The sequence below is a fragment of the Oceanibaculum nanhaiense genome, assembly GCF_002148795.1.
Lineage (GTDB): Bacteria > Pseudomonadota > Alphaproteobacteria > Oceanibaculales > Oceanibaculaceae > Oceanibaculum > Oceanibaculum nanhaiense.
On record NZ_MPOB01000005.1, the window covers coordinates 1 to 380,641 of the forward strand.

At 65.5% G+C, this 380,641-nt stretch carries 356 protein-coding genes, 6 tRNA genes and 1 riboswitch; of the genes, 208 read left to right on the forward strand and 154 right to left on the reverse strand.

Annotation, left to right across the window (positions count from 1 at the left end; genetic code table 11):
* Window positions 1-891, forward strand: an 891-nt coding sequence (locus tag BKM74_RS09700) for a tail fiber protein (RefSeq protein ID WP_086465522.1), incomplete at its 5' end; no start/stop codon positions are given.
* A 111-nt stretch (window positions 892-1,002) separates the two neighbouring features.
* On the opposite strand, the gene BKM74_RS09705 is transcribed toward BKM74_RS09700, so the two are convergent.
* From BKM74_RS09705 to BKM74_RS09715, 3 genes are all read right to left on the reverse strand, one after another.
* Window positions 1,003-1,079: transfer RNA gene (locus BKM74_RS09705), tRNA-Arg, on the reverse strand.
* 99 nt (window positions 1,080-1,178) lie between these two features.
* Window positions 1,179-2,114: an alpha/beta fold hydrolase gene (locus tag BKM74_RS09710; RefSeq protein WP_245825894.1), complete on the reverse strand. Its 936-nt coding sequence runs from the start codon at window positions 2,112-2,114 to the stop codon at window positions 1,179-1,181.
* A gap of 170 nt (window positions 2,115-2,284) precedes the next feature.
* Window positions 2,285-3,292, reverse strand: a complete 1,008-nt coding sequence (locus BKM74_RS09715) for an ABC transporter ATP-binding protein (RefSeq protein WP_086465524.1) — start codon at window positions 3,290-3,292, stop codon at window positions 2,285-2,287.
* A 106-nt stretch (window positions 3,293-3,398) separates the two neighbouring features.
* Here BKM74_RS09715 and BKM74_RS09720 point away from each other — a divergent pair, with 106 nt between their 5' ends.
* Complete coding sequence (locus BKM74_RS09720; protein WP_407668685.1) at window positions 3,399-3,590, forward strand: zinc-finger domain-containing protein; 192 nt, start codon at window positions 3,399-3,401, stop codon at window positions 3,588-3,590.
* A gap of 19 nt (window positions 3,591-3,609) precedes the next feature.
* On the opposite strand, the gene BKM74_RS18730 is transcribed toward BKM74_RS09720, so the two are convergent.
* Both BKM74_RS18730 and BKM74_RS09730 read right to left on the reverse strand, forming a co-directional pair.
* Window positions 3,610-3,783 carry a hypothetical protein gene (locus tag BKM74_RS18730; RefSeq protein WP_176342478.1) on the reverse strand — a complete coding sequence of 58 codons (174 nt, stop codon included), beginning with the start codon at window positions 3,781-3,783 and terminating at the stop codon, window positions 3,610-3,612.
* Between the two features lie 76 nt (window positions 3,784-3,859).
* Window positions 3,860-4,123: a DUF3253 domain-containing protein gene (locus BKM74_RS09730; protein ID WP_086465527.1), complete on the reverse strand. Its 264-nt coding sequence runs from the start codon at window positions 4,121-4,123 to the stop codon at window positions 3,860-3,862.
* Between the two features lie 50 nt (window positions 4,124-4,173).
* On the opposite strand from BKM74_RS09730, the gene BKM74_RS09735 reads away from it, so the two are divergent.
* The gene (locus BKM74_RS09735) at window positions 4,174-4,866 is read left to right on the forward strand and encodes an NnrU family protein (protein WP_086465528.1); all 693 of its coding nucleotides are present in this window, start codon (window positions 4,174-4,176) and stop codon (window positions 4,864-4,866) included.
* Here the strand turns inward: BKM74_RS09735 and BKM74_RS09740 are convergent.
* Window positions 4,836-5,396: a PAS domain-containing protein gene (locus tag BKM74_RS09740; protein ID WP_086465529.1), complete on the reverse strand. Its 561-nt coding sequence runs from the start codon at window positions 5,394-5,396 to the stop codon at window positions 4,836-4,838. The two genes, BKM74_RS09735 and BKM74_RS09740, sit on opposite strands and share 31 nt — an antisense overlap.
* A 100-nt stretch (window positions 5,397-5,496) precedes the next feature.
* A complete protein-coding gene (locus BKM74_RS09745) occupies window positions 5,497-6,708 on the reverse strand; it encodes an argininosuccinate synthase (protein ID WP_086465530.1) in 1,212 nt (403 codons plus the stop codon).
* Between the two features lie 230 nt (window positions 6,709-6,938).
* On the opposite strand from BKM74_RS09745, the gene BKM74_RS09750 reads away from it, so the two are divergent.
* The 13 genes from BKM74_RS09750 (at window position 6,939) to fzlA (ending at window position 17,245) form a co-directional block, all read left to right on the forward strand.
* A complete protein-coding gene (locus BKM74_RS09750) occupies window positions 6,939-8,237 on the forward strand; it encodes an ABC transporter substrate-binding protein (protein WP_086465531.1) in 1,299 nt (432 codons plus the stop codon).
* A gap of 59 nt (window positions 8,238-8,296) precedes the next feature.
* Entirely contained in the window at window positions 8,297-9,052 is a 756-nt protein-coding gene (locus BKM74_RS09755; RefSeq protein WP_086465532.1) for an ABC transporter ATP-binding protein, read from the forward strand.
* Entirely contained in the window at window positions 9,045-9,749 is a 705-nt protein-coding gene (locus BKM74_RS09760) for an ABC transporter ATP-binding protein (RefSeq protein ID WP_086465533.1), read from the forward strand. The genes BKM74_RS09755 and BKM74_RS09760 overlap by 8 nt, the downstream gene beginning before the upstream one ends.
* A 16-nt stretch (window positions 9,750-9,765) precedes the next feature.
* The gene (locus tag BKM74_RS09765; RefSeq protein WP_086465534.1) at window positions 9,766-10,635 is read left to right on the forward strand and encodes a branched-chain amino acid ABC transporter permease; all 870 of its coding nucleotides are present in this window, start codon (window positions 9,766-9,768) and stop codon (window positions 10,633-10,635) included.
* A 1-nt stretch (window position 10,636) separates the two neighbouring features.
* The gene (locus tag BKM74_RS09770; protein WP_086465535.1) at window positions 10,637-11,632 is read left to right on the forward strand and encodes a branched-chain amino acid ABC transporter permease; all 996 of its coding nucleotides are present in this window, start codon (window positions 10,637-10,639) and stop codon (window positions 11,630-11,632) included.
* A gap of 40 nt (window positions 11,633-11,672) precedes the next feature.
* Window positions 11,673-11,864: a type II toxin-antitoxin system HicA family toxin gene (locus BKM74_RS09775; protein WP_086465536.1), complete on the forward strand. Its 192-nt coding sequence runs from the start codon at window positions 11,673-11,675 to the stop codon at window positions 11,862-11,864.
* Window positions 11,865-11,868: 4 nt separating this feature from the next.
* On the forward strand, window positions 11,869-12,252 hold the full coding sequence (locus tag BKM74_RS09780) for a type II toxin-antitoxin system HicB family antitoxin (protein ID WP_086465537.1): 384 nt from the start codon (window positions 11,869-11,871) through the stop codon (window positions 12,250-12,252).
* A gap of 51 nt (window positions 12,253-12,303) precedes the next feature.
* Complete coding sequence (locus BKM74_RS09785) at window positions 12,304-13,299, forward strand: sodium-dependent bicarbonate transport family permease (protein WP_086465538.1); 996 nt, start codon at window positions 12,304-12,306, stop codon at window positions 13,297-13,299.
* 13 nt (window positions 13,300-13,312) lie between these two features.
* A complete protein-coding gene (locus BKM74_RS09790) occupies window positions 13,313-13,633 on the forward strand; it encodes a DUF190 domain-containing protein (RefSeq protein WP_086465539.1) in 321 nt (106 codons plus the stop codon).
* Complete coding sequence (locus BKM74_RS09795; RefSeq protein WP_086465540.1) at window positions 13,633-14,415, forward strand: creatininase family protein; 783 nt, start codon at window positions 13,633-13,635, stop codon at window positions 14,413-14,415. Before BKM74_RS09790 ends, BKM74_RS09795 begins: the two co-directional genes overlap by 1 nt.
* An 18-nt stretch (window positions 14,416-14,433) precedes the next feature.
* Window positions 14,434-15,222 carry a 2-(1,2-epoxy-1,2-dihydrophenyl)acetyl-CoA isomerase PaaG gene (gene paaG, locus BKM74_RS09800; protein ID WP_086465541.1) on the forward strand — a complete coding sequence of 263 codons (789 nt, stop codon included), beginning with the start codon at window positions 14,434-14,436 and terminating at the stop codon, window positions 15,220-15,222.
* Between the two features lie 78 nt (window positions 15,223-15,300).
* A complete protein-coding gene (locus BKM74_RS09805) occupies window positions 15,301-16,485 on the forward strand; it encodes a pyridoxal phosphate-dependent aminotransferase (RefSeq protein WP_086465542.1) in 1,185 nt (394 codons plus the stop codon).
* 79 nt (window positions 16,486-16,564) lie between these two features.
* Window positions 16,565-17,245: an FtsZ-binding protein FzlA gene (gene fzlA, locus BKM74_RS09810; protein WP_086465543.1), complete on the forward strand. Its 681-nt coding sequence runs from the start codon at window positions 16,565-16,567 to the stop codon at window positions 17,243-17,245.
* A gap of 3 nt (window positions 17,246-17,248) precedes the next feature.
* Here the strand turns inward: fzlA and BKM74_RS09815 are convergent, their stop codons facing one another.
* Window positions 17,249-18,052, reverse strand: coding sequence for a tetratricopeptide repeat protein (locus BKM74_RS09815; RefSeq protein ID WP_086465544.1), 804 nt, complete (start codon window positions 18,050-18,052; stop codon window positions 17,249-17,251).
* A 427-nt stretch (window positions 18,053-18,479) separates the two neighbouring features.
* Between BKM74_RS09815 and BKM74_RS09820 the strand changes: the two genes are divergently transcribed.
* Together BKM74_RS09820 and BKM74_RS09825 are read left to right on the forward strand one after the other, a co-directional pair.
* On the forward strand, window positions 18,480-21,983 hold the full coding sequence (locus tag BKM74_RS09820) for an indolepyruvate ferredoxin oxidoreductase family protein (RefSeq protein ID WP_086465545.1): 3,504 nt from the start codon (window positions 18,480-18,482) through the stop codon (window positions 21,981-21,983).
* A gap of 69 nt (window positions 21,984-22,052) precedes the next feature.
* A complete protein-coding gene (locus tag BKM74_RS09825) occupies window positions 22,053-22,616 on the forward strand; it encodes a tetratricopeptide repeat protein (RefSeq protein ID WP_086465546.1) in 564 nt (187 codons plus the stop codon).
* A gap of 6 nt (window positions 22,617-22,622) precedes the next feature.
* On the opposite strand, the gene BKM74_RS09830 is transcribed toward BKM74_RS09825, so the two are convergent.
* A complete protein-coding gene (locus BKM74_RS09830; RefSeq protein ID WP_086465547.1) occupies window positions 22,623-23,447 on the reverse strand; it encodes an alpha/beta fold hydrolase in 825 nt (274 codons plus the stop codon).
* A 126-nt stretch (window positions 23,448-23,573) separates the two neighbouring features.
* On the opposite strand from BKM74_RS09830, the gene BKM74_RS09835 reads away from it, so the two are divergent.
* From BKM74_RS09835 to BKM74_RS09865, 7 genes are all read left to right on the forward strand, one after another.
* A complete protein-coding gene (locus BKM74_RS09835) occupies window positions 23,574-24,509 on the forward strand; it encodes a dihydrodipicolinate synthase family protein (RefSeq protein ID WP_086465548.1) in 936 nt (311 codons plus the stop codon).
* 83 nt (window positions 24,510-24,592) lie between these two features.
* A complete protein-coding gene (locus BKM74_RS09840) occupies window positions 24,593-25,081 on the forward strand; it encodes a PAS domain-containing protein (RefSeq protein ID WP_176342479.1) in 489 nt (162 codons plus the stop codon).
* 14 nt (window positions 25,082-25,095) lie between these two features.
* The gene (locus BKM74_RS09845; protein WP_086465550.1) at window positions 25,096-26,433 is read left to right on the forward strand and encodes a dihydroorotase; all 1,338 of its coding nucleotides are present in this window, start codon (window positions 25,096-25,098) and stop codon (window positions 26,431-26,433) included.
* A 66-nt stretch (window positions 26,434-26,499) separates the two neighbouring features.
* Window positions 26,500-27,078, forward strand: coding sequence for a histidine phosphatase family protein (locus tag BKM74_RS09850; RefSeq protein WP_086465551.1), 579 nt, complete (start codon window positions 26,500-26,502; stop codon window positions 27,076-27,078).
* 110 nt (window positions 27,079-27,188) lie between these two features.
* On the forward strand, window positions 27,189-28,355 hold the full coding sequence (locus BKM74_RS09855; protein WP_086465552.1) for an acetyl-CoA acetyltransferase: 1,167 nt from the start codon (window positions 27,189-27,191) through the stop codon (window positions 28,353-28,355).
* A 110-nt stretch (window positions 28,356-28,465) separates the two neighbouring features.
* Window positions 28,466-28,720 (forward strand): type II toxin-antitoxin system VapB family antitoxin, encoded by a 255-nt coding sequence (locus tag BKM74_RS09860; protein WP_086465553.1) that lies wholly within the window; start codon window positions 28,466-28,468, stop codon window positions 28,718-28,720.
* Window positions 28,720-29,109, forward strand: coding sequence for a type II toxin-antitoxin system VapC family toxin (locus BKM74_RS09865; protein ID WP_086465554.1), 390 nt, complete (start codon window positions 28,720-28,722; stop codon window positions 29,107-29,109). The genes BKM74_RS09860 and BKM74_RS09865 overlap by 1 nt, the downstream gene beginning before the upstream one ends.
* Here the strand turns inward: BKM74_RS09865 and BKM74_RS09870 are convergent, their stop codons facing one another.
* The 5 genes from BKM74_RS09870 to BKM74_RS09890 all read right to left on the reverse strand — a co-directional run bounded on the left by BKM74_RS09870 (window position 29,110) and on the right by BKM74_RS09890 (window position 34,147).
* Entirely contained in the window at window positions 29,110-30,471 is a 1,362-nt protein-coding gene (locus tag BKM74_RS09870) for an RsmB/NOP family class I SAM-dependent RNA methyltransferase (protein WP_086465555.1), read from the reverse strand.
* A 4-nt stretch (window positions 30,472-30,475) separates the two neighbouring features.
* Window positions 30,476-31,393: a TIGR01459 family HAD-type hydrolase gene (locus tag BKM74_RS09875; protein ID WP_086465556.1), complete on the reverse strand. Its 918-nt coding sequence runs from the start codon at window positions 31,391-31,393 to the stop codon at window positions 30,476-30,478.
* A gap of 36 nt (window positions 31,394-31,429) precedes the next feature.
* Window positions 31,430-32,653: an EAL domain-containing protein gene (locus tag BKM74_RS09880; protein WP_086465557.1), complete on the reverse strand. Its 1,224-nt coding sequence runs from the start codon at window positions 32,651-32,653 to the stop codon at window positions 31,430-31,432.
* Between the two features lie 66 nt (window positions 32,654-32,719).
* Window positions 32,720-33,787, reverse strand: a complete 1,068-nt coding sequence (locus BKM74_RS09885; protein WP_086465558.1) for a quinone-dependent dihydroorotate dehydrogenase — start codon at window positions 33,785-33,787, stop codon at window positions 32,720-32,722.
* Between the two features lie 3 nt (window positions 33,788-33,790).
* Entirely contained in the window at window positions 33,791-34,147 is a 357-nt protein-coding gene (locus tag BKM74_RS09890) for a DUF952 domain-containing protein (protein WP_245825895.1), read from the reverse strand.
* Window positions 34,148-34,381: 234 nt separating this feature from the next.
* Between BKM74_RS09890 and BKM74_RS09895 the strand changes: the two genes are divergently transcribed.
* Complete coding sequence (locus BKM74_RS09895; RefSeq protein WP_086465560.1) at window positions 34,382-35,221, forward strand: branched-chain amino acid aminotransferase; 840 nt, start codon at window positions 34,382-34,384, stop codon at window positions 35,219-35,221.
* Between the two features lie 189 nt (window positions 35,222-35,410).
* On the opposite strand, the gene BKM74_RS09900 is transcribed toward BKM74_RS09895, so the two are convergent.
* The gene (locus BKM74_RS09900) at window positions 35,411-36,973 is read right to left on the reverse strand and encodes a gamma-glutamyltransferase family protein (protein ID WP_086465561.1); all 1,563 of its coding nucleotides are present in this window, start codon (window positions 36,971-36,973) and stop codon (window positions 35,411-35,413) included.
* Window positions 36,974-36,982: 9 nt separating this feature from the next.
* Complete coding sequence (locus tag BKM74_RS09905; RefSeq protein ID WP_086465562.1) at window positions 36,983-37,906, reverse strand: aminotransferase class IV; 924 nt, start codon at window positions 37,904-37,906, stop codon at window positions 36,983-36,985.
* 138 nt (window positions 37,907-38,044) lie between these two features.
* On the opposite strand from BKM74_RS09905, the gene BKM74_RS09910 reads away from it, so the two are divergent.
* The 6 genes from BKM74_RS09910 to BKM74_RS09935 all read left to right on the forward strand — a co-directional run bounded on the left by BKM74_RS09910 (window position 38,045) and on the right by BKM74_RS09935 (window position 46,855).
* Entirely contained in the window at window positions 38,045-38,722 is a 678-nt protein-coding gene (locus BKM74_RS09910) for a hypothetical protein (RefSeq protein ID WP_086465563.1), read from the forward strand.
* 70 nt (window positions 38,723-38,792) lie between these two features.
* Window positions 38,793-38,873: riboswitch (ZMP/ZTP riboswitch) on the forward strand.
* A gap of 20 nt (window positions 38,874-38,893) precedes the next feature.
* Window positions 38,894-39,526, forward strand: coding sequence for a LysE family translocator (locus BKM74_RS09915; RefSeq protein WP_086465564.1), 633 nt, complete (start codon window positions 38,894-38,896; stop codon window positions 39,524-39,526).
* A 91-nt stretch (window positions 39,527-39,617) separates the two neighbouring features.
* Window positions 39,618-40,088 carry a DM13 domain-containing protein gene (locus tag BKM74_RS09920; RefSeq protein WP_086465565.1) on the forward strand — a complete coding sequence of 157 codons (471 nt, stop codon included), beginning with the start codon at window positions 39,618-39,620 and terminating at the stop codon, window positions 40,086-40,088.
* A 389-nt stretch (window positions 40,089-40,477) separates the two neighbouring features.
* A complete protein-coding gene (locus BKM74_RS18520) occupies window positions 40,478-43,753 on the forward strand; it encodes a beta strand repeat-containing protein (protein WP_140056052.1) in 3,276 nt (1,091 codons plus the stop codon).
* Window positions 43,754-43,914: 161 nt separating this feature from the next.
* On the forward strand, window positions 43,915-44,988 hold the full coding sequence (locus BKM74_RS09930) for a tartrate dehydrogenase (protein WP_086465566.1): 1,074 nt from the start codon (window positions 43,915-43,917) through the stop codon (window positions 44,986-44,988).
* 157 nt (window positions 44,989-45,145) lie between these two features.
* A complete protein-coding gene (locus tag BKM74_RS09935; RefSeq protein ID WP_086465567.1) occupies window positions 45,146-46,855 on the forward strand; it encodes an ABC transporter permease in 1,710 nt (569 codons plus the stop codon).
* Window positions 46,856-46,934: 79 nt separating this feature from the next.
* Here the strand turns inward: BKM74_RS09935 and BKM74_RS09940 are convergent, their stop codons facing one another.
* Window positions 46,935-47,972, reverse strand: coding sequence for a Fe(3+) ABC transporter substrate-binding protein (locus BKM74_RS09940; protein ID WP_086465568.1), 1,038 nt, complete (start codon window positions 47,970-47,972; stop codon window positions 46,935-46,937).
* 200 nt (window positions 47,973-48,172) lie between these two features.
* Between BKM74_RS09940 and BKM74_RS09945 the strand changes: the two genes are divergently transcribed.
* From BKM74_RS09945 to BKM74_RS09960, 4 genes are all read left to right on the forward strand, one after another.
* Window positions 48,173-48,904 (forward strand): hypothetical protein, encoded by a 732-nt coding sequence (locus BKM74_RS09945; protein WP_086465569.1) that lies wholly within the window; start codon window positions 48,173-48,175, stop codon window positions 48,902-48,904.
* Window positions 48,905-48,989: 85 nt separating this feature from the next.
* Window positions 48,990-49,784, forward strand: a complete 795-nt coding sequence (locus BKM74_RS09950; RefSeq protein ID WP_086465570.1) for an AzlC family ABC transporter permease — start codon at window positions 48,990-48,992, stop codon at window positions 49,782-49,784.
* Entirely contained in the window at window positions 49,777-50,124 is a 348-nt protein-coding gene (locus tag BKM74_RS09955) for an AzlD domain-containing protein (RefSeq protein ID WP_086465571.1), read from the forward strand. The genes BKM74_RS09950 and BKM74_RS09955 overlap by 8 nt, the downstream gene beginning before the upstream one ends.
* Window positions 50,125-50,127: 3 nt before the next feature.
* A complete protein-coding gene (locus BKM74_RS09960) occupies window positions 50,128-51,291 on the forward strand; it encodes a 3-phenylpropionate MFS transporter (protein ID WP_086465572.1) in 1,164 nt (387 codons plus the stop codon).
* A gap of 6 nt (window positions 51,292-51,297) precedes the next feature.
* Here BKM74_RS09960 and polA read toward each other — a convergent pair whose 3' ends face one another.
* Window positions 51,298-54,123 carry a DNA polymerase I gene (polA, locus tag BKM74_RS09965; RefSeq protein WP_086465573.1) on the reverse strand — a complete coding sequence of 942 codons (2,826 nt, stop codon included), beginning with the start codon at window positions 54,121-54,123 and terminating at the stop codon, window positions 51,298-51,300.
* Between the two features lie 155 nt (window positions 54,124-54,278).
* On the opposite strand from polA, the gene BKM74_RS09970 reads away from it, so the two are divergent.
* A complete protein-coding gene (locus BKM74_RS09970; protein WP_086465574.1) occupies window positions 54,279-55,040 on the forward strand; it encodes an SDR family NAD(P)-dependent oxidoreductase in 762 nt (253 codons plus the stop codon).
* A gap of 9 nt (window positions 55,041-55,049) precedes the next feature.
* On the opposite strand, the gene BKM74_RS09975 is transcribed toward BKM74_RS09970, so the two are convergent.
* Window positions 55,050-55,814, reverse strand: a complete 765-nt coding sequence (locus BKM74_RS09975) for an SDR family oxidoreductase (protein WP_086465575.1) — start codon at window positions 55,812-55,814, stop codon at window positions 55,050-55,052.
* Window positions 55,815-55,958: 144 nt separating this feature from the next.
* Here BKM74_RS09975 and BKM74_RS09980 point away from each other — a divergent pair, with 144 nt between their 5' ends.
* The 4 genes from BKM74_RS09980 to BKM74_RS09995 all read left to right on the forward strand — a co-directional run bounded on the left by BKM74_RS09980 (window position 55,959) and on the right by BKM74_RS09995 (window position 59,188).
* Complete coding sequence (locus BKM74_RS09980; protein WP_086465576.1) at window positions 55,959-56,897, forward strand: 3-hydroxyacyl-CoA dehydrogenase; 939 nt, start codon at window positions 55,959-55,961, stop codon at window positions 56,895-56,897.
* 28 nt (window positions 56,898-56,925) lie between these two features.
* Window positions 56,926-57,861 (forward strand): BKACE family enzyme, encoded by a 936-nt coding sequence (locus BKM74_RS09985; protein WP_086465577.1) that lies wholly within the window; start codon window positions 56,926-56,928, stop codon window positions 57,859-57,861.
* Window positions 57,861-58,655: a shikimate dehydrogenase family protein gene (locus tag BKM74_RS09990; RefSeq protein ID WP_086465578.1), complete on the forward strand. Its 795-nt coding sequence runs from the start codon at window positions 57,861-57,863 to the stop codon at window positions 58,653-58,655. The genes BKM74_RS09985 and BKM74_RS09990 overlap by 1 nt, the downstream gene beginning before the upstream one ends.
* Window positions 58,656-58,720: 65 nt before the next feature.
* The gene (locus BKM74_RS09995; RefSeq protein WP_086465579.1) at window positions 58,721-59,188 is read left to right on the forward strand and encodes a VOC family protein; all 468 of its coding nucleotides are present in this window, start codon (window positions 58,721-58,723) and stop codon (window positions 59,186-59,188) included.
* Window positions 59,189-59,202: 14 nt separating this feature from the next.
* On the opposite strand, the gene BKM74_RS10000 is transcribed toward BKM74_RS09995, so the two are convergent.
* The 3 genes from BKM74_RS10000 to BKM74_RS10010 form a co-directional block, all read right to left on the reverse strand.
* Window positions 59,203-59,982 carry an SDR family NAD(P)-dependent oxidoreductase gene (locus BKM74_RS10000; RefSeq protein WP_086465580.1) on the reverse strand — a complete coding sequence of 260 codons (780 nt, stop codon included), beginning with the start codon at window positions 59,980-59,982 and terminating at the stop codon, window positions 59,203-59,205.
* 32 nt (window positions 59,983-60,014) lie between these two features.
* Window positions 60,015-60,494 (reverse strand): bacterioferritin, encoded by a 480-nt coding sequence (bfr, locus tag BKM74_RS10005; protein ID WP_086465850.1) that lies wholly within the window; start codon window positions 60,492-60,494, stop codon window positions 60,015-60,017.
* Window positions 60,495-60,633: 139 nt separating this feature from the next.
* Window positions 60,634-60,846 carry a (2Fe-2S)-binding protein gene (locus tag BKM74_RS10010; protein WP_086465581.1) on the reverse strand — a complete coding sequence of 71 codons (213 nt, stop codon included), beginning with the start codon at window positions 60,844-60,846 and terminating at the stop codon, window positions 60,634-60,636.
* Window positions 60,847-61,021: 175 nt separating this feature from the next.
* Here BKM74_RS10010 and BKM74_RS10015 point away from each other — a divergent pair, with 175 nt between their 5' ends.
* Entirely contained in the window at window positions 61,022-61,420 is a 399-nt protein-coding gene (locus tag BKM74_RS10015; protein ID WP_086465582.1) for a DUF2306 domain-containing protein, read from the forward strand.
* 21 nt (window positions 61,421-61,441) lie between these two features.
* Here the strand turns inward: BKM74_RS10015 and BKM74_RS10020 are convergent, their stop codons facing one another.
* Window positions 61,442-61,888, reverse strand: coding sequence for a YcgN family cysteine cluster protein (locus BKM74_RS10020; protein ID WP_086465851.1), 447 nt, complete (start codon window positions 61,886-61,888; stop codon window positions 61,442-61,444).
* A 128-nt stretch (window positions 61,889-62,016) separates the two neighbouring features.
* Between BKM74_RS10020 and BKM74_RS10025 the strand changes: the two genes are divergently transcribed.
* Window positions 62,017-62,556, forward strand: coding sequence for a hypothetical protein (locus BKM74_RS10025; protein ID WP_086465583.1), 540 nt, complete (start codon window positions 62,017-62,019; stop codon window positions 62,554-62,556).
* Between the two features lie 18 nt (window positions 62,557-62,574).
* Here BKM74_RS10025 and BKM74_RS10030 read toward each other — a convergent pair whose 3' ends face one another.
* Complete coding sequence (locus BKM74_RS10030) at window positions 62,575-62,916, reverse strand: DUF962 domain-containing protein (protein WP_086465584.1); 342 nt, start codon at window positions 62,914-62,916, stop codon at window positions 62,575-62,577.
* Between the two features lie 106 nt (window positions 62,917-63,022).
* Here BKM74_RS10030 and BKM74_RS10035 point away from each other — a divergent pair, with 106 nt between their 5' ends.
* Window positions 63,023-64,048 carry an aspartate-semialdehyde dehydrogenase gene (locus BKM74_RS10035; RefSeq protein WP_086465585.1) on the forward strand — a complete coding sequence of 342 codons (1,026 nt, stop codon included), beginning with the start codon at window positions 63,023-63,025 and terminating at the stop codon, window positions 64,046-64,048.
* A gap of 83 nt (window positions 64,049-64,131) precedes the next feature.
* On the opposite strand, the gene BKM74_RS10040 is transcribed toward BKM74_RS10035, so the two are convergent.
* Window positions 64,132-64,683: an invasion associated locus B family protein gene (locus tag BKM74_RS10040; protein ID WP_086465586.1), complete on the reverse strand. Its 552-nt coding sequence runs from the start codon at window positions 64,681-64,683 to the stop codon at window positions 64,132-64,134.
* Window positions 64,684-65,032: 349 nt separating this feature from the next.
* On the opposite strand from BKM74_RS10040, the gene BKM74_RS10045 reads away from it, so the two are divergent.
* Window positions 65,033-65,584 (forward strand): sigma-70 family RNA polymerase sigma factor, encoded by a 552-nt coding sequence (locus BKM74_RS10045; RefSeq protein ID WP_086465587.1) that lies wholly within the window; start codon window positions 65,033-65,035, stop codon window positions 65,582-65,584.
* 11 nt (window positions 65,585-65,595) lie between these two features.
* Complete coding sequence (locus BKM74_RS10050; RefSeq protein WP_245825897.1) at window positions 65,596-66,255, forward strand: ChrR family anti-sigma-E factor; 660 nt, start codon at window positions 65,596-65,598, stop codon at window positions 66,253-66,255.
* Window positions 66,256-66,260: 5 nt separating this feature from the next.
* On the opposite strand, the gene BKM74_RS10055 is transcribed toward BKM74_RS10050, so the two are convergent.
* Entirely contained in the window at window positions 66,261-66,884 is a 624-nt protein-coding gene (locus tag BKM74_RS10055; RefSeq protein ID WP_176342480.1) for an arylesterase, read from the reverse strand.
* A gap of 127 nt (window positions 66,885-67,011) precedes the next feature.
* Here BKM74_RS10055 and BKM74_RS10060 point away from each other — a divergent pair, with 127 nt between their 5' ends.
* The 3 genes from BKM74_RS10060 to BKM74_RS10070 are packed head-to-tail and all read left to right on the forward strand — an operon-like array spanning window position 67,012 to window position 70,602.
* The gene (locus BKM74_RS10060) at window positions 67,012-67,758 is read left to right on the forward strand and encodes an ABC transporter ATP-binding protein (protein WP_176342481.1); all 747 of its coding nucleotides are present in this window, start codon (window positions 67,012-67,014) and stop codon (window positions 67,756-67,758) included.
* Window position 67,759: 1 nt separating this feature from the next.
* A complete protein-coding gene (locus BKM74_RS10065) occupies window positions 67,760-70,294 on the forward strand; it encodes an ABC transporter permease (RefSeq protein ID WP_176342482.1) in 2,535 nt (844 codons plus the stop codon).
* A gap of 11 nt (window positions 70,295-70,305) precedes the next feature.
* Window positions 70,306-70,602, forward strand: coding sequence for a hypothetical protein (locus tag BKM74_RS10070; protein WP_086465590.1), 297 nt, complete (start codon window positions 70,306-70,308; stop codon window positions 70,600-70,602).
* Here the strand turns inward: BKM74_RS10070 and BKM74_RS10075 are convergent.
* Window positions 70,597-71,643, reverse strand: coding sequence for an aldo/keto reductase (locus BKM74_RS10075; RefSeq protein ID WP_086465591.1), 1,047 nt, complete (start codon window positions 71,641-71,643; stop codon window positions 70,597-70,599). The genes BKM74_RS10070 and BKM74_RS10075 overlap by 6 nt on opposite strands.
* A gap of 219 nt (window positions 71,644-71,862) precedes the next feature.
* On the opposite strand from BKM74_RS10075, the gene BKM74_RS10080 reads away from it, so the two are divergent.
* Window positions 71,863-72,606 carry a Bax inhibitor-1/YccA family protein gene (locus BKM74_RS10080; RefSeq protein ID WP_245825898.1) on the forward strand — a complete coding sequence of 248 codons (744 nt, stop codon included), beginning with the start codon at window positions 71,863-71,865 and terminating at the stop codon, window positions 72,604-72,606.
* Between the two features lie 66 nt (window positions 72,607-72,672).
* Here the strand turns inward: BKM74_RS10080 and BKM74_RS10085 are convergent, their stop codons facing one another.
* On the reverse strand, window positions 72,673-72,957 hold the full coding sequence (locus BKM74_RS10085) for a 4a-hydroxytetrahydrobiopterin dehydratase (RefSeq protein WP_086465593.1): 285 nt from the start codon (window positions 72,955-72,957) through the stop codon (window positions 72,673-72,675).
* Between the two features lie 14 nt (window positions 72,958-72,971).
* Here BKM74_RS10085 and BKM74_RS10090 point away from each other — a divergent pair, with 14 nt between their 5' ends.
* Complete coding sequence (locus BKM74_RS10090; RefSeq protein WP_086465594.1) at window positions 72,972-73,451, forward strand: metallopeptidase family protein; 480 nt, start codon at window positions 72,972-72,974, stop codon at window positions 73,449-73,451.
* A gap of 69 nt (window positions 73,452-73,520) precedes the next feature.
* Window positions 73,521-74,279, forward strand: a complete 759-nt coding sequence (locus tag BKM74_RS10095; RefSeq protein WP_086465595.1) for a DUF1194 domain-containing protein — start codon at window positions 73,521-73,523, stop codon at window positions 74,277-74,279.
* On the opposite strand, the gene BKM74_RS10100 is transcribed toward BKM74_RS10095, so the two are convergent.
* The 3 genes from BKM74_RS10100 to BKM74_RS10110 are packed head-to-tail and all read right to left on the reverse strand — an operon-like array spanning window position 74,276 to window position 77,491.
* Window positions 74,276-74,977: a DUF1045 domain-containing protein gene (locus BKM74_RS10100; RefSeq protein WP_086465596.1), complete on the reverse strand. Its 702-nt coding sequence runs from the start codon at window positions 74,975-74,977 to the stop codon at window positions 74,276-74,278. The two genes, BKM74_RS10095 and BKM74_RS10100, sit on opposite strands and share 4 nt — an antisense overlap.
* The gene (locus BKM74_RS10105; RefSeq protein ID WP_140056054.1) at window positions 74,974-75,981 is read right to left on the reverse strand and encodes a DMT family transporter; all 1,008 of its coding nucleotides are present in this window, start codon (window positions 75,979-75,981) and stop codon (window positions 74,974-74,976) included. Before BKM74_RS10105 ends, BKM74_RS10100 begins: the two co-directional genes overlap by 4 nt.
* Window positions 75,982-75,991: 10 nt before the next feature.
* Window positions 75,992-77,491 (reverse strand): CoA-acylating methylmalonate-semialdehyde dehydrogenase, encoded by a 1,500-nt coding sequence (locus BKM74_RS10110; RefSeq protein WP_086465598.1) that lies wholly within the window; start codon window positions 77,489-77,491, stop codon window positions 75,992-75,994.
* Window positions 77,492-77,681: 190 nt separating this feature from the next.
* On the opposite strand from BKM74_RS10110, the gene BKM74_RS10115 reads away from it, so the two are divergent.
* On the forward strand, window positions 77,682-78,842 hold the full coding sequence (locus BKM74_RS10115) for an iron-containing alcohol dehydrogenase (protein ID WP_086465599.1): 1,161 nt from the start codon (window positions 77,682-77,684) through the stop codon (window positions 78,840-78,842).
* Here BKM74_RS10115 and BKM74_RS10120 read toward each other — a convergent pair.
* Genes BKM74_RS10120 through rlmN form a run of 3 tightly spaced genes read right to left on the reverse strand, consistent with a single transcriptional unit; the run spans window position 78,839 to window position 80,521 of the window.
* On the reverse strand, window positions 78,839-79,174 hold the full coding sequence (locus BKM74_RS10120) for a DUF805 domain-containing protein (protein ID WP_086465600.1): 336 nt from the start codon (window positions 79,172-79,174) through the stop codon (window positions 78,839-78,841). The genes BKM74_RS10115 and BKM74_RS10120 overlap by 4 nt on opposite strands.
* Window positions 79,171-79,362 (reverse strand): hypothetical protein, encoded by a 192-nt coding sequence (locus BKM74_RS10125; RefSeq protein ID WP_086465601.1) that lies wholly within the window; start codon window positions 79,360-79,362, stop codon window positions 79,171-79,173. Before BKM74_RS10125 ends, BKM74_RS10120 begins: the two co-directional genes overlap by 4 nt.
* A 13-nt stretch (window positions 79,363-79,375) precedes the next feature.
* Window positions 79,376-80,521 (reverse strand): 23S rRNA (adenine(2503)-C(2))-methyltransferase RlmN, encoded by a 1,146-nt coding sequence (gene rlmN / locus BKM74_RS10130; protein WP_086465602.1) that lies wholly within the window; start codon window positions 80,519-80,521, stop codon window positions 79,376-79,378.
* A 135-nt stretch (window positions 80,522-80,656) separates the two neighbouring features.
* Here rlmN and BKM74_RS10135 point away from each other — a divergent pair.
* A tRNA-Gly gene (locus tag BKM74_RS10135) sits at window positions 80,657-80,730 on the forward strand.
* Between the two features lie 87 nt (window positions 80,731-80,817).
* On the opposite strand, the gene BKM74_RS10140 is transcribed toward BKM74_RS10135, so the two are convergent.
* The 3 genes from BKM74_RS10140 to BKM74_RS10150 all read right to left on the reverse strand — a co-directional run bounded on the left by BKM74_RS10140 (window position 80,818) and on the right by BKM74_RS10150 (window position 85,381).
* Complete coding sequence (locus tag BKM74_RS10140) at window positions 80,818-81,663, reverse strand: PRC-barrel domain-containing protein (protein ID WP_140056055.1); 846 nt, start codon at window positions 81,661-81,663, stop codon at window positions 80,818-80,820.
* A 189-nt stretch (window positions 81,664-81,852) separates the two neighbouring features.
* Complete coding sequence (locus tag BKM74_RS10145) at window positions 81,853-84,219, reverse strand: Lon protease family protein (protein ID WP_086465604.1); 2,367 nt, start codon at window positions 84,217-84,219, stop codon at window positions 81,853-81,855.
* 43 nt (window positions 84,220-84,262) lie between these two features.
* Window positions 84,263-85,381, reverse strand: coding sequence for a DUF6635 family protein (locus tag BKM74_RS10150; RefSeq protein ID WP_140056056.1), 1,119 nt, complete (start codon window positions 85,379-85,381; stop codon window positions 84,263-84,265).
* A 73-nt stretch (window positions 85,382-85,454) separates the two neighbouring features.
* Here BKM74_RS10150 and BKM74_RS10155 point away from each other — a divergent pair, with 73 nt between their 5' ends.
* Together BKM74_RS10155 and BKM74_RS10160 are read left to right on the forward strand one after the other, a co-directional pair.
* Window positions 85,455-86,372 (forward strand): SMP-30/gluconolactonase/LRE family protein, encoded by a 918-nt coding sequence (locus BKM74_RS10155; protein ID WP_086465606.1) that lies wholly within the window; start codon window positions 85,455-85,457, stop codon window positions 86,370-86,372.
* Window positions 86,373-86,637: 265 nt separating this feature from the next.
* Entirely contained in the window at window positions 86,638-87,210 is a 573-nt protein-coding gene (locus tag BKM74_RS10160) for a DJ-1/PfpI family protein (RefSeq protein WP_086465854.1), read from the forward strand.
* Window positions 87,211-87,272: 62 nt separating this feature from the next.
* Here BKM74_RS10160 and BKM74_RS10165 read toward each other — a convergent pair whose 3' ends face one another.
* The gene (locus tag BKM74_RS10165) at window positions 87,273-87,752 is read right to left on the reverse strand and encodes a GNAT family N-acetyltransferase (protein WP_086465607.1); all 480 of its coding nucleotides are present in this window, start codon (window positions 87,750-87,752) and stop codon (window positions 87,273-87,275) included.
* A gap of 216 nt (window positions 87,753-87,968) precedes the next feature.
* Between BKM74_RS10165 and speD the strand changes: the two genes are divergently transcribed.
* From speD to rfbA, 6 genes are all read left to right on the forward strand, one after another.
* On the forward strand, window positions 87,969-88,463 hold the full coding sequence (gene speD / locus BKM74_RS10170) for an adenosylmethionine decarboxylase (RefSeq protein ID WP_099045575.1): 495 nt from the start codon (window positions 87,969-87,971) through the stop codon (window positions 88,461-88,463).
* Window positions 88,460-89,356, forward strand: coding sequence for a polyamine aminopropyltransferase (gene speE / locus BKM74_RS10175; protein ID WP_245825899.1), 897 nt, complete (start codon window positions 88,460-88,462; stop codon window positions 89,354-89,356). The genes speD and speE overlap by 4 nt, the downstream gene beginning before the upstream one ends.
* Window positions 89,357-89,624: 268 nt before the next feature.
* A complete protein-coding gene (rfbC, locus tag BKM74_RS10180; protein ID WP_086465609.1) occupies window positions 89,625-90,227 on the forward strand; it encodes a dTDP-4-dehydrorhamnose 3,5-epimerase in 603 nt (200 codons plus the stop codon).
* Complete coding sequence (gene rfbB, locus BKM74_RS10185) at window positions 90,224-91,297, forward strand: dTDP-glucose 4,6-dehydratase (RefSeq protein ID WP_086465610.1); 1,074 nt, start codon at window positions 90,224-90,226, stop codon at window positions 91,295-91,297. The genes rfbC and rfbB overlap by 4 nt, the downstream gene beginning before the upstream one ends.
* Entirely contained in the window at window positions 91,297-92,178 is an 882-nt protein-coding gene (gene rfbD, locus BKM74_RS10190; protein WP_086465611.1) for a dTDP-4-dehydrorhamnose reductase, read from the forward strand. The genes rfbB and rfbD overlap by 1 nt, the downstream gene beginning before the upstream one ends.
* A gap of 65 nt (window positions 92,179-92,243) precedes the next feature.
* The gene (gene rfbA, locus BKM74_RS10195; RefSeq protein ID WP_086465612.1) at window positions 92,244-93,110 is read left to right on the forward strand and encodes a glucose-1-phosphate thymidylyltransferase RfbA; all 867 of its coding nucleotides are present in this window, start codon (window positions 92,244-92,246) and stop codon (window positions 93,108-93,110) included.
* Here the strand turns inward: rfbA and BKM74_RS10200 are convergent.
* Both BKM74_RS10200 and BKM74_RS10205 read right to left on the reverse strand, forming a co-directional pair.
* Window positions 93,107-93,409, reverse strand: coding sequence for a type II toxin-antitoxin system RelE/ParE family toxin (locus tag BKM74_RS10200; RefSeq protein ID WP_086465613.1), 303 nt, complete (start codon window positions 93,407-93,409; stop codon window positions 93,107-93,109). The genes rfbA and BKM74_RS10200 overlap by 4 nt on opposite strands.
* Window positions 93,409-93,645 carry a type II toxin-antitoxin system ParD family antitoxin gene (locus BKM74_RS10205; RefSeq protein ID WP_086465614.1) on the reverse strand — a complete coding sequence of 79 codons (237 nt, stop codon included), beginning with the start codon at window positions 93,643-93,645 and terminating at the stop codon, window positions 93,409-93,411. The genes BKM74_RS10200 and BKM74_RS10205 overlap by 1 nt, the downstream gene beginning before the upstream one ends.
* Before the next feature lie 122 nt (window positions 93,646-93,767).
* On the opposite strand from BKM74_RS10205, the gene BKM74_RS10210 reads away from it, so the two are divergent.
* The 3 genes from BKM74_RS10210 to BKM74_RS10220 all read left to right on the forward strand — a co-directional run bounded on the left by BKM74_RS10210 (window position 93,768) and on the right by BKM74_RS10220 (window position 97,084).
* Window positions 93,768-94,754 (forward strand): M23 family metallopeptidase, encoded by a 987-nt coding sequence (locus BKM74_RS10210; RefSeq protein WP_176342483.1) that lies wholly within the window; start codon window positions 93,768-93,770, stop codon window positions 94,752-94,754.
* A gap of 120 nt (window positions 94,755-94,874) precedes the next feature.
* Window positions 94,875-96,647 carry an aspartate--tRNA ligase gene (gene aspS / locus BKM74_RS10215; protein WP_086465616.1) on the forward strand — a complete coding sequence of 591 codons (1,773 nt, stop codon included), beginning with the start codon at window positions 94,875-94,877 and terminating at the stop codon, window positions 96,645-96,647.
* 5 nt (window positions 96,648-96,652) lie between these two features.
* The gene (locus BKM74_RS10220) at window positions 96,653-97,084 is read left to right on the forward strand and encodes a MarR family winged helix-turn-helix transcriptional regulator (protein ID WP_086465617.1); all 432 of its coding nucleotides are present in this window, start codon (window positions 96,653-96,655) and stop codon (window positions 97,082-97,084) included.
* A 12-nt stretch (window positions 97,085-97,096) separates the two neighbouring features.
* On the opposite strand, the gene BKM74_RS10225 is transcribed toward BKM74_RS10220, so the two are convergent.
* The 3 genes from BKM74_RS10225 to BKM74_RS10235 form a co-directional block, all read right to left on the reverse strand.
* The gene (locus tag BKM74_RS10225; protein ID WP_086465618.1) at window positions 97,097-97,558 is read right to left on the reverse strand and encodes a GNAT family N-acetyltransferase; all 462 of its coding nucleotides are present in this window, start codon (window positions 97,556-97,558) and stop codon (window positions 97,097-97,099) included.
* A 29-nt stretch (window positions 97,559-97,587) separates the two neighbouring features.
* Window positions 97,588-98,181 carry a hypothetical protein gene (locus tag BKM74_RS10230; protein ID WP_086465619.1) on the reverse strand — a complete coding sequence of 198 codons (594 nt, stop codon included), beginning with the start codon at window positions 98,179-98,181 and terminating at the stop codon, window positions 97,588-97,590.
* Window positions 98,182-98,255: 74 nt separating this feature from the next.
* On the reverse strand, window positions 98,256-98,882 hold the full coding sequence (locus BKM74_RS10235; RefSeq protein WP_086465620.1) for a bifunctional 4-hydroxy-2-oxoglutarate aldolase/2-dehydro-3-deoxy-phosphogluconate aldolase: 627 nt from the start codon (window positions 98,880-98,882) through the stop codon (window positions 98,256-98,258).
* Between the two features lie 86 nt (window positions 98,883-98,968).
* On the opposite strand from BKM74_RS10235, the gene BKM74_RS10240 reads away from it, so the two are divergent.
* The gene (locus tag BKM74_RS10240; protein ID WP_086465621.1) at window positions 98,969-99,919 is read left to right on the forward strand and encodes a 2-hydroxyacid dehydrogenase; all 951 of its coding nucleotides are present in this window, start codon (window positions 98,969-98,971) and stop codon (window positions 99,917-99,919) included.
* 68 nt (window positions 99,920-99,987) lie between these two features.
* Here the strand turns inward: BKM74_RS10240 and BKM74_RS10245 are convergent, their stop codons facing one another.
* From BKM74_RS10245 to BKM74_RS10275, 7 genes are all read right to left on the reverse strand, one after another.
* Entirely contained in the window at window positions 99,988-100,446 is a 459-nt protein-coding gene (locus BKM74_RS10245; protein ID WP_086465622.1) for an acyl-CoA thioesterase, read from the reverse strand.
* A 104-nt stretch (window positions 100,447-100,550) separates the two neighbouring features.
* On the reverse strand, window positions 100,551-102,428 hold the full coding sequence (locus BKM74_RS10250; RefSeq protein WP_086465623.1) for a TRAP transporter permease: 1,878 nt from the start codon (window positions 102,426-102,428) through the stop codon (window positions 100,551-100,553).
* A gap of 161 nt (window positions 102,429-102,589) precedes the next feature.
* The gene (locus tag BKM74_RS10255; protein ID WP_245825901.1) at window positions 102,590-103,534 is read right to left on the reverse strand and encodes a TAXI family TRAP transporter solute-binding subunit; all 945 of its coding nucleotides are present in this window, start codon (window positions 103,532-103,534) and stop codon (window positions 102,590-102,592) included.
* A gap of 82 nt (window positions 103,535-103,616) precedes the next feature.
* Entirely contained in the window at window positions 103,617-104,696 is a 1,080-nt protein-coding gene (locus tag BKM74_RS10260; protein ID WP_086465625.1) for an Ldh family oxidoreductase, read from the reverse strand.
* 2 nt (window positions 104,697-104,698) lie between these two features.
* Window positions 104,699-105,469, reverse strand: coding sequence for an HpcH/HpaI aldolase family protein (locus tag BKM74_RS10265; protein WP_086465626.1), 771 nt, complete (start codon window positions 105,467-105,469; stop codon window positions 104,699-104,701).
* The gene (gene araD / locus BKM74_RS10270; protein WP_086465627.1) at window positions 105,469-107,202 is read right to left on the reverse strand and encodes an L-arabinonate dehydratase; all 1,734 of its coding nucleotides are present in this window, start codon (window positions 107,200-107,202) and stop codon (window positions 105,469-105,471) included. Before araD ends, BKM74_RS10265 begins: the two co-directional genes overlap by 1 nt.
* A 9-nt stretch (window positions 107,203-107,211) precedes the next feature.
* Window positions 107,212-108,891 carry a thiamine pyrophosphate-binding protein gene (locus tag BKM74_RS10275; protein WP_086465628.1) on the reverse strand — a complete coding sequence of 560 codons (1,680 nt, stop codon included), beginning with the start codon at window positions 108,889-108,891 and terminating at the stop codon, window positions 107,212-107,214.
* Between the two features lie 286 nt (window positions 108,892-109,177).
* Here BKM74_RS10275 and BKM74_RS10280 point away from each other — a divergent pair, with 286 nt between their 5' ends.
* From BKM74_RS10280 to BKM74_RS10295, 4 genes are read left to right on the forward strand one after another with little or no spacing between them, the layout of a single operon-like run.
* Window positions 109,178-110,224 carry a hypothetical protein gene (locus BKM74_RS10280; RefSeq protein WP_086465629.1) on the forward strand — a complete coding sequence of 349 codons (1,047 nt, stop codon included), beginning with the start codon at window positions 109,178-109,180 and terminating at the stop codon, window positions 110,222-110,224.
* Window positions 110,225-110,242: 18 nt separating this feature from the next.
* Window positions 110,243-111,229: a glycosyltransferase family 9 protein gene (locus BKM74_RS10285; protein ID WP_245825902.1), complete on the forward strand. Its 987-nt coding sequence runs from the start codon at window positions 110,243-110,245 to the stop codon at window positions 111,227-111,229.
* Complete coding sequence (locus BKM74_RS10290) at window positions 111,222-112,268, forward strand: glycosyltransferase family 9 protein (protein ID WP_086465631.1); 1,047 nt, start codon at window positions 111,222-111,224, stop codon at window positions 112,266-112,268. The genes BKM74_RS10285 and BKM74_RS10290 overlap by 8 nt, the downstream gene beginning before the upstream one ends.
* Window positions 112,261-113,259 (forward strand): glycosyltransferase family 9 protein, encoded by a 999-nt coding sequence (locus BKM74_RS10295; RefSeq protein WP_176342484.1) that lies wholly within the window; start codon window positions 112,261-112,263, stop codon window positions 113,257-113,259. Before BKM74_RS10290 ends, BKM74_RS10295 begins: the two co-directional genes overlap by 8 nt.
* Here BKM74_RS10295 and BKM74_RS10300 read toward each other — a convergent pair.
* A complete protein-coding gene (locus BKM74_RS10300) occupies window positions 113,256-113,642 on the reverse strand; it encodes a DUF423 domain-containing protein (protein ID WP_086465633.1) in 387 nt (128 codons plus the stop codon). The genes BKM74_RS10295 and BKM74_RS10300 overlap by 4 nt on opposite strands.
* Before the next feature lie 86 nt (window positions 113,643-113,728).
* Here BKM74_RS10300 and BKM74_RS10305 point away from each other — a divergent pair, with 86 nt between their 5' ends.
* Window positions 113,729-114,997: a M20/M25/M40 family metallo-hydrolase gene (locus BKM74_RS10305; protein WP_099045576.1), complete on the forward strand. Its 1,269-nt coding sequence runs from the start codon at window positions 113,729-113,731 to the stop codon at window positions 114,995-114,997.
* Between the two features lie 165 nt (window positions 114,998-115,162).
* Here BKM74_RS10305 and BKM74_RS10310 read toward each other — a convergent pair whose 3' ends face one another.
* The 4 genes from BKM74_RS10310 to BKM74_RS10325 all read right to left on the reverse strand — a co-directional run bounded on the left by BKM74_RS10310 (window position 115,163) and on the right by BKM74_RS10325 (window position 120,028).
* The gene (locus BKM74_RS10310; protein WP_086465634.1) at window positions 115,163-116,953 is read right to left on the reverse strand and encodes an acyl-CoA dehydrogenase; all 1,791 of its coding nucleotides are present in this window, start codon (window positions 116,951-116,953) and stop codon (window positions 115,163-115,165) included.
* A 111-nt stretch (window positions 116,954-117,064) separates the two neighbouring features.
* Window positions 117,065-117,508 carry a cupin domain-containing protein gene (locus BKM74_RS10315; protein ID WP_217895463.1) on the reverse strand — a complete coding sequence of 148 codons (444 nt, stop codon included), beginning with the start codon at window positions 117,506-117,508 and terminating at the stop codon, window positions 117,065-117,067.
* Between the two features lie 36 nt (window positions 117,509-117,544).
* Window positions 117,545-118,978 carry an FAD-binding oxidoreductase gene (locus BKM74_RS10320; protein ID WP_086465635.1) on the reverse strand — a complete coding sequence of 478 codons (1,434 nt, stop codon included), beginning with the start codon at window positions 118,976-118,978 and terminating at the stop codon, window positions 117,545-117,547.
* 75 nt (window positions 118,979-119,053) lie between these two features.
* Window positions 119,054-120,028, reverse strand: a complete 975-nt coding sequence (locus tag BKM74_RS10325; RefSeq protein WP_086465636.1) for an L-threonylcarbamoyladenylate synthase — start codon at window positions 120,026-120,028, stop codon at window positions 119,054-119,056.
* 107 nt (window positions 120,029-120,135) lie between these two features.
* Here BKM74_RS10325 and parA point away from each other — a divergent pair, with 107 nt between their 5' ends.
* Window positions 120,136-120,774 carry a ParA family partition ATPase gene (gene parA / locus BKM74_RS10330; protein ID WP_086465637.1) on the forward strand — a complete coding sequence of 213 codons (639 nt, stop codon included), beginning with the start codon at window positions 120,136-120,138 and terminating at the stop codon, window positions 120,772-120,774.
* Between the two features lie 22 nt (window positions 120,775-120,796).
* Here the strand turns inward: parA and msrP are convergent, their stop codons facing one another.
* The 7 genes from msrP to carA form a co-directional block, all read right to left on the reverse strand.
* Window positions 120,797-121,768, reverse strand: a complete 972-nt coding sequence (gene msrP, locus BKM74_RS10335; RefSeq protein ID WP_086465638.1) for a protein-methionine-sulfoxide reductase catalytic subunit MsrP — start codon at window positions 121,766-121,768, stop codon at window positions 120,797-120,799.
* A gap of 92 nt (window positions 121,769-121,860) precedes the next feature.
* Complete coding sequence (locus BKM74_RS10340; RefSeq protein WP_086465639.1) at window positions 121,861-123,222, reverse strand: MFS transporter; 1,362 nt, start codon at window positions 123,220-123,222, stop codon at window positions 121,861-121,863.
* Between the two features lie 15 nt (window positions 123,223-123,237).
* Window positions 123,238-124,008 carry a 3'(2'),5'-bisphosphate nucleotidase CysQ gene (gene cysQ, locus BKM74_RS10345; RefSeq protein WP_086465640.1) on the reverse strand — a complete coding sequence of 257 codons (771 nt, stop codon included), beginning with the start codon at window positions 124,006-124,008 and terminating at the stop codon, window positions 123,238-123,240.
* Window positions 124,005-126,344, reverse strand: a complete 2,340-nt coding sequence (locus BKM74_RS10350; RefSeq protein WP_086465641.1) for a xanthine dehydrogenase family protein molybdopterin-binding subunit — start codon at window positions 126,342-126,344, stop codon at window positions 124,005-124,007. Before BKM74_RS10350 ends, cysQ begins: the two co-directional genes overlap by 4 nt.
* A gap of 205 nt (window positions 126,345-126,549) precedes the next feature.
* Window positions 126,550-127,023 (reverse strand): transcription elongation factor GreA, encoded by a 474-nt coding sequence (greA, locus tag BKM74_RS10355; RefSeq protein ID WP_086465642.1) that lies wholly within the window; start codon window positions 127,021-127,023, stop codon window positions 126,550-126,552.
* A 94-nt stretch (window positions 127,024-127,117) separates the two neighbouring features.
* Entirely contained in the window at window positions 127,118-130,372 is a 3,255-nt protein-coding gene (gene carB, locus BKM74_RS10360) for a carbamoyl-phosphate synthase large subunit (protein WP_086465643.1), read from the reverse strand.
* Window positions 130,373-130,377: 5 nt separating this feature from the next.
* A complete protein-coding gene (gene carA, locus BKM74_RS10365) occupies window positions 130,378-131,565 on the reverse strand; it encodes a glutamine-hydrolyzing carbamoyl-phosphate synthase small subunit (protein WP_086465644.1) in 1,188 nt (395 codons plus the stop codon).
* Between the two features lie 226 nt (window positions 131,566-131,791).
* Between carA and BKM74_RS10370 the strand changes: the two genes are divergently transcribed.
* The 4 genes from BKM74_RS10370 to BKM74_RS10385 all read left to right on the forward strand — a co-directional run bounded on the left by BKM74_RS10370 (window position 131,792) and on the right by BKM74_RS10385 (window position 136,788).
* Window positions 131,792-132,250 (forward strand): GatB/YqeY domain-containing protein, encoded by a 459-nt coding sequence (locus BKM74_RS10370; RefSeq protein ID WP_086465645.1) that lies wholly within the window; start codon window positions 131,792-131,794, stop codon window positions 132,248-132,250.
* A 179-nt stretch (window positions 132,251-132,429) separates the two neighbouring features.
* Entirely contained in the window at window positions 132,430-134,529 is a 2,100-nt protein-coding gene (dnaG, locus tag BKM74_RS10375; protein WP_086465646.1) for a DNA primase, read from the forward strand.
* A gap of 71 nt (window positions 134,530-134,600) precedes the next feature.
* Complete coding sequence (gene rpoD / locus BKM74_RS10380; protein WP_086465647.1) at window positions 134,601-136,556, forward strand: RNA polymerase sigma factor RpoD; 1,956 nt, start codon at window positions 134,601-134,603, stop codon at window positions 136,554-136,556.
* A 156-nt stretch (window positions 136,557-136,712) separates the two neighbouring features.
* Window positions 136,713-136,788, forward strand: a tRNA-Ile gene (locus BKM74_RS10385).
* A 74-nt stretch (window positions 136,789-136,862) separates the two neighbouring features.
* On the opposite strand, the gene katG is transcribed toward BKM74_RS10385, so the two are convergent.
* The gene (gene katG, locus BKM74_RS10390; RefSeq protein ID WP_086465648.1) at window positions 136,863-139,037 is read right to left on the reverse strand and encodes a catalase/peroxidase HPI; all 2,175 of its coding nucleotides are present in this window, start codon (window positions 139,035-139,037) and stop codon (window positions 136,863-136,865) included.
* 156 nt (window positions 139,038-139,193) lie between these two features.
* On the opposite strand from katG, the gene BKM74_RS10395 reads away from it, so the two are divergent.
* Window positions 139,194-140,096 carry a hydrogen peroxide-inducible genes activator gene (locus tag BKM74_RS10395; RefSeq protein ID WP_086465649.1) on the forward strand — a complete coding sequence of 301 codons (903 nt, stop codon included), beginning with the start codon at window positions 139,194-139,196 and terminating at the stop codon, window positions 140,094-140,096.
* On the opposite strand, the gene BKM74_RS10400 is transcribed toward BKM74_RS10395, so the two are convergent.
* Genes BKM74_RS10400 through BKM74_RS10420 form a run of 5 tightly spaced genes read right to left on the reverse strand, consistent with a single transcriptional unit; the run spans window position 140,059 to window position 146,038 of the window.
* Window positions 140,059-140,835, reverse strand: a complete 777-nt coding sequence (locus BKM74_RS10400; RefSeq protein ID WP_245825903.1) for a GntR family transcriptional regulator — start codon at window positions 140,833-140,835, stop codon at window positions 140,059-140,061. The genes BKM74_RS10395 and BKM74_RS10400 overlap by 38 nt on opposite strands.
* On the reverse strand, window positions 140,832-142,505 hold the full coding sequence (locus BKM74_RS10405; RefSeq protein WP_086465650.1) for a dipeptide ABC transporter ATP-binding protein: 1,674 nt from the start codon (window positions 142,503-142,505) through the stop codon (window positions 140,832-140,834). Before BKM74_RS10405 ends, BKM74_RS10400 begins: the two co-directional genes overlap by 4 nt.
* A gap of 14 nt (window positions 142,506-142,519) precedes the next feature.
* Window positions 142,520-143,407 carry an ABC transporter permease gene (locus tag BKM74_RS10410; RefSeq protein WP_086465651.1) on the reverse strand — a complete coding sequence of 296 codons (888 nt, stop codon included), beginning with the start codon at window positions 143,405-143,407 and terminating at the stop codon, window positions 142,520-142,522.
* A 3-nt stretch (window positions 143,408-143,410) separates the two neighbouring features.
* Window positions 143,411-144,457 (reverse strand): ABC transporter permease, encoded by a 1,047-nt coding sequence (locus BKM74_RS10415; protein ID WP_086465652.1) that lies wholly within the window; start codon window positions 144,455-144,457, stop codon window positions 143,411-143,413.
* A 15-nt stretch (window positions 144,458-144,472) separates the two neighbouring features.
* Window positions 144,473-146,038 carry an ABC transporter substrate-binding protein gene (locus BKM74_RS10420; protein WP_245825904.1) on the reverse strand — a complete coding sequence of 522 codons (1,566 nt, stop codon included), beginning with the start codon at window positions 146,036-146,038 and terminating at the stop codon, window positions 144,473-144,475.
* Between BKM74_RS10420 and BKM74_RS18525 the strand changes: the two genes are divergently transcribed.
* Window positions 146,037-146,306: a hypothetical protein gene (locus tag BKM74_RS18525; RefSeq protein ID WP_176342477.1), complete on the forward strand. Its 270-nt coding sequence runs from the start codon at window positions 146,037-146,039 to the stop codon at window positions 146,304-146,306. The two genes, BKM74_RS10420 and BKM74_RS18525, sit on opposite strands and share 2 nt — an antisense overlap.
* 27 nt (window positions 146,307-146,333) lie before the next feature.
* Here the strand turns inward: BKM74_RS18525 and BKM74_RS10425 are convergent, their stop codons facing one another.
* The 7 genes from BKM74_RS10425 to BKM74_RS10455 form a co-directional block, all read right to left on the reverse strand.
* Window positions 146,334-146,837: a PAS domain S-box protein gene (locus tag BKM74_RS10425; protein ID WP_086465654.1), complete on the reverse strand. Its 504-nt coding sequence runs from the start codon at window positions 146,835-146,837 to the stop codon at window positions 146,334-146,336.
* A 244-nt stretch (window positions 146,838-147,081) separates the two neighbouring features.
* Entirely contained in the window at window positions 147,082-147,468 is a 387-nt protein-coding gene (locus tag BKM74_RS10430; protein ID WP_086465655.1) for a DUF983 domain-containing protein, read from the reverse strand.
* A gap of 103 nt (window positions 147,469-147,571) precedes the next feature.
* Window positions 147,572-151,207, reverse strand: coding sequence for a thiol reductant ABC exporter subunit CydC (cydC, locus tag BKM74_RS10435; protein ID WP_086465858.1), 3,636 nt, complete (start codon window positions 151,205-151,207; stop codon window positions 147,572-147,574).
* 134 nt (window positions 151,208-151,341) lie between these two features.
* On the reverse strand, window positions 151,342-151,707 hold the full coding sequence (locus tag BKM74_RS10440; protein WP_086465656.1) for a hypothetical protein: 366 nt from the start codon (window positions 151,705-151,707) through the stop codon (window positions 151,342-151,344).
* 74 nt (window positions 151,708-151,781) lie between these two features.
* Entirely contained in the window at window positions 151,782-152,105 is a 324-nt protein-coding gene (locus BKM74_RS10445) for a YggT family protein (protein WP_086465657.1), read from the reverse strand.
* 131 nt (window positions 152,106-152,236) lie between these two features.
* Entirely contained in the window at window positions 152,237-153,994 is a 1,758-nt protein-coding gene (locus BKM74_RS10450; RefSeq protein WP_086465658.1) for a sodium:solute symporter family protein, read from the reverse strand.
* A 14-nt stretch (window positions 153,995-154,008) separates the two neighbouring features.
* Window positions 154,009-154,281, reverse strand: coding sequence for a DUF4212 domain-containing protein (locus BKM74_RS10455; RefSeq protein ID WP_086465659.1), 273 nt, complete (start codon window positions 154,279-154,281; stop codon window positions 154,009-154,011).
* Between the two features lie 255 nt (window positions 154,282-154,536).
* Between BKM74_RS10455 and BKM74_RS10460 the strand changes: the two genes are divergently transcribed.
* The 5 genes from BKM74_RS10460 (at window position 154,537) to BKM74_RS10480 (ending at window position 161,000) form a co-directional block, all read left to right on the forward strand.
* Window positions 154,537-155,139 (forward strand): hypothetical protein, encoded by a 603-nt coding sequence (locus BKM74_RS10460; RefSeq protein WP_086465660.1) that lies wholly within the window; start codon window positions 154,537-154,539, stop codon window positions 155,137-155,139.
* Between the two features lie 36 nt (window positions 155,140-155,175).
* Entirely contained in the window at window positions 155,176-156,558 is a 1,383-nt protein-coding gene (locus BKM74_RS10465) for a 3'-5' exonuclease (RefSeq protein ID WP_140056058.1), read from the forward strand.
* Window positions 156,555-158,027, forward strand: a complete 1,473-nt coding sequence (locus tag BKM74_RS10470; protein ID WP_086465662.1) for a putative nucleotidyltransferase substrate binding domain-containing protein — start codon at window positions 156,555-156,557, stop codon at window positions 158,025-158,027. Before BKM74_RS10465 ends, BKM74_RS10470 begins: the two co-directional genes overlap by 4 nt.
* A gap of 78 nt (window positions 158,028-158,105) precedes the next feature.
* Entirely contained in the window at window positions 158,106-158,936 is an 831-nt protein-coding gene (locus BKM74_RS10475; RefSeq protein ID WP_086465663.1) for a GNAT family N-acetyltransferase, read from the forward strand.
* 141 nt (window positions 158,937-159,077) lie between these two features.
* On the forward strand, window positions 159,078-161,000 hold the full coding sequence (locus BKM74_RS10480) for a sensor domain-containing protein (protein ID WP_140056059.1): 1,923 nt from the start codon (window positions 159,078-159,080) through the stop codon (window positions 160,998-161,000).
* A 64-nt stretch (window positions 161,001-161,064) separates the two neighbouring features.
* On the opposite strand, the gene BKM74_RS10485 is transcribed toward BKM74_RS10480, so the two are convergent.
* Window positions 161,065-161,847 carry an FkbM family methyltransferase gene (locus BKM74_RS10485; protein WP_086465665.1) on the reverse strand — a complete coding sequence of 261 codons (783 nt, stop codon included), beginning with the start codon at window positions 161,845-161,847 and terminating at the stop codon, window positions 161,065-161,067.
* Window positions 161,848-161,988: 141 nt separating this feature from the next.
* Complete coding sequence (locus tag BKM74_RS10490) at window positions 161,989-162,384, reverse strand: hypothetical protein (protein ID WP_086465666.1); 396 nt, start codon at window positions 162,382-162,384, stop codon at window positions 161,989-161,991.
* A 100-nt stretch (window positions 162,385-162,484) separates the two neighbouring features.
* Between BKM74_RS10490 and BKM74_RS10495 the strand changes: the two genes are divergently transcribed.
* The 9 genes from BKM74_RS10495 to ettA all read left to right on the forward strand — a co-directional run bounded on the left by BKM74_RS10495 (window position 162,485) and on the right by ettA (window position 174,188).
* Window positions 162,485-163,810 (forward strand): MATE family efflux transporter, encoded by a 1,326-nt coding sequence (locus BKM74_RS10495; protein ID WP_245825905.1) that lies wholly within the window; start codon window positions 162,485-162,487, stop codon window positions 163,808-163,810.
* A gap of 129 nt (window positions 163,811-163,939) precedes the next feature.
* A complete protein-coding gene (locus BKM74_RS10500) occupies window positions 163,940-165,358 on the forward strand; it encodes an exopolysaccharide biosynthesis polyprenyl glycosylphosphotransferase (protein WP_086465668.1) in 1,419 nt (472 codons plus the stop codon).
* Window positions 165,359-165,390: 32 nt separating this feature from the next.
* On the forward strand, window positions 165,391-166,332 hold the full coding sequence (locus BKM74_RS10505) for a glycoside hydrolase family 18 protein (protein WP_086465859.1): 942 nt from the start codon (window positions 165,391-165,393) through the stop codon (window positions 166,330-166,332).
* Window positions 166,333-166,428: 96 nt separating this feature from the next.
* On the forward strand, window positions 166,429-167,298 hold the full coding sequence (locus tag BKM74_RS10510) for an FkbM family methyltransferase (RefSeq protein ID WP_140056060.1): 870 nt from the start codon (window positions 166,429-166,431) through the stop codon (window positions 167,296-167,298).
* Window positions 167,295-169,445 carry a GumC family protein gene (locus BKM74_RS10515; protein WP_086465670.1) on the forward strand — a complete coding sequence of 717 codons (2,151 nt, stop codon included), beginning with the start codon at window positions 167,295-167,297 and terminating at the stop codon, window positions 169,443-169,445. Before BKM74_RS10510 ends, BKM74_RS10515 begins: the two co-directional genes overlap by 4 nt.
* Window positions 169,446-169,453: 8 nt before the next feature.
* Window positions 169,454-170,230: a polysaccharide biosynthesis/export family protein gene (locus BKM74_RS10520; protein ID WP_086465671.1), complete on the forward strand. Its 777-nt coding sequence runs from the start codon at window positions 169,454-169,456 to the stop codon at window positions 170,228-170,230.
* Window positions 170,227-171,024 carry a WecB/TagA/CpsF family glycosyltransferase gene (locus tag BKM74_RS10525; RefSeq protein WP_086465672.1) on the forward strand — a complete coding sequence of 266 codons (798 nt, stop codon included), beginning with the start codon at window positions 170,227-170,229 and terminating at the stop codon, window positions 171,022-171,024. Before BKM74_RS10520 ends, BKM74_RS10525 begins: the two co-directional genes overlap by 4 nt.
* A gap of 6 nt (window positions 171,025-171,030) precedes the next feature.
* Window positions 171,031-172,341 (forward strand): O-antigen ligase family protein, encoded by a 1,311-nt coding sequence (locus BKM74_RS10530; RefSeq protein ID WP_086465673.1) that lies wholly within the window; start codon window positions 171,031-171,033, stop codon window positions 172,339-172,341.
* Between the two features lie 164 nt (window positions 172,342-172,505).
* Entirely contained in the window at window positions 172,506-174,188 is a 1,683-nt protein-coding gene (gene ettA, locus BKM74_RS10535; protein ID WP_086465674.1) for an energy-dependent translational throttle protein EttA, read from the forward strand.
* A gap of 92 nt (window positions 174,189-174,280) precedes the next feature.
* On the opposite strand, the gene BKM74_RS10540 is transcribed toward ettA, so the two are convergent.
* Both BKM74_RS10540 and BKM74_RS18530 read right to left on the reverse strand, forming a co-directional pair.
* Window positions 174,281-174,793, reverse strand: coding sequence for a sigma-70 family RNA polymerase sigma factor (locus tag BKM74_RS10540; RefSeq protein ID WP_086465675.1), 513 nt, complete (start codon window positions 174,791-174,793; stop codon window positions 174,281-174,283).
* Between the two features lie 156 nt (window positions 174,794-174,949).
* Complete coding sequence (locus tag BKM74_RS18530) at window positions 174,950-175,192, reverse strand: hypothetical protein (protein WP_140056061.1); 243 nt, start codon at window positions 175,190-175,192, stop codon at window positions 174,950-174,952.
* Between the two features lie 277 nt (window positions 175,193-175,469).
* Here BKM74_RS18530 and BKM74_RS10545 point away from each other — a divergent pair, with 277 nt between their 5' ends.
* Together BKM74_RS10545 and BKM74_RS10550 are read left to right on the forward strand one after the other, a co-directional pair.
* The gene (locus BKM74_RS10545; RefSeq protein ID WP_086465676.1) at window positions 175,470-176,024 is read left to right on the forward strand and encodes a sigma factor-like helix-turn-helix DNA-binding protein; all 555 of its coding nucleotides are present in this window, start codon (window positions 175,470-175,472) and stop codon (window positions 176,022-176,024) included.
* Window positions 176,025-176,218: 194 nt separating this feature from the next.
* The gene (locus BKM74_RS10550; RefSeq protein WP_086465677.1) at window positions 176,219-176,407 is read left to right on the forward strand and encodes a PLD nuclease N-terminal domain-containing protein; all 189 of its coding nucleotides are present in this window, start codon (window positions 176,219-176,221) and stop codon (window positions 176,405-176,407) included.
* A gap of 3 nt (window positions 176,408-176,410) precedes the next feature.
* Here BKM74_RS10550 and BKM74_RS10555 read toward each other — a convergent pair whose 3' ends face one another.
* The 11 genes from BKM74_RS10555 to BKM74_RS10605 all read right to left on the reverse strand — a co-directional run bounded on the left by BKM74_RS10555 (window position 176,411) and on the right by BKM74_RS10605 (window position 191,470).
* Complete coding sequence (locus BKM74_RS10555; RefSeq protein WP_086465678.1) at window positions 176,411-180,448, reverse strand: translocation/assembly module TamB domain-containing protein; 4,038 nt, start codon at window positions 180,446-180,448, stop codon at window positions 176,411-176,413.
* Window positions 180,448-182,235, reverse strand: a complete 1,788-nt coding sequence (locus BKM74_RS10560; protein WP_176342485.1) for an autotransporter assembly complex protein TamA — start codon at window positions 182,233-182,235, stop codon at window positions 180,448-180,450. Before BKM74_RS10560 ends, BKM74_RS10555 begins: the two co-directional genes overlap by 1 nt.
* Window positions 182,236-182,320: 85 nt before the next feature.
* Entirely contained in the window at window positions 182,321-182,989 is a 669-nt protein-coding gene (gene mtgA, locus BKM74_RS10565) for a monofunctional biosynthetic peptidoglycan transglycosylase (protein WP_086465680.1), read from the reverse strand.
* 1 nt (window position 182,990) lies between these two features.
* Entirely contained in the window at window positions 182,991-184,055 is a 1,065-nt protein-coding gene (locus tag BKM74_RS10570) for a dienelactone hydrolase family protein (RefSeq protein WP_086465681.1), read from the reverse strand.
* Window positions 184,056-184,127: 72 nt separating this feature from the next.
* The gene (locus BKM74_RS10575) at window positions 184,128-184,400 is read right to left on the reverse strand and encodes a DUF1289 domain-containing protein (RefSeq protein WP_086465682.1); all 273 of its coding nucleotides are present in this window, start codon (window positions 184,398-184,400) and stop codon (window positions 184,128-184,130) included.
* Between the two features lies 1 nt (window position 184,401).
* Window positions 184,402-185,304 carry a bifunctional methylenetetrahydrofolate dehydrogenase/methenyltetrahydrofolate cyclohydrolase FolD gene (folD, locus tag BKM74_RS10580; RefSeq protein WP_086465683.1) on the reverse strand — a complete coding sequence of 301 codons (903 nt, stop codon included), beginning with the start codon at window positions 185,302-185,304 and terminating at the stop codon, window positions 184,402-184,404.
* Window positions 185,301-185,627 carry a DUF167 domain-containing protein gene (locus BKM74_RS10585; protein WP_086465684.1) on the reverse strand — a complete coding sequence of 109 codons (327 nt, stop codon included), beginning with the start codon at window positions 185,625-185,627 and terminating at the stop codon, window positions 185,301-185,303. Before BKM74_RS10585 ends, folD begins: the two co-directional genes overlap by 4 nt.
* A 24-nt stretch (window positions 185,628-185,651) precedes the next feature.
* Window positions 185,652-185,930, reverse strand: a complete 279-nt coding sequence (locus BKM74_RS10590; RefSeq protein ID WP_086465685.1) for a YggT family protein — start codon at window positions 185,928-185,930, stop codon at window positions 185,652-185,654.
* 90 nt (window positions 185,931-186,020) lie between these two features.
* Window positions 186,021-189,524, reverse strand: coding sequence for a methionine synthase (gene metH, locus BKM74_RS10595; RefSeq protein WP_086465686.1), 3,504 nt, complete (start codon window positions 189,522-189,524; stop codon window positions 186,021-186,023).
* Between the two features lie 21 nt (window positions 189,525-189,545).
* Window positions 189,546-190,427: a methylenetetrahydrofolate reductase [NAD(P)H] gene (gene metF / locus BKM74_RS10600; protein WP_086465687.1), complete on the reverse strand. Its 882-nt coding sequence runs from the start codon at window positions 190,425-190,427 to the stop codon at window positions 189,546-189,548.
* Entirely contained in the window at window positions 190,424-191,470 is a 1,047-nt protein-coding gene (locus BKM74_RS10605) for an ArsR/SmtB family transcription factor (RefSeq protein ID WP_086465688.1), read from the reverse strand. The genes metF and BKM74_RS10605 overlap by 4 nt, the downstream gene beginning before the upstream one ends.
* Window positions 191,471-191,917: 447 nt before the next feature.
* Between BKM74_RS10605 and BKM74_RS10610 the strand changes: the two genes are divergently transcribed.
* Window positions 191,918-192,712, forward strand: coding sequence for an MlaA family lipoprotein (locus tag BKM74_RS10610; protein WP_245825906.1), 795 nt, complete (start codon window positions 191,918-191,920; stop codon window positions 192,710-192,712).
* Window positions 192,713-192,759: 47 nt separating this feature from the next.
* The gene (locus BKM74_RS10615) at window positions 192,760-193,371 is read left to right on the forward strand and encodes an MlaC/ttg2D family ABC transporter substrate-binding protein (RefSeq protein WP_086465689.1); all 612 of its coding nucleotides are present in this window, start codon (window positions 192,760-192,762) and stop codon (window positions 193,369-193,371) included.
* Window positions 193,372-193,382: 11 nt separating this feature from the next.
* On the opposite strand, the gene BKM74_RS10620 is transcribed toward BKM74_RS10615, so the two are convergent.
* Both BKM74_RS10620 and BKM74_RS10625 read right to left on the reverse strand, forming a co-directional pair.
* On the reverse strand, window positions 193,383-195,068 hold the full coding sequence (locus tag BKM74_RS10620; protein WP_086465690.1) for a tetratricopeptide repeat protein: 1,686 nt from the start codon (window positions 195,066-195,068) through the stop codon (window positions 193,383-193,385).
* Between the two features lie 170 nt (window positions 195,069-195,238).
* On the reverse strand, window positions 195,239-196,201 hold the full coding sequence (locus BKM74_RS10625) for a hypothetical protein (protein ID WP_086465691.1): 963 nt from the start codon (window positions 196,199-196,201) through the stop codon (window positions 195,239-195,241).
* Window positions 196,202-196,529: 328 nt separating this feature from the next.
* Here BKM74_RS10625 and BKM74_RS10630 point away from each other — a divergent pair, with 328 nt between their 5' ends.
* From BKM74_RS10630 to BKM74_RS10650, 5 genes are all read left to right on the forward strand, one after another.
* The gene (locus BKM74_RS10630; protein ID WP_086465692.1) at window positions 196,530-197,033 is read left to right on the forward strand and encodes a thioesterase family protein; all 504 of its coding nucleotides are present in this window, start codon (window positions 196,530-196,532) and stop codon (window positions 197,031-197,033) included.
* Window positions 197,034-197,172: 139 nt separating this feature from the next.
* A complete protein-coding gene (locus BKM74_RS10635) occupies window positions 197,173-198,219 on the forward strand; it encodes a GGDEF domain-containing protein (protein WP_086465693.1) in 1,047 nt (348 codons plus the stop codon).
* Window positions 198,220-198,298: 79 nt separating this feature from the next.
* Window positions 198,299-200,014, forward strand: a complete 1,716-nt coding sequence (locus BKM74_RS10640) for a chloride channel protein (RefSeq protein ID WP_245825907.1) — start codon at window positions 198,299-198,301, stop codon at window positions 200,012-200,014.
* A gap of 120 nt (window positions 200,015-200,134) precedes the next feature.
* Entirely contained in the window at window positions 200,135-201,538 is a 1,404-nt protein-coding gene (locus tag BKM74_RS10645) for an FAD-binding oxidoreductase (protein WP_086465695.1), read from the forward strand.
* A 98-nt stretch (window positions 201,539-201,636) separates the two neighbouring features.
* On the forward strand, window positions 201,637-205,224 hold the full coding sequence (locus BKM74_RS10650) for an AsmA family protein (protein WP_176342486.1): 3,588 nt from the start codon (window positions 201,637-201,639) through the stop codon (window positions 205,222-205,224).
* On the opposite strand, the gene BKM74_RS10655 is transcribed toward BKM74_RS10650, so the two are convergent.
* The 3 genes from BKM74_RS10655 to BKM74_RS10665 are packed head-to-tail and all read right to left on the reverse strand — an operon-like array spanning window position 205,221 to window position 207,081.
* A complete protein-coding gene (locus tag BKM74_RS10655) occupies window positions 205,221-206,021 on the reverse strand; it encodes a sulfotransferase (protein WP_086465697.1) in 801 nt (266 codons plus the stop codon). The two genes, BKM74_RS10650 and BKM74_RS10655, sit on opposite strands and share 4 nt — an antisense overlap.
* A complete protein-coding gene (locus BKM74_RS10660; RefSeq protein WP_086465698.1) occupies window positions 206,018-206,800 on the reverse strand; it encodes an ABC transporter ATP-binding protein in 783 nt (260 codons plus the stop codon). Before BKM74_RS10660 ends, BKM74_RS10655 begins: the two co-directional genes overlap by 4 nt.
* A 14-nt stretch (window positions 206,801-206,814) precedes the next feature.
* The gene (locus BKM74_RS10665) at window positions 206,815-207,081 is read right to left on the reverse strand and encodes a hypothetical protein (RefSeq protein WP_140056063.1); all 267 of its coding nucleotides are present in this window, start codon (window positions 207,079-207,081) and stop codon (window positions 206,815-206,817) included.
* A 133-nt stretch (window positions 207,082-207,214) separates the two neighbouring features.
* On the opposite strand from BKM74_RS10665, the gene BKM74_RS10670 reads away from it, so the two are divergent.
* From BKM74_RS10670 to BKM74_RS10690, 5 genes are all read left to right on the forward strand, one after another.
* Entirely contained in the window at window positions 207,215-207,952 is a 738-nt protein-coding gene (locus BKM74_RS10670) for a type 1 glutamine amidotransferase (RefSeq protein WP_086465700.1), read from the forward strand.
* A gap of 46 nt (window positions 207,953-207,998) precedes the next feature.
* Window positions 207,999-208,358, forward strand: coding sequence for a PilZ domain-containing protein (locus BKM74_RS10675; protein ID WP_086465701.1), 360 nt, complete (start codon window positions 207,999-208,001; stop codon window positions 208,356-208,358).
* 425 nt (window positions 208,359-208,783) lie between these two features.
* Window positions 208,784-210,571: a gamma-glutamyltransferase family protein gene (locus tag BKM74_RS10680; RefSeq protein ID WP_086465702.1), complete on the forward strand. Its 1,788-nt coding sequence runs from the start codon at window positions 208,784-208,786 to the stop codon at window positions 210,569-210,571.
* A 99-nt stretch (window positions 210,572-210,670) separates the two neighbouring features.
* The gene (locus tag BKM74_RS10685) at window positions 210,671-210,955 is read left to right on the forward strand and encodes a hypothetical protein (protein ID WP_086465703.1); all 285 of its coding nucleotides are present in this window, start codon (window positions 210,671-210,673) and stop codon (window positions 210,953-210,955) included.
* 27 nt (window positions 210,956-210,982) lie between these two features.
* On the forward strand, window positions 210,983-211,495 hold the full coding sequence (locus tag BKM74_RS10690; protein WP_086465704.1) for a flagellar basal body-associated FliL family protein: 513 nt from the start codon (window positions 210,983-210,985) through the stop codon (window positions 211,493-211,495).
* 18 nt (window positions 211,496-211,513) lie between these two features.
* Here the strand turns inward: BKM74_RS10690 and BKM74_RS10695 are convergent, their stop codons facing one another.
* From BKM74_RS10695 to BKM74_RS10705, 3 genes are read right to left on the reverse strand one after another with little or no spacing between them, the layout of a single operon-like run.
* Entirely contained in the window at window positions 211,514-211,960 is a 447-nt protein-coding gene (locus tag BKM74_RS10695) for a GNAT family N-acetyltransferase (protein WP_086465705.1), read from the reverse strand.
* Window positions 211,961-212,019: 59 nt separating this feature from the next.
* Complete coding sequence (locus tag BKM74_RS10700; protein ID WP_086465706.1) at window positions 212,020-213,639, reverse strand: serine hydrolase; 1,620 nt, start codon at window positions 213,637-213,639, stop codon at window positions 212,020-212,022.
* 27 nt (window positions 213,640-213,666) lie between these two features.
* On the reverse strand, window positions 213,667-214,389 hold the full coding sequence (locus tag BKM74_RS10705) for a FadR/GntR family transcriptional regulator (RefSeq protein WP_176342487.1): 723 nt from the start codon (window positions 214,387-214,389) through the stop codon (window positions 213,667-213,669).
* 198 nt (window positions 214,390-214,587) lie between these two features.
* Between BKM74_RS10705 and BKM74_RS10710 the strand changes: the two genes are divergently transcribed.
* Together BKM74_RS10710 and BKM74_RS10715 are read left to right on the forward strand one after the other, a co-directional pair.
* Window positions 214,588-215,259 carry a 3-oxoacid CoA-transferase subunit A gene (locus BKM74_RS10710; protein ID WP_086465708.1) on the forward strand — a complete coding sequence of 224 codons (672 nt, stop codon included), beginning with the start codon at window positions 214,588-214,590 and terminating at the stop codon, window positions 215,257-215,259.
* On the forward strand, window positions 215,256-215,951 hold the full coding sequence (locus BKM74_RS10715) for a 3-oxoacid CoA-transferase subunit B (protein WP_086465709.1): 696 nt from the start codon (window positions 215,256-215,258) through the stop codon (window positions 215,949-215,951). The genes BKM74_RS10710 and BKM74_RS10715 overlap by 4 nt, the downstream gene beginning before the upstream one ends.
* 69 nt (window positions 215,952-216,020) lie before the next feature.
* On the opposite strand, the gene BKM74_RS10720 is transcribed toward BKM74_RS10715, so the two are convergent.
* Together BKM74_RS10720 and folB are read right to left on the reverse strand one after the other, a co-directional pair.
* The gene (locus BKM74_RS10720; RefSeq protein ID WP_176342488.1) at window positions 216,021-216,563 is read right to left on the reverse strand and encodes a peptidylprolyl isomerase; all 543 of its coding nucleotides are present in this window, start codon (window positions 216,561-216,563) and stop codon (window positions 216,021-216,023) included.
* 137 nt (window positions 216,564-216,700) lie between these two features.
* Entirely contained in the window at window positions 216,701-217,054 is a 354-nt protein-coding gene (gene folB, locus BKM74_RS10725; RefSeq protein ID WP_086465710.1) for a dihydroneopterin aldolase, read from the reverse strand.
* A gap of 193 nt (window positions 217,055-217,247) precedes the next feature.
* On the opposite strand from folB, the gene BKM74_RS18735 reads away from it, so the two are divergent.
* Window positions 217,248-217,424 carry a hypothetical protein gene (locus tag BKM74_RS18735; protein ID WP_176342489.1) on the forward strand — a complete coding sequence of 59 codons (177 nt, stop codon included), beginning with the start codon at window positions 217,248-217,250 and terminating at the stop codon, window positions 217,422-217,424.
* A gap of 24 nt (window positions 217,425-217,448) precedes the next feature.
* Here the strand turns inward: BKM74_RS18735 and BKM74_RS10730 are convergent, their stop codons facing one another.
* Window positions 217,449-217,703, reverse strand: coding sequence for a hypothetical protein (locus tag BKM74_RS10730; protein ID WP_086465711.1), 255 nt, complete (start codon window positions 217,701-217,703; stop codon window positions 217,449-217,451).
* 132 nt (window positions 217,704-217,835) lie between these two features.
* On the opposite strand from BKM74_RS10730, the gene BKM74_RS10735 reads away from it, so the two are divergent.
* The 3 genes from BKM74_RS10735 (at window position 217,836) to BKM74_RS10745 (ending at window position 220,356) form a co-directional block, all read left to right on the forward strand.
* Complete coding sequence (locus BKM74_RS10735; protein WP_086465712.1) at window positions 217,836-218,291, forward strand: hypothetical protein; 456 nt, start codon at window positions 217,836-217,838, stop codon at window positions 218,289-218,291.
* Window positions 218,292-218,564: 273 nt separating this feature from the next.
* On the forward strand, window positions 218,565-219,101 hold the full coding sequence (locus BKM74_RS10740) for a GNAT family N-acetyltransferase (RefSeq protein WP_086465713.1): 537 nt from the start codon (window positions 218,565-218,567) through the stop codon (window positions 219,099-219,101).
* 115 nt (window positions 219,102-219,216) lie between these two features.
* Window positions 219,217-220,356 carry an iron-containing alcohol dehydrogenase gene (locus BKM74_RS10745; RefSeq protein ID WP_086465714.1) on the forward strand — a complete coding sequence of 380 codons (1,140 nt, stop codon included), beginning with the start codon at window positions 219,217-219,219 and terminating at the stop codon, window positions 220,354-220,356.
* Between the two features lie 91 nt (window positions 220,357-220,447).
* On the opposite strand, the gene gap is transcribed toward BKM74_RS10745, so the two are convergent.
* Both gap and tkt read right to left on the reverse strand, forming a co-directional pair.
* A complete protein-coding gene (gap, locus tag BKM74_RS10750) occupies window positions 220,448-221,455 on the reverse strand; it encodes a type I glyceraldehyde-3-phosphate dehydrogenase (protein WP_086465715.1) in 1,008 nt (335 codons plus the stop codon).
* Window positions 221,456-221,491: 36 nt separating this feature from the next.
* Complete coding sequence (gene tkt, locus BKM74_RS10755; RefSeq protein WP_086465716.1) at window positions 221,492-223,483, reverse strand: transketolase; 1,992 nt, start codon at window positions 223,481-223,483, stop codon at window positions 221,492-221,494.
* 218 nt (window positions 223,484-223,701) lie between these two features.
* On the opposite strand from tkt, the gene BKM74_RS10760 reads away from it, so the two are divergent.
* The 4 genes from BKM74_RS10760 (at window position 223,702) to BKM74_RS10775 (ending at window position 225,993) form a co-directional block, all read left to right on the forward strand.
* Window positions 223,702-223,998: a DUF4164 family protein gene (locus BKM74_RS10760; protein ID WP_140056064.1), complete on the forward strand. Its 297-nt coding sequence runs from the start codon at window positions 223,702-223,704 to the stop codon at window positions 223,996-223,998.
* A 2-nt stretch (window positions 223,999-224,000) separates the two neighbouring features.
* Window positions 224,001-224,351, forward strand: coding sequence for a cell division protein ZapA (locus BKM74_RS10765; protein ID WP_086465718.1), 351 nt, complete (start codon window positions 224,001-224,003; stop codon window positions 224,349-224,351).
* A gap of 203 nt (window positions 224,352-224,554) precedes the next feature.
* Window positions 224,555-225,160 (forward strand): 5-formyltetrahydrofolate cyclo-ligase, encoded by a 606-nt coding sequence (locus BKM74_RS10770; RefSeq protein WP_281251454.1) that lies wholly within the window; start codon window positions 224,555-224,557, stop codon window positions 225,158-225,160.
* Window positions 225,161-225,177: 17 nt separating this feature from the next.
* The gene (locus tag BKM74_RS10775) at window positions 225,178-225,993 is read left to right on the forward strand and encodes a TIGR00282 family metallophosphoesterase (RefSeq protein WP_086465720.1); all 816 of its coding nucleotides are present in this window, start codon (window positions 225,178-225,180) and stop codon (window positions 225,991-225,993) included.
* Here BKM74_RS10775 and BKM74_RS10780 read toward each other — a convergent pair.
* Window positions 225,990-226,478 (reverse strand): hypothetical protein, encoded by a 489-nt coding sequence (locus tag BKM74_RS10780; RefSeq protein ID WP_086465721.1) that lies wholly within the window; start codon window positions 226,476-226,478, stop codon window positions 225,990-225,992. The genes BKM74_RS10775 and BKM74_RS10780 overlap by 4 nt on opposite strands.
* A gap of 288 nt (window positions 226,479-226,766) precedes the next feature.
* Here BKM74_RS10780 and BKM74_RS10785 point away from each other — a divergent pair, with 288 nt between their 5' ends.
* The 3 genes from BKM74_RS10785 to BKM74_RS10795 are packed head-to-tail and all read left to right on the forward strand — an operon-like array spanning window position 226,767 to window position 229,854.
* Window positions 226,767-227,201, forward strand: a complete 435-nt coding sequence (locus tag BKM74_RS10785; RefSeq protein WP_245825909.1) for a PadR family transcriptional regulator — start codon at window positions 226,767-226,769, stop codon at window positions 227,199-227,201.
* A gap of 46 nt (window positions 227,202-227,247) precedes the next feature.
* Entirely contained in the window at window positions 227,248-228,570 is a 1,323-nt protein-coding gene (locus tag BKM74_RS10790; RefSeq protein ID WP_086465863.1) for an NAD(P)-binding domain-containing protein, read from the forward strand.
* Between the two features lie 33 nt (window positions 228,571-228,603).
* Window positions 228,604-229,854: an MFS transporter gene (locus tag BKM74_RS10795; RefSeq protein ID WP_086465722.1), complete on the forward strand. Its 1,251-nt coding sequence runs from the start codon at window positions 228,604-228,606 to the stop codon at window positions 229,852-229,854.
* Between the two features lie 4 nt (window positions 229,855-229,858).
* Here the strand turns inward: BKM74_RS10795 and BKM74_RS10800 are convergent, their stop codons facing one another.
* The gene (locus BKM74_RS10800; RefSeq protein WP_086465723.1) at window positions 229,859-230,341 is read right to left on the reverse strand and encodes a hypothetical protein; all 483 of its coding nucleotides are present in this window, start codon (window positions 230,339-230,341) and stop codon (window positions 229,859-229,861) included.
* Between the two features lie 69 nt (window positions 230,342-230,410).
* A complete protein-coding gene (locus BKM74_RS10805; protein ID WP_245825910.1) occupies window positions 230,411-230,896 on the reverse strand; it encodes a response regulator in 486 nt (161 codons plus the stop codon).
* A 403-nt stretch (window positions 230,897-231,299) separates the two neighbouring features.
* Here BKM74_RS10805 and BKM74_RS10810 point away from each other — a divergent pair, with 403 nt between their 5' ends.
* From BKM74_RS10810 to BKM74_RS10895, 17 genes are all read left to right on the forward strand, one after another.
* Window positions 231,300-232,049, forward strand: coding sequence for a YebC/PmpR family DNA-binding transcriptional regulator (locus tag BKM74_RS10810; protein ID WP_086465725.1), 750 nt, complete (start codon window positions 231,300-231,302; stop codon window positions 232,047-232,049).
* A gap of 23 nt (window positions 232,050-232,072) precedes the next feature.
* Window positions 232,073-232,594 carry a crossover junction endodeoxyribonuclease RuvC gene (gene ruvC / locus BKM74_RS10815; protein WP_086465726.1) on the forward strand — a complete coding sequence of 174 codons (522 nt, stop codon included), beginning with the start codon at window positions 232,073-232,075 and terminating at the stop codon, window positions 232,592-232,594.
* Complete coding sequence (gene ruvA / locus BKM74_RS10820; RefSeq protein ID WP_086465727.1) at window positions 232,591-233,244, forward strand: Holliday junction branch migration protein RuvA; 654 nt, start codon at window positions 232,591-232,593, stop codon at window positions 233,242-233,244. The genes ruvC and ruvA overlap by 4 nt, the downstream gene beginning before the upstream one ends.
* A complete protein-coding gene (ruvB, locus tag BKM74_RS10825; RefSeq protein ID WP_086465728.1) occupies window positions 233,241-234,305 on the forward strand; it encodes a Holliday junction branch migration DNA helicase RuvB in 1,065 nt (354 codons plus the stop codon). The genes ruvA and ruvB overlap by 4 nt, the downstream gene beginning before the upstream one ends.
* On the forward strand, window positions 234,298-234,789 hold the full coding sequence (gene ybgC, locus BKM74_RS10830; protein WP_086465729.1) for a tol-pal system-associated acyl-CoA thioesterase: 492 nt from the start codon (window positions 234,298-234,300) through the stop codon (window positions 234,787-234,789). The genes ruvB and ybgC overlap by 8 nt, the downstream gene beginning before the upstream one ends.
* Window positions 234,790-234,802: 13 nt before the next feature.
* The gene (gene tolQ / locus BKM74_RS10835) at window positions 234,803-235,534 is read left to right on the forward strand and encodes a protein TolQ (RefSeq protein WP_086465730.1); all 732 of its coding nucleotides are present in this window, start codon (window positions 234,803-234,805) and stop codon (window positions 235,532-235,534) included.
* Window positions 235,535-235,537: 3 nt separating this feature from the next.
* Window positions 235,538-235,987, forward strand: a complete 450-nt coding sequence (gene tolR, locus BKM74_RS10840; RefSeq protein ID WP_086465731.1) for a protein TolR — start codon at window positions 235,538-235,540, stop codon at window positions 235,985-235,987.
* A 44-nt stretch (window positions 235,988-236,031) separates the two neighbouring features.
* Window positions 236,032-237,066, forward strand: coding sequence for an energy transducer TonB (locus BKM74_RS18740; RefSeq protein ID WP_176342490.1), 1,035 nt, complete (start codon window positions 236,032-236,034; stop codon window positions 237,064-237,066).
* A 65-nt stretch (window positions 237,067-237,131) separates the two neighbouring features.
* Window positions 237,132-238,421, forward strand: coding sequence for a Tol-Pal system beta propeller repeat protein TolB (gene tolB, locus BKM74_RS10855; RefSeq protein WP_086465864.1), 1,290 nt, complete (start codon window positions 237,132-237,134; stop codon window positions 238,419-238,421).
* A gap of 181 nt (window positions 238,422-238,602) precedes the next feature.
* Window positions 238,603-239,103, forward strand: a complete 501-nt coding sequence (gene pal, locus BKM74_RS10860; protein WP_140056067.1) for a peptidoglycan-associated lipoprotein Pal — start codon at window positions 238,603-238,605, stop codon at window positions 239,101-239,103.
* Between the two features lie 209 nt (window positions 239,104-239,312).
* Entirely contained in the window at window positions 239,313-240,275 is a 963-nt protein-coding gene (gene ybgF / locus BKM74_RS10865; RefSeq protein WP_176342491.1) for a tol-pal system protein YbgF, read from the forward strand.
* Window positions 240,266-241,435 carry a tRNA lysidine(34) synthetase TilS gene (gene tilS, locus BKM74_RS10870; protein WP_086465735.1) on the forward strand — a complete coding sequence of 390 codons (1,170 nt, stop codon included), beginning with the start codon at window positions 240,266-240,268 and terminating at the stop codon, window positions 241,433-241,435. The genes ybgF and tilS overlap by 10 nt, the downstream gene beginning before the upstream one ends.
* 77 nt (window positions 241,436-241,512) lie before the next feature.
* On the forward strand, window positions 241,513-243,444 hold the full coding sequence (gene ftsH / locus BKM74_RS10875) for an ATP-dependent zinc metalloprotease FtsH (RefSeq protein ID WP_086465736.1): 1,932 nt from the start codon (window positions 241,513-241,515) through the stop codon (window positions 243,442-243,444).
* A 14-nt stretch (window positions 243,445-243,458) separates the two neighbouring features.
* On the forward strand, window positions 243,459-244,577 hold the full coding sequence (folP, locus tag BKM74_RS10880; protein WP_245825911.1) for a dihydropteroate synthase: 1,119 nt from the start codon (window positions 243,459-243,461) through the stop codon (window positions 244,575-244,577).
* 87 nt (window positions 244,578-244,664) lie between these two features.
* Entirely contained in the window at window positions 244,665-246,032 is a 1,368-nt protein-coding gene (glmM, locus tag BKM74_RS10885; RefSeq protein ID WP_086465738.1) for a phosphoglucosamine mutase, read from the forward strand.
* 4 nt (window positions 246,033-246,036) lie between these two features.
* A complete protein-coding gene (gene thiD, locus BKM74_RS10890) occupies window positions 246,037-246,861 on the forward strand; it encodes a bifunctional hydroxymethylpyrimidine kinase/phosphomethylpyrimidine kinase (RefSeq protein ID WP_086465739.1) in 825 nt (274 codons plus the stop codon).
* A gap of 153 nt (window positions 246,862-247,014) precedes the next feature.
* Complete coding sequence (locus BKM74_RS10895) at window positions 247,015-248,202, forward strand: GGDEF domain-containing protein (protein WP_176342492.1); 1,188 nt, start codon at window positions 247,015-247,017, stop codon at window positions 248,200-248,202.
* Here BKM74_RS10895 and BKM74_RS10900 read toward each other — a convergent pair.
* Both BKM74_RS10900 and ehuR read right to left on the reverse strand, forming a co-directional pair.
* The gene (locus tag BKM74_RS10900; RefSeq protein WP_086465741.1) at window positions 248,153-248,752 is read right to left on the reverse strand and encodes a GNAT family N-acetyltransferase; all 600 of its coding nucleotides are present in this window, start codon (window positions 248,750-248,752) and stop codon (window positions 248,153-248,155) included. The two genes, BKM74_RS10895 and BKM74_RS10900, sit on opposite strands and share 50 nt — an antisense overlap.
* Before the next feature lie 29 nt (window positions 248,753-248,781).
* Window positions 248,782-250,176 carry a MocR-like ectoine utilization transcription factor EhuR gene (gene ehuR, locus BKM74_RS10905; protein WP_086465742.1) on the reverse strand — a complete coding sequence of 465 codons (1,395 nt, stop codon included), beginning with the start codon at window positions 250,174-250,176 and terminating at the stop codon, window positions 248,782-248,784.
* 129 nt (window positions 250,177-250,305) lie between these two features.
* On the opposite strand from ehuR, the gene BKM74_RS10910 reads away from it, so the two are divergent.
* The 7 genes from BKM74_RS10910 to BKM74_RS10940 all read left to right on the forward strand — a co-directional run bounded on the left by BKM74_RS10910 (window position 250,306) and on the right by BKM74_RS10940 (window position 261,601).
* Entirely contained in the window at window positions 250,306-251,022 is a 717-nt protein-coding gene (locus BKM74_RS10910; RefSeq protein WP_086465743.1) for an alanyl-tRNA editing protein, read from the forward strand.
* A gap of 822 nt (window positions 251,023-251,844) precedes the next feature.
* A complete protein-coding gene (locus tag BKM74_RS10915; protein WP_086465744.1) occupies window positions 251,845-254,544 on the forward strand; it encodes a beta strand repeat-containing protein in 2,700 nt (899 codons plus the stop codon).
* A 140-nt stretch (window positions 254,545-254,684) separates the two neighbouring features.
* A complete protein-coding gene (locus BKM74_RS10920; RefSeq protein ID WP_086465745.1) occupies window positions 254,685-256,229 on the forward strand; it encodes a class I SAM-dependent methyltransferase in 1,545 nt (514 codons plus the stop codon).
* A 49-nt stretch (window positions 256,230-256,278) separates the two neighbouring features.
* Window positions 256,279-257,067 carry a SapC family protein gene (locus tag BKM74_RS10925; RefSeq protein WP_086465746.1) on the forward strand — a complete coding sequence of 263 codons (789 nt, stop codon included), beginning with the start codon at window positions 256,279-256,281 and terminating at the stop codon, window positions 257,065-257,067.
* A gap of 126 nt (window positions 257,068-257,193) precedes the next feature.
* The gene (locus tag BKM74_RS10930; RefSeq protein WP_086465747.1) at window positions 257,194-258,258 is read left to right on the forward strand and encodes a calcium-binding protein; all 1,065 of its coding nucleotides are present in this window, start codon (window positions 257,194-257,196) and stop codon (window positions 258,256-258,258) included.
* Window positions 258,259-258,406: 148 nt separating this feature from the next.
* Window positions 258,407-260,218, forward strand: a complete 1,812-nt coding sequence (locus tag BKM74_RS10935) for a type I secretion system permease/ATPase (RefSeq protein WP_086465748.1) — start codon at window positions 258,407-258,409, stop codon at window positions 260,216-260,218.
* A gap of 21 nt (window positions 260,219-260,239) precedes the next feature.
* The gene (locus BKM74_RS10940) at window positions 260,240-261,601 is read left to right on the forward strand and encodes an HlyD family type I secretion periplasmic adaptor subunit (protein ID WP_086465749.1); all 1,362 of its coding nucleotides are present in this window, start codon (window positions 260,240-260,242) and stop codon (window positions 261,599-261,601) included.
* Window positions 261,602-261,608: 7 nt separating this feature from the next.
* On the opposite strand, the gene BKM74_RS10945 is transcribed toward BKM74_RS10940, so the two are convergent.
* Complete coding sequence (locus tag BKM74_RS10945) at window positions 261,609-262,877, reverse strand: glycosyltransferase family 4 protein (protein ID WP_086465750.1); 1,269 nt, start codon at window positions 262,875-262,877, stop codon at window positions 261,609-261,611.
* Window positions 262,878-263,039: 162 nt separating this feature from the next.
* On the opposite strand from BKM74_RS10945, the gene BKM74_RS10950 reads away from it, so the two are divergent.
* The 6 genes from BKM74_RS10950 (at window position 263,040) to BKM74_RS10975 (ending at window position 269,271) form a co-directional block, all read left to right on the forward strand.
* On the forward strand, window positions 263,040-263,408 hold the full coding sequence (locus BKM74_RS10950; protein WP_086465751.1) for a helix-turn-helix domain-containing protein: 369 nt from the start codon (window positions 263,040-263,042) through the stop codon (window positions 263,406-263,408).
* 146 nt (window positions 263,409-263,554) lie between these two features.
* Window positions 263,555-264,982 (forward strand): calcium-binding protein, encoded by a 1,428-nt coding sequence (locus BKM74_RS19090; RefSeq protein WP_086465752.1) that lies wholly within the window; start codon window positions 263,555-263,557, stop codon window positions 264,980-264,982.
* A 207-nt stretch (window positions 264,983-265,189) separates the two neighbouring features.
* Window positions 265,190-265,711 carry a PAS domain-containing protein gene (locus BKM74_RS10960; RefSeq protein WP_086465753.1) on the forward strand — a complete coding sequence of 174 codons (522 nt, stop codon included), beginning with the start codon at window positions 265,190-265,192 and terminating at the stop codon, window positions 265,709-265,711.
* Window positions 265,686-266,990 carry a methyl-accepting chemotaxis protein gene (locus tag BKM74_RS10965; RefSeq protein ID WP_086465754.1) on the forward strand — a complete coding sequence of 435 codons (1,305 nt, stop codon included), beginning with the start codon at window positions 265,686-265,688 and terminating at the stop codon, window positions 266,988-266,990. The genes BKM74_RS10960 and BKM74_RS10965 overlap by 26 nt, the downstream gene beginning before the upstream one ends.
* Before the next feature lie 87 nt (window positions 266,991-267,077).
* Window positions 267,078-267,959: an ATP-grasp domain-containing protein gene (locus tag BKM74_RS10970; RefSeq protein ID WP_086465755.1), complete on the forward strand. Its 882-nt coding sequence runs from the start codon at window positions 267,078-267,080 to the stop codon at window positions 267,957-267,959.
* 118 nt (window positions 267,960-268,077) lie between these two features.
* Window positions 268,078-269,271 (forward strand): hypothetical protein, encoded by a 1,194-nt coding sequence (locus BKM74_RS10975; protein ID WP_086465756.1) that lies wholly within the window; start codon window positions 268,078-268,080, stop codon window positions 269,269-269,271.
* A gap of 94 nt (window positions 269,272-269,365) precedes the next feature.
* On the opposite strand, the gene glmS is transcribed toward BKM74_RS10975, so the two are convergent.
* The gene (gene glmS / locus BKM74_RS10980) at window positions 269,366-271,189 is read right to left on the reverse strand and encodes a glutamine--fructose-6-phosphate transaminase (isomerizing) (RefSeq protein ID WP_086465757.1); all 1,824 of its coding nucleotides are present in this window, start codon (window positions 271,187-271,189) and stop codon (window positions 269,366-269,368) included.
* Between the two features lie 239 nt (window positions 271,190-271,428).
* Here glmS and BKM74_RS10985 point away from each other — a divergent pair, with 239 nt between their 5' ends.
* Complete coding sequence (locus BKM74_RS10985) at window positions 271,429-271,626, forward strand: hypothetical protein (RefSeq protein ID WP_086465758.1); 198 nt, start codon at window positions 271,429-271,431, stop codon at window positions 271,624-271,626.
* A gap of 133 nt (window positions 271,627-271,759) precedes the next feature.
* On the opposite strand, the gene prpB is transcribed toward BKM74_RS10985, so the two are convergent.
* The 4 genes from prpB to BKM74_RS11005 are packed head-to-tail and all read right to left on the reverse strand — an operon-like array spanning window position 271,760 to window position 275,804.
* Entirely contained in the window at window positions 271,760-272,665 is a 906-nt protein-coding gene (gene prpB / locus BKM74_RS10990) for a methylisocitrate lyase (RefSeq protein ID WP_086465759.1), read from the reverse strand.
* Window positions 272,666-272,675: 10 nt separating this feature from the next.
* Window positions 272,676-273,860 carry a bifunctional 2-methylcitrate synthase/citrate synthase gene (gene prpC, locus BKM74_RS10995; RefSeq protein ID WP_086465760.1) on the reverse strand — a complete coding sequence of 395 codons (1,185 nt, stop codon included), beginning with the start codon at window positions 273,858-273,860 and terminating at the stop codon, window positions 272,676-272,678.
* Window positions 273,861-273,880: 20 nt separating this feature from the next.
* The gene (locus BKM74_RS11000) at window positions 273,881-275,386 is read right to left on the reverse strand and encodes an MmgE/PrpD family protein (RefSeq protein ID WP_086465761.1); all 1,506 of its coding nucleotides are present in this window, start codon (window positions 275,384-275,386) and stop codon (window positions 273,881-273,883) included.
* The gene (locus BKM74_RS11005; RefSeq protein ID WP_086465762.1) at window positions 275,373-275,804 is read right to left on the reverse strand and encodes an acyl-CoA thioesterase; all 432 of its coding nucleotides are present in this window, start codon (window positions 275,802-275,804) and stop codon (window positions 275,373-275,375) included. The genes BKM74_RS11000 and BKM74_RS11005 overlap by 14 nt, the downstream gene beginning before the upstream one ends.
* A 278-nt stretch (window positions 275,805-276,082) precedes the next feature.
* On the opposite strand from BKM74_RS11005, the gene BKM74_RS11010 reads away from it, so the two are divergent.
* The 5 genes from BKM74_RS11010 (at window position 276,083) to BKM74_RS11030 (ending at window position 281,154) form a co-directional block, all read left to right on the forward strand.
* Entirely contained in the window at window positions 276,083-276,859 is a 777-nt protein-coding gene (locus BKM74_RS11010) for a DeoR/GlpR family DNA-binding transcription regulator (protein WP_086465763.1), read from the forward strand.
* Window positions 276,856-278,007 carry an ABC transporter ATP-binding protein gene (locus BKM74_RS11015; protein ID WP_086465764.1) on the forward strand — a complete coding sequence of 384 codons (1,152 nt, stop codon included), beginning with the start codon at window positions 276,856-276,858 and terminating at the stop codon, window positions 278,005-278,007. The genes BKM74_RS11010 and BKM74_RS11015 overlap by 4 nt, the downstream gene beginning before the upstream one ends.
* A 26-nt stretch (window positions 278,008-278,033) precedes the next feature.
* The gene (locus BKM74_RS11020; protein WP_086465765.1) at window positions 278,034-279,299 is read left to right on the forward strand and encodes an ABC transporter substrate-binding protein; all 1,266 of its coding nucleotides are present in this window, start codon (window positions 278,034-278,036) and stop codon (window positions 279,297-279,299) included.
* 72 nt (window positions 279,300-279,371) lie between these two features.
* Window positions 279,372-280,274: a carbohydrate ABC transporter permease gene (locus tag BKM74_RS11025; RefSeq protein WP_086465766.1), complete on the forward strand. Its 903-nt coding sequence runs from the start codon at window positions 279,372-279,374 to the stop codon at window positions 280,272-280,274.
* Between the two features lie 13 nt (window positions 280,275-280,287).
* A complete protein-coding gene (locus tag BKM74_RS11030) occupies window positions 280,288-281,154 on the forward strand; it encodes a carbohydrate ABC transporter permease (RefSeq protein ID WP_217895465.1) in 867 nt (288 codons plus the stop codon).
* Window positions 281,155-281,162: 8 nt separating this feature from the next.
* Here BKM74_RS11030 and BKM74_RS18745 read toward each other — a convergent pair whose 3' ends face one another.
* Window positions 281,163-282,344, reverse strand: coding sequence for a hypothetical protein (locus tag BKM74_RS18745; RefSeq protein WP_176342493.1), 1,182 nt, complete (start codon window positions 282,342-282,344; stop codon window positions 281,163-281,165).
* Between the two features lie 398 nt (window positions 282,345-282,742).
* Here BKM74_RS18745 and BKM74_RS11040 point away from each other — a divergent pair, with 398 nt between their 5' ends.
* From BKM74_RS11040 to BKM74_RS11075, 8 genes are all read left to right on the forward strand, one after another.
* Window positions 282,743-283,675 carry an NAD(P)-dependent oxidoreductase gene (locus tag BKM74_RS11040; RefSeq protein WP_086465768.1) on the forward strand — a complete coding sequence of 311 codons (933 nt, stop codon included), beginning with the start codon at window positions 282,743-282,745 and terminating at the stop codon, window positions 283,673-283,675.
* Between the two features lie 202 nt (window positions 283,676-283,877).
* Entirely contained in the window at window positions 283,878-285,176 is a 1,299-nt protein-coding gene (gene urtA, locus BKM74_RS11045; RefSeq protein WP_099045577.1) for an urea ABC transporter substrate-binding protein, read from the forward strand.
* 99 nt (window positions 285,177-285,275) lie between these two features.
* Window positions 285,276-286,940 (forward strand): urea ABC transporter permease subunit UrtB, encoded by a 1,665-nt coding sequence (gene urtB, locus BKM74_RS11050; RefSeq protein ID WP_245825912.1) that lies wholly within the window; start codon window positions 285,276-285,278, stop codon window positions 286,938-286,940.
* Window positions 286,937-288,085 carry an urea ABC transporter permease subunit UrtC gene (gene urtC, locus BKM74_RS11055; RefSeq protein WP_086465771.1) on the forward strand — a complete coding sequence of 383 codons (1,149 nt, stop codon included), beginning with the start codon at window positions 286,937-286,939 and terminating at the stop codon, window positions 288,083-288,085. Before urtB ends, urtC begins: the two co-directional genes overlap by 4 nt.
* Window positions 288,086-288,089: 4 nt before the next feature.
* Window positions 288,090-288,842 carry an urea ABC transporter ATP-binding protein UrtD gene (gene urtD / locus BKM74_RS11060; protein ID WP_176342494.1) on the forward strand — a complete coding sequence of 251 codons (753 nt, stop codon included), beginning with the start codon at window positions 288,090-288,092 and terminating at the stop codon, window positions 288,840-288,842.
* 2 nt (window positions 288,843-288,844) lie between these two features.
* A complete protein-coding gene (gene urtE, locus BKM74_RS11065; protein WP_086465772.1) occupies window positions 288,845-289,540 on the forward strand; it encodes an urea ABC transporter ATP-binding subunit UrtE in 696 nt (231 codons plus the stop codon).
* Window positions 289,541-289,657: 117 nt separating this feature from the next.
* Window positions 289,658-290,053, forward strand: a complete 396-nt coding sequence (locus BKM74_RS11070; protein WP_140056069.1) for a hypothetical protein — start codon at window positions 289,658-289,660, stop codon at window positions 290,051-290,053.
* Window positions 290,050-290,487, forward strand: coding sequence for a TIGR01244 family sulfur transferase (locus BKM74_RS11075; protein WP_086465774.1), 438 nt, complete (start codon window positions 290,050-290,052; stop codon window positions 290,485-290,487). Before BKM74_RS11070 ends, BKM74_RS11075 begins: the two co-directional genes overlap by 4 nt.
* Here BKM74_RS11075 and BKM74_RS11080 read toward each other — a convergent pair.
* Both BKM74_RS11080 and BKM74_RS11085 read right to left on the reverse strand, forming a co-directional pair.
* Window positions 290,484-291,059: a PAS domain-containing protein gene (locus BKM74_RS11080; RefSeq protein WP_086465775.1), complete on the reverse strand. Its 576-nt coding sequence runs from the start codon at window positions 291,057-291,059 to the stop codon at window positions 290,484-290,486. The two genes, BKM74_RS11075 and BKM74_RS11080, sit on opposite strands and share 4 nt — an antisense overlap.
* 76 nt (window positions 291,060-291,135) lie before the next feature.
* Window positions 291,136-292,050 carry a DMT family transporter gene (locus tag BKM74_RS11085; RefSeq protein WP_086465776.1) on the reverse strand — a complete coding sequence of 305 codons (915 nt, stop codon included), beginning with the start codon at window positions 292,048-292,050 and terminating at the stop codon, window positions 291,136-291,138.
* Window positions 292,051-292,304: 254 nt separating this feature from the next.
* Here BKM74_RS11085 and BKM74_RS11090 point away from each other — a divergent pair, with 254 nt between their 5' ends.
* The 4 genes from BKM74_RS11090 (at window position 292,305) to BKM74_RS11105 (ending at window position 297,455) form a co-directional block, all read left to right on the forward strand.
* Window positions 292,305-293,588: an imelysin family protein gene (locus BKM74_RS11090; protein WP_086465777.1), complete on the forward strand. Its 1,284-nt coding sequence runs from the start codon at window positions 292,305-292,307 to the stop codon at window positions 293,586-293,588.
* A 77-nt stretch (window positions 293,589-293,665) separates the two neighbouring features.
* Window positions 293,666-295,207, forward strand: coding sequence for a di-heme oxidoreductase family protein (locus tag BKM74_RS11095; protein WP_086465778.1), 1,542 nt, complete (start codon window positions 293,666-293,668; stop codon window positions 295,205-295,207).
* Between the two features lie 27 nt (window positions 295,208-295,234).
* A complete protein-coding gene (locus BKM74_RS11100) occupies window positions 295,235-296,308 on the forward strand; it encodes an imelysin family protein (protein WP_086465779.1) in 1,074 nt (357 codons plus the stop codon).
* A 10-nt stretch (window positions 296,309-296,318) separates the two neighbouring features.
* Complete coding sequence (locus BKM74_RS11105; RefSeq protein WP_086465780.1) at window positions 296,319-297,455, forward strand: DUF1513 domain-containing protein; 1,137 nt, start codon at window positions 296,319-296,321, stop codon at window positions 297,453-297,455.
* 9 nt (window positions 297,456-297,464) lie between these two features.
* Here the strand turns inward: BKM74_RS11105 and BKM74_RS18750 are convergent, their stop codons facing one another.
* Entirely contained in the window at window positions 297,465-297,635 is a 171-nt protein-coding gene (locus BKM74_RS18750) for a DUF6726 family protein (RefSeq protein WP_176342495.1), read from the reverse strand.
* A 106-nt stretch (window positions 297,636-297,741) separates the two neighbouring features.
* Here BKM74_RS18750 and BKM74_RS11110 point away from each other — a divergent pair, with 106 nt between their 5' ends.
* Both BKM74_RS11110 and BKM74_RS11115 read left to right on the forward strand, forming a co-directional pair.
* Window positions 297,742-298,701: a glutathione S-transferase family protein gene (locus tag BKM74_RS11110; protein WP_086465781.1), complete on the forward strand. Its 960-nt coding sequence runs from the start codon at window positions 297,742-297,744 to the stop codon at window positions 298,699-298,701.
* 82 nt (window positions 298,702-298,783) lie between these two features.
* Window positions 298,784-298,975, forward strand: a complete 192-nt coding sequence (locus tag BKM74_RS11115) for a YqaE/Pmp3 family membrane protein (RefSeq protein WP_086465782.1) — start codon at window positions 298,784-298,786, stop codon at window positions 298,973-298,975.
* Here BKM74_RS11115 and BKM74_RS11120 read toward each other — a convergent pair.
* From BKM74_RS11120 to mtnA, 3 genes are read right to left on the reverse strand one after another with little or no spacing between them, the layout of a single operon-like run.
* Window positions 298,964-300,286: an aspartate aminotransferase family protein gene (locus tag BKM74_RS11120; RefSeq protein ID WP_086465783.1), complete on the reverse strand. Its 1,323-nt coding sequence runs from the start codon at window positions 300,284-300,286 to the stop codon at window positions 298,964-298,966. The two genes, BKM74_RS11115 and BKM74_RS11120, sit on opposite strands and share 12 nt — an antisense overlap.
* A 17-nt stretch (window positions 300,287-300,303) precedes the next feature.
* A complete protein-coding gene (locus BKM74_RS11125; protein ID WP_086465784.1) occupies window positions 300,304-300,957 on the reverse strand; it encodes a class II aldolase/adducin family protein in 654 nt (217 codons plus the stop codon).
* Window positions 300,954-302,063 (reverse strand): S-methyl-5-thioribose-1-phosphate isomerase, encoded by a 1,110-nt coding sequence (mtnA, locus tag BKM74_RS11130; protein WP_086465785.1) that lies wholly within the window; start codon window positions 302,061-302,063, stop codon window positions 300,954-300,956. Before mtnA ends, BKM74_RS11125 begins: the two co-directional genes overlap by 4 nt.
* 111 nt (window positions 302,064-302,174) lie before the next feature.
* Between mtnA and purB the strand changes: the two genes are divergently transcribed.
* Entirely contained in the window at window positions 302,175-303,476 is a 1,302-nt protein-coding gene (gene purB / locus BKM74_RS11135) for an adenylosuccinate lyase (protein WP_086465786.1), read from the forward strand.
* A 177-nt stretch (window positions 303,477-303,653) separates the two neighbouring features.
* Here purB and BKM74_RS11140 read toward each other — a convergent pair whose 3' ends face one another.
* On the reverse strand, window positions 303,654-303,974 hold the full coding sequence (locus BKM74_RS11140) for a DUF1476 domain-containing protein (RefSeq protein WP_086465787.1): 321 nt from the start codon (window positions 303,972-303,974) through the stop codon (window positions 303,654-303,656).
* A gap of 136 nt (window positions 303,975-304,110) precedes the next feature.
* Between BKM74_RS11140 and BKM74_RS11145 the strand changes: the two genes are divergently transcribed.
* The 4 genes from BKM74_RS11145 to BKM74_RS11160 all read left to right on the forward strand — a co-directional run bounded on the left by BKM74_RS11145 (window position 304,111) and on the right by BKM74_RS11160 (window position 306,719).
* Complete coding sequence (locus tag BKM74_RS11145) at window positions 304,111-304,905, forward strand: NRDE family protein (RefSeq protein ID WP_086465788.1); 795 nt, start codon at window positions 304,111-304,113, stop codon at window positions 304,903-304,905.
* A gap of 124 nt (window positions 304,906-305,029) precedes the next feature.
* Window positions 305,030-305,794: a phosphoribosylaminoimidazolesuccinocarboxamide synthase gene (gene purC, locus BKM74_RS11150; protein ID WP_086465789.1), complete on the forward strand. Its 765-nt coding sequence runs from the start codon at window positions 305,030-305,032 to the stop codon at window positions 305,792-305,794.
* Window positions 305,795-305,844: 50 nt separating this feature from the next.
* A complete protein-coding gene (purS, locus tag BKM74_RS11155; protein ID WP_008945041.1) occupies window positions 305,845-306,087 on the forward strand; it encodes a phosphoribosylformylglycinamidine synthase subunit PurS in 243 nt (80 codons plus the stop codon).
* Entirely contained in the window at window positions 306,027-306,719 is a 693-nt protein-coding gene (locus BKM74_RS11160; RefSeq protein WP_086465790.1) for a class I SAM-dependent methyltransferase, read from the forward strand. Before purS ends, BKM74_RS11160 begins: the two co-directional genes overlap by 61 nt.
* A 22-nt stretch (window positions 306,720-306,741) precedes the next feature.
* On the opposite strand, the gene BKM74_RS11165 is transcribed toward BKM74_RS11160, so the two are convergent.
* From BKM74_RS11165 to BKM74_RS11185, 5 genes are all read right to left on the reverse strand, one after another.
* On the reverse strand, window positions 306,742-306,966 hold the full coding sequence (locus BKM74_RS11165; RefSeq protein ID WP_086465791.1) for a ribbon-helix-helix domain-containing protein: 225 nt from the start codon (window positions 306,964-306,966) through the stop codon (window positions 306,742-306,744).
* A complete protein-coding gene (gene fumC, locus BKM74_RS11170; protein ID WP_086465792.1) occupies window positions 306,963-308,393 on the reverse strand; it encodes a class II fumarate hydratase in 1,431 nt (476 codons plus the stop codon). The genes BKM74_RS11165 and fumC overlap by 4 nt, the downstream gene beginning before the upstream one ends.
* Window positions 308,394-308,506: 113 nt before the next feature.
* A complete protein-coding gene (acdA, locus tag BKM74_RS11175; protein WP_086465868.1) occupies window positions 308,507-309,718 on the reverse strand; it encodes a 3-sulfinopropanoyl-CoA desulfinase in 1,212 nt (403 codons plus the stop codon).
* Between the two features lie 86 nt (window positions 309,719-309,804).
* Complete coding sequence (gene hemF / locus BKM74_RS11180) at window positions 309,805-310,668, reverse strand: oxygen-dependent coproporphyrinogen oxidase (RefSeq protein ID WP_086465793.1); 864 nt, start codon at window positions 310,666-310,668, stop codon at window positions 309,805-309,807.
* Window positions 310,669-310,676: 8 nt separating this feature from the next.
* Complete coding sequence (locus BKM74_RS11185) at window positions 310,677-311,174, reverse strand: tRNA (cytidine(34)-2'-O)-methyltransferase (RefSeq protein WP_086465794.1); 498 nt, start codon at window positions 311,172-311,174, stop codon at window positions 310,677-310,679.
* Window positions 311,175-311,356: 182 nt separating this feature from the next.
* On the opposite strand from BKM74_RS11185, the gene petA reads away from it, so the two are divergent.
* The 4 genes from petA to BKM74_RS11205 all read left to right on the forward strand — a co-directional run bounded on the left by petA (window position 311,357) and on the right by BKM74_RS11205 (window position 314,965).
* Window positions 311,357-311,923, forward strand: a complete 567-nt coding sequence (gene petA / locus BKM74_RS11190; RefSeq protein ID WP_086465795.1) for a ubiquinol-cytochrome c reductase iron-sulfur subunit — start codon at window positions 311,357-311,359, stop codon at window positions 311,921-311,923.
* Between the two features lie 11 nt (window positions 311,924-311,934).
* Window positions 311,935-313,185: a cytochrome b gene (locus tag BKM74_RS11195; RefSeq protein WP_086465796.1), complete on the forward strand. Its 1,251-nt coding sequence runs from the start codon at window positions 311,935-311,937 to the stop codon at window positions 313,183-313,185.
* Window positions 313,185-313,952 (forward strand): cytochrome c1, encoded by a 768-nt coding sequence (locus BKM74_RS11200; RefSeq protein WP_086465797.1) that lies wholly within the window; start codon window positions 313,185-313,187, stop codon window positions 313,950-313,952. The genes BKM74_RS11195 and BKM74_RS11200 overlap by 1 nt, the downstream gene beginning before the upstream one ends.
* Before the next feature lie 128 nt (window positions 313,953-314,080).
* Window positions 314,081-314,965, forward strand: a complete 885-nt coding sequence (locus BKM74_RS11205) for an S-methyl-5'-thioadenosine phosphorylase (RefSeq protein WP_086465798.1) — start codon at window positions 314,081-314,083, stop codon at window positions 314,963-314,965.
* A gap of 3 nt (window positions 314,966-314,968) precedes the next feature.
* On the opposite strand, the gene BKM74_RS11210 is transcribed toward BKM74_RS11205, so the two are convergent.
* The 5 genes from BKM74_RS11210 to BKM74_RS11230 all read right to left on the reverse strand — a co-directional run bounded on the left by BKM74_RS11210 (window position 314,969) and on the right by BKM74_RS11230 (window position 319,232).
* Complete coding sequence (locus BKM74_RS11210; RefSeq protein WP_086465799.1) at window positions 314,969-315,322, reverse strand: DUF1428 domain-containing protein; 354 nt, start codon at window positions 315,320-315,322, stop codon at window positions 314,969-314,971.
* Window positions 315,323-315,402: 80 nt separating this feature from the next.
* A complete protein-coding gene (locus BKM74_RS11215; protein WP_217895466.1) occupies window positions 315,403-316,080 on the reverse strand; it encodes a dienelactone hydrolase family protein in 678 nt (225 codons plus the stop codon).
* A 93-nt stretch (window positions 316,081-316,173) separates the two neighbouring features.
* A complete protein-coding gene (locus BKM74_RS11220; RefSeq protein ID WP_086465800.1) occupies window positions 316,174-317,463 on the reverse strand; it encodes a glycosyltransferase family 4 protein in 1,290 nt (429 codons plus the stop codon).
* Window positions 317,460-318,323, reverse strand: a complete 864-nt coding sequence (locus BKM74_RS11225) for a sulfotransferase (protein WP_086465801.1) — start codon at window positions 318,321-318,323, stop codon at window positions 317,460-317,462. Before BKM74_RS11225 ends, BKM74_RS11220 begins: the two co-directional genes overlap by 4 nt.
* A gap of 21 nt (window positions 318,324-318,344) precedes the next feature.
* Window positions 318,345-319,232 (reverse strand): ABC transporter permease, encoded by an 888-nt coding sequence (locus tag BKM74_RS11230; RefSeq protein ID WP_086465802.1) that lies wholly within the window; start codon window positions 319,230-319,232, stop codon window positions 318,345-318,347.
* 181 nt (window positions 319,233-319,413) lie between these two features.
* Between BKM74_RS11230 and BKM74_RS11235 the strand changes: the two genes are divergently transcribed.
* Window positions 319,414-320,229, forward strand: coding sequence for a sulfotransferase family 2 domain-containing protein (locus BKM74_RS11235; RefSeq protein ID WP_086465803.1), 816 nt, complete (start codon window positions 319,414-319,416; stop codon window positions 320,227-320,229).
* 10 nt (window positions 320,230-320,239) lie between these two features.
* Window positions 320,240-321,019, forward strand: a complete 780-nt coding sequence (locus BKM74_RS11240; RefSeq protein WP_176342496.1) for a sulfotransferase family protein — start codon at window positions 320,240-320,242, stop codon at window positions 321,017-321,019.
* Here BKM74_RS11240 and BKM74_RS11245 read toward each other — a convergent pair.
* From BKM74_RS11245 to BKM74_RS11255, 3 genes are all read right to left on the reverse strand, one after another.
* Window positions 321,016-321,888 (reverse strand): hypothetical protein, encoded by an 873-nt coding sequence (locus tag BKM74_RS11245; RefSeq protein WP_086465805.1) that lies wholly within the window; start codon window positions 321,886-321,888, stop codon window positions 321,016-321,018. The genes BKM74_RS11240 and BKM74_RS11245 overlap by 4 nt on opposite strands.
* The gene (locus BKM74_RS11250) at window positions 321,881-323,179 is read right to left on the reverse strand and encodes a replication-associated recombination protein A (RefSeq protein ID WP_086465806.1); all 1,299 of its coding nucleotides are present in this window, start codon (window positions 323,177-323,179) and stop codon (window positions 321,881-321,883) included. Before BKM74_RS11250 ends, BKM74_RS11245 begins: the two co-directional genes overlap by 8 nt.
* 204 nt (window positions 323,180-323,383) lie before the next feature.
* Entirely contained in the window at window positions 323,384-324,793 is a 1,410-nt protein-coding gene (locus BKM74_RS11255; protein WP_176342497.1) for a DegQ family serine endoprotease, read from the reverse strand.
* A 120-nt stretch (window positions 324,794-324,913) separates the two neighbouring features.
* On the opposite strand from BKM74_RS11255, the gene BKM74_RS11260 reads away from it, so the two are divergent.
* Entirely contained in the window at window positions 324,914-327,592 is a 2,679-nt protein-coding gene (locus BKM74_RS11260) for a helicase-related protein (protein WP_086465808.1), read from the forward strand.
* Window positions 327,589-327,975, forward strand: coding sequence for an RNA-binding S4 domain-containing protein (locus BKM74_RS11265; RefSeq protein WP_086465809.1), 387 nt, complete (start codon window positions 327,589-327,591; stop codon window positions 327,973-327,975). The genes BKM74_RS11260 and BKM74_RS11265 overlap by 4 nt, the downstream gene beginning before the upstream one ends.
* Here the strand turns inward: BKM74_RS11265 and BKM74_RS11270 are convergent, their stop codons facing one another.
* From BKM74_RS11270 to galE, 5 genes are all read right to left on the reverse strand, one after another.
* Window positions 327,976-328,989: a KpsF/GutQ family sugar-phosphate isomerase gene (locus BKM74_RS11270; protein WP_407668689.1), complete on the reverse strand. Its 1,014-nt coding sequence runs from the start codon at window positions 328,987-328,989 to the stop codon at window positions 327,976-327,978.
* Between the two features lie 71 nt (window positions 328,990-329,060).
* The gene (locus tag BKM74_RS11275) at window positions 329,061-330,521 is read right to left on the reverse strand and encodes a RimK family protein (protein ID WP_086465810.1); all 1,461 of its coding nucleotides are present in this window, start codon (window positions 330,519-330,521) and stop codon (window positions 329,061-329,063) included.
* Window positions 330,518-331,690, reverse strand: coding sequence for a GNAT family N-acetyltransferase/peptidase C39 family protein (locus tag BKM74_RS11280; RefSeq protein WP_176342498.1), 1,173 nt, complete (start codon window positions 331,688-331,690; stop codon window positions 330,518-330,520). The genes BKM74_RS11275 and BKM74_RS11280 overlap by 4 nt, the downstream gene beginning before the upstream one ends.
* Before the next feature lie 24 nt (window positions 331,691-331,714).
* Window positions 331,715-333,400 (reverse strand): alkaline phosphatase family protein, encoded by a 1,686-nt coding sequence (locus BKM74_RS11285; RefSeq protein ID WP_086465812.1) that lies wholly within the window; start codon window positions 333,398-333,400, stop codon window positions 331,715-331,717.
* 24 nt (window positions 333,401-333,424) lie between these two features.
* Window positions 333,425-334,423 (reverse strand): UDP-glucose 4-epimerase GalE, encoded by a 999-nt coding sequence (gene galE, locus BKM74_RS11290; protein ID WP_245825913.1) that lies wholly within the window; start codon window positions 334,421-334,423, stop codon window positions 333,425-333,427.
* A 140-nt stretch (window positions 334,424-334,563) separates the two neighbouring features.
* Here galE and BKM74_RS11295 point away from each other — a divergent pair, with 140 nt between their 5' ends.
* From BKM74_RS11295 to pepN, 4 genes are read left to right on the forward strand one after another with little or no spacing between them, the layout of a single operon-like run.
* On the forward strand, window positions 334,564-335,649 hold the full coding sequence (locus tag BKM74_RS11295) for a glycosyltransferase family 2 protein (RefSeq protein ID WP_086465814.1): 1,086 nt from the start codon (window positions 334,564-334,566) through the stop codon (window positions 335,647-335,649).
* A gap of 12 nt (window positions 335,650-335,661) precedes the next feature.
* Entirely contained in the window at window positions 335,662-338,109 is a 2,448-nt protein-coding gene (locus tag BKM74_RS11300; protein ID WP_086465815.1) for a glycosyltransferase family protein, read from the forward strand.
* Complete coding sequence (locus BKM74_RS11305) at window positions 338,106-339,077, forward strand: CgeB family protein (protein WP_086465816.1); 972 nt, start codon at window positions 338,106-338,108, stop codon at window positions 339,075-339,077. The genes BKM74_RS11300 and BKM74_RS11305 overlap by 4 nt, the downstream gene beginning before the upstream one ends.
* A 47-nt stretch (window positions 339,078-339,124) precedes the next feature.
* Window positions 339,125-341,788 carry an aminopeptidase N gene (gene pepN / locus BKM74_RS11310; RefSeq protein ID WP_086465817.1) on the forward strand — a complete coding sequence of 888 codons (2,664 nt, stop codon included), beginning with the start codon at window positions 339,125-339,127 and terminating at the stop codon, window positions 341,786-341,788.
* Here the strand turns inward: pepN and BKM74_RS11315 are convergent.
* On the reverse strand, window positions 341,785-343,071 hold the full coding sequence (locus BKM74_RS11315; protein WP_086465818.1) for an NAD(P)/FAD-dependent oxidoreductase: 1,287 nt from the start codon (window positions 343,069-343,071) through the stop codon (window positions 341,785-341,787). The genes pepN and BKM74_RS11315 overlap by 4 nt on opposite strands.
* Window positions 343,072-343,214: 143 nt before the next feature.
* On the opposite strand from BKM74_RS11315, the gene BKM74_RS11320 reads away from it, so the two are divergent.
* From BKM74_RS11320 to tssA, 15 genes are all read left to right on the forward strand, one after another.
* The gene (locus BKM74_RS11320) at window positions 343,215-344,594 is read left to right on the forward strand and encodes a glutamine synthetase family protein (protein WP_086465819.1); all 1,380 of its coding nucleotides are present in this window, start codon (window positions 343,215-343,217) and stop codon (window positions 344,592-344,594) included.
* Window positions 344,595-345,062: 468 nt separating this feature from the next.
* Window positions 345,063-345,662: a type VI secretion system contractile sheath small subunit gene (gene tssB / locus BKM74_RS11325; protein ID WP_086465820.1), complete on the forward strand. Its 600-nt coding sequence runs from the start codon at window positions 345,063-345,065 to the stop codon at window positions 345,660-345,662.
* 81 nt (window positions 345,663-345,743) lie between these two features.
* Window positions 345,744-347,546 carry a type VI secretion system contractile sheath large subunit gene (tssC, locus tag BKM74_RS11330; protein ID WP_176342499.1) on the forward strand — a complete coding sequence of 601 codons (1,803 nt, stop codon included), beginning with the start codon at window positions 345,744-345,746 and terminating at the stop codon, window positions 347,544-347,546.
* Window positions 347,547-347,602: 56 nt separating this feature from the next.
* Entirely contained in the window at window positions 347,603-348,100 is a 498-nt protein-coding gene (locus BKM74_RS11335) for an Hcp family type VI secretion system effector (RefSeq protein ID WP_086465822.1), read from the forward strand.
* Between the two features lie 21 nt (window positions 348,101-348,121).
* A complete protein-coding gene (tssE, locus tag BKM74_RS11340) occupies window positions 348,122-348,565 on the forward strand; it encodes a type VI secretion system baseplate subunit TssE (RefSeq protein ID WP_176342500.1) in 444 nt (147 codons plus the stop codon).
* Between the two features lies 1 nt (window position 348,566).
* Window positions 348,567-350,363, forward strand: coding sequence for a type VI secretion system baseplate subunit TssF (gene tssF / locus BKM74_RS11345; protein ID WP_086465824.1), 1,797 nt, complete (start codon window positions 348,567-348,569; stop codon window positions 350,361-350,363).
* Window positions 350,327-351,409, forward strand: a complete 1,083-nt coding sequence (tssG, locus tag BKM74_RS11350; protein WP_086465825.1) for a type VI secretion system baseplate subunit TssG — start codon at window positions 350,327-350,329, stop codon at window positions 351,407-351,409. The genes tssF and tssG overlap by 37 nt, the downstream gene beginning before the upstream one ends.
* The gene (locus BKM74_RS11355; protein WP_086465826.1) at window positions 351,410-353,344 is read left to right on the forward strand and encodes a type VI secretion system Vgr family protein; all 1,935 of its coding nucleotides are present in this window, start codon (window positions 351,410-351,412) and stop codon (window positions 353,342-353,344) included. It begins immediately after the preceding gene.
* Window positions 353,341-353,703 carry a toxin-antitoxin system YwqK family antitoxin gene (locus BKM74_RS11360; RefSeq protein ID WP_086465827.1) on the forward strand — a complete coding sequence of 121 codons (363 nt, stop codon included), beginning with the start codon at window positions 353,341-353,343 and terminating at the stop codon, window positions 353,701-353,703. The genes BKM74_RS11355 and BKM74_RS11360 overlap by 4 nt, the downstream gene beginning before the upstream one ends.
* 1 nt (window position 353,704) lies before the next feature.
* A complete protein-coding gene (locus BKM74_RS11365; protein WP_086465828.1) occupies window positions 353,705-354,094 on the forward strand; it encodes a DUF4280 domain-containing protein in 390 nt (129 codons plus the stop codon).
* Window positions 354,095-354,102: 8 nt separating this feature from the next.
* A complete protein-coding gene (locus BKM74_RS11370) occupies window positions 354,103-354,543 on the forward strand; it encodes a hypothetical protein (protein WP_086465829.1) in 441 nt (146 codons plus the stop codon).
* Between the two features lie 80 nt (window positions 354,544-354,623).
* Window positions 354,624-356,000 (forward strand): type VI secretion system baseplate subunit TssK, encoded by a 1,377-nt coding sequence (gene tssK / locus BKM74_RS11375; protein ID WP_086465830.1) that lies wholly within the window; start codon window positions 354,624-354,626, stop codon window positions 355,998-356,000.
* A complete protein-coding gene (locus tag BKM74_RS11380) occupies window positions 355,997-356,725 on the forward strand; it encodes a DotU family type IV/VI secretion system protein (protein WP_086465831.1) in 729 nt (242 codons plus the stop codon). Before tssK ends, BKM74_RS11380 begins: the two co-directional genes overlap by 4 nt.
* Before the next feature lie 4 nt (window positions 356,726-356,729).
* Complete coding sequence (locus BKM74_RS11385) at window positions 356,730-360,533, forward strand: type VI secretion system protein (RefSeq protein WP_086465832.1); 3,804 nt, start codon at window positions 356,730-356,732, stop codon at window positions 360,531-360,533.
* Window positions 360,530-361,606, forward strand: coding sequence for a type VI secretion system protein TssA (gene tssA, locus BKM74_RS11390; RefSeq protein WP_086465833.1), 1,077 nt, complete (start codon window positions 360,530-360,532; stop codon window positions 361,604-361,606). The genes BKM74_RS11385 and tssA overlap by 4 nt, the downstream gene beginning before the upstream one ends.
* An 11-nt stretch (window positions 361,607-361,617) precedes the next feature.
* On the opposite strand, the gene BKM74_RS11395 is transcribed toward tssA, so the two are convergent.
* On the reverse strand, window positions 361,618-362,010 hold the full coding sequence (locus tag BKM74_RS11395; protein ID WP_086465834.1) for a VOC family protein: 393 nt from the start codon (window positions 362,008-362,010) through the stop codon (window positions 361,618-361,620).
* A gap of 152 nt (window positions 362,011-362,162) precedes the next feature.
* Between BKM74_RS11395 and BKM74_RS11400 the strand changes: the two genes are divergently transcribed.
* A complete protein-coding gene (locus BKM74_RS11400; RefSeq protein WP_086465835.1) occupies window positions 362,163-364,208 on the forward strand; it encodes a serine/threonine-protein kinase in 2,046 nt (681 codons plus the stop codon).
* Window positions 364,209-364,235: 27 nt separating this feature from the next.
* On the opposite strand, the gene ychF is transcribed toward BKM74_RS11400, so the two are convergent.
* The 6 genes from ychF to BKM74_RS11430 all read right to left on the reverse strand — a co-directional run bounded on the left by ychF (window position 364,236) and on the right by BKM74_RS11430 (window position 369,316).
* Window positions 364,236-365,336, reverse strand: a complete 1,101-nt coding sequence (gene ychF / locus BKM74_RS11405; RefSeq protein WP_086465836.1) for a redox-regulated ATPase YchF — start codon at window positions 365,334-365,336, stop codon at window positions 364,236-364,238.
* A gap of 5 nt (window positions 365,337-365,341) precedes the next feature.
* Complete coding sequence (gene pth, locus BKM74_RS11410; RefSeq protein ID WP_086465837.1) at window positions 365,342-366,034, reverse strand: aminoacyl-tRNA hydrolase; 693 nt, start codon at window positions 366,032-366,034, stop codon at window positions 365,342-365,344.
* Window positions 366,035-366,073: 39 nt separating this feature from the next.
* Entirely contained in the window at window positions 366,074-366,700 is a 627-nt protein-coding gene (locus tag BKM74_RS11415; protein ID WP_086465838.1) for a 50S ribosomal protein L25/general stress protein Ctc, read from the reverse strand.
* Between the two features lie 229 nt (window positions 366,701-366,929).
* The gene (locus BKM74_RS11420; RefSeq protein WP_086465839.1) at window positions 366,930-367,862 is read right to left on the reverse strand and encodes a ribose-phosphate pyrophosphokinase; all 933 of its coding nucleotides are present in this window, start codon (window positions 367,860-367,862) and stop codon (window positions 366,930-366,932) included.
* Window positions 367,863-368,076: 214 nt separating this feature from the next.
* The gene (locus BKM74_RS11425; protein WP_140056071.1) at window positions 368,077-368,958 is read right to left on the reverse strand and encodes a hypothetical protein; all 882 of its coding nucleotides are present in this window, start codon (window positions 368,956-368,958) and stop codon (window positions 368,077-368,079) included.
* A gap of 172 nt (window positions 368,959-369,130) precedes the next feature.
* On the reverse strand, window positions 369,131-369,316 hold the full coding sequence (locus BKM74_RS11430; RefSeq protein ID WP_086465841.1) for a hypothetical protein: 186 nt from the start codon (window positions 369,314-369,316) through the stop codon (window positions 369,131-369,133).
* A 183-nt stretch (window positions 369,317-369,499) separates the two neighbouring features.
* On the opposite strand from BKM74_RS11430, the gene typA reads away from it, so the two are divergent.
* Window positions 369,500-371,320 carry a translational GTPase TypA gene (gene typA / locus BKM74_RS11435; protein ID WP_086465842.1) on the forward strand — a complete coding sequence of 607 codons (1,821 nt, stop codon included), beginning with the start codon at window positions 369,500-369,502 and terminating at the stop codon, window positions 371,318-371,320.
* Window positions 371,321-371,411: 91 nt separating this feature from the next.
* Here typA and BKM74_RS11440 read toward each other — a convergent pair whose 3' ends face one another.
* On the reverse strand, window positions 371,412-371,681 hold the full coding sequence (locus BKM74_RS11440) for a hypothetical protein (RefSeq protein WP_086465843.1): 270 nt from the start codon (window positions 371,679-371,681) through the stop codon (window positions 371,412-371,414).
* On the reverse strand, window positions 371,681-373,003 hold the full coding sequence (locus BKM74_RS11445) for a solute carrier family 23 protein (RefSeq protein ID WP_281251456.1): 1,323 nt from the start codon (window positions 373,001-373,003) through the stop codon (window positions 371,681-371,683). Before BKM74_RS11445 ends, BKM74_RS11440 begins: the two co-directional genes overlap by 1 nt.
* A gap of 273 nt (window positions 373,004-373,276) precedes the next feature.
* Here BKM74_RS11445 and BKM74_RS11450 point away from each other — a divergent pair, with 273 nt between their 5' ends.
* Both BKM74_RS11450 and BKM74_RS11455 read left to right on the forward strand, forming a co-directional pair.
* Window positions 373,277-374,932 (forward strand): Na/Pi cotransporter family protein, encoded by a 1,656-nt coding sequence (locus BKM74_RS11450; protein WP_086465844.1) that lies wholly within the window; start codon window positions 373,277-373,279, stop codon window positions 374,930-374,932.
* 66 nt (window positions 374,933-374,998) lie between these two features.
* Window positions 374,999-375,712 carry an SDR family NAD(P)-dependent oxidoreductase gene (locus BKM74_RS11455; RefSeq protein WP_086465845.1) on the forward strand — a complete coding sequence of 238 codons (714 nt, stop codon included), beginning with the start codon at window positions 374,999-375,001 and terminating at the stop codon, window positions 375,710-375,712.
* A 7-nt stretch (window positions 375,713-375,719) separates the two neighbouring features.
* On the opposite strand, the gene BKM74_RS11460 is transcribed toward BKM74_RS11455, so the two are convergent.
* Window positions 375,720-376,208: a thermonuclease family protein gene (locus BKM74_RS11460; RefSeq protein ID WP_086465846.1), complete on the reverse strand. Its 489-nt coding sequence runs from the start codon at window positions 376,206-376,208 to the stop codon at window positions 375,720-375,722.
* A gap of 152 nt (window positions 376,209-376,360) precedes the next feature.
* Here BKM74_RS11460 and BKM74_RS11465 point away from each other — a divergent pair, with 152 nt between their 5' ends.
* On the forward strand, window positions 376,361-377,182 hold the full coding sequence (locus BKM74_RS11465) for a DUF4886 domain-containing protein (RefSeq protein ID WP_086465847.1): 822 nt from the start codon (window positions 376,361-376,363) through the stop codon (window positions 377,180-377,182).
* A 29-nt stretch (window positions 377,183-377,211) separates the two neighbouring features.
* On the opposite strand, the gene BKM74_RS11470 is transcribed toward BKM74_RS11465, so the two are convergent.
* The 3 genes from BKM74_RS11470 to rlmB form a co-directional block, all read right to left on the reverse strand.
* Window positions 377,212-377,286: transfer RNA gene (locus BKM74_RS11470), tRNA-Thr, on the reverse strand.
* Window positions 377,287-377,481: 195 nt separating this feature from the next.
* The gene (locus BKM74_RS11475; RefSeq protein WP_086465848.1) at window positions 377,482-378,963 is read right to left on the reverse strand and encodes a hypothetical protein; all 1,482 of its coding nucleotides are present in this window, start codon (window positions 378,961-378,963) and stop codon (window positions 377,482-377,484) included.
* A gap of 131 nt (window positions 378,964-379,094) precedes the next feature.
* The gene (gene rlmB, locus BKM74_RS11480) at window positions 379,095-379,853 is read right to left on the reverse strand and encodes a 23S rRNA (guanosine(2251)-2'-O)-methyltransferase RlmB (RefSeq protein WP_245825914.1); all 759 of its coding nucleotides are present in this window, start codon (window positions 379,851-379,853) and stop codon (window positions 379,095-379,097) included.
* 350 nt (window positions 379,854-380,203) lie between these two features.
* Between rlmB and BKM74_RS11485 the strand changes: the two genes are divergently transcribed.
* Both BKM74_RS11485 and BKM74_RS11490 read left to right on the forward strand, forming a co-directional pair.
* A tRNA-Tyr gene (locus tag BKM74_RS11485) sits at window positions 380,204-380,289 on the forward strand.
* A gap of 128 nt (window positions 380,290-380,417) precedes the next feature.
* Window positions 380,418-380,491 (forward strand) — tRNA-Gly (locus tag BKM74_RS11490).
* Window positions 380,492-380,641: the final 150 nt, after the last annotated feature.

Sequence of the window (380,641 nt, forward strand, 5' to 3'; positions counted from 1 at the left end):
ACGCGCGGGCAGGCGGAATTCGAAGCAGCAGCCCTGCGGCGTGTTCTCCGTCAGGACGATATCCCCGCCATGGGCCCCTACGCATTGCCAAGCCCCAGTTCCACGCCGACGGTGTTCGATCCGGGCTTCCTGGCGACAGTTGGTGGCAGCGGTGGCACCACGGCGGACGCGCACGAGAACATGATGCCGACCATGGCGCTGAACTACATCCAGGCACAGAATGGCTATTTCCCTGATCGCTACGACGGTGATGTTGTCTGTAAGGTTTTTGGCGAACTGGATGATGCCTATGTCGGAGAAATCCGCCTTGCCTGCCTGCCCTTCACGCCGGATGGCTGGCTGCCCTGCGATGGCCGGCTGCTGCCAATGCCCAGCCAAAGCGATCAAAGGATGGCGATGCTTTTCACGATACTGGGCTGGAATTTCGGCGGCAGCGTCAATGACAAGACATTCGGCACCCCCAATCTGGGTTCCACGGCGGTGATGGGCATTGGCCAGGGGGCTGGCCTCAGCAACCGGACGCTGGGCCAGACGGCAGGCGACGCGAGCGTTACACTGCAGATCAACGAGCTGCCGCCGCATTCGCACAGCTTTACCGGCTATGTTCCGCCGGATTCCGGCGACCTGTTGCCGGGACCGCGGCAGGGCGTGGCCCTGGCCTACAGCCCCGGACAACGGCTTTTTTCCAATGCCGATCCGGATGGCAGCATGGCCCCGCAATCCATCGGCGAAACCGGCGGCGGGGAGGCTCATGAGAACCGGCAGCCCGGCCTGACGCTCGCCTATTTCATCTGCTACAAGGGCGTGTATCCGATGCGCAGCGGCCAGGAGCATGAAAGCGAGGCCGCCGCGATCGAGGCCGCGCTGGCGGCAGCGGGAATTGCGGTCTGATTACGGGCTGTCAGCACAGGTTTACCAAGGGCGGGCTACCCCACACCGTGGTCCTTGGGGCAGCGCCCTGATCCAGTTCGTTCGCAGTTACAGTCTGAATGGGAGGGAAAGTGGTGCACCCGACAGGATTCGAACCTGTGACCCCTGCCTTCGGAGGGCAGTACTCTATCCAGCTGAGCTACGGGTGCATCCGGTGCCAACCTTGCAAAGCAGAGGCGGCCATCATTTTGCGAGGCGCACCATAGGCGAAACCGCGTGGCGATGCAAATAGGGAAGAAGGGGGCGGCTCACGAAGCCGGTGCCGCGCTCCGCTGCGCCCCGCACAGGCTGTCGGGCCAGCCGTCCGGTGCTTCGCTGCCCGATGGCAGGGGCGCCTCCCAGTCCTCCAGCCAGGCCATCACGTCACGCAGCACGACAGGCCCGTTCAGGTCGCGCAGCAACATGTGCCAGCCCTCGGGATAGAGCGCCATGCGCGGCTGGTTCGGGGCCTGCGCCCAGTCGCGGTCGAGCAGCCGGCACAGCGGCTGGGCCGGGACGATCTGGTCGTGCTGGCCATACAGGATGAGGCTGGGCACGGCGGTCGGCGGGCCGGCCTCCAGCGCCGCATCCATCAGATTCACAAGGCCCCAGATCGCTTCAATGCGGGTCTCTTTCACCACCAGCGGGTCGCGACCCAGGCGGCGCAGCATGTCGAGATGATCGGAGGCCCAGCGCTTCAGACCGCGCCCGGTCAGCGTCATCCAGGGCACGGTATGGGCGCCCAGCCACAGCGCGGCGCGCTGGTAGAACGGCATGGTGGCGCGGCCCCAGACGGCGGGGGCGACGAGGATCGCGCGGTCGGCCGCCGGCGGCATCGGCGCCGCCAGCGCCGACAACACGACGGCACCGCCCATGCTGACGCCCAGCAGCGTGACCGGCGCGCCGGGGTGCTGCGTGCGCACCAGGTCGGTCATCTGCTTCAGATCGCCGGTCAGGCGCGCCGTTCCGGCCCAGCGGCCGCGGGAGGGCGCCTGGCCGAAGCCGCGCTGATCATAGGCATAGACCGCCTGGCCGGAGGCGGCCAGCAGCGGCCCCGCAGTGGCGAAGGCGTTGCGGTAGTCGTTGAAGCCGTGCAGCGCGAGGATGACGCCCTGCACCGGCTGTCCGGCCGGCAGCCAGCGCGTATAGGGCAGTTCCGCCCCGTCCGGCATGCGGGCCGCGCCCTGCGTTTCGGCGACGGGCAATGTGTTTGGCGGCGCGAGGGCGTTACCCGTTACCGGTAGGGCGTGCAGTGTGGGTTCGGTTGAAGCTCCGCCCGGCAGGGTGGCGATTCCGGGCGTGCAGGCAGTCATGAAAAGCACAGGCAGAAGCGCGAGAAAGGGCAGGATCGCGCGCATCAGCATTGGCTTTCCGGTCAGGCCGCCGTGGCCGGCTTGCGCTGTCCCGAACCCTTACTGGCGGTCAGCTGCAGGAAAATATCCTCGAGATCGGTTTCCTCGGTCGAGAGATCGGCCACGGCCAATTTGCTGGCGGCCAGCGCGTCCAGAATGTCGCCGATGCGGATACGGCTCGGCCGGTATTGCAGCACCAGCAGCCGACCGCCTTCCTGCAATTCGGGCTCGAAGGGGCTAAGCGCCGGCGGCACCATCGCCACCGGCTCGGCCAGCGTGATCTTCAGCGTCTTGCCATCGATCCGGCGCAGCAGCGTTTCCTTGCTCTCGCAGGCGACCAGCTTGCCATGGTTGATGATGGCGATGCGGTCGCACAGCTCCTCGGCTTCTTCCAGATAATGCGTGGTGATGACCACCGTCACACCTTCGCGGTTCAGCTTGCGCACCTCGTTCCACAGCTGCTGGCGCAGTTCGATATCGACGCCGGCGGTGGGTTCGTCCAGCACCAGCACCGGCGGGTTATGCACCATCGCCTTGCCGACCAGTAGGCGCCGGCGCATGCCGCCCGACAGGCTGCGCGCATAGGCGTCCGCCTTGTCGGTCAGGCCGATGCGGGCCAGGATCTCGTCGGTGCGGCGCTCGGCTTTCGGCACGCCATACATGCCGGCCTGGATGTCCAGCGCCTCGCGCGCGGTGAAGAAGGCATCGAGGTTCAGCTCCTGCGGCACCACGCCGATGGCGCTGGCCGCCTGGCGCGGATGGGCGTCGATGTCGATGCCCCAGATGCGCGCGCTGCCCTCGGTCTTGCGCACCAGCCCGGCCAGGATGTTGATGAGCGTCGATTTGCCGGCGCCGTTCGGTCCCAGCAGGGCGAACAGGCTGCCGCGCGGCACGGCGAGATCGACATGGTCGAGCGCCAGCTTCTCGCCCGATTTGCCACGGTAAAGCTTGGTCAGGCCCGATATCTCGATGGCATTCTCGGGGGCATTCTCGGGCTGATCTGTCGGCTTGCGGTCGGCGGAAACCGTCATCGGGTCACTCGGTTGTTGATCGCGGGGCGGCAATGGGTATCATCCGGCGAGCGAATGGGCAAATCATCGGGCCTTAGCCAGGCCTCGGAGTAGGCGGAACATGAACATGGCGACGACCATGCAGCCTGTCGAGACCATCGACGTAACGGAAACCCGCGTGGCCTGCGATGGCGGCGGCGGGGCGCTGGGACATCCGCGGGTTTTTCTCAACCTTGGCGCGGATGGCAAGGTGGACTGCCCCTATTGCGGCCGCCGCTTCCAGATGAAGGCCGGAGCCAAGCCGCACGCCGGTCACTGAACCGCGGCATCCGCCCTTTCTAGAAGCCCGCTGTCGCGCAGAACGCGACCCAGAGCTGCTCCAGCAGCGCGCTTTCGGCTGCGTAGGGCAGGGCCAGCAGCCCGATCACGGCAAAGACCAGGAACACGGACAGCTGCACCAACGCCGTCGTCGAAACGCGATGGGTCGAGATGCGCTGTTTCGGTTGTTCCATGCCGTTCGTGCCTTTGCTCATGGCCTGTAGATTAGCATTGTTGGGCAGAATTCAAAGCTCAGGCCAGATTCAAAGCTCAGGCGATGGGCCGGCGCAGCCGGATCACGCCGCGCACCTCGTCGGGCGCCACCGGCTTGCCCTTGCGCAGAATCTCGATCTCGCCGGATTCCGCCATCTGGATGGCGACGCGCCTTGTCTCGCTCATGAGGCGGTTCCAGTCTTCCGGCCGGACGGCGCGCGCGGCCTCCGTCGGGCAGATCGATTTGCCCGGTCCGCGCGCCTCGGTCAGCGTCAGGATTTCCTCCCGCAGCCTTGCGCGCAAATCCTTCGTTTCGGCCATGTCCGTTCCCGTTATCGCTGCTGTAATCGGTTTACAGTATAGTCCATGCCATGACCGGATCGATCGAGACTCTTTTCGTCGCTGCCGTGACCTTTGTCGGGGCGCATTTCCTGCTGGCCAGCCAGCCGGTCCGCGCCGGCGTCGTGCAGGCCATCGGCGAGCGCGGCTTCATGATCGCCTATTCCGCCATCTCGGGCGCACTGTTCGTCTGGATGCTGCTCGCCTATGGTGCAGCACCTTACGTCGATGTCTGGTATCCCGCACCCTGGACGCGGCATGTCGTCTTCACGATCATGCCGTTCTCCGTGCTGCTGGTGGTGCTGGGCTATCTGACCCCGAACCCGACCGCGCTGGGCGGCGAGCGGGCCTTCGAGGCGCCCGACCCGGCGCCGGGCATCTTTCGCATCACCCGCCATCCGGTGATGTGGGGTATCGGCCTGTGGGCGCTGTCGCATCTGGCGGCGAATGGCGATCAGGCCAGCATCGTGCTGTTTGCCGGGCTGGCGATCCTGGCCTTTGGCGGCATGGTTGCGGTCGATGCCAAGCGCGCGCGGAAGATGGGGGCGAAATGGGGGCCGCTGGCGATGACCACCTCTATCCTGCCCTTCATGGCGATTCTGGAGGGCCGCACGCGGTTCGACTGGGCGGGCATCGGCTGGCGCCGTGTCGGCATTGCGCTGGCCGGCTTCCTGCTGTTGCTGCTGGGCCACCCTTATTTCGCCGGCGTCTCGCTGGTCCACTGAGTGTGAGGGATCGCGGTCCGGGTGATCGGCGGATCGCCGTTCGGTGCGGTCCTCGGAATGGGATCGAAACGGTAGAGGGTCGCGCCGAAGATGAAGCGCGGCTCTGCATCGCCGTCCAGCAGCGGCAGCACCAGCCTTTCGCCGGTCGCCGACAGGCCGTATTCGCTCATCCGATAGACGAAGCCCTGCATGTGCAGGATTGTCGGCGTTCCGCCATCGAGACCCAGAACGTCACGGTATAGCGGCTGAATGCGGGCCAGGGCCTGCGGCGACAGGAATTCGTCCATATAGCGCCCGAAGGCAATGCCCGGATGCACGCGCCGGATTTCCTCGCCCGACAGCCGGTAGAGGAAGCGGTCCTGCGCTGGCTCGTACTGCACCAGCCAGACATTGGGCAGAAGCCGCGGGAAATCCACGGGGTCGATATCGGCCCGATAGGGGATGCTCCTGTCGCGGCGCTTGTCCTGCCAGTAATCGGCAAGCCGCACCAGACGCGGGTCCTGTATATGGCTGAGGTCGGTGCGCAGCATGGGTTTCAGCGTCCCCAAGGCTGGCCGGACCGGCCAGCCATCGTGAAAAGGCAGGCCCGGCTTCCTGTCTGGAAGAGAATACCGGGCCTGCCTTTCATGGTCAGCCGCGGGCGTTCTTAGCGAGGCGCAGCCGCAGCGCGTTCAGCTTGATGAAGCCCTGCGCGTCGCGCTGGTCATAGACCGTGTCTTCCTCGAAGGTGACATGCGCGGCGCTGTACAGGCTGAACGGCGACTTGCGCCCGACCACATCGACATTGCCCTTGTAGAGCTTCAGCCGCACGGTGCCGCTGACATATTTCTGCGAGGCGTCGATGGCGGCCTGGATCATTTCGCGCTCCGGCGAGAACCAGTAGCCATTGTAGATGAGCTCGGCATAGCGCGGCATCAGCTCATCCTTCAGATGCGCCTGGCCGCGATCCAGCGTGATGCTCTCGATGCCGCGATGGGCCGCCAGCAGGATGGTGCCGCCCGGCGTCTCGTAGATACCGCGCGACTTCATGCCGACATAGCGGTTCTCGACCAGGTCGAGGCGGCCGATGCCGTTCTTGCCGCCCAACTCGTTCAGCTTGGTCAGCAGTTCGGCCGGGCTCAGCTTCACGCCGTCGATGGCGACCGCGTCGCCCTTCTCGAACTCGACCTCGATATAGGTCGGCTTGTCCGGGGCCTTCTCGGGATCGACGGTGCGGGAATAGACATAGTCGGGTGCCTCTTCCCACGGGTCTTCCAGTACCTTGCCCTCGGCCGAGATGTGCAGCAGGTTCGCATCGACCGAGAACGGCGCCTCGCCGCGCTTGTCCTTGGCGATGGGAATCTGGTTCTTCTCGGCATAGTCGATCAGCTTGGTGCGGGAATTCAGGTCCCACTCGCGCCAGGGGGCGATCACCTTGATGTCCGGCTTCAGCGCGTAATAGGCAAGCTCGAAGCGCACCTGGTCGTTGCCCTTGCCGGTGGCGCCATGGGCGACGGCATCGGCACCGACCTGCTCGGCGATTTCGATCTGGCGCTTGGAGATCAGCGGCCGGGCGATCGAGGTGCCAAGCAGGTACAGCCCTTCATAAAGGGCGTTGGCGCGGAACATCGGGAAGACGAAATCGCGCACGAATTCCTCGCGCAGATCGTCGATGAAGATTTCCTTCACCCCCATCATCTCGGCCTTCTTTCGGGCCGGCTCCAGCTCTTCGCCCTGGCCGAGATCGGCGGTGAAGGTCACCACCTCGCAATTATAGGCATCCTGCAGCCAGCGCAGGATCACCGAAGTATCCAGGCCGCCGGAATAGGCCAGTACGACCTTCTTGATAGTCTTGTCCGCCATGGGAAACGCGCCTTCTGACGTAGATTAGGGGGATGCGGAAGTCGCCGGGAGTATAGGCAAAAGCCGATGCCCGGCAAGAGGCGATCAACGCGCTTTATGACGCATGAACGGGTACTATGAGCGTTCCCTTCTGTATTCGGCGTTGACAACCCCTTCCCCCGTCGGGAACATGTTGCGCATAAACTAAATAAGCGAACCCGAAAACGGGTCGCAACATGGGAGGAATAACGATGACCCTGCACAACAGGATGAAGGGCTATTGCGTGGGCGCCGTCGCGGCGGTCGCGTTGCTCGCCGCAGCCCCGGCCCAGGCCGATATCAAGATTGGCGTGATCTTCGACTATACCGGCCCGTTCGCGGCCGGCGGGTCGCAGGCCGCCGCCATCGGCACCAAGTCGGCCATCGACATCATCAATGAGCGCGGCGGTGTCGAGGGCCACAAGATCGTGGCCACCTACGCCGACGCGCAGTCCAAGGCCGAAGTGGCGATCAACGAGATGACCCGCCTGCTGGAACAGGAGAAGGTCGATCTCATCATGGGCGTGTTCTCCAGCGCGCACTGCGTGCCGATGGCCCAGCGCGTCGATCAGCTGAAGAAGTTCATGTGGGCGAATGTCTGCGTCGCCTCGTCCGTGTTCAAGGGCAAGAACCTGCAATATGCCTTCCGCGCCCAGGTCCATTCCGACCAGTTCGGCGCGGCGTCGTGCATCTTCACCCATGAGAACGCCAAGGCGAAGTTGGGCAAGGACCCGAAGGACGTGCGCATCGCCATCATTTATGAGGATGGCCCCTATGGCGCCGGCGTCGCCTCGGGCAATGAGGCGAAGTGCAAGGAACTCGGCATGAACATCGTGCTGAAGGAAGGCTATGCCGCGACCGCGCCCGACCTCTCCAGCCTGGTCACCAAGCTGCGTCGCGAGCGGCCGGACGTCATCCTGCACACCGGCTATAACCCGGATATCACCCTGTTCCTGCGCCAGGCGCGTGAGCTGGGCCTGAAATGGAGCGCGCTGATCGGCCATGGCGCCGGCTACGGCCAGATCGACAAGCTGCGCGAGGCCTTCGGCGACGACGCCAATTACATCTTCAATGTCGATCCGGTGGCGGCCCAGCTGCTCGACCCGAAAACACTGGCCCCGGGCCTGGGCGATGTGACCGCCGAGATGGTGAAGCGCTACAAGGCCGAGACAAAGGCCGACCAGGTGCCGCCGCACACCTCCCAGGGCTTCAACCAGACCTGGATCTTCCTGACCGACGTGCTGCCGCGCGCGATCAAGAAGTATGGCGGCTTCGATCCCGAGGCACTGCGTAAGGCCGCCCTCGATACCGACATTCCGGTCGGCGGCACGATCCAGGGCTATGGCGTGAAGTTCTTCGGGCCGGGCACCGAGATGGCGGGCCAGAACGAGCGCTCCAGCCCGGTCGTCATGCAGTACATCGATGGCGACACCAAGGTGGTCTGGCCGGCGGCGATCAAGACGGTCGATCCGGTGCTGCCGCTGCCGAAGGGGCATGTGTACGCCCGCTGAGGCATTACACGACCTGCTTTCACCAGAGTTCGGATTTCCGTGGCAACGGCGGATGAATCATGCTGACCGTGTCTAACCTTACCAAGCGGTTCGGTGGGTTCACCGCCGTTGACCAAGTGTCCTTCAGTCTGGAGCAGGGTGAAATATTGGGGCTGATCGGCCCCAATGGTTCCGGCAAGAGTACGACCTTCAACCTGATCGCCGGCACGCTGGCCCCGAGCGAGGGCAGCATCAGCTTCCTGGGGCAGGATATCGGCGGCCAGCGGCCGATGGATGTCTGTCATCTGGGCATCGCCCGCACCTTCCAGATTCCGCGGCCCTTCAAGCGGCTGTCGATCCTGGAGAATGTCGCGGTCGCTGCCTATTACGGCCAGAATGGCCGGGTCTCGCGCCAGCAGGCCTGGGCGCAGGCGGAGGAGGCGCTGGGGCTCGTCAACCTGCCGACCGATGCGAAGGCGCCGGTCGATGGGCTGGGTGCGGCGGGGCTGAAAAAGCTGGAGCTGGCCCGCGCGCTGGCGACCCAGCCGAAGCTGCTGCTGGCCGATGAAAGCCTGGGCGGTCTCGACGAGCAGGAGATGGACCAGGCGGCCGACATGCTGAGCATGATCCGCCGCGAGAAGAACATCACCATTATCTGGGTGGAACACATCATGGGCGTGCTGATGCGCGTCGTGGACCGGGTGATGGTGCTCGACCACGGCGAGAAGATTTCCGAAGGGCTGCCGCGCGAGGTCGCGACCGACCCCAGGGTGGTGGAGGTCTATCTCGGCTCCGAGCAGGTCGAGATCGCGGAGACGGGAGAGGCCCGTGCTTGAACTTGCCAATGTCTCCGCCGGCTACGGCACGTTCCAGGCGCTGTTCGATGTCAGCCTCCAGGTGAAGGCCGGCGAGGCGGTGGCCGTTATAGGCCCGAATGGCGCCGGCAAGACGACGCTGCTGCGCGTCATCTCGAAGCTGATCGATATCGAGAAGGGCGATATCACCATGGAAGGGGCGTCGCTGCGTGACGTCGCCCCCTTCAAGGTGATCGAGATGGGCATTTCGCATGTGCCCGAGCATCGCCGCCTGTTTCCCCGCCTGACGGTGGAGGAGAATCTGCGCATGGGTGCCTACATTCCTTCCGCCCGGGCGCATTTCAGGGATCGGCTGGATTTCGTCTATTCGCTGTTCCCGCGCATGAAGGAACGGCGCGACCAGCTGGCCGGCACCATGTCGGGCGGCGAGCAGCAGATGTGCGCCATCGGCCGCGGGCTGATGAGCGGGCCGAAGCTCTTGCTGCTGGACGAACCCTCCGCCGGCCTCGCCCCGGTTATCGTGCAGCAGGTCTTCGAGCTGGTGCAGCGCATCCGGCAGGAAGGCTTCACCGTGCTGATCGTCGAGCAGAACATCCAGCAGGTGCTGCGGGTCGTGGACCGCGCTTACCTGCTGGAGGTCGGTCGCATCAAGCTGTCCGGCAATGCACAGGAACTGCTGGCCAGCGAAGAAATTCGCAAGGCCTATATCGGGCTTTAGAGGGAAGGCACGGGCGATGGAAATCTTCGATATCTTCCTTCTGGAAGCAATTCTGAACGGCATTCTGCTGGGCGGGGTGCTGGCGCTGCTGGCGCTGGGCCTGAATCTCGTCTTCGGCGTCATTGACGTGGTCTGGATCTGCTACGCCGAGCTGGTAATGATCGGCATGTATGCGGTCTATTGGCTGTTCGCCTATTACGGCGTGCCGATCCTGCCGGCCTTCCTGGGCGGCATCGTCGTGGTCGCCGCGTCTGGCGCGCTGCTGCATTACCTTGTCATAAGGCCGATCCTGGGGGCGGCGCCGATCAACCAGCTGCTGGTGACCGGCGGCGTGCTGTTCTTTCTGCAGGCGCTGGCGACGCTGGTGTTCGGCGTGGAGTTCCGCAATATCGGGCTGCGCCTGCCGGTGCTGGAATTCGCCGATATGTATTTCAGCTTCGCCCGCGTGCTGGCCTTCGTGACGGCGCTGGCCGGCATGGTAGCGCTCTATCTGTTCCTCACGCGCACCTATATCGGCACCGCGATCCGCGCCATCAGCCAGGACCGCGAGATCATGCCGCTGATGGGGGTGAATCCGCAGCGCGTCTATCTGATGACATCGGCCATCGGCGGCGGGCTGGCCGGCCTGTCGGCCTGCCTGCTGGTGCTGCAATATGACGTGCATCCCGCCATCGGCCTCAGCTTCGGGCCGATCACCTTCATGATCTGCGTCATGGGCGGTCTCGGCAATATGATCGGCGGTTTCGTCGCCGCCTTCATCTTCAGCCAGTTCATCTCCATCGGCGGGTTCTTCTTCGCCATCGAGTGGGGCTATGTGATCGCCTTCGCCTTCTTCATCCTGATGATGTTCCTGAAGCCGCAAGGCATCCTGTCGAGGAGGCGCTGAGATGCCGCGTATCCTGCCCTGGCTGATCGCCGTCGCGGTGCTTGCCACCATCCCGTTTCTCGGGCTGGGCAATTACTATCTGCATCTGCTGATCACCATCCTGATCTGGGGCTTCATCTATACCAGCTGGTCGCTGATGGGCCGGTTCGGGCTGGTGTCGCTCGGTCATGGCGCCTTTCTCGGTATCGGCGCCTATACGGTGACGCTGCTGTGGAACGATGCCGGCCTGTCGCCCTGGATCGGTATCCCGATCGCCATGGTGTTCGCCGGGATTGTGGCGGTGCTGATCGGCTATCCCTGTTTCCGCTTCCGCATCGTCGGGCATTATTTCGCGCTGGTGACACTGGCGCTCAGCGAGGTGGTGCGTCTGACCATTGTGGCCTTGCGCGACACTACGGGCGGATCGCTGGGCATAACGCCCCGCTCGGCGGATACGCCGAATTCGCTGATGGCGCTGCAGTTTTCCGACAAGGAGACGTTCTTTTACATCGCCCTGGCGGTGTGGCTGTTCGGCCTGTGGATATGGAAGCTGGTGGACCGGTCGATGGCGCGCTATGCGCTGGAGGCGATCTCCGAGGAGGAGGATGCGTCCGCCTCGCTCGGCATGAATGTGACCCGCACCAAGCTCACCATCACGGTCGTGAGCGCCATGATGACCGCGCTGGGCGGCGTGCTTTATGCGCAGTACCAGCTCTATATCAACCCGGAAACCATGTCGGGCATCGCCATCAGTCTGCAGATCGTGTTCGCGGTCATCGCCGGCGGCATGTATGTGCAGCTTGGGCCAACGGTGGGCGCGGTCTTCACCCTGATGCTGGCGGAATCGCTGCGCATCCTGGTCGGGCACGATGTGCACGGGCTGGACGGCACGATCTACGGTTTGCTGCTGGTGCTGTTCATCATCTTCATGCCGAAGGGCATCCTTGGCGCGCTGCTGAGCTGGTGGGAAAAGCGCGGCGATTCCCGCGAGCAGGCGAAGCCCGCCCCGGCGGAGTGAGGCTTCACAGACTCTTGCGCGTGTGTGATAATACACACATATGGATAGCCGTGAGATCATCGCCGCATTGGAAGCTGCGGGCTGGCGTCATAAGCGCACGACGGGCAGCCACTGGCATTTCTGGCATGAGGAATTTCGCCGGCTGGTGACGGTGCCGCATCCGAAGCGGGACATGCCCATCGGCACGGTGAAGGCGATCGAACGGCAAAGCGGCGTGAAGCTGACGAGGTGACGGGATGACCTCTTATGTGGCCTATCTGCGCAAGGATAAGGGAAGCGACTACGGAGTCGAATTTCCCGATGTGCCCGGCTGCGTGACCGCCGGGCACAGCATCGAGGAAGCGAAGGCCATGGCCGCCGAGGCGCTGGCCGGCCATCTGCAGATGCTGCTGGACGAAGGGTTGCCGGTTCCGGCGCCGTCGGACATGGACATGCTGGCCGGCGACCCGCACCGGGGCGATGCCGTCATGCTGCTCGTCGAGGTCTCGCCCGATCTGCTGAAGGCGGAACGGGTGAATGTGATGATACCCCGTCATCTGCTGGGCCGCATTGATGCGGCGAGCGGCGGCAACCGCAGCCGGTTCCTGGCGGAAGCCGCCGAGGAGAAGCTCGCGGGTTAACCGGCCAGTTGCTCTTGATTTGCGGCTGATTGCAGGGCAGCTATAGCGGCCATGGACGTGCTCTTCGCTGCCGCTTTCGGCAACCTCCTCTCCCCGCTGGTCCTGAGCTTCGTGCTCGGTCTGGTGGCTGGCCTCGTGAAATCCGACCTCGACATGCCCGAGGCGGTGGGCAAGGCCATTGCCATCTACCTCATGCTGGCCATCGGCATGAAGGGCGGGGTGGAGATGGCGCAGGCCGGTGTTGGCCTTGCCATCCTGCCGGCGCTGCTGGCGGCCTTGCTGCTCAGCTTCGGCATGCCGTACATCGCCTATCCGCTGCTGCGCCGCCTGGCCGGCGCGGACCGGGTGAACGCCGCTGCCGTGGCGGCGCATTACGGCTCGGTCAGCATCGTCACCTTCGTTGCCGCGACGCAGATGCTGGCGCGCGACGGGATCGGCTATGAGGGCTATCTGGTCGCCATGCTGGCGGTGATGGAGACGCCGGCGATCATCGCCGGACTGCTGCTGGCCGGTCGCGCGCTGGCGCTGGAAGGCGATCCGGCGGCGGGGCCGGATCACGGCGACCGCCGCGAATTGCTGCGCGAGGTGCTGGCCAATGGTTCGGTCATGCTGCTGGTTGGCGGTTTCTTCATTGGTTGGATCAGCGGCGGCGACGGCTATGCCGCGGTGAAACCCTTCTTCGACGCGCCCTTCAAGGGCGTGCTTTGCCTGTTCCTGCTGGAAATGGGGCTGCTGGTTTCGCGCCGGGTCTCCGGCTTCCAGATGCTGCGGCCCGGGCTTATCGCCTTTGGTCTCTACATGCCGCTGATCGGCGCCGTGCTGGGCCTGTGTGTCGCCTGGATGCTTGGTCTTTCAGTCGGCGGCGGCACGCTGCTGGTGACGCTGGCGGCCAGTGCTTCCTACATCGCCGTACCGGCGGCAATGCGTCTGGCCCTGCCGCAGGCCGATCCCTCGCTCTATGTTACCCTGTCGCTGGGGGTGACATTCCCCTTCAACCTGATCGTCGGCATCCCGCTCTATGGCGCGATGGCCCGGCTGATCCTCTGACGCGAAGGCCGCCATGACCGACGAATTGCCGACACACAGGAAAAAGAAGGTCGAGATCGTGGTCGAGGTGGCGCGCGCCCCGCGCATCCTGCGGATGCTAACGGAGAAGGGGGCGACCGGCTATACGGTGGTGCCCAATCTCGGCGGCAAGGGGCGGCGCGGCATGCGCGGCGGTGCCGATGTGGTGCAGGTGTTCGACAATGTGATGATCATCGCGGTCACCACCGAGGAGATCGCCCGCGCCATCCTCACCGAATCGCAAAGCCTGCTGAAGGATTATGTCGGCATCGTCTATATGTCCGATGTCGAGGTGGTCCGGGACGAGCATTTCTGATGGCGGGCCGCTACTGGCGCGATCTTTCGACCGCCGATATCGCGGCCCTCGACAGGGCGCGCGCCATCGCCGTGCTGCCGGTGGCAGCCATCGAACAGCACGGACCGCACCTGCCGCTGTCGGTCGATGCCGATCTGAATGCCGGCATCCTGGCGCGGGCGCTGGCGCAGCTGCCGGCCGATCTGCCGGTGCTGGCCCTGCCGATGCAGGAGATCGGCAAGAGCAACGAGCATCAGGCCTTCCCCGGCACGCTGACGCACTCCGCCGAGGGGCTGATCCGCGGCTGGACGGAAATTGCGGAATCGGTGCACCGCGCCGGCATCCGCAAGCTGGTGATCTTCAATTCGCATGGCGGCCAGCCGCAGATCGTGGAGATCGTCGCGGTCGATCTGCGCGTGCGCCTGTCGATGCTGGTGGTCGGGCTGAACTGGTTCGATCTGGGATTACCTGAAGGACTGTTCCCGGAAGAGGAACTGGCCTATGGCATTCATGGCGGGGCGGTCGAGACCTCGATGATGCTGCATCTGCACCCGGAGAAGGTGCGCCGCGCACTGCTGGCCGATTTTCCCTCGCGCTACCGCGATCTGGCGGCAACGCATCCGCTGGTGCGGCAGACGGGCTTTGCCTGGATGACGCAGGATCTGAACGCCAGCGGCGCCATCGGCAATGCGGCGCTGGCCGATACGGAAAAGGGGCGGCGGATCGTCGAACATGCGGCGGAGAGGCTGGCAGCATTGCTGGCGGAAATCGACACGCTGCCCGCCGACCTCTTGAAACAATAACGAAACGGGAGACGCTCCATGGCTGCTTACGAGACCCTGCTGGTCGATGTCGCGGACGGCGTGATGACGATCACGCTGAACCGCCCGGACAAGCTGAATGCCTTCACCTCCGTCATGCTGGCCGAGATGACGGTGGCGCTGGATTCGTCGGAGAAGGAGGAGGCGGTGCGCGCGATCCTGATCACCGGATCGGGGCGCGGCTTCTGCGCCGGGCAGGATCTGGGCGACCGCAAGGTGATCTCCGACGATATCGATCTCGGCGCCTCGCTGGAGGAACGCTATAACCCGCTGGTGAAGCGGCTGCGCGCCCTGCCGAAGCCAGTGGTCTGCGCGGTGAATGGCGTGGCCGCCGGGGCCGGGGCCAATTTCGCGCTGTGCTGCGACATCGTGCTGGCTGCCGAATCCGCCAGCTTCATCCAGGCCTTCGCGCGCATCGGGCTGGTGCCGGATTGCGGCGGCACCTGGCTGCTGCCGCGTCTCGTCGGCCATGCCCGCGCCATGGCACTGGCGCTGACGGCGGAGAAGCTGGAGGCCACGCGCGCCGCCGAGTGGGGGCTGATCTGGAAGGCGCTGCCCGATGCCGAGCTGATGCCGGAGGCGGCGAAACTCGCCCGCCATCTGGCGACCCAGCCGACCAAGGCGCTGGGCCTCATCAAGCAGGCGATCCAGGCCTCAACCGGGCATTCGCTGGACGGCCAGCTCGATCTGGAGCGCGACCTGCAGCGCGAGGCTGGCCGTACCGCCGATTACCGTGAGGGTGTGGCCGCCTTCCTCGCCAAGCGTCCGCCGGCCTTTCAGGGGAAGTAGGGGGCAGGGGAAGTAGGGGTTGCCCCGGCGGGTTTGCCGCCGCATAAGGGCGATACCCGTAATCGACGAGCCTGCAACATGGACCAGATGACACAGATTCCGCCTGCCGGTATCCGCCCCGGCATCCTGCGCTTGGACGATTCACGCATCCGCGAGGTTGCGCATTTCGGCATGAAGCTGGGCGGCGTGGTGCCGCTGTGGTTCGGCGAGCCGGACGAGCCGACTCCGGATTTCATCTGCGAGGCGGCGGCCGAAGCGCTGCGCCAGGGCCATACCTTCTATACGGAGAGCGCCGGCGTGCCGGAACTGCGCGATGCGCTGGCCGAGTATCTGACGCCGCTGTGCGGGCGACCGATCTCGTCCGACCGCATCGTCATCACCGCCTCGGGCATGAATGCCATCCAGATCATTATGCAGTCGCTGGTCGATGCCGGGACCAATGTCGTCACCACCAGCCCGCTCTGGCCGAATTGCGCCGAGACGGTGCGCATTATGGGCGGCGAGGTGCGGCCGGTGCTGCTGTCGATGGGCAATGATGGCTGGCAGCTCGATATCGAGCGGCTGATGGATTCCTGCGATGCGGACACCCGCGCGCTGTTCATCAACTCGCCGAACAACCCGACCGGCTGGGTAATGCCGCGCGACCAGCAGCAGGCATTGCTCGATTTCGCGCGCGAGAAGGGCATCTGGATCATCGCTGACGAGGTCTATGACCGCATGGTGTTCGAGGGTACCCGGGCGCCCTCCTTCCTCGATATTGCGGGCGAGGACGACCCGGTGCTGGTGCTGAACAGCTTCTCCAAATCCTGGAGCATGACCGGCTGGCGCATGGGCTGGATCACCGCCCCGCCCGGCATGATCCCGACGCTGCTGAAGATGAACGAGTTCAATACGGCGTCGGCCGCCACCTTCGCGCAGCATGCCGGTGTGGTGGCGGTGAAACAGGGCGAGCCCTTCATCGCCCGCTCGGTCGCGCGCTACAAACAGGGCCGGGATCTCGTGTTCGACCGGCTCTCGCAGCATCCGCGCGTGCGCATCGTGCAGCCGAAGGGCGCCTTCTACCATTTCTTCGCGGTGGACGGCATGACCGACAGCCTGGATTTCACCAAGCGGCTGGTGGCGGAGCATCGCGTCGGGCTGGCGCCGGGCAGCGCCTTCGGGCCGGGCGGCGAAGGGCATCTGCGGCTCTGTTTCGCCAACAGCTCGGAGATTCTGAATCACTGCCTCGACCGGATCGAGACGATGCTGGACACAGCGCGATAGGTGCCACCCGCAACCATTTCTTGCGTTTTCGCGTTGATTTTACGCAATATGCGGTGGCGCCGCGACGATTCGGGAAGCAATGCGTACCCTCTATCACCTCTGGTTATCCCCCTTCAGCCGCAAGGTTCGCCTGGTCCTCGCCGAGAAGGACCTCGCCTTCGAGATGAGTGTCGAGAAGATCTGGGAAAGACGCCCGGATTTTCTGGCACTAAATCCGGCTGGCCAGGTGCCGGTGCTGATTGATGACGAAGGGCCGGACGGGCCGGTCACGCTCTGCGATTCCGGTGCGATCTGCGAATATCTCGAAGAAGCCTATCCGAAACGCGGGCTGATCCCCGGCATTCCGTCGGAGCGCGCCGAGGTGCGCCGCCTGGTCGCCTGGTTCGACTGCAAGTTCCAGGAGGAAGTGACGCGCAATCTGGTCGGCGAGAAGATCCTGAAGCGCTTCCTGGGGCTGGGCGAGCCGTCCAGCGAGGCGATCCGCGCCGGCCTCACCAACATCCATTACCATCTGGATTATATCGGCTATCTGTGCGAGCGGCGGACCTGGCTGGCCGGCGACCATCTCAGCCTCGCCGATCTGGCGGCGGCGGCGCATCTGTCCTGTGTCGATTATCTCGGCAATGTGCCGTGGGAGGATCATGCCGAGGCGACGGAATGGTATGCGCGGGTGAAGTCCCGTCCGGCCTTTCGCCCGCTGCTGGCCGACCGTATTCCCGGTATTCCGCCGCCCAAACACTACGCCGATCTGGATTTCTGACGGCTACTCGACGCGCACATCCATCGCTTCCAGGTTGAGCCGCGCGGCATCGCCCGCCGGGCCTTCCGAGGTAAGCTTCAGCACCGTCAGGAAATCCTGGCGGGCGGCATTCTTGTCGCCGGCGGCGCGGGCAATCACGCCGCGTTCCAGCAATGCATCCGGATGCTCCGGATCGATGGCCAATGCGCGCTCCACATCGTCGCGGGCGAGATCGAGCTGGTCGAGATAGCGGTAAGTCGAGGCCCGCACCAGCAGCGCATCGATCCGCCTCGGTGACAGGTCGAGGGCGCGGTTCAGATCGTCGATCGCCTCGAAATACTGCTCCAGCGCCACGCGCGACAGCGCCCGATCGATACGCAGATCGACATTGTCCGGGGTGATCTCCAGCGCCTTGTCGCGCGCGCTTGCCGCCTTGCGCTCATCGCCGGCCAGGACCCAGGCGAGGCCTGCCTGGGCCAGCAGTCCGGCTCTGGTCTCCGGGCGCGGGGCGAGGGACTCGTCTCCGGCCACCCGCTCCAGCCGCGTGGCGGCCTCCGCATAATCGCCCAGCTGCAGCAATGAGACCGCGATGCAGTGCTCGGCCGCGCTGCCGCCGCCCTTCTCGAACCAGGCGACGCCGCTGCGGTAGCCATCGGCGGGTGCTTCCTGCGCCAGGCGCATGCAGGCGGCATATTCCGACTCGTGATCGATGGCGGTCTGGCCAGCGGTCTGGGCGAGCGCGGGAAAAGCCAGCGCGGTCAGCACGCCCGCCAGAGGCAGGGCGCGGCGCAGGGAAATTATGAAGCAGACGGGGGGCATGAAGGGCATGGCGAACAGATATGGGGTGCGGCCACTCTCCGCAAGGCCGGATGCGTCAGGCCGGATGGAGCGCCCGCCAGGCGCGCCTGGGGATGCTGCGATGCGGCAACAATATTGTGCATCGCGGGATGGTTTTGATGCGAAATTTCATTGCGGCCAGATGGCCCCATTCGAAAAGCAGGGCAGCTTATCCGGATGCCTAATGAAGGGTTCGTTGCTTTTTTCGCAACCCTGCCTGTGGGCGATTGTCGCAACCCTGCCGGCTCACTACCATCTATTACCAAAGGCAGAAAAGCCGATCCGGTCCCTGGCCGGACGATAATCACACACCGTATCCAGTTGGGCCGGACCCGGCTGGAGCGGACGGGAGGTTCATCCGGGCAAGGCAGGACGTCAGGCGACGTCCCACCCGCAATCGGATGCAGGAGATGATGTCATGACGCTCGCTGCGGTTACCCTCGACGACAAATACACGCTTCAGCAGGGCCGGCTGTACCTGACCGGGACACAGGCGCTGGTGCGCCTGCCGATGATCCAGCGCCAGCGCGATGTGGCAGCGGGGCTGAACACCGGCTGCTTCATCTCCGGCTATCGCGGCTCGCCGCTGGGCGCGCTCGACCAGCAGCTCTGGAAAGCCAAGAAGTTCCTGAAGAACAACCACATCAATTTCCAGCCCGGCGTGAATGAGGAGATGGCGGCCACCGCCATCTGGGGCAGCCAGCAGCTGAACCTGTTCCCCGACGCGCTCTATGACGGCGTGTTCTCCATCTGGTACGGCAAGGGGCCGGGGGTGGACCGCACCGGCGACGTGTTCAAGCATGCCAACAATGCCGGCACCTCGCGCCATGGCGGTGTGCTGGCGCTGCTCGGCGACGATCATGTCTGCAAATCCTCAACCCTGCCGCACCAGTCCGAATTTGCCTGCATCGATGCGATGATGCCGGTGCTGAACCCGGCCGGCATCCAGGAAATCCTGGATTACGGGCTGATTGGCTGGGCGATGTCGCGCTATGCCAGCGTGTGGGTCGGCATGAAGTGCGTGGCCGACACGATGGACAGTTCCGCCTCGGTCGAGGTCGATCCCGACCGGGTACGGATCGTGCTGCCCGAGGGCGTCGAGAGTCCGGAAGGCGGGCTCAGCATTCGCTGGCCGGACGAGCCGATGGCGCAGGAATACCGGCTGCACACCCACAAGATGCCGGCGGTGCTGGCCTTCGCGCGGGCCAACGGGCTGGACCGCATGCTTATCGACAGTGCCGCACCGCGTCTCGGCATCGCCACCACCGGCAAATCCTATCTCGATGTGCGCCAGGCGCTGGACGCGCTGGGCATCGACGAGGCGCGGGCGTCGGCACTCGGCATCCGGCTGTACAAGATCGGCATGCCCTGGCCGCTGGAGCCGGAAGGCGCCGCTGCCTTCGCCGCCGGCCTGCCGGAGATTCTGGTGGTCGAGGAAAAGCGTGGCCTGATCGAACCGCAGCTGAAGGACATTCTCTACGATGTGCCGGCCGACCGCCGGCCGCGCATCCTGGGCAAGCAGGGCGAGGATGGCCGCACCCTGTTCCAGGCGCCGGGCGAGCTGTCGCCGAACCAGATCGCGCTGGCCATCGGCGAGCGGCTGCTGAAACAGGCAGACGATGCCGATCTGCGCGGCCGGGTGATGCGGCTGCGCCAGCAGGAGGCGGGGCTGTCCGCGCCGACCCATGGCTTCAAGCGCACGCCCTATTTCTGCTCCGGCTGCCCGCACAACACCTCGACCCGCGTGCCCGAAGGCAGCCGCGCCATGGCCGGCATCGGCTGCCATTACATGTCGCAATGGATGGACCGCTCGACCGAGACCTTCACCCAGATGGGCGGCGAGGGCGCGCCCTGGATCGGCCAGGCGCCCTTCACGAAGACGCCGCACATCTTCGCCAATCTGGGCGACGGCACCTACAATCATTCCGGCTCTCTGGCGATCCGCGCTGCCGCCGCGGCCGGCGTGAACATCACCTACAAGATCCTGTTCAACGACGCGGTGGCGATGACCGGCGGCCAGCCCGCCGACAGCCATTTCACCGTCGATCAGATCGCCCGGCAGGTGCTGGCCGAGGGCGCGAAGGCGGTGCGTATCGTCACCGACGACCCCGACAAATACCCGCTGAATATCTTCCCGGCCGAGGCGACGATCTCGCATCGAGACGAGCTGGATGCGGTGCAGCGCGATCTGCGCGAGGTGCCGGGCCTCACCGTGCTGATCTACGACCAGACCTGTGCGGCGGAGAAGCGTCGCCGGCGCAAGCGCAAGCTGATGGTCGATCCGCCGAAGCGCGTCTTTATTAACGAGGCGGTGTGCGAAGGCTGCGGCGATTGCGGCGTGCAGTCGAACTGCGTCTCCGTGCTGCCGGTCGAGACCGAATATGGCCGCAAACGCGCCATCGACCAGTCGGCCTGCAACAAGGATTACTCCTGCCTGAAGGGGTTCTGCCCCAGCTTCGTCACCGTGGTCGGCGGCAAGGTGCGCAAGCAGGCGGGCCCAGAGAACAAGGCTGGTAAGGCTGAACAGACCGGCCCGCGTCCGGTGTTCGGCGACCTGCCGGAGCCGATCCTGCCGGCGCTGGATCAGCCCTACAACATCATGATCGGCGGCATCGGCGGTACCGGCGTCGTCACCATCGGCGCGCTGCTCGGCATGGCCGCACATCTGGAGGGCAAGGGCGTCAGCGTGCTCGACATGGCCGGCCTCGCCCAGAAGGGCGGGCAGGTGCTCAGCCATGTCCGCATCGGCGCCACGCCGGGCGATCTGCATGCCGCGCGCATCTCGCATGGCGGCGCCGACCTGATGCTGGGCTGCGACATCGTGGTGTCGGCCAGCGCCGAGGGGTTGGCGACGCTGAATGCCGCGCGCAGCCACGCGGTGGTGAACACGCAGGAGACCATGACCGGCGACTTCACCCGCAATCCGAACCTGGCCTTCCCGGCGGCGAAGCTGCGCGACGCCATCCTGCAGGCGGTCGGCGGGCAGAAGGCGGATTTCGTCGATGCCTCGAAGCTGGCCACCGCGGCGCTCGGTGATTCCATCGCCAGCAACCTGTTCATGCTGGGCTTCGCCTGGCAGCGCGGGCTGGTGCCGGTGACAGCAGAAGCCATCGACAAGGCGATCGAGATGAACGGCGTGGCCATCGCGTTCAACCGCGAGGCCTTCCTGTGGGGCCGCCGCGCCGCGCATGATCTGCCGTCGGTCGAGCGTGTGCTGGCCCCCGCCGAAGCAACCGTGGCGCCGGAACGCAGGATCGCGGCCACGCTGGAGGAGAGGGTGGCAAAGCGCGCCGCCTATCTGACGGCGTATCAGGATGCCGCCTATGCGAAGCGTTACACCGATATGGTGGCGCGTGTCCGTGCGGTGGAGCAGGCGCAGACGCCGGGGCAGGCCGCCCTCACCGAGGCCGTGGCGCGCTATTATCACAAGCTGCTGGCCATCAAGGACGAGTATGAGGTGGCCCGGCTCTATACCGATGGCAGTTTCCAGCGCCAGTTGGCGCAGCAGTTCGAGGGCGATTACAAGCTGGAATTCCATCTGGCGCCGCCGCTGTTCGCCGAGCGCGATCCGCAGACCGGTCACCTTAAGAAGCGCGCCTATGGGCCATGGATGATGGCGGCGTTCCGCACCCTGGCTGGGCTGAAGCGGCTGCGCGGCACCGCCCTCGATATGTTCGGGCGGACCGGGGAACGCCGCATGGAGCGCCGGCTGATCGCCGAGTATGAGGCGCTGCTGGCGGAGATTCTGGAGACTCTCTCGCCGGACAATCACCATCTGGCGGTGGCGCTGGCCAGCCTGCCGGACAAGGTGCGCGGCTACGGCCATGTGAAGGAGGCGAATGTCGCGACGGCGAAGGTCGAGGAGGCGGAACTGCTGGCCGCCTTCCACAAGCCGCAGGCGCCGGCCCAGGCGGCGGAGTAGCGGCCGGCGGAGTAACGGCGGCGTATCGGCCCCCTTGGCGCGGCGGGTTCTGCGACCCATACTCTTCTTATGAAGCGCCTGCTTGCCGCCCTGCTGATCCTGTTCGCCGCTGGTGCCGCACCGGCGCTGGCGACCGGCGCCAATTCGCGGAACGACGCCCGGCTGGAACCGCTGTTCGAGCAGCTGAAGGCCAGCAAGGATCCGGCGGTCGCGCAAATCCTCGAAGCGCAGATCTGGCATATCTGGACCTGGACCAGCAATGAGGACGCGAACATGCTGATGCGCCTCGGCCTCGGCGCCATGGAGCGCAAGGATTTCGAGGCGGCGCTGCTGCATTTCGACGAGCTGGTGGAGATTGCGCCGGATTTCGCCGAGGGCTGGAACAAGCGCGCCACCGTCTATTACCGGCAGGGCAATTTCGCCGCCTCGGTCGCCGATATCGAGCGCGTGCTGGCCATCGAGCCCAAGCATTTCGGCGCGTTGTCCGGCCTCGGCATGATCTATCTGGAGCTGGACGAGAAACGCGGCGCGCTGCGCGCTTTCGAGAAGGCGCGGGACATCCACCCCAACCTGCCGAATGTGGACAGCGTCATCCGCGATCTGCGCCGCGATGTCGAGGGGCGCGGGACGTGAGGCTATCTATCTGAAGAAGGACAGCGCCGCCGCGACGATGGCCTCCGGCGCATCCTCCTGCATCAGATGCCCGGCCCCGGCGATTTCCCGGTAAGCGCAGTTTGGCAGCAGCTGCGCCAGCTGCCGGCCGCGCTCTACCGGTATCCACTCATCCTCCTGGCCCCAGAGCAGCATCACCGGGCAACGCACCGAGCCATAATGCGGTTCCACCTCGTCTGTATGGCGCATGTCCATCTGCGCGATCTGGCGATAGAAGGCCGGCTGGCCGGTCTCGCCAAGCCAGGGCGCCAGATAGGGTTCCAGTTCGGCGTCGGTCATCTCGCGGTGAACAGCGCCCCGGATATAGGCCCGCAATATGGCGCGCTGCAGATAGTCGGGCACGCCGGCGAAGGCGGCCTCGTGATGGCGTACATGCTGCACGAAGGGCGAGCCCCAGGGGCGCAGTGCCACCGGATCGACCAGCAACAGCTTGCGATAGTCGCACCTGTCGATCAGATGCGCGCGCAGCGCCGTGGCGCCGCCGAAATCATGCGCCAGCATGAAGGGCGCGGTCAGACCCCAATGCTTCAGCAGGGCCGCCAGCAGACCGTTCTGGACCCCGAGCGACACATCCTGCCCCGCGCGCTTCTCCGACTGGCCATAGCCCAGAAGGTCGTAGAGATGCACTGTGTAGTCACGGGCCAGCTCCCGCGCGATGTTGCGCCAGACATAGGAGGAGAAGGGCGTGCCGTGGACCATCACCAGTGGCGGGCCGTCGCCGATGATATCGTAGGCGACTTCCTGTCCCCGGAAATCGAAGCGCTTTGTCAGATTCCAAGCGGTGTTTGCCATATCCTGCCCCCTTCCATGTCTTTCCGACTTAGGCGGCAAGGTGCTGCGATGCAACCCGGTGCGGCCTTGACCCCAATTCGTCGGCGCGCCATCGTTGCGAATGATTTTCGCTGAAGGAGGCCCCCGATGAAGACCATGCCCGTCACGCCCGACGATCTCGCGCGCTCCGTGCTGGCCGTGCCGCCGCTGGCGCGCAATGCCGATCTCAGCCTGAACAAGGCGGCGAACCAGGCGCTGGTGACGCATCTGGAGGCCGGCGGCGTCTCCACGCTGATGTATGGTGGTAACGCGAATTTCTACAATATCGGCGTCGGCGAGTATCCGGCGATCCTCGACATGCTGGAGGAGATCGCCGGCCCGCAGAGCTGGATCATCCCCTCAATCGGGCCGGATTTCGGCCGCGCCATCGACCAGGTGAAAATCCTGCGCGACCGCGCCTTCCCGACCGCGATGGTGCTGCCGCTGCAGTTCCCCTCGACACCGGCGGGGGCGGAGGCGGGCATCCGCCGCATCGTCGAGACCTACGCGAAGCCGGTTATCGTTTACATCAAGAATGAAGGCTTCCTGGAGCCCGAGAATGTTGCCCGCCTGTTCGAGGCCGGCATGGTGGCAGGCGTCAAATACGCCATCGTGCGCGACGATCCGCGCCGCGACGACTATCTGTCCGAACTGGTGAAGCTGGTTGACCCGCGCCACATCGTCAGCGGCATCGGCGAGCGGCCGGCCATCGACCATCTGCGGCATTTCGGGCTGGCCTGCTTCACCTCCGGCTCGGTCTGCGTCGCACCCGCCGGCTCCATGGCGCTGCGTGCCGCACTGAAGGCGAAGGATTACGAGCAGGCCGAAAACATCCGCACGCATTTCATGGGGCTGGAGGATCTGCGCGACGGGCTGTCGCCGATCCGCGTGCTGCACGAGGCGGTGACGCTGGCCGGCATCGGCGACATGGGACCGATGCTTCCCATGCTCTCCAACATTCCCGAACAGCACCACGCGGCAATCCGCAAGGCCGCCAAGGATTTAATGGAGTACAATGCGCGCCTGCTTTCCAGGGCGGCCTGAGGGGTTTTAAATTTGGCTTGAAGCAATGGTGGGTGGTGCCATATAGGGCGCAATTTCCCCGTTGCTGAAAGCCTATCGTCATTTTGCGTGAACAACCGCCGTCTCTCGACACGCGAAGCTGGGATGCGCGTGTCCGGGCGCTATACGACTATTGGCAGGCACGATGCCGCGATGGCCGTCCGCCCCGTCGTTCCGATATCGACCCGGTCGATCTGCCGAACCTTTTGCGCTGGCTGTGGCTGGTGGATGTGGCGCGTGACGCGCCCGGCTGGCCGATGCGCTTCCGCTGCCGGCTGATGGGCACCGAGCATGTCCGCACCATGGGCCATGACCCGACGGGCAAATGGATGGACGAGGCCTTTCCGACCTTTCTGACCAATCCCACCTATGCGGATTATGTGCAGGTGGCCGAGAAAGGTGTCCCCAGTTACCGGGCTGGTGTACCTCTCTATCATCTGAACAAGGGCCATGTCCGGATGGAACGGATCATGCTGCCGCTGCTTGGAACCGGGAAAACCATCGACATGATGCTCGCCATTACGGTTTATTTGCGCGGCATCGTCGCCAGTTAGCAGGAGGATAAGCCATGACCGATTCTCTCGACCTCGCCGTCACCGGCGGCACAGCCGTCACGCCGAACGGGCGGGAACGGATCGACATTGGCATCAGCGCCGGGCGCATCGTGGCGCTGGGCGACCTCGGCAAGGTGAAGGCGGCGCAGATATTCGACGCCACCGGTCTGACCGTGCTGCCCGGCGTGATCGATACCCAGGTGCATTTCCGCGAGCCCGGCAACGAGCACAAGGAAGATCTGGAATCCGGTACGCGTGGCGCGATTCTGGGGGGTGTGACGGCGGTTTTCGAGATGCCGAACACCAAGCCGTCCACCACCGACGAGGACGCGCTGGCCGACAAGCTGAACCGGGCGCGCGGCCGTGCCTGGTGCGACCATGCCTTCTTCATGGGGGCGGCACCGGAGAATATCGGCAACCTGTCCAGCCTGGAGCGGCTGCCCGGCTGCTGCGGCGTGAAAGTGTTCATGGGCTCCTCCACCGGCTCTCTGCTGGTCGAGGATGACGCCACGCTGGAGGCGCTGCTGGCCGATGGCGTCCGCCGCGTCGCCGTGCATGCCGAGGACGAGATGCGGCTGCGCGAGCGCGCCTATATCGCGAAGGAGGCCGGCCATCCGCGGGCCCATCCCGACTGGCGCGATGTGGAGACGGCACTGAACGCGACCAAGCGGGTCTGCGCACTGGCGCGCAAGACCGGCCGGCGGGTGCATGTGCTGCACATCACCACGGCGGAGGAGATGGAATTCCTCGCCACCCAGAAGGATTACGTGACGGTCGAGACCACGCCGCAGCATCTGACGCTGGAGGCGCCTGACTGCTATGACCGGCTGGGCAGTTTCGCGCAGATGAACCCGCCGATCCGTGATGCGCGGCATCGCGCCGGGCTGTGGCGCGGCATCACGGCGGGCGTGGTCGATGTGCTGGGCTCCGACCATGCGCCGCACACGCGGGAGGAAAAGGCCAAGCCCTATCCCGACAGCCCGTCCGGCATGCCCGGTGTGCAGACCATGCTGCCGCTGATGCTGAACCATGTGAATGCCGGCAATCTTACCTTAGAACGGCTGGTCGATCTGCTCTGCTCCGGCCCGCAGCGGCTTTTCGGTATCGCCGGCAAGGGGCGCATCGCGCTCGGCTATGACGGCGATCTGACGCTGGTCGATCTGCAGGCGAAGAAGACCATCACCCACGCCATGATGGCCAACAAGTCGGGCTGGACACCGTTTGATGGCATGGAGGTCACCGGCTGGCCGATGGCCACCATCATCCGCGGCAATATCGTCATGCGCGACGGCGAGGTGCAGGACAAGCCCCTCGGCAAGCCGGTGCGCTTCACGGAGACGCTGAACGGCTGACGGCTGGACGAAAGGCAATTCCGCGCCACTTTCCTGCTGACTGTTTTCCGGCAAGGGAGGTGTGCGATGCGCCTTGTATTCTCATTTCTGTTCGCCCTTTTTGTCGCCCTGCCGGGCGCTGCCCGTGCCGAGATGCTGGAAGGCGACGCGCTGTGGCAGGCGCTGCGCGACGGCGGCCATGTCGTGCTGTTCCGCCACGCCATTGCACCGGGCGGTGGCGATCCGGCGAGTTTCCAGCTGGGTGACTGCTCCACCCAGCGCAATCTGGACGAGGCGGGGCGCCGGCAGGCGCGCGCCATCGGTGACGCCTTCCGGCAGCGTGAGGTGCCCGTCGCCCGCGTGCTGGCCAGCCGCTGGTGTCGCTCGACGGAGACGGCGGAACTCGCCTTCGGCACTGCCGAACCCTTCCCGGCCATCGACAGCTTCTTCCAGGACCGGGCGCGTGGCCCCGGCCAGACCGAGGCGGCCCGCGTGCGCATCCAGACCTTCGAGGGACCGGGCAATATGATGATGGTCACGCATCAGGTGAACATCACCGCGCTGACGGACATTTTCCCGGCTTCCGGCGAGGGCGTGGTGCTGCGACCCCTGCCGGACAATCCGAAAGGCTTTGCCGTGGTCGGGCGGTTGCGCGCCTGGGACTGAATGCCGATATCGAAAGAACGCGCATGAATAGGCTTCCGGCCTCTGCCGCGCCTCTGCTAGGGTGCGCTGCAACAGGACAGTGAAGTCCGCAGCAAGAGGGAGTTACCGTCATGAGCGCCTGTATCGTCGGCTGGTCGCATATGCCGTTCGGCAAGCACGAATCGGAGGATGTCGAGAGCCTGATCGTCAAGGTCGCCGTCGCCGCGCTGGAAGATGCCGGTCTCGGTCCCGACGAGATTGACGAAATCTATCTCGGTCATTTCAATGGCGGCTTTGTGCGCCAGGAATTCACTTCCTCGCTGGTCTTCCAGGCTGATGAGCGCTTTCGCTTCAAGCCGGCGACGCGCATCGAGAATGCCTGCGCCACCGGTTCCGCCGCGATCCATATGGGGCTGAACGCGATTGCCGCGAAGAAGGCAAAGCGCGTGCTGGTGGTCGGCGTCGAGAAGATGACGGAGGTCTCCGGCCAGCAGGTTGGCGATATCCTGATCCGCGCCGGCTATCTGAAGGAGGATAGCGATATTCAGGGCGGTTTCGCCGGTGTGTTCGGCCAGATCGCGCAGAAATATTTCCAGAAGCATGGCGACCAGACCGATGCGATGGCGCGGATCGCCGCGAAGAACCACAAGAACGGCGTCGGCAATCCCTATGCGCAGCTGCGCAAGGATCTGGGCTATGACTTCTGCAAGACCGTCTCGGACAAGAATCCGCTGGTCGCCGGGCCGCTGAAGCGCACCGATTGTTCGCTGGTGTCCGATGGCGCGGCGGCGCTGGTGCTGGCCGATACCGACACGGCGCTGTCGATGAAGAAGGCCATCGTGTTCCGCGCCGCCGAGCAGGTGAATGATTTCCTGCCAATGTCAAAACGTGACATTACCCTGTTCGAGGGCTGCGAGACTGCCTGGAAGCGGGCTTTCGCCGCCTCCGGCCTCGGCCTTGACGATCTGTCTCTGGTGGAGACGCATGATTGTTTCACCATCGCCGAGCTTCTGGAATATGAGGCAATGGGCCTGACGCCGCGCGGCAAAGGCCATGTCGCCATCGAAGAAGGCTGGGTGGAGAAAGATGGCAAGCTGCCGGTGAACCCATCCGGCGGGCTGAAGTCCAAGGGCCACCCGATTGGCGCCACTGGTGTCTCCATGCATGTGCTTTCCGCCATGCAGCTGACCGGCACGGCCGGTGACATGCAGGTGAAGAACGCCAAGCTGGCCGGCATCTTCAACATGGGCGGCGCCGCTGTCGCCAATTACGTCTCGATCCTGGAGCCGCTGCGCTAAGCAGCGTTCGCCATCGGATTTAGCAGCAGCCCGGCTTCACGCCGGGCTGTTTGTTTATGCGTTAAAATCATATATATCTACGTATAGAAAATATTATACCCAGGTAGAAAATGGCGCTCAGCATCAAGGATCAGGAAACCGATCGGCTGGCCCGGGAAGTCGCCCGCCGAACCGGCACAAGCCTGACCGAAGCGGTCACCCAGGCGTTGCGGGAGAAGCTGCTTCGCCTGAAAGCCCGACAAGTTTCCCCCGCTCTGACCGAGGAGCTGGATGAGATTGCACGCCGTTGCGGCAGCCTGCCGGTGCGTGACGGGCGCAGTGCGGAGGAGATTGTCGGCTATGACGAAGCCGGGTTGCCGCGCTGATGGTGATCGACACGTCCGCTTTGGTGGCGATCCTCTCCGATAAGCCGGAACGGCGCGCTTTCAATGAAGCGATTGCGGCCGATCCGGTGAGGCTCGTCTCTGCAGGCACCTTGATCGAGGCGGGAATCGTTCTGGAGGCCCGCTATGGCGAGATTGCCGGGCGGGAACTGGATCTGTTCCTGCATCGGGCGGGGTGTGAAATCGTACCGGTCGATGCGGAGCAGGCCGAACTGGCGCGGAGGGCGGCGCGCCGATACGGAAAGGGCCGCCATCCTGCCGGACTGAATTATGGCGATCTGTTCGCGTATGCTCTTGCAAAGGCAACAGAGGAAAAACTGCTCTTCAAGGGGCAGGATTTTACCCAGACGGATATTGCCGCCGCGGTCTGATCAATCCTCGACCTGTTCGTCTGCCGGCTTAGCCTCCGCTTCCGGCGCGCGCTCCAGAACGGCGGCGGTGAAGCCGTCGGTGCCATGAAGGCCGGGGGTCAGCCGCAGATAACCCTCGACGATTGAACCTTCCGGCGGCGCTTCGGTGCCGACCGCTTCTGGCCATATGTCAAAGATTGACAATTGCCGGAAATCGGCATGATCCGCCAGGAAGGCAGCGATGCGATCCTCATTCTCGGCAGCCAGCAGCGAGCAGGTGGCATAGACCAGTCGTCCGCCCGGCTTTACCAGGCGCGAGGCACTGTCCAGGATGGAGGATTGCAGGGCAGTCAGCTCGGCCAGGTCGATGCCGCCGCGGCCCCATTTGGCGTCCGGGTTGCGCCGCCAGGTGCCGGTACCGGTGCAGGGCGCATCGACCAGCACACGGTCGAACTTGCCCTTATGCCGCTTCACCCAGGGATCGCGCTCGCTCGCCAGTGGCCGGCGCTCGATGTTGTGCGCCTGGGCACGGCGCTGGCGGACGGTCAGTCGCTCCAGCCTTTTTGCATTCACATCGCAGGCGACGATGCGGCCCTTGTTCTGCATCAGCGCCGCCATCGCCAGCGTCTTGCCGCCGGCCCCGGCGCAGAAATCCACCACCTGCATGCCGGGTTGCGCGCCGACCAGCAGCGCCAGCAGCTGCGAGCCTTCATCCTGGATTTCGATCAGTCCGGATTTCAGCGCCTCGGTGCCGCCCAGCGCCGGCCGTCCGCCCAGCCGCAGCCCGATCGGTGAATAGAGGGCGGGCTTGGAGAAGATACCGTCGCGTTTCATCGCTGCGATGGCGTCTTCCTGCGTGCCTAGCAGCAGGTTGACGCGCAGGTCGGTCGTGGCCTCGTCGTTCAGCGCCCGCAATTCCTCGGCGAAGCGCTCGCCCAGGGCGGCGCGCAGGCCGGCCTCGGCCCAGTAGGGGCATTCCAGCAGCACCGCTTCCGACATGTGCGGATGCTCCAGCGTGTGGGTGACCAGCCGGTCCGCGAGCACGATCTCGCCATCCTCCAGCGGGTAGGGGTCATAGTGCCGGCCGTCGAACAGGCTGCGCAGCTCCGGCCCGGTCAGTTTCTCCACCAGCAGCAGATAGGCGATCAGCAGGTTGCGCGGCAGCGCCTTCGCCTTCGCATGCTCCAGCCACCAGCCGAGCCGCGCGCGCCGGCGGAAGATGCCATAGACCAGCGCCTGGATGGCGGTGCGGTCCTTGCTGCCGATATAGCGGCGCTGTTTCAGATAGGCGCCCACCGCGGCATCCGCCGGCGCCGGGGTGTCGCCAGCCTGGATCGCCTCGAAAATCTCGATGGCGGCGGTGATGCGGGCGCCGGGAGTCATTTTCTTACCAGGTAAAGGCGGGAACGGTCGCTGTCGGGGTGAGGCCGTATTCCCCGTACAGCGCGGCGAGGCGCTGCGGGTCGGGGCGGTCGCCCATGGTGATCTCCAGCCGGTCGCAATGGATGCCGCCGGCCACCAGCAGCGTGCCGGTGCCATGCGCCCGGCCGCCCTTCACATCGGTTTCCAGATTATCGCCGACGGCGAGGATGCGGCTGCGATCCTCGATGTTCATCAGGCGCAGGCAGGTGGCGTACACCGCCTCGTGCGGCTTGCCGTAATAATGCACGAAGCCGCCCATCTGCGCGTAGCGCGCGCCGATGGAGCCGGCACAGAGATGGCGGTCGCCCTTGTCCAGCACTTCCAGGTCCGGGTTGGCGCACAGCATCGGCAGGCCGCGCTCCAGGCAGCGCGACAGCAGATCGTCATAGCGTTCGATCGGGTCGGTGCCTTCCAGCGGGCCGGTGGCGATCACGAAGGACGCCTCTGCCGGATCGCCGACGACCTCCACACCGCTGCCGTCCAGCAACCCGAGGAAGCGGTCGCCGCCGGTATCGACACAGGTGCGGCCGAGCGAGCGGTGGAACTCGTCGGTGCGGTCGCGCAGCGACAGGAAGGCCTCCTCGCCGGAGGTGTGCACCTCGTCATAAAGATGCCGGCCGATGCCCAGATTGGTCAGCCGGTCCACCACCACCTGCGCGCGGCGCGGCGCGTTGGACAGGACGACGATGCGCTTGCCGGCCTTCTTCAGTTGCGTGAGGCACTCGGCAACGCCCGGATAGGCGGCGCCGCCATCATACAGCACACCCCAGACATCGAGGATATAGCCGTCATATCCGGCGGCGATCTCCGCAACGCCGGAGAGAAGCGGCGGCTGCCGATCAGCAGGCTGAGCGGCGGCAGGCTGCGTGGGGGAGGCGGACATGTCCCTCCGTATTCCTTCTAAAATGCGGTCGGAAAATCAGCGCGGGCGGCGCCCTTCGACCATCGGGCCGCCAAAGAGGTAGCCCTGCCCGAAATCCACCGGATGGTCAAGCAGGCGCAACAGCATGTCGTCGTTTTCGACATGCTCCACGATCAGGTCCATGGCGACGCGGTCCAGGGCGCCCTTCAGCAGGCCGATATCCAGCAATGGCGGCTCGTGCTCGGCATAGGACAGCAGCAGCGAGGCATCGATCTTCAGGAATTTGAAGCCCAGTGCCGCAAACTCCTCCGGGTCGATGTCGAGGTCGGTGATGTGGTCGAGCGAGAAGCGGTAGCCGGCTTCCGCCAGCACCAGCAGCTTGTCGCGGATGGGCGAAGGGTCGGCCGGGAAGCCTTCCTGGGCGAATTCGAACACGATGGACTGCGCCAGCGAGGCATTGGCGGTCAGGAAATCGCTGAATTGCTCGAAGAAGGCGGAATCCTCCAGCGACCGGTTCGAGATGTTGCAGAAGAAGCGGCTTTCCGCCATCGGTCCGCGATGGCGGCGAACATGCTGCACCAGGCGGAACAAGGTCATATTATCGATGGCGCCGATCAGCCCTTCTTCTTCCGCGATGCCGATATAGTGATCCGGGGTAATCAGCAGGCCGGTCTTGGTGCGGATGCGCGACAGGCATTCGTAATGGATCACCCGGCGCTGCGGCAGGGTGACGACGGGTTGCATCATGATTTCGATGCGGTTGTCGCGCAGCCCCTCGCGCACGATCTCCAGGATCTCGCGCGGGTTCAGCATCGGGTCGTCAGTATCCCGCGCTGCCGACAGGACGCGCTTGCCCCTGGCTGCCGGCGGCAGGATTTCGGCTTCGGCCAGCTCGGCCTCGTCCAGTTCCCCGCCAGCAGGCTCATCGCCGCGCTTGGTCCACAATTCCTCGATCAGCGTCTGCAGCACGCGGACTTCCGCCACCACTTCCGACAGATCGCGGGCAGGCGTTTCCTCGCCGCCGAGACTGATGAGTTCATCCATCCGCTGGCCCAGAATATCCAGCGTTTCCCGCATGTCCCGGTGGTCACGCGCCAGATAGGCCATCTGCCGTGCCAGCCGGCGGTTGCGCGAGGATATCAGCAGCGTTGCCTGCAGCCCGAGGCCGAACACCAGGATGAGGGCTGCACCCAGCAGCGACAGCGGGGCCGGGTCGATGGCCATCGGCACATAGACCGGCAGGAGCAGGGCGGCGGCGCCGGCGAGGGCGGCGATGCACACCGCTATCAGCGTTTGCAGAACGATTGTCCGATCCCCCTCGCCGTGGCGGGCCGCTTGCCCACTGTACTACACCCGATCCCGGTCGGTCCCGACGGCTTCTGCGACGCTGGAAAACCCATCGGCGCGCAGTCGCTCCGCCAGATCGTGCTTGATCCGCCCCAGAAGCCCGGGGCCATGATAAACCAGCGCGGAATAAAGCTGTACCAGCGATGCACCGGCCCGGATCTTGGCATAGGCCTGTGCGCCGCTGGAGATGCCGCCGACACCGATCAGCGGCATCTGCCCGTTCGTCAGCCGGGCGATACGGCGCAGCACGTCAGTCGAGGCTTCGAACAACGGCGCGCCGCTCAGGCCGCCGGCTTCCGCGCGGTACAGCGAGCGCAAGCCTGCCGGCCGGGCGATGGTGGTGTTGGAGATGATCAGCCCCTCTGCCGGCGCGGTCATGGCCACCTCCGCGACATCCTCGATCTGCGATTCGTCCAGGTCAGGGGCGACCTTCAGCAGCAATGGCGGTGGCGCCTTGCCGGCCGCGGCGCAGGCCGCATCGCGGGCCGCCCGCACCGCGCGGGCCAGTTCCAGAAATGGCTCGCGGCGCTGCAGGTCGCGCAGTCCGGGCGTGTTGGGGGAGGAGACATTGACCACCAGATAATCGGCCAGCGGCGCGAAGGCGGCCGCCCCCTTCACATAATCCTCGACCGCGTCGGTACTGTCCTTGTTCTTGCCGATATTGATGCCGAGGATGCCGGAACGCGCGCCTTGCAGGCGCGGCAGCACGGCGTCGATCCCGTCATTGTTGAAGCCCATGCGGTTGACGACCGCCGCATCCTCGGAGAGGCGGAACAGCCGGGGCTTCGGGTTGCCGGCCTGCGGGCGGGGGGTGACCGTGCCGATCTCCGTCAGGCCGAAGCCCAGCCCAAGGATTGCCCGGTAGGCTTGGGCGTTCTTGTCGAAGCCGGCAGCCAGCCCGACCGGATTCGGGAAGTCGAGTCCCCACAGACGGGTCGCCAGGATCGGGTCGTCGCCGGCGCGGGACCGCGGCGCCAGGCCGCAGGCCAGCAGCCGGATCGTCAGATCGTGCGCGGTTTCGGGCGGCAGCCGCCGCAGCAGCGGCATCGTCAGGGACGCGGCGTCCATCTTTCAGCTTTCTTCGGCTGGGCTGTTGTCGAGCGGCGGGAAGACATGCAACCCGTCCGGCCCCAATGGCAGCGTGACGGCGCTGTCCACCAGTGACAGCTGAAGCGGGGCATAGAGATGCGGGAAGAGCTGGCCGCCGCGTGCCGGCTCCCATTTCAGGGCCGCACCCAGCCGGGCGGCCTCGACCGCGACCAGCATCAGGTCCGTTTCGCCGCGCCGGTGCTTGGCGGCGCTGCCGGGCAGTTGCCCGGCGGTCGAGAAATGCAGAAAGCCGTCGGCCTTGTCGTTTGCCGATCCGTCATATTGTCCGGTCGATTCGGCACTGCGCCAATCCGCCGCACGCACCATGGTGTAAATCATTTTCGTCTGCATGGGCAGGACAGTAGGTCAAACCGGCGGTGGCCGGCAAGCGGCGGTATCACGCGGTGAGAAGCCATGCAGCGGTGCCGAGGCTGATGCGCGGGTCATGCCGGTCCGGCATGTCTTGGCCTCGCCGTAAAAGCCGGGCTATGCTGTTCGCACAGAAACGATCAGAAGGATGCCGGCCCCGTATCGGGCGACCGGTATTTCGCTTGCCCACCAGGAGTTAGAAAGATGCAGGCTTACAGCTATGTGGATGGCAAATGGCATGACGGCAACCCGCCGGTGCTGGGGCCGCTCAGTCACGCCACCTGGCTGTCCGGCATCATCTTCGATGGTGCGCGCGCCTTCGAGGGCACCACGCCCGATCTCGCCCTGCATTGCGAACGCTCGATCCGCTCGGCCAAGGCGCTGGGTCTGCGCGCACCGCTGACCGCCGGCGAAGTGCATGAGCTGTGCCTGGAAGGCGTGCGCAAATTCCCCAGCGGCGCGCAGCTCTATATCCGTCCGATGTTCTTCGCCGAAAGCGGCTGGATCGATCCCGATCCCGAGACCACGCGCTTCATGCTGTCGGTCTATGAATCGCCGATGCCGGACCCGACCGGCAATTTCCGCGCGATGATCTCGCCCTATCGCCGGCCGACGCCGGAGAGCGCGCCGACCGACGCCAAGGCGTCCTGCCTCTATCCGAACAGCGGCCGGGCGATGCGGCTGGCGCGCGAGAACGGCTTCGAGAATGCGGTGATCCTCGACCAGATCGGCAATGTCGCGGAATTCGCCACCTCCAACCTGTTCATGGTGAAGGACGGCACGGTGATGACCCCGGCGCCGAACGGCTGTTTCCTGAACGGCATCACCCGCCAGCGCGTCATCAAGCTGCTGCGCGATGCCGGCACCCCTGTGGTTGAATGCCAGGTGACGGTGAACGACCTGGTGAATGCTGACGAGATTTTCTCGACCGGCAATTATGCCAAGGTGCAGCCCTGCAACGGCATCGGCGAGCGCAGCCTGCAGCCGGGGCCGGTCTATAGCCTGGCCCGGAAGCTGTACTGGGAGTTCGCCCACAAGGGCTGAGGCTGGCGGGGCTGTCCGCTTTCAGGCGGCGGCATTCGATCTTCTCTTTCTGTCATTGCCGGGCTTGACCCGGCAATCCAGGGCGGCAGACCGAGAGGTCGCAGGCAGGCATTGCCCCTGGACCCCCGGGTCACGCCCGGGGGTGACGGGTTGGGGTATAGAGTTGGAAAACCTTTCCCCCTCTCCTCCTCAGCCCGGCAGGACGGTGATCGCCGCCGCCGCCGGGGAATGCGGATGGGCGGCGCCGTAATTCACGCCGCCTTCGCGTAGCACCACCTGCGGTGTGGCATAGCTGGTCGGCACGATGGTCGGCTCGGTCAGCGTCACCGGGGCCACCTCCTCCAGCTTCGCCAGCGCGGCCGCGTCGAGATCCGGGTGGGCCTCGATCCTGTCCGGCCCATCGACATTGATGCGCGGCGTATGCATCGCCGTATCCAGATCCATGCCGCGTTCCGCCAGGAAAAGGCTCAGCTGGAACACCGCCGGGAAGATGCGCCGCCCGCCGGACGCGCCAATAGCGAACCAGCCCTCGCCATCCTTCGTCACCAGCGCCGGCGACATGTTGCACAGCGGGCGCTTGCCGGCGGCGATGGAATTCGCCCGGCCGGGGCGCGGGTCGAACCAGTTGACGCCGTTGTTCATCAGCACGCCGGTCTTCGGCAACACGACCTTGGAGCCGAAGACCGAGAGCAGCGTGTTGGTCAGGCTGACCATGTTGCCCTCGGCATCGACCACGCAGAAATGCGTGGTGCAGCCCTGGCCCGCCATGTCGCCATCATGCCCCATCGATTCCATGCGGCGCTGGTAGGCGGCGGTCAGCGCCCTGGCATAAGCGGCGAAACAGTCGGCGTCGCTGGCGCCCTTGCCGAGATCGGCGGGCAGCCGCGCCAGCGTGTCGGCGAAGGTCGGCCCGGCATTCAGCCCCGGCAGCAGATGGATGGTGCCCTGGCCGCGTTTGTGCTGCGTCGGTGTGGCGAAATGCGCCTTGTAGGAGGCAAGATCGTCACGGTCCAGGAAGCCGTCCATCTCCTTCATATCGGCGGCGATGCTGCGGGCGATCTCGCCTTCGTAGAAGTCACGGCGCCCGGCCTCGGCGAGGCGGGAAATCGTCTCGGCCAGATTCCCCATATCGAGACGCAGCGGGGCGCCTTCGCCCTGTGCCGGCGGCAGGCCGTTCGGCAGATAGACGGCGCTGGTCGCGGGGAACTCGCGGATCGTCACCGCCTCGCCGGCGACGCGCAGCGTGGTCCACCAATCGACCGGATGGCCGGCTTTCGCCGCGGCGATGGCGGGCTGCAGCAGCTCCGCCCAGGGCTTGGAGCCGAAGCGTTCATGCGCGAGGCCGAGACCGTCCACAGCCCCCGGCACGGCGATGGAGAGCGGGCCTTTCAGGTTCCGCCCGTCCTTCACGGCGGGCCAGTTGAAAAAGTCCGAATCGGTGCCGCCCGAGGCCATCGGATAGGCGGCGGGGTCCAGCTTCCCCGGCGAGATCGCGGCGAAGTCGATGGCGTGGACCTTCTTCTCTTTCGCGCTGTAGATCAGCATGTAGCCGATGCCGCCCAGGCCGCTCATCCAGGGTTCAAACACCGACAGCGCGAAGGCGGTGGTCACCGCCGCATCGACGGCGTTGCCGCCATCGGCCAGCACCTCGGCCCCCAGTCGCGCGGCGCGGGCGCTCTGCGATGCGACGATGCCGCCTTTCGAGCGGATGGCGGGCTTGGATATCTGCCAGTTTTCGATACGCGGCTGCATGGAATTTCCTTAGGCGAGGTGACGGAGATACTGGGCCATGAAGTCGAAATCGACCGACTTCGCATAGGCCTCTATGAGCTTTTTCGTGACCGGGCCGGGCACTGTTCCATCGCCGATCGTGCGGCCGTTGATGCTGCGCACCGGGCAGATGCACAGGGAAGTAGAGGTCAGGAACATCTCGTCGGCGGTATAGGCATCGTACAGGTCGATATCGGCTTCCGCGAAGGGGATGCCGAGGCTCTCCGCCGCCTCGATGGTGTGGCCCCGGCTGATGCCCGGCAGCACGAAGCGGCTGCGCGGCGTGAGCAGCCGGCCTTCGGTGACAACGAAGACATTGCTGCCCAGCCCCTCGCAGAGATTGCCGTCCTGGTCCAGCAGCACGGCCCAGGCCTCGGCATCCTGGGCGCGAGCCTCCAGATCGGCGAGGATCAGGTTGATGTAATTATGCGTCTTGGCGCGCGGGCTCATCGCATCGGGCGGGGTGCGGCGCACCGAGGGCACGATGACGTCAATGCCGTCGCGGTACAGCGGCGCGCGGTTCTTCAGCGGCAGCGGCAGGCATTCGACGATCACGGTCGGGCCGCTGTTCTGCGTGCCGGAGAAGCTTTCGCCGACGCCGCGCGAGATGCGCTGGCCGACCCAGTAATCCTCGTCCTTGTCAATCAGGTGCAGGTTGCGTTCCAGCACTTCCTCGGATATCCGCATCATCTCGGCGGGGGACATTTGCGGATCGATCTTCAGATAGGCGAGCGATTTGTAGAGACGGTCCACATGTTCCTTCAGCTTGAAGATGCGGTGGCCGAAGGTCCGTGTCATATCGAACACGGCATCACCATATTTGAAACCGCGGTCGCGGAACGGGATCAGCACCTGGCTTTCCGGGACGATCTGGCCGTTGAAATAGGCGACGCGTTCGTTGGCGAGGGAATTCATGGGCAGCTCCCCGGTTTTGCGGCTTCTGTTTTGCGCCGACCCGTCCGGCTGGACGTCTGTCGGCAGGCCTTGGAAAATGTTAGGTATATTGAAGAGGAAGCAGCGGGGCCGCGCAATGCAAAGTCGGAGAATGTCGCCATGACAATCGGTATGGCCGCCATGCGCCCGCTCGCTGTCGCGCTGATCGGCCTTGTCCTCGGCCTTGTCGGCCTGGTCCTGGCGGCCGAGGCGCTGGCGCAGGCCCAGCCTCAGGGCCAGCAGCAGGGGCAGGGGAAGCAAGCCAGGGAGCAGCCGGCGGTGGCCCCCGCACAGTGCGCCCGCTTGCCTGGCGGGAATGCCCCTGTCCAGCGTATCGCACGGCTGTCCGGCCAGCTGTCGATCAACAGCCTGCGCTTCACCTATTTCGACAAGCCGCTGGCCGATCTGACATCCGCCGATTTTGACGAAATCGAAGCGTTGACCGCGACCTGCCAGGGCAGTGCCGGCGAGGCGATCAAGGAAATCCGTGCGTTCCGTTCGAAGGTGGAGGAGGCGAATGCCGCCCGCGGCAAGACCCTGAACTGGATCGAGAAGAGCCGTATCGAGATCGGCCGGATGAAGGGCGGCGCCGCCGATCTGGAGCGGCTGCAGGAATTATGGGTGGAGATGCTGTCGCGCACCGAGGAAATGCTGCCGACCGACCGGTCGCCGCTGGCGCGCGACATTGTCCTGAAGCAGGAGGCGATCTACAAGGCAACCGAGCTGCCGCGGCAATCGCCGGTCTGGCCGCCAGAACCCAATACCGGCCAATCCAATACTGGCCAGCCATCCCGATAGAGCCGTCCCGGTAGAGACGCCGCCGGCACAGTTCACGGCTTGCGTAATTTTCCGGATAGGATGAATATCAACATTCCTGCGTGACTGACGCTGAAGATGGGGCACCATCGGGGAGCGCGGGAGATAGCGGCCGCGCGTCTGGGCACTTCTCTATAGCGAACGGAGATTACGATGCCCGATACCGCCAGCCTGCTTGCCTTTGCCTTGATCGCCCTCGGCATGGTCCTGACGCCCGGACCGAACATGATCTATCTGATCTCGCGCTCGATCTGCCAGGGGCGGGTCGCGGGGCTGATCTCGCTGGGCGGCGTCGCGCTCGGCTTCGTCTTCTACATGCTGTGCGCTGCCTTCGGCATCACCGCCATCGTGCTGGCCGTGCCCTATGCCTATGACGCGCTGCGCTTTGCCGGCGCGCTCTATCTGCTGTGGCTGGCCTGGCAGGCGGTGCGACCGGGCGGCCGCTCACCCTTCCAGGTTAGGGCCCTGCCGGCGGACAGCCCGCGCAAGCTGTTCGCCATGGGCTTCCTCACCAATTTGCTGAACCCGAAGATCGCGGTGATGTATCTCTCCCTGCTGCCGCAATTTATCGATCCGGCACATGGCAGCGTGCTGACCCAGTCGCTGGCGCTGGGCGCCACGCAGATCGCCATCAGCGTTGCGGTGAACAGCGTGATTGCCATTGCCGCAGGGTCGATCGCGGCGTTCCTGATCGCCCGGCCGGGCTGGATATTGGTGCAGCGCTGGCTGATGGGGACCGTGCTGGCGGCAATGGCGGTCCGGATGGCGACCGAGGCCCGGCGCTGACCGGTCTTGCACTTTCACGTGGCCTTGATTGGACGTGAGGATCGTTTCCGGTCACGCTGTCTTGCATCGGGGAATTGTGGGGAGGGGTTCTATGCGCCGGTTCATTCTGCTGGCCATCACGCATGGCGGCGCGCTGGCCATTGGCTTCGCGCTCGGCATCTACATGCTGCCGATCCTGACCGCGCCGGCCTCGCCGGATGCTGGCATCCTCAGCGAACAGGCGCAGGGCGCCAGCTTCACGGCGGACTTCACGCGCGATCTGCGCGGCAGTGACTTCCTGCACTGGGGCGAGGGCAAGGTGAGCCTCACGCCGACCCGCATCGTGCATGAGGGAAAGCTGGCGCCGGGGCCGGACTACAAGCTCTATCTGCTCGACCGCTTCGTCGAGCATGAGGAGGAGTTCCTGCCGGTCAAGGCCACCGCCCGCCTGATCGGCGATGTGAAGAGCTTCGACGGTTTCGTGCTCGACCTGCCGCCGGGTGTCGATCCCGCCGCCTACACCACCGTGCTGATCTGGTGCGAATCCTTCTCCGAATTCATCACGGCGGCGAAGTACAGGTGAGGGGACAGGGATGCAGCGGATTAAGCGGCGAGAACAGCGATTTGCGATAATGGTTTCTGAGTAAAATCAGAAACCGTTTTTGCTTTTTAACTATCTAATATTTAGAAATAGTCTGCCGATAATCATCGAACGGGATTGATATTTTTTAATTAAACTTGAATATTATTATATAATTCACCATCTGCATTCTATATAGGCGCCCTGTCGCCGGTATTCTCCCTGGCATAGACAGGGCTTCCTTTGAACCTGACCTGGGCTTCCTTTGAACCTGAATCGCCATGCGGGCGCGGGTTTCCGGGCGGGTTCTGACAGCTTTCCAGGACTCTTCTCGCTGAGACCGGCACTGACCGTCTCGTCTGAATAATAATAAAAACGGTGGAAAATAAATAATGGCAACGATCATTGGTATGGACGCCAGCGATTTCCTCCTCGGCACTGCCGACGGCGATCTCGTCAATGGCGGGCTCGGGAACGACACCATCCGCGGCCTTGGCGGCAACGACACGCTGAACGGTGCCGAAGGCAATGACGATATCGATGGCGGCGACGGCAATGATCACCTGATCGGCGGCGCCGGCAACGACACGCTGCAGGGCGGCATGAACGCCGACACGCTGGAAGGCGGCGACGGAAATGACGTGCTGCGCGGCGGCAAGGGCTTCGACTCAATCAATGGCGGTGAAGGCGACGACACCCTCTATTCCGGCCTCGGCAACGACACGCTGACCGGCGGCGCCGGTGCTGACGTGTTTGTCGTGCGCGGCGCGGATGCCAACTTCCCGGGTGCGCTGAAGACCCCGACCATCACCGACTTCGTAGCCGGCACCGACAGCATCACCATCGAGGGTGCGACCGATGCCGACATCACCGCCGCGCTGGCCGCGCAGACCACGGTCGATGGCGGCGTCTCGGTCTCGATCAACGGCGCGACCATTGTCGTGACGGGCACCGGCCTGACCTCGCTGACCTCGGCCAACGTGTCGAACACGGTTCCGACCTCCAATCCGGGTGAGACCTTCGCCCTGACCACCGGCGTGGATAACATTGTGGGCACGACTGGTGATGACATGTTTATCGCCGATAACACGGGCGGCACTGCTTATCTGACCATCGGGGATCAGATCAATGGCGGTGACGGTATCGATACGCTGAAGATTTTTGGCACGGCCACTGGCAACAACCTGCTGACTGGCGTCTCGAATGTCGAAATGCTGAACCTGGTGAGCCCGGGCAACGTCGATATCAACCTGACCACCATCGCCGCGCCCTCCGGCCTGACCACGCTGAAGGTCGATCAGGTCAACGCGACCGGCACAAAGGCCTTCACTACGACCGGCCACAGCGGCGTGACCCTCGACCTCGCCACGCTGAACAACGCCGATGCCGGCGGCGCGCTGACCTGGGCAGCCAGCACCACCGACACCACGCTGAACCTGGAGCTCTCGGGCTACAGCAACACCGGTACTGCGCGAGACCTGACCATCACCGGTGCGGCGGCGACCACGCTGAACATCACCACCGACACGGCGGCCAGCAAGGTCGCCACGCTGACCGGCCCGGCCACGGCCACCACGGTGAACATCGCAGCGGCAACCGACCTGTCGTTCAGCACCTCGCTCACAGCCGTCGCCGCCAACACGATTAACATCTCCGGCGCCGGCACTGTGTTTATGGGCGGTACCGATTTCGCTGACACCATCACGGTCGATGGCACGGGCAACACCGGCGGCGTACACTATGCCATCGAGGGCGCAAACACGGCCCTGACCTTCAAGGGCGGCGCTGGCGGGGATAAACTATTCTATGTCAATGCGAACCTGGCGAAGGCCGTCTCTCTGGATGGCGGTGCGGGGACCGACGCCATTGTGTTTACCGACGCCACCACCCTTACGGCTCCGGGAACCCTGGCAACTAATGTCAATGCCCTCAAGAACTTCGAGGTTCTGCACTTCGTGGCGACAGGCAGCAGCCTTAACGTGTCGGTGATCGAGAACGGAATCAACAGCTTCCGGGTCGGCTCGGTCATTCCTGGCGCCGGCAACAACACCAGCTTCACGGCGAGCAATTCTCTGTCCACCAGCACCTACACCATCGACACCACCACTGATAATACGGGCACGGTGTCGATCGGCAACAAGGTGGGCGAGACCGGCACCACGGTGACGCTGGATGCCAGCACTGCGACCGCCAACCACACGCTGGCCGGATTGACCGTCACCGGCGTGACCACTGTGAACCTGGTCTCGACCGGCACCGGCACGGGGTCGGCGAACGTGATCACCACGCTGGCCAATGCCGACAACTCGGTGATCACCATCACCGGCTCGAAGGATCTGACCATCACCAACGCCATTGCCGGCACGGCGACCGGCTCTAGGGTGGATGCGTCTGCCCTCACCGGCAAGCTGGTCCTCACCGGCTCGGGCCAGGCCGATGTGATCACCGGCGGCTCGGCGGCGGACTCGCTGCTGGGCGGGGCCGGCGACGACACCATCAGCAGCGGCGACGGCAATGACTATATCTCCAGCGGGGCCGGCGCCGACGTGATCACCACCGGGGCGGGCAACGACCTGGTCGAGATGACGGCGAACGCCTCGGTGCTGACCTTCGCGACGGTCAGCGACTTCGCGGCGGGCGATGCGCTGTCCTTCGCCAACAAGGGCACGGAGGTCTTCACCACGGCAGCCGTCAGCCTGGGCGGCGGCTCGACGCTGACCGACTATATGAACGCGGCCGCGGCCGGCAATGGCGGTACCAACGGCATCGTCCGCTGGTTCCAGTTCGAGGGGAACACCTATGTCGTGCAGGACCTCTCCGCCGGCGCCACCTTCGTCGCCAACACCGACCGCGCGATCAAGCTCAACGGCCTGATCGACCTCTCCACCGCCACGCTGAGCACTGCCGACAACACGCTGACAAACGGCAGCGGTGCCACCGGCACCACCGCCCTCATCGTCAACCAGACCCTCACCGGCACCGCCGGCGCCGACAATCTCTCCGGTGGTGCGGGCAATGACACCATCACGGGCCTGGGCGACAACGATACGCTGAGCGGCGGCGACGGCAATGACAGCATTGACGGCGGCACCGGGGCTGATTCGATAAGCGGCGGCGACGGTAACGACACCATCACGGGCCTGGGCGGTGTCGATACGATGGATGGCGGCGGCGGCGTGGACACTTTCGTCTATACGGCGGTGGACGAGGGTGGTCCCGTCGGTGCCGCCGGTGTCTTCGGGGCCGGCGATACCATCAACGGCTTCACCGCGCCTGGCGCGGCCGGGGCGGTCGAACGGCTCGACTTCACCGGCATCACCAACATCCAGAATGTGGTCGGTGGTCAGGCCTCGTTCGAATCGGTTTCCTCCGGCGGCGCGACCGGCACCAACACGGTCATCTACATCAATAACGCGACGGCGTTTGCTCTTACCGATACGGGTAACGTTATTGGCGCCATCGGCAATTTCGCTGCGGCCGGCTTCGCAGCGGGCGATGTGCATATCTTCATCGTCGGCAATGGCGCCGGCACGACGTTCGGCATCTATGCCTATACGGAAGCCGATGGCAATGCGACGCTTGACCAGGCGGATTTCCGCCTGCTGGGACTGTGGATAACAGCGTCACCGGCTTCGACGGCCACAATATCGTCTAAGCGGTTTCCGTAAAGCTGGTTACTCGAAGCGACGAAAGACGATCCCCGTCTCCGGCAAGGAGGCGGGGATTTTCTTTTGCCGGCGGGCATGGCGCAGCGTCCCACCCGCTTCCCTCTGGCCGCGAAAAGCTCTAAGAGCTTTGGCGAGAAACGGATCAGAGGGAGCCACCAGAGATGCGCCAGTACAAGATCGCCGCCATTCCCGCCGATGGCATCGGGCCGGAAGTCATCGAGGCCGGTGTCGCGGTGCTGCAGGCGCTGGCGCAGCGCGCGGGCGATTTCGCGCTCGCCGTCGAGAGCTTCGACTGGGGCTCGGACTATTACAAGAAGCATGGCGTGATGATGCCGGCGGACGGGCTGCAGCAGCTGAAGCCGTTCGACGCCATCTATTTCGGCGCGGTCGGCGCGCCCGACGTGCCGGACCACATCACCCTGTGGGGGCTGCGCCTGCCGATCTGCCAGGGCTTTGACCAGTATGCCAATGTCCGCCCGACGCGCATCCTGCCGGGTATCGCCTCGCCGCTGCGCAATGTCGGCGTCGGCGATCTCGACTGGGTGATCGTGCGCGAGAATTCGGAGGGTGAATATTCCGGCCATGGCGGGCGGGCGCATAAGGGCCTGCCGGAGGAAGTCGGCACGGAAGTCGCCATCTTCACCCGTGTCGGCGTGACCCGCATCATGCGCTACGCCTTCAAGCTGGCTCAGGCGCGGCCGCGCAAGCTGCTGACCGTGGTCACCAAGTCGAACGCGCAGCGCCACGGCATGGTGATGTGGGACGAGATCGCCGCCGAGGTGGCGAAGGAATTCCCGGACGTGACCTGGGACAAGATGCTGGTCGATGCGATGACCGTGCGCATGACGCTGAAGCCGCAGAGCCTGGACACCATCGTCGCCACCAATCTGCACGCCGACATATTGTCCGATCTGGCCGGTGCGCTGGCCGGCAGCCTGGGCGTGGCGCCGACCGCAAATATCGACCCGGAGCGGCGCTTCCCCTCCATGTTCGAGCCGATCCACGGCTCCGCCTTCGACATCACCGGCAAGGGCATCGCCAACCCGGTCGCCACCTTCTGGACCGCAGCGCAGATGCTGGAGCATCTGGGCGAGACTGCCGCCGCCGCACGGCTGATGACAGCGGTGGAGCAGGTCTGCGCGGCGGGCATCCTGACGCCGGATGTCGGTGGCAATGCCACCACACGGGACGTTACCGACGCGGTGATCGGCGCGATCCGCGGGGCGAATGCGTAAGGACCGGGCGCCGCTACACTTTCCCGTGACACTTGGTCGCTCGGAATGCCAATGACTTGCACTATCGCTGCGGCGGGTGCTATTCGGCTGGGATAAGACGGGCGCCGGCCCGCCTTTCCGTTTTCCCCTGTCTTCCCGTTTTTCAGGGCAAGTGCAATTGACCGAAGGCATCGCGCCAGACCGGATTGTTCCGACCAGCACGCTTGCGCCGCAGGGCCGCACAGGCCGGCTGCGCGGCAGCCTGTCGGTATGGCCGGTGATCTCGGTCGTGATCGCGCTGCTGGTGGCGGTGCCGGTCCTTGTGGTCGGCGGGCATGTGTTCCAGCCGGCCGGCGAGGTCTGGCGGCATCTCGCCAGCACCGTGCTGTGGGACTATGTGCGCAACACGCTGGTGCTGCTGCTGGGGGTCGGGGCCGGCGTCGCGGTGATCGGCGTCGGCACGGCCTGGCTGGTCACCATGTGCCGGTTTCCGGGCGGGCGTGTCTTCGAATGGCTGCTGCTGCTGCCGCTGGCCTTTCCGGCCTATGTGCTGGCCTATGTCTATACCTACCTGCTGCAGTCTGGCGGGCCGGCGCAGATTGCGCTGCGCGAGATGACCGGCTGGCGTTATGGCGAGTACTGGTTCCCGGAGGTCTATTCCATCGAGGGCGCCATCGCGATGTTCGCGCTGGTGCTCTACCCCTATGTCTATCTGCTGGCGCGGGCCGCCTTCCTGTCGCAGTCGATCTGCGTGCTGGAGGTCAGCCGCACGCTGGGTTGCGGCCCCTGGCGCAGCTTCGTCCGCGTGGCGATCCCGCTGGCCCGCCCGGCCATCATCGGCGGTGTCACGCTGGCGCTGATGGAGACCATGGCGGATTTCGCCACCGTGCAGTATTTCGCGGTGAACACTTTCACCACCGGCATCTACCGCACCTGGTTCGGGCTGGGCGACCGGGTGGCGGCGGCGCAGCTGTCGGCGGTGCTGCTGGCGCTGGTGCTGGGGCTGCTGCTGCTGGAGCGGCTGTCGCGCGGCGAGGCGCGCTATCACCACACCTCGGGGCGCTACACGCATATCTCCCAGGTCCAGCTTCGCGGCTGGAAAGCGGCGCTGGCGGCGCTGGCCTGCGCCCTGCCGATCCTGCTGGGCGCCGTGCTGCCGGCCGCCGTGCTGGTGGAGATGCACCTGTCGGTCGGCGATCCCTATTTCGGCAGCCGCTTCATCGGCTATACCGTGAACAGCTTCGTCATCGCCGGCCTGGCGGCGGTGCTCGCGGTCATCCTGTCGCTGCTGATCGCCTATGGCCAGCGCCTGAAGCCGTCGGCGCTGGTGCGCGGGTCGGCGCGGGTGGCGGCGCTTGGCTATGCCGTGCCGGGCTCGGTCATCGCGGTCGGCATCCTGATTCCGCTGGCCGCCTTCGACAATGCGCTGGATGGCTGGATGCGTTCTTCCTTCGGCATCTCGACCGGGCTGTTGCTGAGCGGCACCATCGCGGCGCTGCTCTATGCCTATGTGGCGCGCTTCCTGGCGGTGTCGCTGAATGCGGTGGATGCCGGCCTCGCCAAGGTGACGCCCAGCATGGACCAGGCGGCCCGCACGCTGGGCAAGGGGCCGGCGCGCACGATCTGGCAGGTACATGTGCCGATGATCAGCGGCAGCGTGCTGACCGCCGGGCTTATCGTCTTCGTCGATGTGATGAAGGAACTGCCGGCGACTCTCATCGTCCGGCCGTTCAATTTCGATACGCTGGCGATCCGGGTGTACAGCCTGGCCTCGGACGAGCGGCTGGAGCAGGCCTCCACCGGGTCGCTCGCCATCGTGCTGGTCGGCATGGTGCCGGTGATCCTGCTCAGCCTGATGATCGCGCGCTCCCGGCCGGGGCAGCGGTAAGGCCATAAGAAAAGGGCGCGCCCCCCTGGGGAGAAACCCTGGGAGGACGCGCCCTTTCCGGTGGCGTAGGCCGGGTGGCTTACTTCCAGTCGGCCTGATCGGTGATCTGCAGCGCCTTCGAATTGTTCATCGCGAAGGTGTCCGCGTTCAGCTTGTCTTCCTTGAATTCGCCCCAGCTCTTCAGCGTGTCGTTCCACGCGACGCCCGGGACCGCCGGATATTCGTAATTGCCCTCCGCGAAGTATTTCTGGGCTTCCGGCGTGGTCAGGTATTCCAGGAACTTGATCGCGTTTTCCTTGTTCGGCGCGGTCTTCACGATGGCGGCGCCGCTGATGTTCACATGGGTGCCGCGGTCGTTCTGGTTCGGGAAGATGACGCCGACCTTGGCAGCCGCTTCCTGATCCGCCGGCTTGCCGTTGATCATCTGGCCCAGATAGTAGGTGTTGGAGACCGCGATATCGGCCTCGCCGGCGGCGACGGCGCGAATCTGGTCACGGTCGCCGCCCTTCGGCGCGCGCGCCAGGTTGGCGACGACGCCCTTCGACCATTCCAGCGTCTTTTCCGGGCCGTGTGCGGCCAGCATCGAGCCGACCAGCGACTGGTTGTAGATGTTGGTGGAGGAGCGGATCGCCAGCTTGCCCTTCCATTTCGGGTCGGCCAGATCCTCGTAACTGGAGATATCCGACGGCTTCACCCGGTCCTTGGCGTAGATGATGACGCGGGCGCGCTTCGACAGGCCGAACCAGTGGCCCTGCGGGTCGCGCAGATTGGCGGGGATCGCCTTCTCCAGCACCTCGGACTTGATCGGCTGCAGCACGCCAGCCTCCTCGGCACGGACCAGCCGGCCGGCATCGACGGTGATCAGTAGATCGGCCGGGCTGTTCTGGCCTTCGGCCTTAATACGCTCGATCAGCTGGTCGGCCTTGGCCTCGATCAGGTTCACCTTGATGCCGGTCTGCTTGGTGAAATTCTGGTACAGCGCGTCGTCCGTGTCGTAATGGCGCGCGGAATAGACATTCACCTCGGCGGCCTGCGCCAGGGATGGCGCGAAGCCGGTTCCCAGCGCCACGAGGCCAACGCCGGCGCCCAGCGCCAGCTTGTGGAAGAGCATTCGCATCTGGCAGGTCTCCTTCGTCCCGTCTATCACCCGCTGCTTGCGAGTGACTTTCAGTATCCTATAAAGGTGCTCCCAGTGCGAATGCAAGCGCTATTCACTTGCGTTCTCGATATCTCTTGTTGCCGCTGTGCCCCACCGTGCCTATCTCAGGAAAATGCTGCGGGGGCTTTCCCGTTTGGTAGCAGGGAGATGGTAGGAGGATGCAATCCAAGTTCTGGCTCTCGGGCGTCGTTCACGTTTTCGTGATCGGCTTGCTCGCCGGGTGTGCCTCGACCGGTCCGACGGATAACCCGATTCGCCGCAGCCTGACCTGGTTCAGCTATCTGGGCGGCGATGATCTCCGGGCCAGCTGCCAGCCCGGATCGCCGGAGCGCTACCGGTTCATCTACAATGCCCGCGCGGATGAGCAGATCAGAACCTACGACATCATCGTCAACCCGTCGGGCGCCCCATCGGCAGGGGGCCGGCTCGAGTCCCATGTCATCACCAATGGCGATCTCGACAGGCTGTCGGTGGTCGATCCGCTGCGTCCCTGGCGCGGGGAGGAGGCGGAAATTTCCATCAGCGCGGCGGATGTCGCGGCCCTGCGTTCTGCCCTGGCGGCCAGCGGTTTCGATCAGCCGGCGCCGCGCGGGACCTTCCTGCGCTCCGACGATTTCTACTGGATCGTCAGTGCCTGCCGGGATGGTGTCTTCCGGTTCAACGCCTACAGCCGCGATATGCCGTCCTTCCAGGCCATTCGCTTCGATGCGCCGCTCTACGCGATGGACCCGCTGACCGCACAGGTGGCGGTCAATCCGCCGCGCGAGCTGCATCTCGGGCCGTTCCTCAGCGCGCAGCAGATGTCCCGCCTGGCGCCGGGCATGTATGGCCCGCCGCCCTGGCAGGTGCAGGTTGGCGAGAACGGGCTGAAGACCGGCCTGTTCGAATAGGCCTGTTCGACTGGAGGGCCGCGCATCCGCGCCATGCAGCGGGAGGGGTTCGACAGGCTCCGGCTTTTGCGCTATCGCATCCCTCGTGTCAGATTCATCCTCCGATAGACCCGCCGCGGCGGAGACCCAGTACCGGCCCTACGGGTCCGGTGCGCGTGCGTTCCGGGGCGGCGCCATCGATGCGCTGGGATTGCCGGCGCTGGTGCTGGGAGCCTCCTATCTGGGATTCGGCTCGCTGGTGCGGGAAAGCGGCTACAGCCTGACCCTCGGGCTGTTCTCCACGATGACCGGCTGGGCATTGCCCGGCCAGGTGGTGCTGATCGAGCTGATGGCGCTGGGCAGTTCGCTGTTCGCCATCTGCCTTGCCGTGGCGATGACCAACATGCGCCTGCTGCCGATGGCGGTGACGTTGACGCCGATGCTGCGCGTGCCGGGGCGGCCGGGCTGGCGCTATTATCTGGCGGCGCATTTTTGTGCGGTAACGGTGTGGGTCTTCACCATGCGGCGGGCGCCCAGCTTGCCGATGGAGGAGCGGCTTTCCTATTTCCTCGGATTCGCGGTAACGATCTGGGGCGCGTCCATGCTGGGCACGGCAACCGGCTATCTGCTGTCCGCTACCGTGCCGATGCAGGTTTCGCTGGGCCTGGTGTTCCTCAACCCGATCTATTTCATGCTGATGTTCATGGGCGATCTGGGCCAGCGCTCGCGCGTGCTGGCACTGCTGATCGGCCTGGCGGCGGGGCCGCTGCTGTTCCAGGTCGATGCCGATTGGGGACTGATGATCGCCGGCCTGGGGGCGGGGACGCTGGGCTTCTATCTCGACCGCTGGCTGCCGCGAAAGGGCAGCGGCAAGCGTGGATCAGGGGGCACCCATGGCTGAGGCGATGGGCACATACTGGCCCTATTTCGTGGTCGTGGCTGGCGGCCTCGTCACCTATGGCATCCGCGTGTTCGGCGTGGCGCTGGCCGGGCGGATTTCCGTTGATAGCCAGGTGTTCCAGTGGGTCGGCTGCATCGCCTATGGGCTGCTGGCGGCGCTGATCGCGCGGATGATTCTGTTGCCGGTGGGCGTGCTGCAGGAAGCGCCGACCGCCTTCCGCATTGCCGGTGCCCTTGTGGCACTGGCGGCGTTCTTCCTGGTCCGGCGCAATGTGTTCGCCGGCTGCATCGCCGGCGTGGGTACGCTGATCGCGCTCACCGCCATTTTCGGCCTGGACTAGCCCATGCCCTCGGCGCTCGCGCTGCGCATGGCGGCTTTCTACGGCGTCTATTTCACGGTGGCCGGCATCTATCTGCCGTTCTGGCCGGTCTGGCTTGCCCATCGCGAGATGAATCCGACGGAGATCGGCGTGCTTCTGGCTGTTGGCTCCATCGTGAAGATCGTCGCCAACCTGTTCTTCGCGCGCATTGCCGACCGCACCGGCCGGACGAAGCTGGTGGTCATCGGGCTTGGGCTTGCCAGTGTGCTGACGCTGGCCGCCTTCGGGCTGGTCGGCGGGTTCGCCGCCTTCCTTATCCTGTCGCTGCTGGTGGGGGCGGTGTTCTCGCCGATGATGCCGCTGGGCGAAAGCATCACCATCCGGCAGGCGCGCGCCGGGCGGATCGATTATGGCCGGGTGCGGTTGTGGGGGTCGATCACCTTCATGATCATCACGGTGATCGCCGGCTGGCTGATCGGCTTGTACGGGGCCGGTGTCATCCACGCGTTGGTGGTGGCTGCTGCCATCGCCACCTTCCTCACCACCCTCTCGCTGCCGGCCGATGCCGGACGGATGGCCGCGCCGCGCAAGGGCGCAGCACTGGCGCTGGCCCGGCACCCGGCCTTCCTGCTGTTCCTGCTGGCGGCCTCGATGGCGCAGGCCAGCCACGCCGTCTATTACGGCTTCTCGGCGCTGCACTGGCGGGCGAGCGGCCTGTCGGAGACGGTCATCGGGCTGCTCTGGGCCGAGGGCGTGATCGCGGAGATTCTGCTGTTCGCGGTCGGGGCGAAGGTGACCGGGCGGATCGGCCCGGCGGCGCTGCTGGCGCTGGCGGGGGCGGCCGGGATGCTGCGCTGGGGTGTGTCGGCGGAGACCACGGAACTCTGGGTGCTGGCCATCGTGCAGCTGCTGCACGCCGTCACCTTCGGCGCGGCGCATCTGGCGGCAATGGCGTTCCTGACACGGGCGGTTCCCGATGCCCTGTCGGCGACGGCGCAGAGCCTCTATGCCGGCATGGTGTCGGGCGTCGCCTTCGGCATGGCGATGCCGCTGTCCGGCTGGCTGTACGGGCAGGTGGGTGGCGGCGCCTTTTACCTGCCGGTCGCGCTCTCGCTGCTGGCGCTGCTGGCGGCGCTCGCCCTGCACCGCCGCTGGGATGGCGGTGTGCTGCTGAAGGACACCGCCTAGCGGGCGCTAATGCGCGGCTTCCCAGTCATCGCCGATGCCGGCCTCGGCAACCAGCGGCACGGAGAGCTCCAGCACCGGATGGGTTGCGCCCTCCATCACCTCGCGCACCAGCGCCGAGGTCTTCTCGATCTCGGCCTCCGGCACCTCGAACAGCAGCTCGTCATGCACCTGCAGCAGCATGCGGGCGGACAGCTTCGCCTTCTCCAGCGCGGCGGGAATGCGGATCATCGCGCGTTTGATGATGTCGGCGGCGGTGCCCTGGATCGGCGCGTTGATCGCCTGGCGTTCGGCGAAGGCGCGCCGCGCCGGGTTCTTGTCGGTGATGCCGGGCACATGGCAGCGTCGGCCGAACAGGGTGGTCACATAGCCCTGCTTCTTCGCTTCCGCCTTGGCCTTGTCCATATAGTCGCGGATGCCGGGATAACGCTCGAAATAGGCGCGGATATAGGCCGCCGCCTCGCCCTGCTCGACGCCGAGCTGGCGCGCCAGGCCGAAGCCCGAAATGCCATAGATGATGCCGAAATTGATCGCCTTGGCCTTGCGTCGCGTCATCGGGTCCATCTGGTCGAGCGGCACGCCGAACACCTGGCTGGCGGTCATGGCGTGGATGTCGATGCCGTCGCGGAAGGCCTGGCGCAGCGCCTCGATGCCGCCGATATCGGCGACGATGCGCAGCTCGATCTGCGAGTAATCGACCGACAGCAGCTTATGCCCCTTCTCGGCGACGAAGGCGCGGCGGATGCGCCGGCCTTCCTCGGTGCGGACCGGGATGTTCTGCACGTTCGGGTCGGAAGATGAGAGGCGCCCTGTACTGGTTGCCGCCATGGCGAAGGCGGTGTGGACGCGCCCCGTCTGCGGGTTGATCTGCTCGACCAGCGTGTCGGCATAGGTGGATTTCAGCTTGGCGAGCTGACGCCATTCCAGGATTTTCGCCGGCAGATCATGCTGCGTGGCCAGCGCCTCCAGCACCTCGGCGCCGGTGGCGTAGGCGCCGGTCTTGCCCTTCTTGCCGCCCTGCAGCCCCAGCTCGTCGAACAGGATCTCGCCGAGCTGCTTGGGCGAGCCGATGTTGAATTCGCGCCCTGCCAGCTTGTAGATATCCAGCTCGTACTCGCCCATGCGGCGCGCGAAATCCTTCGACAGATCGGCCAGCACCTCGCGGTCCACCTTGATGCCGGCGCGTTCCATCTCGCCGATGATCGGCACCAGCGGGCGTTCCACCGTCTCGTACAGCGTCAGCACCTGCGATTCGCGCAGGCGCGGCTTCAGCAGCCGGTACAGCCGCCCGGTGATGTCGGCATCCTCGGCGGCGTACTCGGTTGCCTTGTCCAGCGGCACCTTGTCGAAGGTGACCTGATCCTTGCCGCTGCCGGCGACCTCCTTGAAGGGGATGGTCTTGTAGTCGAGGTGCAGTTCCGCCAGCTCATCCATGCCGTGGCCATGCAGCCCGCCTTCCAGCACGTAGGAGATCAGCATGCTGTCATCCACCGGCGCTACCTCAATGGGCACATCCGGGTCGTTGCGGAAGATCAGCCAGTCATATTTCATATTGTGGCCAACCTTCAGGACCGACGGGTCTTCCAGCAGCGGCTTCAGCAGCTCCAGCGCGCGCTTCTTGTCGACCTGCTTCGGGCGCTCAGTTGGTGCGTCCAGCAAATTGCCCTGATCCGCGCCATCGCCGGCCCCGTGCCCGACCGGGATGTAGCAGGCCTTGCCGGCCTCGACCGACAGCGAGATACCGACCAGCTTCGCCGACATCGCATTCAGCGAGGTGGTCTCGGTATCGACCGCGACTGTGCCGGCTTCCATCGCCGCCTCGATCCAGCGTTTCAGATCGGCTTCCTCGACCACTGTCTCGTAGGCGGTCTCCTGCGGGGCGATCTCGGCCGCTACGCCGACGCTGGACGGGGCCTCGCCCTCCTGCACTTCCAGCGCCTGCAGCCGGGCGACCAGCCGCTTGAAATTATTCTCGATGAAGAAGGCCAGCAGGGTGGCGTGCTCGGGGTCCTGCACTTCCAGCTTGTCCACGCCAATTTCCAGCGGAACGTCGTCTCGCAGCCGCACCAGCTGGCGCGAGATGCGGGCCTGCTCGGCAAACTCGATCAGGCTTTCGCGGCGTTTCGGCTGCTTGATCTCCGAGGCGCGCGCCAACAGCGTGTCAAGGTCGCCATATTCGCCGATCAGCTGCGCCGCCGTCTTCACGCCGATACCCGGCACGCCCGGTACGTTGTCCACCGAATCGCCGGCCAGCGACTGCACATCCACCACCTTGTCCGGGGCGACGCCGAACTTCTCCATCACCTCGTCCGGGCCGATCTGCCGGTTCTTGATCGGGTCCAGCATGGACACGCCGTCGCGCACCAGCTGCATCAGATCCTTGTCGGAGGAGACGATGACGACATCCATCCCCTTCGCCCGTGCTTCCTTTGCATAGGTGGCGATCAGATCGTCTGCCTCGAAGCCGGGCATCTCGATGGACGGCACGTTGAAGGCGCGCACCGCATCGCGGATAATCGCGAATTGCGGCCGCAGATCTTCCGGCAGTTCCGGGCGCTGCGCCTTGTAGGCCGGATAGATTTCGTTGCGGAAGGTTTCGCGCGCCGAATCGAAGATCACCGCCAGATGCTGCGCGTCGATCTCCTCCACCAGCTTCATCAGCATGGCGGTGAAGCCGAACACCGCGTTCACCGGCGTGCCATCGCCCCGGTTCATCGGCGGCAGCGCGTGGTAGGCCCGGAAGATGTAGCCCGACCCGTCGATCAGGTAGAGCGTGTTCTTCACGGCCTCGGGCGAGAGGATTTCGGGCGTGGTCTCGGTCGGGGCGTCGGTCATGGTGCGGCCGGCTTTCGGTCTTGCGGGTAGTCTTGCGCTCAGGGCGTCCGACACTTTAGTCCGCGTGCCGCCACAGGCAAGCCGCGCATGCAGTCGCGTACCCATTCGCGATCTGCTATGAACGGCGCATCATTCAATCAGGGAGGAGGGGAGCGATGCATCCCAAGGGGCATGTGGCGCTGGTGACCGGCGGCGGTTCGGGGCTTGGTGCGGCGACCGCGCGGCTGCTGGCGAAAGAGGGTGCCAAGGTCGCGGTGCTGGACGTGAACGCCGAGGGCGCGGCTGCGGTCGCCAAGGAGATTGGCGGCATCGCGGTGGCCTGCGATGTATCCAGCGCGGAGAGCGGCGAGAAGGCGGTGGCCGAGGTTGTCGCCAAGCTGGGCGCGCCGCGCATCGTGGTGAATTGCGCTGGCATCGTGCGTGGGGCGCGCATCGTCGGCAAGGATGGCCCGTCCGACCTGGACACCTTCCGCAAGGTCATCGAGGTCAATCTGATCGGCACCTACAACATCATCCGGCTGACAGCGGCGGAGATGGGGAAGCTGGAGCCGCTGGTGGATGGCGAACGCGGTGTCATCACCATGACTTCCTCGGTCGCGGCCTATGACGGGCAGATCGGCCAGGCGGCCTATTCCGCCTCCAAGGGCGGCATCGCCGGGCTGGTGCTGCCGGCGGCGCGCGATCTGGCGCGCAGCGGCATCCGCGTCATGGCGATCGCGCCCGGCCTGTTCCAGACGCCGATGATGGCCAGCCTGCCGGCCGAGGTGCAGGACAGCCTGGGCAAGTCCACGCCGTTCCCGCAGCGTCTGGGCACGGCGGAGGAATATGCCGACCTCGTTCTGGCGATCTGCAACAACATCATGCTGAACGGCGAGACCATCCGCCTCGACGGCGCGGTACGCCTCGCCCCCCGCTGAGTCTTAGCGTTACGTCATCAGCCAGCCGCCGGCGACATCGACGGTCTGGCCGGTGACGAAGCGGGCCTGGTCGGAGGTGAGGAACAGCGCCATATCGGCCACCTCCGAGGGCTGGCCGAGGCGGCGCAGCGCGGTCTCGTCAGCGATGGCCGCGTTCACCGCTGGGTCAATGCCGCGCATCAGCGGCGTATCGATGCGGCCGGGGGCGATGGCGTTCACGGTGATGCCGTAGGGGCCAAGCTCCCCCGCCAGATGCCGGGTGAAGCCCATAACGCCGGCCTTGGTCGTGGAATAATGCACACCGACGAAGTCGCAATAGGATTTCCCGGCGACCGAGGCCATGTTGACAATGCTGCCGCGCCCGCGCTGCTTCATGCCGGGCGTGACCAGCCGGGCGAGGTTGAAGCAGCCGGTCAGGTTGACATCCAGCACGCGGCGCCATTCTTCCGGGTCCATCTCCCAGATTTCATGGCGGCGACCCTCATGCTTGGGCGAGATGCCGGCATTGTTGACCAGAATATCGACCGGCCCGAGCGCGCCCTCGATCTCCGTCACCGCCGCCTGCATCGCCTCGAAATCGCCGACATCGCCGGCCAGCCCGATGGCGGTAGCACCAGCCGCCGCCAGCTTTCCAGCCGCTGCCGTGACATCGTCCTTTCCGAGATCGACCAGCGCCACCTTCGCGCCCTGCGTGGCGAACGCCTCCGCAATGGCGAAACCGATGCCGCGCGCCGCCCCCGTCACCAGTACGGTGCGGTTCTCGTGACTGCCCATTTTTCCCCTTCCTCCCGATCTGTCTGCCGCGCCTACCGGCCCCGCTTGACGCGCGGTTGTGCGGATTCGTTCAATCGGTTTAGCATCGCCTCCATAAGCGCTACCCCTCAAGAGAAGAAAGCAAGCGCGATGGGAGGACAGGGAATGACAATCGCCGTGATCGGCAGCGGGCTGATCGGGAGGGCCTGGTCGATCTGCTTCGCGCGGGCCGGCCACAGCGTAAAGCTCCACGATGTCAGCAAGCCGGCGCTGGATGCCGCCCTCGGGCTGATCGATGGCGCGCTGAAGGAGCTTCACGACAGCGGGTTGCTGGACGATCCGGCCGCCGCGAAGGCGCGGATATCGACCGCCGCGACGCTGGAGAAGGCGCTGGAGGGTGCGTCCTATGTGCAGGAAAATGTGAAGGAGACGGAGGAGGCGAAGCAGGAGATCTTCGCCGCGATAGACCGTATCGCCGATCCCGCCGCCATCCTTGCCTCCTCCTCCTCCAACATCCGCGCCTCGCTGTTCACGGAAGACCTCAAGGGCCGGGCGCGCTGTCTGGTGGCGCATCCGGCGAACCCGCCGCATCTCGTGCCCATCGTCGAGCTGTCGCCGGCCCCCTGGACCGATCCCGGGGTGGTGGCGCGGGCCCGCGCGCTCTATGAGCAGGCGGGCATGGTGCCGATCCTGGTGAAGAAGGAGATTCCCGGCTTCATCCTGAACCGGCTGCAGGGCGCCCTGCTGGCGGAGGCCTTCAAGCTGGTCGCTGACGGCTATGCCAGCACCGAGGATGTGGACAAGACGATCAAGGACGGGCTGGGCCTGCGCTGGTCCTTCATGGGGCCGTTCGAAACCATCGACCTGAACGCGCCGGCCGGCGTGGCCGACTATATCGCGCGCTATGCCCCGATGTACTGGGACATGCAGCATGAGCAGGCGCAGCCCCGGCGCTGGGACCAGGCGCTATCCGACGTACTGGAAGGCGAACGCCGGCAGGCGCTGCCCGCTGATAGGCTGGGCGACCGCCAGGGCTGGCGCGACCGCAGGCTGATGGCGCTGATTGCCCACAAGCGCGACGCGGCGAAGAAGATAGGCAACTGAAGCTTAACGAACAGGGAATACAGGAACCATGGCCAACGCCAAGAAAGTCATCATCACCTGCGCTGTCACCGGCTCGATCCATACGCCGACGATGACGCCGCATCTGCCGATCACGCCGGACAAGATCGCCGAGAACGCCATCGGCGCGTGGGAGGCGGGCGCCTCGATCCTGCATCTGCATGCGCGCGACCCAAAGGATGGCCGCCCGACCCCGGACCCGAAAGTGTTCATGGAATTCCTGCCGCGCATCAAGCAGGCGACCGACGCGGTGGTGAATATCACGACCGGTGGCGGACAGGGCATGAGCGTGCAGGAGCGCCTCGCCGGGCCGTTGCAGGCCAAGCCGGAAATGTGCTCGCTGAACATGGGCTCGATGAATTTCGGCCTGTTTCCGATGCTGGACCGCTATCCCAGCTTTCAGCACCAGTGGGAGGTCGATCATCTGGAGAACAGCCGCGACGCGATCTTCCGCAACACCTTCAAGGATATCGAATTCATCCTGAAGGAGCTGGGCGAGGGCTGCGGCACGCGCTTCGAGTTCGAATGCTACGATGTCGGCCATCTCTACAACCTCGCGCATTTCGTGGATCGCGGGCTGGTGAAGCCGCCCTTCTTCGTGCAGACCATCTTCGGCATTCTGGGCGGCATCGGCGCCGACCATAAGAACCTGATGCATATGCGCGAGATCGCCGACAAGCTGTTCGGCGACGATTATCAATGGTCGATCCTGGCTGCGGGCCGGCACCAGATGTCGATGTGCACCATGGGCGCCATCATGGGCGGCAATGTGCGTGTCGGGCTGGAGGATTCGGTCTATGCCGGCAAGGGCAAGCTGGCCGAGAACAATGCCGAGCAGGTCGCCAAGATCCGCCGCATTCTGGAGGAACTCTCGCTGGAGATCGCCACTCCGACTGAGGCGCGCCAGATGCTGGACCTCAAGGGCGGCGACCAGGTGAATTTCTGATGAACATCACCGGCAAGACCAAGCTGTACGGCATCATCGCCGATCCCATCGGCCATGTGCGCGCCCCGATGCTGTTCAACGCGCTGTTCGCGGAACGCGGCGTCGATGCGGTCATGGTGCCGTTCCATGTGAAGCCGGAGAAGCTGAAAGCCTGGGCGGACGGGCTGCGCGCCACCGAGAACTTCGGCGGCATCGTCATCACCGTGCCGCACAAGCTGGAGATCGCGAAGCTGTGCGACGAGTTGGGCACCGCCGGGCGGCTGATCGGGGCGATCAACGCGCTCAGGCGCGACCCGGACGGGCGGTTGGTCGGCGACATGTTCGACGGCAAGGGCTTTGTTGCCGGCATGCGCCATCAGGGCTTCGAGGTGACCGGTAAGCGCGTGCTGCTGCTGGGCGCCGGCGGGGCGGCGCGCGCCATCGCCTTCGAGCTGGCGGCGGAGGGCTGTGAGAAGCTCACCATCCAGAACCGCACCCCGGCCAAGGCGGAGGAACTGGCGGCCGCCGTGAAGGCCGCCTATCCGAAGGTCGATGCCCGCGCTGGCAGCGACGATCCGGCGGGGCATGACACCATCGTCAATTCCACCTCGCTGGGGCTGAAACCGGGCGATGCGCTGCCGATGGATGTGTCAAGGCTCACGCCGGACATGCTGGTCGCCGAAATCATCATGGACCCGGTGGAGACGGCTTTGCTACAAGCAGCCAAACAGCGTGGCTGTCCGGTGCATTACGGGCGGCATATGCTGGACCAGCAGATCCTGCTTCTCGCCGATTTCCTGCATGTAGGAAAGTGACCGCATTTAGGAAAGTGACTGGGGGCAGTCGTCACTCAACCCATGGGGATTAAGGACAGAGGTCCATGAAGCAGGTCGTTCCGCTCGAAATCGGTATCTGCACGCCGGATATCGACCGGCTGCTGCCATTCTACACCAAGCTGCTGGGCTGCGAGCCGGTGGGCGATGTGACGGTGCCGACGGACAAGGCGAAGAGTGCCGGCCTGTCCACCGCCGGCTATCGCGTGGTGCGGCTGCAGACCCCCTATGGCGAGCGGATCAAGCTGCTGCAGCCGGAAACCCCGGCGGAGGCGCCGATCATCAGCGCCTTCGTGCTGGACCGCTATGGCATGGCCTACATGACCTTCATCGTCTCCGATCTCGATGCGGTGATGAAGAAGCTGCAGAAGGCCGGGGTGAACATCCTGTCCGGCGAGGAGAAGGTGGAGGTGCGGCCCGGCACCTTCCTGCTCTTCTGCGAGGATCCGGACGGCAATATCGTCGAATTCGTGCAGTATGATGATGTGAAGGCCTACCGCCCGGACGTGGGGTAGCCTACTCCACCGCCCTAATCCACCGATGACGCGTCGCCCGGCGCGCCATAGGCGATCCAGCCGCCATCGACCGGCAGGGCCGCACCGGTGACGTAGCCGGCCATGTCGGAGGCGAGGAACAGGATGGCCTTCGCCACATCGTCGGGCGTGCCGAGCCGGCCGGACGGGCAGCGCCGCGCCAGCACTTTCTCGTCCAGCTTGCCCTCAGCGATCAGCTTCTCGACGAAGGGGGTCAGGATATAGCCCGGCGTGACGGCATTCACCCGCACGCCGCCCTGCGCCCATTCGCAGGCCAGCGCCCGGGTCAGGCCCAGCGTGCCGGTCTTGGCCGCGGTATAGCCATTGCGGCGCGGCAGCGCGGTCCAGCTTGCAATGGAACCAATATTCACGATGGCGCCAGACCCCTGCGCCAGCATCGGCTTCGCCGCGTGGCGGCACATCGCGTAGGTGCCGGTCAGGTGGATATCGATGAGCCGGCGGAACTGCTCCAGCGGCTGCTCCAGCGTCGGGGTGAAGCTGTCGGAAATGCCGGCGCAGTTCACCAGCACATCGATGCGGCCGTGGCGTTTCTCCACGGCAGCGACGAAAGCCTCGCCGCTCTTCTCATCGGTGACATCCAGTGCCAGGCCCATATGGCCCGCACCTAAGCTGACCGCGGCGGCTTCCGCCGCACTGCCAGACAGGTCGCCGATGGCGATGTGCGCGCCGGCCCCGGAAAAAGCGCGGGCGGTGGCAAGCCCGATACCGCTCGCCCCGCCCGTGATGAGAATGACCTTGCCGGTGAAATCGATCATGCCGCCAACAATGCGGCGCTAATCGGCGAAGATCAATCCTCCGCCGGCTTGGTGTGCAGCTGGATGTAATTCTGGATGCCCATGCGGCCGATCAGCTCCAGGTGGGTTTCGAGGAAGTCGATATGCTCCTCCTCGCTCTCCAGGATATCGACCAGCAGCTCGCGGCTGACATAGTCCCGCACTTCCTCGCAATGCTTGATCGCGTCGCGCAGGTCCGGCACGCCGGCCAGCTCCAGCTTCAGGTCGCATTCGAGGACTTCCTTCACATCCTCGCCGATCATCAGCTTGCCGAGATCCTGCAGGTTGGGCAGCCCCTCCAGGAACAGAATGCGCTCGATCAGCGCGTCGGCATGCTTCATCTCGTCGATGGATTCCTCGTATTCCTTCTTGGCAAGGTATTCCATGCCCCAGTTGCGCAGCATGCGGGAGTGCAGGAAGTACTGGTTGATCGCCGTCAGCTCGTTGAACAGAATCTTGTTCAGATGCTGGATAACTTTCTTGTCGCCCTTCATGACGGCCCCCTCGCGTTCGGTGATGCGGCAGGAGGGCATTATACACGGACAAGCCGCCCCGGGCAAATTCGAGGGCGTGAAAGATCAATAAATTCAACAGTTAAGAGATAGTGATAATCAGTGCCAAGGCAAGTGCGAGTTAGTCGCCGCCGGCCATGGCGAGAACCGGTTGCGCGAAGGCGGTGGCACCCGATTTCGCCTCGCCCAGCATCTCGCAAATGCTGGGCTTGCAGCGCCCGCATTGCGGCTGGCTGCCGCAGGCGCGGTAAATCTTGCCGACGGTCGTCGCCCCGCCGGCAATGGCGGTGCGGACATGGCGTTCGGAAATCGCATTGCAGATGCAGACATACATGGCGATTCGGGTCCCCAGCGGGCACGTCTCTGGCGTGCAGGCCCCAATCATATGATAAGACTGCGAATGAGTGTCAACGAAAATGCGAATCGTTCGTAATATTTGGCGCGCATAGCTCTGGTGGTCATGGCCGGTGGAAAGCTAGAGTGGATAACGCATCTTTCGGAGCCGCCCTATGAGCCTGGCACCCCTCGACGCCGCCTCCCTTGCCGTTCAGCTTCATGCCTGGGCGGCGATGGCCGCCTTCCTGCTGGGGCTCGCGGTGCTGTTCCGGCGGAAGGGAACGCCCCTCCACAAGGCGATGGGCCGCACCTGGGTCGCGCTCATGCTGGCGGTTTCGCTGTCCTCCTTCTGGATACACGAACTCAACCAGTTTATGGGATTCAGCTGGATTCACCTGCTGTCGATCCTGGTGCTCTATTCGATGACGACGGCCATCTTTGCAATCAGGCGCGGCGATGTGCGGGCGCATCGCATCGGCATGCTGTCCACCTTCGCAGGCGCGCTGCTCATCGCCGGGCTGTTCACGCTGATGCCCGGCCGCATCATGCATGCGGTGGTTTTCGGCGGTTGATCGTCAGGCCGGCCCGTATTGTCAGGCTGGCCATGTGACGATGTGGTCTTCCAGATCGTCCTCATCCACCAGCATTTCCGGGATGGCGCGGCGGCGCACCGAGATGCCTGCTGAATGCACGGTGCCGGCATCGCCGGAAACCAGCGGATGCCAGTCGGGCAGGTCCTTGCCCTCGTGCAGCAGCCGGTAGGCGCAGGTCGAGGGCATCCAGGTCAGGTGTTCCAGCTTGCCGGGCGACAGCAGGACGCAGCCCGGCACCAGCCGGTTGCGGTTCTTGTAGTCGCTGCAGCGGCAGGTCTCGGTGTTCAGCAGCTTGCAGGCGACATCGGTGTAATCGACGGCCCCGCTATCCTCGTCGAGCAGCTTCAGCAGGCAGCATTTGCCGCAGCCGTCGCACAGCGATTCCCACTCCGCGCGGTTCATCTCGCGCAGGGATTTACGTTTCCAGAAGGGCAGGTCCGTTTTCATCGGCTTCAGCATAGCCGCTGGCCCTATTGGATGACAGGGGCGGATGACAGGGGTGGATGACGGGGGCCAGATGACAGGGCAGGGCACTTGCGGTTACCTTGTATGCGTCGTTTCTGATGGAGGGGCCGATGCGTCTTGCCACGATCCTGCTGCTGGCCGCACTTGCCGCGGCGCCGGCCTCACCCGCCGAGGCTGCCAAGCGCTTCACCGGGACGGCGGCGCTGTCTGAGGCCGGGGCCTATATTTCCGCCAGCCTTGCCTATCCGGAGAGCTATTACGATCCCGGCCGTTTGGCGGTGCAGCTGGTGGAGGTCTATCGCGGCGCCTTCATGTCGAATGTGCGGTTCCGCCCCAGCCTTGGCCATCAGGTGGTGCTGAGCAAGGGGATGAACCAGCATGATGCGATGGAGGATGGCCAGTGCGCCGATTTCCGGCTGACCGTCGAACGGTTCAGCGCGCACAGCCTCGGCGCGCTTGCCGCCGGCGAGACCGGGCCGCTCGCCATCGACAGCACGGATACGATCTTCGGCAGCATCTGCCTGCGCAGCGCGCGCGATGTCACCGTCGATATCCGCAGCCTGTCGCTGGATCAGCCCGCTGAAGGGCGGAGCGCGTTCAACCGGCCCTTCGGCTTTGGCGGGGCAGGCGGCGACGAAGGGGGACGTTAGATGTAGCCGCCGGGTCTGTCAGGTCTGGACGCCGGCCTTCTCCAGTTCCGGGCGCAGCCGGCCTATGGCCCACAGCAAGAACATCCGGAAATCGCTGTACAGTGACCAGAGCGGATGGCGGAAGGTGGCCGGGCGGTTGCGCTCCACCCGGAAATGCGCCACCCAGGCGAAGAAGTAGCCGGAGAGAAGGGCGGCCAGGAAAAGCCAGGCCGTGCCGGTGAGGCTCCCGGCGGCCAGCAAAGCCAGCCCCAGCGCGGTCCCCAGATAATGCAGCGCACGGGTCAGCGGCCGCGCATGTTCGCGAAGATAAAACGGCCAGAACTCGGCGTAGGTCCGGATCGTCGCTTCAGGATTTTGCATGACGCCTCCCTGCCATTTGCACTGCGGCTAATGTTGCAATGCGGCCGGTGAAAGCGTATTTCAACCAGTCCAGATGTTAACATGCTTTTTATACGGGAGTCCGGTTATGGGCTATAAGGTTGCGGTTGTCGGTGCCACGGGGGCTGTGGGGCATGAATTGCTCACCACCCTGGCCGAGCGTAACTTCCCGGCCGACGAGGTTGTCGCGCTCGCCTCGGAGCGTTCGGCCGGCCAGCAGGTGTCCTATGGTGAGGACACCGTGCTGAAAGTCCAGAATCTGGAGACTTTCGACTTCAAAGGCACCGATATCGCGCTGTTCTCGCCGGGCGCGAAAATCTCCGCCGTGCATGCGCCGCGCGCCGCCAAGGCCGGGACCATTGTCATCGACAACACGTCGCAGTTCCGCATGGACCACGATGTGCCGCTGATCGTGCCGGAGGTGAACCCGCAGGCGATTGCCGGCTACACCAAGCGCAACATCATCGCCAACCCGAACTGCTCCACCATCCAGATGGTGGTGGCGCTGAAGCCGCTGCATGACCGCTTCAAGATCAAGCGCGTCGTGGTCTCGACCTACCAGTCGGTGTCCGGCGGCGGCAAGGAGGCGATGGACGAGCTGTTCAACCAGACCCGTGGCATCTATGTGAACGACGCGATCACCAAGGAGGTCTTCACCAAGCAGATCGCCTTCAATGTGATCCCGCACATCGATATGTTCATGGATGACGGCTCGACCAAGGAAGAGTGGAAGATGCGCGTCGAGACCAAGAAAATTCTCGACCCGGCCATCGAGGTGTTCGCCACCTGCGTGCGTGTGCCGGTGTTCATCGGCCATGCCGAGGCGATCACCATCGAGACCGAGAAGCCGATCGACGAGAACGAGGCGCGCGCCATCCTGCAGAAGGCGCCGGGCATCACCGTGGTCGATCACCGCGCCAATGAGGGCTATGTGACGCCGCAGGAAAGCGCGGGCGAGGACGCGGTCTATATCAGCCGTATCCGCAAGGACCCGACCGTGAAGAACGGCCTGGCCTTCTGGTGTGTCTCCGACAATCTGCGCAAGGGCGCGGCGCTGAACACGGTCCAGATCGCCGAGACGCTGATCGAGATGCATCTGCGCAAGGCGGCCTGATTCCCGATCAGGGTCCCTGAACGACGAAGGCCCCGCTGACTGGCGGGGCCTTTTTCGTGGCACGGTGATGCAGGATAAAGGCTCTAGCCTGACACCTTGCAGGCCTTGCCGATTTCCTCATAGGCCTTGGTGAAGCCGCTCAGCGAATAGGTGTCGGTGGTTTCGGTGCCGCGCGAGGATGCCCCCTTGATCACCATGGTCGAGCCCTTCTTCATGGCCTCCACAAGCTGCTTGTCCTCTTGCGCGGTGGCCGCCCAGGCATGGTCATCGACGGTGAACAGCTTGTAGGCCGTGCCGCCGATATTGACCGAAATCTCGCTGCCTTCCTTGTACTGGTAGCCGGCGATCACGCTGACCACGCCCAGCGATTTCTTGGCGGGGCGGTGCGTCACCAGCGTGTAGATCTTGCCGCGCCGTGTGTAGTCACCCTCATCCTTCGTCGGCTCGCTGACCATGTAGCAGACGATCCCGCCATTCTCCTGATAGGTGAAGGCGCTCCAGGCATTGTAGGTGCCGATCTGCTTGGGTTGCTGGGCAGTGGCCTGGCCGGTTATCGCGGGCAGGGACGCCAGGGACAGGGATGCTGTCCAGAGGGCGAGGCTGAAAAATGTGGAAATGCGAATCGACTTCATCATGCCGTTAACCTAAGCGAGAGCAGTATCTCCTGCCAACCCAGGATTGCCCCGGTCGGCTGTCAAATTCATGTCGATGGGCTTCTAGGCGGTAAATTGAACTTTTTTGAGGCGCGGGTAATCCGGCGGTGGCCATGCCGCCGTATAAGTTTCCATGCAAGGACAGATCGACATAAGCCAGAGGTTTCGATGCGCGCGTGCGCCGGTCAGCCTTGCTGTGTCCGATCTTGTCGTGCCCTGGCTTGCAGCGCCCTTATCTGCGGCGCCCCTGCTTGCGGTGAGAGGCGGAAAGCCCCTACATAGAGGGGCGGGCGGGAAACGGTCCGCAAGAGGGGGCGGCGAAGCCGGATCGATGTCAGTAAAGACCCAGGAACAACTTCTGATCGCGGTCGGACGGGATCGTGACAGGGCTGCCTTCGCGGCACTCTTCTCGCATTTCGCGCCGCGCCTCAAATCCTTCCTGATGCGTCTGGGTGTGGCGCCCGAGGGTGTTGAGGAGCTTGTGCAGGAGGCCATGCTGATGGTCTGGCGCCGCGCCGACACTTTCGATCCGTCGCAGGCCAGCGCCAGTACCTGGATTTTTACCATTGCCCGGAACAAGCGCATCGATGCCCTGCGCCGGACCCGCCGACCGGAGATCGATCCGCTGGATCCGGCGCTGGTGCCCTCGGCGCCGACGGCGGCCGACGAGACAGTGTTCGAGGCCCAGCGTGATGCGGTTGTGAAACAGGCGCTGAAAAGCCTGCCAGTAGAACAGGCGGACCTGTTGCGGCTCGCCTATTTCGAGGACAAGTCGCATGGCGTGATTGCGGCGGAGAGTGGCATTCCCATCGGGACGGTGAAGTCGCGCATCCGTCTCGCCCTGGCGAAACTGCGCCAGAGCCTCGCGAAAGAGTTGATGTGATGCAATTTCATGTGAGCGAAGAATATCTGATGGACTATGCCGCGGGGACCGCCAGCGAGGCGGTCAGCCTGCTGGTTGCGACCCATCTGGCCTTGTGCCCGGAATGTCGGGCCAAGGTGGCCGATTATGAGCGCATCGGCGGCGCCATGCTTGAGGACAGCCGTCCGGCCGATCTGCCCGACGCGGCCTTGGCGGAGATGCTGGCCCGCCTCGATGAGGTGCCTTCCGAGGCGCCTGCCGACGCGCCGGTGAAGGGGCCGTCCGTGGAGTTCGACGACCATACCCGCCGCACCCTGCCGGAGCCCCTGCGTTCCTATATCGGCTGCAATCTGGACACCGCACCGTGGCGCAGCGTGACGAAGGCGCTTCAGGAAATTGAATTGCCTCTCGGCGAGTCCGGCTATCGCACCCGGCTTTACCGGATCAAGGGAGGGCAGGCCATGCCCAACCACACGCATGGCGGCAACGAGATGACGCTGGTGCTGGCCGGCGGCTTTTCCGACGATACCGGCCATTACGAGCGGGGCGACGTCTCCATCGCCGATGACGAACTGGTGCACACGCCGGTTGCCGATCCGGGCGAGGATTGCATCTGCCTCGCCGTCACCGATGCGCCCCTGAAGCTGACCGGGCCCATCGGACGCATCGTCAACCTGTTCATGCGCTATTAATTTCGTTACTCGTTTCTGGCGCGAACCAGCAGTTCCTCGACCTTCGGCAGGATGCGCTCGACGATCACGCCGACACCCTGCTCGTTGGGGTGGATGCCGTCCGGCTGGTTGAGCGCAGGGTCCGTCGCCACCCCGTCCAGGAAGAAGGGGTAGAAGACCACGCCGTGCTTTTCCGCGAGACGGTGATAGGTAGCGTGGAAGGCTTCCGCATAGTCGCGGCCGAAATTGGGCGGGGCGTGCATGCCGGCCAGAAGCACGGGAATGCCCTCCTGCTTCAGCCGTGTCAGGATCGCGTCCAGATTGGCATAGAGCTGGTCCACCGGCTGGCCGCGCAGCCCGTCATTGGCGCCGAATTCAACGATGGCCGCGTCCGGCTTTTCGGCCAGCGCCCAGTCCAGCCGGGCGAGGCCGCCGGTCGAGGTGTCGCCCGACACACCGGCATTCGCCACGCGCACATCCTTGCCCTGGGCGCGCAGCGCCGCTTCCAGCTGGGCCGGAAAGCTGCTGTCGTCCGGCAGGCCATAGCCCGCCATCAGGCTGTCGCCCAGACCCAGGAGGACAGTATCGGCCCGCACCGCCGTGGTACCGGCGATACCGGTCATCAGCAAGGCGGCAAAAAAGACCGGCATCAGAGTGGCCGGCAGCAGTCCGTTGAATATCCGGTATAGCGGGCCATATCCGCAATGGGCACGGTCGCGGTCCGCAGCCGTTCCGTTTCCGCCATCGCTCCATCCGGCAACAATGCAGGCTTCCGACATGACAGCGCTCTCTTCCTCGGTTTCGGACTCGTCGCGCGATCCGATCATCGTGCTCGACGATGTGCGCCTTAACTTGAGAAGTGGGGCGGGCGAGGTCAACATCCTGCGTGGAATTGACCTTTCCATCGCAGCGGGCGAGACGGTCAGCATCGTCGGCCCGTCGGGTGCCGGCAAATCCTCCCTGATGATGCTGATGGCAGGGCTGGAGCGCGCCAGCGGCGGCACGATCCGCGTCGCCGGGCATGATCTTGGCCAGATGAACGAGGACCGGCTGGCGTTGTTCCGCCGTGCCCATGTCGGCATCGTCTTTCAGGCATTCCGCCTGGTGCCGACCATGACGGCGCTGGAGAATGTCGCCATACCGCTGGAGCTGGCTGGCGCCGCGGACGCGTTCGACAGGGCCGCGGCAGGCCTTGAGGCGGTCGGCCTCGGCCATCGCACCGGACATTATCCCGACCAGCTTTCCGGTGGCGAGCAGCAGCGCGTGGCGCTGGCCCGCGCCTTTGTCGCCGGTCCGTCGCTGCTGCTGGCGGACGAGCCGACCGGCAATCTCGATGGCCATACCGGCGAACAGGTGGTCGAGCTGATGTTCGACCTGAAGCGCCGCTTCGGCACCACGCTGGTGCTGATCACCCACGATCTCGATCTGGCAAGGCGCTGCCAGCGCACCATTCATCTGGCCGATGGCCGGATCGTCGCCGACGAGACGGAAGGCGTGACTGAACTCGCCGCGGCCGGGCGCTGATATGCCAGTCTGGGGGATACCAGTCTGGCTGCGCTTTGCCCGGCGCGAACTACGGGGCGGGCTGAAAGGCTTCCGCATCTTCCTCGCCTGCCTGATGCTGGGCGTTGCGGCGATTGCCGGCGTCGGCTCGGTCTCCGAATCGCTGCTGGCCGGCCTGCGGGCCGATGCCAGCCAGATCCTGGGCGGCAATGTCGATATCGAATCGGTGCACCGGCCGATCACGCCGGAAGCGCTGGCCTATCTGGAGATGCAAGGGCGCCTCTCGCACGTCGCCGACATGCGGGCGATGGCGCGCAACCCGAATGGCGATCAGCGCTCGCTCTCCGAACTGAAGGCGGTGGACGGCGCCTATCCGCTGGTCGGTTCCATCGAACTCGATCCCGCCCTGCCGCTGGATCAGGCGCTTGCCGAACGGGGCGGCGTGTGGGGCGCGGTCATTGACCCGAACCTGCTCGACCGCCTTGGGCTGGCTGTCGGCGACCGCTTGCGCGTCGGCGATCTGGATGTCGAGGTGCGCGCCGCCCTGGTGCGCGAACCGGACCGTGCGGTCAGTTTCGCCAGCTTCGGGCCGCGCGTGATGATCGCCCGCCCGGCGCTGGAGGAAACCGGTCTCGTGCAGCCCGGCACGCTGATCGACTATCACTACCGTCTTGTCCTGCCCGCCGGCACGGATCACGCCGCCTGGATGCGGGATTTCCGCCAGGACTACGCCGCCGATAATGGCTGGCGCGTGCGCGGCCTGGGCGAGGCAGCGCCGGGCCTGCGCCGCTTCATCGACCGGGTGGCGCAGTTCCTGACGCTGGTCGGGCTGACCGCGCTGCTCGTCGGTGGCGTCGGCGTCGGCAATGCGGTGAAGAGTTATCTGGACGGCAAATCCACCACCATCGCCACGCTGAAATGCCTGGGGGCCGAGGGGGCGGTGGTGTTCCGCACCTACCTGTCGCTGGTCATGATCCTGGCGCTGGCCGGCATTGCCGCCGGGCTGGTGCTGGGGGCGGCCCTGCCCTATGCCGGGGCGGCCGTGCTGAGCCAGCTGCTGCCGGTGCAGGTCGCGCCGGCGCTGTATGCCGGGCCGCTGCTGCTGGCCGGCCTGTTCGGCCTGCTGACGGCACTTGCCTTCTCGCTGTGGCCGCTGGCGAAGGCGAAGGACATCCGGCCTGCCGGCCTGTTCCGTCAGCTGGTCAGTGGCGAATCGGGCCGCATCGGTCTGCCCTATCTGGCCGCCCTTGGTCTGTCGGGGGTGGCGCTGGCGGCGCTCGCCATCTTCTCCTCCAACGAGCGGGTGCTGGCCGGCTGGTTCGTGCTCGGCTCCCTCGGTGCTGTCGTCATCTTCCTGGGGGCGGCGCGGTTGCTGATGCTGGCGGTGGCGGCGATGGGACGGCCGCGTCAGCCGACCCTGCGGCTGGCTCTTGCCAATCTGCACCGGCCGGGTGCGCCGACCGCGAGTATCGCCCTGTCGCTGGGGCTGGGCATCACCGTACTGGTCGCTGTCGCCCTGACCCAGGCCAATATGTCGCGCCAGGTGACCGAGCAGTTGCCGGAGCAGGCGCCCAGCTATTTCTTCATCGATATCCAGCCGAACCAGATCGAGCGCTTCCAGCAGACGGTGGATGCGGTGCCCGGCATCAGCAAGGTCGAGCGTACGCCGATGGTGCGCGGCCGGGTTGCGCGCATCAATGGCGTGCCCGCCGACGAGGTGACGGTCGATCCGGAGGTGCGCTGGGTGCTGCGTGGCGACCGCGGCCTGACCTATGCCGCCGCGCCGCCGCCGGGAACGCAGATCGTCGACGGGGCGTGGTGGCCGGAGGATTATCAGGGGCCGCCGCTGATCTCCTTCGATGCGGAGATTGCCGCCGGCTTCGGCATCGGCGTTGGCGACACGCTGACAATCAATGTTCTGGGGCGCGAGATCACCGCCACCATCGGCAATCTGCGGCGGATCGACTGGGGCAATCTGTCGATCAATTTCGTCATCATCTTCGCGCCCGGCACGATGGAAGTGGCGCCACACACCATCCTTGCCACCGTGAACACGGACGGGCCGGTCGCCGAGGAGGCGGTGCAGCGTGCCGTTACCGATGCGCTGCCGAATGTGAATGCGATCCGCGTGAAGGATGCGCTGGAGGCCGCGAACCAGATTCTGCAGGCGGTCGGGCAGGCGGTGCGTATCACCGCCTCGGTCGCCATCCTTGCCGGCACGCTTGTGCTGGGCGGGGCGGTGGTTGCCGGGCATCACCGCCGGGTTTATGACGCGGTGGTGCTGAAAGTGCTGGGGGCGACGCGGCGTGACGTGCTGCTGGCCTTCCTGCTGGAATATGGCCTGCTGGGCGCGATGGTGGCGCTGATCGCCTCGGTCGTCGGGACCATTGTTGCCTGGTCGGTGCTGACTTTCGTCATGCGGTCAGACTTCGTGTTCGCGCCCGGTGTCGTGATTTGGACATCATTGCTGTGCACACTCATCACGGTGGCGCTGGGCCTCGCCGGCACCTGGCGGGCGCTGGGGCAGAAGGCGGCGCCGCTGCTGCGCAACGAATAGAGGAGCCGGCCATGCCTTTTATCCAGACTGGGCGTTCTATCCTGACGGTCGCGGCTCTGGGAATCGTCCTGCTGTCGGCTTCCGCCGTGCCGGCCCGCGCCGAGAATCCGACCGGCAATCCTGTCGAATCTCTGCGCGAGGGCGCGGTGAAGGCGATGGAGGCGCTGCGCGAGTTGGCCGAGGAGGTGCAGCGCTACGGCGTTCCCTATTTCGACAAGGATGGCAACATTGTCATCCCACGTCAGGAAGAACAGGCGGACCGTCCGCCGGCCGGGAAAGCGCCGGCGGAGGAGTCCGTGGCGCTATAGAACCGGCATCGGCTCCTCGTTCAGGATCGCCTCGATGCCCTTCAGCAGCTCGTCCGACAAGGTGACATCGGCACTGCCGATATTCTCGGCCAGCTGTTCGACGCTGGTCGATCCGATGATGTTCGAGGTCACGAAGGGCCGGCTGTTCACATAGGCCAGCGCCATGTGCGTCGGGCTGAGGCCATTTTCCTTCGCCAGCGCCACCAGCTTTTCGGTGATCGCCATCGGCTTTGGCGCGATGTAGCGGCCATAGCGCGAGAAATAGCGGTCCATGCGCGAGCCCTGCGGGATGGCACCCCCCAGATATTTGCCGCTGAGCGCGCCCATGGCGAGCGGCGAGAAGGCCAGCAGGCCGACATCCTCGCGGATCGCCATTTCCGACAGGCCGATCTCGAACGGGCGGAACAGCAGGCTGTAGGCGTTCTGGATGCTGGCGACGCGCGGCAGGCCCTTCTGCTCGGCGGCGCGCAGGAAGGCATGCATGCCCCAGGGCGTCTCGTTCGACAGGCCGACGGCACGCACCTTGCCGGCCTTCACGATCTCGGCCAGCGCCTCCAGCGTCTCCTCGATCGGGGTGGCGTCCGGCGAGTCCTTGTGGACATAGCCGAACTGGCCCGAGCTGTTGGTCTGCCGGTCGGCCCAGTGCAGCTGGTAGAGATCGACATAATCGGTCTTCAGCCGGCGCAGCGAATCGTCGATGGCCTGATGGATGTTCTTTCGATCCAGCTTCGCCTGGCCGCCCCTTATATGTTCGAAGCCCTTGCGGCTGGCGCCCACCACCTTGGTCGCCAGTACGAACTTGTCGCGGTTCTTGCGTGCCGAGATCCAGTTACCGACGATTGCCTCGGTGGCGCCGTAGGTCTTGCCACTGGGCGGCACCGGATACATTTCAGCTGTGTCGATGAAGGTGACGCCATGATCCAGCGCATAGTCGAGCTGGGCGTGGCCTTCCGCCTCGGTATTCTGTTCGCCGAAGGTCATGGTACCGAGGCAGATGACGCTGACATCGATGCCGGTGCGGCCAAGGCGGCGCTGTTCCATGGCGGTTTGTCTCCTCAAGGGGTGATGGCTGGAGGCACCGCACGATGCGGCGGTGCGCTGGATCGATATCCGGTATAGCGGTGAAACGGCGGGTTGCAAGCGCCGAGAGTACCGAGGGCACCTTAAATCGGCCTTGTGCGGTCCTATATATATTGAAGCTGTGGAGCAATTCGCTTACATCAGATGCAGTTTGCGTCCACCGCATAGCAGAGGGAAGCGATGGATACTCAAAAGCAGTATATGAACCGGGCGGAAGCAGTTGCGGCGGATATCGATGCCGGCCTGCGCGCCCACATGCTCAAAGTTTACAACTACATGGCAAGCGGCCTTGCGCTGACTGGCATCGTTGCCTACGCCGTCGCGCAGATGGCCGTGGAGAGCTGGAGCCCGCTGGCGCTGACCGATTTCGGCATGACGATCTACGGGTCGCCGCTGAAATGGGTGGTGATGCTGGCGCCGCTGGCCTTCGTGTTCGGCCTGTCGATGGGCATCAACCGCATGTCCTACGCCACGGCGCAGATCGTGTTCTGGGCCTATGCGGCGATGATGGGCCTGTCGCTGTCCTCGATCCTGCTGGTCTTCACCGGCGAGAGCGTGGCCCGCGTGTTCTTCATCACCTCCGGCATGTTCGCCGCGACCAGCCTGTACGGCTACACCACCAAGCGTGACCTGTCGCGCCTGGGGTCGTTCATGTTCATGGGGCTGATCGGCATCATCATCGCGTCTGTGGTGAACATCTTCGTCGGCTCCACGGCGTTGCAGTTTGCCATCTCGGTGATCGGCGTCATCGTGTTCACCGGCCTCACCGCCTGGGACACGCAGCGCATCAAGGAACTGTACACGCAGCTCGACGGCAGCGAGATCGCTGGCAAGAAGGCCCTGATGGGCGCGCTGTCGCTGTACCTGAACTTCATCAACATGTTCATCATGCTGATGCAGCTGTTCGGCACGCAGCGCAACTAAGCTGCGCCGAATCTGCTGAAAGGGTTACGAGGCCGTCCGGGATGTTCCCGGGCGGCCTCGGTTCTTTCAGAGGGAATCGATGAAGCGGGCCAGTTTCAGGTCGCGTTCGCTGACCCCGCCTGCATCGTGCGTCATCAGCACGATCTCGACGCGGTTATAGACGTTCGACCATTCCGGGTGATGATCCAGCTTCTCGGCCATCAGGGCGACCCTTGTCATGAAGCCGAAAGCCTGATTGAAGTCGGTGAATTTGAAGCTGCGGGCGATTGCCGGTCGCTCCTCCACCCGCCGCCAGCCTGTCAGTTCCGCGAGTGCTGCGTCGATTTCCGTATCCGTCAGTTGCCGTACCATCCGAAAAGACCTCCATGGCTGCTTCCAAACTCCTGAAATTCCCTGTCGGCGTCACCTTGGCGGCCCAGCCCGGGCGCGCTATCGTCGATCACATGAAGACACCGATCCACACCACGGCGCCCAGCCTCGACGATATCGAGGAGATGGCGCTGGCCGCACTGCAGGTCATCCCCGATCCGCTGCGCCAGCATGTCCGCGACGTGTTGCTGCGGATCGAGGATTTTCCCGACGAGGATACCGAACTGGAGATGGGTGTGGAAACGCCCTTCGACCTGCTGGGGCTCTATCGCGGCGTGGCGATGACCAACCGCAGCCTGCTGGATGTGCCGCAGGATGTGGACATGATCTTCCTCTACCGCCGGCCGATCCTGGATTACTGGTGCGAGACCGGCGAGGATCTGCAGGACATCGTGCGCCATGTGCTGATCCACGAGATCGGCCATCATTTCGGCTATTCCGACGACGATATGGAAGCCATCGAGGAGCGGGGCTGACTCCGGTTCTCGGGGTTTTCTGGCAGGGCGTCCGTTTTCCTGCCATTGTTTGCCTCTATCTGATGAGGCATGACGCGCTTGGCCCTTTCCCGCTCCTGCCACGGCCTGCTGCTGGTTCTGCTGGCTTTCTCGCTGCTGTTGCCGTCCCGCGCGGCGCGGGCGGAAATCCCCGTCGATCTGCAGCTCGTCCTCGCCATCGATGCCTCCTCCTCGGTCGATTACGACGAATTCAACCTGATGGCGAACGGGCTGGCGCATGCCTTCCGCGACGAGCGGGTGAAGCAGGCGATCACCAGCGGCGCGCTCGGCGCAATCGCCGTCAGCATCGTGCAATGGGCCAGCGCCGGCACCAATGCCCAGCATGTCTCCGTGCCCTGGCAGCTGGTCGATAGTCCGGCAGCCGCGGAGGCGCTGGCCGACAAGCTGCAGATGATGCCGCGCGATGTGGATGGCGGCGGCACTTCCATCGGCAATGCCATCCGCTATTCCCTGCAGCAGTTTCCGGCCGGTCCCTATCGCGGGCTGCGGCAGGTCATCGATGTCTCCGGGGACGGTATCGACAATGGCGTCGATCCGGTGCGTCCGGCGCGCGACGAGGCGGTCGCGCAGGGGGTGACGGTCAATGGCCTTGCCATCCTGAACGAGGAGAAGAACCTCGACAGGCATTATCAGGATTATGTCATCGGCGGACCGGGCGCCTTCGTGATCGAGGCTGCCGACTATGCCGATTTCTCCCGCGCCATCCTGCAGAAGCTGCTGCGCGAAATCAGCGACGTGCCGATGGCGCGCGCCCCGGACGGGGCCAGTCCTGTTCTGGCGATGCGCTAAATCTTGCTGAGCGGGAAAGAGCGCGCCAGCACGAAGGGCGCGTCATGGCTTTCCTGCCGGAACAGCGCCACCGCCTCGACACGCAGCGGCTCGGCGGCGAAGCGCGCCACCATCGGCTCCAGCGCCTTGCGGAAGGCAGCGTGCTCCGCCTCGTCGGGCAGACGGCTGGTCAGCGTCATGTGGAAACGGAAGCAATCCATCACATAGGGGTAGCCCCAGCGCACCAGCATCTCTTCCTGCCGCTCGGTCAGTCCGGCGGCGCGGCGCTTCGCCAGTTCCGATTCGCTGGCGGGCGCGCGGAAGCGGTCCAGCGCGGTGACGCAGGCGGCGGCCAGCGTGTCGATCTCCGGCGAGGGGGTGGCGCACTGCAGGGCCAGGAATCCCGACAGATTCTTCAGCACCAGCGGCGGCGCGGTGAACGGGCGAAGCTGCGCGGCAAAACGCGTCAGGCTGCCGGTGAGCTGCTCCTCGGTGGCCTGCCTGTGCAGCCGGAAGGGCGGCTTCAGCGTGCCGTGGAAGCCGTAATGCCTGGCGGTGCGGGTCACTTCCTCCAGGCGTTCCGGGCTGATCTGCGACACGGCAGGCTGCTCCAGCGCCGTGCCGGTGACGGCGTCACGGCCCAGCCAGCGGCAACCGAAACGATACAGGTCGCTGCCTTCTGGCGGGCAGTAATACAGGGCGTAACGCGGATCGCTCATGATGGCTGGGTCTTCAATCGATGGAATTGCGCCTGGGCGACGCCGGCCAGCACGACCAGCCCGCCGATGATCTGCCCGGTTGTCGGGATGGTGCCGATCAGCATCGAGATAAGCACGGCGAAGATCGGCAGCAAGTTCATGTAGAGCGCCGCCACCGGCACGCCGACGATGCCGATGCCACTATGCCACAGGAAGGTGCCAAACAAGGTGGGCAGCAGCGCCACATAGACCAGGCCGACGACGATGCCGATTGGCGGAAGTGCCTCGGGCATATGGGCGAGGCCGGCGAGGCTCAGCAGGGGGTAGAGCAGGATCATGCCGATACCAGCCGCCGTCATGGTGAAGCCGGTGATCTGCAGCTGCGAATAGCCGCCGAGCCAGCGCTGGGCGAACACCGAATAGCTGCTCCAGCAGATCATGCCGCAGACCAGCAGCGCTTCGCCCAGAATCGGGACGCGGTGATCCTGGCCTGGCCCTGCCGGCTCGCGGCTGAACACGGCGATCAGCCCGCCGGTGACGGCGAAACCCATGGCCAGCCACATGGCGCGGCCTGGCCGTGCGCCACTGATCGCCCAGTTCACCAGCGTCGCCACCACCGGCGAGCAGGTGGCGATGATCGCTGCCGAGATCGGCCCGGCGAAATAGATGCCGGCGGAATAGCACAGCGCGAAGCCCAGCACGCCGGGGATGCCCAGCAGGGCGATTCGCCCCAGCGGGAAGCGCGCCGGAACCCTGGCATTGGCTTCGCTATCCTTCGGCGGGGCTGGCCTGAAAGGCTGCGCGGTCGAGAGCGTCAGCCAGCACATCGCGACGGGAATCAGGATCAGGTAGCGGAACAGCGCCACCGTCCAGACGTCCAGCGTGCCCAGCAGCACGTCCAGCACCGGAATGTGCGATCCCCACAGGATCGCCACCCCCAGCAGCAGCATGTTGGCGAACAGAACGCGGCCGAGCGGAAGATCCGCCCGGCCGCTGCCTGTCACCGTATTTGGTGCTTCGTTCACGTCCCTCGGATCATTTCATCGTCGGCATGATGAACTCGGCGCCGGAACGGATGCCGGTCGGCCAGCGCTGGGTGATCGCCTTCATGCGGGTGTAGAAACGCACGCCTTCCGGCCCGTGCATGTGGTGATCGCCGAACAGCGAGCGCTTCCAGCCGCCGAAGGAATGGAAGGCCATCGGTACCGGGATCGGCACATTGATGCCGACCATGCCGACCTTGATCTGGCTGGCGAATTCGCGCGCCGCATCGCCATCGCGGGTGAAGATCGCGGTGCCGTTGCCGAATTCATGGTCGTTGACCATCTTCACGGCGGTTTCGTAATCCGGCGCACGGACCACGGAGAGCACCGGGCCGAAGATCTCTTCCTTGTAGATCGTCATGTCGGTGGTGACATTGTCGAACAGGCAGCCGCCCATGAAGAAGCCGTTCTCGTAACCCTGAAGCTTCATGTCGCGGCCATCGACCACCAGCTTCGCGCCTTCCTTCACGCCCTGATCGACATAACCGCGCACCTTCTCCAGATGCTGGCGGGTGACCAGCGGCCCCATCTCGACTTCCTTGTCCATGCCGGGGCCGACCTTCAGCGAACGCACCTTCGGCGTCAGCCGTTCGATCAGCGCATCGCCCACCTTGTCGCCGATGGCGACAGCGACGGAGACGGCCATGCAGCGCTCGCCGGCGGAACCGTAGCCGGCGCCCATCAGCGCGTCGGTCGCCTGGTCGAGATCGGCGTCGGGCATGACGATCATGTGGTTCTTGGCACCACCCAGCGCCTGCACCCGCTTATTGTGCGCGGTGCCGGTGTGATAGACGTACTCGGCGATCGGGGTGGAGCCGACGAAGCTGACCGCCTCGATGCCCGGGTGGGTGAGGATCGCGTCCACCGCCTGCTTGTCGCCATGCAGGACACTGAACACGCCATCCGGCAATCCGGCTTCCTTCAGCAGGTCGGCGAGAATCATGCCGACCGACGGATCGCGCTCCGACGGCTTCAGGATGAAGCAGTTGCCGCAGGCAATCGCGACGGGGAACATCCACATCGGCACCATGGCCGGGAAGTTGAAGGGAGTGATGCCGGCAACCACGCCCAGCGGCTGGCGGATGGTCCAGGCGTCGATGCCGCCGCCGACCTGCTCGGTATATTCGCCCTTCAGCAGCTGCGGAATGCCGCAGGCGAATTCCACGACCTCCAGCCCGCGCGTCACCTCGCCCTGCGCGTCCGGGAAGGTCTTGCCATGCTCCGCCGTGATCGCGGCGGCAAGCCGGTCCATGTTCTTCTCGATCAGTTCCTTGAACTTGAACATGACGCGCGCGCGGCGCAGCGGCGTGGCGGCGGCCCAGGCCGGAAAAGCCGCCTGCGCGCTTGCCACGACCTTGTCCACCTCGGCCTGGCTGGCCAGCGGCACGCGCGCCTGCACCTCGCCGGTCGCCGGGTTGAACACATCGCTGAAACGGCCGCTGGCGCCGTCCACCGGTGCGCCGTTCACATAATGCTGCAGCGTCTTGGTCATGGGGTTCCTCCGAGTTTTCGTCACGCCCGGATCGATCCGGGGATCGGCCGTGCGGCCTGCTTGATTGAAATGTCCGGGCTTGGTTATAGCGCCGCTTGGCGGTGGATAACAACGGGCCGATAAGCTCCGTTTGGCTATCGGATACAAACCGCCTTATCCTGTGCAAAAGAGCGAACCGGGAGAGGACACCATGATCGCGCAGATACTCACACCCCGCATGATGCTGATCGGCGGCGATGCCGCGCAGGAGATCGCGCTGGTCCTGCACAAGCTGGGGGTACACCGGCCGCTGATCGTCACCGACCCGTTCATGCGCGATTCCGGCATGCTGAAGCATGTGACCGACCCGCTGGATTCCGCCGGCATCCGCTGGGATCTGTTCGCCGATACCGTGCCCGACCCGACGACCGATGTGGTGGAGGCGGGGCTCGGTCGGCTGCGCCTCGGAACCTTCGACAGCCTGATTGCCTTCGGCGGCGGCAGCCCGATGGACACCGCCAAGGCGATGAACGCGCTGGCGGCGCTGGGTGGCAGGATGCGCGACCACAAGGTGCCGAAGGCTGCCGACAAATCGGCGGTGCCGCTGATCTGCATCCCGACCACGGCGGGCACCGGCTCGGAAGTGACGAAATTCTGCGTCATCACCGATACCGAAACCGACGAGAAGATGCTCATCATGGGGCTGGGGTGCCTGCCGACGGCGGCGCTGGTCGATTACAAGCTGACGATGAAGAAGCCGTTCCGGCTGACCGCCGATACCGGCATAGACAGCATCACCCATGCGGTCGAGGCCTATGTCTCGAAGAAGCGCAACCCGATGTCGGATGTCTATGCGCTGACCGCGATGCGGCGGCTCTATACCCATATCCGCACCGCCTGCTTCGAGCCGGAGAACGAGCAGGCGCGCGAGCAGATGATGCTGGGGGCAACCCAGGCCGGCATGGCCTTTTCCAACGCCTCGGTGGCGCTGGTGCATGGCATGAGTCGGCCGATCGGCGCCTTCTTCCATGTGCCGCACGGCTTGTCCAACGCCATGCTGCTGCCCGCCGTCACCGAATTCTCCGCCGAGGCGGCGCTGGACCGCTACGCCGATTGCGCGCGGGCCATGGGGATCGCGCCGGAGGATGAGGGCAACCAGTCCGCCGTGAACCGCCTGATCGACGGGCTGCGCCGGCTGAATGACGATCTGAAGGTGCCGACGCCGAAGGCCTATGGCATCGACGAAGCGCGCTATATGGAACTGCTGGGCACGATGGCTAGCCAGGCGCTGGCCTCAGGCTCGCCGGGCAACAATCCGCGCGTGCCTGACGAGGCCGAGATCATCGACCTCTACAAGCGGGTTTATGCCTAGCTTTTAGTGGGGGGCAGGGCGGCTGGCGGTTCCGGATGGCCGTCCGGCGGGCCGGCGTTTTTCAGCGTCTCGGGCGACCAGAGGGTACTGTCATCCTGCCCGGATTCTGTGCTGCCTGTCCCGCTGTCGCTTTCGTCATCGATGGGCCAGCGTTGCAGCGCCAGTGCCCAGATCATCGCGATGTTCAGCACCGGCACGAAGCCGATCAGCACCCACCAGCCGGAATGGCCGATCCGGTCGAGGATGCGCACCGATGCCCAGATGGTGACGATGAACACCGCCAGCCCCAGCAGACCGGCGGGGACCAGCACGACTTCCATGCCGGCTATCATGATCCGCTGATTTCCGGCTTGTTCGGCCATTTCATGAAGGCCAGCGGCAGCAATGTCAGCAGCCAGCCGATCCCGGGCACGAAGACCAGCAGCGCGAACAGCGGGTTCAGGCCGGTGCGCTCATAGATGCGCCAGACTGGGTAAATCACCAGCAAGCCGAAGATCAGGTTCCAGCCGAACATGCCCATGCGCGATGTTCCTTCACTCCGCCCGCAGGCTTTTCTTCAGCTTCTCGGAGGCGGATTTCAGCTGCCCGCAGGCCGCCATGATGTCGGCGCCGCGCGTGGTGCGCACCGGCGAGGCATAACCTGCTGCCATCAGGATCTTGGAAAACCGGTCGATGCGGGTGTTGCTGGAGCATTCGAACGGCGATCCCGGCCAGGGGTTGAACGGGATCAGGTTCATTTTCGCCGGAATGCCCTCCAGCAGCTTCACCAGCGCATGCGCGTCCTGGTCGCTGTCATTCACGCCCTTCAGCATGACGTACTCGAAAGTGATGCGCCGCGCGTTCGAAGCGCCGGGATAGTCGCGGCAGGCCTGGATCAGCTCGGCAAGCTTGTATTTACGGTTCAGCGGCACGATCTGGTCGCGGATTTCGTCGGTCACCGCGTGCAGCGAGACCGCGAGATTCACGCCCAGCTCCTCGCCGCACTGCGCCATGGCCGGCACGACGCCGGCGGTGGACAGGGTGATCTTCCGGCGCGACAGCGCGATGCCCTCGCCATCCATGATGATCTTCAGCGCCTTGGCGACATTGTCGTAATTATAGAGCGGCTCGCCCATCCCCATCATGACGATGTTGGTGAAGTTGCGCCCTTCCATGCTGGCCGGCCATTCGCCCAGCTTGTCGCGCGCCAGCATCACCTGGCCGACAATCTCCGCCGCACCCAGATTGCGCACCCAGCGCTGCGTGCCGGTATGGCAGAACTTGCAGGTCAGCGTGCAGCCGACCTGGGAGGAGACGCACAGCGTGCCGCGATCCTCCTCGGGAATGAAGACGGTCTCGACCTCGTTGCCATCCGCGAAGCGCAGCAGCCATTTGATGGTGCCGTCGCTGGATTTCTGCTCGGTCACCACCTCGGGCCGGGCGATACGGAAAGTCTCGGCCAGCTTTCCGCGCAATTCCTTGGCGATGTTGGTCATCACCTCGAAATCGGTGGCGCCGCGATGATAGACCCAGTTCCAGACCTGCTTCATGCGGAAGGCGGGCAGGCCCATCCCGGCGAAGGCGGCGGCCATTTCGGCGCGGTCCATGCCGACGAGATTCGGGCGCAAGGCGGCGGGGGCGGCCGGGACGACGGGTTCCGGCTTCCAGATTTGATCGATCAGGGGCTGTACAGCGGACATGGGCGGTTACATAAGCGTCCTGTGCCGACAAAGCAACGGGAAGCATAGCGGATTCGTCACGCGCTGGGCAGTCCCGACCGGCGATTGCGCCGGCTTGCCGGGTGCGAAAGCTTCGCCTATAAGGAGGTTGCCATCGCGGGTGTAGCTCAATGGTAGAGCAGCAGCTTCCCAAGCTGACGACGAGGGTTCGATTCCCTTCACCCGCTCCAAGCTTTCCCAGGTTACCGATCCCTGAACAGGCTGACGCCGCCCGGTCTTCCGGGCGGCGTCGCTTGTTTCGGCGTCAGGTTTGGTGGTTAGCGGATGACCTTGGTATCCGCTTCCAGCGCCTGCTTGAACTGCGCCTCGGTCATCGCGAGAATGACGGCCTTCTGCTCCGCATTCACGCGCAGCTGCATCGGCTTCACGGCGATCTCCTTCTCGCCAAGGCCCAGCACGCCGCCCGACCCGATGACGATCTGGTCGATCTGCTTGCCATCCTGGCCCAGCACGACGTCCTTTACCTCGCCGATCTCCTTGCCATCCTGAGAATGGACCGGCTTGCCGACGATGGCGGCCATATCGGCCGAGAAACCAGCCTGACCGCTCGCCGTGCTGGCGGTCTCGCCGCGGCCCGGGGAGGCATTGGCCAGGGTCTCGAACTCAGCCTCGGTCATCGAGATGACGACATTCTTCTCCGCGCCGTCATAGCGAATCTGGTCAGCCGGGACGGCGACATTCTTCTCGCCCAGCCCCAGCACGCCGCCGGTACCGATCACGACCTCCTGCACCTGGGTGGCGCCGGCACCGGCGACCACGTCCTTCACCGTGCCGATGGAGGTGCCATCAGTGGTGCGGACCGTCTTGCCGACGATCTTGTTGCTGAATTCCGGATCGCCCTCGACAAGCTCCTTGCCGGCTTCGACCGTGCTCTTATAGGCGTCGCTGACCTCCTTACCGGCCTTGTCCATGGCCCGGTCGATATCCTGGCCCGTGGTGGTCTCGGTTTCGGTCGTGGCGCCGGCACTGCCGGACACGCCAGTCTCGGCCTTGGTCTCGGCCTTGTTCTCGGTCTTGGTCATGTCATTCGCCAGCACGGGCACCGTCAGCAGCGGCGCGGCGAGGGCGATGGCGGAAACGGTGGCAATCAGATGCTTACGCATGACTGTCTCCTCTTTGTTATATCGGGTCCCGTTCATACGGGGTCGCCGATGGATTGCCCGGTGGCGGAGCATGATTTCCGCTTGCCGGACACTTGTGAGGAGAACGCCAGGCTTGCCGTGCAGGTTCCTGTTGCCGCCAGAATGCCCAATTGGGCGAAAAGGCGGGAGAAGCGGACAATATCTCTTAATTTACAGAGGTCTGTGCCGTGCTTCGGTGAGGATGCCGTTGAAGGCGCGCAGGCGCGTCTCGACCCGCCCGCGTATTTCGTCCCAGCCGGTGTCGAGGAACAGCTGCGCGGCTTCCTCGATGCTGTCCACGCTCCAGAGATGGAAACGCCTCTCTTCGATGGCGGCCGTCACGGCGGGGTCGAGCACCAGATGCTGCTCGTTGCTGCGCGGCAGGACGACACCCTGCTCGCCGGTCAGGCCGCCATTTTCCAGGCAGCTGCGGAAGAAACCCTCGACCTTGTAGCGGGCGCCGCCGATGGCCTGCGTCTTGCCGTGCTGGTTGACCGAACCGGTGATGGCGAGATCCTGGCGCACCGGGATATCCGCGAGGTCGGACAGGATGGCGATCAGTTCGGCCATCGACGCGCTGTCGCCCTCTACCCCGCCATAGCTTTGCTCGAAGGTGATGGAGCAGGTGAAGGACAGCGGAATGTCGCGCGCGAAGGTGCCGGTGAGGAAACCCTGCAGCACCATGACGCCCTTCTGCTGGATCGGCCCGCCGAGATCGACATCGCGTTCGATGTTGGTCACGCCCTCCCGGCCGGCCGAGGCGCGGGCGGAGATTCTGGCCGGCATGCCGAAGACATGGTCGCCGAGATCGCGCACCACCAGCGCGTTGATCTGGCCGATGACCTTGCCGCGCACGGCGATCATCACCGTGCCGTCGGTCACGGATTCCTGCAGCCTGTCCTCGACCCGGGCATTGCGGCGCTGACGTGCGGCGATGGCGGCAGCCACCGCCTCCTTGCCCAGCGTGCCGCTCTTGCGCCGGTCGGCGGGAAGCTGACGGACGGCTTCGACCAGAATGTCGTCGATCAGTTCGAAGCGGGCGGTCAGCTTGTGGCGGTGCCCGGCCTCGCGCGAGGCCTCACCCAGCAGCCGTTCCATGGCGTCCGGGGCCAGCGTCACGCCGTCGAACTGCCGCATCATGTCGCGCAGCAGGCCGGCGTAGCAGGCGATGTTCCCGACCGTTGCCTCCATGTCCGGATCGATGTCCGCCTTCACCTTCACATGGGCGCGGAATTCCGGATCGCCGGAAAAGACGGAGTAATACCAGTAGGGCGAGCCGACGATGACCAGCTTCAGGTCCAGCGGGATCGGTTCCGGCCGCGGCGCGCCGGCGATCGGCACGCTGCTGGCGCGATAGCGTTCCTCGATCTGGATCGAGCGGTCGCGCAAGGCGCCTTTCAGGAAGGTCCAGGCGGCGGGATCGCGGGCCAGCGCCTCGGCGCGCAGTACCAGAACGCCGCCATCATTCGCCTGGTGCAGGGCGCCGGGCCGGATCAGGGTGAAATCGGTCTCCAGGCTGCCGGCAGCCTGGCGGTATTCGATCCGGCCGAACAGGTTCTCGTAGGTCGGGTTGGGTTCCAGCACGACCTTCGGGTGGGTTTCGTTGCCGTGATCGACGAACAGGTTCACGGCATAGCGCTGCACCGGCGGCATCACGCCGGGCTTGCCCTCGCCCTCCATCGCCATCTGGAACGCGTCCAGCTGCTCGGTCATGTCGGTCCGCATCTCGGTCAGCCAGCGCCCGAGTTGCGGGATATGGCCGAAGTCGGCAATCACGGAATCGACCGGCCCGGCAATGGCATGGTCGGCAATGCGCTGGTTCAGTTCCTTGATCCAGCCGATCATCTCCATCTGCCGCTGGCCGGCCCAGCGGTTGATCTCTGCCAGCTCTTCCAGAAGGCGCTTCGCGGTTGCCTCGGTCTCCGGCGAAGGGGGCTGCGGGTCGGTGTCGGGCTTGCCGTCGCCATCCTTGTCCTCGGGCGGCGGCACCATGACGGTGAGGCCGGTCTCGGTACGCAGGATTGCCAGCCCGGCCGCACGGGCGCGGCTGTCCACCTCCTCCAGCCGGGCGTTAATCTCCTCCTGCAGCTTTTCCTGCCTGGTGCGCACCTGCTTCTGGTAATCCTCGCCGGTGAAGGCGCGCTTCAGCGCTTCCGTCACCTCGCCGACCAGCGCCGTCATCCGGCTGCGGAATCGCCGTCCGGTGCCAACCGGCAGGCGGAAGGGCAGCGGCTGGTGCGGGTGGCGGAAATTGTTCAGGATGATCCAGTCGCTGGGGGCGGGACGGGCCTGCATCGCCTGTTCGAGATAGCGCATCGTGGCTGTCATGCGGCCGCTGCGCTCCTCGCCCAGCACGAAGACGTTGTAGCCCAGATCCTCGATGCCCAGCGCGAATTCCAGCGCCTCGCGGGCGCGGCGGTGGCTGGTGAAATCGAAGACGGTGCTGTCGCTGTCCGCTGCCGGCGTGAAGACAGGAAGCGCAACCTCCACGGCGGTCAGTTTTCTGGCGGCAGCGGCTTTGTGATCTGAGGCAGGCACGGCGCGCGGACTCCTTTTTGCGGGCGGCGTCGATCTTGACGCTTCACGAGCCGCTTGTCAGCCTGTGGGCCGTGCGTACCAGATCCGCGATGTCGAGCAGCCGCGCGACATAGAGATCGCGGATTTCATAGGCCTTGTCCGAGTCGCCGCGCAGATTGGCTTCCAGATGATCGACCAGCCGCACCAGCCGGCGCTGGTGCAGGCCCAGCCGGCGCTGTACTGGATCGGTCACGATGCCGGCGAAGGCGGCCATGATGGCGCCGGCGCCGAGCAGCCCGCCGGTCACCCCCGCGACCAGCAGTGGCGAGGCGGCGGCCTGGCCGTACCACAGCCCGCCCAGCAGACCGGCCACCGGCCCGGCCGAGGCGGCGGCCTTCTGCGCCATCAGATTGGCGACGGCGGGACCGAGCGACAGCATGCCGGGCGTGAACCCCTTCACGCCGACCGCGCCGGCCCCGACCGCGAACAGCGATGTGGTGATGTCCGCGGCGGCCGTCCGGCTGCCCATATAGTTGGCCAGCGCCTGTTCCAGCCGCTGCCGGAAGGCGGGATCGTCGGCATGGCGCGCCAGTTCCATTAGCGGCAGGCGGAAGGCGGCGATCACGCGCTGATCGCTCATCAGTGTCTCGCCCAGCGCATCGCGGGTGTTCTCGCGCTCCGGCTGGTTGTAGGGCAGCTGAAGAAGATCGGTATAGAGCAGCCAGGAGAGTTCCCGGCCGACATCGGTTTCCAGAAACAGCCTGCGGCTGTTCAGCCAGTCCGCGGTCTGCCGCCTGCCGAGGCGCTGCGCCGTGGCGGCGGCGGCCTTCACGCCGACCGCCGGCAGGCCCATGGCCAGATTGGCCGGTGCGCGCAGCATGTCCCAGCCAAGCGCGCGGCGATGCAGGCGCCAAGCGCCGGCAAAGCCGAAATGCCGGTCCACGAAATCGGGTACCGCTGCCCTGCGAGACTCGCAGTAGCGGGCGATGGCGGTATCGACCAGCCGGCCCGCCCCCTCCCGGTCGAAGGCGAGCGGCAAGGATGGCGCGGCGGCGGGCGGTGCCGTGAGATGGTCGAGGCTGTCAGTCATGCTGTCCGATAGATGGGGTAGCGGCGCCGGTTCCGCCAGAGTGCCATTGCCGGTGGCCATCGAAGAGTGGCCATCGGCAGAGCAGGCAGCCATGCGCCTTGCGGACTTGTGCGGTGTGCCGCCTCACCGCTTAATAGCCCGGAATTGGAGAGGGGAGGGGTAAGTCATGAGCCTTTACGCGCCGCCGCAGGATGTGCAGACCGAGGTGCTGTTCCGGCTGCCGGACGAATTCCGCGACAAGCGCCGCACCGACTGGTCGATCTTCAACAAGGGCGGCGAGGCGGCGGACTGTTTCCTGGAAGGCCCGTCCTTTGACCGCGCCGGCAATCTCTATCTCGTGGATATCCCCTTCGGGCGCATCTTCCGTGTCTCCCCCGCCGGCGACTGGACGCTGGTGAAGCAGTATGACGGCTGGCCGAACGGGCTGAAAATCCACAAGGATGGCAGCATCTGGATCGCCGACTACCGGCACGGCATCCTGAAGCTGGACCCGGAGAGCGGGGCGATGGAGACCATCGTCGGCCATGTTCATTCCGAGGGGCTGAAGGGCTGCAACGACCTCGTCTTCGCATCCAATGGCGATCTCTATTTCACCGATCAGGGACAGACCGGCCTGCACGACCCGACCGGCCGGGTGTTCCGGCGAACGGCAGACGGGCGGCTGGAATGTCTGATCGACACGGTGCCCAGCCCGAACGGGCTGGTGCTGAACGCCGCCGAAACCCACCTGCTGGTCGGTGTCACCCGCGCCAATGCGGTCTGGCGCCTGCCGCTGCATGCCAGCGGCGGCACCTCGAAGGTCGGAATGTTCGTGCAGCTGTCCGGCGGCACCGGGCCGGACGGGCTGGCGATGGGCAGTGGCGACGAGCTGGCGGTGTGCCATGTCGGGCTTGGCAGCGTGTGGGTGTTCAACCGGCTAGGCGAGCCGATGTACCGGGTGCGCAGCTGCCAGGGGCTGCTGACCACCAACCTTGCCTTTGGCGGGCCGGACGGGCAAACCCTGCATATCGTGGAATCGGATACGGGCTGTGTGCTGGGCGCAAGGCTGCCCCTCGCGGGACAGCAATTATTCGGCCAATCCTGACGGTATCCGGGTAAACGCGACAGATCGTCGCAGATTCCTTGGCTCACCAGCCTTGAAAGCGTGACGGTTTCACTTTATGTAAAGCGCGAGTTCAATCCCCGCGCATTCTCGCCGCAGATGACTGAGGTCCTTATCGGGCCGGTTTTTCTGTCCGCATATGGCGAGCCAGACCGCAAGCAGGGTTCTGCACGGCAGTCCAACGGACTGCCCGGACCGGCTGTTTTTCTCTGCGAAGGGCGCGGCGTATAACCAGAAGGAGTTCCATATGACCGATACCAGCCTTGCCGGCCGCAAGATCGCCATCCTCGTCGCCAGCGGTTTCGAGGAAGTTCAGATGACGGACGCCCAGAAGGCGCTCATCGCGTCGGGCGCGCAGACCCGCATTGTGTCGCGTGAGAACGGGCTGGTGAATGGCTGGCACGATAATTCCTGGGGCCACTTCTTCCCGATCGACGCCGACCTGACCCAGACGCTGGCCATCGATTATGATGCGCTGCTGATCCCGGGCGGCGCGCGCAGCATCGCCAAGCTGCTGGACGATCCGCACGGCAAGCGCATCGTGAAGGCCTTCCTGAAGGGCAACCAGCCGGTTGCGGCCTTCGGTGACGCCATCACCCTGCTGGCCGCCTCCGAGGAACTGGCCGGCCGCACCGTGACCGGCGAGGAGAGCACGAAGGAAGCCGCCGAGAAGGCCGGTGCGACCTGGAGCGAGGAAGACATCGTGGTCGAGGGCATGCTGGTCACCGCCAAGGGCGATGCGCAGATTGCCGCCGCGCTGGAAGCGCTGATGGCCAATGTCACCGAGTACGCCGCGACTCTGACGGACGAAGCGGCGTAACGCCAGCTTCCGGCTGATATCTTTGGCGCCGGTCCCGGAAACGGGGCCGGCGTTTTTGTTTGTCACGGCAGGTTGCGCCGGTACACCAATTCCGGATGCGCGCCTCCCCCGTCAGGAACCGGGCCGGCCTCGCGGAAGCCGCACTGTGCGTAGAAGCGGCGCGCCTTGGCGTTCTCGGCAAAAACATGCAGCGTTTCGACGGGCGGCGTGCGCTCCAGGGCGGCGCGCATCAGGCCACTGCCGATACCCTGGCCCTGATGGCGGGGATGCACGAACAGCTGGTCGAGATGCGTGCCCATGCCGGCCGAGTAGCCGGCTGCTTCGCCGTCCACGACAGCGATCATTCCCCAGTCCCACTCAGGCAGCTTTCCGGCATACCAGTCCCGGCATTCCTGCCAGCTGTAGCTCCAGCCCATGAACGCATAGGCGATGAGACAAGCCTCGCGATGGATGGTGGCAATGCTATCCAGATCGCTGCCAGTAGCGCTGCCAGTAGCGCTGCCGGGATCGCTGAGGGCGAGGGGGCGGTATGTCGTCGGCATGGGGCGATGCTCTGCTGGCTTTCCAATTGTCCCGACACGCTAGCAGCAGATTCCAGGGGTCGAAAGCTGCGCCTGCACACCGCTTACTGTTCGTTTCTTACAGAACAATGATTTTACAAGGAAAACTGCCATTTTTTCTTGATTTTCCAGCCCCTCTTCTCCCATATGCCCGGCTTGTTCCAGATATCTGGGTCATCTGCTGGGAGGAGGGCGACAATGGCGAAAAGCGCGCTGATCCGCTCGGGGATGGACTTGGAAGACATGCCAAGCGAAACCCCGATCATGGCCGACACGGCCGCTACAGTTCCGTACACCGTGATCGGGGAATCCGACGCGGATAAGGATCATTTTGTCGTGCGCGATGGCGTGGCCTTCGCGGGCACGCATCTGATCATCGATCTGTGGGAGGCATCGCGGCTCGACGAGATCGATCATATCGAGGAGACGCTGAAGGAAGCGGTGGAGGCGGCGGGTGCCACTCTGCTGCATATCCATCTGCATCACTTCACGCCGAATGGCGGCGTGTCGGGCGTGGCGGTGCTGGCGGAATCGCACATCAGCATCCACACCTGGCCGGAACGGGGTTATGCCGCGCTGGACGTGTTCATGTGCGGCGATGCGCGCCCGCACGAGACGCTGGCGGTGCTGCGCCGTGCCTTCGAGCCCGGACAGGTCGGGCTTGGCGAGCATCGAAGGGGGCTCACCCTTTGAGCGCCCCCGGAAATGGCCCTGGAAACGGGGAGGCGTGGCTGGAGGAACGGCTGCGCCCCAGCCTTGCCCAGAAGCTGCGCATCGACAAGCAGCTCTATCGCGACAAGACCGAACATCAGGATCTCATCGTCTTCGAGCATCAGCTCTATGGCCGCGTCATGGCGCTGGACGGCATCGTCCAGACCACCGAGGCCGATGAGTTCGTCTATCACGAGATGATGACCCATGTGCCGATCCTGGCGCATGGGGCGGCGAAGCGCGTGCTGATCGTCGGCGGCGGCGATGGCGGCATGGCGGAAGAGGCGCTGAAGCACCCGCTGGAGCGGCTTGTGCAAGTGGAGATCGACCGCACCGTGGTCGATATCGCGCGCGCCCATCTGCCCAGCATCAGTGGCGGTGCCTATGACGATCCGCGGATGGAACTGCTGATCGCCGACGGCGCGCGCTATGTGCAGGAAACCGACGAGCGGTTCGATGTCGTCATCGTCGATTCGACCGATCCGGTGGGGCCGGGCGAGATCCTGTTCTCCCGGGAATTCTATGCCGGCTGCAAGCGCTGCCTGACGCCCGGCGGCATCATCGTCACCCAGAATGGCATCCCGTTCTTCGAGCGTTATGCGGTGGAGAACACCTATCGTCGGCTGGGGATGCTGTTCAGTGATGTCAGCTTCTTCCTGGCGCCGGTGCCGGCCTATATCGGCGGCTTCATGGCCTTTGGCTGGGGGACCGACAATGCGGCGCTGCGCCGCCAGCCGGTCGAACTCATTGCCGAGCGGTTCAAGGTGCTGGGCATCAAGCTGCGCTATTACAATCCGGCCATTCATCAGGCCGCCTTCGCGCATCCGCAATTTCTGGTCGATATTCTGGAAGCGCTGGACCGAGACGCCGGCTGAGCCGGCAGCCTCCTGATCCGGCGAACAGGGAAAACGGGCGGTCCCTGGTGAAATCCGGTGTCTGCCTGCCGCGCGGTAGGGGGGACATCGGGAGGGGGACCGATGCCGCGAGGCTTGCTTACACCAGCGTTCCAGTCAGGACCGCCCGTCATCGGTGTACGCAAGGCCATGTTGCGTGAAGTTCTGACGTAAATCAATAGTCAATCGATGGTCTATGTGCACATGCTTGCCGGGGACGGTTTCAGCATGGTATGAGCCGCCGCCGAGCATGAAGATCGACCGCCAGCCGGAAGGGCCGCTTTCCATGGACATCGTCAGCCTGGACATCCCGGATGTGAAGCTGATCACGCCGCGCCGCTTCGGCGATAATCGCGGTTTCTTCTCCGAGACCTGGAACCGCGCCGCCTTCTCCGAAGCCGGTATCGAGGCGGATTTCGTACAGGATAATCATTCGCTGTCGGCCACGGCGGGCACGCTGCGCGGCCTGCATTTCCAGATTCCGCCCTTCGCCCAGGCCAAGCTGGTGCGGGTCAGCCGGGGTGCCATCTTCGACGTGGCGGTGGATCTCCGCAAAGGCTCCCCCACCTATGGCCACTGGGTGGGTGCTGAACTGAGTGCGGAGAACTGGTCACAGATGTATGTGCCCAAGGGTTTCGCGCACGGGTTCGTGACGCTGCTGCCCGATACCGAGGTGCAGTACAAGGTCGATGCGCCCTACGCGCCGGCGCATGATCGCGGCATTGCCTGGGACGACTCCGATATCGCCGTTGCCTGGCCGCTGGAGGGCCGCGCCCCGGTCCTCTCCGGCAAGGATGCCGCCCTGCCGAAGCTTGCCGATATTCCGGCCCTTTTCACGATGGAGACTGCATGAGCCAGCCGACGCTTCTGGTTACCGGCGGGGCCGGCTTCATTGGCTCCGCCGTGGTGCGGCAGGCGGTGGCCGAGGGCAAGTGGCGCGTCCTCAATATCGACAAGCTGACCTATGCCGCCAACCTCGCCTCGCTCGATCCCGTCGCCGGCGCGAACAATTACCTCTTCGAGCAGGCCGATATCTGCGACCGCGCGGCGATGGCACGGATCTTCGAGACCTACCGTCCGCAGGCGGTCATGCATCTGGCGGCGGAAAGCCATGTCGATCGCTCGATCGACGGACCGGCCGCCTTCATCGAGACCAACATCGTCGGCACCTATGCGCTGCTCGACGCGGCGCTGACCCACTGGCGCGGACTGGACGAGGCGGGCAAGCGGGATTTCCGCTTCCATCACGTCTCCACCGACGAGGTGTTCGGCAGCCTCGGCTCCGAGGGGCTGTTCACCGAGACCTCGCGCTACCAGCCGAACTCGCCCTATTCCGCCAGCAAGGCCTCGGCGGATCATCTGGTGCGCGCCTGGCACGAGACCTATGGCCTGCCCATTGTCATGAGCAACTGCTCGAACAATTACGGCCCCTACCAGTTTCCCGAGAAGCTGATCCCGCTGATGATCCTGAAGGCGATGCGGGGCGAGAAGCTGCCGATCTACGGCAAGGGCGACAATGTGCGCGACTGGCTCTATGTCGAGGATCACGCGACTGCCCTGCGCCTGGTGCTGGAGCGCGGTGCGGTCGGCGAGAGCTACAATATCGGCGGCAAGTGCGAGCGCACGAACCTTGAGGTGGTGGACGCGCTCTGCGCGCTGCTGGACGAGCGGCTGCAGGAGTCGCCGCACCGCCCGCATAACGGCCTGAAGAGCTTCGTCGCCGACCGGCCGGGGCACGACAAGCGCTACGCCATCGACTGCACGAAGATCGAGCGCGAGCTTGGCTGGGTGCCGGCCGAGACCTTCGAAAGCGGCCTCGCCCGCACCGTGGACTGGTACCTCGCCAATGAGGGCTGGTGGCGGCCGGTGCTGGAAGGCACCTATCAGGGCCAGCGCCTGGGCCAGACTTCGGGAGCCGGCTGATGGCGCGGATCGTCGTCACCGGTGCGAATGGCCAGCTTGGCACGGAGATGCTGCGGCTGGCGCTGCCGGAGGGCTGGACGATCCAGGGTTATACCCGGGCCGAGGCCGATATCCGCGATCCCGCCGCCATCCAGCGCCTTGTCGAGGGCGCCGATCTGCTGGTGAATGCGGCGGCCTATACCGCTGTGGACAAGGCCGAGGAAGAGCCGGACATCGCCTACCAGATCAATGCCGAGGCGCCGGGCCTGCTGGCCGCTGCCTGCCGGGAGGCCGGCATTCCGATGATCCATGTCTCCACCGACTATGTGTTTGATGGCAGCAAGGCAGGCGCCTACGGGGAGGGCGACCCGGTCGCGCCGCTGGGCGTCTATGGCGCCAGCAAGGAGCTGGGCGAGCGCGCCGTCCGCAAGGAGCTGGAGCGCCATGTCATCCTGCGCACCAGCTGGGTCTATGCCGCGCAGGGCCGCAATTTCGTGAACACCATGCTGCGCCTGGGGGCGGAGCGCGATGCCCTGCGGGTGGTGGCCGACCAGCATGGCGCGCCGACAGCGGCGGGCGACATCGCGGCGGCGATCCTGGCGATATCCGAAAAGCTGCTGGGCGGTTCCACGGCCTATGGCACCTATCACTACACCGCCGAGGGTGTGACGAGCTGGCATGGCTTCGCCGAGGCGATCTTCGATCTGGCGGAGCCGGCGCTGGGCAAGCGCCCGACAGTCGAGGCGATCCCGACCAGCGCCTACCCGACACCGGCGCAGCGCCCGGCCAATTCCGTGCTGGACTGCACGAAGGTGATGGCGGCCTTCGCGCCGCCACGCCGGCCCTGGCGCACCGCGCTGGAAGAGGTGCTGCGGGAGATACTGGAGAATCCGGCTCTTTGACAAAAGCACGGGCACTGCCCATGCTTCGGCTCGCTACAGAATCCAACTGAGGAAATCGCCGTACCATGAAGGGCATCATTCTGGCCGGCGGGTCGGGCACCCGGCTCTATCCGCTCACCCAGACCGTCTCCAAGCAGTTGCTGCCGGTCTATGACAAGCCGATGATCTATTACCCGCTGTCGGCGCTGATGCTGGCCGGCATCCGGGATATCCTCATCATCACCACGCCGCAGGACCAGCCGTTGTTCCAGGCACAGCTTGGCGACGGGGCGCAATGGGGGCTGAACCTCTCCTATGTTGTGCAGCCTTCGCCGGACGGGCTGGCGCAGGCCTTCATCCTGGGCGAGGATTTCATCGGCGGCGATGCCTGCGCGCTGGTGCTGGGCGACAACATTTTCTATGGCGACGGGCTGACCGACCGGCTGCGGCGGGCCGCTGCGCGCGACAGTGGGGCGACCGTCTTCGCCTATTTGGTCAGCGACCCGGAACGCTATGGCGTGGTCGAGTTCGATGCCGGCAACAAGGCGCTGACCATCGAGGAAAAGCCGAAGCAGCCGCGCTCGCGCTGGGCGGTGACGGGTCTGTATTTCTACGATAATGACGTGGTGGAGATCGCCAAATCGATCAAACCCTCGGCGCGCGGTGAGCTAGAGATCACCGATGTGAACCGCGTCTATCTGGAACGCGGCGATCTGAATGTCGAGCAGATGGGACGCGGCTTCGCCTGGCTGGATACCGGTACCCATGATTCGCTGATCCAGGCCGGCGAGTTCGTGCGCACGGTGGAAGCCCGGCAGAGCCTGAAGATTGCCTGCCCGGAGGAGATCGCCTATCGCCTCGGCTTCATCGACGCGGCGCAGCTGGAAAGGCTGGCCGAGCCGCTGGCCAAGAGCGGCTATGGCGAATATCTGCGGCGGGTGCTGACGGATTAGGGCCCGAACAGCTCCGGCAGGTCGCTGGCACCATGGAGCATGCGCAGGATGAGTGCCGGCTGAGCCCCCGCATCATAGACCATCACATAGGGAAAGCCGGTCAGGACCAGGAACCGGATGGGTTCATCGGCCAGCACTAGGCTTTGAAGGCCTGATTCCGGATCGGTTCCGATCCTGCGCCCGGCCGTCTTGATGCCATTTCGCAGCGCGCGCGCCGTGGCCGGGCTCTCGGCGGCAAGGCTGGCGATGGCGGCACGGACGTCCCGGGCGGCGGCCGCTGTAAAGCAGGCTTCGGCCATCAGCGTCTTCCATCGATGATGGAGTCGGCGTCGCGCAGCACGAGGTCGAGTTCACGCGGCGTGCCGGCCCTTGCCGCATCCAGCGTGGTCTGGAAGGCGGCCTTGCGTCGCTCCTGATCCTGCATCAGCCGCAGCGCGTGCCGGACAACCTCGCTGACGCTTGCATAACGGCCGGTTTCGACGCACAGCCGGGTGAAATCCTCCAGCTCTGGCGTGAGGCTTACATTGGTCGTCACGTCTTTCTCCTGCCATGTCAATTTTTGACATATCGATAATATGACGGCTTTCGGATAATTTGCAAACAGCCGTGTTCGTGCGGTTGACGCTGCCCCCCCCGTGCCCCGACATGGATATGATCATGCGCTTTATGCCCGCCCTCTTTCTGTGTCTCCTGTCAGCGCCCGTTGCGGCGCAGGACATCTCCCTGTCGCTGCCCATCGGCTGCGACCCTGGCAAGGATTGCTGGGCCTTCCAGCTGCCCGATGTCGATCCCGGCCCGGATCGCATGGATTACGCCTGCGGCAAGCTGGCCTATGACGGGCATGATGGCACCGATATCGGCCTCGCCAGCCTGGGCGATATTCAGCGCGGCGTGCCGGTCTTCGCCGCCGCCCCCGGCACGGTGAGGGGCGTGCGCGATGGCATGCAGGACGCGCTGGTCTCCGAGATCGGCAAGGAGGCGGTGAAGGACCGCGAATGCGGCAATGGCGTGCTGATCGAGCATACGGGCGGCTGGCAGACGCAATATTGCCATATGCGCAAGGGGTCGGTTTCGGTCCGTGCCGGCCAGACTATCGAGGCCGGGGCCCTGCTGGGTCAGGTCGGCCTGTCCGGCTCCACCGATTTCGCACATCTCGAATTCATTGTCCGTAAGGACGGCAAGACCATCGATCCGTTCCGGGGGCTTGAAGGCGGGCCGGAATGCGGACCGGGCCGCAAGCCTCTCTGGGATGCCGCCGCCCGGCAGGCACTGGCCTATGGTCCGGCGCCCTACCGCATCGGCGTGGCACCGCGCGCCCCGAAATATGACGAGGTGCTGAAAGACCGGTTCCCCGGCGATATTCTCTCCGGCACGGCCGAGGCCATCGTGCTGTGGGCGGAATTCAACGGGCTGGCACCCGGCGACATACTGCACATGAGGCTGACCGGCCCGGATGGCCGGCAGATGGCCAGTCATGCCGAGACGATGGCGGCGGCGAAGGTGCGCCAGTTCCTGTTCATCGGCAAAAAGCGCACCGAGCCGCCCTGGCCGAAGGGCGATTATGCCGGCCTCGCCAGTGTCGAGCGCAAGGGCGGTCCGGGTGCCGGCACGCGCGAGTTACGCTACAGCTTCACGGTGCGGTAGTTCCTCCGCCCACTTCACTGTTGATTAGCGGCGGGCGAAGTGCATACTCCCGGCGCTTTCAGGCTGGCCCGGAATGGTCTAGGGTCCGCCCTTCGGACACCGCACGCCCCGGAAGACGCCATGCATCGCTATCGTACCCATACCTGCGCCCAGCTTCGTGCCGAGAATGTCGGCGACACCATCCGCTTGTCCGGCTGGGTGCACCGAAAGCGCGATCACGGGCAACTCGTCTTCGTCGATCTGCGCGACCATTACGGCATCACCCAATGCGTCATCGACACCGATTCGCCGGTGTTCCAGACGGTCGAGACGGTGCGTCCGGAAAGCGTGGTGATCGTCACCGGCCGCGTGGTGAAGCGCGATGCCGAGACGATCAATTCCAAGCTGCCGACCGGCGATATCGAGGTGCGTGTCGATAGTTTCGAGGTGGAATCGGCCGCCGACGTGCTGCCGCTGCAGGTGGCGGGCGACGAGGATGCGGGTGAGGAAACCCGCCTGCGCTACCGCTTCCTCGATCTGCGGCGCGAGCGCATCCACCAGAATATCCTGCTGCGCTCCCGGGTCATTGCCTCGATCCGCAACCGCATGGTCGATCAGGGCTTCGTCGAGTTCCAGACGCCGATCCTGACCGCCTCCTCGCCGGAGGGCGCGCGCGACTTCCTGGTGCCCAGCCGGCTGCATCCGGGTAAGTTCTACGCCCTGCCGCAGGCGCCGCAGCAGTTCAAGCAGCTGGTGATGATCTCCGGCTTCGACCGCTATTTCCAGATCGCCCCCTGTTTCCGCGACGAGGACAGCCGCGCCGACCGCAGCCCGGGCGAGTTCTACCAGCTCGATTTAGAGATGAGCTTCGTCGAGCAGGAAGATGTGTTCGCCGCTGTCGAACCGGTGCTGGCGGGCGTGTTCCGAGAATTCTCCGACTGGAGCGTGCCGGACCAGTTCCCGCGCATTCCGTTCGCCGAGGCGCTGCTGAAATATGGCAGCGACAAGCCGGACCTGCGCAACCCGCTGATCATCAGCGACGTCACCGACATTTTCGCCGACACCGATTTCGCGGTGTTCCGCAAGAACATTGAGAAGGGCGCCGTCGTGCGCGCCATTCCCGGGCCGAACTGCGGCAGCCGCGCGGTCTGTGACCGCATGAACAGCTGGGCGCAAAGCATGGGCGCGCCGGGCATGGGCTACATCATGTTCGCGGAAGGCGAGGGGCGTGGCCCGATCGCCAAGTTCCTGTCACCGGAAAAGCTGGCCGACCTGAAGCAGCGCACCGGCCTGGGCGATGGCGACGCGGTTTTCTTCGCCTGCGACAAGCCGCTGAAGGCCGCCCAACTCGCCGGCCAGGCCCGCACCAAGCTGGGCCAGGATCTCGACCTGCTGGAAAAGAACGTGTTCCGGCTGTGCTGGATCGTTGATTTCCCGATGTTCGAGATGGACGAGCAGACCGGCAAGATCGAGTTCTCGCACAACCCCTTCTCCATGCCGCAGGGCGGCAAGGAGGCGCTGGAAACCATGGACCCGCTGGATATCCTGGCGTTCCAGTATGACGTGGTGTGTAACGGCGTGGAGCTGTCCAGCGGCGCGATCCGGAACCATCGCCCGGACATCATGAAGAAGGCGTTCGAGATCGCCGGCTATTCCGAGGCGGTGGTGGAAGCCAAGTTCCCCGCCCTTTGGAATGCCTTCCATTACGGCGCCCCGCCGCATGGTGGCATCGCACCGGGCATCGACCGCATCGTCATGCTGCTGGCCGACGAGCCGAACATCCGCGAGGTCATCCTGTTCCCGATGAACCAGAAGGCGGAAGATCTGCTGATGGGTGCGCCCAGCGAGGTGACGCCGGAGCAGCTGCGCGAGCTGCACATCCGCCCGGCGCTGCCGCCTGAAAAGAAGAACTGAGGCGAATGGCGGAACCGGAGGAAGCTGGATACGCGCTGGAAGTCCAGGTGGGGTATCTGCTCCGCCGTGCGCATCAGCGGGCCACGGCGATCTTCCTTGCTGCCATGCAGGACCATCAGGTGACGCCGACGCAATGGGCGGCGCTGTCCATGCTGCGTGCTGAGGGCAGCCTGTCGCAGAACCATCTGGGCCGGCTGACGGCGATGGACCCGGCGACCATCCAGGGGGTCGCGCGCCGGCTGATCGCCCGCAAGCTGATCTGCCGGCAGGCCGACCTAGACGATCGCCGCCGCGCCGTGTTGCGGCTGACCGAGGCCGGCGAGAAACTGGTGGACGGGCTCTATGAGACCGCCTTCGGCATCAGTCGTGACACGCTGGCGCCGCTCGCCGAGGATGAGCGCGAGATTTTCCTGTCGCTGCTGCGCCGGCTGAGCTGACGCTTTTTCCGGCTATTTCGTCAGGGAAATGGCGTAGCGCACCATGGTGGCGGGGCCGGCCACCCGGTCATACAGCAGCCGCGCGGTCGCATTATCCTCGTCCGTATGCCAGTAGAGCCGGAACCAGCCCTCCTCACGGCCTTTCCCGGCCAGCCATTCGATCAGCGCCCGGCCGACGCCCTGGCCGCGTGCCGCCTCGGTGACGAACAGATCCTCCAGATAACAGACTGTCTTCAGGCTCCAGGTATGCGGATGCAGCACATAATGCATCAGCCCCAGCGCGTTGCCGGTCTCGGGGTTCTGCGCCAGCATGCCATGGATCGCCGGATCGCCGCCGGTCAGCTTGTCCCACAGCCCGTCGATCACGCTTGCCGGCAGTGCCACCTTGTAGAAGGCGCAATAGCTGTCCCAGAGCGGCTGCCAGATGCTGCGGTCATCCGGGGTCAGCGGGCGGAGAATTGTCCGCGCGGTCATAAATCTGTCCTCACCAGCGGTCACACCCTCTAATCATCCCAACCCCCAAGCCGGAGCATCTCATCCGAGTTACGGGGAAACAGCTCGTCGACGAGCTGCCGCGCATAGGCGCGAAAGGCAGGATCGTCGACACCTCCAAAACTCTCGGCATAACCGCTGACGGATGCGTAAAGCCGGTCGCGGTGGCAGAACACGGCCAGCGAGTTCATGCTGGGTTTTCCTGTGTTCTGCCGCACCTCGCCGGCGCAGACCTCGTCGCCGCGGATGTTCAGCGCATTGTTGAACAGGAAGATGATGCGCCAGTTCGGCTCCCGGACCGCCGTGCGGTCGGCGGTGAACTGCGTCGTCATGCCGAAGACCGATCCGCTGATCATGTCGGCGACGCGCGGTGCCAGCTGCCGCCCCGTCAGCCCCATGGCACCGGCCGGAACCTCGACCAGCACCGGACCTTCCCGGCCGGCATATTGCAGATAATCGCGGACGAAATTGCCGGGGTCGCTCATCCCGCCGCGCACGGTGCGGTAGCTGCCGGGGCCGGTACAGGCGGCAAGTATGAAAGCCGCCAGCAGTACCGTCAGGGCTGGAAGGGCGAAGCGGCGGCGGGAACGCCGGAGAGCAAGCATGGGTCTAACGCCTTGATCATCAATACTCGAAAGGATATGGGGACGGAGTCTGGCGAGGCCAAGCGTGAGCAGGGTCAGCGTCCGGCTGCCGCCACGGCCTTGCGCGCCAGATCGCTGATCCCCTTCCAGTCGCCGGCCTTGACCAGCGCGTCGGGCGCCACCCACGAACCGCCGACACAGAACACATTGGGCAGCGCGAGATAGTCTGTGAGGTTGACGGCCGTCACGCCACCGGTCGGGCAGAAGGCGAGGTCGGGCATCACCGGGGCGATTGCCTTCAGTGCGGCCGGCCCGCCCATCGGCCCGGCCGGGAAGAATTTTAGCGAGCGATAGCCCAGCTCGCGCGCCAGCATCATCTCGGAAACAGTGGCGACACCGGGCAGCAGCGGGATGCCGCTGTAGCGCCCGGCATCGGCCAGTTTCTTGGTGAGGCCCGGACTGACGGCGAAGCTGGCCCCGGCATTGGCCGCGCGGTCCATATCCTCCGGCTGCAGGACGGTGCCGACGCCCAGCGTGATGTCCGGCAGCGCATCGCGGATGAGGCGCAGCGCCTCCAGCGCCACCGGTGTGCGCAACGTCACTTCGAGAATGGCTAGCCCGCCTTCCGCCAGGGCACGCGCCAGCGGCACCGCATGATCGGGATCGTGAATGGCCAGAACGGGGATCACCGGCACCTGGCCGAGAATTTTTTGCAGCGACATGGGGGCATCCTTCCGCGACGGCGATTGTGATCTCCGCTATAACTCGAAGCATATTGTCATACGTCCGAACAAGCGGAGGAAATCTCGTGAGCGACAAACCCGACGTATTGCTGACCCGCGCCGTCTATGCCGGCACCATCGAAACGATGGAGCGCGAATTCACTTTGCACAAGCTCTGGCTGGCGCCGGACCCGGACAAAATGATCGCCGAGCTGGCGCCGCACTTGCGCGCAATCGCCGGCGGCTATGGCTGCAATGCCGAGTTCCTGGCCAAGTTCCCGAAGCTGGAGATCGTCGCCAATTTCGGCGTCGGCTACGACACGATCGATGTGCAGTACTGCAAGCAGCATGGCATCCGCGCCACCAATTCGCCGGATGTGCTTAATGACGAGGTGGCGGACACCGCCATGGGGCTGCTGCTGTGCACCGCGCGCCAGCTGGTCGTCGGCGACCGTTACGTGCGTGAGGGCAAGTGGCTGAAGGGGGCGATGCCGCTGACCACCAACATCACCGGCAAGACCATGGGCATCGTCGGGCTGGGCCGGATCGGCGAGGCGGTCGCCAGCCGTGCCGTCGCGCACAAGATGAACATCGTCTATCACAACCGCTCGAAGAAGGATGTGCCCTACAAGTACTATCCGAACCTGGTAGAGATGGCGCGCGACGTCGATGTGCTGATGGTCATCATTCCCGGTGGCGCCGAGACATCGAAGCTGATTAGCCGCGAGGTGATGGAGGCGCTGGGGCCGAAGGGCATCCTCATCAATGTCGCGCGCGGCACCGTGGTGGATGAGCCGGCGATGATTGAGCTGTTGCAGCAGGGCAAGCTGGGCGGCGCCGGCCTCGACGTGTTCGAGAAGGAGCCGCAGGTGCCGCAGGCGCTGATCGAGATGACGGAGAATGTGGTGCTGCAGCCGCATGTCGGCAGCGCCACCCACGCCACCCGCACGGCGATGGGCCAGCTGATGATCGACAACATCAAGGCGTATTTCGCCGGCAAGCCGCTGCTGACCGAGGTGCCCGAGACCAAGGGCTGAGCGATTTCCCGCTAGACCTGAAAGTGAAACCCCCGCCTCATCGGCGGGGGTTTTTCTTTGTCTTTCGTTCAGGCGACCAGTGTTGGCTGCGGGCTGAGCGCCTCCATGGCCTGCTTTACCGGCTCCGGCACGGCGATGGTCTTGCGGGTCTCCAGGTCGAAGGCGATGACGGCGGCCAGCGAGCGGGCGACGCAGCGCCCCTCCACGAACAGGCCCTGGCCCATCGTCACCGACTTGGTGCCGATCTTCACCGCGCGCGTGCCGATGCGCATCACGGCGGGGAAGGTCACTTCCGCGCCATAATCGATGGTCAGCCGGCCCAGCACCCAGGCGTTCTTCACGCCGCAGCGCGCCGCGACCTCGCGGATCATGTGCACACGGCCCGATTCGCAATAGGCGGCGTAGCTGACATTGTTCACATGGCCCAGCATATCGACGTCGGAGAAACGCACATTCTCCTCGTTCCAATAGGCGAAGGACGCCATGTCGGCGAGGTCGATGCCGGTGTCGGCGAAAGGGTCGGTCATGGGCAGGTCATCCGTGCAGTCTTGATCGCGGAAACGGCTTTAACGCAGAACCGGCCGGGCTGTCGAGCGCCGGCCGGTTCCTTGTCGGTGTTTTGTCGGTGTCGTCAGGCGCCGTCGCTGCGCTCCTGCACCGGAACGGGCTGCGGTTCCGACGGCCGCAGCAGGATCTGGCTGGCGATGGTCAGCCCCACCAGCCCGGCCCCGATAAGGTCCGTCGTCAGCCCCGGCTTGATCAGCACGAAGGCCGCAGAGATCAGCATCAGGCTTTCCCACCAGCGGGCCGTCCCGAAGAAGAAATAGCGGTGCAGACCGCCTGCCAGGCAGATCACGCCGATGGTCGAGGTGACGATGGTCAGCATGATCCGGTCCAGGTCGCCGATCAGCAGCAGGGACGGGCCGAAGACGAACATGAACGGGATGATATAGCCCGTCAGGCCCAGCTTCACCGCCGCCCAGCTGCTTTCGACAAGACCGGCCCGCGAGATGCCGTTGGCGGCATAGACCGCCATCGCCACCGGCGGGGTGATCGCCGACAGCACGGCGAAGTACAGCACGAACAGATGCGCCGCCTCCACCTGCACGCCGAGCTTCACCAGCGCTGGCACCAGAAGGGCCACCTGGACGATATAGGCCGGCGTGGTCGGCAGGCCCATACCCAGGATGATGCCGGCGACCATGGTCAGGACAAGGGCCAGGATCAGCGAGTTCTGCGACAAGGCCAGCACGACGCCGGTGAAGTCGAGGCCGAGGCCGGTCAGGGTGATGGTGCCGATCACGATGCCGGCACAGGCACAGGCCAGGGCCACCACGAGAGTATTGCGGGCGCCGGCTTCCAGCGCGTCAACGACGACCATCGGCGTAAAGGTCTTGCGGGTGCTGGCGCGCAACCAGGTGGTCGGGATCACCGAGCCGATGCCGCACAGCGCGGCAAAGGCGGCGCTGTAGCCGGCCAGCAGCACGCCGACGATGATGAACAAGGGCAGGAACAGATGCCCGCGCTCGCGCAAGACTTTGCCCAGGCGCGGCAGGTCAGGCTTCGGCAGGCCGACCAGCCCGACGCGCTTGGCCTCGAAATGCACGGCCGCGAAGACGGCGACGTAGTACAGTACCGCCGGCATGATCGCGAAGGCGGCGACAGCCAGGTAGGAGGTGCCGAGGAATTCGGCCATGACGAAGGCGGCGGCACCCATGATCGGCGGCATGAGCTGGCCGCCGGTGGAGGCCACGGCCTCGACCGCGCCGGAGAAGGCGGGCCGGTAGCCGGTGCGCTTCATCAGCGGGATGGTGAAGGTACCGGTGGTCATGACGTTGGCCACGGCGCTGCCCGAGACAGTGCCGAACAGGCTGCTGGTGATGACCGCCACCTTGGCGGGGCCGCCCGAGGTGTGGCCCGCCAGTGCCAGCGCGAAATCCATGAAGAGCTGGCCTGCCCCGCTGCGCTCCACGAAGGAACCGAACAGGATGAACAGCATCACGTAGGTCGCCGAGACGTAAAGCGGGATGCCGAAAATGCCCTCGGTCGTGAGGTACAGCTGGTCCAGCATGATGCCGAAGGACTGGTTGCCGATGGTCAGGCCATAGAGCAGGAAGCAGGCCGCGGTGACCGGCAATGCCCAGCCGGTGGCGCGTCGTGTCGCTTCCATGATCAGGGCGATCAGCCCGATACCGAAGATGTAATCCAGCAAAACCGGATCATCGACATAGTACATCCGGTTGACGATGTAGTTCAGGTTCGCCATCGGATAGAGCGCGCTGGCGGCTGCCGCGACAAGCAGGGCGATGTCGAACAGGCTTGGCCGGTCCGCAGTCCCCTTTAAACCAGGCAGGACAAGGAAGGAGAGTACAAGCGCGAAGGCCAGGTGCAGGCCGCGCATGACATAGGCGTCCGGCGGTCCGAAAAAGGCGACGTAGAGATGAAATACAGACATGGCGACGGCCACGAAGGTAACGGACCATCGAGTCAGGGATGCAGAAAGGTACATCGGATGTCTCTCCCCCAGGACGCCACACTTACGTCGTCAAGGGCTCTGCTGTGCACGGTTTGGGCGTTTTTTCCGGGCCTTGTCGCCGGCACGGTTGGGGCTATAGGCAAAACCCGCCACCCCCTGAGGGATGGCGGGCTTTTTTGCCAAAAGGGCGAGGCTTACATCACGCCCTTTTCCTTGTAGAACTTCACCGCACCCTTGTGCATCGGCACGCCGGTGTCGGTCGCCATCACCTTCAGGTCGGTGTCCTTCATCACGCGGACGATGGAGGTCAGGTCGGCGTTGTTATCGGCCAGGCCCTTGGCCATCTTGTAGACGGTTTCCTCGTCCAGATCGCAGCGCGCGATCACATGGGTGGCATAGCCGACAGCCTGCACGTCCTTGTCCTGCTTCGGATAGGAACCGGCCTTGATGGTCAGCTTGGTGTAGCCCGGGTTCAGCTTGCGCATTTCCGCGAACTTGTCGTCGCCGACGCTGACCAGCTTGATGTCACGGGCCGAAGCCAGGTCCATGATCGCCGAGGCCGGGACCGTGGTGCCCAGCGTGAAGAGCTGCGCGTTGTTGTCCTTCATCAGCGAGACGGCATCGGTATAGGACACATAGCTGACCTTGCCCATGTCCTCATACTTCAGACCATAGACCCCCAGGATCTGCTGGCTGATGAACTCGGCGGTGTTGCCCTTCGGCTGCACGGCGATCGACTTGCCCTTCGTATCGGCGAGCGTCTCGATGCCGGCATCGGCGTTGGCGACGATCTGGAAATACTGCGGATAGAGCGTCGCGACGTTGCAGACGTTGGTTGCCTTCTCGGTGAACGGCGCGCGGCCGGCGACACCGTCAACGGTCGAGATCGAGTTGGCGAAGCCCATGTCGGCCTTGCCGGCCTGCACGGCCTTCACATTGGCGATGCCGGCGCCCGGCAGAACCTGCACCTTCATGCCGTCTTTGCCGGCGAAATTGGCGATGGCGCCGCCCAGCGGATACCAGGAACCGCCCTGCGGGCCGGTCATCAGCTTTACGGTCTGTGCGTGCGCGCCAGCCGAGGCCAGCAGGGCAACGCCCATGCCCGCAGCAAGAAGAGACGTCTTCACTTTAAAAGTCATTAGTTATCCTCCCGATTGAAGTAGTGTTCTTAAAATATCATGCGTGCAGATGATATCCCTAATCAATTGTCGCACAAACAGATCAGGCCGCCAACCGCCCAAGCGTGAAGGGTACGCCCGCCCGTTCTGCGATGCCTGCCAGCATCTCCACCATCGGTCCGGCGATGGGGATGCCGTCGCGTTCGCGCTTGGCCCGGCGATCGAATTCCGGATCGCCCGGCACCAGCACGGGTTCAGCCGGATCGACCGGGCGCGCGTTATGCAGCCGGTCGATCATGGCGTCGAGTTCGTCCTCGAAATCCGTATCGTCGCGGAAGGCGTGCGGATCGAGGGCGAAGAAGAAATGGCCGATATCGTAGTGCCCTTCCGGGCGGTTGCGCAGCGGCGCATAGGTGGCGCCGGCCAGCATGGTGGACAGGATCTCCACCATGGCGGCCAGGCCGTAGCCCTTGTGGCTGCTCATCGTGCCGGAGCCTCCCAGCGGGGTCATCAGCCGGGATGCCATCGCCTGTTCGGCGTTCAGCTCCGGCTTGCCGTCCGGGGTCAGTGCCCAGCCTTCGGGTAGCGTCTTGCCGGCCAGCCAGGCCAGCTTCAGCTTGCCGATGGCGACCGTGCTGGTCGCCATGTCCAGCAGGAAGGGGCGGTTCTTGCGCGTCGGGGCAGAGAAGGCGAAGGGGTTGGTGCCGAACATCGGTTCCGATGCGCGGGTCGGCACGATGGCCGGGTTCCAGACCGACGATGTCGATATGCCGATCAGCCCGTGCCTTGCCGCGCGCAGCGCATAGACGCCGGCGGCACCGTAATGGTTGGAGTGGCGCACCGTGACGGCGGCCATGCCGACCTTCTTCGCCTTCTCGATGGCGAGGTCCATGGCGATGCTGGACGGGTAGTGGCCAAGGCTGCCGCCGCCGTCGATCATCGCCATGACCGGCGTTTCCTTCACCACCGTGACCTTGGGGTTCATCTCCAGCCGGCCGTCCTTGAACAGCTGCTCGTAGGTCGGCAGCATGGTGACGCCGTGCGAATCGATTCCCATCAGATCGGCTTCCAGCATGATCTCCACGCTCTTGCCGATGGCCTCTTCCGCCATGCCCCAGCCGCGGAAGATCGCGGCCATCTGCTCGGCCAGTATGTCCGCCTGGACGGTGATTCCCGCACTCATGCTCATTTCTCCTTGAAACGGGCGCACAGCGCCTCTGCCTGGCGCGCCAGCAGCGCCGCGTCATTGCCCAGCGCGACAAAGCCGAAGCCCTGTTCGATCCAGAATTTCGCGTCTTCCTCGACCGGTGTCAGGATGCCGGCCGGCTTGCCGGCCTGCTTCAGCCGGGCGAGCGCGCCGAGAATGGCCTCGCGCACCGCCGGGTTGCGGTTGTCGCCGAGATAGCCCAGCGCTGCCGACAAATCGGCCGGGCCGATGAATACCCCGTCCACGCCTTCCACCGCCGCAATCTCGTCCAGCGCGTCGAGGCCAGGCTTGGTCTCGATCTGCAGCAGCAGGCAGATCTCGGCATTGGCCTTTTTGTGATAATCCTTGATCCGGCCATAGCGGCTGGCGCGCACCGATCCGGCGACGCCGCGCATGCCTTCAGGCGGATAGCGGCAGGCCGCCACCGCGGCGCGCGCCTGCTCGGCAGTCTCGATCATCGGCACCAGCAGGGTGCGGGCGCCGACATCAAGCACACGCTTGATGAACACCTGATCGTTCCAGGGCACGCGTACCACCGGCATGGTGACCGACTGGTGTTCCATCGCCATCAGCTGGTGCATCAGATCGACGGGATCGTTCGGCGAATGCTCGGCGTCCAGCACCAGCCAGTCATAGCCGGCCTCGGACAGGATGTCGGCCACCATCGGGCTGCACAGCGCCGACCAGAAACCCAGTTGCAGCTTGCCTTCGGCAAGGTTCTTCTTGAACGCGTTGCGGGGCAGTTCCATCAGTGGATCTCCGGTTCGGGCGTCGGTTCGCCGGCTTCGAGGATGTCGAAGTCGCAGCCCTTATCCGCCTGGGTGATGTGATTCTGAAAGATCGCGCCATAGCCGCGCTGGTAATGCGGTTTGGGCGGCGTCCAGGCCGCCTTGCGTTTCGCCATCTCCTGTTCGGAGACCAGCAGGTTCAGCTTGCGCTCTTTCACGTCCAGCTCGATCAGATCGCCATCCTGCACGAAGGCCAGCGGTCCGCCGACATGGCTTTCCGGGGCGACATGCAGCACGCAGGTGCCGTAGCTGGTGCCGCTCATCCGCGCGTCGGAGATGCGCACCATGTCGCGCACACCCTCCTTCAGCAGCTTCTGCGGGATCGGCAGCATGCCCCATTCCGGGATGCCCGGGCCGCCCTTCGGGCCGGCGCTTTGCAGTACCAGCACGGAATCGGCGGTGACGTTCAAATTCACGTCGTCGATCCGCCGCGCCATGTCGTTGTAATCCTTGAACACCACGGCGGGGCCGGTGTGCTTCCAGAATTTCGGGTCGGCGGCGGAATGCTTGATGACCGCACCGTCCGGCGCCAGACTGCCGCGTAAGATCGCGAGGCCGCCTTCCTTGCTCAGCGCATTGGCCTGCGGGCGGATCACATCGTCATTCACGATGCGGGCCCCGGCGATATTCTCGCCCAGCGTGCGGCCGTTCGCGGTAACGCAGTCCAGGTTCAGCAGGCCGCCCAGCTCCGCCAGCAGCGCGCGGATGCCGCCGGCATAGTGGAAATCCTCCATGATGTATTTGCCCGACGGGCGGATATTCGCCAGGAAGGGCGTGCGCCGCGAGATCGCATCGAAAGTGTCGAGGTTCAGATCGACGCCGCCGCGCCGGGCCATCGCCACGAGATGCACGACGGCGTTGGTCGAACCGCCCATCGAGACGACCGTGGTGATGGCGTTCTCCACCGCCTTTTCGGTGACGATGTCGGAGGGCTTCAGATCCTCCCACACCATATCGACGATGCGCCGGCCGCAGGCGGTGGCCATGCGGGCATGGTTGGAATCGGCGGCCGGGATCGAAGCAGCGCCCGGCAGGGTCAGGCCAAGCGCCTCGGCGGCGCACATCATGGTCGGTGCGGTGCCCATGGTCATGCAGGTGCCGGGCGTGCGGGCGATGCCGTCCTCCACACCTTCCCAGTCTTCCTGGGTGATGTTGCCGGCGCGCAGTTCCGCCCAGTATTTCCAGCTGTCCGAGCCGCTGCCCAGTACGGTGCCGTTCCAGTAGCCGCGCAGCATCGGCCCGGCCGGCATGAAGACCGCCGGGATGTTCATGGACAGGGCGCCCATGATCAGGCCCGGCGTGGTCTTGTCGCAGCCGCCCATCAGCACGACGCCGTCGGCCGGATAGCTGCGCAGCAGCTCCTCCGCCTCCATCGCCAGCAGGTTGCGGTAGAGCATGGTGGTCGGCTTCTGGAACGGTTCCGACAGCGAGATGGCGGGCATCTCGACCGGGAAACCGCCGGCCTGCCAGATGCCGCGCTTCACCTCTTCCGCGCGCACCCGGAAATGGCTGTGGCAGGGGTTGATGTCGCTCCAGGTGTTCAGGATGGCGATCACCGGCTTGCCGGCCCAATCCTCCTTCGCATAGCCCATCTGCTTGGCGCGCGAGCGATGCCCGAAGGACCGCAGATCATCGGCGCCGTACCAGCGGTGGCTGCGAAGCTCTTCCGGCTTCTTTCTGGCTTTGCTGCTCATGAGATCCCGTCAGCCTTTCTTTGCCGACGCTTTCAGCGCCGTGATGGTGGTGCGGGTGCTGATCTGTTCCGGGTCGGTCTGCAGTTCGATGATCGCTGCCGTGCCGGATTTCAGCGCCCGCTCGAAGGCCGGCATGAAGTCCTCGGTCTTGGTGACGGTCTCGCCATAGGCGCCATGCGCCTTGGCCAGCATCGCATAATCCGGGTTGGTCAGATTGGTGGCGCTGATCCGGTCGGGATAGCGCTTTTCCTGATGCATCCGGATGGTGCCGTACATGTTGTTGTTGAACACCAGGATGATCGGCTTGGCGCCATGATGCATCGCCGTCGCCAGTTCCTGGCCGGTCATGCCGAAACCGCCATCGCCGACACAGGAGACCACGATGCGGTCCGGATGGGTGATCGAGGCGGCGACACCCGCCGGCACGCTGTAGCCCATGGCGCCGCTGGTCGGGCCGAGCAGATGGCCGGGGCGGCCGAAATGCAGGAAGCGCTGCGGCCAGCCGCTGAAATTGCCGGCATCGACGGTGACGATGGCGTTCTCCGGCAGCTTCTCGCGCAAGGCCAGCATGCATTTGCCGGTATCGAGATGGTTGCCCTTATAGGGTTCGGGCTGGAACCACTCCAGGAATTCGGCGCGGGCACCCTTGGTCCAGTCGGCCCAGGCCTTGCCATCCACCGGCTTCATCGCCTTCAGCGCGGCGGCCAGTTCCGGCATGCCGGACACGATGCCCAGCTCCGGCCGGAAGGTGCGGCCGATCTCGATGGGATCGACATGGGCATGCACCATCGTCTTGGCCGGTTCCGGCAGGCCCATCAGCGTGTAGCCCTGGGTCGTCATCTCGCCAAGGCGCGCGCCGGCGACGATCAGCAGGTCGGCCTCCTTCACGCGGGCCAGCAGCTTCGGCCCGGTGCCGGTGCCCAGATCGCCGACGAAACCCGGATGTTTGGTGCTGACGACGTCCTGGCGACGGAAGGAACAGCAGACCGGCAGATTGTTCGCTTCGGCGAAGGCGCTGATATCACGCGCCGCCTCGTCGCTCCAGCCGCTGCCGCCGACCAGCAGGAGCGGCTTTTTCGCCTTGGCCAGCATGCCGCGCAGCGCCTCGATCTCGCTGGCGCCGGGATGCGGGCGGGAGGTCTGGTAGGGCCGTGCCGTTGGCGCGGAAACATGGTCGCGCAGCATGTCTTCCGGCAGCGCCACGATCACCGGGCCCGGACGGCCGGAACTGGCGATGTGGAAGGCGCGGTGCATGATCTCGGGGATGCGCTCGGCATCGTCGATCTGCTCCACCCATTTCGCGATGGGGGCGAAGAAGCGGCGATAATCGATCTCCTGGAACGCCTCGCGGCCGAACTGGTCGCGCGCCACCTGGCCGATCAGCACGACCATCGGTGTCGAATCCTGCTGGGCGGTGTGGATACCGATGGAGGCGTTGGTGGCGCCGGGGCCGCGCGTGACCATGCACACGCCGGGCTTGCCGGTCAGCTTGCCGTAGGCTTCCGCCATGTTGGCCGCGCCGCCTTCCTGGCGGCAGGTGATGTATTTGATGGAAGGCACATCCACCAGCGCGTCGAGCACTTCGAGATAGCTCTCGCCGGCAACGCCAAAGGCGTATTCGACGCCGTGCAGTTTCAGGGCATCGACAATAAGCTGCCCGCCCGTGCGGGTGTTCTGCTGGCCGGTCACGGACCGTTCCTCCCTAGTTTGCGGCTGTACGCGGTTAAATCCGCCGTCTTTTATAGACGCGGGGAAACCGCGCGAAGATACCCCAAGTTTTCGAGGAACCCTCTCTGGTTGTCAACAGAACTGACAGCCGCCGGGTGCGGCGTTTCGCCCGGCAGTTTGCGTCAAATGCCCATGATTCACCTTGGCGCCGTCACTTTTGCGCCAAGAAGTGGCGGCATCAATCGATGCTGTCATGGTAGATTTTACGAGGCATAGCACGCTCCTGCCGTCGCCTTTGGCGCGTCATTTGGCCAAAGGCTTGCGGCTGGCAGCGGCTTTCGTGGCGGCAGCGGGCCTGCTGGTTGGCGGCTGGCTGCTCTGGCTGTCGCAGCAGGATGCGCTCGATGCCTTGCCGCAGGCCGATGGGCGTCTGGTTTTCGAACGGGAACGCCAGGTTCTCTCTGACGCGCGGATCGAACGGCACATGATTTTCCGGGACGCCCGGCTCGGCAGGGTCGGCGTGACCATCAGCGTGCCGCAGGCGATCACCGGGGCGGCGATGCCGGTGGTTGTCGTGCTGGGCGGATTCCGGGAAGGCCGGGACAATATCGCGCCATTCGGCGATATGGGCCGGACGGTGCTGATCGGCTATGACTGGCCGTTTTCCCGCAAGGCATTCGACGGCGATGCGCTGGCGGCGCTGTCGCCGGACATGCGCCGCCGCGCTCTCGGCGTGCCGGGCCAGGTGCGCGCCGTGCTCGACTGGCTGGACGGCCAGAGCTGGGCCGACACCAGTCGGGTCAGTCTGGTTGGGTATTCGCTGGGCGCTGTCATCGCCCCCAGCGTGCAGCGCGTGCTGCAGGAAGGCGGCCACAGCGTCGGCTGGACCGTGCTGGCCAATGGCGGTGCCGGTTTCGGCACGATGATCGCCGATACGCCCGCCCTGCACCCGGCCTGGGCGCGCCCCGTTCTCGGCATGGCGGCGGCCCGGCTGCTGGCGCCGCTGGAGCCGGCCGCGCATCTGCCGCATCTTGATGGCCGCTTCCTGATGCTGTCCTGGTCAAGCGGTGCTATGCCGGCGCAGTCGGTTGCGGATTTTCAGGCCCTGATACCGGCCAATAAGAGCCTTGCCGTCCGGGCGCTTGAAGCGCGGGGCGATGCCCGTCCGGCCGTCAGCCTGCTGGCGCAGTCGGTCGAGGCGGCGCGGGACTGGCTGACGGCGGAGCAGGCGATCTCTCCCGGTGATGCCTTGCCGCCTTTCCCATCCCAGCAGCTCAGGCCGATACGGCCGGAACTTGCCTCCTCTGGCGGCGGCAAACCCGCCGAGGTTGTTCCGGCGGCGGCGCGGGAGTAGAAAGGCGCGCATACCAGCTTGAGAGACGCCTTGAATCTGCTGTTCATCACTTCCAACCGGGTCGGCGATGCAATCCTGTCCATGGGATTGCTGTCGGCCCTGGCCGCCCGACACCCGAAGGCGCGGATCACCGTCGCCTGCGGCCCGCTGCCGGCACCCTTGTTCGCCCATCACCCAAGTGTCGTGCGCGTGCTGCCGCTGGTGAAGCGCCGCCATGGGCTGCACTGGTTCGATCTGTGGCGGCAGGTCGCCGGCCGCTTCTGGTACATGGTCGTGGATCTGCGGAATTCCCTGACAGGCTACGCCTTGCCGCGCCTTTGGCTGATCCGGCTGGGACGCCACCGTCCCGACCGCCATGTGGTGGAGGAGGAGGCGGCGCTGATCGGCGAATCGGTGCCGACGCCGCCGCGCCTCTATCTCTCCGAGGCGCAGAAGGAAGCGGCGGCGGCCGCCGTCCCGGTGGATCGCCCGGTCTTGGCGCTGGGGCCGGCGGCCAACTGGCTTGGCAAGCAATGGCCGGTGGAGCGGTTCATCGATCTCGCACAGCGGCTGACCGCGCCGGGCGCGGCGCTGGAGGGTGCTGCCATCCTGGTGACCGCCGCCGCGCATGAGCGGGATGTCGCCCAGCCGGTGCTGGATGCCTTTGCGGGCCAACAGACCATGGGGCAACAGACCATTGATTTCATCGGCGCCGACCTGCCGTCCACCGCTGCTGCCCTGGCGCGCTGCCGGCTCTATATCGGCAATGATTCCGGCCTGATGCATATGGCCGCCGCCGTCGGCACGCCGACGCTGGGGCTGTTCGGCCCGACCGACGACAGCCGCTACCGCCCCTGGGGCGAGCAGTGCGATTTTGTGCGCGCGCCGCAGGGCTGGCGCGAGCTGATCGCCGCCGTGGACAGCGGTGCCGTACCGGGCGACCGGCTGATGGACGGGGTGACGGTGGGGATGGCGCAGCAGGCTGCCGAGCGTCTGCTGGCACGGACAGGGAAAGCGGATGGCTGACGCGGCCCTGATTGGCGGAAGCGCGGCTGACGGCAAGGTCGCCATCATCCAGCCTTTGCCCGGTGTCGGCGACATGGTGTGGCACCTGCCGCACATCCACGCGCTGGCCGAGGCGCAGCCCGAAGGCGCGGTCGCCGTGGTCACCAAGCCGCGTTCCCGCGCCGACCAGCTGTTCGCCGCCGATCCCGCCGTGTCGGAGGTGGTCTGGCTCGACCGGTCGCAGGATGGCAAGGGCGGGTCGCATGACGGCCTGCTGGGCGTGCTGAAACTCGCCGGCATGCTGCGCAGCCACCATTTCCGGCGGGTCTATGTGCTGCATCACAGCTGGCGCTATGCCTGTGCCGCCTGGCTGGCCGGCATTCCCGAACGTTTTGGCTATGGCATGGGACGGCAGCGCCGTTTCCTGAACCGCGGACCGTTCCTGCCGGAGTCGATGCGCCGTGATCATCCGCTCGATCTCGCCACCGCCTGGCTGAAGGCGGCGGGCATCTCGCAGCTGGAGAATGAGCCGCAGTTGCGCCTCGACCCGGCTTCGGTGGCTGCGGCCCGCGCCGCCTATGCCGACCGGCCCCGTCCCTGGATCGCGCTCGGTCTCGGCAGTTCCGAGCCTTACAAGCAATGGGGGGCGGAGCGGTACGCCGCCCTGGCTGCCGCGCTCCGCGCCGATGGCTGGGGAAGCTTCTTCTTGCTGGGCGGGCCGGAGGAAAAGCCCTTCCTGCCGGTGATCCGCGCGGCGCTTGGCGAGGATTCCGACCGGTTGGTCCAGAGCTTCGACATGAAGATGGGCGAAATTCTCGCCTTCCTCGGCGCGATGGACCTCTATGTCGGGAATGACACCAGTTTCCTCAATCTCGCGGCGGCGTCCGGCGTGCCCGCCATCGGCCTGTTCGGCGCGACACCGCCGCTGACCCACAGCGATGCCATCGCCGCCATCCTGCCGCCCGATGGCGTGCCCGACAAATCGGGTGGCATGGCGCGCATCACGGTCGAGGCGGTTATGGAGGCCGTGGCCGCCCATAAGGCCAAGGCAAATGGCTGACGTAGGCCGCTACCGCCGCATCGCCGTCTATAGCGGCGGGGAGATTATCGGCGACGGGGTGTACAAGCTGTCCTTCCTGCGGGCGCTGCGCGGCGCCTTCCCGAACGCTTTGATCGACTGGGTCTGCCCCGGTCCCACCGTCTATGCCGATCGCATCGCGCCGCTGACGGCGGGGTTGCTGGACCATGTGCATGCGAACGTCGCAGTGGGGCAGCATAAGAGCGATTTGTTCCTGCCGCTGCCTATAGAAGGCGGCTATGACCTTGTTATCGACACACAGCAGGTGGTGTGGCGCAGCCTGTGCGCCCGCCGGCTCACAGCGCGCGGCGGCATCTTCCTGTCGGGTGCCGCCCGGTTCTGGCTGTCCGGCATCCGGCCGCAGAGGGGGTATGTTCGGCCACGCCACATTCTGACGCGGTTCTTCGACATGATCGAGATGGCAACGGGAAGCCGTCCGGCGCTGGACCGCGCGCTGCCGCTGCCGGCCGATCTGACGGAGAAGGCACGTCAACAGCTTCCCGATGGCCCCGCCTATATCGGCTTCGCGCCGGGGGCGGGCGAGGCGCGCAAGCGCTGGCCGCTGGAGCGGTTCATAGAGATCGCGCGGCGTCAGGCGGATCGCGGCCGGGTGCCGGTGTTCATCCTGGGGCCGGCGGAAGCAGCGGAACTGCCGGCGATCCGTGCGGCGGTGCCGACCGCCTTGTTTCCGGAGCAGGATACGGATCTGTGGGGTGAAGGCTTCAACCCGATGCGCAGCATGGCGATCGGCACGCGGCTTGCCGGTGCGCTGAGCAACGACAGCGGCGTCAGCCATATGCTGGCCGCCGCCGATACGCCGCTGGTCGTGCTTTATGGCCATACCAGCGCCGAGAAGTTCGGCCCGGTGACGCGGCACTCGACCTTCCTGCAGGCCAGCGATTATGGCGCGCCGGTGATCGAAACGATCCCGGTCGAGGCGGTGGACGAAGCGCTGGAAAAGCTGCTGGCTTAAGCAGCCTGCCGCAGATACAGCGCGCCGGCCACGGCGACCGCCAGCCAGCCCAGGATCAGGCTGCCGCCGCCCAGCGGTGCCGACATCGGAAACAGGCCAGCGCCGGTCCAGGCCAGCTTGTACAGGCTGCCGCAGAACAGGACCGTGCCCAGCACGAACAGCGCCATGCCGGCAGTGAGCGCGGACCGGGGCAGGCTCGGCTCCAGCTTCAGCATGGCAAGCGACAGCGCCAGCAGCGCCACCGCGTGCAGCCCCTGATAGCGCCAGGCGGTGTCGAACCAGGCCTTGGCCTGCCCGTCCCCGGCGAAGGCATGGGCGCCGATGGCCCCCAGCGCCACCAGCACGGCCCCGTTCAACCCGGTGAAGATCAGCCAGCCCGCCATTTTCCCGCTCCCTTTTCCGTCCGCAACTATCGCGGCCTGTCCTGTGCCACGTTACAGTAGGGCAAAAACCGGATGGAGACGGCAAGGTGACACACCTATACGACACGCTGCGCGGTTTTCTGGACAGCGAGCGGCAGGCGCAGCGGGACTTCCTGGCGGCGCTGGTGCGGGTGCCCTCGGACAATCCGCCGGGCGATTGCGCGCCGCATGCGGAAGCGGCGGCAGCGCTGCTGGGAGCGCTGGGCTTCGCGGTGGAACGCCATGCCGTGCCGGCCGAACTCTGCGCCGAAAACGGCATGATCTCCGCGACCAATCTGGTGATCCGCAAACGATTCGGCAGCGGCGACGGGCCGGTCATCGCGCTGAACGCGCATGGCGATGTGGTGGCGCCGGGCGCGGGCTGGAGCACCGATCCTTATGGCGCCGAAATCATCGACGGGGTGATGTACGGGCGCGGCGTTGCGGTCTCGAAATCCGACTTCGCCACCTATGGCTATGCGCTGAAGGCGCTGGAAGCGCTGGAAGCGGAGGGCGTGGCGCTGGACGGCACCGTCGAACTGCACCTGACCTATGACGAGGAGGTTGGCGGCGCCATCGGTCCGCAATGGCTGCTGGACACCGGCATCAGCCAGCCGGACCTCGCGATTTCCGCCGGCTTCGCCTATCAGGTGGTCACCGCGCATAATGGCTGTCTGCATCTGGAGGTGACGGTCAGCGGGCGCTCCGCCCATGCCGCGAAGCCGGAGACCGGCCATGACGCGCTGGAGGCCGCGACGTCGATCCTGTCCATGCTCTACGGGTTGCGCGATGGGCTGAAGGCGGTGCGCTCCTCCGTGCCCGGCATCGATCACCCGACGCTGGTGGTCGGGCTGATCGCCGGCGGTATCAACACCAATGTGGTGCCGGACAAGGTGACGCTGCGGCTCGACCGGCGGCTGGTCCCGGAAGAGGATGCCGCCGGGGTGGAGGCCGCCTTGCGCCTGGCCATCGAGGATGCCGTGGAGGCGCTGCCCGGTATTTCGGTTGCCATCCACCGGCTGCTGCTGGCGACGCCGCTGGGCCCGCTGCCCGGCGTGGAGCGGCTGACCGGCCCGCTGTCCCGCCATGCCAGCGCGGTGCTGGGCGAGGAAATCGGCACCGGCGGCCTGCAGATCTACACGGATGCCCGGCATTACATGGCGGCGGGCGTGCCGACCGTGCTCTATGGCGCCGGGCCGCGCAGCATTCTGGAAGCCAATGGCCACCGCGCCGATGAGAAGCTGGTGCTGGCCGACCTGGAAAAGGCGACGCTGGTTGTGGCGGCCACGCTGGCGGAGCTGCTGGGGGGCGGCGGGGATAAAGTCGCCAACAAGTAGAATATTGTCATTCCCGGCCTTGTGCCGGGAATCCAGGGTTCAGCTTACTCTGGCGGGCATCCAGCAAGCTGAAGTCTGGACCCCCGCAACAAGTGCGGGGGTAACGGGTGGAGTGGACGGCGGGAGAGGGTGGGCGCGCAGCGTCCGGGTGAGGGGGAAAACCCCCTAAAACTGTCCCTCGTCGAGCGCCAGCGTGCTGCGGCCGCCCTCGACCATGGCGGCCAGCAGGCCGGTCGCCTGCGGCAGGTAATGCTCGGCATAGAAGCGCGCGGTGACCAGCCTTGCTTCCAGATAGGCTGCATCCTCGCCGCCTGACGACAGCCCATCGAGCGCCGCCAGCGCGCCGCGCGCCATCATCCAGCCGCCGATGACGATGCCGCAGAGCTTCAGGTAATAGGCCGCGCCCGCCAGCGCCAGCGCGCGGTCCTCCGGGAAGGTGGCCATCAGCCAGCCGGTGGCGAGTTCCAGCGCGTCGATACCATCCTCCAGCGCGCGGGCGACCACTTCCATGTCATCGCCCGGTTGCTGCCGCAGCACATCCAGCGTGCCGGCCATTTCGGCGATCAGCTCATTCATCGAGGCCGCCTCGTCGCGCACGATCTTGCGGCCGACCAGATCATTGGCCTGGATGCCGTTGGTGCCCTCATAGATCGGCAGGATGCGCGCGTCGCGGTAATGCTGCGCGGCGCCGGTCTCCTCGATGAAGCCCATGCCGCCATGCACCTGCACGCCGGTCGAGGCGATCTCGATGCCGAGATCGGTGCACCAGCCCTTCACGATGGGCGTCAGCAGGTCAATCAGCCGCTGCGCGCGGGCGCGTTTGCCGTCATCCGGGTTGCGCTTGGAATGGTCCAGCGCCCAGGCCGCGAGGTAGGACAGGCCGCGCATCGCCTCGATGCCCGCCTTCATGCTCATCAGCATGCGCCGCACATCGGGATGCCGGATGATGGCGACGGGTTCGGCAGACCCGCTGGCGTCGCGCGACTGGATGCGGGTCTTCGCATAGTCCAGCGCCTGCTGGTAGGCGCGCTCGGCGATGGACAGGCCCTGCGTGCCGACCGCGAGGCGGGCATTGTTCATCATGGTGAACATGCATTCCATGCCGCGATTCTCGCCGCCGACCAGATAGCCGATGGCCCCGCCATTATCGCCATAGGCCATGACGCAGGTCGGGCTGGCATTGATGCCCAGCTTGTGTTCCAGCGAGACCGGGCGGAGGTCGTTGCGCTCGCCCAGGCTGCCGTCCGGGTTCACCAGGAATTTCGGCACCAGGAACAGGCTGATGCCCTTGGTGCCCTCCGGCGCATCGGGCAGGCGGGCCAGCACCATGTGGATGACATTGTCGGTCCAGTCATGGTCGCCATAGGTGATGTAGATCTTCTGGCCGGTGATCCGGTAATGATCGCCCTCCGGCACCGCGCGGGTCTTCACCGCGCCGACATCGGAGCCGGCCTGCGGCTCGGTCAGATTCATCGTGCCGGTCCAGTCGCCTGCGATCATGCGCGGCAGGTAGAGCGACTTCTGGCCGTCCGTGCCGTGGGCGTGCAGCAGCTCGATGGCGCCCTGGGTCAGCAGCGGGCAGAGGCCGAAGGACATGTTGGCCGACTGCCACATCTCCGCCAGCGCCTGCTGCACCAGCCAGGGCAGGCCCTGGCCGCCATAATCGGGATCGAAGGGCACGCCGTTCCAGCCGCCTTGCGTGAACTGGCCGTAAGCCGCCTTGAAGCCGTCCGGCGTGCGCACCACGCCATTCTCGATCCGGCTGCCCGCCCGGTCGCCCGGCGCGTTCAAGGGCGCCAGCACGTCGCGCGCCAGCTTGTTGGCCTCTTCCAGCACCTGTTCGACCAGCGCCGGCTCTGCCGCCTCATAGCCCGGCAGGGATGAGACCCCCTTCAGGTCGAGCACGCGGTTCAGGACGAACGCCATGTCCTTCAAGGGCGCGGTATAGGCGGTCATATGGCTTGCCTCCCTGACGGCTGTTTTGCGCCATCTGACGGGCAAGGCGGCGGGATTGTCAATGCAGTGGCGGCGACATCGCCGTTGGTAGCGGTTTGGAGGAAATGCGACCTACCGCGCGATGGTGATCGGCTGTCCCTCGATGCCGGCATAGAAAACGACGATCTCCGCCGGGCCGTCGCCGCTGTTCTCGCCATGGTGCCAGGTCTGCACGGTCTCGACGATCGGGTCGCCGGCGCGCAGGATCAGACTCTTGCCGTCCTCGGTGCGCACGGTCAGCTCGCCCTTCAGCAGTACCCCGGCATTGATATAGGGGTGGCGGTGCACCGCCAGCTTCTGCCCGGCCTGGACGGTGATGCGCAGGATGGTGATTTCCGGCTGGCCATTGGCATAGGCGGGCAGGGTGGCGCCGTCCCAGCTTTTGGTAGTTTTCGCCAGCGTCTCGACCGTCGCCGCCGCCCCATGGGCGTCGGCCGCCAATGCCACGGAAGGCAGCGCTATAGGAGCGAGCAGCGCCGGCCCCACCGCCAGCGCGCCCAGGATCATCGTCCGCATAGGCTTCCCCTCCGGTTTATTGGTGCCTTACAGCACCTATAACACCTTCCCCGGGTTCATGATGCCCTTGGGGTCGATCAGCGCCTTGATCTTGCGCATCAGATCCATTTCGGTCTGGCTCTTGTAGCGGGTGATCTCCTCGCGCTTCAGCCGGCCGAGGCCGTGCTCGGCGGAGATGCTGCCGCCCATCTCGTGCACGATGTCATGGACGATCTCGTTGATCTCCTCCCAGCGCGCCAGGAAGGCCTGATTGTCACCACCCTTCGGCACGCTGACATTGTAGTGGATGTTGCCGTCGCCAACATGGCCGAAGCCGACCACGCGGATGCCAGGCACCGCCTTCGCCACGGCCTCGTCGGCGCGGCGCAGGAATTCCGGCACGCGGCTGACCGGCACCGAGACGTCGTGCTTGATCGAGGCGCCTTCCGGCTTCTGCGCTTCCGAGATGGTCTCGCGCAGCTTCCACATGGCGTTGGCCTGGGCCTGGTTCTGCGCGATGGCGGCGTCCAGCACCAGCCCATCCTCCGCCGCCTTTTCCAGCAGGTTCTGCAGCTTTGCGGCGAGGCCGTCATCCTCCGGCGATGTCGAGCTGAGTTCCAGCAGCACATGCCAGTCATAGCGCTGCGGCAGCGGATCGACGGTGTCGGCGATATGCGCCAGCACGAAGTCGAAGCAGATGCGCGGCATCAGCTCGAAGCTGGTCACCCCATCGGCGGTGGCGGCGCGGGCGCGGGCCAGCAGCTCGATGGCGGCGTCCGGGCCGGAAATCGCGACCATCGCGGTCTCGCGCCTTGTCGGCTTCGGGAACAGCTTCAGGACCGCCGCGGTGACGATGCCCAGCGTGCCCTCGGCGCCGACGAACAGATGCTTCAGATCGTAGCCGGTATTGTCCTTGCGCAACCCGCGCAGCCCCTCCCAGACCGTGCCGTCGGGCAGCACGACCTCCAGCCCCAGCACCAGCTCGCGCGTGTTACCATAGCGCAGCACATTCACCCCGCCGGCATTGGTGGAGAGGTTGCCGCCGATCATGCAGCTGCCCTCGGCGGCGAGGCTGAGCGGGAAGAAGCGGTCATTCTCCTCCGCGATGCGCTGCAAATCGGCCAGCACGCAGCCAGACTCAACGGTCATGGTGTAGTTCATGCGGTCGATGGCGCGGACATTGTTCATCCGGGCGAGCGACAGGATGATGCCGTCGAAATCCTCATAGGGGACGGAGCCGCCGACCAGCGAGGTGTTGCCGCCCTGTGGCACGATGGGGATGCCGGCCTCGGCGCACAGCTTCACCACCTCGGCGACTTCCGCCGTGTCCGCCGGCTTCACCACGGCGCGCGCCTGGCCGCGCCACAGCCCGCGCCATTCCACCAGATGCGGCTCCATCGCGTCGGCTGCGGTGATGTAACCCTTGTCGCCGACCAGCGCGCGGATGCGTTGCAGCGTGTCGTCGATGACGGTTTCGGCCAGGGCCTTCATGGCGGTCAACTCCCTTGGGACAGCTAGATTTCTCACCCTCCATGTTACCTGCCAGTTTGGCAGGAACAAGGCCGCTCAGCGCGGGGCAGAGGCGCGCCGCAGCCGGTCGTTGATGGCGCGGCCCAGGCCGCTCTCCGGCAGCTTCATGACGGCGATGCCGGCAAGGCCCGGCCGGTCGAGCGCGCGCAGCATGGCGAACAGGTTGGCGGCGGCTTCTTCGAGGTTGCCGGCCTCGCTCAGATTCAGCGTGACGGCAGCGCCCGGCAGGGGCGGTCCGAAGGCCAGCAGTGCCTCGTCGGGGTTTACGCCGGCCGCGTTCAGCCGCACCGGCAGGGCAGGGGCGTAATGGCTGGCAAGCTGGCCGGGGGAGGTCGGCGCGTCGGGATCGCGGTCCGGCGTCACCACCGGCCCAGCGACCTGCTCCAGCGCTTCCAGCGTCACCCCGCCGGGGCGCAGCAGCACGGGCCGCGTGCCGGTGGCATCGACCACGGTGGATTCCAGCCCGATGGCGCAGGGGCCGCCATCCAGCACCAGCGCCAGCCTGCCGGTCAGCCCCTCGGCGACATGTTGGGCGCTGGTCGGGCTGACCCGGCCGGACGGGTTGGCGCTGGGCGCGACCACCGGACGGCCCACCGCCTCCAGCAGCCGTCTCGCCACCGGATGGGCCGGCACGCGCAGCGCGATGGTGTCCAGGCCGGCGCAGGCCAGGTCCGAAACCGGGCAGTCCGGCCGGCGCTTCAGCACCATGGTCAGCGGCCCCGGCCAGAAGGCGGCGGCCAGCTTTTCCGCCAGCGGCGTGAACAATGCCAGTTCCCGCGCGCGCGCCACATCGGGCAGGTGGGAAATCAGCGGGTTGAAGCTGGGCCTGCCCTTGGCGGCGAAGATGGCGGCCACGGCGCGGCCGTCGGTCGCGTCGCCGCCCAGCCCATAGACCGTCTCGGTCGGAAAGGCGACCAGCTGTCCGGCACGCAGCAGGCCGGCCGCTTCCGCGATGGCGGCATCGGTGGCGGGCAGGATGCGGGTCGGTTCTGTCTTGGCCGGTTCTGTCATGGCGGCGAAGCCATGGCGCAGGGCGCGGCCCGCGTCAAGAGCATGCCTTGTTATCCACTGCGTTGCGGTGCAACATGAGCGCACTCAAAAAGCAGCGGGAGAGGGCCATGAGCGCACGCATCATCACCATTGCGCAGCAGAAGGGCGGGGCCGGCAAGACCACACTGGCCGCCCATCTGGCAGTGGCCTGGGCGAAGGCCGGGCGCAGCGTGGCGCTGCTCGACATCGACCCGCAGGCCAGCATCACCGCCTGGGCGGACATCCGCCGCGCGCTGCCGGACGCCCCTGAGCAGCCGGATATCCGCGCGCTCACCGGCTGGCGCGTCGCCGGCGAGGTGGACAAACTGAAGAAGCAGTTCGACATACTGGTGATCGACAGCCCGCCGCATGCCGAGACCGAGGCGCGGGTCGCGGTGCGTGTCGCCGATCTGGTGGTGGTGCCGGTGCAGCCCAGCCCGATGGATCTATGGGCGACGCAGGCGACGCTCGACCTCGCCAAACAGGAAAAGACAGCCGTGTTGCTGGTGCTGAACCGGGTGCCGCCGCGCGCCAATCTGGCCGATGTCATGGAACAGGCGGCGGCCAAGCTGGGCGTGAAGCTGGCCAAGACCAAGCTCGGCAACCGGGTGGCGCTGGCCGCGGCCCTGCTGGAGGGCAAGGGCATCGCGGAAGTGTCGCCGTCCAGTGCCGCCGGGCGCGAGATCGCCGCCCTGGCCAAGGAAATCTACAAGCTGGCCAAGAATTAGGGCCGGCCAGAAGGCGCGGCGGCTACATGAACAGCCGCTCGCCCTCCATCCCCTTGTACATCTCGCCCACGAATTCGGCATAGCCGTTATAGAGCAGGGTCGGCACGCGGGTGTCCGGGCCCAGCAGCCGCTCGCTCGCCTGGCTCCAGCGCGGGTGCGGCACCTCCGGGTTCACATTCGCCCAGAAGCCGTATTCGCTGGCCTGGATTTCTTCCCAGAAGCCCTTGGGCCGTTCATCCGTGAAGGTGAAGCGGACGATGGATTTCAGCTGCTTGAAGCCATATTTCCACGGCGTGATCAGGCGAATCGGCGCGCCGTTCTGCGCCGGAATCGGCTTGCCGTAGATGCCGGTCGCCATCAGCGCCAGCTCGTTGGTGGCCTCTTCCATGGTCAGCCCCTCGACATAGGGCCAAGGATACCAGCTCTGCTTCTGGCCTGGGGCGATGGCGGGATCGTTGAAGGTCTCCATGCGGACATATTTGGCGCCCGACAGCGGCTTGGCGATCTCCACCAGCCGGCGCATCGGGAAGCCGGTCCAGGGCACGGTCATCGCCCAGGCCTCGACGCAGCGGAAGCGATAGACGCGCTCCTCCAGATTCACCATCGCCAGCAGATCGTCGATGGCGATCTGCTGTTCCTTCTCGACCATGCCGTCCAGTGTCACGGTCCAGGGGCGGATCGGCAGTTTCTGCGCGGCACGCCAGATGTTCTTCTGCGAGCCGAACTCGTAATAATTATTGTAAGTGGTCGCCTGGTTCTCGTCCGTCATCGCGCGATCGACGCGGTAGCGCAGGTTGCGCATGGCGGGATAAAGCGAGGCTGACGGGTCCTGGATGGGGGCGGCTTCGCTGCCGCAGGCGGTCAGCCCCGGCATGGCGGCGAGGATAGAGCCGGCGGCGATGCCCTTCATCAGCCGGCGGCGGTCGCGGAACAGGGTTTCCGGCGTTGCCGCCGATTCCGGCAGCTCCCAGCCCTTTTTGCGCTTGATCAGCATGGTTCCGTCTCCTGTATTGCCAGCCTTTGTCACCACCAAAATAGGGGGTTGTCCCGGCAAGGCAAATCACCAGACGGTGAAGCCGCTGTGATCTAGCCTGCGGTTACGGCCATCCTGTCGGCTTCCGGCATGCGGGCGCAGGCCAGCGCGGACAAGATGCCGAGTGTACCCAGCAGCAGGATCGCGGCCTCGATGCCCAGCAGCGCCAGCACGGTGGCGCTGGCCGCGCCGGCGATCACCGTCAGCACGCCGGTCACGGTATTGCTGAAGGCAGCATAGAGGCCTTTCTGGTCGGCTGGCGCGCCATCCACCAGATAGGTCTTGCGGCCCAGCCGGACGCCGGCCTCGGCGATACCGATGATGACGAAGACCAGCGCATAGGCGGCCGGCGTCTGGAAGCCGTCACCCAGATGCGCCAGCATCAGCGCCAGCAGCGCGGCGAAGCCCGCGACCAGCCCGCTCAGTGCCATGACGAGGCGGCTGGACCGGTCGGCGAACAGGCCCCAGAACGGGCTGGAGAGAATGGCGGCGATGCCGACCGCGATGACGAACAGCCCGAGCCCGCCCAGCCCTTCGCCGACGCTGCGCTGGGCATGCAGCGCATAGATCGGCATCGACAGTTCGACCGACAGCAGCAGGTTGCGGGCGAGCAGGAATTTGCGGAAGCCAGGCACATCGCGCATCAGCGCCATTCCGTCGCGGAAGGAATCGAGCGGCGTCACGCCGCCTTCGCGGGCCCCTTTCTCTTCCGCGATGGCGGCGAAGCAGAGCGCGCCCAATGCCCACAGGATGGCTGCCGCCGCGATCAGCAGCAGATAGGGGAACAGGCTTTCGGACTCGCCCTCCAGCCCCCAGCGCAGGCCGATGCCGGCGGCCAGCGTCAGCGCCCCGCCGATGGCGGCGCGGTTGGCCAGCATACGGCCGCGCCGGCCTTTCGGCACGGTCTTGCCGGTCACGTCCTGAAAGGCGACGGAGCCGACGCCGCTGGCCATCGAGAACAACGCCAGCAGCGCAATGATGGCGATGCCGGCGGCCAGCGGCGGCAACAGCAGGGCCGCCGGAATCATCAGCATCAGGCAGGCCGCCTGGGTAGCGCCGGCCATGACCCAGGCCCATTTGCGCCTTGCCAGCCGGCGGATCGAACCGGCAACGGCCAGCTGCGGCAGCAGCGACCCTGCCTGCTTCACCGGCTGCAGCAGGCCGACCAGGAAGGCCGGTGCGCCCAGCGCGCCGATCACCCAGGGCAGCACAAGGCCAGGACTGGCCAGCTGTTCGGCCAGCTTGGTGCAGGCGCCGTTCGCGACATTCAGCAGATAATTCTGTGGCAGCGCCGTACAGGCGCTGTCCGGGATCGCGGCACAGCTGCGGTCAGCGGCATCGTCGCCGCTGAGGAAGGCGTAGGCGCGGTCGAGTGTGCTGGGTATGCCGGGCTGGCCGGCGATTGCCTCGCTCATCTGTATGCCGTGATCCTAGATTTGACCCCGCACGACGAATTCGGGGTTCAGGAAGTTCGGCTTGCCATAGGCCAGCGGCGTGCCGTCCATCATCTCGACATGACCGCCTGCCGCCAGCACGATGGCGTGGCCGGCCGCCGTGTCCCATTCCGATGTCGGGCCGGTGCGGGGATAGAGGTCGGCCTCGCCTTCGGCCACCAGGCAGAATTTCAGTGAACTGCCGGCAACCTTCTGGTCCTTCATCCGAACGGTAGCAAGATAGGCTTCGAGCGCCGGATTTCTATGGGAGCGGCTGGCGGCGACCGTCAGCCCGTCCGCCGGGGCTTTCCGCGCGCGGATCGGCGTCGGTGCAGCACCATTCTCGACACCGGCGCCAAGGCCGGCGGCACCCCAGTAGAGCCGCCCGGTGACCGGTACCAGGATCACCCCCAGCACCGGCACGCCCTTGTCGATCAGCCCGATATTGACGGTGAATTCGCCATTGCGGTTCACGAACTCCTTGGTGCCGTCCAGCGGATCGACCAGCCAGAAACGCCCGCCGGAGACATCCGGCCGCGCGCCGTCGGCATGCGATTCCTCGGAAACCACGGGAATATCCGGGGCAAGCGCCTGCAGCCGCGCGACGATCAGATCATCCGCCGCGCGGTCGGCGGCGGTGACCGGGGAGCCGTCTGCCTTGCCCTCGACAGCGAACCCCTCGCGGTAGAAGTCCAGGATCACGGCCCCGGCGTCGCGGGTGATCTGCTTGACCGGCTCCAGCAGGGCGGCGAGGTCAGGCTCGCTCACGCCGCAGCCCTGACAGTGCCGGCCTGGATTTTCTGCCAGATCACCTGTGCCGTCGCCGGCATGTCGATGTGATCGACGCCATACTCCTGCAGGGCATCGACCAGCGCATTGATGACCGCCGGCGGCGCACCGATGGCGCCCGCTTCGCCACAGCCCTTGATGCCCAGCGCATTGGTGGTGCAGGGCACATTGTGCATGTCGAAATCGACGAACGGCACCTGGTCGGCGCGCGGCATGCAGTAATCCATGAAGGAGCCGGTGATGAGCTGCCCGGTATCGCTGTCATAGACGGTGTGCTCGTACAGCGCCTGGCCGATGCCCTGGGCGACGCCGCCATGCACCTGGCCGGCCAGCAGCAGCGGATTGATGATCTTCCCGAAATCATCCATCACCGCGTATTTCAGGATTTCCACGACACCGGTATCGCGGTCGATATCCAGCTCGCAGATATGCGTGCCGTTCGGGAAGGTGGCTGCCGGCGGCTTCCAGGCATTCTCGATCTTCAGCCCCGGCTCCATGCCCTCGGGCAGCTTCGCCGGGTCGCTGGCGGCGCTCGCCACCTCGGCCAGCGTCATGCGCCGGTCGGTGCCGGCGATGGTGAAGACCGCATTCTCGAACTCGATATCCGCCTCGGCGGCTTCCAGCAGGTGGGCGGCCAGCTTCTGCGCCTTCTCCTTCAGCTTCAGGGAGGCGCCATCAAGTGCCGCCCCGCCGACCGGGACCGAGCGCGAGCCGCCGGTGCCGCGGCCGGTGGCGATTTCCGCCGTGTCGCCCTGCTTCACCGTGATCTGCTCCAGCGGCAGGCCCAGATGCTCGGAGACGATCTGCGCATAGGCGGTCTCGTGGCCCTGGCCGTTCGACTGGGTGCCGATCAGCACGGTGGCGCCGCCATCATCATTCACGCTGACGATGGCGGTCTCGTCGGAGCCGCCGCCGCAGGCCTCGACATAGGTGGACATGCCGATGCCGCGCAGCTTGCCGCGCTGCTTCGCCTCGGCCTTGCGGCTGGAGATGCCGGCCCAGTCGGCCTTCTTCATCGCCAGTTCCATATGCGCGGTGAATTCGCCGCTGTCATAGACGTCGCCCAGCGCGGTGCTGTAGGGCATTGCCTCCGGCGGGATGAAGTTGCGCCGACGGATTTCGTCCGGCGACAGCCCGATCTCGCGCGCCGCCTTGTCGACCAGCCGTTCGACCAGATAGGCCGCTTCCGGCCGCCCGGCGCCGCGATAGGCATCGACCGGCACGGTGTTGGTGAACACGCCATGCACATGCACATGCACGGCCGGGGTCTTGTACAGGCCCTGATACATGTTGGAGCCGGCCATGGTCGGCACATAGGTCGAGAAGTTCGACAGATAGGCGCCGAGATTGGCGGTGATATGCACCTGCAGCGACAGGAAATTGCCGTCCTTATCCATCGCCAGCGCGGCGTCGGTCACATGGTCTCGGCCCTGCGTATCGCTGACGAAACCGTCGGAGCGGCTGGCGACCCAGCGCACCGGGCGGCCGATCTTCTTCGCCGCATACATCACCAGCGCATGTTCGCGGTACAGGAACAGCTTCATGCCGAAGCCGCCGCCGACATCAGGGGTGACGACGCGGATCTTCTCCGGTGCCACCTTGAAGATGTTCTCCGCCAGCAGCCCGCGCAGCGTGTGCGAGCCCTGCGAGGTGGTGTACAGCTCGTAGCTGTCCTGGGCCGGATCATAGGTGCCGAGTGCCACCCGGGTTTCCATCGAATTCACCACCAGCCGGTTGTTCACCAGCCGGATGCGGGTGACGTGGTGCGCCTTGGCGGCGTTTGCCTCGGCGGCCTTGCCGTCACCCATTTCCCAGTCGAAGCAGACATTGTTCTTTGCCTGCGGCCAGACCTGCGCCGCACCGGGCGCCATCGCCCCGCCGGTATCGGCGATGGCGGGCAGATCCTCATAATCCACCTCGATCAGTTCGGACGCGTCCTGCGCCTGCTCGACCGTCTCGGCGACGATGAAGGCGACCGCGTCGCCGACATGGCGCACCGTGTCCTGCGCCAGAATCGGGAAGGGCGGCAGGACGCTCATGGATCCGTCGATGTTCTTGATCGGCACCCGGCAGGGAATGTCGCCGATGCCGTCGCGCGCGATATCCGCGCCGGTCAGGACCGCCAGCACGCCGGGGGCGGCTTTCGCGGCGGACAGATCGCCGATCTTGAAGTTCGCATGCGCGAAGGGCGCGCGCAGCACGACGCCGTGCGCCGCGCCGGGCAGGCGGATGTCATCGGTATAGCGTCCCGTCCCGGTGATGAAGCGCTGGTCTTCCTTGCGCGTCATCGGCTGGCCGATCCCGAACTGACCCATCTGGACTGCTCCCTTGCTTGAAGGCGATGAAAGACTGGAGGTGCGGGCGGTGCCGCCGGTCCGCGAAGGCGAACCCTACCGGATAATAGGCACGCACAGCGGAGCGTCAAACCCCGCTATCACAGGGACCACTGAACAGCCCCGGAAACAGTCACGAAAAAGGCCGCGCGGAGCGGCCTTTCCCTGGTAGTGCGGACGATGCGGCTCAGCGCACCTCTATTTTCACGACCTCGTAGGATTTCGAGCCGCGCGGGGTGGTGACCTCGATGGTGTCGCCCACCGCCTTGCCGATGATGGCGCGCGCCAGCGGCGCCTGGATCGACAGGCGACCGGCCGCGACGTCGCTTTCCTCGGCACCGACCAGCGTGTAGGTGGTCTCCTCGTCGGTATCCTCGTCAGCCAGCGTCACCGTGGTGCCGAAGGTCACCTTGTCGTTGGAGAGCTTCGAGAGGTCGATGATCTCGGCGCGCGAAATCTTGTCCTCCAGCTCCAGCACACGGCCTTCGATGAAGCTCTGGCGTTCGCGCGCGGCGGCGTATTCGGCGTTCTCGGACAGGTCGCCATGCTCGCGCGCCTCCGCGATCGCACGGATCACCGCAGGCCGCTCCACCGACTTCAGCGTCTTGAGTTCCGCCACAAGACGTTCATAGCCTTCCGCGGTCGTCGGGATCTTTTCCATGTCCCCTCATCCCGTAAGCAAAAGAAAGCGCGGAGCAAAAACATGTTGCCCGCGCGGTCAATATTCACCGCCCGGTTCCGGAGCCTTCCAGAACCTAGAACGATCCGGTTACATAGGATTGCAGCGGTGCCACTTCAATCCTTCCCGAGCGCAAAGCCTCGATGGCCTGTACAGCCGCCCGGGCACCCTCAACCGTCGTATAATAGGGAATATTGTGGGTCAGCGCGGTGCGGCGCAAGCTGAAACTGTCGGCGATGGCCTGCGCGCCCTCGGTCGAGTTGAACACCAGATCGATATGGCCGCTCAGCATGTTGTCTACGATGTGCGGGCGTCCCTCCAGCACCTTCTTCACCCGATCGACCGTCAGCCCTTCCTGCTTGAAGTGGTTGGCGGTGCCGCTGGTGGCGATGATCTTGAAGCCGAAGGAGACCAGCTTTTTTGCCAGCGTCGTGGCCAGCGGCTTGTCGTCATCCTTCACCGAGATGAAGACCGTGCCGGATTGCGGCAGCTCCACGCCGGCGCCAAGCTGTGCCTTGGCGAAGGCGAGGCCGAAATCCATGTCGATGCCCATCACCTCGCCGGTCGATTTCATCTCCGGCCCGAGGATCAGATCGACGCCGGGGAAGCGGGCGAACGGGAACACCGCCTCCTTCACCGCGACATGCTTCAGCGGCTTGGTCGGCAGCTTGAAAGTGGCCAGCTTCTCCCCGGCCATGAGGCGCGAGGCAACCTTGGCGATGGCCACGCCGGTCGCCTTGGCGACGAAGGGCACGGTGCGGCTGGCGCGCGGATTGACCTCCAGAATGTAGATGTCGCGTCCCTTCACGGCGAACTGCACGTTCATCAGGCCGACCACCTGCAGCCCCTGGGCCAGCAGGCGCGTCTGCACGCGGATTTCCTCGATGATATCGACCGGCAGGGTGATCGGCGGCAGCGAGCAGGCGCTGTCGCCGGAATGGATGCCGGCCTCCTCGATATGCTCCATGATGCCGGCGATATAGACATCCTCGCCATCGGCCAGCGCATCGACATCGACCTCGGTCGCATGGCTGAGGAAATCGTCGATCAGCACCGGGTTCTTGCCTGATACTTTCACCGCATCGCGCATATAGCGGCGCAGCTGGCTGACATCATGCACGATCTCCATCGCCCGGCCGCCCAGCACATAGGACGGGCGGATAACGACCGGGAAGCCGATCTCCAGCGCGATCTTCTCGGCTTCCTCGGCCGAGAAGGCGGTGTCGTTGGCCGGCTGGCGCAGGCCCAGCTTCTTCAGCAGCTGCTGGAAGCGCTTGCGATCTTCCGCCAGGTCGATGGCATCCGGCGAGGTGCCGAGGATCGGGATCTTCGCCGCCTCCAGCGCCGCCGCCAGTTTCAGCGGGGTCTGGCCGCCGAACTGCACGATGGCGCCCAGCACGGTGCCGTTGGACTGTTCGCGGCGCACCAGGGCGATGACATCCTCCGCCGTCAGCGGCTCGAAATACAGCCGGTCGGAGGTGTCGTAGTCGGTGGAGACGGTCTCCGGGTTGCAATTGACCATGATGGTCTCGAATCCGGCCTCCGACAGCGCGAAGGCGGCATGGACACAGCAATAGTCGAACTCGATGCCCTGGCCGATGCGGTTCGGACCGCCGCCCAGGATGATGATCTTCTTGCGGTCGGTCGGCTCGGATTCGCACTCCGCCGGCTTCAGCCCGTTGCCCTCGTAGGTCGAGTACATATAGGGCGTGCGGCTGGCGAATTCGGCGGCGCAGGTATCGATGCGCTTATAGACCGGATGGATGTCGAGGATGCGCCGGCGGGCGCCCACCTCATCCTCCGACAGGCCGGCGAGTTCCGCCAGCCGCGCGTCGGAGAACCCCATCTGCTTCAGCCGGTGCAGCCCCTGTTTGTCCTCGGGCAGGCCGGATTTGCGGATAACGGCCTCTGCCGTCACCAGCTCCTCGATCTGGCGCAGGAACCAGGGGTCGATGGCACAGGCATCGTAAATCTCTTCCACCGACAGGCCGAGACGCATCGCCTGCGCCGTGCGCAGCAGCCGGTCCGGGGTCGATTTGGTGAGGGCGGCGATAACGGTGGCGCGGTCCACCTTGTCGCCCTCGATGCCGGGGATATCCACCTCGTTCAGCCCGGTCAGGCCGGTTTCCATGGAGCGCAGCGCCTTCTGCAGGCTTTCCTGGAAGGTGCGGCCGATCGACATGGCCTCGCCGACCGACTTCATGGAGGTGCTGAGGATCGCCTCGGAGCCGGGGAACTTCTCGAAGGTGAAGCGCGGCATCTTCGTGACGACATAGTCGATGGTCGGCTCGAAGGAGGCCGGCGTCACGCCGGTGATGTCGTTGTCCAGCTCGTCCAGCGTGTAGCCGACGGCCAGCTTGGCCGCGACCTTGGCGATCGGGAAACCGGTCGCCTTGGAGGCCAGTGCGGAGGAGCGGCTGACGCGCGGGTTCATCTCGATGACGACCAGACGGCCATCCTCCGGGTTCACCGCGAACTGCACGTTGGAGCCGCCGGTATCGACGCCTATCTCGCGCAGGCAGGCGATGGAGGCATCGCGCATGCGCTGATATTCCTTGTCGGTCAGCGTCAGCGCCGGGGCGACGGTGATGGAATCGCCGGTATGCACGCCCATCGGGTCGATGTTCTCGATGGAGCAGACGATGATGCAATTGTCCGCCTTGTCGCGGACCACCTCCATCTCGAACTCCTTCCAGCCCAGTACCGATTCCTCGATCAGCACCTCATGGACCGGCGACAGCCGCAGGCCCTGCTGGACGATCTGCTCAAATTCCTCGCGGTTGTAGGCGATGCCGCCGCCCTGGCCGCCCAGCGTGAAGGAGGGGCGGATGATCGCCGGCAGGCCAACCTCGGCCAGCGCCGCGTCGGCGCCTTCCATCGACTTGATCAGGCTGCTCTTCGGCGAGGGCACGCCGATGCGGTCCATCGCCTCGCGGAACAGCAGGCGGTCCTCGGCCATCTCGATGGCCTCCAGATCGGCGCCGATCAGCTCCACGCCGAATTTCTCCAGCGTGCCGTCCTTGGCGAGGTCGCGCGCCGTGTTCAGCGCGGTCTGGCCGCCCATCGTCGGCAGCAGCGCGTCCGGGCGCTCCTTGTCGATGATCTTGGCGACGATGCCGGCGGTGATCGGCTCGATATAGGTGGCGTCCGCCAGGCCCGGATCGGTCATGATCGTCGCCGGGTTGGAATTCACCAGGATGACGCGGTAGCCCTCATCCTTCAGCGCCTTGCAGGCCTGGGTGCCGGAATAATCGAACTCGCAGGCCTGTCCGATGACAATGGGGCCGGCGCCGATGATCAGGATCGAGGAGATATCTGTACGTTTCGGCATTATTCTTACTTCCGATCCATCATATCAACGAAGCGCGTGAACAGATAATGGCTGTCGTGGGGGCCGGGGCTGGCCTCCGGATGGTGCTGGACGGAGAAGACCGGCTTGTCCTTCACCTTCAGCCCCTCGACCGTGCCATCGAACAGCGAGATATGGGTGACCTCGACATTGTCGGGCAGCGAATCGGGCAGCACCACGAAACCGTGATTCTGGCTGGTGATCTCCACCTTGCCGGTCTCATTGTCCTTCACCGGATGGTTGGCGCCGCGATGGCCGCGCTCCATCTTGCCGGTCTTGCCGCCCATCGCCAGCGCCAGCATCTGGTGGCCGAGGCAGATGCCGAAGATCGGCATGTCGCGCCGGATCAGTTCCTGGATCACCGGCACGGCGTAGGTGCCGGTCGCCGCCGGGTCGCCCGGCCCGTTGGCCAGGAACACGCCGTCCGGCGCGTGCTGCAGGATGTCCTCGACGGAGGCTGTCGCCGGCACCACCGTGACGTCGCAGCCGGCACTGGCCAGGCAGCGCAGGATATTGCGCTTGGCGCCGTAATCGATGGCGACCACCTTCTTCTTCGCGTCGGTCAGCGCGCCATAGCCTTCCGGCCGGTCGCCTTCCGCGAAGGCCCAGCGGGTCTCCTCCCACTTATAGGTCTGGCGGCAGGACACTTCCTTGGCGAGGTCCATCCCTTCCAGCCCCGGCCATTCGGCGGCCAGCCGGTGCAGTTCGGCGATATCCAGATTGCCGTCGGGGGCGTGGCACAGCGCCCCGTTGGGGGCGCCCTCATCGCGGATGCGGCGGGTCAGCTTGCGGGTGTCGATGCCGCTGATGCCCGGCAGGTCGTGGCTTTTCAGCCAGTCGTCCAGATGCCGCGTGGCGCGGTAGTTCGACGGATCGGTGATGGCGGCGCGCAGCACCAGGCCGCGTGCCGGCGGGGTGATCGTCTCGATGTCGGCGTCATTGGCGCCGACATTGCCAATATGCGGGAAGGTGAAGGTGATGATCTGGCCGGCATAAGACGGGTCCGTCAGAATCTCCTGATAGCCCGTCAGGGAGGTGTTGAAGCAGACCTCGCCCACCTTGGTGGTGGCGGCACCCAGTCCGTACCCCCAGAAAACCGTCCCGTCGGCGAGCACCAGCGCCGCCGTCGCCCCCTCTGGCCGGGGCGGGACGTTGGAACCATATTGATTTGGCATCGGGCCTATCCTATATCGAGCGCCCGCGCACCGCGGATGTTGCGGGCGCACGAATGGCAGCGGCGGGCAAATTGCCGGAGTGATAAGCAAATCGCGTGCCGCCGTCAAGTGTTGAGAAATAAAATTTTCTCAACAAAACCAAAGAGTTGGTAATTTTTATCAATTTGCACGGTAGGCAGTTTTGCATTACCGTCGCATGACTTCGCCAATGAATGCGAGGAACTTAATGCTTCGCCAACGACTTAACGAATCGCTTAAAGAAGCGATGAAGGCGCGTGATGCACGCGCCGTGTCCACCCTACGGCTCATTCTGGCAGCTCTGAAGGACCGCGACATTTGCGCGCGGGGCCGCGGCAATGTCGATGGTATCGACGAGGTCGAGATCCAGCAGATGCTGCAGAGCATGGTGAAACAGCGCCATGACTCCATCGAGATGTATGAGCGTGGCGGCCGCTGCGAGCTTGCCGAGCAGGAACGCGGCGAGATCACGATCATCCAGAAATTCCTGCCGCGCCAGCTTGACGAGTCGGAGTTGACCGAAGTGGTGGAGAAGGCGATCAGCGATGTCCAGCCTGCCGGTGTGAAGGATATGGGCAAGGTCATGGCCTTCCTGAAGCAGAATTATCCGGGCCAGATGGATTTCGGCAAGGCGTCCGGCATGGTGCGCGGCCATCTGACGGCCTGATCGCGTCCGACTGCTTTTCGCTTGAAGCCCCCGGCCTGTCCGGGGGCTTCGACGTTTCCGCGCCCTGTTGGCGAGCATACTGACTCGCACGCGGGCCGAATCGGCGTATGATAGCGCCCGCATCTTGGCACGGTGTCGATCAACGACCGCAAAACGCTGTGACGAACCGCTGGGATTAGATGTCTTTTCCACCCGAATTCCTGAACGAATTGCGCGACCGGCTGGCGGTGTCCGAGATCGTCGGGCAGCGTGTCCGGCTGCAGCGCAAAGGCCGGGAATTCCAGGGGCTGTGCCCGTTTCACAACGAGAAGACGCCCTCCTTCACCGTCAATGACGACAAGGGCTTCTACCATTGCTTCGGCTGCGGGGCGCATGGCGACGTCATCACCTTTGCCATGAACACCGAGGCGCTGAGCTTCCCGGAAGCGGTCGAGAAGCTGGCCCAGATCGCGGGTCTGCAGGTGCCGGCCCAGCATCCGGACGATCGGGCGCGCGACCAGAAGCGCCGCACGCTGGAAGAGGTGATGGAGGCGGCCTGCCGCTGGTACGAGCGCAATCTGCGCCTGCCGGTCGGCAAGCAGGCGATGGAATATCTGAAGGGCCGTGGTCTCGACGAGGCGACGCTGAAGCGCTTCCGCCTTGGTTACGCACCGAACGAGCGCAGCGCACTGAAGGCGCATCTGGTCGCCGAAGGCTTCGAGGAATCGCTGATTATTGAGGGCGGGCTGCACAAGCCGGCCGAGGAGGCCGGCGACCGGCCGGGTGAGCGCGCCCGCGGTGCCATCGATTATTTCCGGGATCGCGTCATCTTCCCGATCACCGACCGGCGCGGCCGGGTCATCGGCTTCGGCGGCCGCGTCATGGGGGACGGCCAGCCCAAGTATCTGAATTCGCCGGAAACCCCGCTGTTCCACAAGGGCCGGGTGCTCTATGGCCTGGCCCAGGCGCGCGAGGCGGCGGGCAAGGCCGGCAGCGTGCTGGTGACCGAGGGCTATATGGATGTGATCGGCCTCGCCATGGGCGGGTTCGATTATGCGGTGGCGCCGCTGGGCACGGCGCTGACCGAGGAGCAGATCCTGCAGCTGTGGAAGCTGGCGCCGGAGCCGGTACTGTGCTTCGACGGCGATTCCGCCGGACAGCGTGCCGCCGCCCGCGCGGCGGAGCGCGCCCTGCCGCTGCTGAAACCGGGCTTTTCCCTGCGCTTCGTCACCTTGCCGGCGAAGGAAGACCCGGACAGCCTGATCCGCACGCAAGGCCCAGCCGCCATGCGCCGGCTGATCGACGAGGCGGCCCCGCTGGTCACGGCGCTGTGGCGCAGCGAGCGTTCGAAGCTGCACAGCGAGACGCCGGAACAGCTCGCCCTGCTACGCCAGACCCTGGAAGAGCATGCGGCGAAGATCGCCGACCGCACGGTGCAGGGCTTCTATCGCACCGCCCTGCTGCGGCAGATGGAGGAGGCCTATCCGGCCCTGGCAGGCATCGGGGCGGCGCAGCCGGTACCGGCTCAAAGAGGGCCGGCGTCCCACGGTGAAGCGGCCCAAGGCGGTTCAGACGCTGATCTTGGCGGCTATCGCCAGGGCTATGGCGACGGGTATGAGGACGGCCATCTGCTGGGCTACCGGCGTGGCTGGCGCGACCGGCCGGGCGGCAAGTACAATCCGCGTGCCCGCCGGAAAGAGCCGGAAACCCAGGCTGATCTGGCGGCAAAACATATCGAGCGCACCGGCAGCCGGCGCTTCGCCTTTGCCCTGCGCTCGCGCCGGGCCGAGCAGATTGTTCTGGCCGCGCTGATCAATCACCCGCAGCTGATCGACGAGTTTTCGGAGGTCATCTCGATGCTTCCTTTCGAGGATGCCGAGCTTGACAGGCTGCGGGGGGAGATTCTACACGTGCCCGCTAGCGTTTCCGACCTTGACGTTCCGCATGTCGAGAGCCACCTAATTGCGCAGGGTTATGCCACGACCCTGGAGCGGCTGCGGTCGCCCGAGGTCGAGGAGACGGCCCGTTTTACAGGCGCCTCGGTTTCGGCCGACAGGGCGCGAAGTGTGCTTCAGGAATTGCTGTCGCGGGCATCCGCGCTAGCCGGACTTGAGGCGCAGTTGGTGGAGGCCCAGGCGGCCCTTGCCGACGAGATGACCGAGGAAAACTGGACGCGTATGGAGTCGCTGAGGCAAGCCTTGCAGGAGCTCGTCACTGGTCCAACCTTTGACGATCAGGCTTTTGCCATTGAAAGCGCGAGACAGCGCAACGGCGATCGCGGGTCCGGTCAGCAGTCTTAGTTGTGGGAATGGTGCGGCGGATGCTGGGGGGTGTCCGTTCCGCATATGTTTTATCGAGAGGGCAGTAGCGAATGGCAACCAAACCGGCGACGACCGACGATAAGGACGATTCCCGCGACGATCAGAATGATGCGCCGCTGATCGACAATATCGGTGCCGCTGTGAAGCGTCTTATCCAGAAGGGTAAGGAGCGCGGCTATATCACCTATGATGAGCTGAACGCGGCGCTTCCGTCCGACCAGATGTCGTCGGAGCAGATCGAAGACATCATGACCCAGCTCTCCGAGATGGGCGTGAACGTCATTGACGACGAGGACAAGGAAGAGCGCGAAGAGCGCAGCCCCGCCGGCGATGACGATGAAGAGGTCGTGAAGGGCGGCAATATCGACGACGACGATATCGGCCGCACCGACGATCCGGTGCGCATGTATCTGCGCGAGATGGGCTCGGTCGAGCTGCTGTCGCGCGAGGGCGAGATCGCCATCGCCAAGCGCATCGAGGCCGGCCGCGAGGCGATGATCGGCGGCATCTGCGAAAGCCCGCTGACCTTCGATGCCATCCTGGCCTGGCGCGATGCGCTGCTCGATGGCCGCATCCTGCTGCGCGATATCATCGATCTGGACGCGACCTACGGCGCCGGCCCGGAGGCTGAAGAGGCCACCGAAGGCGACGCTGCCGAAGAGGGCGAGCCCGCTGCCGCCAAGGAAAATCAGCCGGAAGGCGAGACGGAAGAGAGCGAAGAAGGCGACGAGGACGACAACACCATGTCGCTCTCGGCCATGGAAGCCGAGCTGAAGCCGATCGTGCTGGAGCAGCTCGACCAGATCGCCGAATCCTATGGCAAGCTGCAGAAGCTGCAGGAGCGACGCCTGCTGAAGATCCAGAAGGGCGAGGCGCTGACCAAGCAGTCCGAGGCCAAGTACGAGCAGCAGCGCTCCGAACTGGTCGAGATGATGAACAAGATCCGGCTGAACAACGGCCGGATCGAAGCGCTGATGGAGCAGATCTACGAGCTCAATCGCCGCCTGACCGGGCTGGAAGGCCGCATCCTGCGCCTGGCCGAGACCGCCGGCGTGAAGCGCCCGGACTTCCTGAAGGCCTATTTCGGTAACGAGCTCGACCCCAACTGGCTCGACTCGCTGGCCGGCCGGTCCAAGGCCTGGGACAAGTTCCTGGCCGCCCAGCGCGAGGATGCGCAGCATCTGCGCCAGCTGGTCGCCGATATCTCCTCGGAGGCGGCACTGCCGATCGGCGAGTTCCGCCGCATCGTGCAGACCGTGCAGAAGGGCGAGCGCGAGGCCAGCCGGGCGAAGAAGGAAATGGTCGAGGCCAACCTGCGTCTCGTCATCTCCATCGCCAAGAAATACACCAACCGCGGCCTGCAGTTCCTGGACCTGATCCAGGAAGGCAATATCGGCCTGATGAAGGCGGTGGATAAGTTCGAATACCGCCGCGGCTACAAGTTCTCGACCTATGCCACTTGGTGGATCCGGCAGGCGATAACCCGCTCCATCGCCGACCAGGCCCGCACAATCCGCATCCCGGTGCATATGATCGAGACGATCAACAAGCTGGTGCGCACCAGCCGCCAGATGCTGCACGAGATCGGCCGCGAGCCGACGCCGGAGGAGCTGGCAGAGAAGCTGGCCATGCCGCTGGAGAAGGTGCGCAAGGTGCTGAAGATCGCCAAGGAGCCGATCTCCCTCGAAACCCCGATTGGCGACGAGGAAGACAGCCATCTGGGTGACTTCATCGAGGACAAGAACGCGATCCTGCCGGTCGATGCGGCGATCCAGGCGAATTTGCGCGAGACCACGACGCGCGTGCTGTCCAGCCTGACGCCGCGCGAGGAGCGCGTGCTGCGCATGCGCTTCGGCATCGGCATGAACACCGACCACACGCTGGAAGAGGTCGGCCAGCAATTCTCGGTCACCCGCGAGCGTATCCGCCAGATCGAGGCGAAGGCGCTGCGCAAGCTGAAGCACCCGAGCCGCAGCCGCAAGCTGCGCAGCTTCCTGGATACCTGAGAATCCTGATCCGGCTGCAATCGAAGAACCCGCCGCGCTTCCCGCCGGCGGGTTCTTTGTTGGCGCGTGGCCGTCTGGCGGGTGTCCGGTACGCGCCTCGGTTGACGGCGCCCGTCCCATGCGGGATAAAGCCGGACAAGGCGCTTGCCACCTTACGGGCCTGTAGTTCAGCGGTTAGAACCCGCCGCTCATAACGGCGTTGTCGCAGGTTCGAATCCTGCCGGGCCCACCATTCTCTTCCGTGAACATCGCAAAGAAAAACCGGCCGCCGCGGGATGCGGCGACCGGCTTTCAGGGCTGGTCCGCTTACGCGATGTCGAAGCGGCCGGCGTTCATCATCTTCGTCCAGGCGGCGACGAAGTCCTTCACGAACTTCTCCTTGCCGTCATCCTGGGCATAGACTTCGGCATAGGCCCGCAGTACCGCGTTCGAGCCGAACACCAGATCGACTCGGGTTGCCGTCCATTTCGCCTGGCCGGTCTTGCGCTCGACGATCTCGTACAGGTTCTTGCCCGTCGGCTTCCAGCTATAGGCCATGTCGGTCAGGACGGTGAAGAAGTCGGTCGTCAGCGCACCGACGCGGTCGGTGAAGACGCCATGCCTGCTGCCGCCATGGTTGGCGCCGATGACGCGCATGCCGCCGACCAGCGCCGTCATCTCATGGGCGGTCAGGCCCATCAGCTGCGTGCGGTCGAGCAGCAGCTCCTCCGCACTGACGGCATAATCCTTCTTCAGCCAGTTGCGGTAGCCATCATGGATCGGCTCCAGCGGCTCGAAGGATTCGGCGTCGGTCATCGCGTCGGTCGCGTCGCCACGGCCCGGCGAGAACGGCACCTCGATGGCGACGCCGGCCGCCTTGGCCGCCTGCTCGACACCGACATTGCCGGCCAGCACGATCACGTCGGCGACGCTGGCACCGCTCTGGGCGGCGATGCCCTCCAGGACACCCAGCACCTTCTTCAGCCGGGCCGGCTCATTGCCTTCCCAATCCTTCTGCGGGGCCAGGCGGATGCGCGCACCGTCGGTACCGCCGCGCATGTCGGAACCTCGATAGGTGCGCGCGCTGTCCCAGGCGGTGGTAACCATCTCGCTGACCGACAGGCCGCTGGCCGCGATCTTCGCCTTCACCGCCTTCACGTCATAGCCGGTGGGGCCGACCGGGACGGGGTCCTGCCAGATCAGGTCTTCTTGCGGCACGTCGGGGCCGAAATAGCGCTGCTTCGGACCCATGTCGCGGTGGGTCAGCTTGAACCAGGCGCGGGCGAAGGCGTCCGACAAGGCGTCGAAATCCTTGTAGAACCGCTCCGAGATTTCCCGATAGGCCGGGTCCATCTTCATCGCCATGTCGGCATCGGTCATGATCGGCATGCAGCGGATCGAGGGATCCTCGACATCGACCGGCATGTCTTCCGGCTTGATGTCGATCGGTTGCCACTGCCAGGCACCGGCCGGGCTCTTCTTCAGCTCCCACTCATAGTTCAGCAGCAGGTGGAAATAGCCATTGTCCCAGCGGGTCGGGTGGGTAGTCCAGGCGCCCTCGATGCCGCTGGTCACGGTGTTGCGGCCGATGCCCCGGCTGGTCTTGTTGTTCCAGCCCAGACCCTGCTCCTCGACGCTGGCCGACTCCGGATCGGGGCCGAGCAGCGCCGCATCGCCATTGCCGTGGGTCTTGCCGACGGTGTGGCCGCCGGCGGTCAGGGCGACGGTTTCCTCATCATCCATCGCCATGCGCTTGAAGGTTTCGCGCACCTGGGCGGCGGTCTTCAGCGGGTCCGGCTGGCCGTTCACGCCTTCCGGGTTCACATAGATCAGGCCCATCTGCACGGCGGCCAGTGGGTTTTCCATCGTCGCCGGATCATCGACGCTGCCATAGCGGCCATCGCTGGGGGCGAGCCATTCCTTCTCGGCACCCCAATAGACGTCCTTTTCCGGGTGCCAGATATCCTCGCGACCAAAGCCGAAGCCGAAGGTCTTCAGCCCCATCGACTCATAGGCGATGGTGCCGGCGAGCACGAGCAGGTCGGCCCAGCTGACCTTGTTGCCGTACTTCTTCTTGATCGGCCACAGCAGGCGCCGCGCCTTGTCGAGATTCACATTGTCGGGCCAGGAATTCAGCGGTGCGAAGCGCTGGTTGCCGGTGCCGCCGCCACCGCGGCCATCGGCCAGCCGGTAGGAGCCGGCGGCGTGCCAGGACATGCGGATCATCAGCCCGCCATAATGACCCCAGTCGGCCGGCCACCAATCCTGGCTGTCGGTCATCAGCGCGTGCAAATCCTTCTTCAGCGCCGCGACATCAAGCTTCTTCAGCTCCTCGCGGTAGTTGAAGCCCTGTCCCATCGGGTTGGTCTTGCTGTCATGCTGGTGAAGAATGTCGAGGTTCAGCGCGTTCGGCCACCAGGACATGACCGAGGTGCCGGTGGCGGTATTACCGCCATGCATCACCGGGCATTTGCCGGCAGCTCCCTTGCTTGGTGCGTTCATCTTTTCTCTCCGACGCTTGGTTCGCGGAATTGCGGGAAATTCGTCATTCAGCTTAAGGACGCCCTTGCTGTCCGCCGCTTCCTTGCATCTGGAGTATGATCGAGTTCATTCATAAGATAAAATTGCATTTTCAAATTTACATGATATGAAAAACTTATGATTGATATTTCCATGAAACATCTGCGCTATTTCGAGGCGCTGGCGCAGCACCGGCATTTCGGCCGCGCCGCCGAGGCCTGCTCCATCTCGCAACCGGCCCTGTCGCTGCAGGTGAAGGAGCTGGAGGAGATCGTCGGCGCGCCGCTGGTGGAGCGGGGCACGCGGCAGATTCGCCTGACCGGTCTGGGGGAAAGCTTCGCGGCCCGCGCGCGCATCATCCTGCGCGCGGTGGAGGAGCTGGGCGATCTCGCCCGCGCCTCGCACAGGCCGTTCACCGGGCAACTGCGCCTCGGGGTCATCCCGACGGTGGCGCCCTATCTACTGCCCTCCGTCATCAACAGCCTGACGCAGCGTTATCCGGCGCTGGATCTTCTGCCGCGCGAATCGACGACGCAAAGGCTGATCGGCGAGTTGATGAACGGAAGGCTGGACGCGGCGATCCTGGCCTTGCCGGTGTCGGAACCGGCCCTGACGGCGGTTTCGTTGTTCGAGGAGGAATTCTTCCTGGTGCGCCCGCAGGCCGATGCGGGCAAGCCGGTGCCCAGCGCCGAGATGCTGCAGGATATGCGGCTGCTGCTGCTGGAGGAGGGGCACTGCTTCCGCGATCAGGCGATTTCCTTCTGCAAGATATCGGTCTCGCCGTCGCACGATCTGATCGAGGGAAACTCGCTCTCGACGCTGGTACAGATGGTCGGTGCCGGGATTGGCGTCACCCTCATCCCCGAGATGGCGGTTCCGGTCGAGACGCGCTCGGCGCCGGTTTCTGTTGTCCGCCTGGCACCGCCCCGGCCCAGCCGGACGATCGGCATGGTCTGGCGCAAGACCAACCCGCTTGCGGATGAACTCGTCCAGATTGCCGGGGTTATCCGCGCGGCCGGGACAGGCAGGCTCGCGGCCTGATCGGTTCCCCCTTCAGGCCGATTTCCGCATCGGAGGAATCCAGAGGCTGGGAGAGGTGCCTGTCGCTCAGGAAACTGGCGCTGACGAAGCTGGCGCTGGCGGCGCTGACCACGATGACATGCGCGCGGGCGGCCTGGGCGGCGGTTTCCGCGTCGCCGCGCAGGATGGCGGTGACGATGGCATCATGTTCGTCCCAGCTTTTGTGCAGGCGGCCCAGCACATGGAACTGGGCGCGGCGGAACGGCGCCAGCCGGCTGCGCGTGGAACTCACCAGATCGGCCAGATAGCCGGAATGGCAGCCCTCATAGATCAGCCCGTGGAACTGCATGTTGAAGGCGGCATATTCTTCCTGTGCGCTGGCGCGCACCAACTCCGCCGAGTGCTGGTGCAGATCGGAAAGCGCCCGGCGCTCGCCGGCACTCATGCGCTGCGCGGCCAGCCGGGCGCAGGCCGATTCCAGCTCGGCCATCGCCTCGAACATCTCGGTCAGCTGCTGGTCGGTGATGGTGGCGACGACGCAGCCGCGATTGGGCCGGCGCTTTGCCAGCCCCATGGCGCAGAGCTGGCCCAGCGCCTCGCGTACCGGTGTGCGCGACACGCCGAAACGGTCGGCCAGCCCCGGCTCGTCCAGCTTTTCGCCGGGCGGCAGCAGCCCCTTCACGATATCGTCGGCCAGCGCGCGCACCATCTCGTCCACCGTGGTGCCGGCGCGCAGCAGGGCGCGCTTTTGCTGCATCATGCGGGCAATTCCTCCCCCTGCCTGGTCCCCCGGTGAATTTCCGGCGGGTGGGGGATGGCGTCAAGCAGCATACGGGTATAGGCGTCGGCCGGCGCGCGCAGCACGCTTTCGGTGTCGCCCTCCTCGACGATGCGGCCCTGGCGCATGACCATGACGCGGTCGCAGATCAGCCGCACCACGTTCAGATCGTGGCTGATGAACAGATAGCTGATGCCCAGCTCGACCTTCAGATCGGCCAGCAAATTCAGCACCACCGCCTGCACCGAGACATCGAGCGCCGCCGTCGGCTCGTCCAGGATGACCAGCTTTGGGTTCAGGGCAATGGCCCGCGCGATGCCGACGCGCGCCTTCTGCCCGCCGGACAGCTGATGCGGAAAGCGGTCCAGCAACTCGCCCGGGAGGCCGACCAGCCGGGCCAGCTCCTCGACGCGCTGGCGGGCGGCGTCGGCGCCCTTCATGCCGCCCAGCAGGAACAGCGGGTCGGCGATGGAGCGGAAGGCGCTCCAGCGCGGATTCAGGCTGTCGGTCGGGTCCTGGAAGACCATCTGCAGCTTGCCGCGCAACGGCGTGCGGGCAAAGCGGGCCGCGGGAATTGCAGCGATATCCGCGCCATCGAAGCGAATGGCGCCGCTGGTCGGGTCGAGCAGCCGCATCACCATGGCCGAGGTGGTGGATTTTCCGCAGCCGCTTTCGCCGACCAGCCCCAGGCTCTCGCCCTCATGCACGGTGAAGGAGATGCCGTCCACCGCCCGGAAGGCCGGGCTGTCGCCGCGCGCCGGGAACTGCTTCACCAGGTCGCGCACCTCCAGCAGCGGTTTGCCGCGCGGCACGGCGACGGGGGCCGGTCGGGATTCCGGCAGCAGGTCGCGGATCTTCGAATCGAGCCGCGGCGTGGCGCGCAGCAGGCGCTGTGTATAGGCGTGGGCGGGCCGGTCGAACAGGCTTGCGGTGCGCGCCGCCTCGACGATCCGGCCTTTCTCCATGACCACGATGCGGTCGCAATAGGCGGCGGCCAGTCCCAGGTCGTGGGTGATCAGGATGGTGGACATGCCGCGCGCGCGCGTCAGCTCGCGCATCAGATCCATCACCGTTTTCTGCGTGGTCACGTCCAGGCCGGTGGTCGGCTCGTCGGCGATCAGCAGCTGCGGCCGGCAGGCGAGTGCTATGGCGATGACGATACGCTGGCACATGCCGCCAGACAGCTCGAACGGGTAGGCGCTGTAGCGCTCCTCCGGATTGGCGATCTTCACCGCGCGCAGCATCTCGATGGCGGCCTTTTTCGCGGTCGCGCGCACCGCCAGCGCATGCTCGATCAGCACATCCTCGATCTGCCGGCCAACAGTGCGGATCGGGTTCAGCGCGGCGCGCGGGTTCTGGAACACCATCGACATTTCGCGGCCGCGCAGCTCGGCCATCACCTTCTCCGGGGCATCATGCACCGCCACGCCGCCGAAAGTGATACTGCCCTCGGCGATGCGGCCGGCGCGGTCGAGGATGCGCATGACGGCGTAGGAGGTGACCGACTTGCCGGAGCCGGATTCGCCGACGATGCCCAGCGTCTCGCCCTTACCGACAGAGATGCTGATGCGCTCGATGGCGCGCACCGCGCCGTTTCGCGTGGCGAACTCCACCGTCAGGTCGCGGACATCAAGCAGCGGGATGGCGTTCATGGCGTGACCCTTCCTCAGGTGCGGCGCTGCGGATCGACGAGGTCGCGCAGCCCGTCGCCCATCAGGTTGAAGGTAAAGACCGCCAGCATCAGGGCGGCACCGGGGAACAGCGCCAGCCACCATTCGCCGGACACAATGAAATTGGCGCCCTCGGCAACCATGATGCCCCATTCCGGTGTTGGCGGGCGCACGCCAAGGCCAATGAAGGACAGGCCGGCGGCGTTCAGGATCGCCCAGCCCATGTTCAGCGAGATCTGCACCATCATCGGCGGCAGCGAGTTCGGGAAGATATGCACCGCCAGCACGCGCAGGTCGCTGTTGCCCGACAGCTTGGCGGCCTGCACGAAGCCGGCCTCGCGGCGGATGTTCACCTCGGCGCGGGCCATCCGGGCATAGAAGGGCAAATTGATGATGGCGGTGGCGTAGATCACGTTCTCGATGGTGTTGCCCGCCGCCGCCACGATGCCCATCGCCAGCACGAAAAGCGGGAAAGCCATGATGGTATCCAGGCAGCGCCCGACGATGCGGTCGGTCCAGCCGCCATAATAGCCGGCCAGCGAGCCCAGCGCGGAGCCCGCCACGAAGGACAGTGCCACGGCGGCGACGGAGATCGACAGATCCAGCCTGGTCGCAACAACGACGCGGGAGAACACGTCGCGGCCCAGATGGTCGGTGCCGAACCAGTGGTTCCAGGAAGGTGGCTGCAGCGCGCTCGCCCCGTCGGTCGCCAGCGGGTCATAGGGCACCAGTGCCGGCCCGAACAAGGCCGCCAGTACGAACAGCGCGGCCAGCGCGAAGGCGAAGGCTGTCACCGGGTTGCTGGCCAGCACATAGCGGAAATGCCGCCAGAAACTGTTGCGCCGCACGGCGGGAGCAGGGGCCGGTTCGGTCAGCGTGGTCATGGCTCAGTCCTCCAGCCGCAGGCGCGGATCGACCAGCGTGTAGATGATATCGATGGCGAGGTTCAGGGTGACGAACAGCAGCGCCATCGCCAGCACGAAGCCCTGCACGGCGGCATAGTCGGAGACCACCAGCGCCTCGATGGCGTAAGAGCCGATGCCAGGCCAGGCGAACACTTTCTCGACCAGCACATTGGCGCCCAGCGCGAAGGAGAACACCATGCCCAGCGTGGTGATGATCGGCAGCATCGCATTGCGGAAGCCATAGCCGAACAGCACCTTGCGGCGCGACAGGCCGGCGGCGCGCGCGGTGCGGATGAAGTCGCTGCCCAGCACCTGCAGCATCGCCGCGCGGGTCATCCGGGCGATGGGCGCCAGCGTGAACAGCGCCAGCGTCAGCGCTGGCAGGGCGATATGGGCGAGCGCGCTGGCGAAGGCGCCGGGATCGCCAGCAAGGATGGAATCGATGGTGTAGAAGCCGGTCACATGATCGGGCGGCAGATAGAGGATATCGAGCCGCCCCATCGGCGGCGGCGCCCAGCCCAGCAGGTAATAGAACAGATAGACCAGCGCGAGGCCGGTGAAGAAGGTCGGCAGCGACACGCCGGCGGTGACCACGAAGCGGCACAGATGATCGACCCAGCTGTCCGGCCGGGTCGAGGCCAGCACGCCCAGCGGCACGGCGACGGCGATGGAGACCAGCAGGGCGATCAGCGTCAGCTCCACCGAGGCGGGCAGGCGGGTCGTGATCTCGTACAGCACCGGCTGGCCGGTCGAGATCGACATGCCAAGGTCGCCGGTCGCGAGGTCGCCGAGATAGGCCAGGAACTGCACCGGCAAGGGCCGGTCGAGGCCCAGCTGCTTGCGGATTTCCGCGATCGAGGCCTCATCGGCGGCGGGGCCGGCGAAATAGACCGCCGGATCGCCGGGCAGCGCGCGGGTCAGCAGGAAGGTGACGATCACGATGCCCGCGAGGGCGGGCACCGCCTGTAACAGGCGGCGCCCGACCAGCCGGACCTTGGGTGGCATGGCCACGGGGATGGAAATGGCCATGGGTCCGGCCCTCCGTTACGCGGTCTTGAAGGTGAGGCTGCGCACGTCCGGCATGCGGTGGAACCAGAACTCATAGCCCTCCACGCCCGGCCGCATGGCGCTGTCGAGATAGGGCTGGTACAGCGGGATGCGCGGCACGTCGTCGATTGCCTTGGCGATCATGCGCCGGATCTTCGGCGCATAGTCCGGGTTATCCATCGGCATGTGCAGCGTCTCGTTGATCAGCTGCATCATCTCCGCATCGTCATAGTTCGAGGCGTTGAACAGATTGCCCTTCACATAGGCCCAGAAGAAATAATAGTCGGGCGTGTTCAGCCAGCCGCCGAAATTGTCCAGCAGCAGCGGCAGCTTCTTCTCGACCAGCGCCACGGTGCGCCAGTTGGCGCCCGGAATCTTGTCGATCGTCGCCTTGATGCCGATCTTCGCCAGCCCTTCCTGGATCAGCAGGGCCGTCGGCTCGCCCCAGGAAGCGGTGCCAAGGTCGAACGACAGCGGCACCTCGAAGCCGTCCTTGTAGGGCGTCTGGGCCAGCAGTTCCTTCGCCTTGTCGTAATCGGTGGTGTAGGGGAAGGGCTGCGGCCAGGCGATGTCGGTCGGCTCCGCGCTGGCACCGCCCCACATCTTGGCGCCGCGTTCATAGGCGGCGTTCTTGTGGATTTCCTCATAGGGCACGGCATAGGCAATGGCCTGGCGCACCAGCTTGTTCTTGAACGGCTCGAAGATCAGGTTCGGGCACAGCACATGCAGGCAGTTCTCGATCGGCGTGCCGACCACCTTCACGGTTTTCAGAGCCGCCAGTTCCTTCGCGTCCTTCGGCGGGATGTCGTGCGACAGATGCACGTCGCCGCGCTCGATCAGCGCGCGCCGGGTCGATTGCGAGGGGATTTCGCGGATGATGATGCGCTTGGCCGCCGGCAGCGGGCCACCCTTCCAGGAATCGTTGCGGGTATAGACCAGCTGCTGGCCGGAATCCCAGCGCTCCACCTTGTAGGCGCCGGAGCCGGCCGGGGTGCGATGCAGATACTCCATCGCCCAGGGGTCCTTCTCCGTCGCGTTCGCCTTGGCGACCTTCGAATTGATGATGAAGGGCACCGGCACGGCGAGGTCGGGCAGGGTCAGCTTCGACTGCCGCAGGAAGTTGATCTTGAAGGTCTTGGCGTCGATCACCTCGAACTGTGCCGGCTTTTCCAGCGAGCCGGCCCGCATCTGCACGGTCGGGAAACCACCGACGGAGACGGCGCGGTCGAGCGACCATTTCACATCCTCGGCTGTGACCGGGCTGCCGTCCCAGAAGGTGGCGTCCTTCAGCTTGAAGGTGACGGAATTGCCGTCCGGCGCGATCTCCCAGCTTTCCGCCAGCTCGCCTTGCAGGGTCGAATAATCGTAGCTGAGCGACCCGTCCGGCATGGTCTTGGTGCCGAAGGTCAGCAGCCGGTCATAGCAATTGACGGCGACCTGATAGCTCGGCCGGTTGGTGCCGGTGCGGTGCAGATCCAGGCTGTTGATGGTGGTGCCGGTGACCACCACCAGCGTATCGGCCGTTGCGGCGGCGGCAGGCAGGACTTTGAGGAAAGGCAGCATGCCTGCGCTCAACGCACCGGTGCTCAGCGCCAGGGTGGAACTGGCCTTGAGAAAGGCTCTCCTGTTCATGATCGATTATCCTTCGACAGTGGGACTGCCGAAGTGCATGCACTTTCTGGGCCATTCTGATTTGGCAAGTTTTATTTTTTATAAACAAAAGGATAAGTCGGATAAGCAGGGCGAAGAAGAGTCGCCGCAGAAAGGTAGTGCAAAAAAAATAGCCCCATTTCCCAATGAGGCTATTTTTTGGGCATTCGTGACGCCCTGACAGCACGCCGCTCACAGCCGCGGCCGGTCAATCCATCTCCATCAGGTCCGACACGAAGAGCTCGTAGGAGCCGCCCTTGTCAGCCAGCATGGCGTTCAGCAGGGCGCCGGTATCCTTGGTGGCGTCGCGTTCCGCACGGTCCAGATCGTTATAGAGCGGCAGGATGGTGCCTTTGATCGTGGCCGGATTGCAGGCCCGCCCAATCGTGTGATAGCCGACGATTTTGCCTTGCTGGATGTTGGGCATGACGTGGGCGATGATCCAGACATGATCGCCGGTCTTGGTCGTGGCATTGAGGTAGGCACAGGCATCCCTGCCTTCACCAACAGTTTTCCAGAGCAATTCGAAGACCGTCTGCGGCATGCCATTCTTGTCGAGTATGCCGCGCCGCTGGCCAAGGCATTCCGCCTCGCTGTAGCCGGTGATCTTCGTGAAGGCGTGATTCACATAGGTGAGATGGCCGTCCAGGTCGGTCTTGTCGACGAGCAGTTCGTCGCGGTCGAGGCGGACTTCCTTGCCAGAGAGTTTCACTTCATTTCTCCAATAGTTCCGTCATGAATATGGCGGGTCAGCGCGTTGCCATATCCATGCGTGTATTTGGAGAGATAAAGATTAAATTTTATTTAAATGTATTTGGTTAATTTTTATTAATAATAATCAGTTGAGTGGCGTGTCCTGATGCCAGGATATACTGGGTCCGTAATCGCATTTGAAGAATGCGCAAGAAGGCCGTTCCAGTTGTGAATCCGGGGAGGTCCAGCAGGTGGCGACCTCTCTAGGTCCGCTCGGAGCCTTCCGCCTTCAGCGCCCACATCAGGGACAGCACGGCGCCCTTGCAACGCGGCAACAACAGCAGGGTCAGCGCCAGCGTCGCCACGGACCAGCCGATGCCCTGCAGCCAGATATCGGGCTGGTAATTGCGTTCCAGCATCAGCATCGGCGGGATGACGATATGGGCGACGATGAAGACGGTCAGCCAGGGCGGCATGTCGTCAGCGCGGAAATGGCCATAGGCCTCGCCGCAATGGCTGCAGGACGGCGTCACCTTCAGATAGGAATGCAGCAGCCCGCGCGTACCGCATTTCGGGCAGCGCCCTTGCAGGCCGCGCCACAGCACGGTCGGCAGGGAAGGGGGGAGGCGCAGGGATGGCACGGCTGTCATGTCACTTCTGTCCGGAGATAGGGCAAAATCCAACCCGCAATATGGCATCGGATTTCGGCTTTGCCATCCGCGAAACCCCTGCTGCGGCGCTATGCCTCAAGACTCACTCCGCCGCATTCCTGTCGGCCGCCGAGGCAAGCTGCCGTCCGACAAGACGCGCATAGAGCCCGCCTCTGGCCAGCAGTTCCTCGTGACTGCCGGTCTCGACGACGCGGCCCTGGTCCAGCACGACGATGCGGTCGGCACTGCGTACGGTGGACAGCCGGTGGGCGATGACGATGGTGGTGCGGCCCTGTTGCAGCTTGTCCAGCGCCGCGCGTACCGCCTGCTCGTTCACCGCGTCCAGATGCGAGGTCGCCTCGTCGAGCACCAGCACCGGCGCGTCCTTCAGGAAGGCGCGGGCGATGGCGACGCGCTGGCGCTGCCCGCCGGACAGGCTGGTGCCGCGCTCGCCGACCCTGGTTGCCAGCCCATCGGGCAGGCTCTCGACCAGCTCCGACAGTGAGGCATTGCGCACCGCCGCCTCGATATCCGCCGCGCTGGCGTCTGGCCGGGCGAGGCGGATATTGGCTTCCAGCGTGTCGTTGAACAGGTAGGTATCCTGCGCCACCAGCGCGATGCGGGTGCGCAGATCGTCCAGCTTTCCGGCGCGCAGATCGTGCCCGTCCAGCGTGATGCGGCCGGATTCCGGATCCCAGAAACGCATCAGAAGCTGCGCCAGCGTGGTCTTGCCGGCGCCCGACGGGCCGACCAGCGCCACCGTCTCGCCCGGCTTCGCGTGGAAGCTGACGGCGGTCAGCGCCGGGCGGCTGGTGCCGGGATAGCGGAAACCCACAGCGTCCAGCGCCAGATCGGCTCCCTGCACGCCGGCGGCGCGCGGGATATCGATTCCGGGACCATCCTCGACCACCGGCTTTTCCTGCTCGACCGCATGGATGCGCCGCGTCGCGCCCAGCGTGTCGGCAAGCTGCCGGCCGACCTGAGCGATCTCGGAGACCGGCAGGAAGGCGGCCAGCGCCAGCAGGGTCAGCAGCGGCAGATGGCCGGCATCGATGGTGCCGGCGGAGGCCAGATAGGCACCGGTAACGACGATGGCGAGGCCGCCCAGCCCGGTCAGCACTTCCAGCAGGCTGTTCTGCGCCGTCAGTTCGCGGAAGAACGGCATGCGCAGGCGCATATGATGATCGGTCAGCCGGTCAAGCGCATCGCCGCGCGCCTGTTCCTGCCGGTTGGCGACGATCTCGCCCAGCCCCTGCACGGTATCGACGGCATGCGCGGCCAGCTCGCCGGCGGCTTCCCGCGCGCGCGATCCCAGCCGGTCAACGCGCTTGCGCATCAGCCAGGGGCTCAGCCCCACCGCCAGCAGGAAGGGCAGCAGCACCAGCGCCAGCAGCGGGTCCTGCCCGGCCAGCACGGCCAGCACCACGGCGGGCACCAGCACGGCGACGGCGGCGGGGGTGATGGTGTGGGCGAAGAAATATTCGACCATCTCCACATCATGGGTGGCGATGCCCATCAGGTCGCCGGTGCGGCGGCGCACCAGATAGGCGGGCGCCAGCCGGTCCAGCTTGTTGAACAGCGCGATGCGCATCTCCGCCAGCAGCCGGAAGGCGACATCATGGGCCAGCCAGGATTCCGCCCAGTGCAGGATGCCGGCGAGCGGCGCGGTGATGAACAGCCAGGGCAGCAGATACCCGAAGGGCTGGCCGTTCTTCAGCGCCAGCACGATAAGGGCGCTGAACACGCCGACACCGATGAAGGCGGCGACACGGGCGACGCCGAAGATGAAGGTCAGGGTCATCTTGGCCCGCCAGGGGGCGATCAGCCGCATCAGGATGACGACCAGCTGGCCCCAGCCCAGCCCTTCGGCAGCGACGATGCCCTCGGTCGGGCCCAGTGCCTGTCCGGTGGGGAGATCGGCGGCAGCCTGACGCGCTGCCGGCTGCGCTTTCGCGGAATCGTCCAGCAGAACGGCGTCCAATAGCGGCGCGTCCTGCTGGCGTTCGGCATCCTTCGCCTGTTCGGCCATCAGCGCTGCATAGACGCCGCCCTTGTCCATCAGCGCGGCATGGTCGCCTTGCTCCGCCACCTTGCCGTCATCCAGCACCAGGATGCGGTCGCAGCCGATGATGCTGGACAGGCGGTGCGCCAGCACCAGCGTGGTGCGGCCCTGCATCAGCCGGTCCAGCGCCTGCTGGATGACCGCCTCGTTCTCGGCATCAATGGCCGACAGCGCCTCGTCGAGGATCAGGATCGGCGCATCGCGCAGGATGGCCCGGGCGATGGCAACGCGCTGGCGTTGCCCGCCGGACAGTTTGATGCCCTTCTCGCCGATCAGCGTATCGTAGCCCTGCGGCAGGCCCAGGACGAATTCATGGATGTTGGCCGCCTTCGCGGCCTCGATCATGGCGTCCTCGCCGGCGTCGGGCCGGCCCAGAAGGATGTTCTCGCCGATGGTGCCGTGGAACAGATAGGCATCCTGATGCACCACGGCGATGCGGCTGCGGATATCGGCGAAGGGAATCTGTCGCAGATCCACACCGCCGATGCGGATCGCGCCCCGGTCGGGATCGAAGAAGCGCAGCAGCAACCGCACGATGGAGGATTTGCCGACGCCGGACGGGCCGACGATGCCGACGCGCTCGCCCGGCTTCACGGCGAAGCTGAGGCCCTCATGGGTGAAACGCCGGCTGCCCGGATAGGCGAAGGCGACGTCTTCGAAGGTGATGGACGGTTCCAGCGCGGCCGGCGCGGGACCCTCAGGGCGTGTGGCGGCGTCCGGCACCGGCGGCTGGGCGTCGAAGATGCGATAGACGCCCTGCGCCGCCGACATCCCGACCATGCCCTCATGCAGCACGGTACGCAGGTCGCGCATCGGACGGAACATCTCGATGCCGGTCATCAGGATCATCAGCAGCGCGGTCAGCTCCATCGCCCCCGCCTCGACGCGGAAGGCGCCCAGCGCCAGTGCTGCCGCGGCACCCAGTGCGATGGCGGTGTCGGTAATGCCGCGCGACAGCGTGTTGGTCGCCAGCACCCACATGGTCGAGCGGAACAGTTCGCGCGCCTTCACCGCCAGCAGATCGGCGCGCGGCCGGCTCTGCCCGAAGGCCTTCAGCGTGGCGAGGCCCTGGATCGAATCCAGCAGCTCGGCGGCGAAACCGGAATAGGCGCGCTGCCGGTCGCGCGCCTTGCGGGTGTCCAGCTTATGCCAGGCCGCCGGCGCCAGCAGCGCCAGCAGCGCGAAGCTCAGCATGACCAGCGCTACCTGCAGGTCCAGCCAGGCGACGAAGCCGAAGATCAGGAACGGCGTGAGGGCGGAGACCAGAAGCTGCGGAATATACTTGCCGAAATAGGTTTCCAGCTGCTCGACACTGTCGATCATGGTCAGCGCCATGTCGCCGGAGCGCTGCTGGCCGACATAGGCCGGGCCAAGTGCGGCAATCTTGTCGTAGATGGCGCGGCGCAGCTGGCGCTGCACCCGGGCGGCGGTCTCGTGCGCCACCATGACCCGCCATTGTTCGAAGAAACCGCGCAGGATCATGGCGATGCCGACCAGTGCCGCCGGCAGCAGCAATTCCTGCAGCGTTGCCCCCTGGAACACCCGGGCGATCAGCCAGCCCAGCAAGGCGAGGCGCGCGATGCCCAGCGCCACGGCGGCAAGGCCGATGGCCACGGCACCGGCGATGCGCCAGCGCACACCCTCGGTGAAGGCCCAGAGCCGCATTTCGAAATGCATGTCGATCCCCGCTGTCGATGCCATTGCGTCGCATCAGCTTATCGCAAGCGCGATGGCAGGACAGCCCGCATGACGGGAAGGGGGCGATACGCCGCCGTAACGCGCGGTAACGCCTGTAGTCGCGCCGGAGAGGATTAGCGGATCAGCGGGATCACCAGGCTGGCCAGCCACAGCGAGAAGGCACCGCCGGCACTGTATCGGGCATAGCGTTGATAGATGTCGCGCAGCGTGCCGCCGATCACCTTCTGGCGGCGGCTTTCCGGCAGCGGATGGGCCTTGCCGAGCAGCAGCCAGGTCTCGGTTCTGCGGTAGTCGGTGCTGGCCGCCATCATGGCGCGATAGGCCAGGATAGCCGCCATGATGATCATCGTCGCCGCCCCCATTTTCAGGGACAGCGCGACATCGAAGCTGAAGGCGACCATGAGGGTGCCGACCGCGAGCAGGGCAAAGGCCGTGCCGCGCCGCACCGAAATTTCCGCACAGGTCTTGATACGGTCCATGAACAGCCACCTCTCATACTGGTGACGATCAATGACCATACTGTGCGCGCGGCCTTTGACCGGCGCAAGATGGATTATGTGGCCGGCTGCAGCCCCAGCGAGGGGGCGAGGCCGTAATAGCCGAGAACCGCCCAATAGGCGAAGCGCAGCACCAGCAGCCAGAAGATTGCCACCAGCGGCAACAGCCCGCGGGTCACGAAATTCGGCGTAATGGCGCTGACCGCATTCAGGATCGGGTCGGTCAGGCGGGTGAAGGTGCGCCAGATGTAATTGTGCCAGTCCGGCGAGACGAACAGCCCCAGAATCATGCGCCCCAGCAGCGTATAGATCAGCGCCGCGACGATGTAGTTGGGGATGTGGAAGTACCAATAGTCCCAGAACGGATTGCCGGAGAACATGTGCGTTTCTTCTGCCCCGAAAACGATTTTTGCGTGTGACGTGTCCCTGCCAGGCGGGAAGCCTAGCAAAGCGGAAAAGAAAAGGGCAGGGCCGTGATGGCCCTGCCCAGTTGCTTTCGTAAAAAGACCGGTCAGTCGGCCTTTTCTTCCATCAGTGTCTGGCCCCTGGGGATGCGGATCGAGTCGATGAAATCCTGCATCTCCTTGGACGGAGCCGGTGTCATCCAGCTGACGATGATGGTCGCCAGGAAGCCCGTCGGAATACCGAACAGGCCGGCCGAGATGTTGGACACCCCGAACCACAGCGGCATGCCGAAATACTTCGTTCCCACCAGATAGAACAAGGTGAAGCCGAAGCCGATGATCATGCCGGCAATGGCGCCCTGGTTTGTGCAGCGTTTCCACCACACACCCAGCACCAGGACGGGGAACAACCCGGCTGCCGCGAGGGAGAAGGCCCAGGCGACCAGTGCCAGAATGCCGCCTGGTCTTGACGAAGCCACCACGGCGGCAAGGAGTGCCACCGCCACCAGCAGGACACGCGCGATCATCAGGCGCTTCGCGGTGGAAGCGGTCGGATCGATCATGCGGTAGTACACGTCATGACTGAGCGCGTTGGCGATGGCCAGCAGCAGACCGTCCGCAGTGGACAGCGCGGCTGCCAGACCGCCGGCCGCGACCAGGCCTGCGATCACGTAGGGCAGGCCGGCAATTTCCGGCGTCGCGATAACGATGACGTCCGGGTTTATCTTCAGTTCGGCGATCTGAAGGATGCCGTCGGTGTTCAGGTCGGTGATGGTGACGAGGCCGATGCTGGAATAGATCTGCACCCAGTCCGGCAGGGCCGCGATATTGGCACCGATGACGTTGGCGTAGATTTCGTACTTCGCGAAGGCGGCATAGGACGGCGCCGTGAAGTACAGCAGGAAGATGAACAGCATGCTCCAGCCGACCGACTTGCGGGCATCACGCACGCTGGGCGTGGTGAAGAACCGCATCAGCACGTGCGGAAGCGAGGCGGTGCCGACCATCAGACACAGGATCAGCGCGAAGAAGTTCAGCGGATCGAATGACGAGAATGGAACGATGTGCGGCGTTACGCCGGCCAGTGCAGGCTTGGTCTGCTCCAGCTCGGTGATGCGCTGCAGGATATCGCCATACATCAGCTGCGGGACCGGGACGCCGGTCGTCTGCGCCGACAGGATGACCACCGGCACCATGTAGGCGATGATCAGCACGATATACTGCGCCACCTGGGTCCAGGTAACCGCCCGCATACCGCCCATCATCGAGCAGACCAGAATGCCGATCAGACCCACGAACACGGCGATCTCGAAGGAGATGCCGAGGAAGCGCGAGGCAATCGTGCCGACACCGACGACCTGACCGACGATGTAGGTGAAGGAACAGCAGAACAGCACGATGATGCCGATGGTACGGGCGAAGTTGCCGCCGAAACGCGCCCCCAGGAAGTCGGGGACGGTATAGGCGCCGAACTTGCGCAAGTAAGGTGCGATCAGCACCGCCACCAGCACATAGCCGCCGGTCCAGCCCAGCACGAAGGCGAGGCCGTCATAGCCCTGGGCATAAAGACCACCCGCCATGGCGATGAAGGAGGCGGCACTCATCCAGTCGGCGGCTGTCGCCATACCGTTGTAGAGCGGCGGCACGCGCCGTCCGGCGACATAATATTCCGACACCTGCATGGTACGCGACAGGATGCCGATGCCGGCATAGACGGCCAGGGTGAAGAACACGAACAGGTAGCCGATGATCTTGTTCGGCACGCCAAGCTGTTCGAGGATCGCCAACAAGATGACAAATCCAAGGAAGCCGCCGGTATAGAAGCCGTAGATGCGGCCGAGGTTAGATAGGAAATCGCCTTTCATGACTTTCCCTCCGCTCAGTCTTCGGCCACGCCGCAATCCTCATCGATCTGGTTTTGCTTTGCAGCATACCAGAAAATGAGGACGACGAAGACGATCAGCGAGCCCTGGGCGGCCATATAGAAGCCCAGCGGGAAGCCGATGAAGTTGATTTCATTCAGCGCACTGACGAAAAAGTGCACAACGAAGCCGAAAACAAACCAGATGGCCAATGTGATCCACATCAGCGATTTGGTTCGTTGCCAGTGCTCCACCGCCCTGTCGGGTGAAGTCGAGGAATCACTAGACATCTTGAATACGTCTCCCTCCTGTTTGCCGGGCGGCTTTTTTTTGCTTATCTCCGCCCCGAATGACCCTTCCAGGCACAGCTTTCACTACCCGAGTTTTTCAGGCAAATGCTGTGCGCGCAATCGATGCGATGTAACCAAAACGTTCTCTTGCGCTTAACCGAAAATAGCATAGCCTATTACTTGTCAAAACAATAATTGTGGGCGGGGGAGGATTTGTTAGCGTCGATTACACGTCTTTGGCGGCCCGAATCTTCAGTGAAGGATGCCGCAACCTTTCGCCGCTTCATGGCCGAGCAATCGGCGTTCGTGGCGCAGAAATGCACATTCGAATATGCGCGCGCCCGCGCCGGGCTGAACTGGGACAAGCTGTTCCGTGAAATGGCCTTCCGGCAGGCGGTGGAAAAATCGCGCTGGGAGGCGTTCTGCTACGTGCTTTCCGACGTCGGCATTATCCTGGAAGGCGCCTTGCGGCCGCATGCCAGGACGCGCGAGATCGAGCTGGCCGAGCGTATGGGCCGGCTGTTCGAGCTGTGCCTGCTGGAGCATCCGATCCCGGACCATCGCCCTGAGGGCTGGGGCGACGAGATTGAGGCGTTCAAGCTGCGCCTCGCCCAGGCGCAGATGACGGCCCCCAAGGCGCCTTACGATATCGGCGAAATCTCCGGCGGGCGGATTTACAAGGTGCTGCCGATTCACAGCAACCTCACGCGCTTCGACCGCGAGCTTGTGACCAACAATATTCGGTTCTCGCTGTGCCGCTTCCACGAGGACATGTTGCGCCGGCTGGCGCCTGAGGCCGTCGTGGCGGACATGCTGTCCGGCGTTCCGGTCGTCGAGGCTGCCGACCGGCAGAGCTGAGCGGGGCGCGCCTTGCGCGGCGGCTTGCGGAAGGCCTTGTTCGTCACCCTGCTGGTGGTGGCTGGCGGATTCCTGGTGGCGCTGTTTCCGGCATTGTTCGGTCTGGTCGACCTTGAGCAGGGGATCGATGGCTGGGCGCTGGCCAGCCTCGCTGGCCTCGCTGCCGGTATTGCCGGGCTCTGGGTCATGCTGACTCTTCTGGACGGGCATTTCGATCAGCTGGTGCGGCTGCATGGCGCGGTGCTGGGGGCCGGGGTGCGTGGCGGCACGCTGCCGGACAGCTGGAACCAGGGCGGCGGCAAGCCCGACGAGTTGCACCGCCTGGCCGGTGCCATCGCCGCCGTGCTGGCCCGCGACCGCGCCGACGACCGCCGTGTCGATGCGCGGCTCAGCGCGATTCTGGGCGCTATCGGCGAGCCGATCCTGGTGGTCACGCAAACCGGCCTGGTCAGCCTGACCAACGCCCGTGCCACCGCGCTGCTTGGGCAGGACCGGCTGCGGCTGGGCGGCAGTCTCTTCGCCATTCTGGACCGTGAAGCGCTCATAGAGGCCTCGGCGGCGGCGCATGCGGCGGGGGCGCCGGTTGAACGCATCCTGCCGGGCGTCAGCGGCGATACCTACGCCACCCGCATCGCGCCGCTGGCCGAACCGGACGGGCTGCTGCTGGTCTTCCTGTCCGACGCGCCGGGCCCGATGCCAAGCCCTGTCTCAGGGCCGGTCGAGCATGATATGGGGCTGCACGACATGCCGCCCACCATCCCGATCGCGCCCGATCTGCCATTGACCGGCTTGCCGGCGGTGTCGCTGGATTGCGAGACCACGGGGCTGGACGTCGCCATTGACCGTGTCGTCTCGGCCGCCGGAATCGTCATGCACGGGCCACGGCTCTATCGCCATCTCGCCTATGACCGGCTGGTCAATCCGGGCGCGCCGATACCGCCGTCATCAACGGCGATTCACGGCATTACCGATGCGATGGTGGCCGATGCGCCGCCGGTATCGCAGGTACTGGCGGAACTGGCGGAACTGGTGCGCGGGCGTGTCATCATCGGCCACAACATCGCCTTCGACCTGGCGGTGCTGCGCAATGAGGCGGCCCGGCACGGCGTCGCCTGGACCGACCCGCCGGCGCTGTGCACGGCGCTGCTGTTCAGCTTCCTGTATCCGCGCCATCGCGACCTCAATATGGAGGCGGTGGCCGCGATGTGCGGGGCGGAGATCGAGGGCCGCCACACCGCTTTCGGCGATTGTCTGGTGACCGCCGAAATCTTCGCCGGCATGCTGCCGATGCTGGCTGAGCGCGGCGTCACCACGCTGGCCGACGCCGAGCGCATCATGGCGCAGCCCTCAATCATGCGGGCGCGCCAGCATGAGGCCGGCTGGCATGCGGGAACGGATGGAAAGGCCGGCGAGAGATGAATGCCGACGCGCTGCAACGGCTGGACAGCTTCCCCTATCGCCATCGCGTTGCCGAGGTGATGGCCAGTCCAGTCGTCACCATGCCCGAGGCCGCGACGGTGAAGCAGGCCTGCGACCTGATGATCGAGAAGGGCATCAGCTCCGTCATGGTTACGGGGGATGCCGGGCTGGCTTCCCCTCTGGCCCCCCCTCTGGCGCCGCCGCTGGGCATCGTCACCGAACGCGACGCGCTGCGGCTGATCGCCGAGCAGGGAGCGGCAGCGCTCGATGCGCCGCTGTCGCGGCTGATGAGCAGCCCGGTCGAAGGCGTGCCGCAGGATGCCTTCGTCTATCTGGCACTGGGCCGGATGGACCGGCTGGGCGTGCGCCATCTGGCGGTGTTCGACACGGACGGGGCCGTGGTCGGCATCCTGTCGGCACGGCAGCTGCTGCGCCAGCGCGCCGGCTCCGCGCTGGCCATCGGCGACCGTATCGGCGTCGCGCAGAATGCCGAAGAGATGGCGGAAATCGTGCGCGGCCTGCCGGATCTCGCCAGTTCGCTGCTGGCCGAACAGGTGGCGCCGCTGGACGTGGCCGCCGTCATTTCCGGTGTCATGCGCGATGTGACCGGCCGGGCCGCGCGCCTGTCCGCCGAGGCGATGCTGGAGTCCGGCTGGGGTGCGGTGCCGGCGCCGTGGTGCGCGCTTATTCTCGGTTCCGGCGGGCGTGGCGAAAGCCTGCTGGCCCCTGACCAGGACAATGGCATCCTCCATGCCGGCACAACGAAGGATGATGCCTGGTACGCCGAACTGGGCCGCCGCATGGCCGACATGCTGAACGAGTCGGGGATTCCCTACTGCAAGGGCGGGGTGATGGCGAAGAATCCGGAATGGCGCCATGACGAGACCGGCTGGCGCCGCGCCATCGATATCTGGGCGGAACGGCCAATCGGGGAAAACCTGCTGAATGTCGATATCTTCTTCGATTTCCAGTCGGTCGAGGGGCAGGCGGATCTGGCGGAGCTGCTGCGCGCCTACGCGCTGGACCGGGCGCGCAAGACCATCGGCTTTCTGCGTAACCTGTCGCTGAACCAGCGCGAGATGCGCCCGCCGCTGGGCTTCTTCGGCGGCATCCAGACCATCGAGGGGCGCGTCGATCTGAAGATCGGCGGCCTGCTGCCGGTGGTCAGCGCGGCGCGCATCCTGGCGCTGAAGGGCGGGGTGGCGGCGACGGCGACGGCGGACCGGCTGCGCGAGGCCGCCAGCCTAGGGTTGATCGCGGAGGCCGATGCCGCGGACCTGGCCGGCGCGCACCGCATTCTGGTGCGGCTGGTGCTGGAACAGCAGATCGAGGATATCGCCGACGGCCGGAAGCCTGGCACCAGGGTGGAACTTGCGCGTCTCACCAAGCCGCAGCGCCACCTGCTGCGCGAGGTGCTGCGCCGCATCGGCCAGGTGCCCGACATGGTGCAGGACGCGCTGTCGGCCTGAAACCTGTCGGGGGCTGTTTGTCTGGCTAGGATGGTGCACCGCCTATAGGCTGCAGAAAAATCCGCGGATGAGGACTTCATGACCATACGAAAAATGACACCGGCCGAATTGGCGCTGGTGCTCGACTGGGCGGCAGGGGAAGGGTGGAATCCGGGGCTGGAGGATGGGCCGGCCTTCTGGGCGGCCGATCCCGACGGATTCTTCGTCACGCTGCGCGATGGCGCACCCATCGCCGCGATTTCCGTGGTCAATCTCGATCCCGGCTTCGCTTTTCTGGGGCTGTATATCTGCCGTCCCGAATGGCGCGGACAGGGCATCGGCATGGCACTGTGGCAACACGCCCTGCGCCATGCGGGGAACCGGACCATCGGGCTGGACGGCGTCGCCGCGCAGCAGGCCAACTACGCCAAGTCGGGTTTTGCGCGCACCGGCGCGACGCGGCGGCTGGAAGGAACGCTCGACGCACAGGACAGCGCCGATATCCGAATGATGACGCCGGCCGACCTGCCGGCGCTGCTGGCGCTCGATGAGAGGGCGAATGGCTATGCCCGCCCGGCTTTCCTGTCCGCCTGGGTGCAGCCGCTGGAGACGCGCCGCACGCTCGTTCTGCACGCGCCAGATGGCCCGGCGGGGTTCGCCACCATCCGGCGCTGCCGCAGCGGGTCGAAGATCGGCCCGATCGTGGCGCCCGATGCCGCTGCCGCCCTGCGGCTGATCCGCGCCGCCGCCGGCCTGTTTCCCGATACCGGGCCGGTCATCGTCGATGTGCCCGACAGCAACACGGCGCTGGGACACTTGCTGGCCGAGGCCGGAATGGTGGAGACCTTCGCCACCGCGCGCATGTACAAGGGCGCGCCGCCGCCGGCAACCGCGCTGCTGCACGCGCCGGCGACTCTGGAACTGGGCTGAACCCGCATTTTGTTTGCGATCCGGCGTGGCATAATCGCGAAACTTGATAAATTTTAAACAATTTGATCTGTACAATGCGGCTTAGCCAGCCTTCTGGCGGTTTTCCTGCCGGGCTGAACCTTGATCCAGGCGAGTCGTCCGTTGAACAGAAAAGCATTATTGTTCCTTCTTGCACTGGTCTCCTTGTTGGGCGCCTTTTCCCTGGGCGCCGCGCTGCCCTACTTCGATGAGTCACGCGATGCAATTTGGGCGGAGGCATGGAGGGAACGCCCGTTCATCATTGCGATGGCTGGCGGCGGTGCGCTGGCCGTTGTGGCCGCGCTATTTGCTTTCCTGTTTCTGGTTAATCGCCGGCTGTACCAGTCGCGGGACTCGCTGCGTCTTATGGGTGAAAGGCTGCGCGAGGATCATCGCCGGCTGGACAGTATCATCCGGGGAACCCGCGCCGGCACCTGGGAATGGAACGTGCAGACCGGCGAGGCCCGCTTCAACGAGCGTTGGGCGGAAATTATCGGCTACACGCTGGACGAATTGCGGCCGATCTCGATCGAAACCTGGACGCAGCTTGCCCATCCCGACGATATGGCCGCTTCCGAAGCCGCCCTGGAACAGCATTTTTCCGGTGAGATGCCGTATTATGATTTCGAGGCGCGGATGCGGCACAAGGATGGTCATTGGGTCTGGGTTCATGACCGGGGCGCCGTCGTCGAATGGACGGAAGACGGCAAGCCCTTATGGATGTACGGCACGCACACCGACATTACCCGGCGTCGCGAGGCGCTGATGGCGGTGACGGAACTGCTGGAGCGTATGGAGCAGTTCTCTCACCATGTTCCGGGCATGATTTATCAGTATCGGCTGCGCGCGGACGGAACCTCCCACATTCCCTATGCCAGCGACGGCATCATCGATATTTATGGCTGTACGCCGGACGCTGTCGCCGAGGATGTCTCCGCTGTCTTCGCGGTGTTGCATCCGGACGATATCGAGCGTGTTTCCAAATCGATACGGACGTCGGCTGAAACCCTGACGCGATTGCACGATACCTACAGGGTCAATCACCCTGTAAAGGGGCTGCGCTGGGTGGAAGGAATCGCCACGCCGAGCCGCGCGGAGGATGGCAGCATCACCTGGCATGGCTATGCCTCGGACGTCACCGACCTGCACCATGCCCGCGAACGCCTGCAACTTGCCGCCACGGTGTTCGAGGCCAGCCAGGAAGCCATCATTATCCTGGATGCCGAATTCCGCATCGTGGAGGTTAATCTGGCCTTCACGCTGGCAGCCCAATACGACCGAACGACGGTTATGGGCCAGATGGCCGACTCCACCGGCATCTTCGCATCCACCAAAAAACAGTTTGCAGACATCAAGGCGATTCTGCGACGTGACGGGCACTGGCAGGGAGAGCGCTGGACCACGCGCAAGAGTGGCGATGTGTTTGCCGAGCGTCTTTCGATTTCCGCCAGCCGGAACGAAAAGGGGGACGTCACCCACTATGTCGCGGTCCTGTCCGACATCAGCCGGATCATGGAGCGCCAGCAGGAGCTTGACCGCATCGCCAATTATGACCCGCTGACCGGCATCGCCAACCGCCGTCTGCTCAGCAGCCGTCTGGCGCAGGCGATTGCCCACGCCCGGCGGTCGGGAACCCGGATGGCCGTTTGTGTCATAGACCTGGACGGCTTCAAGGATGTGAACGATCGGCATGGCCACGAGACAGGGGATAAGCTGTTGATCGCTCTGGCAGCGCGCTTGTCGAGCGTGATGCGCGCCGAGGAGACGGTGGCACGGCTGGGGGGCGACGAGTTCGCGCTGGTGTTCAGCGATCTTGACTCGACTGTGCCCTTCGACCGCGTGCTGGAGGTGGCCCGCCAGCCTGTCGATCTCGACGGGATAAGGGTCCAGCTGACGGCAAGCATGGGGGTAAGCTGGTATCGCAGCGATATCGCGGACGGCGACCAGCTGTTGCGGGAGGCCGATACCGCGCTGTACGACTCCAAGCGCAATGGCCGGGATCGCTTTACCGTCTTTCAGCAGCCGAATTCGCTAATCGCATGCTGACAGGCAAGCCGGGGTGCCGGATGCTGACCTTAGACGCTGTAGCCTTTGTTTCGCATGCGCCTTGTCACGCTGTCATCAACGTCCCGGGCGATACCGTGAACACGAAATTATTGATGTAGGTAGCACCCTTGAGGCGCTTGGTGCCGGCCTCGTTCAGGGCCGCGCGATTCTGCAGCCGGGCCGCATCGAAGGTATCGACGGGGTGCCATTTCCCGTCCATGCGGAAGAGCCCGGTATAGCCGAGCGGTTCCAGCAGGCCGCGCAGCGCAGCGACGGCGCCGGGGCGGTGCCGTTCCTCGGCCTCCACCAGGATGGCCGGCCGGTCGCGCCGGATCAGCTCGAGCCCGCCTTCGACGACGTCGCTCTCGAAGCCTTCGACATCGATCTTCATGAATCCAATGTGAAGCGTCTTGATCGATTCCAGCGAGTCCAGCCGGTGCACCGGTACCGTGACTTTGGCGACGTTCGCGACCCCGTCGAGCGGATGCAGCGCCGAGAGGGCCTGCATGCCTTCGGGAACATAGAGCGTGGCCTCGCCATCCGTGCTGCCCAGCGCACAGTTCTCTACGATCAGGCGGCCGCCGCGTATTGCCGCCGCGAACCGCCGGGTCAACAGCCGGCCAAGACCGGGGATCGGCTCGACGGCGATGACCAGCCGGGCGCGGCGCAGCAGCCAATGCGTGTACAGGCCGGTATTGGCGCCGATGTCCAGCGCCACGGTTCCGGCCGGGCACAGGGCCGGCAGAAACGCCAGCTCCGGGTCGGCGTAGAAGGGGGCGAGACGGTCGCGCAGATTGAGGAGCATCCGGTAGAGGGCCGGACTGCGCGCGGACAGGAAGGCTTGCAAGGGGATATCCAAAAAGACAGCGGAGGGTAAGTTTGTAAATTAGCTCAAATTTGGCATATTGTCGCCGGCAATCGCCCGGCTTGCGCGTTCCGGGCAGGTCAGCCTTACATCAGGCCATCGCTACATCAGGCCCTTCCTACATCAGGGAAGGCACTGATGGGCAGCCCAGGAAAGGTTTCGGTAATGCGGGGAAAGAGTGATGCGGTCCGTCGCCTGCCAGATCGGGCTGTTCCGGGCCGGACAGGTGGGCATCATGGCGGCGGTCGGGTTGCCGTTCCAGGAATCCGGAATATTCACCCGGACGACGACTTCATCGCCCCATCGTTGCGGCGGCCCGATCCACCAGCCTGCCGGCAGCACGCCGATAAAATGCTCGTGGATCGCCAGCTGCAGGTCGAACGGGCCCGGCGAGACCCCCGCCGATGACCGCGATGAGCCGGCACCCTGTGCTGTTGCGGGCTTTGCCGTCGGCAGCATGCCGAGCGCGACAGCCAGGCCGAGCGCCAGAAACATCATACGGTCGGCAGTGCGCGTCATCTGTCGCGCGTAATGGTGCGGGAAAAGTTCATGCCGGTAGCTATCACGGTTTCCGCGCGATGCTCAACGCTCCGTCTTCGTGATGCCGGGTGTTTTCTCCTTGCTCCGGGCTGTGCCGGGTGGCGGCGCGCTGTTGCGCTATGCTGCCGGCCTCGGCGTGCGGGGCGTCGAGACAATTGGCAAGCTGGGGCTCTATGTCGCCGTCGGGGTGCGGCTCGGCGCGCATGATGCCGGCCTGTTCTTCCTGTGCCTAACCTGGATCGGTGTTGTCTCGACGGCGGCCCGCCTCGGCCTCGACCGTGCGATGACAAGGCACATCGCGGCGGAACTTGCCGTCGGCGATGGCCGGGCGGCGCGCGCCGCGTTGCTGCAGGGGCTGGGGCTGACCAGCCTGGCCGCGCTGGCGGCGGCACTGCTGACGGTCCTGGTGGCGGAAGTTGCCGCTGTGCGGCTGTTCGGATTCCCCGACCTTGCCTGGCCGCTGTACCTGTCGGCGCTGGTGCTGGTGCCGCAGACCCTTGCCTTCTCACTGGGGGCGGCGCTGGCGGGATTCGGGCGCGGCGTCGCGGCGCAGATCGTGCAGAACGCGTTATGGCCGGTGCTGACGCTGGCCGCGCTGCTCGCAATGCCTGTTGCCCAGGAAGGGGGGAGCCTCGACGGGCTGATCGTCGCGCTGGGCGTGGCGCTTGCGGCCAGCTGCGTGCTGGGCGGTTTCATCCTGCTGCTGGAGCGGGGGCGGCTGCGCACCGCGCCGGAGCAGTCAGCGGATGGCGCGCCTGCCAGCCCTGCGGAGACCGAGGCGCTGCCAAGCCTGTGGACCACGGCGCGGCCCTTGCTGGTCGTGGAGCTGACGCAGGTCGGCCTGTCCGGCTTGCCGGTGTTCCTGCTCGGCATGGCGGCGGATGCGGCGACCGTCGGCGCCTTCAGCATCGCCAGCCGGATTTCGATGCTGATCTGGGTCATCATCATTTCCATCGGCACGCTCGCCGCACCGCGCTATGCGGCACTATACCGCCTTGGCGAAATGGATCAGCTGCGTGCCTATAACCGCATGGTCCAGCGCGGCGCCGCGCTCGTGGCGGTGCCGGCGGCGCTTGTCATGCTGGCTTTCCCGGACTTTCTGCTCGGCCTGATCTCGGCGGATTTCCGCGTGGCGGCAGTGGCGCTGCAGATTCTGGCCCTGGGGCAGATGGCGAATGGCCTGTTCTCCTGCCAGGACATTCTGCTGGCGATGACCGGCAGGGGCGATGTCCTGCGGCGGCTGAATCTGCTTCAGCTTGCCGTCGGGCTGCTGTTGTGCGGCGTGCTGATCCCGGCCTTCGGGTTGCCGGGCGCCGCGCTGGCGGCCTCCCTGACCGTCCTGCAGGGCGCGCTCGGGACGCATTGGGCTGCACGGCGATATGTCCTGAATACGGAAAAAAATTAACGCTATATTAATTTATATTTAGTAAATATCGCTTGATAATCCGATTTTGAGTATAGTTTTAATCAGCGGGCGCTTCCTGCGTCCCGCCAGGGCACCTTTCCGGAAAAATACAGGGGTAACGGACGCCACATGCGTTGGACATTCGGGCTGTTCAATCGGCTGGTGCTTTTGTCGGACCTTGTTGTCTGCGGCACGGTCCTGCTCGTGGCCTCGCATCTGGACAGGGCATTGCCGGCGGGCGGACAGACTGCCCCGGAGATCGCGCTGCTGCTGCTGGACAGCATCGTCTTCGTCAGCTGCATGATCTTCGCGGGCGCCTATCGTTTCGAGAATTACCGCAAGCTGCTGAACGAGGCGGTTCGCTTCGCGGTCTGCCTTGCCGCCGGGTTCGCGGTGGTTGCGGGGCTAGAGACTGTTTTCGGCGGTTCGGAAGCGCACCCGCCCAGGGCTCTGGCGGCCTGGCATGTCGCGGCGTGGGCCGTGCTGTCCCTGGGGCGGCTGGTCGTCGGGCGGGCGGCGGGTCACCTGATCGCGACGAACCGTTTGCGCCGGGACATTGTGATCGTCGGTTCGACCGAGATCGCCGGGCAGATCATCCGCAACACGCAGACGCCGGAATGGCGCCATTACTATCGGGTGGTGGCGGTCTTCGACGACCGGGTGAACCGCCTGCACAAGGAACATCGGGACGAAATCGAGGGGACAGGCATCACCGGGTCGATCGATGCCCTGCACACCTACATCCAGGATCACCCCGTCGATATCGTCATCATCGCGCTGCCCTGGGAGGCGACGGAGCGGATCTTTGGCCTTCTGGAGAGGCTGCAGATGATCGCCGCCGATATCGTCCTGCCGTTGAAGCAGAATGTGCTGAACCTGCGGTTGCCGCATGGCGGCAATGTCGCCGGCATCCCCGTGCTGGAACTGATGCGCGAGCCGCTGAAGGGCACGAAGGCGCTGCTGAAGCTGGTGGAGGATTATGCGGTTGCCGCGGTCGGCATCGTTCTGGTGGCGCCGATTCTGGCGGTCGCGGCCCTTGCCATCAGGCTGGAGAGTCCGGGGCCGGCCCTGTTCCGGCAGCCGCGCCTCGGCCTGAACAACAAGCCTTTCATGATCTATAAATTGCGCACCATGACGGTCGATCCGGCCGATGACGGCAGCCGGGGCACACAGCGGGAAGACCCTCGCATCACCCGGGTCGGTGCTTTTCTGCGGCGCACCAGCATCGATGAGCTGCCGCAGCTGATCAATGTGCTGCGCGGCGAAATGTCGGTCGTGGGGCCGCGCGCCCATGTGCCGAAAATGCTGGTCAGCGACCAGCTTTATGCCGAAGCCGTGCGCCGCTACGCCACGCGCAGCCGGCTGAAGCCGGGCATCACCGGCTGGGCGCAGATCAATGGCATGCGGGGCGGTATCCATTCGGTGGAGAAAGCCGCGAAAGGCGTTGAGCTTGATACCTATTACATCGAGAACTGGTCCCTATGGTTCGATCTGAAGATCATGGCGCGGACCTTGCTGGTCGGCATGGTCGGCCGCAATATTTTCTGACCCTCCTGCCGCTGTGCCTCTTGCTTTGGCTGATGGCGCCGGGCCTGACAGCGCGGGCGGCCGCCGAAACGCGGCCCTTTCTCGCCTACCATGAAAGCTGGCTCGAGGTTCCGGCGGTGACGGCCGCGGAGACCCGTCTGGCGCGGCTGCCGTCTTATGTCGGCATTGTCGCGCTCGCCTTCGTCCGGCCCGATGCGGTCTATGAAGGCAGGCTGCGGCTGGATCGCACCGGCCTGCAATATCCGTTCGATGGGGTGATGTTGCGGGAGGCGGCTGCCCTGCTGCGGCAGCGTAACCCTGATACCAGGATTGTGCTGTCGGTGGGCGGGGCGACCTATGGGGGCTGGGCCGATCTCAACGAAGGCGCGATTGCCCGTCTTGTCTCCGACCTTGGCCTTGATGGCGTGGATATCGATTTCGAACCGGCGCACCCCGGCTGCCGGCGGCAGGCTGGTGACGGCATTTCCTGCCGGACCGACGGGCAACTGCAGGCCATCGTCGAGCGATTGCGCGCCCGGCTGCCGCGTCCGTTGTTGCTGACCGTCGCCGGCTGGAGTGTCGGCGCCTATGGCGAGGGGGCGTTCGAACAGGCGATGCCGAAGAGTGCCTATACCGGGATGATGCTGCCCTTGCTGCGGTCGCGCGCCGCGCGGCATATCGATCTGGTCTCGATCATGGCCTATGAGGCCGGGCCGCTGTTCGACCCGCTGGAGGCCTACCGTGCCTACCGTGCCGAATGGGCGGGGCAACTGGCGCTGGGCGTTCTCGCCGGCACCGGCCAGCCTGCGGCCATTGCCGATGCCGTGGGGGGTATGGCCCGCCATATCAGGCCGGACCCGCTTGCCGGCATGATGCTCTATGCGCTTTCAACCGACGCGGATGAAAGCCGTTCCCTTGAGCCGGCAGCGCGGCCGCTTGCCGGGGCGATGTGCGAAGCGCTGTCGCTGAGGGGCTGTGATATGCCGGTCCCCTAACAATATCTGGTATATTTCCCCTTGCTTCCTATACAAAAGCAAGGAATCGCGCTAGATTCGCATTTGCCTATAATTGAATCGATCAAGGCCACCTCCTTGTTGAATCGCCTTAAAACTCTGGTCAGCCATGAAGGCTTCCAGGCACACCCCTTCAGCATGTGCCTGCGCTGTCTGGTCTGGGCGTTCTACGTCACCATCGGGCGCGCACCGGCCTTCCGGCTGAGCAGCCACGGGGCACGGATTCATGTGCCCGCGACATTGCGCTATACGTCGGTGGCCGGATATGTGCTGCGCGACTGGTGCGAACCGGAACTGCGCCATCTGGAAATGTTCGTGCGGCCGGGGCACACATTCATCGATATCGGCGCCAATATCGGGCTGTACACCCTGAAGGCCGCCAGCCTGACCGGCGCCACAGGGCGGGTGATCGCGGTGGAGCCGGGGCAAGAGGCCTCGCGGCAGCTGCGCGACAATCTGGCGCTCAACGATTTTCCGCATGTCGCCGTGGCCCAGCTTGCGCTTTCCGATCATGCCGGCGAGGCGACGCTCCACCACATCCCGCTTGGCGACGACCCGCAGGCCTATTCGCTGCTGCCGGACGGCAGTACGGAAACCGGCGAGACCGTCACCATCGATACGCTCGACGCCCTAGTCGCCCGGTTGGGGATCGACACGCTCCATGTCATCAAGATGGATGTCGAGGGCGCCGAGCCGCTGGTGATCGCCGGCGGGCGCGCAACCCTACAGCGCTTTCATCCCATCGTGATTTTCGAGGTGAACACCCGTCTGCTCGCCGAGGCGGCGGGGCAGCGTAACGCCGCCTGGCAGGCCTTGAACGATCTTGGCTACCAATTCTTCCGTCTGGCTGGTGGGCGGCTTGAGCCCGCCGATGGTGTCGGCGAGGCGTTCGGCAATCTGGTCGCCATTCACCCAGACGGGCCTGAACCAGCGCGCGAAGGCCGATGATGGACGAGGCGCTGCCCGCCCTGCGACGACCGCGTGCCCTACACCCGCATATCCGTGAATCGTCCACCGCGTTCACGCTGCGCGATATTCTCGTGCAGGCTTTCTATGCCTGGCGGCCGATCCTTGCGGCCTTCCTGCTGATTTTCGCCATTGGTCTTGCCGCCGCGATCCTGACCAAGACGCGCTATACAGCCGAGGGCAGGTTGCTGGTCGTGGCCTCCCAGGATTCGTCGGAGCGCAGTCTGGGGGCCGGCGCCCTGGCATCCTCCTTTGTTGCGGTGGACAGCCAGAAGATCGTTGAGACCGAGATCAACCTGCTGGTCAGCGAAGGGACGGTACGATCGCTTGTCAGCACGCTGGAACCGGACTGGATTTATCCGGATCTGGTCGAGGAAAGGCTGTTCGGGCTGCTGCCGCCGCACCCGCGCGCGGAACTGGTCGGCCGGGCGACCCGGCGCATCCTCGAGAGCCTGAGCGCGGATGCCAGCACCAACTCCAATATCGTACGGGTGACCTTCGCGCATCCGGACAAGGAGGTGGCCGCTCTCGTCGTGAACGATCTGCTGGACACCTATCTGGCCAAACGCCGCACGATCTACAAGAACACGCAGTTCGACCTGCTGACCGCGGAAATGCAGCGCAACAAGCAGGAATTGCAGCGCGCGCGCGACGAGATCGATGCCCTGAAGCGCAATTTCGAGATCGTCAATATCCAGCAGGAAATCCTGCTGATCGCCAATACCGTGGATACCATCCGGGCGCGGCAGCGCCAGACGCGGGAGCGGCGGGTATCGCTCTTTGCCCAGATCGCCGAAACCAAGCAGAAGGTGGCCTCGCTGCCGGAACGGGTCTTCGACTTCGTGGAGACCAGCGATCAGTCGCCGAACATCGATGACAAGAATGTCCTGCTGAGGCTGGAGTTGCAGCGCGATCAGCTGCGCGCGCATTTCAAGCCGGACTATCCGCCCCTGCAGGAGCTGGAGCAGCAGATCGAGACGGTGCGCAAGGCCATCGCCAGCGGCGAGCGGCCGAATTTCACCACGCTGCGCCGGGTGCGCAACCCGACCCATGCCTTTCTCTCGGACCATCTGGCGCAGCTTGAGATCGAGATGAGCGCGACGGAGCAGCAGCTGGCCGAGCTTGCCCGGCAGTATGACGAGAGCCGGGAACGCATGGACCTGGTGCGGACCGCGGACATGCAGCTTCAGGAGCTGGAGCAGCGGCGTGACGTGCTGGAGACGATCCAGCGCGATTATGTGCTGCAGATCGAATCCGCCTGGCTGGACCGGATCGCGGCGGAGCAGCGCGACAAGAATGTCAGTGTGGTGCAATGGGCATCGCCGCCGGTGTTCGGCCGCTCGCGCGCACCGGGGCTGGCCGCGGCTGGCCTGGTGGGTGGTTTGCTGTTCGCGGCTGCCGTCGGTTTCGCCGTCACCCGGCTGCGGCCGGTCTTCATCCTGCCGACCGAGGCGGAAAGGCGGTTGGGCATTCCGGCGCTCGCCAGCCTGTCGGAGACCGGCCCGGACGACGGCTTGCCGCAGGCCCAGGACGCCATTGCTTTCCTGGCCACCCGGCTGGCGGAATTCGCTGTCGATGGTGAGCGTCTGAAGCGGATACAGATTGTCGCCGACACCGACAGTCCGGACCTCCCGCGTATCGCCGTCGCCCTGTCCAGCGAATTTGCCCTGAACCATGACCGCAACGTCCTCATCGTCGATCTGAGCGAAACCGGCAATTCGGTGCTCCGACTGATGCCGCCGGGCGACAGCGGGGCGCGTGAAACAGTGCGCGATCTTGAGATCGTCGAGACCAGCATGAGCGGCCTGTTCGCCACACGCGGGGCGCAGAATTCGGCCCTTGCGCATCTCCGCACCCCGTTGCCGGAATTGCGGGCGATGTTCACCGAGCTTGGCCAGCGGTTCGATATGACGGTGATCCTGGCGCCGCCGCTGAACCGCGATCCGCTGGCGCAGCGGCTGGCGGCCCGGGTCGATGCCAGCCTGATGGTGCTGGTCGCGGAGCGGACGCGGGTGATGTCCGCCGTGCGGCTGCGCGACGCCCTGCTGGAGGCCGGCGGAAACCTGCTGGGCTTTGTGCTGAGCGGCCGGCGCTATTATGTTCCCAGAGCCATCTACCGGCGGCTATGAGGCGGCACATGGCATTCACTCTGCAAAAAATCCGGTTACAGGCCGCGCGTTTCGCCCCGGTGCTGGCGGCGCTGGCGGTGCTGACATTTGTGGCGGCGTGCGGGACGGATCAGACAGTCAAACCCCGCGAAACCGCGTCCAGCCGGTTCGCCGCGTGGAGCGATGCCGTACCGGACTATCGGCTGGGCAGCGGCGACATGGTCCAGGTCAGCTATATCTTCACGCCCAATCTTGACGAGGAGGCGCTGGTCGCCCCGGATGGCACGATCACGCTGCGCCTCGCCGGCCGGCTGCAGGCCGAAGGGCTGACCGTCGAGGAACTGAACGGCGCGGTGACCGAGGCGTCGGCGAAATGGATGCGGCAGCCGGTGACGCGGGTCGCAGTGCGCGATGCGCGGGCAGCCCGCATCTATGTCGGCGGCGAGGTCGGGCGGGCCGGGACCATTCCGCTGGACCGCCGGATCGGCGCGCTGGAGGCCGTGCTGCTGGCGGGCGGCTTCACCGATGACGCCCGCATCAGCGAGGTGGTGCTGATCCGGCGCAGCCCGGACGACAGCCCGATGCTGCGCACGCTGAATTTGCAGGATTTCATCCAGACGGGGGGCGCGGACGGCACGATCCCGCTGGCCGCCGGCGATATTCTCTATGTCCCGCGCAGCGGCATTGCCGAGGTCAATCTCTGGATCGACCAGTTCATCAACAAGGTGCTGCCGTTCCAGCGCAGCGCGAACTTCACCTACACCGTCACGCGCAACGGGACGGGCGCCGGGACCGTGTTCCCGTGACCCTTTCCGAGGCGGAGACGGCGGTCCGTGAAGAGCATATCTTCGGAACGAAGATCGCGCTGCTGGACGTGACGGCGGCGGCGGCGGCGGTCATGGCGCGGCCGGCAGACGCGCCCTTCGCCTATATCGTTACCCCGAATGCCCAGCATCTGGTGCAGCTGGACCGCGGCGATGCCGATTTTCGCGCGGCCTATGACGGTGCCTGGCTGCGGCTGTGTGACAGCCAGATCGTGCGGCTGGTCGCCCGGCTGTTTTTTGCCCGCAACCTGCCATTGTGCGCCGGCAGCGATCTGACCGCCGCGCTGTTCGCCGATCACATCCGGCCGGATGACAGGATCTGCGTTATCGGCGGCGATGCGGAACTGGAGCGCCGGCTGCGCGAGAAATACGGTCTGCGGAACCTGGCCCGGCACGCGCCGCCGATGGGCTTCATGGCCGACCCGGAAGCCGTACGGGCCTGCATCGATTTCATCGAGACGCATCCCAGCCGCTTTGTCTTTCTGGCGGTCGGCTCGCCCCGGTCGGAGTTGCTGGCGTGCCGCGTGCAGGCGCGCGGCCGGGCCACGGGCACCGGCCTGTGCATCGGCAGCTCCCTGCATTTCATCACCGGGCTGGTGCCGCGCGCGCCGCTGTGGATGCGGCGGCTGGCGCTGGAATGGCTGTTCCGGCTGCTGCGGGCGCCGCGCAGCCACGCGCGCCGGGTGTTCGTCGATTCGCTTCCTTTCCTGTATATTGCGCTGAGGCAGAGGCTGATGCCGGGACGGCGCAGCGGCCTGCCGCCAGAGGAGCGTTGAACGGCCATGGCACAGGGGCGGCTACAGGGGGGGCAGATTATCGAACCGCCCACCGGTCGCGTGCTGTCGCTGGATGGCGATGCCGGCCCGGCACAGCCAAGGGCGGAAAGTAACCAGACAATTCTGCTGCTGGCGCTGCTGGTCGCCCTGCCGATGTTCGGGCAGAGCTTCCACTACATGATCGACCTGCCGCCGCTGTATTTGCTGTCCAAGGGCTGGCCGGTCCTGACCGCGCCGCTGGCGCTCTTCGCCCTGGTCCGTCTGTCGCTTCCCCTGCAGGTGCTCTACGGGGTTCTCCTGGCCTATGTGCTGGGGCTGACGCCGCTGATGTCGATGATCTATTTCGGCACCGGCCTTGTCGATGCCCTGGCCACCACGGCCAAGAGCTTGCCTTTTCTGTATTATTTCGCGGCGCTCGGGTTGCTTCTGCTGCTCCGCCCGCGGCCGGAGACGGTGGTCCGGGCGGTGTTGTGGCTGGGGGCTGCGACCTTCATCCTGATGGCATTGCTGTGGGTGGTAATTCCGGCCGATTTCTACAAAACCGATCCGGCGGAATCGAAGCTGTTCCTGTTCGAGGCCGAACGCGGCTACCGGATTTTCATGCCGATGTTCTTCGGCACCATCTTTCTGTTCTACCTGACGCGCCGTGCCTTCGCCCGGCAGGAGATCGCAACCATCCTGCTGCTGCTTGTCTGCTTCGCGCTGATGGTGCTGATCTACAAGCAGCGCACGGTCATCCTGGCGGTGCTGCTGACCGTCGGCCTGATTGCCCTTGCCGCCAGTTCCGGCTGGCGTCGCGGGCTGCTGCTGCTGTTCGGTACGGCGGGCGGGCTGGTGGCGGCAGGGCTGATCTACGCGCATTTCCTGGAGCGCATCGAAGCGGCGCTGGGGGCGTCGCTGACCATCCGGCAGCTGTCGATCACCATCGCCACCGATTATGTGCTCAGCAATCCGCTGGTCATGTGGTTCGGCGCCGGTTCGGTGACCCGGATCAGCGACAACAATCTGCAGACGATCCTCGGCAACGCCCATTTCTATCTGGCGGATATCGGCTGGCTCGGCATCATCTTCGAATATGGCCTGGTCGGCGCCAGCCTGATCCTTGCCGTCTATGTCGCCTCATTGCGCTGTATCCGGCGGATCGGGGCGGGCACGCATTATTCCATGATGACGGCGGCGCTGGGCGACCATATCGTCCTGATGCTGATCACATCGCTGGTCTATTCCCTGGTGTTCACACCGGGCGAGATGGCGACGGCGCTGGCACTGGCCACCTATCTGGGGCTGCACAGCGATACATCGGTTCCCCGGCCTTAGCCGGCTTGGGTTCCCCGCCCTTAGCCCCGCTTCCCGCCCGCGTCACCAGCCTTCGCCCACCCCCGCATTGCGTCCACCCCCCGCTATCGGCTACAAAGCACCGCATCCGGTGGCCGGTTGGGCTGCCCCACGATCTTTCCCAATTAGCGCGAATGAGGAGCGGCATGGCCTCCTATCAGTATATTTATGTGATGAAGGGCCTGTCGAAGGTCTATCCGGGCGGCCGCGAGGTCGTGAAGGATGTCTGGCTGTCCTTCCTGCCCGGCGCCAAGATCGGCGTGCTCGGCCCGAACGGCGCCGGTAAATCGACGCTGATGAAAATCATGGCCGGCATGGACAAGGAGTTCAACGGCGAGGCCTGGGCCGCCGATGGCGCGCGTATCGGCTATCTGTCGCAGGAGCCGGAGCTCGATGCCGCCAAGACGGTCCGCGAGAATGTGATGGACGCGCTGGCCGCGACCCGCGACCTGCTGGAGCGGTTCAACGAGATATCGGCCAAGTTCGCCGAGCCGATGGACGATGACGAGATGAACAACCTGCTGGCCGAGCAGGCCGAGCTGCAGGAGAAGATCGACGCCGCCAATGGCTGGGAGATCGAGCGCACGGCGGAGATCGCCATGGACGCGCTGCGCTGCCCGCCCGGCGACGCCAATGTCACGACCCTGTCGGGCGGTGAACGCCGCCGCGTGGCGCTGTGCAAGCTGTTGCTGGAAGCGCCCGACCTGCTGCTGCTCGACGAGCCGACCAACCATCTGGACGCCGAATCGGTCGCCTGGCTGCAGCGCACGCTGCACGATTATCCGGGCACCGTCGTCACCGTGACCCATGATCGCTACTTCCTGGACGAGGTGGCGGGCTGGATCCTGGAAATCGACCGCGGCCGCTGTATCCCCTATGAGGGCAATTACACCGGCTGGCTGGAGCAGAAGCGCAAGCGCCTGGAGCTGGAAGCCAAGACCGAGGATTCCCGCATCCGCAACCTGAAGGAAGAGGAGGAGTGGGTCCGCGCCAGCCCGCGTGCCCGCCAGGCCAAGTCACGTGCCCGCCTGCAGGCCTATGAGGAACTGCTGGCCGCCGGCCAGGACCGCGCGCCCGATGCCAACCGCATCGTCATCCCGGCCGGTCCGCGCCTCGGCAATCTCGTCATCGAGGCCGAGCATCTCGGCAAGGCCTATGGCGACCGGCTGCTGATCGACGACCTGACCTTCAAGCTGCCGCCAGGCGCCATTGTTGGCGTGATCGGCCCGAACGGCGCCGGCAAGACCACCCTGTTCCGCATGATCACCGAACAGGAGACGCCCGATAGCGGCGCCATACGCATCGGCGAGACGGTGAAGCTGGCCTATGTCGATCAGAGCCGCGACGATCTGGAGGCGAACAAGACCGTGTGGGAGGAAATCTCCGGCGGCAATGACGAGATCGAGCTTGGCAAGCGCAAGATGCAGAGCCGCGCCTATGTCTCGCTGTTCAATTTCCGGGGTTCCGACCAGCAGAAGAAGGTTGGCCAGCTGTCAGGCGGCGAGCGCAACCGGGTGCATCTGGCCAAGATGCTGAAATCCGGCGGCAACGTCATCATGCTCGACGAACCGACCAACGATCTGGACGTCGATACGCTGCGCTCGCTGGAAGAGGGGCTGCTGGAATTCGCTGGCTGCGCCGTGGTCATCAGCCATGATCGCTGGTTCCTGGACCGCGTGGCGACGCATATCCTGGCCTTCGAGGGCGACAGCCAGGTGGTCTGGTTCGAGGGTAATTACCAGGCCTATGAGGAAGACCGCCATCGCCGCCTGGGGGCGGCGGCGGATCAGCCGCACCGCATCAAGTACAAGCCGATTGTTCGTAACTGAAGGCGGTAGGTTTCAGGCAAGAAGAAAGGGCGGATGGATGACCATCCGCCCTTTTTGCTGTGTGAGGCAGCAGGGGTAGTTTTTGTGGCCGGTCAGGCCGCCTGATAGCGTGCTGCAGCCGGGCGCTCGCGGGCTGCCATGACCTGGCTCAGTTCGGCGCGGGCGCGCGACACGCGGCTCTTGATCGTGCCAACGGCGCAGTCGCAGATTTCGGCCGCGTCCTCGTAGCTGAAGCCGCTGGCGCCAACCAGGATCAGCACCTCGCGCTGGTCGGCCGACAGCGTCTGGAAGGCGCGGTCGAAATCGCGCACATGCAGTTTCACCTCCTGGGTCGCCGGGGTGGACTGGTTGAGCGCGCGGTCGTCGATGGGTTCCATCTCGAAGCGGCGCTGGCGCAGCTGATCGTAGAAGATGTTGCGCAGGATGGTGAACATCCAGGCTTTGAAGTTGGTGCCCATCTGGAACTTGTCCTGCGCCTTCAGCGCACGCACCACAGCGTCCTGCGTCAGATCCTTGGCGCGATCCTCATTGCGGCACAGCATGCGGGCGAAAGCCTGCAGGTGGGGAATGACGTCAACCAACTCATCCTGAAACGGGCGTGGCATTTTTCTGCCTCCGTTATTTATTAGACCGAATAGACGATCGGATTCGGCCATCCGCTATTGGCTACAATAAGGAACAATAAAGGCTGTTTCATGGCGCGGTGCCCAGATACGGTCACAAACATAAATAAATATAATTTTAATGTTTTTGTCTTGGTTTCAGGGTTTCTTGGTCTTGTTGTTTATTATGTCAATTATATCCTGCGGAATTGGCTCGCTCAGAATATCCGCATACATTTCCTGCAAATAGTCTTCGATCCAGTGCCCGAAATACGGGTTATCGCCGGGCTCGTCGTGCCTCCCGCCCGCCATGGCCTTGGCGGCAGTGCTTTTGCGCCGTGTTGCGCCGGGTTCTGGCCGGCTGTACACGAGTTTCAGAAAGGGGGCTTGATGTGTCGTCATCCGATTGCGTCATGGCAAAGGTCTCGGGGCGAATCTGGGAGCCGTACTTTGGCTGAACCTTCATTCGATGAACGGAAGAAGCGCGCTCATGTTCCCCGGTAATCATTGTATTGCCTTGAAAAAGCCCGGGTCTGCCACAGCAGTACCTAAATCGGGGGTTACCCAAAGATAGCCAGCCCGATCAGCGACAGGCCGCCGGGCCGGCGATGTGGAGAGAAATAAGCGACCGGCCCTATGGCAGAGGCGCGCAAGACGGCCCGATTGAGGAGCAACTGAGATGCATGCCCCCAAGACAGATTTGTCCGAGGTTCTGCCCTATCTGCGCCGCTATGCCCATGCACTGGCCGGTGGCCGTTCCAAGGGCGACGCCTATCTGAAGCTATGTCTGGAAACCTATCTTCACGAGCCGCACCGGCTGCGTGCCGGGCGCAGCATCAAGCCTCAGCTTTTCGCCCTGTTCCACGATGTCTGGTCGGTGGTGGCGCTGACCATGCCGCAACTCGACGAAGCGGGGGACGATGATGATCTGGACGATCCCTTGGCCGGCGGTCTGCAATGCCTGCCCGTGCTGAAGCGGCAGGTGTTTCTGCTGGGGCGTCTGGAAGGCTTCACGGCGGCGGAGATCGCCGCGATCCTGGGGATCGACGAGGCCGATGCCCGCCGCCGCCTCGACGAGGCGACCACGCTGCTGCGCCGGCGCATGATCGATCGCCACCTGCTGCAGGGCGGTTCCGTTCGGTCAGAGGAAGATGATGATGCGTTTGACGTGCCGTTGCAGGCACCATCCTTTGTCGGCCGCCGGGTCGAGCGCACGCCGAGCCACCAAAGGTAACGGATCAAAAGTAACAGGCCAGAAAGCACCGGAAAGCCCCGTTCCGGTGGTTACTCACGCGCCTTTCGCGGTATCCTGAGAGTGATTTTTTGAAGACGATTCGGGAACGCGGGGATTGTACCCGCCGTTAGGACAACAGGATACCGTGTCCGGAACCTGCAATGGGGCCGGCAACAATCGAAAGGACTAAGTTGATGGGTATTGAGGTCGGCGGCCTTCTGGGCCTGCTTTTGCTGATCGCCAACATCTGGGCAATCGTGAATGTCGTTGGCAGCGGCGCGTCCACCGGCGGCAAGGTGCTGTGGATTCTGTTCATCCTGCTGATGCCGCTGCTGGGCTTCATTGTCTGGCTCATCCTGGGGCCGCGCAGCGTGCGGGCTTAAGCCTCAGTAGCGCTTCTCGTAGATCAACCCGATATCGCCGGCTGAGGCAGCGCCCAGCCGGCTTTCTATTTTCAGGTTCGGCAGCACCCGATATTCCAGCAGCAGGGCGGTGCTCTCGGCGCCGAATCCCTGGCTGACCCCGACGAACAGATCCTCCGAAAGGTAGCGCCCGGCGCGAACAGAAGCTCCGCCGTCATCTCCGCCACCGACTTCCAGCGTGTCCAGCCCCAGCGACTGGCGCAGATCATCGACCATGCCGACGCTGCTGACGGTGCCCGTCAGCTCCAGCGCGGTCTGGGCCAGCCGCGCCGCCTGCACCGCGTTCAGTCTGGCAACGTCGCTGCCGAACAGGATACGCGACAGGATTTCGTCGCGCGGCAGCGGCGGGGAGGAGGACAGGGTTATGTCCGGCCGGCGCACCGGGCCGCTCAGCGCGATCTGGGCCTGGATGTCGCCGACATCGGCGACCGCCAGGATATCGAGGCCAATTTCCAGATCGCCATATGGATCCGGCAGCAAGTCGATGGTGCCGCGGTCCAGCACGAAGCGCCGGCCGGCGAAGTCGAACTGGCCGCGCACCACGGAGATATCGCCGGAAATTTCCGGCGTCGCCGCCGTGCCGGCGATGTCCAGCCTGCCGCTGAATTCCGATTCCAGCCCGCGGCCGCGCACGAAGACCTGCCCCGGTATCTGAATGGTGATATCGAGGCGCACGAGATCAGGGCCGAATCCGTCCTCCGCTTCATCCTCCTTCTGCCGGGCACGTGCCTGTCTTGCTTCCTCCCGCCGCCTTTCGGCATCGACATTGGTGCGGGCATCGCGGTTGACCTCGCGAACCTCCAGCATGGTGACGGAGGGCGGCAGGCGATTGGGGATGCGGATGTCGGCCTCATCCACCGTGATGCGGCCGGTCAGCAGCAATGCCTGCGCCTGGTTTTCCAGCACCAGCGTGCCGCTGGCATAGGCGGTGCCTTCCTCGCGGTTCAGGATGCGCAGCCGGTTCTGCCGCAGCCGGATATCGATTTGCGGCAGGCCCTTGCCATCGAAACGGACGCGGCCCTCGCCGGTCAGCGTGCCGCCGGCACCGTCCTGCGCGCTGAGGTCGTGCAGGGTGAGGCTGTCGCCCTCGCCATCGATACGGAAGGCGATGTTCTGCAGCGTGGCGCCGGTCATGTCGTTCATATAGCGGCCTTCGGCCAGTTCCGCCGTGCCGCTGAGTTGCGGGTTGCGCACCGTGCCACCAATATCGAGCCCGGCGGTGAGCCTGCCGTCCAGCCGGTCCTCGCCCAGCGCAAGGGCCAGCAGGGTGATCTTGCTGAGATTGGCCTGCGCCGTTAGCTTGCCGCTGAGCGGGCCATCGGGGGGCAGAACGGCTTCTCCGGTCAGCAGGTCGAGGCGTACCGGCAGGCTGGCCTGCGCCTCGACCCGCGCGCCTTCCATCCTGTCCAGCGTCAGGCTGGCGTTGAGCTGTCCCCGCTCCAGCCGCCCTTCCAGCGTGGCGGAGGCGGGCGGCAGGTCGGGCGCTGTGGGATCGTCCAACTCGATGCCGGAAAGACGCAGGCGGAAATCCCCGGTGGGATTGTCGGGGCGTCCCTGCAGGGTCACTTCCAGCGCGGCATCGCCTTTCAGCGCCGGCCCCAGCTCCAGCCTCTCCGCCAGAGACAGCGGCAGGCCGGTCAGCGACATTCTGGCCTCCACCGCGCTGTCCGTCAGCCGCGCCGCGCCGGCCAGCCGTGCCCCCTGATCGATGGCGAGGTCGAGCCCCTCGATTTCTTTCAGCTGCGGTCCGTAGCGCAGCGTCACAGGCTGCCGCAATGCCAGCGCCAGCTTGTGGACATCGCCGTCGAGCCTGTCGAGCCGCAGGGTGATCGTCTCCGCCACCGCGATGGCGCCGGTGCTTTCCAGCGACAGATCAGGGCCGCTCGCCGCGAGGGAGAAATCGCCACCTTTAGGGTCAAGATCGGCGTCAATGGCCAGATTATCCAGCCGCTGCCCCCCCGCTTCGATGCCCTCGGCGCGCAGCACCACAGGCCCGTTCGGCGTGCCCTTTACGTCGGCCAGCTGGGCTTCCAGCCGCAGCGCGTCGATGCTGCCGATATTGTCGGCGGCAAGACCGCTGCCTTCCAGCACCAGCCCGGCATGCTGCCGGCCCGACCGGTCTGCCAGCTCCACTGCCAGCGCGATGCTGCCGGAGGGATTCAGCTGCTTCTGCCCCGCCAGTGCGGCCAGGGTCGCGAGATCGTCGCTGCTTGCCTTCAGCCGGCCGGCGGCAAGCTGCCGTTCCATGTCGATGGCGAGATCGCCTTGCAGCGCCAGTGCCTTGCTGTCGAGCGCCAGCCCGTCCAGCCGCAACCGGTTCGCCGCGAACGAGAAAGCCGTCGTTCCGGTCGCCGCCACCCCGCGCGGGCTGGCCGTAAGGCGCAGCCGGCCTTCGGCAACAGGCGCGCCGGTATCGGCATCCTGCGCCAGCCGGTCGAGGGAGAGGGCTGCGGTGACAGTCCCCAGTGTCTCGTCTTCCAGCCGGGCATTGCGCCAGTCCAGATTGGCTTCCCCCGTCATTCCGGCGGGCCAGCTGCCGGACAGGGTGACGAAGGCGCTGGCCGCGCCGGCCATGCGGATGCCGGCCAGTGTGCCCGCCTCCGTCATATCAGGCAGATCAAGGGCGAGGCTGGCCGCAATGGTCTGGAAACCCTCCGACAGGGTGGCGTTGCCATCCACTGTCAGGCCTTCCCCGGCAAGCCCGATATGGTCGAGTTGCAGCCGCCCTTCCTGCTGGCGGATGCGGCCGGCGGCGGTCAGTTCGCTGGTACCGCCCAGCAGCGGCAAGGGGGTGCCGTCCAGTGCCGCACCGGCGATGCTGGCCATGATGTCGAAGCCGGCATCGTCGGGATGGCCGCTGACAGCAGCGTCGAGCCGCAGCATCCCGGCGAGATCGATCCCGGCGAGCGGGGCATAGCGTTCCAGCGGGCCCGTCGCTGTGGCTGTCAGGTCGAATTCCAGGCTGACCGTATCGGCGGTGCCGGCGAGTGCGATCTCGACCGGCCCGTCGCGGATGGTCAGGTTACCGATCCGGACCGGACCGGCGGCGGGCACCGTCGCGTCGAGCAGGATGTGCAGTTCCTCGGCCAGGATCGGGCGCAGCTCCGGTGGCAGCAGCGGCCCGGCGCGGACTTTGCTGTCCAGCGTGACATGGCGGTCTGTGCTGCCGCTAACGGCGATATCGGCGGCAATGCCGATCTCCGGCCCGGCGCTGGCGGTCAGGCGGGCGGTCAGGCCGTCCAACGGGCCTTCGGCGTTCAGCGTCGCTTCCACGGCGGGGCGGCCCGGCAGGTCGAGCAGCCCGGCGATCACGCCATTCTCCGGCTCCGAGGCGGTGAGCCGCGCTTCCACGCGGTCGCTGGTGGCATCGTAGCGCAGCACGGCGCTGGCCTCAGCGGGCGCATCCAGCCGCCGGAGGTCGAGCGCGATGTCGATGGCCCTGCCGTGGCGCGGCAGCACAGCCTTGCCGTTGGCGGTCAGCGTGGCGGTCCTGCCGGCGACCGGCTCGGCCAGCTCGATACGGTCGATCTGCAGCCGGTCGAGACGGATATCGACCGGCAGCGGAAAGGGCGAGGCGGCAGGCTGGCTCTCTTCTTCCGCACCACCGGCAGGCTGCCGCAGTACCGAGACCGTCTCCGCCGTCAGCGCGTCGAGGGTCAGGCGCCGGCCCAGCAGGTCAAACGGCGACCAGTCCAGCACGGCGCGATCGATGGTCAGCCAGGGGCCCTCGGCGTCGCTGATCGTGATCCTGCCGACGCTGATGCCCTCGAAGGGCGCCAGCCTTTCGATCCCGACGATCTCCACCTGGCCGGCAAGCAGGTCATTGGCGAGGCGTTCCGCCAGGTCGCGGCCGGGCCCAGTGTTCAGCGCCAGCACCGCGCCGGCCAGCAGCCCGGCGAGCAGGAAGGGGAGCAGCAAAACGGCCAGCAGGATGCGCCTTGCTGTCCTTCGCCGCTTCTTCGGCAGGGCGGGCACAGGCTTGCCGGTATCCTTCTCCGCCATCAGAAGGCCTGCCCGAGGCTGATATAAATCTGGAAGGCATCGTCACTGGGCCGTTTGTCGAGCGGGAAGGCGAGGTCGAAGCGCAGCGGGCCGATGGGGGTGTAGTAGCGCAGGCCTAATCCGGCTCCAAACAGCGGGCTCTCGCCGAAATCGGGCAGTTCGCTGCGGAACACATTGCCGCCGTCCAGGAAGGCGACGACGCCGATATCCTCCATCACCCGGGCGCGCATCTCGATGGAGCCGGCGATCAGCGAGGAGCCGCCAACCGGATCGTTGCTGGCATCGAGCGGTCCCACGCTCTGATGGGCATAGCCGCGCACCGTGTCACCGCCGCCGGCATAGAAGCGCTTGTCGGCGGGAATGTCGGTGCGGGTCGCGCCCAGGATGGCGCCGATGGCAATGCGCCCGGCCAGCACATATTTCCCCGCCGCGTCGAACGGCAGGTGCATGGTGTCGTCCAGCCTGAGTATCAGGAAATTACTGTCGGACCCGATGGCGCCGGTATAGGGCGTGGCGCTGAGGGTCAGCTTGCCGCCCTTGGTCGGGTTCAGCAGGTCGTTGGTGGTGTTGCGTTCCAACGTCGTCGGCAGGCCGATCAGGGTGAAACGGTTGGTCCCGGTTGCATCCTCGATGCGCGACTGTTCCAGGGACACGCCGATGGAGCCGCTGTAGGGGCCGCCGAACTGGCGGGTCAGCGTCGTCACGCCGCCGACGCGGGTGGCGTCGTAGGCATCGACATCCTCCTGTTGGGCATAGAGCGAGAAGTCGAGGCGCTGTTGCGGGTTCAGGAAGGCCGGCCGGCCGAGGCTGGCCTTGAGCCCGACGAGCTGTTCCGCCACATCGCCGTCCAGCCGGAAATCTTCGCCATAGCCGAACAGGTTACGATGCCGCCAGAAGGCGCGCACACCGGCCCCCTGGCTGGTGGAATAGCGCACGCCGCCGCCGACCGACCGTGATTTCGATTCGGCAAGTGTGATCGTCATCGGCACCTTGTCCCCGGCCATCTCCTCACGCTTCGGGGCGATGGCGATCGACAGGAAGAGGTCGGTCCCGGCCAGCGCCTGCCGCATTTCCGCGATCTTGCGGGTGTCGTAGAGGTCGCCTTCCTTCCAGCGCAGTTCACGGCGCACGACGCTGGCATCGACATCCGCCAGCCCGTCGATCCGGGTCTGGCCGAAATGGGTCAGCGGCCCGGCATCGACCTGCAAATCCACCGCGACGCTGCGCTCGGCGTGATCGACCACCACGTCGCGTTCCGAGATCCGGGCGAACGGATAGCCGCGCCAGCCGAGCCGCCGGCCGACGGCCCTTTCGCTGGCGACGATCATCTCCGAGCGCGCCCGTGCGCCAAGCTTCACGCCGAGTGCCTCGTAGGTCAGCCCTTCGGCGGCCTGTTCCTGCGCCTGCGTCTTGAACACCAGGGTGAAACGCGTGAGCCGGTAGATCGGGCCGGGATCGAGGGCCAGCGTGACGGTTGCGTCCTGTTCTGACGGCGCTTCAGCTGGCTCGACTGTCAGGGTCACGCGCGGATCGTAATAGCCCTCGGCGCGCAGTACATCGCGGATACGGTCCTCATCGCCTTCCGCGCGGCGGCGCAGCAGGTCCAGGCTTTCGACCGGCTGGTCCTTGCGGATTTCGACCTCGGCCACCTGCCTGATGGTGCTGCCGATGTCCTTCAGTGCCTCATTTTCAAGGGCTTTGAAATCCGTGGCGTAGCGGATTTCGGCCCGCGCCGGCGCGGCATGGAGACCAAGACAGGTGAGGAAGATCAGCAGAAAAAGGCGCATCGCATCTTTGGGTCGGATCATCCCAGGCTAAGGTGTGGTTGACAGGCGATAGTAGAGGGGAATGCGGCAAGCGAAAGGCGGGGCTTCACCAGATACAGTCCAGCAACGGTCCAAGCTGCCCGATCCGCCGGGTTATGGTCGCGGCGCGGCCGGTGAGATAGCCATCGGGTTTGCCGGCGGCCCATTCGCGCGGATTGGGCAGGGAGACGGCCAGCAGGGCCGCCTCGCGCGGCGTCAGCGCCTTGGCGCTCTTGCCGAAATGATGCCGCGCTGCTGCTTCCGCACCATAGAGTCCCGGCCCCCATTCGGCAATGTTCAGGTAAAGCTCCATGATGCGCCGCTTGGAGAGCAGGAATTCGACATGCAGCGTCAGATAGGCCTCCAGCCCTTTGCGGATGTAGCTGCGGCCGGGCCACAGGAACAGGTTCTTGGCGAGCTGCATGCTGATGGTGCTGGCGCCGCGCGTGCGCTCGCCGGCGCGGGCGTCGGCCAGCACCTCGCCCAGCGCATTCAGGTCGAAGCCGTAATGGCTGCAGAACAGATTATCTTCGGCGGCGATCACGGCGCGCGGCAGATGGGGGGATATCTCATCCAGCGGCTGCCAGTCCTTGCGCAGGCTTTCGCCCTCGCCAAGCCGGATCAGCATCAGCGGCGTTCCCGGCGGCGGCAGCACGCCATAGGCCAGTACCAGCGCCGCCGGCAGCAACAGGATGACAGCCAGCGCAACAAGCAGGATACGGCGCAGACGCCGCACCTCAGCCGGCTTCCGCTGTCAGCGGGAAGCCGAAGAGCCGGGCGAGGAAGCGGCCCAGTACGGCATTGGAAAGCCGTCTTATATCCGGGTCGCCGCCGATCATATAGCCATCGTCGGTGACGCAGGCGGCAAGGATCAACCGCCTGGTGATCGGGCCCAGCATCGGCATCAGGGTGCGCTGGTCGCGCACCAGCCCGCTCTCCGACACCTCGAAACGGCAGTCGGCAAGGTTGCGGGAAATCCGGCGCGGGCCGCGCCAGCTGCCATCCCACAGATGATAGGCCTCGTCATAGACGGCGAGATCGGCCCTGGAGCCGCCGGCGCGGATATCTTCCAGCACTTCCTGGCAGCGCGCCGGGTCGATCAGCGCATCCTGGCCGCCATAGAGCATCAGATAGGGTGCGCCGGTGGTGCGCTTGTCGGCGAAGCGCGCGACGCAGGGGCCGTAGAAGGCGACATGGCCGGCGAAGCGCAGACCCTCTGGAGCCAATGATTTGGCGATCTGCTCATGCAGTGCGTAGGTCGAGGCCATGCCGCCATAGGAAAAGCCGATCAGGGCAATGCGATCCTTATCGATATCGCCGCGTCCGGCGAGGTAGTGCAGGCCGGCATAGACATCCGAGACCAGCATGGTCTCGGTGATGTTCAGCAGCCGTTCGGTAAAGCCGCCGGCAAGATCGCGCCGGGCCGCGAAGGCATCCACCACCAGGGCGGCGATGCCCATGGCGGCGAACTGCCTGCCATAGGTCAGCTCGCGCCCGTAGCGCACGCCGCCGGCGCCATGGATCAGCACCACCGCCGGCACCCTGTCGCGGGAAGAGGCGCGTTCCGGCAGGAAAAGCTGGCCGGACGCCAGCGTCACCGGATTGCGCGCCGCCCCCTGGCCGATGTCGCGCGGGGTGAACGGGCTGCGGCTTTCGAACTGCACCGGCTGGCCGTCGATGGCGGAGATCGCCGCACCTTCCGGCCAGTCACCGGTGGCGAGCCGGGCGGTCGCAGGGTGCGGTAGCAGGAGGGCAGCCGGCAGCAGGAAGGCGGCCAGCAGAATCCAAAGGAAGTGTCGCATGGCGGCATCCTTTCCTGTCGGAACGTCAGAAGAGAAGATAAGTCGAAGCTAGCCTACCGGCAAATCGTGGCATCAGTTCGGCGTGGCACCGGGGCCGAAGAAGCGCCGCCAGAGCAGATTCAGCCGGGCGGACAGGCGCTTTTCCTGCGCTTCCTGGAGCAGCCGGCGGTTGACACTGTCTTTCTCTTCGTCGCTGTAGGTGATCCAACGGCCGATCTCTTCCGCCGTACGGCCGCAGCCGGCGCAGCGCCCGTCATTGTCCAGCCGGCATACCGCCTGGCACGGGCTGAGCGTCAGCAGGCGGTCAGCGGCGAGTTCCGCAGCGAGATCGGCGGGGTCGTGCATCTTATTCCGGGAGGGCGAGGCCGCGCCGGAGACAGGCCGCCTCCAGCGTGTTGTTCAGCAGGCAGGCGATGGTCATCGGACCGACGCCGCCCGGCACCGGCGTGATGGCACCGGCCACGCGGGAGACATCGTCGAAATCGACATCGCCGACGAGGCGGGTCTTGCCGTCTTCCTTCGGGATACGGTTGATGCCGACATCGATAACAGTCGCGCCCGGCTTCACCCAGTCCGCTTTCACCATCTGCGGCCGGCCGACGGCGGCTACCAGAATATCGGCGTTGCGGCACACGGCGGGCAGGTCGCGGGTGCGCGAATGGGCGATGGTGACGGTGCAGCTCTCGCGCAGCAGCAATTGCGCCATCGGTTTGCCGACGATGTTGGAGCGGCCGACCACGACGGCGTTCAGCCCGGACAGGTCGCCGACATAATGCTTCAGCAGCATCAGACAGCCCAGCGGCGTGCAGGGGACCATGCCGGGCAGGCCGGTCGCCAGCCGCCCGGCATTCACGACATGGAAGCCGTCCACATCCTTGTCCGGGTCGATGGCGGCCAGTACCGCATCGGTGTCGATCTGGTCCGGCAGCGGCAGCTGCACCAGGATGCCGTCCACCGCCGGGTCTTCGTTCAGCCGCTGCACCAGCGCCAGCAATTCCTCCTGCCCGGTGGTGTCGGGCAACCGGTGCTCGAAGGAATGCATGCCGGCCTCAAGGGTCAGCTTGCCCTTGTTACGGACATAGACCTCGCTGGCCGGATCGTGGCCGACCAGCACCACGGCCAGGCCGGGCACCAGATTGTCGCGCTGTTTCAGGATGGCGGCCTTGCGGGCGACCTCGGCGCGCAGGGTGGCGGCGAAGGCCTTGCCGTCGATCAGGGTGGCCCCCGGGGTGTTGGTGCTGTCGGTCATGCTGTCATCTCCAGCCAGTCGGTCAGGCGCCGCATCAATAGACCGGAATCGCCTGCGATTTCGACCGTTTTCCGACGGTCGGTCATGCCCAGCACGATGGTCAGGTCGGATTTCGGCAGCTTCCAGCTTTTCGCCAGCAGCCGGATCAGCGCGGCATTGGCCTTGCCATCCTCCGGCGGGGCGGTGACGCCGATCTTCAGGCTGACGCCGCCGGCATCGTCCGCGATCAGTCCCTGGATGCGGTCAGCGGCCGCCTTTGGCGTCAGCCGAATACGGACACGCAGGCCGTCCGGTACGGTGGTGAAGGGCGACGGCAGGCTCAGGCCAGGTACTCCCCCAAGGGCTCCCTAGGCCAGATACTCGAACATCAGGTTCTTCAGGAACACCAGCAGCAGGATCAGGATGATCGGCGAGATATCGAGGCCGCCCAGATTGGGCAGCACCTGCCGGATCGGCCGCAGTGCCGGCTCGGTGATGCGATACAGGAATTCGCCGATCGTATAGACGACGCGGTTGGTGGTGTTCACCACGTTGAAGGCGACCAGCCAACTGAGAATTGCGGAGATGATCAGCGCCCAGATATAGAGCGAGATAACCGTATCGACCAAAGCCAGAAAGGAATACATCGGATCACGCCATGCGTCGGGGGAAGCCCTTGGAAAGGTAGGGGGTTGGCGGCCGCTGCGCAAGGGCAAGCGGCCGCATCTCTTCTTGGATCACACGTTGAAGTATTTTGCCTTCGGGTGATGCAGGACGATGGCGGAGGTCGATTGCTCCGGATCGAGCTGGTCCTGGTCGGTCAGCGAGACGCCGATGCGCTCCGCCCCCAGCAGGTCCAGCAGCGGGCGCTGGTCGGCCAGGTTCGGGCAGGCCGGGTAGCCGAAGGAATAGCGGCTGCCGCGATATTCCTGCTTCAGCAGCCCCTGCATGTCCGCCGCCTCCTCGGACGCGAATCCGAGTTCGGCGCGGATGCGCTTATGGACATATTCCGCCATCGCCTCGGCCATCTCCACCGATAGGCCGTGCAGGTAGAGATAATCCTGGTAACGGTTGCTCTCGAACCAGTCGCGGGCGATGTCGGAGGCCTTGGAGCCCATGGTGACGACCTGCAGGCCGATCACGTCGCGTTCGGCATCGTCGATGTCGCGGAAATAGTCGCTGAGGCACTTGCCGTCCGGCCCGGCCTGGCGCGGCAGCTTGAAGCGGCACACCTCGGTGCCGCCATTCTCGCCGAACAGCACCACGTCATTGCCCTCGGCTGCCGCCTGCCAGTAGCCATAGACCGCCTGCGGCACCAGGATATCCTCCTGCTCGCAGGTCTCCAGCACGCGTTTCAGGATCGGCTTCAGCTCCTGCTCGGCATATTTGCGGTATTGCGCCCGGGTGCGGCCGCTTTTGCGGAAGCCCCACTGAAACTGGTACAGCGTCATCTCGTTCAGATAGGACAGCACCGTGCGTACCGGCACGCGGGCGATGACACGGGAGCCCCAGAACGGCGGTTCCGGCACCTTCACGCCCTCCGCCAGCTTACGGCGGCGGGCCTGCGCCGCCACCGGGTCCAGCGCATCGTCATTGGCCGCCTTCGATGTCTTGCCCGGCGCCCGCGAACTGGTGGCGCGGCTGTTGCGCTTCTCGCGCTCCTCCAGCAGGAAGGCGTCGAAACCGCCATCGATGACCTTGTTCATCAGATTCAGCCCGTCGAACGCATCGCGGGCATAGGCGACCTGGCCGCTGCCATAGGATTGCGCGCAGTCGGTCTCGACGTAATTGCGGGTCAGTGCGGCGCCGCCCAGCATCACCGGCGTCTTCATGCCCTGGCGGGTCATCTCCTCCAGGTTTTCGCGCATGATGACGGTGGATTTCACCAGCAGGCCGGACATGCCGATGGCGTCGGCTTTATGCTCCTCGGCGGCCTGGATGATCGTCGCGATGGGCTGCTTGATGCCCAGATTGACGACCTTGTAGCCATTGTTGGTCAGGATGATATCGACCAGATTCTTGCCGATATCGTGCACGTCGCCCTTCACCGTCGCCAGCACGATGGTGCCCTTCTCCTGGCCCTCGATGCGCTCCATATGCGGTTCCAGATAGGCCACGGCGCTCTTCATCGTCTCGGCCGATTGCAGCACGAAGGGCAGCTGCATCTTGCCGGCGCCGAACAGCTCGCCCACCACCTTCATGCCGTCCAGCAGATAGGTGTTGATGATGTCGAGCGGCGGATGCGTCTTCATCGCCTCGGCGAGGTCGTCATCTAGCCCCTTGCGGTCGCCATCGACGATGCGTTCCTTCAGCCGTTCCTCGACCGTCTCGGCGCGCTTCTTCTCCACCTTGGCGGCCGATTGCCTGCCCTCGAACAGCGCCATGAAGGCGTGCAGCGGGTCGTAGCCCTCGGCGCGGCGGTCGAAGATCAGATCCTCGGCGATCTTCACCTCATTCTCGGGGATCTGGTGCAGCGGCATGATCTTCGAGAAATGCACGATGGCGCCGGTCATGCCGCGCTTCACCGCATGGTCGAGGAACACCGAATTCAGCACATGACGCGCCGGCGGGTTCAGCCCGAAGGAGATGTTGGAGAGGCCCAGGACGATCTGGCATTCCGGCAACTCCTGGGCGATCCGCTCGATGGCTTCCAGCGTCCACAGCCCCAGCTTGCGGTCGTCCTCATTGCCGGTGCAGATGGTGAAGGTCAGCGGATCGAACATCAGGTCGGAGGCCGGCAACCCGTGCTGCACGCAGGCGAAGTCGTGCAGCCGCTTGGCCAGTTCCACCTTGCGTTCGACGGTCTTGGCCATGCCCTCCTCGTCGATGGTCAGCGCGATCACCGCCGCGCCGAACCGCCGGGCGAGATCAAGGCGTTTTTCCGCCGGCTCCTCGCCATCCTCGAAATTGATCGAGTTCAGGATTGCCTTGCCGCCATAGAGCTTCAATGCTGCTTCCAGCACGATCAGCTCGGTCGAATCGATGACCAGCGGCGAATCGACGGAGCCGCGCATGCGGCTGACCACCTCGGTCATGTCGGCGACCTCGTCACGGCCGACGAAGGCGGTGCAGACATCGAGCGCATGGCTGCCCTCGCGCACCTGCTCGCGGCCCATCTCGATGCAGCCGTCCCAGTCGCGATTTTCCTGCAATTCGCGGAATTTCTTCGAGCCGTTGGCGTTGCAACGCTCGCCGATGGCGAAGAAGGCGTTCTCCTGGCGCAGCGCCACCGGGCCGTAAAGCGAGGCAACCGATGGCGTCCAGACCGGATTGCGCCGGGTCGGGCGGGGCCGGTGGTGACCGTCGCCTTCCTCGGCGGCAAGCTTGCGCAGCATGGCGTCCAGCGCCTGGATATGCTCGATCTGCGTGCCGCAGCAGCCGCCGATGAAGCTGATTCCATCCTGGCGCAGGAAGCGTTCCAGCCAGGTCGCCAGTTCCGGTGCCGCCAGCGGATAGACGGTCTGGCCATCGACCAGTTCCGGCAGGCCGGCATTGGGCTGGATCGAGATGCGGCCCTGCCAGTTTTCGGAAAGCCAGTGCACATGCTCGGCCATTTCCTGCGGCCCGGTGGCGCAGTTCAGGCCGATCACCGGCACATCCAGTGCATTGATGATGGTGGCGGCCGCAGCGATGTCGGTGCCGACCAGCATGGTGCCGGTGGTTTCCACCGTCACCTGCACCATGATCGGAATGTCGGTTTTGGCGTTGCGGTTGGCGCGCTTGGCGCCGTTCACGGCGGCCTTCACCTGCAGCGGATCCTGGCAGGTCTCGATCAGGAAGGCGTCGATGCCGCCGGCGATCAGCCCGTCGGATTGCAGGGCGAAGGCGTCTTCCAGCGGCTGATAGGCGATATGGCCGAGCGAGGGCAGCTTGGTGCCGGGACCGATGGAGCCCAGCACGAAACGGTCGCGCCCGTCGCCCTTGAAGCGGTCGATGGCCTCGCGCGCCAGGATGCCGGACATGCGGTTCAGCTCGAACGCCTCGTCCTGCAGGTCGAATTCCGCCAGGGTGATCGGCGATCCGCCGAAGCTGTTGGTCTGCACCGCGTCGGAGCCGGCCTCGAGATATCCCGCATGGATGTCGCGCACCAGGTCAGTGCGGCTCTTGTTCAGGATTTCCGTGCAGTTCTCGCAGCCGAGATAATCCTTGTCGACATCCAGATCGGCTGCCTGCACGCGGGTGCCCATGGCGCCGTCGCCCAGCAGAACCCGTTCTTCCAGTGCCTTCAGAAACCGTGACATTCCGCTATCCTCTTTTGTCGTTCAGGCCGTCAGCGCCGGTGCTGCGGCCCGTGCCCCCAGCCCCAGGACGCGGCAGATCGCCAGCGTCAGCTCGGCCCGGTTCAGCGTATAGAAATGGAAATCCTCGACGCCATTCTCCTGCAGCTTCTCGCACAGTTTCACCGCCACCGTGGCGGCAACGAGATGGCGCGTATCCGGCTCGTCATCCAGCCCCTCGAACAGCCCGCCCATCCAGGCCGGCACGGCAGCACCGCAGGCCTTCGCGAATTTGCAGACCTGGCCGAAATTGGTGACCGGCAGGATGCCCGGCACGATCGGGACGGTGATGCCGGCCTTGCGGGCGTTTTCCAGGAAGCGGCAATAGGTGTCGGCCTCGAAGAAGAACTGCGTGATCGCGCGCGTCGCGCCGGCATCGATCTTGCGCTTCAGATTGTCGAGATCGGCCTGCAGGCTGGGGGATTCCGGGTGGCGTTCGGGATAGGCGGCGACGCTGATCTCGAAATCGGCGATGTCTTTCAGCCCGGCCACCAGATCGGCGGCATAGGCATAGCCATCGGGACGCGGCACATATTTGCCGAGGCTGCCCGGCGTGTCGCCCGGCGCGTCGCCGCGCAGCGCCACGATGTGGCGCACGCCGATGTCCCAGTAGGAGCGGGCGACCGCATCCACCTCATCTCGGCTGGCATTCACGCAAGTGAGGTGCGAGGCCGGCACCAGGTCGGTCTCCGCCAGCAGTCGTGCTACGGTGGTGTGAGTGCGCTCGCGGGTGGTGCCGCCGGCGCCATAGGTGACGGAGACGAAGTCCGGCCGCAGCAGGGCAAGGCGCTGGATCGCCCGCCACAGCGATTCTTCCATCGCCTCGCTCTTCGGCGGGAAGAATTCGAACGAGAGATTGCCAGTCATGCCTGGTTTCCTTCGGCCTGGTTTCCTTCGGCCAGGCTTCCATCAATGCTGTGCAGCGCCGGCAGTTTCTGCGCCAGCCAGAAGCTGACGGTCAGGGGCGTGCCGGCCAGGCTCTCCACGGTGCTGACCGTCAGCCCCGCGGCGGCGCACCAGCCGGTGACCTCTTCGGTGGCGAAACCGGGCCAGCGATGGGCGTGGTCCTTCAATAAATTCAATTCCTTGTGCGGGGCGAAATCGACGACCAGCAGGCGGCCGCCGGGGCGCAGCACCCGCGCTGCCTCGGCCAGCACCTCGGCCGGCCGTTCGGCATAGTGCAGCACCATGTGCAGGATCGCGGCATCGACCGACGCGCCGTTCAGCGGCAGCTGGTACATGTCCGCCTGGCGAACCGCGCAGTTCGACAGGCCGTGTTTTTCCAGATTGACGCGGGCGACCGACAGCATCTCGCGCGATTGGTCGATACCCAGCGCATGGCCGACGCACGGACCATACAGATCCAGGATGCGGCCGGTGCCGGTGCCGATGTCGAGCAACTCGCCGATACCCTGCGGCGGCAGCAGGGAGAGCAGCTTGCGCTCCACCTCGCGCGGGTCGGCGTGCAGCGCGCGCAGCCGGTGCCATTCGGCGGCATTGCTGCGGAAATAGGCGGCTGCCGCTTCGGCGCGGCCGCGCTTGATCGCCTCCAGCCGCTCGGCATCCAGCGCGAACAGCGCATCTTCCGGCGGCACGAGATCGACGAGGGTGCCCCCGAGCACGGCGCCCGGTCCGGTCTGGGCGAGCCGATAATAGGCCCAGGTGCCTTCACGCACCCGCACCAGCAACCCGGCCTCGCACAGCAGCTTCAGATGGCGCGACACGCGCGGCTGGCTCTGCCCGACAATCTGCATGAGATCGCTGACGGTCAGTTCCGCCCGCGCGCACAGCGCCAGCAGGCGCAGGCGGGTCGGCTCAGCGGCGGCGCGCAGGCCTTCCAGCAGAAACTCCGCCGACAGGCCGGCGCCGATCTCAAGGTCGATGTCGGGGCGAAGACGGGGCTGCGCCATGGGTGATCCAGTTCACATGAAGAATATAGACATAAAGATATATTTATATTTTAGCGTCAACTGGATTCTGCGCCCCAGCCTGGCATTCGGTCGGCTATCCGGCCTGGATTACGCTCCAGCTTTCGCTGTTGCTCACGAAAGCGGCAAAGCGTACAAGGGTATGCTGCCAAAGCGCTATTTCTGCAACACCTGTGACGAAATCACATCCGTTGTTCTCTGGCCGCCGTTGGAGACGGGGGCTGTCTGTGCTACCTGCTTTCCTGTATGCGAATCGACACAATTCGTTACAAAAGGTAGTTTGAGGCAGCCGCCCGGGGCTGATAAAAGTCCTTAATAGACAAATGACAGCGCCGGCAGGATTGCCGACGCTGTCTTTGCGAGCAGCATCATAAAGGTGCTAGATAGCGGTAAGAATGGCCGCTCGTGTTGGAGATGGGACAGTTAAGCATGGCGCTTGCGATGTGGCGTTTCTCGGCAGGTAGGGCGGCGACGCTGGCCGGTCTTTTCGCCGTTGGGCTGTTGGCAGGCTGCGCCAATATGGGCGATGAAGGGCGTGCCGAGGCGAACGATCCGCTGGAACTTCCCAACCGGTTCGTCTTCGCGTTGAACGAGACAGTCGATACCTTCGTGCTGCGGCCGGCGGCGGTGACCTATCGCGACTGGATGCCGGAACCGGGCAAGGACATGGTCCGCAACCTGCTGGACTATCTCTCCAGCCCGGTGACCCTTGCCAACGATGTTTTCCAGGGCGAGTGGGAGCGCGCGGGCGTGACCAGCAAACGCTTCTTCCTGAACAGCTTCTCCGCTGGTCTCTATGACGTTGCGGCGCTTGAGGGCTATGAGAAGCACAAGGAGGATTTCGGCCAGACCCTTGCGGTCCACGGCGTGCCGGAAGGCCCTTATCTGGTGCTGCCGCTGCTCGGTCCGTCCAATCCGCGCGACGCGGTGGGCTTTGCCGTCGATATGGTGCTGGACCCGCTGAACTGGTATGCTTGGAATACGGATCGCGAGTGGATTGGCTATTCCCGCGCCGGTGCCAATGCGGTCGATGCCCGGTCGCGCAGCATCGAGGCGCTGGACGATGTGAAGGCCAATAATTTCGATTATTACGCGGCAATCCGAAGCCTGTACCGGCAGCGGCGTGATGTCGCGATCCGTAATAACCGTGCAGCCGAGGCAGATGCCGCCGGATCGCCGTTCCGTGATTACGTGCCGGGCGGCAAGGATGTCGGCACAAAATAGTCTCTGTGTCGTTATCACTAAGACAATGAGACAACAGGGTTGAACGGATGTCTGCGCTTTCTTTCAGGACGATGGTTCTGGCTGTCATCATGACCATCGGCATGTCAGCCGGTGTGGCTCTTGCCGACGGCGTCGATGCCGCCAAGGGATTCATTCAGAAACTGGGCGACAAGGCCGTCAGTACCATCGCCGCGACCCAGCAGGATGAGGATGAGCGGCTGCGGCAGTTCCGTAGCCTGCTGAACGAGAATTTCGATGTGCCGGGTATAGGCCGCTTCGTGCTGGGGCGCTACTGGCGCATCGCCACGCCCGATCAGCGTAACGAATATCTGAAGCTGTTCGAGGAAAGCATCATCCGCACCTACGCCAGGCGGTTCTCCGACTATTCCGGCGAAACGGTGGCTGTTGAAAAGGGGCGGCGGGACGGTGACGATTTCATCCTGGTCGATAGCCTGATCGAGCGCCCGACCGGCGGACCGGTTGCGGTCACCTGGCGCCTGCTGGACCAGGGAGAGAATTTCAAGATCGTCGATGTGGTGGTCGAGGGGGTGAGCATGAGCGTCACCCAGCGCTCCGACTTCTCCTCGGTGATCCAGTCGGGCGGCGGGAACATTGAAGCGCTTTTGAAAGTGATGCGCGAACGGCTGGGAAAAGCCTGATTATCGCCTGATTACCGGATGCGCGCCGCGTAGCTGTTCGCCCGGCGCTGCCAGTTCGGCACGCCAACCACGCGATAGACGCGGCCGGATGCGGCCAGCAGGGCCGCCGCCGTCATATTGTCGGACCCGACATTCATCATGCCCAGCATGAACAGGCAGTCGGCCTCGGCCAGCGCGTCGCCGATCTGCTGATAGAAGTTCCGCGCCTCGGTGTAGGCTTCCATCGCGGCGGCCGCCCGGCCAACCTTGGATTCCAGATCGCCGATGGCGCGCAGTGCTGCCCCCGCGCCGGCCCCGTCGCCCAGCTGCTCGTAAAAGCTGCGGGCATAGGCGAAGGTCACGCGGGCGCCATCGACATTCTCCATCAGGAACTCGGTCTGTCCCATCGCCAGCAGGGTCTGGGCCTGGTCCTTGGTGTCGCCGGCTGAGCTGTAGAAGCCGTAGGCATCCTTGAAAAGCTGCCGGGCCTGGCGCTGGTTGTTGCGCAGCCGATGGATATGGCCCTGGCCCTTCATGGCATCGCCGATCAGCCCCTTATCCTGCGCGTCATGGGCCAGTTTCACCGCGCGGTCGAAATGCTGCGAGGCTTCGTTCAGCCGCCCCAGCATGCGCTCCATCTCGCCCAGCCCGGTCAGCAACCGTGCCAGATCGCCCTTGTCCTTGGGGTCGGTCAGCATGCCTGACGCCGCCGCCCCGATCTGCCGTGCCTGCTCGAACCGGCCCGGCGCGCGGCGCAGATCGCCGCGTCCGGACAGCAGGGAACCGTCGCCGATCCGGCGTCCGGCGCGCTGCATCAGTTCGGCGCCGTTCAGCAGGGCGCTGCGCGCCTCGGTCTGCCGTTCCATCATCCGCAACAGCTCGTACATGACGATCCGGACGACCGCCTCGCCGACGAAATCGCCGCAGCGCCGATACAGGCTGATCGCGCGCTCATAGCGCACCTGGGCGTCGGGAAGGTCGCGCTTTTCGCGGGAGAGATCGGCCCGGCGGGTCAGCGCATGCGCCTCGCCCAGCTTGTCGCCGCTCTGCGCGAAGCTGATGCGCGCCTGATCGAAGCTGGCGGCGGCATCTTCCTGCTTCAGCTGTTTCACGGCCACTTCGCCAAGGCCGAGCAGCACATTGCCCTCGCCCATATAGTCGGCGGCCTGCTTGAAACTGGCCCGGGCCTCGATATAGCGCTGGCCCGCTTCGTCCAGTGCGTTGCCAAGATAGGCGATGTCGCCCAGCGCCTGCAGGATTGCGCCGCGTTCCTGCTGAAGCTTGCCCTCGGGCAGGCTGTCCAGCGCCTGCTGGTACTGGGTTTGCGCCTCGGCGAAATTCCCCCTGGCCATCGCCATTTCGGCGCGGCCGACCAGCGCCTGGGCGACGCCGAGCTCATCCTCGCTTTCCCTGAACTGGGCGAGCGCTTCATCGTAGAAGCTGCTGGCCTCGGATTCATGCTCCAGAAGTTTGGCCCCTTCGGCCTGCACCCAGCTGCGCCCGGCGGCGGATTGCAGGCCGGTGGTCAGCTTTCCGCCGCTCATCAGCGCGTCGATGCCGCCTTCGCGTTCCAGGCCGCGTGTCGTCACCACATCCACCAGGATGGCGCCACAGCAGATCAGGAAGGTCGCCCCGCCGACAATGTGCTGATAGGTCTCGGGCTTGCCGAGCGTCAGGAAATAGCTGCTGCCGGCCGCAGCAAGCGCACCGCCGAACATGAGCGAACGCCGGACGACCCTGTTCCGCTGTTTCTGGCGAATCGATCTTCGGGCTGGCGATCTCAAATCCGCATCCTTGGCGAAAGCCTTTGATCTTAGCGTTGAAGGGTATCACGCGGCGTCGAGGGGGTTTTCTACAACCTGCCGTCGAAAGGATAAAAGGAAAAATTTTATGTATTTTTCCGTCCCGGTTCGCTGGCCTGTCGCGGCTTGGTGAGCAGGCGGTAGATCGGCAGCAGCAATATGGGTAGCAGGTATATCGGCAATTGGCCGATGGCGAAATAGAGGAACAGGTCGGGATCGACGGCCGTGCCCAGCGCGGCGGTCAGCAGGGCCAGGTTCCGGTTGCCGGCAACCAGCCCGAGGGTCGTGCGCGGAACCGCGTCCAGCCGCCAGAAACCCAGCATTGTCAGCGCCTGCAAGCCCAGATTGACGGCGAAAACGGCGGCCACAAAGGTGGCGACGAAGGCCGGCTCGGCGATGGCGCGTGCGGCGATGCCGTCCATGGTGGCGATGGCGAAGACGATCATCAGCACCACCAGCCCGCCATCGAGATGATGCTTCAGCTCGGCGATGCGCGGCAGCCCGGCGCGCAGTCGGATCAGCATGGCCAGGCCGAAGGCGCCACCAATCAGCAAGATCAGGCGCAGCATCAGGTCGATGGCACCGACCGCGAGATCGATGCCCAGAAGGGCGAAGGCCAGCGGCGGCAGCACGACCGGGTAGATGAACATTGCCGCCACCACGACGATCAGCGCCAGGGCGCCGTCCAGCCCGGCGAACAGCGCCAGCGCCGGCGCGGTCAGCAGCGGCGGTGCTGCGGCGTAGAGCACCATCGCCATCTTCAGGCCCGGCGGCAGGTCGAGCGGGGCGACAAGCAGCGCCATGATCGCCGGGCAGACGATCATCACCCAACCCAGCGACAGGGTCAGCCGGGTCGGGCTGCGCATATGCGTCCCGACGGTCGGCCAGTCGATGCGCAGCATGGTGATGACCAGCATGCAGAACACGCTGGGCGTCAGCAGCGGCCGGACGAAGGCCGCGAGATCGGGCAGAGCCAGCCCGATGAAGATGCCGGAGGCGAGGATGAGCGGGGCGCGCCGGCCGAGCGACGCGAGGAGGCGGGTAATCATGATGGGGTGAGTGTAGGTTCACGCTAGGCAGGCCGGCAAGCGCGCCAAGAGCCTTTTATCCTTTCCCGGTATCGCTGCGTTGCCGAGCGCAGCGGTGTCCGGGCAGGCGCGACGCGAAGAGCGATGCGGGGCCATCGGTCGAGCGGCGCAACGAACCCGGCGCCCTGCGCACGGCAACCCGAAGGGCCGGTCGGGGAGATGCGCCCCGGCGGCGTCGAAGGGCTTGCCCGTAGCCCCGCTACGCGCTGCACCCTTCTCCTAGCCGGCTCACATACCCGTCCGGCGCAGACGCTTCCGGGAAAGGATGAAAGGCTCTAGCATGAGAGGCATGACTGATTCGACAATTGCCGGCGCTGCGCCCGGCACGGTTCATCACGGTACGGTGCTGCCGGAATGGATCGACAATAACGGCCATATGAACGTCGCCTATTATCTGATGGCGTTCGACAAGGCGCTTGACGATCTGACCGATGCCATCGGCCTCACCCGCGCGTACCGGGCGGCGCATCACAGTGGCATTTTCGTCGTGGAAACCCACCTCACTTATGGGCGCGAGTTGCTGGAAGGCGAGGGCTACCGCATCGAGACGCGGGTCCTTGGCATTGACGGCAAAAGGCTGCACCTGTTCGCCCGGATGTGCCGCGCCGGGGATGGGGCGCAGTCGGCAACCTGCGAGATGATGATCCTGCATATGGATATGCAGGCCCGCCGCAGCGCACCGTTTCCGGCGCCGATCCTGGCGCGGCTGATCGAGCTGGAGCAGGCGGCACCGGGCGAGGTCCCGCCGGAAGCCGGGCGGAAAATCGGACTGGGGGAGCGGCGAGCGCGCTAGAGCCAGATTCACGCTTTAAATGCATCATGTGGTTGCTCGCATTTAAAGCGATCGCACTCTAGCCACGCCCGCCGGAATGGATACAGTGTTCCGTGAAAAGCCGGTCCCATGACGGCGGATCGGGGGAGTCAGCGCAAATATGACGTCAACATTGAGTGTCCAGGAACATGCGGCCGCGGCCTTTGAGCTGATGCGCCATCATGGCGTTCCGCCATCGCCGGAAAATTTCACCGTCTGGTATCACTACCATCGGCGCACCTATGCCGAGCTGAACCGGGTGATCGACGCGCTGATCAAGGGCGACCAGAGTTTCGACGAAAACCGCAATGGCGATATCTATGTGCGGTTTTTCGGCAATGAGGTCGGTCGTGAGGTCACGCTGGGGGCGGCGGCCAGCACGGAGCGCATCCTGCAGCAGGTGCTGGAGCGTGTCGGCGCCGCTAGGAGCGACGTGGCCGACTATGCCGGCTTCCTGCGCGATACCTCGGATACGTTGCAGCATACGGAGGATGTCGGGAGCTTGGCGGCCACCCTGTCCGGCCTGATCGAGGAGACCGCGCGGATCCAGCAGCAGAACGAACAGCTGGAACGGCAGTTGCAGAAATCCTCGGAAGAGATCACCGTGCTGCGCCGCGATCTCGAGACGATCCAGCGCGATGCGGAAACCGATGCGCTGACCGACATCGCCAACCGCAAGCGCTTCGATGCGGCGCTGCGCGACCGGGCGCGGGAAGCCGCTGTCGATGACAAGCCGTTATGCCTGATTTTCGCCGATATCGACCGTTTCAAGCAGTTCAACGATCTGTACGGCCACCAGATGGGCGATCAGGTGCTGAAACTGGTCGCGCGCAGCCTGAAGGACAGCATTCGCGAAGGCGATCTTCCGGCCCGCTATGGCGGCGAGGAATTCGCGGTCATCCTGCCCGACGCCACCATCGATGTGGCGAGCGAGATCGGCGAGCGTATCCGCCGTACCATCGCCAGCCGCCGGATCGTGCGGCGCGACAGCAAGGTCGAACTGGGGGCGATAACGCTGAGCGCCGGCATTGCGCTTTACGAGCCGGGCGAGACGATGGCGTCGCTGATCGACCGGGCGGATGAGGCGCTCTATGTCGCCAAACGCTCAGGCCGCAACAAGGTGGTGACGGAAGAACAGCTGCGCGACCCGGACAAGAACGCCTTTTGACATGCTGAGGCTTCCTGCTTTCCGCTGGCGTCCCCGACTGATTGCTCTGCGGACGCGGCGTGTCCTGCGTCAGGATCATGTGCGCCTGTCCATCCTCTCGGTGGCGATCGGCGTTCTGGCGGCCTTTGGCGCCATTGTGTTCCGCGAGGCGATCGGTCTCTTCCAGTCGGGATTTCTCGGGTTCAGCGGCGAAAGCATCGCGACATTGCTGCGCGAGCAGCCCTGGTGGCGCACGCTGCTGGCGCCCACCCTGGGCGGCCTGCTGATCGGCCTGCTGATCCGCTATGCCATGCCTGGCGGCCGGGCCAGGGGCGTACCCGACGTGATCGAATCCAGCGCGCTGCGCGGCGGGCGCATCGATGTCGGCGGCGGTCTGCTCAGCGCTGTGCTCTGTGCGCTCTCCATCGGCAGTGGCGCGTCGGTTGGCCGGGAAGGGCCGGCGGTGCATCTGGGGGCGACCACGGCAAGCTGGCTGTCGCGCCGCTTCCGGCTTGGCCGGTCCAGCGTGCGCACGCTGCTGGGGTGCGGTGTTGCCTCTGCGGTGGCCGCCTCCTTCAATGCGCCGATGGCCGGTGCCTTCTTCGCGCTGGAGGTGGTGATCGGCCATTACGGGCTGCAGGCCTTCGCGCCCATCGTCATCGCCTCGGTCATTGGCGCCATCGTGACGCGCATTCATTACGGCGATTATCCCGCCTTCTTCATCCCCGGCACGGCCGAGGTGTCGGCGCTGGAATATCCGGCCTTCATCCTGCTGGGCCTGTGCGCGGCGGCAGTCGCCATCCTGTTCGTGCGGAGTGTCGATTGGGTGGAATGGGGGGTGAATCGGTTCCGCGTGCCGAAGCTGGCCGCCATCGTCGCGGCGGGCTTCTCGGTAGGGCTGATCGGCCTGATCCTGCCGGAGGTGATGGGCGTCGGCTACGAGGCGACCGAGCGCGCGATCCAGGCGCAATACGGGTTCTGGCTACTGGCGGCGCTGCTCGCGGCGAAGATGGCGGCGACGGCGCTGTCGCTGGGCGGCGGCTTTCCGGGCGGCGTGTTCAGCCCGTCGCTGTTTCTGGGCGCGATGCTGGGCGGTGCCTTCGGCATCGTCGCGGCGATGCCGTTCCCGCAGCATGCGGCGGGAACCGGTGCCTACACGTTGGTCGGCATGGCGGCGGTATCCGGCGCGGTGCTGGGCGCACCGATTTCCACCGTGCTGATGCTGTTCGAGATGACCGGCGATTATGAGATTACCATCGCGGCGATGGTCGCGGTTGCGGTCTCCAGCCTCGCCACGCGGTCCTTGCTGGGGCACAGCTACTTTACCTGGCAGCTTGCCAAGCGCGGCCTGTCGATCAAGGGCGGGCACGAGGTCGGCGTGCTGCAGGAGATCAAGGTCCGCCGGCTGCTGCGCCGCGATCATGAGGTGGTCGGCCCCGAGGACGACATCGTCGAGGTGCGCAATCATCTGCTGAAGGCGCCGCAGGCCGAGCTGTTCGTGGTGCAGGAGGGCCGGCTGATCGGCATCCTGACGCTGGCCGATCTCGGTGCGGCGGCGTTCGACGGCAAGCCCGGCAAGGCGCCGACGGCGGGCGAGGCGATGCGCGCCGACCCGCCCTTCCTGACGGCCGACGACACGCTGGAGGCGGCGGTGAAGCTGTTCTCCCAGGTCGAGGAAGGATTGCTGCCGGTGGTCGAGACACGGCATGGCCGGCGGCTGGTCGGCTGCCTGCACGAGCGAGATGTTATGCGCGCCTATAATCGTGCGCTGATCAAGCTGCGCGCCGAGGAGCATGGCGAGCGGGTCGAGAATTGACGCCAGGGACACCCATGTGGTCGCCTGCATGGGGCGTCTGCGCACGGAATCGCTTCTCATTCTTCCCGACTCGCTCTAGGGTTTTCGCCTCTTTCAGGCGATAAGACAGACGAGGACAGGATGGGCGCCGAGGCGATCCGACGGAACGACGCGCATATTGCCGAGGCGATTGCCGAACTCAAGGCGCTGCTGGGCGACCGGCTGTCCACGGCGCAGGCCGTGCTGGAACAGCATGGCAAGGATGAGAGCTATCATCCGGTCATGGCGCCCGATGCAGTCGCCTTCGCGGAATCGACCGAGGAAGTTGCCGCAATCGTGAAAATCTGCGCCGCGCACAAGGTGCCGATGATCCCGTTCGGCACCGGCACCTCGCTGGAAGGCGGGGTGGCGGCGCTGCAGGGCGGCGTCACCATCGATATCAGCCATATGAACCGCATCCTGGAGGTCAATGCGGCCGACATGGATTGCCGGGTGCAGGCCGGCGTGACGCGCAAGCAGCTGAACGAGCATCTGCGCGATACCGGCCTGTTCTTCCCGATCGATCCGGGCGCCGACGCCTCGCTGGGCGGCATGGCCGCGACCCGCGCCTCGGGCACCAACGCGGTGCGCTACGGCACGATGCGCGAGAATGTGTTGTCGCTGACCGTGGTGACCGCCGACGGGCGCATCATCAAGACCGCGCGGCGCTCCAAGAAATCGGCCGCCGGCTACGATCTCACCCGGCTGTTCGTCGGCTCTGAGGGTACGCTGGGCATCATCACCGAGGTGGCGGTCAGGCTCTATGGCGTGCCGGAGCAGATATCCTCCGCCGTCTGCGCCTTCCCGGACATGGAGGGCGCGGTGAACAGCGTCATCCTGATCATCCAGTCCGGCATTCCGGTTGCCCGCATCGAGCTGCTGGACGAGGTCCAGATGGGCGCCTGCATCGCCTATTCGAAGCTGGAAGGCTATCAGGCCGCGCCGACCCTGTTCTTCGAGTTTCACGGTACCGAGGCAGGCGTGGCCGAGCAGGTCGAGATGGTGAAGGCCATCGCCGCCGATTTCGGTGGTGCCGACTTCAAATGGGCGACCAAATCGGAGGATCGCACCGCCCTGTGGGAGGCACGGCACAAGGCCTATTACGCGGCGCTGGCATTGCGCCCCGGCGCCAAGGGCTGGCCGACCGATGTCTGCGTGCCGATCTCGCGTCTTGCCGAATGCATTCTGGAGACCAAGAAGGATATCGCGGCCTCGGGCATGCTGGCGCCGCTGGTCGGCCATGTCGGCGACGGCAATTTCCATCTGGTCTATGTCATCGATCCCGACAAGCCAGAGGAGCTGGAGCAGGCCAAGGCGCTGAACGACCGCATGGTCATGCGTGCGCTGGCGATGGAAGGCACCTGCACCGGCGAGCATGGCATCGGGTACGGCAAGATGGATTTCCTGGTGGCCGAGGCTGGCGAGGCGGTCAGCGTCATGCGCCAGATCAAGCTGGCGCTCGATCCCGACAATCTGATGAATCCCGGCAAGATCATCCGCCTTTGATCCGCGCCACGAAACGGCCATAGGCCGCGGATAGACTGGATGCAAATTTGCCGGGCGCCATGGGCGCGCTGTCCGGCGCCATAGGCATAGGAGGCAGGGTGCGTAGGGTTCTGATCGGGTTGGGCGTGGTGGCTCTATTGCTGCTGGCCGCTGTCTTCATTGTGCCGTCGCTGGTGGACTGGAACGGCTATAAGCCGCGGATCGCCGATGCCGTGCGCGAGGCGACCGGTCGCGACCTCGTCATTGATGGCGATATCGGCCTGTCGATCCTGCCCACCCCGACCCTGTCCGTCGCCGGCGTGCGCCTGCGCAATCTGCCCGGCGCGCAGTCCCCCGATCTGATGCGCGTGAAGGCGCTGGATGTGGAAGTCGCCCTGCGGCCGCTGCTGACCGGCGACATCGAGGTGAAGCGGCTTGTCCTGATTGAGCCCTTTATCGCGCTGGAGGAACTGCCCGATGGCCGGCGGAGCTGGGACTTCGCGCCGCAGCAGCAGGCATCGGACGTGCCCGACGAGGAGGCCGGCGATACGGCTTTCGCCGGCGGTGGCGGCACCAGTGTCACGCTGGACGATGTGCGCATCGAGGGCGGTACGCTGATCTATCGCTTCGCGGACGGGGCGGAGCAGCGCCTCGACAAGCTGTCTGTCTCGCTGAGCGCGCAGTCACTGCAGGGACCGTATCAGGCCAAGGGCGCGCTTGCCTATCAGGGCGTGCCGGCGACAATCGAGGCGTCGGTCGGCCGAATCGGCGTGGCTGGCAAGGCGGCGCCGGTTTTCCTGCGCCTCGGCCTTGCGGATCGCGGGGGGCTTGTCCTGTCGGGCACCATGCAGGGTGGCGCCACGCCCCGGCTGGCCGGCAAGCTGGAACTGGAATCGCCGGATCTGTTCGCCCTGGCCACGACGGCCTCCGGCGGCAGGATCGCTACGCCGCTGTTGCGCCAGCCGGGGTCGCTGCGCGCGACGGTGTCGGCGACGCCGCAGAGCATTGCGCTGGACGATATGCGCCTGGTGCTGGGCGAGACGCGGGCCACCGGCGCGGTGAATGTCGGGCTGGAGGGCACGCCGTCGATCGATGCGGTGCTGGAGGTTGGCCGTTTCGACATGGACCGGATGATGGCGGCGCAATCCAGCGCAACCCCAGCCGCACCCGCCGGTCAGCGCCCAGACCAGCGCAGCGGCCAGCCAGCGGCGCAGGGGGCAGCGCAGGATGACGGTTCGTCCGCGGCCTTTGCCCTGCCGGCGATTCCGGCCGGCCTGAACCTGTCGCTGGATCTGACCGTCGATGCCATCGATTATCGCGGCCGCCTGGTCCGGCAGGTGCGCGGCAATCTGGCAATTCAGGATGGCCGGCTTGCGTTGAACCAGCTGTCGGCGCAGCTTCCCGGCGGGGCCGAGGCCAGCCTTTATGGCGTTGCCGCCCCGCAGCCCGGCGGCGGCGCACCGCGCTTCGAAGGATCGGCGGAACTGACCGCGACCAGCATGCGCGATCTGGCGGTGTGGCTGCGGCTGGACCTGCCGGACGTGCCGGTGGAACGGCTGCGCAGCCTGTCCCTGCAAACCGACCTTGCCGTGGATTCCGCGGAACTCCGCCTCGCCAATCTCGATCTGCGTTTCGATGCCAGCAAGCTGGTCGGCGATGCCCGTTACCGCTTCGCCGGCCGGCCGTTCGTTGGCCTGTCGCTGGCGCTGGACCGGGTCAATCTCGATGGCTATGTGGTCGATCCGCAGGCCACGCTTCCGGGGCCTGTCGTGCCGGAACAGATGCCGCGCACCAACGAGCCGCCGGCGCCGCCACTGGAGTTTCTGCAGAGTTTCGATGCCGAGGTGAAGCTGACGGTCGGCCACGTTACGCTGCGTGGCCAGCAGTTGCGCGACATCAATCTGGACGCGACCGTGCGCGACGGCGTGGCCTATGTGCGCGAGGCGGCGGTGGCCGATTTCGCCGGTGCGCGCGTCGGCGTCGGCGGGACATTGACCGCGCGCGAGGGCGCGTCGGCGGGTGAACTTGGTTTCAAGCTGGAAACCCGGGAACCGGGGCGTCTGCTGCAATTGCTGAACGCCCCTTCGGTGCCGAATCCGGCCCTGCTCGGCCGGCTGGAACTGTCGGGCCGCCTTATCGGCACGCCGGAGGCCTTCGATATTGATGGCATGCTTGCGGTCGCGGGCGGCCGGGTGAAAGTGACCGGCGGGCTGGCGCTGGCGCAGTTCCCGCCGAAGATCGATCTTGTCGCGGAAGGCGGTCACCCCGATCTGACCGCGTTGCTGAAGATTCTGCTGGGCCGCGACCCGGATGCGGGGCCGGGGCTCGAGGATCTGCGGATCTGGCTGACGGCCAGGAACGGCGACACCGATGCGCTTTCCGTGAACGGGCGGATCGAGGCGGCGGGCGGCATGGTCAGCATCGATGGCGATGTTAATCCTTTCGCACCGTCTCCGACCTTTGCCCTCTCGCTCGATGTGCAACATGGCAATGCGGTGCGGTTTCTGCGCATCTTCGCGCCTGACTACCGGCCCGGCGGTACCCGCGACCGGCCGCTGGACCTCACCGCGCGGATCGCCGGCAACACGGCCGCGTTCACGGTGGATGACCTCAGCTTGAAGGCGGGCGCCGTGGCAGCGACGGGCAATGCCTCCGTCTCGCTGTCCGGCGCGCGGCCGAAGATCACCGTGAAGCTCGATGCCGGCGATATTCAGCTGGAACCCTGGCTGCCCGATCCGGCGCGCGGCGGCGGCAGTGCCGCGCCGGCGGTGCCGCTGCCGGTTTCCGGCGACGGCTGGTCGAGCGAGCCGTTGCGCCTCACGGCTCTGCGCAGTGTTGATGCGGAACTGACAGCGACCGCGAAAACCATCCTTTATGACCCCTACAAGGTGGAGGATGTGCTGGCGCTCCTGACCTTGCGGGAGGGCGTGCTGGATGTCAGCAAGCTGAGCGGCACCATGTTCGGCGGCAGCATCGGCATGAACGGCCAGCTTGTCGCGACCGACACATCGTCCCTGCGGGCCGAGTTTCAGGTGCGTAATGCCGATCTGCGCGCGGCGACCACCGCCGCCGGCCAGCCGCCGCGGGTACGCGGTCTGCTGGATTTCGACATGCAGTTTACCGGACGCGGCCAGAGCGAGGCGGCGCTGGTCGGCTCCCTGGCCGGTACTGGCCGGTTTGCTGTGCGCGAGGGGGTGGCGGAAGGTTTCGATTTGCAGAGCATCAGCGACCGGCTGGAAGGGCTGAACGACGCGGCGGCCTTCCTGACGCTCGCCCGCGCTGCTTTCGCGGGTGGCGAAACCCCGTTCGAGCGGCTGGATGGCAGCTTCACCATCACGGACGGGGTAGCACGTACCGAAGATACGCTGCTGGTCGCCAGCGCCGGCGAAGGCAAGGCGACGGGCAGCATCGATCTGCCGCGCCAGCTGGTGGACGGAACGGCAATCTTCACCCTGACCCGGCATCCCAGCGCGCCGCCCTTCAGTGCCACGGTCAGCGGACCGCTTGCCGACCCGGCAGTGAATTTGCGCACGCGCGAGCTGGAGGCGTTCCTGGTGCAGCGCGCCATCGAACGAGGGCTGATGCGCCTGCTGCCGCAACAGCAGGGCAGCGGCGGTACCAACGCCGCGCCGACCGCGCCCTCCTCAGCGCCCGCCTCGCCAGCGGACACGCTGCGTCAGATCATTCCGGAACTGCTGAAGCGCTAGATATAGCCGAACCGGGTGAGGCCGGGCCTGCCGGCCTCTTCCAGCGCGGCAAGGCGCTCGGCGGGCAGGTCGCGCCAGCGGCCATGGCCGGGCCGGTGCGCGACAGCCTGTTGTGCGGCGGTCAGGCTGGCCGCGTCGATATCGGGGCGCAGCGCTTGCAGAAGCTTGGCCAGGACCGGGCTGTCCGGCGCCGTTGCGTCTTCCAGCCGCAGCAGGTGATAGCGCTCTCCGAGCAAGGCCTGCCCGCAGGCCAGCGCTTCCAGATTGGTTTCCGACCAGAAGCGGATCGCGGCCAGCGCCAGCGCGTCCGGTTCCTTGGGCGCGGCATGGCCGTGGCGCGCGGCGAAATGCCGGTCGATCTGCTGGCGGTTGTCGGAAAGGGCGATGTCACGCCCGTCGCGCACCACATGGATGAAGCGCAGGCCGGGCAGGGCCTCGGCAAGAAAGGGCAGCACGAACATCAGCCGGGGATTCTTCCAGCCCCACAGTGCGGGGCCGTTCCCCTCGTCCCGTACCTTGGCGGCGACGTTACGCAGCCCGCTCAGGCCGGTTGCGGCAAGCGCTTCCGGCAGGTCTGCAAGCCGGTAGTCGAGGCTGCCGGTACGCTCCAGCACCGGGTTGATGAGCTGGTCCAATACCGGCGGCGCATGGCGCAGATCGCCGGCATGGTTCACCGTCCCGCCCATGAAGAAGCCAGCGGCGATCAGCGCCTCGCGGATTGCCCGCGTGCCGGAACCGCCGGTCGCGCCGATCAGCACGGGGCCGATCAGCACGGGACTGGCCGCAGAGTCGCTCATACCGCCAGTTCCGCCGCGCGCAGGCTTTCGTCGCGCACCAGATCGGTCAGCTGCGCCTTGAGGGCGGAAAAAGCCGGCGTGGTGCGGATGTGATAGTCGCGCGGCCGGGGCAGGTCGATGGATATCTCCGCCTTGACCGTGCCGGGCCGTGCGGTCAGCACCACGACGCGGCCGGCCAGGAAGATCGCCTCCTCGATATCATGGGTCACGAACAGCACGGTCTTGCGGTTGCGTTCCCACACCGCCAGCAGCAATTCCTGCATCAGGCTGCGGGTCTGGGTGTCGAGCGCGCCGAACGGCTCGTCCAGCAGCATCACGCTGGGGTCGGGGGCCAGCGCGCGGGCCAGTGCCACGCGCTGCTGCATGCCGCCGGACAGGGTTTTCGGATATTGCCCGGCGAAGCCCTCCAGCCCGACCTGGGCCAGCAGGCTGTCGGCCCGGCTGCGGGCGTCGTTGCGGCCCATGCCCTGTTCGATCAGGCCGAAGGCGACATTGTCGCGCACAGTGAGCCACGGATAGAGGGCCGGCTGCTGGAAGACCATGCCGCGCTCCGGGCCGGGCTTCTCGACCGGACGGCCATCCAGCTGGATGGTACCGCTATCGGGATGGTCCAGCCCGGCAGCCATGCGCAGCAGGGTGGATTTGCCGCAGCCCGACGGGCCGAGCAGCGCCACGAACTCGCCCTCGCCGACGGAAAGATCGACCGGGCGCAACGCCTCGACAAGGGTGTCGCGTCCGCGAAAAACCCGGCTGACGCCGGCAATCTCAAGCCTACCCATTGTATTCGGAATCGTCAGACCAGGAAATTCAGATAGGAGCCGCGCGGCGAATCCATGTCGATATCGTCAGCGGCCAGCAGGCGTGCCAGACGGTTGAGCTGTTTGCCGATATCGGCTTCGTCGATGGCGGTGCGCAGGATGGACCGGCGCTGCGGCCGCTCGCGCGGCCCTTCCAGCAGGGCGTCGGCGCGCGGTTGCGTGCCCTGGCCACGCTGGATGCGGTTGCCGGCCTGGCCTGACGTCTGACCGCCGATCCGGGGGCCGGTAGGGGTAATCGCCATCATTCTCTCCTCCGCCGCCGAAAGCGGCGCTCAGCTGGCATTATGCCTGCAAAAGCCCGGCAGTTGAAGGCCCGGCTTTCTCAGCAAGGGGGGCGGGTGTAAGGTATGGCACCGGCTATTCGGAAGGACCGCCATGAACATTCTCGTCGTGCAGAACTATCCCGGCTCGCCGCCGGGACAGCTGGGGGACAGCCTGACCGCCCGCGGTGCCGCCCTGCATGTTGTGCAGCCGCTCTCCGGCGATCCGGTGCCAGCCGATCATGCGCCCTTCGACGCCGCGCTCATCCTGGGTGGGGCGCAGAGCGCTGCTGACGATGCCGGCAATCCCTATTACGCCGAACTGCTGCCGCTGCTGCGTGGCTTTCATGAGGCCGGCAAGCCGCTGCTGGGGGTTTGTCTCGGCTCCCAGCTTCTGGCGCGGGTGTTCGGCAAGAAGGTCTATCGCCACAGCCATGTCGAATTCGGCTTCCATCCGCTGGCGATGACCGAGGCGGGGCGGGCCGATCCGCTGCTGGCCGGCCTGCCCGCAATGCCCCATGCGATGGAGTTCCACGAGGATACGTTCGATCTGCCGGACGAGGCGGTGCTGCTGATGACCGGCGAAGGGTGCCGCCATCAGGCCTACCGGGTGGGCGAGACCGCCTATGCCTTCCAGTGCCATATCGAAGTCACGCGCCCGATGCTGGAGCGCTGGGCGGCCGAGCCGGGCAGCTTCACCGCCAATGGCGGCGCCGACCCGATGCCACGACTGCAGGCGGAGATGGCCCTGCATCTGGACGGATCGCTGCACTTTGCCGATACGGTGGCCGCTGGCTGGCTGGATCTGGCAGCCCGGGTGCGGCAACGCAACGGCTTGCGCAAATCGGCGTAATGCTGGACTCTGTTATTGCTGATCCGGAACACGGGATGCGAGCCTGATGATGGAACGTGTTAAGTCGCTGTTTCGCGCACCGCGCCTGGCCAACCGGCGCCGGCATCCCCGTTATCCAGTCAGCGCCAGCGTGGAAATCCTGCATGCGGGCGCTGTGCGGCGCGATGCGGAGATTACTGATGTGTCGGCTGGCGGGGCGCTGCTGATCCCGACCCAGGATATCGAGCCGGGGCAGGATATCGAAATCTTCCATCCCAGCTCGACGATGCGGGTTACCGCGCAGGTGATCGCCAATGATTCGGTAGGCACGCGGGTCTGTTTCCTGTCGGAAGGGGCCGGTACCATTGTCGCGGTCTGGCTGCGCGGTCTCCATGCGCGCCCGGTTGCCGATGGGCAGCCCGGCTGAACGGCTCAGCTGAGGATACCGCTGTCCGTACGGCGACCCCCAATGGGATACCGGAATGGCGTTCACGGAAATGTGAATGCTCCCTATCGGCGAAATTCCGCGGCTTGTCGCAGAACTGCCCCGCCAGCCACTTATTTTAGACATGATTGAGCATAATATTTGGGTTGTAGGCGCCAACCAAGCCCCTCCGGTGCCTACGATCAGGCCGCAAGGAAACCCCTTCCCCAAGCGGCCATGACCCAAAGCCCCCTCGGGCGGTGCCAATTCCCCGCTGGCACCGCCCGATTTCTTTTGCGCCTCCCTTCTCCGGTTTTCTCCTTTCTTCGGTTATCTCCTCTGGGCAGCCCTGCGGGCGGCGGGCCTTCACATGGGCCGGGCCGACGGCTATGAAGATTGCCTCGCTTTGCAAGGGGAGCCCGCACCGCATGTTCACCACCCGTCCGGAAATTCTCGGCACCTTCGGTGTCGTCACCTCAACCCACTGGCTGGCCAGCGCCACCGGCATGGCCATCCTGGAGAAGGGCGGCAATGCCTTCGATGCGGGCGTGGCCACCGGCTTTGCGCTGCAAGTGGTGGAACCGCACCTGAATGGTCCGGGCGGCGAGGTGCCGATCCTCCTGTTCGACCGCAAGGTCGGCGAGATGGAGGTGATCTGCGGCCAGGGCGTCTCCCCGGCAGCAGCGACCATCGGCTATTACCGCTCGCTGGGTTTCGACCTGGTGCCCGGCACCGGGTTGCTGGCTGCCACCGTGCCCGGCGCCTTCGACGCCTGGATGCTGATGCTGCGCGATCATGGCACGATGACGCTGGAAGAGGTGCTGAGCCCCGCCATCGCGATGGCGGAAAACGGCTACCCGGTGGTGCCGAACATCACCAAGACGGTCGATACGGTGCGCGAGCTGTTCGCCACCGAGTGGACAACCTCCGCGGCTCTCTATCTGAAGGATGGCAAGGCACCGCAGCCCGGCAGCCTGTTCCGCAATGTGAAGATGGCGGAGATGTACAAGCGCGTGCTGACCGAGGCCAAGGCCGCCGGCGGCGACCGCATCAAGCAGATCGAGGCGGCGCGCGCGGCCTGGTCCAGGGGGTTCGTCGCCGAGGCCATCGAGAAATTCTGTGCGACGACCGCTGCCATCGACGATTCCGGCAAGCGCAACAAGGGCATCCTGACCGCCGAGGATATGGCGTCCTGGCAGGCGACCAAGGAGAAGCCGACGACGGTCGAGTATGGCCGCTACACGGTCGGCGTCATCCCGCCCTGGAGCCAGGGGCCGGTGCTGGCGCAGCAGCTGGCCCTGCTGAAGGGCTATGACCTCGACAAGACCGACCCGACCGGCCCGGACTTCCTGCATCTGTTCATCGAGAGCGCGAAGCTGGCGATGGCCGACCGCGAGGCGTTCTACGCCGATTCGGCGCAGGTCGAGGTGCCGATCGAGACGCTGTTGTCAGAAGCTTATAATGCCGAGCGCCGCGCGCTGATCGGGGACACCGCCTCGAAGGAGCCACGCCCGGGCAGTGTGCCGGGCCTCACCCGCTGGATGGATCTGGAGGCGCACAAGCGCCTGGGCATGGCGCCGGAATATGCCAAATTCTCCATCGGCGAGCCGACCGTGCGGCGTGACGGCAATGTGGCGGGCGATACCTGCCATTTCGACATCATCGACCGCTGGGGCAACATGGTTTCCGCCACGCCCAGCGGCGGCTGGCTGCAATCCAGCCCGACCATCCCGGAACTGGGCTTCTGCCTGACCAACCGCATGCAGATGTTCTGGCTGAATGAGCAATCCGCTGCCGCGCTGGCGCCGAAGCGCCGGCCGCGCACCACTTTGACCGCCAACATGGCGCTGCGCGATGGCGCGCCTTACATGGCGTTCGGCACGCCAGGCGGCGACCAGCAGCCGCAATGGTCGGCGCTGATGTTCCTGCATCACGCCCATCACGGCATGAATTTGCAGGAATCCATCGATTGTCCGGCCCTGCATATCGACCATCTGGTGAATTCCTTCTGGCCGCGCGCGGCGAAATGGAATCATGTCCAGGTCGAGGGGCGGATTCCGGCGGCGACGGTCGAGGAACTGCGGCGGCGCGGCCATGATGTGACGGTCGGCGGCGACTGGTCGGAAGGCCGGCTGACGGCGGCGGCGCAGGCAGACGGCCTGGTGAAGGCGGCGGCCAATCCGCGTGGCATGCAGGGTTATGCCATCGGCCGCTGATCGAAAATATGGCGGGCAAGGTGGTCGGTAGCGATTGCCTTGCCCGTGCCCTTCGCCGATACTGATTTTATTAAAATCCTATTGGTGAGAGACGGCCCGATGGCGGCGACGAGCAATCCCGCGCTTGCCCTGCTTGCGAAGAGCATCGCCGATGTGGTGGGTGCCAACAGCGAACTCTATCGCGATGTGCTGCGCGCCGTCGAATCGGACGAATATGTGGATATCATGCTGGCGCAGGCCTCCTTCGACACGCTGTCCGGCGAGATCAAACGGGAGATATCGGAACGCGTCGATGATCTGGTCGCGACATATCTCGCCAAGGGGCAGTCGGTCGAGGAGATGGCGGACGAGCTTGCCGGGAAATTGCCGGACGGCATGGCCTGATAACACCGAAGCCTGTATCGTGGTGCCATGAGCGATCAATTGGGTACCCATGCCGATGGCGGCGCGCCGGAAGTAAAGAAGCTTCCGGTCGGCAAGCTGATTCTGCTTATCCTACTGCCGATCCTGCTGATTGGCGGCGCGGCGGCCGGGCTGTTCCTCACCGGTATGCTGGGCGGCAAGAAGTCGGCTTCCCCGGCCGCCACGCAGGAAACCGCGCCGCCGCCCAAGACCAGCGGCGGGCATTATACATCGCTGTCGGATTTCATCCTGACGCTGCGGACCGAGAGCGGCGAGGCGCGCGTCGTCATGGTGACGATCAGCCTGCAGGTCAGCAGCCAGGAACAGAACGCCATCGTGAAATCGGGCGATGCCAAGCTGCGCGATGCCATCAACATGCTGTTGAGCGAGCAGCCCCTGCAGAATTATTCCGACCCCATGGAGCTGAACAATCTGCGCGCCATGCTGGCCGATGAGATCAGGCGGATATTACCGAACCTCAATCTTCTCGGCGTGCATCTGACCCGGGTGCGGGTGCAGTAGGCGGGGTCTGTCCCGCCCTCAGGGCTTCATCTCATAGGTGATCCACATGCTGCGCGTCGCCTTGCGGTCATAGACGCCGCGCGCCCGGTAGTTGTTGTCGGCGGTGATCCAGCGGATGACTGGCCAGCCGCGCTCGGCGGCGATAGCGTTCAGCGCGTCCAGCAGCTTGTCGGCGGCGCCGCTGCCGCGCACATCGGGATCGACGAACAGATCGTCCAGGAAGCCGGCATAGGCGCCCCGCAGCGGGCTGGGCATGGCGCGGAAATGCGCAAGCCCAATGACCCGGCCGGTGGCGTCGCGGGCGACCAGCGCCTCCTGCACATGCTCGGCATCGTGCAGCCAGCCCCAGACACGCTCCGCCGTCTCGTCCGTCATCGGCATCTTGTAGAAGGCGGCATAGCCGTTATAGAGCCGGCGCCAGTCAGCCTTGTCGCTGTCCTTCAGGCGGTCGATGGTCACGGACATGGGGGTTCCTTTTCTGTCTGGAAGCGCACGCTAGCGCCCCTGCGACAGGCGGAAAAGCCCTAGTTTGTCACCGCGACAAAACGGATGCCCCGGCTGCGCGAGGCGTTCAGCGTGAAACCGCGGATGCGTCCATCTTCGCGGTGGAAACGCAGCGCGTCGCGGAATTGTGCGCCGAACCAGCCGACACGCCCGGTCAGCAGGTCGGGCCGGGTCGGCTCCAGCGGGCAGGGCGGCGCCGGCCCGCGCGGCCCCTCGATGCGGACGGCAAGCCCGTCACCGGCGCGCTCGATCACCCAGTCGCTCATCAGTTCGGCGCTGCGGTAGCGTCCGATATAATCGTCCAACAGGTCCGCGCCGGTTGGTCCGGATGCGACCGGCCGGTAGGTCTCTATGCCGCCATCGACGCGGGTCAGCCGGAGGGCGAGGGAGGGCTCCTCCGCGACCTCGGCCGAGACGACGTCATAGCCGCCCTGGAACACTGTATAGGCCATCCCGCCATCGCTGTTGGCCAGCGTGAAAGGCGTGCCGAAGCGGGTGGCGCCCAGCCGCCCCTCGGCATCGCTGAAGGTGAGGGTGGCGCCGGAGTCCTCATCGACGAAGGGGCCGGCTTTCGCCAGCCGCTCGATCAGCGCCGGACTGGGCTTGGCGAAGGGCGGTTCCGGGAAATCCATGTCCGGCATCAGATCGGCGATCAGCCGCGTCGTCAGATAGGCATTCACGCCCAGCGAATTGGCCAGGCAGATGACGCTGAGGCGGCGTTCGGGAATATGCAGGATGTTGGAGGTGAAGCCCGGCAGCAGGCCGCTATGCCCACAGGCCGACAGGCCGCGATAACGCTCCACCATCAGGCCATAGCCATAGCGGGCATGACCGCCGCCGGCCGGTCCGCTTGCGGTCAGGGGCGCCGGCTGGGCCAGGTTTTCCAGCGGATCGAGGTGCGGGTGGCTGCCCGCACCCCAGATGCCCATCCAGGTCATCATATCCTCGACCGAGGACACAAGCCCGCCCTCGCCGCAGACCTCGAAGCCGCTGCCGGTGCGCCACAGCGCACCCTCGACCGGCGCATAGCCCTGGGCGCGGCGGGGGAAGGGTTCGGCGTCGAAGGGCAGCAGGGCGGTCGAGGCCATGCCCAGCGGCCCGAAGATGCGGGCCTGCAGGAAATCCCGCAGGCTGACGCCGGACAGCCGCTCGATCAGGACGCTCAGCAGCACATAGCCGGCATTGGAGTAGAGATAGGCGCTGCCGGGCGGAAAGTTCGTGCCCTCCTGCCGCAGGATGATCGTCATCATCTCGGCGACGCTGCGCCGGTCCATCAGCGTGATGCCGGTCAGCCGGAAGGCCTCCAGCGAGTCGCGCAGCCCGCTGGTGTTGCTCATCAGATGGCGGATACGCAGCGGCACGCCATAATCCGGCAGCTCCGGCAGGTGCTGGCGCACCTCATCCTCGACCGACAGCTTGCCGTCCCGCGCCAGCATCAGCACGGCCAGGCAGGTGAACTGCTTGGTGATGGAGGCGATGCGGAACACTGTATCCGGCGCGTTTGGCACGCCGAGTTCGACATGGGCGAGACCGTAGCCCCGCTTGTGCAGAACCGCGCCATCCCGGATGACGGCGACGACGCAGCCGGGCGATCCCGGCTGCGTCCACCGTTCGAGAAGGGCGTCCACCGCCTCTATCATGACGTGACGCCCTTTCCGGCTTTGGTTCTACTCGTCGAGCAGCTGGCCGACCATGCGCAGACGGGAATTGTCGATATGGCTGCGCATGGCATTGCGGGCCGCGCCGGGATTGCGCTTCTCGATTGCCTTGTAGATGCGGGCATGTTCGGTGCGGACCAGATCCATCGGCTCGCTGCGCAGCTTCGACAGCTGACGGGCCAGCTTGATGCCGTCGCGCGCCGTGGTGTGCAGCATGTGCAGCGTCTTCACATACAGCGCGTTCTTGGTAGCGGTGGCGATGGCCATGTGGAAGCTGAAATCGGCCTCCGCCCCTTCCTCGTCGTCACCGGCACCGAGATAGGTGTTGAAATATTCCAGCGCCTTCTCGATCGCGGCCAGATCGCTCTTCTCGCGCCGCTTGGCGGCGAGATAGGCGGCCTCGCCCTCCAGCGCCAGCCGCAGCTCGTAGCAGCGCAGCAGTTCGGCCAGCACGCCGGACGGCGCGAGGCGCACCAGCTCCGGCGTCGGCTTCGACATGACGTAGGTGCCCGAGCCGCGCCGCGAGGCGATGACGTTATCGGCGCGCAGCCGCGACAGCGCCTCACGCACCACCGGCCTAGAGACCGAGAAGAGCTGGCACAGCTGCGCTTCGGATGGCAGCTTCTCGCCGACATCCAGCGAGCCGTTCACGATGTGCAGCATGATCTGTTCGTAAAGCTGATCGGCCAGCTTGCTTTGGCGCACCGGCGCCACCGCCACGAAATCGATCATGGTGGCACCGCCTGTCAGAGAACTGGCTTTGCCCGATAGAGAACTGGTTTTGTTCGTCGCCTGTGCAGTTTCCATGCAGATTCCAACCCTGATTTTTTATTTGTATAGCTTGATGATATTAGCCTAGCACACTTATAGGTATGGCTGGGAGCGCGGAAGAACAGCTCCCGGAAAAGTAGCGCGGGAAAATAAAATACCATGATTGATAAAAGAATGGCGACCCTGGCGGAAGCCGTCGCCGGAATCAAGGACGGCTCGACGCTTCTGGTCGGCGGGTTTGGCTCGGCCGGAGCGCCGACGGAGCTTATCCATGCCGTGCTGGACCAGGGGGCCAGGGATCTGGTGGTGGTGTCCAACAATGCCGGTGTCGGAACCGAGGGGCTGGCGGCACTGATGGCCGCGCGCCGGGTCCGGCGCATCGTCTGTTCCTATCCGCGCAGCGGCGGTTCGGTCGTGTTCGATGAGCTGTACGCCAAGGGCGAGATCGAGCTGGAGCTGCTGCCGCAGGGCACGATCAGCGAGCGACTGCGCTGCGCCGCAGCGGGCCTGGGCGGCTATTATTCGCCGGTCGGTGTCGGTACCAAGCTGGCCGAGGGCAAGGAGCTGCGGGAGATCGACGGCCGCACCTACGTGCTGGAAATGCCGCTGCGCGCCGATGTGGCGCTGATCAATGCGCACCGGGCGGACCGCTGGGGCAACCTGATCTACCGCCTGTCTTCGCGCAATTTCGCGCCCGACATGGCGATGGCGGCGGATCTGACCATCGTTCAGACCGAGGGTTTCGTCGAGCTGGGCGATCTGGACCCGGACAACATCCATACGCCCGGCATTTTCGTTGACCGGGTCGTGCATGTGGAGAAGAAGGCATGAGCAGCATGACCGAAAGCGTGGCGCGTCTCAGCCGCCGGCAGATCGCCTGGCGCGCGGCGCAGGACATCGAGAATGGCTGGTACGTCAATCTCGGCATTGGCCTGCCGACGCTGGCAGCCAGCTATGTGCCGGACGGGCGCGAGATCGTGTTCCACAGCGAGAACGGCCTGCTGGGCGTCGGCACCTATCCGAAGCCGGGCGAGGAGGATCCCGACCTCATCAACGCCACCAAGGAATATGTGACCCTGGCGAAGGGGGCATCGGTGTTCAAGCATTCCGATTCCTTCACCATGATCCGGGGCGGCCATCTCGATCTGGCGCTGCTCGGCGCCTTCGAGGTCTCGCTCAAGGGCGATCTCGCCAACTGGACGACGGAAGACCCGAACTTTCCGCCCGGCGTCGGCGGGGCGATGGATCTGGCGGTCGGCGCCAAGCGCATCCGCGTGCTGATGGAGCATACGACGCGCAAGGGCGAACCGAAGATCCGCAATGTCTGCAAATACCCGCTGACCGCGTCGTCTGTGGTGAAGCGGCTCTATACCGACCTTGCGGTTATCGATGTGACGGAGGACGGGCTGCTGGTCGTCGAGATGGCCGAGGGGCTGACCCGCGAGGCGCTGCAGGATGTGACCGAGGCGCCGCTGACCTATGCCGCCACTGTCGGCGTGCTGAAGGCGCCGGCGGTCGCGTAACGGCTGCTGACTGAAAAGGAAAGGCCCGCTCCGGTGTTCCGGGGCGGGCCTTTTTCTTGCCTGGCTGGATTACTTGGCGTCTTCGGCCAGGGTCATCTTCACGATCTTGTCGGGATCTGCCGGCGGCTCGCCGCGCTTGATCTTGTCGACGAACTCCATGCCCTCGACCACCTGGCCCCAGACGGTGTACTGGCCGTTCAGGAAGGGGGCGGGCTTGAAGCAGATGAAGAACTGGCTGTCGCCGCTGTCCGGGTTCTGCGAGCGGGCCATGCCGACGGTGCCGCGCTCGAACGGTGCGCTGTTGAATTCCGCCGGAATCTTCTTGCCGCTGCCGCCACGGCCGGTGCCGGTCGGGTCGCCGGTCTGGGCCATGAAGCCCTCGATGACGCGGTGGAAGACGATACCGTCATAGAAGCCGGCGCGGACCAGCTCCTTGATGCGGGCGACGTGCTTGGGGGCGAGGTCCGGCTTCAACTCAATGACAACGCGGCCATGTTCAAGATCGAGATAGAGCATGTTTTCCATTTTGGCGGCTTCTGATTGGCTGGCGCCCGTGAAGAGGATGCCGAGGGCCAGCAGGGCCGTTGCGGCGAGGGTCTTCAGGCGTGTCATGACGATATCCTGTCCTTGATCCAGCGTTACGGGGTACGGGTTCGAGGGTCACATTAAGCGGGCCGGGCCGGAATCGAAAGCCTCAATCGAACGCCTCAACACTCGGCGGGGAGGCATTTCGGCTCCGGGGCGGCCGGCTATTGCCGCCGTCGTTCCACCGTCACGCCGACCGAGGCCGCCTTGTCGATGACGTCGAGCTTTTCCACCGTGACCCGGGCGGTCAGCACGCGCCTGTCCTCCAGCCCGTGCCGTGCGATGCGGTCGGCGACGGTCTCGATCAGGTTCACATGGCCCTCGGCCAGGATTGCCTCGATGCCTTTCACCAGCGTGTGATAGCAGAACACATTTTCCAGCCGGTCACCGGCCGCGGCGATGGTGTCGATGCATTCCAGCTCGAGATTGAGGCGCAGGCGCTGCCGCTTTCCCTTCTCGCTCTCATAGACGCCGACTTCGGCTTCAAGAACGAGATCGCGCACGAAGATTCGGTACAACCCTAACTCCCCAGACTGTCGGGATGGACCGGCGGGACATGCCGGTCCAGCCGGCTGTATAGCCCCTGGCGCCGGCCGGAACAATGCCTGCGTCGGCGGGGCCGCCATGCCGCCATTTGCGACAGAGTCTCTTAAATGCTTGTTAACTTGTTCTCGCTATACAAAGCTCAGAACAGCGCGGCGGATAACGAAGATGCTTCTGGATATGACCGTTCCCATGCCGACCACATTTCCCCGCAGCGACATGCTGCTTGAAGTCCTGCTGGGCCTGGCCGTGCTGCTGCAGCAATGCCGCAGCCAGAAGCCTGAGGTCTCGGCGCTGGTGTCGGATATCGAAAAATCCATCGAGCAGCTGCGCGCGAGCGCCTGAGGCACCCTTTTCTTTCCGGTAGGGTCAGGCCTTGCCGGAGGTATCGATGCCGCGCTGCCGGCAATAGCGCTCCAGCTCCGACAACACCTTGTGACGATTACGCCCGCCATTGGCGTGGGCCTGTTCCAGCATGGCGACGGCCAGGCTGGGTTTCTGCGGCATGCCCATCTGATGCCGCACCAGCCGCTCGGCGGTTTCCAGCACTTGCGGATCGGCCTTGTCGCGCGCCGCGCGCACCTGCCGCAAGGCGGCCTCCAGCACTTTCGGATCCTTCGCCATAGAGTCGACGCCACGGTAATTGCACCCGCGCGAGCCTGGCGGCATCGCGGCTGGACCTTCGCGGCCAGCGCCGCCATCATATCGTGAGGCGGGGCAGCGAGCCAGCCCGTCCCGCGATATGAGGTGGGCACAATGCTGCTGTCCCTGCTGAGAAAGGCCCGGAAGCCGGCCCCGACGCCGGCGCGCCGCAACGGCATCTTCTGCTGCCGCTGCGACCGGCCGGCCGTGGTCAGTTTCGGTCTGGACGAGGCGGGGGCGAAGCGCTTCGCGCGCGGCCTGCGCACCTATGTGGCGTCCGGCGAGCGCGAGGTGCTGCTGCCATTCTGCGCCGATCATTTCGAGCAGGCGGCGCTGAGCTGGCCCGGCCTGATCGCGCAGCCGGTGCAGCCGCTGCCGATCCGCTGGCGCGAGGGGGTGGCCGCCATCGCCTGGGTGAAGCACCGGCTGGACGACCCCGCCGTGCGCCGCAAGGCACTGCGCGGGCTGGCGCGCAAGCTGCGTCCGGCCCGCCCGGCGGTTGCCCCGGGAAAAGAACGCGAGGACATGCTGCACCGCTTCCTGGCAGAGCGGCGGCGAGCCCATCGCTAAGCGCCCTCACTAAACACATGGCCCTCCAGCGAAAAACCGCTATTCGAGGGGGCATGCGTATGATACATGCGATATCGGTTTTAACAGCTGAACGAGCCCGGCCATGACGGCTGACCTTCGACGACGACGTACGACCTGCCTGACCGCGCTTGCGGCCGGGGCAGTCGCGTCGCCTGGTCACCGCCGGAGGGAAAAGCTGTAGGCATCCCTCCGCCCGGGAACAGGCGATGCGGTCCATTGACTGACCGATACCCTATTTCCGGGAATTGAGAGATGCAGATCGTTCACGAGCGGCCGGGCGACGCCGCCCTTATCGACACCCTTCTGGATACCGCCTTCGGTCCGGGCCGGACGACCAAGACCGTCTATAAGCTGCGCGAGGGCGTGCCGCACGACCCGGCGCTGGCCTTTGTCGCGCTGGAAGACGGGCAGCTGCGCGGCTCCATCCGCTACTGGCCGCTGCTGCTGGGTGCGGCACGCGTGCCGTCCGTCATGCTGGGGCCGCTCGCGGTCGATCCGGCCTATAAGGGGCAGGGCTATGGCAAGGCGCTGATGCGCCATTCGCTGGCCCATGCCGCCAGACTTGGCCGCCGGTCGATTATCCTGGTCGGCGATCCGGAATACTATAATCCGTTCGGCTTCACGCGGGAGAAGGCGCTGGGCCTGCAACTGCCCGGCCCGGTCGAGGAGCGGCGTTTCCTGGCGCTGGAGCTGGTGCCGGGCGCGTTGGACGGTGTGGCCGGGATGATCCATCCGGCGCTGCCGGCGGCCCCGCAAATCCGGAGGGGGGTTCGCCGATACGCCGCGTAGTGGCGCTGGGGGATACCGGCCATGCTGAATCGGTAGGATGCCGCCGCTTGACCGGGCCGGTCGGACCGGCAAGCATGGGGGCAATTCTAAACAGGGAATAAGGCAGGGACGCACCATGGCTGTCATCAGCTACCTCACCAAGATCCAGTTCGACTTCGGCGCCATCAAGCTGCTGGCGGACGAGATGAAGGCGCTCGGCATCAAGCGGCCGCTGATCGTCACCGACAAGGGGCTGGTGAAGACCGGCATCCTGGACACGATCCGCGCCAACATCCCGAACGAATTCGATGTCTCGGTGTTCGACGGCACGCCGGAGAACCCGACCGAGGCGGCGACCTGGGAGGCGCTGAAACTCTACAAGGAGAATGGCTGCGATGGCATCATCGCGGTCGGCGGCGGTTCTTCCATGGATCTTGCCAAGGGCGTGCGCCTGCTGGCGACGCATGAGGGGCCGCTGGCGCAATATGCAATGGTGGAGGGCGGTGTCGCTCGCATCCGTCCGGATGTCTCCAAGCTGATCGCGGTGGCCACCACCTCGGGCACCGGTTCCGAGGTCGGGCGCGGCGCCGTCATCGTGCTGGAGGACGGGCGCAAGCTTGCCCTGGTCAGCCCCTATCTGATTCCCAATGTGGCGATCAACGATCCGGAGCTGACGCTGGGCCTGCCGCCCGTGCTGACCGCCGGTACCGGCATGGACGCGATCACCCATTGCATCGAGACCTTCCTGTCGCTGGCGGTGAACCCGCCGGCCGACGGCATCTCGCTGGAAGGGCTGCGGCTCGCCAGCCGCTCCATCGAGACGGCGGTGAAGGACGGCTCCAACCGGCAGGCGCGCTGGGACATGATGATGGGCTCGATGATGGGCGCCATGAGCTTCCAGAAGGGGCTGGGCGCGGTCCATGCGCTGTCGCACCCGCTGGGCGCGGTGAAGGGCCTGCGCCTGCATCATGGTACGTTGAACGCGGTGTTCCTGCCCGCCGTGCTGCGCTTCAACAAATCCGTGGTCGGCGACAAATATCCGCGTGTCGCGCAGGCGATGGGCCTGCCGGAGAACACCGATATTGCCGATGCGATCTCGAAGCTGAACGCCAAGCTGGGCATTCCCGCCAGCCTGCGCGAGATGGGCGTCACCGACGATCTGCTGGACGGTATCGCGCTGGCCGCGACCAAGGACCATGCGCATCCGACCAACCCGCGCACGCCTTCCGTTGCGGAGTACCGCAAGCTGCTCGACGAGGCGATGGCCGGCAACTGAGGAGGGCGGCTAGCGCCGCCGCTTCCATTCAGGCAAACAAAAAGGCCGCGTCCGGGAACGCGGCCTTTTTCGTACTCGATGTCCAACCGGACTAGATCAGCTTGGCGATGGCGCCGGCCGTATCCAGCATGCGGTTGGAGAAGCCCCATTCATTATCGTACCAGCTCATCACGCGGACCAGCTTCTTCTCGATCACCTTGGTCTCACCGAGATCGACGGTCGAGCTGTTCGGGCAATGGTTGAAATCGATGGAGACCAGCTTCTCGGTGTTGGTCTCCAGGATGCCCTTCAGCTTGCCGGCAGCGGCGGCGGTGATCGCCTTGTTCACTTCCTCGACGCTGGTCTCGCGCTTGGCGATGAACTTGAAGTCGATGACCGAGACATTGGCGGTCGGCACGCGGATCGAGGTGCCGTCCAGCTTGCCGGCCAGTTCCGGCAGCACGAGGCCAACGGCCTTGGCGGCACCGGTCGAGGTCGGGATCATCGACATGGCGGCCGCACGGGCGCGGTGCAGATCCTTGTGCAGCGTATCGACCGTGTTCTGGTCGCCGGTATAGGCGTGGATCGTGGTCATGAAGCCGGATTCGATGCCGATCGCCTCATGCATCACCGCCGCGACCGGGGCCAGGCAGTTGGTGGTGCAGGACGCGTTCGAGACGATGACGTGATCCTTGGTCAGCTTGTCGTGGTTCACGCCATAGACGACCGTAATGTCGGCGCCGGTGGCGGGGGCCGAGATCAGCACGCGCTTGGCACCGGCCGTCAGGTGCATCGCGGCCTTTTCCTTGTCGGTGAAGATGCCGGTGCACTCGAAGGCGATATCGACGCCGAGTTCCTTCCAGGGCAGCTTCGACGGGTCACGCTCGGCAGTCACCTTGATCTTGCCGGTGCCGAGATCCATCCAGTCATCACCGGTGGTCACGGTGCCGGGGAAGCGGCCATGCACCGAATCGTAGCGCAGCAGATGCGCATTCGCCTCGACCGGACCGAGATCGTTGATCGCCACGACCTGCAGATCCTTGCGGCCGCTTTCATGCAGGGCGCGAAGCACCAGACGGCCGATGCGGCCGAAACCGTTGATTGCCACACGAGTAGCCATTTATTCCTCCAAACGCGAACGGATAGGGTTCGTCTTCTAGATACGGGCTTTCGCCGCTGCTACAACCGCTTCCGCGGTAATGCCGAAATGCTTGTACAGCTGGGGTGCCGGGGCGGAGGCGCCGAAACCGGTCATGCCGATAAAGCAACCCTTCTCGCCCAGATAACGTTCCCAGCCGAAGCCGATGGCCGCTTCCACGGCGATGCGCGGGCCGTCGCCTAGCACCTGCTGGCGGTAGGCCTCGTCTTGCGCGTCGAACAGCTCGCAGCACGGCATGGAGACGACGGCGGCAGCGATGCCCTCGGCCTTCAGCGTGTCGCGGGCGGCCAGCGCGATCTCCACCTCGGAGCCGGTGGCGATCAGCGTCACCTGGCGCTTGCCCTCGGCCTCGGCCAGCACATAGCCGCCCTTGGCCGACAGGTTCTCGGCGGTGTGCGTGGTGCGCACGGTCGGCAGGCCCTGGCGGGTCAGGCTGAGGACCGAGGGCGTGCCCTCGCTCTGCAGCGCGATCTGCCAGCATTCGGCGGTCTCCACCGTGTCGGCCGGGCGGAACACATAGAGGTTCGGCATGGCGCGCAGCGCCGCCAGATGTTCGACCGGCTGGTGCGTCGGGCCGTCCTCGCCCAGGCCGATGGAATCATGCGTCATGATGTAGAGGACGCGCAGCCCCATCAGCGCTGACAGGCGGATCGCCGGGCGGCAGTAATCGGTGAACACCATGAAGGTGCCGCCGAACGGGATGATGCCGCCATGCAGGGCAAGGCCGTTCATCGCGGCGGCCATGCCATGTTCGCGGATGCCATAGTGGATATAGCTGCCTGCATAGTCGCCGGCCTTGATGATGGCGGCTTCCTTGGCCTTGGTGTTGTTCGAGCCGGTCAGGTCGGCGGAGCCGCCGATCAGTTCCGGCAACACCGGGGCCAGCGCGTCGATCACATGCTGCGAGGACATGCGGGTGGCGATCTTCGGCTGCTGTTCGGCGGTCTGCTTCTTGAAGGCTTCAACCGCCTGGTCGAAGCCGCCGGGCAGGCGCCCGGCCAGAACGCGCTCCAGCTCCTCGCGCTTCTCGCTGCCCAGCTCGTCCACCTGCTCCTGCCAGCCCTTGCGGGCGGCGGCACCGCGCTGGCCGATTTCGCGCCAGGCGGTCAGGATGTCCTCGGGAATCTCGAAGGGCGCATGGGTCCAGCCCAGCGCCGCGCGGGTGCCCTCGATCTCCTCCGCGCCCAGCGGCGATCCGTGGGTGGCGGCGCTGCCCTGCTTCTTCGGCGCGCCATAGCCGATGATGGTCTTGCAGGCGATCAGCGACGGGGTGTCGGTCTTGCGCGCTTGTGTGATGGCGGCTTCGATGGCGGCGGGGTCATGCCCGTCCACCGCCTGTACGTCCCAGCCGGCGGCCTTGAAGCGGCCCTGCTGGTCTTCCGAGGTGGAGAGGCTGGTCGGGCCATCGATGGAAATGCCGTTATCGTCGAACAGCACGATCAGCTTGGACAGCTTCAGATGCCCGGCCAGCGTGATCGCTTCCTGGCTGATGCCCTCCATCAGGCAGCCATCGCCGGCGATCACATAGGTGAAGTGATCGACAATAGGATCGCCGAAGCGGGCGTTCAGGATGCGCTCACCCAGCGCGAAGCCGACCGCGGTGGCGATGCCCTGGCCCAGCGGGCCGGTGGTGGTCTCGATGCCCGGCGCATGGCCATATTCGGGATGACCGGCGGTCATGCTGCCCAGCTGACGGAAATTCCGGATCTGCTCGATCGTCATTTCCGGATAGCCGGTGAGATAGAGCAGGCTGTAGAGCAGCATCGAGCCATGGCCCGCCGACAGCACGAAGCGGTCGCGGTCCGGCCAGCGCGGATCGGCGGCGTCGAATTTCAGGAATTTCGAATACAGCACCGTCGCCACATCGGCCATGCCCATCGGCATGCCGGGGTGGCCGGATTTCGCCGCTTCGACGGCATCCATCGACAGGGCGCGGATGGCGTTGGCCATCTGCTTGTGCGGAACGGGCAGGCTGGTCTGTGCGGTCATGACGGTGCCACGCGGTTCAAATATAGAGAAACGCCGCACCCCGGCGCTTCCGGGGGCGATCTGGTCGGGCGGGTGGAAAATGCCGCCGGGCGGCCCCTCCGTCAACCCGCCATAGTGCAGGGCAGGCCATCGCGCGGCTTATTTATTAGCGGTTCCGATTCCGCATTGCGGGGTGCCCATGGCGGTTCGGTTGACGGGTGCCGTGGTGCGTGCCTATCTTGCGCAAGCTAATTTGGCAGGAACTCTCGCGGGAATCGCCCATCATCATGAAGGAAGCGCCGACCCTGGATATGGCACTGGAGCGGCTGGCGCAGGCCGTGGCCCGGCTGGAATCCGCCCTGGCGCGGCGCGGCGGTGCCGCCCTTTCGGCGGAAGTTGGCGAGGGTTCGGCGGAGCTGCAGCGCGCGCTGGACGATGCGCGGGCCGAATATGCCAAGCTTTCCGAGGTGACGGGGCTGGTCTCGCAACGGCTGGACCGCACCATCAACCGGCTGAAACTGGTTCTGGAGAAATAGGCGTGGCGTCTGTCGAGGTCTCCATCAACGGTCGGTTCTACCGCATCGCCTGCGAGGATGGGCAGGAACAGCGCCTGATTCGCCTTGCCGGATCGGTGGACGAAAAGGTTTCTTCCCTCGTCGAACAGGTCGGGCAGGTCGGCGATACCCGCCTGCTGGTCATGGCCAGCCTGCTGATTGCCGACGAACTGGATGACGCGAAACACGGTAATGGCCATGCTAATGGCGGGGCAAATGGCGGCCCGAATGTCGGTTCTGTGCCGGATCCGGCACAGAATCAGGCGGCCATCGCGGCGCTGTCTGCCCTGGCCGAACGCATTGAGCATATTGCCGATAGCCTCGAGAGCGCCTAGATACTGAAGCGGGCGCCTGCTGCGCGGTGCGATATGGTCGCTTTATGTCCCCGGGCCCAATGCTTATCTCCAGGGAACTGCCTCTGTCGGAGCCGTGGCTCCATTATGCGGTGCCCACCTGCGTTGCAGGGCTAGGAGGACGAGCAAATGACCGACGGCCGAGGCGGGGGCGCCCACCTTTCTTTTTCCCGGCCATGCTGAACATGGCGGGGGATATACCGGCGCAGAAAGCCGGTTTGCGCGCGATGGCGAAGCAACGCCGCGCTGTCGCGCAGGCGGCCAACCCTGATACCGGGACGCGGATCGCGGCGAATCTGCTGCAGGCCGTTTCTCTGCCAATGACCGCCATCGTTTCCGGCTATCATGCGATGGGCGACGAGGCCGATCCGCTGCCCGCCCTGCTGGCGCTGGCGGCGGGCGGCTACTCCCTGTGCCTGCCGGTGACGCCGAAGCGCGGCCTGCCGCTCTCCTTCCGGCTGTGGCGGCCGGGCGACGCGCTGGAACCGGGAGTCTGGGGCATCCCCGCCCCGCCGGCCACGGCGCCGGAGGTGGAGCCCGACGTGCTGCTGGTGCCGCTGCTGGCGTTCGACTGTGAAGGCTATCGCCTGGGTTATGGCGGTGGCTATTACGACCGCACGCTGGCGGCCCTGAGGGGGAGGGGGCGCGACAAGACGGCGGTGCTGGCCATCGGCATCGCCTATGCCGGGCAGGAGGTCGAGAGCGTGCCGCGCGAGGAAACCGACCAGCGGCTGGACTGGATCGTGACCGAACAGGGCGCGATCCGGACCGATGGCCGGACCGACGGATAAACGGAAAGAGAGTAGAGATGCGTTTGCTGTTTCTGGGCGATGTGGTGGGCCGGCCCGGCCGGGATGCCATCGCCGCCCATCTGCCGGGGTTGCGGCGGGATCTGAAGCTGGATTTCGTCGTCATCAATGGCGAGAACGCGGCCGGCGGGTTCGGCATCACCCAGAAGATCTGCGAGGAATTCTACGCGCTGGGCGCCGATGTGGTGACCACCGGCAACCATGCCTGGGACCAGCGCGAGACACTGTCCTACATCAACACCGATCCGCGCCTGCTGCGCCCGGTCAATTACCCGCCGGGGGCGCCGGGCAAGGGCGGGCATGTCTATGCCACGCAGTCCGGCCGGAAAGTACTGGTGGTGAACGTCATGGGCCGTCTGTTCATGGACCCGCTGGACGATCCGTTCCAGGCGGTGTCGCGGGAACTGGCGCGCAATGTGCTGGGTGGCGGCGTGCAGGCGGTGATCGTCGATATGCATGCCGAGGCGACCAGCGAGAAGATGGCGATGGGACATTTCTGCGATGGCCGTGCCTCGCTGGTGGTCGGCACCCACAGCCATGTGCCGACGGCGGACGCGCAGGTGCTGCCGGGCGGCACCGCCTACCAGACCGATGCCGGCATGTGCGGCGATTACGACAGCGTCATTGGCATGCGCAAGGATATCGCTGTTGCCCGTTTCGTGCGTAAGCTGCCGGGCGAGCGGCTGGAGCCGGGATCGGGCGAGGGCACGCTGTGCGGCGTGTTCGTCGAGACTGACGACCGGAGCGGCCTGGCGAAAAGCGTGCAGCCGGTTCGCATGGGCGGGCGTCTGGCGCCGGCGCTGCCGGCGCTCTAGCGCTTCAGGGCGATCTGGGCCAGCCCGTCCACCACCTGCTTGGCCGTGTCGTCTCCTTCGCCCCGCAGGCGCTGGTTGATGACGACCTTCAGCGCGTCGATATGCAGCTTCACGATGGGCGGTTCCAGCGCATCGGGCGATTTCAGCGCGGTGAGGTACTTGCACAGGATGTCGCCGATCTGGGTGACCAGCGGGAAACCGAAGCTGCCGCCCTCTCCGCGCATGTCGTGGGATATCTCGAACATATCGTGCAGCGCCTCGGCTCGCTCCTCACCCTGCGCCCGGTCATAGGCGACCATCAGGCGGGTGAGGTTGGTCTGGGCATGGCCGGTATAGTCGGTCTTGTCCTGCACCTTCTTCGCGGCGGTTTCCGCCTTCCGCAGCGTGTCGTTGCCTAGAGCCTGCTTGCCACCCACCATCTCGCGCAGCTTGTTCCTTGGCTGGATGACCTCATGGGTCTTGCCGCTCGGCTTGTCTCCGGTCATTTGTGGTCCCCACCATATTTCTGCTTATTCCATAAATTTTAGGCATTTTCGGGCACTTTGGCGATAGCCGAAGCGGCGGCCCGTGATTCTGGCGGCCGGGGAGGCAAGGGCGATTCAGTCTGAATAACACTCGTGAATCTGTTGTCATTCAAAATAACAACTTGTAGGCTGTGAGCCTTGCTTCTCATCTCCCTGACTTTGGCCGCCCGTTCCGACGGGCGGCCTTTTTTCTGGGCTCCGGTCGGGAAGCCTCTTGACCCATTGAGGGTCGATGGGTAGGTTTTTGTTATGCCTAGCCCCTCGATGCATAACAACAGCCTCGCCGCGCGCCCGGCCACCGATTATACCAGCCCGGATTACTGGAACGGGCTGATCAAGATGGGCCTGTCGAAATTCTTCATCCTGTGTGTGCTCTACAAGCAGCCGCTGCACGGCTATGAGATCGCCAAGCGGGTGGAGAGCGTGACGCGCGGCTGCTGTTCGCCGGGCGAGGGGACAATCTATCCGGTGTTGCGCGATTTCGAGGCGGGCGGCTATGTCACCGTCGAGACGGAAATCGTGCAGGGCCGCGAACGCAAGGTCTATGCGCTGACGGATCTGGGACGCGAGGCCTTCCGGGTCGCGGTCGGCTCCTGGATGGGGGTGACCCGCTGCCTGCAGGAAAGCCACGAGATGCTGGTGCGCGATGCTACGGCCGAGGTGCAGGGAGCCTGCCGGCCGTAAAAAATTTTGCCCTTGATACATTGCCCTTCGATGCATGGAGATCGAGATGTCACATTTGGGTAAAGAGCCAGTCCTGCCGGTCGTAGTGATCGGTGCCGGTCCGGTCGGGCTTGCCGCCGCCGCCCGTCTCGTGGAGCGCGGCCTGCCTTTCCTGGTGCTGGAGGCGGGCCCGGTGGCCGGCGACAGCGTGCGGCGCTGGCAGCATGTGCGCATGTTCTCGCCCTGGCGGTTCAACATCGACCGGGCGGCACGGGCGCTGCTGCAGGCGTCGGGCTGGACTCCGCCGCCGCAGAACGAGCTGCCGACCGGCGGCGATCTGGTCGGGCGCTATCTGGAGCCGCTGGCGGCACTGCCGCAGATAGCACCTTTTCTGCGCTTCGGCGCCCGGGTCGTGTCGTTAGGGCGCGAGGCGCTGGACAAGGCGGTGGATGCCGGCCGTGCCGAAACGCCTTTCGCGGTCGAGATTGTCCTGGCGGATGGCCGCCGCGAGACTGTCCGGGCACGCGCGGTGATCGATGCCAGCGGCACCTGGACCGCGCCGAACCCGATGGGGGCGGGCGGCTATTCGGCGGCAGGCGAGGCGCGTTTCGCCTGCCGCATCACCTATGGCATCCCGGATGTGAAGGGGCAGGACAGGGCGCGATATGCCGGCCGGCGGGTGCTGGTGGTTGGCGGTGGGCATTCCGCGATCAATGTCGTGCTGGACCTGCTGGCGCTGAAGGAAACCGAGCCGGAAACCGCGATCTCCTGGGCGGTCCGTCGGGCCGACCCGCAGCGGCTGTTCGGCGGGGGCGCGGCCGATGCGCTGCCGGCACGGGGTGAACTGGGCACGAACGCGCGTCAGGCCATCGAGGCCGGCATGGTGACGCTGCTTGCGCCGTTCCGGGCGACCGACATCGCTGCCGCGCCTGAGGGCGGGCTGCTGGTCTCGGGCTCAGGGCGTGAGGTCCCCGTGGACGAGATCGTGGTGACAACCGGCTTCCGCCCGGACCTGTCGTTCCTGCGCGAGATTCGTCTGGGCATCGATCCGGCGCTGGAATGCGCAACGGCGCTGGCGCCGCTGATCGACCCGAACATTCACAGCTGCGGCACGGTCCGGCCGCATGGCGCGGCGGAACTGGCGCATCCGGAGCCGGGATTCTACATCGCCGGGATGAAGAGCTATGGCCGCGCGCCGACCTTCCTGCTGGCTACCGGCCACGAGCAGGTACGCTCCATCGTTGCCGCGCTCGCCGGGGATATGGCGGCGGCGGCGAAGGTAGAGCTGGACTTGCCGGAAACCGGTGTCTGCTCTGCACAACCGACGAATCGCGATGACATCCGCATTGCCGATACTGCGGTAAAGTGCTGTGCTCCCGCCAAGGTCTAGACCACTACTCCCGCGCCGCAGGCCGATGACATCATGACCGCCTCCTCCTTGCCGCCATCGGCCACCGGTCTCGGCCGCCAGGGCTGGATTCTCGTGCTGACCCTGGCCAGCGCGCAGCTCGTCTCCTGGGGATCGCTGTTCTACAGCTTCTCGCTGTTCGTCGTGCCGATGGAGCAGGATCTCGGATGGTCGCGCGCGTCGATCAACGGGGCGCTGTCGATCGGGCTGCTGGTCTCTGGCCTGACGGCGCTGCCGGTCGGCATCGCCATCGACCGCGGGCGGGCGCGGCTGGTGATGACGGTCGGGTCGCTGCTGGGGGCGGCGGTGCTCGCGATCTGGGCGGTGACGGACAGCATCTTCGTGTTCTATGCGATCTGGGCGCTGATGGGCGTGGCGCTGGCCTCGACGCTCTATGAGCCGGCCTTCGCCGTGCTCGCCGGCCGGCTGGGCGCGCGCTATCGCGCCGGCATCACGGCGATGACGCTGATCGGCGGGCTGGCCAGCACGGCCTTCATCCCGCTGACCCAGCTGATGATCGAGCTGTGGGGCTGGCGCGAGGCGCTGGTCGGGCTGGCGCTGTGGAACCTGCTGTTCTGCAGTGCGATCCATCTGTTCGTCCTGCGCGACCCGAATCGCAAATCTGCCCGGCAGCAGGATGTGCCTGAGACCAGGCAGGCAGCGAAACCTGCTGGCGGCAAGGCGCTGATGCGGCAGCTGATGGCGCTGCCGCGCTTCTGGGCGATGCTGATCGCCTTCGTGCTGTACAGCGCGCTGATCGCGGCGCTGCTGTTCCATCTGGTGCCGTTGATGATCGGGCGCGGCCTGCCGATGCCGGTGATCATCGGCGCCATGTCGGTGATCGGGCCGATGCAGGTGGCGGGGCGCATCGTGCTGATGAGCCTCGGCCGGCGCATGAGTTCGGCTGTCGCTGGGCGCATCGTGTTCTCGCTGATGGTGCTGGCGATGGCGGTGCTGTGGCTGCTGCCGACGACGGCGGCGGTGGCAATCGGCTTCTGTGCGCTCTATGGCACCGCCAATGGCGTCATGACCATCGTGCGCGCGACCATCGTGCCGGAACTGCTGACCAGCGAGGCCTATGCCACGGTGAACGGCGCGATGTACATGCCGGCAACGGTGGCGAAGGCGATTGCGCCTTTCGCGGCGGCGCTGCTGTGGGAATGGTCCGGCGGCTACGATGTGGTGCTGATGGTGCTGGTGATCCTGGCAGCCCTGTCGGCGCTGTCCTTCTGGCTGGCGGGGACGCCGGCACAGGCGGCGGAGTAGCTCCTCAGCGTTCCTCGCGAACCAGGGTTTCCAGACCTTCGGCGATCTGGATGCCGATGGCGTGGCCCTCGCCACTCATCTTGTTGTGCAGCACGGCGCGCAGCGCGTCGATATGGGCACGGACGATCTCAAGCTGCGTGTCTGTGGCGGTCTCCATGCCTTCGATGAAACGGCACAGCGAGCCGCCGATCCGGGTGATCAGCGGATAGTTGAAGTTCGAGCCCAGGCCGCGCAGATCGTGCGTCAGATTGTAGATGCGCTGGCTTTGCTCTTGTGCCTGGCTGCGGTCCGCCTTCATGGCCTGATAGGCAGTCTGCATCTCCTTCAGCGAAGGTTCGGCCTCCTTCGTGAGATCGATGGAGCCGGCCACCTTCTGCATCGCCGCCTCGGCCTTGGCCACGGCGGCGGTGCTGAGGCTGCGCGGGTCAGTGATGTACTGCTTCAGCTTGTTCGCTGGGTGGATGATTTCGATGTTCTTTTTCGCCATCGGCCCTGGCCCTGCGGTCTAGGCCCGGCAGTGCCGGGCGGAAGTTGGAATGATCGGATTTTATATATCCTAATTTTCGTCGGCACGCTTCTCCGGACCGTCGAATGGCATATTTTTTCGCCGCCGGTCCGGGCCGAAATAGCGGCCGGTGCGGATGAAGGGGCGGCGGTTGTTCACGATGGAGTTGATGCGTGCCAGCAGCGCCTTCGCGGTGACCGGCTTGGCGATAAACTCATCCACGCCGGCGTCGCGCGCCAGTTCCACCTTCGCGCGTTCGGTGTGCCCGGTCAGCATGATCACCGGAATGAAGGGGTCGGGGCTGTCGGGGCTGCTGCGCAGATAGCGGGTGAAGTCGATCCCGTCCATCGGCTCCATGTTCCAGTCGGTGATGACCAGATGGACCTCATTGTTGCGCATCTTTTCGAGCGCATGTTCGCCTTCGCGCGCCTCGATGAGGTTGCGAATGCCGATCGCCTCCATGATGGCACGCACCAGCGAGCGCATGTGCTGGTTGTCATCCACGATCATGACGTTGAGTTGATCGATCCTCGACATTAAATGGAGCCGTCCCCCGCCTGCGCCTCTTCAGATCGGCGCATTGTTCTGCTTTCTGTGCTGCCGTCCTGCGCTTCCGTCGTATCCCCTAGCCGGCGTGCCTTGGCAAGTCCCGAGGAAAAACCCCACACCCATCATTGTGCGCGGCGCTGGCCACAGCACCCGCTCTTTCGTTGGCCTGACTGTCGGCAGGCGGCTTCACTCTACAGAATTCTCTTGCATGGCGCATGGCATTTGTTAAGTCCAACAACGTCTTACCGGATGGCGTCTGCGCAAGCGGCCCCCGCAGGGCAAATCGGCTCGCCGCAAGGGTCGCGTTCATGCAGCGGTTCCGCGTGCGATAATCCACTACATCTGGTATAAACCAGCAACCTCTCGTTATCGAATCCCAGGACAGGCAGTCATGGCCGGCCATTCGCAATTCAAGAACATCATGCACCGCAAGGGCGCGCAGGACGCAAAGCGCGCCAAGCTTTTCACCAAGATCGCCCGCGAAATCACCACCGCGGCGAAGATCAGCGACGACCCGACGTCCAATCCCCGCCTGCGCGCGGCGATTGCGCTCGGTCGGGCGAACAACATGCCGAACGACAATATCAACCGTGCCATCAAGAAGGGCACGGGCGGCGATGGCGACACCGATTATGTCGAGATGCGCTACGAGGGCTATGGCCCCGGCGGCGTCGCCGTCATCGTCGAGGCGCTGACCGACAACCGCAACCGCACCGCCGCCGAGGTGCGGGCCGCCTTTTCCAAGCATGGCGGATCGCTGGGCGAGACCAATTCCGTGTCCTTCATGTTCGACCGGATCGGCCAGCTGATCTATCCGGTGAAGGTCGCCGATACCGACGCCATGTTCGAGGCGGCGCTGGAGGCCGGTGCGGAGAATGTGGAGTCGAGCGAGGAGACCCACGAGGTCACCTGCTCGCAGGAGGATTTCGCCGCCGTGCGCGATGCGCTGGAGGAGAAGTTCGGCGCGCCGCAGCAGGCAGGCCTGGTCTGGCGCCCGCAGAACAGCACACCGGTCGATGAGGAAAAGGCGACCTCGCTTTTGAAGCTGATCGATGTGCTGGAAGATAATGACGATGTGCAGAGCGTCGCGGCGAATTTCGAGATCCCCGACGATGTCATGGAAAAGCTGACGGCGGCCTGACCGGCGCCGGGTGGGAGCAGGCAATGCGGCTGATCGGCCTCGATCCGGGGCTGCGAAACACGGGCTGGGGCGTGATTGAGGCGGTGGGTACCCGCCTCATCCACGTCGCCAACGGCGTGGTGCGGTCCGATGCCGCCGGGGATATCGCCTCCCGCCTGCTGCAGCTCAACCGCGGCGTGATGGAAATCCTCGAACGCTATGCGCCGGACGAGGCGGCGATCGAGGAAACCTTCGTGAACAAGAACCCGGAATCCACGCTGAAGCTGGGCCTGGCGCGCGGTGCCGTCATACTGGCGCCGGCCAGCCTCGGCATTCCGGTCACCGAATATGCCCCGAACCGGGTGAAGAAAGCGGTGGTCGGCGCCGGTCACGCCGCGAAGGAACAGGTGCAGATGATGGTGAAGACGCTGCTGCCCGGCTCCAACGCTCTCGGTGCGGATGCGGCGGACGCGCTCGCGGTGGCCATCTGCCACGCGCATTTCCGCCAGACCGGATCGGTCTATGAGCGTGCGCTGGCCATGGCGCAGGGGGCGGGGCGCAGATGATCGCCAGGCTGCGTGGGCTGCTGGACAGCGCGGGGACCGATCACGCGGTGATCGATGTGAACGGCGTTGGCTATCTGGTCTTCGCGGCCGGGCGCACGCTGGACCGGCTGCCGAAGCCGGGCGAGCCGGTGACCTTGCTGATCGACACGCATGTCGGCGAGGATCACATCCGGCTTTACGGTTTCCTCGACGCCACCGAACGCGACTGGTTCCGCCTGCTGATGACGGTGCAGGGCGTTGGCGCGCGCGTCGCGCTGGCGATCCTGTCGGCGCTGACGCCGGACCAGATCGCCCAGGCCATCGCGGTGAACGACCCGAAGATGCTGGTCCGTGCCGACGGGGTGGGGCCGAAACTGGCCGCGCGCATTGTCAATGAGCTGAAGGACAAGACCGCGCATCTGTCGTTGGCCGCGCTGACATCCGGCAAGGCGGACGGCGGCAAGGCGGAGGGCGGCAAGCCTGCCAACGGCGCCGCTGCTCCCGCCGGCAGTATTGAGGGGGCGGCCGGCGATGCGGTTTCCGCCCTGGTCAATCTGGGCTATGGCCGCACCGAGGCGTTCGCTGCCGTGATGAAGGCAATGCGGAATCTTGGCGAGGGCGCTGAATTGCAGGCGCTGATCCCGGCGGCGCTGAAGGAGCTGGCGGCATGATCGACAGCCCGGACCGCATCGTCTCGCCCGAGGCGGAGGGTGTGGAGACGCAGGACAATACGCTGCGCCCGCTGGTCCTGGAGGATTTCGTCGGCCAGAAGCCGGTGCGCGAGAATCTCGCCATTTTCATCGAGGCGGCGCGCGGCCGCGGCGAGGCGCTGGACCATGTGCTGTTCGCCGGGCCGCCCGGCCTCGGCAAGACCACGCTGGCGCAGATCGTGGCGCGCGAGCTGGGGGTGAATTTCCGCGCCACCTCCGGCCCGGTTATCTCCAAGGCCGGCGATCTGGCGGCGCTGCTGACCAATCTGCAGCCGCGCGACGTGCTGTTCATCGACGAGATTCACCGCCTCAATCCCGCCGTGGAAGAAGTGCTCTATCCGGCGATGGAGGATTTCCAGCTCGATCTGATTATCGGCGAGGGGCCGGCGGCACGGTCGATCCGCATCGACCTGCAACCCTTCACGCTGGTCGCCGCGACCACGCGTTCCGGCCTTATCACCACCCCCTTGCGCGAACGGTTCGGCATCCCGCTGCGCCTCACCTTCTACGAGCCGGCGGAGCTGCGCCACATCGTCACGCGCGGCGCCGGCCTGCTGGGCATGGTTCTCACCGAGGATGGGGCGGAGGAAATCTCCCGCCGCTCGCGCGGTACGCCGCGGGTCGCCAACCGGCTGCTGCGCCGGGTCCGCGACATCGCCAGTGTGGCCGGGCTGGAAGCCGTCGACGCCAAGGCGGCGGACGCCGCGCTCACCCGGCTGGGGGTCGATACGCTGGGTCTCGATTCGCTGGACCGGCGCTATCTCTCGACGCTGGCGGACACCTATCTGGGCGGACCGGTCGGTGTCGAGACCATGGCCGCCGCGCTGGGCGAGCAGCGCGATGTGCTGGAAGAGGTGATCGAGCCTTATCTGATGCAGCAGGGGCTGGTGCAGCGCACGCCGCGCGGCCGCATGCTGGCGCCGCAGGGCTATCGCTATCTGGGGCTGGCGATGCCGCAGGACCGGCTGGCGCAGCTCGACCTGCTTGCCGCCGCCGAGACGGATGAGGGGCTGGATGGCTGATCCGGTTCCGTTCGCCGCTGCCTTCGTGGATGGGCCGGAAGGGCAGCGCTATCGCCTGCCCGTGCGCATCTATTACGAGGATACCGACGCCGGCGGCATCGTCTATCACGCCAATTATCTGCGCTATGCCGAGCGGGCACGCAGCGAGATGCTGCGCGCCATGGGCTTCGGCCAGGCGGCGCTGCGGGACGAGCACGGCGTCGCCTTCGCGGTGCGCGGCTGCACCATCGATTATATCGCCCCGGCGCGGCTGGACGACCTGCTCTGGGTCGAGACCCGCCTGCTGTCCGTCGGCGGCGCCACGATCGAGGCCGAGCAGTGCGTGGAACGCGAAGGAACGCTGCTCGTTCGGCTTCATATCCGCCTTGCCTGTCTGGGGAAGGGGTTGCGCCCGGCGCGGCTTCCCAAAGTGCTGCACCAGGCCCTGCAGGCATTGGTTCATCCAACTTCTGCCATCTTCCTCGTGACACTGCTCGCCAGCTAGGAGAGTGCGTTTAATGGAACCTACCGTCATCGATTCGATCGCTTTGGCCGGGTCTGTCGCCGATCACGACATGTCGCCGCTTGGCCTCTTCCTGCAGGCCGACTGGATCGTCAAGACCGTGATGCTGATGCTGGCCGTGGCGTCGCTCTGGTGCTGGGCGATCATCTTCGACAAGGTGATGACCCTGCGTAAATTGCGCCGGCTGGCCGGGCAGTTCGAGGAGAGCTTCTGGTCCGGCGGGTCGCTGGAGGATCTCTATGACCGCATCGGCAACCGTCCGTCCGACCCGATGGCCTCGATCTTTGCCGCCGCGATGCGCGAATGGCGGCGGTCGGCGGCCAAGGGGCTGACCGCCACCGGCCAGCTGCGCACCAGCCTGCGCAGCCGCATCGAGCAGGCGATGCACGTCACCATCGGCCGCGAGATGGAGCAGCTGGAAAAGCACATGCCGTTTCTTGCCTCGGTGGGATCGACGGCGCCGTTCATCGGGCTGTTCGGGACGGTGTGGGGCATCATGAACTCCTTCAGCTCCATCGCGGTGTCGAAGAACACCAGCCTTGCCGTCGTCGCCCCCGGTATCGCCGAGGCGCTGTTCGCCACGGCGCTGGGCCTGGTCGCGGCGATCCCGGCGGTGCTGGCCTACAACAAGCTGTCCAACGATCTCGGCAAATATGCCGCGCGGCTGGAGGCTTTCGGCGCCGAGTTCAGCTCCATCCTGTCGCGCCAGCTCGACGAGGGGGAGTGACCGATGGGGGCGAAGCTGGGCAATGGCGGTGGCGTCGGGCGGCGTAATAATGGCCGCTACATGCCGATGAGCGAGATCAACGTGACGCCCTTCGTGGATGTCATGCTGGTGCTGCTGATCGTGTTCATGGTGACCGCACCGCTACTGACGGTCGGCGTGCCGGTCGATCTGCCGAAGACCCAGGCGTCGCAGCTGAGCGACCAGGTCGAGCCGCTGGTGGTGACGGTGAACGCCGAAGGCCGGCTGTTCATCCAGGAGACCGAAACGGAAGCTGGGCAGCTTGTGCCGCGCCTGCAGGCGATCACGCAGAACAAGCCGGATACCAGGATTTATGTGCGCGGCGACCAGGCGATCAATTATGGCCGGGTGATGGAGGTGATGGGGCTGATCAATTCGGCCGGCTTCACCAAGGTCGCCCTGATTGCCGAAATGCCGCAGGAAGGCCGGCGCTGACCGGCAGCTATGACAGGTAAGTGTGACGGGCAAGTGTAGAGAAAATGCGTAAGGGTCTCGCCCTATCAGTCGCATTCCATGGTGCGATCGTCCTGTTCGCCTGGTTCGGCCTGCCGAACCTGATGCGGGAGGACCGTGTCATCGACGAGCCTGTCGTGGTCGATGTCGTGACCCTGTCCCAGCTGGCGAATCCGCCGATGCCGACCGTCGCACCGACGCCGGAGCCGCCGGTGAAGCCGGTTGCCCCGACCCCCGTCGCGCAGGCACCAGCGCCGACACCGGCCCCGCCGCCGCCACCTCCGCCTCCGCCACCGCCAGCAGCGCAACCGGCCCCGCCGCCGCCGGCCCCGGCGCCGACACCGCCGAAGCCGGCCCCCGCGGCGCAGCCCGTACCGGCACCCGCGCCGACACCAGCGCCCGAACCAAAGCCCGAGATCGCCAAGGCGGTGGAGCCTAAGCCGGAGCCTGTGAAGACGGCCGAACCGAAGCCGGAGACGCCACCACCGCCGAAGCCGGTGGCAAAACCCGCGCCGCCCAAGGTGAAACCGGTCGAGACCAAGCAGGAGCCGGAGAAGAAGCCGGAGCCGAAACAGGAAAACCGGCTGGCCTCGTTGCTGTCCAGCGTGAACAAGATGCGCGACCAGGTGCCGACTGAAGAGACCAAGCCGCGCCCGCAGCGCCCGCAACCGCAGCAGGCGGCGCCCGCCGTGCCGCAGCCTGAGCGTGCGCAGCCGACCAACCGGCTGAACGATCCGTCGCGCGACCTGTCGGCCAGCGAGCTGGATGCGGTGCGCCAGCAGATTGCGCAATGCTGGAACGTGCCGGCCGGCGCGCGTTATGCCGAGGAACTGATTGTTGACATATTTGTCGTGATGAATGCCGATGCGACGGTCCGTGAGGCCCGCATCGTCAACAGCGGCAGGATGGGCAGCGACCCGTTTTATCGCTCGGCGGCGGAGAGTGCCCTGCGTGCCGTCTTGAATCCGCGTTGCAGCCCGCTCAAGCTGCCGCGCGACAAGTTTGAGGTTTGGAAGACCATGACCTTGAGCTTCAACCCAAGGGAAATGTTGGCCCCATGATTGTTTCAGGGATTGCTTCAGGCAGCACCATCGGTCGGTTCGTCACCGCCACTCTCGCGATCTGCATGCTGGTATTGGGCACCGCCCTGCCGGCTGTCGCCGAATTGCGCATCGACATCACGCGCGGCGTGACCGAGCCGATGCCCATCGCGATCACCGATTTCCAGGGCGAGGGGCAAAGTGTCGATGTCGGGCGTGACATCGCCAGGGTCGTGGCGGCCGATCTGGAGCGCTCCGGCCTGTTCCGTCCGCTCGACAGGCAGGCTTTCATCCAGACCGCGGCTTCCGCGCAGCAGCAGCCGCGTTTCGCCGACTGGCGGGTGATTGGCGCGCAGGCGCTGGTCAGCGGTTCGGCGGTGCTGCAGCCGGATGGGCGGCTGAAGGTCGAATTCCGGCTGTGGGATGTGTTCGCCGAAGAACAGATGACCGGTCTTGCCTACTACACCGTGCCGGCGAACTGGCGTCGCGTTGCGCATATCGTGGCTGACGCCATCTACAAGCGCATCACCGGCGAGGATGGCTATTTCGACACCCGCGTCGTCTATATAGCCGAAAGCGGTCCGCAGAACCGGCGCAAGAAGCAGCTCGCCATCATGGACCAGGATGGCGCCAACCACCGGTTCCTGACCGACGGCAATGTGCTGGTGCTGACCCCGCGCTTCTCGCCGACGCTGCAGGAAATCACCTACCTCGCCTATTTCAACAACAAGCCGCGTGTCTATCTGCTGAACATCGACACCGGCCAGCAGGAAGTGCTGGGCGACTTCCCGGGCATGACCTTCGCGCCGCGTTTCTCGCCTGACGGCAATGCGGTCATCATGAGCATGGCGCGCAATGGCAATTCCGACATCTATGCGATGGATCTGCGCACCCGCAAGGTGCAGCGGCTGACCAACGATCCGTCGATCGACACCTCGCCATCCTATGCGCCGGACAGCAGGCAGGTGGTGTTCAACTCCGACCGGGGCGGCTCGCAGCAGCTCTATGTGATGGACGGGGATGGCGGAAATGTGCGGCGGATCAGCTTCGGCGAGGGCCGCTATGCGACCCCGGTCTGGTCGCCGCGTGGCGATCTGATTGCCTTCACCAAGATGAATCGTGGCCGCTTCTATATCGGCGTGATGCGGCCGGACGGCAGCGGCGAGCGGCTGCTGACGGAAAGCTTCCTGGATGAGGGGCCAACCTGGGCGCCGAACGGCCGTGTGCTGATGTTCTTCCGCCAGACTCCGACCGACTCCCGGGGGCAGGGTGGTGTCGTGCGATTGTACTCAATCGACCTGACCGGACAGAATTTGCGCGAGGTCGTTACACCGATCGATGCGTCGGATCCCGCTTGGTCCCCCTTGATTCCTTGAAATTACACAATTATATTGCGCCCGTCGGTGTAGGGCTAGGGTTCCTACGGGAAAGGCTGTAAGCTGGAACGAATATGGAAGGTATACTTCCATCTGAGACTGATACCAGCAATCAAGTAGACACCCACGAAACCGTTCTTTCCCCTAATCTTTGGGATTGCGTTCGCGGAGGGCGAAAATAATGCGTACAAAAATTCTTGGTGTTTTTGCAGCACTGCTCCTGGTTGCTGCTTGCGAAACTGCTCCGGAGACTGGTGCTGCTGCTGGCGGTACCGGCGCGAGCACTGGTTCGGGTGTTGCTACGACTCAGCCGGCCGGCCCCCGTGCGGGCTCTCAGGAGGATCTGGTCGTCAATGTTGGCGACCGTGTCTTCTTCGATTTCGACAAGTACAACGTCCGCGCCGACCAGCGCGGTCAGGTCGAGAAGTGGGCTGCCTGGCTGAAGCGTAACCCGTCGGTGCGTGTCACCGTCGAGGGTCACGCTGACGAGCGCGGCACCCGCGAGTACAACTTGGGTCTTGGCGAGCGTCGCGCCAATTCGGTGAAGGACGCGCTGGTCGCGCTCGGCATCGATGCGGGCCGCCTGACCACGGTCAGCTATGGTAAGGAGCGTCCGGCCGTTCTCGGCTCGAACGACGCCGCCTGGGCGCAGAATCGCCGCGGCGTGCTGGTGGTCAACTAACCACCTGCGCCTTCGAGGTTGAATGGGGCGTCGATCCGGCAGGAGCTGGATCGGCGCCTTATTTTTGCCGTTGGCGCCACCGAAGCTGAAAACATCCTGCGGCTAAATCGCAGGGTGAAGACGAAATGGGGAGTGCGATGATCCAGAACCGCCATTCGCATCCGGCCCGCCCTTTCGGCGTTGCGCTGTCTGACGCTGTATGGGGGACGATGCTCGTTCTGCTCGTGGGCCTGGTGGTATTGCTGCCGGTCGCCGTGCAGGCGCAGGATCGTGACATGCGCTCGCTGATCGACCAGGTCGGCCGGCTGCAGCAGGATCTTTCCGACCTCCAGCGCCATGTCTATCGCGGCGAGCGCCCCAGTGGGGGCGCTGCGGGAAGCGTGCCGCCCGCCGTTGGCGGGGCCGAGGGGCAGGCAATCTCCACGCTGCATTTCCGATTGACCGATCTCGAGGCGCGGATGGCCGAGCTGACCGGCCGGATCGAGGAGGCGAGCTATGCGACCCAGCGCCTCAATGACCGGATGGAGAAGCTGTCCAGCGATATCGATTTCCGGCTGATCCGGCTGGAGGAGAGGACGGCCGCGGGCGAGGGCGCCTCGGCGCCGGCGTCGCAGGCCCCGGGGCAGGCCCCGGAAAAGCCGGGTGCAACGGCAAATCGGGCTCCCGGCGGCGAGGCGGTCGATGACCGTGGTCCGAAGACTCTTGGCACGCTGCCGCAATCGGCGGTGAATGGCGGTGCCGAGGCGAACCGACCGGCCCAGCAGCAGGCGGCACTGCCGGCCGATGCGTCGCCCCGGGATGTCTATGACCAGGCGTTCCAGACGCTGGTGCGCCAGGATTTCCCGACAGCCGAACAGCAGTTCAAGAGCTTCCTCGACAAGCACAAGAACCATGAGCTTGCCGGCAATGCGCAATATTGGCTGGCGGAAACCTATTATGTGCGCGGCCAGTTCGAGCAGGCGGCGGTGGCGTTTGCCGAGGGGTTCCAGAAATACCCGAAGAACGCCAAGGCGCCGGATAATCTGCTGAAGATGGGCCTGTCGCTGTCCAACCTGAACCGCAAGCAGGATGCCTGCGTCGCCTTCAGCGAGCTGACGAAGCAATATCCCAACGCCGCGCAGAGTGTTAAGCGCCGCGCCGAGCTGGAGCGCCAGAAGCTGAAATGCCCGTAAGCGGGCTGGAACAGCTTTTTTCCGATAGTCTCGACCGGCTGGGCGGTTTCGAACCAGCCCCAAGGCTCGCCGTGGCGCTGTCCGGCGGCGCTGACAGCCTGGCCTTGATGCTGCTGGCGCAGGACTGGGCGCGCCGTCGCGGCGGCACCGCCATCGGCCTGACCGTGGATCACCGGCTGCGGTCGGAATCGGCGGATGAGGCCCGGCAGATCGCGGCGTGGCTGGCGGCCCGGGATATTCCCCATCGCATTCTTGTCTGGCAGGGCGAAAAACCGCAGGCCGGTCTGCAGGCCGCGGCGCGGGCCGAACGCTATCGCTTGCTGGAAGAGTATTGCGCGGCGGCGGGTGTGCTGCACCTGCTGCTCGCCCATCATGCCGAAGACCAGGCGGAAACGCTGGCCCTGCGACAGGAGGCCGGCAGCGGCCCGTCCGGACTGGCCGGCATGGCGGCCATTGTGGAGCGGCCCTTCTGCCGGCTGCTGCGGCCGCTGCTGACATTCCCTAGGCAGGAACTGCGCCACTATCTGCGGGAAGCCGGGCAGCCCTGGATCGAGGACCCCTCCAATCGCGATGCGCGTTTCGCGCGCGTTCGCGTCCGTCAGGCGCTGGCCGGGGATCCGGCGCGTCAGGCGGCGCTGCTGGCCGATGCTGCCCGCTATGGACAGCAACGCCGCGAACAGGATCGTGCCGTGGCCAGGCTGCTGGCGCGCGCCGTGCTGGCCCAGGGGGATCATCACGACGACCTCGACATCACGCTCGATCGGATTCTCCTGACTGACGCCCCGCCGGAAGTCGGCCGCCAGGCGCTGGTGCGCTGCCTGATGCATGTCGGCGGCCAGCCCTATGCGCCCCGGCTGGCGCGGCTGGACCGGCTGTGGCGGAAATTGTGCACCGGCCCGCTGGCGCGGCAGGCCACCCTTGGCGGCTGTCTGCTGCGTCCGGTATCGCGCGGAGGGCAGGACAAAATTCGTCTGGTGCGGGAAACCGCGCGGTCGCGCGTGGAACCGCTTGAAGGCCACGGCATTCTCCCCCATTTGAATAGTTCAAGATTGCGGCTTGGCCTGCCTGACGCGGGCGCGATTTATCCCTATCCGGCTACCCATCCGTTGGCCGGTGCGGATTTTGCGGTTGCGGAGCCGGCGCTGAGCGTTATCTCATGAGGGTGCTGAAAAGCACTATGATGGGGATGGAGCCGGCTGGTACAGCCCGCATGCGCCTATTTGAGGATGGCTAGGTCGTGAATAATTTCGGTAAGAATCTTGCACTCTGGGTCATTATCGGCGTCCTGCTGGTGGCGCTGTTCAACCTGTTCCAGAGTTCGTCCACCCGGACGCCCTATTCCAGCCTCGCCTTTTCCGACTTCATGAACGAGGTCGAGAACGGTCAGGTGCGTGACGTCACCGTTCAGGGCAACACCCTCAGCGGCCACTTCACCGATGGCCGGGCCTTCAACACCGTGACGCCGCCGAATGACCCGAACATGGTCACCAGCCTGCGCGAACACGGCGTGCGCATCAATGTGCAGCCGCCGGAAGAAGGCATGTCCGGCCTGCTCGGTATTCTGATCTCCTGGTTCCCGATGCTGCTGTTCATCGGCGTGTGGATTTTCTTCATGCGCCAGATGCAGGGCGGTGGCGGCCGCGCCATGGGCTTCGGCAAGTCCAAGGCGAAGCTGCTGACGGAAAAGACCGGCCGCGTGACCTTCGAGGATGTGGCCGGCATCGACGAAGCCAAGATGGAGCTGGAGGAGATCGTCGAATTCCTGCGCGATCCGCAGAAGTTCCAGCGCCTCGGCGGCAAGATTCCGAAAGGCTGTCTGCTGGTCGGCCCTCCGGGTACCGGTAAGACATTGCTGGCCCGCGCCATTGCCGGCGAGGCCAATGTGCCGTTCTTCACCATCTCCGGCTCGGATTTCGTCGAAATGTTCGTCGGCGTCGGCGCCAGCCGTGTGCGCGACATGTTCGAGCAGGGCAAGAAGAACGCGCCCTGCATCATCTTCATCGACGAGATCGACGCTGTCGGTCGTCATCGCGGCGCCGGCCTCGGCGGCGGCAATGACGAGCGCGAGCAGACGCTGAACCAGCTGCTGGTCGAGATGGACGGCTTCGAGGCCAATGAGGGCGTGATCCTGATCGCCGCCACCAACCGGCCGGACGTGCTGGACCCGGCGCTGCTGCGCCCGGGCCGCTTCGACCGCCAGGTGGTGGTGCCGAACCCGGACGTGCTGGGCCGCGAGAAGATCCTGAAGGTCCATATGCGCAAGGTGCCGCTGGCTGGCGATGTCGATGCCCGCATCATTGCGCGCGGCACGCCCGGCTTCTCCGGTGCCGATCTCGCCAATCTGGTGAATGAGGGCGCGCTGATGGCCGCTCGCCGCGGCAAGCGCGTCGTCGGCATGGCCGAATTCGAGGCCGCCAAGGACAAGGTGATGATGGGAGCGGAGCGCCGTTCCATGATCATGACCGACGAGGAAAAGAAGCTGACTGCCTATCACGAGGGCGGCCATGCCATCGTGGCACTGCATTGCCCGGAGAGTGACCCGATCCACAAGGCCACCATCATCCCGCGTGGCCGGGCGCTCGGCATGGTCATGCGCCTGCCGGAAGGCGATCGCATCTCGGTTTCCAAAGCCAAGCTGCTGGACGACCTGAAGGTCGCCGCCGGTGGCCGAATCGCCGAGGAGCTGATCTTCGGTGAGGAAAAGATCACCACCGGCGCGTCGTCGGACATCAAGATGGTCTCCGACGTGGCGCGGCGCATGGTCACCGAATGGGGCATGAGCGAGAAGCTCGGCTTCCTCGCCTATGAAGCGCCGGAGCAGGAAGTGTTCCTGGGCCACTCCGTGGCGCAGCGCAAGCCGGTGTCGGACGCGACCTCGAAGGTGATCGACGACGAGATCCGCCGCATCGTGGACGATACCTATGCCGATGCCCGCAAGACCCTGACCGCGCATCTCGACGATCTGCACACGCTGGCCAAGGGGCTGCTGGAGTACGAGACCCTGTCCGGCGAGGAGATCAAGGCGCTGCTGGCCGGACAGCCGATCGTGCGCGATACCGGCGAGGATGGCGGCAGCAAGCCGGGCGGGCGGCGTACTTCCGTGCCCACCACCGACAGCGGCGGTGCCGCACCCGGCGGGTTGGAGCCGGAACCCCAGCCCGGCGCCTGACCGACGCTGCGGTGATGACATCGTTTCAACGGGAGGCCTCGCTGCGGCGGGGCCTCGCCGATTCCACCGACCGGCTCTATCTGCGCCCGCTTGGCCTGACCGAAGGCGAGGCAGCCGAGGCCGCCATCGCGGCGGGGCATGCCGTGCGGCTTGCCGGGGCGGCGCGCGGCTTCAGCCTTGCCGATCTCTATCTGCGCAAGGCGGACGGGCGAATCCTCGCCGTTACCGCGACGCCGGCAGGGCTGCGCGACTGGGCGGCGGATGAGGGCCTTACCGAGAAGATCGAGGCCTGGCTCGCGCGGCTGTCGATGCCGCGCCCGGATTTTGCCGGGCTGGCGATGGACCGGCCGCAGATCATGGGCGTGGTCAATGTGACGCCCGACAGTTTTTCCGATGGCGGCGATTTCCTCGATTCCGACAGCGCGATCCGGCAGGCAAAGGCGCTGGCCGGGGCCGGCGCTTCGATTCTGGATATCGGCGGCGAATCGACCCGGCCGGGTTCGGTCGATGTGTCGGCGGCGGAGGAACAGGCCCGCGTGGTCCCGGTGATCCGCGCGCTTGCCGGCGAGGGTGCCAGGATCTCCATCGACAGCCGCCGCGCCGCGGTGATGGCGGCGGCGCTGGATGCCGGGGCGGGCATCGTCAATGACGTCACCGCGCTGACCGGCGATCCGGACAGTCTCGATCTGGTGGCGGCGCGGCAGGCACCGACCATCCTGATGCATATGCGCGGCACGCCGCAGACCATGCAGAACGACCCCGACTACCGGTTCGCGCCGCTGGATATCTACGATTATCTGGAAGCGCGGGTGGAGGCCTGCCTGGCCGCCGGCCTGCCGCTGTCACACATCGCCATCGATCCCGGCATCGGCTTCGGCAAGAAAGTGCAGCACAATCTGCAGCTGCTGTCGCATCTGGCGCTGTTCCATGGGCTCAGTTGCCCGGTGCTGCTGGGCGTCTCGCGCAAGGGCTTCATCGGCAAGCTGTCGCGCGGTGAGGAGCCGAAGCGGCGGGTGCCGGGGTCGCTGGCGGCGGCGCTGGAAGGCGTGCGGCAGGGCGTGCAGATGATCCGCGTGCATGATGTGGACGAGACCCGGCAGGCTTTCGCCGTCGCGCAGGCGATGGCGGGCTGAGCGGGCAATCCGTCATCTTTCCTGCATAATGGCGCGCTTTCGGCTATTCTCTGGCCTTCATCACCCGTTTTGGATATACCGCGCGCCATGACGAGAAAATTGTTCGGTACCGACGGCATTCGTGGCACCGCCAACACCCATCCGATGACACCGGAAGTCGCGCTGAAGGTCGCGATGGCGGCCGGCCGGCAATTCATCGGCCAGCGCGGCGGGCACAGGCCGCTGGCGGTCATCGGCAAGGATACGCGGCTGTCGGGCTATATGCTGGAACCGGCGCTGACCGCGGGCTTCATCGCCATCGGCATGGATGTGGTGCTGGTTGGGCCGATGCCGACGCCGGCGGTCGCCATGCTGACACGCTCGTTCCGCGCCGATCTCGGCGTCGTCATCTCGGCCTCGCACAATCCCTATGAGGACAACGGCATCAAGCTGTTCGGGCCGGACGGCTTCAAGCTGTCGGACGAGGTCGAGCTGGAGATCGAGCGGCGCATCGAGATCGGGCCGGAGATGTATCTGGCCGACCCCGCCAAGCTGGGACGGGCGCGCCGGCTGGAAGATGCCGGCGGCCGTTATATCGAATTCGTGAAGAACACCTTCCCCCGGGGCAGCCGGCTGGATGGCCTGCGCATCGTTGTCGATTGCGCGCAGGGCGCTGCCTACAAGGTGGCGCCGCGCGTGCTGTTCGAGCTGGGCGCCGACGTCATTCCCATCGGGGTGGAGCCGAACGGCTTCAACATCAACGACAAGTGCGGTGCAACCGCCCCGCAGGCGATGCGGGACGCGGTGCTGCAGCATGGTGCCGACCTGGGCATCGCGCTGGACGGCGACGCCGACCGGCTGATCGTCTGCGACGAAAAGGGCCAGATCATTGATGGCGACCAGGTGATGGCGCGGATCGCCGGCTTCTGGCATGCCAATGGCCTGCTGAAGGGCGGCGGCGTGGTCGCCACTGTCATGTCCAATCTGGGGCTGGAACGCTATCTGGGAGGCCTCGGCCTCGCGCTGGTGCGGACGTCCGTGGGCGACCGCTATGTCGTGGAGCGGATGCGCGCCGAAGGGTATAACCTTGGCGGCGAGCAATCCGGGCATATAGTCATGAGCGACTATGCGACGACCGGCGACGGTCTGATCGCGGCGTTGCAGGTTCTGGCGGTGCTGGTGGAATCGGCGCGGCCGCTGTCGGAGGTGGCGCGGGTGTTCACGCCGCTGCCGCAGGTTCTGAAGAATGTGCGCTATGGCAAGGGTACGCCACTGGAGGAGAAACCGGTGCGCGACGCCATTGCGGAGGGCGAGGCGCAGCTGGCCGGGCAGGGGCGGCTGCTGATCCGCAAGTCCGGCACGGAAAGTGTCATTCGGGTCATGGCGGAAGGGGAGGATGCGGCATTGATTAACCGGATCGTGGACGACATCGTCGCGGCCGTGCGGGAAACCGCCGGTCAGAAGGTTGCGGGGTAGGCCGATGCGTGGACGCGTGCTGATCGTCGCCGGCTCCGATTCCGGCGGCGGGGCCGGCATTCAGGCCGACATCAAGACGGTGACGGCGCTGAACGGCTATGCCATGACGGCGATCACGGCACTGACAGCGCAGAATACGCAAGGCGTGTTCGGTATCCACGAGGTGCCGGTCGATTTCGTGCGCCAGCAGATGGCCCTGGTGCTGCAGGATATCGGCGCCGATTGCGTGAAGACCGGGATGCTGCACCGGCCGGCGGTGATCGAGGCGGTGTGCGCCGAACTGGATGCCCATGCCAAGGACGTGCCGCTGGTTGTCGATCCGGTGATGGTGTCGCAGAGCGGGCACAGGCTGCTCGACACCTCGGCGATGGACGTGTTGAAGCGCGACCTGATCCTGCGCGCCACGGTGCTGACCCCCAACGTGCCGGAGGCGGAGCTGCTGACCGGCATGACGATCCGCGATACCGACGACATGCACCATGCCGGCCAGATGCTGCTGACGCTGGGGCCGCAAGCCGTGCTGATGAAGGGCGGGCATATTCAGGGCGAAACCGTTACCGATCTGCTGGTCATGCAGAATGGGACCCATGTGCTGACCGGCAGCCGGATCGACACCAACAGCAACCACGGTACCGGCTGCACCCTGGCCTCGGCGCTGGCCTGCGGTCTTGCCCAGGGGCTGGATCTGCAGCACGCCGTCGAACGCGCGCGGACCTATCTGCGCGAAGCGCTGCGCACGGCGCCAGGCTTCGGCAAGGGCAGCGGCCCGCTGAATCACGCGCATCCTTTCGCCGGCTCCGGCCAAGACTTCACGGAAATACCGAATTAGCGTTCGTTATTTTTCATTCAGGGGTTATTTTTATTTTTTGGTAATTTTTTTAATGTAGGAAAGCGATGAGAAGGAATTCTCGTCGCTTTTCTGTTTCCAGTCCGGCTCAAGATGATCCTTGATACGCGCACATTGGTCCTGGTGGCCTTCGGAATGGCAATCACGGCCGCCGTGACCTTTGCCGCATCCTGGCGATTCAACCGCGATATCACGGCACTGCGCTTCTGGGTCTGGACCTATCTGCTGAATGCGCTGGGGTTGTTGCTGATTGTCCTGAACCCGAGTGGCCAGGTTTCCTGGCTGCTGCTGGGCAGCAATACGGCCTTCTGCATGGCGGCCTTGCTGCTGCTGTGGGGATCGCGCAGTTTCCTGGGCCGTCCGCGTCCCTCCGCGCTCTTCATGGCCGCCCCGGCGATGGCGATCCTGGCGATGGCCTATTTCATCTTCGTCGATTTCGACTATCGCGCACGCGTGCTGATCTCCGCCCTCTATCTCGGCCTGATGGCCATGGCGGCGGCTTGCGAGCATTTCCGGCCGGGGGCCGCGCGCGGCAGTGCGCCGGTGAAGGTGATGGGCGTGCTGCAGCTCATCCATGGCACCTCGCAATGGGGGCGCTTTCTGGTCGTCGCCATATGGGGCGGTGGCGATAAACTGCTGGAAGTGAATGCCGTGCAGACGGTGGTGTTTTTCGAGGCCTGCCTGATGATCGTGGCGGTGCCGATTGCCTGTCTGCTGATGGCAACCGAACGGCTGCACGAGAATCTGCGCCGCATGGCGATGACCGATGACCTGACCGGCCTGCTGAACCGCCGTGCCTTCCTGGATGAGGCAAGGCGTCATTTCGCCCGCACGCTGCGCCAGGGGGCGCCGCTGTCGGTGCTGATGATCGATATCGACCGTTTCAAGAAGATCAACGATGCCAAGGGCCATGACGCGGGCGACGCCGTGCTGGCCGCCTTTGCCGACGCGTTGCGTGCCGGGTTGCGCAAGAGCGACCTGCCCTGCCGCTATGGCGGGGAGGAGTTCTGCGTCGTGTTGCCGGACACCGACATGGAGGGCGCCGCGACGCTGGCGGAAACCCTGCGCCGGCGTTTTGCCGCGGTGGAGGTGGATTATGACGGCGAAAAGCTGGGGGCCACCATCAGCATCGGCGTGGCGTCGGCCCTGCCGTCCATGCACATGATCGAAGAAGCGATCTCGAACGCCGACCGGGCGCTCTATGGGGCAAAGCGCTCCGGCCGGGATTGCGTGATCCGCTTCGATGTCGATGCGGACGGTGAAAAACCGTCGCTTACTTACCGAAGCCGCCCTGTGCCAGCCGCTCGACCAGCCGCGTCCTGACCGCCGGCCATTCCTCGTCGAGGATGCTGAAATAGACCGAATGGCGGATCCGGCCGTCGGGCATGATCATGTGCTTGCGGAAGGTGCCTTCCTGAACCGCGCCCAGCCGGCCCAGCGCGGTCTGCGACTTCACGTTCAGCTGGTCGGTCTTGAACTCGACCCGCATGCAGCCCAGCACTTCGAAGGCGTGCTGCAGCATCAGCATCTTCGCCTCCGTGTTCACATGGCTGCGCTGGAAGGCAGGATCGATCCAGGTCCAGCCGATCTCCAGCCTTTTGTTCTTGCGGTCGATGGCGGCGAAACGGCTGGAGCCGACGATCCGGCCGCTGGCCTTGTCCATGGTGGTGAAGGGCAGGGCCGATCCCGCAGACTGCCCGTCCAGCGCTTCCTGTAGATAGGCGCGCATGCCTTCGGTCCCGGTGGCCGCGGTCGGCGAGTAGAGCCACAGCGCCGGCTCCCTGCCGGCCTCGGCCAGGCCCGGCAGATGATCCATCGATAGCGGCTGCAGCGTTACATGCTGGCCGGACAGGGTTACGGGCTTTACGTCCATGTGCGGGGCTCCGGGAGTTTGGTGTTGGGTCAGACGACGGCGAGATAGCGGGTGTCGGCGGCCTGCGGGATCAGCTCGCGCAGGATGTTCAGCCCCTGGCGCACCGCCTCCGCGCTGGCCGGCGAGCCGAGGCAGATGCGCACCGCCTCCTCCTCGTGGCGGCGGCCGACGGCGAACACGTCGGTCGGCGCGATCAGCACACCGCGCTGGCGGGCTTCGGCGACGAAATCGGTGGCGCGCCACGGTGCCGGCAGCTTCATCCACAGATGATAGGCCTGTGGTGAGGCGCTGCCGGCGAGCGGACCCAGCACGGCGCGGGCGATGGCCTGTCGGCGCGCGGTTTCCTGCCGCCGGTTCGTGGCGATGCTGTCGGCGACACCGCTGTCGATCCAGTCGGCGGCGATCTCGCCCATCAGCGGCGGCACCATCCAGGTGGTGGCGCGCACCGCCGCCATGATGCGCGGCTGGAAGCGCCGGGGCGCGGCCAGGCAGCCGATGCGCAGGCCGGGCGCCAGGCTCTTCGACAGGCTGGTGAGATAGAGCGTCTGCTCCGGCGCGCGGGTGGCGATGGGGGCGGGGGCGTCTGGCGCCAGAAAGCCGTAGATATCATCCTCGACGATGGGCACGCCATAGCGTTCGGCGATATGCGCCAGCGCCGCGCGCCGCCCCTCGCCCATGATCGTGCCGGTCGGGTTCTGCAAGGTCGGGATCAGGTACAGCGCCCGGGGCGACAGCGTGCGGCAGGCAACGTCGAAGGCTTCCGGCAGCACGCCCTCGCCATCCATGGCAAGGCCGCGCAGCTGCAGCCGCATCATCTCGGCGATGGCGCGGATTCCGGTCCAGGTCAGCGCGCCGCACAGCACCACATCGCCCGGCTCGGCGACGGCGGCTATCGCGGCGCTGATCGCATGCTGCCCGCCGGTGGTGAGCACCAGCCGGTCGGCCTCGGTGGGGAAGCGGTGCTGCCGGCCAAGCCACGCCGCGACCGCCTGGCGCACCTCCTCCGGCCCGTCGAAATTGCCATAGGGCAGCAGATGCGCCAGATCGTTGCGCCGGGCGAGTGTCTCCAGGCTGCCGCGCAGCGCGGCTTCGGCCAGCGGCTCGGCGGGCGGGTAATTCAGGCTCATATCCACCACGCCGTCGCGCTCCGGCGGCGCGTGATACAGCGCATCGGCGGGCGCACGCTGGGCGATGAAGCTGCCGCGCCCGACCTCGCCGACCAGCAGCCCCAGCCGCTGCGCCTCGGCATAGGCGCGCGTCACCGTGCCCACCGTCACCCCCAGCAGATAGGCGAGGTCACGGTGCGTCGGCAGCCGGTCGCCGGGCACCAGCCGGCCGGCCTCGATATCGCGGGCGATGGCCTCGGCAATGGCGCGGTAGCGCGGGCCGGGGATTGTCGCTATATCGGGGTGCCACTTGCTCATGGCGTAACGGTACAAAGCGCAGGAAATCGCGACAATCGTAAAAATGTACCGGTGACAATTAAAGTAAGTGCGCCCGCCTGTACCCCTCCGGACAGGGCGCTATAATCGCCCCGGATAAAGGAGGACCGCATGACCGAGGAACTGTTCCGCACCGATTCCTACCTGAAGGACTGCACCGCCATTGTGGTATCGGCCGGGCCGGAGGGCATCGTGCTGGACCGCACCGTGTTCTACCCGATGGGCGGCGGCCAGCCGGGCGACAGCGGGGAATTGCGGCTGGCGGACGGGCGGACGCTGCGGATAGCCGATACCCGCAAGGGCGAAACGGGAATCCTGCATGTCCCTGAAGAGCCGGAGGCGGCATCCGCACTGGCCCCCGGCGATGCGGTGACGGCCGTACTCGACTGGGAGCGCCGGCACCGCCACATGCGCATGCACACGGCGCTGCATCTGATGTGCGCCAGCGTGCCGGGCGACGTGACCGGCGGGCAGGTCGGGGCCGAGCGCAGCCGGCTGGATTTCGACCTGCCGGAAGTGAGTTTCACCAAGGAGGAACTGGCGGACAGGCTGAACGCGCTGATCGCCGCCGACCATCCGGTCAGCGCCCGCTGGATCACCGATGCCGAGATGGCGGCCCAGCCGGAGCTGGTGCGCACGCTGTCGGTGAAGCCGCCGATGGGTGCCGGCACGGTGCGGCTGATCTCTGTGGCGGGCGACACGGTCGATCTGCAGCCCTGCGGCGGCACCCATGTCGCGCGCACCGGGGAGATCGGGCCGCTTACCGTGGCGAAGATCGAGAACAAGGGACGGCAGAACCGCCGCATCACCATCGCGTTTGCGGAGTAGGGCGGGGGCGCGGAGTAGGGGGGACTAATTATGAATCGTCACCCTCGGGCTTGACCCGAGGGTCCAGCCGTCCGTGCCAAACGCTCGGTCAATGGATGGTCGGATCAAGTCCGACCATGACGACAGAGAAAGCGTTTAGAAGCTGCTTTGCCCCGGATCGAGTGAGAGACTGTAAAAGCGTTCCAGCCCCATTTCCTCCGTCTTTTCAGGGACAAGCGCCCGATCCCTGCGATAGCGCGGGAAGAAAATGAGCCAACCGCGATAGAGTTGCCGCAAATGCAGTCCCATCAAATAAGGCGAAGTCGGACAGTCATTTCTGGTTAGAAAGTCACTGTACAAGTAATAAATCAAGCGCGCTGATAATAATCATCTTGTAAAGTTCGATTGTGACAATATGAATTCCCGTACGAAACGCCGCTACGTCCGATCAGAAACCGCGATACGCCCGTCAGGCAGCCGGATCATATTGCCCAATACACAAGTCAACCGAATTAAATTCTGCCAATCCGTGATATATCACGGCTCGTTGCCTGATCTGTTGCGGAAATGCAACGCATCTGCGCTTACCGCTATTTATCGTGGCCGGGTTGGCATTTGCCTCTTGGCGAACCATTCGACAACGGGTAAAACCGGGGGGCGTTTGAACAAGCGCTGTAACTGCGTCCACCGCCTGGCGAGTTCAGGGATGTCGCCGGCAGCGGTGTTCACACAGTAAGGTTGGGCGGCGCGAGCCTGCTCGTATGTTGGGGAAGCTGTGGGGCCAAGGACGGGACACCGTCACGCCGCCAGGGGAACCAGGGAAAACTAAGGGAGCTATTAGTAATGGCAACTATCACTGGTACGGACGCCAGCGATTTCCTCGTCGGCACCGACGATGGCGATCTGGTCAACGGCGGGCTCGGTAACGACACCATTCGCGGCCTTGGCGGCAACGACACGCTGAACGGCGCCGAAGGCAATGACGACCTCGATGGCGGCGACGGCAATGACTACCTGATCGGTGGCGCCGGTAACGACACGCTGCAGGGCGGCATGAATGCCGACACGCTGGAAGGCGGCGACGGAAATGACGTGCTGCGCGGCGGCAAGGGCTTCGACTCCATTGATGGTGGTGACGGCAACGACACCATCTATTCCGGCCTTGGCCAGGACACGCTGACCGGCGGCGCCGGTGCCGACGTGTTCGTGCTGCGCGGCGATGATCCGAACTTTCCGGGCGCGCTGAAGGCCCCGACCATCACCGACTTCGTGGCCGGCACCGACACCATTGCCATCCAGGGTGCGACCGCGGACGAGATCACCACGGCGCTGACCGCTCAGACCACGGTCGATGGCGGCGTGTCCTTCGAGATCAACGGCGCGACCGTTGTCGTGAAGGGCACCGGCCTGACCTCGCTGACCGCGTCCAATGTCACCACCGAGGACGGGATTCCGGAGAATAATCCTGGTCAGAGCTTTACGCTGACGACTGGCACAGATACGCCGGCTGCGACCTCTGGGAATGACACTATCACTGCTGGCGCTCTTGCGCCGGACGGTACGACCGCGGCCACGACGCTGAATGCTCTTGACGTCATTGATGGTGGTGCCGGAACTGATACGCTGATTTTGGACACCACAGGCAACCAAAATCAGAGTGTTCTTGGTACAATTACGAATGTTGAGAATCTCACGTTCGTGGGAACTGGCGCAGCTATTGCTGACGTTGCAGCTGCTACTTTCTCGGGTACCATCAAGTACCAGCAGACGGCTGATACTGCAGTGGCTGTTACGGGTGTCACTGGTCAGACAATCGCAATTGATCGTGTTGCCGATGCTACCACTGTGACGGCCGGCTATGCTGCCACCCAGGCGTCGGCAACTCTGACTGCCGCGGCCCCGGTCGGCGATGCTACTTTCAGTATTTCTGGCACTGGCCTGAAGACGGCAAACCTGACGGTTGACAAGACGGCAACCGGCAAGAGCGTAACTGTCGCAGATACGGGTAACACAACCACCGCGGTAAATATCACGGCTTCTGGTGCAAGCACTGTTGTTGCCAACTCTACCGCCTTGGCAACGGTCAGTGTTGGTGGTGCTGGCTTGGTTAGCCTTACGCTTGGCACCGCCGCGGCAACCAGTGTTGATGCCTCTGCGTCTACTGGCGGTTTGAATTTGGCCACTGCTATGGCTACTGGTGCTACTTTCACCGGCGGCGCAGGTAAGGATACCGTCACGATTGGTGCTAGCACCGTTGCCAGCACCATGGGGGCTGGAGATGACACGGTGAATCTCTCTGTCGCTGCCTTGGGTTCGGGCGGTTCTGTTGATGGTGGGGATGGCTCCGATACTATTTCGCTGTCTGCAGCCAATGCGGCTACCGCTTCTGCGACTACTACTTTCGCTGCTTCTATCTCAAACTTCGAGAAATTCGGTGTTGGTCTGGCGGGTGCGGCTACTACAATTAATGCCGACAACATTGATGGAATCACTCACATTGTGAGTGCGGGTACTTCGAATACCTTTACCCTTACTGTCAATAACCTGGCCGCTAACTCGACTTTTGAGCAGACTGCAGCGCTTGGAACAACTGCAGGAGCAACGCTGAACCTGAAGGATGCAACCGGTACCAGCGATGTGTTGAACTTGAAGTTCTCGGCAACGGACGGTTTCACTAACGGCACAGCAATCACAGCCGCCGGCGTTGAAACTCTGAATATTGTTACCGACGATACTGACACTACTGCGCCGACCACAGTGTTCACTATTCCGATAACTGCAACCTCGGTTAAGTCGGTTACTGTCAGCGGCGATGTTGGTATTGATCTGACTGGTCTGACTGCGACCACCTTGACTTCGCTGGATGCTTCTGGCGTGACGGCTACTGGTGCCGCTGGTGCGGTTACCATTACGACCGGTGCGCTGGCTGCGGCTGCTACTCTTACTGGTGGCGCGGGTAACGATACCATCAACGCTTCTGCCGCAACTAAGGCTGTGACGCTGACCGGTGGCGCTGGTGGTGATACGCTGACCGGCTCGTCGACAGTTGCCAGCACTATCAATGGTGGTGATGGCAACGATATCCTAACCGGCGGTGCTGGCGCGGATACGATCAACGGTGGTGCCGGTAATGACCAGATCACCTCTGGTGCTGGCCTTGACATTGTTGACGTCGGGACGGGTACCGATACTTTTATTGTGACAGCCAATTCGAACGGCAACATCTATGCTACTATCAGTGGTATGGGGTCGGGCGACAAAGTTGACTTCCTTGCTGGTGGTGCTGCTGCGACCTTTACGACGGCTGCGATCACTCTGGCTTCGACAGCAGCTTTCGCTGATTTCCTGCAGGCATCCGCTGCAGGTGGTGCTGATCGTGTGGTTTGGTTCCAGTTTGGTGGAGACACCTATCTTGTTCAGGACGTAACGGCTGGTGCGACCTTCACGAACGGTGCCGACCAAGTAGTTAAGTTGTCCGGTCTGATCGATCTCAGCACTGCGACCATCGATGGTGCTGGTACTAATGTCCTTACCCTCGGGTAAGGGTCGAAAAAGTCAGGTTCTTTCTTTTTAATAAAAAGTAGAACTAGGCTATGAACCCCACTGCCTTTTAGGCAGTGGGGTTTTCTTTACGAAAGAGCCAAACTAGCTGCACGCAAAAAGTAATTGCTGGGAGAGCCGAAATGACATCATGGACGTCGGGCTATGTGGCGGAGCTGGAATATTCGCAGGGCGTCTATCGCGAGATGGCACCGGCGCTGCTGCGCCTGAATTTGCTGCTGAAGCAGGCGGACGCCTCCGCGCTCACCGGCCAGCCCCCCAGTACGCCCCTGCGCTATGCCGAGCTGGGCTGTGGCCACGGTCTGACAGCCACGATGATCGCGGCATCGCATCCGGGTGCCGAGGTGCATGCCACCGACTTCAACCCCGCCCATGTCGCCGGGGCACGCAAGCTCGCCGCCCAGGCCAATCTGAAGAACATCCAGTTTTACGAGCATAGTTTCGCCGAGTTTCTGTCGGCCGATCTGCCGATGTTCGACGTGGTGGCGCTGCATGGCGTCTATAGCTGGATCAGCGAGGAGAACCGCGCGCTGATCCGCGATTTCCTCTATGCCAGGCTGAAGCCGGGCGGGGTCTGCTACATCTCCTACAATGTGCTGCCCGGCTGGGCGCCCGCAATGCCGATGCGCAAGCTGATGATCGAGCTGGGCGAGGGCAACAAGGCGCAGCCGATGGCTACGCGCATCGATGACGCGCTGGACTTCATCGGCCAGATGCAGAAGACCAATGCCGGCTATTTCAAGGCCAACCCGCTGGCGGCGACGCGGCTGGAGGGCATGGCCAAGCACAGCCGCAACTACCTTGCCCACGAGTACATGAACCGCGACTGGAACATCTTCTACCATAGCGATGTGGCGCGGGAACTCAGCCAGGCGAAGCTCACTTTCGCGGCTTCCGCCCATACCGGCGACCATGTCGATATCGTCAATCTGACGGTGGACCAGCAGCAGCTTCTGGCCACGCTCACCGATCCGGCGGTGCGCGAGACGGTGCGCGATTTCTGCGTAAACCAGCAGTTCCGCCGAGACATCTTCGCCAAAGGGCTGCTGCGCCTGTCGTCGCAAGAGCAGGGGGTGGCGCTCAGCGCCACCCGTTTCGCACTGACTGTGCCGCGATCCTCCCTGGCGCTGAAGGCGGCCTTCCCGGTCGGTGAGGTCAATCTGCAGGCGGAAGTCTATGAGCCTGTCGCAGACGCGCTGGCGGAAAAGCCGAAGAGCATCGCCGAAATGCTGGCCGTCGAGCCGCTGAAGGCGATGGGCTACCAGAAGCTGCTGCAGGCGCTGGTAATTCTCACCTCCAGCGGGCAGGCCGCCCCGGCGCTGGAGGACAAGGCGGCGCGCGAGGCGAAGCCGCATTGCGACCGGCTGAACGCGGCGCTGATCGAGCGCGCGCGCACCGCCGCCGACATCGCCTATCTGGTCAGCCCGGTCATCGGCTCCGGCGTGCAGGTGGATCGCTTCAGCCAGCTGATGCTGCTGGGGCGGAAACAGGGCCAGAAGGATCTGGCGGGTTTCGTCTGGTCCGTGCTGTCGGCGCAGAACCAGCGCATCCTGAAGGACGGCAAGACGCTGGAAACGCCGGAGGAGAATCTGGCGGAGCTGAAGACCCGCGAGGCCGACTTCACCGCCAAGACCCTGCCGCTGCTGGCCTATCTCGGCATCGCCTGACGGTGGCGGTGCCGCCTCGACGCCTGTTCCGAAACCCGAGTAAGCAACCATGTACAAATCCCTCGTACCCGTCTCCCCCGAACGCCACGGCGGTAAGGCCTGGCGCGGCTTCTCCAGCTATCTCTATGCTGCGGGCGAGGCCGTGCTGCCGCTCTGCGCCGCCGAACTGCCGCGTGCCGCAGCCGATATGCCGGTCGGCTTTCTGCGCCAGAATGATGTCGTGTCTCCCGTCGCCATCTGCTCGCTGGTGCCGGGCCGGAATTTCTACATCGCGCCTGAGGGGCGTTGGCTGGGGAGCTATGCGCCCGCGATCCTGCGCGCCTACCCTTTCGCTCTTGTGGCGGGCGAAGGCGGTAAGCGACTGGTTTGCGTGGATGAGGAAAGCGGTTTGCTGCTGGAAGCGCCGGACGCAGAAGGGGCGGACCCCTTCTTCGACGACAAAAACCAGCCCGCCGGCAAATTCGCACAGGTCGTGGACTTCCTGACGCATCTGGAGCGCGACCGGCAGGCTACGGCAATGCTTTGCGCGCTGCTGGACAGCCATGGGCTGTTCGCCGACTGGCCGCTGAAGGTGGATGCGGGGCAGGGCGCACAGGACGTGACTGGTATCCTGCGCATCGACGAGGCGAAGCTGAACCAGCTTTCCGACGCGGCCTTCCTGGAATTGCGCAAGGCAGGCGCGCTGCCCTTCATCTACACGCATTTGCTCTCGACCCAGCGATTGCCGGTGCTCTCGCGTCTCGCACAGCTGCAGACCCAGCTCCAGCAGCGCCAGCCGACCCTGGATGATGCTTTCGAGATGCCGCTCGACGATGATTTCGAGTTCAATTTCGATTAGGGGTCTGTGGGTGCGTCAATCTGTCGCATGACGCACCCGCCGGAAAAATACCTCCAAAGGTGGAAATTCGGGCCGCCCTTTCCTTACAATTAATCGCAGCGAAAATAAGGGGGTAAGGAGGGAGTCGTGGCGAAGATCGTGATCGAGTGTCTGCCGGTGAGCGAAGCGCCGGTCGCCTTGCCGCCGGGGGCGGACCCGCAGCATCTCTACCTCGTGTTCATCGACGACGACGGCAATGAGCAGGTGATCCGCGGCGACGGCCCGACCGGCATCATCGAGACCCAGGCCGGTATCCCGCTCTCCGAGAGCAAGGACGCGCGCGGCACCGCCACGCCGGAGGAGCGCAACCAGGCGGATGTTGAGCTGATGGGGCGCGACCCGGGCGAGGTCTGGGCCACCATGGTGGAGCACGCCAAGGCCATCGCCGCGGCGGAGGTTCCCTATCGCTTCTACGAGAACGCGCAGAACAGCAATTCGGTCGTGTCCTCCTCGCTGAATTCGGTCGGCATCGACATCGATTTGAACATGCCGGCGGGAAAGAACAATGATCAGGGCCACTTCACCGGCATCGAGAACAAGATCGACGCGGTCACGCCGCCTGCCGTGAACTGGACGTTCCAGATGACCGACGATATCCGCCTGCTGCGGGCCGGGGCCGGCAACGACACCATCACCGGCACGGAGGGCAACGACTCGATCTATGGCGGCGAGGGCAGCGATTCGGTCTTTGCCGGACTGGGGCATGATCTGCTGGATCTGACAGGAACCACGGCAGCCAACATCCTGAACGGCGGCAACAATGCCGACACCATCCTGGGCGGCGCTGGCGGCGACGAGCTGCGCGGCGGCAAGGGGCTGGACAGCATCGTCGGCGGCGCCGGCGACGACACCATCTTCTCCGGCCTCGGCAAGGACACGCTGACCGGCGGCGACGGCGCCGACATCTTCGTGCTGCGCGGCTTCGATGCCCGTTATCCGGGGGCGGTCCTGGAACCGACCGTGACCGACTTCGAGACCGGCGTTGACCAGATCGCGATCCAGGGCGTCAGCGAAGCCGAGATCGCCGCAGCCCTGCTGGAGCAGGAGACCGTGGACGGGAACGTGCAGTTCACCATCGTTGGCGCGACGGTCACCGTGATGGGGGTTTCCAGCCTGACCACGGACAATGTCATCGTGGCGGATTTCGTATAGCGGGGGCCGTATTCCCCGCGTCTGCGACCTGACGCCGCGCATCGCTTTACGCCTACCGGCTGCTCGGTTATAAACTCACTGTACTTCCGCGGGGCAGCCGGCCTTAATGCGCGGCGCGCGGCCACAGCAACGAAGCGAATCACTCAGAATGCAGACAGCGAGATCCGAAGCGGGCGCGGCGATCCAGCAATGCCGCGGCATGCTCTTGGCCACGGCGGTTTTCAGCTTTTTCGTGAACCTACTGCAGCTCGTTGCGCCGCTGTTCATGCTCCAGGTCTATGACCGTGTGCTGCAGAGCCGCAGCGGCGAGACGCTGGTGGCGCTGGTTGTCATCGCGGTCGTGCTGCTGATCGTCATGGGCCTGCTGGAGGCGATCCGCAGCCGGGTGCTGGTGCGCATGGGCGCGCGCATCGATCAATTGATGGGCGGCCGGCTGTTGCAGGCGTTGCTGGAGATCACCAACCGCAGCGGCCGCGGCCAGGAAAGCCAGGTGCTGCGCGACCTCGACACGCTGCGCAATTTCATGACGACCAGCGGTATCTTCGCGCTGTTCGACGCGCCCTGGGTGCCGGTCTTCATCTTCGTCATGTTCCTGTTCCACCCGATGATCGGCGCGGTCGGCGTGGCTGGCGCGGTCATCCTGTTCGCGCTGGCGCTGGCGACGGAGCTGCGCACCCGCGACCCGCTGCGCCTGGCCAGCATGTATGCCTCGCGCGCGAATGATTTCGCCGAAACCAGCCGGCGCAATGCCGAAGTGGTGCAGTCGCTGGGCATGATCGGCGGCGTGCGGCGCAAATGGCAGGGCATGCACGATGCGGCGCTGTCGTTGCAGTCGATCGCCAGCGACCGGGCCGGCTCCATCACGGGCGCCAGCCGAGCCTTCCGTTTCACGCTGCAGGTCGCCATCCTGGCGGTCGGTGCCTATTACGTTCTGCAGCACGAGATTACGCCAGGCGTGATGATCGCCGGCTCGATCATCATGGGCCGGGCATTGGCTCCGGTCGAGCAGGCGATCGGCGTGTGGCGCCAGTTCATCCAGTCGCGTTCCGCCTATGACAGGATCAAGACGCTGCTTGCCAAGGCGCCGCCGAAGCAGCCCTCGATGCCACTGCCGGCCCCCAAGGGCAAGCTGCTGGTGGACAAGGTTGTGTTCGGTCATCCCGGTGGCAAACCGGTGCTGAAGGGCGTGTCCTTCTCGCTGGAGCCGGGCGAGAGTGTCGGCATTATCGGACCGTCCGCTGCCGGCAAATCGACGCTGGCGCGCATCCTGGCCGGGGCCTGGCTGCCGGCTGCCGGCAGCGTGCGGCTCGACGGTGTCGATCTCGCCACCTGGGACCGCGAGGATGCCGGCCAGTATGTCGGCTACCTGCCGCAGGATGTGGAGCTGTTCGGCGGCACGGTGAAGGAGAATATCGCCCGCTTCCAGGACGCCGAGCCGGAGCAGATCATCGAGGCCGCGCGCAAGGCCGATGTGCACGAGATGGTGCTTCAGCTTCCCAAGGGCTATGAGACGGAGATCGGCGAAAGCGGCTCCTCGCTCTCGGGCGGCCAGCGCCAGCGCCTGGGTCTCGCCCGCGCGCTGTTCGGCAACCCGCGCTTTCTGGTGCTGGACGAGCCCAACTCCAATCTCGACAGCGATGGCGAGGAGGCGCTGCGTCAGACCATCCTGCAGCTGAAGGCGGAAGGTGTGACGGTCGTGGTCATCGCCCATCGCCCCAGCATCCTGTCGGTGGTCGATAAGGTGCTGTTCCTGCGTGACGGCCTGCCGGAAATGTTCGGTCCGCGTGCCGATGTGCTGGCGCGCCTGACCCGCCCGGTGGCCGGTGGCGGGCAACCCGCCATGTCCACGGCAGGCGGGCGTCCGTCCGCACGGCCGCGCATCGCGTCCACCGACAAGAAGGGCGACGATGTCGCCCCGTCCGACGACGCGGCAAAGCCCGCCAGCGGCGACGGCAACTAGCGCAACCGGAAAGTTCTGAACATGTCTTTGCCCCAAATCGCTTCCGGTAAGGCTCTCAACGCAAAGAGCAAGACAGCCGCGCAGCCCTTCCCCGAGCTACAGACCCATGCGCGCGGCCCGATCATGGCCGGCATGATCATCATCGCCGTGATGTTCGGTGGCTTTGGTATCTGGTCCGGGGTTGCCCAGCTTGACAGCGCCGTGGTCGCTGGCGGCGTGGTGTCCGTCGACGGGCAGCGCAAGGCGATCCAGCATCTTGAAGGCGGCATTGTCGCCGATATTCTGGTGGCCGATGGCGACAAGGTGGAGAAGGATCAGGTGCTGGTGCGCCTCGATCCGGTCAGGCCGCGCGCCAATTTGCAGATCGTGCGCGGCCAGCTTGACGCGGCCATGGCGCTGGAAGCGCGGCTGACGGCGGAGCGGACGGGCGCCGAGGGGATCGATTTCCCGCCAATGCTGCTCGACCGTTTGACCGAATCCGAGGTGGCGGACGCGGTGCAGGGGCAGATCATCCTGTTCGAGGCCCGCCGGGAAGCCCTGAAAGGGCAGACCGAAGTTCTGGAAAGCCGGATTCTCCAGCTTCAGGAGGAAATCAGAGGGCTGACCGCGGAACGCGCGGCGAACGGCCGTCAGATGGCGATCCTGAAGGACGAAATCTCAGGCATCCAGGATCTGGTGGGGCGCGGTCTCGTCGCGCGCCCGCGTCTGCTTGCCCTGCAGCGTGCGGTCGCCGATCTGGAGGGCGAGAATGCCCGCCTGAGCGGCAATATCGCCCGCCAGCAGCAGGCGATTGGCGAGTCCCGGCTGCAGATCATCTCGATTCAGAATCAGTTCCGCGAGGATGTGGCGAACCGGCACCGTGAGGTCCAGTCGCAGATTTTCGACCTGCGCGAACGCTACACGGCAGCCCGTGACATTGTGGACCGGATCGAGCTGCGTGCCCCGCACGCCGGGTATGTCGTTAGTCTGAAGGTGCACACCATCGGCGGTATCGTCCGGCCGGGTGAGACCATGATGGAAATCGTTCCGAGCGGCGAGGAACTGGTGCTGGAAGCCCAGGTGCGGCCGGAGGATATCGACAATGTCACGGTCGGCCAGGAAGCCGATGTCATGCTGACCGCCTTCAAGATGCGCAACACGCCGAATGTTCCGGGCGAGGTGGTAACGGTGTCTGCCGACCGGCTGGTGGATGAACGCTCGGGCGCGCCCTATTATCTGGCGAAAGTCCGCATCAACAAGGCGGAGCTGGACAAGCTGGAGCATGTCGAACTGCAGCCCGGCATGCCGGCCGAGATTTTCATCAAGACCGGACTGCGCAGCCCGCTCAACTACATGCTGGAACCGCTGATCGAAAGCGTTAACCGGGCCTTCCGGGAGCCGTAAGCCCTGCTCAGGACGTCGTGAGCGCCGGAGACTTTCCGGCCGCCAGATCGAGGTCCGGTTTCCTGCCGGCGATCAGCGTCTCGATCAGGCCAAGCTGTGCCGGCAGGCAGATGCTGTGCAGGTCGTAGCGATCGATGATGCTCTGGCGCGCGGCCCGGCGCAGATCGGCCATCCTGTCGGGATGGTCCAGCACCCGGTCCACCGCGTCGGCGATGCCGGTGGCCGAGAAGAAATCCACCAGCAGCCCGTTCCGGCCATCCTCAATCGCTTCCATCACCGGACGGGTGGAGGAGCCGATCACCAGGCAACCGGCCGACATCGCCTCCAGCATCGACCAGGACAGCACGAACGGGTAGGTCAGATAGACATGCGCCGAGGATAGCTGCAGCACCTTCACGAAGCTGGAATAGGGGATGCGCCCCAGGAAATGGACCCGGTCCGGGTCGATCTTCACTTCCTTCAGCAGTTCCTCGCGATAGGTCTTGCCGTCGGGCAGCCGGCGCCCGTAGGACACGTCATCGCCGCCGACCATGAGGAAATGCGCCTTGGGCCGGCGCCGGCACATTTCCTCCAGCGCCTTCATATAGACGTGGAAGCCGCGATAGGGCTCCAGATTGCGCGACACATAGGTGATCACCTCGTCATCGCGGCCGAGCGTCACGCCATTGGGCAGGGTGACCCGGATATCAGGCTTCGGCGTCAGCAGCGCGGTGTCCACGCCGTCATGGGTGACGGATATCTTCGGCTGATAGACGGCCGGATGCACCTCGCGCTGCCAGAATGTCGGGCTCATGCCCCAGTCGCAGGAGTCCAGGCTAAGCAGGTTGACGGTGTTCTTCATCCGCAGCCGGAAATAATCGTCCATCGTGTTGGGGTACATCGGATCGAAGCCGCAATCCGCCCCTTCGGCATGATAGAAGAACTCGAAGAAGGCCAGCAGCGGCACATCGGGAAACACATCCTTCACGAACAGCGCCTCGCCCCAGCCCGGATGGGCGCAGATGATGTCCGGCTTCCAGCCCTTCTCCTTCAGCGCGATCAGCGCCCGTGCCACGGCCTGGCCGTGCAGCACGCCGCTCTCGGTGCCGGTCAGGTAATGATGGATATGCGGATTTGGCTCCCGGTGCAGCTTGTAGTCGATGCGGCGGATGCCGCTGACGGTATTGCCGTTCGGCTTGGAGATGAAGACGATGTCGTTTTTCGGATCCGCCTTCAGATGCGTCACCAGATGCTTGTACTGACCTGGGCAATTCTGGTGGATGAACAGGATGCGCACCGCTATCTCTCCTCTTGTGCCGGCCCATCATGCAGGCTGGCGGAACTGGCGTGCGCCCTTTGTAGGGTGCCTGTGCCGGTCTGCCAATATGTCTGCGGTTGCCGGTGTAGTGATTTTCTGATAATCGATAGTCTGATTTGTCGTTACTTGAGAGCGTGTGCCATGTTAGCGCCGAACCATGCCGGGGGCTCGACCGATTCCAAACTGCTGCGGCAGGAGGCGGGCCAGTGGCTGAAACAACTTCGCGAATCCCGTAAATTGACCCAGCGTGAGCTGGCCGAGCGGGTCAATATCAACTATTACACCTTCATTTCCCAGATCGAGGCCGGCAAGGGCCGGGTTCCGCCGGAAAGCTACCAGCTCTGGGCGGATGCGCTGGGCGTGGACCGGGTGGAATTCGTAAAATGCCTGCTGGGCTATTACGATCCCTATACCTATCGCGCCCTGTTTGGCGATCTCTCGGCTGCGGAAGGCGACATCGTCCCGACGGGCGATTCCGATACCGCGGCGGACGCTGCCCGAGAGGCGTAAAGCACAACGCGACCAGCATGTTCGCGCTGGACGTGACGCGCATATCAGGGTAAGCGTTGGAACCAAGAACGGTGGCCAAGCGTTTGTCCTGATGGGGTTTTGTAAGGCGCTTGACCGGAAACGGGATTGAAATCGGCAATCGACCCATGACCGCACAGATCATACCTTTTTCGGCGATCACCCGCCCGGCCCTGGGATGGACCGAGCAGGAAAAGGCCGATCTGTATCGCTGCATGGAAATGCTGGCGAAAGCCGGCGTGCCGTATGAGGCGACCCTCGGCGTGAGCGACGAGGGCGACCCCTGGCTGGTTTTCGAAAATCCGGAGACTGACGAGGTTGCCGTCCATATCGCGCGCATCGGCAATGATTTCATCGCCTACAGCGAGCCCACCGACGAATTGCTCCGGGGCAGCGATTTCCGCGACCTGCTGAACCAGATGGTGGCGGTGCGGCGCCAGGAAGCCGCGATGTCCACCAGCAATGTCTATCACCTGGTGGCCAACGCGGTCACCGGTTTCGCGATCTTCGTGGCCACCGCGCTTATGGCCACGGATGAGGCGCGCGCCGATCAGATCGCGATGCTGATCGTGAACATGCTTGGCAGCGGCGCAGCGCCTTCCGAGGAGGATAATGACGATGCCCGCCCGGCGGGTGACCCCTCGGCGCTGATTGGCAGCCACGGCAAAGAGGATATGGCTGCGTCTGATGCCGCAGGCCCCGATGACGCGGACTCCGACCAGGACGCGGCGGCACGCCAGAAGCCGCCCAGCGTCGAGAATGACGACGCCGATGGCCCGACCATCGCTGACGGGGCAAATGATCCGGAATCGGCCGATCTGGGCGCGGCGGCACTGGCCCTGCTCAATGCTGCGACGACCGGCGAGGAGACGGTGACCGGGATCATCGTTTCCGGAACGGCGGGCGACGATACGCTGCGGGGCGGGGACGGCGACGATCTGCTGACCGGCGGTGCCGGCAAGGATGTGCTGTATGGCGGTGCCGGTAATGACACGATCTTTGGCGGCAGCGGTAATGACACCCTGTTCGGCGAGGACGGGGATGACCGGCTGTATGGTGGCGATGGCGACGACTGGCTCGATGGCGGCACCGGGAATGACACGCTCGCCGGCGGGGCCGGTAACGACACGCTGTCGGGCGGGGATGGTGACGATCTGTTGCAGGGCGGCGCTGGCAATGATCTGCTGATCGGCGGTGCCGGGAACGATACGCTGGAAGGCGGTGCCGGCAATGACACGCTGACCGGCGGGTCGGGGAACAATATCCTCAACGGTGGCGGTGGCGACGATGTGCTGATCCATATCGGCTATGGCGATCTTGCCGGCAATGACACGCTGATCGGCGGCAGCGGCTCCAACCAGTTCGTGCTGCTGGGCGCGCATAACGTGGTTATCGTCGATTACGAGATGGGCGTCGATGCGCTGGTGATCAGCGGCTACACGATCGAAAGCGCCCAGAATCTCGGAGAGGGACTGAAAAATCTGTTCGCCAGCGAGGAGATCGCCGAACTCGTGCTGGCCGGGCTTCCGCCGGAAGTGGTGGAAGGCCTGTTCTGACCGACCGCTGCCGCCACGCGGCTGACGTCCTTGCGTTTACAGACGGCCCGGAGAAATCCGGGCCTTTTCTTTTCTGGCGATCACTTGCCGCCTGCAATTTTTTCGAAATTGATATGGGTCAATTCGGTTGATTTCCAAATCGCCTAACTGTAACCCAGTTGGTGAGGCCTCACTAATTAAACTCTGTTTTCGTAGATAAAGTGAAAAATGTCTGCAAAAATCACTCCAACGGGCCGGGCTGTAAGCTTCGACGAGAACGAGTTTATAGTCTCCAAGACCGATATGCGTGGACGGATTACTTACTGTAACGATGTATTCGTCAGGGTATCCGGCTATTCCGAAGCAGAGCTGCTGGATGCCCCCCACAGTCTGATCCGTCATCCCGACATGCCGCGCTGCGTTTTCAAATTCCTGTGGGATCGCATTTCGGCCGGCCATGAAGTGTTCGCCTATGTGGTGAACCTGGCCAAGACCGGCGACCATTACTGGGTACTGGCGCATGTGACGCCGACCCGGGACGCCACCGGCAAGATCGTTGCCTACCATTCCAATCGCCGGGTGCCGGATGCGGCGGCTGTCGCGGCCATCGAACCGATCTATCGCGAATTGCGGCAGGTCGAGGAACAGGCTGCCGATCGCAAGCAGGGCATGAACCAGGCTTATGAAGCGCTGACGGAAAAGTTGCGGAGCATCGGTAAGAGCTATGACGAATTCGTTCTCTCCCTCTAGCGCGTCGCTGATCGCGCTTCTGGCTGTTCCGCTTGCGGGCGCTGCCGCCATTATGGCCGGCCTCGCTGGTGCATGGCCGCAGGCCGCCCTGTCGGCTGTCGCCGCCCTGCTGGCCCTGTTGTCGGCTGTTGCCATTCGCCTGTCGACCCGTCGGCTGGGCGAGATGATCGAGGTCTGCCGGCGGGTACGTGACGGCGATTTCGAGGCGCGCCTGCTGCATGTGCCGGCGCGCGGCGAGATCGGCCGGCTGATGCATGCGATCAACAATCTGATCGATGTGACCGATGCCTTTGTGCGCGAGGCTGGCGCGTCGATGGAGCATGTCCGCGACAATAAATATTACCGCAAGATCGCGGTGCGCGGCCTGAAGGGCCAGTTTCGGCAGCAGGCGGAGACCATCAACGCGGCGACCGAATCGATCCGCACGCGGATCGGCGCCTTTACCAAGGTGGCCGCCGCTTTCGAGAGCAAGCTGCGCAGCGTGGTCGATACGGTGGCCGATACGGCGACGGGGCTCAGCGGCACCTCGGCTCAGCTTGCCTCGGCGGCAGGTGACACCAGCGAGCGCGCGACCGCGGTTGCCGCAGCGGCCGAGGAAGCCAGCGTGAACGTGCAGACCATCGCTTCGGCGGCGGAAGAGCTGGCCTCCTCCAGCGCGGAGATTGGCCGCAGTGCCAGGGAGACTGCGGAGATTTCCGGTCGCGCGGCCGGCGAGGCGGAGCGTGCCGGCAGCACGGTTTCCAGCCTGGCCAGGGCCGCCGAGGAGGTGGGGGAGGTTTCCGCGCTGATCGGCGACATCGCGGCGCAGACCAACCTGCTGGCGCTGAATGCGACCATTGAGGCGGCGCGCGCCGGTGAGGTGGGCAAGGGCTTTGCCGTTGTCGCGTCGGAGGTGAAGAACCTGGCGACCCAGACCGCCAAGGCAACCGAGGACATCGCGCGCCGGATCGAGGAAATCCAGTCCACCAGCGGCCAGGCGGTGACCGGCATGCAGGCGGTCGCTACGATCATCGAGGAGCTGAGCCAGATGGCCGGCGTGGTGTTGAGTGCGGTCGAGCAGCAGGATCAGGCGACAGCGGAAATCGCCCGCAGCGTGCAGGAGGCATCCAGCGGCACGCACGAGGTTTCGGAGAATGTGGTGATGGTCAGCGCCGCCGCGAGCGAGGCTGGCGATGTGGCCCGGCACAGCCGCGATTCCGCGACCCTGCTGAGCGAGCAGTCCGCCGGGCTGAAGCGCGAGATCGACGGGTTCTTCGACGAACTGCGGCGCGTCGTGTAAGGCTCCTCCGCCGGCTGTCGATTGCGCTTGCTGTGCAGCGTGGCAGTGTTGAGAATGGCTTGCATTTAGCCGTTCCGAAGACCTGCCATGCCCGCACCATCGAGTCCCGTCATCGCCCTCGCGCTCTGTACTGACTGGCCGGATCCGACAATCAGCGAAATCCGCTATGTCGAGGCCCTGCGCGATCAGGGCGCGACCGTGCGATGGGCGCCCTGGACGGCGGATGACCAGTCGGTTTTCCGCACCGCCGATCTGGTGGTGCTGCGCGGCACCTGGGATTACCACCGGCGGCTTGATGCCTATTGCGGCTGGCTGCGCGATCTGGCGGTGGCGGGTGTGCGGGTCGCGAATCCGGTCGGGCTGGTCGAATGGAATCTCGACAAGGCCTATCTGGACGAGTTGGCCACCGGCGGTATCCGCACGCCGGGCCAGGCGGTGCTGCCGCTCGACCCGCTGGCGCTGGCGGCGCTGATGGACGAACGCGGCTGGCAGGAAGCGGTGGTGAAGCCGACAGCGGGCGCCAGCGGCCATGGCGTCAGGCTGGTCGCGCGCGGCGATATTGATGCGCTGTGGCCGGAAATCGCTGAAAGCGTGGCGCCGCACCGGCTGCTGGTGCAGGAATTCATCGGCGCGGTGCGCACCAGCGGCCAGATATCCTTCATCTTCTTCGACGGTATCTTTTCGCACGCTGCACAGCTTATCCCGCGCGCGGGGGAGTTCCGCATCAACTCCGCCTTCCAGCCGGAAAAGCGCGCCTATATACCGGCGTCCGGCGAACTGGCGCAGGCATCAAGCGTGCTGGAAAAGCTGCCGGAGCGCCCGCTTTATGCGCGGATCGACGGAATCTTCGACGGGCCGGATTTCGTACTGCTGGAAGCCGAGGTGAACGAGCCCGGACTGTTTCTCGACCTCGATCCGCAGGCGGCGATGCGCTTCGCCGCGGCGAGCCTTGCGTGGCTAGCACGGTAAGCAGTCTATAATATTCCTTGCATTTTATTTATTTTAACAGACTATTTTACGCAAAGTGATTTTGCTTTAGCCCAAGAATTGGACAAGCCCCGTCATGTCGGTAAGTGAGCATAGAAGCATGCAGCGAGGAAATGCTGGCAGGTCGCCGCTTCTCAACGTCATTCTGAGCGGCGATTCCAGTCTTGCCCTCAATATCCCGAAGATGATGCTGCGCGGCGAGCCGCCAGTCTTTAAGAACCGCTTTCTGAACAATTGCGTAATCTTCAAATATCCGAATTTCGAGGTGCCGACGAACGAAACCGGTCTCGAGGGCATGTACGATTCGGACACGGAAGAGGCGGAATTCTACAAGCCGGTGGAAACCGCGATCTACATCCCGAACGACCATCGTGACCTTGCCGCCGGCGGGTCCGCGATCTATCTGCGGCAGCGCGATTTCGATGCGCTGATGAACGAGATTTTCGGCATCAAGGTCGATGCCGATCTCGACGAGCTGTACAACGACATCCAAATGCTGCGCATCATCGATGAGGTGCCGTCCCTCGATCCCTATCTGCTGCGGACCGAATTGTCGGACTCCGGCTACAAGATGCCGGAAACGGCGTTCCAGACCACGGAACAGGAAGACCGCAAGATCCGCCGGCGCATCGAATCGAAGATCGAGCCCATTCTGAACCGGGCGATTCAGGATGCCGGCGGTGACGCCAATATCAGCCTCGCGCAGAAGCAGCGCTTCCTGAAGGTGCTGTGGAACCCCGATCTGCCGGAAGCGGAAATCTTCATCAAATCCTTCGGCATCGAACGGTCGCAGACCGGTGCCATCTTTACGGCCTGGAAGGGAATCACCTTCTACCAGATCCAGTTCGAGGGCATTGCCGGCTCCCTGCGCAAGGTCTTCAACTATCTGAAGGGCCGCAATCTGGTGCCGCTGGATCAGCGGCTGTACAGCGGCACCGATATCGAACTGCTGAACGCGAAGGTGGCGAAACTCTACTCGCGGCTGCGTGACGCGGTGGATAAGTGCCGCAATATTTTCGCTGCCTATGACGAGGCCTATACATGCTTTGTCGAAAAGAACGATGCACGGCAGTTCAAGCACTTCCTGATGAGCGCTCATCAGAATTACTGGGTGCTCGGCTTCTCGATCATCGCCTGCAAGAACGCCTTCGAGCGGATCCGGAAATACACCCCCCTCGATAAGCCGCTGTCGCTGCGTTTCGACACGATCCTGAAAATGCTGGACGAGGTCAGCATCATCTTTGGCCGCGGCGACGGCAAGCAGGGCATCGATAATCATCTGGAATGGACCTAGCCCAGGGATCTAACCCAGCAGGCCACGCATTGCCGCGGCGGTTTCCGTGTCGGCGAGGATCACAAGGCGACGGATATCCTCGCCGGATAGCCGGTTACTCCACCGTCACGGATTTGGCGAGGTTGCGCGGCTGGTCCACGTCGGTGCCCTTGATGACGGCGACATGGTAGGCCAGCAGCTGCACCGGGATGGCATAGAGGATCGGCGCCACGAAGGGGTGGACATGCGGCAGTTCGATGGTGGCGAAGGCCTCCTTGCCGATATGGGCGCAGCCCTTGGCGTCGCTCATGAAGATCACCTTGCCGCCGCGCGCCATCACCTCCTGCATGTTGGAGAAGGTCTTCTCGAACAGCGCGTCGCTGGGGGCGATGACGATGACCGGCACCGTATCGTCGATCAGCGCGATGGGGCCGTGCTTCAGCTCGCCCGCCGCATAGCCCTCGGCATGGATGTAGGAGATTTCCTTCAGCTTCAGCGCCCCTTCCAGCGCGATGGGGTAGCCGGTGTTGCGGCCGATATAGAGCACGTCGCGCGCTTCCGCGACTTCGGCCGCCAGCGCCTGGATCGCCTCGTCGCCGTTCAGTACCTCGGCGGCACGCGAGGGCACCTCGGCGATGGCGTTGGACAGCCGCGCTTCCTCCGCCCCGGAGATCGCGCCGCGTGCCCGCGCCGTGGCGATCACCAGGCAGGCCAGCAGCACCAGCTGGCAGGTGAAGGCCTTGGTCGAGGCGACGCCGATCTCCGGCCCGGCCAGCGTCGGCAGCACGGCGTCCGCCTCGCGCGCCATGGTGCTTTCCGGCACGTTCACGATGGCGATGGTCTTCTGCCCCGCCGCCTTGGCGTGGCGCAAGGCGGCCAGCGTGTCGATGGTCTCGCCCGATTGCGAGATGAAGATGGCCAGGCCGCCTTCCTCCAGCGGTGTGTCGCGGTAGCGGAATTCCGAGGCGATATCGATGTCGGCGGCGATGCGCGCCACCTTCTCGAACCAGTATTTCGCGACCATGGCCCCCAGATAGGAGGTGCCGCAGGCAACCAGCGTGATGCGGCTGATGGCGGCAAGGTCGATATCGAGCGGCGGCAGGTCGATGGCGCCGCTGGCCGGGTTCCACATGCTGCGCAGCGTGTCGCCGATGACGCCCGGTTGCTCGTAGATCTCCTTCAGCATGAAGTGCGGGTAGTTGCCCTTGCCGATCATCGCGCCGGACTGTGCGGTCGGTTTGGCCGGACGATCCACCACGCGGTCCTGCTCGTCATGGAAAATGGCGCCGGCGCGTGACAGCTCGACCCAGTCGCCCTCCTCCAGATAGGAGATGCGGCGCGCGAAGGGGGAAAGCGCCAGCGCGTCGGAGCCGAGGAACATCTCGCCCTCGCCCCAGCCGACGGCCAGCGGGCTGCCCTTGCGGGCGCCGACGATCAGGTCATGCTCGCCCCTGAACAAGATCGCCAGCGCATAGGCGCCGTCCATGCGCTTGATCGCCGTGGATACCGCCTGCTGCGGCGTCATGCCCTCGTTCAGATAGCGGGTGATGAGGTGGGCGGCGATTTCCGAATCGGTTTCGCTGGCGAAGACATGGCCCAGCGCCGACAGCTCCGCCGCCAGCTCGCGGTAATTCTCGATGATGCCATTATGCACCAGCGCCACCTTGTCGGTGGCGTGCGGGTGGGCGTTGCGCTCGTTCGGCACGCCATGCGTGGCCCAGCGCGTGTGGCCGATACCGATATCGCCATGGATGCCGTTCCCGGCGACGCGCTCCTCCAGCCGGGCGATCTTGCCCTCGCTACGGCGGCGCTCGATGCTGTCATTCACCAGCGTGGCGATACCGGCGGAATCATAGCCGCGATATTCCAGCCGCTTCAGCCCCTCGATCAGAGAGGGGACCACATCGGTCTTGCCGACCACGCCGATGATTCCGCACATGCCTGAAACCGCTCCTGGAAACTATGAAAACAGGCCGCCGGGTGAGGGGGCGGCGTCAGGCTAGGACCATGCACGAGAACGCAGCGGGAGACGAATCACAAATTGTATCAAGCTGTTGCAGGCTGCCTGTTGGCTAAAAACATGATTAATAAAAAATGAATTGCCTATAAAATACATTTTATCTAAAGTTACATTAGAGCGTGCGAGAAAACCGCACGATATAGGATATGGAGAAAGCCATGTCTCAGATCGGCTTCGTTTATCAATCTATGGCAACGGTGGCGCAGGCCAGCGTTACTAGCATGTACGCCAATCTCGATAATATCAATCAGCTGCGCCAGCAGCTCAGCGAGACTGTGTCCCCCCAGGCTGCAGAGGCGCCGGCGCCTGTCGCGGCGTCGTCTGGCACGGAAGGCCGTGTGGATATCACTGTCTGATTACGGCCCCCCGGATACAGCGCCCGTAATTCTCCGTTCTTCTGGCCCTCTCCTTCGAACGCAATAACGCCGCAGGGTTTTTCAACCGCTGCGGCGCTTTTTTGTGCGAAACGGCCAGCCTGAAATGGCCGGATCAGGATGGCAGGACCGTCGCAACGATGGAGGCGTCCAGCGCTTCGTACTTGGCAAGGTCGATGGTGTCGTACAGTTCGGCGCGGGTCTGCATCTCGCCGGCCATCGCCTCGGTCGAGCCGTTCTGCTTCAGCGTGGCGTACAGCTTTTCCTGCGCCTTGTTGGCGACGCGCAGGCTGCTGACCGGCCAGATCACCATGCGGTAGCCCATCTCCTCGAATTCCTGCGCGGTGAAGAAGGGCGTGCGGCCGAACTCCGTCATGTTGGCCAGCAGCGGCACGCCGGGCATGCGCTGGGCGAATTCGCGGAACATCTCGGCACTGTTCAGCGCCTCCGGGAAGATCGCGTCGGCGCCGGCTTCCATGTAGAGCTTGGCGCGGGCGACCGCCCCGTCCATGCCCTCGCTGGCCGCCGCATCGGTGCGGGCGATGATGTAGAGGTTGCGCCGGGCCTTCGCGGCGGCGGCGACCTTGGCCGCCATGTCGTGGGCATTGGCCAGCTTCTTGTCGTTCAGATGGCCGCATTTCTTCGGCAGCAGCTGGTCCTCGATATGCACGGCACCGGCGCCGGCATCCTCGAAGCTGCGCACCATATGCATGACGTTCAGCGCCTCGCCATAGCCGGTGTCGCCGTCCACCAGCACCGGCCGGCCGCTGGCGCGGGCGACCTGGCGGATGAAGAAGCACACCTCGTCCACGGTGATGATGCCGAGATCGGGGATGCCCATCGAGGCGGTCATCGCCGCCCCCGACAGGTACAGCGCCTCGAAACCGGCCTTGCTGGCCTGCAGCGCCGCCATGCCGTTATGGGTGCCGGGAATGCCGAGGATGCCAGGGCTCTCGACCAGCTTGCGAAAGCGCTGGCCGGCCGGTTCGGCCGGCAGATCGTCGGCGATCAGATAGGGCATACTGTTCTCCTCAGGCTTTCTTTCCGGCGGCCTTCTTCGCGGCCTTCTTGCCGCGCTGGCCGATCGGCACGAAGGTCAGATTCTCCGGCCCGACATAATTGGCCGACGGGCGGATGATCTTGTTGTCGGTGCGCTGCTCGATGATGTGCGCCGCCCAGCCGGAGGTGCGGGAGATCACGAACAGCGGCGTGAACATCGCTGTCGGCACACCCATCAGGTGATAGGAGACGGCGCTGAACCAGTCGAGGTTCGGGAACATCTTCTTCACATCCGCCATCACCGTCTCGATGCGCGCGGCGATGTCGAACATCTGCATCGACCCGGCTTCCTTCGACAGCTTGTGGGCGACGCGCTTGATCACCTCGTTACGCGGGTCCGACACGGTATAGACCGGATGGCCGAAGCCGATGATGACCTCCTTCGCCGCGACACGGGCCCGGATGTCGGCCTCCGCCTCGTCGGCATCGGCATAGCGCTGCTGAATCTCGAAGGCGGCCTCGTTGGCGCCGCCATGCTTCGGCCCGCGCAAGGCGCCGATGGCACCGGCGACGGCTGAATACATGTCCGACCCGGTGCCGGCGATGGAGCGTGCGGTGAAGGTCGAGGCGTTGAACTCGTGCTCGGCATAGAGGATCAGCGAGGTCTGCATCGCCCGGATATGCGAGGCCGAGGCCGGCTTGCCGTGCAGCAGGTGCAGGAAGTGCGCGGCGATGCTGTCATCGTCGGTCTCCAGATCGATGATCTGGCCGCGATGGGCGTAGTGGTACCAGTAGAGCAGCATGGACCCCAGCGAGGCCATCAGCCGGTCGGCGATGTCGCGCGCCGCCGGATGGTTGTGGTCATGCGCTTCCGGCAGGACGCAGCCCAGCGCGGAGACGCCGGTACGCATCACGTCCATCGGATGCGCCGAGGCGGGGATCGCCTCCAGCACGTCCTTCACCGCCGCCGGCAGGGCGCGCATGGCCTTCAGCTTGGTCTTGTAGGCATCGAGCTGGGCCTGCGTCGGCAGGCTGCCATGCACCAGCAGATGGGCGATTTCCTCGAACTCGCAGCTCTCCGCGATGTCCAGGATGTCGTAGCCGCGATAATGCAGGTCGTTGCCGGTGCGGCCCACGGTGCACAGCGCGGTGTTGCCGGCGGTGACGCCGGACAGCGCCACCGATTTCTTCGGCTTGAAGGTCGGATTTTCCGCCATGGTTGTGTCTCCCTTTTCCGTTATTTCCAGTCGAAGATGCCGGTCGGCCGGGGCGCGCCCAGCTTGCCGGCTTCGACGGTCACGTTGAGGGCGCTGAGGTCGCTGAGGGTGGCGAGCTTCTCGACCGCCTCCAGGAAGCGGTCCTGCTCGGCCGGGGCGACAATACCTTCCGCCAGCGTGCGGAACTTGGCGATATATTGCGGCCGGGCGAAGGGCCGGGCGCCCAGCGGATGGGCGTCGGCCACGGCCAGCTCGTCGGTGATGGTGGAGCCGTCCTCCATGGTCACCACGACGCGCCCGCCGAACGCCTTCTCCTTGGGATCGCGGGAATGGTAGCGCCGGGTCCATTCCGGGTCTTCCAGGGTGCTGATCTTGTGCCACAGCGCCACCGTGTCCGGGCGCTGCGCGCGCTCCGGAGCGTAGGAGCGCTCATGGTGCCAGCCGCCGTCCTGCAGCGCGACCGCGAAGATGTACATGATCGAATGGTCCAGCGTCTCGCGGCTGGCCTTCGGGTCCATCTTCTGCGGGTCGTTGGCGCCGGTGCCGATCACGTAATGGGTGTGATGGCTGGTGTGGATGACGATGCTCTTCACCTTGGCGAAGTCGCCGACCTTCGGGCCCATGCGGCGGGCCAGGTCGATCAGCGCCTGGCTCTGGTACTCCGCCGAATGCTCCTTGGTGTAGGTATCCATGATGGCGCGCTTCGGCTCGCCCTTCTCCGGCAGCGGCACCTGGTATTCCGCCTTCGGGCCGCTCAGCAGCCAGGCGATGAAGCCGTCCTCGCCCTCATAGGCCGGCGACGGGGCGCCCTCGCCACGCATCACCCGGTCCACCGCCTCGATCGCCATCTTGCCGGCGAAGGCCGGGGCATAGGCCTTCCAGCTGGAAATCTCGCCCTTGCGCGACTGCCGCGTGGTGGTGGTGACGTGCAGCGCCTGCTGGATCGCCTGATAGATGGTCTCGGCGGGCAGGTTCAGCAGCGCGCCAATGCCGCCGGCGGCGGACGGCCCGAGATGGGCGATATGGTCGATCTTGTGCTCGTGCAGGCAGATGCCCTTCACCAGATCGACCTGGATCTCGTAGGACGCCGCCAGCGCGCGGATCAGATCCTGGCCGTTGCGGCCGACATGCTGGGCGACGGCCAGCACCGGCGGGATATTGTCGCCGGGATGCGAATAATCGGCGGCGAGGAAGGTGTCGTGATAATCCAGCTCGCGCACTGCAACGCCGTTCGCCCAGGCTGCCCATTCCGGCGAGAAACGCTTGTCGGACGGCAGGCCGAACACGGTGGCGCCGGGGCTGTAGGGGTGCGCCATGGTCTGGGCGCGGGCACTTGCCACCGGACGGCGCGCCACCGAGGCAACGGCGACCGAGGCATTGTCGATGATGCGGTTGCCGATCATCTCGGCGACATCGGCCTCTACCGGTACGGTCTCGGCGGCCATGGCGGCCATCTTCCAGGCCAGCTGGTCCTCGCGCGCGAGCTTCTCGGCGGATTTGTAGGTGCGAACGCTATGCGTCTTCACGGGGCAGTTCCTCGATCTTTTCTGGGGTTGTCGTGTCTGGTTTGTTGGTCGGTATGGCGGTGGGGCGGCCTTCCTTGTCGACCGCGACCATCTCGAAGGTGCCGCTCATGGTCATCGTCCGTTCGCCGGTGGCCAGAGTCTCGGCATGGACCTCGACGGAGACCGTCATGGAGGTGCGGCCCCGGCGCGTCACGCGGGCGATCAGCTCGATCAGCTGGCCGACCCGGGCCGGGCGGTGGAAGGCGATCTTGTCGCTGGACGCCATGACGATGTCGCAGCGCGCCGCGCGGCTGGCGGCTATATAGGCGGCCTTGCCCATCAGGCTGAGCGCGTTGCCGCCATAGAGCGTGCCATAGTGATTGGCCAGCTCCGGGAAGACCATTTCCGCGAAGCGGGTTTCGTCTGGTGCCGACTGCATGGGCTTGTTTCCGCCTGCTTTAGCTAGTGCGCGTCACAATATCCGCATCGCGCGCATCGGGGAAACAGTAAAAAAGCCGATTGCCGGGCAGGGGGTTAGGACAATCCGGCTGGTATTACCGGTTGTGCGGCACGGCGGGGATGCATGCTCCCGGCCCTGCGCGGGGAGGCGCGTTCGCACATGCGAGTTTTCATTTGAATGTAACCTAACTGTCGCGAGGGGGTCATTCGCCGGGTATACTCCTGAAAAAAGATCGAACCGGGGGGAATTTCGTTCAAATGAACCTGTCGTCAAGGCAGTCGGACATCATTGCGCTGATCCGGCGCGAGGGCTTCCAGTCCATCGAGGCGCTGGCGAATCATTTCGCGGTCACGCCGCAGACCATCCGGCGCGATGTGAACAGCCTGTGCGATGCCAACATCCTGCGCCGCCGTCATGGCGGGGCGGAGCTGCTGGGCAGCACGCTGAATGCGCCCTACGAATCGCGCCGCGTGACCAATCTGGAGGCGAAGCGCCGCATCGGCGCCGCCGTTGCCGGGCTGATCCCCAGCCGCGCCTCGGTGCTGTTCGGCATCGGTACGACGCCGGAGCAGGTGGCGCTGGCCATGGCTGGGCATGAGGATCTTACCGTCGTCACCAACAATCTGAACGTCGCGGTAGCGCTGTCGGCGGCGCGGTCGAACCGCATTGTTCTGCCGGGCGGCGTGCTGCGCCTGCCGGATCGCGACTTTCTGGGGCATGAGGTGGAGACGATGTTCCGCAGTTACCGCGCCGATTACGGCGTCTATGGCGTCGGCGGCATCGACCGCGACGGCACGCTGCTGGATTTCGAGCGGGACGAGGTGTCGGCGCGCGAGGCGATCCGCGAGAGCTGCCGCACCGCCATCCTGGTCGCCGATATTTCCAAGATCGGCCGGCTGGCCGCCGCGCAGGGCGGCATGATCTGGGATGCCGACATCGTGGTCACGGATGCGGCCCCGCCGGAGGAGATCGCGGCGGCGATCCGCAAATCCAGCGCCCGGCTGATCGTCGCCGGGCAGGAGGTGACGGCATGAGCGCAGCTCCCTTCATCGCCCTCGAGTCGGTCGCGAAGAGCTGGGGCGAGAGCCGCGGCGTTGCCGGCGTCGATCTCGTCATCGACCATGGCGAGTTCGTCGTGCTGCTGGGACCGTCCGGCTGCGGCAAGTCCACCACGCTGCGGCTGATTGCCGGGCTGGAGGCGCCGACGGCGGGCCGCATCCTGATCGACGGCCAGGATGTGACGGCGCTGCCGCCGGCAAAGCGCGGCCTGTCCATGGTGTTCCAGTCTTATGCCCTGTTCCCGCATCTGAATGTCGCCGAGAACATCGTGTTCGGGCTGAAGGTGCGCAGGCTGCCGCGCGCCGAACGGCAGGCGCGCCTCGATCAGGCGCTGCGGCTGACCGGTCTTGCCGGCTATGAGGATCGCAGGCCGGCGGCATTGTCCGGCGGCCAGCGGCAGCGCGTGGCGCTGGCCCGCGCCATCGTCGCCGGCCATCCGCTGTGCCTGATGGACGAGCCGCTGTCCAACCTGGACGCCAAGCTGCGCCATGAGGTGCGGCAGGAAATCCGCCAGTTGCAGCAGGATCTCGGCATGACGGTCGTTTATGTGACGCACGACCAGACCGAGGCGATGGGCATGGCCGACCGCATCGTGCTGATGAAGGAAGGGCGGATCGAGCAGCAGGGCATGCCGGAGCAGCTCTATGAGCGCCCGGTCAGCGCCTTCGCCGCCGGGTTTGTCGGCAGCCCGCCGATGGCGCTGCTGCCGGCGGAGCGGTTGCCGGTGGGCCTGCGCGAGGGCGTGGCTTCGGGCGGCGCCGGTGTGCTGGTCGGCGTGCGGCCGGAGGAGCTGCGCCTTGCCGCCGCGGACGAACCGTCGCTGCCGGTACAGGTGACGGGCATCGAATTCCTGGGCGGCGAAACACTGGTCTATTGCGCGGCCGAGGCCGGCGCGCTGATCGCCAAGCTGCCTGGCCGCCCGGCGCTGGTGCGCGGCGGCACCGCCGAAATTACCTGGAATGCGGCCAGCCGGCATCTGTTCGATGCTGTCGATGGCCGCCGACTTTCCGATCCGCTGGCCCCCGAATCACGGGTATTGGGCGGGCGGGCGGAGCAAGGGGCCAGCGGAACGGGCAAGGTCCCGCTGGCCCATCGGTCCCTTGCGGGGGCCGATCACCCGTAGCCTGGATGATGAAAGGATTGTGACACATGACGATGCAGCGCGTAAGGGCGGCGGCATTTGCCGCCGCGCTCGCCGGGATGGCCTCACCCGCCATGGCCGATGTCGAGCTTTCCATGTACTACCCGATCGCGGTCGGCGGCCCGCTGACCCAGGTGGTCGATGGGATGGTGAGTGATTTCCGGAAAGAACATCCGGACATCAAGGTCAATGCCATCTATGCCGGCAATTATGACGACACCCGCGTCCGTGCCCTGTCGGCGCTGAAGAGCGGCGAACCGGCGCAGCTTTCCGTGATGTTCTCCATCGACGTCTATGACCTGATGGAGCAGGACGTCATCGTGCCGTTCAGCGACGTCGTCTCGACGGCGGAGGAGAAGGCCTGGCTCGACAGCTTCTATCCGGGGCTGATGGCCAATGGCACCATCGATGGCAAGGTCTGGGGCGTGCCGTTCCAGCGCTCGACCATCGTCATGTACTACAACAAGGACGCCTTCCGGGAAGTCGGTCTCGACCCGAACCAGCCGCCGAAGACCTGGGACGAGATGGCGTCCGCCGCCAAGAAGCTGACCAAGGACGGCCGCTGGGGCGTGATGATCCCCTCCACCGGCTATCCCTACTGGATGTATCAGGCGCTGGCGATCCAGAACGGCCTGGAGCTGATGTCGGGCGACGGCACCAAGACCTTCTTTGACGATCCCGCCGCCATCGAGGCGCTGCAGTACTGGCGCGACCTTGGCACCAAGCACAAGGTGATGCCGGAAGGCACTGTCGAGTGGGGCACGCTGCGCCAGGCCTTCGTGCAGGGCCAGACCGCGATGATGTGGCACAGCACCGGCAATCTGACGGCGGTGAAGAAGGAGGCCAAGTTCGATTTCGGCGTCGCCATGCTGCCGGCCAAGAAGCGGCCCGGCTCGCCGACCGGCGGCGGTAACTTCTACCTGTTCAAGAAGGCGACCGACGCCGAGCGCAAGGCCGCGCTGACCTTCATCCGCTGGATGACCGCACCGGAGCGTGCGGCCGAATGGTCGAAGGCCACCGGCTATGTCGGCATCAGCCCGGCCTCCTACGAGACCGAGTCGCTGAAGAAGTATGCCGCCGAGTTCCCGCCGGCGCTGGTTGCCCGCGACCAGCTGCAGCATGCGGTCGCCGAGTTCTCGACCTACGAGACCGGCCGTGTCCGTGAAGGCCTGAACAATGCCATCCAGGCGGCGCTGACCGGCCGTCAGACGCCGGAAGCGGCGCTGAAGGACGCGCAGGCCAATGCCGAGCGGCTGCTGAAGCCGTTCCGGTAAGTATCGCTAACCGTCACCCCCGGCTCCAGCTTCACTGGGCGCCGGGGGTGATTCTTTCCGAAGGCTGCGACGATGACCGACGCCCCGCTTCTCGACCGCATCGAAAGCCGCAAGCTGGCGATTTATGGCTCGCTGCTGGTGCTGCCGTCGGTCTTCATGCTGTCGCTGTTTGCCTTCTGGCCGACGGTTGCGACGCTCTGGGCCAGCCTGTTCTCCAAGGGCACGGTGCGCCGCCCCTCGCAGTTCGTCGGCCTCGACAATTACGATTTCCTGTTTTCCGACCCCAGCTTCTGGCAGGTGGTCGGCAATAATCTGATCTATGCCGGGGTTACCATTCCGGTTTCCATCGGGCTGGCGATGGGCATGGCGCTGTGGGCCAATGCGCGGATTCCGGCGCGGGCGCTGGTGCGCATCGCCTATTTCACCCCGACCATGCTGCCGATGGTGGCGGCGGCCAATCTGTGGCTGTTCTTCTATACGCCCGATATCGGCGTGCTGAGCCGGCTGTTCGGCCTGTTCGGAATCAGCGGCATCAACTGGCTGGGCCAGCCGGAAACCGCACTGGCCAGTATCATCATGGTGACGATCTGGAAGGAGGCCGGCTTCTTCATGATCTTCTACCTGGCGGCCCTGCAGACCATCCCGCCCGACCTGAAGGAGGCGGCGCTGATCGAGGGCGCCGGGCGCTGGACCTATTTCCGGCGCATCCTGCTGCCGCTGCTGATGCCGACGACCTTGTTCGTCATGGTGAATGCGCTGATCAACTCGGTGAAGCTGATCGACCATCTGTTCATCCTGACCAAGGGCGGGCCGGACAATGCCTCGAAGCTGATCCTGTACTGGATCTGGGAGATGGCCTTCAGCTATTTCGACCGGCCCTCGGCGGCGGCGATGACCGTGCTGGTGCTGATCGTCCTGGGCGTGCTGGCCGTGCTGCAGTTCGCCGTGCTGGAACGGCGCATCCATTACCGGTGAGGAAGAGCAGCCCATGACCGATATCGTCGCGGTACGTCCCGCTGGCCGCACGCCCGCCCGGCGTACTCCCATCTGGCGCACGCTCGGCACGCTGGATGCTGTGGGCGCCATCCTGCTGGCGCTGATCTGGATCGCCCCGCTGGTCTTCGCCGTCTGGGCCGCCTTCCACACGCCGCAGGGCGCGCTGTCCTTCGACCTGTCCGCCCCGGTGACGCTGGAGAATTTCCGCACCGCCTGGGCCGGCGCGCCCTGGCCGCGCTATTTCCTGAACACCACGCTGCTGGTGACGGTGATCCTGGCCGGGCAGCTGTTCTTCTGCACCCTGGCGGGCTACGCCTTCGCGCGCTTCCGCTTTCCCGGCAGCGACGCGCTGTTCATGCTGGTGCTGCTGCAGCTGTTCATCCTGCCGGAAGTGCTGATCGTGGAGAATTACGCCATGATCTCCCGCCTCGGCCTGTTCGACACGATCCTCGGTATCGGCGCGCCCTATATGGCCAGCGCCTTCGGCATCTTCCTGCTGCGCCAGGCCTTCAAGGGCGTGCCGCGCGAGCTGGAGGAAGCCGCCCGCGTCGAGGGCTGCGGCTGGACCGGTGTGCTGTGGCGGGTCTATATCCCCGCCGCGAAGCCGGTCTATCTGGCCTATGCGCTGGTCTCCATCGCCACCCACTGGAACAATTTCCTGTGGCCGCTGGTGGTCACCAACTCCAACGAGACGCGGCCGCTGACCGTGGGCCTGTCGCTGTTCGCGGCACCGGAGAGCGGGGTGAACATCGCGGTCATCAGCGCCGCCACCCTGTTTACCATCGCGCCGCTGATGGTGGCCTTCCTGCTGTTCCAGCGCCAGTTCATCCAGGCCTTCCTGCGCGCCGGTATCCGCTAGGGCATCCGCTAGAGCTGGATGCCGTATCTGACGAAGCCTTGCCTGGCACCGGCGCAGGGCTGGACCGTGGCGAGCGTCTGCGCGGAAACTGCTGCCGGGCCTTTCAGTGTGGACAACACCGCCCACAGCCCGACATGGGTATCGACGTCGTTCAGCCCCAGCGCGGCGAGGTCGGCCAGGACATTGCCGCAGAGCGAGCCGATCCCGGCCTTCCAGTCCGCCGCAGCGGTGTCCGTCGCTCCCGCGACCTGCACGATGGCTTCGTTGTACCAGCTCTTGGCGCGCAGATATTCCCGGATGGTGGTGTTCTCCCCGACCAGCGTGTTCAGGGCCTTGTCCGGGGTCACGTCCTTCACCGCCAGTTTCGCCGCCGTAATCTGGGCCGCTTCTATCGCCGTGAAACGGGCCGGCGTGCGCTGGTCACATTCGGTGGCGGGCAATTGATCGGTATCGACGGTGCGGTCGGAGAAGATGGAGGGCTTCGGCGGTGCGAGGCGCAGCGCCCAGTCACCTGCAGGGATCAATGTTTCGCCGTCCTCGTCCAGCGCGAGGGCGAAGACGGACAGGCCGGTCCCATGCGTCACCGTGGCCACCGCCAGGTCGTGATGCATGGTTTCCGTATCGGTCGAGGAGAAAGCCTTGCCCACCGCGGCATCGATGATACGCGCTTCCTTTTCGATCTGCGGCCGGGTGAGGGAGGTCAGCAATTCTGATCCGGGCGCCGTCACCTTGATGGTTTCCTGCACGACATTGGCCAGCATCCGGGTTGCCGAGGAGGTCATTGCCTTCTGGTATTTCACCTGGAAGGAGATCGCCATGCGCGCGCCTTCCTCGACCCGGAAATAGGGGGTGTGGACCGAGGAGACGATCACGTCGGTCGTCCATTCCCGGCCATTGCCGCCATCGTCGTTCTTCGCGATGGTCAGCAGGGGGCGGGTAACGGCCGGCAGGCCGCCATCGGCGACCGTGGCGAACACCACGCTGTAGGTACTCTCACGCTGTATGACGAGGCGTGCGATCCGGCGTCCTAAGCTGTCGGGGTTGTCTGTTTTGTCGTTTGCCTGGGCTAGCCGGACGTTGCCCGTCAGTTCCATGCGGCTGTACATGCGCTTGTAGGAATCAAAGCACAGGGGCTTCGCCGTACTGGTAGTATCTTTCGGTAGCACCTCGGTGCGGATGAAGCGCGTCACCGGCAGGCGGTTGTCCCCGGCACCCCCGTCTCTGGCTCCTGGTTGCGGATCGCTTTTCTCAAATAAGGGCGGCTGGTCCGGAGCGCCGGCCGATTTCTGCCCTTGCGGGGCAGTGCAGGCGCTGAGGATCGTGCCGACCGCCAACAGCATTGTAAACCTGCGGACTTTCGCGTGTGCCATGCGCCCCTCCCCCCGAACGGACCGGCCTTTCGGACCGGCTTATTCAATTGTATTGTTATAAATTATAAAACCATTGGTACATTAGCAATAACGATTTAAAGAATGAAGACCCATGCGTCTGCTCCGTGGCGGCCTGCCGGTGATGGCCGTTGACGCTTGTGGAACCCGGCCCCTAGGCTTGCCGCCAAATTGCACAGGCTTCAGGGAAGGAAACGGATATGGGCGCGGAAACCAAAATCGGCCTGGTCGGCATCGGCATGATGGGCTGGCCGATGGGGGCCTGCCTCGCGAAGGCTGGATTTACGGTCGTCGCCTATGATGCACGGCCCGAACAGAGTGCCGCCTTCGCCAAGGAGGTCGGCGGCGAGACGGTTTCCTCCCTCGCCGAGCTGGGCCGGACCTGTTCCATCGTCGTCACCATGCTGCCGACCAGCAAGATCGTATCCGATGTGCTGCTGGGTGACGGAGACGTTGGGGGTGGCGGAATTGCCGAGGGCATGGCAAAGGGCGGCCTGGTCATCGACATGACCTCGGGCGTGCCGGATGTGACGATCTCGCTGGAGCCGGCGCTGAATGCGCGCGGAATCGCGATCATCGATGCGCCGGTTTCCGGCGGCGTGGCGCGGGCACGCACCGGCGAGCTGGCGATCATGGCCGGCGGCGCCGAGGCGGATATCGAGCGCGCCCGCCCGGTACTGGAGGCGATGGGCAAGGTGCAGCGCGCCGGGTCGCTGGGCTGCGGCCAGGCGATGAAGGCGCTGAACAATCTGGTCTCGGCTGGCGGCTTCCTGATCGGCGTGGAAGCCATGCTGGTCGGCAAGAAATTCGGCCTCGATCCCGAGGTGATGGTCGATATCCTGAACGCCTCCACCGGCATGAACAACAGCACCCAGAAGAAGTTCAAGCAGTTCGTGCTGTCCGGCGCCTTCAATTCCGGCTTCGCGCTGGACCTGATGGTGAAGGACCTCTCCATCGCCCTCGACGTCGCCAAGGCGCGCGGCGTGCCCACGCCCTTCGCCGCGCTGTGCCGGGAAATGTGGGCCTCGGCCGACGCCATGCTCGGCAAGGGGGCGGACCATACCGCGCTCGCCCTGCTGAGCGAGAGGCTGGCCAATCTGTCGCTGCGCGAGGATGAGGGAGCTCGGAATTAGCATAGTCTAAATTTTAGACAGCTTAATTCCGGCTTGCTTAAAAATTGTGCGGCGCACCCTTGTTCGCGCCTGGGGCGAAACCCCGCAGTTGAGGAAAATACTTAACGCTTCCCGCCGTTAATGAAGATGGCGTCTCCGTGGCACGCGCCTTGCGTTCTTGCTGCAATGCGGCATGGAACCGCGAATAACTGGGAGACGAGAAATGGCTGGGAAAAAAGGGGCAAAGCTCCTGACGGGGCTGATGGTCGGTGCATCGCTGCTGTTCGGCGCGATGACCGGCAAGGCGGAGGCACAGGACACCATCAAGGTCGGCATCCTGCATTCGCTGTCGGGCACGATGGCGATCAGCGAGACGACCCTGAAGGACGTCATGCTGATGCTGATCGATGAGCAGAACAAGAAGGGCGGTCTGCTGGGCAAGAAGCTGGAGGCGGTGGTCGTCGATCCGGCTTCCGACTGGCCGCTGTTTGCCGAGAAGGCGCGCGAACTGCTGACCGTGAACAAGGTGGCTGCTGTGTTCGGCTGCTGGACCAGCGTGTCGCGCAAATCCGTGCTGCCGGTGTTCGAGGAGCTGAACGGCATCCTGTTCTATCCGGTGCAGTATGAGGGCGAGGAATCCTCGCGCAACGTGTTCTACACCGGCGCCGCGCCGAACCAGCAGGCGATCCCCGCGGTCGATTATCTGGCCGCGCAGGAAGGCGTGCAGCGCTGGGTGCTGGCCGGTACCGACTATGTCTATCCGCGTACCACGAACAAGATCCTGGAGACCTACCTCAAGGACAAGGGCGTGGCCGCTTCCGACATCATGATCAACTACACGCCGTTCGGCCATGCAGACTGGCAGTCGATCGTCGCCGAGATCAAGAAGTTCGGCTCGGCCGGCAAGAAGACCGCCGTGGTCTCGACCATCAATGGCGATGCCAATGTGCCGTTCTACAAGGAGCTGGCGAACCAGGGCATCAAGGCCGAGGACATCCCGGTCGTCGCCTTCTCGGTCGGCGAGGAGGAGCTGGCAGGCATCGATACTGGCCCGCTGGTCGGCCATCTGGCAGCGTGGAACTACTTCATGTCTGTCGATACGCCGGAGAACAAGGATTTCATCAAGAAGTGGCAGGCCTTCATCAAGAATGACAAGCGCGTCACCAACGACCCGATGGAGGCGCATTACATCGGCTTCAACATGTGGGTGAAGGCGGTCGAGAAGGCCGGGACCATCGACGTCGATCCGGTGATCGATTCGCTGATCGGCGTGGCCGTGCCGAACCTGACCGGCGGCCTCTCGGCGATGATGCCGAACCACCACATCACCAAGCCGGTGCTGATCGGCGAGGTGCAGGGCGACGGCCAGTTCGATACGGTCTGGTCGACGCCCGGCCTGGTGGTTGGCGATGAATGGTCGGACTTCCTGCCGGACAGCAAGGATCTGATCTCCGATTGGCGCGCGCCGATGTCGTGCGGCAATTTCAACGTCAAGACCGGCAAATGCGGCGGCGCGAGCTGACGCCATAAGTTTGTGGAGTGGCCGGCGGCCCCGCCGCCGGCCGTCTCTCCCGGACAAGCAAAAAGAACCCACGGCAAGAAGAACCCACGGGAGGCGTTGGTGCTGCGTCATTTTCTGTACGCAATGGCCGTGCTGTGCGCGTTTGCCGCGACGCCGGCCCCGGTTTTTGCCCAGAATCTTTCCGGCCAGAATCTTTCCGGCCAGAATCTTTCCGCCCAGAACACAGACCTGCCCGCCCTGATCCAGGCGCTCGGCGATGCCAAAGGCTATGGCGAGTTGGAAAAGGCCGTCGATGCGCTGGCCGCCAGCGGCGCCAGCGAGGCGGTGCCGGCCCTGACCGCGCTGGGCGATGGCGCCCTTTATACACGCAAGCTTGGCGGCACCGTGGTGATCGCCACGGAGAGTGGCAGCAGCCTTGCCCTGACCGATCCGCTGACCGGCGAGAGCCTGGGCACCGAGCCCGCCGGCGGCTATGAACGCATTCGCGTGAACAACCGTCTGCGCCGGGCGCTGCGCAGCGCCATCGGCGCCCTGACCCTGCTCAGCCCGAAGCCGGAAATCCGCCAGGCCGCCGCCGAGGCGGTCTATAAGGGCCGCGACGCCGGGGCGCTGGAGGTGCTGGAAGAAGCCCTCGCCAAGGAAAGTGTGCCGCGCGTGCGCGCCACGATGGAGCTGGCCCGCGCCGCGATCCAGCTGTCCGGCGCTGCCGACGATGCCACCAAGCTGGCCGCGCTGGACATCATCACCGAGCGCGGCGGCCGCGAATCTCTGGCGCTGCTGGGCCAGGTCTCGGCCAATGCCAGCCCGGCCGTGGCCGAGGCGGCGCAGGTCGCGGTGAAGAAAATCCAGGCCAATCTGCGCTGGTGGGGCGTGCTGCAGAACGCGATCTATGGCATCTCGCTGGGCTCCGTGCTGCTGCTGGCAGCCATCGGGCTCGCCATTACCTTCGGGGTCATGGGCGTCATCAATATGGCGCATGGCGAGATGGTGATGATCGGCGCCTACACGACCTATGTGGTGCAGGAGGTGATCCGCACCTCCTTTCCCTATCTCTTCGACGTCTCGGTGCTGATCGCCCTGCCGCTGGCCTTCCTGGTGGCGGGCGCCATCGGCGTCGCCATCGAGCGCGGCATCATCCGCTTCCTCTATGGCCGGCCGCTGGAGACGCTGCTGGCGACCTGGGGGCTGTCGCTGGTGCTGCAGCAGGCGGTGCGCAGCATCTTCGGGCCGACCAACCGCGAGGTCGGCAACCCGTCCTGGATGTCCGGGGCGTTCGATATCGGCCAGATTTCGCTGACCTATGGAAGGCTCTGGATCATCGTCTTCGCGCTGATCGTCTTCGCCGCCCTGATGCTGATGCTGCGCAAAACGCCGCTGGGCCTGCAGATGCGCGCGGTGACGCAGAACAGGCGCATGGCGGCTTCGATGGGCATCCGCACGCCCTGGGTCGATGCGATGACCTTCGGGCTTGGCTCCGGCGTCGCCGGGCTGGCCGGGGTGGCGCTGTCGCAGATCGACAATGTCAGCCCCAATCTGGGGCAGGGCTACATCATCGACAGCTTCATGATCGTGATCTTCGGCGGGGTCGGCAATCTGTGGGGCACACTGGTCGGTGCCTTCACGCTGGGCGTGGTGAACAAGTTCCTGGAACCCTATGCCGGCGCGGTGCTGGGCAAGATCCTGGTGCTGGTCTTCATCATCCTGTTCATCCAGGTGCGCCCGCGCGGGCTGTTCGCGCTCAAGGGCAGGGCGGTGGAGCAATGACCGGGAGGGCGTTAAAGGGCGGTTTCCTGCTGCGCGGGCTGGACCGCGGCGGCCTGATCTTCCTGGCCATCATCCTGGCGGTTGGCATCCTGGTGCCGGCGCTGAACCTGCTGCTGCCGGCGGATCATCCGCTGCATGTGCCGAACTATGCCGTGTCGCTGGTTGGCAAATATCTCTGCTTCGCGCTGCTGGCACTCTCCATCGATCTGGTCTGGGGCTATTGCGGCATCCTCTCGCTGGGCCATGGCGCGTTCTTCGCGCTGGGCGGTTACGCGATGGGCATGTATCTGATGCGCCAGATCGGCACGCGCGGCGTCTATGCCAATCCGGAGCTGCCGGACTTCATGGTGTTCCTGAACTGGAAGGAGCTGCCCTGGTACTGGTACGGCTTCGACCAGTTCTGGTTCGCTGCCATCATGGTGGTGCTGGTGCCCGGTGCGCTGGCCTTCGCGCTCGGCTGGTTCGCCTTCCGCTCGCGTGTCACCGGCGTCTATCTCTCGATCATCACCCAGGCGATGACCTTCGCCCTGCTGCTGGCCTTCTTCCGCAACGATATGGGCTTTGGCGGTAATAACGGGTTGACCGATTTCAAGGATATCCTGGGATATCCGGTACAGGCGGCCGGCACGCGGGCGACGCTGTTCTTCGCCTCGGCACTGGCGCTGGCGCTGGGATTCCTGCTGTGCCGGGCGATCATCCGCTCCAAGCTGGGCAAGGTGCTGGTCGCCATCCGCGATGCCGAGAGCCGCACCCGGTTCCTTGGCTACCGGGTGGAATATTACAAGCTGTTCGTCTTCACCCTGTCGGCCTGCATGGCCGGGGTGGCCGGCGCGCTCTACGTGCCGCAGGTCGGCATCATCAACCCCAGCGAATTCAGCCCGGCCAACTCCATCGAGATGGTGATCTGGGTCGCGGTCGGCGGGCGCGGCACGCTGATCGGGCCGGTGGTCGGCGCGATCCTGGTGAATTTCGGCAAGACCTATTTCACCGCCGCCATCCCGGAATTCTGGCTGTTCGCGCTGGGCGGGCTGTTCATCGCCGTCACGCTTTTCCTGCCGAAGGGGATCGTCGGCACGGCGTCCGACCTGATGAAGAAGAACGGCAAACCCGCGCGCCGCGACCCGGCGCCGGAACCGGCGGAGTAGCACCATGACCTCCGACCTGATGACCCGCGCGCTACTCTATCTCGACGGGGTGAGCGTCAGCTTCGACGGTTTCCGGGCGCTGAACAGCCTGTCCTTCACCGTGATGCCCGGCGAGATGCGGGCGATCATCGGCCCCAACGGCGCCGGCAAGACCACCATGATGGATGTCATCACCGGCAAGACCCGGCCGGATGAAGGCGACGTGGTATTCGACGGCAAGGTGGACCTGACCAGGCAGGACGAGGCTGCCATCGCGCAGCTCGGTATTGGCCGCAAGTTCCAGAAGCCGACCGTGTTCGAAAGCCATACTGTCTGGGACAATCTGGACCTTGCCATCGAGGGCCGGCGCGATCCGCTGGCGACCCTGTTCCACCGGGAAGGGGCGGAGCGCGACCGCATCGAGGAAATCCTCGGCATCGTGCGCCTGAAGGACCGCAGGCACGAACTGGCCGGCGCGCTGTCGCATGGCCAGAAGCAATGGCTGGAGATCGGCATGCTGCTGGCGCAGAACCCGAAGCTGCTGCTGGTGGACGAGCCGGTGGCCGGCATGACCGACGCCGAGACGGCGGAGACCGCCGATCTGTTGCGCGAGATCGCCCGGACCCATTCCGTCGTCGTGGTCGAGCATGACATGATTTTCGTGCGCGACCTTGGCGTGAAGGTCACGGTGCTGCATGAGGGCGCGGTGCTGGCCGAAGGCTCGCTCGACCATGTCAGTGCCGATCCGCGTGTCGTCGACGTCTATCTGGGGCGCTGAGCATGCTGGATGTCCGCGATGTCGATCTGCATTACGGGGCGGCGCAGGCGCTGCGCAAGGTCTCGCTAAAGGCCGAGATCGGCCGCATCACCTGCCTGATGGGCCGCAACGGCGTTGGCAAGACCAGCCTGCTGCGCGCGATTGTTGGCCATCATCCGGTCAGCCGCGGCGAGATCGGCTGGAACGGCCAGTCGGTCACCGGCCTGCGGCCGTTCGACCGGGCGCGACGCGGCATCGCCTATGTGCCGCAGGGCCGCGAAATCTTCCCGCTGCTGACGGTGAAGGAGAATCTGGAGACCGGCTACGCCCCGCTGCCGCGCAAGGACCAGACTATCCCCGATTATATCTACGAGCTGTTCCCGGTGCTGAAGGACATGCTGGGCCGGCGCGGCGGCGATTTGTCGGGCGGTCAGCAGCAGCAGCTCGCCATCGGCCGGGCGCTGGTGATGCGGCCCTCGCTGCTGGTGCTGGACGAGCCGACCGAGGGTATCCAGCCCTCGATCATCAAGGATATCGGCCGCGCCATCCTGTTCCTGCGCGACCGCGGCGACATGGCGATCCTGCTGGTCGAGCAGTATTTCGACTTCGCCCGTGACCTGGCCGATGATTTCGCCGTGATGGACCGCGGCGAGATCGTGCTGTCGGGCACCAGGGCCGAGCTGGTGGAGAGCGAGGTCCGGCGCTACCTCACGGTCTGATCTGGGCTTCGTACCGATGGGACGCGGCCAGGCATCGTCGGATAGCGCTTGACCGGGGCGGCAAGGGTCGGTTTGCTGCGGGACGTTTTTACGTCTTCCGTAAAGGAAACCGGTACCGTGTTGCAGATCACCCCGTTGCGCCGCCGTGCCCTGCTCTGGGCGGCGCTTGGTATCGGTTTCGGCCTTGCCTATCGCTATCTGGTGGTGCAGCAGCACTGGATCGGCCATCTGTGCGACCCCGGCGACGGGCCCTGGTGGTGCGGTCCGCGCACCGGCCTGATCCTGTTTTTCCAGTATAGCGGCTTCGGCATCCTGGCCGTGCTGACCGGAGTCCTGGCCTTATGGCGCAGGCCGGTCTGGGCCATTCATACGGCGCTGGCCGCCGGCGGCGCGGGGCTGGTGCTGTATAATGCCGAAACCGCCGGCATCGGCTTCGTCATGGGGCTGGTTGCGGCGCTGCGCCAGCCGGCAGCGGCAGACGATAAATCCATAACAGGGGAGGAACGGGCATGAGCTTCAAGACGACCGAGATGGCACCGGGCATCGATACCGGCGCGCAGGTGGACAGCATGTCACTGCAGGAGATTGCGGCGATGGGCTATCGCGCGGTCATCAACAACCGGCCGGACGGCGAGGAGCCGGGGCAGATGGCGATGGCCGACGCCAAGGCGCAGGCCGAGGCGCTGGGCCTCGAATATCACTTTCTGCCGGTCACCAGCTCGACCATTGGCAAGGCCGATGTGGAAGCGTTCGACGCGATGCTGGCGACGGTGGGCAAGCCGGTGCTGGCGCATTGCCGTACCGGCACGCGGGTCTATCTGCTCTATGGTGCGACACAGGTGCTGAAGCATGGCGCCGATGCCGACGCGCTGGTCGCCGAGGCGGCAGGCAAGGGCTTCGACATCAAGTCGCTGCCTGTGCTAGTGGAAAAGCTCCGGTCCGCTTAGCCGAAATCCACCAGCTGGGTGAGCGGCTGCACGGTGCGCCAGTCGCCTTCCCAGCGGCTTTTGTCGCCGCGCCGCACCCAGAACTGGCAGACCATGATGCGGTCGGTGGCCTCGTGGTCGCTGGCCAGTGGCAGCACCAGCCGGTAGGTGATGCCGTTCACGAAGTTTCCCTGATCGTGATAGAGCGTCTCGGAATAGACCGGGCAGCGCCGGTCCGCCGCTGTCGCATGGGTGAAGCTGACATAGGACAGGTAGGGTTCCGGCAGCGCCTCGTCGATATGCAGGCTGGTCAGTTCGCGGCCGACATGGGTGTAGATGGCGGTGCCGACCAGCCGGAAGCGGAACCGGCGATAACGCTCTGAGCCGACGATATCCAGGAGGATCATGTTCGCCAGAACGCCGTTCGGCAGGTCGAGCGGGTCCACGTCATCGCGGCTCGGCAAGGTGCGCCCCGCGCGCTGGCTGCACCAGTAGCTGGCGAGCTTGCGCAGCCTTTCGTCCGGAATGTCGGTCAAGGCGACACGCCCCAGACTGTAGGTGATTTCCGTACGGCTTGTGTCGAAGACCGTCATGGGCTGCCTTGTTCTTGCGTTCTCCTAATATATGGGCGCGGGGAAATAGATTCAAAGCCGCGAAAATTATCCCGGTCTATTCGTGGGGTTGGTCGTGGCGCTGGTCGTGGCGCCGGGCGACAGCTTCGCGGTGCGCGATATAGCTGACGGCGGCGACCACGATGGCCGCGCCGATCCAGGTCCAGACTGTCGGGAATTCGCCGAACAGCAGGAAGCCGATCAGCGTCGCCCAGATCAGCTGCAGGAACTTGGCCGGTTGTGTCACCGAAACCTCGGCCAGCTTGAAGCCCTGCACCATGGCGAGATGGCCCAGCGTGGCGATGAAGGCGGTCAGCGCCATCAGCGCCCATTCCTCCGGCGTTGGTGCGCGCCAGACATAAAGTGCCGGCACCATGGTCACCAGTGTGACGAAGATCGACAGGTAGCCAACAACCGCCGGCCCGCTCTCCTTGCGCATGAGCAGTTTCGCCATGACGTCGGAAAAGGCGAAGATCGGCGCCGCCACCAGCATGGCCATCGCGCCGGGGTCGATGATCGCCGCCCCCGGCCGGAGGATGATCAGGGCGCCAAGCAGCCCGCCCAGCACCGCGACCATCCGGCGCAGCCGGATGCGCTCGCCCAGCAGCAGCACCGCGGCGATGGTGGCAAAGATCGGCGAGGTGAAGCCCAGCGCCGTCACCTCGGCGATGGGGATGCGGCTCATCGCGTAGAACCACATCATCACTGCCAGCCCGTGCAGGATGCCGCGTGTGGCGTGCAGCTTGATGTTGGCGGCGCGGAAATCCGACAGCTGCATGCGCATGAAGAAGGGCAGCATGAACAGCATGCCGAAGGCATAGCGGATGAACGACATCTGGATCGGATTCATGGTCGTGCCGACATGGCGCACGATGGCCATGAAGCTGGCGAACAGCAGGCCGGACAGCACGACCCACAGGATGCCGCGTACATTCGGCGGCAAATCCGCCCACTGGCTCTTGATCGCGTCCATCCGTCTCCGGCGCTTGCGGCTGGGGCGTTGACGGAAAGCCAACCCAATCCTGCTTAGGGGTTCCGGCGGTACTTGTCCATGCCGCGCGGCCGGATTGCATGGCTGGCACGCGGTGCGGCCATGTGTCCTGACCGGTATTGGTTGAGATTATAAATCACTCTCATTATCATCTGGCTCCATCATATTATTGCAAGCCACGCTGGCCAGGGGGTTGGCCGGCTTGCGTGCGACAGGTTTTAGGAAGGGGCAAGGGTATGAGTAGGAACATTCTGGCTTTGGCAGCAGCAGGGTTGCTGGCTGTTGCGGCACCGGCATCGGCAGCGCCAGGCGACGGTGCGGTGCGCGCCATGCTGACGAACTATGCCGATATCGCCCAGGCGATGTATTCCGACTCGCTTGCCAAGGCGAAGGAGCTGCAGGCCGCCGTGCAGGCGCTGACCGATGCGCCCAGCGCCGCCACGATGCAGGTCGCCAAGCGGGCCTGGCTGGCCGCGCGTGTGCCCTACCAGCAGACCGAGGTCTATCGTTTCGGCAACGCCATTGTCGATGAGTGGGAAGGCAAGGTGAATGCCTGGCCGCTGGACGAGGGGCTGATCGATTATGTCGATTCCTCCTACGGCACCGATTCCGACGAGAACCCGCTCTACACCGCCAATGTGATCGCCAATCCGAAGATCACCCATGGCGGCGAGGAGATCGACGCCTCCACCATCACCAAGGAACTGCTGGCCGAGAAGCTGCAGGAGATCGGCGGTGTCGAGGCGAATGTCGCCACCGGCTACCACGCCATCGAGTTCCTGCTGTGGGGCCAGGATCTGAACGGCACTGGCCCGGGTGCCGGCAGCCGGCCCTGGACCGACTATGCCAAGGGGCCGGCCTGCACCAGCGGCAATTGCGACCGGCGCGCGCAGTATCTGACGGTTGCCACCGACCTGCTGGTGGACGATCTGGCGGAGATGGCCGGCAACTGGGCGGCTGACGGCGAGGCGCGCAAGACGGTGATGGAAGCCGGCCCGCAAGGTGGCCTGTCGATCATCCTGACCGGGCTGGGTAGCCTGTCCTATGGCGAGCTGGCGGGCGAGCGCATGAAGCTGGGCCTTTTGCTGAACGACCCGGAGGAGGAGCATGACTGCTTCTCCGACAACACCCACAATTCGCACTATTACGACATCGTCGGAATGCGCGCGGTCTATTTCGGCAGCTATACCCGGATCGATGGCAAGAGCGTGGTGAACGGGCGCAGCCTGCACGATCTGGTGCGTGCCAGCGATCCGGCGCTGGCGGCGGAAATCAAGCAGGCGCTGGATGCCACCCAAGCGGCGGCCCTGGCGATGAAGCAGCGCGCCGAGGCGGTCGAGGCCTATGACCAGATGCTGGCCGCGGGCAATGAAGCGGGCGCTGCGACGCTGCAGGCGGTCATTGATGCGCTGAGCGCGCAGACCCGTTCCTTCGAGCGCGCGGTGGCGCTGCTGGAATTGCAGCCGATCGCCTTTGAGGGGTCCGACTCTCTCGATAATCCGGCGGCCGTCTTCCAGTAAGCCGACAGGGTGCCCAATAGCTGACGGAGCGTTCTGCGGGACGCTTCGTCTTTCATTCCGTAATTCTTGTGATGAAAATGTTTCGATCGGGTTGGCAGGGTACCGTTTCGCTGGGCTTTATCGCCGGGGCGCTCGCAGCTTTTCTGGGTTTGGCGGTGAACGCGGCTGGCGCCGCCTCCACTGGCCCCGATTCCACTGGCAGCAAGGCGGAAAAGGCGCGCATCGCCGCCGTCACCAAACCGGCGTCCGATTTCTCCGAGGCGGAGAAGTTCGAGCAGAACCAGGGCGGTGCGGCGACGGTCTATAAGCCGCTGAACACCAGCATCTTCTCGCACCCGTCCGGCAATATGGCTTTCGAGAAGCAGCTGGATTTCAAGGTCGGCGACGGCATCTTCCGCAAGATCTGGGTGTCCGCGCCAAGCTCAACCGAATCCTCGGACGGGCTGGGTCCGCTGTTCAACTCGCGCTCCTGCCAGGGCTGCCATCTGAAGGACGGGCGCGGCGGACCGCCGGCCGCGGGCGAGCAGGCGGTTTCACTGTTCCTGCGCCTGTCGGTCCCGCCGCAGGACGAGGCGCAGCGCACCCTGCTGGCGAAGGGCGAGGCGGCGCTGATCGGCGACCCGACCTACGGCACGCAGCTGCAGAATTTCGCGATCCAGGGACATCAGCCGGAAGGCGAGATGGTCGTCGAGTATGAAGAAGTGCCGGTCACGCTGGCCGATGGCGAGGTGGTCAATCTGCGCCGGCCGACCTACAGCGTCGCCAACCTGAAGTACGGGCCGATGCATCCGGAGATCATGCTGTCGCCGCGCGTCGCCTCGCCGATGATCGGGCTGGGCCTGCTGGAAGCCATCCCGGAGGAGGACATCCTCGCCTGGGCCGACCCCGACGACAAGGATGGCGATGGCATCTCCGGCCGGCCCAACCGCGTGTGGGACAGTGTGAAGGGTGGGCTGTCGCTCGGCCGGTTCGGCTGGAAGGCTGGCCAGCCGACGGTGCATCAGCAATCCGCGAATGCCTTCGTCGGCGATATCGGTATCTCAACGCCGCTGGTGCCGGCCTCCTCGGGCGATTGCACGCCGGCGCAGAAGGCCTGCCGCGAGGCGCCCACCGGGGACGATGCGCTGGAAGGCACCGAGGTCACGAAGCAGATGATGGACCTCGTCACCTTCTATGCCCGCAATCTCGGCGTGCCGGCCCGGCGCGATGTGGACGATCCGAAGGTGCTGCGCGGCAAGCAGATGTTCTACGAGAGCGGCTGCACGTCCTGCCATCGCCCGAAATTCGTGACCGCGCGCGATTTCGACGGCGAGGAACAGGCCTTCCAGCTGATCTGGCCCTATACCGACCTGCTGCTGCACGATATGGGCGAGGGGCTGGCCGACAACCGGCCGGAAGCGCAGGCAGATGGTCAGGAATGGCGCACGCCGCCGCTCTGGGGCATCGGCCTGACCGAGACGGTCAGCGGCCACACCTATTTCCTGCACGATGCCCGCGCCCGCAACCTGCTGGAGGCGATCCTGTGGCATGGCGGCGAGGCCGAGGCGGCGAAGCAGAAGGTGGTGGAGATGAGCAAGGCCGACCGCGAGGCGCTGTTGGCTTTTCTTAACTCCCTTTAGGCCTGAACCCCCTGTAGGAGAAGCGCGATGCGATTCCGGTTCCTTGCCATTCTTGCCGTGCTGCTGGCCGTTTCGCCGGTGGCGCTGGCCGCTGATCCTGCTTCCTACCGGCAGCTCAACAGCGATCTGGTCACGCATCATGTGATCCCGCGCTATGCGGCGCTGGAGACGGCGTTGGCCGGTTTCGACCGGGCCGCCGGCGCCTATTGCGCCGCCCCGTCCGATGCCGGCTTCGCGGCGCTGCGGACGGCCTATGGCGCGGCGTCCGATGCCTGGCAGGGCGTGCAGCATATCCGGTTCGGCCCGGTCGATCTGTTCATGCGCCAGCAGCGCTTTGCCATGTGGCCCGATCCGCGCAACACGGTGGGAAGGCAGCTGGCCGAGATGCTGAAATCGGGGGAGCGCGACCGTATCAGCCAGAAATCCTTCGAGACCGGCAGCGTCGCCGTGCAGGGGCTGCCGGCGCTGGAACGGCTGCTGTATGACGATGCGCCGCCTGCCGGTTTTGCTTGCGAGGCAGTGACCGCGATATCCGGTAATCTGGCCGGCATGGCAACCGATGTGCTGCGCGCCTGGCGCGAGGATTATGCGCAGACCGTGGCGAAGGCGGGCGAGGCCGGCACCCATTACCAGAGCGCCAGCGAGGCGACGCTGGATCTGTTCAAGAGCCTGCACACGGCGGTCGAGCTGGTGGCCGACCACAAGCTGGCGCGCCCGCTGGGCGGCAGCGCGAAGGAGGCGAAGCCGCAGCTCGGCGAATCCTGGCGCAGCGGCCGCTCGATGGAGAATATCCGCCTGAATTTGCGCGCCGCCGAGGCGCTGTATCTCGGCGAGGGCGGCGGCCAGGGCTTCGGTCATTTCGTGCGCGACGTGGCCGGCGACAAGAAGCTGGACGATCTGTTCCGCCGCGCCTTCAAGCAGACCATCGCCACCGCCGACTCCGTGTCCCTGCCGCTGAAGGAGGCGGTGAAGGACAAGGAGGAGCGGGTGAAGCTGGTGCAGCTGGCCAAGGAAACAGCGGCGCTGAAGCAGCTTCTGGCGACGCGGCTGACCGGGGCGCTGGACATTCCACTCGGCTTCAACGCCCTCGACGGTGACTGAGGAGAGTGTGATGCCGATTTCCCGCCGCCATTTGCTGACCCGGTCCGCGCTGGCCGGCCTCGCCGCCGCCGGCGCGCTGACGGGTCTCGATGCACGGGTGCTGGCGCGCGAGGCGAAGGGGCTCTATCTCAGCGCCCGCGCCGACCGCGAGGGGAAATTCTTCGCCAGCGGCTTCGACGCGGATGGGGCGAAGCTGTTCGACCTGCCGATGCCAGCACGCGGCCATGGCTCCGCAGTCAGCCCGGACGGGCGGCCCAGTGGGAGGCAGGCCGTGTTCTTCGGGCGGCGGCCCGGCCGGTTCGCGCTGGTGATCGATAGTGCCAGCGGCAGAGTCGCCCACACCATCCCCGCCATCGAGGACCGCGCCTTCGCCGGGCATGGGCTGTTCGTGAAGGGCGGCCGGCTGCTGCTGGCGACCGAGATCGACTATGCGGGCAAGCGCGGGCTGATCGGCCTGTACGACGCCGCCGACTCGTTCCGCCGCATTGGCGAATGGCAGACCGGCGGTCTGGACCCGCACGATCTGCGGCTGCTGCCGGACGGACGCACGCTGATCGTCGCCAATGGCGGCATCCTGACCCATCCCGAGGTGCAGCGCATGAAGCTGAACCTCGATTCGATGGACTCCTCCGTCGCCTTCATCGATATCCGCGACGGCAGCCTGATCGAGCAGCGCCGCCTGCCGGGCGAGTTCTTCCAGCTCAGCCTGCGCCACATGGCGGTGACGGCGGAGGGCGAGACGGTCATCGCCATGCAGTATGAAGGGCCGTCGAACGATCTGGTGCCGCTGGTCGGGCTGGCGCGTCCGGGCCGGGATATCGAGATGCTGGATATGCCGGATGCTGCCTGGTCGCGCCTGCGCAATTATTGCGGCAGTGCGGCCGTCGATGCCGGCGGCACCATCCTGGGTGTCACTTCGCCGCGCGGCGGGCGGGCACTGTTCTGGGAGGCGGCGACGCGCCGGCCCTTGCCGCCGCTCGATCTGGCGGATGGCTGCGGGCTGGCCGCAGCACCCGTGCCGGGCCGCTTCATCGTCAGCAACGGGCTGGGCGCGCTGGTCGAATACGATCCCCTCAATGGGCGGACCCGCGCGCTCGACAGCGGCTTCGCCGGTGCGCGCTGGGACAATCACATCTTCACGGGCTAGCGGATCTTCCTAGATCAGCTCGGGGTCGATGGCCATGGCGCAGGCATCGGTCGGCTGCGCCGCCGCGTGCCCGACATAGGGGATCATCTTCAGCACCAGCGAGACGCCCCGACAGGGAGCGGCGGCCACGCCGCAGCCGGACAGGCTGAGCAGTATGGCCATCAGGGCAATAAGGCGCATAATCCCTCGGAACAAGGCAATGGCGAGGCATTTACCCTAGCATCCCTTGCAATCGCGGCGCATCGCCAAACATCAGGACCATCACGACAAAACGGGAGAATGGCCGATGGGCATGCTGGTGGATGGCGAGTGGAAGGATGTCTGGTACGACACGAAATCGACCGGCGGCGCCTTCAAGCGCGAGGACTCCGCTTTCCGTGGCCGGGTGACAGCCGATGGTTCCTCCGGCTTTCCCGCCGAGGCCGGGCGTTATCACCTGTTCGTCTCGCTGGCCTGCCCCTGGGCGCACCGCACGCTGATCTTTCGCGCCCTGAAGGGGCTGGAAAAGGCGATCAGCGTCTCCGTCGTCGATCCGCTGATGCTGAAGGAAGGCTGGGAATTCCCGGAGCCTGACGAGCTGACCGCGGCGACGCGGCTTTACGAGGTCTATCTGAAGGCGAAGCCCGGCTATACCGGCCGCGTGACCGTGCCGGTGCTGTGGGACAAGCAGAAGCAGACCATCGTGAACAATGAATCCGCCGAGATCATCCGCATGCTGAACAGCGACTTCGATGAAGTGGCGGAAAATCCCGGCCTCGATCTCTATCCCGAACCGCTGCGTGCCGAGATCGATGCGATCAACGAGATGGTCTATGACCGGGTGAATAACGGCGTGTACAAGGCCGGTTTCGCCACCGAGCAGGACAAGTACGAGAAGGCCGTCACCAGCCTGTTCGGCGCACTCGACATTCTGGAGGAGCGGCTGGCGCGCCAGCGCTACATCGCCGGCAACCGCATCACCGAGGCGGACTGGCGGCTGTTCACCACGCTGATCCGCTTCGATCCGGTCTATGTCGGCCATTTCAAATGCAATCTGCGCACGCTGGCCAGCTATCCCAATTTGTGGGGCTATACGCGGGAGCTGTATCAGGTGCCGGGTGTGGCCGGGACGGTGAACTTCACCCACATCAAGCGGCACTATTACGAAAGCCACCGGCAGATCAACGGCAGCGGCATCGTGCCGCTGGGGCCGGTGCTGGATCATGATGCGCCGCACGGACGGGACCGGCTGCCGAAGGTGGCCTGAGTGCGGTATTCGGATAGATTGCCGGCGCGGCCGGGGCTATCCTGAAAGTCAAAGACCCAACCGCTCAAAAGGAACCAGCCTGATGCGTCTCATCCTCGCGATCTTCCTGCCCTTCCTGCTGTTCTTCACGATCGGGCGGCCGATCGCCGGCATCATCTGCCTGATCCTGCAGATCACGCTGATCGGCTGGATTCCGGCGGCACTCTGGGCGATCTACGCACTGTCGCAGCATAACACCGACCAGAAGATCAGGGCGGCGCGGCTAGGCGACTGACGCCTCGATCAGCCCGGCGCGGGATTCCAGCACTTCCGCGAAGGCGGCAGCCAGACCATCGATATCCGGCGCTTCCATCGGCAGCGACAGATTGATCATGCCGCGCCGGGCGAGGTACTGGCCCTTTTCCAGCAGATCAAGATGCAGCAGGTCGCGCAGCGCCTTCGGCATACCGGCCACATCGGCGGGGCGGCGCACCGGGCCGCTGACGGCATGCAGGCACATCATGGAGCCACGCCCGGTCGCGCGGATCGGCAGGCCCATCGCCTCAGCAATGCCGTTCAGCCGGGCGCGCAACGCATCGCCGCGCCGGTTCAGCGCGATGGCGGTGTCCGGCGTGTAGATCTGCGTCAGGCCGGCCAGCCCCGCCGCCATGGTCAGCACATTGTTGTTGAAGGTGCCGGCATGCGGCCAGGCGCCGGGCCGGCGCGGGTCGAACCGGTCCATGATCTCGGTGCGCCCGCCGAAGGCGCCGAAGGTCAGGCCGCCGCCCAGATATTTGCCCAGCGTCACCAGGTCGGGGGTGATGCCCAGCTCATCATGCAGCCCGCCGGGGGCGAGTCGGGAGGTCATCACCTCGTCGAAGATCAGCAGCGCGCCGGTCTTCGCCGTGGCGTCGCGCAGCGCCTTGAGGAATTCCGGTTCCGCCGGGATGCAACCGCCCGAACCCAGCATCGGCTCGACGATGACGGCGGCGAGGCGCTCGCCCTCCGCCGCGATCTGACGGGCGGCTCCCTCCGCGTCATTATAGTCGGCCATGACCATGGGGAAGGGCGCGTTCAGCGGATTCGCCCCGGCGAAATAGAGCACGCCGCCATGATAGCCGCCGCGGAACGCCATCACCTTGTCGCGGCCGGTCGCGGCGCGCGCCGCTGACAGGGCGAACATGTTGGATTCGGTGCCGGAATTGCAGAAGCGGATGCGCTCCACCGCCGGGAAGCGGTCGCACAAGGCGGCGGCGAAGCGGGCCTCCAGCAGGTTCGGCCCGCCCAGCACGATGCCGTCCGACAGCGCGGCCTCGATGGCACCCCGGATCACCGGATGCGAATGGCCGTACAGGCCCGCCGTATATTCCACCAGGAAGTCGGTATAGAGGTGCCCGTCCGCATCGCGCACATGGCAGCCCTCGCCGCTGGCCAGCGTCAGCGGGAAGGGCTCGTAGAACAGCACAGTGCGGGTATTGCCGCCGGGCATCGCCTTCGCTGCCTCGGCGTGCAGGCGCAGGCTTTCCGGATTGGATGCCACGAAGCGTTCCTCGGCCTCGCGCAGGGCGGCGTCGAGGGTGATGTTGCTGCCGGCCGCGAGCGCCATGATCGTCTCCCTGATCTCTAGTCTGGTGACTGACCGTAGCGCATGCGGCTGAAGCGTTCCAGCACCCGCGCCATCTCTTCCTCCGGCAGCAGGAGGGGCTCGCCGATCTGCAGCGCGCGCCAATATTGCGCGGCCAGCGTCTCCACCTCGACGGCGAGCGCCAGCGCCTTCTCGATGGTCACCTCCAGGCAGATCATACCGTGATTGCCCAGCAGGCAGGCCTTGCGATCTTCCAGTGCGGCCACCGCATGGGCCGACAGTTCCTGCGTGCCGAATGTGGCATAGGGCGAACAGCGGATATCCGCCCCGCCGGCGACCGCCACCATGTAGTGAAAAGCTGGGATGCTCTTGCCGAGACAGGCCAGGGTGGTGGCGAACATGGAATGGGTGTGCAGCACCGCCCCGGCATCGGGCCGTGCCTTCAATATGTCCAGATGAAAGCGCCATTCGCTGGACGGGCGTCTTGGCCCAGTGGGCATGCCGTCCCAGTCCAGCGCCACGATATCGGCAGGCTGCATCGCTTCATAGGGTAGGCTGGAGGGGGTGACCAGCAGGCCGGACCCGTCGGGCAGGCGGATGCTGGCATTGCCGGAACTGCCCTGATTGATGCCGAGATCGTTCATCCGGCGGCAGGCCGCGATCAGCGCCTGCCGCAACTCCAGGTCGCTCATTCGCCGGCCGCCCGCGCGCGATATTCCGGGAACAGCGCGAGCAGCCCCTCGCGGCTGGCCCCGGCGACGCCGCGCTCGGTGATCAGGCCGGTGACCAGCCGGGCCGGCGTGACGTCGAAGCCGTAATTGGCGACGCTGCTCTCCTCCGGCGTCACCCGTACCGGCAGTACCTCGCCATCCGCCGTGCGGCCCCAGACATGGGTGACCTCGGCGGCGTCGCGCTCCTCGATGGGGATGGCGCGCCCGTCGGACAGCGACCAGTCGATGGTTGGCGAGGGCAGCGCCACATAGAAGGGCACGCCATTGTCGCGCGCCGCCAGCGCCTTCAGATAGGTGCCGATCTTGTTGCAGACATCGCCGGTGGCGGTGGTGCGGTCGGTGCCGACGATCACCATGTCCACCATGCCGTTCTGCATCAGATGGCCGCCGGCATTATCGACGATCACCTTGTGCGGCACGCCGTGATTGGCCAGCTCCCACGCCGTCAGCCCGGCGCCCTGGTTGCGCGGCCTTGTCTCGTCCACCCAGACCTGCACCGGGATGCCGCCGTCATGTGCCTGATAGATCGGCGAGGTCGCGGTGCCCCAATCCACCGTCGCCAGCCAGCCGGCATTGCAGTGGGTCAGGATATTGACCGGCTCGCCGGGATTCTTGCCGGCGGCGATGTCACGGATGATCGCCAGCCCGTGCCGGCCGATGGCGTGGTTGATCGCCACATCCTCGTCCGCGATCGCCCCGGCGCGGGCGAAGGCGGCGGCGGCACGCCCGGCGGACGGCAGCGGCGCCAGCGTGCCGCGCATATCCTCCAGCGCCCAGCGCAGATTGATCGCGGTCGGCCTTGTGGCGGCCAGCGTGTCGATGGCGCCTTCCAGCGCGGCGTCGGACGCGTCGGCGCGCATCGCCAGCCAGACGCCATAGGCCGCCGTGGCGCCGATCAGCGGCGCGCCGCGCACCAGCATGGCGCGGATCGCCTCCGCCGCGTCGGCCAGCGTCTCCAGCCGCGCCAGCACGAACGCGTGCGGCAGCCGGGTCTGGTCGATGATCGAGACGGCCTGTCCGTCCGCGCTCGGCTGGATCGGCCGCATCGGGGTGCCCTTCACCTTCATGCGATGCCTCCTTTCTTTTGCGTGGGCGTTACATGGCCCAATTCAGTATAGCCCCGGCGGCAGGATTGCTATACTCCGGCCCCGATATTCCGTAACGATGAAGACGAGCCCATGATTCCGCGCTATTCCCGTCCGGCCATGACCGCCATCTGGGCGCCCGAGAACCGATTCCGCATCTGGTTCGAGATTGAGGCGCACGCCACCGACGCGCTGGCCGAGCTGGGCGTGGTGCCGAAGGAGGCCGCCAAGGCGATCTGGGAGCGTGGCCAGGGCAAGGTCGATCCGGCGCGCATCGACGAGATCGAGCGCGAGGTGAAGCACGACGTCATCGCCTTCCTGACCAACCTTGCCGAGCATGTCGGTGAGGAAGCCCGCTTCGTCCATCAGGGCATGACCTCGTCGGACGTGCTGGATACCTGCCTGTCGGTGCAGCTGGCCGAGGCGACGGACATCCTGCTGGAGGATATCGACCAGCTGCTGGCCGCGCTGAAGCGCCGCGCCTATGAGTACAAGGATGTGGTCTGCATGGGCCGCAGCCACGGCATCCATGCCGAGCCGGTGACCTTCGGGCTGAAGCTGGCCACCTTCTATGCCGAGTTCAAGCGCAACCGCGACCGGCTGGCCGCCGCGCGCGAGGAGATCGCCACCTGTGCGATTTCCGGCGCCGTCGGCACCTTCGCCAACATCGACCCGCGCGTCGAGGCGCATGTCGCGAAAAAGCTGGGGCTGAATGTCGAGCCGATTTCCACCCAGGTGATCCCGCGCGACCGGCATGCGATGTATTTCGCGACGCTGGGTGTGATCGCCAGCTCCATCGAGCATCTGGCCATCGAGATCCGCCATCTGCAGCGCACCGAGGTACGCGAGGCGGAAGAGTATTTCTCGCCCGGCCAGAAGGGCAGCTCGGCGATGCCGCACAAGCGCAACCCGGTGCTGACCGAGAATCTGACCGGCCTCGCCCGGCTGGTGCGCGGCATGGCGATTCCGGCGATGGAGAATGTCGCGCTGTGGCACGAGCGCGACATCAGCCATTCCTCGGTCGAGCGGATGATCGCCCCTGACGCCACCGTGACGCTGGATTTCGCGCTGGCCCGTCTGACCGGCGTGATCGACAAGCTGGTGGTCTATCCCGACGCCATCGATAAGAACCTGAACCAGCTGGGCGGGCTGGTGTTCTCGCAGCGCGTGCTGCTGGCGCTGACGCAGGCCGGGGCCAGCCGCGAGGATTCCTACCGCCTCGTGCAGCGCAACGCCATGCAGGTCTGGGAAAAAGGCGCGAACTTCCTCGATCTGCTGAAGGCCGACAAGGACGTGACCGCGAAACTGTCCGAAGCCCAGCTGGAGGCGCTGTTCGACATGGGCTACCACACCAAGCATGTCGATACGATCTTCGCCCGGGTGTTCGGGGCGTAAGGCCAGAACAGCGAGCCGAAAAGCAAATGCCCGGGCAAGACCCGGGCATTTTTTTCGCCGTCACGCCCGGCCTTGTGCCGGGGGTCCAGGGTTCAGCTTACTGGATCATTGGACGAGTAGGCTGATACCTGGATTCCCGGGACAAGCCCGGGAATGACATGCTGAGTTGGGGGCGGGTTACTCCGCCGTGATCTGGCGCTGCGCCTCGTCGAGCATCTCTTCCATCTGCTTCAGCAGGCGATGCTCGCTCATCTCCAGCTTGGCGGTCTCGAAATCGGCCATCAGCTTGGCGATGACATCGTCATGGCCGGGCTTCTCGAAGTCGGATTCGACGACGCTCTTGGCATATTCCTCGGCTTTGTCGCCGGTGTGGCCCAGCAGCCCGGCCGCCCACAGCCCGACAAGCTTGTTGCGCCGCATGATGATCTTGAAGCGGAGTTCCGCATCGTGCTTGAACTTGTTCTCGAAGGCCTGTTCGCGCTCGCTGAAAGACGCCATGCTGCTGCTCCGCTCTGTTACCTTGCATCGACGGCGCATCCGCGCCACTCACTTCCCATATAGGGTTGCGCCCTTATCTACGCTATCGCCCTGCGATTCTGAACCATCAATTTCGTGACGCTTTCCGGAAAATGCCATGTGCACCGTCATTCTGTTGCATCGTCCCGGCCATGACTGGCCGGTCCTGATCGCCGCCAACCGGGACGAGATGGCCGGCCGGCCCTGGCAGCCGCCGGCCCGGCACTGGGAAGATCGGCCGGACGTGACAGCCGGGCTCGACGTGCTGGCGGGCGGAAGCTGGCTTGGTCTCAACGACCATGGCGTGGCGGCGGCGATTCTGAACCGGGTCGGCACACTGGGCCCGGCCCCCGGCAAGCGCAGCCGGGGCGAGCTGGTGCTGGATGCGCTGGACCATGCCGACGCGGCGCTGGCGGCGGAAGCGCTGGCCGATCTCGATCCCGCCGCCTACCGGCCTTTCAATATGCTGCTGGCCGACAGCGATGGCGGCTACTGGCTGCGCAGCGAAGGTGGCGCGGGCGGCCATATCGAATTGCACCCGCTGCCGCCTGGCCTGCATATGCTGACGGCGCGCGACATCGACGACCGCACCAGCCCGCGTATCGACCGCTACCTGCCTCTGTTCGAGAACGCCGCCGTGCCCGATCCCGTCACCGGTGACTGGACGGAATGGTGCAATCTGATGGCCGCCACGGAGCATGATCCCGCGGCCGGCCCGCGCGGCGCCATGACCATTCGCCCCGAGGATGGCGGCGGGAATGGCTTCGGCACCGTCTCCTCCTCGCTGATCGCGCTTCCGCGCCCGACCGGGCCGGGAGAGGCTCTCCTGAAGCCGGTCTGGCTGTTCGCACCAGGCGCGCCGGATGCGACGGAATATGAACCGGTGTCGCTCGACCAGAAGAGACAAGGCTAAGCCTGCCATTCACTCACATTGTTTCGCCTCCGGCTTCCTGCTATAGGGAGGCGAAAGCGACAGGCGCGCGACCGCGCAGCGTGCGCTGCCCCTGTTCGGGGTTCCTTCTCGGGAGTTTCTCCATATGGCCAGACGCAGACGCATCTATGAGGGCAAGGCCAAGGTCCTGTTCGAAGGGCCGGAGCCCGGCACTCTGGTGCAGTATTTCAAGGACGACGCCACCGCCTTCAATAACCAGAAGCATGGCGTCATTACCGGCAAGGGGGTGCTGAACAACCGCATCTCCGAGTTCCTGATGCAGCGTCTTATCGAGATCGGCATCCCGACCCATTTCGTGCGCCGGCTGAACATGCGCGAGCAGCTGGTCCGCGAGGTCGAGATCATTCCGGTCGAGGTGGTGGTGCGCAACATCGCCGCCGGGTCGCTGGTGAAGCGCTTCGGCGTGCCGGAAGGCCAGCTGCTGCCGCGTGCCATCGTCGAGTATTATTACAAGTCGGATTCGCTGGGCGACCCGATGATCTCGGAAGAGCACATCACCGCCTTCGGCTGGGCGACGACGCAGGAGATCGACGACATCCTGGCGCTGTCGCTGCGGGTGAACGACTTCCTGACCGGCCTGTTCGTGGGCATCGGCCTGCGGCTCGTCGATTTCAAGCTGGAATTCGGGCGGCTGTACAGCGAGGACGAGATGCGTATCGTCCTCGCCGACGAACTCAGCCCGGATAACATGCGGCTGTGGGACGCCAAGACCAACGAGAAGATGGACAAGGACCGCTTCCGTCAGGATCTGGGTGGCGTGAAGGAAGCCTATCAGGAGGTTGCGCGGCGCCTGGGCATCCTGCCCGAGGGCGGCCCGACCGACATGAAGGGCCCGAAGGTGATGCAGTAGCCGCCAGGGCTGCTACATTGTTTTTCTGCGACTAACGGAAAGCGGAATCTGTGAAGGCGAAAGTACATATCACGCTGAAGAACGGCGTTCTCGACCCGCAGGGCAAGGCCATCCACCATGCGCTGGAAGTGCTGGGCTTCACCGGCATCGGGGACGTCCGGCAGGGCAAGTATATCGAGCTCGATCTCGCGGAGAGCGACCCGGCAAAGGCCAAGGCGGCGGCGGAGGAGATGTGCCGCAAGCTGCTGGCCAACACGGTGATCGAGAATTATTCCGTCGAGGTGGTGGCCTGACGGCGCCAGCCGACAGCGGCTACCGGCGCCGGCTGGAGGCGCTTTACCTGCCCCGGCTGGACCGCCACCGCATCGGGCCGGAAGCCCAGGCGTGGCCTAACATCTTCGAACAGTCTGTCCGTTTCATCGCGCTGGCCGATATCGGTATCAAGCCGGATGATACGGTGCTAGACGCCGGCTGCGGGCTGGGCGATTTCGCCACCTATCTGGGCGAACATGATTTTCAGGGCCGGTATATCGGCATCGATGCGCTGCCGCAGATGGTGGAGCGCGCGCGCCGTGCCCGTTTCGCCGACGGCTTCGACATAAGCTTTGACTGTGCCGATATCCGCGATGCGCCGGAACGCTGGCAGGCGGACATTGTGGTCGCCAGCGGTATTTTCGTGGAGATGACCGAGGAGGAAGCGCGGGAGACCATCGCCGCGTTGTTCCGGGCCTGCCGCCGGGGGGTCGCCTTCACCTCGCTGTCGAGCTGGGACCGCTCAGAGAATGAGGAAGGGTTCCTGCGGCTCGACCCGTTGCGCACGCTGGATTTCTGCCGCACCCTGTCGCCGCGCCTGCTGTTGCGGCACGAGTATTTCTACAGCGATTTCGCGATCTACATGTACCGGGACCTGCCAGACGTCAATTAGCGAGGCGTCAATTAGCCAGGCGTCAGTTGGCTGGACGGTCCAGCAACTGTTCCAGCACGAAGACGCGGATGGCGCTGGACAGGTTGGCGGCGCGCTCCCGATCGATGCTCTCGACGAGGGCGTTCACGGACAGGCGCTGACGTTTCGCGAGCACCTGAAGCTGTTCCCAGAAAATATCTTCCAGCGAAACGCTGGTGCGATGCCCGGCAATGACGACCGAACGCTTGCGGATGGTTGTCGCGCTCACGGTTCCTTCTCCCCGTTGCGGGTCGGGGCGATCATCAGGCGCGGATCGACCCAGCGATCGAACGACTCGGCATCGACATAGCCTAGAGCCAGCGCCGTCTCGCGTAGTGTTTTACCGTCGGAATGTGCCTTTTTCGCGACAGAAGCCGCCTTGTCATAGCCGATATGCGGAGCGAGCGCGGTGACCAGCATCAGCGAGCGCTCGACATGCTCGGATATGCGCGCGGTATCAGCCTCGATGCCGGCGACGCAATTATCGGCAAAGCTGATCGCGGCGTCGGCCAGCAGCCGGATCGACTGCAGTACATTGTAGGCGATCACCGGCTTGAACACGTTCAGCTCCAGATGGCCGCTCATCCCCGACACGGTGACGGTCATGTGATTGCCCATCACCTGGGCGCACACCATGGTCAGTGCCTCGGCCTGGGTCGGGTTCACCTTGCCCGGCATGATGGAGGAGCCGGGCTCGTTCTCCGGCAGGCGCAGCTCGGCAAGGCCGGAGCGCGGGCCGGAACCCAGCAGGCGGATGTCGTTGGCGATCTTCATCAGCGAGACGGCCAGCGTGTTCAGCGCGCCGGAACTCTCGACCAGCGCATCGTGCGCGGCCAGCGCCTCGAACTTGTTGGCCGCCGTCACGAAGGGCAGGCCGGTCAGACGCGCGACCTCGGCGGCGAAGGCGGTATCGAAGCCTTCCGGCGCGTTGAGGCCGGTGCCGACGGCGGTGCCGCCCTGCGCCAGCTCGTACAGCCGGGGCAGCGTGCCCTCGATTCGCGCGATGCCGTAGGCGATCTGCGTGGCGTAACCGGAAAATTCCTGGCCCAGCGTCAGCGGCGTGGCGTCCTGCAGATGGGTGCGGCCGATCTTCACGATGTCGGCGAAACGCTGGCGCTTCGCCTCCAGCGCCGCATGCAGGTGGCGCAGCGCGGGCAGCAGCCGGTTCACGATCTCGCTCGCCGCCGCGATATGCATGACGGTCGGGAAACTGTCGTTGGAGGACTGGCTACGGTTCACATGGTCGTTCGGATGCACCGGCGATTTCGCGCCGCGCTGGCCGCCCAGCATCTCGTTCGCCCGGTTGGCGATCACCTCGTTGGCGTTCATGTTGGTCTGGGTGCCGCTGCCGGTCTGCCAGACCACCAGGGGAAAATGCTCGGCAAGCGTACCGTCCGCGACCTCTTCCGCGGCCTTCACGATGGCGTCGCCCAGGCGCTGTTCCAGTTCGCCCAGCGCCATGTTGGCCAGCGCCGCCGCTTTCTTCTGCACGCCGAAGGCGCGAATCAGCGGATCTGGCATGCGCTCGCCGCCGATGCGGAAATTCTGCAACGAACGCTGGGTCTGCGCCCCCCACAGCCGGTCGGCGGGCACCTTCACGGTGCCCATCGTATCGCTTTCATCCCTATAGGGATTGCGGTAGGCGGCTTCGGTCATGACACCCTCATCATCCTTGCGAAACGGTTGCAAGGTCATATGGGTTGCCAGAAAACCGAATGCACCCTCCGGTAGGGGGCGGGTGCTATGCCGTGGAAACTACCCTGATAGGATTATTCAGCCGCCCGGGGCAGGTTCAGATAGCCGTCGCGGGTCTGCGGCAGCTTCTTGCCCAGGATGCGCGAGGCGACCATGGTGCGCAGCACCTGCGCGGTGCCGCCGCCGATGGTGAACATGCGGGCATCGCGGACCATGCGCTCCAGCGGGTTGTTGCGCGAATAGCCGGCCGCGCCGTGCAGCTGGAGGGCATTGTTGGTCACCGTTACCGCCATTTCCGAGGCGAACACCTTGGCCTGGGCGGCGGCGGTCGGCTCCGGGAAGGGCTCGTCGCTGACGGCGGCGTTGTGGATCAGGGCGCGCGCCGCCTCCACATTGATCGACATGTCGGCCAGCATGAATTGCAGCCCCTGGAACTCGAAGATCGGCCGGCCGAACTGCTCGCGCTTCTTCACGAAGTCCAGCGCCGTCTCGTAGGCGCCCGCCGCGATGCCCAGCGCCACGGTGGCCGCGCCCACGCGCTGGCTGTTATAGGCGTTCATCAGCCCGGCGAAGCCGCGGCGGATGCCTTCTGGCGGCACCAGCGCCATGTCGGCGGAGATTTCCAGATCCTCGAAGAACACCTCGGTCTCCGGGATGCCGCGCAGGCCCATGGTCGGCTCGCGCTTGCCGATGCGCAGGCCCTTGGGGTCGATGCCGTTCTCCGGGTCACGCACGGCGATGAAGCCGCCGATGCCCTGCTCGACGCCATCCTCAAACACGCGGGCGAAGATCAGGTGCAGCTTGGAGACGCCGCCGCCTGTGATCCAGTGCTTCTTGCCGTTGATGACATAGCGGTCGCCCTTCTTTTCGGCGCGGGTCGTCATCTCGGTGGCGGCGCTGCCGGCATCTGGCTCGGTAATGCAGATCGCCGGCTTGTCGCCCTTCAGCACCAGGCTGGCCGCCAGCTTCTTCTGCGCCTCGGTGCCATAGGCCATGATGGCGCCGATGGCGCCCATATTGGCCTCAACCGCGATGCGGCCGGTCACACCGCAGACCTTCGCCATCTCCTCGATCAGCAGGCAGGTCTCCAGATAGCCCAGCCCCTGGCCCCCATAGGCCTGCGGGATGGTCATGCCGAAGAAGCCGGCATCGCGCAGCGCGGCCACATTGTCCCAGGGATATTGCTCGCTGCGGTCCACCTCGGCGGCGCGCGGGGCGATCACGCTCTGGGCCAGCTCACGGGCACGGGCGCGGAAGGCAAGCTGGGCGTCGGTCAGGCGGGTCATGGTCGTTTCCTCAGACATTGATTAGTTTTGCTGGGAATCTAGGCCATGACCCGGCGGCGGCAAAGCCCCTTCGATGCAGGGCAGCCTTACGGCCACTTCGCCATGGGTGGCATCGACATCAGGATCGCCTCGGTATTGCCGCCGGTCATCAGGCCAAACTTCGTGCCGCGGTCGTGCAGCAGGTTGAACTCGACATAGCGGCCACGCCGCACCAGCTGGTGCTCGCGCTGCGCCTCGGTCCAGGGCTTCTCCATATGTTTGGCCACGAGGGCGGGATAGGCCTCTAGGAAGGCAAGCCCGACATCGCGGGTGAAGGCGAAGTCCTTCTCCCAGTCCTTGTCGAGATAGTCGTAGAAGATGCCGCCGACGCCGCGCGGTTCGCCCCGGTGCGGCAGGAAGAAATACTCGTCGCACCATTTCTTGAAGCGCTCGTAGTAATCCGCGCCATGCCGGTCACAGGCGGATTTCAGCGCGCCGTGGAAGAAGGCGGTATCCTCCGCATCCGGCACCATCGGCGTCAGGTCGGCGCCACCGCCGAACCAGGCCTTGGTGGTGACGATATGGCGGGTGTTCATGTGCACCGCCGGCACCAGCGGGGAGTGCATATGCGCCACCAGCGAGATGCCGGTGGCCCAGAAGCGCGGATCTTTGTCGGCGCCCGGTATCTGCGCGCGGAACTGTTCGGAGAATTCGCCATGCACGGTGGAGATATTCACCCCCACCTTTTCGAACACCCGGCCACGCATGACCGACATGACGCCGCCGCCGCCTTCCGGACGGTCCCAGGCCTTACGCTCGAACCGCCCCGCCGGCAGGTCGGAGAGGGAGCCGGCATAGCTGTCTTCCAATGCCTCGAAGGCGGCGCAGATGCGGTCGCGCAAGTCCCGGAACCAGTCGGTGGCCTGTTGCTTGCGGGCTTCTGTCAGGGCAGTGCTTTGCGAATCGCTCATGTTTCTTCTTATCCTCCGGCCCGGTTGGCGGGCGCCCAGTTGGCGGGTGCAGTGGCGGCGGGAAAGCCACCAGTCTGCCGCAGTGCCTCGCCCAGCACCATAGCGGCTGCCTGCGCGACATTGATCGAACGCAAGTCCGGCAGCAAGGGGATGACCAGACGGGCATCGGCAGCCTCGTGCACCTCCTCCGGCACACCGCTGCTTTCCCTGCCGAGAATCAGGATATCGTCCGGCCGGAAGGCGAAATCGGGATAGGGTGTGGCGCCCTTCGTCGTCAGCAACACCAGCCGGCCGGGCGCGCGGTCGGCCTGGAACCGCTCCCAGGAGGCATGGCGGATAAGCGTCAGCCGGTCGATATAGTCCATGCCGGCGCGCCGCATCCGCTTGTCGTCGATGATGAAGCCGGCAGGCTCTATCAGGTCCACCGGGACCCCCAGACAGGCGCCCAGACGCATGATGCTGCCTGCGTTTTGTGGTATATCCGGTTGAAACAGGGCAAGGTGCATGTCAGTAGGTTTTCGCCAGGGCTGTGTTGTGCTTTGCAATCGTGTCGGATTGCATTATACCCGACGCGCCCGGCAGGGGTGGGGATCGTGATTGCCGCGATGCGACAGAGTGTCGCGATGTCCCCTGGCGGCACCGTAGTATTTTGTAAAGCCTGAGAGACAGGCCTGTACGGGGGAAAGTAATGGCGCAAACCGCACAGTCGGGCACCGCAGGCGGCGCACATGGTGCGCACGGCGAAGGCACCCGGCGTGATTTCCTGCATCTGGCGACGGTCGGCGTTGGCGCGGTAGGCGCTGCGGCGATCGCTTGGCCGTTCATTGACCAGTGGAACCCGGCAGCCGATACGCTGGCCCTGGCCTCCACCGAGGTCGATATCAGCAAGATCGCCGAAGGTCAGGCGATCACGGTCAGCTGGCGCGGCAAGCCGGTCTTCATCCGTCACCGCACCGCGGTGGAGATCGAAGAGGCAACGGCCGTTCCGCTGGGCGATCTGCCGGACCCGCAGGCCGATACCGCCCGTGTCGAGAAGCCGGAATGGCTGGTCGTCGTCGGCGTGTGCACGCATCTGGGCTGCATTCCGCTGGGCCAGAGCTCGACCCAGCCGCGCGGCGAGTTTGGCGGCTGGTTCTGCCCGTGCCACGGATCGCACTACGATACGTCGGGACGCATCCGCAAGGGGCCTGCGCCGGAGAACCTGCCGGTTCCCGCGTATGAGTTCCTGAGCGACACCCGTATCCGCATCGGCTAGGAGTTCCCTCGATGAGCGGTTTCACGACGACGAACCCGGTCATTCGGTGGATCGACCACCGGCTGCCGGTTTTCACCTTCATGCACCATGAGCTGCATGAATACCCGACGCCGAAGAACCTGAATTATTTCTGGAATTTCGGATCGCTGGCCGGCATCACGCTGGTCGTCATGCTGATCACCGGCATCACGCTGGCGATGCACTACACGGCGCACACCGACTACGCTTTCGAAAGCGTGGAGCGGATCATGCGCGACGTGAATTATGGCTGGCTGATCCGTTACATCCACATGAACGGCGCCTCGATGTTCTTCATCGTGGTGTATATCCACATCTTCCGCGGGCTCTATTACGGCTCCTACAAGGCGCCGCGCGAGATCCTCTGGGGTCTGGGCGTGCTGATCCTGCTGGCGATGATGGCAACCGCCTTCATGGGCTATGTGCTGCCGTGGGGCCAGATGAGCTTCTGGGGCGCCACCGTCATCACCAACCTGTTCTCGGCCATTCCGCTGATCGGCGAGAGTGTCGTGACCTGGATGTGGGGCGGTTTCTCGGTCGATAATCCGACGCTGAACCGCTTCTTCGCGCTGCACTACCTGCTGCCCTTCGTGATCGTCGGGCTGGTGGTGCTGCATCTGGTGGCGCTGCACCGCTTCGGTTCGAACAATCCGATCGGCATTGAAGCCAAGGGTCCGCAGGACACGATCCCCTTCCATCCGTACTACACGGTGAAGGATTTCTTCGGCCTGTGCGTGTTCTTCCTGCTCTTTGCCGGCTTCGTGTTCTTCGCCCCGAACTATATGGGCCATCCGGACAACTACATCCCGGCCAACCCGCTGGTCACGCCGGCGCATATCGTGCCGGAATGGTACTTCCTGCCGTTCTACGCGATCCTGCGCGCGGTGCCGGACAAGCTGGGCGGCGTGCTGCTGATGTTTGCGGCCATCGCGGTGCTGTTCGTGCTGCCGTGGCTCGACCGGTCGCCGGTGCGCAGCGCCAAGTTCCGGCCGCTGTACAAGCAGTTCTTCTGGATCCTGCTGCTGGATTGCATCGTGCTGGGCTATATCGGCGCCATGCCGGCTGAGGGCATCTACATCGTCATCGGCCGTATCGCCACCGCCTACTACTTCATCCACTTCCTGATCATCCTGCCGCTGCTCAGCGTGATCGAACGACCCAAACCCCTGCCGGCCAGCATCTCCAAGCCGGTGACGGGTTCCGGTTTCGCGTCCGCGCCTGCAGCCCCGATGGAGAAGCAGTAATGCGTAAGTTCGTATCGCGTAGCCTGACTGCCATCGCGCTGCTGCTGGCACTGCCGGCCGGGGCCAATGCCGCCGCTGGCGTGGCGGTTCCGAGCCAGGAGTGGAGCTTCTCGGGCATCTTCGGGACCTTCGACCGGGCAGCCGCACAGCGCGGCTTCCAGGTCTATAAGGAAGTCTGCTCGACCTGCCATGGCGCTTACCATCTGAGCTACCGGAATCTCGCGGATCTCGGCTTCAACGAGGCCGAGGTGAAGGCAATCGCCGCTGGCTATACCGTGACGGATGGCCCGAACGACGATGGCGAGATGTTCGAGCGTCCGGCCGAGCCGTCGGACAAGTTTGCACGGCCCTTCCCCAACGAGAAGGCGGCGCGTTTCGCCAATGGCGGCGCCTATCCGCCGGATCTGTCGCTGATCGTGAAGGCCCGTCCGGGCGGGGCTGACTATCTCTATGCCCTGCTCACCGGCTATGTGGAGCCGCCGGCCGATGTCACGATGATGGAGGGGATGAACTACAACGCCTACTTCCCCGGCCATCAGATCGCCATGGCGCAGCCGATCTACCCCGATGGCGTGACCTATGCCGACGGTACCGCGGCGACCATCGAACAGCAGGCCCGTGACATCTCGACCTTCCTGGCCTGGGCGGCCGAGCCGGAGATGGAGCGCCGCAAGCAGATGGGCATCAGCGTCATGCTGTTCCTGATCGTGCTGACCGGCCTTGCCTATGGCTCGATGCGCAAGATCTGGGCGGATGTGAAGAAATAAGCATTCCGCTTCATGACGGAAGGAAAGGGCGCCGGTGACGGCGCCCTTTTCGTTTGGTGTTGCCGTACTTGATCCGCTGGTCAGGAGCGACCAAACTGCGGCGCCTGCGATATCTGAGGAGCAAGGGAATGGCTGAATCGGCACAGCCGATGATTGGCATTATCGGCGGCAGCGGCGTCTATGATCTGGACGGGCTTAGCGACAAGGAATGGCGCAGTGTGGCCTCGCCCTGGGGCCAGCCTTCGGACCAGCTGCTGTTCGCCAACCTGGACGGGGTGCCGGTCGTGTTCCTGCCGCGCCATGGGCGGGGTCATCCGCTGAGCCCCTCCAGCATCAATTACCGCGCCAATATCGACGCGCTGAAGCGTGCCGGCGTCACCGAAATCCTGTCGGTCAGCGCCGTGGGCAGTCTGCGCGAGGATCTGGAACCCGGCACCTTCGTGCTGGTTGATCAGTTCATCGACCGCACCTTCGCGCGCGAGAAGAGCTTCTTCGGCCAGGGCTGCGTCGCCCATGTCTCGGTCGCGCATCCGGTCTGCGGCCGGCTGGGCGGGCATTTGCTGGATGCGGCGACGGAAACCGGCATCCGCCTTGTCGATGGCGGCACCTATCTCGCGATGGAGGGGCTGCAATTCTCCACCAAGGCGGAATCCAAGCTCTATCGCAGCTGGGGCTGCGATGTGATCGGCATGACCAACATGCCCGAGGCCAAACTCGCCCGCGAGGCGGAACTGTGCTACGCCAGCGTCGCCATGGTGACGGATTTCGATTGCTGGCACCCCGACCACGACCATGTGACGGTGGAGCAGGTGGTGAAGGTGCTGCTGTCCAACGCCGACAAGGCCCGCGCGCTGGTGAAGGCGGCGATCCCCCGGCTGAAGGGGCGCGAGGAGGCCTGCGAGAAAGGCTGCCACCACGCCCTGGACCACGCCATCATCACCGCGCCGGAGAGCCGCGATGCCACCCTGGTGGCGAAGCTGGACGCCGTCGCGGGGCGGGCGCTGCGGGGCTAGAGGCTACAGGTCCAGGATCGGCACGAAGCCGCCGAAGATCATGCGCTTGCCGTCGAACGGCATATCAACGGTCATGTCCTTCATCCGCGGGTCGTTCATCATCTTGTGCATGGCCGTATCGCGTACCTCCTTCGAGGGGTATTCGAACCAGCTGAACACGACCACTTCATCATCCTTGGCCTTTACCGCGCCGCGGAAGTCGGTGACGGTGCCCTCCCGAACATCGTCGCCCCAGCACTCGACCATGCGGCTGACGCCGAATTCCTTCAACAGCGCACCGGCCAGGGTGGCATGCTCGATATAGGCCTGCTTGTTGGCGGCTGGCACGGCGCAGACGAAACCTTCCACATATTTCATTCTCGTTCTCCCTGATGCGATATAAGTTGATATCAACTTATATGCACACTGTCAAAGCCCCGGATGGAAGGGTGCGAAAATCAGCCGATATGCTGGGTGAAGAAAGCCATCGTGCGCTCGCGGGCGATGCGCGCGCTGGTCGGTTCATAGGAGCCACGGGCATCGCAGTTGAAGCCGTGATCGGCAGGATAGATATGGATCGCGGCCTGCGGCTGCGCCTTGCGGATCTGGTCCACATCGCTGAGCGGGATGCCCTTGTCGGCCTCGCCGAAATGCATCAGCAGCGGGGCGTTGGCCGCCTCATCCTTGAACGGCACGATCTGCCCGCCGTAATAGACCACAGAGGCCTGTACCGGCAGGCGCGTTGCGCACAGGAAAGAGATCGAGCCGCCCCAGCAATAACCGACCGTGCCGACCTTGCCGGCGGCGGACGCGGCCTCCACGGATGCCGCCATGTCCAGCATCACCTGTTCCCAGCTGACCTTGGACCGCAACTCCCGCCCGCGCGCCACCCCATCCGGGTCGTAGCCCAGCTCGACCTTGCGCTCGGTGCGGTCGAACAGGGCGGGCGACACGCACAGATAGCCATCGGCGGCGAAGCCGTCGCAGACACTGCGGATATGCGGGTTCACGCCGAAGATTTCCTGGATGACGACCAGCCCGCCCTTCGGCTTGCCGGCCGGCCCGGCCATGTAGGCGTCGAATTTATGGCCATCGGCGGCGGTCAGTTCGATCTGCTGCTTCATCGTCTCGCTCATCGCGTCAGCTCCTGCGGCGGGAAAGATTTGGCGGCAGGGTAAGGCAAAGCCCCGGATAAAGGAAGAAAGCGAGGGCCGGGGGCGGTAAGGGGACTATTTCCGCTTCAGCAGTTTCCGCAAGCGCAGCAGAAGCTGGGCAAGCAGGCTCTGACGCGGCCGGCCGGGCTGGATGTGCCAGTTCGTCCAGACGCGCCGTATGGCCTCCTGCGCGATGGCGGGGCGGCCGGTTGCGGCGCCACTCTCCAGCCGGTCGGTCAACGCAGCAGCCAGCGCGTCGGCGGTTGGTGCGAACAGCAGGCGGTCACGATCCTCCGGGGCGATCAGTTCCGCGACACCGCCGACATCGGCGGCAAGGAAGGGGATACCGTCGAGCAGGCATTCCAGCACGGTGCAGGGCGAATTCTCGATCAGCGACGGCATGATGGCGAGCCTGCCGGGCACGGCCAGGAAGGCCAGCGCGTCGGCGCTGTCGAGATCGCTGACGAAGCCGGTTTCGACCAGCCAGCCGGCGGCGCGCGCGGCGACATAGTCCCGCCCCTCCGTGCCTTCGATGGGTGTCGATTTGCCGAGGAAGGTGATTTTCAGCCCGTCATGCCGGGCGAGAATTCCGTTTGCCGCCAACCGGTCCAGCGCGTCGCAGAACAGCAGCACGCCCTTGCGCGGTTCCAGCCGTCCGAAGAAGACCAGCTCCGTCACCGGCAGGCCATGCTGCGATTCCGGCGTTTTGGCGTCTCGGCTGCGGGGCAGCAGATTCTGCTGCACATAATGCCGCTGCGGCAGCCGCCAGCCGCGCGCCTCCATCCAGCCCAGCAGATACTGGCTGGGGGCGATCAGCACATCCGCCTGCTCGATGGCATAGCGCTCGATGCGCTCCTGCTCCGGATCGTCCGGCAGGCCGTTGCCCTCCGCCGCCCAGGCGCTCGGGCCGTGCGCGCCCACCACCAGCAGCGTATCGACGAAACCCTGGCCCATCCGCATGGCGCGGATCGCTTCGTGCCCCAGCCCTATCCAGTCGTGAAAATGTACGATATCGGCGCGTTCGCCGGCCAGCCAGCCGGCAATCTGGAAGGACAGCGCCAGCGGGCTGCGGTCCCGGTAGGCATCAGGATTGAGGAAGGCGAGGCGGATGCCGCGCCGGTCGTAGAGATCGGCCCAGCGGTCCTGCCGGTCTTCCTGCTGCATCGTGCCGGCCAGATCGACGAACAACACGGTGACTTGGTGCCTGGCCTCCGCCAGCGCCTCGGCGAGGCCGGTCAGCGCCGTGGCGATCCCGCCATTCCTTACCGGCCCCAATATCTCGGCGGTGACGATGACGATGCGTTGCGGCGGTGCTTTCTGCGCCTCCGCCGGAATATCATCGGCCAGCAGCGGATAGCGCGTCATGCGGCGGCGGTTCCGTCGGGGCGTGCAGCGGCGCGGCGGTCGGCGGCGGCCGCCCGGTCTAGCAGGGCGGCGATGCGGGCTTCCGGCTCACGGCCGCCAATCATCGCCCGCAGGCATTCCGCCGTTGCCACGGTGAAAGGGGCAAGGCGCAGCGGGGCCGCGTGTGTGCGGCGCAAGGCCGGGTCGATGGCGGCGCGCACGGCGGCCAGTGCCGCGTCGGCCGCCTGTGGCTGTCCGAGAAATTCAGCCAGCGCCGCCGCCTGGGTTTCCGGCTGGTCCAGCCAGGCATCGTAATCGACGACGAGGCGCGGCGCGCCGGCGCTGCCGGCCAGTGCTTCCAGATAGCTGCGCCGCCACAGTGCCTCTGCATCCGCCGGGGCGACCCGGCCCTTGTCGGCGAAGGAGGCTGTCACGATGGCGGGGTCGCGCAGACTGATGAGATAGCGTGCCTCCAGCCCGCGCTTTGCCAGCAGCCGGCGCCACAGCGGCAGCAGGCGGACGGTGCGCGGGTCCTTGAAGCCCCAGGGCCGGTTGCTGCTCCGGGCGGCGGCCAGTTCGCGGTCGAGGATCGCGCCCAGCGCCTCGGCGATGCGGGTGATCTCCGGCAGGCTCCAGGCTTCGGGCGGGATCGGCAGATGGCTTTGCGGCGTGCCCCAGTGCCGGCCGAGCCGGTGGAGCGCCTCGTCCTGCAATTCGACGATGCCGGCATGTTCCCAGTAATCATAGGCGGGCTTCGCCTCGAAACTGTCGCGGGTCAGCACCTCGGGCCCCAGTTCCAGCCCCAGCAGGGCGGCCAGCCGCGCCAGCAGCGAGGTGCCGCTGTTGTGCATGCCGAGAATGAAGGTGACGGGGGCGGTCATGGCACGGCTCTCGGGAAGGCTCTAGAGAATGTCGGCGAAGCTCTTGCGGGTGCGCGCGAACCAGTAATAGCCGATCCAGGCGACAATGAGGCCGGCGAGAAAATGCCAGCCCAGCAGGGTCCAGTCGGGCAGCGTGCCGAAAATCAGCACGGCACGCATCTGCTCCACCGGGATGGTCAGCGGGTTCAGCAGGATCAGCTTCTGGAAAAGGACCGGCAGCCGTTCTACCGGAAACAGGATCGGGCTGATGAACAGCAGGATCATCGCCAGCGGCCCGGTCGCCTGCGCGATGTCACGGAAATACAGGCCAGTCGAGGCCAGGAACCAGGACACGCCCGCCGCCATCAGCACCAGCGATGCCAGCGTCAGCGGCGCCAGCAGCGCGGTCCAGGGCAGGCTGCCGAACACCGCCAGCGCTGCCAGCAGCAGCACACCGAGCCCGACCACGAGATGGAACAGGGCGGAGGCGACCACGACCCAGGGCAGCACCTCCAGCGGGAACACCACACGCTTCACCAGATTGGAATGCTGGTGCAGCAGCGTCGGTGCGCGCACCAGACATTCGATCAGGAAAGTGTGCAGTATCAGGCCGCTGAACAGCACCACGGCGAAGCCCAGCTTGCCGCCGCCGGCGCCGCTCTCCGCCTCGATGCCCCAGCGCGCCTCGAAGATATAGCCGAACACCAGCGTATAGATGGCCAGCTGCAGCAGCGGGTTGGCGAAGGACCAGAACAGCCCCAGCACCGAGCCGCGATAGCGCGACCGCACCTCCTGCATCGCCATCTGGCCAATCAACTGGCGATGGCGGATCAGGCTGCCAAATACGCCGGCAGGTGCGCGCAGCAGGCGCGAGCGCAGGATCGCCGGCCTTTCGGGGCTGGTCTGGTCTGGTCGGGCGGGCAGGCTCACTGATGCCGATCCTTACCGTTTGCCGGGCGCAAAGCGTGGTTGCTTGCGGCCATGCATAGGCCGAGCGCGGCGCGATGGCAAGGCAGGAGGCGGGCAATTGCCCTTCCCCTGATGCGCGGAGCGGGTTAAACCCGGACGCTGAACCGTCACCGATTGCCAACAGCCGGGACCGCCGCCCGCCATGCCTTCCGCCGCCCCCTCCGCGCTGAAAGCGCCGGTCTATTTCCTGCACATCAACAAGACGGCGGGCACCTCCTTTGCCACGGTGGCGCAGCGCGCCTTCCCGGTGGAGCGGACCTGTCCGGCCGGGCTGGTGCCGGAACTGCTCTCCCTGCCGGCGCCGCGGATCAAGAGCTATGACTATTTCCGGGGCCATTTCGGGCTGGGCCTGCCGTCGCTGCTGCCGCGCGGGCAGGCCGAGGCGCTGACCATCTTCACCCTGCTGCGCGACCCGGTGGACCGCGTCATCTCGCAGATCAACGCGCATTTCCGCAATCCGGGCACGGCGCTGCATAAGGCGGTGGTGGAGCGACGCGGCGACGTCAACGCCTGTCTGGCCGAGCCGGAGATCGCGCATATGCTGGCTGACTACCAGACGCGCTCGCTGGGATTGCCGCTCGACCTGGCGGCGCTGAAGATCCAGGGGCCGCCCTTTCGGGGATTGCAGGAACTGACCGCAGAGGCCGCGCGCGGTGTGGACCCGGAGGCGCTGCTGGCGCGGGCGAAGCAGACGCTGGACCGTTGCGCGATGATCGGGCTGGCGGAACGGTTCGACGAATCGGTGCGCTGGCTGGCGCGCTGGCTGGGCGTTCCGCATGACGGCCCGGCGCCGCGCCGCAATGTTTCCGCCTTCAATCCCGATACCGGCAAGCCGAATGCCCTGTCGCGCGCCGACCTGTCGGCGGCGACGATCCACCGGCTGGAGGAGATCAACCGGCTTGACATTGCGTTGTACGAACATGCCACCCGGCTGTTCGAGGCGAGGCGGGCGGCATGACGGGGTCGGCATGAGCGGCAGTCTCTCCTTCCTCGGGCTGGGGGCGCAGAAGAGCGGTTCGACCTGGCTGTATTTCCAGCTCCGCGAGCATCCCGGCCTCTATCTGCCGCCGGTGAAGGAACTGCATTTCTGGGACCGCGACCGCGCGCTCGGCCTCGACTGGTATCGCGCGCAGTTCACCCCGGCGCCGCAGGGCACCAAGGCGGGGGAGATCACCCCGGCCTATGCCATCCTCTCGCATGAACTGATCGCCGAGGTGCGCCGCGAATTCCCCGATATCCGGCTGCTCTATCTCCTGCGCAACCCGGTGGAGCGCGCCTGGTCCGGCGCGCTGATGGCGGTGCCGCGCGCCGAAATGACGGTTGGGGAAGCCTCCGACCGCTGGTTCATCGACCATTTCAATTCCGCCGGTTCGCGCTGCCGGGGCGATTACAAGGCCTGCATGGAGGCGTGGCGGCGCCAGTTCGAGGCGGAACGGCTGCGCTGGTTCCTCTATGACGAGGTGGTGGCTGATCCGCGGTCCGTGCTGGTGGCCTGCGCCGAGCATCTGGGCGTCGATCCCGGCTTCTTCCGCGACCTGCCGGAAGACAGGCTGAACGCCCGCTACAACGAGGGGACGGGCGTGCCGATCCGCCCGTCGCTGCATGCCTATCTGGCGCGGCTGTACCGGCCGCAGATTCTGGCCCTGCAGGACTATCTCAACCGCGACCTGTCGGCCTGGCTGGAAGCCAATGATCGGGCGATGGAGGCGGCACCGCGCCGCTGGCTCGACCGGCTTTTGGGGCGCTAGCTCACCCCGACGATCCAACCCTCGCGGCAGGCCTGCGCTTCGGCATCCTCGGGCAGGGCGAACAGCCGGCCGGTCCGGTCCAGCCAGCGCAGCCCCGCCGCCGAGATCAGCGCGTCGCCATCATGGTCGGAGAAGCTTGCCGGCGCGTCCTGTGCGGGCCCGCTGTCCAGCGCTGCCAGCGCATTGTCCAGCGTGGCACGATCCTTGATCTTCGCGGTATTGCCCAGCGCCTGCCGGCGGAACAGCGTGGGATAGATTTCCGCCAGCACGGCCGGCTTGTCTGCCGGCTCGAACGGCCAGACCGCGACATGGGCAGGGGCCGCCAGCCGGATCGCGCGCAGGGTGCGGATGCCGGCCAGCGCGGCCTTGCCGACCTGTTTCGCGCCGATCAGCTTGAACACGGTTTCGGGATAGGTGGAGGTGGCCGTGCCGCAGGCGGTCTCGGTCCGTCGCTTGTCATTACGCCAGCCGGGTCTCTGCTTGCCGCTGACCCAATAGGAATCGGCGAAATCCGGATGCGTCACCAGCGGGCCAGAATGGAAATCCGGCGCCTCTGCGCTCGCCTGCTCGATCAATTCCCACAGCGCGAAGGCGTCGGCAATGTGTGGCGTGCGGCCCGCCAGATAGCCCTCGCCGGCGATCCAGGGGAAGCCGAAGGCGAAGTCGAAGCCGGCCAGCAGCCGTTCGCCCGCCGCGATGCGCTGGCCGAGCCAGGCGGCGACGGCACCGCGTGTCCAGCGGCCTGCCGGTGGCGCGATCAGGCGCGGGCCCGATCCGTCGGCGCGGCATTCCGCCAGCGCTATGCCGCTGTAGCGGCCTTTCGCGCCGGACCAGTCGATGCCGATATAGGAGTCGAACCGCTCACTCATCGCCGCTCTGGCGCTTGGCGCGCAGCTTCGCCCAATAATCGAGGCGTTTCACCAGCTCGCGCTCGAAGCCGCGTTCCGGCGGGTTATAGAAACGCTGGCGCGGCATGCCGTCGGGGAAGTAGTTCTGGCCGGAAAAGCCTTCCTCGGCATCATGGTCGTACTGGTAGCCCTTGCCATAGCCGATATCCTTCATCATCCGCGTCGGCGCGTTCAGGATATGCATCGGCGGCATCAGCGAGCCGGTCTCCTTGGCCGAGCGCCGGGCGATGCCGAAGGCCTTGTAGCCGGCGTTGGATTTCGGCGCAGTGCCGAGATAGATCACCACCTGCGCCAGCGCCAGCTCGCCCTCCGGGCTGCCGAGGCGCTCATAGGTCTCGGTCCCGGCCATCGCCTGCACGATGGCCTGCGGATCAGCGAGGCCGATATCCTCGACGGCGAAGCGGATCAGCCGGCGGGCGATATAGAGCGGGTCCTCGCCGCCATCCAGCATGCGCGCGAACCAGTAGAGGGCGGCGTCCACATCGCTGCCGCGCAACGATTTGTGCAGGGCGCTGATGAGGTTGTAGTGCCCCTCCCGGTCCTTGTCATAGACCGGGGCGCGGCGCTGGATGGTGGCGGCCAGCCGTGCCGCATCCAGCGGTTCCGGCGCGTGCAGCGCGAACACCTCCTCCGCCAGGTTCAGCAGGAAGCGGCCATCGCCATCGGCCATGGCGCGCAGCGCCTCGCGGGCCTCCGCAGTCAGCGGTACGGCGCGGCCTTCCAGCGCCTCGGCGCGGGACAGCAGCAGCTCCAGCGCCGCATCGTCCAGCCGGCGCAGCACCATCACCTGACAGCGTGACAGCAGTGCCGCGTTCAGCTCGAAGGAGGGGTTCTCGGTGGTCGCGCCGATCAGCGTCACCGTGCCATCCTCGACATAGGGCAGGAAGCCGTCCTGCTGGGCGCGGTTGAAGCGGTGGATCTCATCGACGAACAGCAGCGTGCCCTGCCCGCCGCCCTGCCGGCGATGCTTCGCCGATTCGAACACCTTGCGCAGATCGGCAACGCCGGAGAACACCGCCGACAGCGGCTCGAAATGCAGGTTGGTGCGGTCGGCCAGCAGCCGCGCGATGGTGGTCTTGCCGCAGCCCGGCGGCCCCCACAGGATCATCGAGGCCAGCCGTCCGGCCGCCAGCATCCGCCCGATGGGGGCGTCAGGGCTGAGCAGATGGTCCTGCCCGACCACCTCGCCAATATGGGCGGGGCGCAACCGGTCGGCCAGCGGACGCGGAGCCTGGGATTCGAAGAGCGACATGGCGGCTACTCTAATGCGGTCCGCCCGGCGGGGGAATGGGGGTTCCCTCCTTTGTCATTCCCGGGCTTGTCCCCATGGGCCTCTGGGGAATCCAAGGTTCAGCCTGCTCGGGCGGTCATCCAGCAAGTGGAAGCCTGGACCCCCGCAACAAGTGCGGGGGTGACGGATGGAGTGGATGGCGGGTGAGGGGAGACCTCTTGGCAATTACCCCTGCACCGTGGTTTCCAGCACGCGGTCGCCGCGGCGGATGGAGAGCTGCCATTGCTGGGCGCGGCCGGACAGCGCCTGTTGCAGTTCCTTCACCAGCCCGATCTTGCGGCCATTCACCTGCAGCACGATGTCGCCGGGGCGCAGCGACAGCCGGTCGGCGGGGGAGCCGCGCGCCACGCCGGTGACGATCACGCCCTTGGTGAAGCCGTCCAGCCCCAGCTCCTCGGCATAGGCGGGGTTCAGATTGGCGATTTTGGCGCCGGCGAAGGGATGGGCGCCCTCCAGCACGGTCTCGTTGCGCGCCGGAATTTCCGGCGGCGGCTGCAGGTCGAAGCTGAGTTTCAGTTCGCGGCCCTTGCGCAGCACGGTAAGAATCGCCGTGCCGCCGATCGGCTGGGTGGCGATGCGGTAGCGCAGCGCCTGCGCGTCCTGCAGCTCGATGCCGTTCGCATGGGTGACGACGTCGCCCTGGCGCAGGCCGGCGCGGTCCGCCGGGCCACCCGGATAGACCTCGCCGATCAGCACGCCGACAGGGCGCGGCAGGCCCAGCGCGCTGGCGAGGTCCGCCGTCACGCTCTGGCCGCCAGCGCCGATCCAGGGCCGCGCCGCACTGCCGGTCTCGGCGGCGAGGATGACGGTGCGCACCATGTTCGACGGCACCGCGAAGCCGATGCCGACCGACCCCGCATTGTTGCGCGAATAGATCGCCGTGTTCACGCCGACCAGCCGGCCATCCAGCGTGATCAGCGCGCCGCCGGAATTGCCGGGGTTGATGGCCGCGTCGGTCTGGATGAAGAAGCTGTAATCGGTGATGCCGACCTGGGTGCGTGCGACCGCCGAGACGATGCCGCTGGTCACCGTCTGGCCGACGCCGAACGGGTTGCCGATGGCCAGCACCAGATCGCCGACCTCCACCCGGTCGCTGTCGCCGAGTTCCAGATGCGGCAGTGCCTCGCCATTGGCCTCCAGCTTCAGGACGGCAAGGTCGGTGCGTTCCTCGTCATAGACCAGCGTCGCTGGGAATTCGCGGCGGTCGGACAGCACGACGCGAATCTCGTCGGCGCCGTCGATCACATGATGGTTGGTGACGATCAGCCCGTCCGGCCGCACGATGACGCCGGAACCCAGCGAATTCTGCACACGCTCGCGCGGGGTGCCGAAATTGTCGCCGAAGAAGCGCCGGAAGAACGGGTCGTTGAACAAGGGCGACAGGCGCTGCTGCACCACCTTTCGGGTGAAGATGTTCACCACCGCGGGGGCGGCCTCCTTCACCAGCGGCGCGAAGGAATAACGCAGCGTCTCGGCATCGGGCGGTACCGCGCGCTGCTGTGCAGAGGACGCGCCGGGCGCTATCGCGGCGAACAGCAGGGCAAGGACGAGGAACAGCGGTTTCATCGGGTTCATGGCGGTTATGTAGGATAGGCTTGCCGCCATTGCCAGAGCTGTCAGTCAGGGCCATATGGCACTGGCCTGTAAGGCCCCTTCGATGGCAGGGTGCAGCGGGAACAGCCGAGACAGGTTAGCATGACCATCCAGCCCATTCATCCCGGCAGCAATCCAGGCCAGGGCGGCCCGCGCGTCACCGCCGTGTTGGGGCCGACCAATACCGGCAAGACCTACCTCGCCATCGAGCGGATGCTGGGGCATTCCACCGGCATGATCGGCTTTCCCCTGCGCCTGCTGGCGCGGGAGAATTACGACCGCATCGCCCGCATCCGCGGCGCCGGGCAGGTGGCGCTGATCACCGGCGAGGAGAAGATCGTCCCGCCGCATGCGCGCTATTTCGTCTGCACCGTGGAATCCATGCCGCTGGACCGGCGGGTCTCCTTCCTCGCCGTCGATGAAATCCAGCTCTGTGCCGACCGCGAGCGCGGCCATGTCTTCACCGACCGGCTGCTGAACGCGCGCGGGCTGGACGAGACCATGTTCCTGGGCGCGGAGACCATCCGCCCGCTGCTGAAGCGGCTGATCCCCGAGGCGCATTTCGTCACCCGGCCGCGCTTTTCGACGCTCAGCTATACCGGCTACAAGAAGGTGACGCGGCTGCCGCGCCGGTCCGCCGTGGTCGCGTTCTCCGCCGCCGACGTCTATTCGCTGGCCGAACTGGTGCGCCGTCAGCGTGGCGGCACGGCGGTTGTGCTGGGCGCGCTCAGCCCGCGTGCGCGCAACGCGCAGGTGGAGATGTACCAGGCTGGCGAGGTCGATTATCTGGTGGCGACCGACGCCATCGGCATGGGGCTGAACATGGACCTCGACCATGTCGCCCTGGCGCGGCTCGGCAAGTTCGACGGGCGCGGCCCGCGCCGCCTGACGGCACCGGAACTGGCGCAGATCGCCGGCCGTGCCGGGCGGCACATGACCGATGGCAGTTTTGGCGTTACCGCCGAGGTGGCGAGCATCGAGGAGGAGCTGGTCGAGCAGATCGAAACCCATGCCTTCGAACCGCTGAAGGCGCTGACCTGGCGGGCCAGCCGGCTGGATTATCGCAGCGTCGGCAGCCTGCGCCGCAGCCTGGAGGAACGGCCGCCGCAGCCCTTCCTGATGCGCCAGCGCGATGCCGGCGACATGGCCGCGCTGGAAATCCTGTCGCGCAACGAGGATCTGCTGGCCCGCGCGCAGAACCCGGCGACCGTGCGGCTGTTGTGGGATGTCTGCCAGGTTCCGGATTTCCGCAAGCTACTGACCGATCACCACACCGCGCTGCTGGCGCGGATATTCCTGCAGCTCACCGATGGCGTGAACGGAAAATTGTCGCAGGACTGGGTCGGCAAGCAGCTGGAGCAGATCGACAGCATTCTGGGCGATATCGAGACGCTGGTGGAGCGCATCGCCCATATCCGTACCTGGAACTACATCGCCAATCGCGGCGACTGGATCGACGATCCGGCGCACTGGCAGGAACGCGCCCGCAGCATCGAGGAGAAGCTGTCCGATGCGTTGCATGAGCGGCTGACGCAGCGTTTCGTGGATCGCCGCAGCGCCGTGCTGGTGAAGCGCATGAAGGATCAGGACGAGCTGCTGGCTGCCGTGCGCGCCGATGGCGAGGTGCTGGTGGAGGGCCATGCCATCGGCCGGCTGGAGGGGCTGAGCTTCATCGTTGACGACAAGGCGGTGGGCGACGAGGCGAAGGCACTGCGCACCGCCGCGCGCCGGGCGCTGGCCAGCGAGATGCCGGATCGTGTTCGCCGGCTGGAGGAGATGCCCGATACCGGTTTCCGGCTGATGCCGGACGGGCGCATCGGCTGGAAGCAGCAGGAAGGCGACGAGGCGGCGGTCGGTCGCCTCAGGCGCGGCGATTCCATGCTGAAGCCGCGTCTGGAGGCGCTCGGCGACGATCTGCTGACACCGGCACTGCGCGATCGGGTGGAGACGCGTCTGACGGCCTGGCTGACCGCGACCATTGGCCAGGCGCTGGGTCCGCTGGCCAAGGCGCTGGCGGCGGATGTCTCCGGTACCGCACGCGGCCTGATCTTCCAGCTGGGCGAAGGGTTGGGCAGTCTGCCGGTTGCACCGCTGGCGCCCACGTTGAAGCTGTTGCAGGAGGCTGACCGCAAGGCGCTGGCGCGGCTCGGCGTGCGCTTTGGAACGGAGGCGGTGTTCTTTCCGGCCCTTTTGAAGCCGAAGGCCGTGGCGCTGCGCGCCGTGCTCTGGTCGGTACATACGAATGCACGGCCGATCCCGCATCCGCCGCCCGCCGGCCGTGTCTCGGTACCGGCGGAAGAATTGGAGGCGCCGGAGGGGTTTGTGCCGGCCATCGGCTATATGGCGGTGGGGCCGCGCCTGCTGCGCCTCGACATGGCCGAACGTATCGCCGCCACCGCCCGCCGGTTGCTGCGCGAGGGAGAGGGTGGCTTCCCGCCGTCAGCGGAGATCATGTCGCTGGCCGGCTGCACGGCGGAGGAACTGCCGGCGCTGCTGGCGGCGCTGGGGTATCGCACGGTCGAGCAGAAAACGGAGGATGGTACGGCCATTGTGATCTTCCGCAAGGCGCAGCACCGTCCTAAAAGCGGGCCAAAGCGCAAGCCGCGCGCGAAGGCTGCGGAACCGGCGACGCATCCCGAACGGATGCAGCCTGCGGCCAGGGCGGACCGGCGCAAGCCAGCTAAGGGCGCGAAGCCTGCGCCTAAGCCCGCACCCGCCGCGAAGCGCCCGCAGGCTTTCGACAGCCCCTTCGCCGCGTTGAAGGATCTGATGCGGAAATGAGCGGCGAGACCATCAGGCTCGACAAATGGCTGTGGTTCGCGCGCTTCTGCAAGAGCCGCACGCTGGCTGCCAAGCTGTGCGAGACCGGCAAGGTGAAGCTGGGCGGCAAGCCGGTCGGCAAGGCGAACCAGCCCTTGCGTGTGGGCGATGTGCTGACCTTTCCGCTGGGTCCGCATGTGCGGGTGATCGAGGTGGCGGCGCTGGGCACCAGGCGCGGCCCGGCCACCGAGGCGCGCACGCTCTATGCCGATCTCGCCCCGCCGGAAGCGAAGCCGCCAACCCCGCCGGAGGAACAGTCTCCCGCCGCGCGGGAGCGTGGGGCGGGCCGACCGACCAAGGCTGACCGCCGCGCCACCGACCGGCTCATCGATCCGTTCGAGTAGTCACCCCACGCCGGCCTGCAGCAGGTCGTGGATATGCACGAAGCCCTGCGGCTTGCCATCCTCGCCGACCACGAACAGGCCGGTGATGCGGCGCTCGTTCATGATCGCCAACGCCTCGGCGGCCAGCGCGTCCGGGCGGATCGTCTTGGGGTCGCGGGTCATGACCGCGCCCGCCGTCTCGCTCAGCAGGGTGGGGGCCATATGGCGGCGCAGATCGCCGTCGGTGATGATACCGGCCAGCCGGCCCGCCGCATCGACGATGCCGGCGCAGCCGGTGCCATGTTCGCTGATGCCCAGCAGCACGTCCGACATCGGCGCGTCGGGGCCGCTCAGCGGCAGCCGGTCGAGCCCACGCATCATCGCCTTCACCTTCAGCAGCTGCTTGCCCAGCTTGCCGCCCGGATGGAACACCTGGAAATCGGCGGCGGTGAAGCTCTTGCGCTGCAGCAGCGTGACCGCCAGCGCGTCGCCCAGCGCCAGCATCAGCGTGGTCGAGGTGGTGGGGGCGAGGCCCATCGGGCAGGCCTCCGGGCAGGCCGGCAGCACCAGCGCCGCATCGGACGCCTCGGCCAGCGAGCTGCCGGCGCGCTCGGTCACGCCGATCAGCGGAATCCGGAAGCGCGCGGCATAGTGCAGAATATCGGCCAGTTCCGTGGTGTCGCCGGATTTGGAGAAGGCAATCACCGCATCCTCGGTGCCGATCATGCCAAGGTCGCCGTGGCTCGCCTCGCCGGGATGGATGTAGTAGGCGGTGGTGCCGGTCGAGGCCAGGGTCGCCGCCAGCTTGCGCGCGATATGGCCGGATTTGCCCATGCCGGTGACGATCACCCGGCCCTTGACGCCGGCCAGCAGGTCGGCAGCCTTGCAGAAGGCGCTGCCGAACGGTCCGTCGAGCTGCCGCGCCAGCGTCTCCAGCGCCTGCGATTCGATCTCCAGCACGCGCCTGGCGTGGGCGATGTCCTCGGCATGGAGATCCGTGGGCGCGGCGGTGGTATCGGCGGTCTTCATGGGCATGTCCCGATTGCGGTCTGGGATGAGGATGTTGCGCGACTATATGCGCCTGCCGGCCCACGCGATCAATGGACTCACGCCTCCAGCCGTTTCAGGAACCAGCGCACGAGGCGCTTCCACAGCTCGTCCTTCAGCGCCGAATCCTCGACGCCGGTATCGAGGTTGGGGTTGTCGTTGATCTCGATGACGAAGACGCCGCGCTCGTTCTGCTTCAGATCGACGCCATAGAGCCCGCTGCCGATGAGGCGCGCGGCCTTCACCGCGACATCCACCACTTCCGGCGGCGCCTGCTCGATGGCAAAGCTCTTGAAGCCGCCATGGGTCGCCGGCCCGTCGGCATTGTGCTTCACGATCTGCCAGTGCTTCTTGGCCATCAGATACTGGCACACGAACAGCGGCTCGCCATCCAGTACGCCGACGCGCCAGTCATAGTCGGTCGGCATGAATTCCTGCGCCAGGATCAGGTCGGATTCCTCCAGCAATTCGCGGCTGATCTTCTTCAGCTCGGCCCGGTCGCCGGCCTTGTGGACGCCACGGCTGAAGGACCCGTCGGGGATCTTCAGCACCATCGGATAGGCCAGCTCACTCTCCAGCTCCTCCAGGCTCTTCATGGCGTTGACCACCACGGTCTTCGGCGTCGGCACCTTGTTGGCCTTCAGCAGCTCCGCCAGATAGACCTTGTTGGTGCAGCGCAGGATCGAGGTCGGATCGTCGATCGCCGGCATGCCTTCCAGCTCCGCCTTCTTGGCGAAGCGGTAGGTGTGGTTCTCGATGGTCGTGGTTTCGCGGATGAACAGCGCGTCATATTCGGCGAGGCGCAGATAGTCCTTCTTCTCGATCAGCTCGACATCCACGCCCATGCCCTCGGCGACGCGGATCAGCTTCTTCAGCGAGGAGGGATCGGAGGGCGGCAGCTCCTCCTTCGGGTTGTACAGCACCGCCATGGTGTATTTCGCCGGCGCGCGGGTCTTCGGCTGGCGCCAGCCGGCGCGGGTGTACTGGTCCAGCGCCCAGTTGAACAGGGTGTGCTGGTCTTCGTCGAGATCGTCGATGCCGAGCGCGCTGATGCCGGTGATCTTCAGCCATTCGCCATGCCGGACCGTGACTTCCAGCAGCGGGCAGCGGAAGCGGTCGAACACATGCCGGGCGAAGGCCTGGAAACGGCTGTCATAGGGATAGCCGAAGGCGATGCGCAGCCGGAAGGATTCGCCGGGCGGGTTGACCAGCCGCTTCACCCGCCGGTTCAGCTCTTCCTCCAGATCGGCGATCTCGCCGGAATACAGACTGCGCTGGCGCAGCTGCAGGATGGTATCAACCGTCGGCAGCACCCGGTGGCTGCGCGCCTCGGCCAGCAGCGAGCAGTAATAGCCCTGGGAGAGATAGGCATAGCTGCGCGACAGGTTGATGATCTTGGGGTGCTGCAGCTTCAGGCTCTGCGGCAGGGCGATATAGTCGCGCGTGCGCAGGATCGCGCGATCCTCCTCCATGCCGGTGAAATCGGCCCGGCGGTCAACGACAATGACCCAGTCGCTCATGAACCCTTTTGCTCCCGTCGCTTCAGCACGATGGCGGCACGCAGATCGTTGCGGCCATACCGCGCCATTGTCTCGAATTCGCGTTTCGGTATCGGCATGTTGGCCTTATCGGAGATCAAATCCAGATGGTCGGGATCGACCAGCGGATCGTGGGCATAGATGAAACGCTCGTCCTGCGCATGCACCACGATCCAGTGCGGCACATTCTCGCGATACATGCGGTAGAGGCTAATCAGAACGATGGGAATGGCGCCCTGTTCCAGCGCCACCGTCATCTCCTCCAGCGTCAGCGCGCGCTGATGCACCGCGATGTCGGTTTCCGCCATCTGTTCGGCGAATTCGTCGGAGACCAGCTGGATGACGCGCTTCTTTTCCGCGCTGCGCACGGTGTCCAGGAAGAACGGCGCCTCGCTGTTGACATAGAGATCGACCGCGAAGCCGCGCCGGTGCGCCGCCAGCGCGATGCCATAGGGGCCGCAGCCGCCATGGCCCGACGACATGAAGATCGAGGTCGCCTCGCGCCAGAGCTGCAGTTCCAGGCGCTGTCCCAGCTCGGTCGCCGGCTCCAGCGCCTTCATCGCCATCATCAGGGCGGCGGGGCCGCAGGTGAAATCCGTGGTCTGGCTGTAATAGGGCACGCGGGTTTCCGGCGGCACCACATAGGGGCGCAGCCGCTTCTGGTAGCGCAGCGCCTCGCTGTGATCCTCGTAATAATCGAGATAGCGCCCGAATCGGCGATAGCCCGCCGCCTCGTACAGCCGGGTGGCGGCCCGATTGTCGGGCCGGACCTCAAGGCGCATCAGCCAGGCATCTTCCTCGATGGCGGCCTGCTCGGCGGCCAGCAGCAGCGCCTGGCCGACACCCTGGCCGCGCGCCGCCGCCGCGACCGCCAGCGAATAAATCCGCGCCAGCGAGGTGCCGCGCCGGAACAGCGCCAGCACATAGCCCAGAAGATGGCCGTTCTTGTCCTCCGCCAGCAGGCAGGCGGCATGGGCGCGCGTCAGCAGGTACTGGAAGTTGCGGCGGGTCAGCCGGTCGGTCTCGAAACTGCGTGTTTCCAGCTCCAGCAACGCGTCGATATCTCCGACCGTCGCCGGGCGGATCGCGGGCGAGTCGGGCAATGGGGGCAGGGCACTTGCGGCGGACACGATATCGGTCGGCAACGCCATTAGATTGCAGGAATATTTCTATATTTAGTTGGATTGCCGGGCCGCGTCCAGTTCAACCGGGGCCGTCCTGTCCTGCGCGATCCGCCGGTCGTCCAGCGGGCTGAAGGAGTCCACCAGAAAATCGCGGAATGCCGCCATCGGCCGGCGCGGCGCGGCGGGGTCGGGGATCATGCCCGGACGGAAGTCCCAGTCGAGGAAGGGGCGCAGCAGGGCGGGATCGCCGCTCAGCACATGCACCGGCACGGCGCGGGAGCCGGTATCGCCGGCGATGAAGCCGGGCGGCTGGTGGTCGCCCAGCAGGATCAGCAGCGTGCGGTCATCGGCATGGCGTGCGGCATAGGCTTGCAGTACGGCCAGCGCCCGGTCCAGTGCCACCGCATAGGCCAGGCGGATGCGGCCGGTATCCTGCCAGAGCGCCTCCGGGTCGCCGCCCTCCCGGGGCAGATCTCGGAACAGCGATCCGTCGCCCAGCCGCTCCCAGTCCTCGACCAGCGGCGCCAGCGGCGTGAAGGGGGCGTGGCTGTCGATCAGCGAGAATTTGGCGAAGACCGGCGGGCGCCCGCCCGGCGGCAGGCGGCGCTCATCCTGCTCGAAACGATGCAGCGTGTACTGGTCCGGCATGGTCTTCCAGCCATAGGCCGGGCCTGCATAGCCCATCTCGCCGGCGGTCAGTGTCGCGTCGAAGCCGAAGAAGCCGCCGGCCGGCCAGGGCCGGGTGATGGCGGGCTCATAGGCGATGGTGCGGTAGCCGGCCTTCGCGAAATAGCGTTCCAGCGTGCGGCGGTTTCCGGTGGTCAGCAAATCGTAGCGCTGCTGGCTGTCGATGGTGAGGCCGGACAGGACCGAGGCATGGGCCAGCCAGGACTGGCCGCCCGCCATCGGCGCCACCAGCCAGCCCGACACCGCCTGCAGGCCGGCGGCCTCCGCCGTCGCGGCGAAACGCTCCAGCCGGGCCGTGATGCGCGGAGCGTAGAGCGGGTTGGTGAGCGCGCTTTCGCCATAGGATTCGACAAAACCCAGCAGCACGTCCGCGCCCTTCAGCCCGGCCAGCAGCCGGTTGCGGGGGATATCCTGCAAACTGTCCTCGGCCTCGGCGGCGCGGAAGGCAGGTTCGCTCGTCTGCAGCTCGCGGTATTGCGTCCATTGGCTGACAAGCGCCACGCCGGCGCTGGTCGAGGCCGGCCAGTAGGTGCCGAAATAGTCGGGACGTTCGCGTTGCAATGTCTGCACGGTGACGCCGGTCAGTGCCAGCAGCAGCGCCACGGCCTTCACGCCGGGATGCCGGCCCAGACGCTGTACCGACCGCGCCGCCCGCAGGACAAGCCCATAGGCAGCCACCGGCAGCAGAAAGAGGCCCAGCAACGCCGCCAGCCCGCCCCACAGGCCGAAGCTGCCGATGGCGAGGTCATGCAGCGCGCGGATCAGCGGCAGGTCGAGGGCCAGATTCAGGGGCCGGTTCAGTGCCAGCCGGACCATCAGGTCGCCCAGTGCCAGCACGGTAACCAGCGCCGCCAGCGCTGCTGCCAGATGCCGCGCCCGCTTTCCGCGCAGCGCCGGCACCAGCGCAAGGGCCGCCAGCACCGCCAGCGCTTCGACCGAGAAAGCGACCAGATGCGTCGGCCAGTAGGTAGGCATGCGGAACGGCAGCGCCACCAGCCAGGAAAGGCCGAGGGCGAGCAGCAGGTAGGACAGAACGGGCATCAGGGGCATGGCGGACCGGCTTTGGCGGAAGTCTCAGCCGGGGCGTTTGCGCTCCCACGCCCAGGCATGCTCGACGATGGTATCTAGGTCGCTCATCGTTGGTTCCCAGTTGAGCACGCGCTTTGCCTTGGCGATATCGGCGACCAGCCGGGCCGGGTCGCCCGGCCGGCGCGGACCGTGACGGACCGGCAGTGCCTTGCCGGTGACCCGCTCCACGGTTTGCAGCACCTGCAGTACGGAACGGCCCTCGCCGCCGCCCAGATTGAAGGCGCCCGACTCGCCGCCGTCGCGCAGATGCTCCAGCGCCAGCATGTGCGCCCGGCACAGATCCAGGACATGCACATAGTCGCGGATGCAGGTGCCGTCCGGCGTGTCGTAATCGCTGCCGTTCACCACCATCTCCGCGCGCTTGCCGAGTGCCGTGTGCAGCGCCAGCGGGATCAGATGGGTTTCCGGTTCATGCCGCTCGCCCAGCCGTGCCCCGGGATCGGCCCCGGCGGCGTTGAAATAGCGCAAGGCCGCCCAGCGCAGCCCGTGGCTGTCGGCGCGCGCTGCCAGCGCCTGCTCGACCAGCAGCTTCGATTCGCCATACGGGTTGATCGGCTTTGTGGGGTGATCCTCCGGGATTGGTATGGTTTCCGGCTCGCCATAGATCGCGGCGGTGGAGGAGAACACCAGCGGCGGCGGCACATCCCGCGCGGTCAGCACATCGAGGAACACCAGCGTGCGCCGGTGATTATTCTCCAGATAGCGCTCCGGTTCGCGCACCGACTGGCCGGCCTCAATGAGGGCCGCGAAGTGGAGAACGGCATCGGGCCGCCCCTCGTCCAGCAGCCAGCCGACCAGCGCCGCGTCGCCGATATCGCCGGTGACCAGCCGCGCGCCACTGACCGCGACCGCCTCTTCATGGCCGCTGACGAGATTGTCCAGGACCACGACATCATGTCCGGCCTCTGCCAGCATCAGCGCCATCTGGCTGCCGATATAGCCAGCGCCGCCGGCGATCAGGATATGCTGCTTCGTCTTCGCCACGGTGGCTCCCGCCTTGTTCTTTTTGGCACTTCCCTTTAGCACAGGGCGCAACCCGGTACCCCTGCCGACTTGACGGGAGGAAGCCGCCGGAACAGTGTGCCAGTCAAGTTTCGATCAACAAAAAGCAACATAACCGCAAGATGCCTCAAGCTGCCGTCGCCATCATCACGCGGACCAAGGACCGCCCGCTGTTGCTGCGCCGGGCGGTGGAGAGCGTGCTGGGCCAGACCCATGCCGGCTGGGTGCATGTGATCGTCAATGATGGCGGCGATCCGGCGGCGGTGGAGCAGGTGGTGGCGCCGCAGGCGACGCGCTATGCCGGGCGGCTGATCCGGGTGGACAATCCGCACTCTCTGGGCATGGAGGCGGCGTCCAACAAGGGTATCGCCGCCAGCGACAGCCGCTATCTCGTGATCCATGACGATGACGATAGCTGGGAACCTGCCTTCCTGGAAAAGATGACGGCGCTGCTGGAGGCGAGCAAACCGCCGGTCGCCGGTGCGATCTGCCATAGCGTGCTGGTGCGCGAAGCCATTGAGGGCGAGACGGTCACGGAAACGGCGCGGGAGGATTTCAACACCGACCTGCTTGCCGTCTCGCTGGCGCAGATGGCGGTGCGCAACCTGTTCCCGCCGATCTCGTTCCTGTTCCAGCGGGCGGCGCTGGACGCCGCCGGTGCTTTCCGCGAGGAGCTGCCGGTGCTGGGCGACTGGGATTTCAATCTGCGCTTCCTGCGCCATCATGAGATTGCCGTGCTGCCAGAGAAGCTCGCCTTCTGGCACCACCGCATCGCTGCCGGGGGCGCTGACTATGCCAACAGCAGCATGGAGGACGGCGCCGCGCGCCATGCCCGCCACGATACCTTGATCCGCAACGAATTGCTGCGTGCCGATATGGAGGCCGGGCGGGTGGATATCGGCTTCCTCGCCAACTTCGCGGCGGCCTCGCGCGATATCGTGCCGGGGCATCTGCTGGAGGAACGCCTGCCACCCCCGGCGCGGGCCACGCTGGACGGGCTGCGCGACGATCTGCGCCTGACCGGTGACAGGCTGCGTCAGGCCGAGGCGGAAATTACGCAGCTGCGCGCCGCGCATGCCGATCAGCAGGGCGTGATCGCCGGCCTGAACCGGCAGATCGAGACGATGTACCGCTCGACCAGCTGGCAGGTGACGGCGCCGCTGCGCTTCGCCAGGCGCCTGGCGAAGCGCCTGACCGGCAGGAGCTAGAGCGCCAGAATCATGCGCGTCCTGTTCATCGATACCAAGCCCTTCAATCCCAACCGATACATCGCGCGCGCCGTGTTCGAGGCGCTGGCCGCCGATCCGCGCGTGGCGGAAGCGATATGGGCGGAGTACGCCGACGCCGTGCCGCTGGCGCAGGCGACGAAGTTCGACCTGCTGTTCGCTTTCGACGGGGAGGAGGCGCGCAACCCGGTCATCGATCATCTGCTGCGGCTGATCCCGCGCAGCCTGGTCTGGTTCACCGAAGACCCCTATGAGCGCGGCGTGAACCTGCCGCTGGCCCGGAAATTCGACCTGATCTTCACCAATGACGGGACCAGTGCTGATTTCTATGACGGGCGCGGCATCCATCTGCCGCTGGCCGCCGATCCGGCACGGCATCGTTTCGAGATCGCCACGGCGGCACCGCGCTACGACATCTTCTTCGCCGGGACCGCCTGGCCGAACCGGCTGAAATTCCTGCGCGCGCTGAAGCAGCACCGTCCGGACCTGCGCTGCAAGTTCGTGCTGGTGACGAATGACGCGCTGGACCCGCATCTGGGCGATCTGCGCGACGGCTTCAGCTTCACGCCGGGCGTGTCGATCCGCGATTTCTGCCGGCTGGCCAATGCGGCAAGGCTAACGCTCACCCTGCCGCGCAAATTTTCGACATCCGACGCCGATCCGGAAGCCGCCAGCGACACGCCGGGGCCGCGCTTCTTCGAGGTGGCGCTGGCCGGCTCCTGCCAGATCGTCGATGCGGAGACCACGAAGGCGGCATCCGGCCTGTTCGAGGAGGGCACGCATTATCTGGGCTTCCGCACCATGGAGGAATGCCTGGCGCAGATCGACGCGGCGCTGGCAGACGATGACAGACGGCTAACCATCGCGCGGGCGGCACAGGCGCATGTGGCGGAAAATCATCTCTACGCCAGCCGCGTGGCGGCGATGCTTGACCGCGCGGCGGACCTGCCGGCGAAGCCGCTGCCGGCAGCCGAAGGCAAGCCGCGCATGCTGTTCGTCACCCACAACATCGTCCAGCATGGCCGCTTCGGTGGGGCGGAGACCTATCTGGAGGCGATCCGCCAGCACATCGGCGCGGTGGAGCCCTGGATACTGGTGCCGGACACGCGCAAGCCGGATGGCCGCAGCTTCCTGCTCTATGACCGCGATCTCACGGTGCGCCAGACGATCCGCCTCGCGCGGCCCAGCCATCCCGATCTGCTGACCCATCCGGAGCTGGAGATCGCCTTCCAGAAGCTGCTGGCGGAATACGGCTTCGCCGCCGTGCATTTCAACCATCTGCTGGGCTTCGTGCCGTCGCTGCCGCTGGTGGCGAAGGCGATGGGCGCGCGCACGCTCTATTCGCTGCACGATTATTATCCGCTGTGCGAGCGCTTCAACCTGCTCGGGCCGGATGGGCGCTATTGCGACATCGAAAACCTGCCGGAGGGCGCCTGGGATACCAGCCTTGCCCTGATCCAGGGGGTCGATCCCGACAGCCAGGCGCGGCGCCGGCGCTTCTGGCGCGAGAGCCTGTCGGCCATCGACATCGTGCTGGCCGGCTCCGAGGCGAGTGCCCGACTGCTGCACCTGATTTACCCGGAGACCGAGGCACGCACCCGGCTGTTGCTGCCGCCAATCAACCGGGTCGAGCCGGCGGCGCGGTCGGAAGGTGGGCCGCTGAAGGTGGCGCATCTCGGCAATTTCGCGCGCCACAAGGGGGCCGATGCGATCCTTGATGCCATCGCGCGCTGCGCCGGCCAGCCGCTGGAGTTCCATATCTTCGGGCGGATCGACCCGGAATATCAGGCGCGGCTGGAAGCGCATGCAGGCCCAGAGGGTGGGAGCGGTGTCGTGCTGCACGGCCCGTTCAATGGCGGCGCGGTGCCGGCGGCGCTGGCCGAATGCGATGTGATGCTGTTCCTGTCCACCTGGCCGGAGACCTATGGCATCACCCTGTCGGAGGCGCAGGCCGCCGGCCTCGTGCCCATCGTCACCGATATCGGCGCGCCGGCCGAGCGGGTGCGCGACGGCGAGAACGGGTTTCTGGTGCCGGTCGGGGATGGCAAGGCGGTTGCTGATATCCTGCTGTCGCTAGCGGCAGACCCCCTAATGGCGAACCGGGGCCGGCTGGATACCCTGCGCGCGCAGCTGCCCGATGTGCCGGGCATTGATGGGTACGGCTTCGTCAGCGGGCTGGAGGATATCTATGCCGGGCTGGCGCTGGTACCGGGTGCAAAGCTGGACACCCGCCGGCTGCTGTCGCTGCAGGAGTTCGGCCAGTTCCTCGACAGCCCGTTCTGGACACGGCGCGGCGGCCTGGCTTTCCTGACCGGCGGGCAGGGCATCGGCTTTCTGGTCCGCCGCTTCATCGTGGTCGCCCGCACCGACGGGTTTGGCCTCGCGCTGCGGCTGGCGCGGCACAAGCTGCGGGCGATCCTGCACCGGATGCGCATGGCATGAAGCACGACGCCCTGAAAATCCTGATCGTCAGCGGCACGCCGGATGCGCTGAACAGCAATGCCGGTTTGCGCAGCCATGTCGGCGAGGGCTTCCGCACGGCCTTTCCCGAGGCGACAATCGTCGTCTCTTCCTATGAGGATGGGCTGCGCCAGGCGCGCGCGCTGAAGCCCGATCTGGCGCTGGCATTCGGCTCGATCATGCTGGACAGCAGCGATTTCGGCCCGCTGGCGGAAGAGATGCGGCGGACCGGCGGCAAGCTGGCCTTCTGGCTGCATGACGATCCCTACGAGTTCGACATGAATGCCCGCATCTACGGCATGGCGGATGCGATCTTCACCAATGACCGGGCGAGCCTCGATTTCTACCCGCCGAACCTCGCCGTGCATCACCTGCCGCTGGCCGGCAGCCGCGCCGTGCATTGGCGCCCGGTCGAGTGCCGTGCCGGGCCGGAGCTGTTCTTCTGCGGCCACCGTTTCGCCAACCGCGCCCGGCTGTTCGGTGATCTCGCCCATCATGCCCAGGCGCTTGGCGCTTCGATGACAATCGTCGGCAGCGGCTGGGAGCGTGATGCCATCGCAGGCGTGACAGCCATGCGCTTGCCGGGGGCGGCGCTGCCCGACCTCTATGCCGCGTCGCTGGCGGTCGCCAATGTCGGGCGCGACGAGAGCCTCGCCAACCGGCGCTTTGCTATCCGTCCCTCCACGCCGGGACCGCGCAGTTTCGAGGCGGCCTTCGCCGGCGCGGCGCAGATCATGCTGGTGGAGGGGCTGGAAATTCTCGATTATTTCGAGCCGGAGACGGAAATCCTGCTGGCCGACGATGCCGACGGCTTCGCCGCGCAGTGGGACAGGCTGCTGAAGGATCGCGACCTCAGCCTGAAGCTTGGCCGCAACGCACAACGCCGCGCCGAGGCCGAGCATGGCTACGAGGCGCGCGCCCGGCGCATCGTCGAACTCGTATTCGGCTAGAATAACGCCTATCTGAACTGTTTGCCCTTTCCGGAATTTCGGAGACCATGATGGAGCGCCTCGACCAGACCCCGGTGCACTCGGCGCCGCAGGTGATCCGCCGCGAGGATTACACGCCGCCGGATTTCCGGGTGGACCGCATCGACCTGCATGTCGATATCCGCGAGGGCGAGACCATCGTGACCTCGACATTGTCGGTGATCGGCCGGCCGGAGCGCGACAAATACGCGCCGCTGGTGCTGGACGGGCAGAATCAGGAACTGATCTACCTGAAGATCGATGGCGAGGATGTGCCACCCTGCAAATACACGGTCGGCGAGGAACGGATGACCGTGGAGGAGGTGGCTGACCGCGCGCTGGTCGAGATCCGCACCCGCATCCATCCAGAGACGAACACGGCGCTGGAGGGGCTCTACCGTTCGGGGTCGATGTACTGCACCCAGTGCGAGCCGGAGGGCTTCCGCCGCATCACCTACTTCGTGGACCGGCCCGACAATATGGCGCTGTTCACCACCACCATCGAGGCGGACAAGGAAGCCTGTCCGGTGCTGCTGTCGAACGGCAACCCGTTGGGCGCAGGCGATCTGCCCGGCGGCCGGCACTGGGCGAAATGGGAAGACCCGTTCCGCAAGCCGGCCTATCTGTTCGCGCTGGTCGCCGGCGACCTCGTGCCGGTGACCGACAAGTTCGTCACGGCATCGGGGCGCACGGTCGATCTGCGCATCTATGTCGAGCAGGGCAACGAGAACAAATGCGCCCATGCCATGGACTCGCTGAAGCGCTCCATGCGCTGGGACGAGGAGGTGTTCGGGCTGGAATACGACCTCGACATCTTCATGATCGTCGCGGTCGGCGACTTCAACATGGGCGCGATGGAGAACAAGGGCCTCAACATCTTCAATGCTAAATACGTGCTGGCCAAGCCCGACACCGCGACCGACAGCGACTATCAGCTGATCGAGGGCATCATCGCCCACGAATATTTCCACAACTGGACGGGCAACCGCGTCACCTGCCGCGACTGGTTCCAGCTCAGCCTAAAGGAAGGGCTGACGGTGTTCCGCGACCAGGAATTCTCCGCCGACATGAATGCGCGCTCGGTGAAGCGCATCCAGGATGTGCGGGCGCTGCGCGCCGCCCAGTTCCCGGAGGATGCGGGGCCGATGGCGCATCCGGTACGGCCCGATTCCTATATCGAGATCAATAATTTCTATACCGCCACCGTCTATGAGAAGGGGGCGGAGGTGGTGCGCATGTACCACACGTTGCTGGGTACCGAGGGCTTCCGCAAGGGCATGGATCTGTATTTCCAGCGTCATGATGGCGATGCCGTCACCTGCGAGGATTTCTGCCTCGCCATGGAGGCCGCCAACGGCGCCAATCTCTCGCAGTTCCGCCGTTGGTACGAGCAGGCCGGCACGCCGCAGGTGAAGGCCAGTGGACGCTATGATGCGGCGGCCCGCACCTATACGCTGACCATCGAGCAATCGACCGCACCGACGCCCGGCCAGCCGGACAAGCAGCCGCTGCTGCTGCCGATGGCGATGGGGCTGGTCGGCAAGAAGTCGAAGGCCGATCTGCCGTTGCAGCTCGACGGCGAGAACGCCGTTCACGGGACCGAGCGCGTGCTGCGTGTGACCGAGGCACGGCAAATCTTCACCTTTGTCGATGTCGATGAGGAGCCGGTGCCCTCGCTGTTCCGTGGCTTCTCCGCCCCGGTGAAGCTGGATGCCGGGCATGACGAGGATGACCTCGCCTTCCTGATGGCGCATGACAGCGACGAGTTCAACCGCTGGGAAGCCGGGCAGGCACTGGCCCGCAAGCTGCTGCTCGGCATGGTGGATGAGCGCGCCGCCGGCCGGGAGATGACCGTACCCGACAGTTTCGTCGCCGCCTTCCGCCGGGTGCTGACCGATGGCGAGGCTGCGCCGGCTTTCCGCGCGCAGGCGCTGGCGCTGCCCAGCGAGGGCGATATCGGCGAGGCGATGCGCACCATCGATGTCGATGGCATCCATGCGGCGCGCGAGCATCTGCGGCGCTTTCTGGCCGGCAAGCTGAAATCGGAATTGCGCGCGACCTACGAGGCGATGGCGGTGCCGGGTGTTCAGCTGGACGGCGAGGCCATCGGCAAGCGGGCGCTGCGCAATCTGTGCCTGGGCTACCTGGCCGGGCTGGATGCGGACGGGCTGGCGCTGGCGGCAGCCCAGTTCGATGCCGCCGAGGTGATGACCGACAGTGTGGCGGCGCTGGTTTGCCTGGCCGATAGCACGGATGCGGCGGGCGACCGCGCGCTGGCCGCCTTCCACCAGCGCTGGCGGCATGATCCGCTGGTGATGGACAAATGGTTCGCGATCCAGGCGATGGCCAGAAGGCCGGACACGCTGGCGCGGGTGAAGGCGCTGATGGGCGACCCATCCTTCAGCGTGAAGAACCCGAACAAGGTGCGCTCGCTGCTGGGTGCCTTCGCGGCGGGCAACCCGGTGCGGTTCCACGCCGCCGACGGTTCGGGCTATCGCTTCATCGCCGATCAGGTGATCGCGTTGGACCCGATGAACCCGCAGGTGGCGGCGCGGCTGTTCAGCCCGTTCGCGCGCTGGCGGCGCTTCGATGACGGACGTCAGGCGTTGCTGAAGGCCGAGATCGAGCGCGTGCTGGCGACGCCGAAACTCTCCAAGGACGTGTACGAGGTCGCTTCGAAGAGCGTGGCCTAACGCCCGATCATATCCAGCAGGCGGAAATAGAACATCGCCAGCACCAGGGCCGGCGTGCGCAAGGGGCCGCCGGGGAACGGCATGTGGCGGATGCGGCCGAAGATATCCAGCCGCTCCGCCTGGCCGGCGACCGCCTCGGCGATGAGCCGCCCGGCGAGGCCGGACAGCGCCACACCCTGGCCGGAGAAGCCCTGCGCGTAATAGACATTGCCGTCCAGCCGCCCGAAATCCGGAATCCGGCTGGTGGTGATGCCGATCAGGCCGCTCCAGGCCTGTGTGACCTCGATATCGGCAAGCTGCGGGAACACCCGGGTGAGCTTGCGGCGCAGATAGGCGCGAAGGTTGGGCGGATCGATTGCGGAATAATTCGCCCCGCCGCCGAACATCAGCCGGTTGTCGGATGTCGCGCGGAAATAATTCAGGATGTGGTTGCACTCGCCGACCGCGAGGCCGCCCTTCACCAGCCCTTCCAGCCGGGCTGGATCCATCGGCTCGGTCACGCAGACGAAGCTGCCGACCGGCATGACATAGGGGCGCAGCCGCGGCACCAGCCTGCCCAGATAGGCGTTGGTGGCGATGACAAGGTGGCGGCAGCGGATCGTGCCACTTTCCGTCGTCACGCTGGGATTCTCGCCCATCGTCAGGGACAGTGCCTTTGTGCCCTCATACAGCGTGGCGCCGGCTTGCTCCGCGGCGCGGGCGAGGCCCAGCAGATAGGCATAGACCTGCAGATGCCCGGCGCCGGGGTCGAGCAGCCCGCCGAGATAGCGGGTGCTGGCGACGGTCGCGCGCATCTCCGCCGTGTCCAGCAGCCGGGCCGGCTGGTCATAGCCATAGCCCTCCAGCCATTCCGCGTGCTCGGCGCGCAGCCCCGCCATCTGGTGCCGGCTGAGCGCGGCATAGAGATAGCCCCAGCTGAGATCGCAGTCGATGCCGTGACGTTCCGTCCGCTCGGCGATGATGCGCTTGGCCTCTTCCGCCATGTCCCAGACAAGACGGGCATCCTGCTTGCCCAGCGCCGATTCGATCTTGCCCATGCCGGAGGAATAGGCCGTGCAGATCTGCCCGCCATTGCGGCCCGACGCCCCCCAGCCGATGCGCTGCTGCTCGATCAGCGCCACCTTGTAGCCGCGTTCCGCCAGGTTCAGCGCCGCCGACACGCCGGTCAGCCCGCCGCCGATGACGCAGACATCGATGTCCAGGTCGCCCGCCAGCGCCGGCCGCGCGGACGGTGCGGTGGCCGTGTCGGCGTACCAGCTGGGCGGTGTTTCAGGATGGGTCATGGGCCGCTGATACGCTTCTGACGGCCGCCCGGCAAGGGGGAATGGGGTCGATGCGGCGATATGCCGGCTTAACCGGCCCCGCTTGCCAAGCCCTCTGCCGCCCTGTAGCCATAGGGACAGGCGCAACAGCTTTTCAGGGCATCATGAGCGACGAAAACCCCTTCGACATTGGCAAGGAATTTCCCGCCGAGGTGGCGGACTGGATTGCCGAGCGGCATATCGACGAGGTCGAATGCCTGGTGCCGGACATGGCGGGCATTCCGCGCGGCAAGATCCTGCCGGCCGAGAAATTCCTGCAAAGCTGGGGGGAGCGCGGCCTGCGCCTGCCGGAATCGATCTTCGTGCAGACCGTCACCGGGGATTTCCCCGACCAGGTCGATATCGACCCGGCGGATTCGGATATCTTTCTGGTGCCCGATGTCAGCACGCTGCGCGTCGTGCCCTGGTACAGCGACCCGACGGCGCAGGTGATCAATGACTGCTATTACGCCGATGGCCGGCCGGTCGATATCGCCAGCCGCCAGGTGCTGAAGCAGGTGCTGAAGCTCTATGAGGAAAAGGGCTGGCAGCCGGTGGTGGCGCCCGAGGTCGAATTCTTCCTGGTGAAGCCGAACACCGATCCCGACTATCCGCTGGAGCCGCCGATCGGCCGGTCCGGCCGGGCCGAGACGGCGCGGCAGTCCTTCGGCATCGACGCGGTGAACGAGTTCGATCCGGTGTTCGAGGAGGTCTATGATTTCTGCGAGAAGCAGCAGATCGACGTCGATACGCTGAGCCACGAATCCGGCGCCGCGCAGATGGAGATCAACTTCAACCATGGCGAGCCGCTGGCGCTGGCCGACCAGGTGTTCCTGTTCAAGCGCACGCTGCGGCAGACGGCGCTGCGCCACAATATCTACGCCACCTTCATGTCGAAGCCGATGCAGGGCCAGCCCGGCAGCTCCATGCACATCCATGTCAGCGTGGTCGATAAGAAGACCGGGCTGAACCTGTTCGCGCAGCCGAACGGCGAGGACAGTGCGGATTTCCTGGCCTTCATCGCCGGCCTGCAGCGCTACCTGCCGCGCGCCATGCCGCTGATGGCGCCCTATGTGAATTCCTACCGCCGCTTCGGGCCGCATTTCTCCGCCCCGCAGAACGTGCATTGGGGGCGCGACAACCGCACCACCGGCCTGCGCGTGCCGATCTCCGGCCCGAAGGCGCGGCGCGTGGAGAACCGCGTGGCGGGTGCCGATGCCAACCCCTACCTCGCCATCGCGGCGACGCTGGCGGCAGGCTATCTCGGCATCGAGGAAGGGCTGGAGGCGACCGCCCCGGTGGAGGGCGACGCCTATGGCATGAGCCGCGCGCTGCCCGGCCATCTGCAGGACGCGCTGGGCGGGCTCTACCGCTGCAAGGAGCTGCGCACCGTGCTCGGCGACCGCTTCGTGGATGTGCTCTGCGCCGTGAAGGAATGGGAATATGACGCCTACCAGCAGGTCATCAGCGCCTGGGAGCGCGAATTCCTGCTGCTGAACGTGTGAGGGCGGCTTTCTTATCTCTATGTTGATATTTTCAAAGCATCGCTGACGTCCCTCTTATCGTCACCCCCGCACTTGTTGCGGGGGTCCAGGGTCCAGCCCGCATGAGCGATGCCGAAGCAAGCCGAAGCCTGGATTCCCGGGACAAGCCCGGGAATGACGGCCAATGTGTTTGGCGATTTCTTTGCCACCTCTCCCATCGTCACCCTCGGGCTTGACCCCCCAGTACACTCAATGGGGTCTAGGGGCGGTGCCCTGCCTTTTGCCGTTGCGGTCTGCCGCCCTGGATGCCCGGGTCAAGCCCGGGCACGACACTGGATAACGCAAATTCCCCTCCCGTGAAATTTCGCATAAACATGCAATTTATGATTGCATGATAAAAAACTTATGCGCTTAATATCGTCACACGCTTTGGTTGTGAATGATCGTGCGGACGCTCTTTTTCGCACGGGATGCCAGGGAGAGTGACGCATGTTTCTCGTCGATACCAAGACCAGCGCACAGAAGCTGATCGCGAAAGACAATCCGCCGCGCGTGCAGATCACCTACGAGGTCTATACCAAGGGCGCCACGCTGGCGGTCTCGCTGCCCTTCGTGGCCGGTATCATGGCCGACCTCGCCGGCCAGACGGCGCGCGCCGTGCCCTATGCCGAGCGCGACTTCATCCAGCTCGACAATGACAGCTTCGCCCAGTTCATGGGCCGCATCGCGCCCAGCGTGAAGGCGGTCTGGACCGACCAGAACGGCGACGATGCGGGCGATACGCTCAGTTTCGAGACGATGGACGATTTCGGCCCCGGCGCCATCGCGGCGCGTGCCGACGGCATCGCCCCGCTGTTCGCTGACCGGCGCGCGCTGATGGGATTGCAGGCCCGGCTCGACGGCAACAATGCCTTCCAGCAGACGGTCATGGCGATCCTGCAGCCGGTCGGCGACGACAACAAGCCGGAGACCGATCCGGCCAAGATCAACGCCAGCCTGACCGCGCTGCTGACCGAGGTGTTGCAGCAGCGCAGCCAGTACGAGGCTGAGGTCGCCGCCGACCAGAAGGCGCTGCCGCCGCCCTCCTGAACGGCCGGTCTTCCTGTACCCGCATTACGTGCATGAGTGGCGCAGATGGCGCCACCGCCATCCTCTCCTGAAGGTGACATCATGACGACACCGATCCAGTCGCTTCCCGCCGATCTGCAACCGGCCTTCACCACCGGCAATCTGGCGCTGGCCCAGACGCCGGACCAGATGCTGACCGGCCTCGACATGCTGGCCGCCCTCATCGGGCAGGCGCTGCTGGTCTATCCGCCGGCTGCCGATCCGGGGGCAGCGCCGGCCAAGCCGACGCCGCCGGCTGCGATTGCCGACGATGCCAGCGCCGCCGACAAGGAGACCTACCAGACGGCGCTGAAGAAATACCAGACCGACCTCGCCGCCTATGAGATGCATCCCTATCTGGCGGCCGCCTGGGCATCGACGCAGGCGCCAACGGCACCGACCATCCCGCCGGAGGCGACACCGGAGGAAAAGGCGGAGGCCGAGGCGAAATACGCGCTGAAGCAGGATATCTATGCCGAGGGGCAGAAATTCGTCAGCGGGCTGAAGGCCGCCATCGAACTGGACGAGCCGATGGCCTTCACGGCTTCCTGCATCGACCGGCTGACCGGGCAGGTCTCGGATCAGGTGAACCAGATCCTGCACGACCCGGACTATCAGGCGCTGGAAGCGCACTGGCGCGGCCTCAGCTACATAGTCATGAGCACCCACACCAACCAGGACCTCATCCTGCGCGTGCTGGACTGCAGCTATGACGAGGTGAAGGCGGACTTCAAGAAGGCGACCGGCTGGGACCAGACGGCGCTGTTCAAGAAAATCTATACCCAGGAATACGGCACGCTGGGCGGCAAGCCCTATGGGGTGATGATCGGCGATTTCGCCGCCTTCTCCGCCGCCAAGCCGGATGTCGATGCGCTGGAACGCATGGCGCAGATCGCCGCCGCCTCGCACTGCCCGTTCGTGGGGGCGGCCTCGCCGCACATGTTCGGGCTGACCAGCTTCACCGACCTGAACAAGCCGACCTCGCTGTCCAAGATCTTCGGCGGGCTGGATTATCTCGACTACAATTCGCTGCGCTCCTTCACCGATTCCCGCTACGTCTCGCTGGTGCTGCCACAGGTGCTGCTGCGCTCACCCTACGATGCGGTGAACAACCCGGCGGACGGGTTCGAGGATTTCGAGGAGACGCTGGGGTCCGGCGCCAATCAGCGCAGCGACCAGTATTTCCTGTGGGGCAACCCCGCCTATTACGAGGGCGCGCTGATCACCAACGCCTTCTACACCTACAACTGGCTGGCCGCGATCCGGGGCGAGCAGGGCGGCGGGCTGATTGAGAATCTGCCGGTCTATACCTTCACCACCGCGGCCGGCGAACAGGCGATGAAGATCCCGACGCAGGTGATGATCCCCGACCGCCGCGAGGCGGAGCTGAACGATCTCGGCTTTATCGCCATCTGCAACCGAAAGCTGACCAACCAGGCGGTGGTGTTCGGTGGCAAGACCATCCACAACCCGCCGAAATGGGATAATTCCAGCGCCGCCGGCCAGGCGGCGAACGCCAGCGAATCGCTGTCGGCGACGCTGCCCTACATGCTGAACGCGGCGCGCATCGCGCAATACATCAAGGTGATGCTGCGCGACACGGTGGGCAGTTTCGAGACCTCCGCCACCTTGCAGAACATGGTGAATGACTGGCTGGGCACGCTGGTGCTGCTGGATGACGAGGCGCAGCAGAGCGTGAAGGCGCGCTATCCGCTGCGCAACGCGCGGGCCGATGTGCAGGCCGTGCCTGGCAAGCCCGGCTACTACACCGCGACCGTCTATCTGCAGCCCTTCTTCCAGCTTGAAGGGGTGGAGGTGACGATCAGCCTGGTGGCCGAGCTGCCGCCGCCGGCCGCCGCCGCGTAACCCCGACAGCCCGCTAGGGCTCCAGCGACAGGCATCAGACGGCCAGGGAGGCCCCCATGGACTACATCGTCCTCAACATCGCCGACAAATACGCCATCAAGGGCGAATGCACGCTCGACAAGCATACCGACCAGATCAACCTGCTGGGCTTTTCCACCGGCGTGGCGATGCCGCTGCATTTCGACTCCTCGGGCGGCGGCCGCGCCACCGGCCGCGCGCAGGTGCAGGACATCACGGTCACGAAATATCTCGACCAGGCGACCCCGAAGCTGAACCTCGGCTGCTGCCTCGCCACCGAGCTGGGCAAGATCGAGATTTACCTGATCCGCACCTCGGGCGACAAGCCGATCGAGGCGATGACCTACACGCTGGAGAACGCGATGGTCTCCTCCGTGTCGCTGAATGCCGGCGGCAACGATCTGCCCGTCGAATCGGTCACCTTCAACTTCACCAAGATCACCTGGAGCTACCAGTTCGAGACCAAGGAAGGCGACCAGAAGGGCAAGGTCGAGACCGAGTACGACATGGAAAAGGCGACCGGCCAGGGCAAGTAGCTCAGCACCGGGTGACGGATCGTGCCTTCCCGCGAAGTGTATGGCCAGCGCGCGCCGCTGTTCGAGCGGCTGTCCGCCCGCGACACGCCGCTGGTGCTGGACGGGCCGGCGCTGGCGGAGTCGATCCGGGGCGCGCTGGTGCGGCTGCTGGGCTCGCGCGCCGACCGCTCGGTCGCCTCCTATCTGGCCGGGCCGCGCCTCGTCACCTCCTACGGCGTGCCGGGCACAGTGGATTTCACTGCCGTCTCGCTGTCCGACCGGCAACTGATGGCGCGCTGCCTTGAGGCTGCCATTGCCAGCTATGAGCCTCGCCTGTCCGACATCTCTGTCGTCCTCGAGCCGACGCGCGACCGGCTGCGTCCGCTGGAGGCGCGGCTGACCGCGACGGTAACGCTAATGGGCTATCAGCGCGCCGTGGTGTTCCTGCTGAACGGGCGCGCGGTGACGCTGGCAGGGGAGGGCTGAGATGGACGGCTACGAAACGCTGCTGCCCTATTACCAGCGCGAGCTATCCTTCCTGCGCCGGGAAGGGGCGGATTTCGCGCAGCAATACCCACAGATCGCGCGCCGGCTGGACGTGGCGGGTGATACCGTCACCGATCCGGATGTCGAGCGGCTGATCGAATCCGTGGCCTTCCTGACGGCCCGCATCCAGCATGTCATCGACCAGGAATTCCCGATCATCCCGACGGCGATGCTGGATATTCTCTATCCGCAATTCTCGACGCCGATCCCGTCCATGGCCATCGCCCAGTTCCGCCCGCCGGAGGAGGCAGGCAAGCTGACCACCGGCCTGACCGTGGAGCGCGGCCGGCAGTTCTTCGCCGCCAGCGGGGAGAAGGGGGCGCCGGTGGTGCGCTTCCGCACCTGCTATCCGGCGACCATCTGGCCGTTGCAGCCGAGCTATGCCGGCTTCGACGACAGCTATCCCGAGATCGTGCAGGCGGAGCGTGCACGCAGCCTGTTCCGCCTGCGGCTGCGCAGCACCGGCCCCGGCTTCGCGGTGCTGGGGGTGGAGCGGCTGCGGGTCTATCTGGCCGGTATCGAGCTGCTGACCGACCGGCTGTACCAGATGCTGACCTCGGAAATCCGTTGCGTCTATGTGCTGCCCGATGGCGATGCCTCGCGCAGGGTCCGGCTGCCGGCCGCCAGCGTGGAGCCTGTCGGGTTCCGGCCTGACGAGGCGGTGCTGCCGGACATGCCCTACGGCCTCGACGGCTACCGGTTGCTGCTGGAGCTGTTCCAGTTTCCCGACAAGTTCCGGTTCCTCGACTTCACCGGGCTGGATGTGGCGGGCGATGCCACCATGATCGACCTGCTGTTTCCGGTAACCGTGTCGCCGCCGGCGGAAATCCATGCCGACCCTGGTACCTTCCGGCTGGGCTGCACGCCGGTCATCAACCTGTTCCGCGGCGTCAGCCAGCCGATCCGCCTGACCGGGGAGAAGCTCGATTATCCGGTGCTGGCCGATCTTGGCGACCGCGCCTCGGTCGAGGTGCATTCGATCGGCCGGGTTGCCGCCACGCCCGATCCCGACCGGCCGGTCGCCTGGGTGAAGCCCTATTTCGGTTTCGCCGGGCCGGAGGGCCAGGCCGAGGATGGGCTGTACTGGGTCGCCCGCCGCCGCCCGACACGGCTGGCCGGCGTGCCCGGCGACGAGATGGTGCTGAGCTTCGTCGATCCCGCCTTCAAGCCGGCCTTTCCGGCGGACCGCGTGCTCTATGCCCAGCTGCTGTGTACCAACCGGCGGCTTGCCCCCTTCCTGCCGGCGAACCAGCCCTTGCAGCCGGACGAGGCGGCGGTGCCCGGCACCCAGGCGCTGCTGACCGCGCCAACCATGCCGCTGGAACCGGCGACGGACGGTTCATCCCTGTGGCAACTGGTTACGCAGCTGGCCCTCGGGCAGGCCTCGCTGGTCGCCGGCGACGGCGCGGTGCTGCGCCAGTTCCTGCAGCTGTACGAGCTGGACGGGATGGTCTCCAGCAACGTGCTGATCGACGCGCTGGCCGGTGCGACCGCCACGCCCGCAACTTTACGCGCGGCGGATGGCGCCAGCCTGATCCATGGCAGTGACATCACGCTCAGCTTCGACGACACGGTACGGCCGGAAGGCAGCCTCTACATACTGGCCACGGTGCTGGACCGGGTGCTGCCGGTCTTCGCCAGCGCCAACAGCTTCACGCGGCTGTCGGCGCGGCTGCTCAGCAAGGCGGAAAGGTGGAAATCATGGCCGGCCCGGATCGGCGACCGCCCGCTGCTGTGATCGACCGGCTGTTCGCGCAGCCCTGGCGGTTCGAGTTCTGCCAGGCAGTGCGGCTGCTGGAGGCGCTGGTGCGCGCGCCGAAACCAGTCGGCGAATCCGGCAATCCGGAGATGGAGCCGATCCGCTTCCGCGCCGCGCCGACCTTCAGCTTCGAGGGGGCGCCGGTGCGCCATGTCACGCCGCCACTGATATCCCTGACCAGTTCGGCGATGGAGACCTACCTGCGGCAGGATGGCAGCAGTGTCGCGCAGGCCGACATGATCGTCAGCTTCTTCGGCCTCGCCGGCACGGTGGGCGCGCTGCCGCTGGCCGATACCGAAAGGCTGCTGCGTGCGGTGCAGAAGCGCGATCCGGCGATGGCGGATTTCCTGGCGCTGTTCGAGAACCGGCTGATCGCCGTCTATTACCGCGCCCGCAAGGCGCAGCGCCCGGCCTTCGATCCGGTGCCGCCGGAGGACTCGGCGCTGGCCTACTATCTGCAGGCAATCATGGGCTTCGCCCTACCCGGGATTGCCGCCAGTCTGCCACCCGATCTGCGCCGCCGGCTGCTGCCCTTCGCCGGGATGCTGGCCGGGGTGCGCCGCCCTATGGAGGGCTTGCATAAACTGCTGGCCGGCGTGCTTTCCCTGCCGGTCGCCATCGAGGCGCCGGTGCCGCGCATGGCCAGGGTGGCGGTGGATCAGCGCAGCGCGCTCGGCACCCGGCTGGGGCGGTTCCAGGCGCTGGGCAAGAACGCCGTACTGGGCGGGCGGCTGTCGGATGGCGGGCGGACGATCCGGCTCTGGATCGGGCCGCTCGACCGCCCCGCCTATGATGGCTTGCTGCCAGGCGGGCCGGGCTTCGAGATTCTGCGCCGGCTGGCCGGGCTGTATCTTGGCGACGGCTATGCGGTGGAGGTTCGTCCGGTCCTGCATGCCGAGGATGTCAGCGGTGCCAGCCTTTCCGCAAAGTCGGGCGCGCGGCTCGGCCTGACCAGCTGGCTGCTGGGTGGGGCCGCCGATTCGGATGCCTGCGAGGCCCGCTTCGCCCTGCCGGCGGTGCGCTAAATGGCCGGGCCGGTCTTCGCCGCCACGGTGAAGACGCCGCTGTCCGGCGTCGCCTTCACACTGCTGGCGCTGGAGGCGGAGGAAGGCCTGTCCCGGCCCTTCCGCTATCTGGCGACGGTGCGGGCCGACAAGGCGGATGCCGATGTCGCCAGCCTGCTTGGCAAGATCGCCTCGGTCACGCTGACCGCCGATGGCAAGGCGAAGCGGCTGTTCTCCGGCATCGTCGCCGAGGCCGGGCAGCTGGATGCTGACCCGCGCGGCGCCAGCTACCGGCTCGATATCCGCCCCGCGCTCTGGCTGCTTAGCCTCGCCGGCGACTGCCGCATCTTCCAGCAGAAGAGCCTGTCCGACATCGCCAAGACGGTGCTGAAGGCGGATGGGGCGACACGGATATCGGACAAGCTGTCGGGCACCTACGACGCGCTCGATTATGTGGCGCAGTTCGATGAAAGCGACTTCGCCTTCGTCAGCCGCCTGCTGGAACGCGCCGGTATCTTCTATTTCTTCACCCATGCGGAGGAAGGGGAGACGCTGGTGCTGGCCGACGATTCCTCGGCCTTCAAGCCGATTGCCGGCCCTTCGGCGCTGAATTACCGGATGGCGCAGGGCAGCGGGTTGCAGCCCGACGCGGTGTCCTTCCTCAGCAGGTCGGCGCGGATGACGACCGGCACATTCTCGACCGGCGATTATAGCTTCCTCACCCCTTCGACCGATCTGACGGTGACGTCCAAGGGCAAGGGCAGCGACGTCACCCGTTATCTTTATCCCGGCGGCTACGAGAAGCGCGACGCGGGCGATGCCATCGCCAAGCACCAGATCCAGGCGCTGGACGCGGATGCCGTGCAGCTTGCCGGGGAAAGCGCCTGCCCGACCCTGCTGCCCGGCGCCACAATCAGCATCCAGGGCTATGGCGATGCCAAGGTGAACGGGAAGTATGTGCTGATCTCGGTCAGCCATATCTTTACCGAGGATGGCTACCGCAACCGCTTCACCGCACTGCCCGCCGATACGGTGATTCGGCCGCTGGCGCTGACCCCGCGTCCGCGCATCGCCGGGCTGCAAACGGCGAAGGTGGTCGGCAAGCAGGGCGAGGAAATCTGGACCGACAAGTATGGCCGCATCAAGGTCCAGTTCCCCTGGGACCGGCAGGGCAAGTCGGACGAGAACAGCTCCTGCTGGATCAGGGTCGTGCAGGGCTGGGCCGGTAAGGGCTGGGGCCATCTGTTCGTGCCGCGCATCGGCATGGAGGTGATGGTCGCCTTCGTCGATGGCGACCCCGACCGGCCACTGGTGGTGGGCGCGCTCTACAATGCCGAGCAGACAGTTCCCGTCACCCTGCCGGGCGACCAGACCAAGAGCACGATAAAGACCAACTCCTCCAAGGGCGGCGGCGGTTTCAACCAGATCCTGTTCGACGACGCGAAGGACAAGGAGCTGATCTATCTGCACGCCCAGAAGGACATGACGTCGGAGGTGCTGCACAACCGGACTGCGACAGTCACGCAGGACGAGAAACTGACTGTCTCCAAGGGCGACCGCACGGTGGAGGTCTCAGAGGGCAAGGAGACGCACAGTGTGAAGAAGACCCGCGACGTGACGGTCACGGGCAAGGAGACGCACACCAACAAGGCGGATTTCGACCACACGGTGGACGGCAATATGAGCCTCACCGTGAAGGGCAATTACAGCCTGACCGTGCAGGGCTCCATCACCATCAAGGCGACCGGTGCCGTCACCATCGAGAGCAGCACTGGGGCGGTCACGGTGAAGGCAGCGCAGAGCCTCGAGACCTCCGGGATGACGATCTCCAACAAGGCGACGACCAGCCTGACCAACGATGGCGGCATGTCGATCACCAACACCGCGCAGGGCAAGGCCGCGCTGGAGAGCAGCGGCATGGTCACGATCAACGGCGCGATGGTGAAGATCAATTGAGCGCGCCCGAGCCTCATACCGAGCCCCTCCTGCTGCTGGACGCCAAGGGCCGGCCGGAGGTCGAGGGCCAGACGCTCGATGGCAAGCTGGACGGGCTGGTGCGCTTCTACGCGGATGGGCGGCTGGCGATGACGGCGACCTACCGGACCGGCGCGCTGGACGGGCCGATGGTGAGCTATGGGGCGGACGGGGCGGTGCTGGCGGAGATGCTCTATCGCGACGGCGAGAAGATTTCCGAGACAACGCCTCCGCCCCCGCAACCAGCGCCCGCTCCGCCGCCCGCCGAACCGCCTGGTCTGCTCCAGCTGCTGAAGCAATGGCTGGCGATAAAGCTGAAACCCGCGAAAGGAGGTCACTGACATGGCGATGCAGGTCTGTGCCGGGGCCATGCTGATGTGCAGCTTCGGCGTCGCGCCGGCGGCGCTGTCGGTGCTGCCGACCAACCGGGTGATGGCAGGCGGGCCGCCGGCGGCTACCATCATGGACCATATCCCCATCGTGAACATTCCGCCCTTCGGCATGTGCACCAGCCTCGCCAACCCGACTGTCGCGGCGGCCACGACGGCGGCTTTCGGCGTGCTGACGCCGATGCCCTGCGTGCCGGTGGTGCCGGCACCCTGGGTGCCCGGTGCGCCGACGGTGCTGATCGGCTCGATGCCGGCGCTCGACAACAACTGCAAGGCGATGTGCACCTGGGCCGGTGTCATCCAGATCACCGTGCCGGGCCAGTTCACGGTGATGGTGCCATGAGGGGGGCCATGAGGGCGCTTCTGTTCCTGCTGGTCCTCGCCGTCGCGGCCTGCGCGTCGAAGCCGCCGCCCTTGAAGACCAGCCAGCTCTATCTCGCCATCGCCCCCGACGCGAATAGCAACAGCGCCTTCCGGCTGGATGTGATCCTGACCTCCGACCCGGCACTGGCCGCCGAGATTCTGGCGTTGACCCCCGCCGCCTGGTTCGCCCAGCGCCAGCAGATGGCCGCCCTGCACGCCACGACGCTGAAGGTGGTCGGGGCGGAGCTGGTGCCCGGCCAGGCTTACGGACCGGTCGCCCTCAAGGCGAAGTTCCGCATCACCAGCGGGCTGGTGGCGGTCGGCTATGACAGGGCGGCGGCCGGCTTTGCCGTGCTGGGCGCCAACGCGTCGGAGTTGCTGACGCTGAGCCGCAGCGGATTCGCGCTCTCGGCGGCGGCGGGAAAATGAGTGGAAAAGCCTATAGTCATACACGCGCATAAGTAGTATTTCTAAATGAATACACCCGTAACTACTTCGGACCTGCCGGCATGAGTGAGTCGCCGCGGACCATTCCTCCGCTGCCCCTGAAATGGTGGGAAGGCATGCTGCTGGCCCCGCAGCACATGCAGCAGCAGGGGCTGCGGCAGGAGATGCTGGTCGCCTATCAGGCCGGGCTGCTGGCGCCCTGCGCCTGGGGTGTGGTGCGGCTGGAAAGCTCGGCCGACGCCGATGGCGGTATCGTGCCGGATGGGCGCATCGCCATCACCGCGCTGGAGGCGATCCTGCCGGATGGCACGGCGGTATCGCATGGGCCAGGATCGAACGGTGTGGCTTCGCCAGTCTCGTTGTCGCTCGACCTCGGGCCGGTGCTGCCGGCGGTGGAGGGGCGCAGCCTGCGCCTCTATCTCACCCTGCCGCTGCGCCATGCTGGTGATGTCGCGCCGGACAGCGGCGCGCGCTTCGTGCCGGTGGTGCAGCGCGCGGTGCCGGACGAGAACACCGACGCCGACCCGATCGAGCTGACGCGCCTCGCTCCGGCGCTGGCGCTGTCCGCCGGGCCGCCGCCGGCCGACCGCTATGTCGGGCTACCGCTGATGGAGATCGCCTACCGCAACGGCGCCTACCGCATCGGCGCCTATGTGCCGCCCGGCCTGCTTTGCCCGTCCGGCGGCACGCTGCAAAGCTTGTGCGCCGGTATTGCCGACAAGCTGCGTCGGCAGGCCGGCGGGCTGACCGCGCTGGCCGGGCTGTCGGCAACCGACTGGCGTGCTGCGATGGCGGGGGAGGCGGCGGCGGAACTGCGCGGGCTGGCTGCCGGGCTGCCGGGTTTCGAGGCGCTGGTGTTCGGCCCGCCGGTGCATCCCTACAGGCTCTATCTCGGCCTGACCGTCCTGGCCGGCGCGGTCGCCGCCGCCGTGCCGGGCACGCTGCCGCCGCGCTTTCCGGCTTACGACCACACGGACGCGCTGCCCTGCTTCCAGGCGGTGGCCAGCTTTGTCGAGGCGACACTGGCCGGCCTCGGTGGCGGCTGGCGGGCGGTACCGTTCGAGACGGGCGAGGAGGGCGGCTTCCGGCTGGAGATTCAGGCGGAGTGGCTGGCCGCAGGTCTGGTCATCGGCGTGTTGCCGCCGGAGGGCGCGGATATCGAGACCGCGCACCGCTATATGGGCGCCTGCCTGATCGGCAGCGAATCGCGATTGCAGGGCTTGCGCAAGCGCCGCGTGCTGGGGGCGGGGCGGCAGCGCGTGGCGGAGCGGGACGCGCTGTCCATCGCCCGCCGGCCCGACATGGCGGTCTATCGCGTGCAGCCGGAAGGCGAGATCGTGGCCGGGGAGGCCCTTGCCATCGGCATTTTCCAGGCGGAAGCCTCGGTGAACCCGCCCGCCGGCATCGTGCTGTTCCTGCCGCCGGAGAAAACCGGATGAGTGCCGCCGACGCCTTTCTGCTGAACGGGTTCCGCGGCTATTACGACGCGTTGGAGGACTGGCGTGTGAAGGCGCTGGCCAGCGCTGATCCGGCGCGGCGGCAGGATATCCAGGCCGATCTCGCGGCGCGGCTGGATACGCTGGCGTCCGAGGCGCGGCAGCGGGGCGGGGAGCGGCTGGGCGAGATGCAGGACCGCGCCGCCTATCCAATGGTGGCGTTAACCGACGAAGTCTTCGTCTATCTCGACTGGCCGGGTGAGGGCGACAGGGGTGGTGACTGGCTCAGCCATCTGTTCGAGCAGCGCTATTGCCGCAGCCATGTGGCGGGGGAAGAGGTCTTCGCCCGCATCGACGCGCTGGAACGCGAGGGGGCGGCGGGACTGCCCGCAGCGCTGGCGCGGATCTTCCTGCAGGTGCTGGGGCTGGGGTTCGAGGGCCGCTATCGCTGCCAGTCGGACGGGGCGGCGGTGCTGCGCCGCTACCGCCAGCGTCTGGCGCGGCTGGCCTTTGCCGGCAGGCCGCCGCTCTCATCGCCGAATGGCAGGCTGACGCCGGAGGCCTATCAGCACATTCTGGACCCGCCGCCGCCTGTCCCGCCGCCCGGGCCGGCACGCTGGGCCGGCTGGCTGCTGCTGACGCTCGCTGGCCTCTTTGCGTGCTCGGCGCTGGTCTGGCTGCTCGCCGTCTGGCCGCTGCTGCGGGCGCTCGCCCTGCTGCCGGGCTGATGCCATGGCGGCGCAATTCCTTGCCTATCTGAAGGATGTGCCCGGCTGGGCCTGGGGCGTGCTGGGACTCCTGCTCGTGCTGCTGGCGGGCGGCGCGCTCTGGTGGTGGCTGACGCACCGCAAGCAGCCGGACAGCGCCACGACGACGACCGATATGGCGCTGGCGGCGCTGAAGCAGGCGGTGCCGCAGGCTGCCGCGCGGGCGGCCCTACCCTGGGTCGCGCGGATCGGCCCTGACCTGCCGGGCCTCGCCGGCATTCCCGGCATGGCGCCCGATTTCGTGGAACCGGCGGCGGTGCCGAAGGACGGCGCGATGCGCTGGTGGGGCGTGCCGGGTGGCGTCATCATCGATTTGCCCTGGACCGCCGAGCCTTTCGACGCGGCGCTGAAAGCCCTTGTCGCGGCACGGCCGGACCGGCCGCTCGACGCGGTGCTGCTGACCTTGCCGGCCGCCGCGCTGGATGCTGATCCCACGCTGGCGACGACGCTGCGCGCACGGCTGATGGACGCCTGCCGGGAATCGGGCATGCGCCTGCCCATCTATCTGCTGCTGGACGGGGCGGAAGGGCTGGCGGGCTTCCCGGAAGTCGCCCTGGCCCTGCCGGAGGTACGCCGCGCGGACATGCTGGGCTGGTCGGTTCCGGTCGGCATCGCGGCGCCCTACGATCCGGCCTGGCCGGGCACCGCGCTGCGGGAGACCGCCATCGCGCTGGGCGATACGGTGGCGGCGCTGTTCGGGGCGGATGATGCCCTGCCGGACCCGGAGGCCGCCTATCGCCTGCCAGAGCGGATAAGCGCGCTCGCCGGTCCCGCCTCGGCGCTGGCCGGGACGATCTTCACACCGGGCGTGCAGCCAGCGCCCTACGGGCTGCGCGGGCTCTACCTCGCCGGAACGGTACCGGGCACGCGTTTCTTCCTGGCCGATCTGCTGCGCCGGAAGATCTTTGCCGAGACCGGCCTGGCTGTTCCTTTATCGGGTCACGCGCCTCGGCAAAGCTGGCAGGTGCAGGCGCTGCGCGCGGCGACCGTCACAGTAGCGGTGGTCGGGCTGGCTGGCATGATCTGGTCGGCGGTCGGCCTCAGCCGTGCCGCCACCGACATGGCGGGCATTGTCACGCAGCTGCGCGATGATCTCACCCGGATTGATCGGCAGTCGTCTGTTGGGCAACCGCCCGACCGCGACACGCTGGCCGGCATGGTGCAGCGGCTGGTAGCGGCGCTGGACGCGGCGCAATCGGACCGGCTGCGCTATGCCTTCCTGCCGGTGTCCTGGTTCGATCCGTTGTCGCCTGCCCTCTCGGACGCGGCGGAGCAGGGCTTCGGGCGGATCGTACTGGCGGCGATCCGCGCCGGGCTGGAGGCGGAGGCGCTGGCGCTGGCCGACCCGGCCACGCCGCTCTCGGTGCCGAGGCCGGCGGCGGAGGCCAAGGGGTTTCCGTCGCTGCAGAACTATCTGGCGGTATCGGCCTATCTCGATGAGGTGGCGTCGTTCGAGGCGCAGCTGGCGCTCTATGACGGGCTTGCCGGGCCGGACCGGGCGCAGAACCTCTCCACCCTGATGAAGGAGTTGCTGTCGGTCGATCTCGATCCCGCCATCGTCACTTCCCGCCCGCCGCTGATGGCGGGGCTGGCGGCGGCGCGGCAGGCGGCGGGGACTTTCCCGCTGGCACCCTATCGGCCGGGCGTGCGGACGCGGCTTGACGGGCTGATGAGCGCGTTCCTGCAAACGGATTATGCCGGCAACACCTTGCAGGCGGCGCTGGCGCCGGTCGCTGCTGACATGGCGGCGATTACCGGATCGGCGCAGAGCGGCAAGCCGACCGCGCTCGACCGGCTGCAAGCGGGGCTGGATGCTGCTACCAAGCTGGTGTCTTCGGGCACGGTTGCCTATCTGGCGCTCGATCCGGCCAGGGACGCGGACGCCACGGCACTGACCGGGCGGATGGCGCAATCGGCGCTGCTGGGCGAGACTACGGCCACAGCGGAACAGGCGCGCTGGGTGAAGGCCGCCACCGACGCGCGCGCCGCACTGACGGCCTTGAAGGCGCCGGGCTACCCATCCTTCGTGAGTATCGGAAATGCTGTCGCGCTCGACCCGGCGATGGATGCGCTGGCGACGGCGCTCGATGCGCTCTACGCCCAGCCCTTCATGGCGGCGGGGCAGGCGCGCAAGCTGCCCGCCAGCCTGACCGAGGGCAGTGCGGCGTTTTGGGATCCGGCCCCGCTGGCCGAGGCGAAGACTGCCGCAACATCCTATGCCGGCACGGTGAAGCCGCCGGCGGGTATCGCCGCGCCGCTGGCGTCGGAGGTGGCGGCGCTGATGGCGCTGCGCGCCTCCGTCACTATCGAGGACCGGCTGGCCGGATCGCTCGCCCAGCGCGCCCCGGCGGGCAAGACACTTCCTGAATTGCAAACGGAAGCGTCGGCCTTCTCCGCCGCCGCCGCCGACCTGGAGGCGGTGCTGACCGCGCTGACAACGGGACGGCTGCTACCGCTGCGGCTCGATCTCGGCGCGATCCTGCGCGATCAGGCGGACTCGCTGCTCGCCCGCACCGACGCGCTGCAAGCGGCGAATGCGGATTACGCCACGGTCGATGGCGACGCGTTTGGCTGGTGGGACGGCAAGGCAGCGCTGGGCTATCGCGGCTTCGGGCTGGACAGTCAGGCGGTCATGCAGGCGCTGCTGACCCGCAATCAGGAGTATATCGGCCTGCTGAGCAACCAGCTGGCCGGACCGGTGCTGGATTTCCTCGGCAAGGCGGGCAGCGCCCTGCCGCCGGGCGACGCGCAGGCGCTGGAGGCGAAATGGGCGGGCATTGCGGCGGCCCTGGCGGCGATGGCCGCGAAGCAGCCGACCGCGACCATGGCGGTACTGAACGGCTTCATTCTGGAGACCATGCCGGCAATCACGCTTTCCACCTGCGCCAGCGCCATCACGCCCGCAATGCTGGCGGCTTCCCCCGCTGATTATTTCGATGCCCGAAGGTTGACGCTGATGCGTGGCATATCGAACCGTTGCACAGCGCTGGCACAGAGCGATGTGGCCGGCGGCTACGACGCGCTGGTGACGCAGTTCCGCACCCGCGTGGAGGGCAAGTATCCCTTCGCGGCGGCGGACCGGCTGCAGGAGGTGACTCCTGCCGACCTGCTGGCGCTGCTGCGCGCCTATGATGCGCTGCCGGCAAACGCGGCGGAGGTGCTGCGCGGGCAGGGCGAGGCGGATGCCGCCGCTTTCGTGAGTGCCATCGGGCATGTGCGGGCGCTGTTCCCTGCCTTTGACGGCAGCGCGCCGCCCAGCCTCGGCCTGCTGCTGACGCCGCGCAGCAACCGCGACTATGAACGCGGCGGCAACCAGCTGATCGACTGGCGCATCGCGGTCGGCGACGAGACGCTGTCCGGCGTGCCTGCGGCACCATCGCCACTGGTGTGGGAGGCGGGGGATGCCGTCACCATCACCCTGCGCATCGCCGCCAACGGGCCGCTGAGCCCTGCCCCGGCCGGGCAGCAGCCGGCGGCCAGCGTCAGCGGTGAGGCCGTGACCTACAGCTTCGGCGGCAGCTGGGCCGCCTTTCGTGCCTGGCAGGCACAGCGCGGCACGGCGGCGGATTTCCCGCCCGGCAGCCCGGCCCTGGAAACCAGCTGGCGCTTCGTGATCGCCACGCAGAATACGCAAGGGGCGGCAGGCGATCCGGTGCGCGTCTATGCCTCCGCCGTGCCCTTCGCGCCGGCAGACAAGACCCGCGCGCCGCTGGCCCTGCCAGCCTTCCCCACCAGCGCGGCCGATCTAAAGGCCGGAGGTACGCAATGAAACAGGTCTGGTCGCATCTGCCGGATATCGACCGGGCGGCGCTGCTGCGCCCGATCTCTCGCAAATCACCCTGCGGTGCCGCCCCGCGCGAGACTGGCGTCAGCGACCCGATCCGCCGGCTGCGCCAACAGGGGCACGATAATCCGGAGGTCACCGACTGGGCCGGCATCGAGGAAGCTTGCCTCGCCGCGCTGGCCGGGCGCGCGAAGGATATCGAGATCGCCGCCTGGCTGACCGAAGCGCTGCTCTACCGGCGCGGTGCGGCGGGGCTGGCGGCGGGGCTGGACCTCATCGCCTGCTATGCCGAACGCTTCTGGGACAAGGTGCATCCGCTGCCCGAGGATGGCGACTTCGATTACCGCGTGGCCCCGCTGGACTGGCTCGACCGGCTGTCGGTGCCGGTGCGCCTGATCCCGCTGACCGCGCCCGCCGAGCCGGGCGTGCCGCCCTATGGCCTGCATGACTGGGAGATGGCCGGGCATCTGGCGCAACTCGCGCGCAGCGACCCGAAACGGCACCAGCGCGAACGCCAGGCCGGCGCGGTCGCGGCGGAGGATATCGAACTCAGCCTGATGCTGACACCGGATGGTTTCCTGCGCGATCAGGCGGTTTTGTTCGCCGCCGCCGCGGCGCGGCTGGCCGATCTGTCCGCCCTGCTGGAGGAGAAGGGCGCGGACGGTTTCTCCGGCCTGCCGGCGCTGTCCCGCACCATCGCCGCCTGCCGGCATTTCCTCGACTCCGCGCTGGCCGCCCGGCCGGATGCGGCGTTGGCGCCGGAAGAGGAAGCGCCAGCGCCCGAGGGTTCACACCTAGGGGGGCACCCGGCGGCCGCGCTGACGCTGTCCGTGCCCGAGGAGGGCAGCTTCGTGGAAATCCGCAACCGCGAGGAGGCCTACCGGCTGCTGGCGCTGGCCGCCGACTATCTGATGCGGGCCGAGCCGCACAGCCCCGCCCCCTATCTGGTGCGCCGCGCCATCGCCTGGGGCGGCATGAGCCTGCCGCAGCTGCTCACCGAACTGCTCGACGGCGACACTGACATCGCGCGGCTGCGGCGGTTGCTGGGGTTGCCTTGATGTTGCTCCCCTCAACGCCCGCGCGGCTTCGGCCAGTCGGGGCTGCGGAATTCCTGGATTTCCAGCAGATAGCCGTTGGGGTCGCGCAGGAAGGAGGAATAGACCTTGAATTCCTCGCTGTAGCGCGGCGGTGCCTCGTAGATCACGCCCTTGGCGGTCAGGTAGTCGTACCAGCCATCGACATCCGGCGAGACGATGGTCAGCACCACGCCGTTCGGCTCCTTGGCGCGGACCTCACGGGCGCAGATACCGACGAAACTGTCCGGTCCGAGGCGGTAGATCCGGCAGGCCCCCTGGTCCAGCACCATCTCCAGCCCCAGCGTCTGCCCGTAGAAGCGGGCGCTTTTCTCAAGGTCCCAGCTGTAGAGGAAGGTGACCTGCTGGTCGATCGGCGGGCGGTTCATGGCGGCGCTTTCCCCTGTTCGGCATATGGCTCTTTAAGGTGGCCCCAAAAATTAGCGGCTGCTGTCAGATTATGATAGATTCTTTCAATTGAATCAGGGGTACGGCATAACAAGCGCCGACATAAATCGGGCAGGACAGGGTTACGGCATAGATGGCGGCCGCCGAGGACATCGAAAAGGGCACGCCCGGCTCCGACCAGGAGCTGGAACAATCGGCGCGTACCGAAGGGCTGAATTTCGACATCCAGCTGAACCAGCCGCTGGCGCAATTCTCGCGCCTGGGCACGCCCGCCTATGCCGCCGAATCGAAGGTGGGGGCCGCCGGGCGCTTCTACGCCATGGTGCTGGACCCCGATTATCCGCCGCGTACCAAGGCACTGCGGGGCTTACGCGGCGTGCGCATGCCGGGCCTGACCTGGCTGGAGGAATGGGCGGTGGTGCCCTGGCCGGCGGCGAACGGGGCGCAGCGGCTGATCTGCGTGTTCCGCCGGCCGAACGGCGACCCGCTGATGGATGGCCGCTACATGGCGCCCGCACCGATGCCGGAACGCCAGGTGATGGTAGATGTGGTGCAGCCGGTGCTGGAGACGCTGCTCGACCTGTTCCGCCTGGGGCTGACGCATGGCGCCATCCGGCCGAATAATCTGTATCGCTGCCGCGACCAGGGCCGTGTCGTGCTGGGCGAATGCCTGTCGGTGCCGCCCGGCGCCGACCAGCCGGAAATATTCGAGCCGCTGGACCGCGCCGCGACCGAGCCGCTGACACGGGGCGAGCCGGCGATGAGCGACGATGTCTATGCGCTGGGCATGACGGCGGCGTTCCTGCTGGTCGGCAAGCATCCGGCGCCTGAGCAGAACGCCAAGGCGCTGCTGCGCAAGCGGGTCGAGGGGGCGAGCTTCATGCTGCTGTCGGAGCGGCACCGCCTGCCCTACAGCATGCTGGAATTCCTGCGCGGCACGCTGCAGGACGATTCGCGCGACCGCTGGACGCTGATGGACATCGATGCCTGGCTGAAGGATGGCACGATTCCGAAGACCAAGCTGCACCTGCCGAAGATGGCCGGCTGGCCGATGGAGTTCCTGGGCGAGCCGCACACCACGCTGCGCTCGCTCGCCTATACGGTTGCCCGCTCGACCGATATCGAGGGCGCCAAGGACTTCCTGCTCAGCCGCAAGTTCCGCAACTGGATGGCGCGCGGGCTGGACGAGGAGCGCATGCTGCCGGCGCTCGATGCGCTGTTCGGCGAGCGTGAGGAAAAGAGCATCGACAAGATGGCCGAGGCGGTGTCCCTGGCCTGCATGCAGCTGAACCCCCAGGCGCCGCTGCACTATAAGGGGCTGGCGGTGAATCCCGCCGGCATGGGAACGGCGCTGTCGTCGCAGTATGATGACCCGGCCTTCCGTGCCCGTCTCATCGAGATGGTGAAAAGCAACATACCGCTGCGCTGGCTGGGCGCGCAGTCGGATGCCGATGGCTATATCGGCGTGCACAAGCTGCTGACCAAGGCGCAGGGGCTGGCGTCGCGCAGCGGCTGGGGCTTCGGTGTGGAGCGCGCGCTGTACGAAATGCAGCCGATGGCGCGCTGCCGCAGCACGCTGTTGAACAAGTATCTGGTGTACCGGGTGGAGGCGATCCTGCCGGCGCTGGAAGAGGCGGCGGCGGCGGCCAAGGAACCCTTCCTGCCGGTGGACAAGCATCTGGTTGCCTTCGTCATGTCGCGCCGGCGCGATTTCTCCATCGGCCTGCTGGAAGGGCTGGACGGCGCTGACGAATTCGCCAAGGCCCAGGCGGCGCTGCGCTTCCTCTCCTTCCTGGAGGAGAAGACGGAAAATTCCGATGGCTGGCCGGAACTGGCGCGCATGCTGGGCGGCATGCTGCAGCCTGGCATCGACCGCATCCTGCGGCCGCGCCGCAAGGCGGAGCTGCAGCGCAAGACCGACAAGGCGATGGAAGAGGGCAAGCTGTCGGCCCTGCAGGAAGTGTTCAGGCAGGGCGGGCTGTTCGAGCAGGACCAGCGCGAGTTCAAGGATGCCAGCTTCCGCTGGCGGCTGAACCAGACACAGATCCTGTCGGCGGAGAATGACGAGAGGCTGCTGGTTCAGCGCGCCGGGGAACTGGGCAGCCGCATCGCCTTCTTCATCACCGTCAGCCTGTCCTTTATCAGCGTCGCCGGCATCATGGTGTTCATGCTGATCTGATGCCGCCGGCGCGGCCCCGCGACGGGGTCAGACGTTGAAGCGGAAGTGGAAGATGTCGCCATCCTTCACGAGATATTCCGAGCCTTCGACGCGCAGCTTGCCGGCATCCTTGGCGCCCTGCTCACCGCCGCAGGCGATGAAATCCTCATAGGCGATGGTCTCGGCCCGGATGAAGCCGCGCTCGAAATCGCTGTGGATGACGCCGGCAGCTTCCGGCGCCTTGGCGCCCTTGCGCACGGTCCAGGCGCGGGTTTCCTTCGGTCCGGCGGTGAAGAAGGTTAAAAGCTCGAGCAGCGAATAGCCGGCGCGGATGACGCGGGCGAGGCCGGCTTCCTCCAGACCCAGCGAGGACAGGAACTCCTCGCGGTCGGCGCTGTCCTTGATCTGCGCGATCTCGGCCTCGATGGCGGCGGAGATGACGACGCTGGTCGCACCTTCGGCCTTGGCCTTGGCGGCGACCTTCTCGGACAGGGCATTGCCGGTGGCCGCCTCGTCTTCCGAGACGTTGCACAGATAGAGCACCGGCTTGGAGGTGATGAGCTGCAGCTGCTTCACCGCCTTCTGCTCGTTCTCGGCAAACTTGACGGTGCGGGCCGGCTGGCCTTCACGCAGCGCCGCCAGGATCGGCTCGATGATCTCCATCTGCGCCTTGGCGTCCTTCTCGCCGCTCTTGGCCTTCTTGGACAAGGGCAGGGCGCGGCGCTCCAGGCTGTCGAGGTCGGAGAGCATCAGTTCGGTCTCGACCGTGTCGGCATCGCGGATCGGATCGACCGAGCCCTCGACATGGGTGATGTCGCCGGATTCGAAACAGCGCAGCACATGGACGATGGCGTCCACCTCGCGGATATTGCCGAGGAACTGGTTGCCCAGCCCTTCGCCCTTGCTGGCACCGCGTACCAGCCCGGCGATATCGACGAATTCAAGCTGCGTCGGCAGGATCTTGGCCGATCCTGCCAGCTTGGCGATGGCGTCGAGACGCGGATCGGGCACGGCGACGCGGCCGGTGTTCGGCTCGATGGTGCAGAACGGATAGTTCGCGGCTTCGGCGGCGGCAGTTGCCGTCAGCGCGTTGAACAGGGTCGATTTGCCGACATTCGGCAAGCCGACGATGCCACAGTTGAAACCCATCGGTTCTAGTCCTTGGTTTCGAGGGTCGGCGCGTGGCCGGCCTCCGGGGTTTCGGCGGCCGGCGCGGTGCCGGTCTCCGGGTTTTTCGGTTTGGGCGGCGCCTTGGGCGGGGGCGGGAACACGGCGTGGGTGACCTTGCTCATGAAGTGCCCCTCATCCCGCCCGGGGCCCTCACCCTGCAACAGAATGTCGATATGGGCGGCCACCGCGTCGAGCAGCGGCACCAGCCAGGCTTTCTGTTCGGCCTTGGCGAAATCGTTCAGCACCCAGGCCAGCACCTTGTCCTTGTCGCCGGGATGACCGATGCCAAGGCGGATGCGCCAATATTCCTTGCCGATGGCGGCGTCGATGGAGCGCAGGCCGTTATGGCCGCCATGCCCGCCGCCGAGCTTCACCTTGATCTTGCCGGGCTTCAGGTCCAGCTCGTCATGGACGATGAACACATCCTGCGGCGGCAGCTTGAAGAAGCGCACCGCCTCGCCGATCGAATGGCCGGAATTGTTCATATAGGTCAGCGGCTTCAGCGCCAGCACCTTGTGGCCGGCGATCAGCCCTTCGGATGCCAGACCCTGGAAGCGCGCGCGCCACGGGCCGAAGCCATGGCGGCGGACAATCTCGTCCACCGCCATGAATCCGATATTGTGACGCTGGTTCGCATGGCCCGGGCCGGGATTGCCGAGGCCGGCAAGGAGCAGCATGGCGATCCGGTCCCGGTTACCTGGTTGCGAAGAAGAGGATTACTCCTCCTCCTTCTCCTCGTCCGCGTCATCGCCGGCCGCATTGTCTTCGCTCTTCAGCGCGGACGGGGCGGCGATGGTGGCGATGGTGAAGTCGCGGTCGGTGATGGTCGGCACCACGCCGTCCGGCAGCGTCACGGCGCTGATGTGGATCGAATCGCCGACTTCGTAGCCGGTCAGATCGACCAGCAGCTCTTCCGGGATCGATTCCGGCGAGCAGTACAGCTCGACGCCATGGCGGACGATGTTCAGCACGCCGCCACGCTTCAGACCCGGCGACTTCTCTTCGTTGATGAAGTGGACCGGCACCTCGACCTCGACCTTCACGTTCTTCGAGACGCGCAGGAAGTCGACATGGATGGCGCGGTCGGTCACCGGATGCTGCTGCAGCTCGCGCGCCAGGACGCGATGCGCCTTGCCGTCGACGGTGACTTCATACAGGTGGGAGAAGAAACCCGGGCGGCGCAGCTCGCGCTCCAGTTCCTTCGAATTGAAATTGATCATCAGCGCAGGCTGATTATCACCATAGATCACAGCCGGCACATTGCCGTCACGACGGGCAGCGCGGGCGGCCCCCTTACCGGCCCGTTCGCGCAGCGTCGCGTTGATCTTCAACACGTCTGCCATATTGAAAACTCCTTACGAATGGCAAAGGGGCAGCGACCATCGCAGCCCCTCAGGCCGGCCTCCAAGGGTGCCGGCACGGCCCCACGCCGCCGAAAGACGGTTGGGAGGCCGGGTTATATACCGATTTGGCTGAATATGGCTAGGACCAATCAGCCCTGTCCGTTAGCCCTCACTCCCAGGCCGTCACCTCAAAGAGAAAGGGGGCGGGCATGAGACGGTCGCGCAGCCCTCAGTCGAACAGGCTGGAGACCGAGCGTTCGTCGCTGATGCGCTGCATCGCCTCGGCGATCAGCGGCGCGATGGTGATCTGGCGGATGTTGCGGGCAACCCTCATCGCCTCGGTCGCCATGATCGAATCGGTGGTGACCAGGCTGTTCAGCGCCGAGGAGGTGATGCGCGCGACCGCGCCGCCGGACAGCACACCGTGCGTCACATAGGCCTCGACCGACTGCGCGCCCTTTTCCATCAGCGCGACCGCGGCATTGCACAACGTGCCGCCGGAATCGACGATGTCATCGACCATGATGCAATGCCGGCCCTTCACCTCGCCGATGACATGCATCACTTCCGACACGCCGGCGCGCTCGCGCCGCTTGTCGATGATGGCAAGGTCGGCATTCAGCCGCTTGGCGATGGAGCGGGCGCGGACCACGCCGCCGACATCCGGCGACACGATGACCAGTTCCTCGCCGTTGAAGCGCTCCTGGATGTCCTTGGTGAACACCGGTGCGGCGAACAGATTGTCGGTCGGGATGTCGAAGAAGCCCTGAATCTGGCCGGCATGCAGATCCAGCGTCAGCACACGGTCGGCGCCGGCCACGGTGATGAGGTTCGCCACCAGCTTCGCCGAGATCGGCGTGCGCGAGCCGGACTTCCGGTCCTGCCGGGCATAGCCGTAATAGGGGACCACCGCCGTGACCCGCCGGGCGGAGGCACGCCGCAGGGCGTCCAGCGTCACCAGCAGTTCCATCAGATTGTCGTTGGCGGGATAGGAGGTCGACTGGATGACGAAAACATCCTCGCCACGCACATTCTCGTGAATCTCGACAAAGACCTCCATGTCGGAGAAACGCTTCACGCTGGCGTTGGTGAGGGGAGAGTTCAGGCAGGCACAAACCGCTTCCGCGAGGGGTCGGTTGCTGTTCCCCGTCAGCACTTTCATGGCAGATCGCTCTTTCCGTCGGGACAATCGCTGGAATTCCGGGCCGGCGTGGGTGCCCGTCATATGCTTGGATGTGTCAGGCGCTATGCTGCCCAGCGCACAGCCCCCAAAAGCGGGCGGACTTTATCAACCTGTCATTCGCCTGTAAACGAGTTTGCCCGATTTCATCCACAGGACCTGGCCTGGGATTGGCCCAGGGGTGGCAAAGCGCTGGTCAGCGGCGCGCGGCTTCCTGGACCAGCTGGACAATACCGTCGGCGGCGGCCTCCGCCACCAGATAGGCGACCTGCCCCCAATTGCCGTTCAGCGCGCCTTCCGGCACCGGGTTCGATTGTTCCACCGTACCGACCTCGCGCCCGTCCAGACGGATCACGCTCCAGCGCACGGTCACCTGTTCCTGCCGTTTGCCGGGGACCGGATCGATGGCGACACTGCCCAGCAGCACCAGCGCGTCCTCATCCATCGCCTCGGTCAGCCGGAGGCCGCGTTCCTTCAGGCTGGCGGCGACCATGCGCTTCAGGGCGACATTGCCGTCGCCCGGCGCGCCATCGACCGACCAGATATAGAGCCCGTCAACCACCGGCACCTGGCGGATCGGTTCGCCCTGGATCGTACGGACCAGCGCCGGGGCCGCCTCGGTGGCCATTCCGGCCAGGGTCTCCGGCGTGCCGCGCTCCCAATGCGGGCGATTCACCCACCACAGGCTTTCATGGCGCTGCATCTCGCGGCCGGCGGCATCGAACAGCGTCCAGGCCACGCGCACCCGGTCGCGGTTGTCGGTGCGCTCCTGCAGGTCGGCCTCGCCGCGTAGCACCAGGCTTGCCGGATTGCCGGTCGTGCTGGCCGGCAGGCCCTGATCGTTCAGCGCTTTGGCAATGGCGCGGGCCAGCGCCATGGCCGCTTCGGGGCCGGCTTCCGGCGCGGTGCCGGCGACCGGCAGCACCATGATTCCTTCGCCGCCCGGCAGGTCGAGCAGCGGGTTGGCCGCCATTCCCTTGTCGCCGGGCTGGAAAGGCTGTGGCAGTGGTTGGCAGGCCCCCAGCGCCAGGATCAGCAGCCCGGCGGACAGGAAATGCAGGATTCTAGAGAATGACACAGCTCACCATCAAGCCGAGCAGGCAGGCCAACATGAAGAGAATAAGGTGGGGCATGGCGGAAGCCGTCGCTCCGGGTCGGCGGAAAATGGGGACAAGGTCAGGCGAGCAAGCATATGGCGAAACCGGCAGGCGAAGTCCAGACCGGCAAAGCCTGCCCAGCCGAAACCGCGGCTAGCCGAACAGGCGGGGCTTCTTGTTCTTGCGCTCCAGCTCCTCGGCGGTGCCTTCCAGATTCTTGATCATGCGCTCGACTTCCGCCAGCTTCATCGGCGTCAGGCGCTGCGTCTTCACTGTGTAGCGCAGCCCGGCAACCCGTTCGCGCAGCCGCTTGGCACGCCATATTTCGCTGGAATTCATCACCGGCTTCTTTCTCTTTCGCTCGCGGCAGTATCGCCGCCGCATAGGTGACAAGCAATCGCCGTGCCTAAATTTAAGAGCATCGCCGCTTGTTCGCACTTGCGAAAGCGTTTATATAAGGCCGCGCGCGCGGCGTCGGATGCACCGACCCGGCGTTTTTCTTTTCCACAACGGTCGGTTTTCATGAAGTTGCGCAATATTGCGATCATCGCCCATGTCGATCACGGCAAGACCACGCTGGTGGACTGCCTGCTGAAGCAGTCGGGTGCCTTCCGCGAGAATCAGAAGGTTGCCGAGCGCGCCATGGATTCCAATGACATCGAGCGCGAACGCGGGATCACCATCCTGGCCAAGTGCACCTCGGTGGAGTGGAAGGACACCCGTATCAATATCATCGACACGCCGGGCCACGCCGATTTCGGCGGCGAGGTGGAGCGTATCATCTCCATGGTCGATGGCGTTCTGGTGCTGGTCGATGCCTCGGAAGGCCCGATGCCGCAGACCAAGTTCGTGCTTGCCAAGGCGCTGAAGCTGGGGCTGAAGCCGATCGTCGTCATCAACAAGGTCGATAAGCCCGATCAGCGCGCCTATGAAGTGCAGGACGAGATGTTCGACCTGTTCAGCATTCTCGACGCCAATGAGGACCAGCTCGATTTCCCGACCCTGTTCGCCTCGGCCAAGGCCGGCTGGGCGGCGGAGAATCCGGAAGGCCCGAAGGACAGCATGGCGCCGATCTTCGACAAGATTCTGGAGCATGTGCCGGAGCCGACGGTGGAGGAGGGCCCGTTCCGCGTCCTCGCCACCACGCTGGAGGCGAACCCGTTCCTTGGCCGCCTGCTGACCGGCCGCATCATTTCCGGTGTGGCGAAGGCGAACATGCCGGTGAAGGCGCTGGCGCGTGACGGTTCGGTCATTGAAATGGGCCGCATCACCAAGCTTCTGGCCTTCCGCGGGCTGGAGCGCCAGCCGGTTGAAGAGGCAATGGCCGGCGATATCGTGGCGCTGTCCGGCCTGCAGAAGGCGACCGTCGCCGACACCATCTGCGCGCCGGAAGTGATGGAGCCCATCCAGTCCCAGCCGATTGATCCGCCGACGCTGGCCATGACCTTCTCGGTGAATGATTCGCCGCTGGCAGGCCAGGAAGGCGACAAGGTCACCTCGCGCATGATCCGCGACCGGCTGATGCGGGAGGCGGAAGGCAACGTCGCCATCCACATCACAGAATCCGCGTCCAAGGACGCGTTCGAGGTGGCGGGCCGTGGCGAGTTGCAGCTTGCCGTGCTGATCGAGAACATGCGCCGCGAGGGTTTCGAGCTGTCGATCAGCCGGCCGCGCGTGCTGTTCAAGACCGATCCGGCCACCGGCCAGCGTCTGGAGCCGATCGAGGAAGTCGTCATCGACGTGGATGAGGAATTCTCCGGTTCGGTGGTCGACAAGCTGTCGCAGCGCAAGGCGGAACTGCAGGAAATGCGCCCGTCGGGCGGCGGCAAGCAGCGCCTGGTCTTTCAGTGCCCGTCGCGTGGTCTGATCGGTTATTTCGGCGAGTTCATGACCGACACGCGCGGCACCGGCATCATGAACCGGCTGTTCCATTCCTATGCGCCCTACAAGGGGCCCATCGCGGCCCGGCGCACCGGCACGCTGATCTCCATGGAGACCGGTACGGCGGTGGCCTATGCGCTGTGGAATCTGGAAGATCGCGGCCCGATGTTCATCGATCCGGGCGACAAGATCTATGTCGGCATGATCATCGGCGAGCACAGCCGGGGCAACGACCTCGACGTGAACCCGCTGAAGGGCAAGCAGCTGACCAACATGCGCGCCAGCGGCAAGGATGAGGCGGTAACGCTGACCACGCCGATCCGCATGACGCTGGAAAAGGCACTGGCCTATGTTTCCGACGATGAGCTGGTCGAGGTGACGCCGGAATCGATCCGGCTGCGCAAGCGCTATCTCGATATCCACGAGCGCAAGCGCCACGCCAAGATGGCCGTGGACGCCTGAGCGCGTCAGGATAGGCTGAATAAGAAAACCCCCGGCCGAGGCCGGGGGTTTTTTGTTTCGTGGCGGTCGGCGCGGACCTCTCCAGGCCTCGCTACTCCCGCTTGCCGCCGGTGGCCTGCAGCGCGACGCTGTCGCCGGTGATGACGAAGAGCACGCTGCCGTCCTTGGCCTTGTAGATCCATTGCTCGACCGGGCCGAGTTTCGAGATTTCGTCCGGCCGGCCGAGCTTCGATTCGAGTTCGGCCTTGGTCGAGATGTTCTCCGCCTTCTTCAGGATGTCGGCCTTGCTGGGGTCGCCACAGGCGGCCAGCAGAAGGCCGAGGCCCAGCGCCGCCGCTGTCAGTCCGAAGCGTTTCATCATCACTCCCCCTTGCCATTATTGTAGGGCAGCACGGCGTTCAGGATGACGCCGACAATGGCCGCCAGCGCGGTGCCGGAAAGCTGCGCGATGGTGCCAACATGCACCACCGCCCCGCCAATGCCCAGCACCAGGATGATCGAGACGATGAACAGGTTGCGCTTGTCGCCCAGATCGACCTTGCCCTCGATCAGGGTGCGCAGGCCGGATGCCGCGATGACGCCGAACAGCGCGATGGCCACGCCGCCGATCACCGGCACCGGGATCGATTGCAGCGCCACCCGGAAATCGCCGAGGAAGCCCAGCAGCACGGCGATCACCGCAGCACCGCCGATGACATAGACGGAAAACACCCGGGTGATCGCCAGCACGCCGACATTCTCGCCATAGGTGGTGTTCGGCGGCCCGCCCAGAATGGCGGCCAGCATGGTGGCGAGGCCGTCGCCGGCGAGCGAGCGGTGCAGGCCCGGATCTTCCAGCGTGTTGCGGCCGATGATGCGGCTGATGACGATCTGGTCGCCGATATGTTCGGCGATGGTGACGATGGCGACCGGCACCAGCAGCAGCACGATGGTGGCGACATGCTGCCAGGGCAGGTCATAGGTCACGAAAGGCACGGCGAAGGCGGGGAATTCCAGGAAGCTGGCGGCGGCCAGCTTCGCCTCCATGCCGGTATCGCCCGCCCAGGGCACCAGCCCGGTGAAGGCGGCGATGACATAGCCGCCCAGGATCGCCAGCAGGATTGGCACCACCGCGAAGATGCCGCGCATCACGACGGAGAAGGCGAGTGCCAGCACCAGCGTCGCGGCGGCGACCAGGAAATGCGTGCCGCTGTAGGAGCCGGTTCCCGGATCGTTCGAGGCCATGCTGACCGCGACCGGGGCGAGGCCGAGGCCGATCACCACGATCACCGGGCCGGTGACGACCGGCGGCAGCAGACGCAGCAGCCAGCCGACGCCGAAGCCCTTGATGCACAGCGCCACCACCAGATAGACCGCACCCGCCAGGAACGCGCCCAGCATGGCGCCGGTCGGCCCCAGCGGCTGGCCATCGGGTCCGGGCAGGGCGGCGGCGGCCAGGATCGGCGCGATGAAGGCGAAGGAGGAACCGAGATAGGCCGGGATGCGGCCCTTGGTGATGGCCAGGAACAGCAGCGTGCCGAGGCCGCTGGTAACCAGCGCCACGGACGGGTTCAGCCCGGTCAGCAGCGGGACCAGCACGGTGGCGCCGAACATGGCGAACAGATGCTGCAGGCTGAGCAGCCCCCAGAGCATGGCGCCCGGCTTTTCATGCACGTCGAGGATGGTGGCGTTGCTGTCGCTCATGATCGGCCTTTCGAAAGCCAGGAGTATGGAGGATCGCTCTCGCCATACGGCATCCGGGCGCGGTAGGCAAGTATTGTGGTCTGCATCCTTTCGCGACCCTATTCGTTGATAGGGGCAGCAGGTTTATGCCGCCTCGGCTCTTTTGTTTCCGAAATGTTACATTTTCTTTACAAGATTTGCCGGAAGGGCGTATGAGGAATCGCGAGCCGCCAAACGGGAAACTGGCGAACGGGATTCGGATGGCTCTCCCTCCGCTTACGAGTAATTCAAGCCATGTCGGCGACACAGGTCATCATCACGCTTCTCGGATTCGTCGCGCTGCTGCTGTGGGGCATCCACATGGTGCAGAGCGGGATCCTGCGCGCCTATGGCTCCAGTCTCAGGCGCAGCCTGAACCGCGGGCTGGAAAACCGCTTCAAGGCGTTCGCGGCGGGCTTCGCGGTGACCGCCATCCTGCAGAGCAGCACCGCGACCGGGATGATGGCGTCCTCCTTCGCAGCGGGCCGGCTGGTCGATCTGGTGCCGGCGCTGGCGATCATGCTGGGGGCCAATGTCGGCACCACGGTGATCGTGCAGATCCTGTCCTTCGATATCGGGCTGCTGACGCCGATCCTGATTCTGGCGGGCGTCATCGCCTTCAAGCGCGGCGGGCAGACGCGCACGCGAGACCTGGGCCGCGTCGCCATCGGCCTCGGCCTCGTGCTGCTGTCGCTGCATCTGCTGACCGAAACGGTGATGCCGCACGACATGTCGCCTCAGATGCAGGAGGTGCTGCACCTGCTGACCAGCGATCCGGTCATCACCCTGCTGCTGGCGGCAATCTTCACCTGGGCCGCGCATGCCAGCGTGGCCGCCGTGCTGCTGGTCATGTCGCTGGCGGCGGCCGGCTGGATCACGCCGGTGGCGGCGCTCGCCATGGTGCTCGGCGCCAATCTCGGTAGCGCCTTGAATCCCGTGCTGCAGGCGCTGGGCGGCGACCGGGAGAAGCTGCGCGTGCCGGTCGGCAATCTGCTGAACCGCCTTGTCGGCTGCGCCATCGCCCTGCCGTTGCTGCCTTATGCCGTTGACTGGCTGGAAATCCTGAATGGTGGCCCGGCGCGGCTGGCCGCCAATTTCCACACCGCCTTCAACCTGGCGTTGGCGGCGCTGTTCATCCTGCCATTGCCCCTGCTGGCGATGCTGATGAAGAAGCTGTTCCCGGCGACGGAACGCTCACTCGATCCGGGGGCGCCGCTGCATCTGGACCGTGAGGCCATCGAGAATCCGAGCGTGGCGCTGACCAATGCGGCGCGCGAGGCGCTGCGCATGGCGGATGCGGCCGAACAGATGCTGCGCGGCTCGCAGACCGTGTTCGAAATGGGCGACCGCAAGCTGGTCTCCGAGATCAGCCGGATGGACGACACGCTGGACAAGCTGCATGGCGCGATCAAGCGTTACCTCACCGACATCAGCCGCGAGCAACTGGACGAGGAGCAGAGCCAGCGCCTGTCCGAAATCCTCGCCTTCACCATCAATCTCGAACATATCGGCGACATCGTCGATCGCAACCTGATGGATCTGGCGTCGAAGAAGATCAAGCGGCAGCTCAGCTTCTCCGAGGAGGGGCTTGGCGAAATCCGCCAGATGCATGCCAGGCTGCTGGAGCATCTGAAACTGTCGATCTCGGTGTTTATGGCTGGCGATCTGCGCTCGGCCCGGCAATTGGTGGCCGAGAAGGAGCAGTTCCGCGATCTGGAGAAGCTGGCAACCGAGCGGCATTTCGAGCGGCTGCGCGAGGGTCGGTCGGAAAGCATCGAGACGACCGAGCTGCATCTCGACATTGTGCGCGACCTGAAGCGCATCGAATCGCATATCGCCGCCACCGCCTATCCGCTGCTGGAGCAGCTGGGTGTGCTGCGTCGCAGCCGGCTGACGGAAGCGAAGGGCTGAACCGGCTGACAGCGACCGGCGGATCGTCCTAAACTCGCCTGAGAAGCTTCAGGGAGAGGGACCATCATGGCGGATCGGGAAGTCGCGATAATCGTCGGTGTCGGCGGCGGGTTGAGTGCCGCCTTGGCGCGGCTGTGTGCTGCTGAAGGCATGGCAGTGGCGCTGGCCGCGCGCAACACCGACAAGCTGGCCGGGCTGGTGCGCGAGACTGGCGCCATGGCCGTGGCCTGCGATGCCAGCCAGCCGGGCGATGTCGAGCGGCTGTTCGCCACCGTGGCGGATACGCTGGGCGCGCCCTCGCTGGTGGTGTTCAACGCCAGCCGCCGGGTGCGCGGCCCGATTCAGGATCTCGACTCCGGCGAAGTCCGGGAGTCGCTGCTGACAACCGGCTATGCGGGTTTCCTGGTGGGGCAGGCGGCGGCGCGCGCCATGCTGCCAGCGGGGGCATCTTCGGGCAGTGGCAGCATCTTCTTTACCGGTGCCTCGGCCAGCGTGAAGGGCTATCCGCAATCGGCGCCCTTCGCGATGGGCAAGTTCGCGCTGCGCGGGCTGGCACAGAGCATGGCGCGGGAACTGGCGCCGAAGAACATCCATGTCGCGCATTTCGTCATCGATGGCGGCATCCGCCAGGGCGGGGACGATCCGCGCGGCCCGCAGCGCGGCGTGGACGGGCTGCTGGAACCGGATGCCATTGCGCGCAGCTACCTCGACATGCACCGCCAGCATCGCAGCGCCTGGAGCTGGGAGATCGAACTACGGCCCTGGATCGAGAGTTTCTGACGGCGCCTCAGTCGCACCAGCTCTTGCGGGTGTCGCCGGCATAGGGCCGGGCATGGCCCTCGCCGGCCATCGCCGCTGCCATGTCCTGCCCGTCCGCCACCACGCGGGCCAGGACCCGGCCGCCATATTTATCCAGTTCGATATCATGCAGTTCGATGCGACTGGCCTGCGACAGCAAACTGTTCAGTCGGTCGCGGGCGGCCTGCGCCGCCTGTTTTTCCGCCTCGCAGCGGCCGCGCAGTTCCGGCGCGTCGATACCGGCCAGCCTTACGCTGGTCTCGACCGACTGGCGCGGCCAGATCCAGGCGCGGACAGTGATGGTGTCGCCATCGTAATTGCCGATGAAACTGGCCTCGACCGGTCCGGCGATGGCGGCAGGCGCCCGGACACCTGGATCGCGTGCGGCAAGGTCGCTGGCACCGACGGCAGGGGCGAACAGAGAGGCGCACAGCAGGGACAGCGCGGCGAAGGCAAGGGTGAGGCGTATCGTATGCATGATACGCGCTTAGGTAGATTTGTTTCCAGTTATTTGCAACCAACAAATGGTTGTGGGGCTCAGGCCGGATCGCCCACACGATCCGATTGCCGGGTATCGCGGGCGCGCCATATGATGGCGCATTAAAAAACAAAACCCGAGGAAACCCCATCATGTCCATTACCCTGAAGAAGCTGCGACGGCTGACACAGGCCACAGCGCTTACGTTCACGCTCGCCCTGGCCGTCACCGGTGCTGCCTTTGCCGCCTCTGCGCCGGCGGTGAAGGGGCCGCAGGTCGAGGCGCCGAAGCGTGTGCTGCTGGTCGGCAACAGCTACCTTTACTACAATGACAGCCTGCATAATCACCTGCGCCGCATGGTGGCGGCGGGCGATGCCGAGCTTGGCAAGGCGTTGCAGTACAAGTCGGCGACCATCGGCGGCGCCACCCTGGCGCACCACAATGTTGATTGGCTGACCGGGCCGGGGCAGATTGGCGTTAAGGAGCCGTTCGAGCTGGTGATCCTGCAGGGCCACAGCGCAGCCGCCCTGTCGGACAAGCGGCAGGCGGCTTTCAAGGAAGCCGCAGCGGCGCATGCGAAGATCATCGCGGAGCGCGGCGGCAAGGTCGCCCTCTACATGACGCATGCCTATGTCGCCCCGCACAAGCTGGCGAAGCCGGAGAATATCGGGCAGATCGACGATTTCTACGTCGCGACCGGCAACGAGCTGGGGGCGCTGGTCATCCCGGTAGGCCTTGCCTTCGATGAAGCCTACAAGCGCGATCCGCAGGTCAAGCTGCACAATGCGCAGGATCACAGCCACCCGTCACTGCTCGGCAGCTACCTCGCCGCCGCCACGGTCTATGCGACGATCTACGGCAAGTCGCCGGTCGGCAATGGCTATGACGCCTATGGTCAGATCGACGCCAAGACGGCGGCGTTCCTGCAGCAGGTGGCACAGGATACGGTGAGCGGCTTCTTCGCCCGGAAGTAGGGGGCCGCAAATCAGAAGGTCGGGGAGGATGGTGCCGGCTGAGGGATTTGAACCCCCGACCTTCGGTTTACAAAACCGCTGCACTACCACTGTGCTAAGCCGGCATCCTTCCGCGCCGCGACCATAGCCAGACTGGCCGTGCGCTTCAAGCCATAGAGCCGGATCGTTTCGGGTTTAATCAGAAATCTGATGCAACCCGAAACGTGAATCCGTCTCTCATCTGTAAAACAGAGGGCGATTCACGCTTTAATTGGATCACTCAGGTGATCGCATTCAAAGCGATCGCACTCTGGTGAATATCAGTCGTTGGCCAGCCCGGCCTCGATGAGCCGGTCATGCAGTTCCGTCAGCCGCGTCTTGCGGTCGGCGTCGCTGGCCGCGCCGGCCATGACGCTGGTCAGGAAATCCGGCTGCTTCACATAGCGTTGCGCCAGCTCGCGCACGCGGCGCAGGTTGGCGCCCTTGATGAGCGTATCGTTGCAGCACAGATCGATCAGCGGCAGCGCCTTGTCCGCCGTGGTCTTGCCGCGCTTGGTGATGCGGTCGAGGATGGCGCTTTCGTCCAGCAGAGTGTTCTGCACCTCCTCCATGCGCAGCTGCAGCTTGCCGCGGAACACGGAGGGCAGGGGCGCGCCCATCAGTATCTGGTGTAGCTCGGTGATGCCGCGCAGCCGCTCCGGTACGGAGGCGGATTTCGGCGCCACGTCAGAGGCGACCGTGCGCTCCTGCAGCAGATAATCGATATATTTCTTCATGAACTCGTAGTTCTGCGGGCCGATCATCTTGCGATAGAGATCGAGGCAGCGCTGCAGCCGCTCGGCCAGGCGTGGCGCGCCGACCATGAGGTCGTGGATATGCTGGTCGTTGATGAGGCGCGACAACCGGCGGGCCAGCGCCGCTTCCGTGGCTTCGCCGCCGAGAAACTGCCCGCTCCTGAGACGCAGCCGTTGGGCGATATCGAGGGTCGCCTGCAATTCGGCCGAGGTCGGGCCATCGGTCATCGGGTAGGTGCCGGTCACCGCCGCCAGCATCTGCGACTGCAGGGCCGCCTGAATATTGGGCTGCACCTGGCGCGCCTGCACGGCCATCAGGCGCTGTGCCAGCGGCGGGTCGGCCGGTATGGCGGCGGGGTCGTCGGTCTTGCCGGTGGCCAGCTTGTTCAGGATGGCGATCCGCTCGCCAGCCGATTTTCCCTGCTTGCCGATGATCTCGTCGAGACCGGCCTGCAGGCGGATGATTTCGGACAGCGCATTATCAATCGGGGCGCAGTCGGCGGGCGGCATTCCGGCGTCCAGCATATCCAGCAGCAGCTTGGCCTTGTCAGCCCAGCCCTTTTCGTTCAGCAGTGCCTTGGCAAGCATCAGGCTGAGCCGGAACAAGCGGGCGCTCTCCTCGGCCGGAAGGGAAGCGAGCTGTTCCGTCAGCCGTTTTGGCTCCAGCGGCTCGACCGGCGACGCGGAGACAGCCTCCAGGGTGCGGTTGCGCACCCCGTCGCAGAGCGCGAAGATCTCCTTGATGCGGCCGGCGACATCGCGGTTCTTGGTGCCCGATACCTGGGCGATCGCCACCTTCTGCACCGCGCCGGAATAGGCGGTGCCGGCATTCTCCAGCTTCTTCTGCAAATCCTCGTTGAACAGCAGTTCGGTCGGGGTCGCGCGCATGGCGTCCAGAAAGCTGCGGCAATGCCGCGAAATCAATTCGCGCGCGCCGACAGTATAAAGATCGTCCGGCGCCTTGCAGAGCGCCGCTTTCGCCAGTTGCTCTTCTGTCTGGGGCAGCATGCAGGATCGTCGCTTTTCAACAAACTGTTCCGGGATGGAGCTGTACGCCGTGTATAGGCGTATTCGGTTCCGCTTAGGAAGCCCAAATCTGACGAAAATGTCCAGAGAACAGGTCTGATTAGTATGGTATTTTAGGCTGTTTTAATTAAACGGCGCGCCATGTCGTAGAGGGCGATGGCGGCGGCGTTGGACACATTCAGGCTGGCGACGGGCCCTTGTGTCGGCAGTTTCGCCATCATGTCGCAACGCTCCCGCGTCAGCCGGCGCAGCCCCGGACCTTCAGCGCCCATCACCAGCGCCACCCGCTCGCCCGGCTCGATGGCCTGCAGGCCGTGCTCCGCTTCCGAATCGAAGCCGAGGCAGAACAGCCCGGCCTCGCGCAACCGGTCCAGCGCCCGCGCCAGATTGGTGACGCGTACAATCGGCACAAGCTCGATACCGCCGGAGGCCGCCTTCGCCAGGGTGCCGGTCACCGGCGGGCTATGCCGCTCCTGCACGATCAGCGCGGCAGCGCCGAAGGCGGCGGCAGAGCGCAGGATGGCGCCGACATTGTGCGGGTCGGTCACCTGATCCAGCACGACGAGCAGCAACGGGGCCGTGGCGGGCACGGATTCCAGCACATCCTCAAGGTCGGGTTCGTCCAGCGGGTCTGTTTCCAGCACCACCCCCTGATGCACCGCGTCAGGCAGCAGCGTGTCCAGCGCCTGGCGGTCCAGAATTTCGACCGGCAATGTCGCGGGCAGGATATCGGCGACGGTCTCGTGGCCCTGCGCCGTCGCCAGCAGCCGCCGGCAGCGCCGCGCCGGATTGGCGAGGGCGGCGCGTACCGCATGCACGCCCCACAGGAAGCGCGTCGGGTCGCCGCCGCCGCGCCTCGATCCGCCCTGCATCCTACCTTGGGGCCCCCTGCCTTGGGGCGCCTTGCCTTGCGGTGCATGCCGGGGCGCCGGCTTGTCACGGCCGGATTTCGCCTGGGGCCGGGCCTGAGGCTGGGTCGGGGGCTGAGAAGGACGCTTGTGCTTCATCGCCCTTTAATAGAAGCGCTGGCCGCGTGGAGCAAGCGTGCAGCCGACGTGCAACCGATGTGCAACCGATGTGCAATCGATTCGTGGGGGGCGGGTGGCGTTTTCGTCCGATCGGCGGCGTTTTCACATTGACAAGCCAGTCTGTTTCTCCATATTTCGCACTCCCGCAGCGCCGGGGCCGGTGCAGCGTGACAAACGCTGCTCCGAAGCGGACCGGAGGGGTGGCCGAGTGGTTAAAGGCAGCAGACTGTAAATCTGCCCGCGTACGCGTACGCAGGTTCGAATCCTGCCCCCTCCACCACGTTCCTGGGCGATGCGTTCCCCGGCGACGAGAGTCGTCCGGGGTGTTTGGTCTTCGCGTTATGGGGGGCCGGGCGGGGCGAGCATGTCTCGTATCGCCGGGTGCCGTCGGCGGGTGAAGATCTTCGGGCGGGTGTAGCTCAATGGTAGAGCCCCAGCCTTCCAAGCTGGTTGTGGGGGTTCGATTCCCCTCACCCGCTCCAGTTCCGCGTCCGGCGGCCAGCCTGTTGTTGGTTGAGCCCGGTGGTTTGGTTGAACTTTGAGACAGGAAGCGTGCCACGATGGCTAAAGCGAAGTTTGAACGGAACAAGCCGCACTGCAACATTGGGACGATTGGCCATGTTGACCATGGC

Coding starts and splice junctions, on each gene's coding strand:
- BKM74_RS09715 (WP_086465524.1), bottom strand. CDS start 3,292: ATGACGGTTTCCGCCGACCGCAAGCCGACAGATCAGCCCGAGAATGCC.
- BKM74_RS09720 (WP_407668685.1), top strand. CDS start 3,399: ATGGCGACGACCATGCAGCCTGTCGAGACCATCGACGTAACGGAAACC.
- BKM74_RS18730 (WP_176342478.1), bottom strand. CDS start 3,783: ATGGAACAACCGAAACAGCGCATCTCGACCCATCGCGTTTCGACGACG.
- BKM74_RS09730 (WP_086465527.1), bottom strand. CDS start 4,123: ATGGCCGAAACGAAGGATTTGCGCGCAAGGCTGCGGGAGGAAATCCTG.
- BKM74_RS09735 (WP_086465528.1), top strand. CDS start 4,174: ATGACCGGATCGATCGAGACTCTTTTCGTCGCTGCCGTGACCTTTGTC.
- BKM74_RS09740 (WP_086465529.1), bottom strand. CDS start 5,396: ATGCTGCGCACCGACCTCAGCCATATACAGGACCCGCGTCTGGTGCGG.
- BKM74_RS09745 (WP_086465530.1), bottom strand. CDS start 6,708: ATGGCGGACAAGACTATCAAGAAGGTCGTACTGGCCTATTCCGGCGGC.
- BKM74_RS09750 (WP_086465531.1), top strand. CDS start 6,939: ATGACCCTGCACAACAGGATGAAGGGCTATTGCGTGGGCGCCGTCGCG.
- BKM74_RS09755 (WP_086465532.1), top strand. CDS start 8,297: ATGCTGACCGTGTCTAACCTTACCAAGCGGTTCGGTGGGTTCACCGCC.
- BKM74_RS09765 (WP_086465534.1), top strand. CDS start 9,766: ATGGAAATCTTCGATATCTTCCTTCTGGAAGCAATTCTGAACGGCATT.
- BKM74_RS09770 (WP_086465535.1), top strand. CDS start 10,637: ATGCCGCGTATCCTGCCCTGGCTGATCGCCGTCGCGGTGCTTGCCACC.
- BKM74_RS09775 (WP_086465536.1), top strand. CDS start 11,673: ATGGATAGCCGTGAGATCATCGCCGCATTGGAAGCTGCGGGCTGGCGT.
- BKM74_RS09780 (WP_086465537.1), top strand. CDS start 11,869: ATGACCTCTTATGTGGCCTATCTGCGCAAGGATAAGGGAAGCGACTAC.
- BKM74_RS09785 (WP_086465538.1), top strand. CDS start 12,304: ATGGACGTGCTCTTCGCTGCCGCTTTCGGCAACCTCCTCTCCCCGCTG.
- BKM74_RS09790 (WP_086465539.1), top strand. CDS start 13,313: ATGACCGACGAATTGCCGACACACAGGAAAAAGAAGGTCGAGATCGTG.
- BKM74_RS09795 (WP_086465540.1), top strand. CDS start 13,633: ATGGCGGGCCGCTACTGGCGCGATCTTTCGACCGCCGATATCGCGGCC.
- paaG (WP_086465541.1), top strand. CDS start 14,434: ATGGCTGCTTACGAGACCCTGCTGGTCGATGTCGCGGACGGCGTGATG.
- BKM74_RS09805 (WP_086465542.1), top strand. CDS start 15,301: ATGGACCAGATGACACAGATTCCGCCTGCCGGTATCCGCCCCGGCATC.
- fzlA (WP_086465543.1), top strand. CDS start 16,565: ATGCGTACCCTCTATCACCTCTGGTTATCCCCCTTCAGCCGCAAGGTT.
- BKM74_RS09815 (WP_086465544.1), bottom strand. CDS start 18,052: ATGCCCTTCATGCCCCCCGTCTGCTTCATAATTTCCCTGCGCCGCGCC.
- BKM74_RS09820 (WP_086465545.1), top strand. CDS start 18,480: ATGACGCTCGCTGCGGTTACCCTCGACGACAAATACACGCTTCAGCAG.
- BKM74_RS09825 (WP_086465546.1), top strand. CDS start 22,053: ATGAAGCGCCTGCTTGCCGCCCTGCTGATCCTGTTCGCCGCTGGTGCC.
- BKM74_RS09830 (WP_086465547.1), bottom strand. CDS start 23,447: ATGGCAAACACCGCTTGGAATCTGACAAAGCGCTTCGATTTCCGGGGA.
- BKM74_RS09835 (WP_086465548.1), top strand. CDS start 23,574: ATGAAGACCATGCCCGTCACGCCCGACGATCTCGCGCGCTCCGTGCTG.
- BKM74_RS09845 (WP_086465550.1), top strand. CDS start 25,096: ATGACCGATTCTCTCGACCTCGCCGTCACCGGCGGCACAGCCGTCACG.
- BKM74_RS09850 (WP_086465551.1), top strand. CDS start 26,500: ATGCGCCTTGTATTCTCATTTCTGTTCGCCCTTTTTGTCGCCCTGCCG.
- BKM74_RS09855 (WP_086465552.1), top strand. CDS start 27,189: ATGAGCGCCTGTATCGTCGGCTGGTCGCATATGCCGTTCGGCAAGCAC.
- BKM74_RS09860 (WP_086465553.1), top strand. CDS start 28,466: ATGGCGCTCAGCATCAAGGATCAGGAAACCGATCGGCTGGCCCGGGAA.
- BKM74_RS09865 (WP_086465554.1), top strand. CDS start 28,720: ATGGTGATCGACACGTCCGCTTTGGTGGCGATCCTCTCCGATAAGCCG.
- BKM74_RS09870 (WP_086465555.1), bottom strand. CDS start 30,471: ATGACTCCCGGCGCCCGCATCACCGCCGCCATCGAGATTTTCGAGGCG.
- BKM74_RS09875 (WP_086465556.1), bottom strand. CDS start 31,393: ATGTCCGCCTCCCCCACGCAGCCTGCCGCCGCTCAGCCTGCTGATCGG.
- BKM74_RS09885 (WP_086465558.1), bottom strand. CDS start 33,787: ATGGACGCCGCGTCCCTGACGATGCCGCTGCTGCGGCGGCTGCCGCCC.
- BKM74_RS09890 (WP_245825895.1), bottom strand. CDS start 34,147: ATGATTTACACCATGGTGCGTGCGGCGGATTGGCGCAGTGCCGAATCG.
- BKM74_RS09895 (WP_086465560.1), top strand. CDS start 34,382: ATGCAGGCTTACAGCTATGTGGATGGCAAATGGCATGACGGCAACCCG.
- BKM74_RS09900 (WP_086465561.1), bottom strand. CDS start 36,973: ATGCAGCCGCGTATCGAAAACTGGCAGATATCCAAGCCCGCCATCCGC.
- BKM74_RS09905 (WP_086465562.1), bottom strand. CDS start 37,906: ATGAATTCCCTCGCCAACGAACGCGTCGCCTATTTCAACGGCCAGATC.
- BKM74_RS09910 (WP_086465563.1), top strand. CDS start 38,045: ATGACAATCGGTATGGCCGCCATGCGCCCGCTCGCTGTCGCGCTGATC.
- BKM74_RS09915 (WP_086465564.1), top strand. CDS start 38,894: ATGCCCGATACCGCCAGCCTGCTTGCCTTTGCCTTGATCGCCCTCGGC.
- BKM74_RS09920 (WP_086465565.1), top strand. CDS start 39,618: ATGCGCCGGTTCATTCTGCTGGCCATCACGCATGGCGGCGCGCTGGCC.
- BKM74_RS18520 (WP_140056052.1), top strand. CDS start 40,478: ATGGCAACGATCATTGGTATGGACGCCAGCGATTTCCTCCTCGGCACT.
- BKM74_RS09930 (WP_086465566.1), top strand. CDS start 43,915: ATGCGCCAGTACAAGATCGCCGCCATTCCCGCCGATGGCATCGGGCCG.
- BKM74_RS09940 (WP_086465568.1), bottom strand. CDS start 47,972: ATGCGAATGCTCTTCCACAAGCTGGCGCTGGGCGCCGGCGTTGGCCTC.
- BKM74_RS09945 (WP_086465569.1), top strand. CDS start 48,173: ATGCAATCCAAGTTCTGGCTCTCGGGCGTCGTTCACGTTTTCGTGATC.
- BKM74_RS09955 (WP_086465571.1), top strand. CDS start 49,777: ATGGCTGAGGCGATGGGCACATACTGGCCCTATTTCGTGGTCGTGGCT.
- BKM74_RS09960 (WP_086465572.1), top strand. CDS start 50,128: ATGCCCTCGGCGCTCGCGCTGCGCATGGCGGCTTTCTACGGCGTCTAT.
- polA (WP_086465573.1), bottom strand. CDS start 54,123: ATGACCGACGCCCCGACCGAGACCACGCCCGAAATCCTCTCGCCCGAG.
- BKM74_RS09970 (WP_086465574.1), top strand. CDS start 54,279: ATGCATCCCAAGGGGCATGTGGCGCTGGTGACCGGCGGCGGTTCGGGG.
- BKM74_RS09975 (WP_086465575.1), bottom strand. CDS start 55,814: ATGGGCAGTCACGAGAACCGCACCGTACTGGTGACGGGGGCGGCGCGC.
- BKM74_RS09980 (WP_086465576.1), top strand. CDS start 55,959: ATGACAATCGCCGTGATCGGCAGCGGGCTGATCGGGAGGGCCTGGTCG.
- BKM74_RS09985 (WP_086465577.1), top strand. CDS start 56,926: ATGGCCAACGCCAAGAAAGTCATCATCACCTGCGCTGTCACCGGCTCG.
- BKM74_RS09990 (WP_086465578.1), top strand. CDS start 57,861: ATGAACATCACCGGCAAGACCAAGCTGTACGGCATCATCGCCGATCCC.
- BKM74_RS09995 (WP_086465579.1), top strand. CDS start 58,721: ATGAAGCAGGTCGTTCCGCTCGAAATCGGTATCTGCACGCCGGATATC.
- BKM74_RS10000 (WP_086465580.1), bottom strand. CDS start 59,982: ATGATCGATTTCACCGGCAAGGTCATTCTCATCACGGGCGGGGCGAGC.
- bfr (WP_086465850.1), bottom strand. CDS start 60,494: ATGAAGGGCGACAAGAAAGTTATCCAGCATCTGAACAAGATTCTGTTC.
- BKM74_RS10010 (WP_086465581.1), bottom strand. CDS start 60,846: ATGTATGTCTGCATCTGCAATGCGATTTCCGAACGCCATGTCCGCACC.
- BKM74_RS10015 (WP_086465582.1), top strand. CDS start 61,022: ATGAGCCTGGCACCCCTCGACGCCGCCTCCCTTGCCGTTCAGCTTCAT.
- BKM74_RS10020 (WP_086465851.1), bottom strand. CDS start 61,888: ATGAAAACGGACCTGCCCTTCTGGAAACGTAAATCCCTGCGCGAGATG.
- BKM74_RS10025 (WP_086465583.1), top strand. CDS start 62,017: ATGCGTCTTGCCACGATCCTGCTGCTGGCCGCACTTGCCGCGGCGCCG.
- BKM74_RS10030 (WP_086465584.1), bottom strand. CDS start 62,916: ATGCAAAATCCTGAAGCGACGATCCGGACCTACGCCGAGTTCTGGCCG.
- BKM74_RS10035 (WP_086465585.1), top strand. CDS start 63,023: ATGGGCTATAAGGTTGCGGTTGTCGGTGCCACGGGGGCTGTGGGGCAT.
- BKM74_RS10040 (WP_086465586.1), bottom strand. CDS start 64,683: ATGATGAAGTCGATTCGCATTTCCACATTTTTCAGCCTCGCCCTCTGG.
- BKM74_RS10045 (WP_086465587.1), top strand. CDS start 65,033: ATGTCAGTAAAGACCCAGGAACAACTTCTGATCGCGGTCGGACGGGAT.
- BKM74_RS10055 (WP_176342480.1), bottom strand. CDS start 66,884: ATGCCGGTCTTTTTTGCCGCCTTGCTGATGACCGGTATCGCCGGTACC.
- BKM74_RS10060 (WP_176342481.1), top strand. CDS start 67,012: ATGACAGCGCTCTCTTCCTCGGTTTCGGACTCGTCGCGCGATCCGATC.
- BKM74_RS10065 (WP_176342482.1), top strand. CDS start 67,760: ATGCCAGTCTGGGGGATACCAGTCTGGCTGCGCTTTGCCCGGCGCGAA.
- BKM74_RS10070 (WP_086465590.1), top strand. CDS start 70,306: ATGCCTTTTATCCAGACTGGGCGTTCTATCCTGACGGTCGCGGCTCTG.
- BKM74_RS10075 (WP_086465591.1), bottom strand. CDS start 71,643: ATGGAACAGCGCCGCCTTGGCCGCACCGGCATCGATGTCAGCGTCATC.
- BKM74_RS10080 (WP_245825898.1), top strand. CDS start 71,863: ATGGATACTCAAAAGCAGTATATGAACCGGGCGGAAGCAGTTGCGGCG.
- BKM74_RS10085 (WP_086465593.1), bottom strand. CDS start 72,957: ATGGTACGGCAACTGACGGATACGGAAATCGACGCAGCACTCGCGGAA.
- BKM74_RS10090 (WP_086465594.1), top strand. CDS start 72,972: ATGGCTGCTTCCAAACTCCTGAAATTCCCTGTCGGCGTCACCTTGGCG.
- BKM74_RS10095 (WP_086465595.1), top strand. CDS start 73,521: ATGACGCGCTTGGCCCTTTCCCGCTCCTGCCACGGCCTGCTGCTGGTT.
- BKM74_RS10100 (WP_086465596.1), bottom strand. CDS start 74,977: ATGAGCGATCCGCGTTACGCCCTGTATTACTGCCCGCCAGAAGGCAGC.
- BKM74_RS10110 (WP_086465598.1), bottom strand. CDS start 77,491: ATGACCAAGACGCTGCAGCATTATGTGAACGGCGCACCGGTGGACGGC.
- BKM74_RS10115 (WP_086465599.1), top strand. CDS start 77,682: ATGATCGCGCAGATACTCACACCCCGCATGATGCTGATCGGCGGCGAT.
- BKM74_RS10120 (WP_086465600.1), bottom strand. CDS start 79,174: ATGATAGCCGGCATGGAAGTCGTGCTGGTCCCCGCCGGTCTGCTGGGG.
- BKM74_RS10125 (WP_086465601.1), bottom strand. CDS start 79,362: ATGGGCATGTTCGGCTGGAACCTGATCTTCGGCTTGCTGGTGATTTAC.
- rlmN (WP_086465602.1), bottom strand. CDS start 80,521: ATGTCCGCTGTACAGCCCCTGATCGATCAAATCTGGAAGCCGGAACCC.
- BKM74_RS10140 (WP_140056055.1), bottom strand. CDS start 81,663: ATGCGTAAGCATCTGATTGCCACCGTTTCCGCCATCGCCCTCGCCGCG.
- BKM74_RS10150 (WP_140056056.1), bottom strand. CDS start 85,381: ATGGCTGCCTGCTCTGCCGATGGCCACTCTTCGATGGCCACCGGCAAT.
- BKM74_RS10155 (WP_086465606.1), top strand. CDS start 85,455: ATGAGCCTTTACGCGCCGCCGCAGGATGTGCAGACCGAGGTGCTGTTC.
- BKM74_RS10160 (WP_086465854.1), top strand. CDS start 86,638: ATGACCGATACCAGCCTTGCCGGCCGCAAGATCGCCATCCTCGTCGCC.
- BKM74_RS10165 (WP_086465607.1), bottom strand. CDS start 87,752: ATGCCGACGACATACCGCCCCCTCGCCCTCAGCGATCCCGGCAGCGCT.
- speD (WP_099045575.1), top strand. CDS start 87,969: ATGGCGAAAAGCGCGCTGATCCGCTCGGGGATGGACTTGGAAGACATG.
- rfbC (WP_086465609.1), top strand. CDS start 89,625: ATGAAGATCGACCGCCAGCCGGAAGGGCCGCTTTCCATGGACATCGTC.
- rfbB (WP_086465610.1), top strand. CDS start 90,224: ATGAGCCAGCCGACGCTTCTGGTTACCGGCGGGGCCGGCTTCATTGGC.
- rfbD (WP_086465611.1), top strand. CDS start 91,297: ATGGCGCGGATCGTCGTCACCGGTGCGAATGGCCAGCTTGGCACGGAG.
- rfbA (WP_086465612.1), top strand. CDS start 92,244: ATGAAGGGCATCATTCTGGCCGGCGGGTCGGGCACCCGGCTCTATCCG.
- BKM74_RS10200 (WP_086465613.1), bottom strand. CDS start 93,409: ATGGCCGAAGCCTGCTTTACAGCGGCCGCCGCCCGGGACGTCCGTGCC.
- BKM74_RS10210 (WP_176342483.1), top strand. CDS start 93,768: ATGCGCTTTATGCCCGCCCTCTTTCTGTGTCTCCTGTCAGCGCCCGTT.
- aspS (WP_086465616.1), top strand. CDS start 94,875: ATGCATCGCTATCGTACCCATACCTGCGCCCAGCTTCGTGCCGAGAAT.
- BKM74_RS10220 (WP_086465617.1), top strand. CDS start 96,653: ATGGCGGAACCGGAGGAAGCTGGATACGCGCTGGAAGTCCAGGTGGGG.
- BKM74_RS10225 (WP_086465618.1), bottom strand. CDS start 97,558: ATGACCGCGCGGACAATTCTCCGCCCGCTGACCCCGGATGACCGCAGC.
- BKM74_RS10230 (WP_086465619.1), bottom strand. CDS start 98,181: ATGCTTGCTCTCCGGCGTTCCCGCCGCCGCTTCGCCCTTCCAGCCCTG.
- BKM74_RS10235 (WP_086465620.1), bottom strand. CDS start 98,882: ATGTCGCTGCAAAAAATTCTCGGCCAGGTGCCGGTGATCCCCGTTCTG.
- BKM74_RS10245 (WP_086465622.1), bottom strand. CDS start 100,446: ATGACCGACCCTTTCGCCGACACCGGCATCGACCTCGCCGACATGGCG.
- BKM74_RS10250 (WP_086465623.1), bottom strand. CDS start 102,428: ATGTACCTTTCTGCATCCCTGACTCGATGGTCCGTTACCTTCGTGGCC.
- BKM74_RS10255 (WP_245825901.1), bottom strand. CDS start 103,534: ATGACTTTTAAAGTGAAGACGTCTCTTCTTGCTGCGGGCATGGGCGTT.
- BKM74_RS10260 (WP_086465625.1), bottom strand. CDS start 104,696: ATGAGTGCGGGAATCACCGTCCAGGCGGACATACTGGCCGAGCAGATG.
- BKM74_RS10265 (WP_086465626.1), bottom strand. CDS start 105,469: ATGGAACTGCCCCGCAACGCGTTCAAGAAGAACCTTGCCGAAGGCAAG.
- araD (WP_086465627.1), bottom strand. CDS start 107,202: ATGAGCAGCAAAGCCAGAAAGAAGCCGGAAGAGCTTCGCAGCCACCGC.
- BKM74_RS10290 (WP_086465631.1), top strand. CDS start 111,222: ATGGCTGACGCGGCCCTGATTGGCGGAAGCGCGGCTGACGGCAAGGTC.
- BKM74_RS10295 (WP_176342484.1), top strand. CDS start 112,261: ATGGCTGACGTAGGCCGCTACCGCCGCATCGCCGTCTATAGCGGCGGG.
- BKM74_RS10300 (WP_086465633.1), bottom strand. CDS start 113,642: ATGGCGGGCTGGCTGATCTTCACCGGGTTGAACGGGGCCGTGCTGGTG.
- BKM74_RS10310 (WP_086465634.1), bottom strand. CDS start 116,953: ATGACCGCCTATACCGCGCCCTTGAAGGACATGGCGTTCGTCCTGAAC.
- BKM74_RS10315 (WP_217895463.1), bottom strand. CDS start 117,508: ATGCGGACGATGATCCTGGGCGCGCTGGCGGTGGGGCCGGCGCTGCTC.
- BKM74_RS10320 (WP_086465635.1), bottom strand. CDS start 118,978: ATGAAGGCCCTGGCCGAAACCGTCATCGACGACACGCTGCAACGCATC.
- BKM74_RS10325 (WP_086465636.1), bottom strand. CDS start 120,028: ATGACAGAACCGGCCAAGACAGAACCGACCCGCATCCTGCCCGCCACC.
- parA (WP_086465637.1), top strand. CDS start 120,136: ATGAGCGCACGCATCATCACCATTGCGCAGCAGAAGGGCGGGGCCGGC.
- msrP (WP_086465638.1), bottom strand. CDS start 121,768: ATGCTGATCAAGCGCAAAAAGGGCTGGGAGCTGCCGGAATCGGCGGCA.
- BKM74_RS10340 (WP_086465639.1), bottom strand. CDS start 123,222: ATGAGCGAGGCAATCGCCGGCCAGCCCGGCATACCCAGCACACTCGAC.
- BKM74_RS10350 (WP_086465641.1), bottom strand. CDS start 126,344: ATGGGTCAGTTCGGGATCGGCCAGCCGATGACGCGCAAGGAAGACCAG.
- greA (WP_086465642.1), bottom strand. CDS start 127,023: ATGGAAAAGATCCCGACGACCGCGGAAGGCTATGAACGTCTTGTGGCG.
- carB (WP_086465643.1), bottom strand. CDS start 130,372: ATGCCGAAACGTACAGATATCTCCTCGATCCTGATCATCGGCGCCGGC.
- carA (WP_086465644.1), bottom strand. CDS start 131,565: ATGCCAAATCAATATGGTTCCAACGTCCCGCCCCGGCCAGAGGGGGCG.
- BKM74_RS10370 (WP_086465645.1), top strand. CDS start 131,792: ATGCTTCGCCAACGACTTAACGAATCGCTTAAAGAAGCGATGAAGGCG.
- dnaG (WP_086465646.1), top strand. CDS start 132,430: ATGTCTTTTCCACCCGAATTCCTGAACGAATTGCGCGACCGGCTGGCG.
- rpoD (WP_086465647.1), top strand. CDS start 134,601: ATGGCAACCAAACCGGCGACGACCGACGATAAGGACGATTCCCGCGAC.
- katG (WP_086465648.1), bottom strand. CDS start 139,037: ATGAACGCACCAAGCAAGGGAGCTGCCGGCAAATGCCCGGTGATGCAT.
- BKM74_RS10395 (WP_086465649.1), top strand. CDS start 139,194: ATGATTGATATTTCCATGAAACATCTGCGCTATTTCGAGGCGCTGGCG.
- BKM74_RS10400 (WP_245825903.1), bottom strand. CDS start 140,835: ATGATGCAGCAAAAGCGCGCCCTGCTGCGCGCCGGCACCACGGTGGAC.
- BKM74_RS10405 (WP_086465650.1), bottom strand. CDS start 142,505: ATGAACGCCATCCCGCTGCTTGATGTCCGCGACCTGACGGTGGAGTTC.
- BKM74_RS10410 (WP_086465651.1), bottom strand. CDS start 143,407: ATGACCACGCTGACCGAACCGGCCCCTGCTCCCGCCGTGCGGCGCAAC.
- BKM74_RS10415 (WP_086465652.1), bottom strand. CDS start 144,457: ATGGCCATTTCCATCCCCGTGGCCATGCCACCCAAGGTCCGGCTGGTC.
- BKM74_RS18525 (WP_176342477.1), top strand. CDS start 146,037: ATGCCTGCGCTCAACGCACCGGTGCTCAGCGCCAGGGTGGAACTGGCC.
- BKM74_RS10420 (WP_245825904.1), bottom strand. CDS start 146,038: ATGCTGCCTTTCCTCAAAGTCCTGCCTGCCGCCGCCGCAACGGCCGAT.
- BKM74_RS10430 (WP_086465655.1), bottom strand. CDS start 147,468: ATGACAGCCGTGCCATCCCTGCGCCTCCCCCCTTCCCTGCCGACCGTG.
- cydC (WP_086465858.1), bottom strand. CDS start 151,207: ATGCATTTCGAAATGCGGCTCTGGGCCTTCACCGAGGGTGTGCGCTGG.
- BKM74_RS10440 (WP_086465656.1), bottom strand. CDS start 151,707: ATGGACCGTATCAAGACCTGTGCGGAAATTTCGGTGCGGCGCGGCACG.
- BKM74_RS10445 (WP_086465657.1), bottom strand. CDS start 152,105: ATGTTCTCCGGCAATCCGTTCTGGGACTATTGGTACTTCCACATCCCC.
- BKM74_RS10450 (WP_086465658.1), bottom strand. CDS start 153,994: ATGAAAGGCGATTTCCTATCTAACCTCGGCCGCATCTACGGCTTCTAT.
- BKM74_RS10455 (WP_086465659.1), bottom strand. CDS start 154,281: ATGTCTAGTGATTCCTCGACTTCACCCGACAGGGCGGTGGAGCACTGG.
- BKM74_RS10470 (WP_086465662.1), top strand. CDS start 156,555: ATGAATGCCGACGCGCTGCAACGGCTGGACAGCTTCCCCTATCGCCAT.
- BKM74_RS10475 (WP_086465663.1), top strand. CDS start 158,106: ATGACCATACGAAAAATGACACCGGCCGAATTGGCGCTGGTGCTCGAC.
- BKM74_RS10490 (WP_086465666.1), bottom strand. CDS start 162,384: ATGACGCGCACTGCCGACCGTATGATGTTTCTGGCGCTCGGCCTGGCT.
- BKM74_RS10500 (WP_086465668.1), top strand. CDS start 163,940: ATGCGTTGGACATTCGGGCTGTTCAATCGGCTGGTGCTTTTGTCGGAC.
- BKM74_RS10505 (WP_086465859.1), top strand. CDS start 165,391: ATGGCGCCGGGCCTGACAGCGCGGGCGGCCGCCGAAACGCGGCCCTTT.
- BKM74_RS10515 (WP_086465670.1), top strand. CDS start 167,295: ATGATGGACGAGGCGCTGCCCGCCCTGCGACGACCGCGTGCCCTACAC.
- BKM74_RS10520 (WP_086465671.1), top strand. CDS start 169,454: ATGGCATTCACTCTGCAAAAAATCCGGTTACAGGCCGCGCGTTTCGCC.
- BKM74_RS10530 (WP_086465673.1), top strand. CDS start 171,031: ATGGCACAGGGGCGGCTACAGGGGGGGCAGATTATCGAACCGCCCACC.
- ettA (WP_086465674.1), top strand. CDS start 172,506: ATGGCCTCCTATCAGTATATTTATGTGATGAAGGGCCTGTCGAAGGTC.
- BKM74_RS10540 (WP_086465675.1), bottom strand. CDS start 174,793: ATGCCACGCCCGTTTCAGGATGAGTTGGTTGACGTCATTCCCCACCTG.
- BKM74_RS18530 (WP_140056061.1), bottom strand. CDS start 175,192: ATGACGACACATCAAGCCCCCTTTCTGAAACTCGTGTACAGCCGGCCA.
- BKM74_RS10545 (WP_086465676.1), top strand. CDS start 175,470: ATGCATGCCCCCAAGACAGATTTGTCCGAGGTTCTGCCCTATCTGCGC.
- BKM74_RS10550 (WP_086465677.1), top strand. CDS start 176,219: ATGGGTATTGAGGTCGGCGGCCTTCTGGGCCTGCTTTTGCTGATCGCC.
- BKM74_RS10555 (WP_086465678.1), bottom strand. CDS start 180,448: ATGGCGGAGAAGGATACCGGCAAGCCTGTGCCCGCCCTGCCGAAGAAG.
- BKM74_RS10560 (WP_176342485.1), bottom strand. CDS start 182,235: ATGCGCCTTTTTCTGCTGATCTTCCTCACCTGTCTTGGTCTCCATGCC.
- BKM74_RS10570 (WP_086465681.1), bottom strand. CDS start 184,055: ATGCGACACTTCCTTTGGATTCTGCTGGCCGCCTTCCTGCTGCCGGCT.
- BKM74_RS10575 (WP_086465682.1), bottom strand. CDS start 184,400: ATGCACGACCCCGCCGATCTCGCTGCGGAACTCGCCGCTGACCGCCTG.
- folD (WP_086465683.1), bottom strand. CDS start 185,304: ATGACCGACAGCACCAACACCCCGGGGGCCACCCTGATCGACGGCAAG.
- BKM74_RS10590 (WP_086465685.1), bottom strand. CDS start 185,930: ATGTATTCCTTTCTGGCTTTGGTCGATACGGTTATCTCGCTCTATATC.
- metH (WP_086465686.1), bottom strand. CDS start 189,524: ATGTCACGGTTTCTGAAGGCACTGGAAGAACGGGTTCTGCTGGGCGAC.
- metF (WP_086465687.1), bottom strand. CDS start 190,427: ATGACTGGCAATCTCTCGTTCGAATTCTTCCCGCCGAAGAGCGAGGCG.
- BKM74_RS10605 (WP_086465688.1), bottom strand. CDS start 191,470: ATGGCGCAGCCCCGTCTTCGCCCCGACATCGACCTTGAGATCGGCGCC.
- BKM74_RS10610 (WP_245825906.1), top strand. CDS start 191,918: ATGGCGCTTGCGATGTGGCGTTTCTCGGCAGGTAGGGCGGCGACGCTG.
- BKM74_RS10615 (WP_086465689.1), top strand. CDS start 192,760: ATGTCTGCGCTTTCTTTCAGGACGATGGTTCTGGCTGTCATCATGACC.
- BKM74_RS10620 (WP_086465690.1), bottom strand. CDS start 195,068: ATGTTCGGCGGTGCGCTTGCTGCGGCCGGCAGCAGCTATTTCCTGACG.
- BKM74_RS10625 (WP_086465691.1), bottom strand. CDS start 196,201: ATGATTACCCGCCTCCTCGCGTCGCTCGGCCGGCGCGCCCCGCTCATC.
- BKM74_RS10630 (WP_086465692.1), top strand. CDS start 196,530: ATGACTGATTCGACAATTGCCGGCGCTGCGCCCGGCACGGTTCATCAC.
- BKM74_RS10635 (WP_086465693.1), top strand. CDS start 197,173: ATGACGTCAACATTGAGTGTCCAGGAACATGCGGCCGCGGCCTTTGAG.
- BKM74_RS10645 (WP_086465695.1), top strand. CDS start 200,135: ATGGGCGCCGAGGCGATCCGACGGAACGACGCGCATATTGCCGAGGCG.
- BKM74_RS10655 (WP_086465697.1), bottom strand. CDS start 206,021: ATGAGCGACTCTGCGGCCAGTCCCGTGCTGATCGGCCCCGTGCTGATC.
- BKM74_RS10660 (WP_086465698.1), bottom strand. CDS start 206,800: ATGGGTAGGCTTGAGATTGCCGGCGTCAGCCGGGTTTTTCGCGGACGC.
- BKM74_RS10665 (WP_140056063.1), bottom strand. CDS start 207,081: ATGGCGATTACCCCTACCGGCCCCCGGATCGGCGGTCAGACGTCAGGC.
- BKM74_RS10670 (WP_086465700.1), top strand. CDS start 207,215: ATGAACATTCTCGTCGTGCAGAACTATCCCGGCTCGCCGCCGGGACAG.
- BKM74_RS10675 (WP_086465701.1), top strand. CDS start 207,999: ATGATGGAACGTGTTAAGTCGCTGTTTCGCGCACCGCGCCTGGCCAAC.
- BKM74_RS10680 (WP_086465702.1), top strand. CDS start 208,784: ATGTTCACCACCCGTCCGGAAATTCTCGGCACCTTCGGTGTCGTCACC.
- BKM74_RS10685 (WP_086465703.1), top strand. CDS start 210,671: ATGGCGGCGACGAGCAATCCCGCGCTTGCCCTGCTTGCGAAGAGCATC.
- BKM74_RS10690 (WP_086465704.1), top strand. CDS start 210,983: ATGAGCGATCAATTGGGTACCCATGCCGATGGCGGCGCGCCGGAAGTA.
- BKM74_RS10695 (WP_086465705.1), bottom strand. CDS start 211,960: ATGTCCGTGACCATCGACCGCCTGAAGGACAGCGACAAGGCTGACTGG.
- BKM74_RS10700 (WP_086465706.1), bottom strand. CDS start 213,639: ATGATAGAGGCGGTGGACGCCCTTCTCGAACGGTGGACGCAGCCGGGA.
- BKM74_RS10705 (WP_176342487.1), bottom strand. CDS start 214,389: ATGATCGATTTCGTGGCGGTGGCGCCGGTGCGCCAAAGCAAGCTGGCC.
- BKM74_RS10710 (WP_086465708.1), top strand. CDS start 214,588: ATGATTGATAAAAGAATGGCGACCCTGGCGGAAGCCGTCGCCGGAATC.
- BKM74_RS10715 (WP_086465709.1), top strand. CDS start 215,256: ATGAGCAGCATGACCGAAAGCGTGGCGCGTCTCAGCCGCCGGCAGATC.
- BKM74_RS10720 (WP_176342488.1), bottom strand. CDS start 216,563: ATGACACGCCTGAAGACCCTCGCCGCAACGGCCCTGCTGGCCCTCGGC.
- BKM74_RS18735 (WP_176342489.1), top strand. CDS start 217,248: ATGCTTCTGGATATGACCGTTCCCATGCCGACCACATTTCCCCGCAGC.
- BKM74_RS10730 (WP_086465711.1), bottom strand. CDS start 217,703: ATGGCGAAGGATCCGAAAGTGCTGGAGGCCGCCTTGCGGCAGGTGCGC.
- BKM74_RS10735 (WP_086465712.1), top strand. CDS start 217,836: ATGCTGCTGTCCCTGCTGAGAAAGGCCCGGAAGCCGGCCCCGACGCCG.
- BKM74_RS10740 (WP_086465713.1), top strand. CDS start 218,565: ATGCAGATCGTTCACGAGCGGCCGGGCGACGCCGCCCTTATCGACACC.
- BKM74_RS10745 (WP_086465714.1), top strand. CDS start 219,217: ATGGCTGTCATCAGCTACCTCACCAAGATCCAGTTCGACTTCGGCGCC.
- gap (WP_086465715.1), bottom strand. CDS start 221,455: ATGGCTACTCGTGTGGCAATCAACGGTTTCGGCCGCATCGGCCGTCTG.
- tkt (WP_086465716.1), bottom strand. CDS start 223,483: ATGACCGCACAGACCAGCCTGCCCGTTCCGCACAAGCAGATGGCCAAC.
- BKM74_RS10770 (WP_281251454.1), top strand. CDS start 224,555: ATGGCGGGGGATATACCGGCGCAGAAAGCCGGTTTGCGCGCGATGGCG.
- BKM74_RS10775 (WP_086465720.1), top strand. CDS start 225,178: ATGCGTTTGCTGTTTCTGGGCGATGTGGTGGGCCGGCCCGGCCGGGAT.
- BKM74_RS10780 (WP_086465721.1), bottom strand. CDS start 226,478: ATGACCGGAGACAAGCCGAGCGGCAAGACCCATGAGGTCATCCAGCCA.
- BKM74_RS10785 (WP_245825909.1), top strand. CDS start 226,767: ATGCCTAGCCCCTCGATGCATAACAACAGCCTCGCCGCGCGCCCGGCC.
- BKM74_RS10790 (WP_086465863.1), top strand. CDS start 227,248: ATGTCACATTTGGGTAAAGAGCCAGTCCTGCCGGTCGTAGTGATCGGT.
- BKM74_RS10795 (WP_086465722.1), top strand. CDS start 228,604: ATGACCGCCTCCTCCTTGCCGCCATCGGCCACCGGTCTCGGCCGCCAG.
- BKM74_RS10800 (WP_086465723.1), bottom strand. CDS start 230,341: ATGGCGAAAAAGAACATCGAAATCATCCACCCAGCGAACAAGCTGAAG.
- BKM74_RS10805 (WP_245825910.1), bottom strand. CDS start 230,896: ATGTCGAGGATCGATCAACTCAACGTCATGATCGTGGATGACAACCAG.
- BKM74_RS10810 (WP_086465725.1), top strand. CDS start 231,300: ATGGCCGGCCATTCGCAATTCAAGAACATCATGCACCGCAAGGGCGCG.
- ruvC (WP_086465726.1), top strand. CDS start 232,073: ATGCGGCTGATCGGCCTCGATCCGGGGCTGCGAAACACGGGCTGGGGC.
- ruvA (WP_086465727.1), top strand. CDS start 232,591: ATGATCGCCAGGCTGCGTGGGCTGCTGGACAGCGCGGGGACCGATCAC.
- ruvB (WP_086465728.1), top strand. CDS start 233,241: ATGATCGACAGCCCGGACCGCATCGTCTCGCCCGAGGCGGAGGGTGTG.
- ybgC (WP_086465729.1), top strand. CDS start 234,298: ATGGCTGATCCGGTTCCGTTCGCCGCTGCCTTCGTGGATGGGCCGGAA.
- tolQ (WP_086465730.1), top strand. CDS start 234,803: ATGGAACCTACCGTCATCGATTCGATCGCTTTGGCCGGGTCTGTCGCC.
- tolR (WP_086465731.1), top strand. CDS start 235,538: ATGGGGGCGAAGCTGGGCAATGGCGGTGGCGTCGGGCGGCGTAATAAT.
- BKM74_RS18740 (WP_176342490.1), top strand. CDS start 236,032: ATGCGTAAGGGTCTCGCCCTATCAGTCGCATTCCATGGTGCGATCGTC.
- tolB (WP_086465864.1), top strand. CDS start 237,132: ATGCTGGTATTGGGCACCGCCCTGCCGGCTGTCGCCGAATTGCGCATC.
- pal (WP_140056067.1), top strand. CDS start 238,603: ATGCGTACAAAAATTCTTGGTGTTTTTGCAGCACTGCTCCTGGTTGCT.
- ybgF (WP_176342491.1), top strand. CDS start 239,313: ATGCTCGTTCTGCTCGTGGGCCTGGTGGTATTGCTGCCGGTCGCCGTG.
- tilS (WP_086465735.1), top strand. CDS start 240,266: ATGCCCGTAAGCGGGCTGGAACAGCTTTTTTCCGATAGTCTCGACCGG.
- folP (WP_245825911.1), top strand. CDS start 243,459: ATGACATCGTTTCAACGGGAGGCCTCGCTGCGGCGGGGCCTCGCCGAT.
- glmM (WP_086465738.1), top strand. CDS start 244,665: ATGACGAGAAAATTGTTCGGTACCGACGGCATTCGTGGCACCGCCAAC.
- thiD (WP_086465739.1), top strand. CDS start 246,037: ATGCGTGGACGCGTGCTGATCGTCGCCGGCTCCGATTCCGGCGGCGGG.
- BKM74_RS10895 (WP_176342492.1), top strand. CDS start 247,015: ATGGCAATCACGGCCGCCGTGACCTTTGCCGCATCCTGGCGATTCAAC.
- BKM74_RS10900 (WP_086465741.1), bottom strand. CDS start 248,752: ATGGACGTAAAGCCCGTAACCCTGTCCGGCCAGCATGTAACGCTGCAG.
- ehuR (WP_086465742.1), bottom strand. CDS start 250,176: ATGAGCAAGTGGCACCCCGATATAGCGACAATCCCCGGCCCGCGCTAC.
- BKM74_RS10910 (WP_086465743.1), top strand. CDS start 250,306: ATGACCGAGGAACTGTTCCGCACCGATTCCTACCTGAAGGACTGCACC.
- BKM74_RS10915 (WP_086465744.1), top strand. CDS start 251,845: ATGGCAACTATCACTGGTACGGACGCCAGCGATTTCCTCGTCGGCACC.
- BKM74_RS10920 (WP_086465745.1), top strand. CDS start 254,685: ATGACATCATGGACGTCGGGCTATGTGGCGGAGCTGGAATATTCGCAG.
- BKM74_RS10925 (WP_086465746.1), top strand. CDS start 256,279: ATGTACAAATCCCTCGTACCCGTCTCCCCCGAACGCCACGGCGGTAAG.
- BKM74_RS10935 (WP_086465748.1), top strand. CDS start 258,407: ATGCAGACAGCGAGATCCGAAGCGGGCGCGGCGATCCAGCAATGCCGC.
- BKM74_RS10940 (WP_086465749.1), top strand. CDS start 260,240: ATGTCTTTGCCCCAAATCGCTTCCGGTAAGGCTCTCAACGCAAAGAGC.
- BKM74_RS10950 (WP_086465751.1), top strand. CDS start 263,040: ATGTTAGCGCCGAACCATGCCGGGGGCTCGACCGATTCCAAACTGCTG.
- BKM74_RS19090 (WP_086465752.1), top strand. CDS start 263,555: ATGACCGCACAGATCATACCTTTTTCGGCGATCACCCGCCCGGCCCTG.
- BKM74_RS10960 (WP_086465753.1), top strand. CDS start 265,190: ATGTCTGCAAAAATCACTCCAACGGGCCGGGCTGTAAGCTTCGACGAG.
- BKM74_RS10965 (WP_086465754.1), top strand. CDS start 265,686: ATGACGAATTCGTTCTCTCCCTCTAGCGCGTCGCTGATCGCGCTTCTG.
- BKM74_RS10970 (WP_086465755.1), top strand. CDS start 267,078: ATGCCCGCACCATCGAGTCCCGTCATCGCCCTCGCGCTCTGTACTGAC.
- BKM74_RS10975 (WP_086465756.1), top strand. CDS start 268,078: ATGCAGCGAGGAAATGCTGGCAGGTCGCCGCTTCTCAACGTCATTCTG.
- glmS (WP_086465757.1), bottom strand. CDS start 271,189: ATGTGCGGAATCATCGGCGTGGTCGGCAAGACCGATGTGGTCCCCTCT.
- BKM74_RS10985 (WP_086465758.1), top strand. CDS start 271,429: ATGTCTCAGATCGGCTTCGTTTATCAATCTATGGCAACGGTGGCGCAG.
- prpB (WP_086465759.1), bottom strand. CDS start 272,665: ATGCCCTATCTGATCGCCGACGATCTGCCGGCCGAACCGGCCGGCCAG.
- prpC (WP_086465760.1), bottom strand. CDS start 273,860: ATGGCGGAAAATCCGACCTTCAAGCCGAAGAAATCGGTGGCGCTGTCC.
- BKM74_RS11005 (WP_086465762.1), bottom strand. CDS start 275,804: ATGCAGTCGGCACCAGACGAAACCCGCTTCGCGGAAATGGTCTTCCCG.
- BKM74_RS11010 (WP_086465763.1), top strand. CDS start 276,083: ATGAACCTGTCGTCAAGGCAGTCGGACATCATTGCGCTGATCCGGCGC.
- BKM74_RS11015 (WP_086465764.1), top strand. CDS start 276,856: ATGAGCGCAGCTCCCTTCATCGCCCTCGAGTCGGTCGCGAAGAGCTGG.
- BKM74_RS11020 (WP_086465765.1), top strand. CDS start 278,034: ATGACGATGCAGCGCGTAAGGGCGGCGGCATTTGCCGCCGCGCTCGCC.
- BKM74_RS11025 (WP_086465766.1), top strand. CDS start 279,372: ATGACCGACGCCCCGCTTCTCGACCGCATCGAAAGCCGCAAGCTGGCG.
- BKM74_RS11030 (WP_217895465.1), top strand. CDS start 280,288: ATGACCGATATCGTCGCGGTACGTCCCGCTGGCCGCACGCCCGCCCGG.
- BKM74_RS11040 (WP_086465768.1), top strand. CDS start 282,743: ATGGGCGCGGAAACCAAAATCGGCCTGGTCGGCATCGGCATGATGGGC.
- urtA (WP_099045577.1), top strand. CDS start 283,878: ATGGCTGGGAAAAAAGGGGCAAAGCTCCTGACGGGGCTGATGGTCGGT.
- urtC (WP_086465771.1), top strand. CDS start 286,937: ATGACCGGGAGGGCGTTAAAGGGCGGTTTCCTGCTGCGCGGGCTGGAC.
- urtD (WP_176342494.1), top strand. CDS start 288,090: ATGACCTCCGACCTGATGACCCGCGCGCTACTCTATCTCGACGGGGTG.
- urtE (WP_086465772.1), top strand. CDS start 288,845: ATGCTGGATGTCCGCGATGTCGATCTGCATTACGGGGCGGCGCAGGCG.
- BKM74_RS11075 (WP_086465774.1), top strand. CDS start 290,050: ATGAGCTTCAAGACGACCGAGATGGCACCGGGCATCGATACCGGCGCG.
- BKM74_RS11080 (WP_086465775.1), bottom strand. CDS start 291,059: ATGACGGTCTTCGACACAAGCCGTACGGAAATCACCTACAGTCTGGGG.
- BKM74_RS11085 (WP_086465776.1), bottom strand. CDS start 292,050: ATGGACGCGATCAAGAGCCAGTGGGCGGATTTGCCGCCGAATGTACGC.
- BKM74_RS11090 (WP_086465777.1), top strand. CDS start 292,305: ATGAGTAGGAACATTCTGGCTTTGGCAGCAGCAGGGTTGCTGGCTGTT.
- BKM74_RS11095 (WP_086465778.1), top strand. CDS start 293,666: ATGTTTCGATCGGGTTGGCAGGGTACCGTTTCGCTGGGCTTTATCGCC.
- BKM74_RS11100 (WP_086465779.1), top strand. CDS start 295,235: ATGCGATTCCGGTTCCTTGCCATTCTTGCCGTGCTGCTGGCCGTTTCG.
- BKM74_RS11105 (WP_086465780.1), top strand. CDS start 296,319: ATGCCGATTTCCCGCCGCCATTTGCTGACCCGGTCCGCGCTGGCCGGC.
- BKM74_RS18750 (WP_176342495.1), bottom strand. CDS start 297,635: ATGCGCCTTATTGCCCTGATGGCCATACTGCTCAGCCTGTCCGGCTGC.
- BKM74_RS11110 (WP_086465781.1), top strand. CDS start 297,742: ATGGGCATGCTGGTGGATGGCGAGTGGAAGGATGTCTGGTACGACACG.
- BKM74_RS11115 (WP_086465782.1), top strand. CDS start 298,784: ATGCGTCTCATCCTCGCGATCTTCCTGCCCTTCCTGCTGTTCTTCACG.
- BKM74_RS11120 (WP_086465783.1), bottom strand. CDS start 300,286: ATGGCGCTCGCGGCCGGCAGCAACATCACCCTCGACGCCGCCCTGCGC.
- BKM74_RS11125 (WP_086465784.1), bottom strand. CDS start 300,957: ATGAGCGACCTGGAGTTGCGGCAGGCGCTGATCGCGGCCTGCCGCCGG.
- mtnA (WP_086465785.1), bottom strand. CDS start 302,063: ATGAAGGTGAAGGGCACCCCGATGCGGCCGATCCAGCCGAGCGCGGAC.
- purB (WP_086465786.1), top strand. CDS start 302,175: ATGATTCCGCGCTATTCCCGTCCGGCCATGACCGCCATCTGGGCGCCC.
- BKM74_RS11140 (WP_086465787.1), bottom strand. CDS start 303,974: ATGGCGTCTTTCAGCGAGCGCGAACAGGCCTTCGAGAACAAGTTCAAG.
- BKM74_RS11145 (WP_086465788.1), top strand. CDS start 304,111: ATGTGCACCGTCATTCTGTTGCATCGTCCCGGCCATGACTGGCCGGTC.
- purC (WP_086465789.1), top strand. CDS start 305,030: ATGGCCAGACGCAGACGCATCTATGAGGGCAAGGCCAAGGTCCTGTTC.
- fumC (WP_086465792.1), bottom strand. CDS start 308,393: ATGACCGAAGCCGCCTACCGCAATCCCTATAGGGATGAAAGCGATACG.
- acdA (WP_086465868.1), bottom strand. CDS start 309,718: ATGACCCGCCTGACCGACGCCCAGCTTGCCTTCCGCGCCCGTGCCCGT.
- hemF (WP_086465793.1), bottom strand. CDS start 310,668: ATGAGCGATTCGCAAAGCACTGCCCTGACAGAAGCCCGCAAGCAACAG.
- BKM74_RS11185 (WP_086465794.1), bottom strand. CDS start 311,174: ATGCACCTTGCCCTGTTTCAACCGGATATACCACAAAACGCAGGCAGC.
- petA (WP_086465795.1), top strand. CDS start 311,357: ATGGCGCAAACCGCACAGTCGGGCACCGCAGGCGGCGCACATGGTGCG.
- BKM74_RS11195 (WP_086465796.1), top strand. CDS start 311,935: ATGAGCGGTTTCACGACGACGAACCCGGTCATTCGGTGGATCGACCAC.
- BKM74_RS11200 (WP_086465797.1), top strand. CDS start 313,185: ATGCGTAAGTTCGTATCGCGTAGCCTGACTGCCATCGCGCTGCTGCTG.
- BKM74_RS11205 (WP_086465798.1), top strand. CDS start 314,081: ATGGCTGAATCGGCACAGCCGATGATTGGCATTATCGGCGGCAGCGGC.
- BKM74_RS11210 (WP_086465799.1), bottom strand. CDS start 315,322: ATGAAATATGTGGAAGGTTTCGTCTGCGCCGTGCCAGCCGCCAACAAG.
- BKM74_RS11215 (WP_217895466.1), bottom strand. CDS start 316,080: ATGAGCGAGACGATGAAGCAGCAGATCGAACTGACCGCCGCCGATGGC.
- BKM74_RS11220 (WP_086465800.1), bottom strand. CDS start 317,463: ATGACGCGCTATCCGCTGCTGGCCGATGATATTCCGGCGGAGGCGCAG.
- BKM74_RS11225 (WP_086465801.1), bottom strand. CDS start 318,323: ATGACCGCCCCCGTCACCTTCATTCTCGGCATGCACAACAGCGGCACC.
- BKM74_RS11235 (WP_086465803.1), top strand. CDS start 319,414: ATGCCTTCCGCCGCCCCCTCCGCGCTGAAAGCGCCGGTCTATTTCCTG.
- BKM74_RS11240 (WP_176342496.1), top strand. CDS start 320,240: ATGAGCGGCAGTCTCTCCTTCCTCGGGCTGGGGGCGCAGAAGAGCGGT.
- BKM74_RS11245 (WP_086465805.1), bottom strand. CDS start 321,888: ATGAGTGAGCGGTTCGACTCCTATATCGGCATCGACTGGTCCGGCGCG.
- BKM74_RS11250 (WP_086465806.1), bottom strand. CDS start 323,179: ATGTCGCTCTTCGAATCCCAGGCTCCGCGTCCGCTGGCCGACCGGTTG.
- BKM74_RS11255 (WP_176342497.1), bottom strand. CDS start 324,793: ATGAACCCGATGAAACCGCTGTTCCTCGTCCTTGCCCTGCTGTTCGCC.
- BKM74_RS11260 (WP_086465808.1), top strand. CDS start 324,914: ATGACCATCCAGCCCATTCATCCCGGCAGCAATCCAGGCCAGGGCGGC.
- BKM74_RS11265 (WP_086465809.1), top strand. CDS start 327,589: ATGAGCGGCGAGACCATCAGGCTCGACAAATGGCTGTGGTTCGCGCGC.
- BKM74_RS11270 (WP_407668689.1), bottom strand. CDS start 328,989: ATGCCCATGAAGACCGCCGATACCACCGCCGCGCCCACGGATCTCCAT.
- BKM74_RS11275 (WP_086465810.1), bottom strand. CDS start 330,521: ATGAGCGACTGGGTCATTGTCGTTGACCGCCGGGCCGATTTCACCGGC.
- BKM74_RS11280 (WP_176342498.1), bottom strand. CDS start 331,690: ATGGCGTTGCCGACCGATATCGTGTCCGCCGCAAGTGCCCTGCCCCCA.
- BKM74_RS11285 (WP_086465812.1), bottom strand. CDS start 333,400: ATGCCCCTGATGCCCGTTCTGTCCTACCTGCTGCTCGCCCTCGGCCTT.
- BKM74_RS11295 (WP_086465814.1), top strand. CDS start 334,564: ATGCCTCAAGCTGCCGTCGCCATCATCACGCGGACCAAGGACCGCCCG.
- BKM74_RS11300 (WP_086465815.1), top strand. CDS start 335,662: ATGCGCGTCCTGTTCATCGATACCAAGCCCTTCAATCCCAACCGATAC.
- BKM74_RS11305 (WP_086465816.1), top strand. CDS start 338,106: ATGAAGCACGACGCCCTGAAAATCCTGATCGTCAGCGGCACGCCGGAT.
- pepN (WP_086465817.1), top strand. CDS start 339,125: ATGATGGAGCGCCTCGACCAGACCCCGGTGCACTCGGCGCCGCAGGTG.
- BKM74_RS11315 (WP_086465818.1), bottom strand. CDS start 343,071: ATGACCCATCCTGAAACACCGCCCAGCTGGTACGCCGACACGGCCACC.
- BKM74_RS11320 (WP_086465819.1), top strand. CDS start 343,215: ATGAGCGACGAAAACCCCTTCGACATTGGCAAGGAATTTCCCGCCGAG.
- tssB (WP_086465820.1), top strand. CDS start 345,063: ATGTTTCTCGTCGATACCAAGACCAGCGCACAGAAGCTGATCGCGAAA.
- tssC (WP_176342499.1), top strand. CDS start 345,744: ATGACGACACCGATCCAGTCGCTTCCCGCCGATCTGCAACCGGCCTTC.
- BKM74_RS11335 (WP_086465822.1), top strand. CDS start 347,603: ATGGACTACATCGTCCTCAACATCGCCGACAAATACGCCATCAAGGGC.
- tssF (WP_086465824.1), top strand. CDS start 348,567: ATGGACGGCTACGAAACGCTGCTGCCCTATTACCAGCGCGAGCTATCC.
- tssG (WP_086465825.1), top strand. CDS start 350,327: ATGGCCGGCCCGGATCGGCGACCGCCCGCTGCTGTGATCGACCGGCTG.
- BKM74_RS11355 (WP_086465826.1), top strand. CDS start 351,410: ATGGCCGGGCCGGTCTTCGCCGCCACGGTGAAGACGCCGCTGTCCGGC.
- BKM74_RS11365 (WP_086465828.1), top strand. CDS start 353,705: ATGGCGATGCAGGTCTGTGCCGGGGCCATGCTGATGTGCAGCTTCGGC.
- BKM74_RS11370 (WP_086465829.1), top strand. CDS start 354,103: ATGAGGGCGCTTCTGTTCCTGCTGGTCCTCGCCGTCGCGGCCTGCGCG.
- tssK (WP_086465830.1), top strand. CDS start 354,624: ATGAGTGAGTCGCCGCGGACCATTCCTCCGCTGCCCCTGAAATGGTGG.
- BKM74_RS11380 (WP_086465831.1), top strand. CDS start 355,997: ATGAGTGCCGCCGACGCCTTTCTGCTGAACGGGTTCCGCGGCTATTAC.
- BKM74_RS11385 (WP_086465832.1), top strand. CDS start 356,730: ATGGCGGCGCAATTCCTTGCCTATCTGAAGGATGTGCCCGGCTGGGCC.
- tssA (WP_086465833.1), top strand. CDS start 360,530: ATGAAACAGGTCTGGTCGCATCTGCCGGATATCGACCGGGCGGCGCTG.
- BKM74_RS11395 (WP_086465834.1), bottom strand. CDS start 362,010: ATGAACCGCCCGCCGATCGACCAGCAGGTCACCTTCCTCTACAGCTGG.
- BKM74_RS11400 (WP_086465835.1), top strand. CDS start 362,163: ATGGCGGCCGCCGAGGACATCGAAAAGGGCACGCCCGGCTCCGACCAG.
- ychF (WP_086465836.1), bottom strand. CDS start 365,336: ATGGGTTTCAACTGTGGCATCGTCGGCTTGCCGAATGTCGGCAAATCG.
- pth (WP_086465837.1), bottom strand. CDS start 366,034: ATGCTGCTCCTTGCCGGCCTCGGCAATCCCGGCCCGGGCCATGCGAAC.
- BKM74_RS11415 (WP_086465838.1), bottom strand. CDS start 366,700: ATGGCAGACGTGTTGAAGATCAACGCGACGCTGCGCGAACGGGCCGGT.
- BKM74_RS11420 (WP_086465839.1), bottom strand. CDS start 367,862: ATGAAAGTGCTGACGGGGAACAGCAACCGACCCCTCGCGGAAGCGGTT.
- BKM74_RS11430 (WP_086465841.1), bottom strand. CDS start 369,316: ATGAATTCCAGCGAAATATGGCGTGCCAAGCGGCTGCGCGAACGGGTT.
- typA (WP_086465842.1), top strand. CDS start 369,500: ATGAAGTTGCGCAATATTGCGATCATCGCCCATGTCGATCACGGCAAG.
- BKM74_RS11440 (WP_086465843.1), bottom strand. CDS start 371,681: ATGATGAAACGCTTCGGACTGACAGCGGCGGCGCTGGGCCTCGGCCTT.
- BKM74_RS11445 (WP_281251456.1), bottom strand. CDS start 373,003: ATGAGCGACAGCAACGCCACCATCCTCGACGTGCATGAAAAGCCGGGC.
- BKM74_RS11450 (WP_086465844.1), top strand. CDS start 373,277: ATGTCGGCGACACAGGTCATCATCACGCTTCTCGGATTCGTCGCGCTG.
- BKM74_RS11455 (WP_086465845.1), top strand. CDS start 374,999: ATGGCGGATCGGGAAGTCGCGATAATCGTCGGTGTCGGCGGCGGGTTG.
- BKM74_RS11460 (WP_086465846.1), bottom strand. CDS start 376,208: ATGCATACGATACGCCTCACCCTTGCCTTCGCCGCGCTGTCCCTGCTG.
- BKM74_RS11465 (WP_086465847.1), top strand. CDS start 376,361: ATGTCCATTACCCTGAAGAAGCTGCGACGGCTGACACAGGCCACAGCG.
- BKM74_RS11475 (WP_086465848.1), bottom strand. CDS start 378,963: ATGCTGCCCCAGACAGAAGAGCAACTGGCGAAAGCGGCGCTCTGCAAG.
- rlmB (WP_245825914.1), bottom strand. CDS start 379,853: ATGCAGGGCGGATCGAGGCGCGGCGGCGGCGACCCGACGCGCTTCCTG.